We start from the raw sequence: 461,373 nt of genomic DNA on the forward strand, positions 1-461,373 counted from the left end.
ATTCCCATATTTAAAGCAATTTCATAATATTTAGGACCTAATGCCTCTAAAGCTATTCCCATACCGCCAGAAGCTGAACCGGTAGCACCGGCTAACATATTTACAGCTACTGCTTCAGATATTAAAGGATTCCCAGGAATACCTAGTAACATATTCGTTAACTTATCAAATCCAGGAACTGCTTGGACGACGGTACCAAACCCAACTGCAGCACTTGTATTAATAATTGCAGTTACTGAACTTACGGCTCCTTCATTAATCGATTTAGAAAATCCTTTAAATTTATGGATATTCAATAATAGAATAAGTAGATTTCCAGCAAGTAAAGAGATAACTATATCCCATTTTAATAAATTTAGTGTGGCGATTACGGTAATTAATGGCAATAAAGATAACCAAATAATTGGCATATCACCATCAACTTCAAATACAGTCTTATCCTTTGGTTCAACAAAAACTTCTCCCCTGGCAGTTAATTGTTTTTGTCTCCAAATAAGATAATAGTACCCTCCTCCTGCCATAACAATTGCAGCAGCAATTCCCATGATTGGGGCGGCCATTGCATCTGTCTCAAAATAAGGTATAGGAATTAAGTTTTGTATCTGTGGTGTTCCTGGTAGGGCTGTCATAGTAAAAGTGAATGCGCCTAATGCAATCGTAGCTGGTAATAGTTTTCTGCTTATATTCGCTTCTCTAAACAAGGAAATTGCTAAAGGATAGATTGCAAAAACTACTACAAATAAACTAATGCCTCCATACGTTAAAACAGCTGCTGCTAATAAAACTCCTAATATTGCTCGTTTTGTACCAATTAAATTTGCTAATTTAATTGCAATCGACTTCGCCATCCCTGTATCTGCCATTAATTTACCAAATATTGCACTTAGCATGAACACAGGAAACCACTGTTTAGCAAACCCTACAAAACCGCTCATGTACGTGTCTGTATACGCTTCCAATAAATCCAATCCACCCGTTAGCGCAACGATACCTGCAGCAATTGGAGCTACCCAGATAATGGACCACCCCATAAAAGCTAATACCATTAAAACAATTAAACCCAATATAATTCCAAGCAATTCCTTTTCCCCCTTGTAATGAGCCTAATCACAAACCGTTTTATGTGATTAGGCTTTCTTAATTTTACTGAACTGTATATCCGCCATCTAAAGCCAATGCCTGTCCTGTAATTCCTTTAGCCTTATCACTTGCTAAATATAAAGCATAGTCAGCAATTTCTTTTACGTCTAATAATCTTTTTTGTGGTACTAATGGGAACAGTACTTCTTCTTTCACACGTTCAACCGGAACGTTACGAGTTTTTGCTAAATCTTCGAATTGACCACGAACTAATGGTGTATCTACATATCCAGGACAAATTGCATTCACAGTTATTCCAGTATCAGCCACTTCTAAAGCAGCCACTTTTGTTAATCCAATTAGTCCGTGCTTGGCTGAATTATACGCTGCCTTACCAGCAAAACCTACAAGACCATTAATAGAAGCCATATTCAGTATTCGACCATGCCCTTGCTCTTTCATTATGGGTAGTACATGTTTTATCGCTACGAATGGTGCTGTTAACATAATTTTAATCATAAACTCATACTTTTCAGTTGGAAAATCTTCGATAGGTGAAACATGCTGTAATCCAGCATTATTAATAAGTACATCGAGTGAACCATATATACGAACTGTTTGTTGTATCGATTGTTTTAATTCCTCTTCATTCGTCACATCAACCTTTAATCCAGTACATTCATACCCAAGATCAGAAAGATCTTTTGTAATCTCATTTAATTTCTGTTCATTTATGTCAGTAAATACAACTTTTGCACCTTGTTTTAAGAATTCCACGCCCATTTGGTAACCAATGCCACTTGCCGCACCAGTTATATAAACAACTCTATCTTTTACCATTATGATTCCTCCGTTAATTTAAAAATTTATAAACTACTTTTCCAATTCTACGATACTAGCAGCGCCCATTCCACCACCAATACAAAGCGTTGCTAAACCAAATTGTGTGCTCTGCATTTTCATCGCATGTAGCAACGTAACAAGAATACGTGCTCCACTTGCACCAATTGGATGACCTAGAGAAATTGCTCCACCATGAATATTTAAAATGTCAGGATTAATATTCAGTTCTTTTTGAACAGCTAATGCTTGCGATGCAAATGCTTCATTAGCTTCGATTAATCCAATTTCTTGAATAGAAATATTCGCTTTTTTCAATGCTTTATTAGTTGCTGGAACTGGACCAATTCCCATGAAATTAGAATCTACTCCCGCAGTAGCATTTCCGCGTAATGTAGCCATTGGTTTAATATTTAACGCATTCGCCTTTTCCTTACTCATTAATACGAGTGCAGCTGCACCATCATTTATTCCAGATGAATTCCCAGCCGTTACTGTTCCATCCTTTTTAAAAGCAGGGCGTAAATTAGCTAGTTTTTCTACTGTTACCCCACTCCTAGGAAATTCATCTTTATTAAAGATGAATTCTTCACTTTTTGATTTTCGAATTTTAACAGGTACAATTTCATCAGAAAAAGCTCCTTGCTCGATAGCTTTTTCTGTTTTTTGTTGGCTCCATGCTGCAAATTTATCCTGTTCTTTTCGACTTATTTGATATTTATCAGCTATATTTTCTGCAGTGATTCCCATATGAACATCATTAATTGCACACCAAAGACCATCTTTTATCATACTATCTACTACTTTTCCATCACCCATGCGAAAGCCTTGTCTCCCTTTCTCTAAAAGATAAGGAGCTTGGCTCATATTCTCCATTCCACCTGCTAAAACGATGTCGGCGTCTCCAGTTTGTATAGCTTGTGCAGCGAGATGAACACTTTTTAACCCTGACCCACATAATTTATTAATCGTAGTAGCAGGAACATATTCAGGAATACCTGCTTGTATTGCTGCTTGTCTAGCTGTCCCTTGACCAAGCCCAGCTTGTAATACATTACCAAAGATCACATCTTCTACTTCTTCTGGTTTAACATTTGCACGGTGAAGTGCTTCTTTCATTACAATACTACCAAGTTTTGTCGCAGGTATATCACTTAAAAGCCCCATAAAACTTCCTGTAGCAGTCCGGACAGCACTAACAATCACTACTTCTTTCATCATCCAACTCTCCTATCTAATTTATCTTTGTTTTAATATCCTCGTGAATATTAAAATCAGCTTCTGTTTTATCACGTACTTCATCTACACCAACACCTGGCATCAGTTCTATTAATGTTAATTCCTTATTTTCAATTTTGAATACCGCCAATTCAGTAACAATCATATCTACCACATTACTACCTGTTAGAGGTAACTTGCATTTCTTTACTATTTTTGGTTCTTCTTTTTTAGATAAATGTTCCATTGCTATAATTACTTTTTTTGCTCCTGTTACTAAATCCATAGCACCACCCATTCCCGGAACTAACTTACCAGGAATAATCCAATTGGCTAAATTACCTTCTTGATCTACTTCTAGACCTCCAAGTACAGTTACATCTACATGTCCACCACGTATAAGTTCGAAGGAGAATGCACTATCAAAAAACGCTCCACCTTGTTTAATACCTGCAGGTTGACCACCAGCATTAACTAAATCTGGACTAACATTATCTTCTACACTTGATAACCCTATGAATCCATTCTCTGATTGAAAGGTTACTTGGATATTATTAGAAATATAACTAGGAATTAAAGTCGGAAGCCCGATTCCTAAATTAACTAAATCTCCGTTTTGTAATTCTTGTGCCACTCGTTGTGCAATTCGTTCCTTGGCACTTATCAATGTTTTATTCATTATTTTTTCATCCTCTTTTTATATTAGAATTTTATCAACTAATACATTTGGTGTTACGATACACTCTGGATCAAGTTCCCCTATCTCTACTATATGTTCAGCTTGAACAATCACTAGCTTAGCAGCTAGAGCAATTAATGGATTAAAATTCCTAGCAGATTGTCGATATACAAGATTACCGCTTTTGTCAGCTTTATAAGCTTTTATAATGGCTATATCAGCTTTTAAAGGTGTTTCTAGAATGTATTTTTTCCCCTCTATTTGCATTACTTGTTTATCTTTTTCCACGACAGTTCCAACTCCAGTAGGTGTCAAGAAACCACCTAGTCCCGCTCCACCAGCACGAATTCTCTCAGCTAACGTACCTTGAGGAACCAGCTCAACTTCGAGTTCCTTAGATATCATTTTTCTTCCAGTAGCACGATTCGTGCCAATATGTGATGTTACTACTTTTGCAATACGGTTATTAGCAATCAATGGTCCAACACCATTATTTTCAAATGAGGTATCGTTTGTAATTAACGTTAACTCATTTGCTTCAGACTCTAAAATAGCTTCTACTATTTTTTCTGGAGTCCCTACTCCCATAAATCCACCCGACATAATTGTCATTTTATCTTGAAATAAACTCTTACTTTCATTAAATGTAATTAGCTTATTTACCATCAAAGCCACCCCCTATGTTATTTTTCTTTGCTGCTGTCAATTCTATATAGCAAAAATCATGCCAACTATCTAAATTTTAATATTATGTAGTGTGGAACCTTCGCTTTAATGGAATCGCTTACAATTAAATGAAATTCTTTTACTCAAACCATTTCCGTTTAACCGGAATAATTCCGATATCGCGGAACTATTCTCTGTGTTTTTTCCGCATAAACGGAATCAAAACACAGAACAAAAGCGCAAGCGCCCGTTTATCACCGTATGTCCTGGACGGGACCGTATGAGATAAAGGAAACACGATTAGCGGATGCGAATCGATGTTGACTTATCGTAAGGAGGTCTCCGGAAGGACAATAGGTGATGGGCACTGGAGCTGGACGTGGCTAGTTAACTTAGTTGTTTATCGACAGCTCCAAAATTTTATAATTCCTACACCATTAAAAAGACATGACTTTATTAACAACTTAGTCATGTCCTCTCCATTCACTCTTTTGGTAACGTTAAAGCAATTTATTACCTGCAGTTTGCCATAATTTATACCACTCTTGTCTCGTTAATTCAACATTTGAAGCTTCTACTATATTTGTAAGGCGGCTCGGTGTCATCGTACCAATAATTGTTTGTATCTTTGCAGGATGACGTAAAATCCATGCTACTGCAATTGCCGATTTATTTACATTATATTTATCTGCCAACTGTTGTAGTTCTGTATTTAAAGCTGGATAGTCTTCATTATCAACAAATAGACCTTCAAAGAAACCATGACGAAACGGTGACCACGCCTGTATGGTTATATCGTTCAACCGACTATAGTCTAAAATACTACCGTCTCGATCTGATGCTTGTTCATATAGCGTATTTACATAAAGGCCTTGATTCATCATACCTGAATCAGTAACACTCAATTGAAGTTGATTGGTCACAATGTCTTGTTTCATGTATTTTTGTAGTAATTCAATTTGCATGGAGTTATGGTTGCTTACTCCAAAATGACGCACTTTTCCACTTTTATGTAACTCCGAAAATGCCTCTGCTACTTCTTCCGGCTCCATTAACGCATCCGGTCGGTGTAATAAAAACACATCTAAATAATCTGTTTTCAAACGCCGTAAGCTATCCTCTGCAGATGTAATGATGTGCTCTTTTGAGAAGTCATAATATCCATCACGAATTCCTGTCTTCGATTGAATGATGATATCTTCACGTCGTACTTCACTGGGAAAAGCATGAGCGAAGATTTCTTCAGATACACCTTTTCCATAAATATCTGCATGATCAAAGAAATTCACACCATTTTCAATTGCATTTGAAATAACTTTTTCAGCTTCAGCTTTTGTTCGTTTGTTCATACTCATACAACCTAAAGCAATAGCAGGTACTTCTAATCCGCTTTTACCTAATTCGATTTTTTTCATATGATCACCTCTAAAACCACTATACCATTTAATAATTAATGGAGCAGTCTAGATGATATAAAATAATTATGCATCGGGATTCGATTCTCATGATGTACTTCATTTATTTACTATTTTTTAATGGAATTCTACAGCATTATGCTAGAAAAGGACTGCGCTATATAGCACAGTCCTTTCAGATCATTGATGCTCTGGTATTTCAGATTAATGATCTAGTGATGGTCATCGTTACGATTAGCCATGCTATCTTCAGCAATACTTATCATTCTTTTAACCATCTCTCCACCCACCGAACCGTTTTCTCGTGCTGTGGTATCAGCACCTAATTGAACGTGCATTTCACTCGCAATTTCTTCTTTCATTTGGTTTAATGCGCGATCTGCTTGCGGTACTAACAACTTATTTCTACGTCTGCCAGCCACATGATCACTCCTCGGTGTAATTGAACAGCAGTTTTATATCCACTGTTCATTCATCATTTTTTGTTAATTTATTTAATTTTATGCTCGGAAAACACTTCCACTTAATTACTATTTCATTAAAAAATATCGTTCTAATCTCATAACTCCTTTCATACATTACCCATGTGCGATTTTTTAGTATCGGGAGGAAATAGAGAATGGTAAAGTGTCATCATGAAGTTAAGTTAAACACTAAAAGTATACGGGTTTGGGAATTTATTGAGGATTGGTCAAATTGGGTTGAAATCGTGCCGGGTTATCAAGAACATCAAATCGTATCTAATGAAGAATCGATTTGGAAAATACATGGTGAAGTCGGCACATTTAAAAAAGACACACATATTCATGTGCGCATCTTAGAAATAAAAGCTCCTTCATCCATTCTTTTTACAGTTGATGCTTTAAATGAGCAATGTTTAGGTAAAGGCAGTCTTCATGTAAAATCATTTAATCAGAATGACACAATAATGTCTGGAAATATGGAATTAACAATTAAAGGCTGGAAAGGTACAATGGTTTATCCCATCGTAAAGCAATTACTCCCAAAAATATTGGAAGATTTCATGGAAAAGATTTCGACAAAAATAGAAAAACCAAGTAAACTGCAACGTTCCATGCGAGTAAATATCCCAATTTAATCAACACAGTATTTACTCCTTTCCCCTCCAATGATAAAGTATAAGAGGCATGTTTGAGGGAAAGGATACAGTTTACATGGATAAAATAAAACAGAACAAAGCTATAAGAGAATATTTGTATATTATTGTCGGAGCAACACTTGTAGGACTTTCTTACAATATCTTCTTTTTACCAGCAAGGCTAGCCGCAGGTGGAATTTCGGGAATTAGCACCATTTTCTTTGAATTATATCAAATAAGCCCTGCATTATTACAATTCGTCATCAATATTCCTATTTTTATTATTGGTTGGATTGCATTGGGGAAAGATTTTAGCTTCAAAACATTACTTGGAACATTTTGGGTACCATTTATTATCTTAATAAGTGCTGAGACCCCTGTGACAGTATCTAACCCACTGTTAGGTGCTTTATACGGTGGTTTATTGCTTGGTATAGGGTTAGGTATTGTTTATAAAGGAAATGGATCTACTGGCGGAACAGCAGCAATTGCCCAGATAGTTAAAAAATTCACTGGGATATCCAGCGGATACTCACAGTTTATTGTTGATGGCCTTGTAGTAATAGGTTCCATTATTGTATTTAGTGTCGAACTCACCTTATTTGCATTAATGGCTATCTATATATCAGGGAAAGCAATTGACTTCGTTCAATTACGTACTTCTTCTACTAAATTAATTATGATTATCACTGAAGATGAAGAAGCCATTCAAAATCTAATCCAAAAAGGAATCGATCGTGGACTTACTAAAATTCGTTCCGTGGGTGGATACACTAAGCTTGATAAAACCATGATCCTTTGTGTGGCAGAACAACCAGAAGCAGTCAAATTAAAAAAGCTCTTACAGACAGAGTCTCCAGATTCATTTGTCATATTTATAAATGCATCGGAGATCCTCGGAAAAGGATTTTCACTCGACCGTTATTCTGGACAAAAGTTATAGGAGCATAACATAGTAACAGAACTACAATCTACGTAAAAGATGTAGTTCTGTTTTTTATTATTTCATTCTTAGCGCTTTTGACTCTGACTTCTGCATTTCTAACTAATTTTGTATTACCTATCCTATAACAACTAGCCTCTACTTTTTTTAAGAGCTTGATGAATATCGTATTTTATATCCTCGACATCTTCTAATCCAACTGAAATTCGAATCTGATCCGGTGTTACACCTGTTCTTTTTTGTTCCTCTGGGCTTAACCTTGCATGTGTTGTACTTGCTGGATGAATGACAAGCGTCTTTGAATCGCCTATATTCGCAACATGTGATAAAAGCTTTAACGATTGAATAAACGATTTTGCCGCTTCATGTCCTCCTTCTATACCAAATGTTAAGATCGCTCCAGTTCCTTTAGGTAAATAGGTTTTTGCAAGTTCATACTGATGATTCTCTGATAATCCAGGGTAGTTCACCCATGTAACCTGTTCGTGTTCTGCTAAATACGCTGCAATTTGTTTTGTATTTAATACATGTTGCTTCATACGTAGTGGTAGTGATTCTAGTCCTTGAATGAATAGCCAACCATTAAATGGTGATAATGCTGTCCCAATATCATGTCCTAATTCAAATCGTGCTTTTGAAATAAAAGCATTGTCATTTTTTAGTTCGACATAAGATTGATTGTTTAAGGAACTTTTAGGTGTTGTAAATTCAGGGAAATTCCCATTATCCCAGTTAAATTTTCCAGAATCAACGATAATACCGCCAATGGATGTTCCATGCCCTCCAATAAACTTAGTGGTCGAATGAATCACAATATCGGCACCAAATGAAATTGGTTTCTGTAAGTATGGAGTTGTGAAGGTAGAATCAACGACTAAAGGAATTCCATGTTCATGTGCGATAGAACTTAATGCTTTAATATCAGCTATTTGTAACCCAGGATTTCCAATTGTTTCTGTAAAGACTGCCTTGGTATTCTCGTTAATGGAAGCGGATATTTCTGAGAAGTTTGTACCTTCAACAAATCGAACTGTTACACCAAAGCGTTTAAATGTCTCCGAAAATAGATTATAAGTACCACCATATAACTCATTTGTAGCCACAATTTCATCGCCTACTTTCGCAAGCGTTAATAAAGCAATTGTAATAGCGGATTGTCCAGAAGAAACTGCAAATGCATCAATACCACCCTCTAATTCAGCTATACGCTTTTCAAGAACACGGTTTGTTGGATTTGCATTACGTGAATAAATGTAGCCAGCTTCTTGCATTTGAAAAAGAGACGCAGCTTGTTCCGGACTTTCAAAACCATAGGATGTCGTTTGATAAATAGGTACTGCCCTAGCATTTGTTTCTCCATCAAACTCCTGTCCTCCATGTTGCGCAATCGTATTAAAATTTAATGTTCCGTCAAAATTATTCGTCAATCTTTTTTCTCCCCCTTCATTCTATGGGTTCTAAGTCAAATGTTGGGGTGAGCAATTAGCTCACTCCTATTTATATTAAACCACTTTCTTTTTATATTGATGATGTAATAGTATTCTTGCTCGAAAGCGATCGAATCGCCTAAATCCAAATGCATTTCGTTTTATAACCTTTGTTTGATTGTTGATTCCTTCGATATAACCATTATGTAAATCAAAGGCAAAACTATTCATAATTTCTTTTTGCCAATTATGAAAGGTTTCTTTTGCTTTTAGGAATTCCGGCAGCCCTGCATTTTGCACAAGTTCATAAAACTGATAGAGATACTTTTTAGTATTTTTTAAAGCATTAGGGCCGTTGGCCTTGGCTAGTTGAAACCAGACATTATACGCTTCTTTTAACTCATGGGCGCGTTTTAAATCTGGTGACATGTGTAAATAGCGATCTAAATACCATTGTTGCTTTTTCGTTAACTTCGATTGCTTTTTATAAAACACATGTCGCATACGTTTACACTTCTTCCGATCATAATCATGAAACTCTCTCTGTACACGAATTCTCACTCTTTCTAAAGCCCAATATATATATCGTGTAAAATGAAAACGATCGGCGATAACAATGGGGTGCCCTAATGCCTTATCAACAGCTGCTTTAAAGGATGGACTCATGTCCATGACTACAAATTCTACCTTCTCACCATGCATCCTTAGATAATCCACTAATGTATCTTTTTTACGATCTTTTAAAATCTCTAAAGGTTTTCTATTAATCGGATCTGCTATAACCGTTTGATACTTCTCGTTCCCTGCATCCCCTTTATACTCATCAATCGCTATCACTTTAGGCAATGCTTGTGTTTCCTTCATCTTCGATGCAGTAATCTCATCAAATCGACGCATAATGGTAGTTGGCGATGTATGAAAACGTGTCGCCACGTCTCGAAAGCTTTTTCCATGAACAAGCTCTAATGACAATACTTGATTAAACTCAATGGATTGTCTTTTATAACGTTTGACTAAAGGGTTTCTTTCAAAAAATCGCTTTCCGCAGAAAACGCATTTATATCTTCTCTTTCGGTAAAAAATAATCGTTTGCCTTCCGAATATGCTAGGATGACGGACTTTCTGCGTACGATAATCATGTACCTTGTTTGTCCACTCTCCACACTGTGGACAACGATGAGAGGTTCTCTCTAACTCCCACCTAATGTAATAAATACCTTCTCGTACTTCTGTATCTAATATATTTCCTTCTTCCAACCCAGGTAATGTTATGTTAGAATTCAATTGCACGCATCTCCTTTTTGTTTGGTTTAGTGGTTTAAACAATGATAACAAAAATAGGAGATTGCGTGTTTTTTATTTTTCTTTTACCCCAACAAATATTATAGAGCCATTCTATGTAACAAAAAACTCTATTCCGTAATAAGAATAGAGTTTTAAAGCTAATAAATTATTCTACTCTTATCTTTCAAGCAATTTGCTTGATGGAATTGGCACAGTATTCTAATAAGAACCTGTTGCCGAGGTTTCGTTGGGCCATTTCCCTCCGCCTCTCATGATAAGAAAAACGTATATAAAGTTGTTGGTAGAATAATAATTCAATATGTAAGAAATGTCAATAAATTTTCTTTGATTTCAGATAAATAAATTAAATCACTTCAAACTTAAATATCCTGCTGCTTACAAATTTTGATAAAAAAAAGAGAGAAAATATTTAATTAATAATTCCTCTCTTTTTTATTCTTTTATTTACGAGTGATCTTCACTATGTTCAACCTTTTCTAAAATTGTTTCTACTTTTGTATGTCCATGTATCTCACAATAGTAAACAATCGTTCGAATATGATGATAAATTTTACAAGGTCTTGTTTCTTTAATAAAATTTCGACGGTATTCAATATCATGTGTGTCTACATGAATCTTTTCCACATGATTTTCGATTTCTTTCCATTGATGTATCGTATTTTTAGGGGTATCCCCTTCTAACGGCTCAGCAAAAGTCTCTATATGGTTAAAACTAAATATTAATACAAGTGTTAAAATAAGCAACCGTATCATGTATAGCACCTGCCATTCTATTCTTATCTAATGGCTAGTATTGGAAAAAACATAATTTCTTATACATGAGGTAAATGATTCTTAAAGTTTTGATATATAAACCCTCTTACTAATTCTTCAGAATAATGCTTTTGTAATTCTTCTCGCAAGAATTCATACTTAGAAGCATCCTCGATTCCTTCAATGAAATAAGAAATACCATCAAAATCCGAACCAAATCCAATGTGTTTCTCTCCACCGAGTGCACATATATGATCGATATGATGGAAAAGATCAGATACTCTAGCGGACTCTGCATCTTTTACAAGAAATGGAGGATATAGTGCAAGCTGTATTTGTCCGTTGTGATTAATCAACGCCTCAATCTGATCATCATATAAATTTCTTGGATGATCGCAAATCGTGCGAACATTCGAATGGGAAGCAAAAGGATATTTTGCACTTTTCATTACATCCCAAAAACCTTCTACAGTTAAATGAGATACATCCGTAAAGACCATATGGTTATTATTCATTTCAACAACCGACTTACCTAATTTTGTTAATCCACCACCTCGTAGTTCCTCTGCCCCGTCGGCACATAGGTTAGCGTGATTCCACGTTAACCCAATAGAAAGAACACCTAGCCGATACAAATGTCTCAATTTCACCAAGTCATTACCTATTGCTTCTGCTCCCTCTAATGTAAGGACTGCACCAATTTGATTCTCTTCAAGATCATTTAATTCATCCCATTGTTTAATATGTTTTATTTGTGGGAATTTCCCGATAATCTCTGAGTAAAACAAATCTATTTGCTCTAAAGCATGCTGCCATTGCTCATTTGTTGGTACATCTGGATGTATGAAAATAGCAAAGAACTGTACTTGCACACCACCTTGCTGTAACCTTTCTAAGTTTGTATTTAACTCAAGATCATTTTCAAAATTCAACAGTTTTTTTGGTTGTTGAATGCCCCTTTTTGCCATCTGTAATTTAAGAAGTGCATCACAATGTGTGTCGATAAATCTCATTCTTTACACGCTCCTTTACATATACTATACATCATAATACACCTATATTAATGACATGATATTTTATAAATGTATTCAAGTAAAAAACCCGAATTTATTTTCATAAATTCAGGTGTGGTTTCAATGTATATTAACGTTTTATATCATCCATCACGTTTTGTTTTTCTTTCTGTCTTAATTCCACTCTTCGAATTTTACCTGAATTGGTTTTCGGTAATTCGGATACAAATTCTATTTTCCTCGGATATTTGTATGGAGCTACACTAAGTTTCACATGTTCTTGTAATTCTTTTACTACCGCGTCATTCCCGATGATATCATCCTGTAAAATAATAAATGCTTTTACAATATTTCCTCGTTCATCATCTGGACTTGCTACAACTGCACATTCTTTTACTAAGGAATGCTTAACTAAGGCATCTTCTACTTCAAAAGGACCAATTGTATACCCGGAACTAATGATGATATCGTCACTTCTACCTTCAAACCAGAAATATCCATCTTTATCAATTCGTGCTTGGTCGCCAGTGACATAATAATCTCCACGTCGTGATTTTAGTGTGCGTTCCTCATCTTTATAATATCCCATAAACAAAGCTGGTGTATCAAGAGGTATAGCTATATCTCCTACTACTCCATTATCGACCGGATTCCCCTCTTCATCAATAACTTGCACGTTATTACCTGGAGTTGGTTTCCCCATCGATCCTGGTCTCACTTCCATACCTTTTAAAAATCCAAGTAATAATGTATTTTCTGTTTGTCCATACCCATCCCGCACGGTTACATTAAAATACTTACGAAAACGTTCAATCACTTCACGATTCAATGGTTCTCCTGCTGATACTGCACTGTGTAGAGCGTCTAAATGATAATCAGACAGATTCTCCAATTTCGCCATTAAACGGTATTCTGTAGGTGTACAACAAAATACATTAACCTGATGTTTTTCAAGTATTTCAAGGTACCTGTTCGGATCGAATTTCCCTTGATAAACAAAAGCCGTACCACCTTTATATAATACAGATAGGAATGGACTCCACACCCATTTCTGCCATCCAGGAGCAGCTGTTGCCCATACAGTATCTCCTTCTTCTATACTAAGCCAATGTTCAGGAGCTGTTTGCATATGAGCATAGCCCCAGCCATGTGTATGCATGACTGCTTTAGGATTGCCCGTTGTTCCTGATGTATAAGGTAAAAAAGCAATATCGTCTTTTTTAGTATAGATCGTCTCTAATTTCGTAGAAGCTGTTTGTTTCAAGTGATCCAAAGATAACCACTCTGATTTTTCCTGCCCAACAGAAAACTTTATCAAATCGTTAAATTCTTCTACATCTTGGAATTCGCTGGTGTACGCAGAATAACTAACAACACCTTTTACTTCACCATGCGTAATTCGATATTGTAAATCTTTTGTGCGAAGCATCTCCGAACTAGGAATAATAATAACTCCTGTCTTTAGCGCAGCAAGATATATTTCATAGGTTTCCATCAACTTAGGAAGCATTACAAGAATCTTATCACCTTTTGATAACCCGTTTTCCAAAAAAAGATTTCCTATTTTATTAGCATTATCGAATAATTCTTTGTACGTTATTTGCATGTTTTCACCATGCTCATCTTCCCACTTCACTGCAACTCTCAAGTTATCTTCTGCATATTTCTCAAACTCATTTACAATATTATACTGTTCTGGTGCATGTAAATTAGATTGGTTCATCAATTATTTTCCCTCCTCAAATTAGGACCTACTATTATGTTCTGACTATTATATCAGAAACAATTGTTTATTCAAAACGATAATAATATTCTGATTATACATCTTACTTACTAGCTAGAATCGAATAACTGGTGTATGATTCGTTATATCAGGGAATAGTAGAACTAAGGGGCGTGAGATCGTGCAAGAATTTAATGAAAAAGATTTTGAGCAAGCTTATAATCAAGAAACTTCCAAAATAAATGATCAGTTAGATAAAGAGATACTATTTGCAATGATAGGTGATGTAAACACAGGGAAATCCTCTACCATAAACCAATTAATTGGGGATGAAGTAGCAAAGGTTGGAGCGCAACCAGGAGAAACGACTGGAATTGATAAATACATTTATCGAGATAAAATTATCTTTGCAGACACTCCTGGTTTAGATGATATTAATCATAAAAATTCGGATGAAACCATTTCTTTTTATCAACAAGCGGATGTTGTATTATTTTTCTTAAACGCGGCAGGAACTGTATTTTCTGATGGAGAACGAAAATCGGTCGAACTAATTGAAAAACACAACAAAAATATTGTATTTGTATTAAATAAAATTGATGCTGCAGACGATATTCCGGCTCTTGTTCAATATATTAAAAAGCATACGAAAAATCGTTATACTGTCGTACCGATATCATCACGAACAGGTGAGAATATTCATCAATTACGAGATGAAATTTTAAGTATTCTTAAAAAAAAACAAAAAGAAATTCAGTTCGCACGACTAATAAAAGAAAAATCTGCTACTGCAAATAAGTGGATTTTAGCCGCTTCCGGATCAGCAACTGCTGTAGGAGCTGTTCCATTACCAGGTTCTGATTTCGTTCCGCTCACCGGAATACAAGTTGGTCTCATTGTTCGATTAGCAGCTCTTTATGAAAAACCTCTATCCAAAAAGAAGGCTAGAGAACTTACCATTGCTACCATTACCGGGAATATTGGTAGAACAATCTTTCGACAGGTTACAAAATTTGTTCCAGGTGCAGGCTCTGTTATAGGCGGAAGTGTTGCTGGTGGAATGACTTTAGCCTTAGGTTATGCAGTGAAATATGCATATGAAAATAATATCGAACTAAATGCCGACACATTAAAATCTTTATATACGTACTTTCAAGAAAAAGACAAGAAAGCTTCTCGCCAATAGTGACGAGAAGCTTTTTGTTGCGTGCGTCAATTTCATAATAGCTTTTTGTTAGCGGTTTTGATTTTCATTTACAATCCAGCGTTTTCCGTTCATCACAAATATTCCGATTGTAGTATAGCATACATTTTTAAATCATCTTGTTTTCCTTTTCGGAACATTGATTTTCGCAGTGTTCCCTCATACGTCATTCCAACCGTTTCCATTAGACGATAAGAAGCAATATTTTCTGGTACACACCTAGCTTGAATGCGTTCTAATTCCATCTTATTGAAGCCAAAATCAATGATTTTCCTAATTGCTTCGGTACCTATACCTTGCCTCCAAAATTCTCGAGATATTGCATAGGCTAGTTCTGCACTATGATGTTTTTTATTCCAAATTAAATCAATTGTTCCAATCACCTGATTTGTTTCTTTCCATACAATTGCCCATGGACCAACACCATTTTCCTCATATTGCTTACATGCAAACTGAATAAAATTCTGAGTATCTTGTAACGTCTGATGAGCATCCCAAGTTACATGTGTTGTTAACAATGGATCTGATGCGTAAGCAAATATATCCTCTGTATCACTTTCCTCCACTTGCCTTAAGAATAATCGATTCGTGTCTAATCTTGGATATGGTAAAAACAAATCCGGTATCGGCAATTTCATCCCCTCCAATTAAATAAAAATTATAATTATTATAAGGGAATAAAATTATCATGTCATCAGGAGGAAAAATATTTCTTATTTCCCCACCTGTTATATTTTTCGTTTTAGCATTTCTTTTCCATCATAGGTATATAGCATTTCTTTTTCTTCCAGAACCGTCTCCAAATGAATGGTTCTTCCCCATAACTGATAAATATACGGCATTACATGTTCCAAATATTTAATATCTAATTCAATTCCCTCGTATCCATGTACAAGATACAGTTCTCCATTGCGAAGATAGTCTCCATCCTCTACCGTAATATAAGGAAATCCACCATTTACCCGCATTGAAATAAGTTGATCACGTATTTGCTGATGATCTTTTTCTGTAATTCGATAATCTCTTCCCTTTTTCTCAAAAAGATACATATCTTCTTGTGCAACAAGATCTTTTGTTAAGTAATTACGAATAAACGAAATATCTGATTCAATTTCTCTAACTTCAAAGATTTTTTCTCTTCCTCCATTTGGTTTATAACCGTTTTCTATCATTTCTTTTGTAGGGTGGTTATATCGTTCCTCGATGTCTTCAAATATTTTGATGCCTAAATAATATGGATTGATGGATGTTCGAGATGGCTGTACTACGCCAGCATTTAACTTAGAGTATTCAATGGTTTCATTCGTTGTTAAATCTAGTTCTCGCATAATACGTTGATGCCAATAAGATGCCCATCCTTCATTCATGATTTTTGTTTCTAATTGTGGCCAAAAATAAAGCATTTCTTCACGCATCATCGTTAAGATATCCCGTTGCCATCCTTCCAGTTCACGACTGTATTCTTCAATAAATAATAGAATATCCTTCTCTGGTTGTGGAGGAATTTTCTTCATTTTTTTTCTTTTCTTTGGTTCTTGTTTTAATCGATCTTCATCTAACTTCCATAAGTCATCATACTCTGATACTTTTGAAAGTGTCGTATCCTCTATATCTTCCTCCTCAGTTTGAGGTAATTTTGATCGAACGATAGACGGGTCAATATGCTCTTGAATTGATAATACAGCATCGAGAAAACTTTCCACTTCATCCTTTCCATACACCATTTCATAATGAGCAATTCTTTCTGCCGTAGCAGTCATACTCTCCACCATATCACGACGCGTATTTGAAAAACGAACATTATTTTTAAAGAAATCACAATGCGCGAGCACATGTGCAATAATTAATTTATTTTGCACCAAACTATTTGTATCCAATAAAAATGCATAGCATGGGTCTGAATTAATGACTAATTCATATATTTGGCTCAATCCTAAATCATACTGAAGTTTCATTTTATGGAATTGTTTTCCAAAACTCCAATGGGTAAACCTTGTAGGCATCCCATATGCACCGAATGTATAGATAATATCCGCTGGGCAAATCTCATATCGCATTGGATAAAAATCAAGTCCAAATCCCTTTGCCACTTCCGTAATTTCGTCAATTGCATATGATAATTCTTTAGTCTGATCCAACAAATACCCCTCCCTCAATCACTTATTAATAGTCTATGATACGGAGTTAAAAAATTTACGTAGATTTGTGAGAGTTTTAAAATTGATAACACTTTTAAAACAAATATTCTACTCTTACATTCCCATAAATAAAATACGAAAAAGGCTCAAAAGCATATGACACCTTACTTTTGAGCCTTTTTGCTACACTTTTTCCGGCTGCTTATGAAAGAAACTTTTCATTGCATGATATACATCTGCTTTTTCTTTCAAAATATAATGCTTAAATTTTGGGTCTTCTATATTCTTATAAGCATTCATTAACGTAGAATAACGATTGTACCCATTTACTTCGCCATACCCAAACATATTCGATTTTTCCATGATTTCATGAACTAAATCTATACAGGTAGCATTATCTGAACTAATATTCTCTCCATCTGAAAAATGGAATGGATAAATATTATAGCTTCTTGGATTAAACTTCTCATCAATAACTTCTAATGCTTTGTGATAAGCCGACGAACAAATAGTTCCCCCACTCTCTCCTTTCGAAAAGAAATCTTCCTCAGAAACAACTTTCGCTTCGGTATGATGAGCTATAAATTCAAATTCTACAGTATCGTACTTTGTACGCAAGAAACGATTCATCCAAAAGAAAAAGCTGCGTGCCATGTACTTCTCGAAGGTTCCCATGGATGCGCTAGTATCCATCATGGCTATAACAACCGCTTTAGAGTCACGTTTAATAATTTCATTCCATGTCTTAAAACGAAGATCATCATTATAAATCGGTGTAATTTGTGCTTTCCCTTCACGTGCATTACGTTTTAATGCAGTTAAAATAGTACGCTTCTTATCAACATTGCCCATAAGTCCTTTTTTACGAACATCATTAAATTCTATTTTTTCTGTAGTTATTTCCACTTCATCTTTTTGTTTTAGATTTGGTAGCTCTAACTCTTGAAATAAAGCTTCTTCGATTTCTGCAATGGATACCTCAGATTCATAAAAATCAGTTCCTGGCTGATCCCCTGCTTTCTTTCCATTACCCTGACCTTGTTGACCTTGTTGAGAAGCATTCGGATCACGAGCTACAACATCTCCAACTTCTGATTCTCCATCTCCCTGCCCGACGTGCTTTGATTTCTCATAATTATATCGAATTTTGTATTCATCTAGTGAGCGTATTGGTATCTTCACCACATCGCGACCATTGGACATAATAATATTCTCTTCACTAACCAGATCAGGCAAGTTGTTTTTAATGGCATCTTTCACTTTGTCACTATGTCGTTGCTGATCTTGGTAACCTTTTCGATGGAGAGACCAGTTTTCCTGGGAAACTACAAAATTATGCTCATGTTCTTCCGGCATGTTAACCCTCTCCTATTATTATAATTTTCAGTATTTTCAAGCTATAAAATACTTTCTTTATCCTATGCAATAGAATACAAGTTATTTCCTAATAATTGAAAATAGGGCTAACAAGTTTGTAGGCCTATTTTCAATTATTAACACACACTTTAAATAAAAATATAACACTTGTATCAATTCTAATTTATAACTTCATACTTAAAATAAGATATCTGTCCATATTTTAAGGGCAGTTACAGAAACCAATATTGCTAGAATCAACTGCAATATTTTTGTATTCATCTTTTGTCCAAGTTTAGCTCCTATTGGCGCTGCAAATAAACTTGCAATAATCATAATTGCAGCTGGCAATAGTGGGACTTGACCGGTAGATAATTTTCCAATCGTTGAACCGATGGATGAAATAAAGGTTATTGCTAATGATGAAGCAATGGTAACTCTAGTTGGAATTTTTAAGATGGTAAGCATAATTGGAACTAATAAGAATGCACCTGCAGCACCAACGATACCTGCTCCAATTCCAACGATAAGAGCAGATACACTTGCAACTATTCTATTAAACTTTATTTCATTTGAAGTCACATCGATTTCTTTTCTTGGAATAAACATCATCATAGCAGCTGTAATTGCTAAGATCCCATAAACCATATTAATAATCGACTCAGTAAATAAGCCGGATCCAAAACTCCCGATGATACTTCCAATTAATACACTGATCCCCATGTAGAAAATTAATGATCGATGTAAGTACCCTGTGTTTCTATATGCCCATACACCACCAATGGTTGCAAAAAGTACCTGGACTGCACTGATTCCAGATACCTCATGTGCAGTAAATGCAGTAAATCCTAAAAATGACGGAATATAAAGTAGCATTGGGTACTTGATGATTGAGCCCCCTATACCAACCATTCCAGAAATCATCGAACCAATGAATCCAATTAGAAACACCGTTAACATAAAAAATATATCCAATTCCATTCTTTATCCCCCATCACAATAATAGAAGGGACCAATGATGGCCCCTAATTATCTTGTTATCCTTTTTTGATCCAGAATTTGAATACACCATCTTCTTCACTTGACTCCAGTAGTTCATGACCTCCTGATTTAGCCCAGGCAGTCAAATCATTTTTTGCACCTGGGTCTGTTGCGAGGATTTCAATAATCTCACCTGAATTAATTTCTCCTATTGCTTTTTTTGTTCTTACGATTGGCATTGGGCATGCCAATCCTTTTGCGTCTAATACTTTTTTCACATTCATTTTTAATCCTCCTAATACGTTAAAGTTTGAATTAGCGAATAGCACATCGGTTTGGACCAATTTCCATTTCACGCTGTTGTTCTGCATCTGGGCTAATTTTACCCAAATTGGTTTCACGAATTTCTTGATAAGAATTTGGTTGTGGAGGAAGATTTGTGGTAACTGATTTTGTAAATGCTTCTTCGTCCATATTCAATCCGTGATTCTCTTCATATAACTTGGATAATTTTTTTGCTACAGTTCCGTCTTCATTCAATTCTTTCATAATCATAAAATGTGCAGGCAATACGATTAATTCTCCAGACAGATCTTTATATTTGTTATACAGGCTATCTCTTAAATCATCTCCCCAGCTTTTTGCTTTCCCGGCTAAGTCTGGTCGTCCGATGGAATCAATAAATAAAATATCTCCTGTTAATAGATACATACCATCAATAATCAAAGATGTTGAACCAATCGTATGTCCTGGTGTATGAATTGCTTTTATATCAATAGTTGAAGATCCAACTGTTAGTTGACTGCCATCTTGTAGTCTTTCATAGTGAAAGGTCACCTCTTCTGCATCCCGTGGCGGCAGCCAATAATACCCTCCTGTTTGTTCTGCCAGTTTGCGACCTCCAGAAATATGGTCTGCATGTAGATGCGTATCAATCGTGTGTATAATTTTCACTTCTTTCTCTTTTGCAAATGTTGTATATTTATCTATCATTCTTGTCGAATCAATAATTGCCGCTTCTCCATTTGAGAGAACCATATAAGATAGACATCCTTTTCCGATTCGCACAAATTGATATAGTTCACCCTTACCATTTAAATCACCTAATTTGATTGGCTCTACATGTTCACTCCATGCTTTCATTCCACCTTCAAGATAAAAAACATCTATACCCTTTTCAGAGAGCATTTCCGATATCATGACTGATGAACCTTCTTTTGCACAAACAACGAGAATATCTTTATCAGAAGGTAGTTCGCTTACTAAACCATCGACACCTTCTAATAATTCAAAATAAGGTATGTTCTTTTGCGTAAGTTTTTCACCTTCTACTTTCCATTCCTCAAAGTCTGATTGATTACGAACATCCAAAATAAATAATTCATCTTTCTGTAAAATGCGTCGTGTTAATTCATGCGCACTCATTTTTTTCATCATTTTCATACCCCCATACGTATTTAATATAATAAAAATAAAATGCCTTGTCGGCTTATAATTCGCTTCTTATATCCCCTTGCCATTGACTCATACCTGGTTTCACATTAATTACATGCTCATACCCGCTATCTATGAGCTTTTGTGCTGCCATCCCGCTGCGTGTACCAGTTCGGCAAATAACATAGATTGTCTTGTCTTTGTCTAATTGGTCCATTCGATTATCTATTTCTCCTAAAGGAATAGATACTGCCTGGGGAATATGGCCAAAAGCGTACTCTGCTTGCTCACGAACATCTACTAATATGGATTGATCCGTATGATAGTCTACTAACTTTTTCGTTAATTCATCGTTATCTATTGTTCTTGAAAATATCATTTCTTCTTTTTCCACCTCTGTAGTCTTTCGTAAATAATGCTTGAGTACATTATCTTCTTCGATTGTTCCAAGATATTGATGTCCAGCACTCTTTGCCCATGCCTGTATATCCGATTTCGAACCTTGATCAGTGGCGAGAATTTCAATTATTTCTCCTGCTTTCACATTGTTCATCGCTTTTTTTGTTTTTACAATTGGCATTGGACATGCTAATCCCTTAGCATCAACTTGATGATCTGTTTTCAAGTATTCCATCAAACATTCCTCCTTTAAATTATATAAATAAGTTAATTTGTCCCTCTTCAGCGTCACCAATATATGCAGCTACACCCGCATATTCGATGTCATCTAATAATTCTTCTTTTTGAAGGCCTAGTAAATCCATGGTCATCGTACATGCAATTAACTTTACATCTTGTTCTTGAGCTAGATTAATTAGATCTGGTAATGGCATTGCATTATGCTTGTTCATAACTTGCTTTATCATTTTGGGGCCCATTCCACCATAATTCATCTTAGATAGACCCATTTTATCTGCACCACGTGGCATCATTTTCTCAAACATTCTTTCCATAAAACCTTTTTTTACAGGCACTTGCTCTTCTTTTCGGAGTGCATTTAGCCCCCAAAATGTATGAAAAATAGTAACCTCATGATCATATGCTGCTGCACCATTTGCAATAATGTATGCTGCCATTGCTTTATCATAATCCCCACTAAACAGGACAATCGTTGTTTTCTTCTTTTCCATAATTTTCTTTCCCTCCTCGTCGTATACTTATACCCGCATAGGTATTTAATAATTGAAATAAAAAACGAGTAAATGAGGTAACATTTAATTTCCATTACCAATACCCGTACAGGTATATAATATAGGTAAAAAAAGGAGCTGTCAACCTTTTTTATTATCTACTTTTTACAAGCATGTTGACAGCTTCTTTTACTAGTTCATCACTATCCTCACCACGTTCTTCTGCGTTTCTAACACACTCTATCAAGTTCGTACTAACTAATACACCAATCGTACGGTCAATAGCAGTACGACTTGCCGACAACTGAGTAATAATATCTTTACATTCTTTTTCTTCTTCCATCATCTTCAATACTCCCCGAAGTTGTCCTTCAATTCGTTTTAATCTATTTTTAGTTTGAACATCGTAGTCCATAATCATTATCCCTCCTTCACTTCTATATTATGGTGACGTTAGCCTATATTTTATACCCCTATAGGTATAATGTCAAATGAATAATTTATACCTTGGGACTAGATCAATTTGCAAATAAAAAAGCCAAGAAGTTGATGATCACTAATCAAGCTTCTTGGCTTTTTCTATTTATCTATTCAATAAACTTCCAACATACCGCAGTAATTCATTTGCAGAAACTGAATTATAACCATGTTCATCAATTAGACGAGCAATAACTTCATTAATCTTCTTAAGTTGTGATTCATCTGGTGTTTTGGACGAGGTAGTGATTTTAACCACATCTTTTAAATCTGCAAACAGCTTTTTCTGAATTGCTTCCCTTAAGCGTTCATGCGAATTATAGTCAAAACGTTTGCCTTTTCTTGCATAAGCAGATAATCGAATTAAAATTTCTTCTCGGAATGCTTTTTTCGCATTTTCTGAAATACCTATTTGTTCTTCAATCGAGCGCATTAATTTTTCATCTGGATTCATTTCTTCTCCAGTCAATGGATCACGCAGCTTATTCTTATTGCAGTATGCCTCTACATTATCAAGATAATTATCCATTAATGTCTTTGCAGATTCCTCGTATGAATAAACAAAAGCTTTTTGTACTTCTTTCTTTGCAATTTCATCATATTCTTTTCGTGCAATCGAGATATAATTCAAATATGTTTCCAAATCATCTTTTGAAATAGATGGATGTTGATCCAAACCTTCTTTCAATGAACGAAGAACATCTAATGCATTAATTGATGGGATTTCTTTACGAATAATCGTAGAAGATATGCGATTAATGACATATCTTGGATCTATTCCATCCATGCCTTCATCTTGATATTCTTTCCGCAGCTCTTCAACATCTACTTGATTAAAACCTTCTACGCTTTCCCCATCATAGAGTCGCATTTTCTTAACAACATCTACGCCTTGTTTTTTGGATTCTTTTAATCTACTTAATATAGAAAAAATCGCTGCTGCTCGTAAAGCATGTGGTGCCACATGTACATGTGATATATCACTTTCTTTAATCATTTTTTGATATATACGCTCTTCTTCGCTTACTTTCAAGTTATAAGGTATTGGCATAACAATCATTCGTGAATGTAATGCTTCGTTTTTCTTATTTGATATAAATGATTTATACTCTGATTCGTTTGTATGCGCAATGATAAGTTCGTCTGCCGATATCAGAGCGAACCTTCCAGCTTTAAAATTCCCTTCCTGTGTTAAAGAAAGTAAATGCCATAAAAATTTCTCATCACTTTTTAAGATTTCCTGAAATTCCATCATTCCACGATTAGCTTTATTTAACTCGCCATCAAAGCGATAGGCACGCGGATCTGATTCGGAACCGAACTCTGCAATTGTAGAAAAATCGATACTTCCTGTTAAATCAGCAATATCTTGTGATTTTGGATCTGATGGACTAAATGTTCCAATCCCTATTCTTTTATCTTCAGAGAAAAAGATCCGTTCTACTTTTACGTCTTCAATTTTCCCACCATAATCTTTATCCAATCTCATTGTATTTAATGGCGATAAACTACCTTCAATACGAATACCATATTCTTGGAAAAAATCTTCTCTTAAGTGTTGTGGAATTAAATGTAGAGGATCTTCATGCATCGGACAACCTTTAATTGCATATACTGCACCTTCATCTGTACGAGAGTAATGTTCTAATCCTCTCTTCAACATGCTAACAATAGTTGATTTCCCTCCACTAACTGGCCCCATTAATAACAAAATACGTTTTCTAACATCGAGTCGTTTGGCAGCTGGATGAAAATACTCTTCTACTAATCGTTCGATTGCGGACTCTAAGCCAAAAATGGATGACCCAAAAAATTCATACATTCTACGACCATCTCGTTCCTCTACCCCTGCACTTTTAACCATATTATATACACGTGAATGTGCGGTTTGAGCAACTTCTGGACGATCCTTTATTATTTCTAAATAATCGGCGAATGTACCTTCCCATTCTAATCGTTTTTCTTCATCTCTCAAATTTCTCACTTTGTTTATTATATCCATCGATGACTCCCTCCATCTTGCAACGATTTCTATATCCTATGCATAGGCTGTTTAAATCATGCTTGTACGAATGATTTTGACGAATGGTCCTTATAAACTAACTTCTAATTCGACATATAAATTAAAGCGCAAGCGTCCGTTTATCACCATATGTCTAGCCAGAACTGTATGAGATCAAGGAAATCGATGTTGACTTTCACCGTAAGGGCATAAGTAATTTCATCGAACAGAAAAAAAGTCTGTAGATAGCAAAATTGCTCTACAGACTTTGATTACGATTAGTGATGATGATGGTGTCCTTTTGTTGGGTTTGTTATTACAAATCCCTCGTCTTCCACAAAAAAGTATTGAATCCAAATTCCATCTAAGAATTCCTCTCTACAATCTAATATAATATCTACATCTTTATCGGTTGGTACAACAATATCATGTTCACCTGGAGTATCTAAAGACATTCCATAATGAGCGTGATCACCATGCATATGAGAAATATATATACGAACTTTTTTATCCGAACCGTCCTCTAACAACATACGTTTTAACACCTTTGCAGCATTACGATTAATTTTTACCTTCATCTTGTCATCTCCATTTCTAACGTTTAGTTAATAATTTCTTCATTATATCTATCAAAACTCATTCGATCACTATTGACAAGAATATAGCTTGCTTCACCACGAATAATCGTCCAAACAACTACTTCTTGATCATTTGTTTGAGCTACTACAATATGCCAATCATCGTTCCCATACTGCTTCTCTACTTCTTCTATGTAAGAATCTTGTAATTCTCTATTTCGTAATTCTTTCAAGTTCATCATGTTTATACCATAGCGATTTCTAACATCTTCTGCCATTTCCTGTGTTAGTTCTTCAGCGGGATGTTGTAATAAATACTCCTCTGAAAAATATCTAGCGACTAATTCATCGTCTTCTACAATTGCAGCCTCATATGCATCTGATACTACTTTTACGGAAGTTGGACTAAGACAGCCTGCTAGTATAAATGGCATACATAGCACAACCAGCAATATTTTCTTCATTATTGTAACTCCTAACTGACAACATTCTAGTATGATTGTAAGCGATTTGTTGAATTTTGTGAAATTAAAAGTCAAAAAATAATAGAAATTAAGATCTAAATAGATGATACTGCCACTTCTAAAATTTTTAGGTTGTGTTATAATTAAATGTTATTTTCTGAAAATACATACATGGATAGGATGGTGCTGACTACATGAATTTATCTTCCCGTAGTAAGGTTGCATGGATTGCCATTATTACAGGCGTTACAGTTATGGGTGATGCTATGTTATTTATCGTGCTTCCGTTGTATTGGCAAGATTTTGGACTAACGGAAATATGGCAGATTGGAGTATTGCTATCGATTAACCGGTTTATTCGATTGCCATTAAATCCATTCGTAGGCTATTTTTATAAACATTTTCAACTGAGGACTGGTGTTTTTATTGCGCTCATTCTTGCCGTAATTACCACATTATCCTATGGTATCTTTGAAGGATTTTGGATGCTTGTTATTATGCGGGCCTTATGGGGAGTAGCTTGGTCGTTTATAAGATTAGGAGGATTTTTAACCGTTATAGATGTGACAACAGATAATAATCGTGGCTGGCACATGGGTATGTATAACGGATTATGGGGATTAGGTGGTCTTACCGGTATGTTGGCAGGAGGATTCCTAGTCGATCAAACTTCTATTCTATTTGTAACTGTGATATTCTCCTTCATTAGTTTACTAGCAATACCCGTAGCTTGGTTTGTTGTTCCTCCTAATAAAAGAGAGAAAAAAGATCTTTCAGTTCATAGTTCAGTACCAAAAACTAAGTGGATGACTCCTTTCACTGTACTCGTACTAGCTACAGGGATTACTCAAGGCTTTATTATTATGGGATTATTTAATTCCACTATCAGCCCTTTACTAGAAAATGTATATCAACGTCCAATACAGGTAGGAACTATTATTCTAGGGGTAGCTACGTTAGCTGGTACAATGCAAGCAATCCGATGGTCATGGGATCCATTTATTGCTCCAGCTATCGGTAAAATGATTGATCAGCGTACATTCATCTATCCAATTATACTTGTTCCGTTAATAGGTGGATCGATTCTCTTATCAGCGATGGCATATACCTCTTCCATTGTAATATTAATACTATTGATATTTTTATTTCAATTATTATCTACAATATTTACTACTACCACAGACACACTTGCAGCTCGTGCGGTCGTTCGCACGGATCGTGTTAAAATGATGACTGCCCATACGATCGTTGTAGATGTTGGTTCAGCATTAGGACCGATGGTTTCATTTATAATTTTAATGTATTTACCATTGTCTGCAGTGTATATATTTGCTAGTTTCCTAATGATAACTTTGGCCATATTTTGGATTGTATTTCGTAGGCTTGAATTAGAAACGATACATGCCCAAAGTAATATAAGTTGAATACGATGACTACTTTCTCCATAATAGAGTCGTATGACATCGTTAAAGAATAGAGGGATAGAGTGGTTAAAGAATCAAGCATTATATTTTTTGATATTGATGGGACACTTCTAACGGAAGACGATAAATTATTACCGTCATCAACAAAGGATGCAATAATTCAATTAAAAAACCTTGGGCATGAAGTAGCGATTGCTACTGGTCGAGCACCATTTATGTTTGAAGATATACGAAAAGAACTAGAGATTGAAACGTACGTCTGTTATAACGGTCAATATGTAGTGTATAAAGGAAATGTTGTCTATGCTAATCCACTAAAAGCAAGTTCCCTAGACGATCTTACTCAGTTCGCACTAGATCGTGATCATCCAATTGTATTTATGAATCATGAATTCATGAAAGCGAATGTACCAGAAGACCATGATTATATTAAAGAAAGTATTAACAGCTTAAAGTCAGTGCATTACCCTACTCATGATCCAGCTTTTTATAAAGGGAGAGAAATATATCAAGCACTTTTATTTAATACAGTTGGAGAAGAAAAACAATATGAAGATGCGTTCGAGGATTTCCAATTTATTCGTTGGCATGAGAAATCCGTCGACATTTTGCCGGCAAACGGTTCTAAAGCAAATGGAATTAATAAATTATTAGCTTATACGAACTATCCAAATGAAAGACAGTACGCATTTGGCGATGGACTTAATGATATTGAAATGCTCACAGAAATTACAAACAGTGTAGCGATGGGTAATGGGAAACCAGAGGCAAAAACAGCAGCAAGTTATATTACTAAAGACGTAGACAAAGATGGAATTTTACACGGATTAAAAATGGTTGGATTACTATAATTAAAAATTATTCCCCTGCAATTAGAATTTGAACTAGTTGCAAGGGGTTTTTTATTACAATAAAAGATTTTTCTTACTTAGAAGTCATCTCTTAACTCTGTTATGAATACACTCTTAATGATGTTTTGCATAATCTCTAAGCTTTATTAGGAGGGGTAATAAATATGTCAGATCAAGATAATCAACAAGAAAAACGAAAACAAGATGACAATAAGAAAATCGATCAATTAAAGAAATTCTATCGGGATAATACTGACAAGATAATGACTACAGATGAAGGGGTAAAGATATCCAATGATGAGAATACGTTAAGTGCAGGAGACAGAGGTCCTCAATTATTAGAAGATTTTATGTATCGTGAAAAACTGGCTCACTTCGATCGAGAACGTATCCCTGAACGAAACGTTCACGCACGGGGCTATGGTGCACATGGAGTATTTGAATGTTATGAATCTCAATCAGATTTAACGAAGGCACATTTCTTACAAAAAGCTGGGCAACAAACACCTGTATTTGTCCGATTCTCACAAGTAGCCGGTTCAAAAGGAGCCAATGAAACACTACGTGACGTTCGGGGTTTTGCTACAAAATTTTATACGAATGAGGGAAATTTTGATTTAGTTGGAAATAATATTCCTATATTTTTCATTCAAGATGGTATTAAGTTTCCAGACTTAATTCACGCACTGAAACCTGAACCGAACAATGAAATCCCTCAAGGACAAACAGCGCATGATACATTCTGGGATTTTATCGGTAGTAATGAAGAATCGGCAGCTATGATGATGTGGATTATGTCAGATCGGACCATCCCTAGAAGTTTCCGTACTATACAAGGATTCGGAGTACATACATTTCGGCTTGTTAATGCGGAAGGTAAATCCGTCTTTTGTAAATTTCATTGGCGGCCTGTTCTAGGGATACATTCATTAATTTGGAATGAAGCGCAAAAAATTGGCGGTGCTGATCCTGACTTTCACCGAAGAGACCTTTGGGAAAATATTGAACAAGGATTTTATCCAGAATATGAGCTAGGAGTTCAGGTCATCGAGGAAGGGCAAGAATTTGATTTTGATTTCGATATACTAGATGCAACAAAGCTCTGGCCAGAAGAAGAAGTACCATTACAAATGATTGGAAAAATGACTTTAAATAAAAACGTAGAGAATGTTTTTGCTGAGACTGAACAAGTCGCACTACACCCAGGCAACATTGTACCAGGTATTGATTTCACGAATGATCCTCTACTACAAGGAAGGCTATTCTCCTATACGGATACGCAAATTTATCGAGTTGGTACTAACTTCAAACAACTTCCTATTAATCGTCCCGTATGCCCTTTTCACAATAATCATCGCGATGGATCTCAACGTTATATTATTGATAAGGGCCAAGTAGCCTACCATCAGAATTATTTAGCTGGTAATACTCCATACACCGTACCTGGTTCTCAAGGTGGTTTTGTTACGTACCCATCTTTAGTAGAAGGATTAAAAGTACGAAAAACTGCGCCTAGTTTTCTCGATCACTTCTCACAAGCAAGACTATTTTGGAACAGTATGACAGATGTTGAACAAAGTCATATACTTCAAGCATTTAGTTTTGAATTAGGTAAAGTTAATGTTCCAGAGGTACGCCAACGTGTTGTAAATCTTATCGGTCATATAAGCCGACCGCTCGCTACTGCAGTAGCAGAACAAGTTGGTGTGGAACCACCAGATAAGAGCATAAAACAATCAGATGTCACTAAATCCTCCCCTACTTTAAGTTTAATGAATACAAAATTCCTTCCTAATACATTAAAAGTTGCTATTATTGTTGGTAATGGATATGGTGGCAACGCTTTAGAATCATTATTAGAATCTTTAAAGGAAGTCGAACTTAAACCATATATAATAAGCGAGCGCTTAGGAGAAATAACTGCAGATAATGGTGATACCTTAAATGTAGATGCTACCTTCTTAACAACTTCACCAGTTCTGTACGATGGGTTACTTGTTGTTGGTGGAGATCATATCAATGATCAGTTTGCTTATGAAGCTGGCAACTTTATTACTGAGCAATTTAACCATTATAAACCAATTGGAGGCATGGAAGAAGGTGCTACTTTAATTCAACAGTTAGGAATTGCTAATCGACCAGGAGTGTTCATAAGTCAATCAGGCAGCAGACAATTCACTAGACAATTTATAGACGGAATGGCAAAACAACGATTTTGGGATAGATAAATAAGATTAGAATGCTACCACAGTAATTCATGCTGTGGTTTTTTTGTGTTTAAGATGATCCAAAGCATGTAAAATGTCCGTTATCTATTTAAACATTTTATATACCTCCTTACTCTATGGTATCTTTAAATCAAACAACTAAAAGGAGAATCAGATGCGAATAGATGACACACAACTATTTCGGCGTATTCAGGAAAAAGATGAAGAAGCGTTAGAGCAATTATATGATCGCTATGAAAAACTACTCTTTTCATTTTCTCTTCGAATGACGAACAATGAAACAATCGCAGAAGAGGCTGTTCAAGATGTTTTTACAAAGTTATGGACAAAAAAACTTCCATATAAAAAGGAAAAAGGAAAGTTCTCTTCTTGGCTACTAACTATTACGAGGAACGCTTGTTTAGATTTAATTAGAAAAACAAAGACAGACAATGTTGAATTCCAAGAAAGAGATAGCTTAAAAGAAGACAATGAACCTACACCAGAAGAACATGTAGAATGGAATGAAAAAAGACAACAAATCAAATCTGCAATGCAGAGTTTAAATGATGAACAAAAAGAAATTATCGAATTATTTTATTTTAAAGGATTATCACAATCCAAAATATCTGAAGCATGCAATATACCTTTAGGAACAGTGAAAGGAAGAGTACGATTAGCGCTAAACCATCTAAACAAACAAATGGAAAATACGAATGAAAGGGGGATTCAATCATGACAAAGCTTACTTGCGATAATTTAATCGATTATATTAATCATCAATTAACCGAAGAAGAAAGAAAATCTTTTGAACAGCATCTTGAAGAATGCGAAGAATGCAAAAGTGAATTAGATGAGCTACAAGAACTAATGGATGATCTCCCTTATCATAGCAATCCAGAGCCAGTTCCTTCCGATATGAAGCAAAGAGTATTGGCAAATGTTCTAGATAGTGAAAGCTCTATCAATAATAGTAAAAATACTGAAGAGGAAGTAAAAAAAGACAAACTTGTGCAAGTGCCAAAAAAGAAGAATAATACCTGGCTTAAGCCTGTATTAGCTGCCGGTCTTACCCTATCACTGATTGGGAATGGTGCAGCACTCTATTATATTAATGCTGGATCTACAGAAGAATCTAACCCGCCAATAGATTCAGTAAACCAAATTGCCAATAAATATCAAATGCAAGCTTCTGAAAATGTGAATGCAAATGCTACAGCATTTTTACTTGACCAAAAAGAGACGCCGACATTGATGATCCAAGCTGATAACCTACCTGACCTAACAGGTGATGAAACGTATCAAGTTTGGGTGTTAGAAGGAGAAACACCACATCGAGCAGGAACTTTCACTGTTGATCAAGATGGTACAGGTGCTGTCACCCACTCCTTAGAAAATATAGAAGATTATAATTACGACACTATTGCCATCACAAAAGAACCAAATGCAAATAGTCAAACTCCACAAGGAGAAATTATTTTGCACAGTGCTTTTTAAAATAACATTTTAATAATATCGTTATTTCAAGGTTAGAGGTTGTTGGACAAAAGTATTTACTTAAAAGATATATTGAAATTGATAAATGGATAAAACTGATTCATCCATTTATCAATCATCTTTTGAGCAAATCTTATTATTACGTCCATCCCTCTAACCTTTTTGTTACTAAAGTCAAGTTATTTCATTAAACCAAGATGAATAATAGTTTTATATTACATTTTTAGTTTATAGAATCACTACCATTATTAATATATTTGGTACAATTCGAACATTAATGTTTATATTCTTAAGTCAATTTCATAATTAAGTATTTGGTTTAGAACCCGAATGCCGTGCTGTTTGATTTCCATTGCAGACGGCGCTTTCCACAGGCACGGCTTCAACTTACTTGAAAAAGAAGAATCCAATTTCTGCGTGGATCTTCAGCTCGTTGTTCTGACCAGGAGTCGCCGTCTTCCATTCCAATCAAAGCCAAGAATTTCCTGTAACCTAAGCATTAGTATTTGTTTTCTTTCTAATCATTCGTTTTTTAATGAGACTTGGCAATTATGAAATTAACATTGATTTTATATAGAAAATCGGCGACTTTTTTAGAAACAACAAAAGCTTCCCCCTATAACTCTAGCAAGGGATTTTCTTTTTCAAAAGAGGTTAAATGAAAGTCCTTTTTTAAATTTTTTTATAAAAAAGTGATCCAATCTATCTTTCCTTTCGTTAGCTTAGTAACTAAAGAAAAAGGAGAGGGATTTTCATGAATTGGAAAAAAACAATATCAATCGTACCATTAAGCGCAGCATTAGTTTTTTCAGGTACAGCTAATTTTGTTGGTGCACACGAAGGAGAACACAGTGAGGAGCCTACAGTTCAAACAGCAGCAGTAGACTTACGATCAGATTTAGGTCACTTATTGAGTGAACATGCCTATCTAGCTGTAGAGACCATGAGAAACGGAGCAAATCAATCTGAGGATTTCGAGGCTTCTGTTAATGCTTTAAGTGGAAACACAGAAGACTTATCCAATGCAATTGCTTCCGTATATGGTGATGAAGCAGGGGAAGCATTTAAAGAGATGTGGAGCGACCATATAGGATTTTTTGTTGACTATGTAAATGCAACAGCTGAAAATGATGAAGAAGCAAAACAAGCAGCGTTAGATGAACTCTCACAATATCGTGAAGACTTTTCTCAATTCTTAGAAGATGCAACTGGAGAACGTCTTGAAGCTGATTCACTAGCAGAAGGATTACAAATGCACGTAAATCAACTTATTGGAGCATTTGATAGTTATATAGAGGAAGATTATGCAACTGCCTACAAACATGAAAGAGAAGCAATTGGTCATATGCATATGGTAGCCAAAGGCCTATCCACAGCTATTTCCGACCAGTTCCCAGAGGATTTCGATAATACAAAAGCGGCTACGCCTGCTGGAGATTTGCGAGCTGACTTGGGACATCTACTTTCTGAACATGCTGGTCTAGCTGTAGTTGCTATGCAGAATGGATCAGATGGGGCACCTGATTTTGATGCTGCTGCCAATGCACTGACTTCAAATACAGAAGATTTATCCAAAGCGATTAGCTCTGTATATGGTGACGAAGCAGGGCAAGCTTTTGAAGAAATGTGGTCAGAACATATAGGATATTTCGTTGATTATGTAAATGCAACAGCTGAAGAAGATGAAGCTGCTAAGGAAGAAGCATTAAATAATCTAGAAAATTATAGAGATGAATTCTCTGGATTTATGGAAGAAGCAACTGAAGGGAATGTTCAAGCTGACGGTTTAGCGGAAGGATTACAGATGCATGTAGAACAATTAATTGGAGCATTTGATGCCTATGTAGCTGGGGATTATGAAGAAGCATACAGTCAAGCAAGGGAAGCATATGGGCACATGTATGGTGCAGCTGAATCCCTATCTTCAGGCATCGTAATGCAACATCCTGATATGTTTGCTGCGGATATGCCTTCTGAAATGCCAAACACTGGACTAGGAACACCTGAAACTCAATCTACTAATGCGCTAATGTGGACAATGGGAGCAATTATTTTAGCTGGAATTGTCGTATTTACAATTCGCCAAAAATATTCAAAACAATAATAGAAATTAAAAGGAGGAATTGGATGTTTCGTCTAATAATCAGTTTTATGTTACTTTTTTTAGTCGCATGTAGCCAAGATAATCAATCATCTTCATCTGACAGATCCAGTTCCTCTTCACAACAGGAAAATGATACGTATGTACCATTAGAATATAATACAGATATAAATGATGATGAGGATGATACTTCCTCCTCATCTATCATTAAAGATAAACAATACAATATAACTCCTAGTGAAATTAATATAGATTCAATCAATGTTTCTTCTTCTGTTGAAAGTGTTGGTTTATTAGAAAATGGAGAAATGGCTGTCCCAGAGGATTTCACAAAAACCGGTTGGTTTGACTTAGGAACAAACCCTGGAAACCGTGGCAGTGCAGTTATTGCTGGGCACGTCGATGATAAAACTGGACCAGGAGTCTTTTTTGACCTTGATAAACTTAAAAAAGATGATGAAATTGAGGTTATTGGAGAAGATGGGAAGAAATTAACGTTTAAAGTGGTTGACACAGAAGTCTTTCATAAAGATAATGCACCAATTGAAGATATATTTGGCTATACATCTAGAAGGATGTTAAATTTAATTACCTGTATTGGAACTTTCGATCATTCTATTGGTGGTAGAACAGAAAGATTAGTCGTGTATACTGAATTAGTTGAAGAAGATATAGAATAAAAACAAAGTAGGATGTTTTTCGATTCTATTCACCATTTTTACTGATTTCTAAAGCTGTTTTGGGTTTTAGAGCCGCTCTATTCACCATTTTTACAGATTTCCAAAGCTGTTTTGGGTTTTAGAGCTGCTCTATTCACCATTTTCACAGATTTCTAAGGCTGTTTTGGGTTTTAGAGCCGCTCTATTCACCATTTTTACAGATTTCCAAAGCTGTTTTGGGTTTTAGAGCTGCTCTATTCACCATTTTCACAGATTTCTAAAGCTGTTTTGGGTTTTAGATCAAGATCAGCTTCAATTAGTGATCGTACAAGATAATTAAAACCTATCAATCAAAACTATCTGGATTACTACCGGAACGATCATTTTGATTCATCGCATCTATCTGGTTCATTTCTTCTTCTGTTAAAGAAAAGTCAAAGATATCTGCATTGGCTATGATTCTTTCTTTTGTAATTGATTTAGGTATCGTGATTACTTCATGCTGAACATCCCAACGTAAAATCACCTGTGCTGCAGATTTACCATATTTTTTAGCTATCGTTTGAATAATATCCTCTTCTAGCAATTGTCCTCGCTTCAACGGAGACCAAGCCTCTAATTGAATATTATGTTGCCGACAAAATGCACGTAATCCTTCTTGTGTTAAATGCGGATGAAATTCCACTTGATTTACTGCCGGTATAACTTCAGCATTCACAAATAACTTTTCTAAATGTTGTACATGGAAATTACTTACACCGATAGCTTTTACTTTACCGTCACGATAAAGTTCTTCCATCGCCCTCCATGTTTCCACAAAAGTATCCTTCACCGGCCAATGGATTAAATATAAATCCAAATAATCCGTTCCTAATTTATCTAAACTTCGTTGAAACGCCTGCTTAGTCGAAGTATATCCTTGCTCATCATTCCATACCTTAGAAGTAAGAAAAATATCTTCACGAGGTACTCCAGAATTTTTGATACCCTCACCTACGCCTTTTTCATTATCATAGAATGAAGCAGTATCAATACTACGGTATCCGTTTTCTAAAGCTATTCTCACTGACTCTTCTGCAACCGATCCATCTTCAACTTTATAAACCCCTAAGCCGAATCCAGGCATCTCTACTCCATTATTTAACGTAAATGTATCTTGTAAACCTTTAATCATGTAGCGCACCTCCATCATTCATTGTTAGTACCATCATACATGAAATACCCTTTTCACTTAAATATATTGTCCCACGAAAACTTAGTTTGTTTTATATTGATATACCCCATTAGTTAACTCTTTACTGCATTCTCCTGCTATTCTTAAATATTCTAAGTGAGCAATGGTCTCACCAACTGCAAATCGAGAATCATGAACTGACATTTTCTTCGGGAACAGTTTTTCAGTTGCTTCATATACAGTAGTTTCTACTTTTATCTCTTCCAAGAGAAAAGATAGTCGATCCTCATGGTGTTTTTTTATCTCTTGTATTCGTTTATTGGCATCTAAAAACGGGTTACCGTGAGATGGGATTACCCATTCAACTTGTAACTTTTTAATTTTTTCTAGTGAAGCTAAATAATTTTTTAATGGATTTTCTTCACCATGAAACCAATAGGATATATTTGGGGTTATCTTTGGTAAAATATGATCTGTTGATAAAAGGACATTTTTCTCTGGATTATACAAAGTGACTAATCCATCTGAATGACCTGGCGTACAGATAATTTCATATTCATATGTACCAAACTGAATTTGTTCTCCTTCCCTTAAATAATCATGAACAATTGGATACGGAGTTACATAAGGGTAAAAGGATGATGTATTATCTGCTAATTCTGTTGCTATTTCTTTCGGAATACCAGCCAATTTATAATTATCTTTTAACTGTTGCAGAAATGGTTTTTCCCAAGAGGAAAATGCTGCACGCTCATCAGTCTCTGTCATCCATACATTTGCTCCGGTTAATTGTTGTAATCCCCCTGCATAGCCAAAATGATCTGGATGATAATGAGTAATGATAATATCAGAAACACGCTTCCCTTCTAGTTCTTCATTCCACCGTTGTACCGTTTGGTTACGATGTAGCCCTGTATCCATCACTTTCACACCATTATCTGTTTCACCAATAAAACAATTTACATGATTTAATCGAAACGGTAAATCTAAGGTGACTTTTTTAATTCCAAGCTGATCTAACAAACAAATCCCTTCTTTCACTAAACTCTTGGTTGTTGAATGAAGAAGAGGTTGGGATAAACAAAAAGCGGCATGTAGCTAGAATAAGCATAAGAAATGTACGTAGATTCCTGTAAGAGCAACACATAGGTGAGCCTACGATTCAGCAGGCTCACCATTTGCTTTAACATAACCGCAGTTTATTTCTGAAGCTTTTTTCAAAGCTAATTCATCTTTGGAATAAATACTCTCTCCCAACCTCTTTTAACAAAAATCTATAAACTCGAACTTCGTAACTCTTTTTCTAGTTATCAACTTTATAGTGTTACATTAATTTACTCTCTTTGCTCTTTCCCAGTACAACTCTCGCAAACGGAATTTTTGCAGTTTTCCTGTTGCTGTCTTTGGTAATTCTTCAACAAACTCAACTTTTTTAGGAGATTTAAAGTGAGCAAGATTTTCTCGGCAATAGGTTATGACTTCCTCTTCTGTCAGTGCTGAATGTGGTTGTGGCACAATGATTGCTAATGGTACTTCTCCCCACTTTTCATCAGGAATTGCAATTACGGCTACTTCTAATACATCTGGATGTTTATAAAGCACTCCCTCTACTTCTGTAGATGAAATATTCTCTCCACCGGAAATAATTAAATCCTTTGCTCGATCCCGAATTTCTATAAAACCATCTGAATGAATGACAGCTAAATCTCCAGTATGGAACCATCCGTCTTTCATGGCCGCATCGGTTTTTTCCACATCTTTATAATAACCTTGCATCACTACATTTCCACGAGTGACAATCTCTCCTAATTCCTCCCCATTCCAGAGAACTTCTTCTCCATCAGGACGAATGACGGTAGTTTCACCATTAAATGCAAGCTCAATTCCCTGTCTTGCTTTAATTGTTGCTTGTTCATCGGAGGATTTCTCATTAAAATCTTGTTTCCATTCACAATATAAGATAAAAGGTGACGTTTCTGTTAGTCCGTAAACATGCACCATTTCTAATCCTAAAATATCTTGTGCTTTTTGGATTAATGCCGCTGCAGGAGGAGATCCTGCGGTTGCCATCCTAAGCTTCGATTGTAAATTTAATTGTTTTGCTTTGGGCTCATTCACCAGCATATTAACCACTGTAGGTGCCCCGCAAAGCATGGTTATCTGTTGTTCTTCAAAAATATCTAATATTAATGGCGGATCCACTTTGCGCAAGCACACATGCGTACCACCTGCAGCAGTTATTGCCCACACTCCTCCCCATCCATTCGCATGAAACATTGGTAATGTATGCAAATAGCGATCATCATGAGAAACATTAATATGATAAAGGAAGTTGGCTGCGTTTATATAGTTACTACGATGGGTTAGCATAACCCCCTTTGGATTCGACGTAGTACCACTTGTATAATTAATCGTCATTAACTGATTTTCATCAATTTCTACTATTGGTAATTCGACCTTATCATTATCATGATGTATTAACGCTTCATAAAGAGTACCTTGTAAGGAAGTACTCTCTCCATCAACTTCTACGATAATCATCTCTTCCAAGGACAAACTATTCTGAATTTCTTCAATAGGCTCAGTGAATGCCTCATCAACAATTAATAACTTAGCATCACTATGATTAATAATATAGTTTAAATCTTTTGCTGATAGACGATAGTTTAATGGAACCATGACTGCTCCAATCTGACAGATTCCATAAAAGCACTCCAACATATAATGTGTATTTGGAAGCATTACAGCGACATGGTCACCTTCTTTAATACCTTTTTCGAGCAAACCTTTAGATAATTGATCAACTCGATGACCAAATTCTTTATACGTAAATGATTTATCTCCATCAACTATCGCTATTTTTTCCGGATAATACTTGATAGCTCTACGTTTCCAATCTAGTGGGGTTAGTGGTGCTAGCATTTGCAAACAACTCCCTTATAGTAAGATTTGTTTCATTCTTCTCACTTAAAAACAGTTACTTTGACAACAATTCTCTACTAATAATTAGCTTCATCACTTCCGATGTACCGCCATAAATCCGTTGAACTCGAGCATCCGCATAAGCTCGAGCTATAGGGTACTCTAGCATATAGCCATATCCTCCAAATAACTGCAGACACCGATCAATCACTTCACCTTGAACTTCAGTACAACTTAGTTTTGCCATACTAGCTGTAGCAGTGTCTAAATTCCCTTCTATACACCTTGTTGTACATTCATCGGCAAAAGACCGTTGGACACGTACTTTGGTTTGTAATTCAGCCAATGTAAATTGCGTATGCTGGAATTGATCAAGGGTTGTTCCGAATAACTCTCGCTCCTTCACATAGCTCACCGTGTCAGTAAGTACGCCTTCCATGGAGGCAACAGCACAATTGGCAACAATCAACCGTTCCCGAGGTAATTCGTTCATTAACACGGAAAAGCCTTGATTTACTCCTCCAAGAATATCAGACTCATCTAAAAGAATATCTTCAAAATATAATTCAGACGTATCACAAGCATGTAGTCCTATTTTTTCAAGATTTTTTCCTTTAGTAAAACCATTCTTCTTTGCGTCAACGATAAATAGCGATATACCTTTTGATGGTTTTACATCCACTTTCGTTTTCGCCACAACAATTGCAAAGTCACAATGCTGGCCGTTCGTAATAAATGTTTTTGAACCATTTAAAACATAGCCATTTAAGCCTTCATCAAAATTGGCTGTGGTTTTTATCCGTTGAAGGTCACTCCCCGCCCCCGGCTCAGTCATTGCAATTGCACCAACTAATTCACCTGAAATCATTCTCGGCAAGTAATATTTCTTTTGTTCTTCGGTTCCATATTGCAAGAAATAGTTTGCTAGTATCGTATCATGTACGGATAGATTTGCTGCGATCGAGCTATATCCCTGTCGACAAAACGACTCTATTATTGTTGTCGAATAAAGAAAGCTTGCACCAAGACCTCCATATTCTTCTGGTACTTCTGGAAGTAAAAATCCTTGTTCTCCAAGCTTATTCCAAAATTGTCTCGGAACCATTCCTTGTTCTTCCCAGTTCGTATAATATGGGGTGACCTCCTGTTTGCAAAAAGTCTCCACGCTACGTCTTAATAAATCTAGTTCTGCCTGTTCCGATGAAGAAATAGATAAATTCATTACGGACCTCTCCTTTTACTTCCCTTTAAAAGCAGGTTTTCTTTTTTCAAAGAAGGCTGCAATTCCCTCTTTATTATCTTCTGACTGTAAAAGTAAGGTTTGTACCGCTAATTCTTGTAGATCATTCGTATCCTGGTTGTATTCACTAGCATGATTCACCATGTGCTTAACAAATTGATTAGCTAATGGCGGACCTTGTACAATAAATTGTGCAAAATCCGTCGCTTCTTCTAATAGATCTCCTTCTACTACACGATTTACTATTCCTCGCTCATAAGCTTCTTGTGCAGTAATATGCCTTCCGGATGAAATCCACTCTTTTGCAACAGCTGTTGGTAGTTTATCAGCAAGACCTTTTAAAAGACCTAAATCCGGGATAATACCTACATTTGTAAAACTACAAGCAAAACTAGCATCTTTCTTTGCTACTATAAAATCGGCTGCAATTGCAATGCTAAATCCCGCTCCTGCTGCAAATCCATGCACAGCACTGATTACATATTTATCTAAGTCCCGCATCGTTTGAATAATTTGCAGTGCTTTCTTCATATAATTCATAATTTGAGCGGAATTATTTAATGAATGCAGTACTTGTAGATCCCCTCCAGCAGAGAAACCTTTTCCTTCACCGGTTAAAATTACTACCTTCACCTCTGAATCTTTCTCTGCCTGATGTAGTGCTGCTATTAATTCTTCTGCCATTTCTATCGATAATGCATTTCGTTTTTCTGGTCGATTCATTGCTATATAAGCTATTTGATTTTCCTTTTGATAACGAACCGCAGATGTCATTGTCACTTTTTCCACCCCTTACTTTTACTTAATAGCAATTTCGTTTTTGTTTTTGGCTTGCTCATATTGTTGCTGAAGTTCATTAACTACTTGTTGAATTGACTGTACTTTTGTTGTTCCTGCTACACCTTGACCAGCACCCCAAATATCTTTCCATGCTCTTATTGATGGGTCACCAAGCTCAGAAAAATCTATTTTCTCCTTCTTTGGTAGTTTATTAGGATCAAGTCCTGATTTTACTATACTTGGTATTAAGTAGTTTGCTGGTATCCCGCTAAATGCAGGCGTATAGAGTATATCTTGGCTGGTTGCCTCAATCGTTGATTGTCGGTATTCTTCATTCGCTCCGCTTTCTTCGGTTGCGATAAAATGAGTCCCAATATAAGCAAAATCAGCCCCTAATATTTGCGAAGCTAACACCTGATCACCTTGCGAAATAGCTCCTGCTAAAGCAATTGGACCATCAAAGAACGTCCGTACTTCTTGAATAAAAGCAAACGGATTTAATGTCCCACCATGACCACCTGCACCATTTGCAACAAGTATTAATCCATCGCTTCCCTTTTCTAAAGCTTTCTTGGCAAATTTAAGATCGATTACATCAGAAAACACCATTCCACCGTACGAATGAACAATGGAAACAACTGGAGACGGATCACCTAACGACGTAATGACGATTGGAGGTTGATGTTTTTCTATCAACTTTAAATCTTCATAAAACCGTTTATTTGATGAATGACTAATAAAATTAATTCCCCAAGGCGCAATTTTTTTATTGGGATCTTCAGCTCTTTTCTCCTCTAAAGTTGTATTAATCTCTGTCATCCACTCATCTAAGATATCCGTAGTACGAGCATTTAAAGCTGGAAAAGTACCAATAATTCCTGCTTCACAACCTCGAATAACCATATTCGGATTTGAAATTAAAAACATCGGCGCCATCATTACTGGTAAAGTCATTTGATTCTTTACATCTATTAATTGCATAATTAAAGTCTCCTTTTTATACATAGATCAATTTCATAATTGAAATGTTTTCTTTATAACAAATAATTTGTGAGAGTAATAGTTAAAATTTTTCGAATTAAAGCTAAACCTTGGCTTTGATTGTAATGGAAGACGGCGACTTCAGCAGGAATAGTACGAGCTGAAGATCCACTTGAAAAGTGTTCTTCTTTTCAAGTTAGCTGAAGCCGTACCTGCGGAAAGCGTCCGTCTGTAATGGAAATCAAATTTGCTACCATTCGGATTTCACATAAATATCATATTATAAAATTGACTCATTATTTTTTACTCATCTTTAATAGATAGTGTCTCTTTCACTTGGTCTCTCAATGCTTTTTTCAGGAATTTACCTACGGATGTTTTCGGAATTTCATTCATAAATATAACTTCATCCGGCAACCAGAATTTTGCAAATTGAGGTTGTAAAAATTGCAATACATCTTCTTTCGTCAGTTGTGCATTTTCTTTACATACTACACATGCAATCGGACGTTCTTGCCACTTAGGGTCTGGTATCGCTACTACAGCAGCTTCAAATATATCTTCATGTGCCATTAAAGCGTTTTCTAAGTCAACAGAGGAAATCCATTCTCCTCCGCTTTTAATAAGATCTTTTGTGCGATCGACAATTTTTATAGTCCCTTCTTCATCTATCGTGACAACATCTCCTGTATGCAACCAACCATCGTGAAATGTATCTGCACTACGATCATCTTTATAATATTGATCGGCAATCCATGGGCCTCTAATTATCAATTCCCCCATATCTTCCCCATCTCGGGTAACATCTCCATTTTCGTTAATCGCTCTAATTTCAATACCAGGAACGACCATACCTTGTTTGGAACGCAACTCTAGTCGTTCTTCCGAATCTATATTATGCTGATAACTTTTTAATCTGGAGACCGTAACTAAAGGCGATGTTTCTGTCATCCCATATGCATGTAAAAATGGTATATTATACTTTGTTTCGAATGCTTTTATCATACTCTTTGGAGCAGCAGATCCACCACAAAGTATGTTTCTTAAACTTTTCATCGAGTAATTGCCTGACTCTAATTCTTTTAACAGCCCTAGCCATATCGTTGGAACGCCAGCAGTGGTTGTCACTTTATATTCATCAATTAATTGAGCTAATACTTGAGGTGTTGGCATTGGACCTGGTAATACTTGTGTTGCTCCAAACCAAGTGGCAGCAAATGGCATACCCCAAGCATTCACATGAAACATTGGGACAACTGGCATTGTTGTATCCGTTTCTGATAATCCAACTGTATCTGTCATTCCTAAAGCCATACTGTGTAAATAAATTCCGCGATGAGTATACACCACTCCTTTAGGTCTACCTGTTGTTCCTGAGGTATAACAAATTCCAGCAGGATCTTCTTCGTTTAATTCAGTTGTAAATTCATATTCTGAATCCGCTCTTTCTAAGAGTGATTCATAGGAGTAGACAGAAGTCAAACTAGTTTCAGGTAGATTTTCTCGGTCTGTCATAACGATATAAGCTTCCACATGTGCTAATTGATCCGCAACTCTTTCAATCAATGGCAATAGATCTTCATCAACTAGAATCACTTTATCTTCAGCATGGTTGATAATATAAACTAAATCTTCCGGCGCTAATCTAATATTTATTGTGTGTAATATTGCTCCCATACTCGGAACAGCAAAATATGCTTCAAGATGGCGATGGTGATTCCACGCAAACGTACCTACTCGATCACCTTTTTTAATACCAAGAGACTCTAAAGCATGACCAAGGCGTTTCATACGTTGAACTGTCTCTTCATATGTAAACGTCTGTATACCGGCTAACGTTCTTGATATCACTTCTTTCTTTGGAAAATACTTTTCCGTGTGTTTAATCATCGATGCTAGAGTTAATTGCGTGTTCATCATAACAATCGGCCCCTTTACATTTTTTAATTTTTAGAACAACTCATCATCCAAACTTAATATATTTTTTTTGCTCGGTTTAATAGTTCTTCATTATGTTCACCAAGAGTTGGCGAAGTTCTCCGGATTTCTCCCGGGGTTTCAGACATCTTAATCGGTATTCCGATTTGTTTCATCCCCCCTTTATCAATAATCATTTCTCGGGAAGCAACATGTGGATCTACTACTAGCTCATCTAGGGTTTGTAATGCTGTAACACATGCATCTTCCCCATCAAATAAAATCATCCATTCATCTAATGTTTTTTTCTTGATGACATGTTGGATAGAGGTAATCATTTCTCGTTGAATCTCAAGTGAAGCATGTAATTGTGATACATACTCATATTTACCGATAACTCTACAAAACGTTGACCAAAATTTATCTTCTAATCCGCCCATGGACAAGTAGCGGCGATCTTTCGTCTCGTATATTTGATAACATGCGTACCCACCATAAAGCAGTGATTTCTCTCGGTTCATCGACTGGCCATGAAAGGTTGCAGGTAACAGCATATGGAGCCAGGAAACCGCCCCATCTAACATGGAGACATCAATATACTGGCCCACTCCAGTATTCTGACGATGAATATACGCCATTAAAATTCCGATTACTGCTGGATAAGCCCCCATTCCTATATCTGCCATTTGAACAGATGGTAATACGGGTTTTTTCTTATTATCACTCATCATTTGAAGGATACCTGCCGTACTTAAGTAATTAATATCATGTCCAGCTTTGTCTTTATATGGTCCTGTCTGGCCATAACCAGTTAAAGAACAATAAATTAAACTAGGTTGATATTCTTTTAGTGTGTCGTAGTCAAGACCAAGATTTTTCATTACTCCTGGACGAAAAGATTCTATTAATATATCAGCACTAGCTAGTAATTCTAGAAAGCTCTGTCTATCCTCGTCATCTTTCAAATCTAGACAAACACTCTTTTTATTTCTATTTATTGACTGGAAAAGAACACTATCTTCGTTTCCGTATTTAGGATCAAAATTACGTAGATAATCTCCACCATTCGGTTGTTCTATCTTGATTACCTCCGCTCCAAAATCTGCTAGCATCATCGAACAATAAGGACCGGGTAGTAGTCTTGTTAAATCTAAAACTCTTATATTGGAAAGCGGCATAATGCTCCTCCTCTTATACGATTAATCCAATCTTTCGATAATGGTGGCGTTTGCCATACCATGTCCTTCACACATCGTTTGAAGACCATATCTTCCACCTGTTCTTTCCAATGTGTGCAACATAGTAGTCATTAATCGGGCACCACTAGCACCGAGAGGATGCCCTAATGCAATCGCACCTCCATCTTGATTCATTTTCTTCGGATCCGCTCCCGTTTCTTTCAGCCACATTAAAGGCACAGAAGCAAACGCTTCATTCACTTCAAATACATCGATTTCTTCTAACTTTACATTTGCTTTTTCAAGCACCTTTTTTGTAGCAGAGACAGGACCAGTTAGCATTAATGTTGGATCTGATCCAATTACAGAACGAGCTATAATTCGAAAGCGTGGTTTTAACCCCAATTCTTGTGCCTTTTCTCGGGACATAATCAATAATGCAGCTGCACCATCACTAATTTGACTCGCATTCCCAGCAGTTACACTACCATTCTTTTCAAACGGCGATGATAATCCAGCTAATTTGTCCATTGAGGAATTTTCTCTTGGACCTTCATCAGAATCAATGCTCACTTTTGTTCCATCAGCTCTTGTGATCTCTACTGACATAAGTTGTTCTGTAAAATAACCATTGTTTCTGGCTTCAATTGCTTTTTGATGGCTTTCTAAAGCAAATACATCCATTTCTTCTCGGGAAATATTCCATTGCTTTGCAATTCTTTCTGCCGACAATCCTTGATTAATAATTTCATATTTCGTCGTCAATGATTTACTTAGCTTTACTCCTTGTTGATTTGACCCCATCGGAACACGAGACATACTTTCTATTCCAGCAGCAACAACTATATCCATGTCTCCGCTTAAAATTGCCTGAGCTGCAAAATGAATAGCTTGTTGACTCGAACCACATTGTCTATCTATTGTTGTGCCTGGAACTTCTATCGGATATCCAGCGATTAAAGCAGCTTGCCTGCCTATATCAAAGGCTTGTTCACCACTTTGGGTGACACAACCCATAATGACATCTTCAATTAATCCTGAATCCAATCCAGTACGAGTTACTAACTCTTTTAAAGGCATCGCTGCCAAATCCTCTGCTCTAATTTCACTAAGTGAACCGTTTCGCTTCCCGACTGGTGTACGCACCGCTTCTACTATTACTGCTTCACGCAAACGAACTCCTCCTTTAATGATCAGGTTAGTACCAAAATATTCATGTCTATCACTTGACTCTTAACTTGCAACCATTGTCAAATCACCCTCTGAAAAAAGGTGAATTTTAATGTTGATTTTCGGACGCTATCACTTTTCTTATTACTTTGGTTGCATTCGAATTGCTCCGTCCAATCGTATTACTTCTCCATTTAACATAGGGTTTTCAATAATACTTTGTGCGAGTTTTGCATATTCGATAGGCTTCCCTAATCTGGATGGAAAAGGTGTCATTTTTCCTAATTCTTCTTTTGCTTTATCTGGTAACTTTTCAAATAATGGAGTTAAAAATAATCCAGGAGCAATGGTCATAACTCGAATTCCAAGTGTAGATAAGTCTCTGGCAATCGGAAGGGTCATTCCCGCAACGCCTCCTTTTGAAGCACTGTATGCTGCCTGTCCAATTTGACCTTCAAACGCAGCTACAGAAGCAGTATTAATGATAACGCCGCGCTCTCCCTCATCGTTTGGACTATTTAATGCCATTTTTTCAGCAGCAAGTCGAATTACATTGAATGTACCGATGAGGTTGATTTCTATTACGTTTGAAAAATGTTGTAATGAATGGACGCCTTTTTTTCCAATCGTTTTTTCTGCGATTGCAATACCAGCACAATTAACAACTGCATGAATACCGTCACTTTGTTCCATGACATTATCCAATGCCTTTTGAACACTAGTTTCATCCGTTACATCAACTTGAAAATAATCGACATTATCGCCTAGCTCTGTCGCGAGACGTTCTCCATTCTCTTTATTCAAATCAAAAATAGCTACTTTACCACCTTGATTATGTAGTCTCCTCACAGTTGCTTCTCCTAAACCGGAAGCACCACCTGTAACGACTGCAGTCATTTGATTTATATTCACAAACATTCTCCTTTTCTGCCTTACTTTGCTAATATATTTAATAGGTATTCTGCCATTTGATCCAGTATTTCTTGCTTTTCTTTCTTACCCTTATTGTCATACCATTGTGTTAACCAATTCATTGCTCCTAAATAAATATTACGTGTGACTTTCGAATCTAATGCTTGAAATACACCATCTTCTATACCTATTACTATTAATTGATCCAATAATTCAGTATAGTCTCGATGGAGTTGTAAAATAATTTCTAATTGTTGATGTGAAAAGAATTGTTCTGGTTTATGCATGAGTTCAAATCCATATTGATCATCTAACAGATGGTCCATATGTGCGATCATTGCATTTTTTAATTTTTCTCTTGGATGTAATGGTTGCGTGTGGATATGTTTTAAGTTTTCGATGCTATTTTGAAGAAGTAATTGATGACTTTGGAATAATAGATCTTGCTTATCCTGAAAATAATAGTATACAGTGCCCTTAGTGATTAGTAGCTTAGAAGCAATATCATCTATAGTTGTACGATAGTAGCCTTTTTCAGCAATAATTTGCATTGCTGAGTGTATGATTTCTTTCTTTTTTTTCTCTGTTTTCTCTTCACGTAGAGACAAAAGATCCCTCCTTTTCTCTTCTACATTTTTGAAATCGCTTTCATAATTACATTCTAGTAAGTATAAAATTGAATGTCAAGTATAATTTCTGAAAATTTAGTCTTGTGTTGTTTCAATTGTGTGTTGTATATGAAAATGTTTTACGAAATATATCGATATAAATATCAGCAAAAAAGCAGATAACTAGTCGCCTATGTTTAAGAGGACGATGTTATCTGCTAATTTGTTATCTATATTAACTTGTCAGTACAACCATGATTTGAATATATGCCATAACAACAATATAAAATGCTAATGCAAACCACCCATTAAACCGCAGTCCGTTTTTAAAACCGCTAAGTCCATTCGATCCACTTAATATAATGATAGGCATAATCACTGGCGAAAGCATTATAGAAATCGAACTTCCTAAGGTTACTGCCAAAACAATTAATTCTGGCGGATACGGTAAATGAATCGACTGTAAAATACCTGCCACAAGTACCATCACTGTTAATGGACCAAGTCCAAAGAATCCTAATATGATTACCATAATAGGTAATAAATATAGGACATTAACAAATGGGAGTACATTTTGAATAGAATAAATGCCGTTAACTACATTTTCAGCAAACGAAGTATAGCTTAAAGAAGTAATCAACATCCCCGCACCTAGCATTACACATAGTTGATAAGACTTGCTTGCCATTTCTTCTTTAATATAGCTAGTTGCGATTTGGGTTAATTTATATACCCTCCGCTTCATAACGTAATAACATATAATCCAAACTATAATTGCTAAAGGAATCAAGACTAAGAGCTCGATTTCAACGAAAAAACTGAGTATAAAAATAGAACCAAATAATGTAATAAATAAAATAGCAAATTCACGAACTACTCGATTCATTTCTTTTTTATTTTTAGAATGATGCAGAACTTCATCGATTTCTTTTTGCAAACCTGCTGTAAAGTTTACTTGATAACGTTTCTGTTCTTTCGTAGTAAAAACAAGTGCTAACAGTGAGCCGAATATAGCTACGGCCATACCTTGTATAATAGCAGAACTCAACGAAGCACCCATAATCTCAACAACGTATGCAAACGAAGGAATACTCAATACCCACATGACCGAAAGAGCAAATCCGCGAAGTAATGCAGTTCCTTTAAAATACTCCCATGCTTCTCCTTTTTCATCCTTTAAAATCATACTAACAAATTGATACATCATAGGAATCGCACCAAATAATAAAAAGTAAGAAATGATTTGAGTGAATGAAACCATGCCAAGATAAAATTTTCTGCTTGAATTTAGCATGCGATGACCAAAGCTGATAATTGATTCTAAGAAAGCTTCCTCTCGTAATACCCAACTGACCATTGGAATTACTACCAGCAATCCAATCATATTACGCATTTGCTGCAGCCCTTCTCTAAGCCCATCGATAAGATTCGCATCCGTAAAAAGAAAAATGACTATCCCTGTTACAAATAATCCTAACGGCATTTTTAAATTTGAAGGTCCATAATAAAATGTAGCAAACAAAACAATCGCAAACCCACTAATCGCCATCAGCAGTATTAAGCTCTCTAACTCTTGAAAATACGTAAAGAAATGGAGGATAGTAAAACCTATAATTCCTGCTGTTAAACCTGTTGTTATAAATCGATTACGCATAAAAATTAACTCCTATACAATAACTCTCTATATTTAACTATACACCCTTTGTCAAACCAACTAACAAGAGGGACACTATTATTATATTGAAAATTTAAGCTCACCGGTCAAAGGGGATTTTTGTGATATGGTTATAAAGGGTTTTTATGGGGGTGTGGCGAGTCTGTCTATTAACCACTTTTCCCGGTTTCTCCTGTTTATTTGGGTTAGAGAGCACTTCTATTAACCACTTTTTTCGATCTATCCTGTTTATTTAGGTGAGAGAAGCCCTCTATTCACCATTTCCCAGGATTTCTTAAGCTTTGCTGGATTTTAAAAGCGCTCAAACTTTACCACAAACAAAAAGCTAATCATCATTATAGATGATTAGCTTTCATTCATTTATCCAATCTTTTTGCTCAGTCCCAAAGTAAAAAAGATTAAGAAATTGCTAAATGTCGTAAGAAGCTTTCTTGGTCTTTATAGAGTTGCTGCGCTTCTTCCAAAGAAATTAATTCAAATGTAAATGCAGTTCCACTCATTCGCTGAATTACCTGTGGTAAATCAACAGAGATGACCGTTGCCATACGAGCATATCCTCCAGATGTTTGCCGGTCAGCTAATAAGATGATTGGTTGCCCATTGGCTGGAATCTGGATGGTACCTGGTAATATGGCGTCTGAAATAATATCAGCACTATCTCCATCAATATGCGAAATAGGCTCACCTTCTAATCGATACCCCATTCGATCTGATTGGGGAGACATTTTATATGTAGAAGCAAAAAAACTATCGTAACTAGTTGATGAAAACAATTGCTGATCTGGTCCTTTGATAACTCGTATTGGACGGTTGTAATCGTAATCGGGAATATCTTTATTTTTTAGCTGTCTACCAGGACGAGCATTTATACCGTAGCTATCATTGCTACTAAGAATATCTCCTTTTTGCAAAAAGCGACCATGAAATCCTCCAAGTCTTGCCTTTACAAAAGTGGATTTACTTTTCATAACGGAAGGTACGTCAATTCCACCTGCTATTGCTAAATAAGCATAGCTCCCCTGTGCTGGTTGTCCAAAGGAGAGAATCTGTCCTTTACTAGCTCTATAAGATTTCCATGGTTGTATCAGTTGATTATCTAACTTCGCAGACAAGTCCGCCCCACCAATGGCAAAAATTATATCTTCTAAGATTTTCATTTTTGGTCCCATAATGACAATCTCTAAGCCGGCTTCTGTTCTTTCATTTCCAACTAATACATTTGCAACTTGAAGCGCAAAAGCATCCATCACCCCTGATACAACTACTCCGTATTGCTGATATCCAGTTCTTCCAAGGTCTTGTACTGAAGTAGCTAATCCAGGCTTCATCACTTCGAAACATTTAACCATGATGCATTTCTCTCTTTTGAATGGATATACCTTGGTTTTTTAGTTCATGTGATAAACGTCTTGAAAATTCTAACGATTTTGGTCCATCACCGTGTATACAAATTGTATCAGCAATAATACTTATATCTGTCCCGTCAACTGCTTCTATTTTATTTTCTTTAACCATTCGTATCACACGTTCTACCGCTTCGTCAGTATCATGAATCATAGCATTCGGTGACGTACGAGGGGTTAGACTTCCATCTGGTTGATACGTTCGATCAGCAAAAACTTCATTTGCAACATTAAGTCCTACTTCTTTGCCCATGCGAATTAATTCTGAATTAGCAAGTCCAAACAATATTAAGTTTGGATTGTAATCATAAACTGCTTGCGCAATCGCTTTAGCAATAGCTGTATCCTTTGCCGCCATATTATATAGAGCTCCATGAGGTTTAACATGGTAAAGATTATGCCCTTTCACCTGTGCAAAGGCTTGTACTGCTCCAATTTGATAGACCGTTAGTTGATAGACTTCTTCCGGTGAAATTTGCATTGGTCTTCTACCAAATCCGATCAAATCCTGCAATCCTGGGTGCGCACCAATCGCTACGTTATTTTTTATCGCCAAGTCAATTGTGCGGTGAATAATATTATGATCCCCAGCATGATACCCACATGCGATGTTAGCAGAAGTAATAAATTCCATTACCTCATCATCTTGACCAATCGTATAAGCACCATAACTTTCACCGATGTCACTATTTAAATCTACTTGATATTGCATTCGTCATATCCCCCTAAGATTTAAGTCTCTATCGTAGGGTGAAAACTTCCTGTCTCCACCTTTTTTGTAATATCGTCAAATTCTTGACGGTCAATTGGTATAAAACGAATATAATCTCCTGCTTTTAATAAAATAGGCTGTGCTTGTTGTGGATTATATAAAGGAATTGGAGTCTGACCAATAATTCTCCAACCACCTGGTGACTCCAATGGATAAATCCCTGTTTGTTCTCCTGCTATTCCAACACTACCTGCTGGAATACTCCTCCTTGGTTTATCTAACCTAGGAGTAGCAATTTGCTTTGAAAGTCCTCCAAGATACGGAAAACCAGGTATAAATCCCATCATATAGATAAGATAATCGGAATTAGCATGAAGTGACACTACTTCATCTGTAGTTATCCCATGATATTCTGCCACTTCATTTAAATCCGGACCTTTTTTGCCACCATAAAGTACAGGAATATGAATGATGCGAGCCGGAGAAATATCTTCACTATTCATTTTTTCTTGTACATTGAAAATTTTTTCCTTCAATGATTCATAAACAATTTCAAACGGATCATACAAAATCGTTACTGCTGTATATGTAGGAATCCATTCAAGAACGCCATTAATACGTGACTTTTCTAAAACAGAACAAAAATCTCGTATCTGCCTGTTGACATTCTTATCAATAGACTCCCCAAATTGAACTCTTACTCCTCTATCCCCATAGGGTTGAACCTCAAACATTTTGAACCAACCACTTTCTGTGAATTTTACATATTAAATAATTGCGGAATTTGAGTGATTAATGTTTGGATGCCTAAATACGTAGTCAGGATAACTACAATAGCTCCAAAGACGGTTAACCAAATTGGATGTTTATATGTTCCCACAATTGATTTTTTATGTGCTGCAAATAGGATAGAACCTAATGTTAATGGTAAAATCAAACCATTTACTGCACCTGCTAATACTAATAATAAAGCAGCGTCCCCAATTAGCACAAATACAACGGTTGAGAAAACAATAAATCCAATTATCCAATAACGGTAGTGTTCATCAATTTTTTTATGGAATGTACGCAAGAATGAAACAGACGTGTAAGCTGCTCCAATCACGGATGTAATACCTGCCACCCATAGCGCCAATCCAAATAATCGTAACCCTATTTCACCTGCTGCATGTTGGAACACAGATGCTGCCGGATTTACTGGATCAAGTCGTAACCCAGCAGAAACTACACCAAGAACTGCTAAAAACAACAGAATACGTATAACAGAAGCTACAAGGATTCCCATAACCGATGTTCGTGTCACTTCACGTATACTCTCTTTGCCTGATATTCCTGCATCAAGTAATCGATGTCCACCTGAGAATGTAATATACCCTCCGACAGTACCGCCAACAACCGTAATAATTGCATAAACATCTAATTCAAGCGGTATAAATGAACGATGAATTGCTTCTCCTACTGGTGGTTGACTCACAACCATAACATAAGCAATCAATAGTATTAATAATCCACCCAGCCATTTTACGATCTGGTCCATCGCTGCACCGGCTTCTCTAGATAAAAATACAAAAATTGCAATACCTGCTGTTATAATTGCTCCGAGTCTAGGATCAATTCCTAATAATGCATTGGTTCCTAAACCAGCTCCACCAATATTACCGATATTAAAAGCGAGTCCACCAATAACAACAAAAATGGCTACTACAAAACCTAAGCCTGGTAATACCTCATTAGCTATTTCTTGTCCTCGCTTTTTAGAGACTGCAATTATTCTCCATACGTTTAACTGTGCCCCTATATCTAAAATGATTGACGCTAAAATAACAAATCCGAAACTAGCTAAAAGTGTTTCCGTAAAAACAGCAGTTTGAGTCAGAAAACCTGGCCCAACAGCTGAAGTTGCCATTAAAAAGGCTGCGCCAATCAAGGAATTTCTTCTATTCTTTTTTTCTTCCTTTGACATCAATTGAGGATCTTTTTCCATGATGCCCACACTCCTTCCAATACGATTTATTTACAGCGATTAGTTTCTCCGATTTAAGATAATTTATTTGATAATTTCTAAGAATGGAAGGTGGCTGGAAAATTTCAACTCATTATATCACAGGTTTTTTTTTATGACACCCCGAAACTCAATTTTAAAATAGATTATTTTGCGAATAATTTCTGATGTCCCCCCCGTACTCAGAGCTATATACAAGTTAGCCTTGCGTCTTGGACAGGTAGTACTCTAGATATAAAATCGATTGAATGAGGCTGGAACAAAAGATAATTCCGAATGAATGATTTGCTTTGGAAAACCGATTCAGAAATATACTGCATTTATCCTAGCTATCATCCGCCTTATTTTATACCCCATTCTCATTCTACACGCTTCGATTCATTTTTTTATTTTCAGTACTTTCAAAAACATCTTTTTAATCTTATCCTCCCCCAATAAAAAAAGCATCGTTAGCAAATTGTCGCTAAACGATGCTTCATACAGTTATTCTTTAAACTCCAACATTTTTGTTTTTAGTTCTTCTTCCATTCCCATTAATTCTTTTTCCGCTTCTGTTCTTTTCTTGCGTCCTTCAGATTGAATTTGTAACGTTTCTTCAATCGTAGACATTAATTTTTCCTGTGTTTGTTTTAATGTTTCTAAGTCAATAATTCCTCGCTCGTTTTCTTTCGTAGTTTCTACTGCATTTTCATTTAATAACTCTGCATTTTTTAATAATAAATCATTGGTTGTCTTTGATACTTGCTTTTGCGCTTCCATCGCATGACGTTGACGTAATAACGTTAACGCAATGGCAACTTGATTTTTCCATAAAGGAATCGCCGTGAGTACTGATGATTGGATTTTTTCCACCAATGCTTGATTTGTATTTTGAATTAAACGTATCTGAGGTGCACTTTGCATGGTTATTTGTCTACTTAGTCGTAAATCATGCGTTCGCTTTTGAAGTCGGTCAGCAAATTGCCTTATATCATTTACTTCTTGTACATCCATTTGGCTTTGACTTTGATCCGCTTTGGTACGTAATGAAGGAAGAAGTTCTTGTTCGATTTCTTCCTGTTTTAATTCTCCGGCTGCAATATAAATATTCAGTGCATCATAATAGTCCCTATTTGTTTGAAATAGTTTATCCAGCATCTCATTATCAGATGTTAAGATATCTTTGTTACGCTCTAAACGTACACTGATACGATCAATCTGTGCACTTGTTTTTTGATATCGGGATATGACTTCATTCACTGACTTCGAAAATTTCCCTAAGACTTTCGCAATAATTCCTTTCTTTTCCTGCTGTAACTCACTTGGATCTACTTGCTCTAGTCTTTTCATTAAATTTTCTAATATGGAACCAACCTGACTTATATCTTTTTCTTGAACATGCTCTAACATTTGATGCGAAAACTGAATTAGCTTTGATTGAGCTTCGGTCCCAAATTGAACGAGTGCTTGTTGATTGTTTGTATCTATTTGAGCAGCTAAATGTTCTGCTTTTTTTCTGTTCTCTTCTGGCAACTGATCTACCAGTCTTTTGTTTTGATTTGGAGATTTATCTATTTCAATGTCGGATGCCTTTGAATCTCCAAATGGATTATTTAATAATTCATCCATCGCATCCTGTCTATTTGGTTGAGCTGTCATAAGTAAAACCTCCTAAACTATTTTTTCGATCTTTTTAAAGATTGCTTGGCAACATCTAATTCATAATCCAGTGTGTCCAGGTCTTCATTAAGCATTACATGTAAATCTTTTTGAATTGTCCCGCCTAATTCGGTTAACGTATGCCTCGTTTGTTTTAGAGACTGCTGCATTTCTACAGATTTTGAAGGCTGATTATATAGGTAAGCATATCTTTCAGCTAATTCTACAAGGGAGTCAAGATGATTGTAAAAGAATGACTCGGCTTGATAAAAACGCGCTGGCTCTTTTCTAGCATTACTATAGATTTTCTGTGCTGTTCGAGCAATGGATAAATTCTCACGTGCATGCTGAAAAGACCGAACTCGAAGTAGTGCTTTATGCATTCGAGAAATTTTCTGCTTTGCTTCTTTTAGATTTGTATCAATATATTTGTACTCTTTCTTCTTTAATCCATGTCGCTTTACAAAACGATAATCGAGTAATTGTTTTGAAGAAATATACATTACTACTCCACCAATCGCTGCGAATAAACTCGTTAATAAAACAGTTTGACTATATATAAAAAAGCTCACCAGCCAAATAGCTGTCATACTCGTAAAACCAATCATACTTTGTAAAATAAATTGGAATATTGCTCTCATCCCATCACTCCTAGATCATTTAGCCATCTAACATCATACTTTTATTATACTATTACGAATGAAAGCTTTAAAAGTTTCACCTTCTATTATTTCTATTATTTCCAGAAAACGGAGATAGAATTCAAAGTTTTCCGATTTCAATTCCTCCACTTACTTTGATTTATATATATTTCAATTGTTGCTCTATAGCGCTCTTCACTAGCCAAGAGCTGAATTCATATAACAGAAGCATTTATCACACGTCTTATTCTTCTCAAACTGTGGTTTGCAGAATTTATTAGGGAATTCCCCTAAACCGCAGTTTTACGGAAACTTCCACACCGTGGTAAACTATTAGCAATTACTTGAGTGAGATAGTGAGGAGGATGTAAATGAAACGAATAGGTATCGATGCTGGAGGTTCTCTAGTTAAAGTTGCTTACGAAGAACATGGAAAAATGCATTTGAAAACATACTCATCTCATAAAATGGAAGAAGTAATTCAGTGGTTAAAAACGCTTTCTCCATATGCTTCATTCCATATTACTGGGGGAAGATCGAGAGAATTAAACTTAGAAGGATATCGTGTCTATACCATTCCAGAATTTAAAGCAATTATGGAAGGAACATCCTATCTGCTGCATCAAGAACGTAAACTACCAAAAAGTGACTATTTACTGGTGAATATTGGAACAGGTACTTCAATTTTTTATAATGAAAATCGTATTGCTGGAACAGGAATTGGAGGTGGTTTATTAACCGGACTCGGGGAACTATTAACAAAAGAGTCTTCTTATACTCAACTTATCCAAATGGCAAAACAAGGTGACCGTACTAAAAGCGACTTAATGGTCAGAGATATTTATAAAGATTCTACCTCACCGATTGATGAAACACTCACCGCTGCTAATTTTGGAAAAGTTGGATTAGATCCTTCAAATTCCAAAGAAGATCAAATGGCTGCTTTAATACAATTAATTGGAGAAACAATACTTTTGATATCACATGGAGCTGCACAATCAGTAAAGACAAGCCAGATTGTTTTTATTGGCGGTACATTAACAAATAATCAACCTTTACAACGTGTATTCCTACATTTCCAAGAACAAATGAACTATACCGCTACTTTCCTAAATAATGGTGGTCATGCTGGTGCAATTGGCGCTATGCTATCCTCCTGATGGTAATTTTCATACCTTTGGTGGATAGTTTCCTCTTCCATATTTTGGTAACCTAATAGTCTAATCAGACAAGATGGGAGTTAACAAACATTGCTAAAAAAATTTATCTTCGTCCTATCTTTCATATTATTGCTGATCGGCTGTGGAGATACTCAGACATCTGAAGCTAATAATCTTTCAAATTCATCTACAGATGGCAACTTAAAAGTACACTTTATCGACGTTGGACAAGCAGATGCAACTTTATTTTCCTATAAAAATGGAGATGAAGCTTATTCTGTCCTGTTTGATACTGGGGATTGGCAAGGTGACGAAGTAGTTCCTTATCTACAAGAACAAAATATTGATCATCTTGATCTTGCCATCATTAGTCATCCTGATGCTGATCATATCGGACAATTATCAGATGTACTAGAAAATATTCAAGTTGATGAAGTATGGATGTCTGGAAATGAAAGTACTTCCCAAACTTATTTAGATGCAATGGAAGCTATTTTCGACCAAGATAGTACGTATCAAGAACCTCGTACTGGGGATGAGTACACAATAGGACCACTTGATATAGAGGTGCTATATCCAGAAACAATCTCAGGCAAATCAAATGAGGAATCCATATCTATACGATTGGGTTACAATGAAGTTTCCTTTGTACTTACGGGAGATGCCGGTAAACAAGAGGAGCTTGAAATGATAGAATCTACCGAGTCACTTGATAGTACAGTCTTACATCTTGGGCACCATGGATCTGATACTTCCTCTGACGCTGATTTTGTAAAGGAAGTCGATCCAGAGCTAGCAATTTATAGTGCTGGAGAGGATAATTCATATGAACATCCGAGTGAAGAAGTAATTCGACTATTAAATAATGAGGAAATTGATTGGTATGGCACCGATGTCAATGGTACGATTATTGTTGAGACAGACGGACAAGAATACGCTGTACACACGGAACATCCTCATGATGATTCTGAACAAACTGCGTGTGTAAATATTAATGAAAGTACAGAAGAACAACTTCAAGAGATAGTTCATATTGGTGCCTCTCGAGCAGAGCAAATAGTAGAAGAACGTCCCTTTGAATCACTTCAAGATCTTGATAGCATACAAGGCATAGGGATGAGTCGAATTACAGATATTGAAGAACAAGGAATTGTTTGTCGTTTAGATTAAGGAGGATATCATTTGAAAGGAATCATTGATCGTTTCGAAAAAGACTTTGCTGTTATTCTCGTTGAAGAACAGCAAAAAGAATATGTACTCCAAAAATCTAACCTTCCCACAGGCTGTACCATAAACTCAGTAGTACAAATAGATGAGAGAAATGGTCAACTACATGTAACCTTAGATTATCAACAGAAAAAACAATTGCAAGATAAGGCAACTGCACTTCGTAAAGCACTACTAAACAAGAAAAATCCGAGTAAATTAAAAAGAAAGAAATAAAACAAAGCACAAGTACCTGTTTCGAAATTTCACGAGGCATACCTTGTTCTTAAGCGCGAGTATATAAAACCATCTAGTTTCTAGACTTGGCTGGTTCAATTATTTTAAAAAGCTACAGCATCAATCATTTGCTATATAATTAAGCTAGAGGGCCAATCATTTATCGTCCCCCTAGCTTGATCACTTAAATCACTTATTGTTATTCTTCGCATCGGCAATCGTGTCTTGAGCTTCGCCCTTCGCTTTATCACGCTTTCCTTCTGCTTTTCGTTGAGGATCATCCGTTGCGCTACCCCATTGATCTTTTGCTTCACCTTTAATTTTTTTTCCAATTGCTTTCGCTTTATCTTTCATACCATCACTCATGATGAAAACCTCCTATCATGTTTGTTAGTATGTGTTTTCCCTTAATGATATTGACTAAACATGATTGAAGTTCTTGTTTGAAGAAATCATAGTTAAAAACATCTCCAAAAACCGATCATCATCCGTCAGTTCGGGATGAAATGCACAAACAAGAACGTTTTTTTGACGTGCAGCTACGATTTTATCATTATAGGAAGCTATTACTTCCACACCTTCTCCAACGGATTCGATATAAGGCGCACGGATAAATACAGCATGATAGCTATCATCCATATATTTAGCTTGAATAGTAGCTTCAAAACTATCCTTCTGTCTTCCAAATCCATTACGTTGAACGGTTATATCCATAAGTTTTAAGGTAGGAGTATAATCCCTTCCTATTGTTGTTTTACTTAATAGTACTAACCCTGCGCAAGTTCCAAAAATAGCTTTTCCTTCATTTGCAAAGTTCTGGATAGGTTCATATAATTTATTCTCTTCAATCAGTTTCCAAATAGCTGTACTCTCACCACCAGGAATAATTAAACCATCTAGTTGATGTAAATCCGTTGATTTTTTGACAACTACAGGTTGCTGTTCTAATTCCTTTAACCGGTTTACATGTTCACTTATGGCCCCTTGTAAGCCCAATACTCCTATACGAAAAGAATTGCACATGCTATTCACCACCCTTTACGTTATTACCAACCACGTTCTTGCATACGTTGATCAGCAGCTAGAGAATGCACATCTATCCCTGTCATCGCTTCCCCTAGATCTTTTGATACTTCTGCAATACGTTCATAATCGTCAAAATACGTAGTTGCTTGTACAATCGCACGGGCAAACTTCTCAGGATGATGAGATTTAAAGATACCAGATCCAACAAACACACCGTCTGCTCCTAATTCCATCATCAACGCAGCGTCTGCTGGTGTAGCTACTCCTCCTGCTGCAAAATTAACGACTGGTAATCTACCATTTTCTTTAATTTGCAAAAGTATCTCATACGGTGCTCCAAGATTTTTTGCTTCTGTCATTAATTCATCTTTGCTCATATGAACAACTTTGTTGACTTGCGCTTGAACCTCTCGTATATGACGAACCGCTTCCACAATATTCCCTGTACCCGGTTCTCCTTTCGTACGTAGCATTGCTGCTCCTTCTCCAATTCTCCTTGCTGCTTCACCTAAGTCTCTGCAACCACAAACAAACGGAACTGTATAATCAGACTTATTTAAATGAAATACTTCATCTGCTGGAGTTAACACTTCACTTTCATCGATATAATCAACTCCCAAAGATTCTAATACTCTTGCTTCTACAATATGACCTATACGTGCTTTCGCCATTACAGGAATCGATACGGATTGAATAATTTCTTCTACTAAGCTCGGATTTGCCATCCTTGCAACTCCACCAGCAGCACGAATATCAGATGGTACTCGTTCCAATGCCATAACAGCAACCGCGCCTGCTTGTTCAGCTATCTTAGCCTGTTCACTATTGACAACATCCATGATTACTCCGCCTTTTTGCATTTGAGCCATTCCTCTTTTAACTCGATCTGTACCAAGTTTTCTTTCCATAAATCCCACTCCTCCTAATAGATTTTCTGATGATTTTTTATTATTATAAAAATAGATTGATATGTTTAAAAGTGCCAATTTCTTATAATTTGATAAGGTCAGTTTAGTAGAGAGGAGTTATTCAGCATGGAAATGCTTAGTATACATTTGGATAGATCCATAGATACACCACTATATGAACAAATATATATGTATATAAAACAGGAAATCATCAATTCTCATCTTGCATATGGAGAAAAGTTACCCTCCAAACGTAAATTATCGGAATTTCTCGAAGTCAGTCAAAATACAATTGAAACTGCATTTGATCAGCTTGTAGCAGAAGGATATATTGAATCGAGACCGCGAAAAGGATATTTTGTATTGGCACAAGGCGATTTAGAATATATTTATCAAGCGAAAAACACTACATACGCAGAAAATACGTCTACAGATGAAATTAACTACGATTTTTATCCTAGTCGGATTGATACGGAAGCTTTTCCATTCGATCAATGGAAGAAGTATACAAAACAAATGATTGATAAACAGCATCATCAGCTACTACTACTAGGAAACGCACAAGGGGATGTTGAGTTAAGAGAAGAAATTGCAAACTATCTTTATCACGCAAGAGGAATACGTTGTGACCGTGATTCCATTATCGTTGGTGCCGGTGTTGAAATTTTGTTACAACAACTTATTTCTTTGTTCCCAAAAGAAACGTTATTTGGTATCGAAGACCCTGGTTACCAGCTGATTTTACATATTGTAAAACATTTTGGTCACCAAGCTTTCCCATTAGAAATGGATGATCAAGGGATTATTATGAAGAGATTAGAAGAAGCAGATCCAACATTAATTTATGTAACACCTTCTCATCATTTCCCATATGGATCTGTATTATCTATTAATAGAAGAAATCAATTACTTCAATGGGCAGAAGATGATCAGCAACGATATATTATTGAAGATGATTACGACAGTGAATTTCGATATACTGGAAAAACAATCCCGCCATTGAAAAGCATGGATGCGAACGATCGCGTCATATATTTGGGATCCTTTTCGAAATCCTTAATACCTTCACTTAGAATAAGCTATATGATTTTGCCAAAGCAGTTATTGAACCTTTTTAACCATAAGCTTTCATTCTATCATTCCACTGTCTCCAGAATTGACCAACAAGTACTTGCACAATTCATGAGAAATGGGGATTTTGAGAAACATCTTAATCGAATGCGAAAAATTTACCGAAGGAAGTTGGAATTGGTTCTGGAACTTATCAAACCATACCATCCGACTATTCGTTTCATTGGGGAACAATCTGGATTGCATATTGTTTGTGAAGTGAGAAATGGAAAAACGGAACAGGAGATCATAAATAATGCAAAAAAAGCAAAACTCAAAGTCTATCCGATTACTGCCTATACTGCTACCGATTGGTTAACAGAACACCCGCAATTTATTATTGGATTTGCTGGGATTCCATATAGACATTTACAAGATGCGGTGGAATCATTTTTAGACATCTGCCTGTAAACATAGAAATATGATATAATTAGCATTTGTATTTATTTTTAAAGGTGTGACAGGATGAATAAACAGGAAATTATACAACGTATACTCATTGTATTCACTACAACATTAGCAGTAGCGTGTATAGGTATTTATATGGGACAATATATACCAAAACAATGGATGCTACCATTAATGATTATTGAAATTATCATGTTAATAGCTGCTGCTCTTTTACGACGAAGGAGCCGAGTCGGGTATATATTCTTATTTTCATTTGTGGTAATTTCTGGAATAACCATGTTTCCAGCAATTTACTTTTATGTAAGTGAAATTGGTGCTGTTGTTGTTTTATTTGTATTTTTGTTAACTTTAATGATTTTCACCATTTTAGGAATGGTAGGATGGGTGCTACAAAAAGATCTTTCTTTTATGGGGTCTACATTGTTTATTATCTTGATTGTACTAATTGCTTTTAGTATCTTTACTTGGTTTATTCCACAATCTGATACAGTATTAGTAATCGTGGCTTGTGTCTCTGCCGGTCTATTTTCGGTATATATCGTTTATGACTTCAATCAAATCAAACATCGAGCATTAACCGCAAAGGATGTTCCAAGTGCAGTATTAAGTCTATACCTTGATGTTGTTAACCTATTCCTTCATTTATTACGAATCATATCTTATGTTTTCAAAAATAGAGGTTAACTACGCTTGTTATTATTTATAGAAAGGAAGATTAATGTTGGAAATCATTCAATCAATTATAGATCATGTAAATACCTTTTTATGGTCATATGTATTAATCATCGTATTAGTAGGTTTAGGATTATACTATACCGTTAAAACAAATTTTGTTCAGTTTCGTTTATTGCCGGAAATGTTTCGAGTTATTGGAGATAAACGTTCGTTTGATGCTTCAGGTAAAAAAGGAACGAGTTCCTTTCAAGCATTTGCCATAAGTGCAGCATCCCGTGTTGGAACAGGAAATATGGCTGGCGTTGCGTCGGCTGTTGCTTTAGGTGGTCCGGGTGCGCTATTTTGGATGTGGCTTATCGCCCTATTAGGAGCTGCTTCTGGTTTTGTGGAAAGTACACTAGCACAACTTTATAAAGAAAAGGACTCGAATCAATATCGAGGCGGCCCTGCCTATTATATCGAAAAAGGTATGAAAAAACGTTGGCTCGGAATTGTATTTGCCATTACGATAACATTTACATATGGGCTCGTATTCAATTCCGTACAATCCAATACAATCAGTCTAGCATTCGAAGGGCAATTTCAAATTGATCCTGTTTGGATCGCTATTGTATTAGCCACACTCGTTGCTGTGATTATATTTGGTGGACTAAAGAGTATAGCTAATGTATCACAAATTATTGTACCTTTTATGGCAATAATCTATATCGTACTTGCTTTAATCATTCTAATAATGAACATTCCTGCTATTCCAGATATGTTTGCACTAATTTTTGCAAATGCATTTGGAATAGAACAAGTAGCAGGTGGTGGATTTGGTGCAGCAATTATGATGGGAATTAAACGTGGACTATTCTCTAATGAAGCTGGTATGGGTGCTGCTCCTAATGCTGCTGCAACTGCTGAAGTCAGTCACCCAGTAAAACAAGGATTAGTTCAAGCACTAGGTGTATTTTTTGATACTATTCTAGTATGTACAGCAACTGGATTTGTTATCTTGACTGCAGGTGGTTTTGCAGGTAGTGAAGATGACGGTATACAAATAACACAATCTGCATTTACACAGTCCCTTGGCGATTGGGCAGGAATATTTATTGCAATAGCGATATTCTTATTTGCATTTAGTTCTATCCTTGGTAACTATTACTATGGGGAAAATAATATTGCATATATACGCGATACGAAGATCGGTTTATTTATTTATCGAATTGCAGTTCTAGCAATGGTTATTTTTGGAACGCTGGCTTCATTTGATATGGTATGGTCGTTAGCAGATGTAACGATGGCATTGCTTGCATTAATTAACTTGTATGCCATTACTATCCTATTTAATAAAGCAAATATACTTCTCAAAGACTATGTGAAACAGCGGAAACAAGGAAAAGATCCTGTATTTTATAAAGATACGTTAGATGATCAAACTGGTATTGAATGTTGGGATCGAGAATTCCACAAAAATCAATAATATGTAACGAAAAGCATCGCTTCATGCGATGCTTTTTTTGTTATCTAGGAAATTATAAAATTTTGGGGCTGTGGCTAAACAACTAAGTTATTTAGCCACGTCCAGCTCCAGCGCCCATCACCTATTGTCCTTCCGGAAACCTCCTTACGATAAAGAAGACTGCCGAATGTTCTTTATGAGGCATAGTCGCACTTATACCCGTGCGGTGAAAGTCAACATCGATTCGCATACGCTTATCGTGTTTCCTTTATCTCAAAGAAATAAAGAAGTTCGACCAGTCGAACCACCCCTTGAAAACCAGGGGCGCAGGACATACGGTGATAAACGGGCGCTTGCGCTTTTGTTCTAAACAATTATAGTACGTGTTCAAAAAGGAGGACAAAAGGACCAAGAAGTTCAAGGCGGCGTAGCTCGTAGCTTTGAGAACCGAACTTTTTGAACAATCTCTTATAGTTGAACATTTTTCTGTCACATTTATCTTTTACACACCTATATAGAATGCTACTTAGGTGACAATCCTTACATCGCTTCGATAGAATAGGTATGTCGAATATACTCGAAGATTAATAGGAGGTACATTCCTTTGACGATAGAAAAAGTTTCTCAAGAAGCGAAGTTGTTTTTAACACAATACTTTAATGAAACAGATAAACCATATGAGTACTTAACCCAACGAATTGCTCAAGTTAACTCTGAGATAGATCAAAAAGGATATTATACACAAACGTACGATGAGATAGTCTATGGCGCTAAGTTAGCATGGAGAAATTCCAACCGATGTATTGGTAGACTTTTTTGGGAACGGATAGAAGTCGCTGATGCCCGAAAAGCTGACACTTACGAGGAAGTTTTCGACTACCTTCTCAGCCATATACAATTATCGTTCAACCATGGTAGAATCAAGCCATATATTACTATCTTCCGTCCACAACAAGAAAAGAAAAACATCATAAAAATTTGGAATCATCAACTATTAAGGTATGCAGGTTATCAAACGGAGGAGGGTATCATCGGAGATTCAGATTCCATCCAATTCACAAAAATTTGTGAAGGTTTAGGTTGGAAAGGCGCACGCACAAATTTCGATATCTTACCACTCGTTGTACAAATTGGAGACAACCATCCTCAATGGATGGAAATCCCAGATGACATAATTCCAGAAATACCTATCGAGCATCCAGATTATCCAGAAATCGCTTCGTTAAATTTAAAATGGTATGCTATTCCAATCATATCTGATATGCGTTTAGAGATTGGTGGACTCGATTATATTGCAGCTCCATTCAATGGATGGTATATGGGAACAGAAATAGGTGCAAGGAATTTTGCCGATGAGTATCGATATAATATGTTACCAAAGGTCGCTGAAAAGATGAACATAAATACAAAACATGAAAGTAATCTTTGGAGAGATCGAGCATTAGTAGAATTAAATGCCGCAGTTCTATATTCATTTAAAAAGCAAGGTATTACAATTACAGACCATCACACTGCAGCAAAACAATTCGAAGTTTTCGAGAAGCATGAGGCGGCAAAAGGTCGGGATGTCACAGGTAAGTGGACTTGGCTTATACCACCTGTCTCTCCTGCAACAACACATATATGGCATAAACCTTATACTAATGATATTTTAACACCTAATTTTTTTTATCAAGATAAATCTTATCAACCATTATCTTGTCCTTTTCATTAATAATTTGTCCATGAGGGATAAATCTAAAGCTTTTGGAGGAATTTGTTAGAATGAACCTTTCATCAATTTTATTATGGGGAATGTTATCCATTTTACCAGGTATAAATAATGCCGATATTTGGGAGCACATAACGAAACCTTTCCAACTCATACATGAAATACAAGAAGAACAGCCCGTTCATGAGCAATCTATCGTTGTTGATAGTCATATTGATACAATGATGAATGTTCTTGACGAGAATACCTGGCTTCCAACTCTCGATATTGCAGAATCAACATCTCTTCATATCGATATGCAAAAATTAAAAGAAAGTGGTATAGATGTAGGCTATTTTGCTGCATTCACAACAGATTACGGCTATACAGAAAGAAACTTAAGTAGAACATTGGCTTTAATAAATGCTTTATACTGGACTGCAGAAAACAATCAAAAATCCATGACAATTTCAACTTCCTTAGATGAAATTAAAGATACACTTGCTAATGACAAAATTGCAATCGTACCTACTATAGAAGGCGGCTATTCTTTTTCACAAGAAAATAGTATAGAACTTGTGCAACAATATAAGGATCTTGGAATAAAAGCAATCGGTTTTAATTGGAACTACTCAAATATACTTGGTGAAGGGGCAGATGAAGTTTATTTAGATGGCAGGTCTTCTTCAGGAGGATTAACGACAACCGGTGAAGAACTCGTTCAAGAAATGAATCGATTAGGAATGATTGTAGATGTTTCTCATATGTCTAGAGATACATTTTGGGATGTCATCGAAACAACAGAAGCCCCCATTATGGCAACACACTCTGGTGTGGAAGAATTGAGAAGTCATCAAAGAAACCTTACTGATGAGCAGCTACAAGCAATCAAAGAAAATAATGGCGTGGTTGGTATTGTGTTTTATCCCGTATTCTTATCTGAAAATAATCAAGCTACAATCAATGATATTGTAGACCACATCGATTATGTCGTCGATTTAATTGGAATAGACCATGTTGCGATTGGATCTGACTTTGATGGAGCTGACCTTCCTTCCGATATGAAAGATAGTACGGACCTTCCACTTCTGACCAAAGAATTGGAAAATAGAGGATATTCAGATGAGGATATTCGAAAAATTCTTGGAGAAAATTCCTTAAGAGTAATGAAAGAAGCTGAAGAAATTTCAGAAGTTGAAAATGCTTCATCAAGCTCAACTGCTAAGATTGTTCCTGAATATCAAATGGGAGATCACATAAAATCTTCAACTCCTACTTTCAAAGCAACTATCGAGAAGGATGATTCAGCTCAAGTCGAAGATGTTACTATGATTATTGATGGACAGAAATATAACGCAGAGTATGACGAAAACTCTTTAGAGGTTTCTCATACAGTTAAGGAAAAATTGACGGAATATTACCATGTCGTCACCTTTGAAGTCTTATTAGATAATGGAGATACTATCCGAGATACTGCGATAGTATATTTAAATAATTAACTAATTGAGTCAATTTCATAATTGCTAAATCCAGTCTAAAAAGCGAACGTTCTAGATATTATTATATTTAATGTTCGGATTATAGCAACAACTTGGCTTTGATTGTAATGGGAGACTCCTGCAGGAACCACACGATCTAAAAACCGGTGCCTACGGAAAGCGCCGTCTGCAATGAAAATCAAACAACGCATACGGATTTTACATCAATTATATTAAGAACGAGCTCTGGATGAACATAAGATTCCATCCTAAAGCTCGTTCTTTTACTTTATTCAAAAATAATCGTCTTGTTTCCATGCACAAGAATACGATCTTCTAAATGCCATTTTACAGCTCGTGCAAGAACACGTCTCTCAATTGATTGCCCGATTTTCTTTAAATCTGCTGCATCTTGTTCATGATTGACACGATCAATATCTTGTTCAATAATCGGCCCTTCATCTAAATCATTTGTTACATAATGTGAAGTTGCACCAATCATTTTGACCCCTCGATCATATGCACGTTCATACGGTTTTGCTCCAATAAAAGCAGGTAAAAATGAATGATGAATATTTATAATTTTACTCTCATATTTTTCTACAAAATGAGGGCTCAATATTTGCATATATCTTGCTAATATAATCAGCTCGATATCATATTTTTTGAGGATTTGATTTTGTTTTTCCTCTGCTTCTTTTTTTTGTTCTTTCGTAACTGGAATATGATAAAAAGGAATTCCAACAGCTTCAACCATTTCCCTTGCAGTTTCATGATTACTAATTACTACTTTAATATTTGCTAATAAATCTCCACTTTGCCATTCCCATAACAATTCAAGTAAGCAATGAGGTTCTTTCGAAACAAAGATAGCTACATTTTTAAGCTCGCTCATCATAGCAATTCGCCATTCCATATCCATATGTTCAGCTACAATTTGAAACTTTTCCTTTAACTGCCCTACTTGTTCAGATAAACCTTTGATTTCAAATTCTAAGCGCATAAAAAATTGTCCACCCTCTGGATCAACAGTATATTGATTTGAAGCTACAATATTAGCTCCTTGTTCATGTAAAAATGTTGAAACTGCAGCGACAATTCCTTGTTTGTCTGGACATTTTATCAATAGTCGAGCTCTATCTTTATACCTTTCTTGAAATACATCTAATTTATTTTCTGAATATCGGTACATATAAATCACAACTTTCTCTCGTCTTTTATTTACCCGCATGTAACGAATATGAATATCACACTGAAATAGTTTTACTTTATAGTACTTTAAAGTACGAAAGAGCTCTCAGTCAAGTTATGACGTTATACCATATCTTTGTAAACCATAATAATACCATTACCTCTGATGAATTTACTATGTCTCTCCAACTTTCGCCCATCCTAAATGATTATGCTTTGCATAAAGTATAGATAGAACATCCAGAATAGGGGGTATTGAAATGACTTCAGACAATAATTCATCTGATCCGAACAAGAAAAAATTATTACCTGAGAACTGGGATATTGATTTTAAGCCACTTCATCAATTCATGGATCGTATGGACTCTTTATTCAATCATTCATTTAAGCAAATAAATGGTCATGTATTTCATCCCTTTTTTGTAGAGACCGTTGAAACTGATCAAGCTATGATTATTAAAGCGGAGTTACCAGGATATACAAGAGAGCAAATTGAATTAGAACTCATTGGCAATCGTATAAAAATAGTTGCCGAAAGCAGTATATCCGATGAGCTACAATCCGATTCATTCTCTAAAAAGGAATCATCCATTGAAAAAAAAGAAAGAATCATCACCATTCCTTTTAACATTCCTAAAAAGGAAACAACCGCAAATTTAGAAAATGGAATTTTAATTATTACGGTACCTAAATTGAATACGAACCGACATTATTTAGATATTGAATAAGACTCCCCGTTTAGTAACGTAGCGCATGCGTCTCGTTTTTTTAGGGTAGGGTAAAACAGTTAAACTCAATTATAACTCTCAGTAAAAAACAGAGGCTACGTCCATTTCAACGTAACCTCTGTCTCTTTATTAATTATTTTAATTTCTTCATTACACCACTTATTAATGGACTGACATTTTGGTATACATCCTGTAATTGACCAGCTGTCGTCATTAGCTTCCCGTAATCCCATTCACCTTTTTCATCTTGAAACATCGTTTTCACATGATTAGCAGTGCCTTGTATTTGACTATACTTATGGGATTGACCTGGTAAATACTTATTTTGTGGAGATAATCCCAAACCTCTCCTTCTTGTTACAGGCGGTTGAGGTCTACGTGGACGCGGTCTTGGTCCAGGCCCAAAAAATGGTCTTTCTGAACGTCGATCAAACATTATAGAGTTTACCCTCCTCCGATACTTTGCTATAACTTATGCATTTATCTTTTGATGGAAAGGGCAATCCGTCTATCTACACGTAAAAAATACCTCTTTATTATTCTCTTATTAAGCGAGTCCAATTTGTTTTCTTGCAGCTTCCATTACACTAGCTACATGAACGGAATGTTCTAATAACGCATCTCTTGTATGATAATCTTCGTTTTTAATGATCTCTTGAAAACGTCTAAATTCATACGTTAATCTAGGATCATCTTGTTGAATGGAAATAATAACTTCTTCTTCATCTTTTTTCTTCATCGTTACTTGTTGAACTCCATTGGTTCCTTGAGAAACATAGAGATATCCTTCTTCACCTTGAATCATGGCAAAATTAACACCAGTCGTATCCTTCGCCCCTACGCAACTAGCTTGAAATGTCGGATAGGATAACACAGCTACTCCAGATGTATCTATACCATTGCTATATAGATTCGCTGCATAGTTAACTTCCTCTGGTCTGCCGAATAAGTTGAGCACAAAATGAAGATTATAAATGTTGATATCTGCTAGCGCACCTCCAGCAAATTTAGGGTCAAATATATTCGTAACCTCCCCATTTTTTAGTTGATCATATCGACTAGAATACTGACTATAATTACATTGCACCAACTTAATTGGTCCGAGATGGTCCATATGTTCTTTAATTAGCTGGAAGTTTGGCAAATGTAATGTTGGAATAGCTTCAAAGAGAAATAATTCTTTCTCTTTTGCAAGATTGAATAATGCCTTAGCTTCATCTTGAGATGAAGTAAATGGTTTTTCACATATGACATTTTTTCCAAATTCCATTGCAAGACGAGCTTGTTCAGCATGTAAACTATTAGGTGAAGCAATATAAACAGTATCAACCTCATCGTCATTTAACATTTCCTCTAAATCGGTAAATGTCTTTGTAATATCATAACGATCTGCCAGGTGCTGTGCTTTTTCTCTAGTCCGTGAAAAAGCAGCAACACATTGCACATCTTGTAACGGTTCTATTGCTTGTAGCATTTCCTCTACAATTTTCCCAGATCCAATCGTTGCTATATTCATTTCAATCATCCCTTCTTCGTATGTTAATTCGGTATCACCTACATTGTAATCCAAATAACTACAAAGCTGTAGTCTTTTTACCTAAACATTCTTCTTCACCATACTTTTTACATTCTTTTCACTTACAGGACCTATGATTGATTAGCTACCTTGCATCATATTTTTGATTGTCTTAGCAACTAGTTCTGGGTTATCTTGTCCAGTAATTGCACTGCCGATAATAACAATATCTGGTTTGTGTTGTGTAATTTCTGGTAATGTTTTCAGATTAATTCCTCCGGCAACTGCTACCTTTACAGGAACTCCCTCGATCAACGAAAATAAATCAGTATGAAAAACCCCTTCTGTTTGTTTATCTTTTCCTACATGGAGACTCACTAATTCTACACCAATTAATGATAGCTCTCTTACTCGATCAGCAGATTGAATTTCTAACAAATCGACCATCATCTGTCCATCCATTTCTTTCGCAACTTGTAGCGTTTCTTTAATGATAGGATTAGCTGCGAACCCCATTAGAATCGTTTTATCAGGATATAAATCTCTTATTTCTTTTATAATAGAGACTCCATATTCTTTTATTACCCCAGTTCCAACTTCGATAATATCAACATATTGTTTCACACTTTCTAATATACGAATACTTTCTCCACGTGTTAGTCGATCCAATGCTAATTGTAATTTCATAAATTCTCACCTCAATTACCGCTCTATTCTCTCTATTTCTCCTAGTCGTTCTTGGACATCTTCATAATACGGTAGTCCTTCATTATCACCTGTAATACCAACGACCATCGATCCTATTGTATTTCCAAATGTAAGTGTCCGCTCTAAAGACCAGTCATGAAGATAGCCATAAAGAATTCCAGCATTAAATCCATCTCCTGCACCTACCGTATCCACGACTTTGCTAGCTTTAACTGGAGCTGCCTTCATCGTTTCACCTTGAGAATACCCTACTGAACCGTTTTCACCTTGCTTAATCGCTACATACGGGATTCCTAATTCTTTACACGTTTCGATAATGTCTACTGGATCCCGTTTTCCAATAATAATGTCCATTTCCTCATCACCAGCTAGTAGAATATCAACATCTGGCAGTATTTCTAACAATACCTTACGCGCTTGCTCCTTCGACCACATTTTTAAGCGAATATTTGGGTCAAAGGATATTTTAACTCCATGCTTCTTTGCTAAATGTATTGCCTGCTTCCATACTTTTAATGCTCCCTCTCCAATAGCAGGGAATATTCCAGTTAGGTGAAGAATTTTTGCATTTTTAAAGTACGATTCATTTAGAACATCCGGTGTCATGGATAACGTAGGCGATTTATCACGATAATAAAATGTTCTTACACTACCGTCTTCCATAATTTCTTTAAAATTAATTGATGTCGGATAATGATCAATAAAATCTATTTCTGATGCATCAATGCCTTCCCCTCTTACAAAATTACGAATAGATTTCCCAAATTCATCATTACCAAGCCTGGTTATATAACCAGTATCCAGGCCTAATCGAGCGCATCCGATCGCCAAGTTCAACTCTGCTCCACCAATTGTCTTATGAAATCCATTTACAAATTTCATCGGTCCAGTAGATGCTGGGTTAAATACTACCATTGCCTCTCCTAACGTTATAATATCTTTCATATAGACCCCTCCCAATTAACTTTTATTTTTCCAATATGGATAACTCACCGTTATCTGCAACAATTGCTTTATCTACCATATTTATAAAAATCCCAGTTTCGATTACACCTACAATTTGTTTTAATGATCGATGTAATGCTTCTGCATCATCGATTTCTTTAAAATCACAATCAATAATATAGTTCTGATTGTCCGAGACAAAAATGTCTTCTTCCACCATCCGCAAATTGGTCTGACATCCAAATTGTTGCAGCCTTTGTTCGGTAGCCTGCCATCCAAATGGTACTACTTCAACTGGTACTGGGAACGATCCTAGCTTCTTTATTTTCTTTTTACCACTAGCAATTACGATAAAGGTTTCAGCAACCAAATCGATCATTTTTTCTCTTACTAGTGAGCCGCCCCCACCTTTAACTAAATACAGCTGGTCATCGATCTCATCTGTTCCGTCAATTGCAATATCAACGTTTTGATAAGTAGCAAAAGTAGTTAAAGGGATTCCAAGCTCCGTTGCTAATCGCTCTGATTTTTTCGACGCAGGTATCCCTACTACTTGTAATCTCTCTTTTCTCATTCTAGCTGCTAAACAATAGAGAAATTCATTTACGGTTGATCCAGAACCAATTCCAATAACCATACCATCTTTGATATACCTTACCGCTTCTTGTGCTGCAATTTGTTTATCACTGTATTCCACTATAATCGTTCCTTTCTACTAATTAGAATAAGCTAGGATTAATAAGTTTCGGAATATAGAATGCGATATTCGGGAAAAACGCAATAAATAACAGGACTACTATAACGATCGCAATATAAGGCATGACTGCTATAAAAGAGCGTTCCGTCGACATATTCCCAATTTTCGCAGCCAACAATAAACATAATCCATATGGTGGTGTAATTAATCCAATTGCTAACGTAATGACGACAATTAATCCCAAGTGTACGGGATCCATTCCAAATTCCAATGCAGTAGGTAAAATAACAGGAACAAATAAAATCATTGCTGGTATTGCATCCATAAATGTCCCTACAAATAAGAAGAAAACGATAATAATTACTATAAATAACCACTCTGCCCCAATATTATTCGCAAAAAATTCTTGAGCCATTGTTCCTAATTGGTAATAGCTCATTAACTCACCTAATGCACTCGCAGCTGCTAAAGCAAATAAGGATAACGAGCTAAGTGCTAGTGTATCGAATAATATCTTTGGAAAATCTTTGAGTTTCAAAGTTTTATAGTAAAACATGCAAATAATAATCGTATAAAGTGATGCTACCGCAGCTGCTTCTGTTGCTGTAAAAAATCCGGTGATAATTCCACCAATAATGATTACCGGAGTAAGCAATGCTGGAATCGCTTCCAATAACAATTTTAAAAATACTTTAAATTCCACTTTTGCATCTTTCGGATAGTTTCTCTTCAATGCAATGATGTAAATAAGAACCATCATTCCAACACCAATTAGAATACCAGGGATAATTCCTCCTAAAAATAAAGCACCGATAGAAGCATTCGTAAGACCAGCAAAAATAATCATCGGAATACTTGGGGGAATAACAACGCCAACTGTCGAGGATGCTGCAGTAACCCCTACTGCCGTTTCTTTATCATAGCCCTTTCGTAACATACTCGGTATTAAAACTTTCCCTACACCAGCAGTATCCGCTTGTGCTGCTCCAGAAACACCAGCAAACATCATAGACACCAATACATTTGCATGAGCAAGCCCTCCACGTATTGGCCCAACAATAGCTAATGCTAACTCAATCAGCTTCTCTGAGATTTTACCTGAATTCATTAAGTTTGCTGCTAGAATGAATAAAGGAACAGCTAATAAGACAAAGGAATCAAGACCATTCACCATTTTCATTGCTACTGTAGCTTCTGGTGTATAAGGAATTCCACTGATCCCAAGTAAAGCAACTATTCCAATAACAAACGCAATTGGTACACCTATAACCATTAATACTAAGAAGATGGCTAATAATAGAAATCCCATTATTCAAATACCTCCTTAGCTTTAATTACACGAATGTGCTCTACAAAATGAGAGATAGTGTATATAAGCATGGTAGCAGCCATTACTGGAATTACTAACCAAACATAGCCCATTTTCATTTGTGGTATGGACGACCATGTATAATTCCAAAACTCGCTTACTACTTGAACTCCTAATAAGAAAATACATATATTAAATATGAAAAGGATTGCATCATTAAATATACTAAGATAAGCTCTTTTTTTGCCTTTCAGCTTTTGAACGAGAAAGTCAAAATTAAAATGCTCTCTACGATTTACCATAACTGCTGCTCCCATAAATACAGCCCAAATAAATGAATAATTAGCCGCCTCTTCTGTCCAAATCACTGAAATGCCTAGATGTCGAGTAACGATTTGTAATACAATAATTCCAAAAAACATACAGAGAAAAATAACACCAATGGTGATTTGTATTTTCTCGATAACATTTGTAATCTTCTTCATAATGCTCCCTCTCCTTTCGTTATTCTTCTAATTCTCGAATCTGTTGAAGCAGTCCTTCTACTTCAATTTCTTTAGCAAATTCATTTAAAATTGGTGTTGCTATATCAATGAAAGGCTGACGATCAATTTCATTCACTTCTGCACCATCTGCAATTGCTTTTTCCTTATATTCTTCATCTTGTTTCATTGTTGCCTCTCGTTCGGCTACTACAGATGCTTGTGCAGCTTGAGAGATAATTTCTTGTTGTTCCTTCGTATAATTATCGAACTTCTCGCCATTTGTTAATAAGAAACGAGTCGTGTAATCATGTGCTGTTTCTGTTATATACTTTCCATTACTTGTTGTGTGATGGGCTTGTTGAACGAAAAACGGATAAGCATTCTCTGAAGAATCTACGACATCCTGTTGTAGACCCTGATATAGCTCACCCCAAGCTATTCCAGATGGAATTGCGCCTGTAGCCTTCCAGAAATCAGAAATTACTCCTGAAGTTTGTGTACGCAAGGATACGCCTTCTAAGTCTTCTACTGATTCAATGGGTTTCTTTCCATAATAATGTCTTACACCTGCGGACCAATAGCCTAGTAGTTTAAATGAATTATCTGATTTTTCATTAATGATTTGTGCCATCTCTTGTCCAACTTCTCCATCAACTGCCGCTAACCAATGTTCGTAACTATTAAATAGATATGGCGCTGAGAATAAATCTACTTCCCGAATTCCTGTTTGTGTCATAAACCCAGGAGATGCTAATACGACATCCGCTGCTCCTAGCTGAAGCTTCTCTACTAATTCTGATTCTTCCGTTCCAATTGTACCTGCATGCACTTCTACTTCCATTTTTCCATCAGATTCTTCTTCCACTACTTCTTTAAACTTGAGTAGTCCCACTTGATATGGATTATCGGGTGAAGTCTGGTTATGAGCAGCAATAATTTTGATTTTACCGTCTTTTTCTGCATCAACTTCATCTGTATTGCAAGCAGAAAGTACAAAAGCTATTAAACTGATAACCAACATTATGAAAGCGATTTTATTTTTTCTCATAAAATGTTCCTCCCTCTTGGTGTTTTAGCAATTGTTTTTCTAAACTTCTTTTGCGCTTTGAATATATTGTTTCGCACGTTCTGTTAGTTCATCATAATCTTCTTTTGTTTGCAGTAACGGAGCATTTACTAAGCTACTTCCTGTTCCAACAGCAAAACTTCCTGCTTTCAAATAATCACCGATATTATCCAAGGTAATTCCACCAGTTACCATCGCTTTCACATGTGGTAATGGCCCACGAATATTTTTCACATAGTTTGGACCGACTGCATCGATAGGAAAAATTTTCACCATTCTCGCACCATGCTCATAGGCAGTTAATACTTCAGTCGGTGTAAATACACCAGGAATATGTTCTACACCATACCGTTGACACATTTCTACTGTTTTTATATTTAATGTTGGAGATACGATAAACGTTGCTCCAGCTAAAATTAATGTTCTCGCAGTCTCTGGATCTAGTACTGTACCAGCACCAACTTGAATTTTTTCATTTACGTTTTGAACTGCTGTTTTAATTACATTTTCTACATTTGGGGTTTCAGCTGTTATTTCAACATGATGAATCCCACCTTTTGCTAACGCTTCCAAAATAGGTACAATATTATCCGAATTTGCTTTTCGGATAACTGCTACTACTTTTTCTTCTTGAATACCTTCTATTACTGACATAAATAATCCCACCTTATTCTAAATTAGTATGTTTTTGGTTTAGACTTTCCACAGTACGGTTAGCTGGATACGTATCTAATAAATACACCACGATGGCATCTAATAATAGATGCGCCGATTGATCAAATTGACTACCCAGTGGTTGAATTGTCTCTGGTTCCTGCGGCAAACGCTTTTTAGTGGCAGCAGGGACACGTACGATATACGTACTTTGAGAGCCAATTGCCGATTCTTTGTTTGTGGTTACTAAAGCTACTTTCGCATCAATTTCCTTTGCTTTTTTTGCATAGTTTAATAATGAAGATGTTCCCCCTGATCCAGAAATTAATATCAGTAAATCATTTGATTCAAGACTAGGTGTATTTGTTTCTCCAACAATATAAATCTGATAGCCACTATGCATAAGGCGCATACCAAACATCTTTCCAACTAACCCAGAGCGTCCGGTACCCGCAATAAATACGCGGGATGCTTGTTGGATACCTTCCGCTAATTCAATTAGTTCAGCTTCATTAACTTGTCCAAGTACTTCCTGAATTTCTTTAGCGATAGTATTTACTTTTTGTTTCATCATCCTTATCTTTCCTTTCTGTTCAACACGATTTTCTCCGATTCACCATTGGTTCGAAACGGAAGGTTTCCATTGTACTTCTATCTTGTGGATTTTTGATTTGTGTAAATAATAGTTCAGCTGCTTTCTTTCCCATTTCAAAAGCTGGCTGTGAAATTGTTGTTAATGCTGGCTGATAAAATTCTGCAAACGAGACATCATCAACATTTACTAATGCTACATCTTCTGGAATTCGGATATGTTGATGATTCATAAATGTTAATACTTCGTGTAAAACTCGATCATTTATCGCAAAAATGGCATCAGGGGCTTTAGTTAACTGAAAAAGCTCCGTCAGCTTTTTTTGAATTTCACTAATTTCACCACAAGCAATATATTCATCAGGCAATGATACCCCATGTTTAGCTAGTTCATTTTTAAAACCAATTAATCTTTCCATTCTTGGTGTCAAATTTTCTTTTAAAGGTGGAGTTACGATGGCTGGTCGTTGATAATCTTTTAGTAAATCGACTGCTAGTGTTGCAGCTTTATCGTTATCGAGTAATACAGTAGGTATATCTAATCCATCTACCAATCTATCCATAAATACGAGTGGATATTGTTCCTCTAAAAGACCTTGATAAAGCGCAACATTGTCACCGGTTGGAAAAGCAATGATTCCGTCTACTTGTTTTGCCCGAAGCATATCAATATAGGTTTTCTCTTTATCAGGATTGTCGTCTGCATTACATACAATGACATGAAATCCTTTCTCATGGCAGAAATCTTCTATTGCTCGGATGACCTGTGTGGAAAATACATGAAGAATATTTGCCACAATAACCCCAATGGTAGTCGAGGATTTTTGTTTCAAACTTCTGGCCACCATGTTGGGACTATACTTTAACTCTTTGATTGCGGACTGAATTTTTTCTTTTGTTTTCTGTCCCATATAATCATAACGTCCGTTCAAATACTGTGATACTGTGCTTTTTGAAACGCCTGCATGTATCGCAACATCTGAGATTGTGATTCTTTTTGTCATAATATACCCCTTCTATCTCTATAACTAAAACGGTTTAGTAAATCGATTTAGTAACAGTATAAAATAAATGTAACCGTTTTACAATACTAATTTTTGGATGACAGTTTTGGATTATTCTTTTGAAATGAGATATTGCACTATCCCAAATACAAATATAAAAAGAGGCTGAGACAAAAGTATTTAATCAAAAGACAAATCCAAAATTATTGGACTATAAAAACCCGCTTCAGAAATATACAGCGCTTATCCTAAGGCGGCTGGCGAGCCTCGGATGCTTATGCATCGGGGTCTCCCCTAGGCCTTGCTTCCATAGGACAAGGAAGACTGCGACAGCATTACATCGCACGCAGAAAATCGTTTTTTTGATTTTCAAGGAGTCTCCGTATATTTCTTACGCTTATTCTAGCTTTCATTCGTCTTTTGACTAGCACTTTTTGTTATGTCCCAGCCAACTTTTATTAATTACCATCCGTATGGTGGATAGTATCCATACGGGGGATATGGGGGATATGGAGGGTAGTAATAAGGTGCTGATAATAATTCACCTGCTAATAAACCTCCTGCTAATCCCCCTATAAATGGCGCTCCGCCAAATCCAAAAAATGGCCCTCCAAATCCTCCGTGAAAACCATGTCCCCCATGAAAACCTGGTCCATGAAAGCCTCCACCATGAGGTCTTGACTCTATATACGTTTCATAAGGTTCCACATAATCGTTTTGATCAAATTGATAGTTATTCAATTTGTAATCCCTCTTTCCTCCAAAATATATATCTTTCTAATATATTCTATGCAAATGTCTATATTTTGGATGGGCGAATTTTGATTACAAATCCAATGTACCAACGAGCAAAGGTAATATTAAATATTTATTTAGGAATATGGGAATTGGCGTTTTGTATGTTGAATAGAAATCCATTTTGTTGTTGTAAATGCTTCTAAACTCCACTCTCCATTTAGACGACCTACGCCGGAATTTTTCACTCCTCCAAATGCTACATTTGGCTCGTCATTAATTGTTCCATCATTAATATGGATCATACCTGACTCTAATTGTTTTGCCACTTCTGCACCACGATTAACATCGCTTGTATGCACGGCACCACTAAGACCATATGAACTAGCATTTGCATAAGCAATGGCTTGCTCTTCTGATGATACTTTCATAATCGCGACAACTGGCGCAAAGAATTCTTCATTGGCAATTTGCATATCTGGAGTTACTTCTGTAAAGATGACAGGCTCTACTACATTACCATTTACCTGTCCTCTTACTAATGGATGTGCGCCTTCTTCCACCCCTTTTTCTATAAGGTTAACTGTATTTTGCACTTGACGCTCATTAATTAATGGACCGATGATCGTACTTGAATCTGCAGGGTCACCGCAAGTCAAAGTCTTAACTTTATCTGCATACTTCTGGACAAATTCATCATACACATCTTCATGAACAATAATTCGATTTGCTGACATACAAATTTGGCCTTGATGTGTAAATCTACTAAATACACCAGCACTTACTGCATAATCAACATCTGCATCTTCTAGTACGATTAATGCGCTGTTTCCACCTAGCTCTAGATGAACTTCTTTTAGATTACGAGAAGCAACTTCACCAATATGCTTCCCTACCTTTGTAGAACCGGTAAAGGAAATCGCAGCTGGAACGGGATGATCAACAAAACGATCACCAATTTCTGAAATCTCTGTTGTTACTACTTGAAGTACCCCTTTAGGAAGCCCAGCTTCTTCAAATATTTTTGCAATCATTGTCCCACCTGTAATTGCTGTATGTTCATGTGGTTTTAATACAACTGCATTACCAGTAGCTAAGGCAGGAGCAACAGATTTCATAGATAGGAAGAATGGGAAGTTAAATGGACTAATCACACCTACAACTCCAACTGGTACTCGATAAACACGATTTTCTTTCCCATCAATAGGTGAAGGTAAGATACTTCCGCTCATTCGCATTGGAAAAGAGGATGCTTCCTTAATCATATTTGTAACAAGTCCGATTTCAAATTCAGCCTTCAGACGGGTTCCGCCTATTTCTTGAATGATAATATCAACTATTTCTTCATGATTTTCTTCCATATAAGTAACAGCTTTGTCCATAATTCTTTGTACAGTAATCGGATTTTCCTTAGCCCAAGCTTTTTGTACTTCTTGTGCTGTTTCATACGCATCATCTAAATCTTGTAATGAAGCTGCACGGTAAGTAGCAATAACCTCTCCACTATATGGATTCGTATTTTGAATCGTAGCCTTTCCATTTCCATCTTTCCAAACACCATTGATATATTGGGAATCTAATTGACTATACATTGACATGATATTCGCTCCTCTAATTTCGTATTTCTGTATTTTCCTTAGCCATGGCAGCTAAGCTTTGAATATTGCTATTTACTTCTTGCATTGTTGCTGTAAGTTCTTCAATAGCAGCTGATTGAGAGTCTGATTCAAGATTAGCTTTTTGAATATCTTTATCAAGACCATCAATAACGGATTTAATTTTATTCGTAATCGTATAGATTTCATCTACTTGTGTTTTAGAATTAGCAGCCATTTTACGAACTTCACTGGCAACCACAGAAAAACCTCTACCATGTTCTCCTGCTCGAGCCGCTTCGATAGCAGCATTTAAACCGAGCAAGTTACTTTGATCGGCAATTCCTTTTACCGTTTGTGAAAATTCTTCAATTAACTGGACACTCTCTCCAACTTCAACTGACTTTTGTGATACAAAGTTCATATTCTCTGACAATTGAGAGATAGATTCTGCCATATCTGTAATCGTTTTAGTAATATCTTCAAAAACATCGGATAAATTCCCAGATACATCTGACAGTTGTTGTGCTTTATCCACGTTCATTCCTAAGCCAACACCGCCAACAATGTTGCCAAATTCATCTCTTATAGGAACTGCCTTTGAAATTAATTTCACACCGAGAACATGAGCAGGAACTACCATAGACTGGTTCTCCCCTTCTTGAATCGCTCTCGTTACGATATCTCCCTCTAATAACGGGTCTCCTGCTGAAACATCCAATGAAAATGTTTGACCCGGAAAATTCTTCAATAACTTCTCCGTGTCATATATTCCAATCGTTATGTCATCATTTACTAATTGCTGTATAAAAGGCCCAACCTGAATAAAAGCCTCCAATAACGGATGGGTTTTTACATTTACTACATCCATTTCTCCTTCCCCCCTAAAAAATTTCCTAGTCTCTAGATTTTATATCGGTATGAATAAAGGATTGTGAAGACAACTATCTATTTCCATAACTTTCTAAATTACTTCATTATATAATCAAAGGCTGATAGTGTAACCAACTAACCCAATTTTGTGATCGTTTATTACTTAAGTACGAGGGGAAAGACAAATTACCTTTATAATAATCGACAGCAATATACTTAAAACTCATGTTGAGAAGGCGCTCGATTTAGTTAATGAATAAAATATCAATGTAAAAAATCCCTATCTAGAATATATCTCTAAGATAGGGACAGCATAAATTTTCTATTTATATACATCTAATACTGCTTTTGTTAGAATTCCCACTCCATTTTCAAGTGCATGTTGATCAAATGTCATTGTCGGATGATGCAGACCAGGAGTTAGTGAACAGCCTAAACCAAGCATCGTGGCTTTCAGTTCTGGACGTTTAATAGTATAAAAATGGAAGTCATCCCCACCAGGTGTTATTAATGGTTCGAGCAATTTCTCCTCTCCTAGATGAGAAGTAATAGCACTTTGCATAATATCGATAGCTTCTTCATTAATTTCTGCTGCAGCAATCCCATGTACATCTGTTATTTCAATTTTAATATCATATAAATCTCGAACTGCATCAAAGATATTATGAACCTTTCTTTCCAAATTCTCCATTACCATATTTGATTGCGCTCGTAAATCAAGGCTAAATGCAGCATTTCCGGGAATAATATTAGCATTCTTTCCACCGGACTGAAATTTTGTCATTTTTACAGAATGAGGAATACGTGGATCTAAGTGAATTTGACGGATCATATTAACGATTTGGGCTCCGACTTCGATTGCATTATGATTTAGATGTGGTCTAGCTCCATGCGCATCGTCTCCTTGAATCTCACCATGAAACATTCTAGTGGCACCATGTACAATAACCGGAGTTGCTGTCCCCATCTTCGCTTCTTGGTCTGGACGAAGATGTACACCGAATAAATAGTCGACGTTGTCTACCACACCTTTTTCTACCATTTTAAGTGCACCGCTACCATTTTCTTCAGCTGGTTGAAAGATAAACTTAATCGCTATCTTGTCTTTCATATTTGGAATTTCTTGTAATGACCATAGTACACCAAGGACCATTGCCATATGTGCATCATGTCCACAAGAATGGTTCGCTTGAAAAATCCCATTCACTTCTTGCCATAGTGCATCCATATCTGCACGAATACCTACAACCGGAAGTCCCTTATTAAAATCTCCATATTCTCCAATTACCCCTGTACAATCCGTAAAGGTGGTCACATTACACCCTGCTTTTTCTAGTTGCTGCTTGATATACTTGGTAGTTTCCACCTCTTCCCAACTAATTTCAGGATGTTGGTGTAAATAATGAAACACATCTCTTACTCTTTGTTCAATACTCGTTGTCATTCATCTTCCCCGTCCTTTATATAATACTTAAATGTCGGTAATATTTTACCTCGATCTTGAACCTGATCGATCAATTTAGATAAGATTGAATTCATCAGAGACATGGTTATTGGTCCTTTTTGTAACAGAACATTCGAATTATCCGATGAGTAAATCGAAATAACAAAATCAGCATATTCGGCTGCAGGCGATGCCCATGAATCAGTAATTACGATTACAGGAACCCCTTTTTTCTTAGCTTCTTCCGCTAAACGAATCGTGTCTATTGCATAGCGGAAGAAAGAGAAAATAATGATACAAGATTTTTTAGGCATTAATTCGAGTATCCCTGCATCGCTTTCTGGTCGAAATAAAGAAGCATTCCCTACAATGTAATTCAAATTAAATGAAAACCAATGCGCAAAACTGAAAGAATGATAGTAGCCTGCAACTATAACTTTCTCACTATCTAGAATCCTCTCTATAACATCGTTTAATACATCTACATCTATTATATTCTTCATCTGCTTTAAATTCTTAACATCTTCTTCTATAAATTGTTCAAAATTAGATTCTTTCGTGGAAACATTCTTCTTATCGTTGCTATTTTCTAGACTTATTAAATGATGTCTCACTTCTTTTTGTAGATCTGCATATCCTCGATATCCTATAAAATGACAAAATCGTATCACCATTGTTTCACTTACGTCTATCATACTGCCTACTTTTTTAGCTGGGTGTATGGCAAATACGATCGGCTCGGCTAACAGATATCTCCCTACTTTTTTTAATCCTTTAGTCATTTCTGGGAGATTCGTTTTTGTTCTTTCTACATATTCTCGGTTCATAAACGTCACCTTTAAAGTTTTTCCAATATTTTGTATTGCTTTAAAGTATAAACTTTATTATAATTTATTTCAACTTAAAATATTTAGATTTTTTAAATAAAAAGGAGGTTAACGATGAACAATCAACAAAAGAAAAAAAGGAAGCTCAACCTACCAGATGCTTATGTGATATTATTCGCTATACTTCTTATCGCAGCCTTACTAACGTACATAATTCCAGCCGGTTCATTTGACCGGGAAACTTCTGAAAATGGTATTGATGTAATTGTTCCTGATAGTTATAGCCAAATAGAACAGCAACCCACTTCTGTAATTGATATCTTTCGTTCTATTCAAGACGGCCTTATTGGAGGAGCTGGTTTAATATTCCTCGTTTTAATTATAGGTGGTGCTTTTGCAGTTATTGAAAAGACAGGTGCTATCGACAATCTTATTATGAAAACAATTCGAGGAACTCAAAACAAAGAGTGGATGTTAATTATTATCGTGGCTAGTTTGTTTTCTACCTTCGGAGCACTCGGTATTATAGTAAATGCCGTCATTGCTTTTATCCCGATTGGTAAATTTTAGCCAGAGCAATGAAAATGGATGCAATTGTTGGAGTATCTATTATTTATCTAGGTGCCTATTCTGGTTTTGCTATCGGATTTCTCGACCCAATGACAACTGGATTTGGACAACAAATTGCACAGCTTCCTTTATTTTCAGGAATTGGTTTTCGGTTAATCATATATGTGACTGTTGTAAGTGCTACGATTTCTTACATTATCTGGTATGCAAATCGAGTTAAAAATGACCCGAATAAAAGTATTATTCGTGAAAATCGTTTTCCTAAATATGACGAAGGAAGTATCGATGAAGTAGATGGAACGTTAACCACTGTTCACAAAATTGTTTTGACGATACTTGTACTTGGAATCGGAACATACGTCTATGGCGTGTTTCAATTAGATTGGTCCATTAATGAAATGGCAGGAGTATTTATTGCTATCGCCATGTTAACTGCTATTGTCTCAAAAATGGGAGCAAATCACATGGTAGAGGAATTTATGCATGGTGCTAAAGGTGTTTTATATGGTGCACTAATCATTGGTATGGCTCGATCTATTGTCGTTGTATTAGAAAACGGCTATGTACTTGATACTATTGTCAATGGAATGGCAATTATAATGGAACCTTTTTCAAGTGTATTAGGAGCAATTGCTATGTTTATCGGTAATGGCCTGTTTAACCTTATTGTTTCTTCCGGCAGTGGGCAAGCAGCCATTGTGATGCCAATTATGACTCCTCTTGCAGACTTAATGGATGTACCAAGACAAGTAGCCGTACAAGCCTATTCAATGGGTGATGGATTCACAAATATAATTACCCCATTATCTGGGGTATTGATGGCTAATCTAGCAATCGCAGGCATCCCATGGACCAAATGGATTAAATTTGCTATTCCATTAGTTATTATTTGGTATATTATTGGCATTATTTTCTTAAGCATTGGTGTTATGATAAATTGGGGACCGATGTAGTGGTATTCAAATCAAGATTATTTTTCTAAAATGCGTTATTCTTATATAGACAAACATATCTTGGTGTGAACGTTTGCTATGCTTCCCTTCATCTTCTTTAGCTAGAAGTAGAAGGGATCCACCATACCGAATATGTAAATAAAGGAGTTAATAAAATGAAATTTCAAGAAATCACCATGCATAAAGTAAGCATGCGTATGAAAAACCCATTCACAACAAGTTTCGGTACCGAACAAGACCGCAGCTTTGTTGTTATCGAAGCAAAAGATGAACTCGGAAATACCGGCTGGGGAGAATGTGTCACATCAGATTCCCCATTGTATATCGAGGAATTCACGGATGGAAGCTGGGTAATGTTAGAACAGTTTCTCGTACCGCTTGCATTGCAACATGAGTGGGAACATCCAGATGAATTAGCAGAACTGTTCGCTCCTTTTAAACGAAATAACCTCGCAAAAGCTGTAATTGATGCAGCAGCCTGGGATATATATGCAAAGCGACAAGGAATCTCATTATCAGAAGCTATTGGTGGAACAAAAAAAGAAATTGAAGTTGGTGTCAGCCTAGGTATTGAAGATGACATGGAACAATTACTTACGAAAATTAAGGAAAAAGTGGACGAAGGATACAAACGAATTAAAGTTAAAATTAAACCCGGTAAGGATGTTGAAGTAGTAAAACAAATAAGAGAACATTACCCTGACATCCCTCTAATGGTTGATGCAAACTCCGCCTATACATTAGATGATATAGATTTATTAAAACAACTGGATCCATATAACTTGATGATGATCGAACAACCATTAACTGCTGGTGACCTTATTGACCACGCAGAATTACAAAAACACTTGGAAACCCCTATCTGTTTGGATGAGAGTATTCATTCTTATGATGATGCGAGAAAAGCTATACAACTTGGTAGTGGAAAAATCATAAATATGAAAGTTGGTCGTGTAGGCGGACTTTCTATCATGAAAAAAATCCATGATCTTTGTGAGGAAGCTGCTATTCCAATGTGGTGCGGTGGCATGCTTGAATCTGGAATTGGACGTGCCCATAATATTGCAGTAACTTCCTTAGCAAACTTTACATTACCAGGTGATACTGCAGCTTCTTCTCGCTATTGGCATGAAGACATTATCGAGCCTGAAGTTTTTGTTCATAACGGTATTCTACAGGTCCCAAGCGATCCTGGCATTGGATATAACGTAAGTCGAGAAAAACTAGAAAGATATACAGTGCAAAAGAAAACTTTCAAGCGTTAAAAAAGCTGAAAGCTGAACAATAGTCAGTAATGGAATTTTCATGACCGGCTATCGTTCAGCTTTTTTTCGTTTTATTTTTACGTGAATATAAGAAAGGAAATTAAATCCCGTCAGCCATGGAAATCTAATCCCGTAAGATTCGAATTTATGTTTCCATTTCACCTCTTTTACATACACTACATAAACACCCAAACATTTTTTCTTGATTAAGGCATAGAATCATTGTATAGTTTAATTCGTAGTAAATTAATTGGAATTATATGTTTTTCACAAGGAGGGTATTTGTTAATGGATAATTTGTTTATTTTAATCAACGTCGTAGTTTTACTGGCACTTATTGGACTACTAATTTATATGCAGAAAAAACATGTATCATTTGCCAAACGAGTATTTACTGGTATGGGTATAGGGATTGTCTTAGGAGCAATTCTGCAAGGGATATATGGTGAAGGGTCTTCGATTTTAAATGGGACACTCGATTGGTATAGCATTGTTGGTAGTGGATACGTAAGATTCCTTATGGTAATAGTCGTACCTCTAGTAATGATATCGATTATTCGTGCCATTATAAATCTAGATAAGTCCAAAGAACTTGGAAAAATGGCTGGTTGGATCATCGGAATACTTATCTCTACAACATTAATTGCCGCATTAGTGGGTATTGGATCAGCATTGGTATTTGATCTAAGTGCCGAACAAATAGAAGCTGGTCAAGCAGAAACAGATCGTGGGCTTTCAATCGAACAGAGCTTTTCTGAAATGGAAGGACAAACAACACCACAACGAATTCTAAACTTTATTCCGAGTAATATATTCTTGGATATGACTGGTGAACGTCCAACTTCTGTTATTGCTGTAGTAATCTTTTCTGTAATTATCGGTATTGCCACACTCGGTGTTCAACGAAAACAACCAGAGCATGCAGCAATATTTACGAAAGGAATTAACGCCATATTCAGTATCATCATGCGAATAGTAACTCTTGTTCTTCGTTTAACACCATTTGGCGTACTTGCTTTAATGACAAATATGGTTGCGAGTACGAATTATGAAGGAATCATCCAGCTAGGAAAGTTTGTTATCGCGTCCTACGCTGCATTATTAGTGATGTTCGTGATTCACTTAGTACTTGTTGGTGTATTCGGACTTAATCCGATGACCTATTTAAAAAAAGTTATTCCAGTCCTTGTTTTTGCATTCACATCACGTTCAAGTGCTGGAACAATTCCATTAAATATCTCAGCGCAAAAGAATGCACTTGGCGTAGATGATGGGGCAGCAAATATTTCTGCATCATTCGGAGCTACCATGGGGCAAAATGGTTGTGCGGGTATTTATCCGGCCATGTTAGCCGTGATGATTGCTCCGACAGTGGGAATCGATCCTTTATCTCTTGATTTCATTATTCAATTGGTGTTAATTACAGCTATCAGTTCATTTGGTGTAGCTGGTGTTGGTGGAGGAGCTACCTTTGCAGCAATTATTGTTTTATCCTCTATGGGATTACCAGTAGGTCTTGCAGGGTTATTGATCTCGATCGAAGCATTAATTGATATGGGTCGGACCGCTCTAAATGTTAATGGAAGCATGGTATCCGGAACATTAACTTCAAAAGTGATGCGAAACCTTAATCATGAGAAGTACCAAGATAAGAAATCCGTTGTCGAAAACGCAGGAATTTAATATTAAGAATAGAGTAGAAGGGGGCGACTAACCCCCGTCCTCTCACACCACCGTACGTACCGTTCGGTATACGGCGGTTCAATTAAGTATTACGAATAAATTCATACCTTTGATACAGACTTTTGAGCCCTAGTCTACTCCAATAGGAGTTGCCTAGGGTTCTGCTTAAGATTGGACTCTTGGAGATACGCCAATAATTCTTTCTGGTGTTTCCCCATTCGTATGCTTTGTGGTCAGGAACACCCAAGCTAATCAGCTTTCGGACTTTCGTCCGTGGAAGCTTCCATTGTTTCCACATACACATGCGCAATCTTCTTCTTATCCACTTATCGAACTCCTCAAACTTTGAAGGTGTCTCCGCTAAAGCGTAATACCCGCACCAACCCATCAGGTATTTGTTTAATTTCTCAATTCTTACTTCCATAGGAAATGGCTTGGAACGTGAAGTTATTTCCCTGATTTTCTGTTTTAGACGCATAATACTTTCTTTTGCGATTCTAATTTTTGGATTCTTTCCATTGGTGAAACTAAAACCAAGAAACTTACGTTTCCAAGGCCGGTCCACTGCTGATTTCTCTTTATTTACTTTCAAGCGAAGTTTCTCTTCGATAAATGTAGTAATGGAATTCATTACACGATTCCCAGCTTTCTTTGTTCTCACATAGATGTTGCAGTCATCCGCATAACGAACGAAACGTAGCCCACGCTCCTCCAGTTCCTTATCTAAATCATCTAATATAATGTTAGAAAGAAGAGGGCTCAACGGCCCGCCTTGCGGAGTGCCTTCTTCGGAGCTAACTACTATCCCATTTATCATGACGCCAGATTGTAGGTATTTCCGAATAAGCCGAAGCAGTTCCTTATCCTTGATGCGCTTCGCTAAAACACCCATGAGCTTATCATGGTTCACCTTATCAAAGAATTTCTCTAGGTCCATATCAATTACCCATCTGTATCCTTCTTTAATAAACCCCCTTGCCTTCCTCACAGCGTCATGTCCTCGACGGTTGGGCCTGAATCCATAGCTATGTTCTGAGAAGGAGGGGTCAAAAATTGTATGAAGTACTTGGGCAATAGCCTGTTGAATGAAACGATCCGTCACGGTTGGAATACCTAACATCCGAACTCCTCCGCTTGGTTTCGGGATTTCGACACGGCGGACAGGAGAAGGTGTATAGGTTCCTTTCCTCAAGTTCTCCCGAAGGGAATCCCAGTTATCATAGAGATGTCTTCGTAGGAATTTTACGGACATTTCATCTATGCCATGACTTCCTTTATTTCGTTCGACTCGCTTTAGTGCGAGAATGAGATTGTCCCGTGACAGAATTTGGTTCATCAACATACTTGGGTTTCCTTTCTTCGTGAATGTGACGTTCTATTTGTGCAAGTTCCACTCCACCCTTCCAAAGTCCCCTGTAGATTCACTACGTCCTCCTTTGGATAAGCCCTTCCGGGTTGTCTGTGTCTGCATGAAATCTTAACGCCTAGTGTCACATTTCTCCTTAATTGTTCCGTCCTTCCCCTTACATTCTCGAGTATGCAGGGTACTATGACTTCTGCTGACTTCTGACCGTTCAGCCATCCATTGCTGAATGGGTTACCAAGAGTGCTTGGCGTTTCGATCAGACCTCCCCGGGTAAGAATGCAGTCTTTCCCTTCATCAATCTGCTTCATTTACTCTGTACCAACTTTGGCAGAAAGGACTTTGTTTTGTTATGCAAACTCATCCATTGATACCTAGCCTCATATGAAGTTCGTGTTCCTCAGACCGAAGGTTTGCCGTCCGCTTCCTTCAGATTCCATGTCGCCACGGACACCCTTGCGTTAGACTAACTGTTACTTCTGCCTTCACAGTTCGGGATTCTCACCCTATAGACTGCACCCATGCCGGGCACACATAAAAACAGCAGTTTGACATAAACCAACACTGCTGTTTTTTTATTAATCAGCCTGCATTCCACCGTCCACATTGTAAAGCGATCCATTCACAAAGGATGCATCATCAGAGGCTAAAAACTTTACCACCTGAGCAACTTCTTCTGGAGCTCCAAATCTTCCTGCTGGAATTCCCTGTTTTAAAGCCTCTCCAGATTTTTCAGGTTCTCCAGGAGTAAGGTTATTCTGAATATCAGCAAGCATTTGGGTATCGATTGCAGCTGGAGCTACAGCATTTACCCGTATCCCGTCTGATGCTACCTCTAACGCAGCAGTTTTTGTAATACCAGCAACTGCATGCTTGGAAGCAATATAGCTAACCATACCTGCTGAACCAATATAAGCAGCATTGGAAGCTGTATTTACTATACTCCCGTAACCTTGCTTTTTCATTTGTTTCATTACATGCTTTAAACCTAAAAATACCCCGGTTACATTAATGGACATTATCTTTTCAAATGTAGCTTGATCCAATTCTGTTATCGGTGATACCGGTCCATTAACTCCTGCATTGTTAAAGAAAACATCAATCTTTCCAAAACGATCTACTGTTTGTTTCACATAATTTTCTACGTCTTCTTCCACTGTCACATTTCCCGTAATTGTAAAAACACGGTCATCTTCTACATGAAGTGATTCCTTTGCCTTTACTAATGAATCTTCATTAATATCTACTAAAGCTACCTTCGCCCCATAATCTAATAGTAGTTTAGCAGTTGCTTGTCCGATTCCTCCTGCGCCACCAGTAATAAGTACTACTTTTCCTTCCAATATTATCCACTCCCTTTTAATAATCTACTTCTTTTTAGTAACTTATCTGTCACTTTTATTTTATGAAAACGTTTACAAAATTACAAGTATTTTGATTTTAAAGTTTATAAAGCATATAACCAAACCAAGCGCTGCATATACTAATGATTACCGATACTACGACATACAATATTAATAGAACCCACTTTTTCTTTTCTATCAGTGACACAGCCTCTAATCCAAACGTAGAAAATGTAGTAAATCCACCACATACTCCCACCCCTAGAAATAGCCACCATCCTACAGTTATACTTTCAGATACATAATATTGCATAAAAACACCTAACATAAATGATCCGAATATATTAATGAGGCACGTTCCAAATGGAAACAGTAAAAATTGGTTTATCCACTGCCCTAAACATACCGGGCTGCTGCTCCAACGGAACCTCCTATTCCGATTAACAAAGTCATCATGCTATATCTTCCTCTTTTTTACAGTATAGTGCCAGTCTTACTCCAATATAAGCTAACCCAATTCCCAAAAATATACTCCCGAACACATATAAGCTTGCAACTATATATTTAGCTGACTCTATAAGTAGTAATGTTTCTACAGAAAAAGTAGAAAAAGTTGTAAATGAACCAATCAATCCTGTTCCCAACAGAAGCGACCACTCTTTACTCAAAAGTCTATTTTTCTCAGAATAAGTTAAAAGCCATCCAAGTAAAAAGCATCCTATTGCATTAATCACAAACGTACCGGTTGGAAATCCACTACTTGATGACATCCATTCTCCTAACCAGTAACGCAAATTTGCACCTATAAAACCACCGAGCATAACGATAAGAACATTCCTCATATTTTCACCTGTTTCTTGTAGATCTTCATTCTATGATAGCTTATACATTATCGAATTACTATCCTTTAAAATTGCCGCAATGATTATTCTCTTCCCAAAACTATGGAGCTAAACATCTTGGTAAGAATTGACCGTAAGTTTTACAAAGACAAAGATAATAGAAATGGATTCATCGCCCACATGAATCCATTTCTTTATATAATATTTATTTCATTTCAAAAAAACTTATTCTAAATAAGATAAGCTGGATTACATATTACATTCCTGCATATTTTAGAAGTAAAGCATGTTTATTAAGGTAATTAAAGAAATAACGATTATTGCCTAGTTTGAATACAATAAAATAAAAAGATTAAACGAGGAATGTTTATGCCGAACAATAAATTTAACTCTCCCAGTGCTACAGGAGAAGAAATTGAGATAACAAAAAGCTTAAAGTTAGGACTGATTGCTGGTCTACTTACAACCGTTGGTGATGCTATTGCCACGTACGCTGCAGGGGTTGCAATTGAAGAGTCTATTGAAGCCGGTTTGGAGCAAAACTTAAAATTGAAACAACAAGATGAACGCTTAAGCAGGATTGAAAAAAATATAGAATTAATTCAAAAACAATTGGTAGATGACAAAATGAACCAAAATAGTTATCTACTCAAACAGAAAGATAGCTTTTATTTAAGCTACGGCTTTCTTATTATCTAAACGAATAATAACACGAAAAACATCCCATTTAGCTAGTCTATCAAAACCTTCAAATAAAAGGATACTATATTCACCTCAAAACAGTTTCATGTGAGTCTTACTTTATACAGCTTACTACAGAATAATACTTGTCCTTGTAGAATAATATGGTATAGATAACGAGATGAATTTTATATTGTAGAAAGGATGGATAGATTGGCTTATATCGTGGATATTGTTCAGTCGCAAGTCATTGCCTCTGTGAAGAAGGAACAAGACCTTCAAAAAGCGGTTACCTCAAACGCAAACGTTATATTTTTATTAACTGGAGATTTACTCTCCACGAAGAAATATATTGATAGATTAAAAGAAGCAAATAAATCGACCTTTATTCACCTCGACTTTATCGATGGGTTAACCAATTCGAGAAATGCTATCCAATATATCGCTAGAGAATGGAAACCTCTTGGTATAGTCACAACAAAAAGTAATCTGATTAAATATGCGAAGGAAGAAAATCTAGCGACCATACAACGTATTTTTGTAATAGATAAAAATGCTTTAGCAAAAGGAGTAGAAATCGCAAATTCTGTTCGTCCTGATGCCATTGAAATACTACCAGGATTAATGCCGAAAATAATTGATCAAATTACAAAACAAACCCACCTGCCAGTAATTGCAGGTGGATTGATTAGTGATAAACAAGAAATCATGAATGGACTAAAAGCCGGGGCACTTGCTATTTCTTCCGGGGATCCTTCCCTTTGGAATTTAGATTTATAATTGTGTCTATTATATCTCGAACACTATCAACGACAAATTCAGGATGGTATTGTGATTGGTTTATCATTTTTTTCGTTGTGATGCCTGTAAGTACTAATACGGTATGCATCCCACTCTCAATGCCCATTTTTATATCGGTTTCTATGCGATCACCAACCATGTAGCATTGCTCAGGCGGAAGTTGCATCAATTCCTGTGTAATAAATTGTGCTGCTTGGACAGACGGTTTTCCTAGTATCAACTCAATTTTTTCCCCAGTTGCCCCTTCTAAAGCTCCAATCATCGCTCCACAATCTGGAATTTCGCCATTTTCCACTGGACATGTTCGGTCCGGATTCGTCGCGATGATTGTTGCTCCTTTTTTCCAAGCTTGAAACACAAGATTGAGCTTTTCATATGTGAACTCTCGATCCCAACCGATAATTACATAGGACGTTTCTAAAGGATCCCACGTACACTTAATACCTTTCTTTTCTATTTCTTCAATTAAAGGATTTTCACCTATGACCATCACCTTTGCTTGGAGTGAGATATTTTTTTCTAAATATCGAGCAACTAGATAATTAGAGTTCACGACTTGGTTATTTTTCACTTCGATACCTAAAGCCCTTAGTTTTTGTACATAAGTGGCAATACTTTCGATTGATTTATTTGTAAAGTAGATAACCTTATCTCCACGTTGAATGAGTTGTTGTACAGTTTCAAAAACTCCAGGAATTAATTGATTTTCAATATAGATCGTACCATCTAAATCAAATATGAATCCTCTCTGCAACGATCTTCCTCCCCTTGATGAAACTCTCTATTTACCTGAAGATGAAATTTTGTTGGCAATCATTTGCAGTGTAACAACCATTAATACTAAAATAATCGACATTGCTGCGGCAGAATAATATTCCGCCCGCAATACATTTTGAAAAATTGCCAAACTCATCGGTGCCCACTCCGCAGGCGCCATTAATATCGATATACTTGTTTCTTTAATAACCGTAACGAACACCAAGATTGAGCCAGCTGCAATCCCCGGCAACATTAATGGTCCAAGAATCGTTACAGCAGATGTAAATGTTGAAGCACCTAAATTCACTGCTGCTTCTTCAATGTCTTTTTTTATTGATTTCATCGTTCCGACTGTTGAACGCACCATATACGGCAGTCTTCGTATCGCATATGCAACAATGAGAATAAATGCTGTGCCCGTTAATTGTAATGGTGCAACATTAAAGGTTTGTATTAATGCAACGCCAAAGGCAATCCCTGGAACAATCAACGGTATCGTAGTCATAAAATCCAGTGAAGTTGATTTCTGCCTCACTACAAAATAGGATACAAATACTGCGATCAACACACTAATAAGTAGTGCACCAGTAGCGAGAATTAAACTATTTTGTATATTTCCCAATGATGAAGAAAAGATCGTCTTATAATGGTCGAGTGTATATCCAGTCGGTAAGGGATCCTTTCCCCACGTTGTGGCAATCGATTGTAAAAATACAGTTATCATCGCAAGTAAAGGAACAAAAACAACAAATCCAGAGAAAATAGATAGCGGAATTGTTACTCTTTTATTTTTATTTAACTTAATTTGTTTCGGTTTTCCTGATACCGTATCGTAATTCTTTCCTTTCAAGAAAAAGTTTTGAAGCCAATAAACCACAGCTGCCACTGCGATCATAATCACTGTTAAAATTGCAGCCCCACCCCAATTAAAGAACCCAGCAATTTCTCGATATGCATCGACAACAATTAAATTCAAATCCGTTGGCGCCAAAATGATTGGTGTTCCAAAATCGGAAAAACTGACTGCAAAAATAACCATTAACGTCGATAGCATTCCTGGAATCACTAACGGAAATGTCACTGTCTGAAAGGTCAACCATCCTTTTGCTCCCATATTTCGAGAAGCTTCTTCTAAGGAAGCATCACTGATTTTAAACGCAGCAACCATTGGCCAAAGTGCATATGGAAAGAAAAAAAAGATTTGCACAATAGCAATTCCCATCATTGAATATGGATTGATAAAGAGTCCCTCACCACCAAGCGCCTGATAAATATACGTGACCCAACCTGAACGTCCAAACATAATTATAAATGCGTATGCCGATATAAAGGTTGGGACAACGAGAGGTATCGTACATAATGCACTTATCGTTTTCTTCCATGGCATGTTTGTCCGTGCAATCCCATATGCTATCGGAACACAAAGTAAAATGACCGCAACTGAAACGATAAAGGACAAGATGATACTATTTTTTAAGCCTGCAAAATAATGTCCATTGGAAAAAATCGACTTAAAGTTTTCTAATGTTGCGTTTTGAAATTGCTCCAAGGATGTGCGCAATGTTTCTGTACTAATAAACGATCCAAATAAGTTGATTGGCTCATTAGTAAAACTAACTAAAAATACTGCAAGTAATGGTAGTATTAAGAACAAAAGAAAAAATGCGTAGATGAGCCATTTGATAGCTGTCATATTTGAGAATTTCCGGTGTTTTTTCATATTAATAACACCCTCTCAGGTAACACGCCAAGTTGGACTGCTGTACCGTTTTTCAAAATACTATCACCCGATTCATATGTGGTATCAATAATAAGTAACTGCCCTCCCACCTTGACTTCATAACGGACAATAGATCCTAAATAAGTCGCAATTTGGATGGTTCCTTTAAATTGATTATCATATGCATGCTGATCGGTATCTTTTATGATAATAAAATTTTCTGGTCGAATAATTACTTGTACTTCCTCTTTGTTCGTCTCTTGAGCTGATTGGATCGTCTGATCACCAATTTGAATCGTTGTCCTACCTGGTTCTGAAGAGATAACTTTCCCCATATTAATATTCGAAGTTCCTACAAAGTCAGCGATAAACGGTGTTTTCGGATGACTATATAAATCGGTTGGTGTTCCAACTTGTAAAATTTCTCCATCTTTCATCACCGCTATACGATCAGCCATACTCATCGCTTCCTCTTGATCATGGGTTACGAAGATTGTCGTAATCTTGAGATCTTGTTGGATACGTCGAATCGTATTTCGCATCGTATGCCGAAGTTTTAAGTCTAAGTTAGATAATGGTTCATCCATTAACAATACTTCTGGTTCCATGATTAACGCCCTTGCCAGGGCTACCCGCTGTTGTTGTCCACCAGATAATTCTCCGGTTAATTTATGGGCATGATCTAGCAACTCCACATATTCTAAGATCCCCATCACTTTTTCTTCAATTGTTTTTGTATACTTTACAATCCTGCTATTAAGCATGCGCGTATATACTGCTATTTTTTTAAACGGGTTTCCTTGCCGTAACTCTTTAATATTTAAACTATAGGCAACATTATCAAATACATTCATATGTGGAAATAATGCATAACTCTGGAATACCATGCCGCAATTTCGTTGATTTGGAGCAAAGCGATTTACTTCTTGATTGCCAATTTTAATTGATCCGCTTGTTGGATTTTCAAAACCAGCAATACAGCGCATTGTCGTCGTTTTTCCACAACCGGATGGACCTAAGAGAGCGAAAAACTCACCCTCTTTAATATCCAAATTTATATTTTTAAGTACCGTTACTTTACCAAAATCCTTTCGCACATTCTCTAGAAAAACTGCCCCCATGATTGATCATCCTTTACTTAATTTTGCTATTCCATTCATTTCGTATTCGATCATAATTTTCATTCACCCAGTCGATATCAAGTTCTACCGCATGATTACTAATATTATCAACGGACAAAGGTGTCTTCGATTCGATGTCTGGATTAATCGGAATATGATACCAGTCCGCAAGAATTTGCTGTGCATCCTCACTCAGCATAAACTCCATAAATTTCTGCCCGCCTTCAGGATTTGGTCCATCTTTTACTAGTGTCATTGGATTAGACAGTATTGGCGTTTTATCTGGAACAATAAAGTCAACAGTCTCTCCATTCGCTTGGTGTTCATATGCCATAAAATCAAACCCAACCGCAACATGCGCTTCTCCCATCGCTACAGCTTTTGTAGGCGCAGAACCAGAATCCGGAATTGAATTTGCTTGATCCTTTAGTTTTTGAAAATATTCCCATCCTTCTTCTTCACCATATTGCATCATATAACTAAGCACCATCAGTGTGGATGTACCAGATGCTGCTGGATTAGGAAATTGAATCTTTCCTTCCCATTTCGGATCCAACAAATCTTCCCAAGTCTTAGGAGCTTCTTCTTCGGAAACAAGGTCGGCATTATATGAAAATCCCAGTACGAATAATTCTACCCCTGTATAATACCCATCCTGATGCTTCATTTTGATACCGTTTTCAATAACTTCCCAGTCTTCAGCACTTTCCGGAATAAAAGAAGTAATAATTTCTTTATCTACTGCAGATTCGAATGGAAGGATCCCTCCACCTCCATACCAAACGTCCGCTTGCGGATTACCCTTCTCCGCCATCATTTGATTCACCAATACATTCGTTCCTGCATAATGCACATTCACCTTACCGCCATGAACTTCTTCATATTTTTGTGCAAGCTGCTTCGTCAAATCAGGTGTCTCCGGTGAATACAACGTGATACTATCGCCTCCACCATTATCACCATCGCCACTATCTCCCCCATCTGCACAAGCTATAAGCAGAAACAACGGTAAACCTAATACTAAAAAGAATAAAAAAAGCCTCTTCATATAAGACAACCCCCTCTTGCTATATTTATATCTCATAAAAAAAGAGAAAAGACCAAATAATCCCTAAAATATAAGGGGAAAATTTAATCTTCTCTCGTCATCTCTGAGATATATGAAGTTATACACATCATAGCAAGCGGCTATGTATTTGTGAATAGCGAAAGATAGGAAGTTTTGTAGAAAATTGAAGTGTTAATTTACTTTTCAAGAAAACAATACCCATATATCAAACATAGATCGTACTATTTGATTTCCATTGCAGACGGACACTTTCCACGGGCCCAGCATCAGTTAACTTAGAAAATAAGTACACTTTTCCAAGTGGATCTTCTGCTCGTGCTTTCCCGTTGGAGTCGCCGTCTTTCATTTCAATCAAAACCCTAGTATGCTCATCATATAATTTAGAATATGAACTTGATTCGATAAAAATATAAAAGCGCCAACGATTTCGAATAAAAATTCGCCGACGCTTTTTATGTTGTTTGCATGAAGTAAATTTTTATCCTTTTATATCTATAGATTGACCTAGGTTAGGATGCATCGGCTGATCGAGCATTTTTAATAAATCCGAACCTTGTTGCTCCGATTGATCCATTACCTTATTCATCAAGCCAAAGGATATTTGTTGCTTTACATTCGCCTGACTCATTGCAATGGATAATCCTGCTATGTCCATGTACGTCACCTCGTCTATTAAATATTCATACTTAAAAGAAAAGACTCTACTAAGAAAGTAGAGTCTTTATAATAAGGTTATATTATTGAAGTAATTGTAATACACCTTGTGGTTGTTGATTTGCTTGTGCAAGCATTGATTGAGCTGCTTGAGAAAGAATGTTATTCTTCGTGAATTCCATCATTTCTTTCGCCATATCAACGTCACGGATACGAGATTCTGCAGCAGTTAAGTTCTCAGCAGAAGTTCCTAAGTTGTTGATAGTGTGCTCTAAACGATTTTGTACTGCACCAAGGTTAGAACGTTGAGCGGATACAGTTTGGATAGCTGAATCAATTGTAGTAATTGCTGCATCTGCTTGATCACGATTTGAAATGTTAATTCCTACACTACCTGTAGTATCAGCAGCGAATGCTTCATCTGCTGCAACAACTAAGTTTCCAGCTCCATCATAGTACCCAGCTGCTTGTACATCATCTTCAGTAGCAGGAGTCCCGCTTAAATCATCACCGACATTAATAGCATCTTCAAAAGTTGCTGTTGATCCATCAGAGAACTCAATCTCTGTAGCACTTGTAGCAGTATACGTATCTCCAACTTTTAGTGCACCTGCAGACATTTCACCTACAGAAATACTAATATTTTGTCCGGAGTTAGCTCCAATTTGGAAAGTAGCTGAGAAATCACCATCTAATAGAGTTTGCGTATTAAATTCAGTATCAGATGAAATACGAGTAATTTCTTCTGCTAATTGATCTACTTCTTTTTGAAGTTCTGCACGGTCTGCTTCAGTGTTAGTATCACTTGAACTTTGTACAGCTAATTCACGCATACGTTGAAGGATAGAATGAGTTTCATTCAATGCTCCTTCAGCAGTTTGAATTAAAGAAATACCGTCTTGTGCGTTTTTAGTAGCCATTTCTAGACCATTAATTTGTCCACGCATTTTCTCAGAGATTGCTAGACCTGCAGCGTCATCTCCAGCTTTGTTGATTTGAAGTCCTGAAGAAAGCTTTTCTAAAGATCCTTGAACTCCGCCTTGATTTGCTCCTAATTGACGATGTGCATTAAGAGCTGAAATGTTGTGATTGATAATCATAATTTTCTACCTCCATGTAGTTGTTTTTTTCAGGTCACGTCCTTGTGTCCTGATCATCTATATTAACCATTTAGGTCAATATCAAAATAAACCGATTGTGACTTGCTTGAGCTTCCCCCTCAAACACTTGTCTTTCTTTAACGTTAAGGCCCTAACCAATCATCTCTTTAGATGATCTATTTACTATATCGGATCAACTAATAAAAGGTTTAATAGTTTTTTAAAAATATTTTTTCTAATGGAATTAAATTCTTTAACTGCATGTTGTCATTAAATAGTAAAACGATTTAGTACTTCATTCCCTTCACAACTGAACAGTTATTCATGTATAATTATTTAAATTCAAGATTCTTTTAAATGAACTTCTCCATCACATACATTTATTATTAACTAATTAATTGGTTAAACCGAAGATATAAATACATAACTAGTTGAAGTAAAGTCTATATTATTTATTTTTACAAATATTTACAAAAAATTCCCATAATATTATAATAGGTATTAAGAACTGTATGATATCTGATTTTGTCAGCAGTGTAAGTGTCATCTATTTATGAGGAAGATATCACATTATAGTTCTTGCCGTATCCAGCAGCAAGAAGTTGAATATTGGAGAGGGCGTGCAATGATGACCAAAGTAGATAAATTGAATCAACAAGTAGAAGCTACACGAAGAGAAATGTATGCAGCATATGAACAAAATCCCAATGACCCTTATGTGCTTCAACTATCACAGTCATTAGACCATCTATTAAATGAACTCACGCACGCTTTAAACGAACATCCCAGAAACAATATTAGCCGAAATTTATAAAACTTATCATGCAATCAAAAAGACAGGAGCTTTGCTTGGCTATACGAATAGTAGTAATCATCTATCCGTGCAGCCATCTTCATAAGCTCCTGTCTTTTTTTATGCTACATAGTTAATAATTATATTTTGCGATTTTTTCGGTTAACTCTTCTGCCATATCTGTTAAAGATTTGGCTGAAGCAGAGATTTCCTCCATGGATGCTAGTTGTTCTTCTGTTGAAGCTGCTACTTCTTCAGAGGATGCGGCATTACTTCTTGCAATGTTTGCTAAATCGATCGCTGTTGCAGTGACTTGTTGTACTGCTGCAGCCATTTCTTCAGAGATGGCAGTTACTTCTTCTACTTGTGGTCGGATTTTAATACTCGTCTGCATAATTTGACCAAATTTATCTATTGCATCATAGGACACTTCTACACCTGAAGTAACCTTATCTGTTACGGTTGACATTCCATCCACTGTTGTTTGGATATCATGTTGAATTCCTTCTAGAATAACGTTAATATCATTTGCCGAGTTCTGTGATTGCTCCGCTAGTTTACGGACTTCATCAGCAACAACTGCGAATCCCCTTCCATGTTCTCCAGCTCTCACTGCTTCAATTGCAGCATTTAACGCTAGTAGGTTAGTTTGTTCGGAGATATCCGTAATTGCGCTTAGTATTGTAGTTACTTCTTTCGAACGTTCTAATAAAGACCCAATCATTTGATTCGAGTTGGACACAGACTCCTGAATTGCATTCATCTGTTCTAAAGTATTGTGTACCGCTTGTCCACCAACCTCTGCTTGACTATTCATTTCTTCCACATAACCTGATACCGCTGTTGCACTATCAACAATTTTTTCGACTCCTGCTGATACTTCTTCTAAAGAATTAGCACTTTCTTCGGTACCATTCAGTTGACTTTCAGCACTAGAAGAAACTTCTTGAATTGCTGTTGACACTTGCTCCGTTGAGCTTGTCATTTGATCTGCATTGGCATTTAATTGTTCTGCAGAAGCGGCTACTTGTTGTGCATTAAATTCTACATCACGAATTAGTTCCTTTAGACCGTCTTGCATTTGATTAAAGGCCATTCCTAACTGACCAATTTCATCGTTTGTTCTCACATCAATAGTCTGAGTTAAATCACCAGTGCTAATGATAAGTGCTGTTTCTTTCAACGCATGAATCGGTTTCAATACAGATCGAATAATAAGGAGTATCATAATGCCTCCTAAAATGGTGGAACCTATGACGAGGCCTAATGTTGTCCAAAAAACAGGCAACATCATGTCTTTGATTTCTCCTCGATCCATCGTTCCGACAACCTTCCAACCTGTCAGCTCATTTGTATCAAAGTGTAAGAGCTTATCATCACTATGGTACGTATAGGTTAACTCACCATTTTTGTTCTCATATATTTTGCTATAAATTTCTTCTTCACCCTTCGTACCAGCTTCTTGCTCTGGATGATAAATAATATTTTGCGCTTGATCTAATAAAATAACATAGCCATCTTCACCAATATTTACTCCAGATGCGATTTCTTGAATATAGTCAATCGATAAATCTAATGCTACGACCCCTGATCCATCTTCCATTGCTTTAGATACTGTAACCACAAGTTCCCCAGTGCTTGCTGCATGATATGGATCAGAAATAATCACATTATCTTGGTTTTCCATCGAAGCCACGTACCATGGACGTTCTGTTGGATCATAGCTTGAGTCTTGAACCAAGGAAGGCTCTTGCAAGAAATCTCCTGTCTCTGTACCAATAAATACACTTAATACTTCTGGTCGTAATTCTATATACTGCATAAAACGTTGAAAGACTTGTTCGCCGTCATCTTCATACATGGATGCTTGTATTTGCTCTGCAAAAACCTCTAAATCAAATACTTTTGATTATAATGTATTATTTGTTGTCTGTTGAATGATTTCTATACTTTCATCAATAGAATCTTCCATTTGATTTTCAAAGATATTGGAAGAACTAAAATACGTTAACCAACCAATTAAAGATCCAGGAATAACTAACATTAAAACAAGTGATAAAATAAGCTTGAATCGAATCCCCTTTTTCATAAAAACCCTTTTCACCTGAGCATCTCCCTTTACATTATAATGAAACTTCTCTCACTCCTCTTTATATTTCGGTTCTTTGAAATGGAAAATAAATACATTCTAAAAAGATATATAATTCAGATAAATAGAAGTTTGATTTATCCTCTTTGATTAGACCATAAGCGTCCACCTATTTATTCATTTCACGCTTTTATAATGATACAATTAATTGCACTCTAGAAATATAAACAATAGAAAGGCAGGCATCATATATGAAGAATTATGCTTTCTTAATTTTAGGTACCTTCTTTTTTGCTGTGTCCGTAGCAATATTTGCAATGCCGAATTCATTAGCCGAAGGTGGAGTACCTGGTCTCTCACTGCTTATCTATCATAGTATGGGGATTTCTCCTGCGCTTACTACGCTCATCATAAATACACTCACCCTTTTAATTGGTTATCGTTACTTGCCACCAGATATGATTATCAAATCAATTGTCACCATCCCGTTATTCTCGTTTTTCATTTTTGTATTAGAAGGGCTAGATACTGGCATTCCTGATCCACTTTTAGCAGCATTATTCACCGGGGTATTTACTGGAATTGGTTTTGGATTTATCTTTCGTTCCGGTAGTACAACTGGTGGTACATCAACGATCGCAAGAATGTTAAATTATAAATTTGGTTGGGAATTAACTGGGACAAATTTCGTTTTAGATGCAGCGATTGTTCTTTCTGGGATATTTGTCATTGGTCCGCTTTACACGATGTATACTGTTTTCGCATTATTTGTGGGAAAAAGAGTGACAGATTATGTTCTGGAAGGGTTTGAATCTAAAAAAGTAGTTCATATATTCTCTGTTAAAACAGAAGAAGTTGAAAAAGCAATCCAAACAAATCTTGGTGCGCATACGACTGTCTTAAGAGCAAAAGAAAATGAAGATGGTATAGAGGAAAACCTTATTTATGTCGCTATTCCCAAACAGCGATTGTTCTATCTAAAGAAATTAATACAAAGTATTGATGATTCAGCATTCACGGTATTTCATACAGTGAAAGACGTTACCGGCGGAAGTTTTTCAGAAGCATATCATCCAGGTCAAAAAACGTTTCGAAATAAAAAGCAGGAACAGCGATATTATAAAGAACAAGCCATTGAAGAAAAAGAAAAAAACTAATTAAAGTAGCCTTTATTCCTGCATAGTTTTTAGGCATTAATTTCAAATCTATACACATACTATATACAGACAAGGCAAATTTTTAGGTTTATTTTATTTGTATTTTGGAAATATAACTTTAAGTAAACAACAAGAAAGGATTGATAAACATGTTAAGTTTTATTTGGAGTTTAATTATAGGTGGTATTCTTGGTTGGATTGCTAGCTTGATTGTCGGAAAAGATTTACCTGGCGGGATAATTGGAAATATATTAGCAGGTTTTGTTGGTGCATGGTTAGGGTCATTGATTTTAGGAAGTTGGGGACCTGAAATTGGTGGGTTCTTTATTGTTCCTGCATTAATCGGTGCAATTATTTTAATCTTTATTGTTAGTTTCATTATGCGCGCAATAAGAAGATAACGAACGTATACATCAAAATTAATTAATGACTAAAAAAGATTCCAGGTATCGTCATCAAGACGATACCTGGAATCTTTCACCTTAGGTTTTAATTTACTTCTGTGAAGACCATTATAAATCCAGCCCCTCTATCTCATCCATTTCTAAATTAGGCTTTTTAGAAGCATCTTCCTCAAAATATTGAATGGCCAAATCGGATAGTGTCCCATCATTGCGCATTTCTTCGAGAACTTGATTTATTTCGGTTGTTAGCTTCGTTTCACCATTGGGGATCACAATTGATTGCTCCGTAGTTCTAAATCGTAATTCCGGATGGAGATGGATATCAAATTCAGGAAATTCGGCAATCCCAAATTTCTGCAGATAATAATCATTGATTACTACGTCTGTTCTTCCATTATGTACATCACGTAAATATGCTTCATTGGGCGCATTTCCATAAGTAACCACTTCTGCTCCAAAATGCTCTGCAATCTGACTATAGACGGTTGTTGCTCCACCGCCAGCTTTTTTCCCCTCTAAATCTTCTAATGAATTGATTCCAGAATTATCGCCTTTACGCACTACCATCGTAGTATACGAATATTTATATGGTTCACTGAAATTAAATTCCTTCTGACGTTTCTCCGTTGGTTCGATTTGATTGGCTGCAACATCAATTCTTCCGCTTTGAATTGCTGACAGCATGCTATCGACGCCCATAGTTTCAAAGGTAACATCTAAATTCAATCTCTTGGCAACTTCTCGCATCACTTCAACATCGAATCCAGTTAGTTTATCCCCTTCATAATAAGATGCAGGAAATAACGTACCAGATGTACCAACTACAATTTCTCCACTTGTATTAATTTCTTCCCATCGCTCGTCGCTTGCATTTCCTTCCTCATTATTGGAACTGCCACATGCACTTAGTATTAAAATTAAAATTAAAGTAAGGATTGATTTTATTCCTTTCAAACATATACACCTACTTTCACTTTTTTTTATTACAACAAAACTCTACTTAAAATAATTAGTGTTGTCAAAATGTTTCATCACCGAATTTCTAAATGCTTATGAATATGCATAACCACATGTTATATAGTGATTATCAAGTTACATAGATTTCTCACATCCAATTTAACATTAGGCCACTGTACTGCATATGTTGTTATATAGGATTGTAGAAAAGAGGGATGCATATGAACAATGATTCTCATGAAGATCAAGTAGTGCACCAAGAACAGCAACTAGTTCCTTATCAAACGAATGCTTTTAATTGGCACGCGCCTTATGGATATTATCCAAATTTTCGTATAGAGAATGGTGTTCCTGTTGCGCAAGATGGTGAACGCTTCATCTGGCTAGCTCCTTTTGTTGGTGGATTAGCTGGAGGATTGTTAGGTAGTGCTCTATTTCCTGGACCTGGATATTATGGACCTCCAGGACCACCTGGGCCACCGGGACCTCCAGGGCCTCCAGGACCGCCATGGGGATATGGACCTTATCCACCAGGCTACGGACCAGGACCTTATTATTATGACGGACCGTATTACTAATCGTTTAAAGGTCTATACAACAATACAATGATCATAAGAGAATGAGACATAATGAAAATTTTTGGTCAAAAGACGAATGATCTAAAACATTCGGACTTTTCTTTTGATTAAATATGTTTGTCTCATTCTCTTTTTTGTTATTTTGATGAATTGTTTATAATCTATAAAATGTAAAGGCTATCAAGAATTGTTCTCGCGTACTTACTAGTTTTTTTAAAAAAAGTTTGGTATAGTGTTACTCGTATGAACAAATTAACTTGATAGGAAGACATAGAATGAGAAACATATGGAATATTTTTTCGACCGATGTTCGTAAAACAGGTACGAATTGGATTGCACTTATTATTCTAGGCGGTCTATTAATTTTACCGTCCTTATATGCATGGTTAAATATTAAAGCTGCCTGGGATCCTTATAGTCAGGTCGATGAAGTACCAGTTGGAATTGTAAATGAAGACATCGGTGCAGAAGTGCGTGGGGAAAAAATTCATATTGGAGACGAACTTATATCCACTTTAAAAGAGGATAACTCCATGAATTGGCAATTTGATGACAGAGAAGGCGCGATGAAACACATTGAAAATGGTGACTATTATGCAGTCATAATTATCCCAGAAGACTTCTCTAAAAAACTAGGAACCGTTACCACAGGAAACCCTGAGAAAGCAAATGTAGAATACTATGTGAATGAAAAGGTAAATGCAATTACTCCACAAATGACCAACCGTGGTGCAAGCACAATTGTTGAAAATGTGAGTAGTCAGTTTGTATCAACGGTAAATGGTGTTATTTTTGATTTATTTAATCAAATTGGTGTACAACTAGAAAATGATTTACCAGATATTGAACGATTTGAAGAATACTTATTTAATGTGGAAGCTAGTTTACCGGAAATAGAAGAACTGTTATCAAGTACCTTAGCCGATGCAGAGAATGCAGCTAATTTAATTAATGAAGCACAAGGGTTAATTCCTCGTGTAGAAGTTACAACGAATGATGGACTAACTACAATAGATGATACGATATCTTTCCTTCATGATGCAGAGGACCGTTTGAACGAAATGGCTCCACAAATTCAACAAGATTTAGAAACGATTCAGGAAGTGACACAGTCAACAAATGATTTCTTACAAGATGTTCAAGATTCTACTATCGACATTGGTAATGGTAATGACATAGCACAACAAGTTGATACACAAATAGAAGATGGATTAGAACGCCTTACAACAATAGAAGATGCACTAACTCAAGTACAAGAACAATTAGATCCTGAGCAGCCTGAATATGAACAAATTCAACATTCACTTGATCAGATAGTTTCTTTAAGAGAAACTTTAGAAACTGTCCAAGCAGATGCCAAAGAAATTAATACTGTTATGCAGAACGCACAAGACGAAGTATCCACTTTACTTGATGATTTAAAAGAACGTGCTCAAACCGTTAATGAACAAGTAGATGCGTTTGTTGTTGAATATAACGATACGATTGAACCAACGGTACGTCAAACAGTTGATGAAGCTCTTGGCACATTACAACAAGCAAGGGGAATACTCGTAGATATTCAAACAACTATCCCAGAAGTGGAATCGATTCTTGCTTCTACAGACGGGAATTTACAGGAAGGGACCGATACAATTAATACTGTACTCGGTGAATTCCCTTATGTGAGTACGAAAGTAAATGAATTAGCGGATCGCATTCGCGAAATACAAGATGAAGCCGATTTACAAGAAATCATTGAGTTACTTCAGAATGACCCTGAGGCAGAGCAAAGCTTTTTCCAAGAACCAGTAACCGTAGATGAGACTGAGATATTTCCGATTGCCAATTATGGAGCGGGAATGACACCTTTCTATACGGTTCTCGCAATCTGGGTTGGTGGACTATTATTAATTTCATTGTTGTCGACTGAAGTTCACCATGTATCAAACTTCACACTTCGCCAAGAATACTTCGGTAAGTTGATGACTTTCTTAGTAATCGGGATAATTCAAACCATCATTATTACATTCGGAGATATTTTTATTCTTGGAGTAGAGATGGCACATCCTTTATGGTTTATCGTGTTTGGGTTATTTATAAGTTTCATGTTCATTACGATTATTTACACGCTTGTCTCTGTATTTGGAGACGTTGGTAAAGCAATGGTTATCGTTTTTCTTGTATTACAAATTGCTGGTTCTGGGGGAACGTACCCAGCGATGTTATTACCAGAGTTCTTCCAAGCGATTAATCCATTCTTACCGTTCACGTATGCAATAGATTTATTACGTGAAGCAGTCGGCGGGATTATCTGGAGCAAAGCGATTAAAGATATGCTTGTGTTAGCATTATTTGGTTTTATATTCTTTGCTTTAGGAGCTTTCTTTAAGCAACCAATTAACAAACATACGAGAAAATTAGCGAAAAAATCACGCGAATCCGGATTATTCCATTAGTTAAAAGAGTGATAGTACAGATTCAGCCAATTTGAAAAAGAAATTTCTCTTTCAAATTGGCTGATATTATTACATAAAACCTAACTCATATTCTGTCTTTGGCATTATGCCTCGACAACTTGCGTATGCTGATACCTACACCCATTTGGTAGTAAGTACTTTTTTACGTGTATAAAATTGTAATCCATCTTTTCCGTTTGCATGTAAATCCCCATAGAATGAATCTTTCCAACCAGAGAATGGTAAGAATGCCATTGGTGCAGGAACACCAATATTTACACCAAGCATGCCAGCATCGATAGTCTCTCTAAATCTACGCACGCTTCCCCCATCTCTTGTAAAGATACATGCCCCATTTGCAAACCGAGATTCATTTGCTAAATCGACACCTTCCTCTAAATTATTCACACGGGCAATCGACAACACTGGTGCAAAAATTTCATCTTGCCAAATTTTCATCTCTGACGTTACATGATCAAAGATCGTTGGTCCGACAAAATAACCTTCTTGTTTGGCTGCTTCGTCTGTACGACCATCGCGAACAAGATTTGCACCTTCTTCTTCCCCTGATTCAATATACTGCAACGTCCGTTCCTTATGTTGGTCACGGATTACCGGTCCAAGGAATACCCCTTCATCTAACCCATTTCCAATTTTTATTTCATTCGCTTTCTGCGTTAATAAAGTAACAAATTCATCTGCAACATCTTCTTCAACTGCTACAACTGATGCAGCCATACATCTTTCGCCTGCAGAACCGAATGCAGCATTTAATATTTGAGTAGTGGCATTTTCAAGGTTGGCATCACTTAGTACGATCGAGTGATTTTTTGCTCCTGCAAGTGCCTGTACACGTTTCAAATTCTGTGTTCCTCGTTTATATACGTATTCAGCTACTGGCTGAGAACCAACAAAAGAAATAGCAGCAACTTTTTTATGATCAAGTAACCCATTTACGACATCATGAGCACCATGTACAATATTGAATACCCCGTTTGGAAGACCTGCTTCTTCTAATAGTTCTGCCAACCGATTTGCTAATAATGGTGTACGTTCAGAAGGTTTCATTACAAACGTATTTCCAGTAGCAATTGCCATCGGGAACATCCAGCACGGTACCATCATCGGAAAATTAAACGGTGTAATTCCACCAATCACTCCTATCGGATAACGATATACACCAGATTCTAATTCCGTTGCAATAGAAGCGAGCTGTTCTCCCATCATTAATGATGGTGCACCAGTCGCAAATTCTACATTCTCAATTCCACGTTGTACTTCTCCATAAGCTTCGGCGTAATTTTTTCCATTTTCCAATGTAATTAACTTCGCTAACTCTTCCCAATGTTCCACCAGTAATTGTTGATATTTAAACAAAATTCGCGCCCGTTTTGGAACAGGAACTTCCTTCCAAGTCTTAAATGCTTCATTTGCTACCTCTATCGCATGATGCACATCTTCAGTTGTTGAAATTGGTACTTGTGCAATTACTTCTCCTGTAGCTGGATTAAAGACATCCTCTGTTTTTTCCGTACGTGATTCAATCCATTCTCCACCGATATAGTTTTTTACATTTTTTACTGTAGTTTGTGTCATATAAAGTCCTCCTAAGTAGATTTAAAATATGGTGTACAAAATAACTGCTAACGCTAAAATAATCGTAGGTAAGACAACACTTACCATTAAAATTGGTTTATATGCTCTTCCATGTGATTCTCCACATATCGCACGAACAGTGGTTACAACATATCCGTTATGCGGTAGAGAATCTAATCCCCCTGAAGCCAGTGCCGATATACGGTGCATCGATCCTGGATCTAACCCTTGTGCTAAATATATTGGAGCTAGAATTGGCAGTGCGATTCCTAATCCTCCTGAAGCAGATCCTGTAATAGCACATATGACGGTCACACCAATGGCCAAACCAATCAATGGCGGTCCCGGCAAATTCACCAAACCAGTGATTATTGAATCAAATGCTGACACTTGAGCAGCAACACTTCCAAATCCTACTACGGCACATGTATTAGCTAAAGCAACTAATGCATTTTGTGCTCCTGTTGCCAGAGAATCCCAAAATTTAGTGAGAAATCGAAGCATCGTCAAACAAGCGACTACAATACCTATTAGTAGAGCAATTAACAATGCAATTGTAGGATTCATAAATTGTCCTAATACATTCAAAACCACAATAACTAATACAAGTGGAATAGAGGAAATAATAATATTCGGCAAGTCCTCTTTTTGAGGATCGGATTCCTGTTTTATAGCGTTAGCTTCCATACTTGCAGCTGCTTCTCCCTCTCCATTTGGTAGTGCAAAGGTTTCCCCGCTGGCAAATGCTTTTTTCACCATAGAACCTAGCCATAAACCACCTAAAGTCATTATTAACAAAGCACATACTACACCAATCCATCCACCAGCTGTTGGAGTCGTTCCAAAGAATTCTGTTGGTATGATATTTTGAATTTCTGGTGAACCAGGTGCCGTCATCGTAAAGGAAATAGATCCAAATACGAGTGCTGCAGGGATAAAACGGTGTGGTAAATTTGCTGATCGAAATAAAGAGACGGCAATAGGATATACTGCAAACCCAACTACAAATAAACTCACACCGCCGTAGGTCATAATTGCTGCTGCAGCTACAACAGCAAACACAGCCCGTTTCGGTCCTAATATCTTTTTAATCCAATGAGCAATACTATCCGCTGATTTCGTCTCTTGCATTATTTTACCAAATATTGCGCCTAATAAGAAAACAAAAAACCATGACGCAAAATAGCCCGTAAATCCTGTCATATAATTATCCATTAATGCCGTATCAAGTCTTAATCCCCCTGTTAAGGCTACGATCACCGAACTAATAATGGCTCCAATGATGATATTTACACCTTTCATGGTAAGATAAATTAAAACGACGAGTGATACCAATAATCCAATCATACCTAGAAATTCCATCATTTCTCCCCCTGTTCACGGTTTAATTACTTACCGACTTTTGTGATGAAAATTGATAGTTATAACAAGTTTGATAAAGTTTCTCTATTTCTTGTTTGGTTGGTACTCTCGGATTATTCCCTGGACTGCCACTGGCTATTGCATCTTCTGCCATTTTACTAATGGCTTGCTGAAACTCCGATTTTTTAATTCCCCATCCTTCTAAGTTTGGAATATTTAATTCCAGACACAACTGTTTTACCGACTCAACTGCAATATCTGCTGCCTCTCTATCAGATACAATCTGATTATCAGGTTGAAAAAATCTTCCTAAATCCGCAAGTCGTTCCACACAATGTTCTTTACTAAATTCCAGCACAGCGGGAAGTAACATCGCATTGGAAAAACCATGTGGAACATGGAACAAGGCTCCTATCGGCCTGGACATCCCATGGACGAGACAAACTGATGCGTTCGTAAAAGACATACCTGCTTGTAATGAACCTAGAGACATTTCTTCTCTTGCTAAAATATCCTCTCCATTCTCATATGCTCTCTTTAAGCTGTTTACAATTTTCTCCATTGAAGAAAGCGCTAACATTTCTGTCATCGGTTGAGATTTCTGAGAAATATATGCCTCAATTGCATGACTTAATGCATCAATTCCAGTCGCAGCCGTAACAGTTTTTGGAGAAGATATCGATAATATCGGATCCACAATAGCAACATTTGGCATAAATGCTGGTTGTTTAATCATCATCTTTACGTTATTACTTGTATTGGTAATAATCGTAGCATCAGTAGCTTCTGATCCAGTACCAGCTGTTGTCGGAATGGATATATGTGGTAAAGGTGGCAGTACTGCTAATTTCTTCATCCCCATATAATCTCCTATATAGCCACCATTCGTTGCAATCACTGCAATTGCTTTTGCTGTATCGATACAACTTCCTCCACCCAGGGAAATAACAACATCACATTGTTCAGACTTTAATAATTGCAATGCTTCCTCCACATATCGATCTGTTGGCTCGGATTCCACACCTAAATAGATAGCGCTTTCAATTCCTTCCTTGCGAAGTAGATCTCTACATTCACTTACATACCCCAGATTTTCCATTATTTTATCGCTAATAATAACCGCCTTATTACCACATGCTGCTGCTTCTATCCCTATTTTTTTAAATGAATTTCGCCCATAATTTATCGTTTCTGGTGTGCGAAAAACTGCGTACTCTTGCATTTTCTCTTCCCTCCCCTTTTTTCCGTTCACTCATTACTATGCAAAATTCATGCCAACTAATGATGACTCCTATGCCGATAATTAAAAACAAAGAGTGTAGGGAAAAAACTACACTATTGTAGCGTTGTGTAGGCATTTAACTACACTACATCTCCATATCAAACTTTTTTAATTTTTGATAAAGCGTGGTTCGGTGTATCCCTAATTTCTGAGCCGCTTTGGATTTGTTCCCACCAGTTTGTTCTAACGTAAGTCTTATTAACTCGCTTTCTCGAATATGTTCTTGTTGCTTGACTTGGTGTATGGGGGATAAACGATTATCTATCGTAAACTCTTCTCTTTTCATATAGTTTGGTAGATGGTGATAATCTATCATATCATTCTCCGTTAATATAACGAGCTTTTCTATTGTATTAATTAATTCTCGAATATTTCCATACCATTTATATTTCATTAGTACCGCCATCGCTTCTGGTGTTATCTCTTTTTTCTTCATGTTATACTTTTTACAAATTGTTAGTAGATAAGAAGATATAAGTAATGGAATATCTCTTTCTCTGTTTCGAAGCGGAGGAATATATAATTCGATTACATTAATACGATAATATAAGTCTTCTCTAAAAGTCCCCTCCTCTACCATAACTTTCAAATTTCGATTTGTAGCAGCAACAACTCTGGCTTTTAACGGCTGCTTTGTCAATCCACCTACTTTTTCATACTCTTTCTCTTGGATTACTCTAAGTAATTTCGTCTGCATGGCAAGAGGCATTTCTCCAATTTCATCAAGAAATAACGTTCCATTGTCGGCAAGTTTAAATTTACCTTTTTTTCCTCCTCGCTTTGCACCAGTAAATGACCCATCTTCATAACCAAATAACTCAGATTCAAACAATTGTTCAGGTATTGCCCCACAATTCACACAAACAAATGGACCAGATTTATAATCGCTCAATTGGTGAATACTTTTTGCAAATAATTCTTTACCTGTCCCACTGTCCCCAGTTATTAATACTGTTGCCTCTGTTTGGGCGACTTTTCTTGTCATTCGTTTTAATTTAGTTAACTCTTCGCTTTGCCCAATAATTTGTTCCAAATAATTGTCAGGCTGTCCGGGATTACTATCCTCTTTTCTTGAATGTTTTTCGGTTATCATTTTTTGTTTCTTCTCTTGATAACGATCATAGATCTGGTAGAGTTCCGTCACTCCTTCAAAAATGAGCATCCCAATCGCACCTACTAATTCTTCATTTCTCCATACAGGTATTCGATGTACGACCATTGGCTGTCCTTGTATATATTGAATAACCCCACGTTCAGCTATTCCTGTCTTCACAGTTTGATGAAGATTTGTATTTTCAATTATTTCTTGTACCGGATGCCCAATGGCTTCCTTTTTATCGACTCCAGTAAAACGACTATACGCATCATTAAATTCAACTATTATCCCATTTCTATCTACCATTGCAACACCTTCATAGGCACTTTCAAGAATTACCTCTACGATTTCTGCAGAATGAAATGATTGATCTAATTTATGTATATAGTGTACTAACCCGCGCTGAATCTCATGGTATGTTAGTAACCCTACAAATTTATGTTCATCGTTCACTACTAAACAATTGGTTGTCGGAAGTTTACATGCATCGATAATAGATTGGTCAAAATGAATAAGCTGAAAATCATTTCGAGAAATATATTCAGTTACTGGCCTAGTTTCTCCATGATCTAAAAGAGCTTGTACAATAGATTTTCCGGTAATGATTCCAATTGGCTTGCCTTGTTCGATTACAATAATTACGTCTTCATTTATTTCATTATATAGTTTGGCAACTTCTTTCATAGAATGCGTGGAAAGAACATGTACCGATTTCGTTATCATCCAATCCGAAACTGTTGACTCTTCTTCTGTGATATGGTGACTCTGTTTCATGCTAATACCCCTCTCATTTCAATTTTAAGTCTATTATACATTGAAATTACTATGAGTTTAAAAATTCAAAATAATTTACTGCATATAAAAAGTTGTCCAGTATTCTCAGATTACTGGACAACTTCTTACATCGTACTTATTCCTCTAAAAATGACGTTCTTAATTGTTCGATCTCACTTTCATTAAATCCAATTCTATGGAGAAATCCTTCCGTGCTTCCATAGTTTTCATATAAATAACGTAAAAATTGTTCCATATATTCTGGTTCACATAATAACATGTTGCGATATTGTTTCTTCGTCATAAGGGGAGGTGTACTTCGTAATGCTTCTTCTGTTACCGGTTTATACTTACTTGTAAGTGCATAATCCTTTATAATCAAATCATGGGATACACCTGCTAAATCAAGTAACATGGCAGCTAAGACACCTGTTCGGTCTTTCCCAACTCGACAATGGAATAAGACGGGGTTATCACCTGTATGGATAAAGTGTTGAAATACTTGTTTAAATTGCTTTTGACTCGAATCCAACAACATACAATACATATCGACTAACGACTTAGGTATCTTCGTTTTGAAAGTCGCTGGATCTAGTAATGGGATATTAATATATTCGTATGACAATTGGTCAATGTGTTTGTACTTTCCTTCAAAGGACAAACGAAGGTCAAGAATAGATTGTACACCTTTTTCTTTAGCTAAATATTTTTCACTTTCTAGCGGTAAAGCATGTAACGAATCTCCACGAAAATATTTACCCCACTTCGTCATGTAACCTTCTTTCGTTGGATATCCTCCCAGGTCCCGAATATTGGCAGCACCCTCGATATTAATGTGTCTTGCCGGATTTAATAGTAATGCATCACTCATACTAAGATTCCCCCTCAATCGCTTCTATTTATATCTTAGCCTTCTATGATTTTAACGTGCACGGTTCTGTTTCTCGGTCCGTCAAATTCACTAAAATAAACACTTTGCCATGTCCCTAGAATTAACTCTCCATCAGAGATAATTAACGTTTCATTTGCTCCAACAAGCGATGATTTCATATGGCCATCAGAATTCCCTTCAAAATGCACGTAGCCATCTTTATTTGGAAAAGTTTCATTTAAACCTAGAGAAAGATCCTTCTTCACATCTGGATCAGCATTTTCATTGATCGTTATTGCAGCCGTCGTATGAGGACAGAACACAACCATGATCCCGTTTTGGACATTACTTTGCTTCAAAATATCATTCAAGTAATTATCTAATCGGATAAATGTTTGTTTTTGATCCGTTTGTATTTGAAATGATTGTACATTGCTTGCCATTCCAATTCCTCCTCGTTATTTCTAATATGCATATCATAACGGATATTTGATTTAACAACAAATCATTGAGTATATTCGAAACTTTTTTGACGGTTCATTCGTATACATATTTATCCAATTACATAAAAGGAGGAATCTATGCGAACGCTTGTAGTTATCGTATTGTTTTTTATGTTAGTAGCCTGTTCTTCAGATAAAACGTTGGAAGAACAATCCGAAGAGCTTATCGACAACTTAATTGCAGGGAACTTTGAAGATGTAAGAGATAGCTATTTTAGTCCACAGCTACAAGAGACCTATACTAAAGAAGAACTTCAAGCATCTTGGAAAGAAATGACCGTTAATGAGGATGCAGAAGTCACATTGGAATCAAGCAAGCAACAATCATTTGATGTTATTGAAGCTATTGTCGAGCAAAAAGAATCTTCCATGAAGGTACGTATGACATGGGATGAACAATCAGAACTTGTTGGTTTTCATATGGAACCTATGCAAACAAAAAGGACGTTACCAAGAAATGTAGAAGAAGAAGTGATGAAAATAGGTGAAGGTACTGATTTTGAGTTAGAAGGAACATTAACATTGCCGAAAGATCTTGATGAATCGATACCCGGTGTAATTCTTGTCCATGGTTCTGGGCCTTCAGATCAGGATGAAGCAGTATATGAATATGCACCATTCCGAGATCTCGCCTATGGTCTAGCCGAACAAGGCATAGCCGTACTTCGTTATCCAAAACGCTCGTTTGTATATCCAGAAATGCAAGCCACATTTGGTAATGATTTGACTGTGAACGAAGAAACGATGGATGATGCGGTTCTAGCAGCACAACTATTAAAAGAAGATAATCGGATTCAAACAGACGAAGTCTTCGTGGTAGGACATAGTCTTGGCGGAATGCTGGCTCCAAGAATCGATCAACAAGCTGATACAGATGGAATGGTTATTTTAGCTGGATCACCAAGATCATTATGGGAAATTATATATGATCAGAATATATATTTCCTTCATAAGCTCGTGAATGATGAGGAAGAAAAGAATGAATCGATTCAAATGTTGGAAGAAGAAAAACGTGCAGGTGCAGCTTTGATCGATATGACGGATGAAGAAGCGAAAGAAACTGACGTATTTACAATCAATGGTTACTACTTAAAAGAAATGGATGAACATGATGTTGGAGAAATCGCTCTTCACTCGAATAAACCAATGTTACTTTTACAAGGGGAAGAAGATTTTCAAGTAACGATGGAACAAGATTTTACGATGTGGCAAGAATTACTAGAAGAAAAGGACAACACGACATTTAAAAGCTACCCTGAATTAAATCATTTTTTTATCACGTCACAAGGACCAAATAAAGGAACAGTAGAAGAATATTCGATTCCTGGTCATGTAGATGAACAAGTAATTGAAGATATTGGACAATGGATTCATAAACAAACCAATTAGAGAGGGGAAGTTATATGAAAAAATCACTACTTCTACTTATTGCAGTATTATCTATACTACTAGTCGCTTGCGGAGGTAATGAGGATACATCAAATAATGAACAAGAGGAAAACGAAACCGAACAAGAGGAAACTTCTAATGAGGAAGAGACTAATCAAGAAACAGACGATAATCAAAGTGAATCACCTGAGGTTGATGAAGAAAGAACAGCTATAGCAGAAGCATTTTTAGACAAAATTGTAAATGAACAATTTAATGAAGCTTATAATGATATGAATGAACAAATGAAGGCAGAAATTTCAGAAGCACAATTAACAGAAGGATGGAATACCGTTACAAGTGATATCGGTTCTTTTGTAAGTTATGAACTAGTGAGCACGGAAGAAGAACAAGGAGTCGATGTATTTATTTACGATGGTTTATTTGCCGGTGGGAATGCACAGTTTAATGTTGCTTTAGACAATGCAAATGAGATTGTTGGTTTTTATATTCTTCCAAAGTAACATTGCCCCTTGAGATTAACAAGATGACACATCTTACACTCAATAATATTGCCCCAACATAGAAAAGGAAATTCTGTTCTCCATTTCTATATTGGGGCTTTTTTATTCTTCCTCTAATTCCGTTTTATTATCTTTTCTAAGCAGATCCATTTGTTCTTTAGCTTGATTAATAATAACATCCAACTTGGTTTGTATTTCTTCGTTTGTGTTGTCTGGTGAAATTTCAATTTCTTGAATGATTTCATCCGCATATTGTTCTAACTCTAAGGATCGTTCCGTAATTTGTTGGTCAAGCAAAATTTGCAACTCTTGATCAACTGCATCCATCTGTGAACGAATTTCTGTTTGCAGCCGCTCAAGCTGTTGTTGTTTCACATGATTCAATTCTTCTTCCATCGTTTTTACCGATTCATTCGTCTTCGTATCGAACCAACTGCTGATGGTCGATTGCATATCAGAGTTTGCAAAAGTTACATGAATAGTACAGCCAATTAATAGAAAGAAAATAATCACTGTTTTTCTGGCTACTGACTTCCATTCCCGATTCGAATTATGTCTCTTTCTGTTCATTGCATTGGCCTCCTATTACATGTAAGAGTTTGCTTATTGGTTAATTCCATCTATAACTGCGTCTAAAGCAGCTTTTGCATCATCTTCAAGTTCTTGTGCCTTTGCTACAATAATTGCTTCTTGTTCAGCTACCAGATCATCAAGTAAAGTAGTTACTGATGCTCGTAAATCATCGATTGTCCAACCTAACCAATCAGAAATATTTTCAATTGTTGCTGCTTCATGACTACTCACTTCAGCAGCTAATTCTTCCTGCGCAGCTTGAATTGCATCTTCCAGTTCTTGCACCGCATTATCTTTAGCAGTCGTTAAATCCGAAGTTAATTGTGTTACTGCTTCTTCTCCAAGCTCAGATGTATAATTGGTTAAATCGTTTGTAGCGAATGCCTCGCCTTCATTAGCCAACCGTTCAATCTCCAAATAAGCATCTAAAAACACATTATAATATTCATAACCAATATCCTCTAAAATCGCCGCTTTCTCTGCATCTATTCCTTCAATATGATCTAATTTTGCAGAAATGATTTCATCAAGCGATTGACCTGTAGATAATTCTCGTGATAAATCAATATCTATTGCTGCATCAGACTTAATTTGTGCATATTCCGATTCCAATTCATTAAAACGTTCCGTTGTCATACTTTCTGCCTTGGATTCGATAGAAGCTACACTTTCATTAAATAATCCGTTATACCAATCACGTAATCCTTCACCAGCTGGTGTGCTTGCAAATACGACACTTGAACTAACTACCACGCTTGTTGCTAATACCCCCGCAACGACCTTTTTCTTTAATCCTTTTACTTTCATTTGTCTGACCCCTCTCTACTATCAATAAGATAACTAGGACATTAAATAAAGACTTAATATTCTGATAAAACCCCTTGTAAAAATTCATTCCAGTTAGCATCTATTTCTACTTTTAAATCCCGCTTTAAGTGACTCTCTATTTCCTTCCAATCTTTCTGTAGCAATACTTCTTTCTCTTGTTCCAACTGCTGTAAATAGATTTGTTGATAGCCATCTATTTGTTGCAAAGATCGTTGCTTTGTTTCCTGAAGATAGGTAGTTAAATACTCCTGATGTTCAGCTTTGTTTTCTTTGTTTACATCATGAAATAAGTCCTGAAACATCGTGCTATGATAGTCCCAAACTGCTAATTGATCCCCCTTCTCAGCAAATGTAGTAGAATAGGATAAGCCGATGAACAGCACAACCAAGATGATTAATCGTTTTATCATCAACACATCCCCTTTCTCTGTGAGATATATTGTGGATTTCTTTGTTGTCTATCTAACCTATTACCTATACTAGCAAATTACTTCATAACATAAATCCTAGAATGCTACTATTTTTAAAATAGTTAAATAGTTATGAATTATTCGATATTCATCTTTGGTTGCACTTCTTTTTACCTGACTTTTAGTATATTGTAAATTGTATAAAGGAATATCCTACCATTAATTAGGACTATTGACGCTATTGTAAATTACTGGAATTTATAAAATAAGACTAGGAACTTCGTTGTATATAATAAATGTAGGGTTTACATTTAGTGGATTTTGTCGAAATCAATATGACTTTTATCTTATAATTACTGATTTATTTATATCACATTGTCGAAACTGAAATATTAAAAGTAATAAAGTCCCGATCACTTCAGGCAAAAAGAATGACCGAATATGGATACGCAAATACTATATCAATTTTGGGTGATAACCTAAAAAATAGACGATTTCAGAGGGATAGTATTAGTCGAAGATGCCCAAGGGACAGCTTATTTTCCGGACTATAATGGAGTATCCTCTTCAATCGCCTATTAAAACAACAATCTATTTTATCAAGTGGTCCAGCGCATATGCTACACCATTCTCGTTGTAATTTTTAGTAGTTATGTCAGCCTTTTCTTTTACTTCTGATTCTGCATTTCCCATCGCAACACTTTCACCGGCTGCTTCAAACATTGGGATATCATTAAAATTATCACCGATAGCCACTGTATGTTCCATCGGGACTTGAAAATATCTTGCTAGACTTCGTAATGCATTCCCTTTACTCGCACTCTCATGTGCAATCTCTATTTTTTGGCGACCTGCACCAGTAATAGATACATCTCCCCTATTTCGTAACTCTTCATTTAATTTTGCTAATAACTCGAGGTTGAATGATAATATAAATACTTTGTATACATCCAATGACTCATAATTAATGGAATGGTAGTCTTCTACGGTCTTTAGCCCAAATTGATCTTTCTGTGTCGCAATCATGGTTCTCATTTTCTCGCGATCTTCTTCACTAATATTCGGATAATCATCGATTTCCTTTTCTAATATAGCAGTTATATCTCTTTCTAGATAGATTCCTTCGTTCGTATAAATTTCATAGTACAGTCCTTCTTTATCTGCTTTTTCCATTAGTTCCTTTACAAGGCGAGGTTGCATTGATAAATGTTCCATTACCTTATGGTCCGCATAAGTTACTGCTCCATTTCCAGTAATAAGGGGTAAGTCTAATCCTGCTCGCTTTGTTAATTCTTTTGTATCATGTAGTGATCTTCCCGAACAAATAGCGATGATATCCCCTGCTTCTTGTCTTTTTCGAATTGCTTCACTACTTACTTGATTTATGTTTCCTTCGTCTGACAATAATGTTCCATCTAAATCGATTGCAATTAACTTCATCATTTACCATCCTTTTTAATTTTCATTTAACCGAATTAATTTCATAATTAATATATGTAATGTAAAATCCATATTCATGCAGACGGCGCTTATCCGCAGGCATAGCTTTAACTAGCTAGGGAAAGAAAATTCATTCCAAGAACAAAAGCGCAAGCGCCCGTTTATCACCGTATGTCCTGCGCCCCTGTTTTTCAAGGGGTGGTTCGACTGGTCGAACTTCTTTATTTCTTTGAGATAAAGGAAACACGATAAGCGTATGCGAATCGATGTTGACTTTCACCGCAAGGGTATAAGTGCGACTATGCCTCACAAAGAACATTCGGCAGTCTTCTTTTCACCATTGGCATAAGTGCGACTATGCCTCATAAAGAACAATCGGCAGTCTTCTTTTCACCATGGCATAAGTGCGACTATGCCTCACAAAGAACATTCGGCAGTCTTCTTTATCGTAAGGAGGTTTCCGGAAGGACAATAGGTGATGGGCGCTGGAGCTGGACGTGGCTAAATAACTTAGTTGTTCATCCACAGCCCCAAAATTTTATAATTTCCTAGACAAAAATAAAGGAGTCTACTTCAGTAGCTGAAGAGGACTCCTGTATCTAATCCATTTACATTCCTAATAATGCTCCTACAATCCAACTCGAACCATAGAATACCATAAATTGCACACCGACACCTACTCCGAGGAATCGATTTAGTATACCACCAACCATCGCCATTGCAAATGTCACCGTAATTCCGACAATACCACCTTCATAAAAGGCTAGTAGTGCAACAATTCCAATGAACATACCGATAATTGCCTCTTGGTTAATATATTTTAATACGAGAACCGTTGCCTTTCGTGCAAAGTTCATAGAGAAAGGATAAGCAATAATAGCAGCAATAATAATTCCTATCAAACCGAATATTAGAAACTCAAATGGCTCCATCATTGTATGCAAATTATTGACTGGTTCTGTAGTAAAGACTGGCGGAGCATTGAATAATGCCTGTGCCGGACCGATTGCCACGGGACTTAATGGAATACCAAAAGCTACGAGCGGAATAATCGTTTCCGCAATATAAGTAGATTCGGTTACTCCGTTCATCGTAGAAAGGCTTGTTGTCGACTTCTTGTATTGACCTTTCACTCGTGATCCTACCAATTCCCCCATTAATGCGGTCATCCCTACTGGACTTAAAGCAAATGTCAACGATGATAAAAAGGAAGTTCCCGCCACAGCAGATGTTTGTTTCTTTGTTAATACTTTAAACGGATTTGGAAAATACCCACTCCATGATTTTTTCTCAGGAGCTAGTTTATATTCATTTTTTTCATGCCTCGTAATCATTGGACGGGCACTGCGAGACAATGCTAATAGTATATCCGTCAACATCGGTCCTATTGCAATACCAAGGAAGAAACTTATCGATAAGCTGGTTTCTAAAATCGTTGTGCTTATAAGGTTCAGTCCTTGGATAACAAGAGCCAGTGGTATGATTAAAATAATACTGGCCCATCGACCTTTAGAAAAATACCCTATCAATACAGCTGCTAATGTAAAAATAATCCCGGCATTTTCTTGGAAAAACTCGCCGAATTGACTTAAAAATACTGCAAATAAAAGCGCAACTGGCAAAGCGATAAATGCTCCGATAATCCCACCTGAAATCATTTTACGAAGTGCTATATGCGGGAGCCCAATCCGTCGCATAAAATCTGCGTGCTCCAGCATTGGTGTTGCGGTTGTATCACCAGGGACTCCCATTAATGCTGTTGGTATTGCATGGGTCAAATGCTTAGATAACACAGCCGCCATAAAAAATGCAAATACACCTTCGGGAGGAGCGCCCAATAAGACAACAATTAATGTTGCCGGAACGAGTACCGCTGTCTCATCTGATCCAGATATCAATCCAATTAAAGTAAAAATAATACTTCCTAGCAGCGCGAGGAGTATAGCTATCATTAATGTCTCCATTATTGATCATCCTCCTTTTTTCGCGAGGATGCCGTATCTTGAGTAACTTCCTTCTCACTTTCCATGAACATATCGTAAAATCCCTGTTCTTTCATTTCTTGTATAATAACAGGATCATTTTTAATCGCTTCTCTTTCTTCATGTATATCAAATTGCAATTTTTCATAAACCGAGGATAACTCATCACTTGTACTAGCAGTTTCATTCAACCTTCTTTTTGGTTTAAATAAAAATGTGTTGAGAATTAAACCAGCTACACTACCACCAATTCCTAATAGTAAGGAATAAGACTCTATCATTTCTTCAGCAGCAATATTTGCGAAGATCACTTCTCTTCCTAGAAAAAAACCGGCTAAACTCAAACAAACACTTATGATAATCGTCATCATCAAATGTTTTCCGCACACAGTATCTCCTATAACTTCTACATAGGATTCATCATGATTCGATGGTGATTGATTCACTTCTTCTACCTTCTTTCTATCTAACACTATGATAAGTTAGAATGTAATTCGTAAATAAGTAGATTATACTATACTGCGTGAAATTATTCTAGATACTAGTACCAGATGCTAATCTATAAATTTTAGATGGCTGCATAGAACGAGCTGGATGTAGGTTACCTGTTTTTAGATACCACTCTTCTCCGCACATAAGCTATCTCATTTCATTGCGCAGCAAAAAGCCGAAGCGACTTCACTTCGACTTGATTTTTTATGGACTAGGTAATTATAAAATTTTGAAACTGTGGATACGTTTACTATGTTATTTATGTGGCTTAGTCGCACTTAAACCAATGGGTGAAAGTCATCATCGGTTCGTTGCCTCACCGTGATTCCTTTATCTCAGAAGAAAAAAAGGAAGTTCGACCCTTGTCGAACCACCCCTGAAAGCAGGTCGCACTCGCTACGTGGGCCCGGAATCCGGGTCATATCGACGTTGGCACAGGACGAGGCGTTCTTAGTCGGCTTTCCTTAAAACGGGCGCTTGACTTTTGTTGTTATTCTCCAGTCTCTTCGTTCCTTATTTACCGGGATGAAAGATTACTTTTACCGCATCGGAGAGTTTATTGGTAATTTGATGGAAGATTTCTGGTCCAGCTTGCAGTCCGAGTCGATGAGAAATCATCGGTTTTATATTTAACTGGCCGGTGCTCATGTAATGTAAAGTTGCATTCCACTCTTTCCCTGGAAAAGGTGCCGACAACGCATTCCATGAACCAAGAATTCTTAGTTCATTCCGAACAATTTTTTCGAAATAATATCGTTTTAGTGTAATATCACCATAAGGAATGCCAAGAAAAACCACTTCTCCACCTTTTTTTGGTAAAGCAAGTACTTGCTCACTTGTGATAGGTGATCCGGCTGATTCCACAGCAAGGTCAACACCAAGCTCATCGGTATGTTGCTTTACAATTCCCTCAGCATTTTCTTTCATTGGATTTACCACAATATCCGCACCAAGTTCTTGAGCAATTTTTAATTTATGATCATCAATATCTATGGCAATCACTTTACTAGCGCCGAAGATTTTAGCCCATTGAACTGCTAACAATCCTATACTCCCGACACCCATGATCGCTACCGAACTACCTGGTGTAATTGATGCTCGGTAAAAACCATGCGCAACTACAGCGGAAGGCTCAACCAGAGCTGCTGTATCATCATCAATCGAATCTGGCAAAATCTTCACATGCCCTTCTGGTAGTTTCGTATACTCAGCATAAGCACCTGGATTTCTTGCTCCAATTACAGTTAGTTCCACACATCTAGTTGGGTGTCCTTCCCTACAGTAATGACAGTTCCCACATGAAAAAGTAGGGCAGGCCACAACTCGATCCCCTGATTTAAAATTTGTGACACTTTTTCCTACTTCTATTACCTCACCTGCAAACTCGTGACCGAATGTCATTCCTTCCACGTAAGGTCCTAGCTTTTTATATCGAGAAGTATCCGAGCCACAAATGCCTACCGATTTTACTTTAATAATGACATCATCATCTTTTTCAATCATAGGCTTTGGTGTATCTTCGTAACGCAAATCCTCTATACCATATAAATTCAAAGCTTCCAAGATAAAGCTCCTCTCTATATCTAGTTATTCGATTCTTTGGTTGAGTTCTTTTTATTTTTGATTAGAAAGTATGCTGCTATCCCAACAACGATTGAGTTGAAAAGCAGTTGATATTCAAAATAAAATTGGCTAATACCTCGCATTGGACCAAGCATAAAGTCTAGTAATGCATCAACCATGTAAATCCCTCATTTCAATAGTTTTGTTCAAGCAAGCTTTCTTTTCCAATCACATTAATAAGAGCTTGTTGATGTTTCACCTCGAATTATTTGTATAGCTCCGCTAGAACCAATTCGTGTTGCTCCTGCATCAATAATTGCTAAGGCATCTTCATATGTCTTTATCCCTCCGGCTGCCTTAACTTGTATTTTCCCTTTACCGATTTCATTTAATAATCGAACATCTTCTACCGTTGCTCCACCACCATTAAATCCAGTAGCTGTTTTTACAAAATCTGCTCCAGCACGGATAATACATTCCGTGACACTTATCTTCTCTTCTTGGTTCAATAGAGCTGTTTCAATAATTACTTTAGTATTTAAACCGTTTGCCGCCTCTACTACCTTTGCAATATCAGTTTCTACCATTTGATAATCCCCTGATTTTAAAGCTCCTAAATTAACAAGCATATCGATTTCTTTTGCCCCATTACGAATCGCTTCTTTAGTTTCTTCCACTTTCACATGCGTAGTTGCTCCACCTAAAGAAAATCCAACTGGAACACCAACATTCACATCATGATCAGCTAACCAGTTAACTGCAAATGGTACAAAGTATGGTTGAACAAAAATGGTTTTAAACCCATAATTGACTACTTCTTGCAAAAAGCTCTCTATGTCAGCTTTATTTGCTGTTGGATGTAATAACGTATAATCAATGATATTTACTAATTCTCTTTTTTCCATAATGGTAAGCCTCCTCATGAAGTTAATCTTGTAATGGTTTTAATAGTACTTTTATTGCCTCTCCGTCTTTTATCGCTTGGTATGCTTCATCCCACTGATCAATAGTGAATTCATGCGTTACTAAGGCTTTTGCATCTACTTTCTTTTCTTTCATTAACTGAAGTGATGGTTCCCAATCTGCTGATTTTTGACTTCTACTTCCTACAACATGTATTTCTTTTTGAATGACTTTTTCCATATCAAACTTCACATGTGAGTCTGGAAAAATTCCTACTTGTGCGTAGCTTCCTTTTTTCCGTAGTAAGTCGAGACCTTGATTAGCAGCATGAATCGAACCAGAACATTCTAATACTACATCCACTCCATAACCATCCGTTAAAGCTGCAATTTTTTCCTTTATATCTTCTTCTTGAATGTTGATAACGTAGTCAATGCCAACTTCTTTCGCTTTATCCAGACGAATTTTGTCATTATCGAGTCCGGACATCATGACGGTAGCTCCATAGCTTTTAGCAACCTGAGCTGCTAACAAACCAATTGGACCTGGTCCAAGCACAACGACTAAATCTCCTGGCTTAATATTTATTTTTTGAATAGCATGATACGTACATGCTAATGGTTCTGTCATGGATGCAGAACGATCATCCACTTCGTCGGGCAAATGGTGAAGACTTTCTTCTCTAGCAATCAAGTAATTCGTAAATCCACCATTTTGCTGCGTACCTAACCCTTTACGATGATTGCATAAATTATAATCACCAGTTTGACAATAGCGACATTCTCCACAAATAGAAAAAGTTGTTTCTGAAGTAACACGATCACCGACTTTAAAATCGGTAACTCCTTCACCAACCTCTACAATCCGACCGGAAAACTCATGTCCTAAAGTTACCGGAGCAGCTACTTTATAATGACCTTCGTACGTATGAATATCCGAACCGCAAATACCTGCATAAGCTACTTTTATTTTCACTTGATGACTAGATACGCTTGGTTCTTCAACATTTTGAATGTGTAGATTACCATGCCCTAGCTCTGTTTTCACTAATGCCTTCATGCCGATGTGCCTCCTACTGTAGTTATAACCCTAAAAGGATTGCCAATCCTATTCAATACAAGATGAATCAATTTCATAATTGCTAAGTTTCTTTTAAAAACGAATGATTAAATGCTAATGTTCGGATTAAAGGAAATTTTTGGGTTTGATTGCAATGGAAGACGGCGACTCCTGCAGGAATAGCACGAGGCGAAGATCCACTTGAAAAGCGGTTTTCTTTTCAAGTTAGCTGAGACCGTGCCTGCGGAAAGCGTCCGTCTGCAATGGAAATCAAACAGCGCAACATTCGGATTTTATATCACATATATTAATTATGAAATTGATTCAGATAAGTAATTAATTGAATAGATCAAAGAATCTCCAGATGACCCAGTTTACGATATTTCCACCTTGATCAATACTTGATACCATCGCAGATCCTTCAGGTAAATTGATTTCTGCATTTGTTGCCATATCTGTGAATAATGGAGCGATATCCGTCGCTACATATAAAGAAACAGCAATCATAATCGTACCGACGATGACAGAGTGAATAATATTCCCTCGTGCTGCACCGACCACAAATGCAATAACAAATGGTATTGTCGCTAGATCACCAAATGGCAATACTGCATTCCCCGGTAGGATAACTGCTAGTAACACAGTCACTGGTGTTAAAATTAAAGCTGTCGCAATTACAGATGGATGTCCTAACAAAACTGCAGCATCCAAACCAATATTGATTTCACGATCACCAAAGTGCTTATTTAACCATTCGCGTGCGGACTCGGATACTGGCATAAGACCTTCCATTAAGATTTTTACCATACGTGGCATTAATACCATTACCGCTGCCATGGAAATACCTATATTAATGATCTCACCTACACCATATCCAGCTAATGCCCCGATAGCTGCACCTAGTAGAAGCCCAATAACCATCGAATCTCCAAATACACCAAAGCGCTTTTGAATAGAATCTGGGTCTGCATTTAATTTGTTTAATCCAGGAATTTTCTGAAGTCCTTTTACAACAAAAATAAATGGGGCATACGAAATGGTGCTTCCAGTTGCTACAGATACACCTGGCATATCATAAAATTCTTCAACCATTGGTTGCGTCCAATCTGCAATTTTCAAACATACGATTTGGAAAATGGTCGCTGCAATTAACCCTTGGATGATACTATCGGACACAGCGTATACAACCGCACCCATAAATGTATAATGCCAGAAGTTCCAAATATCCACGTTCATCGTTTTCGTCGTTTTAGTAACAAGCATGACAACGTTTACAGCTAATCCCAAAGGAATAATAAATGCTGCAATTGCTGAAGCCCATGCAATAGATGAAGTTGCTGGCCATCCAATATCAATTACATTTAAGTTCACTCCTAAGCGATCGACCATCCCCTGAGCGGCTGGACCTAAGTTTAACGTCAATAAGTCTATTACTAGAAAAATACCTACAAATGCCACACCAATTGTTAAACCAGACCGGAATGCTTTTCCTGGTTTTTGACCGAACAATAGCCCTATTAAGAAAATTGCAACTGGCAAAATTACGGTTGCACCTAATCCTAAAAACGCTTGAATAAAATCAACAAAGCCTTGCACAGAAACTCCCCCTCCATGTTTAAGATGAAGCTCGACTCTGGTAAGTTAGAATCGAGCAATTTCACCTTATTTTTTAAGTTCTTCTAAAATTTGTTTCTTTGTATCTTCCACACCAATTCCTGTTAAGAAATTACGAGCATTAATAACTGGGAACGAATACTCTTTCTTCGTCATTGCAGTTGTTACTAATAAATCCGCTGTAGATTCATATGTGCCTACTTCAGCGATTTTAATTTGTTTTATATCAACTTTGATATTGTTTTCTTTCGCTAATTCTTCAATTGCATTGTTTACTACGGTAGAAGTTGCAATACCTGCGCCGCATGCTACTAGTACTTGCTTCATTACAATTCACCTCCTTTAAAGGAATACAAATTTAACTTATTTTCTATTAATTGCTTCACATTACGTCTATCCTTTTCTACAATTAACTGTTGCAAAAATGATTCGTCTTGAAATAACTTCATTAAATCTTGTAAAAGTGTTAATTGAGAATGGGCTTCATCCATTGCAAGCATAAAGACAATTTGTACTGGTGTCGTTTCGCTATCGTCTCCCATAATGACAAAGTCGACAGGAGAATTCAGGATACCAATACTAATCGTTTTCTTGTTCACGTGTATGGAATCGGTATGCGGGATAGCCACCGAAACACTCGTTGTCGGTAACCCTGTAGCAAACTCTTTTTCACGTTCTACAATTGCAGGTATAAAACTTTCCTTTACGTATCCTAGATCTACAAGATTTCGTCCCATTCTTTCTAGTACTTGTTCATTTTTTTCTACATCTAAATCTAGTAAAATAACATCTTCTTCAAAATGTAATTCACTCATTATGTCACACCCCTACCTTCACTTTCTTTTGCTGTAATTAGCTGCCCCTAACATAAGCTTCAATTAATTGATGAATATATTGCTTTGAATTAGCCTGAACGAGTTTAGGTAAAATTGTCTCAGATGAAGCAACTTTCATTAATTGCATTAAAGCATGTATATGTTGTTGTTTATCAACAGCTGCAATCATAATCATTAGTTTAATTTGATGACCCTCTTCTCCATATGTCACACCATTTTTGATCCGAAGTAAGCTCATTCCTACCTGTCGTACCCCATCTTCTGGGGCAGCATGAGGAATTGCTACGTGCGGTCCGATAGCAATATAGGAATCTTCTTGAGAATGTCTGATCGCAGCTTCTACGTAATGTTGCTCAATATGCCCTGATTTCAGTAGTGGTTCAGCACAAAGTCGAATTGCATCTTCAAAAGATGGAACTGACTCTCTGAGCGTAATATGTTTCGGGATTATAAATTCATGTAAATCTAACTCCATAGAAGTACTTAATTGTCTTGTTATTGTTGCGTTTTCATCTCGATGGATGTATGCATATAACTCTTTTCTTAATTGCTTTTCATCATTTACATCCGCATACTGTCCAACTGTTTTTAATATGTCATCCACATTAATTTCGTTTGGAATATAGTCATACACTTCTAGCATCACTTGCTTACGTAATCGTTGTTTATCTTCTGGACGTAGCATTGTTTTTGAAATAAACAGATTCTTCTCCGTCTCTAAAGCAATTGGTGAAAAAACAACATCGTACTCTAGCCCATACGTTAGAAATTCTCGGACTGATAATGAATCTAAGAATACAAACTCTGGGAAAAGTTCTTTTAACTGATGAAACATTAACCTCGATACAGAAACTCCTTGTGGGCATACAACAATTGCCTTTACCTTTTCTGTCATACTTTCCCCTTGCATATGCATCCAGCCACTGACAAGCATAACAATGTAGGTAATTTCATTTTCAGGAATCTTACTTTCCATTACTTCACTAATTGGCTCTAATGCCCGTTTAATCAAATGTCGAATTTGTTCAAATTCTTCATTATACGTGCTCTCAAATACTATTGCATCGGTTAATTTGTACTTAATTCGATAATAAGCTGGGGTAAGATGCTGTAATAGTTTATCGATTAGCTGCTCACGATCCTGAAAGATAATACAGGCATTCTTCTCAAATAACCGAACCATTTTATCAATTGCTGGTACTAGATCTGGAATAGAGTCTTCTATTAAAAGTTGGTTACGATGTACACTACCTGTTAATAAGTTTAAAGTAATAAATAATTTCTCTGGAACTGGAAGACTCTTATCATACAAAATCTCTTCTGTAGCTTGATATTCTTTTGTATTGGATAATTCATCATATCGAATGGATAATGGTTGAATCTGGAATCCTTTTCGAATCCGTCTCAATATCAAAGAAAAAATGGTTGGCATCGTCATCAATTTTTCATCTGTAAATTCGATATGGAGCTTATTTTCCACTCGTTCTAGACGACGGTGGAATTGTTCAAGTAAACTACCTTCAAGTTGCAATGCTTCATGTAACTTTTCCTTTTCATCGGAATGAAGAATAATGTCATTCGCTAACCAAATCATTACTTTTCTAGCCTGAAATTCATCGCCTTCAATTTGGTATCCATCTTTACGTGAATATTGAATCTCTAATTGATAAGCATTTAAATGATTCTGAGCTTGTTTCATATCATTTAGAACCGTATTTTTACTTATGGATAACTGCGATGTAAAATGTGCTAATGATAATGGTTCTTTACCACCAAGGATCATAATTAATAAGAATTTCACTCGGTCCACTTCGGATAAAATCACTTCACGGTTTGATATAGGTGAAACCTTTGATGTCACTGTTGCAGTAAGTATGGACTGATCAATAATAAATTGACCCTTACGTGTTCGCTCAATTTCTGGTAACTGACTTTCTGTTAACCAATTATTTATTTTTTGAAAGGTGTAGCCTAACTGCCGACGAGAAAGATCGTACTTATCTGCTAATTTCGAGCTTGTGATACTTGTATCTTTTATTAATTCGTTAAGAATCTGCTCTTCTCTTTCTCCCAACACGGTTGTTGACCTCCTTTGTTTTTTATCATAACAGTTGATTTTTCAATAATGTATACGTTTTCATCACAAATATAAGAATCATCATTGTACAATATTGTGATGATTAAAAATAGATTACAACATTATTGTTCTGAATAATACTAATAATGTCGGTTTTCATCGAATTTCATCGAATATCTTTTGATAATAAATGAAATGTTCTTGGAGTGTGCTGGGAAGTTTTGAAAAGTTACTGTTACAAGTACCTATCGAAACTAACTCACCTCATAACCTCATAAAAAAAGAACTGTCGCTATTTACGACAGTTCTTTCTGACTTCTATATACTCAATATTAATCTTGTAATGTTAGAGCGATGGCACCTTTCACTGCTTGATTATCCTTGAGTTCTGGTGCAACAATCAGCTGATTGACGTCCTCCACTTCGATATAATCATTTAATAGATTCATAAATTGCTTGCGAATCATCGGATACAATTTGTCTTGTTTCATTACACCACCGCCGATAATAATTTTTTCTGGTGAAAGAATGACAAAATAATTCATGATGGCTTGTGCGAGGTAATATGCTTCTAATTCCCAAACATTATTTTGGTCAGCTAATTCCATTCCTTTTTTTCCATAACGTGCCTCAATTGCTGGACCTGCAGCTAATCCTTCTAGGCAAATCCTATGACTAGGGCAAGCACCTTCAAAATCATCTTCAGGATGCTTTTGAATCAGAATATGCCCCATTTCTGAATGATCGTATCCTTGAAAAATGTTTCCGTTTTGCACAAAACCTGCTCCAATTCCTGTTCCAACAGTAATATAAAGACAACTCCCAGCATCTTTAGCTACTCCATAATTATACTCGCCTAATGAGGCAACATTCACATCCGTATCAATGAAAACAGGTATTTCTAGACGACTTCTTAAGTTTTGTAGTAACGGGAAATTCCGCCAGGCCATTTTGGGAGTATTACCGATTGTGCCATACTGTTCACTTACTGTGCGCAGATTTATGGGACCAAACGCTCCAACCCCAAGACGTTCTACTTGATGTTCACGAAAAAACGCTTCTACTTGATCTAACGTTTCATCTGGGGTAGTTGTAGGAAAGGAGGAACGTTCTAAAATCTCACCATTTCGACTACCTACCGCACAAACAAATTTTGTACCACCTGCTTCAATTGCTCCAATTCGCATGGCATTATCTCCTCCTCAACTAGTTAATCACTTGTAAAATCTGATTCTCACCAGCTGTAACTTCTGTTACTTTTATATTTTTAACTTCTCTTACATTATCAGTATTTGAAATGATTATAGGTGTAATACTACTCGTTGCCTTTTCTTCAATGGTTGCGATATCGAAGCTCATTAATTTGTCGCCGACCTTTACTATATCTCCATCCTTAACATGGGCAGTAAAACCTTCTCCTTCAAGATTTACAGTATCTAGTCCAATATGAATTAGAATTTCAGCATTGTTCTCTGCCTCAACAATTATTGCATGTTTCGTTTGAAAAACCAGTTTAACTTCTCCGTCAACTGGAGATATTACTTCTCCATTTGCAGGCTTCACTGCGACACCCTCACCCATCATCTTTTGTGCGAAAACTGGATCAGGAACCTCCTCTAATGGTATGATTTCCCCTGTGATCGGTGCAACTACTGTAATTTCTTTTGGCTCTCTCTCTTTGATTTTAAATAAGTTCTTAAACATCTCCCAAGTCCCCTTTTGCTTGTTAATATCGTAGTTGATTGTTTGCATTTGTATTTCCATTTAAAAATAAACATCCCATTGTAAGAAGGATAACTATATTATACTAGCATTGACTTTTTTCCAACAACTGTAGTTACCCTAAATCGGTGACGATAATAAATTTATTTATTATATCACACTAAAGAATAAAATCGTCCATCCTGATTGGCTCTGGTTTTCGCTTGTCAAAAGTATAAATAAAGGAAAATCCAGCTTCTTTTGCCATTTTCAGAGCTTCAATAAAATAATTACCTACTGTCTCCACTCGATGTGAATCGGAGCCAATCGTTAATATTTCCCCACCCATCTGTTTGTATAGCTTCAATAATTCAATCCGGGGGAAAGCTTCTCCTACCGACTGACTTGCAAACCCAGATGTATTTATCTCCAGTCCAATATCTCTTTTGATTGCTTGATGAAGTACGTGACGAATAATCTCTTCCATATCTTTCACGTTATAATTTCCGATTTTAGCCATCGCATAGCGTTTTAATAAATCAAAATGTGCCAAAACATCAATATCTGCATTTGTTACTAATTTTAATACTTCTTCAAAATACCCTAAATAAGCTGCATGATTTTCTTTATCAAATAAATATTTTCTCAATTTTTCTTCCTGGATATTATGTATAGATCCTAATATAAAATCAAATTCTATCCCATCTAACGCTTCCTTATATTTATCTTTCATTAAGTGTGGTTCACACAGTTCTATTCCCATCTTGATCTTGAGATTATCCTGCCATTTTGATTTTGCGTGTTGAATATCTGAAATATATTTTGAGAAATCCATATGTCCATAAGTTGGCGCTTTTGGATTCACCGAAAAATGCTCAGTAAAACAAATTTCATCGATTCCTTTCTCGACTGCCTTTGCACACACTTCATCCATAACTGCTTTAGAATCAAAAGAATTATTTGTGTGATGATGATAATCGGTCCAGTACATATAAATACCTCCTTCTTCTTTATAGACTACCTTATTTTTATAAAAAGTTACATGAATCATTTTTTATGAACTGTTACCTTGACGATTGATTATAGATAACTCATTATCTCTTCTAAGTGCAGTAAAAATAAAGGTTACAATCTTTTCCGTTACACAGCGGAAAAACAATCGATATATTTGTAACCGTTTTCTTATTACAATAGAACTATAGATAGACAAACACAAGGAGGAAATCAACGATGAAACATATTCTATTAGCCTGCTCTTCAGGCATGTCGACTAGTTTACTAGTATCAAAAATGGAGGAGGCAGCATCCAAACAAGGTCTGGAAGTAAAAATTTGGGCAGTTGCTCAAGACAAAGCTTTTTCTGAATTAGAAAACGCAGATGTTCTTTTAATTGGTCCACAAATGCGTTTTCTTAAAAAGAAATTCGAAAAAGCTGGCGCAGAGGCAAATGTCCCCATCGATGTTATTGATCCAGTAGCTTATGGCCGTGTAGATGGAGAAGCTGTTTTAAACAAAGCATTGTCATTAATGCCTTAACTTCATCGATGACTACTCCTCAGGAAGAAAAATGACAAAGGAGGAAAGAACATTGGAAAACAGTAAATTTATGCAAGTGTTGGAGAACTTTTTACTACCGATTGCAGATAAATTAAATAACAACCGTTATCTATCTGCATTACGTGACGGATTTATGGTCGCATTACCACTGATTATTTTTGGGTCTATATTTGTGGTAATCGCTAACTTCCCTTTTTTAGATAGGCTCTTAAGTGAAGACGCCTATGCTGCCTATCAGAATGCACTTGGACCTGCTTCAGCATCAACACTAAGTATTATGGGATTATTTGTTATTATAGGAATAGGATATAAATTAACCGAACATTACAAAGGTGAAGCAATTTACGGTGGTGTAGTAGCGATTGCCGCATTTATAATTCTTACACCTCAAGTGTTAGAAGGAGTTGCTGGTGTTATTCCTGCTTCCTCTCTAGGAGCAGAAGGAATGTTTTTAGGAATTTTCACCGCTTTTATATCCGCGGAATTATACAGATTTTTTGTACAGAAAGATTTAATGATAAAAATGCCCGCTGGTGTACCAGCTGCCGTTTCCAAATCATTTAGTGCTCTTATTCCAATTGCTTTAACACTATCTGTATTTTTATTCGTTCGCATAGTAATGAGTTTCACACCTTTTGATACAGTTCAAAATTTTATTTACACAATCATTCAAGAGCCATTAACGCAATTAGGTAGTGGACTGCCTGCAACGATCATAGCAGTATTATTAATCCAAATCTTTTGGTTCTTCGGTTTACACGGACAAATTATCGTGAATTCTGTATTTGATCCAATTTGGTACGCATTAAATGAACAAAATTTATCTGCTTTTCAAAACGGTACAGAATTGCCAAATATTATTACCAAACAATTTATCGATTCATTCTTAGTTGGTATGGGTGGATCTGGAATGACACTTGCAGTAGTAATCTTAATTATTCTAATTGGACGAAGTAGACAATTAAAAGAACTCGGGAAATTAGGTGGCCCACCAGGGGTATTTAATGTAAACGAACCAATCATCTTTGGTCTACCAATTATTATGAATCCATTAGTACTAATACCATGGCTAGTTGCACCTGTTGTTATAACAGTAATCACCTATATATCGATGTCAATAGGACTTGTTCCGAAACCAGCCGGTATTATCGTTCCATGGACAACACCACCGTTATTAAGTGGATTCTTAGCAACTGGAAACGCTTGGGCAAGGTGCCGTGTTACAAGCGGTAAACTTAGTAATAGTAATGGGAATATGGTGGCCATTCTTAAAGATTTTGGATAAGAATTACTACGAAAAAGAAAAAACTAGCGAAAATAATTCTGATGCAGTGAAAAAAACTTCATAAATCAGGATCCAAGCTAACACAGAGGTGATGAACATGAATCAGACACAATTAACAGAAACTGCATTTCAAATCATCCTTTTTGCAGGAAATGGCAAATCAAGTGCGATGGAAGCAATACATGCAGCAAAGGAAGGAAATTTTGCAGTGGCAGATGATCTAATTAAAACTGCGAGTGATGAATTAACAAATGCGCATAACTTTCAAACAAAACTTTTGCACGATGAAGCCAATGGAGATAAAAAGGACATCAATCTTATCCTTATTCATTCACAAGATCACTTAATGAATGCGATGACCATTAAAGACTTAGCAATCGAAATCATAGATATATACAGAAATAAGTAGTGGAGGTTTTACTATGACAGAACAAAACTATCAATTTCCTGCTGGATTCTGGTGGGGCAGTGCAACTTCTGCAACACAGATTGAAGGTGCAGCAAATCAATATGGAAAAGGACAAAATATATGGGATCACTGGTATAACATACAACCTGAACGATTTTATAATCAAGTTGGTCCAGAGCATACTTCTGACTTTTACCATCGCTATAAAGAAGACATTGCCTTAATGAAAGAATTCGGACATAATTCATTCCGTCTTTCTATATCTTGGTCGAGGCTAATTCCAGATGGAGTAGGTGAAGTAAATGAAGAGGCTGTATCGTTCTATCATAATGTTATTGATGAATTAATCGCCAATGATATCGAACCTTTTGTCAATCTGTTTCATTTTGATATGCCGCTCCCATTGCAAGAAATTGGTGGCTGGGAAAATCGTGAAGTTATAGAAATGTATCGTCAATATGCGAAAAAAGCATTCGAATTATTTGGAGATAAAGTAAAAAAATGGTTTACATTTAACGAACCAATCGTACCAGTTGAAGGTGGATACCTATATAACTTCCATTACCCAAATGTTGTAGATGCAAAAAGAGCAATACAAGTTGCTTACCATACCATTATAGCTCATGCAACTGCCGTTCAGACTTTTAAAGAATTGAATATTGAAAATGGAAAAATTGGTATTATCTTAAACTTAACACCATCTTATCCAAGAAGTGAAAACACAGCTGATCAAAAAGCTGCGCATATCGCTGATCTATTCTTTAATCGCAGTTTCTTAGATCCTGCTGTACTAGGAGAGTACCCAGAAGATTTAATTAACCTTTTAAAAGAACATAATCACCTTCCACAAACAGAGGATGGAGATGCAGGATTAATCAAGGAAAACACGATTGATATTTTAGGGGTGAATTACTATCAACCTAGAAGAGTAAAGGCAAAAGATAATTTGCCAAATCCGTACAGTCCTTTTATGCCTGACTGGTTCTTTGATTCATATGAAATGCCAGGAAGACGCATGAATGAATATCGAGGATGGGAAATCTATGAAAAAGGTGTCTATGATATTATGATTAATCTAAAAGAAAACTACCATAATATCGAATCATTTATTTCAGAAAATGGTATGGGTGTTCAAGGCGAAGAACATTTTATCGAGAATGGACAAATTCAAGATGATTACCGAATCACCTTTATCAAAGATCACTTGAAATGGCTACACCGAGCGATTGATGAGGGTTGTAATGCGAAAGGCTATCACCTTTGGACAACAATGGATAACTGGTCATGGTCAAACGCTTATAAAAATCGCTACGGATTCTTTTCTGTAAATATTGACACAATGGAACGAACTCCGAAGAAAAGTGCCTATTGGTTTAAACAAATAAGTGAACAAAATGGATTTCACGCATAGATATAGATAAAGAATAGATAGAAGGAGTTGTTTTTATGATAAAAAACAACTCCCTTCTCTACGTTAAGGAGGTGGATTAAAATGGACACTAGATTACGTGTAATGTTAAAGGAATTCATTCAGGCAAAAGCCCCACTAACAAGCACTTTTATTGCGAATATTAACCAAGTGACTTCACGAACAACGCGAGATGATATAAAAAAATTAAACCAACACATTCAATTACATGGAGCAGTGATTCAATCCATCAAAGGAAAAGGGTATCAATTATCTATTCAAAATGAAGATACATTTCATCGTTTTTTAACCATGGAATGGAATGAAGACATGGATTCCCGAAAAACCCCAAACACTCCAGAACAACGCGTCAAATATATCGTTAGACGTTTATTATTTACAATGGATTACATAAAACTAGAACAATTAGCAGACGAGATGTATATTAGTAAATCTACCATTCAAAATGATATGAAATTAGTACGGCAACAATTAAATCCTTTTGAGTTAGATATACATGTTAAACCTAGTCATGGGATTAAAATAATTGGAGAAGAAATAAAAATTCGATTTTGCATGGCAGAATTTTTTGTTGATCGAGAGAACCATTCACACGCAGATGTAAAAACACATTGTGAATTTGTTACACTACCAGACCAACAAATGAGTATGATTAAAAATATAATTATCCAACAACTGGACTCACATCAAATGACCTTATCAGATATTGCCATCCATAATCTGTTTATTCATATTGCTATTGCCGTCTTACGTATTAGAGACGGACACCCTATCGACTTTAATGCAGCACACAGAGAAGAAATGCAAGATATGAAGGACACAAAAGCATATTTTGTCGCAGAAAAGATCGTAGAAGATACAGAAAAACAATTACACTTATCTTTTCCTAAGACAGAAACAACTTATGTTGCTTTGCATCTTCTCGGTACAAAAATGGTTGGCTCCACCAATATAGATAGTACGGATATTGAATCTATATTAGATCCTTCTATTTATAAACTCATAATGCTCTCATTGGAAAAGATTGAGGAGGAAATGCATCTCGGTATAAGTCAAGATACAGAGTTAATGATTAGTCTTGGGATGCATTTAAAGCCTGCAATGAATCGATACAAGTATGGCATGAACATACGTAACCCTATGCTTACACATATTAAGAAGAACTACCCACTTGCTTTTCAAGCTGCTGTTTATGCAGGAGTTGTTATCGAAGAGAAAACCGATATAACAATTGATGAAAATGAAATTGGCTACCTCGCGCTACACATTGGTGCAGCAATGGAGAGAAACAAATTGAGAAAAGGACCAAAGCGTTGTCTCGTTGTGTGTGCATCTGGTATGGGTACTGCACAATTAATATACTATAAATTAAAGTCAAAATTTGAAGGACAAATGGAAGTAGTGGGAACTACGGAATATTATCGTCTACGTGATTATCCACTTGATGATATCGACCTGATTATTTCATCTATTCCCATCAAGGAAGACCTATGTATTCCTGTTATAGAAGTTAATGCAATTATCGAAGAAGAAGATTTACAACATATTCAATCATTTATTTCTGGTAAAAAAACAAATCTACTATCCCAATATTTGCATGAATCGAATATCTTTTTAAATCTTGAAGCTTCTTCTAAACAAGATGTACTGGAACATATGACAGCACATGTAATAGAGAACGAATTCGTAGACACGGATCTGTTAGATTCCATTTACGAACGAGAAAAGATTGCTCCGACCGCATTTGGAAATCTAGTGGCTATTCCACATCCACTAACACCAAAATCAGATCAAACGTTCATTTCTATTGCGACGTTACGCGAACCTATTATATGGTCTGATAAAACGGTACAATTCATTTGTCTATTAAGCGTAAAAAGAAACAGTCAGGAAGATTTACAATCCTTATATGAAACCCTCGGAAAAATAATCGACCGTCCATCGATTATTCAAAAGCTAGTAAAGGCAAAAGATAAGAATGCTTTCATCGAGATTATTGAGCAAGTTTAAAGCAGACCTAGAAAAAAAAGCGAGTCTCCGTCACTTGGAGACTCACTAATACTCAATTAAAGCGTTAATTTCCCTTTCGATATTAAGAAGGATGAGATACGATACACTCTGCATTTCCTTCCAGTTCATATGTTTTTATTCCTTGAGGCAATATAAAGTTTGATCCTTTCTCAATCGTAAACTTTTTATCACCTATCTTAACTGTACCTGTTCCTTCAATCACACTTATTTGTAAAAAGTCTTTATCGAGAATTTTAGTTACATTTCCTTGTATTTCCCAATGATAAACTGTAAAATATTCCGCTTCAATTAACTTTCGAATCGATAAGTCCTCTTGCACTTCTTCTATTGGTTTAATTTGAACGTCTTGGTGCGGAACCATCGTCACTTCTTTCGCTTTTTGTAAATGCAGTTCACGTTTATTCCCTTCTGAATCTTTACGATCATAATCATACACACGATATGTAACATCGGAACTTTGCTGTGTCTCGAGAATAACGATCCCTTTTCCGATTGCATGTATAGTACCGCTAGGCACATGAACGAAATCCCCCTTTGCAACGGGTACTCGTTTTAATAATTGATCCCACTCTCCTTGATCAATCATCTGATTTAATTCTTCTTTTGTCGCTGCATGGTGACCTAAAATAAGCTCCGCATCAGGCTCTGCATCTAGAACATACCAGCATTCTGTTTTCCCGTAAGATTCATTTTCTACTTCCCGTGCATATGTATCGTCAGGATGCACTTGAACAGATAAATCATCATTAGCATCTAATATTTTTATCAGTAATGGATAAGCATCATTCGAATCCTGTTGTTTATTAAACAGCTCCCCATGATTTTCCCACGCATCTACAAGTGTACTCCCTTGTAAAGGACCATTTATAATTTTATTCGGCCCATTTTTATGCGCAGATATCACCCATGCTTCTCCTGTTTGCTCATATGAGCTCTTATATCCAAATAATTGATTTAGTTTTTTACCTCCCCATATTCTTTCTTGCATGACTGGTTCTAAGAAAATTGGTTCTTGATACATGCTTTTTCATCCCCTCAAACGCTTTTGTATACTTATTATTATAACAAATCTGGATGTTTCCTTGTTTGATTTTCAGCACTGGAATTTGCAACTAATTTAATTGAAGAAGGAATAGCGCTTGGACTATTCCTCCTCCCAATCTTTAAAATTATCGTTATTTAAATTTCTCAATTTACCGTTATTTTCTATTACAGCTTCTACTTCTACATTCACATTAATGTTTGGATAAACTTCATTTACAAAGTTTTTTAGTTCTGCATTGGTGTATCTTGTACGCAGACGATTGCTTATTCCTAATATATCAACTTGTTGCTCTTGCAATTTTTGCACAAGCTGCAAGGTCTCACGTTCGATTTTTTCCTCAAACATTTGTTTAATATCTTTATCCGCTAAATCATCCTCTGCTTCAGCAACAATTAATACAAATTCTAATTTTATCGTTAAATCAATCTCTTCTCCACGCTTGTTATAATCGTAATTCACATCCCTGTCTACCAACTCGACATTCGTTGTATCATCTATAGTAACAAAGGTTTTTATTACTTCTTCATTATCCAGCAAATTCATAATCATAACTTCAACGGAACTTATTGTGTCAACAATTTTTCCATTTTTTAATACCGATGCACCTAGATAATCCATGGTTAAATCTTTATTAGATCCAATTAACGGGACTGCAATGTCGGTAGTGTATGAATTTATTCCCCGATACAGTTCCCATAAGCTTACTTCTGGATCATAAATATCCCACCCTACTTGCTTTTCAAGAAATCCAAAAATTGGCGTACCTACTTCTTCAAAATTACTAATCATCATCTCCATATATTTGTTCATATCCTCATCTATAAATGCAACAGCTGGTGAAGCTGGCATATCACGCATTCTAATAAACGTATTAATAATTTTCTCGATTCCTTCTTCACCTAATTTCTCATCTATTACGACAAAATCAATATGTTCCAAATCAATGGTCGTTTCGATTTTTTTCCGTATTTGTTCGGTAGCGTCTAATACCGTTGCTCCCTTACCATCCACCTTCGCCAAGTTTCTTTGTTCAGAAACGACGGATACAGGAATAATGAAATATACATGAAATAAATCTTCTTCCTTCGTCACTCCCATCATAATCGGCATAGAACGATAGTTAATATCACGGGAGTCCCAACACCCTGATAGTATTATTAACGTAAGCAATGTGCATAGAAGTTTCAACCAATACTTAGATTTCATGCTTTTGCCTTCTTCCTATCCAAAAGATGAAAACCAAAAGACTAATTATCGTATAAAATCGAAGCGGGGTAAGCCATAACACATGACTCTGTACTTGTTCCCAAGTCGAAATCATATTTGCAGTCATAGTAATGATGATGACAATTATAATTAAAGCAATTGATGCATGAATATTGCTTGTTCGAAACATCGTCTGATACAACAAACGTAAAATATGTAATAACATGCCTAAAAAGATCGTTGCATAAAGTAAGAGGCTTAAACCAAACAAACTCGTCAGTGTCTCAAAAATAGACCATTCTATATCTACTGTGGCCAACATTTCAATATAAGGGAATGTGAAATTCTTTGCTACCTCATATCCAAATACTAATATCGGAGAATAAGCAGAAACAAATATAATCGGAATTAAAATCATCGATGACCAGAATATCGTTTTAAAATTATAATCCCCACGACGCTTAGGTAAGAAGGCTAAAAATAAAAAGGTGGGAGTCAAAATAAGAAATCCCGTAATAAAAGGTGTTTGTATTAAAAAATCAAAGCTACTAACCTTTGCAGGGAAAAAGTAATACCATTCCGCATTGAAAAAAGATAAGAAGAATATAACTACAATAATTAGACTTGAAGTCGCTATAATCAAAAAAGAAGTACGAAAAATACTCCCTATCGATCCTAGACCAATATACGTAGCCGCAATGATAAACAAAAGCATTACAAATAAAAACGGTGTTTGATTAAGGAATAATACTGTTGTAAATTCTGCATACGTACGAATCGCTGTAATGACCGTTCCAATAATGAATAAACTGATGGGTACAAGAACTAATATGGATACAATCCACCGATTTTTAGGTACGTACTCTAAAATATTAGGTTGCTTTAACTTCGACATCCCATATAGAAATACTCCTAATAAAACCATATAAGAGAACCCATGTAAAAGAACAACCAGCCAATGACCGTTTTCAACCGTATCGAGGATGAGTGTTGGATATAGAAGAAACATTAATCCGATATTCACAATTAAGAAATAGGTTATAACCAAAAGATTATTGATTTTCACTTTGAATCCCTTCCTTTTTCCACCGGACATATGGTACTCCAAAATTTGTAATCCGAGCAATATAGGAACATAAAATCAACAGGCTTATCACATGACCTAAAATCCCAAACAAAGCCGAAAAAATTACTATGAAATACTTCATAAGACGTAAAGTGATACCATTCTCAAAATTCACTATAATTCCGTTTGCAATTGTTGTTGCTGCTATAACAATAATTAATACACCACTCACAAGACTTGCCTCTACTATTGCTTGCCCTAGAATAATACCACCAACAATTCCAATCGTATTCGATATCGAAAGAGGTAAACGAACTGCAGCCTCCGTAATTAATTCAATTAGTAATAGCATAAACATAATTTCTATAAATGCTGGATACGGAACAAATTGCCTGCTCTCTGTTATAGATAATGCTAATTGTATTTTTAGCATTTCAGGATTTATGGTAATTAATGCAACATATAGTCCTGGTAATAGAAGTGAGAGCATGATTCCAACAATACGAAGTGCATATAGTGCATATACAAACACACTTAAATAGTTACTATCACTAGGTTGTTTAAAAATATCAAATACCGTGTTAAATAAAACCAATCCGAACGGATAACCATCCATAAAGAAAACAACTTTTCCTTGCTCTATATACTCCATCGCATTTTCTGGCAATTCCGTCGATGATACACGAGTTACTAAATCAAATTTAGAAAAACCAAGAGCAACATGAACATCTTTTACTTGTTTGATTTCATTTGGGAATTCGTCAATTTTTTTCTTGATTTTTTGTACCATTTTTTCATTTGTTGTTCCCTTCAACACAATAAAAGAGAATTTACGATTTCTTTGTCCATGTGAAGTCGATAATACTTCCAACTCTTTGGATTTATACTTGCTACGTAGTAATCCAATATTTTGTTGAAGGCTTTCTGTAAATGCATCTCTTGCACCGTATATGATGGACTCGTTCACTGGTGCATCGATACTTCGATATAAGGGACGAGATACTGGATCTACAATCAGTGATACTTCCTTCGTAGGATTCCAAATAATTACCTTACCTTCATAAAGTGTCTTAAATTGCTCAGTGGAACGCATTTTTTTCCATGTAGACTGTTCCGCATGAACATTCGTTTCTTGTACAGGTATTTCTTCATTCTGTATTAAGGTTTCAATCATTTTCCAAGTAGCTGAAAAATCGACCAAACTTTCGAAACCAATGACACCATATGGGGTTCCATTCATATGGATAGAGCTCATTTTCAGATCTTTATTTTTTTTCTGCAAGTCTTTCACCTGATCAATAAATCCCATATTTCGCACCCCTTCGTTTCACCTATCTTTTATTTATGAACCAGGAAGCGATTTTTCATGCAAAATAATCCCATAATTAATCTCAAAATGATGTTATTCGGAAATAAACTACCGTATTATCACCGTAGAGACAGAACTTTTTATTTAAGTCAATGCAAAAAGAGCATTATCACAGACGTGACAATGCTCTATCATTCAAAAGAAATTTATAAATTAATTAAGAACTATACTCCGTTTTATTTTGAGTTTGTAACTTTTTCTTGGTAATCATTTTCCCATCCGTGCCAATTCTACGGATAAAGAGAGATAAGACTAAAGCAATTCCCATAATTAATAAGGAAATAAAGAATGAAAAGTTAATTCCTTGAAGCATAGCTTGATTCATTATTTCTGCTTCCATTGTCGCCATTGCTTGTTCAGATGGCATTTGACTTGGGTCTATACTATTCATTGCGGATTGTGCTAATTCTTCCGCTTTAGACTCTGTTCGATTATTCATAATGGTAATTAGCAGTGCTGAGCCAATTGCTCCCGATATTTGTTGCAAGGTATTATTCATTGCTGTACCATGTGGGTTTTCATGCATCGGCAACTGATTTAAACCATTTGTCATTACAGGCATCATAACCATCGACATACCGAAACTACGTATTGCAAATATAAGCATCATCTGTCCAAACGTTGTTTCCATATCTAATTGAGTGAAAAAGTAAGTGGTTGTCATCGTAATTAGCAAACCTAGGATCGCTAATGTGCGTGCACCAAACTTATCAAATAGTCTTCCGGTTATCGGAGACATGACTCCCATTACAAGTGCGCCAGGCAGCATCAGTAATCCAGCTTCAAATGGCGTAAATCCTCTAACTGTTTGCACATACAATGGAAGCAAAATCATTCCAGAGAATAATGCCATTGCTAATACAATCGAAATCGCAGATGATAATGCGAACATTGGATATCTAAAAATCCTGAACTGTAGCATAGGCTCTTCCATTTTTAATTGGCGCAATACTAATGCAATCACTGAAATGACACCAATTATAATTGTTCCGTATACATATGGACTGCTCCACCCCTGCTCTCCAGCAGAACTAAAACCATATAATAATCCACCAAAACCAAAGCTGGATAGAACAATGGAAAATACATCAAGTTTAATTTCACGTTGTGGAGTTACATTTTTCAGCTTAAATATCCCGATAATTAATGATAGTAATGCAATCGGAATAACAATATCAAATAAAGTTCTCCATTCATAATTCTCTACAATCCAACCTGATAATGTTGGTCCAAGAGCTGGTGCAACAACCATTACAAGACCGAATGTCCCCATCGCAGTTCCACGTTTTTCAATCGGAAATGCAGTTAGCATAACATTCATAAGTAATGGCATCATTACCGCAGAACCTGCTGCCTGAATTAATCTAGCGATAAGCAGTACAGCAAAGGTTGGAGATATACTTGCCAACACTGTCCCTATTGTAAATAACGACATTGCCGTTAAAAATAAACTTTTATTTGTAAAGCGTTGAATCAAAAATGCACTCGCAGGTATTAAAATACCATTAACCAGCATATAACCATTTGTTAACCACTGCACAGCGGTTGGGCTAACTTCAAACTCATTCATAATGGATGGCAATGCCACATTCAGCAAAGTCTCGTTTAAAATTGCAACGAATGCACCAATAAATAATATCGCAATCATACCGTAAGGCGGTTTTTTATGAAGTGATTCTACATCCGTCATCATCATACCTTCTTTCTTTTATCAAATCGAATTTATCGTTTGTTATATTATTCTATCAACAGAATAACTACTCATTCATCTAGACTACTAGTATAAATATATAAAATTAGCATCTGCCTACTAATTCTACCAATGGAGTATTCATCCGTTTTTAAGAAACTTTTATCATTTTATACCCATAGTCCAAAAAATACAATACTTATATTCATTAATTTTTATTAAAGTTGATACATCAAAGTTTTTTAGATAAAATTAAATTATACTATCGTTATAATATAGTCTTATAATCTTAAAATTTTCAGATAAGGATCGATTGGATGAATCATAAAAAAAAGCAAATTATTGAGGCTGCTCAATCACTATTCATAAAGAAAGGATTTACTTCTACTTCTATTCAAGATATTTTAGATGTCGCATCTATCTCAAAGGGCACATTTTATAACCATTTCACTTCTAAAAACGAATGCTTAATAGAGTTGTTACAGCTAATAAGAGAAGAAATAGTATATGAGCGTAAACTTCTTGCAACTTCAAAAGAAGCTAGTGACAAAACTGTTTTTATTAAACAAATTGCGGTTCGATTTCATATAGATAAAAAACATAATCTGCTTGCATTATTTTCATCCTTACCTACTCCGTCCACAGAGGATGATGAACTGCATATATATATCAATACACAATATTTGCAAGAGATCGTTTGGATTGCAGATCGGTTGACTTCTATCTACGGAGAGTTCATGAAGAAACACGCTTTTGATTATGCTGTTAGCTTCCTCGGGAATTTACATTTTACTTCTAAAGTTATGTACGATGTAAAACCTCGAGCCTTGAATGTAGAGACCATCATTAACTTCTCTATATCACAATTAGACAAAATTATTCACACGCATTCAGATGATAAACCTATCCTTTTCCAAACGGAATATTTCCATCCATATTTGGAAAAACCAGAGTGTTCTTTAAAAGAATTCAAACTAGAAATGAAACAAATATTAAAAAGCCTAGAACAACAAATTGATCATACAAATGAACCTAAAACAAAACATTTTATTGATTTTTTATATGAGGAATTAGAAACAGAAGAGTCCAGAATGTTTCTTTTAGAAAGTGTTATCCAATCTTTAATTCATGCAGTTGAAGGAACCGATAACGAGAGGAATGCACGGCATCTATTGACCTTGCTTAGCTATATGGAAATGGAAAAACAAACATAAATAAAAACGCTGTCCACCAAGTCATCATTTCACTTGGTGGGCAGCGTTAATTTTTCACTTCTATCCTTGTCTTTTCAACCGGTCTATAAACTCTTGATGAAACTCATAATGGAATAGCTGCTTTGCTTCATACGTCCCTACACTAATATCTCGATTGACTAGTAATCCATTTAATTCAGACATATATTTATTAACGTTTTTTATATCTCCATATTGGTTATCCAGGATATTAGATGCATTTTGATCAAAATCATACATCTTGTCTACTGTATCCAACACATGCTTTCTTGAACGTCTGATGTTTTCATGAAATTCTTGATCATCTAAATTAGGAATAGAGACAATATCTCTTATGGAAGAAAGACTGCGATTAACGGAGTCGGTAAGTGACATAGTCACGTTCCCTGCTTTCTTTAATGACTGCTCCATATCTCTGCGTAAAAATTCTTCATCGATCCAACCAGTATCACTAGGTTCAATCTGATATAAATTCATTCTTATCTTTCTTAAATTCAGATCATAATTATCAATCATATCCAGCACGTATTGTTGTAAAGGCAAGTGTGTCTCACGATAAAATGTACGTACCGATTCCGCTGCTTCACCTGTAAAGATATCTTCAGACTCCAGTAAATTTTCTACAGCTTTTTTCATTTCATCAAGATTCTGTCGTGATTGGTTTAGCATATACTGCGTTTGATCGATTTGTGTATGTAGTTGTTTAATATCCATGGTTTTCATATCTAACACACCACCTTTGAAGAACGCTCGAAATCAAACTGTTCCGATATTCATACAAATCATTCTACTACTATTATAATGAAAGTTACCCTAAAAGATAAGCGGATTTCTGATAATTAAATCAATTGAACTAAAATACATGTGTTTCTATTATCAAAATAGTTCTTTTCACATAGAGAAAACTTTGTCATCTAGTTCCGTTATCTGAGTTAATTTCATCCCACAATACATTATATGTAAATTCAAATATTGCATCGATATATTTTCAAAAAAGTTTCAATTTTATTGTTGCATTATTATCATGCAATTCTCCTCTATTATATCCTACCATAGGCATATACAACAATAATAGACACCTTTAGACCCATATAGTATACTTAGCTCGATGATGCTAAAAGGACGTGAAGTCATGAAAAGATTGGTGTTTCTTTTATTAATTTCAATTATTTTCTCCTTATCAGCTTGTTCAGAGAATAAGGAAGATATTGTTGAAAAAACACTAGAAACGAAAGAAACTATCGAGAGCTATACTACTGATTATGGAATTTCAATAGATGTAGAGACAGAATTCCGAAATGAATCTTCGTCCGTACAAGGAAATGCAACTATTGCGGAAAAGCCAGCAGCACTGCATCAAATTTTCACATCAACAACAACGAATGACGAATCAACTGTAGAAGGATATATGGTCGGAGAAGACAGTTATATTAAAGAGGGTGATTCTGATTGGATTCACCAAAAAATTGATCCGGAAGCTATACAATTTGAACCATCCTATAAAGATATACTAGATATCATCGAAAAAACACAAAAAAATACTGAGTTTAAAGAACAAGATGGTACATATCAACTTTCATTTGAAGGATATAATCAGGAAATTTATGATGCGTTAGCAAGTCCCTTTAGCGTAGAACTTACGGGATTCCAGGTGGATAAAGATATAGAACAAAAACTAATAATTTTAATTAACAAAGATGATTATACAGTACAAACATTACAATACGATATTGTAGCAGACAATGCAGATACAGGAAACATTACGATGGATATTCACATGGACTACAATAACTTTAATGAAGTGGAAGAAATCACAATACCCGAGGAAGCAAAAAATTCATCTTCCTAATGCAGATGAAGCACAAGCCGACTACCAACGATTGATAGTCGGCTTCATTTATGGAAGCACATCGTTGCAGGGAGTGTGTTACTTTCCTTCCAATTTTGCTTCACCATACTTATTTCATATATACGCACCTCGTGATAAAATTAACCCTGTTTTTTGGTCATATCAAATTCTTTACTTCATCTTTTTTAAATTTTCCCATCCTGCCGACCGAAGTTTCTTTCTAACCTCTCTTGCCCAGCCCTTTACCGCTACTATGGTCACCTGTTCCTGATCGGCTATTTCCTGTATTGACATTCCTTCAACAACATAGTATCGCACCCACTTCCATTCCTTCTCTGTAAGTAATTTGCGTATACCTTCCCATAATGCTCTATCTATGTCCATAGCATTTTCAACTTCCGTATCACGATCTATTAATATATGACTAACTCCTGTTGGATTTCGATAATTCCCAGTGGTGGTATCTACTTGATATTGTTTTTTATACTTTTCCAATGCTTCCTTCTCTTTCCCTCCTTTTCGAATTGTGTCGATGAGACGATTACGTATTGTATAATTCATATACGTTGAAAGGGGACCTTTATCTGGCTGATAATTTTCAAATGCCTTCCACATTGCAACCAGACCTTCTTGAAAGTATTCCTCATCTTTGTCGTCAATTTGCATTTGGTGTAATTGATAGTGAACCCTTCGTTTATTTTGATTTAAAAAATCCTCTAGATCCCAGTTTTGTTTCATCATATCTCCTCCTAATAATATAAATTACTATTATCATAGACAACTGCTATTCGAATTGCACTTTTGCTAAAAGAGATTTCCCTTGTAGAAAAACTAATTTTCCTATGGTAATTTTTAATTTTGTTTATTTCTATCAAGGTAAAATTAGATTTTGACGAAGGTTTTAGCAAGTTACTATGCAATTTCAGTTTCTAAGCATATTTTTATGAAGGAGTATTTTAGGACGCTTTATTTCTTTATAATTAAGGACCTATAAAACATAAAAATCCGAACGAAGCATATTGATAAACGCATTCGTTCGGATTTATATTTCTCATCTTAAAGTCTAGTTATAACCTTTTACCCTTGCTCTTATTATAATATTTCTTATCTTCTTCTCTAACATTTGTAATCCATGCTCGATCCTTATCCATCATTTTTTTAGCAGCGTAAATCGTCAAGAACTGAATAAAGATGATCGGTAGTCCCATTAATCCAGAAACAACCTCTAACGGTGCTAAACCACCAATTCGCATTAAGATAAGAGCTACAATTGTAATAATAGCTGCAATGATAATACGTAAATTCCTTGAAGGCTCAGCTTTACTCATATTTTCTGTTCCTGCATAAGATGCAATCGTGTACGTTGTTGAATCAAGTGTTGTCGTTAAGAAAATCATAGCGATTATGATAAATACAATCAATACTAAATTCCCTAATGGTAAGGAAGATAAAATTGCAGGTATCGCGGCCATCGGGTCTTGGTTAGATATAATATCCAATACCGCAACTTCACCATTTAAATATTTATATACACCTAGTCCGCCTAATACACCTGATGCAATCCAAGAAATCATCGTTGGTGCAAGAAGGTACGTCAATATCATTTCTTTGATTGTGCGTCCTCTAGAAATTTTTGCAGCAAATACACTGTGCAACATCGCCCACGTAGCATTATACGCAAACCAGAAGATCGTATTACTTTCAATATGTGTTGCCTCTCCGCTTCCCAAAGCATTTGTATGCAAAGAAATATCGGCATAATTTGAAATCAGAAATCCAACCGTATCCGTAAAGTAATTGAGAATAAATACTCCTGGACCGATAACCATAATAAATAATGCAAATGCTCCAGCCAAATACATATTTAATGTACTTAATCGCTTTATTCCTTTTTCTATACCGAGGTAGGCACTAATAGAGAATAGCAATACCCAAATAACGGTTACAATCAATGTTAAACCAAATGATAGCTCTATATTGAGTAATTCTGCTAAATTATAGGTAACGATTGGTGCCCCTAAACCTAATGTAACCGCAGCACCAGACAAGATACTAATTAAGAATAGAACATCTAGAACTATACCACCAATTCCATCAGTAAAACGGTCACCGAATAGAATTCGACATGCTTCAGATATACGCATCATTGGTCGCTTTTTCACATGTAGAATATAGCCCATCGCTGGCGCAGCCATAACAAATACTGCAAACACTTGGAAGCCCCAAAGAAACATACTATACGCGCTTCCCCATAAAATCGCAGCATCTGAACCAGCTTCTGCACCAAACGGAGGATTCACCGCCACATTGCCCCATTCTATCATTGCGGTACGCATAATCGTTGACCCTAAGCCCATCGCAACTAAAATAGAAGCATATTCAAATAATGTAAATCGCGGCTTTTCCATCGGATCTCCTAATACAACTTTTCCATATTTAGAAAATGAAAAATACAAACCAGCTACAAGTAATATGATTCCATACCATATGTAACCCCAACTAAATGAATCTACTACTCCATTAAATATAGAATTTAAAATTGCTAAAGATTCTTCTTCATATAATGAAAGCGGAATACTAATTCCTACTATAATAATCAAAGCTGGTAGAAAAATTTTATAATCAATAAGTCCTTTCTTTGAACTTTTATCTATACTCACAGTAGTACCTCCTACTAAATCGAATTCAACTGTGTTTACCACATAGATCAACCGAATAAACATAATCAATAGGCAATAAGCAGGAAGTATAGATTTGTTATTTATATGTAACTACGTATATTAAAAAGTGCAAGTACCTGATTAGAAACATAGTTAGTGTGCCAAAGTTTTTAGGAGAATCGGTAAAAGGCTTATTTACTAGTGTATTTGCGCTTCTATTGTATTTTGGTTTTTGAGGCGGGGGCTATTTACTATCCATCTTGGTTTTCAGCTGTTATTTGGGTTAGAGACGTGTTCTATTCACCAAAAATCTTAGGATTCGCTTGCTATTTGGGTTAGAGACACGTTCTATTCACCATATTTCTTGGGATTTGTTTCTAATTTAGGTTAGAGAGCCCCTCTATTCACCAAAAATCTTGGGATTTGCTTGCTATTTGGGGTTAGAGACATGCTCTATTCACTTTCTTGGTTTTCTCCTGTATTTTGGGTTAGAGACATGCTCTATTTACTAAAACTTTCGCGTTTTCTATAACCGATCATTAATACTTAAGTTTAACTACTGTTCGGTTATTAGATAAACTTGTCGATCAAAAAAGCCGAACCACCTCTATATCGGTAAGTTCGGCTAAGTAAAAAACTAATTATTAAAATGCTATTCTTCTTTTGTCACATCACGTAAATATGGGAAACTACTTGGAAACTGATAGAATCCCTTTACTTCATCACGCAATCCTGCAAGTAAGACCGAGTGATAAAGTGGAACAATTGGAGCTTCGTCAATAATGATTTGTTGTGCTTCTTGATATAATTCGAGTCTTCTCTCATTATTTCCTTCTTGTCTTGCTTCTTCTAATAATGCATCCACTTCCTCATTTGCATAAAAAGAGCGATTCCCTGGACTCCCTGCATTTTCAGAATGGAACATTGGGTATAATCCATAATCGGCATCTAGCGTTACAGTGCCCCAACTACCTACAAACATATCAGCTCCACCATTACCAGTAACCTCAAGATAATTACCTATTTCTGTCATTTGTATTTCAACATCGATGCCTATCTGTTGAAGGTTTGATTGGATTACAGTTGCTATATCACTAGTGGTCGTATCGTATGCCATTACGGTTGTTTCAAATCCGTCTTCATAACCAGCTTCTGCTAATAACTCTTTTGCTTGTTCAACATTTTGTTCAATTGGTTGTAATTCATCACTATGACCGAAAACAGTTGGAGCAAGTGGACCCTTTGCAGGTATAGGAATTCCATTCATTGCACCATTAACGATTTCATCTTTATTGATCGCCATTGCAATTGCCTGTCGAACTCTTTCATCAGTAAAGGGTTCTCTTTCTACATTAAATCCAACATAGGTCATACTCGCACTTTCTGACTGTTTTACATGAGTTCCTTCATTCGAGTCAATTTCATCTACATTATTTGCATTAACCGGATAGACGATATCAGAATTACCAGTTTGAATTTCTGCTACTCGTGTCTGATCTTCTGGTACAGATCGGAAAGTAACTGTTTCTACACCAGCTTCTTCTCCCCAATAATCATCATTTTTAGTCAAGGTAATCTCACCATCTATTGACCTATTGTCAAACTGAAAGTAACCAGTACCAACTGGCTGATCATTAATTGTTGTAAAAGGCTGCTCACCATTCTCAATTGCTTCATAATCTTCTTTAATGGATTCTAAGCTAATCATATGCCCGCCTGGATGTGCCAGATGAGAAGGCAATGCAGAAAAAGGATACTCCGTTTTTATATGTACGGTATATTCATCAATGATCTCTACTTCTTCTATCATATCGAATAAAAATGCTAACGGAGAACCAATCTTCGGATCCAGTACTCGATCTAAATTTGCTTTTACTACTTCCGCGTTAAAAGCACTTCCATCGTGAAATGTTACATCTTCGCGCAACTTCGCTTCCCATACAGTATCTTCAATCTGCTCCAAACTTTCTGCTAGTGCTGGTTGAATTTCTAAATCTGTATTCTGCTCCACTAACGTATCATACATTGCATTCATCACATATAACGAATTCCCGTCGTTTGCTGCATGTGGATCTAAGGATACCGGTTCAGCTGCCAGGCTCACATTTAATTGTTTATTTTCACCTTCGCTATTACTCGATTCTTCATTAGAACTACCATCATCAGAGCAAGCTGTTAATACGAATCCAATAAATAATAAAATACTAATCATTACACTTTTCTTCATTATTCCCACCCCATTTTTTAAAATAGATTTTTATTCCTATAAGAATACTAGGGTTTATTATAGCCGAAGACATACCCCTATAAAAGAGATATGCCTAATAAAGAAAAAATATAATGTTATTTTGTTTTAGCCCTTATCCTTCATACTAATTTCGAGATAGCCGAATTCCCCTCAAAAAATTAGTAAAATGCCATGATCAGCAAAAAAACAAATTATCTATTCATAACATTGTCCAAATATATCGCATGTTATAATTTTCTATTTCATATGCATGAACCGCTTTTGATAATTAGCATGGTTTTAGTTCTGTTTATTTAGTTTCCATTGAAAAATCCATTCCTACTGCTATAATAAGACTGAAAATAATAACAATACAACAATACTAAAAAATACCCTAACTAAATGAAAATGTAGTACAGCTAAAAAAGCGTAAATGAAATTGTTGGCAAATGGGGGCATCATGACAACTCATATTGGATAGATGAAAATTCAGAAGAAAGAGTGAATGAACCAAATAAAGAAGGGTTTGCAAGTTACTACGCTGTATACATGCTCGAAGACTCTGAATTCAAAGACCAGCAGTTAGATAGTGTTGGTGAATTCTTGCCAAACTCTAAAAAACATATGGATGAAATGCTTAATAACATGGAATAAAGGTGGGAGCACATGTCCAAATCTATCAAATACTTACTACTAATCTTAGCCTCCTTTTTTTTAATCAGTTGTCAGCAAACAGAAGGAACCAGTGGAAACGACACAACTGATTCCGATAATATAGAAGATAATGAAGACGATAAAGGCGAGGATGATAATATGAGTGAAATTGATATCTATAACTTTAAAAATATTGAAAAAGCACCAGTTGCTTCTGAAACACAACCTTTAGAAAAGGTAATCAAAATTTTCTTTGACGAAACAAGCATGGACGCTCCTTATCAAGCAATTGCTATTGATATAAAAAGTAATGAAATTTATAAGAATCCCATTATTAGTCGCAGAGGGTTACGTGCACAAGACGGTATAATCGAAGTAAATAGTACTGCTGAAGTTTACGACATATTAGAAAAACACGATGTACAAAACTGGGAAGAAGATTATACATTTGAAGATACTAGCACGTATGAAGATGGGTATAGTTGGAGACTCTGGCTTCAATACGAAGATGGAACAATAGAGAAACATGGTGGAAAAGGTACAGATGTAGATAAACTTACACCAGATAACTTCACAACATTTGTTGATGAACTTAGAGAATTTGAAATACAACAATTAGAAGAAAAATAAGCTACAAATAAATATCCAAACGATTCTCAGTATGTGAACTCGTTCGGATATTTATTTTACTTGATTATTTATAGTTTCCACTCTTCATGTCTAACTCTTCCATAAGTCCCGGTATTCAAAACCCCCGGTCTTCTCGATTCTTTCCATCCCTTTGAACACGCATTTACAATACTTGCTGTTGTTCAATTTGTTTAACTTTTCGATGACTAGTTACATGTTCTGCCCATAGACTACCAGCAATCATAACCCCATAGCCTAGCATGGAACTATATAGCAATGCTGTAAATACATGATCTTGAACCCCAAAACCAGTAAGAATCATAAAGCAAGCCGCTCCTACAATCACAGAAGCTATCGCACCTACACGATTTGCTTTTTTCCAAAAATAACTTAGTGTAAGCGGGGCTACTACTCCACTAATGATTGCCGATGTCCCAAACTGCAGCAGTAATGATAGTGATTCCGGACGGTTAAATGACATATATAACGAAATTAGTCCGATAATAAATAATGCAATTCGAGCTACTCGGACGGCTTTTCGATCTATTTGCTTTGCAGATACATTTTTATTCTTATACAGAAAAGGAGCGACTACTACTTTATAGATATCGTTTCCTATACTTGCTGTCATACCAAGATACAAGCTATCGGTTGTCGATAGTATTGCTGATACAATCCCCATCACAATTAGGACAATTAATACCGTTGGAAAATACTCCAATACATATGCTGGAACTGCACTATCAGACGAAGTTAATCCCGGTATCAGAACTCTTGCCGCTAACCCAGCAAACACAGAGAATGTAGATAAGAAAAACAGGGTTGCTCCAGCAGATAATGTAAATTTACGAAGATCCTCTTTCTTCCCTACTGATAATACTTTATTCATTAATTGGGGAAGAAGGACGAAACTAAGTAAGAACCATTGAATTGCCATAATGGCGAACCCGCTATAAAATGGACTACCTGCAGCTGTAGAAGCTGTTAAAGCAGGGTCTGCATTATGTAATTGTCCGGTTAAATTCCCTAGAGTTCCCCATCCTCCACCGATTGTCCAAAAAAGAGAGAGGAATAACAGAACTGAAATAACGGACATTACAATGCCTTGAATTCCATCTGTAATCAATTGTGCATATGCTCCGCCCATACTAATATATAAAATCGTTAATGTGACTCCAAAAAGAATCCCCCAATAATAAGGAATTCCTATAATTGTTTCAAACATGGTAGCTAAACCCACATTTTGAGCAACAATATAGTAGATATTAAATAGAATCAATAACGCTACGATGACTTGTAATGCTTTACTATTATAGCGATTACCTAGCCATTGCGGAAGCGTTAAACTACCTTCATTCTTTTGTCCGTGTTCCCAAAACTTTTTGGTAACAAGTAATAAGCCAACCCAGGTGATTCCAAAACATCCTAATGTATACCAAAGTACAGGTGTACCATACATGTATGCCCAACCAGGTACACCAATAAATAAATTAGCACTAGAATAGGTTGCTCCAAAGCTGATACCAATTAGCCAAGGACTCACCTTTCCTTTAGCAATGGAAAAGCCCTTCATCGAACGGCTATATTTTGCTCCCCGCTTCCCTAGCCAAACAATGAGCAAAAAGTAGACGAAGAGACACGCTCCGATGATCCACGCAAGCGTCGCTTGATTATCAGTCAACATTCGTATTCTCCTCCGTTCCTTTTGGGTATATTTTATTCCAGACAATCAAACCAATTATCCAGAAAACGACAACTCCAATAAAATAAAATGTGATCATCTGCTTTTCCACTCCTTTTTTCGAACAATTCTAGATGATAGGCTTCCGCGTCAACGGAAATCTATCATCTGTTTCCGTTCAAGGACATTCCTTAAAATATTACGTGTGAACAATTCCTAGTTGCTTCGCTATATGATTTTCTGCCAATCGTTTTTTCCCTTTACCGAATAAATTTTCACGTAACGTAGTTCCTTCATACTCCGTTCGATAGATTCCCCGTTCTTGTAATATAGGTACTACGTGATCAACAAAATCTCCGAAGGTATCAGGAGAAGTTGCTAATGCGACATTAAAACCGTCTATATCAGCTTCAACAGCCCACTTTTGTATTTGATCAGCAATCTGTTCTGGAGTACCGACAAACTTCGGGCAACCATTTCCAAGACCATGATTTTTTATTGCTTCACGTAACGTCCATTTTCGATGCGGGTCTTTCGTATATAAATCTAGATTTCCTTGCACTGCTTCTGTTTCAATATCTTCAATATATTGATCTGGATCATACTCTGAAAAATCAATTCCTGTATGTCCTGATAGTAAAGAAGCTGTGCCTTCATAACTGATATGATTCACGAAGTCTTCATACTTCGCAATCGCCTCTGCTTCTGTTGAGCCAACAATCGGTAACATCATCGGGAATATTTTGACGTCATCTGCATTTCTTCCATTTGCTTGAGCACGCTTTCGAATGTCGGCAGAATAATTCTTCAACGATTCAATTGATGTCTGCTTTGTGAAAACGGCCTCTGCATGTTTTGCCGCAAAATCTCTTCCCTTTGGAGATGCTCCAGCTTGGAATAATACTGGCGTTCGTTGTGGTGAAGGCTCAACTAAGTGTGGTCCAGGCAAATTAAAAAACTCACCGCTATGATTAATTAAATGAACTTTCTCTGGGTCAGCAAAAGAGTCATTGGAACGGTCATAGGTCACCGAATCCTCTTCCCAGCTGTGTTCCCAAAGCTTGTAGACCACATCCAAAAATTCATCTGCTCGATTATAACGTAATTCTTTCGGCAACCTTTCCGTTAAACCCATATTGACTGCTTCACTTTCCAAATAGGAAGTTACGACATTCCACCCAACTCTGCCTCCGGTTAAATGATCTAAAGTGGAGAGCTGACGTGACAATACATACGGTTGAGCATAAGTGGTAGATATGGTTGGTGCAAAACCGAGATGCTCGGTAACTGCAGCCATCGCTGTAATCGGAAGTAAAGGATCGTGTGCAGGTAGTTGTACGGCACCTCTTGTCGCTGCATCATGATTTTTCCCATATACACTGTACGTACCTAACACATCGGCAATAAATAACGCGTCAAATTTCCCGCGTTCAAGTATTTGTGCAATTTCCGTCCAGTAATTTAAACGATTATGATTTATTCCGCGATCTTTTTCATGTTTCCATAGTCCCGTTGAATGAGGGGATGGTGAATTTTGTACGAATCCATTAAAATGAATTTGCTTTGGCATACACTCAGCTCCTTGTATATGAATAAGATAATTACACTAAAATTGAGGTTAAGTCTACAAAACTATTCATCATCGTAAGCATTTAACGCATTGACACTATGTGCTAAAGCAGAACCTGCTTTAAGAGCAACTGCTACAAAAATTGCCTCGGATAGCTCATCTTTACTCGCACCAGCTTTTTTGGCATTTTTCGTATGCAAATCAATGCAATACGCACATCCTGTTGTATGTGCAGAGGCTACAGCTATCAGCTCTTTTTCTTTTACTGTAAGTTTACCTTCTTCCAAAGTTGCTCCATCAAATGTCAAGAAAGCTTTAAAAGCATCTTCGCTTGTTTCACTTAGTTCCTGTAGTCGTTTAAAGTAAGAAGCTTTATACAACTCATCATCACCATTTTCGTCATATGCATTTAATCCATTTACTCCATGCGCTAATGAGGAACCTGCTTTTAATGCAGTAGCAACAAATATCGCTTCAGTTACTTCCTCTTTATCCGCGCCTTGCTTTTTCACATTTCCAACATGGAGTTCAATACAATATGGACAACCTGTAATATGGGCAACCGCCACTGCAATTAATTCTTTTTGCTTCACCGAAAGCTTCCCTTCTTCAAGTGCTTTGTTATTAAAAGCAAAGAACGAATGAAATACTTCTGGTGCAAATTCCTTTAACTCTTGAATACGACTGAAATACGATTTTTTATAAAGACTCTCTGTTTTTATAGTTGGCATAATACACGCTCTCCTCTTCATTTTAGATTTTTATAAACTACGATCACTTGACAGTTTCGATCCCCCTACTTTAGTTACCTGATTGGTTTACTCATATTTGAAGTCAAACTGTTCCACTTATTTTTCCAAACCCTCACTGACAACAAAGAAAAAACTCTTCCGATGAGAAAGAGTTTTATTTAAAAGGTATAAACACTTTTCTCATCTATCAAGCCTACGCTTGCTGGAATGAGCACCATGTTACTTCATTGTAACTGGTTGCTGCGGGATCAATGGACCAGATTCCTCCCCCGACTCTTGATAAGGAAAAATAATATGAAGTTGTATAAGATTTGTATATTAGCATAACGAACCCTCAATTAACTGTCAATAGTTAATTTTTTAATAATTCAATGTAATGAAAAATTGAATCTATTGGACTATACATCCGAATTTTATGTTTATAAGGACTCACAATTTTAGTCATTAACAGTCGTAAAGGGTGAATTACATACTCCCTCAACCAGATGCACACGACGGTATTCATTAACATTACTTGGCTTGAATAGTCGTTTTCCCATTCTTAAAGTTATTATTTTTCTAAAATACAAACATTCGTTCTGAAAAATGGAGCGGAATGGTTTACATTATGGTAGATTTATGAGAACATATATTTGGCAAGAAAGGAAAGGTGAACCTATCTATGTAATAAAACTTGTTGGAGGAAATGTAGAATCCGTTATCTCCAAAAATGAGAGTACGTTACAATTCACATCCTACGAAGAAGCAGAAGCATACAAAGAGGAGTTATTGAAAGAAAATTTCCTTTCAAATAGATTCGATATAATTATAGATAAAGAGGACCTCACTTAAATGTGAGGTTTTTTGCTTTTTTCAAAGAAGGTTCATTTACATACACTTTTTGCTTAGTCCCCATGAAGATTTTTTCAAACCATAGAAAGCCTCCTGTCACTACCTGAATAGTTTCCTCACAAATTGTAGTTTAGATCCTATACTTTTCGGCTAAATAGAAGAACATACTAGAATCAGCAAGATGAAAAGGGTGAAGAAATGACAACATGTTCAACTAGTAGAAGTATTGGATTAATTTCAGCTCCTGGCTATCCAAACCATATTGCAGCAAAATTAAAAGAAGAACTCCCAAATCTACTAGAATTCTATGTAGACGATGATTGTGAATGGGAGGTTCAATATATAGAAGACCCACTTACAGGAACCGGTGAATCAAATGATATTCTAAATGCCACTAAGGCTACAAAGAACAATAATCATTGGGACTTTGGCGTTTGTCTTACGGATTTACCTTTATTCAAAGATAAGCGGCTAATTATTGCAGAAGCAAATCAAGAGGAAAATATAGCGTTGGTCAGTATGCCAAGTCTAGGTTCCACAATGATGATTAAAAGGTTGCGAGAATCTATATTACAATTAGTCAATGAAATGTATTATGGCAGCTCTGATGTGGACAGAGAAAAGGCCGAACTCCACCTTCAGTCTATGAATGAAGAGCATAAAGAATTGAAAAACAAGAGTTCCACACGTTTAATTGGAAAGCGTTTATTAGAACGAATTTCCCCTATTGAACGAGAAACACCTGATAAACATGAGAATCAAGGTGAATGCGATGTCGATGTTCGTTTTACTGTTCCTCGTAAATGGAGTATTGCTATACGAATCATTACTGGAATGGTTCGAGCAAATCGACCTTGGTCACTTTTCCCTACGTTTATGAAAGTAATTATGATTGCATTTACTACTGGTGCATATGCTCTTGTTTTTCCGACACTATGGCAGTTAAGTGATTTTTATTCATTGCCACGCATGCTTATATTAATGTTTATTGCTATCACTTCTATGGTAGGTTGGATTATATTAGCCCACAAACTATGGGAACGGCCTCAAGATGGTAAAGATGACTACGTACGAAAACTATATAATGCTACCACCGTCTTAACCTTGCTAGCAACTGTATGTCTTTATTATCTCATTTTATATATTCTATTTACTTTTGCTGTTAATATATTTATCCCAATAGAATTACTTGAAGCTCAAATAAATGAAGAAGTTAACTTTACTAGTTATCTATACATTGCTTGGTTAGCTACAAGTATAGCAACGATTATTGGTGCCCTTGGTTCTGCTTTGGAAGATGAAGATGTAGTTCTATCTTCAACGTATGGTTATCGCCAACGGCAGAGACATAAACAGGTTAAAGAACAACGAGAACAAGAAAAAGCAGAGGAAGACCAAAAAAATGTATCGAGTGACTGATAAATACAAAGAATGTACTACCTTTCGTTACTTCCAATGAAGGATTTTATACGTAAAGAAAATATACCGGATGCTTTTTCCTTTAGAGAAGCAACCGGTTTTTCATTTTAATCTATTTTTTTCGCTTCAGTATTACAGTTTTATTCAATCTGTTCGCTAAATCTCTAGATGCTTCCTGTATATAGCCATGGACAGTGTTAAATACATCATTAGAAACAACCGAAAGTCCTTCCGCCATATTAGTTATTAAATCTTCCTTATCTTCTTCTGACAATGATTCATAAAAAAGTCCGGGTTGTGTAAAATCATCTTGTTTTTCAATATCTGACCGCTGTAGCTCCCCTTCAACAAATCGACCATCACCGCTTGTCACTAAGTCACCTGGCCACCAATTAGATTGATTATTTACTGGAACATTACGAAAATCAGGACCAATACGATAACGCTGTGAATCAGAATATATATTAGCTCTTCCTTGCAGCATCTTATCATCCGAAAGCTCAACACCTTCTAATAAATTCGTAGGCGAAAATGCTGCTTTCTCTACCTGTTCCATATAATTGTCTGGATTTTTATTTAATTTCATAACTCCTACTGGTTTAAAAGGAAATTGTTGTTGATCCCATAACTTCGTATCATCTAATGGATCATAGGGTAAACTGGCAGCATCTTTTGGATCCATAATCTGTATATATAATCCATATTCGACTGGCTCCCCTCTTTCAATTGCATCATGTAAATCTTGCCCTGCAATATCTGGATTTTCACCAGCTAATTTAACCGCTTCTTCATTACGAATATATTCCTCTCCGGCTATCGGTGCCCACGTATATTTAATAAAATACCGTTTTCCTTCTGCATTTTTCCATACATAGGTATTTACACTATGCCCAGGCAAATGACGTAAACTTTTCACTGTGCCAAGATTAGAATAAACAAGTAGTGTAAAGAGAAGTGATTCAGGTGCGCGTGCTACAAAGTTCCAATAGCGTGTCGGATCGATTAAGTTATTTACTGGAGATGGTAAAAATGCTTTAATCGCTTCTGGAAAACGAATGGTGTCGCGAACAGAAAAAACAGGAATATGATTGCAGATCAAATCAAATATACCATCTTCACTGTAAAATTTAGTCGCAAATCCTCGTACATTTCTTGAAGTATCAGGCGTTCCCTTCGTACTGACTGCTAAGGAGAATCGCACAAATACTGGCACTTGTGTACCTGGTATCTGTAGAAAAGATAAAGTTGTATAGTCGCTCATAGAATACAATGTTTCAAAATAACCAAACGCCCCCCAACCTTTTACATGAACTGGTCTTTCGGTAATCTTTTCATGAATAAATGTCTGTAATGTTTCATGCTCGATATTGTCCTGTTTTAAAATTGGACCACGTTTTCCAACCGTCTGTGAATGAATTTCTGCTGGAAGATCAATATTCCAGTTAAAAGCAGCGGGATTCGCATGGGATTTATCGCTCGCATTCCCTGGATATCCATGTAGTCCTTGACTCCCAAACCCTTGTGAATAATTACGAGAATTATTCTGCTCATCGTTATTTCCTTTAGTCATGGTCAAACCTCCTATCACACCAAGATCAAAGCGCAAACGTCCGTTTACCACCGTATGTCCTGGACGTAACCGTATGAGATCAACTGCTGCAATATTTATAATTTCGTATACAATAAATAAACTCTTATCAATTTATGTCCTACAGATATGGCTTAGAACTTTAGGTATAAATTCCAAAGCCACATTTGTTTTAACCGATTTGATTAAGGGGATAGTGTAAAAAGGAGATTGATAACAATGCGCTTTGCACCATTTTTCATTCTAGCTGTCCTTGGATATTTCTTGATCAGCATTCCTCTCATTTATTTGATAGATTTCGTATTTTTAAAAGATGGAATTACATTTAACAGTCTAAGGAACAATGCGATTGGATTTTTGCTAGCTATAGTCTTTATTTACTTTGTATTGTACAGAAGAAAAAAGAAATGAAATTTAAAAAACCTATGCCCACATGTAGCGAACATAGGTTTTTAAAACAATTATTAACTTACAACAAAATTCATCATAACTATTACGTTCATTCTTTGGTTGAAGAAATACCTTTGACTATCTGCACTTTCTCAGCATCTAAACCTTTTGAAAAATCACCATCAATTTGGACACCTGATCCAAAATGATATTGGTCTGCATGAACAACATGGTGTATTTCATCGATATTATTCACATTTAAGCCACCGCCTGGTAATATGCTTGGTCCACCAGTGGACTTCGCTAATGAAACTAAGTTCTTTAATGAATGCTTTCCTTCTATACAATTCGGAGCACCACCAGACGTTAAAATACGCTGTACATTCCTACACTTAGCAATGGACAAAAAAGCTTCTTCCAAAGAAGGAACTTCATCAAATGCCCGATGTACCGTAATATCCAACTCATCAGAGATGCTTGCCACCGTTTCTAGCGCATTCATATTTATTGTATTATCCTGATGCAAAGCACCAAAAACAATTCCTTTTCCACCCAATTCTACGACATTTCGAATATCCTCATATATTGTATCTAATTCACACTTTGTATAAGCAAAATGATAGCTATGCGGACGAATCATTATTTGTACTGGTATATTTACATGTTCCAATACTTGTTTAATTGTTCCATAACTTGGAGTTAGTCCTCCTTCTTTCATTCCTGATACTAACTCTAATCGATCCACACCAAATTTTTCTGCTTGTATTGCTTCTTCCACTGTCTGCACAATTGCTTCGATATACAATATTGTCACTCCACTCTTTGATTTTACATTTTGATTGTAAATATTCCCTATTAAACTTACTGTAAATAATATATTTATTCTGTCAAGTGTCTATAGTAGATAGTATAATTCATAAAGAACTTTCTATCGCTAAGATATCCTATATACTATACATAGAAATACGTGGAGGTGATGACCATCTTAACAGAACAATTAGCAAGTCAAATCGTCCAACGCACTATGTCCATTATACATGCCAATATAAATATTATGGATCGAACAGGAACAATCATCGCTTCAGGTAACCCTTCTAGAATTGGTCAGTTACATGATGGCGCTGTTCAAGTAATTAAAGAAAAACGAACGATCGAAATTGACACATCAGGAGCGACTCATTGGCAAAGCTCTCAATCAGGGATTAACTTACCGATTACTTTTCAAAACAATATTATAGGTGTTATCGGGATAACAGGCCCCCCTGATAAAATCCGTGATTATTCTCAATTAATCCAAATGGGAGCTGAACTAACTTTAGAGCAAGCTTTTTTAACAAATGAAATCCAGCAAAACAAACAAATTCGCCAAAATCAAATTACGAATATTCTTTTGGGTACAGAACAAGATCAAACATATATTCAAGAAAGAGCTCACTATGCAAAACTAGATATCCAAACAACCTATGCTGTGATTATAATATTTACTCCCGTCTTAGATAAAAAACATACAGAAGAGGTAGAGAAACATATTCAATCTTGGCTAAATCATGAAGATGAACATATCCGATTATTTACAAATCAACATCTTATACTTAAAAAGGAAATTGGATATTCTAACCCTGCTCATATAAAGGATATATTAGTAGAAAAGCATAAGAATTCTTCCATCCCCAATATGACAATTGCAGTCGGGTCTTATTTAACGGGAGTAGACGGTTGGAGACAATCCTATCAACAAGCTCAAAAAATAATCGAAGTCACAAAAACGTTGTATCCCTCCGGTGGGGTTTGGAATTATGAAGACTTAAGTCTCGAAATCTTGGCTTATGATTTGCTCAAGAATAAACCGCAGTCAGCGAAAGAGCTGACTACGACATATCAACGCATTCTTACAGAGAGTGATGGAATACAACTGCATCAAACATTACAAACTTATATCGAAGAAAACGGAAAAGTGTCCATTACATCTGATAAGCTATTTATTCATCGAAATACATTGACCTATCGACTCGATAAAATACATCAAATCACTGGAAAAGATCCTAGAAATATCAATCATCTTCTAGAATTAAAAATGGCAAGCCTTTTGTATGATCTAGAATCAAACTAACACCTGATTCATGCAAACGCACAAAAACACCTAGTTGAAAACGTTACCTTTTTGTTCATGTGACTAATGATATCCACTGCTGATAACGCTTACAATAAAGATAGTCTTAAACAACATGTATTGAAGGTGAGCAGCTATGGAAATAGAAGTAAGTGCACTCGGTGCAATTATCGGTTTAATTATATCTATTGTAATGATATTAAAGAAAATTCCGCCAGTATATGGTCTAATGACTGGGGCATTAATTGGCGGTTTGATAGGCGGTACCAATATTGTTGATACCGTAAGCCTAATGGTTAGCGGTGCCCAAGGAATTATTCCATCCGTTTTAAGAATCTTGGCTGCAGGAGTACTTGCAGGTATCCTTATTGAATCAGGAGCAGCAGCTAAAATAGCACAATCTATCGTAGCAAAATTTGGTGAGAAACGTGCCCTATTAGCACTCGCATTAGCAACGATGTTCTTAACAGCAGTCGGCGTGTTTGTTGATGTAGCAGTAATTACCGTTGCCCCTATTGCTCTTGTGATCGCTTCGAATGCGGGAATATCTAGAATGGCGATTTTACTAGCAATGGTCGGTGGAGGAAAAGCAGGTAATGTGATGTCTCCTAACCCAAATACGATCGCAGTTTCTGATGCGTTCGATGTCCCGTTGATTTCTGTGATGGGAGCAGGCGTTGTTCCTGCTATATTTGGTATTATTACTACGTATATCATCGCGAAAAAAATCGCGTCACGTGGAACGATGATCGAAGAAAAAGAAATTGAACAATCCGAAGAGTACACTTTACCATCATTGTTTACATCCTTACTTGGTCCTATTGTTGCAATTATTCTACTTGCATTACGACCTCTTTTTGATATAAGTATTGACCCAATAATCGCACTTCCTGTCGGAGGATTAATTGGAATAATTGCCATGGGACAATGGCGTAAAACGAATGACTATATTAAAACTGGTCTAGAAAAAATGGCACCTGTAGCTATTCTGTTGATCGGTACAGGTACACTAGCCGGAATTATCCAAAATTCACGTATTGATACAGTGTTAATAAGTGCTTTAGAAGGACTCGGTTTACCAGCATTCTCACTTGCTCCAGTCTCTGGGATATTTATGTCAGGTGCAACCGCATCAACTACAGCAGGGGCTACAGTAGCAAGTAGTGTATTTGCTTCTACCTTACTCGAAATGGGAGTAGCAGCGCTAGGCGGTGCAGCAATGATCCATGCAGGTTCAACGGTAATTGACCATATGCCCCACGGAAGTTTCTTCCATGCAACAGCAGGAAGTGTTGGAATGCAAGTAAAGGAACGATTAAAATTAATTCCTTACGAAACATTGGTAGGGTTAACAATCGCAATTGTATCTACGATAATATACGGAATTATACCGTTGTTCTTTTAAGTTAGGAGGGATTGGAATTGAAGAAAATCGTTATCGCACCGGATTCATTTAAGGAGAGTATGACAGCGAAACAAGCGGCAGTTGCAATTGCTAAAGGAATCAAAACTGTATTTCATCAACAGTTAGATCTCGAACTAATACCAATGGCAGACGGCGGTGAAGGAACAACTCAATCCCTTGCCGATGCACTTAGTGGAACCATACATTCAAAAATAGTTAACGGACCTTTAGGAGATCCGGTTACGGCTTCTTACGCAATTTCCGGTGACACAAAGACAGCAATTATTGAAATGGCAGAGGCGTCGGGACTTGCCCTTGTCCCTAATGAAAAACGAAATCCTTTAAAAACATCAACTTATGGTACAGGACAATTGATACAAGCCGCACTTGACCATAATGTAGAAAAAATCATTCTTGGCATTGGCGGAAGTGCTACCAATGATGGCGGCGCAGGTGTAGTGGAAGCATTAGGTGGCAGATTGTTAGACTCAGAAGGGAACTCTCTACCTTCAAACGGTGGAAGTCTAATCCACCTTAATGATATCGATGTAAGTAATTTAGATAAAAGATTACAAGGTGTAGAAATAATCGTTGCTTGTGATGTTGACAACCCATTATTAGGAGAGCATGGTGCAAGTGCAATTTATGGGCCGCAAAAAGGTGCAGATAAAAAAATGGTAGCTGACCTTGATTCAGCTCTGAGTAATTACCATGACGTAGTAGAACGAGTAACAAAGAAATCAGTGAAAGATATCCCGGGAGCTGGCGCAGCTGGAGGACTTGGCGCTGGATTACTAGCAGTACTTCAGGCAAAGCTCGAACCTGGTGTAGAAATCGTCTTGAAAGAAACCAATTTTCATGAACGAGTAGCTGATGCTGATCTTGTCATCACTGGTGAAGGAAAAATCGATGGGCAAACCATCTATGGGAAAACCCCTATTGGCGTTGCCAAGGCTGCGAAAAAGTTCGGTGTTCCAGTTATAGCTCTAAGTGGAACGTTAGGTGCGGATTATGAAATAGTCTATGACCACGGTATCGACGCTGCATTTAGTATTGTTCAAGGTCCTTGTGATTTAGAAGATGCCTTAGAGAATGGACCAGACTATTTGGAAAAATTGGCAGGTAGTGTTAGTCGAGTATTAAAAATATGAAATGATTAGAAAAGGAGGGAATGGGCAAATCAGCCGTTCCCTCCTTTTTTGATTTAAAATAGTTTCTTTCTATCTATTTTACTATCGCAGTAAAATTATAAATTAATTCCCTGCAAGATATAGGCCTAGAGTTGCGATTAATGCACTTCCAATGTAAGTTCCTGTAAATACAAACACCGCTACAATGGCTACTCTCCATGAAGTGTTTTTCAGATCGACTAATCTATTTGCTACTGATATACCAGCAAAAGTTAAAATAGGTGTTGTAATTGATAAGAAATCGACTGCTTGTATAGCTTGTATAAAAAAATCGGATAACAGACACATCAATAATGAAACAATAGAAACCCACCCCAAAACAGGGAATTCACGCAATATCGATATAGAAGTCTTATTTACTAAATCGGATATAAAAATCCCTATCATCGAAAATAACCACAAGACACCTAATCCTAGCACCGTCATCCCAGTTACTGGCATTGAATTCGGATCTTTTACATGTTTTATCTCCTGAGTGAACATAATCAAGCCTACACTTAATAATATTATAAGACCGTATTTAATATATTTATTAGATAATAGTCCAGTCATTACTTCTCACCTCGAACTAAAAGTTTATACATAAACTGTTGTAATGGAGCAGCTAAAAATACCATCGTAAATGTACCTAGAAAACTTGTTAACAACTGGCTTGCTGAAGCATACGCCAAAATAGTACTCTCCATTTCTGGCATTTGTGCTACTAGACTTGCCGAAGAAGCACTCATCATACTTCCAGAACCTACACCAGATGCCATTGCTAATGCTTCTACCCTTATCCCTAAACCTAAAAGGATTGGAGCTAGTATACTAAAGAAGATTGCTCCAAATAACGTACCAATAATGTATAAAGATAAAACTCCTCTTCCCTCTTTTGAATCTAGGGTATACTTTTCAGATATATAAGCAAGCTCACCTTCTCTTCCAATGCCTAGCGTCGCTCCTATTGCCTCTCTACGTAAACCAATCATTATTGCTATTGGAAGACCAAAGATAACCGTACCTAAATTACCGAATTCCTGAAAAATAAACACCCAACCAATTTGTAATATTTCTCTAATCTGCGGGGCCACATCCGCTCCATAACGAGCCATTAAAGGAAGCATAATAAACAGCAAATACTTTCCAGAAAACTCAATGTTTACTTTACTATAAATTTGCTTCCAAAAACCTTTTCGAAAGAACTGTAAGCCTAATATCATTGTTATGACAATAGCAAATACTAAAGGTAGTAAGCCAATAGAGATATCTCCCACAGATATACTTTGGAAGCCAATCATCTCAGAAATTGTTATAATAACTAACACAAATGCAATCAAATAAACCAAGTCTTTTATTTTCAACTGTATCGCCCCTATATTTGATCAGTATCCTTCACAATATTTTGAATAACTTCCATATAATCTTGATAAGTACGACGATACATTCTAGACATGTCGATATTTCCGTCTATTTTCTCGATAACCTGACTTAAAAATCTTGGGAAAATCTCATAAATAAATTCCGGATCAATATCTATGAAATCATCACCATGGATCGTACCTGTAAAACCACTATATCCAATTTGTATACATGGAATCATATAAGATAGATCCCCAATATCTCCTGCAGCACTAATAGCATTATTATTCCAAATCTGTTCTATTTCGTTATTGTCATGGAAAGCTTGCTGAACAAATTCTGAAAGATACCTATCTTGAATAAACGGCAGATATCCCATTTGGGTTTTGGTATCCACTTCACCATTTAGCGCAATGGCACTTCCTTTGGCAGCTACATCCAATTTGCTAGCTACCTCTTTCATATAATCAACGGACTTTGTGCGTAAATCGGTGCCAACAGTAATATGATTAGGTATGACATTGGTGGACATATCTGAGTCCATTACAATTGGATTGATTCTCACATTTTCTTCATCCCTTAATTGTTGTCTGCTTAACCCAACTGCTGTATTAAACAACGTAGATATATTATAGGCATTTATTGATGAAAACGGATCAAAACCTGCGTGTGTCGCTTTTCCTTTAAATCTATATTTTTTATATAAGAAACCAGCTAAATCACAATTTATCTCAATAGTTCTTTTTGAGAACTCTCCTCCAATAGCGTGGACACAAATTCCAATATCAATATCATCAAACACCCCGAGTTTCATTGCTTCTGGTTTCCCGCCATAATGACTTATTTTTTTCTGACTCATTAATTCTTCTCTAAATTCTAGATCTAAGTATTCTTCCGCAGGTACAAAGACAAACGTGAATTTGTAGGTTAAATCTTTATACGCTTTCGATTGATATAAATAATTGTATAGACTTAGTGCAATGGCAACTTGTGTATAATGTCCACAGTTATGCGCGGCCCCTGTATCTTCATCCGCATACATATGAGAAGGAGCATAAACTGCGTCTAATTCTGCAATAAATGCAATATTAACCTCCGCATTTTCATTACCTAACGTAGTACGGAAACCTGTCGTACTAAAGTGATTCATATTAATATCCGGATTAATGGCTGTTAAATAATCAACGATGGTTTGCTTTGTATTCTCTTCTTTATAGCCTAATTCAGGCTGATAATAGATCTTTTCTGCTATATTTTTAATGTCATCATAGTTATTCTTAAAGTACACCTTTTATCCTCTCCTTTAATAAAATCATTGTCTTTCCATTATTACAATCACCAAAAACCGAACATTAATTATATAAAAATAAATTTTGTTCGTATTTTAACAATAAATCTATCAGTACTTACCTCGATTGTCAATATAAAATTCGTAATATTATTACATAAATCGACAAAATACATTCTTTTTAATACAAAACAGACCATAAAATTAAGTTTCCATGAATATTATTTAATAGAATTGCACCTAATATTCTGGTTATGCTAAATAACAAACAATCAATAAATCAATCTACTAGACATAATTAATCTCATCTGTATACTAGGTTATGTATTTATACTCGTTATATTGGGAGGTAAAAATGAATCATAAGAAACAACCTAAATCGATACAAGCTTTAAATACCATAGAAAAGCTAGGGAATAAACTCCCCCATCCTGTAACAATATTTATTTTATTTACCTTTATTGTTATTGCTTTATCACATATTTTATATCTTATGGGAGTGTCAGTTTCATTCGAAGGTGTAAATAATGAAACAATGGAAAGAGAGACACTTACAGTAGAGGCAGTCAGCTTACTTACACCAGAAGGTATTGCACATATGTTTTCCAGTGTTGTCGGTAATTTCACTTCATTTGTAGCACTAGGACCAGTACTTGTCGCTATGCTCGGAGTTGGAGTTGCTGAAAAAAGTGGATATATTAGTGCTTTAATGACGAATACTGTTTCCAAAGCACCAAGACGTTTTGTTACACCGATAGTTGTATTAATGGGGGTACTATCCAATGTAGCAGCATCTGTAGGATATGTTGTACTTGTACCACTAGGAGCAATTATATTTTTAGGTTTTAACCGCCATCCACTAGCAGGACTTTCTGCAGCTTTTGCTGGTGTAGCAGGTGGGTACTCTGCAAATTTAGTAATCGGTACAAATGATCCTCTATTAGCTGGTATTTCTACAGAGGCAGCGAGAATTTTAGATGCAAGTTATGTTGTTAATCCAACAGATAATTGGTTTTTCATGTTGGCTTCTACTTTCATCATTGTAATTTTAGGTACTATTATTACAGATAAAATCGTTGAACCGAAATTAGGAAAATACACTTCCAATGAAGATTCTAACAGTAATAATACCACGGTAACTCAAGTAGAGAAAAAGGGGTTATTCTGGGCGAACATGTCAATATTAATAACCATTATCGGTATCGCATTATTAGTCATTCCAGAAAATGGACCTTTACGAGGAGAAAATGGAAGTATTATTACCTCTCCATTTATGAGTAGCATTATTTTTCTAATGATGTTAATCTTTTTAATTCCTGGTATTGTTTACGGAATTGTTACGAAGACGGTTCGAAATGACAAAGATATAGCGAGCTTAATGACTTCTTCATTAGAGACAATGGCCGGCTTTATCGTATTGATATTTTTTGCTGCACAGTTCGTTGCATTTTTCAATTATACGAACTTAGGCACTATTATTGCTGTAAACGGGGCAAACCTATTGGAAGCAATTCAATTAAATGGCGTATTCTTACTTCTTGCTTTAATTTTGATTACTGCCATCATTAATTTATTTATCGCAGCTGATTCGGCGAAATGGGCAATAATGGCACCAGTATTTATTCCAATGTTTATGCAGATGGGAATTTCACCAGAGGTAACCCAAGTTGCTTACCGAATTGGGGACTCTGCAACCAATATTATCGCTCCATTAATGCCATTCTTCCCTCTAGTTGTCGCATTTGCTCAGCGATATGGAAAGCAAAACGGAATAGGTACTGTTATTTCCTTAATGCTTCCTCACTCCATCGTATTTCTGATTACGTGGATAATATTCTTTGCAATATGGTACTTACTCGGCATACCAGTTGGACCAGGCACAAGCTTAAACTATTAAGAGAGGATGTTAAATATGAAAGTAACTACTAAATGGATTGGCGGTAGAGCATTTACTGCAACAGGTGATTCCGGTTATGAAGTAAATATGGATGCAACAGAAGCTTATGGTGGCTTAGGGAAAGGCGCTACTCCAACTGAAATGCTTTTAAGCTCCTTAGCAGGTTGTATCGGTATTGATGTGACAATGATATTGAGACCACATCTTGATAAAATAACGAAGATAGAAATTGAAACTGACGGTACAAGAAAAGAAGAAGCTCCAAAAGGATTTACCGATATTGTTGTCACTTTTATTATCGATGGTGATATTGATAGTAAAAAAGTATGGCGTGCAATCAATCTAGGAGAAGAGAAATACTGCTCTGTATCTGATTCGTTAAAAGCAAATATCTCTTTTGAATTAATTTTAAATGGAGAGATTGAAAAAATGTAATCTAAAAAAAGCGCTTAGAGATTAAAGTCAATCTAAGCGCTTTTTTTCCTTTCCTAAATTATAATCCTATTCCACTGTTGCTCTAGTGAAAATGAAAATCTACAACGCCTTCACCATACCGCCATCCACTAATAACGATTGTCCCGTTATATACGTATTCGCACCCGAGCATAGGTATACTACCAAATTAGCGAATTCTTCAGTCTTACCATAACGCCCAATTGGAATGGATGATTCTGCTTTCGATTTTACATCTTCATAACGCATGTCTTGCTGCTTTGCTACAAATTCATCTAAATGTTTCACACGATCGGTTCCAATTCTCCCTGGTCCAATTGTATTAATTAAGATGTTATCTGGAGCTAATTCTTGTGATAAACTCTTCGCCAAACCAACTATACCCGCTCTGAATGTATTCGATAAAATTAAATTATCAATTGGTTGTTTAATAGACGATGAAGCAATATTTACAATGTGTCCACTTCCCTGGCGACGCATATAGGGCAATACCTCACGTATTAACCGTACAAAGCTAAGTAAGTTTAATTCAAATGCATTTGTCCATTCCTCATCACTTACGTCATCAAAGTTACCAGCAGGTGGACCTCCAGCATTGTTAACAAGAACATCTATTGTTTCATTTAATTCAATTGTCTTTACCACTAATTCTTTCACAGATGCTGGATTTGTAATATCACAAACAATATAGCTGACATTGTTATTACCTGTTTCTGAACGAATTTCTTCTTGCGCTTTCTCTAATTCTTCTTGACTGCGACTTGAAATAATCACCTTGGCCCCTTCTGCAGCGAACTGCTTTGCAGTCGCCTTTCCTAAACCTTTACTAGAAGCCGCTACAATTACTGATTTTCCATGTAAACCTAAATCCATAATGTTTTTCTCCTCCTTCTCTAAAGGGAAATTGCTTTTATATTATTGTACCAATAGTTCCATCCCCGTCAAAATATACTGAATTTTATTCCTGTTATTAATTTCTCAATTCCTGCAGCACGATCTCCGTCGCTTTTTCTATTAATTTATCATCATAATCTGCATCTTCTTCATCGCGACTAGACATGATCGCAATAACAATTGGCTCCTCGTCACCTTCTGGCCAAATGATACCAATGTCATTTCTCGTTCCATATCCTCCTGCTCCTGTCTTATCACCAACAGTCCAACCATCAGGTACACCGGCACGAATTAGCGCATCACCTGTCGTATTGTTAATAAGCATGTTTGTGAGAACTTCTCTTCTATCTGCATCTAGCACATCTTCTAATACATATTGTTGAAGCGTTGTTGCCATTGCTTTCGCCGTACTTGTATCACGAATATCACCTGGTTTTGCTTCATTTAGCTCTGTTTCATAACGATCCATTTCAATTGTTTCATCACCAATATCCCTTAAAATAGTCTCTAATTCATCTGGACCACCCATAGCTTCTAAAAGGAGGTTTCCAGCAGTATTATCGCTATATCGAATTGCAGCATCAGCAATTTCTACAAGGGTCATACCTTCATCCACATGTTGCTCGGTAATAGGTGAATACGTAACCAAATCTTCTTCGCTATATGTAATAGTTTCTTCTAATTCTTCATCAGACTTCGTTTGGAGGACGGCCCCAACAGCCAATGGTTTAAATGTAGAAGTGTAGGCAAACCGCTCATTTTCTCGATAGCTAATTTCCTTATCTGCTCCTGTATCTATGGCATACACACCTAGCCTCACATCAAATTCTTCTTCTAATTTTTTTAAATCCTCACTACCTTTATTTAATTCCCCATTGTTTTCTTCTGGAATCCCTTCTTTACTTTCAGCTTCGTTCGAACAAGCCATTAATACAATTCCAACTACCATAAATAGTAATATAAAGCTACTTCTTTTTAAAATACGTATCATCGAGTTTCCTCCTTCCAATCACTAGATTACAAAAAGCTGTGACCCTATTAGAATCTCAGCTTTTTGTAATTTCAAATCTATAGCTCCATTACATTTTCACTCTTACTATTTTCTTGCATATACGTTATTGTCGCTCTGCCTAACACTTTTGCTGCAATAAGTAATCCTCTTTCATCAATATCAAATTTAGGATGATGATGTGGATAGGACTCTTCCTTCCGTTAATCTCTGCTCCCGTAAAGAAAAACGTACCTTTCACCTGTTGAAGATAATATGAAAAATCTTCTCCCCCCATGACCTGAGGTGACTCTTGCACTACTTCTACACCAGGAATACCTTCTGCTAGATTTGCTACAAATAATGTTTCTTTTTCATGAGTAACAAGGGAAGGATAACCTCTACGATAATGCAGTACTCCTTTAGCATTAGCCAACTCACAGGTTGCAGAAACCACTCTTTCCATTTCTGCTTCGATCAAGTCTCGAACACCTTCATCAAACGTTCGTACGGTTCCTTTTAATTCTGCAGTATCTGCAATTACATTATTCGCATTGATTGCTTCAAAAGAACCCACCGATACAACAGCTGAATGTAACGGATCGACCTTTCGGCTAACAATTTGTTGAAGGTTATTTACTAGTTGGCTCCCAATAACAATACTATCCTTTGTTTGATGTGGATATGCGCCATGCCCACCTTTTCCTTGTATATCAATTTCAAAGAAATCCGCAGCAGCTTGCAATGGACCAACACGATAATTCACTTCGCCTAAAGGTGTCTGTGCTTGAATATGCGTACCAAAAATAACATCCACTCCATCCAAGCAACCATCTTCAATCATCAACTTTGCTCCACCAGGAATAACCTCTTCCGCATGCTGATGAATAAAAACAACTGTACCCTCTAATTCTTCTTTCATCCCATTCAATGCTTTTGCAAGACCTAAAAGGGTTGCCGTATGTGCATCATGTCCGCATGCATGCATTACTCCTTCGTTCTGAGATTGAAAAGGTAATCCAGTTTCTTCTTTAATTGGTAACGCATCAAAATCTGCCCGCATCGCAACTGTCGGGCCTGGCTTACCTCCTTGTAAATAAGCAACAACCCCATTTCCACCAACATTTGTACGAACGCGATGCCCTAACTTCTCATGATATTCTGCAATATACTTTGGCGTATGTACTTCTTGAAAAGAAAGCTCTGGATGTTGATGCAGATGTCGGCGTATTTGTACGATTTCTTCGTAAAGGGAATCAAGGGAATGATAAAGATTTTCCATATTTACTACCTCTCTCTAGTGTTTTATTAAAAAATCTGAAAATTAATATATATTATTTAAATATTAGAATTCTGAATCTGCTTTGTCAATGATTCCATATCATTATTTTATTAACACCGATACAGAGTTGCTTATTTCTCATAGAATAGCCTAAGAAGCTTGGATATGGATGCACGCTTAAAATGGTGCATAAATACTAACCTTTCTTTGAGCTCTTTCAATATATTATACTTGTTTTCAGCTACATTCACGCCCATACTAAAGCTACGTTCACACCTAATTAAATATCGATTATTTTACATAGTAGATTCATAAGACACCGTTTTACTATTTATTAAAGGAGGATAATAAAATATGTTAGATCAAATTAAAAATAGCTTGATTGTATCTTGTCAGGCATTACCTGATGAACCATTGCATAGTTCCTTTATTATGTCCAAAATGGCACTTGCAGCGAAACAAGGCGGTGCAAAAGGAATTAGAGCTAATACAAAAGAAGATATTATTCAAATAAAAGAAGAGGTTAATCTTCCTGTGGTAGGAATTGTGAAGAGAGATTATAAAGACAGTGAGGTTTTTATAACTGCTACTTATAAAGAAATTGATGAGCTATTAGAAAGTAATTGTGAAATGATTGCTATAGACGCGACTACAAGAAATCGCCCACAAGATATCAAGCTTCAAGATTTAGTGGATTATACAAAAAGATTAAATAGTGAGGTTGAGTTAATGGCAGATATCGCAACTTTAGAAGAGGCAAAAATTGCAGAAAAGCTAGGTTTTGACTGTATCTCTACCACTCTACATGGTTATACGAGTAATACTTCTAATCACAAAATCTATGATAATGATTTTAGCTTTCTTAAGAACTTACTATCCGAAGTGAAAATACCAATCATTGCGGAGGGAAATATACTAACCCCAGAAATGTTCAAACGATGTATTGAGCTTGGAGCTCATGCATGCGTGGTAGGTGGAGCTATCACCAGACCACAAGAAATAACGAAACGATTTATTGGATAATGACAAAAGGTGAGACAAGAGTAATTGTTCGATTCAAGCCATCCTTTATTTGAAGGTTTAGATCGAATACATGAAGAAGAAGATGAGACAAAAGTATGTAGGCGGCTGGGTGAGGTAACGACGTTTAAGCATCGTTAACTCACCAGCCTCTTTCTCTCATTATCTATCATTCATCTTCTGTTCAAAAATTATGTTGAATCCTCATCTATTATAAAATCTTCAACAGCATTTAAACTGTTTTCTTATGAAGCTGTTTACTTTCTCCTATTTTCTCAATTTCCTCAAGAGAACGACCACGCGTTTCAGGTACACATAATCGAACAAATAGTACACCTAGCAGACAAATCGCACCAAAAATTGCGAAAACTGCTTCTTGTGCCATCGAAGCAACCATAACTGGGAATAATAATCCAACTAAGAAAGATCCGATCCAATTAAACGATGACGCTAATCCCGAAGAACGTCCTCTAATGACTAGCGGGAAGATTTCTCCAACTATAACCCAAGTTAAAGGAGCCCATGTGAACGAATAAAAAGCAACGTAGATACTTAAGAATACAACGATCATCATTGGACTTGCATTCGGGATAACGATATTTAAAATCGCCGGTAATATAAACGATAATCCCATAACAGTTCCACCAAGTGTTAATAATGTACGTCGATTGAACTTGTCAGCAATTAGTAGGAATAGGAGCGAACCTAGTACTAATATTATCCCTTGAATTATCGGCCACATAAGAGCTGAACTTGCTGCATTCCCTGTCGCATTCTCTACAATTAACGGGATGTAATAAAAAATAGCATTTGCACCCTGGAATTGTTGGAAAGCAGCTACACCTAAACCAGCAATTACTAAATAACGATATTTACCGCTTAACAGTGTTCCCCAAGATGTTTTTTGGCTTGCTTTTTCTTCATATTTTGTTGATGCTTGAATTTGAGAGATTTCGCTTTCAATTTTTTCTTTTGGACGAATATAACTCAATACTTTACGAGCTTCGTTTATTTTATTATTTTTGATTAGAAAACGAGGTGATTCTGGTAATCTTAATACTCCGAAGAATAAAATTAACGCTGGTACCGCTGCCAAACTAAGCATTAAGCGCCAAGCCATTGTTTCCGGTAAATCTTTTAATACAAATGCAACGATATACGAGAGTAACATCCCTGAAACTATCATCGTTTGATTAATTCCTGATAAACGTCCACGTAAACGTGCAGGGGCCATTTCAGACATATATGCTGGTACTAGAGCTGAAGCTGCTCCTACAGCAAGTCCTAAAATAATGCGAGATACAATCATAAATAGAATGCCATTATGAGGAGAAATCCCAGCCATAATAGAACCTAGTGCAAAAATAATAGAAGCGATTAAAATCATCTTACGTCTTCCTATACGATCTGATAATTGACCTGATAGCGCCCCTCCAAAGATTGCACCTAGCATTAACGATGAAGTAATCCATCCTATTGCAGTAGGATCGTTTTGAAGATTCCAATCACTTTGCAGAAAAGGTAAAGCTCCTGTCATAACACCAATATCATAACCAAAGAGAATACCTCCAAAAGCTCCAAAAAAATAAATGAACTTACTTGATATTTTCTTATCTTGAATCATTATCATCCACTCCTATACTACTTTAACTAAGAACCGCCAAAATAAACCGCTACCAAAATTAAATATAGTCGATATAAAACGCTTTCATATTAACCATAATACATGGGTTTTTTCTACTATTTAAGTTACATTTATTTCCACTATCAAATTACTTAATTTCATCCAAGGAAGGAGTACTTCCTTGGATGTTTATCCTTACTTAATTACGATATAATCCAATCCTACAAGTTTGGCATACGATACCACTTGATCTGTCGTTAAATTCAAGGAAACAACTGTGTGGTGGCCTCCACCGTTTTCTATCCAAGCCTTCACACCATCTTGGAAATTAGGCTTCACTTCCCAAAGTACACGAGCTACTGGCAAGTTAGGTGCAGGAGTTGTTGGCTCAAATGCATTAACTTCATTTATAAGAAGTTTAAAATGCGTTCCAAAGTCTGCCATAGAGACAACGACACCATCTCCAGCTTTGCCATCGAATACTAGTCTGGCAGGATCTTCACGATCACCTATACCCAGAGGGAAAACAGTAATTTTCGGTTTAGTAGATGCTAAAGTCGGGTCTACCTCAAGCATATGGGATTGAAGAATAGCCTCTTTCCCCTCGGCTAATTCATATGTGTAATCTTCCATAAAGCCTGTGGATTGGTTATGACTCATCACTTTTAGTAAACGATCAAGGGCTGCCGTTTTCCAATCGCCTTCACCTGCAAATCCATAACCTTGTCCCATTAAACGTTGAACCGCTAAACCAGGAAGTTGTTTCATCCCATATAAATCTTCAAAGTTCGATGTGAAAGCATTGTAACCACCGTCATCAAGAAAGCGTTTAATCGCAATCTCATAACTTGCTTGAACTCTGACACTTGCTTCCCAATCGTCTTTACTGTAATCTCCATAATCAAAGTCATAGCTATCTTTGTACTCTGCAAATAAGACATCAATTTCTTCTTCTTTCACAGCATTGACATATTGAACTAAATCGCCAATTGCAAAGTAGTCGACTGTCCAACCAAATTGAATTTGCGCTTCAATTTTATCTCCATCGGTAACCGCAACATTACGCATATTATCACCGAATCGAGCAACTTTAACGTTAAAGCTTTCGTTATATGCTGCTGCTACATCCATCCATTCTGCAATTTGGCGTTGCACTTCAGATTTACCCCAATAACCGACTACAACTTTATTTTGTTTATTTAATCTCGCATTGATAAAACCGTACTCACGATCCCCATGAGCAGATTGGTTTAGATTCATGAAATCCATATCAATGGTATCCCAAGGAATACTTTCATTAAATTGCGTTGCTAAATGCAGTAATGGTTTTTGTAATAGTTTCGTTCCACGAATCCACATTTTTGCAGGTGAGAATGTGTGCATCCATGTAATAACACCTGCAACCTCATCTCGGTAGTTCACTTCTTTCATCACGTTTGTGATTTGGTCGGCATTAATTGCTAAATCTTTCAACACAATTGGATACGGTAGTGCACCACTTTCATTTAACGCATCTGTAACTGTTTGTGCCTGTGCTTTCACTTCTTGTAACGCTTCTTCTCCGTATAATTGTTGAGAACCGACAACAAACCAAAATTCTTTTTCTTTTAATGTAAGCATATTCATCCTCATTTCATAGTTTAATAGTTTCGCTGTATTATTTTTGTCCGTAATAAGCATCTCCACCATGCTTACGTAAATAATGTTTATCTAAGATCCGATCCGGTAATTCCGGTGCAAATCGGTTTAATTCTCGAGCAAATAAATTCATTTTTGCCACTTCTTCTAGTACCACGCTATTCACAACTGCTGATTGAACATCTTTTCCCCAAGTAAAAGGAGCGTGCCCGTGAAGCAAAACACCTGGGATTGCGAAAACATCTAAACCTCGTTCTTCAAACGTTTCTATAATTACACGCCCAGTTTCCGCCTCATATCCACGGTCGATCTCTTCCTGAGTCAAAAATCGGGTACAAGGTACCGCGCCATAAAACGTATCCGCGTGTGTAGTACCCATCACCGGTACATCGAGACCTGCTTGGGCCCAGACAGTTGCCCAAGTGGAGTGTGTGTGAACAATTCCGCCAAGTTCAGGGTAGCGCTTATAAAGTACTGCGTGAGTTGCTGTATCTGATGAAGGATTTAATTCCCCTTCGACAACATTTCCGTCTAAATCAACAACAACCATATCGCTAGCTTTCATTGTTTTGTAATCCACACCACTAGGTTTTATGACAAACAAACCACTTTCACGATCAAAGGCACTAGCATTCCCCCATGTATATTTAACAAGGCCTTGTTTCGGCAAATCTAAATTTGCTTCAAAAACCTCTTCTTTTAATTGTTCTAACATGTCTGATCCTCCTAATTTATCTGTTCAATAAAATGCTCTGCTGCAGCTCCCTCTATAGCTAAACCTTCTTTATAACGTTCCATAAACTTTTCAAAGCCTTCCACATCTAGTCCATCCGGATAAATTTCTTTCGCGGATGCACTTTCAAATACTTTTGTATCAAGAAAATCTTCTAAACTCTCATTTCGCTCTCTATTTCTCATATAAGAAGCTAGAATCGCAACTCCCCATGCACCACCATCTCCAGCAGTGTCCATAACAGAAACTGGAACATTCATAGCAGCAGATACAATCTTCTGTCCTGCTAATGGTGTTTTAAATAAACCACCATGTGCTAGGATGGAATCAATCGTAACTTTTTCTTCTTTCGTCAAAATATCCATTCCAATTTTCAATGCACCAAATGCTGTAAACAAGTGCGTTCGCATAAAGTTTGCTAGATTAAAATTGCTTTCGGGAGAGCGGACAAACAACGGGCGGCCTTTTTCTATACCAGTGATATTCTCTCCAGAAAGGTAACCGTAACTAAGTAAACCGCCACCATCCGGATCCGCTTTCATCGATTTCTTTAACATAACTTCAAAAATTTGATCTGTATCAACCGTCTGCCCCATCGCTTCATAAAACTCACGGAATAAACCAATCCACGCATTGAGATCACTTGAGCAATTATTCGCATGAACCATGGCAACTGGGCTACCACTTGGTGTCGTCACCATATCAATTTCTGGATAAACGTCGGTAAGCTCGTTATCCAATACGATCATGGCAAATACCGAAGTTCCTACGGAGACATTTCCTGTACGCTTTCTAATACTGTTAGTAGCGACCATCCCTGTACCCGCATCACCTTCAGGAGGACAGAATGGGATTCCTGGTTGAAGATTCTTTGACCTATCAATAATTTCCGCTCCAACTTGAGTTAGTCTACCTGCTTCTTCTCCACCAACAAGAATATTTGGAAGAATATCCTCCACTTCCCATGGATACTGTTTACTTTCAATGGTTTTATTAAATCGTTTTATCATGGACTGATTGTAATCTTTCGTTGATTTGTCTATTGGGAACACTCCAGAAGCATCACCAATACCAATCACTTTTTCACCCGTTAATAACCAATGAATAAAACCAGATAACGTCGTAATTACGTCAATACGAGGAAGATGTTTTTCCTCATTTAATATCGCTTGATAAAGATGCGCAATACTCCATCTTTCTGGGATGTTAAACTGGAATAAATCTGTTAATTCTTTTGCTGCAGTAGTTGTTGATGCATTACGCCATGTCCGAAATGGCACTAATAACTCACCAGTTTTATCAAAGGCCATGTATCCATGCATCATCGCAGATACTCCAACAGAACCAATCGTCCGAATAGTAATACCATATTCTCTCTCTACATTTTGCTTCATTTCACTATAAGCTGTCTGCAGTCCTGTAACAATATCAACTAAGTTGTACGTCCAAAAACCATTCTCTAACTCATTTTCCCATTCAAAACTACCAGAAGCTATAGTATGAAAACTATTATCTATTAAAATCGCTTTTATCCGAGTAGAACCAAATTCGATGCCAAGTGACGTTTCACCGTTGGCAATCCATTCTTTGATATGTGCTTGATTTTTCTCCAAGTAAATCCCCTTTCTGAAAACGCCTACATCATTTAATAAAAAAAAGGATACGCTTTCTTTTTTAATATTGGATCTTGTATAATTGTTAAATACAGTTTAATTATTGTACGTACATTTGTCAATTATAAATATATATATATACGTACAAATTAAATTAATAACGAAAGAATTTAATTCTTTAACCTTTTTATGCGACCAAGAGCAATCTATATTCTTTTCAATACCTCGAAACTATGTCAAAATATGTACATACAAGTATAGTGACAGGCTGTTAACACACGAACAATAAGGAAGTGATAATCATGAAACCTAAATATCAAGTCATCATAGATGATATGAAAAGTAAGATTCTCTCAGGAGAATACAGTGTGTTAGATAAAATCCCAACAGAATCCTCCTTGCAACAAAATTATAATGTTAGTCGTCACACAGTTCGTAAAGCTATCCTAGAATTATCTAATGAAGGTTTTTTGCGGAGTGAAAAAGGATCAGGCACTTATGTTAGTAACCTTTACAAAACAAAATATAGTGGTAATACGAACAACAAAAAAACAATTGGTGTAATTACTACCTACATCTCAGATTATATTTTTCCATCGATTATTCGGGGAATTGAACGCAGGTTGAATGAAGATAATTATTCTCTACTGTTGGCTAGCACAAATAATGACGTCGAACAAGAAAAAAAGGCGTTGGAAATGATGTTGTCCTATGGTATAGATGGTTTAATTGTTGAACCGACGAAAAGTAATTTATATAACCCAAATATAGCTTACTATTTACTATTTATGGAACAAGATATTCCATTCATTATGATCAATGCTTACTATGAAGAATTAGATGTACCATTTTTAAGTTTGGATGATGTACAATCCAGTTATCTTGCAACGAATGAATTGATTTTAAAAGGGCATAAGCAGATTGGTCTGATTTCAAAAGAAGATGATTTACAAGGAAAGTTCCGGATGAAAGGGTATATTAAAGCACTCGGAGAAGCAAAATTACGTTTTCAGCCTGAAAATGTGTTCTCTTACAATACCGAAACAAAGGAAAATTTATCGACTGACTTGAAGGATTTTATTAATGAAAATAGAGGTTTTCTCACTGCCATTGTATGTTATAACGATGAAGTTGGTTTAGTTGTAGCCAATTTATGTAAACAGCTCGGGGTATCCATTCCAGATGAATTATCGATTATTGGACAGGACAATTCTTACATTGCTCAAAATGCAAATATCAAACTTACAACCTTGACACATCCCCAAGAGCAAATGGGAAATGATGCCGCAGACTGGGTTATTAAGAAGTTACAGGGAAGCAAAGACGTATCAAACGAATATTACTATCAACCAAGGTTAATTAAAGGGGAAACGGTAAAAGAGCTAGAGAATTAAAGCTAAACTTCATTTAGTTTGGCTTTCTTCCTCCACTGCCTTAACCTCTACCCGATTTTACTCCAAAAAAAGAGTCACTCCTTCACGAAGCAACTCTTGTATTCTACTACATTTTAATAATAATTCTCGACGAATCCCCTTTTGCTAACTTATCAAACCCTTCGTTTATTTCATCTAGAGAAATAAAATCTGTCATCAATTTATCTACAGGTAGACGATCTTGTTTAAATAAATTCATGTATCTTGGAATATCACGGTCAGGTACGCAACTACCAACATACGAGCCTTTTAGTGTCTTCTCCTCAGCAGTTAATGTCACATATGGAAATGAAAATTGATGTTCTGGATGTGGTAAACCAGTGGTCACTGTAGTTCCGCCACGCTTTGTAATGCCATAAGCGACTTCCATTGCTGGGACAGCACCGGCTGTTTCAAATGCATAGTTTACACCGCCATCGGTTGCTTCTTTAATTTGTTGGATAACTGTTTCTTCTGTAGAATTAAAGACATCGGTAGCTCCTAGTTCTTTTGCTTGTTTAAGTTTGTTTTCATTGATATCTACCGCTATTATTCTGGAGGCACCTGCAGCTACTGCACCCAGTAAAGCACTGAGTCCGATTCCACCTAGCCCAACAATTGCAACTGTACTACCAAGCTTCACATTGGCTGTATTCACAACTGCTCCCACTCCGGTTATTACTGCACAACCAAATAATGCGAGTTTTTCAAATGGAATATCCTTTTTTACCTTTACTAAGGAATTTCTAGATACCACTGCAAATTCTGAAAACGCAGATACACCAAGATGATGATTAATCGCTTCACCATCAGCATGTAATCGGATGCCACCACTAATTAATGTTCCAGCAGTATTCGAGTCTGCACCTGGTTCGCATAATGCCGGACGACCTTCTTTACAAGGTACACAATGTCCACAACTTGGTACAAACACACATACAATATGATCTCCTGGCTCTAAATATGTAACCCCTTCTCCAACTTCAACAACCACACCGGATGCCTCATGCCCAAGAGCCATTGGAAGAGGTCTTGGTCGACTTCCATTAATAACGGATAAGTCTGAATGACAGAGACTTGCAGCTTTTATTTGAATTAATACTTCACCAAGCTGAGGAGCATCCAATTCTAACGTCTCTATTTTAATAGGTTTACTTTCCTTGTACGGTGAATCTGCTCCTTGAGTACGTAAAACAGCTGTTTTCACTTGCACATCAATCCACTCCTTGAGTCAGGATAGCTTTTTTAGTATTTTAATAAATTTTCATCTGAGTAAAACGTTGTATTCATCATGCCATTCACTGCATATTTAATTTTCTCTTTTCCAATGCCGCCAGTATTCACAACTATAATATTAACTACTAAGTTGATTGAAATAAGATTATTTAAATCTGAAAAATCAGTATATTATATACACAATTATAACGAAGCAACCACTTTATTGAAAGGTCTTTTATATAAGTTCTTATCGTAATTACATAAAATACGAATTTATCTTTCCCATTTAGGAAATCTGCTCAGTGAAATTATTAATTGAACCCTCAACCACTATCCATTAAAATACTCATATATAAAGGAAAGGAGATGGGGTAATCTTGATTTACGATATTGCAGTTATTGGAGCAGGATCGATGGGCTTATCAGCGGGATATTATCTTTCAAAAGCTGGAAAAACTGTAGCACTGATTGATTCTAATGATCCACCTCATTCAGAAGGTTCCCATCATGGGGAAACTCGAATTATTCGACATGCATATGGCGAAGGAGCAGCATACGTCCCATTGGCATTAAGATCGCAAGAATTGTGGAATGATCTCAATCAAACGTTTAATCAAGATATATTTCATCAGACTGGTGTATTAAATATCGGAGGGGATAATTCTGTATTTTTACAGAATGTGATTCAATCTGTTCGTCAATATAGATTACAAGCTGAGATTCTATCAGCAAAGCAAATCAATAGTAGATGGCATGGGTTTCGGTTACCTGATCATCTAATGGGGGTTTATGAAACGAATTCTGGCGTGTTAATGAGTGAAAAAGTTCTCCAGTCTTATCGAGACTTAGCTACAGCACTCGGCGCCTCCTTTTATACCAATGCATATATTCACCATTTGGATGTAACAAATCAACACATAACAATACAATTATCAAGTGATACGATAAAAGCTAAGCAACTTATCATCACTGCGGGAAAAGGAACAAATCAAATATTATCTTTACTTGGCTATGAGCTACCATTATTCCCAGTTCGAAAGACGTTCTCGTGGTTCAAGACAGATGAATCTATCTATCATTCTGATGCCTTTCCTGCCTGGTCTTTTGATAATGGAAACGAAAAATACTACGGCTTCCCTAGTATTGATAATGCTGGTATAAAAATTGGCAGACATGACGGTGGCCATCCTGTGAAGGCAGATGAAGCCTTGAAAACTTTTGGAACATACCGTGAAGATAAAGAAGATGTTAGTCAATTTGTTCATCGATACATGTCTCCTAATATACAGCACAGCCAAGGGAAGGTTTGCACCTATACAAATACTCCAGACGGTGACTTCATTATCGATCGACTGCCAAACTATCAACATGTACTTGTCGCTTGTGGTTTCTCTGGTCACGGTTTTAAATTTAGCAGTGCCGTTGGAGAATTATTAAGTCAATTGGCAATTCGAGGAGAAACTAGTTTAGATATATCCCCTTTTTCTTTAAATAGATTCGTATAAATGTAAAAAACAAGGAACGCTGGCAACAACGATCCTTGTTTTTTATTATGGGCTACACGCCCCGCTTGTTTCCCCACAAATAGGTGTGCAATTGTGGTAATACACGAACATCTTTTAGAACCTTATTTTCCATCACAAGGTCAATTAACTTTTCATATTTATCTAGCAGGTCCGATAGTAATCTATCATCCTCACTTGCTTCTATATTATCATTCCCTACTTGTAGAAATAATGTAACAAATGGATATCTTACATGTATTTGTTCTGCGTAGGTCAAATCCTCTTGATCAAAAATGACAACTTTCAAACTAAAATGTCCGTCTTGTTCTTTATCTAATCTCTCAATGATGTTATCGAGTGTAGTAAAATTAGTTTTCATTCCTGAGCTTGGAGGCTTGGGGGATAATGTTAAGTCATCCACTTTTGTAAACCAATCTTGCCATCTACTTCCCTGTGTTTCCAAAGCGACTTCTATTTGGTGTTGATGTAATAGATCGACTAATCCATCTATTTGCTTTAATAATGCAGGGTTTCCGCCTGAAATCGTTACATGACCAAATGTATTGCCACCTATATCTTTTAATGAATCAAAAACTTCCTCTGGTTCTAACAGTTGAATCGAGTCTTTTTCCGATCCATCCCATGTAAATTTAGAATCACACCAAGAACAAGAGTAATCACAACCTGCCGTACGCACAAACATCGTTTTTCTACCTATAACCATACCTTCACCTTGAATCGTAGGACCGAATATTTCCAAAACGGGAATCTTCATATTGATTTCCCTCCTTTTGGACGATAAATACAGTAACTGGTAGGAGTTTCACGTAAATAAACTTGGATACACTTCGGCTTATTTTGCAGACCATCTAAATACTCCTGAATGATTTCATATATTTTACGAGCAACAACCTCAGTGGTTGGAAAATCAACTGCTTGCTCATCTGAAAAAGCAGCATCATCATTGATTACTCCATGATCAAAGCGTTTATGAATTAAATTCTTAATCTGTTTGAAATTCACTAAAAATCCAGTTTCATCGAGTTCATCTCCAACAACTGTTATATTCGTAAAATATGTGTGACCATGCATTTGTTGACACTTACCTGCTTGATCATGCGGAATATAATGGGCTGCGGAGAATTGAAAGTCCTTGTTTAGTTCATAAGCATAAGAATGAGGTGTTACAGGATATATTTGCTGCATCATTTCCACATCCCCCTCATTCTTTGTTGAACAATAGATAGTTTCAACTTTTGAAACATATTATTTCTCCTCTCTTTTCCTCAAATATCAATATATCCAACTCATATAAAAAAAGAAGAAGGAAATAATGTTTACTGATGATGGATCGACTGTTTTTTCACAGTTCATCCAATCAAAAAAACAACACAAAGAAGCGTGTTGTTTATCTCCTTAGTTTTTTATAGAGGGATTTAAATCGCGAACCTCTCCTGCAGTAGTGCAGAATTCTATGTTATTCACTTACGTTAGATTAACATATTTTGGCATAAAAATATAGGTGGGCTAACCTGGTATTTGTTTTATGAACATTTAAATAATTTTTCTTATTTGATGCACACAAATATAAACGATATAATTTCTTACAATCATTCAGATAGCTATGGTTATGTTGAAAGGAGTTAAATCATGGGACATGTTTGCAATAGAGATTTTAACTGTGAAAAAGAATTAACACTAGCAGTAATTGGCGGTAAATGGAAAATGTTAATTCTTTGGTATTTAGGTAAAGAAGGAACAAAGCGATTTAACGAATTGAAATCACTCATGCCTAATATTACCCAACGCATGCTAGTAAATCAGCTTCGAGAATTAGAATCTGACTTTATTGTTCATCGTGAAGTGTATCCAGTCGTACCTCCGAAAGTAGAATATTCACTGACAGAACGCGGGAAGACTTTAATGCCTATATTAGAAGCAATGTATGATTGGGGCAAAGATTACAAAGATTTTTTAGAAGACCATCTAGATCGCTCAACACAAGAAAATTCAACAAATAACGCTTAAAAACCATGTACAATCGTATATGGTTTTTTATTTGCAAAAAATAATACTACCTTTTACAGTATACTTTTTGTCACTATATGTGTTGAAAGTGCGTACTTCCGTTCATGATAGTTAGAACTTATAATGGACATCATACTTTAAAAAAGAAAGGGAGAGTCAACATGAAATTACAACTAGCACTAGACCTTGTCAACATACCGGAAGCAATCGAATTAGTGAAGGAAGTTGAACCATATATTGATGTCGTAGAAATTGGTACACCCGTCGTTATTAATGAAGGACTTAAAGCAGTAAAAGAAATGAAAGCTGCTTTCCCAGACTTAACGGTATTAGCTGACCTTAAAATTATGGATGCAGCAGGATATGAAGTAAGTCAGGCTTCTCAAGCAGGAGCTGATATTATTACCATTCTTGGTACAGCCGAAGATCAATCAATCCAAGGAGCCGTCGAAGAAGCTAAAAAACATAACAAAAAGATTCTTGTCGATATGATTGCCGTAAAAGATATTGAGACACGCGCAAAAGAATTAGATGAACTAGGCGTAGATTATATTTGCGTACACACTGGCTATGATTTACAAGCGGTAGGGAAGAACTCTTTTGAAGATCTCGCAACTATTAAAAGTGTTGTTAAACAAGCCCAAACGGCTATCGCAGGTGGGATCAAACAAGAAACACTACCAGAAGTAATTAAGCACCAACCGGACCTTATCATTGTAGGTGGTGGAATCACAAGCAAAGAAGATAAACAAACTGTTGCTCGTGAAATGAAAGAATTAATCCAATTAGGATAGTGATACAGTGATGAAAACAACACAATATGCATTTGAAATCGTACAGGAATTAACTCAATCACTCCAATTAATTTCTGAAAATGAAGCAGAAAAATTAATGGAGAGTATTACAGAATCAAATAAAATTTTTGTTGCTGGTGCTGGAAGATCTGGGTTTATAGGAAAATCTTTTGTGATGAGAATGATGCATATGGGAATTGATGCTTATGCAGTAGGCGAAACAGTAACTGCTAATTTAAAAGAAGATGACCTATTAATCATCGGATCAGGGTCAGGAGAAACAAAAACCCTAGTTTCCATTGCAGAAAAAGCAAAAAAATTAAGAGGTACGGTCGCAGTAGTAACTACTGCACCAGAATCCACAATTGGAAAATTAGCAGACATTGTTGTTCAACTACCCGGAGCCACGAAAGATCGCACAGAGAGTAATTACAAAACGATCCAACCAATGGGCTCTCTTTTTGAGCAAACAATGATGTTATTTTACGATGCTCTAATCTTACAGTTTATGAACAAAAAAGGATTAGACTCTCAAACAATGTACGGCAAACACGCGAATCTCGAGTAAATACCACGCAAGAGAGCTATATCGCATAACACCGATTTGGGATGAATTACTTCAAGACTGTTGGTAACCTTGGATTGTTATTTAATGCAGCCGGGGTTACCAGCAACATACTCTAGCACTTCTATTGACTACTTTCTACGGTTTCTTCGCTTTATTTGGTTTAGAGAACACTTCTATTGACTACTTTCTACAGTTTCTCCGCTTTATTTGGTTTAGAGAACACTTCTATTGACTACTTTATTCGGTTTCTCCGCTTTATTTGGTTTAGAGAACACTTCTATTGACTACTTTATTCGATTTCCCCGCTTTATTTAGTTTAGAGAACACTTCTATTCACCACTTTTCCGGATTTCTCAACTCCCATTGGGTTAGAGAACACTTCTATTGACTACTTTATTCGATTTCCCCGTTTTATTTGGTTTAGAGAGCACTGCTATTCACCACTTTTCCGGATTTCTCAACTCCCATTGGGTTTTAGAAACAAATCCATACTGTCAATCTGCATACAATTTTAACCAAAACACTTATTTTTACTTATTTATAATTACAAATGCTTATTTTTGTTGTATAATTACTTAAAAGGAGGAGATATCTTTGTATCAAGAAGAAAGATTGATCTCTATACTGGACTATTTGAAAGAGAATAAGAGAATTTCCGTTGAACAAATTTGTACACTTTTCAATATATCTCGAGATACTGCGAGAAGAGATCTAGTAAAACTAGAAGAAGAAAGCAAAATAGTACGTACTCGCGGTGGGGCTCTCCTCCCTTCCATTCATACGGAAATTAAAAACTACTCGCATCGATTAAATATTGTTTCAGATGAAAAAAAGGTGATTGGTAAAAAAGCAGCATCTCTAATTTATCCAGGAGACAGGATTATTTTAGATGCTTCAACTACGGTACAATCCTGTGCCGAGCAAATTAACAATACTGAATGTACGATAATCACCAATTCTATCAACCAAGCAGATGTATTATCCTCTAATTCAAATATAAATATTCAGTTATTAGGTGGTATTTTGGAAAAAGAGCATCGATATGTGTATGGCTCTTCCGTTATAGATAAGCTCTCCGAATACAATGTGGATAAAGCTTTTATCGGAGTTGTAGGTATATCTGAAAGTGGTTTAACAATTGCCCATGAAGAAGATGGTGCAGTAAAAAGAAAAATGATACAGCAAGCTAAGCAAGTAATTGCATTAGCTGACAACACAAAATTAGGTAATACGGATTTTTTCCGATTTGCGAATTTGCAAGATATTGATTTATTAATAACTGATAAAACACCACCACAATCATTTAGAGAACTGTTAGATAAACATCATGTTGAACTTTTAACAGCAGAGAATGGTGACCAAGGAGATGATTAATATGGTGAAATTAATTGCCATAGATTTAGATGGTACATTACTTAATGAACGAAATGAAATTAGTAACACAAACCTAGAGTCGATTAAAGATGCACAGGCCAACGGAGTAGAAGTAGTAATTGCAACAGGGCGAGCACATTTTGACGTTCAATCTATTTTCCAAGCTACCGGAATAAGTACCTGGATTATTGGGGCGAACGGTGCAACGATACATCAACCAAACGGAGAATTATTTTACTCTACCCCCATTGATAAGGAAGATTCTAGTAAAATATTTAGCTGGCTAGAGCAAGAAAATTTTTATTACGAGATTCTCAGTAATCAATCCATATTTTCTCCCAAAAATGGCAGAGATCTTTTAGCTGTCGAAATAGATAGGATTATTAGTGCAAATAAGGAAGTTAGCACCGATGATTTACACGAAGCTGTGAATAAACAATTTAGTCAAACAGGTATCACATTTATGGATACTTACCATGATTTGACGGAACTCGATATTGATTTTTATAATGTTCTAGCTTTTTCATTTCATGAGGAGAAACTCGGCAAAGGTTGGGAACATTTTAAGCAATTTGAAGGATTATCAATTGTTAAATCAGCTCATCATAACTTCGAACTAGAGCATAGAAATGCTTCTAAAGGTAATGCACTAAAAATGCTAACAAATAAGCTAAATATTGACATATCTAATACAGCTGCTGTAGGTGATAATTATAATGATTTATCTATGTTACAACTAGCAGGAAAAAGTGCAGCAATGGGTAATGCACCTAGTGAAATAAAGGAATCCTGTAATGAAATTACCCTTTCAAATACTGAGGATGGGGTTGCACACTTCATCTATTCCTTCATTTAAATTGAATTTTTTTAACATGCAGCTATAGCTCTTATTGGCGTAACGGACTATCGGCGTGACGATAAGAGTTTAGCATATAAAGAGAGAGAACTATCATCATTATTAGAGTGTTCATATTTGAACACTCTCTTTTCTTCTATCTTTTAAGGGTGATTTTAATACGCTATTCATTAAGAAACTCTATCAAAGCTCTATCAATTTCCTCAAAGTACGTTCGTACAGAAATCGGTTGGAGAACAACTTCTTTTTTAATTTCCACGTTGTCATAATTCAAGTGCCAAATATAATTATTTGCCGGTAATAAGAATTGAACCTCATCAAACTCCGACTGGTCTTTCACATAATTAGATACCATAAAAGAAATATTATCGAATTCCTGTCCGTTCTTCAGAAGATCATTTGCCAATTCACGCAAAGGAATAGCTTGATTTTCATCATCTTTCATCGCATGTAAAATTTCAGGGTCTGTAGTATGCAATTCATCAAACATCTCATCCGTCAACTGTATTGGTTGCCAGCCCTCCACGTTGATTTCGGTATTAGCCATTCCATAGTGATTACGAAGAATATCATAATATCCCTCTCCACGATGATGGAATGAAAATGTATGCTCCCCCATCTGTATTCTTTGGACAAGTACATTACTGTTGTTCAACGAATGAATAAGCAAAACTTGTTTTTCTCGCATCTGAATGCAGCGAACTTTTTTCTTTGAATGAACAAGTAGATATAGTAAATCTTCTAATCCTTTTGCTAGATTAGATTCTCTATCATCATCCCAATAACCTTTCTGCTTTAGCCCCGTTTCCGCTTCGTCTATGAAACGAGTAAATTCAGTTTCATTTTTTATTAATTCCTGCTCATTAATCACTTGTCTCGCCATTGAATCATAACCACATAGTGCAAGAACAGCAACAAATTCATGAACGGAAAGCCTAATTTCCTCTGTTTTTTGCATCATTTTCCCTCCCATTAAAAGTTAGTGTTTAATCTTTTTTTACTGATCAAAAATATTAACAACAATAAACATTTGCCAGACTAAAAATAGTACAAAAATAATTGCAACTAGTTTATTAATTAAAAGCGGAAGTTTTTGAAGCTGTTTTTGTACAAAATAGTTAACACCCATTAAATATAATGATAAATATTTAAAAACATTATCAAGCAAAGATTTATTACCACGATAAAAATTCGCCTCATATATACGTATAGCGAAAGAGTGAAATATAATAGAATACAAAGCTACCATAAAATTCATTGATAACATTCCAAATATTAATGTACTAGGAAAAGGAATATTAACACCTAAAAAGATTAGTGAAAACAATGAAAGTAAGATTATCGCAATCAATAATGCAATCCACTCTTTTGGTTGTTCTTTTTCAAATTCTATTTTTTTAATCTTTTTATAAGGTTTAAAGCAAGCTATTATGGAAAGCAAAATAACAAAAGGCTGTGCGAATACTACAAACATCTTAACCGAAGTACTTCCATCAACTTGCCAACCGCTTTTATTAATAAAAAATATTGCAGTGAAGATAGCCAATAATATGTTTGTCATTAGGAAACATTTAAAGCCTGTTTTAATAGAGAAGTTTTTTTTGTTATCCAATCAGATTCCTCTCTTTCCAAACCCCATACTTAACCTTCTCAAAATTTTTGAAACAATCGATACTGTCTTCTAAAACGATAAACAAATTCAACTCAGTCAAATATTCCTAATATTAAAGATGCTTGCCATAATAATACTAGAACAAAGACAATGGCTATTAATTTATTTAAAATGAGCGGTAGTTTTAATAATATTTTCTGAACGTAATAATTAATTCCCGAGAAAAATATCGCTATATATTTAAAAATGTAATCCAATAAACTAGTCTTCTTGCCAAACACATTTGCTTCATAAATGGCAATTGCTACTGGATGAAAAACGATAGAGTATAATGCTACCATGAAGTTTGTAATTAATACCAACATCACAATAGTACTAGGATAAGGAATACTTAAACCTATAAAAATTAATGAGAATAATGATAAAATGATAAATGTGATCAATAATGCTATCCACTCTTTGGACTGGTCTTTATCAATAGTTGTTTTTTTCTTTCTTTAGGTTTTAAGCATGCTATCAAAAAAAGTAAAATCAAAAATACTTCTGCAGATACTAAAAACCCAATAATAGTAACGTTTGTACCGCTATTTATTAAAAAGATACCCATAAAGCTGAGTAATAAAATATTACTAATCACAAAAAAATTCAAGCCTTGTTTAAATGAAAATATATTATTCTTCTTGATGTCTTTGTTTTTCTTTATAAAAGTATTAACCAAAATATCTTCCTCCTCTCCTTAAATTATTAATTGAAAATACCTGATATAAAATTACTTACATTAGAGGTAACATTATCAATTCCATGAGTAATTTTATCTCCAGCCTCTTCAATGAATTTGTCAAAATCTTATCGTAGCATTAAGGTTTGAGATTTCAGTAGTTAACTGGCTAATTTGAAAAGAAGCATCCATAGCAATTCCCTCTTTTACTTTAATATAGTTATAATTTCTTAGATTTAAATTATTAAAATAAGTATAAACAATTAGCAAAGATGATTAAATTAATAGGATAAACTATCCAGTAAATTGAATCTTTATTCCTATATTTATTCCATTAATATGTATGCAGAATATTACGTTTTACTTATTTCACAACTTTGGATAAGTACAAATAAAATAGTCCACACCTATTCGTGTGAACTATTTATTCTCCCGATTATTATAGTTGATACCAACAACTATTCTTTTATCCAGAATAGTTACTTACTATTTTAGCTGGTTTTTAACCACATGATCCATATCATCAAATGTATAATTTTCACCAGCCATCGCCCAAATAAATGTATAATTTTTAGTACCTACACCTGAGTGAATAGACCATGGTGGTGAGAGTACCGCTTGTTCATTTGATACTACAATATTTCTTGTATCATTTGGTTGTCCCATAAAATGCATAATCTTTTCATCTTCGTCTATATCAAAATATAAATAAGCTTCCATTCTTCTGTCATGAATATGTGGTGGCATTGTATTCCACATATTATTTTCCGATAAGAAAGTCATTCCCATCATTAATTGGCAACTTTGGATTCCATCTGCATGTATATATTGATAAAGATCTCGTTTATTCGACTGAGAGTCATCTCCCAAATGTCTATGAGTTGCTTCTTGTAGTGATTTTTTTTGAGTAGGATAGTTCTTATGAGCTGTTGCAGAAACAATATAAAATCTTGCTGGGTTATCTGAATCTATACTTTCAATTAAAATGTTTTTATTTTCTTTTCCTACATATAAACAATCTCGATGATCTAATTCATATACTTCACCATCCACAGTGATTTTCCCTTTATTATTTGAAATATTAAAGAAGCCAACCTCTCTTCTCTCTAAAAAGTATTCTGTTTTCAATGTTTCTTTGTCTTCCAAATGTAAAGGTGAATTTGTAGGGACAGCACCTCCAACAATTAAACGGTCATAGTGAGAATAGACCATATTTATATTTCCTTTTTCAAAAAGATTGTTTATTAAGAAATCCTCTCTAACTCGCTCATTATCGTAATTTTTAAAATCTCTTGGATTTGTTGCATATCTTATTTCCATTTTACATTCCCCTTTCTACTATTTTTATCTTCCTAAATATCCGCCATCCACTGCTATAGTAAATCCATTCATATAATCAGATGCACTGGATGCTAAAAATATTGCTGCACCTTTTAAGTCTTCTGGTTTTCCCCATCTACCTGCCGGAATGCGTTCTAAAATACTATTGTAACGCTTCTCATCTTCAATAATTGCTGTATTCATTTCGGTTTCAAAATACCCTGGTGCGATACAGTTTACATTGATTCCAAATTTCGCCCATTCATTCGATAAAGATTGTGTAAATTGTTTAACAGCTCCCTTACTCGCAGCATAAGCCGGAACGAGATAACCCCCTTCAAATGAAAGCATTGATGCTAAATTAATAATTTTCCCACTTTTTTGCTCAAGCATATGTTTACCGAATGCTTGACAGAGAAAAAATACAGCATTTGTATTAATATCAATGACAGTATCCCAATCATTCTTGGGAAATTCAACAGATGGATGACGAATTTGGACACCAGCATTATTCACTAAAATATCAACTTTTCCAAATTCTGCTATCACTTTTTGAACTAATGACTCATACTCTTGAAAGTTCGATAAGTCGAAATTAATACCTATCACATCAACTCCTTCTTGTCTTATTTCCTCAAGTACATCTTCACCAACATTTCTAGCAATGACAACGATATTTGCCCCAGCACTAGCCAATCCAGTTGCAATACTTTTTCCAATGCCTCGATTTCCACCTGTTATGACAGCTACTTTTCCAGTCAAATTGAACAATTCATTCATTACAACTCCCCCCTATTGAATTCATACATTACTTTGACTGCATCTGTATGAGTAGTTAATAAATCGAAGCCTTTTTGTGCTTCTTCAGGTTGTAAGACATGCGTTATTATATCTTCATACTCCTTGTGATTGTCTACTAAGTCAATGGCTATTTGAAAATCTTTATCTGTATAAACACGTACAAATTGTATATTTAATTCTTTAAACATTCCTTGTCTCATATCAAGGGTTGGGGGCTGCTTATACATAGCTACAATAACTATATTTCCTCTTACTCTTACAACTTCGGTAATGGCTTCCACTACAGAAGGATGTCCCGCACAATCAAAGACGTAATCTGCACCAATATTATCGGTTCCTTCTACTATTTTCTCTGTTACATTCTCAGATAATGGATCCAACGTTTGAAAACCGAGTTGTTTCGCCTTCTCTAATCGTAATTTATTTGGTTCCACGATTATCAAATTCTTTGCTCCATAAGACCTTAAAGTTAAAGCTACACAAAGACCAATCGTTCCTGCACCGAAAATTACGACGCTATCTCCAGGCATGTAGTTACCTTGCCTTATCGCGTGTACAGCAACTGCAACTGGCTCAATTAGCGCACCTAATTTCATTGAAATATTATCTTTCAAAGGTACGATGCTATGTATGGGAACTTTCACATACTCTCCCATCCCACCATCACAATCTATACCCACTAATTTCAAGTTCTCACATACATGGCTATACCCATTTTGACAAGGATAGCATTCACCACAACGTAATAAAGGATTGACCGTTACCCTTGTTCCTTTCTTTAAAGTTGGGTGACCTTCTTCAATCGTTCCTGAGAACTCATGCCCCATGACTAAAGGGGCCTCTGCACGTGGATGCACACCAGCAAATATACTTAAATCACTCCCACAAATCCCAGCATATGACGTTTTTATAATTGCCCAACCTTTGGTTATCGTTGGTTTTCGATTATTCTGAAATAAAATGTTCTTTGGTCCAGCATAAGTTACTGTCTCCATAACACCTTTCCTTCCATCTTAGTATTACATTCTCTATGATTTAGATTCTATTCCATTACTCCAAATAATTTAGGAATGAACAGAGATATAGCTGGAACAAAAGTAACCAGTAATAATAACACAATCGTTACTAGAAAAAATGGAGCCAGTGGCTTAATCACATTTTCTATCGGTAACTTAGCAACTCTTGCTCCGACAAATAAAACCGGTCCTACAGGGGGAGTAATCGTTCCAATACTTAAATTCAATACCATCATAATCCCAAAATGAATTGGATCCATTCCTAGATCTAATGCAATAGGTAAAAAAATCGGTGTAAAAATAAGTACTGCCGGAGTCGGATCCATAAATGTACCAATAATAAGTAAAACGATATTCATGATTAATAAAATAATAATCATGTTATCCGAAATGGAAAGTAATAAATCAGCGATTAGTCCTGGAATGTTTGTGAAAGACATTACCCAAGACATAATGGTAGAAACACCTATTAAAAACACCACGATAGAAGTTGTTCTAGTAGCTTCTAATAAAATACTTGGTAAATCTCTTATCTTAATTGACCGGTAGACAAATGATAATAGCAAGGAATACACTACCGCTATGGCCGACCCTTCCGTAGCGGTGAATACTCCTCCTACTATACCGCCAATTACGATCACGATAAGCAGAAGACTTGGTATCGCATCCAGTATTACTAATAATTTTTGTTTCCAACTTATTTCTATTTGGCTTTTATAACCTCTCTTCTTCGCAATGATAAGGGCTACCAAAATACAAGCAAGGCCCCACAAAAGTCCAGGTACGTATCCAGCTAAAAATAAAGCTGCTATAGAAGTACCACCACTAACTAGTGAGAAGACAATCATAATATTACTAGGTGGAATGAGCATACCCGTTGGTGCGGAGCCTATATTTACAGCTGCACTAAACTCTCTTTTATAGCCTTCCTTTTCTTGTTGCTCTCCCATCGTGCTTCCGACTGCAGCTGCTGCAGCAACAGCCGATCCACTAATAGAACCGAATAGCATATTAGCTAAAATATTTGTATGCGCTAAGGATCCAGGCATTTTTCCACTTAAAATTTTTGCACAATTGATTAATTTCGACGCGATGCCTCCATTATTCATAATAACGCCTGCTAATACAAAGAATGGGATTGCTAGTAACGTAAATGAATTTATTCCTGTAAACATACGCTGTGCTGATGTGAGAAGACCATTATCAAACTCTAATATCGTAAACATAGCAAGAACAGAACTGACTCCTACACTAATTGCTATTGGTACCCCTATAATGAGTAAAAACACAATACCTACGAGAAGAATTAATCCTGCCTGAACAGCTATATCCATATAGTAATCTCCTTCCTATTAGAACTAAAGCTGTTCTATGGTTTTGTTGTTTTTAATAATACTAGTGATATTATAGATACAATAGAATACAATAAATAAACCACTAATCGGTATGCCTGCGTATAAATATCCTACCGGTATTTGTAATGAGGCAGAAAGCTGATTCCATGCTACATCTACAGCTAAATATCCCCCATACAAGAGTACAGTTAGTGCAAATAGGATTGTGATAACTTCTATTAATATCTCAACCATCATCTTAACCTTAGTAGGAAATTTATTCTTGATAAATTCAACTGCCATATGTCCTCTTTCACCGAAGACATACGCAGCGCCAAATAAAACTAACCATACAAAACAATACTTTGCTAATTCCTCTGAAAAAACACTAGGGTTATTCAAAACAAACCGAGTAAAAACTTGCCAAGTAACGAGTAATACTAAAAAACCGAATAATCCAATGCAAATTATTGCAAGCGTTTTATCTAGAGCTTTTTTTACTGCTTCCATATAAATCACTCCATCTATTCAGCTGCTGTTCTTACTTCATCATATAACTCTTTAGCAGTGTCACTAGTCAATTTTTCTTGGATTAGAGGTTCTACTTCTTTTTGGAAGATAGAGATATCAACATCATTAAATTCAGAACCTTGTTCCTCTGCTTCTTTTTTAGCAGCTTGTACATCCTCATCAAATTGGTCTACTTCCATATCGATTGCTTTTGATAATTCTTCTCTAAATATCTCCTTGTGTTCATCACTCATCCCATTAAATAAATCTGAGTTAATAATTAGATAATCTGGGACCATTAAATGTTGCGTATAGCTATAGTAAGATGCTACTTCCCCATGTTTCAGGTCATTATAAACTAGTTCGTTATTTTCACCGCCGTCTAGAACTCCTGATTGAATAGCTGTATACACTTCTCCTTGCCCCATTGGAGTACCTACTCCTCCCATTAACTCCATCATTTTAACGTTTGTATCACTTTCCATTACACGTATTTTTAATCCTTCCATATCTTCTGGTGTATGTATAGGCTGTTTATTGTTATAAACATTACGTACCCCTCCATGAAAAGCACCTAAAACTGTCATGCCATCTTCTTCGACTGATTTATATAAATCACCTACAATTTCCTGATTGTTAACAACAGACATTTGATGTTCTACAGAATCAAATACATATGGCAGATTAAATACTGCAAAATCCTCGTTAAAGTTTTCCATCAAACTCCCGCCTACGATAGACATATCTATGGTCCCGGATTGAACAAGTTCCATTGTCTCCCTTTGAGCACCTAATAGTTCATTCGGAGAAACCTCCACTTCGTATTGACCATCCGTTAATTCATTTAACTTCTCGCCAAAAGCTTCCATTGCTTTAAATTGCGGGTGGCTTTCAGGTTGATTAAATGCTACTTTTAGTACCTTCGGGTCTCCACTTTCTCCATCTGCTGTTGCACCATCACTTCCACAAGCAGCTAACACAAGGATAAAAACGAATAGAACTACCATTAAAAATGATTTTTTAAGGTCTCTCATTGAATACTCTCCTTTTCTTCTTTAAAATTAATTGGATAATGTACTTGATCCCCATTCAAATGTCGAATAGATTCCTCTGCAACTTTTCTTTTCAGCTCTAATGCAGCTTGCTCTGAATACCATCCCATATGCGGTGTACAGATAAAATTATCATGTTCTAGTAGTGCTGATTCAGGTTGTAATGGTTCGTTCTCTGCAACATCGACTGCTGCGCCAGCAATCCATTGATTAGTTAATGCCTTGTTTAAGGCTTGTTCATTAATAATTCCACCTCTAGAAACATTGATTAGATAAGCGGTTGGCTTCATTTTCTGTAATTCTTTTTCATCTATTAAATTACGTGCTTTATCTAATGGACAGTGAATAGAAACAACGTCGGCTTGCTCCAACAATTCATTTAAAGGTAAGAATTCATCGATAAAATCGGGTGATTTTTTCGCTTTTTCATCCAAATATTTCGGATCATAGGCCACCACACGACAACCTAAGGATTTTACTTTCTTTGCAAAAGAACTGCCGATTCTCCCAACTCCTATTACCCCTACTGTTTGCTCACTATGTCGGTATAGAGGCATGCTTTTTTGATAATCCCAAACCCCTTTACGAACAAAACTATTCATTCGAGATATACTTCTAGTAAAATTCAACATCATCGCTAATGCTTGATCAGCCACTTCATTCATTCCATAGTCCGGAACATTACACACCTGCACACCATGTTCAGTTGCTGCAGCTATATCAACGTTATCTACACCAACACCATATCGAACAACTAATTTTAGATCAGGTAAGTTCTCTATAACGCTTCTTGTAACTGGAGCATACTGATTAATAAATACTTCAAAACCTTTTCCCTTTGAAATTAGATCCTCTTCTGTCTTACATTGTTCCAAATCAAAACTGATTTCTGCTTTTTTGAATGTTTCGCTTTCAACATCTACATTTCCATGATCACAATCTGTTATTAAAACTTTCTTCTCTAACATAAAATTGCTCTCCTCCTTTTTATTGCTTATGCATAAGATTGACTCACTCTTCAAGTAACAGAGAGAGTAATTGTAAGCGATATCATTAAATAGTAGATAACTACAAAATGAACCCTCCCGTTCCGTTTTTTCGTTCCGTAATACGGAATCAAGTTCCACAAATAATTATAACAAGCGCTTACATTTTTAACAATACCTAATTTTAAAAATAGAGTGAATATTTAACTTACAAATAAAAACTCAATTTACAAAAGATAATTTATCCTCTACTATTAAATGGAAGCGATATCTTTAAGAAAAGGGTGAGAACAATATGTCAAACGTTCAATCTATTGAACGTGCTTTTACAATTTTAAAGGTACTTTCAAATAATCCCGATGGTTTGAGAATAACTGTTTTGGCTGAAAATTCTAGCTTAACCAAAAGTACAACGCATCGAATTACTTCAACACTCGTAAATTTAGGTTATGTCCAACAAGACCCTGAAACTGAAAAATATATGCTTGGGAATCAATTAATAAAATTAACAAGTGTAATGTTAAACAACATGGATGTAATTAAAGTTGCAGAACCCTACCTTGTTAATTTATCCAGAGATGTTAATGAAACAGTTCATTTATGTGTAGAAAGTAATGGAGAGGTACTTTATGTAGATAAAAAAGAAAAGAATCAAAACATCAGAATGTATTCTACAATCGGTAGTCGTGCCCCGCTCTATTGTACTGCTGTTGGTAAAGTTCTACTTTCCGGTATGAATCCAGTTTATTTTGAGGAAGTTATTAATAACATGACATTTGAATTAAGAACAGCGCTAACCATCACCTCACAAGTGAAGCTTAGAAAAGAAATAGAGAAGGTAAAATTACAAGGATATGCATTAGACAATGTGGAGAATGAAGAAGGAATTCGCTGCATCGCCTCCCCTATCTACGATTACAAGGGGAATATAATCGCAAGTTTTAGTATTTCGGGTCCAACTAATAGGGTATCTATTGATAGAGTTAATCTTGAATTAGTAGATAAAGTAAATATGACTTCCAAGTTAATTTCTGAGCAATTTGGATACATAAAAAAAGAAAGTATTTAATTTCATATTGAATTGCACTTTTTTCTTATGTCATGAAAACCAAAAAGGAAGCCTGCTACAGCTTCCTTTTTTATATTGGTCTAGGAAATTATAAAATTTTGGAGCTGTGGATAAACAACTAAGTTATTTAGCCACGTCCAGCTCCAGCGCCCATCACCTATTGTCCTTCCGGAGACCTCCTTACGATAAAGAAGACTGCCGAGTGTTCTTTGTGAGGCTAAGTCGCACTTATGCCAATGGTGAAAAGAAGACTGCCGAGTGTTCTTTGTGAGGCATAGTCGCACTTATACCCGTGCGGTGAAAGTCAACATCGATTCGCATACGCTTATCGTGTTTCCTTTATCTCAAAGAAATAAAGAAGTTCGACCAGTCGAACCACCCCTTGAAAACCAGGGGCGCAGGACATACGGTGATAAACGGGCGCTTGCGCTTTTTTCTTAAATATTCCTCAACCAAGATACGGAAATTTATTATCAGTTAACACAAATGAATAATCTTCCGATACAACCGATCCGACGATTTTGTCGCTATCATATAATTGAAGCATAAAATCAGCCATTTCATCACTTGTATGATATTTATCGAATGCCTGATCCATATCAAAATCTTTATCATTATTAGCGATTTTAGCAAATTCAGATTCTGTTGCGGCAGGAGCCAATACCTTAGCTTGCATTTTCGCGCCATTTTCTCTTAATTCAAGAGCAAGGTTTTCTGTAAAGGAACTCACGTAAAATTTCGTTGCACTATATATGACTGCGGTCGGAGCCATATTATAACCCGCCGCTGAGGAAATATTAATTAATTGTGTTCCTTCTACATTGGCATAATCCTGAACATAAAGCGTAGAAAGTATCGTTAATGCCTCGATATTCAAGTGAAGCATGTTTTGCGCTCGTTTGGTATCTTCATCTTTCATCATTGTATGAATACCAAATCCAGCATTATTTATCCACGTTTCGATATGATACTGCTTTAAAGTTTCATATAGCTGATATACTTCATTTGAGACGGATAAGTCAGCGACTTTAATTACTACATCAACTTCCGGATAGTTGTCCGCAATTTCATCCTTTAATTGATTCAATAACGTTTCACGTCTAGCTATAATGATTAAATTTTTTCCTCTAGCTGCAAATTTTTTTGCAGTTGCATAACCAATCCCCGAACTAGCTCCTGTAATGGCTGTATATTGTTTAATAGTAATTTCCTCCTTACATCTTGCTGTCCTTTTATTGTACCCGCGATGGATTTTTAGTAATCTTTTTCGGTACTAAAGAATGTAAAACTGAGAACAAAAATTGTTTTCATAGAATATAACTAGCATTTTTTTAGAGATACTAGAACTTATCCAAGGCAGGATTCTCCAATAGGTTGCATGCCAAATAGCTATTTTCCTTTTGCCCACTATTACAGATATGAAGTCAACTAATAAAAGTCTTCCCCAGAAAATAAGAAAGACCTTAAAATAAATATTCACAACTAACTTGATGATAAGGAATTACATTACTCCACCAACTTATTCTGAAATGCATAAATAACAGCCTGCGTACGATCATGCACCTCTAACTTCCCTAAGATATTGCTCACATGGACTTTTACGGTTTTTAAGGCAATAAACAATTCATTCGCAATTTCTTGATTCGACTTTCCTTTTGCCATTAATAATAATATTTCTTTTTCTCGTTCTGTTAATTGCTCGTGAAGTGCAGTATTCTGCCCAGTACGCATACGATTCATAATTTTCCCTGTCACTTCTGGTTCCAAGATGGACTGCCCTTCATACGTTGAACGAATCGCTTTGGCAATTTCACTTGCTTTCGATGTTTTCAGCATATAGCTTGTCGCTCCTGCTTCTAACGCAGGATATACTTTTTCATCATCTAAGAAACTCGTTACAATAATAATTTTTGCTGCTGGCCATGCCTCTATTATCTTCTTTGTTGCTTGAATTCCATCCATTTCCTTCATAACAAGATCCATTAGAATAATATCTGGGCGCAGATCTAATGCAAGTTCTACAGCCTGTGTACCATCATCTGCCTCTGCTATTACATCAATATCTGGTTGCGAAGAAAGATATGCAGATACGCCTATTCGTACCATTTCATGATCATCGACAAATAAAACTTTAATCATTGGATGTATCTTCCTTTCTTAAGATAGGGACTTTTACTTCAAGCCGTGTACCTTCATTTGGTACACTTATAACCTTCAATGTACCGCCAACTTCATACGCGCGTTCACGCATATTTTGCATCCCATAAGAACTTGTTTTAACATCTTCAGTTTGAAATCCAATACCATCATCCGACACACGCAAGATAATATTTTCATCTCGCTCAATTAGGAGAACTTGTAACGTAGTAGCTTTCGCATGGCGTAGTGTATTCGATATCGACTCTTGGAAAATACGAAATAGCTGATCTTCTACACCTTTATCTGTGTTGAAATCCTCTACTTTTGCATCAATTTCTAGAGGTACTTTTTGTGTTAATTCATGTAAGAGCTCCTCCACTCCCTCTTGCAATGACTTCCCTTTTAAAGCTACTGGGCGCAAATGGAGTAATAATGCACGCATTTCGAGTTGGGATTGGTGGATCATTTTTTCAACCATATTTAATTGCTTATTTAATGTTGGATCTTCAGCGGTCTCTGCTTCATTAATTGCTGACATCATCATCGACGCGGCAAAGAGCTGTTGACTCACAGAATCATGTAATTCTCTTGCAAGACGATTTCTTTCTTGAACTACTACTTCTTGTAAGCTTTGTTCACGTTCATTTGCACGTTCTGTCGCAATTCGCTGCGCATGTTCTGTTTGCGCCCTTAATTTCTCTTGAAGCTGATTCATGCGGTTCGAAATAGCATCCATTTCTTTTGGAATTTCTTCTTTTTCAGGATGTCTATCCCCCTGAATAATCCCGGTTAACATTTTTTCAATTTGTTTTAGGTTTTCTTTCCAATACCAGCCGATAATCGTACCAATGACTGTTCCGAAGATAATCGTCAAAGCGAATAACGTTAATAAGAAAGACACATCTCCAATTTTGACTTCCCATAATGCACTCCATCCGATCGAATCATTTAAAGAAAAGGTAAGAAAAGTCATGACGACAAATGTAATCCCTAAGACAAAACTACAGGTAATTGACAAGAGAACATATCGAATAATGGTATTCATACGCGTTTCACCTCAATGTCTCCAGAAAATATTGAGGTAATGATTTTCACTCTTGGATACGTTGTACTATAGGATTCGGTTTCATAATGAATCGATTTATTCATTAGTCGTTGATGATACTCCCCAAGTATTGTAGCCCTACCAAAAACAGAACTATGATGGATACTGACCTCAACTTCATAAGGAACATAAATTTCAATATTACCGATGAGGTGGCGGATAGAGATTACCGCTGTATCATTCGGTAGCACGGTATTACTTAAATCAATGATGCGATCACCGTATATACCATGCATGTTGACGTCTTTCCATTGATAAGCCGTTTCTTCTGTCCGGTAATCATCAAAAAAACGTTCGTCAAATAAAGGTTCTACATGGGTCATGGTTTCACACTCGTAGTCTTTTTCTGGAAATTCCGGTGTTTCCTGACTTGGTTCTTGAGTTGATTTAATATAGTTCAAAATGAAAAAGACAATCGCAGCGACAATGAAGAAACGTATTGCCAATAAGTTAAAAAATGAAAAGGTGAAACTAATTAAAGAAATCGCAAATACAATTTTCCACCATAAGCTGTGCAACCTTTTCCAACTAAAATACACAAAGAACCCAGCAATCAATGCGGAGAACAAAGATCCACCGTGGAAGAATATAATTTCAAAAACAAGAAGAATTGCCCCGATGATCAATATCCAGTTAAAATATTTCGTGCTGAGTTGTTTGAACATCTGCCATTCTCCTTTCTTTTGTTTCATTATGTATGTAACTAATACAGACGCAAAGATAATACGCCTGTATTAGTATACCATGAGAGTTGCTTATCTACCTACCGAGTTTATTAAGCTTCATTTTCTTTCTCTTCTAATTTCTTCTCAAGCGCTGCAATTTTGCTATCGAACGTACTCTGATAGTAGGAGCTATTTACTCTATACTCTAGATTTTCAATATATTGTTCCATTTCTTCAAATTTGGAGTAAGGCTTTTCAGCTGAATCGGTAACGACGCGGTTAATCTGATGATTCGCTTTTGCAATGTTCTCACGCCCCATTAGCTCCATTCTCCGAAGATGCATATCTTTTAAGCGATGCTTCATCTCTTCATATTTTTGCTCTAAATCTTCTAATTGTTTCATCGCTTCTTCTCTAGAAGCTTTCATGCGATCTGCACGAGATTGGTATTCTTCATATTCTTTTAAAGCAAATTCATGCATTTCTTCTTCCTGCGCACGGTCAGCAATTTTTGCCTGATTTAATCGTTTATCTGCAAGGTCTTGTGCTTTCATATATTCGCGTGTGAACTCTTCCTTTAACTTGTACTGACGGTCAATAAGCTTTCTTACTTTTTCCTTTTCCTGCTCGCTTTGACGTAAGTAATGGTTTAATGCCGCAATTGGATTCTTTTGTTCCTTTTTATCCATCATCGTGTGAAGATCCGCAGATACTGAGTCTTTAATTCGTGTGAAAATATTCGTTGCCATAAAAAATCTCTCCTTTTAGTATAATTTTTTTATTTATTTAATTCTGCCCACTGTCTTTCAAAGTTGGTAAAAGGATCATTGTCTTCTTTTACTTCATGGACAATATCACTATCTGGTGAATTCCAGTTTTTATAAATGAGGTAAAGTGCATAAGCTGCTGCAACTCCAATAACCGCATAAATGTTTGAGAAAGTGATGCTTAGAACAATTATTCCTAAAATCACCCAACCAACTTTTGCCGCTGTCGAATCCGTTTGGATGAATTTTTTAAAACATACATAAAGCAGCCCTACACTGATTGCTAGTAATACCATCGGACCGAGATTGACAAGCAAGATAAATAATGCAACCAGCCCACCAAGAAATAACATAAATTTTTTCATTCCGTTCTCCTCCTTTCGTTATCGTATCTTTATCTTATCGGTTATCGATCTTTCCAGTAATGAGCTTGAGAGATATCTTTAACTAAGACTTAAGGTGTATGTGGGGATAAAACCTTCAATGTTATATGCTATGATAGAGGAAATTCTTAAAAATGGGGCGTTACGTAATGATTGAAATGACTTCAACACCAAATTACGCAGGGATGACGATTACAGGAGATTTTTATGACTTTGATCAATTGTATGAAGCATTACATAGGATTGTCGGCGGTGAAGGGGAATACCCTGCTTATTCTAGTGCAAGACTACGTGTATTAGGACTTTGTTATGATATCCGTCACGCAAATATGGGACATAGAGAATTCATCTATAAAGATCATGGACTTTCCATAGAAACCATGCAGTGGTTGGGAACAGTTGGTCCAAGTAAAAATCTCTACTTATCCTTTAACACGTATTATCCAGAAATTTTATTTATTCTAATGGCGCTAAATGATTTCATTGACCTCTATCAACGAAAACCAGAAGTACATTCTAAATGGGATTTAACCGTTCTAACAGTTCGTAAGTTCCAAGCAACTATTAACCAGTGCTTAAGAGAAACAATTCCACCTCAGACATTTAAGTTAATGATGAAAAATATGAACAAGTACTCTGTTCATTTTCAATACTATTTTGATCAATATTTGGATCAACTTAATATTCGCTTTCTAGAATGGAATAAGGAAAAACGACTTAAGAATATATCCATCATGGCTAAACGGATCGCAGAACAAGGCAAAGAGTACCAACAATTAAAAGAAGAAATATCCGAGGCTGCTTTTAAATATAATTGCAATCCAACTGAATTGCGCTATAGCAAGGAATATCCAGAATATGAAGAAATAGACTGGTAATCTATCAGATATTATATTAGTGATTAGAATGGCTCTATTGTTCTGTTTAGATTTCTTATGTTGAATTTTGCGGGCCGGGGGAGCGGAGGGGCGGATCGGAGAGAAACATTTCTATTGACTACTTTTCCGGAATTTTCATGGTTTTTTGGGTAATAGAGCCTGTCTATTGACCACTTTTTCAGCTATCTCGCTTTTTTGGATTTTAGGAAGTGCCACATCATGTGATAGTCAAAAGAAGATTATACTGAAAATTGACAATTAATTTAACGAATATTAACATTTAAACTAACAATTTTCACTTTTGTATGGGAAAGGAGGATTTTAGTAAAAGTTAGCTATACCTTTAAATAGAATGAAGGAGGCATAGGAATCTTGGGATTAGAATACAATAATAGTTTTCTTTGGTTCGTAATAGGATATGGGTTAATCATCTTAATGATGGGTGCATTTTATTCAAAAAAAGTAACCTCAAGTGAGGATTTTATACTCGCTGGTAAATCTCTTGGACCAATTGTATTAATGGGAACATTGTTAGCAACATGGGTTGGCAGTGGAACTGTAACAGGCGGACCTAATTCTATCGCATATTCCAATGGTTTATGGCCAGCAATTGGTTATGTTATCCCCAGTTTAATTGGTATTACGATTCTGTTATTAATATCAGCTAAAATTCGAAACTATGGAAAATATACTGTGTCAGAAATACTCGAGATTAAATATGGTTCTTTTGCTAGAATCCTATCTTTAATTATCATTGTGCTTGCCTTTGTTGGTATAGTTTCTTATCAATATCAGGGACTTGGCTTTATACTACACGTGTCCACCGGTATCTCTGTTGAAACAGGCACTATTATAGGAGCAGTATTAATTATCTTCTTGGCAACAATAGGGGGATTAATGTCTGTCGCTCCAACTGATACGTTAAGTGCATTAATTATTTTTTTGGGCTTAATTATTGGAGTACCTGTTATTTTAGGGGATATTGGAGGGTTCGACCATCTAGTGAGTAGTGTCGAGACTGAAAGGTTAAATCTATTTGGAAATTTAAACTTACTACAAGTAATGGGTTTCTATATTCCTGTTTTATTCCTACTCTTAGGTGACCAAAATATGTATCAAAGAATTTCAGCATCCAGTAGTGATAAAACAACTAAACTAGGTATCTCTGGTTGGATTATAGGAATGTTAATCTCTACTCCTTTAGTTGCTGTATTAGCATTTTCTGCTAGGTACTACTTTCCTGATCTAGATCCTGGAATGGCATTGATATCAACTTCGTTGGTCTTACCAACTGCTATTGGTGGCTTACTAATTGCGGCAGTCACTTCTTTTATTGTCACTACAGGAAATTCTTATTTATTATCTTCAGCAACAAATATAACTTATGATATTTATGGTAAATACATTAATCCAAAAGCTACAGATAAGCAGAAATTAGTTTTTACTAGAGTATTGATCCCAGTGCTAGGATTAATTGCATATCTACTAACCACTTATTTTCCAACTGTCCTCACCGTTCAAATGTATGCTTATACAGTCTACGGTGCCGGGATTACACCTGCTTTACTAGGCGTATTCCTTTGGAAACGTGTAACAAAACAAGCAGGTATTTCTTCGATGTTAGCTGGTGTTGTGTCCACGTTAATTTGGGAGTTTTTCGATACACCATTTAATATCAATAGTTCCTTGATTTCTATTCCTATCGCGATATTAGTATTAGTTATTGTAACTTTACTTACTTCAAAAAAACAAGAATTATTCGACTATAGAAAGGATGATTTAATTGCAAACCAAAAATAGAGTTGATAACTTAAGAGCAATTATGGAGGAAAGTAATATTGATTTGTCCATCATTATGAACGTTGAAAATCAATATTATCTAAACGGTTTAAAGGCTATTACTTACTCACGTCCAATCGTCCTTGCGATTGATTCAAAAAATCTCAGTTTAATTATCCCTTCATTGGAAGAAAATCACGCAAAAGAAAAGACAGACGCAAATGAACTCTATATTTACCATGAAACAAACCTTTATGGAGGTGACAAAAAATCTTATTTGGATTACTTGGAAACGGTCATTTCTCAATATCCGAATGGAACGAGAGTCGGAGTGGAATTTTCATCCTTATCGTTGAAAATGGCAAATATACTAAAAGAAGCTGGTTTTGAACTGATTAATTTAGATCACAAAATAGCAGAGATGCGGTTTATTAAGAACGATGAAGAAATTGAAATGGTGCAGGAGGCAGGAAAATTAGTAAGTTTAGCCTTAAAAAAATCATTGGAAAATGCTCAACCAGGTATAACCGAGATGGAGCTGGATCGTCATGGCACACAACTGTTATTTGAAGAAATGGATAACTATCCAGATGCTACTCTTGATTATTTTGCCATGTCGCCCTCTGGTTTAGAGAGAAGCATTATGCCGCATGTTTTTTCTAATACTAGAAAACTATTAACTAATGACATTGTTGTTCATAGTAGACAAGTTGCCTTAAATGGTTATCGCGCGGAATGTGAAAGAACATTTTTTGTAGGAAAACCAACAGACAAACAATTAGATGCATTTAAAGCGGCATATGAAGCACAGTTAGTGGCAATGGAAAAAATAGCCGTTGGAGTTACCGCGAAAGAAGTAGATGAAGTGGCAAGGAATATCTTTCAACAATACAATTTAGAAAAATATTGTATTCATCGAACTGGTCATGGTATCGGTATTGGTCTCCATGAAGAACCTTCCCTTCGTTTTGATAATGATCTCGTCTTACAAGAAGGAATGATCTTTACTATTGAACCAGGAATATATATTCCTGGAGTTGGTGGATTCAGGCACTCCGATACGGTAGTCCTAACCAATGAGGGAACAAAACTAGTAACAGAATACCCGAGAGAAATTGAGCATTTAATATTTTAATAGATAGAGTGTAAAGCAACATGGAAAAGATGAAGAGGTTGAGACAAAAGTTATATTCAAATGATAGATTTTTAAATCTCCGCTTATCCACTAGCGGCTAATGGGCCTCCGATTGTTTATGCATCGGAGGCTTGCCTATGCCTTCCCCCACAAGACAAGGAAAACCTCGACAGTATTACAGCGCTCGCAGAACATCTATTTTTGATTTTGATGGAATTTGTGTATATTTATGCTTAATCTAGCTATCATCCGTCTTTATGCTCCAACCTCTTCGTCTATCTTTCTCGCTGCAAAATTACTTGATTTTTATAAATTTAAACTCTTAAATGCAATCATCTCCATCCACTGCAACCAACTTCCACTTATACCTGGAAAGTACGTTATAATAGCTGTAATTCATTCGTTGCCATCCAAGGTTGAAAAAGGAGACAAGCACTATGAACATCTACCATCTAGCAGACAAAATTATCAACGTAATCAAAGGATTGATAGATGAGCAAATCATCATATGTGATACAAATGGAATTATTATTGCGAGTACAAACCCAAATCGTATAGGTGATTATCATGAGGGATCTACAATTGTTATCAAAAATAAACAACAACTCATGATTACTGAATCTTTAACGATAGACTTGCAAGGAGTTAAAACGGGCATTAACCTCCCCCTCTTTTTTAATAAATCCGTCATTGGTGTTATTGGCATTACTGGAGAAATCGAAAAAGTAAAGCCGTTTGGGGAAATTGTTAGGAAGATGACCGAGCTGCTGATTCATGAAAATAATTATTATGAACAAATGGAGTTTGAGCATCGTGCTGTGGAGAATGTCATGTTTGATTTACTTCAAAGCAGAAAAATAACTCGTCCTTTATTGGATAGAGCAGAAACACTAGGTATGTCATTAGAGGGGTCCAAACAGGTAATTATTCTAGTAATAAACGAGATAGATTCGACCCTCCAAAAGCAAATTTGGCATTACTTAAAAGATCTTATTCCAGAAAAAGATATCCTAACTCGTTGGGGAAATAATCGTTTGTTTTGGATGCATACACTTTCATCAATAAAAGACCAAATAAAGCCTGACTTTTTAAATACATTGCAAAAAGCTTGTGAAAATCACTTTTCGATTGATTTGAATATAGGGGTAGGAGATACGGCATCCGCTAGTGACTTATATCGTTCCTATGAAGAAGCACTCATTGCAATTAATTATTTTCCTGATGATACTCGTATATCCTTTCATACAGATTTACAGTTGGAGCTCTGTCTGCAAGATATATCTGATGATACCAAAAAAGAATACATTCAGAGAACAATCGGTACGTTAATCGAACATAATCAATTATTACAAACCTTGCATGTATTTATAGAAAATGAATCGTCATTACAAAAAACAGCAGAAGCATTATTCATTCACATCAATACTCTGCATTATCGGTTGTCCAAAATTCATCAATTTACCGGACTCGATCCAAAACGGTTTAAAGATTTAACGAATCTATATTTAGCTATTACATTTTTAGATGAACATACAATTGATTTTAAAAATCCATCATCTTTTTCGTATAAAAACACATAGAATTTTCTATGTGTTTTTATTTATACTATATAAATTGTATAAATAATTAAAGCCCGCAGGAGGTTACTAATTATGTTAGATAAATCAATTATTGAGCGTTTTAAAAACATTGTCGGAGAAAAAAATGTAGAAACTTCTAGTATGTCTCTTCATTCTTATAGCTATGATGCTACTCCAGGATTTCGAAAAACACCAGATATCGTTATCGCACCTCATAACACAGAAGAAATTGCTGAAATCGTAAAAATTTGTAATGACCACAAGATTCCACTGACTCCTCGAGGTTCAGGTACGAATCTAAGTGCTGGAACCACGCCGCTCAAAGGTGGGGTTGTCTTACTTTTTAAACTTCTGAATAACATTCTAGAAATTGATGATCAAAACCTGACTGTTACTGTACAACCAGGGGTAGTTACGAAATCATTAATTGAAAAAGTAGAAGCAAAAGGCTTACTCTATCCACCTGACCCGAGTTCTATGAATATCTCTACGATCGGTGGAAATATTAATGAAAATTCTGGTGGGTTGCGTGGACTTAAATACGGTGTAACGAGAGATTACGTTCTTGGTTTAACGATTGTTTTGCCAAATGGCGACATTATTAAAACAGGCGGAAAGCTAGCCAAAGATGTAGCTGGATATGATTTAACTCGATTATTTGTCGGCTCAGAAGGTACGCTTGGAATTATTACCGAAGCTATTCTGAAATTAGTACCGATGCCAGAATATAAAAAAACAATGCTTGCTACCTATGAAGACATTGACGACGCAGCAAAAACGGTATCCGCAATCATCGAAAATCGAATCATCCCAGCAACCTTAGAATTTTTAGATCAACCGACCGTGGAAGTCGTGGAAGAATATAATCAAATTGGTTTACCAACAGATGCAAAAGCTATTTTATTAATCGAGCAAGATGGTCCAGAATCAGTCGTAAATAAAGATATAGATAAAATCGCAGAAATATGTAAGGAATTACATGCAGTAACTGTAAGTGTTGCTAAAAACGAACAGGAAGCAACAGCGCTCACGACTGCACGTAGGTCAGCACTGTCTACGATTGCTCGCTTGCGACCAACCACCTTTTTAGAAGATGCCACCGTACCAAGATCACAAGTTGCTCCAATGGTAAAAGAGATTAATAGAATCGCTGAAAAATATAATGTAAAAATATGTACATTTGGTCACGCCGGTGATGGGAATCTTCACCCTACCGTTCCAACTGATGTCCGAGATAAAGAAGAATATCATCGTGTTGAACAAGCTTTTGCTGAGATATTTGAAAAAGCAGTAGAACTCGGTGGAACAATAACTGGCGAACATGGTGTCGGTGCAATGAAAGCACCTTTTTTAAAACTTAAATTAGGAGAAGAAGGAGTTCGTGCTTTAAAGAACATCAAACAAAGCTTTGACCCTAACAATATTATGAACCCTGGAAAAATGTTTTTTGAAGACGATGAGAAAGGAGAGTAAAACGTGGATACTTTAGTAAAAGAAAGGATTCAAGAAGACTTTCAGAATCGGATGGACAGAGATGAATTGGAAAATTGTATGCGCTGTGGATTTTGTCTGCCTGTTTGTCCGACCTATATTCAATCAGGTTATGACGAAACGCAATCTCCCAGGGGACGGATTGCATTAATGAAAGGCATTGTTGATGGCGAAATCGAACCAGATGAAGATATTGAACAAACATTAAATGAATGCCTTGGATGTAGAGCCTGTGAACCTGCCTGTCCTGCTGGAGTGAACTATGGACAGCTGCTAGAGGAAGCAAGAGATATTTTCAATCAGAATAAGCAACATTCCCTTCCAGAAAGAGTGATTAGAAAGACTGTCTTTGAGGGATTATTTCCACATCCAAATAGAATGGAAAACATGACCTCTCTTCTCACCTTCTATCAGCGCTCTGGACTGCAAAAGGTTGCTAGAAATATTGGTTTCATGAAGCTATTTCCAGATACATTGGCGACTATGGAAAAAGTATTACCGACCACACCAACACGGAAAGAAATGCGTTCTCAATCTTCCTACTATGTACATAAAAGCCAACCAAAAGCGACCGTTGCATTTTTCAAAGGCTGTTTGATGGATACCATGTTTCGTGAAGTGAATAAAGCAACCATTGAACTCTTGCAAAAAGTCGGCTGTGACATCGCCGTCCCTGACACTCAAAATTGTTGCGGTGCCTTGCACGGTCACTCTGGAGAAAAAGAAAAAGCGAAAGAACTAGCCAAAAAAAACATTGCTGCCTTTGAACAAATCGGTGCAGATTATATCATTACAAACGCTGGTGGCTGTGGTGCATTTCTCCATGATTATGGTCATCTGCTGCACGATGATCCAGAGTGGTCAGAGAGAGCATCACACTTTTCCTCAAAAATTAAAGATATTACGGCAATTCTTATCGACCTAGATTTCCATATGATGCCACTACAAATGCCGGAACAGGTTGTTACTTACCAAGATTCGTGCCATTTACGTAATGTTCAAAAGACATTTGAAGAGCCTCGACTATTACTGGAGTCGATCGATGGCTTCCATTACGAAGAGATGAACGATGCAGCAAGATGTTGCGGCTCAGCGGGAATATATAACATCGTCCATTCCGAACTATCCATGAAACATTTGGATTACAAAATGAAGCAAGTGAAAGACACTGCTGCAACAACCATTGTAACCACCAACCCTGGTTGCCTCCTGCAAATGAAATTAGGCATCGAACGAGAAGGCTTGTCTAATAAAGTGCGTGCTGTACACATTGTGGAACTGTTAATCGAGGCCGTCGATCGTAGAACAAGTATGTAAATGACTATGTAGACTAAAACCCAAACTACTTGATTATATCTACCAGTTTGGGTTTTAGAGCCAGTCTATTGACCAATTTTCCGGATTTCTCTTGCTTTTTTGGGTTTTAGAACCGCTCTATTGACCAATTTTTCTGATTTCTCTTGTTTTTTTGGGTTTTAGAACCGCTCTATTGACTACTTTTTCTGGTTTCTCTTGCTCTTTTGGGTAATAGAACCGCTCTATTGACCAATTTTTCTGGTTTTTCTTGCTTTTTTGGGTAATAGAACCGCTCTATTACCCACTTTCTCCGGTTTCTCAAGCTTTTTTCGTCAATAGAACCGTTCTCTTCAGTCTATACTGATTATCCCCAAAATTTAAGAGGAACTAGCAACATGCTAGCTCCTCTTAAATGAATTATCCCTACTACTTTATTCTCTTAATTCTTCCCCGGGTGTCTATGTACATATTCAGGGAAATCTGTAATGATCCCATCTACTTTTAAGTCAAGTAAACGATCTGCCTGTTCTTGTGTTCTTACTGTATAAGGCCACATTTTCATATCTTTACCATGTACACGATCAATTAAATCTTCGTTGGCGATATTCATATTCGGGTTAAAGTAATCGGCATATGTTGCAAACTCCTCCAGTTCTTCACCCGTTACGTCTGCCCATGACATTCCTGCCAACACACCGTGTGGAATTCTAGGAAGGAGTTCTTTTGATAATTGTACGGATTCATGGTTGAACGACTGAACAATAATTTTTCCGTTTCTAGGTTTATCCATATTACGTTCTTTTAATGCTTCGGCAACTTTTTGCTCCATACCTGGATATAGTTCAGGGGACTTTAATTCTATTAAAATACCAATCTTTCCACGGTACTTATCAAGAATTTCTTCAAATGTAGGAATTTGCTCTCCTGCAAATTCTTCTCCAAACCAACTTCCAGCATCCAGTTGTTGGATCTCTTCTAATGTGTAATCACTAACACTTCCAGTACCATCTGTCGTTCTGTTTACTGTCGTATCATGGATAGCGATTAACTTACCATCAGCGGTCATTTGTACATCAATTTCAATAAAATCCGACTTCATTTGAAATGCTTTATCAAATGCTGCAATCGTATTTTCTGGAGCATGACCAGATGCGCCTCTGTGTGCAACATTTACCACTTTTTTATGATGTGGATTCCCTTTTGTTTCTGCATTAGATGCAAAAGCTGGTGAAGTAAACACCGACAAAAATATTAATGCTACTAATAATGTAAAAATAAGTTTACTAGACATTCAATCGCTCCCTTTTCCTTTATTTAATTTTCATTATATTGAATAACTATTAAGGGAACGTGAATTGCATGATAAATAATTGTAAGGATTTTCCATAATTAAGCGTAATGAACTAAACGATTTGACCTACATAAACAAATGAGATAAACGTAAAAAATATCAATAGTACTTCCAGCAATTGCAATTTAATGACAAAACACTTGATTAGATAGAACTTGAAAGCTAAACCTATATTAATGTAGAACTACAGCGCATAATCACTTTTTCAAAAAAACGGTCCAGGTTGAAGCATTCTCCTACCTGGACCGTTTTTCATATTATAGATCTCTATCTTCCGTAGCGTCAGGAAGTGTTTCCTTAAATCCTTCCCGCATCTTTTTGAGTTCTTTTTGTTGTTTTTCTCTAAACTGAGGATCATGTTGACGTTGTCTTTTCTCTATTGTTATTATGCCATGCTCACTTCTCAATGCCTTGATTAGTGAGACACACATGAGGACCATTAAGATTGCAAATGGGAATGCCGATATCAGCATCGCCATTTGGAGAGCTGTAAGCCCACCAGACCACAATAGAACAGCAGCAATAGAAGCAAGTATTATACCCCAAACAGCTTTGATTCCTATGCCTGGGTTTAATTTTCCTCCTGTTGTCAGCATACTTAATACGAATGTACCGGAATCCGCAGAAGTAATAAAGAACGAAGCAATTAAGAGTACTGCGACACCGATCACTACAGCTGCCATAGGCTGTGACTCAAGGAATGCAAATAATGCTACTTCATTTCCTAACTCATTCATTAATTGATGGATAATACCGCCTTGAGCTGCATCCATTTCTAACCCTGCAACTCCGAAAATCGAGAACCATAAGGCACTAAATACTACAGGAACAGCAGTTACCCCAATAACAAATTCACGAATGGTTCTTCCTCTAGAAACCCTCGCGATAAAGGTTCCTACAAATGGAGACCATCCAATCCACCATGCCCAGTAAAAGAGTGTCCATGCATTAAGAAACTCTCTTTCTCCGGTAAATGCATTCATGTTTAACGTCATTGATGGTAAATTTTGAATATAGTTACCAATAGTTGTTGTAAAGGACTCAATCATTTGTACTGAGGATCCTAAAACAAACACAAATAACATTAATGCGATAGCAAGAACAACATTTGCCCAGCTCAGATATCGTATACCTTTATTTATTCCAGTGGTAGCAGAAAGAATGAATAGTACAGTGACAATCAATATCACGATTAAATTGGTTGTCAACGTATTTTCGATTCCATCAAAGGTAAAGCTCAAACCAGCTGTAATTTGTGTTGCGCCAAGTCCGAGAGATGTTGCAATACCGAATACAGTAGCAAAAACAGCTAGTGTATCGATGGCAATTCCCAATGGACCTTTAACACGGTCGCCAAAAAGTGGTGCGAAAGTGGAACTAATCAAAGCAGGTGCGCGATGGCGGAATTTAAAGTAAGCTAATGCCAATGCCAGCACAGCGTATGTAGCCCATGGATGAAGTCCCCAATGGAATAAAGTGTACTGCATTGATTCTTCTGCAGCTGCAATTGTTTCAGGTTCCGCAGAAGGAGGTGAATAATAATGTGTTACTGGTTCCGTCACCCCGTAGAATACGAGTCCAACACCCATACCGGCAGTGAATAAAAACGCAAACCATGTAAAATAACTATAATCTGGTTTGTCGTCAGGCTTTCCTAGCTTGATTTTTCCATAAGGACCAAAAATCAAAAACAAGGCAACCAAAACAAATGCTGTAGTAACTAGCAAGTAAAACCAGCCAAATGTATTCGAAATATAGGTATCAACTATGCCTAAAACATGTTCAACATTTGCAGGGAAAAAAGCTCCCCATATAATAAATACCATTACTAATGCCATAGATAACCAAAAAACAGGTGTAATTGATTTGATAATATGACCTCCTTATCTTTCTTTGTCAAAACTCTTGTAGTATAACATAAACAGATAACATGTAAAATACTTGTGTTTAATAAACCACTCACTTAAATGTCTTCTGCAACTTTCTAAGAGCTTTATCTGAAAAAAAGTTGTTTGATAATGCCTCCTATCCCTATCTTTATTCTCACGATTTTGCTCAACACTACTTCCATTTCCCTATTTCCTTAACATTAAACATGTCAATATATGGCAAAATATAACTAATTTTGTCTATACAATCAAAGACATATGGTACGTTCAGTTTGTCCCAGTTGCGAAAATATAACCATTAATTTTTGTAAATGAACATACCTTAAATTGGAAAATCCAGAGTTAATTATAGGTACAATATCTAATAGAGATAAACGAAGGGATTAATCCATTATATTCACCCAATTTATCCATCGGTCATAAAGTATACAAACGGAGAATTACATCAATGAGGATTGCATAAAAACTTATAAGTTTAATTCAAAAAGGAGTGTCTCTTTGAAAAGCTATTACTATGTAACTGCTAATACAGCGAAAGGATTTCTAAACTTGTTACCTTCTAATATAGAACGCTTACAACAAGTCATTAGTCTAAAACATCCTTCCGAAAAGGTAAAAGCAGAAACCCTACAAAAATTAATCACTAAATTTGAAACGAATGATAAAGTAGAAGTGTTAAAAAGTGCCTTAGGAGAAGGTTACTTGGACGGTATTATTATTCGTAATACAGGGACCGCCATTTTAAATGAATCCATCATACCGGATAAATTGAACAACGTAGTACAACTTGATATAAGTCAATTCACAAAAAATAATCTGGAAAAATCGAAAGAGCAAACAGAAAAAATCAATCACCATAGAGAAAATGCATACCAATATTTAGAGACAGGTTTGCGTATACATGATGATCTAGAAGAAATCTATATTAACGAAATGAATTTTGAACGAGCGGATGAAATTACCGATTCATTTATTCACGAGATATTACAAGGACAACCAAAGAAAAATCGAGAAGGATATGCATTTCATCGTCTATTTGGTACCACGACCGTGGATGGACCAGTCAATGTAATCCCCCATATTACGGAAAATCTTTCTCGCGTTTTTTATGTAAAAGGGCGGGCTGGAACAGGAAAGTCTACATTTATGCAAAAAGTAGCAAATGCATGTATAGAATCTGGGTATGACACGGAAATTTACCATTGTAGTTTTGACCCCAACAGTCTTGATATGGTATTAGTTCCTGAATTAAAGTTTTGTCTATTCGACAGCACTGATCCCCATGAATTCTTCCCTGCCAGGGAAGGAGAAGACATCATTGATTTATATGAAGAAGCTGTCACTCCTGGAACAGATGAAAAATATGCTGATGAAATTAACAAAGTAAATGACCACTATAAATCCTATATGAAAAAAGGTGTCGTAGAGTTAAAAAAGGCCGGAGCATACTTGGAGGAATGGGAAGAGCAGTATTCATTAACGGAACAAGAACAAAATGAAATACTCCAATTCATTGAACAACAAATACAATAACAGCGCTATTTAACAAGCATCTTTCTCGATTTAAAAGTGTCACTAAACAAACGCTTATTGTTTTAGTGACACTTTTTATTTTTTAAATTTTGTTGGTAAACCCAGACTTCCTAAACCACAAAAAAAACGAAGAAGAATTCACTTCCTCGTTTTTATCGAACGAATGCTGGTTTTTTACTATCAAACTTCCATCCCTTAATTAAATATTGCATAGCTTTCGCATCATCTCTTACACCCAAATTATTATTAACATATAATTGGTGAGCTTTTTCTACCTTTTCCATATCAAGTTCTATTCCTAATCCTGGTGTTTTAGGTACTTTTACTTTGCCATCTTTAATTTGGAATGGATTTTTGGTTAGACCTTGGCCATCTTGCCATATCCAATGTGTATCAATTGCTGTGATATTACCGGGTGCTGCTGCAGCTACATGTGTAAACATGGCAAGTGAGATATCAAAATGATTATTGGAATGTGAACCCCAAGTTAAGCCCCACTCATGGCATAATTGTGCGACACGCACAGATCCTTGCATCGTCCAGAAATGTGGATCTGCTAAAGGAATATCTACGGCATTTAGTTGAATAGCATGCCCCATTTGTCGCCAATCGGTCGCAATCATATTGGTTGCAGTCGCCAGTCCAGTAGCTTTACGAAACTCTGCCATCACTTCCCGTGCAGAATAGCTTCCCTCTGAACCGCATGGGTCCTCAGCATATGCCAAAATATCGTGTTTATCTTTGCAGAGGCGAATGGCATCTTCAAGCAGCCAACCTCCGTTTGGATCAAGTGTGATTCTGGCGTTAGGAAACTTTTCTTTTAATGCAATAATAGCTTCCATTTCTTCTTCGCCTCGAAGCACACCTCCTTTAAGTTTAAAATCCTTAAAACCATATCTTTTATGTGCAGCTTCTGCTAATCGCACGATCGACTCCGGAGTTAATGCCTCTTCATGACGTAATCGGAACCATTCATCCTGGGCATTTTCATCACTTTCATAAGGTAAATCTGTTTGATTACGGTCACCGACATAGAATAGATAACCTAACATTTCTACTTCTTCGCGCTGTCTACCTTCCCCTAACAATGAAGCAACAGGAACCTCTAGGAACTTTCCAAGTAAATCAAGCAGGGAACTTTCCAGTGCAGTAACTGCATGAATAGTCGTTCGTAAATCAAATGTTTGATTACCTCTTCCACCTTGGTCGCGATTTCCGAACTTTATTCTTATTTCATTTAATATGTCTTTATATTCTCCTATTTTTCTTTGTAGAACTAGACTTTTCGTATCCTCTAAAGTTTGTCTTATCGGTTCTCCACCTGGCACCTCACCTACGCCAATATTTCCGGCACTATCTTTGAGAATTACAATATTTCTTGTAAAAAAAGCACTATGTGCACCGCTTAAATTAAGTAGCATGCTATCTTTTCCAGCTACAGGTATAACACGCATCTCTTGAATGATTGGAGTGTGTACTGTTATATTTTTGTTTTCATCAATCGTTTGCTGCCCCATACGCCTACCTCCTCCATTTATTTATCTATTTTATATATCCTTGTAAATACATCTCTCCGACTAAAAAACAAGAGGACCGTCTGCGAACATGACAGTCCCGCTAAATAATTAATTGTTACTATTTTCATGTAGAGCTTTATATTCTTCTGTCAATGATTCAAAATGCGCTTGTAAATCCTTTGGTGACATATAATCAGAATTTACAAGATGTGGATCTAGTTCAGCTTTAAAATCAGGATTATTCGATACATTTTCCAATGCACTTGAAAATTTTTCTACAACCTCTTCAGGTGTGTCTTTAGGGAATGCCCAGAAGAAGAATTTATCAAATGAAATATCAACGCCTTCTTCTTTAAATGTAGGAACATCTGGAGCACCTTCTAATCGCTCATCTGCCATAATACCTAATGCTTTAAAGTCCCCTGATTTAATGTATTCCTGTACTAATCCTAACTGTGTAGGAACTATATCAATTTGTTTCCCGAGCAACGCTTTTACCTTTTCCGCTGCTCCCCCAACATCTACAATATTAAACTGTGTACCAGTAGCCTCTTGGAAAGCAAGTAATTGCAGATGTGTAAAGGCACCTGTTTCTGTTGCGATGGAGATCTCACCAGGATTCTCCTTAGCTGCTTCGATAAGTGACTCTAAATCTGTGTATTCTGACTCAGCATGTACAATGAACGCATTACCTAAATCTTGAATAGAAGCACCCGCTAATTGATAATCCTCATAACTAAAATCAGCTAATTCTAACAAGCTATTAATTATCAAAGAGTTATGAAAAGCTAAAACCGTATATCCATCTGAATTTGCATCCAGCACTTGTTTTGTTCCTACCGTACCACCTGCCCCATTAACATTGGAGACAACCACGTCGGTTCCTAATTCTTCACTTAAATATTCAGCTGTAATGCGTGTGTTTCTATCTGTATCTCCACCTGCTCCGGCTGGCACTACCACCTGAATTGGCTTATTTGGGTAGTCTCCAGAACTACTGTCTGCTCCAGCTTCACCATTTTCATTATTGGAATTACAGGCCGCCATTACCAAAATAACAAGTAACAAAAATCCCATCATTATCAATTTTCTGATATTATTCTTCATAAAAAATTCTCCTCCTCATTCTTTTTACAATTTAACTCGCCAGACTGTTTGAATCTTCTTCCTCTTTTTTCGATTTGTACGTTTTGAAAGCACTAAAGACAACAGACAATACTGCAATAATTAGAAATGTTGCAGCTATCGGTGAAGTTAAGAATGGTATAAAGTCACCTCCGGTTAGTTGTAATCCCCTTCTAAGATTGACCTCCAAAATAGGTCCTAAAATAAAACCTAAGATAAGAGGAGTGAGTGGAAATTTTGCTTTTATCATGATGTAGCCAATAATTCCGAAGAATAAAAGCGCATAAGCATCAAATAGACGATTATTTACACCAAAAGCTCCTACTACACAAAGTGCAATGATAACAGGATACAGATAATGCCTTGGTATACTCAATAATCGAACAAACCCTCTCATACCTGCATATAAGAAAATCAACATAAAAATATTTGCTATAATTAATGCTGCAAAAATCCCATATACAATCGGGCCATTTTGTTCAAAAAGTAGTGGTCCTGGTTGCAATCCATGTATCACAAGTCCGCCAAGTAACATCGCAGTAACTGTATCGCCCGGGATTCCAAGTGAAATTAATGGAACAAGCGCACCACCAACCGCAGCATTATTTGCAGTTTCTGAAGCAACCACACCATCATCTATACCTTTCCCATATTCATCTGGGTTTTTAGATTGTCTTTTGGCGGTAACATAGGCGATGATATTTGCAGTTCCTCCACCGATGCCTGGTAAAATACCGATCCCTACACCAATAAATGCAGAACGTATGAAATTCCAGGCTTGTTTTATAAAGGTAATTGGAGAAAATCCTAACCCTTTAATCTTGTAATTTTGAATCTTATCTTGATTTATTTTATTTTTCTTTCGTTCCTCAATCACTTTAAGCATTTCTGAAATGGCAAAAAGTCCAATTAATACCGGAAGTAAATTAAATCCTGCATCCAGCGCGTCTAATCCGAAAGTATATCTCGGAAAAGAATCAATTGGTGCCGCTCCGACAAAAGCAAATGTAAGACCTAGTAAAGCACTAATTAGCCCTTTTACTAGGGATCCTTCTGACAAACTAGAAATTAGAGTTAAAGCAAAAATTGTTATCGCAAAGTATTCAAATGGCCCAAAGTTAAGTGCAAATTTTGCTAATGGCGGCGATACTAAAACTAGAATAATGATACTCAATAAACCACCAAGAAACGAAAACATGATAGAAAGCCCAAATGCTCTACCAGCTAACCCTTTTTGTGCCATCGGATAACCATCAAAAGTTGTGGATATAGAAGAAGGTGTTCCTGGAAGTTTCAACAAAATGGCAGGGATCATTCCCCCAGAAACCCCTCCTATGTATAACCCCATTAATAACGCCATGCCATTACTTGGTCCCATCCCAAATGAAATTGGTAAACAAATAGCAACTGCCATAGTTGCGGTTAATCCAGGAATAGAACCGAAGATAAGTCCTAAGATAACTCCAGCCATGATAATTACTATTGATTCAATCGAAAACATAAGTGAAAAGCCTTCTACGATTGTTTGAAACATACAAGCACCTCCTATCCCAAAATTCCTGCTGGCAGCATAAGAAAGAATACATTCTTAAATACCCAATAAACAGATACAGACACAACAATAGATACAATAGCAAACTTTATAGGACTTCTCTTTTCAGGAGTTGAGATTAAATAAATTTGAATAAATAGATACCCGGCAGTTGAAAGTAGAAATCCTAAAAACGGAATAAGGATCAGATAAACCGCTATTAATACTAGTGAGATAAGAACTAGTGTATAATCGAGTTTCTCCTTCACTTTCTTTTGTTCACCTGTCATTTCTTCTTTTAATTTCTTCTCTTTTCTCCATTTAGTTAAAGCGCTTACAAAGAAAATGCCACTAAGAATAAACAATGCTATAGCAACCACTTGAGGTAAAAAATCTGACCCAATCTTCGACGCAGATATTTGCTTAAATGACAATGTGGAAGTATATAATACGATGGATAGTACGATTAAGAATAAAGCAGAGTACAGGTCCACTAGCTTATTTTCATGCAATTGTATCTCATCCCTTCAATGATTCTTAAGATAACGGAGCTTAGATGTGCAATAGGTAATTCGAAGTGTGCTGAGAATAGTCGGTAAGCTTCCGGATCCACTCGCATCAGAAGCTCACCAAAACATCCTCCCACTGTACTTATATTACGTACACTTCACCCAATTATCAGTCAACTTTCGTCATCCTGAGTCAACCACTTTCTTACATCAGAGCTCCCTAATGACTACTTAATAAATACTGTCTTAATCGAAGTGAAAAATTCTATCGCTGCTTTACCTTGTTCTCTTGAGTGAGAACTAGAGCTTTTCATTCCGCCGAATGGTGCTTGTAATTCTACACCCGCTGTTTCTGCATTCACTCTGACTAAGCCTACCTCAATGTCATCGATAAATGTTAACATTTTTCTAATATTTTCCGTGAAAACAGCAGCACTTAAACCATATTCTGTATCATTAGCTAATTTCATCGCTTCTTCAAATGTTTCTACTTTAATGAGAGCAAGCACTGGGCCGAAGATTTCTTCTTGAGCTATTGTCATATCATTCGTAACATCTTCAAACACAGTTGGTTCAACAAAGTTACCATCCTTGTGCTCAGCATCTGTTAGACGATGCCCACCAGTTAATAAAGTAGCCCCTTCTTCTTTTCCTTTTTTAATATAGTGAAGTACTGTTTCCAGTTGTGATTCGCTTACACTTGGCCCCATCCAATTTCCATCTTCTAAACCATTACCAACCGTTAAAGCTTGTATTTGCGTTAGTAATTTTTCTTTAAAGGCATCATATACCGAACGTTGAACGATTACACGACTTGTTGCCGTACACTTTTGACCAGTGGAACTTAAACCACCACTGATAGTAGCCTTAACAGCTAAATCTAGATCGGCATCGTCTGCCACAATAACTGGGTTCTTTCCACCCATTTCAAGCTGATATTTTGCTCCTCTAGCTAAAGCAGTCTGTCCAATATGTTTTCCAGTTTGGTCTGAGCCAGTAAAGGTAACTCCGTTTACATCCGGATGCTCTGCAATTCTATTTCCAACAATCGATCCTGAACCAGTCACCATATTGACAACTCCATCAGGAAGCTCTGCATCAGCAAAACATTCCATGACTTTAGCTGCCGTAGCTGCTGCCTCTGTTGCTGGCTTGATTACCACTGTATTTCCATAAATGAGAGCAGGAGCCATTTTCCAAATTGGAATAGCAACTGGGAAATTCCATGGTGTAATTACTCCAACTACACCTAAAGGAGTTCGTGTCGTATACATAATCCCACTACTATCTGTAGAAGGAATGACATCCCCGACTTCTCTTAATCCTTCTCCTGCATAGTAACGAAGGATAGCTACGCCTCTAGCCGTTTCACCTTTAGCTTCCGGTAATGTTTTTCCCATTTCTCTGGTTAAGGTTTCTGCTACATCGTCCAGACGACTTTCTAAAATATTAGCAACCTTATAAAGATAGTTTCCTCTTTCATTTCCAGATAGTTTCCTCCAACTTTCTTTTGCTGACTTTGCAGATGCAATAGCCTCATTTACATCATCGATAGTCGACCGTTGAATAACTCCTACAACATCATTTTTATCTGCAGGATTTAGAACTTCCTTCGTTTCTCCACCTTCAGAAGACTTCCATCTCCCATTTATGAAATTCAAGTATGACTGTTTATCTGTTTTTAACATATCCATCTTCCTTTCTATATTGAATTTATTAAAGGCTTTTCGTTAGATTAGAAGGGTATTTAATTAATGCTTTCTTTAGGATTTCCTCCAGTTGTTCATAATGCTCTTTCTTTACAGGTGTTACAGGTGGACGCACATTATTACTGTTTATAGGTAAACCAACAATTTCCATGCCTGCCTTAATCAAAGAAATCGCATATCCTTTCCCTTGTCTGCGAATTCGGTTAATAGGGAGAATGACTTCTTGGTAAATTTCATTAACCGTTGTTTCATCCCCTTCCAGTAATGCATCGTAAAATTTTCTTGAAATATGAGGGATATAGTTGGAAATAGCGGATGAATAAGAATCAAATCCTAATGGAATATAAGCTGGCATTGTCACTTCCGCCATTGGCATTCCGTTTAACCAACCGATTTTGTTACCGATACTTTGTGTGAATTCAATAATATGTTCCATACTTCCATGTCCATCTTTAAAACCTACTATTTGTGGTATTTCTACTAATTTTTCTATAGTGTCTAGATTCATGACGACATTATCTCTTTGGTAGACAATAGCATTTAAATCCGTAGATGTAGCAATGGAATGTACATATTGATAAATACCTTCTTGCTCTCCATTAATAAGGTAAGCTGGCATAATTAAATATCCATCTACACCATGTTTTTCAGAGAGTTTAGCTTTGTGTACTGCATCACTGAGATTACCTCCGACACCAGTGTATACAGGCACCTGTCCTTTCACTGTCGATGTAGCAATTTCGATAATAGACTCATATTCCCCATTTTCCAGTGAATGGTATTCTCCAGCACCACATGCTACAAAAATTGCCTCTAATCCTGAGTCAAGTAAGTACTTGATATTCTGAGATAATGCTAATTCATCTATATTCCCTTGGTTATCAAACGGCGTCACAGGGAATCCTAGTATTCCAGTTGGCGCTTTTCTATTCATAAAAATCCTCCTCTAATTTTCTTCATTATTTGTTTTTCCTAATTTCACACGCTTTCGTACATGATCCAGATGGATATACATGGCACGATGCGCTTCGAATGGATCTCTATCTTTCAGTGCGTCAAAGATTGCTTGGTGCTGTTGAATCGTAATATCTATATTTCGATGTTCTTTGGAAATGGTGTAATACATTTTGTAGAAAAAATCCATTAATGGCTCAATAATTCCAGAAGTTACATTGTTCATTACAGAGGACGTAATGATAGTATGAAATTCTTTATCCATCTCATCATAATTGCCAATATTATTACTCATGTTATAGATGGTTGTCTCCAGTCGCTGTAACTCTTCCTCTGTTATTTTTTCCGCCGCGAGTGTTACAAATCCAAGTTCCTGCGTCATTCGCGTTTCGATAATCGTTTCTATATCATCGGATGATAACGCTAACATAAGACGGAATGGTCGTGTACCAATTTTATCTGAAATATATGTGCCTTCTCTCGATTTCCTTTTGAGTATTCCTAAGGTTTCCAGAGCACTTAACGCCTCTCTAAGAACTGCCCTACTCACATAAAGCATTTCCATCAATTCATATTCAGATGGTAACTTGTCACCTGGTTTAATTTTTCCATCAATCAAAAGTTTGATAATCTCATCCATCACCAAGCTTGAAAGCGTATTCTTTTTTATTGACTTTAATTTAATATCTCTACTCACTAACCTGTCTCCTATCCTAAATTCTTACGGATAGTATATAATATTGTTTATTTTCAGTCAAATATATTTTTTATTTGTCCGACAAATAAAAAATAAAATATCCCATGGAACAAACTGCTACTATTCTACGTAGCAATTATTCCATCGCTTGATTTCCTTCTCTATACAGTTTTAAGATTTTGTATCAGCTGTACGGTCTTGAAGTTGATGCACTGTCACATTATCCCAACTCAAATCAGGTACTTGATATTTTGCTAATAATGATTCATCAAGTTCAATACCAAGTCCCTTTACACTCCGGTCTGGAGCATACAGATACCCATCTTTATAGGTAACTCTATTTTTGACCACATCCCCCACATAAAGCTCTGGACCAGTAGGATCAGAAGTGTGGTTTATATTTGTTAAAGAGCATCCTAGATGAGCCATGGCTGCCGTCCCAACAGATAATTCTTGGGTCGTTCCCAGAACCACATCTTTACTTGCTACTTCCGCTGCATAGGCTGCTTTTTTAGCAGATGTGAGCCCGCCAATAAATACCGGGGAGATATTAAAGATGTCGATCGCATCTTTTTTTATCATTTCTTGTTGCTGTTTAAAACTCCACACATGTTCACTGATTGGATAGTCTGTCTTTAGTCTTAGTTGATACAAACCATCAAAGTCATTCCTCGGTGCTGGACTTTCTATCATTTCTAATCCCAAATCATATTTGGTTAGACGCTTGATTGCCCGGTGAGCATCTTTCCAGTTTAGTAGATGACTAAAATCATAGGATTTGATACGTACCCTAGAGCCAAATTCTTCTTTCACCCTAGATAAAAACTCCTCATCCGCATCAAGGTTTTTCCCTACGTATAATCGAAAAACATCAAAACCCTGTTCCAATTTTTGACGGACCACATCAAGATTGCTTTCTACTTCCTCCGAGAATCGATGTCTAAAAATCGGATAGCAGACTTTTATTTTTTCTTTGACTCTACCTCCTAGAAAATCCGATACAGAAATATCTAAATACTTTGCGCATAAATCATGTAATGCATTATCTATCCCGTTTCTTATAAAACTTCCTTTTTCATAATAGTACATCGTTTCTGGGAAATTATCGGTTAATTCCTTATTAATTTTCATCAAATCAAATGGATTCTGACCTAATAGAATGGACAAAAGTCCTTGTTTTAAATCATGAAGATCCACCGAATAAAGGGGTAAGTGGGAGAAATCAGACATTTCACCGATCCCTGTTAAACCTTCGTCAGTATGAATTTTAACAATAACATGTTTATTCACAAATCCTGTATGACGAGGAATACCGACTGCATGTAATTCCAAATCCGTAATTTTCATCATTTGTCACCTCTCCTATTAAAATTATGTTGTCACCGGATGAATTAAGTGTTCTGGAGCATTGCCATTTTTTACTGATATGATTTCATTTGCAGCATCTATTGCCATTTTTTTAAATGCTTCATACGTCTGCGCTCCTAAGTGCGGAGTAACAATCACATTCTCTAATTTAAATAAAGGATTCTCTTGCTTTGGCGGCTCCTCTTCAAAAACATCCACGCATGCTCCTCTGATTTCTCCGTTCATTAGTGCCTCCACCAGCGCTTTTTCATCTACGACACCACCACGAGCTGCATTAATTAATATCGCATCTTTTTTCATAATCTGGAATGAATCTTTATGGATAAGGTGATGCGTAGCGCGAACATATGGTACATGTAAAGTAACTACATCGGATATTCGCAATAAATCTTCCAATGATTCTGTTAATTCTACGTATGGCTCTACACTTTCCGCAGTCACATAAGGATCGAAGACTACGATATTCATTCCTAATCCTAACCTACATTTTTCCGCAATTAACCGGCCGATATTTCCGAAGCCAATAATCCCAACCGTTTTTCCATTTAACTCATATCCAAATAGCTGATTGCGGATATCAAAATTCCCAGCACGTACTGCCTCATCAATTGGCAATAAATGTCGCGTACTAGCTAGCATGAATGTTAACACAAGTTCTGCCACTGCATTTATATTTGCTGACGGTGTATTCGTAACTTTGATACCGTATTTTGTAGCAGCCTTTACATCAATATTATCCACACCAATCCCATGCCTTGCAATAATTTTTAAACGATTGGCATTTTCTAATACCTTTTCGGAATATATTTCCGTTCTAGCAATAATAGCATCAACATCGCTTACATACTCAACAAGTGTAGCTTCATCATGGCTAGGTGGAACAACAATACTAGCACCGTTTTCCTCTAGTAATCTAATTCCTTCTTGTGCAATCTTTTGCGGGACTAATACTCGAAATACCATTCGCTGTCACCTCACCTCTTGCGTATTCCAGCTTTTTAATAGCTCCTCTAACTCTAGTCTATCATTTGGTGATAAAGGATTTACCGGTTCCCTAGTAACTCCAGCTCTTAAACCTAATTGTTCCATGGCCTCTTTAATTATTACAACGTTATTGCCATTATTATGTTTGGCTCTTAGATCTTCAAATGGAACAACATCTTCCCAAACGTCCCATATCTTTTCTTGATTGCCTTCTTCTAATGCTTCCAGTAACGCAAAGGATTTCTGTGGAAAAACATTGACCAATCCTGAAGTAAAACCTACTGCCCCAGCATGATAGAAAAATGGTGCCCATTTCTCCGCTGTCCCACAAATAAATGCAACATTACTAGATTTCGGTACAGCACGAATTACTTGGGTTACACGTTGAATATCGTTAATTGCATATTTGATTCCAACCAATTTATCTAAAGGTGCTAATTCTTTAATCACATCATCACTCAAGTGAGCATCTTTAAAGTAAATGATCGATGGAGCATCTAATGCCTCAATAATATTTCTATAGTATTCTACCGCCCCAGCATCGGTAATATAGGGATGAACTGGTTGATGAATCATCACACAATCTGCTCCCGAATCGATTGCAGATTTCCCTAATTCTATAGCGGTATCTACAGAATAACCAATACCCGCCACAACCGTTGCTCGACCGTTTACTAATTCTGTTACTCTAGTTGCTACCTGCTTTGCCTCCTCTATGGTCAGTGCATAAAATTCACCAGTATTTCCATTTGGAACAATAACCTCTATTCCATTTTGGAGAAGGAACTCGACATTATCATCCAACCCTTTCCAGTCAATTTCTCTCGTACCTTCTAAAAAAGGAACAATATTAATCCCCGAAATCGTTGAAAATCGTTTACTAAATTCCCCGTAATCCATGTTCGCTTCTCTCCTTTATCTTTTAAATTATTTTGCCAGGAAACTATCTAATAAACGCTTTATCTAATTACGCTGCTTGTTTTGAGATAAATAGTGTTCTAGATCTACCCCATATTTTTCTCCCGTTTTTCTTAGTTCATTAATAATTTCTTGACTTAATGGAATACCATTTTCTTTATATTCTTTCTTACGCTGTGATTCCATATCCCCCGGCATATACACTTGATCAAAACCTTCACTTGGTTCACTTGAGATAGTCTCTTCAATTTTCTCTAGAACATTTTGATAAAAAAGCTCCGGCTCACCGAAGTTTTCAATGTTAATCGCACCGAATAAATGTCCTAATTGTTGCGGGTATGGATCATCATATTGTCTCGGGATTCGCTTCCCAAATAGTGAACCAGTTAGAACACCACTTAGAATGTCGATGATAATTGCTAAGCCAGATCCCTTAGGCCCCATTGGAAGTACAAATCCTTCCCATGCTTCATCCGCATCCGTTGTTTGTTTTCCATCCTTCGTGATCGCCCAACCTTCTGGGATGGATTCCTTATTCTTCTTGGCAACCATAATCTTCCCTCTGGCAACATTACTTGTTGACATATCCAAGATAATTGGTTTCTTCCCTTCACCAGCTGGAATCGAAATGGAAATAGGATTTGGACCTAATGAAGGTTCTTTAGCTCCAAAGGGCACCATAATCGGAGATGCATTTGTCATTGAAATTCCTATAAATCCTTTTTCTGCAGCCATCCTCGTATAAAAGGAAGCGGTTCCAAAATGATTCGAATTCGACACACCTACGAACGAAGTGCCATATTGTCCTGCCTTCTGAATCGCCATCTCCATGGCTTTCACCCCAGCAACCTGACCCCAACCGTTATTCGCATCAAGTAAAGCGGTTGCAAAAGAATCCTGAACTACACTAATATCAGTCTTCCTCTCGATAATTCCATCTTCCATTCTTTTTAAATATCCCGCTACACGCTGTACACCATGTGAAGTAACCCCACGCAAATCTGCATCGACCAATGTTTCTGCAATTACTTCCGCTTCCTCATCAGGCAAACTTTGTTTTAAAAGATCTCGACAAAACCGTTGTAAGTCCTTTTCCGATACGGCTATATTACTCATTTATTCCCTCCTAGCATTGAGTTGATATCTGATATATCAACTATAATTTAGTAAGAGGATCATTGTCAAGTTTATTCTGAATTTTTAATAAAACGTATTCAAGGTAAATTAATAAAGCGCCACTTTTGCTGAACGAATAATATGCTCTCGCATGACCTTTTCCGCCCCATCTGCATCTTGTTCAACAATCATTTTATAAATAAGGTAATGCTCCTTAAATGCTTTCTCATGCTCTTCAATATTCGATAATGCTTTCTTACGAATATATTGGTCATATGAATGAACAGACTCTACTTGTTTAAATATAAAACCATTTCTCGCACATTTACGAATAAATTGATGAAACTCACTATTAAATTCGTTTAATTTCTCCCGGTTATTCTCACTCGTGGAATTCTTCATCTGATTAATTATAGCTTCTAATTGCACCAAATCCTCATCTGTCCGCTTTATAGCAGCGAACCTTGCTGCGACACCTTCTAATGCAGCTCTTACACGGGCAATCTCTTCGACTGAACTCATGATATCATCCGAGACAAAAGTTCCTTTTCTTGATAGTGTACGAACTAATCCCTCATTACTAAGCAATCGAAATGCCTCTTTAATTGGTGTTGTGCTCACTTCAAAGGCTTTTGCCAACTCTCTTTCTCGCAAATGAAAACCAGGCTCATATTCCCCATTAATAATCGCTTCTTTTAAATAATCATAAATAAGATCACGCACAGAACGCGATTGCATACTGATTTTTTTTTGAATGTCTTTATCCATATTCATCTTTCTCCTTTTTCGATTATTAGTCTGTTAAAACGTCTGGATTGATCAGGCTTGGTGGCACTTCCCCCGTGAATCCTTTCATAAGATTATCTACAGCAAGTTTAGCCATCTTATACCTTGTTTCCCTCGTTGCAGAACCTATATGCGGTAACGTAACAACATTCTTCAATTGAAGGAGCAGGCTTTCCTTTGAAATCGGCTCTTGTTCATAGACATCTAAACCTGCTCCCCAAATTTTTTTCGATTGTAAAGCATGAATAAGTGCCAACTCATCGACAAGTTCTCCGCGAGATCCATTTAGAAATATGGCTGTTTCTTTCATCAAATCAAATTCCTTCTCCCCGATTAATTTTACTGTTTCAGGAACTAAAGGTGCCATAACGAGTACAAAATCGGAAACTGTTAAAAGTTCTTCTAAGGAAGCATAAGTAGCGTTGATATTTTTTTCTGCATATGAATGAGTGGAACGATTATGATAAACAATCTTCATCTTAAATCCGTAATGTGCCCTTTCTGCAACTGCTAAACCAATTCTCCCCATACCAATAATACCCAGTGTTTTATGATGAACATCAACTCCAAATAAATGCTCACCAATATTTTCATCCCATCTGCCTAACTTCACATATTGATCCAACTCACAAATCCTCCTAGATGTTGCTAACAACAACCCAAATACCGTATCAGCTACTGTATCTGTTAAAACATCTGGTGTATTCGTTGCCATAATACCCCTTTTTGTTAGCTCTTCTATCTCTAAATTATCATATCCAACCGATATATTGGTGACAATTTTTAGATGAGGTGCTTGATCCAAGAGATGCCCATCAACTCGTAACTTTGAACCAATAATCCCCTCTACCCGCTGTAAATCACTAAAGAAGGAATCATCCATTTCTGATTTTAGTTGATGCTGATGAACGATAAAGCGATTTTTCAATTGTTCTAGTAAATCTGTTGAGATAGATTTATATAAAATAATTTCTCGTTTCATAGCAAGTCCTCCTATAAAATCTTTCTTTTTGGTATATGATATATCAGATTTGGTGGAACTACAATATGAATATCCTAACCTTGTAATGGAGAACACAACGACTAAGGTTTACCATAAGTAACATAAAAAAAACCGAACTACATTCAAATACCTAATCTAGGATTCGAATTAGTTCGGATTGCTTGCATTTATATTTTCCTTCATCTGTACTTAGCATTTAGGTCGCATTTCCTTCTTTAACTTTCTTGTATTGCTTCAGCAGAACCTTGACGTGTATAATTCTTTGCCATATCTACGGCACTTTCTGCTTCAATATATCCCCATATATCATCAAGTGTTGGATGGGATGTCGCTTTTAAGATGCTCTTTATATCATTCGGACTGAGATTCGGATTAGCTTCCAGCATAAGGGCGATAATTCCTGCACAAATTGGTGTCGCCATTGATGTGCCCGACAATTGGATATAGTTTTCATCAATGATCATCTCCGGGATTTGGGATTCCAATGCTGATCCCGGGGCTGACAAGGAAATAATATTTGTACCTGGGGCATAAACATCCGGTTTTACCAGCGTATCAATCGTCGGTCCTCTACTAGAATACTCTGCTATTGCATCATCCGTACGCTCTAACGTATTTTGATCATTCGTCGATCCAACCGTAATAATAAATGGATCAATGGCTGGAGTACTGATCGTTGATGCGGCAGGCCCATCGTTTCCAGCTGCAGCACACACTACAATCCCTTGATGCCACGCAGATTGAGCAGCTAGTGATAATGGATCATCCCTAAAAGATTCATAGGCTGGCGCTCCAAGAGAAAGCGAAATAATCCGTATATTATGCTCCTCTTTATGATCGACACACCATTCTATACCTTCAATGATAGTGGATAGTCTCCCACTCCCTTGTTCATCCAAAACCTTTATTCCGATAATAGAGGCCTCTGGTGCCGGTCCAATATACTTCCCATTGGAGAGACTGCCATTTCCAGCCGCATCACCAGCACAATGTGTCCCATGTCCATTATCATCATAAGGCTCGCTTTCTCCGTTTATAAAATCTTGAAAAGCTACAATTCTATTTGTAGGATCCGTCAAATCAGCATGCGCATGGACTCCTGTATCGATTACGGCAATCGTAACGTCTTTTCCAGTTAATCCAAGCTGTTCCTGAACTTTGAAAGCTCCTGTTTGCTCGCTAGCAATATCTAAGAATGCAGTCACAATTCGATCGTAAAAAATCCGGTCAACTGCTTCATGGTCTTTAATCTGTTGTATTCTATCAGGTGTCAGATAACCTTTCATCGCATTTATACTGCGCAATTCTCTATGGAGTTTGTTATGAGAGTCAATATTACATGCCTTTAAGAGGTCGTCTTTTTTGCCTCGTTCACAGCCTTTTTTCATATAAACGATAAGAGGGATTTCATTGTTGATAGTTTCATTCTGGTCTACTTTTCGAGAATTCCGTAATTGTTCCACCAAGCCAGGGTCAAGTTTACGTTGTGCATCTTCAAACCATACTTTTTTCCTGTTGCTCATTTCTACTCCTCCTCGATTAGTTTTATTTTGTTCACTAATAGATTATCAAGGACAAGTAGTAGAAACAATCAGACAAGATGACTATTTTTTGAAAATTTAAATAAAAAATAGTTAGGATGAAACTATTTAAACCAACCCTTTTCTTTAATTCTCGAAATCGCCTCTATACGGTTGCTGACGTTCAATTTATCCATGATTGTGGATACATAATTACGAACCGTACCATTTGTTAAATAAAGTTGACCTGCAATCTCCTTCGTTGTCTTTCCGTCGGCAATGAGCTTGAGCACTTGTTCCTCACGGGTTGTCAGTGGATTGCCTTCCTCATAGGCCATATCAATTAATTCTGGTGCATACACCTTGCGACCAGCCATAATAGCGCGAATGGAATTGGCTAAATCTTCACTAGGACTGTCCTTTAATAAATATCCGTTGACATTCGCTTTACGTGCTCGTTCAAAATATCCCGTACGGGCGAAAGTAGTTAAGACAATTACCTTACAGTCATCGTCTCGTAATTCCTCGGCCGCATCTAACCCAGTCTTCACAGGCATCTCTATGTCCATGATACAGACATCCGGTTTCTTTTGTTCCACTAAATTCAATACCTCTTCCCCATTCTTCGCTTGCCCAACCACTTCCATGTCCTCTTCCATACTAAGAAGCGTGCCCAAAGCTCCAAGCAACAATTGTTGATCTTCAGCAATTACAATTCGAATCAATTCGACCCCTCCTGTTCCGTTTGTTGAATTACTCGTGGCACTTGGATGCTAAGTATGGTTTTGCTCTTATTCGTCTCATCAAACGATAGGTTTCCATTAACGAATCCCAATCGCTCCTTCATCCCAAGAATTCCATTTCCTTTAAATGTATGTACTTTATCTTGAATACCTATACCATTATCAATAATGCGAATCATCCATTTATCCGGTGTTTGCTTGACGACTATTTTACACTCTGTTGCCTCACTATGCTTCACTACATTGGTTACGGCTTCTTTTAGACACATACTTAATACATTTTCAATGAGTAACGGAACTTCTGAATGCTTAATATTATCTTCTATTTCACAGGTTATTTGTGCTACTTCTAGCAATTGGCGAACACGGATAAGTTCATCTTTCAATTTGGTGCCTTTCATCCCAGCAACGAGTTCACGAACCTCTTTCAATGCTGTCCTTGCAGTCTGATGAATATCTGCCAATTCTTTCTTCGCCGACTCCGGTTTTGCATCTACCAATTTCCCTGCAAGTTCACTTTTTAATCCCATTAGTGAAAGCTTTTGTCCCAAGGTATCATGTAAATCTCGAGCAATACGTTCGCGTTCCTCAAGTACAATTAATTGAGCGATTTTTTGATTCGCATCCTCTAGTTGATTTTCTAACTTCTCTCGCTTATTTCGATTATACATAGTAAATGGCAGTAATATAACACCAATAACACAAATCACAATAAACGGCCATTGATTATAAAACATCTCTTCTTGAATGAAAAAACCAAAGCTTACCGCTGTTAAGGTCGTAACAAGATGAATGATATATAGTGAAATAAAACCAGCCTTATTCTGGATGTTCCCGATAAAGAAAGCTAAAAATAATGCAAAATAGACATAGCCAAAATATAGAGTTACCCCCACACTGATGAAGATTTCAATGCCTACAGATACATAAACTGTCCAACCTTTTTTAATAAACGCCAATCGGTAAGTTGCAAAGAATATGACAATCATAATAACCCCTACCACAATATCGATCAGCGAAGAGGAGCGTAAGATAAAATAGAATGGAAGTAAACAAAATGCAATCCATGCAAACAGACTTAGACCTGTATTTTTCGGAAAAAGATGATACCAATGCTGCATTCCAATCTCTCCTCCATTCATTGCTTGTTTTGCTTAGTATAACAAAAACCCTTCATAAGTGTTTATAAAGGGTTTTGATTCTAACCTATTAAATTTTTAGGCATTATTAATCTGAATCAATTTCATGTAGGTATAAAATTCAAGTGTTGTGTTGTTTGATTTCCATTGCAGACGGACGCTTTCCGCAGGCACGGCCTCAGCTAACTTGAAAAGAAGAGCACTTTTCAAGTGGATCTTCAGCTCGTGCTTTCCTGCAGGAGTCGCCGTCTTCCATTACAATCAAAGCCAAGAATTTCTTGTAATCTGAACATTAATAACTACATTATTTTAAAAAATTGATTCATCTATAATAATGATTCTGCTATTTTTGCAAACTTGTTCTGCTTGGCTTTGATTGATGCATTAATTTTTTCTTATTCTCCATCTGCTTAAATTGCTTAAAAGAAACAAATGACTTGCTATTCTCATCATACAAACGAAAACGGAGTGATTGCAAGCTTGTTAATAACGTGATTGTTGTTGCTTTGTGCAATGGCGGTGTCGACTCATGCGCTTTCTCCAAGTGGTAGTTTGGCACCCTTGGACTTAGATGGTGCACATGATGATAACCAATACTCCCTGTTATCCACTCAATTGCCTTTGGTAGCTTATAATAGGAACTCCCATCAACCGCTGCTTTTACATAATCCCACTCATCTTCATTTTCAAAATAGGAATCTTCAAACTGATGCTGCACATAGAATAACCAGATTCCCGCTGCTCCTGCAATAAACAGAATCGGTAATTGTACGATCAAGAACGCCTGCCAGCCAATAGCCCAAATCAACAAACCATAAATAGCTACGATGGAGAAATTAATGAGATATGTATTCCAGCGCTCTTTACGTTTTGCACCTTTTCGATTAAATCGGTTGGAAATCAAGAATAAATAAGCCGGACCTAATCCAAACATAATAATTGGATTACGGTAAAGCCTGTAAGAAAGTCTCCCCCAAAAGGAAGCTTCTGTATACTCGTCCACTGTCATAACCCACACGTCACCAGTTCCACGTTTATCTAAATTACTACTTGTCGCATGGTGAATTGCATGATCCCGTTTCCATTTTTCAAAAGCAAAATGCGTGATAATCCCTGTTATCGTACCAACAATTCTGTTTGCTTTTGCATTTTTAAAGAATGACATATGTGTACAATCATGGAAAATGATAAAGATACGGACAACAAATCCCGCTGCAATAACTGATACGCCTAATGATAACCAAATGGATATAGAAAGACTCTGATATGCTAAAAACCATAATAGAAAGAACGGCAAAATAGAATTGATTAATTGAATGATGCTCGTCCGTTTATCTGACTTTGCAAAGGCGGAAACACTTTTTCTTAATTGCGCTTGTTTTTGTTTACTCATCCTTTTCCTCCCCTAACAAATTGTTATTATTGTTATTTTAGACTTCATTTAAACCTTTCATAAGTCATAAACGTCATAAAATGATATGACATTTGTCATATAGTCGTGTTTCTTTGATAGAAGCTTTGAAACTTCATTCTATGGAATACTATCTGATAATTTATAAAAAGTTTGATACAATAATTTTGAATAATAACAAACAGCTAGTATGTGATTGAACACACTGTATTTTTAAAATCAAATACTTGTTATGAAATAGAATGTTTTGTGAGGAGTCAGTAATGAAAATTTTAGTAACAGGTTTCACTGGAAAAGTTGGTCTACAAGTTGCTAACTATTTAAATGCTAAAGATATTCCGATAGTATGTGCGGTTCGGAATGTTGAAAAGGCCAAAGCCAAATTTGGTGATGAATATGAATACGTCAACTTGGATTTTTCAGATTCAAGCACGTTTGATAATGCGCTCGAAAATGTAGATCGTATTTTTTTAATGTACCCACCAGGTGAAAACCTCCTATTTGATACCTTTCTAGAAAAAGCCAAAGATAAAGGAATTAAACACATTACCTATTTATCGCTAAAAGACGTGCAATTCATGCCATTTATCCACCATTATAAAATGGAAAAGCTAATAAAAAGCAGCAAGATACCTTATACATTTGTTCGCGCTGGTTATTTCATGCAAAATTTAAATGACTTTCTTCGCAAGGAAATCCAAGAAAGACAGCGTATCTTTGTTCCAGCAGGCAAAGGAAAAACAAGCTTTGTTGACACAAGAGATCTTGCTGAAGTCTCTGCATTATCTTTGATTGATGAAGTGAAGCATAGAAACCAAATTTATGTCATCACAGGAAATAAAGCCCTTGATTTTTTTGAGGTTGCAAATATAATGACTGAAATTATTGGAGTGAAAATTGAATACACAAACCCTTCAGTTAAAGAGTTTAATAACTATATGAGTGAAATAGGCGTAGAAGAAGGATTTGTGAATGTTGTCGTTGGTGTCCATATGCCAACAAAACTTGGACTTGCAAAAGGAATCAAGCATGATTATGAGAAAGTAACAGGCAAAAAGCCTACAAATATTGGACAATACATTATGGATTTCAAAGAGAATTGGATTTAGGAAGGTTTACAGGAAATTCAATAATCGGGCGTCTTATATGGAAAAATCAAGGGTGCAACACTAGGTTGCACCTTGTTGCACCTATAACTATCTTTACTATTTCTCTTCAGCTCAGTAATAATGAAACAGGAAAGGCGATGAACAATATGTTTTTTGGTGAAAAATTAAAAAAAGAACGAGAAAAAAGGGGTTGGTCACAAGATTACCTCGCAGAAAAAGTATATGTTAGTCGTCAATCAGTTTCAAAATGGGAGACTGGTAAAAATTATCCTAGCATCGAAGTGATTATCAATTTAAGTGATTTATTTGATATCACGATAGATGAATTATTGAGGAGTGACGAGGAATTGAAAGAAAAAGTAATTCGAGATAGTAAACAACTGGCGTATCCGAAGTGGAAAACATTTTTTGATAGCATGTTTTTATTAGGCGCATTTTTATTGTTAGTAAAGCTGATAATTTTGGGTGTAAATTATTTTGCTGGTACAGAATTTTTGGTAACAGATGGGAAGCTACTAAAGATCATAGCCAACTTTTTACCATTAGCTTTAATGATAATAGGCGGAATTGGTTCAGATAGTTTAAAGAATAAATATATTAATTAACCAATTTGTACTGTTTTCAGGCGCACATCTAGAATAAAGTCATTCCTGAATCAGGCCAATCAATTGAAATTCACTTTAGAAATTAAAGGAGTGAAAAAAATGATTATTTTACTTGCATTGGTAGCCATAGTTTTGTTTTTTACTATTACTAAAACTCAACTTTTCAAAAAGAATAACTCAAATAACAAATTCATGACACAATTGGGAATGGCTATACTTGTGGGAATCTTAACGGTAACTACTCTAATAACCGATAATGGTGAATCAGCTTATAAATATACAGCTGTAGGAATAGGGATAATGTCATTTATTGCGATTCTAATTGAGATGGTGATTTCGAAAAAGAAACACACTATATAAACACTAATGGTGCAAGTGTTAATCATTATTATCATTCAAACGTGATATAATTTATTTAACAAAAGAGTGAATTTCATAATTGCCAAGTTTTATTAAAAAACCTATTTATTAATAAGAGTATAAACATTAATAACCGGATTGCAGAAAAAAATACTTGGCTTTGATTGTAATGGAAGACGGCGACTCCTGCAGGAAAGCACGAGCTGAAGATCCACTTGAAAAGTGTTCTTCTTTTCAAGTTAGCTGAGGCTGTGCCTGCGGAAAGCGTCCGTCTGAAATAAAAATCAAAAAATGCAACATTCGGATTTTATATCAAATATATTAATTATGAAATTTATTCAAAAAGCTGATTATCGGAGGCAAGTCATGGAAAATGAAAAATGTGACCTGATACACCAAAACGGTGTTAAGGAAAAGAATCAAGAAGTGATTGATGGTTTTACGATCAAGTACCACGCAAACGGAAAAACAATGTGGTCAAAAGGAAAAATAAGTGATGAACAGCCAGACGGTTATTGGGAATGGTATCGTACTGATGGCACCATAAAGCGTTCAGGATATTTTGACATGGGCGACCCTGTTGGTGAATGGATCACCTATGACAACAAAGGCAATAAATACAAAACCACCAATCGTGATAAAAAATAAAAAATGCCAGAGTAGACCCTATTGTTAACCCATCACCCCTGTTTCTTGAGGCTATTGTAGAAAATCCTAGCCAAATAATAATCAATTTTATCATGAAAATTGTATAGCGCTACACACGGAATTAACCCGTTTTGATTCATCTAGAATAAGGTCATTCCTGAATTAGGCCAATCATGAATCTCAACATACTCGTTAACATTCAATGAAGTTTATATCATGTAAAGTAATTAGATGGATATCCGAAAGAACCCGATGATAGCGAAAAATATAGGAATATATTTGTTTATCCGTTAATACAAAAAGAGGTTGTCCAGAAATATGTTGAAGTACAAATTTAGGAACAACATCTCTATTATTTTAATGTTCGGTTAATCAATCCAGCTTCATCCTGAAAAGGCGTTGGAGTAATGAACGACACCTTCCACATTTTCAAGAGCATCCTCCGTTAATTCTAGGGCCATAAATACTTCATCAGGTACATCAAATGGAGCTTGTATATTCCAGAAGCGTGCCTGTTTAAAACCAAACTTTGGATAATAGTCTTTATGACCTAATACAATAACTGAATGATAACCAATTTCTTTTGCTTTTTTTAATGCAGCATGAATTAATTGACTTCCAATTCCTTTTTTCTGATGCTCCGGTATAACAGATACCGGGGCAAGAGCTAAAGAATCAACAGTTTTATGATCATTTACGATTGTAATTTTTGATAATAGAATGTGACCAATAATTTCATTGGCTTGATCTATTGCGATCAATGAAAGTTCAGGAATAAACGCATCCGATTTTCTAATCCGATTAACAAGTAAATGCTCTTTCTTATCGCTAAATTCTTCCTTTAAAAATACCCTTTTAACAACCTTTTCCGTTGTGTTATATTCTTCAGTTCGTTCTTCTCTAATTAAGATATCCATTATAAGCTCCCTTTCTTTTAATTAATTAGACAAGGCTCCCTTTTATACTATAAATTAAGTAATTATTTTAAGGAGTTATGTAGCCCATGTCAACTGCCTATCTTCCATTATCGAGCACTTTAGTTTTATATTAATATCCCACACACATAACCGCATTGCGCCTTTCATCTCAGCATTTCAGCCTACGACCTATCTCATCCTTTTTGTTACAGCAACTTTATACTGCGGTAAAACTAACTTTATAACTATGATATATAATGTACGTAACCCAATACAAAGGAGGAGAATTAATTGCAAAATATCCAAAAAAGAACACTGGTAACAGCTACCTTATTGCTAGCATCTGTATTATTGTTTATCCAACCAGTAACAAATATTTTTGTAAATGCATCCTCAGGAGATGGTTCAAGTTCGTCTCCATATACCGTCACACAGGCTATTAATAATCAAGATAATTCTACTAAATCGGTGGAGGGATATATTGTTGGCCAGCCAATTTCCACCACTTCTGTTATCACAAGTAACTTTCCAAATAATTACGCTTTTGCCTTAGCTGACAGCCCTTCTGCAACAAACATAGAAGAAATGGTTTATGTTCAAATACCATCTTCATTTCGATCGTCATTTGGTTTACAATCTAATCCTTCCTTATTAGGAGAGAAAGTAAAAGTAACCGGTACACTTACAAACTACTTTGCACATGCTGGAGTAAAGAATGGAACGGCCTTTGAACTGCAAAACGACGACACACAACCACCAGATCCAGATCCTGAAACGCCAGAACTAGACGGCTATTATGATGATGCAGATGGTAAAACAGGAGAACAACTAAAATCTACTCTACACGACATCATTGATGATCATACGGAAATTTCCTATTCAAATGTGTGGGAAGCACTACGTGAAACAGACGAAGATCCAAGAAACTCCAATAATGTCCTTCTTCTTTATACAGGGCGTTCACAAGGGAAAAACGACAACGGTGGAAATGCCGATGACTGGAATCGGGAACATGTTTGGGCAAAATCTCACGGTGACTTCGGTACATCGATGGGACCTGGTACAGACATCCATCACCTAAGACCGACAGATGCTTCTGTTAATAGCTCCAGAAGTAACCTCGACTTTGATGATGGAGGCAGCGAGCATTCCGAGGCAGATGGTAACTACTATGACTCTGATTCTTGGGAACCTAGAGATAGTGTAAAAGGTGATGTCGCAAGAATGATCTTTTATATGGATGTACGTTATGAAGGAGATAGTGGTGAACTAGATTTGGAATTAAATGATCAGGTCAACAATGGGTCTGCGCCATATCATGGTAAGTTATCCGTATTGCTCGAGTGGCATGAAGAAGATCCGGTTGATGATTTTGAAAGAAGAAGAAATGATATCATATTTAACGATTACCAGCATAATCGAAACCCATTTATTGATCATCCAGAATGGGTGGGAGAGATTTGGGAGTAATGTAGTTGGAGTACCCTTTACTAGGTAAAGGGAAGATACCTCAAAAATTGAAATAAATCAATATCATAACTTAACTCACAAAATAAAAGCGTGGTATCTTCACTAAATATCAATGAATGATACCACGCTTACTACCATGAGTTATTCTGTCCTTTTGCCTGAGATTGTTAATCTTTCGGCACCGTATAAATTCCACACACTCTCTAGAAACTGCTCCAGTATAGCTAGGTGTGTTCTCAGACTTCTAACGTATTTAAGTAAAAACTACTTTTACTTCAAATACCGATACTTTAATAAACTATTCAACATATTAATATCCTCTATTAGTTTCTCCCCAATATTGGTTTCTGAAATCTTTTTTCTCTCTAACTCTTCATCAACTAATCGTTTTACGGATAGCACATCATTACCATTTTGCAAAACATCTTCCTTTGAATTAAAATGCTGGTGAGCAACCAATTGCATACCGAACGAATTATATAATAACGTATAGCCTGCAATGCCTGTTGTTGGCTGATAAGCCTTTGAAAAACCACCATCAATGACAATCATCTTGCCATTTGCTTTGATTGGGTTTTCTCCCTCAATCTCTTTGACTGGTGTATGACCATTGATAATATGGCCTTGATCTGGATCAAGATCAAATTCTTCTAAAATCATCCGGCAGATTCCCTCTTTTTCTCGCAAATAATAATATGGGTTCTTTCTCTCTTTGTGCAATGCCTTATCCTTAATAAAGTACCTTTCAAAGGTGGTCATTTCCCTTTTTCCAAAAAGAGAGGAATACTCCCCGGTCCATAAATACCAAACCATATCTGTTGCAAGGTCATCAGTTGCTTCACGGTTGGAAAAAGCGTGAAGCAAATAGTTTTCGAAAATATCGAGTAACTCCCGACCTGCATACGTTTTATTTTCAATAAACATCTTTTCCATATTTCCATTCTCATCTATTGGTATGCAGCCATGTATTAATAAATTTCCGTTGTATCTTAAATAAAGTGTGCCTTTTTTCATTAAAAATTCCATATGCCTTGCTAGTTTTTCTGAATGCTGGACAGAAAATAACAATTTGTCCATTACTTGTTTCTCTTCTTCCAGCAATTCATCAGGCTGGTCTGGATTAACAGTTGCAAAGCAGGTATTTTCCAATGGATATGTTTTTCCATCAATCGTAATTTTATTGTTTTCATAATCGACCTTTTCTAGTAAAAGCCTTTTCGACATATTAAAGTATGGACGTCGTTTTATGATTGGCATCTCAAGTTTAAACTGAATCATGGCAATTGCTTGATGTATCTTCGTAATTTGTGATTGTTCTTGATCTGATAGTTTTTTATTCGAGTGTCTTTTTGGTCTAAAAGCTGGGTTGTCCTTGTAATACTTCTCTGCAAGATTCAAAAGTGGTCTAAGATTGATGCCATATACATCTTCAATAATATCCAAATTATCATAACGTGCACAGATTCGGAGTATATTAGCTAGGCAAACCTTTGATCCTGAAAATGCACCAATCCAAAGCACATCATGATTTCCCCACTGAATATCCAAGGAATGATAATTGATGAGTGCTTCCATAATTTTATCTGGTTCCGGTCCCCGGTCATAAATATCCCCTACTACATGAAGGTGGTCAACAACTAATTGTTGAGTCGTATAGGCAAGACCTATAATAAGTTTATCCGCCTGACCAAGTGAAATTACTTTTTGGACAATCTTGGAATAGTAATGTTTTTTGTTTGTATATTCATCTGTTTTGTAAAGCAACTCTTCTATGATATATACAAATTGCTTCGGTAATGCTTTACGTAACTTAGTACGAGTGTACTTCGAAGATGCATAAGGGATAAGTCGAATCATTTGATCAATTGTTTTGGTATACCATGCATTTAACTCCTGTTTATTGTCGAATTGATTCCGAATTAATTGCAGTTTTTCTTCTGGATAATAGATTAATGTTGCGAATTCATTTATTTCCTTCTCCGATAGTTCATGCTTAAAAATATCTCTGATTTTTTCCTTTACTTTGCCAGAACCATTTCTTAGCACATGTTGAAATGCTTGGTATTCACCATGCAGATCACTTACAAAATGCTCCGTTCCTTTTGGTAAATCGAGGATGGCCTCCAGATTAATAATTTCCGTAACTACTTTTTCTTCACTATCATATTTCTGTGCCAATAAGTCTAAGAATTTCTCCTCCAACATGTCCATCCCCTTTTGACGATCATTTTATGTATAAAGTCCATTGCAACTACTATACCAAAAAGACTAGCAGAAATGAATTGCTAGTCTTTGAATTACCTGTTTTTATTGATTAATTGTAATGGATTCCATTTCCCATCCATGCTGTCGCACTTTCGAATCTCATCTCTATCCTTTTCAAAAAAATATAAAAACTATATTTAATTATGATGTTCTGTAAGACTTCATGTATTAGCAATACTCCAAACAACGGTTGATAAATCATTTCATTAAATCTGGCAATACAGTAACTATCTGCGGAAAAACAACTAGAATTGCCACACATACAATCATTGCGATAATCATTGGAACGACCCCTCTGAAGATTGACTGTATTGGAATATTTCTAGCTACTCCTTTAATAACGTAGACACTTATTCCTAACGGTGGTGTTAATGCACCGATATTAATAACCATAATCATAATTACTCCAAACCAAATACCGTTAAATCCTAATTCCGTAATAATTGGATACAGAATGGGCAATGTGATAACGATTAAAGCTAAACTTTCAATGAAACAACCAAGCACAAGTAACACAGCAAGAATACCGATAAGGATGATATATGCGTGCAAGTCAAGATTTCCGACATACGTCGTAAGCATGACAGGAATTCTGCTGATTGCCAAGAATTGTCCAAATAAATTGGCACCAATTAAAATAAAGAAAATAAACGCAGTCAAGCGAATAGATTCACTTAGTGAGTCTTTCAAAGTTTCCCACGTAAGTTTTCTGGAAATTAATGCAAACAATAGAGCACCAAACGCACCTACTCCAGCTGCTTCAGTCGGCGTGAAAATACCTAAATATATACCGCCAATACTTACTAAAAATAGCCCCATAAACGGCCAAATATTTTTAAGCGAATGTAACTTCTCAAGAATACTTGCTTTCTCTTCCCTTGGCGGTGCAATGGAAGGATCTTTACGAACAAGAATATAAATCGTAATGATAAATATAGTGATCTGCAAAACACCAGGAATAATGCCGGAAATTAATAACGCACCTATGGGTTCTCTTGTCAGAATTCCGTACAAAATTAAAATTACACTTGGAGGGATTAAAATCCCTAGTGTGCCTCCTGCTGCAACACTAGAAGTCGAAAGCCCTGGTTTATAATTATATTTGTCCATTTCTGGCAATGCGATTTTTGCTACTGTTGCAGTAGTAGCATTTAAAGAACCCGAAATGGATGAGAATATAGCTGCCGTGCCAATGGTAGCCATCGCAAGACCACCCCGTAAATGGCCAATCCAAGTGTCTACCAATCTATACAAATCTTTACCAATTCCTGTATAAGAAAGAATCATACCCATCAGAATAAATAACGGAATAACACTTAGTGAATAATTACTAGATGTATCAAAAGGGGTTCTCCCCAACTGTGCAAAGGCTACCTCCCACCCTCTAATGAAACTTGTTCCTAGTAAACTAACAAGAATAAGAGATACAGCAATTGGAATCTTCAGGAAAAACAGTATCAAAATAGCTATAATACCTAAAAATCCAATAAGTTCTGGGCTCATTTTTCACCCACCCTTGCAAAGTATTTGATGGCTAACATTAAGGCAGTTAAAGCAAATACAATTGCACCAATTCCTGACACTGCAGCGAATAAGTAAATTGGAAGGCCTAAATCCCCTGTCACTGTACCTGAAATAAGTAGTCGCTCTGAGTACCAGAACAGACTTAAAGCCATTAATACCATTACCACCATAATAATTATATTTATAAGTACATCTACAAGTCGTTGAGCTTTACTAGGTAGTCGTTCAATCAAAAAATCAATTGAAATATGTTCTTCTTTTAAATGAGTATATCCAATGCTTAAAAAGATGACCATTGAAAGTCCGAGTTCTGTAAGTTCTACAGCACCAGTAATTGGCTGTTTGAAAATCCAGCGACCTAATACATCTGCGGTGACTAAGAATACCATAATAATTAAAACAGCTTGGGCAATATAAAGTAACCCTACATTTAATTTTGATATAAACCTCTCCACCTTACTACTCCTCTCTATCACTGAGTTCCTCTTTCAATTCCATTGCCCTGTCATAGATTTCTTGTGCAGGGTAGCCTTCTGCTGTTCTTTCTTCAATCCACTCATTAACCACCGGTTCTAATGCTTTTTTCCATTGAATTAAAGCGTCTCCTTCTAATTCAATCACCTCTGCCCCGCTTTCAATTGCTGTTTCAAAGCCTTTTTTCCCGTCCACATCATAGATACTTCCAGCTTCTTTTGCCAGTTCTTTCCCTATTAGATTATCTAGTACGAATTGATCGTCGTCACTGAAATTTTCATAGGTTTTCTTGCTCATCACACTAAAAAATGGTGTAGCAGAGAAATCACCCATTGTAATATAATTTGTTACCTCATGGAAACTATAATTATAAAGGGATTCAAAAGGTACGACTGCAGCATCGATTACACCTCTTTCTAACGATTCATAAACATCTCCCATCGGCATAGAGACTGGTGTCGCTCCTAACGTCTCAATAATATTATTTGCCATTGGAGATGGGGATCGTACACGTAAACCTTTTATATCTTCAGGTGTTTCAATTCTAAAATCTTTACTTATAATCTGGGCAGGTTCAGCCGAGAACAAAAATAATGGATACGTATCTGCATGCTCCTCCTGCATTTCCGGAAACTCTTCATATAAGGTCATTAGAATTTCCGAAGCATGTTCCGCAGATTCCGCTAGAAATGGTAGTTCCATAATTGTCACAAGTGGGAATCTTCCAGGCGAGTAACCATGTACACTTAAAGCAATATCTGCTTCTCTTGTTACAGCCATATCATATTGTGATCCGGCATCACCGAGTGTATTGGATGGATAAAATTCCATTGTTATGCTTCCATCTGTTTGTTCATTCAAATCATCAGCAAGTCCATCAAGGATTTTGGTTTGAATTGGATGATTTCCAGGCTGAAAGTGAGAAACTATTAGGTTATGGTTTTCCTCGACTGAATCCCCTGGTTTGGATGATGGTTTATTGGCACAGGATGTTAAAACCAATATGATAAATAAAGACATGATTAAGAGAACACAATTTCTGATGTAACTGTTTTGCATAAGTTTTCTCCTTTCCTTCATCAATCACATCTCTCAATTTAATCGTTCACTCTTTTATCTAGTTAGCAAACACTTTATAGTAATCGCTTACAATTTAAAGGTATATAATACATCATCTAAGTAAATTCTTATCTTGTTTATCTGTGTAATCCGCTGATCTAAGTTCCTTTTCTCCCCCTATGTAATAAGCAACGATTGTTAATAAGTTTAGTATTAAAGAGAGCTTCATCAGCTCCCTTTATTAAAATGCAAGTGAAATATACTTAATTTCAAGGAATTCTTCGATACCGTAATAACCACCTTCACGACCAAGTCCGCTTTCTTTAAATCCGCCAAACGGAGCTTGTGGAGTCGATGGAGCTCCATCGTTCAATCCGACAATGCCATATTCGAGTGCTTCACTAATTCGAATAGCACGTCCAATATTTTCTGTAAAAACATACGCAGCTAGCCCATATGGAGAATTATTTGCTCGTGCAATTACTTCTTCTTCATCTCTAAATGTTGTAACGGGAACCAATGGACCGAATGTTTCTTCATACATACAAAGCATGTCGTCTGTTGCGTCCACAACAATAGTCGGTTCAACGTATAATCCTCTTAAACTTTTCCCTCCAAAGGTGACACGCCCACCTTTACTTATTGCATCTTTAACTTGTTCATCCACCTTATCTACTGCACTCTGGTCGATCAATGGACCTATATTTATCCCTTCTTCCAGTCCATTCCCAACTTTAAGTTTTGACACTGCCTCTGTCAGCTTATCTTGAAAAATATCTTTAATAGATTCATGCACGTATACCCGGTTCGTACATACACAAGTTTGGCCGGCATTACGAAATTTAGATGCGATTACTCCTGCTACTGCTTTGTCTAAATCAGCATCTTCCATTACGACAAATGGAGCATGTCCACCTAGTTCAAGTGAGATTTTTTTCATTGTATTTGCTGCATCTTTCATCAATATTTTTCCGACCTCTGTTGATCCAGTAAACGTTAATTTTCTAACTCGGCCGTCATCATTCCATACTTTCCCAATTTGGCTTGAGCTACCAGTGACAATATTAATAACACCTCTTGGAATACCCGCCTTTTCAGCTAATTCCACCAATTTAAACGCTGTTAAAGGTGTTTGCGTGGCTGGCTTAATAACTACCGTGCATCCGACTGCAAGTGCTGGTCCAACTTTACGTGTGATCATTGCGGCAGGAAAGTTCCATGGAGTAATTGCTGCGACAACGCCAACTGGTTTTTTCTGCACAAAAATACGTTTATTCGTATGAGATGCAGGAATAATATCACCATATATCCGTTTTCCTTCCTCCGCATACCATGATATAAAACCATTGGCATAGTCTACTTCACCAATTGCTTCTTTGAGTGGTTTTCCTTGTTCTTCCGTCATGATTTTGGCTATCGTTTCTCTTTCTTCTTTTATCAACTCGTGCCACTTCACAAGATAGTTGCTTCGATCTTCTGCAGTTCTTGCAGACCACTCTTTTAGCGCATTATGTGCAGCATCGACTGCCTGCTTAGCTTCTTCTTTTCCGCCGTTAGGAATCGTTCCAATTTGTTCGTTTGTAGCTGGATTGATTACATCAATCTGTTCTAAATTATTTCCAAACCATTTCCCACCAACAAACATTTTGTAAGATTGCATGATTTCATACCTCTTTCATTAGGATAGTTATTCCTTTTTATATCGTGCATGAATGTTATTCTGCTTATAAGTAGGATTCGTAAATTCATGTAGTTCCAGTGATAATGCTAAGTAACGTTTTTCATATAAATCGATAAAATGATCTTTAATTGTTGCAAATAAATCATTACAGAGTAACTTTTTTTCTTCTTCTGTCCGACCGCCACCAAGTTTTAGGGTGGCATGTACAAATGCATCGTCTTCTGTTCCATCCGCTATAAGATAATCTTTTATTTCAATTGCTCTTGTACGTAGCCCTCCGATTGGAATAATTGTAGAATGGGAGAGCAGGGAATCATTCACCTTCTTTAATAATTCCATCATATCGGTTTCTTCTTTTAGATTGGCTGTGTATTCGATTATCAGATGTGGCATCGTGAATCCCCCTTACTTTATTCATAAAGTTATCTTCACTTAAATTAGATAGATTGAAAGGTTTTCTCCCCAACGATTGTATTCACAAGTCTGCCTACACCTTCTACTTCTGTTATTACTTCATCGCCAACCTTTGTATCAACAGACCCTTTTGGTGTTCCAGTCAGAATAATATCTCCTGGATTTAATGTCATAAGTCCACTTAAATACTCAATAAGATGAGGTACAGAGAAGATCATGTCTGCAGTACTACCTTGCTGTGTGATTTCACCATTAACATAAGTAGTCAATTGTAAATTCATTGGATCTTCAATATCTTCTTTATCCACGACCCATGGACCAATTGGGGTACATGTATCCCGATTTTTCACACGAAGGTTTGGTCGATAGTAGTTTTCTAGATAATCACGAAGAGCGTAATCATTCGCCACCGTATAGCCACGAACATAATTATATGCTTCCTCTTTTTTAACGTTTTTCGCTGTTTTACCGATCACGACCGCTAGTTCACATTCATAGTGCATAAATGTTACATCGCTTGGACGATACGTTTCCCCAAGATGACCAATGAACGTATTTGGTCCTTTTAAAAATACCAATGGCTCTTTCGGTGCTTCTTTAAATGAAAGCTCTGCCGCATGATCCGCATAGTTTAGACCGAGTGTGAATACCGTTTTCGGTTCTACCGGTGGTAGCCATGTGACCTGTGACTCATTCACAATACGACCGTCTTCTAATTTAATTCCTTCGTTTGTTTCAACCGCATGTTGAATTAAACCATTATACGCTATTCGTGCGTGCCTCATACCATAACGCCTCCTACATCTACTTTCTCTTTTTCTACCTTATTTACTAAAGTTCCTATATTGTCGATCTCAATGATAACGCGATCATTTTCTTTTGCAATTGGAGCGTTTTCCGGAACACCAACCAATAATACATCACCTTCATAAAGCGTCATGAAATCTGTTACCTCTTCCATTAATTGTTCAACAGAACGGATTAAATTTGACGTTGTATTTTCCTGTTTTATTTCGCCATTGATGTAAACACGAATCCCAAGTTCATTTGGATTTTCTATAGCATCACGACGAAGAACCCATGGACCTATCGGGCAAAATCCATCCCTTGCTTTTTCTTTATATGCAGGACGATAATAACTCTCATTTGGTATACTTACATCATTTACGATCGTATAACCAGCCACATAATCTAGAGCGTTTTCTTTTCTGATGTTTTTAGCTGGTTTACCAATAACGACTCCCAAAGCAGCCCCAATAGATACCTTTTCTACTCCTTCTGGCAACGGAATTGTCATACCATATCCGATATGTGTATTAATCGGCTTTATGTATAAAATAGGAGCTTTTGGTGGAGTTTTATATGGATCCTCATTCATAGAAGACTCTAACTCGGCATATTCGCCTTTATAATTCAGTAATGTTCCATAAACTGTTCCATTTATAGGTACATCCAATGATAAATCATCCAAAGAACATTGCTTTCCATCGAATTTCAAAAGCTTTTGATCAGGTTGATAAATTCCTTCTTTTAATTGTTGAACTCCTTGGTGCTTAAATTTCACACTACTCATATAACCGCACTCCTTTAATGTTTTTAGAAAATGTACAGTCTAAATGAAGAAAAAGAGACCAGTAGCTTACTGGTCTTCATTCAATTTCCTCATATAAATCTATTAATCTAAACCGAAGCTATTTTTTCTATTTTTCCGTATTTCACAAGGGTGTCACGAATTTCTTCTTGCAATGCATCTGAAGGCAATCCCATTGGTCTACGTAATACGGGTTCAATCATGCCCATCATTCCGAGTGCAGCTTTCACTGGGGCAGGGTTTGTATCTTTAAACAGCACATCATTTAGGTTCATTAATTCAAAGTGAAGATCCTGCGCTCGTTTGATGTCCCCTTCTTCCCAAGCATTATGCATTTCTGCTACCTTCTTAGGCTCCACGTTAGCTGTTGCACTAATGGATCCAGCTCCTCCAATTGCTAGCATTGGGTAGCATAAAAGTTCAATTCCTGAAAACAATAAGAAGTCTCTGCCACAGTTAAGCAATACTCTATTAACATGTTCAAAGTCTTTATTTGATTCCTTCGCTCCAACAATATTAGGACAATCTTTTACTAGACGCGCCATCGTTTTCACTTCCATATTTTGCGCAGTCCGTCCTGGTATATTATAGATGATAATCGGAATATCTACGGAATCAGCTACTGTTTTGAAATGATCATACAATGCTTCCTGGTTTGGTTTATTATAATAAGGAACAATAACCATTGCGGCATCTGCGCCCATTTCTTCCGCTTTCTTTGTTACGTACATTGTTTCATCATGGTTAGTAGATCCAGTTCCCGGAGCGAACGGAATTCTACCATTAATAGTTTTGATTGCATTTTCCATTACTTGAACACGCTCTTCTGTAGTAAGCGAGCTTGGTTCTCCAGAAGTACCCGTTACAGAAATCGCATGTGTTCCATTTTCAATTTGAAACTCGATTAATTCAGACTGTTTTTTAAAATCAATATCTCCGTTCACTTTAAATGGTGTGATTACCGGTGCGATTGAACCTCTCAATCTTTTTTTTATAGCATCGTATTTCGTACTCATTTTATATATAACCTCCTGTTAGATTGCTAAATATATAGATTATTTATATTACGGTGCTTGGTTTTCTTTTTTCTAATGTTGGCTGTTTGGTGTCAATTTTTTCCCCTGTATAAACATTCAGGAATGTCGAAGCCTCGTCAAACCAACTATCTGGCGCTTCATGTCCCCAGAAAGTTTGACGTTGAGGATCATCTAAATCCCATTCAATTGGATCAAAATCAGAATCCCCAGTGTAATAATCGCCATTATACAATTCGATACGGTGTCCGTCTGGATCTCTTAAATATAAGAAGAATGCATTAGACAACCCATGGCGTCCTGGTCCTCGCTCAATTGTTTTAGATAATCCTTTTGCAGCTAGGTAGTCACATCCATCGATTAGGCTCATTGGGTCTTTTAACCAGAAACCAATATGGTGAAGTCGTGGTCCTACACTGTTCATGAAAGCTGTGTCATGCACGCCAGGTTTTCGGTGTAACCATGCTGCCCAAATATTATCTTCTCCTTTAGAAGTAGTGTACTCTGAGCAAGCAAAGCCAAGCTCTTTTATATAATAGTCATAAGCTTTTTGTACATCAGGTACTGCACAGTTGAAGTGATCGATACGCTGCACTTTTGCACCTACATGAATGTCAAAACGCTGCAGCATGCGCTCTACTTTATCCATTTCAAAATAGAATTCAACAGGCATTCCAGAAATATCTTGAATGCGAATGGTACGTCCAATTCCTTTTTGGGTACCTTTTTCCATCCACTTTACTTCTGTTCCTTGACTCTGAAAGAATGCTGCTAATTCCTCAAGGTCTTCGTCTGCATTGACTCGATAGCTAATTACTTCTACAGCTGCTTCTGGTTTCTTTTTTAACCAAAGGCAATGATGATTATGATCTTCAATTGCGCGATAGAAAATGTTCTCATCATCTGATTCCGTTTCGATTAAGCCAAGTGCATCATAAAACTCTCTTGATTTGTCTAAATCTGTAACATGAAGTACAGCACGTCCAGTACGTTTAATATCAAAGTTCATCTTGTTTCCCCTCTCCATTTTAGACATTACTTTCCAAACTGCGGTATATGATGATCACCAATGGCTACATGGATAATTTTTTGCTCGGTATAGAATTCAAATGCATAGTGTCCACCTTCACGTCCGATTCCACTATCTTTTGAACCACCGAATGGCGTTCTGAGGTCACGCACATTTTGCGAGTTCACCCATAACATACCTGAATCAATTGCATGTGCTACACGATGCCCACGTTTCATATCATTTGTCCATACATATCCAGCAAGTCCATATCTAACATCGTTTGCTTTTTCAATTACTTCTGTTTCGTCGTTAAATGTCATTACTGCAATGACAGGTCCAAAAATTTCTTCTTGCACAACACGCATTTCATTGGATGCATTTAGTAAAATAGTTGGAGCTACGTAATTGCCACGGTTTAATTCTTTAGGAATAACGCCGCTAATAATTTCACAGCCTTCTTCTTCAGCAATCTTGAGATACTTTTTTACATTGTTATAATGTTCCGTTTTTATAAGCGGTCCAATCTGTGTATTGTTTTCTAACGGATCACCAACTCGAATATTCCAAACCCGTTGTTTTAATTTTTCGATAAATTCATCTGCAATACTTTCATGTAGATACAATCTTGAGTTTGCTGTACAGCGCTCACCATTAAATGAGAATATTCCCCAAGTGGCTGCATCAAGGGCTCTTTCCAAGTCTGCATCTTCAAAAACGATAATAGGTGATTTACCGCCCAACTCCATGGAAAAACGTTTCAATGCATCTGCCCCATTTCTCATGATAGTAGATCCAGTAGTGGTTTCACCCGTGAAGGAAATAAGCTGAACATCAGGATGTTTAACTAATGCATCTCCTGCCGTTTCACCAAAACCGTGCACAATATTAAAAACACCATCAGGAAGACCAGCTTGATCGATAATTTCTGCCATCCGATTAGCAGTTAATGGTGACCATTCAGCAGGTTTTAAAATGACCGTGTTACCTGTTGCTAATGCTGGAGCAATTTTCCATGTTTCAAGCATAAATGGAGCATTCCAAGGAGTAATAAGTCCTGCGACACCAACTGCAGAACGTACCGTGTAATTAATGAATTCATCGTCTACTTGGTACACTTCTCCATACATTTGTGATTTCACGGTATCTGCGTAAAAGCGGAAGTTATTCGCAGAACGTGATACTTGTTTTCTCGTTTGGCTGATTGGAAGACCCGTGTCTAATGATTCTAATATTGCAATTTCATCCGTATGCTGTTCAATAAGGTCCCCGATTTTATAAACATATTCCAAGCGTTCCACTTGCTTTAAATTTCCCCACTCCCCTTTAAATGCTTTCTTTGCACTTTGGACAGCTTTGTCAATATCTGCTGCTTGACCTGAGGCTACACTATTAATCTTCTCATTGGAGAAAGGACTAATATTGTCAAAGGTCCCTCTATCTTCAGCATCCATAAATTCCCCGTTTATATATAGCTTAATATCATCTAGCTTGTTTGCTAATTCTTCATGTTTCCCAGATAAGACATCCACTTCTTGGTTTCCAGACATAATGTATCCACTCCTTTATTAAAATTTGCTATTTAAGTTATAATGGCTTCATTCAAGATACTTTTCTCAAACGCATTCTTTCTGTCTGTAATTTCCGTACTTGCCACAATAGAAAGTCAATGGATTGCCTTCCGTTAATTCCACATCTAGTACTCTACCGATAAACAAAGTATGGTCCCCAACTACAATCTCTTGATCCACATCACAGACAATGGAGGCTAACGAATCTTTAATAACCGGTATACCTTGAATAAAATCGAAATCAACACCGTCTTCTTTTTTCTTCTGACCAGCAAAATTCATAGAAATATCTTGCTGTTCATCTGAGAGGAAGTTTACTGCATATTGTCCGGCTGCTTTAATTTTATTTAGCATATTTGCCTTGTTATCAATAGAGATCGTTATCAGTTTTGGTTCCAGTGAAATTGACATAAATGCATTCGCTGTCATTCCATGTGCACCAGCACCATCATTTGTTGTGATAACCGTTACACCCGTTGCAAATCTTCCCATCGCATTACGAAACTCTCTGCTATCCATTTAAATTCCTCCTTTAATCTTTATACTGAAAGACTCTCTGTAAATTTGACCCTGCTGACAAATTCAATAGAACAATCATCACGGAACTCATGAACCGGTTCATTAAGTTCCAACGTATTGTCACCTCTCGAATTAGAAAACTGATGAAACTTTCCGTTCAAGGTTTTTGTGCCATGTTTCACCTTCACTAAATAAGATCCAGGACTCGGAAAAATGGATTTTTCGCTTGGATGAACTATTATATTTCCATTTATTTTATACTGGAGAACATGAACGCTTACCTCGTAATTTGATCCTAAATAATAAGGAACCAAATCCACATTCCCTTCCTGTATTAATCCCCTTACAAGGGTAGAACTTATCTTTTCTTGCAAGTAGGTTTTTTTCGGGATAACCGATAAACCAAACCCTAACTTTTCCGATTCTTTTTGGAGGTATGTGGTGTTCCCCTGTGCCTTAAAACCAAATGTGAAGTCAAAACCTACAACGACATGTTTTGTATTCGAATTAACGATATATTTTTGGATGAATTCAGCCGGAAGGAGTGAAGCGAAAGTGTAATCAAACTCCATGACAAATAACTTATCCACTCCTATAGATTCCATTTTTTTGATTTTTTGGGATAATGACATTAGGTACTTACGATTCTTATCACCTTTTAACACTTCATCCGGATGTGGACTAAATGTCATTGCTGTAAATAAGATATTTTGCTTTCTCGCAAGTTCCTTGGCATGCTTTAATAATTCTTGATGACCTAAGTGGACCCCATCAAAAAATCCAACTGCCATGATATGCGGTATTTGAGATAGTTGTTTATCCCTATGAGTTAGGTTTATCACTTCCATCACAGAATTCTCCTTCCTGCTAAACTTAAGTTGTAGTTTACATACGTTTATTAAATTTCTACTTTAAGACACTTCCTGTTGGAACGCTTAAAATTTTTGGCTTTTTAATATTTTGGCTTTCTAAAAACTCATCGACCATTGCTTTGTATGGCTCTTTATCATAATTGTCAAAGTAAGCCATACCCATTTTGACCGGATCGCCAAAGAAATAGTATTCATAATGCGTCTGACGGCTTCCAAATGAACTCATCGTCATATCCCACGCAAGACGGAATAATTGAACTCGTTCAAAGCCTTCCACATTCTTACCTTGCATAGCTCGATTTAAGATTGGTCCAAGTTCCTTATTAGCAAAGTCATCATAAGTTGGAATACCCATTAATCCCGATGCACCAAGAACTCTTAATATTTCTGCTAAACGCGGATATACTCGTGGAAACCAGTTTCTTGCTGCGTTCAATGCTTCAAAGTCTGGCGTCATCATTCCCCATCGGTCAATTTTTGCATTGTATTCTGCTTTGTACAGGTGCGATTTCATATTTTCTAATGCGAGCATTATTTCTGTACCTTTGTCTTTCACATGCTGAAATCCGTCAATACCGATTGAATCCATTAGCTTAAGTACAACACCAAGTAAAAATTCCACTTTTGCTATATCTTTGGCGATTACCTGATGGGACATGTGTACGACAGCATTTGTTTCAGCAAACGCACCATTACAAATCTCAGAATCCTCTAGAATGAAGATGCGATCCCAAGGAACAAGTACATTATCAAAGGCAACAATTGCATCTCCTTCTTCAAACTGAGAACCTACTGGATGATCGAAGTTATTCTTACCATAATCAAATGATTCACGACTTAGATATCTTAACCCTGGCGTATTATTTGCTATCGCAAAAGCAAGTGAATAAGGATCATCTTTTGCTCCTGATTTAACTACTGTTGACGGGAAAACAAAAATTTCATCTGTAATTCCTGCTTGGGTTGCAAGTAAGCGAATACCGTCCACGATAACTCCATCATCATTCTTCTCTACTACATGCAGAGCCACATTTGCATCTTTTTGTTCTGCTTGAATCTTTGCACGGTTTACTTGCGGATGAATTAATGTGTGTGTAAGGCTAATATCATTTTCTCTGGCATATTCAGCATATTTCTTTGCGTTTTCAGCAAATAATGAATTGCTTTTACCGTAGTAATCATAAGCTTTTTCCATTGTCATCACTTCTGAATTTAAATAGTCTGGAGAGCGTCCCATCAAACCTTTTGTAATTCCCTGCCACTCCATAATCGCTTCTCGACGTTCGATTAACTCTTCAATTGTTTCCGGTGCCATAAAAGTTTTACTCACTTTATCACCAGTTGTTGGAGATGTATAAAGCATTTTTTCCGGCTTTTCATATTGTAAATCATATAATTTTGCCATGGATTGGACGGCACCCTTAAATGCGGGATGCGTGGTAACATCTTCTACTCTCTCTCCATGGATATATACGTTGTTATTTGCCTTTTTTAATTTATCAATGTATTGCTGTCCTGTTTTAGCTGGCATAACTTTATCCTCCTTTAATTTTTATCCAATTTTTCTAGTATTTTGGTAGAGTGTTCACGAAATGTATTCGCTTTCATAAAGAACTAAAAAAATAAAGCATTAGCAAATCGGTCGGTCAATGAAAAACTGTGAATTAAATTTTAAAATATTTTAATAATTCAACCTTGTTTGTATCTTATCACGGCATAGTATATATGAAAAATATCTAAAAAATATGATTGTCATATATTTTAGATATACATTATATAAAATCCGTTTTACTCAAAGGCTAGTTAAATTTTTTGACTTTTTTGTTATTTGGTACTATTATTTATACATATTTGGATTATGTATTGCTTAGACAAGAGGTATCGGGGTGAAGAAAGATGGATATTAGACAACTGCGTTACTTTTATACGATTGCAACAGAAAAACAAATTACAAGAGCAGCAAAAAAACTTCATATGGCCCAGCCTCCATTAAGCCAAAGTTTAAAAGCATTAGAAGAAGAAATTGGTGTCCCGCTATTTGAAAGAAATGGCAAGAAAATGGAACTAACGGATGCAGGTGAAGTTTTATACAATAAAGCAGATTATTTTTTTAAGTTTTTTGATGAAGCGCTTACAGAAGTTAAAGAAACGGGTGAAGGGCTAAAAGGACAGTTGACCGTAGGCTGTGTAAAAACACTTTTTTCACACGTACCACAACATATTAAATCTTTTCGCGAGAAATATCCAAACGTTTCATTTGAATTAAGAGAAGGGGACTCTTACCTTCTTGCCGAGCAACTGAAAAATCGAAACATTGATTTGGCGATCGTTCGTCTTCCTCTAGATATGGAACCTTATTGTAGCCTCTTTCTACCTGATGAAAACTATGTGGCTATTATGCCAGAACAATGGGCAAATTCCTATGAAACTGACACCATTACGATGAACGAACTTGCCGATTTACCTTTAATATTATTAAGAAGAATTAGCGGCGTTGGTCAATACGAGTTGATTATGGACAGATTTGAAAAAAGAGGACTTACTCCCAATATCGTGACAGTTTGTCCGGATGTGGATATGATTCTTGAATTGGTTAATGTGGAAGTTGGAGCTTCCATTGTTCCAGCATCCACGCTTAAAAAACATTCTATTTCAGGTATAAAAAGTTTTGCTATTAAAGACGAAACGATTATTTCTAAGTCCGCGATTATTTGGCTAAAGGACCGTTATGTTTCCAAAAGCAAACAACGTTTTATCGATTTTTTTGAGGAGTCCATTGACAAATGAAAAACGGCTAATTCCTTCAAATTTAATGTAAAAAGAAGGAATTAGCCGTTTTTTAATATACTGTATAAACAACGAATCACACTAGCCAACTATGACCACACTACCAGTTACCTCATTCGTAAAACAATGGAAAACCTATCCCATCTTACTCTCTTCCCCCAATTCATCTGAAACAGAGTTTACTACTGCAGCTTCCGTATATGTCAGCGTCTTCCCAGTAATCCCAAAAAGAATCGTCAATATTGGGCATAACAAGCAAAAGAAAGCAAATGGCAAATACGCTAGAGTCGGTACACCTAAAACACTTGCAATGAAGACACCGCACACGCTCCATGGAACAAGCGGATTAACTACTGTACCTGCATCCTCTGCAACTCTTGATAGGTTTTTATTTGCTAAACCAAGCTTTTGATATTGCGGCTGGAACGTCTCTGTTGTTAAAAGAATAGAAAGATATTGTTCCCCTACCAACAAGTTAACTCCAATCGCATTTAGAGCCGAACTGATGATCACTGACTTTACAGAACGTAACATTCTTTCCACGGATTCAAATAGTCTTGGAACAATCCCTAACTTAAACAATAAGCCTCCCATTCCTAATGCAAGCAAAATGAGTGCAATGGTAAAAAACATACTCTCCATTCCGCCCCGTGTTAGCAAAGAATCGATTTGTTCAATACCTGTCTCTGAAACATAGCCTCCATATAGTATTCCGAGTAGTCCACCAACGGAAGGAATAGCTTGAAAAAACGAGACAAGGATAGCACTAATCGTACCAGCTGTGAGCGCCAATAATGCCGGAGCCTTGAAAATAGAGAAAATAACTAAGACAGCAAGTGGAATGACTGCATTATACCATTGAATCAGTCCTGTACTTAAAAGCCCTTGCTGATATAACTCCATTTCACTGAAATTAGCAGTTGAGATACTCGGTGATATTATTCCGAAAATCACCAGTCCAATCAGGAAGGCTGGTACTGTAGTCCACATCATATTTCGTATATGATCAAACAAATCGACCTTCATAATACTTGAGGCCATATTCGTTGTATCTGACATAGGTGACATTTTATCACCGAAGAAAGCACCGGATACAATTGCCCCTGCCGTGATAGCTACCGAAATATCGAGAGCCTGCGATATCCCGATAAAAGCCAATCCGACTGTAGCCACTGTTGTCAAAGAACTCCCTACACAAACACCAACCACAGAGGTTACGATTAAAACAATCGCATAATAAAAACGTGGGGTCACTAATTCAAAACCAGCATAGATCAAAGTTGGGATGGTTCCACTATAAATCCAGGCAGCTATCAAAATACCGATCATAAAAAAGAGGAAGACAGCACCCATTCCAGAAGTGGCTCCTTCAGAAAACCCTTCCTGTAACTTTTCATAAGGGACCTTTTTAATGATTCCATATACGATTAACAATAATAGTGAAATTGTTAAAGGGATATGAGGCGGAGCTTCATAATAGATAATACTGACACTCATAATAGCGATGATAGCTGTGATTACAAGGATAGCCTCTAGAAAAGACGGCATTTGTTCAGATTTAATTCGAAACATAATGCATCTCCTTCATTTTTTATTTGATAGATTAACGGAGTTCTATTAGTAGTAATCTTGGATTTTCGATTAATGCTTTGAACTTATTTGTAAAGGCTATTGCGTTTCCTCCATCGGTGACACGATGATCAAATGTTAGTGTCACATTCATCATCGATCGGATAACGATCTCGTCATTATCGTTTACCACGGGTGCTTTTTTCGTTTTGTGAAAAGCCATTAACGCGACTTCTGGATAATTGATAATTGGTGTTGCACCGATACTTCCCATTGGTCCAACATTGCTGATCGTAAAGGTGCTTCCCGTCATCTCTTTCAAAGATAGTGTATTTTCTTTTGCTTTTTTCATCAGTTCCTTCATTTCTCGGTGAATGGTGCGGATTGACTTTATATCAGCGCTCTGAATAACCGGAACAATTAACCCTTCTTCTGTATCCGTTGCAATTCCCATATGAATTCCTTTTTCCAATCTAATTTCCTCTTTTTCCTCATGAAGCTTAGCATTAAAGATTGGATATTCTTTCAACGCTATTGTTAGCGCTTTAATAAAAAACGCTGCAACAGATATATCCGCATCGGACTTAATTTCTTTTCGGAACTCCAGTAACTCAGTCATATCAACTTCTTCCATGTGATGAACATGTGGGATTGTATAAATAGATGTAGTCATTTTTTTGGCAATTTGTTTGCGCCGGCCTTTGAATGGAATAATCTCTGCTTCCTCTTCCTTAGCATCCACCTGTTCTTCTGTCTCTTGAAAGAATTGGTTTTGTAACTGTTCTACTTCTGGCTTAACCTTTGTCGCAGCGCTCTCTCTATTCTGAGAAAACTGCTGAACATCCTCAATCATAATGCGTCCATCTTTGCCAGTTCCTTCTACCAATTCAATATCTACATCAAGTTCTCTAGCAACCTTCCTAGTGTATGGTGATGCTTTTATTCGTTTAGGCCCGTTTTTCTGTTTCGTTTCTGTATGTTGGTTATCACTCGCGCTTAATTGTGTAGCTTGATTACCTTCTGCTCGTTGTATTTCTGAAGACTTCGTTTTCTCCATTGCATCCTCTGATTCAATCGTCATAATCGTTGTACCGACTGAAATCGTTGTTCCTTCAGCAATAAAAATTTCTTTTACTGTCCCTTTGGCTGGCGCTGTTATTTCAGCAACCATTTTTTCTGTCTGCATTTCTACAATGGGCTGATCTTCCTCAACCTGATCCCCTTCTTGAATAAAATAAGTCAGGATATCCCCCTCTGTCATCCCTTCTCCAATATCATGCAATTTAACTTCTACCATTCGTTCCACCTCCCTTAAAAATTAATCACTTGGTTAATCGCATCCATTACACGTGCTGGTGTTGGGATATTATGTTCTTCCAAAGCCCAAAATGGAACATGAACATCGGCACCAGTAACACGCTCAATCGGTGATTTCATATATAAGAATGAAGTATCATTAACAATCGAAATAATATCATTTCCCAGTCCTCCGGTAGCTGGTGCTTCATGAACAACTACACAGCGTCCGGTTTTCTGAACTGATTCGGCGATAATAGCTCTATCAATCGGATACAGGGTGCGTAAATCGATAACTTCACAGGTAATACCTTTTTCCGCTGCCTGTTCGGCTGCCTTCATCGCTACGGGTACCATTGCTCCCCAGGCAATCACCGTTACATCATCCCCCTCGCGCAAATACTTACCTTTTCCGATTTCAATTTCATATTTTTCTTCTGGTACTTCGCCTCTAACTGCACGATATAATTTTAATGGCTCAAGAAATAGTACCGGATCTGGATCCTCGATTGCAGAAATAAGAAGCCCTTTTGCATCGTAGGGACTAGATGGACAAACGACTTTTATCCCTGGCATATGGGTAAATAATGCTTCCATGCTATCCGAATGAATTTCCGGGGCACGTACTCCCGCTCCATATGGTGCACGAATTACAAGTGGTACAGTAAAAACACCTTTGGTACGGTAACGCATTCTTGTTGCATGCGTCATAATTTGTTCATATGCAGGATAAATAAAACCTGAAAACTGAATTTCTGCTACCGGAAGCAGTCCGTTGATTGCCATCCCAATAGAGGACCCGATGATTCCAGCTTCACTCAACGGTGTATCAAAAACCCTCTTCTCACCAAACTCCTCCTGCAATCCATCGGTTGCTCGAAAGACCCCACCATTTTTGCCGACATCTTCTCCTAATACAACGACTTCTTCTCTTTCGTGAAGCATTGTACGCATTCCGTCCGTGATTGCCTGAATAAGGGTCAATTGTTTCGTTTTCGTTATGGTTATCATCTATTTCACCCCTCGCAAATGTTTTATATATTCTTCTTTTTGCTGTTCAATCGTCCATGTCGGTTTTTCGAACATATAATCATAAATATCATTTACATCGGCAGGTGGCATAGTCTCTAAATCTTTTACCGCCCCATCGATTTCTTCTTTTACTTCCTCTTTTAGTTGTTCTACGACTGCTTCATCCCAGAAACCATAGGCTTTCATAAATAGTTCCAATCTGGTAATCGGATCATTCTGACGATGTTTTTCATTTTCTTCTTTTTGATTACGATACTTGGTAGGATCGTCTGCAGTTGTATGGGCACCATATCGCCATGTTACGGCTTCAATTAAGCTTGGTCCCTCGCCATTTCTCGCTCGTTCTAATGCCTTTTTTGTTTCAAAATATGCTGCAAAAATATCATTTCCGTCAATTCGAATACCGGGGATTTCATATGCAACTGACTTTTGTACAATTGTCTCCGAATTCATTTGTCTCGATATTGGGGTTGAAATCGCATATTGATTATTCTGATTGAAGAAGACAACCGGTGCTTGAAATACACTTGCAAAGTTTAACCCTTCATGAAAATCCCCTTCAGAGGTCGCCCCGTCTCCAAAATAAGCAATTACAGCTTGTGAAGAATTTTTATATTTATTGGCCATTGCTATACCAGCTGCAAGCGGAAGCTGTGTTGCAATTGGTACGGAAGGAGGCAAAATATTCTTTCCTTCAGGCGGGAGATTCCCTTCCACTCGCCCATTCCATGAGGATAGAATAGTATAAGACTTTCCAAATGTAATACTAGCAGCATGATCCCGATACGTTGGCAACATCCAATCATCTTCATCAAGTGCTAGAGCACTTCCTACCTGTGCTCCTTCCTGTCCTTCAAATCCTGGATACGTACCAATTCTTCCTTGGCGCTGCAAGTTGATTGCCTTTTGATCAAATGCCCGCATACAAATCAGTTGCCGATAAAATTGCTGCACTAATGCTTTATCAATTTGTTCTAAATATGACGTATCAGTAATTTTTCCATTTTGATCCATGATTCGTATCATTGGAAATTCTTCCTGCATATTTCGTTTCATGGTCAGCACCTCTTTAGCTCCAAATTTTTGTTCCCATAAGTAAAATCTTTCTTAAAGGAATTACTCTCTGATATTCCATTTCGGTCTTCGCTTGCGAGAATAAAAGTTATTTCGATTCCGCTGTTCTTCCAATACACTGCGTACTTTCCTATTTGCCGCTTCTACTGTTGTAATCGCATCCAATTCAGCTTGTACATAGATATCTAAAAGGGAACGGTATATCGCTTTTGTCTTTACAAGTACTCGTTTCGTATTCGGGCCATATAGTTCATCAGCAACTTGTATCAGTCCTCCGGCATTGACAATATAATCTGGTGCATATAAAATCCCTTTCTCTTGCAACATTTTCGCATGGGCCGGGCTTTGCAATTGATTGTTTGCCGAACCGACAATCGCTTTTACTTTCAACTGACCAATCGTCTGATCATTGATAATCGCCCCCATTGCACAAGGGATAAAAATATCTGCATCCGTACTGTAAATAGCTTCACTATCTACCTGTTCTACTTCACCATTTGTATCTTTCGCTTTTGTGTTAAGCTGTGTCATCACATCTTGATTAAGATCCGTAATATACAATTTTGCTCCAGCTTCCAATAGTTGTTCGGCAACCTTATAACCGACTTTTCCTAACCCTTGAATCGCATAAGTTCTGTTTCCTAAATCATTATTATTAAATAGGTATTCATTGGTTGCCTCTAAAGCATGGATTACTCCACAAGCGGTGGAGATGGAAGAGTCTCCACTACCTCCATATACTTCAGGAATTCCATTGATAAAATTCGTTTCTTTAAATGCCTCCACAAAGTCATCGGTTGTTGTTCCCATATCTGTACCTGTATAAAAACGTCCATTCAAAGAGTCAACAAATTGTCCAAATGACCGAAATAATGCAGGAGACTTGTCTTTTTCAGGATCGCCAATGATGACTGCTTTTCCTCCACCAAAATCAAGACCCGAAGCTGCACATTTATAGGTCATTCCTTCTGACAGTCGCAGGACATCTTCCAATGCATCATCCACACTTTTATATGGATACATCCTTGTTCCGCCCAATGCAGGACCAAGTGTAGTATCATGAATGGCAATAATTGCTTGAAGTCCCGTTGCCGGATCATTACAGAACACTACCTGTTCATGGTTAGCTATTTTTTCAAATGTATTTTTCTCCTTCGGTTTGACAAATTCAAGCTGTTTCAAAAAAACACCTCCATTTATTTAGCTGCAATTTGTATATCTAATTTGCTTTTCATCGTATTTTTGGGCAGAATTGACTGCTTCACTTCACCTTCTCCGATGATAACGCTTTCATTTCTAGCAATAACTTTTGTTACTACTTGTTTTTCCGTAATACTTGTTACAACAGCTTCCAATTTAACTTTCGTCCCTAATGCTGATGGGGCGATGTGTTTAAGTTTCACAGCAGCTCCAACGCTTTCCTCTTGTTCTTTCAGAAAAGGAAGTAACAAGTCCCTTGATACCCATTCCATGTGATAGACCATGGAAGCAGTGGAATAAGCTGGATGTACTACTTCGTCGCCAAATTGAGCAAACATATCTTCCGTCACTTCTATTTCAAGAGTGGACTGATACCCAACGTTCAATCCTTCCTTCATATTCTTTCACCCTTTCTCTGGATCGGAGCATATTTGGTTGAATGCATCCTTATGAAATTGAAAAGTAATAGTGAAATTTTACTATTTTTAATATTTTCAAAATATTACAACTCTGATTATATCTACCCGACAGTTAACTGTCAACCAAAAATCAAAACAAAATAAAAACCTTAATCCGGTTTAATTGGATTAAGATTTAATATGCATCAGTACACCTTCCAGCGCCTTTTTAATATGGACACTCATTAAATTACCTGCTTCTTCTTCATTCCCGCTTAGCATCAATTCAAAAATTTGTTCGTGGTCTTCAATAAAGGAAGGGTAAAACGATCCCCCGACCATACTTTTTCGCATATAATGCGTTTTAACTTTGATAACTTCCAGCAATTTAATCAGTTGTCCATTGTTAGAAGCTTCGGTAATAATTGTATGGAATTGCTGATCCAGCTGACCAAGCTCTGGAGAATCCGGTTTCACTTTTTTCGTTTCTTGTACATTATTAGCTAAGCTTTCCTTCACTTCTTCAGTCAGATTCTTAATTGCAAGGCGGACTGCTAACACTTCAAGACTTTCCCTGCACTCAAATATATCCACAACATCCTCTACTGTTGGCTCATACACCTTTACGAAACCGTCGTTATATATTAATAAGCCATCCTGCGTTAACATCCGAATCGCTTCTCTTACTGTTCCCCTGCTAGTGCCTAACTTACTTGCAATCTTCGCTTCTACGACACGTTCATCAGGCTTTAAATTACCTTCCATAATTGATTCTTTGATTAAATTATAGGCTTGTAAATGCAGGGATTCTGACTTAATAATCTTCCCCATAGTAACAGCTCCTTCTGCTAGACTTCACTGAATAGTTGTAATTCTTTCTGTTTACTAATATAGCATAAAAATATGCTAGGCGGATAGGCGTTGTTCCATAGGTTAATCGTTTGTGGTAAGCAAAAGCAGCCAAATATGATTGATAATAAATATACATAGAACTACAGAACTATTCCGATCAACATTGGAATTAGTAGGAAAGCTACTGAATTTACTTCATTAGATTCTAAAATCTCACAACACTGATACATGACTAGAATTTCGCTGTCCTTGTTGTAACCAAAAAATACTCGGAGAAAACCTTAATTTGAGAGAGTTAGTGGATATTTTATAGTAAACTAAACGTTCTATTCTCTTTTAATTTGGCAAACCTCTATTTTTAAAAAAATTATTCACAATTACTTCGGTTGAGCAGATCAATAACTATGGATGCCCTTTAAAGTAAATACGTAGTCGACAGGTTTTTGTTTTAATTATATACAAAACCCGTAGAATTTAATTCATCTCTACGGGTTTTAGTATATTTAAGATTCAGCTTTAAACCAATAAGATTTAGAGGTGAACTCACTAAAAAATATGTGCACCGACCAACGTGATAATCAATACTACAATACCAGCAATCGCCTCACTAGTAGTATACGTTTTCAGTCCGCCTTTCACTGTTAAACCGGCAATCTTGGTAGTGATCCAGAATCCACTGTCATTAACATGCCCAAGCATTAACTAGCTTAGTTATACTTTCTAAATGAAGATAGTGGACGAATGATCCTAATTACAAATACTACGAGAGACAATTAATCTCTCGTAGTATTACCTCTCTATGAATCTTGCTGATTAATCCGCCCAAAAATCCATCACTATAATTCTTCTAATAAATATTCTGTGTTGCGCATTAGAAAATCATATGCATAATCAGAAATAAGCTCTTCATCTCTCTGGTATTCCAAGAGATTTTGAAAACTATTTAAATGCTTTAACAGTTTTTCATTTTGTTCTGTTTCTTCAAAACGTTTCAATGCAGCAAGATGAACCTCCAGTGACCTTGCCACATGATCATCGAAAAATTCCCCATCATCGTGTAAGTTTTGCACTTGTAGTTGCAAATTATCCAGAGAAGGTGCTTCCACACTAACATTTATATGTTTATTTATTGTTTTCCCATTTTCTTCATAACGAATGTTAATTTCTTGATTTCCTATCACAGTAGGATCGAATCCAGTAACCTCTGAAAGCTCGGTAACATCACGTTGGTAACCATTATCATATTCCGCATACACATTTACATTTAATTTTTCATGTAAAATATATTCGTGGTCACCTTGAATATCCAATTGTTCTAGTTGGGAAATTGGCAAATCATTAGATTCCTCTACTCCCGCTATTTGATACATCCCTCTTACTTTTAGAGAAAATGGTTCTTCTGTTTTATCTTCTCGATACCAACCAGCATTACCTTTTCCTAAAAATTCAATGGAGGATTTTTCAAGTTCTTTCGCCTTTAATTGAGACATCGTGTAATAGAATATACTGCTCCTCTTCAAATGATATTGACTGGTTATCATGGAAAATGAATCTATATCTTCGTATTGATTGTACAAAATCTCAAAACTGTTCGAGGCGTTTTCAACCGTATTTGAGCTTTCATTCTCTACAATAATTCTGTCTTCTGAAAGGCCGTGATCCACTAACCAATCATGCATTCGATCGCCTTCTGTCCAACCATTCTTCTCTACTCCACCAGTTACTAAAACATAAGCGTTAGGATATTTCTCTGCACTATTTAGCGCAACTTCTAATCTACCAATTAATTCGTCTCTCATCTCCCCATTACTATCTAAAGCAAATCCTAAGACAACAAATACATGACTATCATCTTCTGGCAAACCATCAGGAGCTACATTTAAATTCTCTTCCATTTCATTCTCGATCCAGTCCCACTGATCAATGACTGAATTCCATATCCTATAATCTTCCGGGTATTCTTCATCTATCAAATCGAGCGTTCTAATAACGTCAGTACGTGCTTCTTCACCATAATAATATATTAATTCACTTATTCGTTCATCCAGACTCTCTTGCGTGTTATGACTTTCTGCTGATACAGTTGAAAAAGATAGAAAACCAATGATCAATAGTGTACTGATAAACATCATATGAATTTTTTTCATTTCCTACACCTCTCCTTGTTCTTATTGAATTATCTTCCCTCAACTTTTCACATATCTATCAACCTTTTAAAGAATTGATTAAAAACTAGCGCGTTCAACCACCTCCCTTGGGATTGTATGTTATTAGTTATGTGGAATATTCAAAAATATTTACGTCTTTTATGAAAGTTAAACTAGGTTATATATTCTCAATTTTTAAATGTTTTATAATCAACTATTATCTCATTGATAAAACTATGCATTGCAATAAAAGCTGCGATAAAAAACGCAATGAAAAATATTTCTAAATTTGTATCGTTACTAGGAATAGAACTATATTCAATAAAATATTGTCTAATAATAACTATTACTATCCCAAAATAAACAATTATTCTTCTAACTCTTTTTTCATTATCATTTTTTGTACCAATAAAAATATAAGTAACCGCAGATATTGGTAAGACGAGTAACAGGAAATACTGATGGCTCAAGTCAATATTAGGAAAAGATATAATACCTACTAACAATAAATAGATAACTATAAAGTGAACCATAATGCTAGGTATAGAATTAATAATTATATTTAATCTAGAAATAATATATTTATCTTTATTAAATTTCAATAGGGTTTTACGTATAAATGGTACATAATTATTATTTTTCAATTTTTTTATTTCAAAAAATACTCTTGTTAATGTTAAAAGTAAAACTACATAAACAATCAATAGAATGATAAAAATTATAGGTTTCTTATAGAAAGCTAAGCATAAAATCAATAGAGAAAAAATAATAAAAGTATTTATTATATCTAATACTATTAAAAATATAGACCAGCTTTTTATCTTTGATTTCAATAATTTTGTTACTATATAATCGCCTAATCGATCTACAAGTGGCACCAGAACTTTATAAACAATTAAAAAACCTAAAGAAATAAATATAATAAAAGTAATGAAATAGAGAATTAATCCCTTTGTATCATTCACAGTATACATCCTCTCTATAAAAAAGAGAGATGAAAAATCATTTCACCTCTCTAAAAAATATAGTTATAGTTATACTTCTACTTTAACTCCATAATACTCCACATACCAGTCTGTAAACTGCTGCAAGCCTTCTTCAATAGAAGTTTGCGGTCTAAACCCTACAGCATCATATAATTGTTTCGTAGATGCATACGTTGCGGGTACATCACCTGGTTTGATAGGTTCAAAATGCTTTTCAAATTCTACTTTTTCACCAAGAGAATTGCTTAAGCACTTCTCTAATGTCTCAATAAATACCATGAGTTTTTCTGGATTACTATTTCCAATATTGTATACCTTATGTTGTACTTCTCCTACTGGGCTATGAGGAATCAAACGCTCAATTCCCTCCACAATATCATCAATATATGTGAAGTCACGATACAAGTCATTTTCAAAATCTCCGTTGTTAAAGATTTGAATAGGTTCTCCATGGAATAACTTATTCGTAAAGCCAAAGTAAGCCATATCAGGTCTGCCCATTGGTCCATAGACCGTAAAGAAACGTAGTCCAGTCGCAGGAATACCATACAGGTGACTATATGTATGAGCCATTAATTCATTTGACTTTTTCGTAGATGCATATAGTGAGACCGGATTATCTACAAAGTCCGTCTCTTCAAACGGCACTTTTTTATTAGCACCATATACTGAACTTGATGATGCATAAATTAAGTGGTCTACAAGATGATGGCGACACGCCTCTAAGATATTATAAAAACCAATTACATTACTTTGCATATATACATCTGGGTTCTCTATAGAATAACGAACCCCAGCCTGTGCTGCTAAATTCACTACGATTGAAGGCTTGTACTCTTCAAATATACTAAGTACTAATTCCTTATCCGAAATATCACCTTTAATAAACGTAAAATTATTGTAGGGTTGTAATAATTTAAGCCTTGTTTCTTTAAGGTTCACATCATAATAATCATTTACATTATCTAATCCGATTACGTTAAACCCTTGATCTAATAGTCTTCGAGATAAGAAATGTCCGATAAATCCCGCTGCTCCGGTTATTAAGTAAACCTTGTTTTCTTTAGTCAACGATTTCCATCTCCTTTACTCGAGTATCAACAGTCGACGGTCTTCCCACTGAATAGTACTCAACACTAGCCTCTACCATTTCTTTGACTGGATGAATATTTCTGCCATCGTAAACAAGTGGAGTGCGCATTAAGTCTGCAAATTTTTGAGGAGATACTTCTTTTATCTCTCCCCATTCTGTAAAGATAAAGCACACATTAGCATCTTCTAGTGCATGTTCTGGATTAGAAACATACGTAATACTTCCATTTCCATGTTTCCCTTCTGGATGCACCTTAGCAAAGTTCTCTGCTCCAACTGGATCGTACGCATAAATATCCGCTCCTTCAGACAACAACATTGGAATATTCTCTAAGGAAGGTGCTTCGCGTAAATCATCGGTACCCGGTTTAAAAGTTAATCCTAGTACAGCGACTTTAAGTCCGCTAAATGTAATTAAACGTTTACTTGCTTTTTTATAAAGCATTGACTTCTGCTGGTTATTTACATCAATGGCTGCCTTCACTGTTTTTAGTTCATAGCCATTTTGACGAGCAATGTATTCAAGGGCTTTCGTATCTTTCGGGAAACAAGAACCACCATATCCAATCCCCGCATTTAAGAATTTACTCCCTATTCTGTCATCAAAACTCATTCCTCTAGCTACGTCCTGAACATCTGCCCCTACCAACTCACAAAGATTTGCAATATCATTCATATAAGAAATCTTTAATGCAAGAAAGTCATTGGATGCATATTTAATCATTTCTGCTGATTTTCTATTTACCGAAACAATTGGAAGACCGAATGGCTCGTAGATATCTGTTAGTATCTTCTCCGCCCATTCAGTTTCTGTTCCAATGACAATACGATCCGCCTCTAATGTATCTTTCACCGCAGAACCTTGTGCAAGAAACTCAGGGTTAGAAGCTATTTCAACTCGAACATCTTTTATAAGGAAATCTTTAATGAACTGTTCTACCTTATCATTCGTTCCTACAGGTACGGTAGATTTCACCACTACTAAACAATCATTCTTGATAGACTCTGCAACTTGTCTTGCAACAGTAGCTAAGTACGATAGATTCGCAGATCCATCTTCCCTTTCAGGAGTACCTACTCCTATAAATACTGCTTCCGCATCTTTATATGCAGATTGATAATCCGTAGTAAAATGTAAACGTCCAGCTTCTATGTTCTTTACCATTAACGCTTCTAAACCAGTTTCGTAGATAGGAGATCTCCCATCACGCATCATCTGAACCTTTTGTTCGTCTATATCTACGCAAGTGACATTATGCCCGTTCTCTGCCATACACACGCCGGTTACTAGTCCGACGTAGCCTGTTCCGGCTACTGAAATTTTTTTCATATCAATAATCTCCTCTAATGAAGCAGTTATATTTATTTACTTAGTTCAATCTCAAAATTAAAGGTATTAGTAAGCATATCTTATTTAAATTCCTAATAGACAACGCAATGCAAAATGATATAAAAGTACATATTATTAGATTTCAGAAATAAGTATTGATAACAAGATAGATAATTGGATAAATATTCATTTTTATCACAAATAGTTTCCATTGGATCGTTGTCGTCAAAAACAAAATCATATCCTTTTAAACATTATTCAGATGCGAGTGATTACAATCAATTCCTGTGTCAATGACACTTACTTATTTCCTTCACCATTCTATCTTTCTTCATGAAAGTAGTAATGCCTTTTCATTAACTTTTCCCATAAGCAAACTTCATTATGGAGAAAAAGTAAATTATATAAACTAACGAAAAAACTGTTGTTATTGATAACAAATACTGATTAATATTAAAATGCAAAAATTTTGAAAGAATAAAGCAACCGATTGAAGATATTATAAACAAAAGTTGAAGCATAAGTTCTAATTGTTGTTTTTTGACTACTTGTAAACCGTAAGCAACCGTATTTACTACAAATCTGATTCCAAACATAGGAGCCAAAATTTGAACATAGACTCCAGCTTCTTTCCAACCTTGACCAAAAGCAATTTCAAATGCCAGTGGTGAAAAGAAATACAATATTAAAACCATAGGAATAGAAATTAAAAATAATATAATACTCGTTCTTTTAAAGCTTTTTATAAACATACCAGTTTGGTCATACTCTCTTGAGGCTTCTTGAAAAAAAACCTTTGCAATATTATTACTCATTATTGTAAGAGGCAACCCCAAAAATTTATAAGATATAGAATAGAATCCTAGTACAGCTAATCCAAACAAAGATTCAATAAAAAGCGATATAGATGCATAAGAAAAACGATTAGCAAAAGTCGCTGGAGCTGAATAAATTGGTAAACGATAATGACTTTTCATAACATCAATCATTTCATACTTGTTAGACACAAAAATATCCTTCATTTTAGATCTCATAGTCATTGATTGCTTTTTAAGCCCTGCTAACATTCCAACTGTATGAGAGAATAATAATCCTAAAACACCAAGTTTTAAAATTCCTAAAACCACAGAACCAATATTTTGTGTTAATGATTTCATTACATAAACAGAAGTCATTACTTTATATTCTTTATAGCGATTATTATAAGATTCAAGTACTCTCATTAACCCATTAACTATTAACAAAACAAAGATAAAAATAATTGCATAAGAATAGTTTTGATATTCAGTTTTTATTATAAAGTAATAAGATCCGTAACCAATTGCAAATATTAAACTCAATACAATTGTAATAAGAAAAGATAATTTTATAAGTGGAAATAGCCTTTTTTTATTTGGCTCAGTAACAATTGCAATATCATATCTCGCGCATATGATACCTCCAAATATACCTTCAGCAGTTAATATTAATGCATATACTCCCAGCTCTTCTGGAGAATATATTCTTGTTAATAGTGGAGCTACTAATATAGTTAAAGCTTGTGCAAATATTGAACCCGTTATTAATGTTATAATTGACTTATAAAATCCTTCATTAAAAATCTTTTTAATTTTATTCATAATAGTACTTTTCTTCCTGTATTATTGAGCGAATATTCGAGTAATATTTTTTTGATAAAGAAATATCACTTAATTGACTAACCGTCTGTTTAGCGTTATGTTTAATTCTCATTTGTTCATTAGGACTCAAATTCATTACTTTGTAAATTGTCTGATAAATGGCATTTTCATTAGTAGACTCCGTCAAGAATCCATTCTCACCATCTAATATTATCCCATCAATACCTTGTCCCCTTGTAGCTATTACAATACAGCCTGCTGCCATAGCTTCTAAATACACAAGCCCTAATGTTTCTTTAATACTAACCATAATAAAAATATCTTGATCTTGCATTATTTTAAAAGTTTTATTTCTACTTACTCTACCTACAAATTTAATTCTTTCAGATATGCCTAAATCTAAAGATAAGTTTTTAATATTTTCCTTTTCTTCTCCCTCACCTACAATAGTGAAAGAATATGCTAAACTTTTATTAATTTCTTTTAAGGCCAAAACAGATTTAGCAACATTTTTATTACTATCTAACCTACCAGCGTACATCAGTTTAATATCTTCTTTTGTGTTATAAGTAGAATTAGATAATTTTACTTTTAAATATTCCTCTGGTATGCCTGATAAACACATAAATGACTTATTCTTAGTTCCTATTAGTTTTTCAAATTCCTTTTTAATAATATATGATCTAAAACCTATAGCATCATATTTTTCAAAGTATTCTTTCCAAAAAGGTAGAGAATATCTATTCTTAATATTCTTAATATCAAATGAATGAATTATAGCTATTTTCTTAGGAAGTATATCCATATTTATCATTAAATCCTTATAATAACTAGGAAAATGTACTACCCCTATTTCAGGACTAAATTGTTCATTTTCAAAATATTCAAATAAAATCTCGGCATATTTTTTATTAAAATACGATAGAGTTTTTATAGATTTAGGTAGCAGTAGCAGATACTCTAAAAAAAGAATATGGTTTCCGTAATCATCTTTGTATAGGTAGTTTTTATAGTTCGATTTTACTGGCAACACTTTTAGAATTTGTCTCCATGCATCTTTAAATCCATGCATAAATGAATGTACTATAAGAATATCATTAGAATTAGTAAACTCTTTCAATAAGTAATATACTGCCTTTGTATCCTCAAACAAGTCATCTCTATGTTTTATTGGATAAAATGGTGTAATTATAGTAATTCTATTCTTCTTATTTTTTTCCATTTAAATCTAACCTTCTTAAAATTTTTGCGGGGTTACCTGCAATTATACAGTGGCCATCTGGAAAACTCTTAGTGACTACTGATCCAGCTCCGACAATAGTTCCTTCTCCTAAATATGTCCCAGGTAGTATAGTAGAGTTCATACCTATCCAACATCCTTTTCCTATAGTAATTTCCTTTGCTTCCTCATGTTTTTCTAGGTCACCAATTTTATGATTTTGTGTAATTAATCCCACATTAGGAGCAATATATGTTCCTTCACCTATAATAATTTTCCCTTGAAAACTTTGGTAATAGCAACCAAAATTTTGAAAGTTATTCATGTCATTAGGGCTAAATATAATATTACGATGATCCCCCACATTATTTCTATGTGATACAGGAAAAGGAATTTTTCTATTATACCCAATTATTTTTTGCATAATAATACAACGCCAGCACCACCGCCAACCTTTTGAAGAATTATCAAACCAACGACCTTTTAAATATTTTTTATCATAAACGAATGACATAATTATTCTAGATATTACTATAAAAAGTTTGATGAGTATATTCTTCAATTATAATTTCTCCTTTCCATATTCCCAATAAATTTACTATTGTTTAATTCTTTTATTCTCAATCTTTTTTTTTCTAACATATAAATATAAATTATTATTACAAGTAATAGTACAACATCTAGTCTATTTCGCATTATCGCAGATAAATCAGAGTTGTTAAGTATACCTATCATTGAAAAAGAAATTCTATAAAGTAGAATAGTTATAGCGATATTACCTTTAAAAAAATAAAATACTTTATCTAACATACGAAGAAGTCGTCCTATCACAAAACACATTGGTAATAATGAAATATATCCGAATTGATAAAAATTGAAAGTCAAAAAATCAACTGGTATTCCTCCAGTAGTATTTACTCCTAAAAAAGCACCATAAGCCTCTGTATTAAAAGTAGATACTGAGGTAATTGCCTCTTTACTCAAGCCAAATAAACTTAATAGCGAACTTGGTATCATTGTAAATGGCCATATAACATAATCATACATATACCGAAATCCAGAGAAGTCTATTAACTCATATCTTAATGAAAAATTAGCAAATGGATAACTGAATTCTTTTAAAAACTGACTAATATAATTCTCACTTTGCTCTATTTCATAATACCCATAAGCTAAATATTGAAATATTGCATCTAAATAAGAAAGTAAAAATAAACCTAAGCCGAATAAAAGCACTAAACCAAACATTCCTCTTTTTTTAATTTTACCAATCACAAAAAAGAATGGTAAAAAGAAAATTATAAGGGGAGCTCTTCCTTGATTATATAATAGATATAAAACTGCAAAAAATAATGATATAAAAAACATGAATATCATTATTTTATCTTTTTTCATACGATATAAAAACAAATACAAATAAGGCGGAATTAAAATTACCACCGAGAGTGTAATTAGTTGTAAATAACTAGAGTTAATATATTCAGTAGGTGATTTATCTAAGCCTCTAGTCATAGAACCTAAAGCTAAATAGTTCTTCAAAGAACCAACTTCAATGATTAGCAATACTATACTAAGTATACCAACTAGAAATATAGTATTTGTAATTAGTTTAACTCTTTTATATAATAAATTGTTATCTATTAAACTTCTTTTATAGGCTTCCTTGAATTCAATGTTACCTGTAGACTTAAATCTTATATGATACGATGTAATAATTATAAGTAAACAAATAGAACTGATTAAGAAATTAAAGAAGATTTCACTATCACTCATCCTATTTAAAAGAATTGTAAACAGTGAAGTATTATCTCTATAAGATTTGAAGAATGTTTGAATAAACGGTACCAAAAAATAAAATATAGAGAATGTTAAAACAAAAATACTTAATCCATTAAAACCATATTTAGATATAATTTTTTTTACAAATAAGTATATAAGAACAAATATGCAAATATAAATTATAAAAGCCGAATAAGAAAATATACTTTCAATTACCATAATTAACTCCAATCAAAACATAAATATTAAAGATTAAATCCATAGCTCTTTTTAAACATTCGGCGATATCCTAAATGAGTGAAATACTTAAAGATATCAATCAAACTAACATCCTCGTTTTTAACCATGCTATATCCTGCTTTAAAATCTCTGATGGTTAATACTTTATAACGAAATAATTGAAGATTAATTATCTTATAAAATTTTACTTTCTCTACTTCTGATAGTTCATCTATTTGTAATTTAAATGTAGATAAATAATGATTTGTGATTTTATCCATATTAAAAAATCTTTTAGTAGAGTGCCTATGATAAATAAGTCCCATTTCATCAACATAAGCCAATTTATATTTTTTTAATAACCTCACAGTAAACTCAATATCTTGATTTCTTTGAAAGCTTTCATCAAACCCGCCTAACTCATTAAATACTTCTCTACGTAACATTAAGTTTGAACCAGCCTGAATAAACAAATTTCTACAAAGTTCATCAAAATATAAATTACCTTCCTTTTTTTCAGCACAAACTGTATCAATCTTCCCATTTTTTAATCTTTTATATTTTGTGTAGCAAGCACCCCAACTACTATCTAGTTTTTCTAACCTATTAACCTGCGCTTCTACTTTACTTGGTAAGAACTCATCATCATCATCCAACAACATAATATATTCTCCTTTGGAGTTTTGAAAAGCTGTATTTCTAGCTGCTGATCCATTCTTATTATACTCATGTTTAATATATTTCACTTTTGAATTTTTTTTATATCCTAGCATTACCCCCTCAGTTTCTAACCTTTCATCTGTATTAGGATTATTATCGTCTACAACTATGACTTCAATATTAGTATAAGTCTGATTTAATACAGAATCAATTGCCCTTGATAGTGTTAGAGGTCTTTGGTAAGTAGGAATTAAAATACTAACTAATTTAGTTTTCATCCTATATCACATCATTTCAAGTTATTATTTTATTTTTCCAATCATATTTAAATACATGTTAACAATTATTTTTCGATCAAATTCTTTTTCTGCTTTCCTTCTTCCTGAAACTCCCATCGATTTTTGAGCCTCAAAATCTAACTCTAAAAATTGTTCAACCTTAGCTATCAAGTCTTGACTATTTTCTTGTTCTACTATAAAACCATTAACTTTATCATCAACAATCTCACGGCAACCACTTCTATTAGTAGTTATAATTGGTCTTCCTGCTGCAGCACTTTCTAATAACACATTAGACATTCCTTCAGGATAATAACTTGGATGGATCGTACAATGTATATCTTTCAAAATTTCTCTAATATCTTCTATTATATTGTGATTTATTATAATTCCTTTTTTTTGATATTCGTCTAATTTATTCTTATAATTCTCTTCATTGAATCCACAAACATGAAATCTTGTTTGCGGGTATTTATCTCTTATAAACTTTGCTGTTTCTAAATATTCATCAATCCCTTTTTGTTTCATTATTCTTGATATAAAAACAAAGTCAACCGTCTTTTGAACAGGGTAATCTAATATTCTAAAATAATCTAGATTTACACCAGAACCTGGTAAGAGAATATGCTTATTAGTAGCAATTCTATTTCTCTTAAAGAAATTCATGTTTTCTTCATTTTGAAAGAATAATGTGTTCACTTTCTTTAAGGAAAATTTATATAACATAGTTGTAATCTTCTGCATCAGCCCACCATTTTCAACAGCTGTACCTAAACCAGTAATATTAGCAATATACGGGACGTCTAACAAGCTACATGCTATGCCCCCATAAACATTTGGTTTAATAGTGTAAGTTAAAACTACATTGGGATTAATTTCCCTAATTATTTTTTTATAATGTAAAATTAATCTAATATCAGTAACAGGATTTTTCCCCCTTCTACTTACAGACGTGTCAACAATCTTGCAACCCATACTTTCAAATTTTGTTATATATTTATCAACTGGAGAGGATATGTATACCTCATATTCTTCCTCTAATAATCTCTCAATTAACTCTCTCCTAAAATTGTATAAACCCATTCCGAAGTTAGCAAGAATCAATACTCTCATGTTGAAATTCTCCTTGTAGGTACACCTACATATGTACCGCTTTCTTTTATATTTTCTTTTACAAATGAATTGGCTCCGATAATACATTCTTTTGTAATGTCTACATTGTTATTAACAATAGATCCTATACCAAGCCAAGAACTTTTTCCAATTATTACAGTTCCTGCTAAATGTACTCCCGGAGAAATATGAACAAAGTCACCAATACAATTGTCGTGATCTATAGTTGCACCGGTATTGATAATGCATCCCTTACCAATCTTTGTACAACTATTAATTACTGTACCTGCCATCACTACTGATCCTTTTCCAATGTTTACATTGAAACCTATTACAGCATCAGGATGAATCAAGGTTGCTACTGTTGCGTCAAGAAACTCTAATTGATTATAAATATTCTCCCTAACATTATTATTACCTATCCCAACAACGATTTGATAATCATTAATATAATTTACAAAATCACTGGAAATTCCAATTACTTTTAGACCTATACAATTGTTAATTGATTGATTATCATCCAAAAATGCAATTTCATCCCATTGATTCATTTTTTTAGCGATATCCGCTATTACTTTACCATGACCACTAGCACCAATAATCAACAATTTTTTATTACTCATTATAAAACTTTTCCTTTTCATTCCCTTGAAATGGTTCAATCGTAGCAGTAGTTTCAGAATTTATACCTTCACGTATAAAGACCTTTTTAAAAGTTAAAAAAAATACCTTGCAATCTAATAAAAAGCTAATATTATCAACATATTGAACATCAAAATCAAACTTTTGTTTCCAAACTATTGCATTTCTACCATTTATTTGGGCTAAACCAGATAAGCCTGGCCTAACCTCATGTCTTCTCTTTTGTTGCTCATTATATAATGGGAGATATCGAATTAATAAAGGGCGTGGACCAATAATAGACATATCACCTTTTACAATATTAATCAATTCGGGTAATTCATCTAATGAAGTTGATCTTAAAAATTTACCAAATCTACATAACCTATCACTATCAGGAAGTAGTTCACCATGTTCATCTTTTGCATTTGTCATTGTCCGAAACTTATACATCGTAAATATTCTCTCGTCTAACCCAGGTCTCTCTTGTTTAAATAAAACAGGAGAACCTAACTTTAATCTAACCAGAATGGTAACTATTAGCAGTATTGGACTTAATATAACGATTGCAATAGACGATAGAATAAAGTCTAGAAGTCTCTTGACATACTTTTGGTATACACCTTTTGTATCTTGATTCATTATTTCCCCCACCCCCCTTTAATTATATCAACCACTTTACCTAGTTCTTCATCCGTCATCTTAGTATCGCTTGGCAAGCAAACACCATTCTCGAACAATTTCTCTGAGACCCCTTCTCCAATAAAATCATATTTTTCAAAGAATGGTTGCATATGCATGGGTTTCCAAACCGGTCTTGACTCAATATTTTCAAATTCCAATGCATTAAATATATCAATCGGTCTAACACTTCCAGTTAATTGTATAGAACTCAGCCAGTAATTTGGGTTATCCCACTCATTTTCTGGCATAAATTTAATACCTTCCAATTGTCCTAACTCACTTTTATAAAAATCATATATGTACTTTTTCTTTTCTACTCGTTTATCTAATACTTTGAGTTGTCCTCTTCCAATTCCTGCAGATATATTACTCATTCTATAATTATAACCTAACTCACTGTGCTGATAATGACGTGCTTGGTCTCGAGATTGTGTAGCCCAAAAACGCGTTTTCGCAATTTTTTCTCGATTGTTAGAAACAAGCATCCCACCACCAGAAGTGGTGATAATCTTATTTCCATTAAATGAGAAGATGCCGTAATCGCCAAAAGTCCCTGTATGCTTACCTTTATAGTAAGTACCTAAAGACTCTGCAGCATCTTCTATTACAGCTACATTATGCTTATTACAAACTTCCATAACTCTATCCATATCAGCAGATAAGCCATACAAATGAACAACAATAACTGCTTTAACTCCTGGATATTTTCTAAAAGCTTCTTCTAATGCTTCAGGGTCCATATTCCATGATTTTTCATCACTATCAATAAATACAGGTGTTGCGTTTTGATAAATAATTGGATTGGCACTTGCTGAAAAAGTAAGTGTAGTACAAAAAACAATATCTCCTTCACCCACCCCTGCAGCTTTCAAGGCCAAGTGAATTGCTGCAGTTCCAGAAGAAAGGGCTGCAGCAGATTTTATTCCTACTTTATTTGCAAGTTCTATTTCAAATTGATTAACGTTTTCTCCAAGTGGAGCAATCCAATTTGTATCAAAAGCTTCTTTCACATATTCTTGTTCATATCCTTCATCACTCATATGAGGTGATGATAAAAATATCCGCTCTCTCATGGTTGCATACACCCTTCTATCTAATAATTCGTTTTTATCGCTTTTTCTGTAACTTTCTCTTCCAAATAACTAAACAACTCATCTTTTATTTCGGCATTTTCCAATGCTAAATCAATAGTAGTTTTCACAAAACCTAATTTTTCTCCTACGTCATATCGTTTTCCCAGGAAATCATAGGCATATACTGGTTGAATCTCATTCAACATCTGAATCGCATCCGTTAGTTGGATCTCCCCACCAGCACCAATTTGTTGCTTGTCAAGGAATTGGAAAATCTCTGGATTAAATACGTATCTTCCCATAATTGCTAGATTTGAAGGTGCAGTTCCTTGGGCTGGTTTTTCTACAAAGTGATTAACCTTATAACGACGCCCTTCGATCATACTTGGATCTACAATTCCGTAACGATGCGTTTCCGTATCAGGTACCTGTTGGACACCAACAACCGAGCTTTGCGTTTCTTCATACTGCTCGATTAACTGTCGAAGTCCCGGTGTATCTGCACGGACTATGTCGTCCCCAAGCAAGACAGCAAAGGGTTCGTTTCCAATAAATTTACGCGCACACCATACAGCATGTCCTAAACCTTTTGGTTCTTTTTGCCTTATGTAGTGAAGGTCTACACTAGAAGCGTGATTAACCTTATCTAGTAAATCAAACTTCTCTTTCTTTACTAGATTATCTTCTAGTTCAAAATTATGATCGAAATGATCCTCGATTGCACGCTTTCCTTTACCTGTAACGATAATAATATCTTCAATACCAGATTCAATTGCTTCTTCAACAATGTATTGAATTGTTGGTTTATCAACAATTGGCAGCATTTCTTTTGGCATTGCTTTTGTTGCAGGTAAGAAACGCGTCCCTAGCCCCGCAGCGGGAATAATTGCTTTTTTTATAGTTCTCATTTTTATTGCCTCCAAAAATATATTCTTATAACTTATAATAGTTACTCTTTTCCACGAATTCCGACGGAATAGCATTGCGGGTATCAAAAATTAAATTAGTATTTTCGGCGATTGTCTTATAATCAAAACTGTTATGATCTGTTGTAATTAAAACTAAATCTGCTTCACTTAATATCTCATTCGTAATGTTAGCATTAGTTGAATATTCTTTTTCTAGTAAAGTAAACTTTTGAACATTTGGATCTATGACATTCCAATTTGCTTTTGCACGCTCTAATTGTTCCAGAATTGAAATAACAGGAGATTCACGAAAGTCATCAATATCTTTTTTGTATGCTACACCTAATACTAAGATATTAGATCCATTTAACGCTTTACCTTCTTTATTTAATAAATCCATACACCTATTAATGACATAATCAGGCATTAAATTATTTATTTCACCAGCAGTTTCAATTAATTTAGTATGGTAATTAAACTCTCTGGCTTTCCAGGTTAAATACCATGGATCAATAGGTATACAATGACCACCCAAACCTGGGCCTGGATAAAATGGCATGAACCCATATGGCTTAGTCGCAGCTGCATCTATAACTTCCCATACATCAATCCCCATTTTATTACATAATATCGCCATTTCATTTGCTAAACCTATATTTATATTTCTAAACGTATTCTCTAATATTTTTTCCATTTCAGCTACTGCAGGAGTTGATACTTCGTGTATATCTGCTTGTAAAACATTTCGATACATAGTTGCAGCTACCTTCGTACAACTCTTCGTTATACCTCCAACTACTTTCGGAGTATTAGCAGTGTTAAATTGTTTATTGCCAGGATCAACGCGTTCTGGAGAATATGCTAAGAAAAAATCTTCTCCACATTTCAAACCTGACTCTTCCAGTAAAGGTTTAAGTACTTCCTCCGTAGTACCTGGATATGTTGTACTCTCAAGCACCACCAACATTCCTTTATGTAGGTATTGTGAAATCTTAGCAGTTGCACTTTCAACATAGGAAATATCAGCTTGTTTGTGTATATCTAAAGGAGTTGGAACACATATAACTACGACATCAACATTATTTATTAAAGAATAATCATTAGTTGCATAAAATTTATCTTTATTAATTACTTGAATTAACTCTTCGTCATTAACATCACCTATATAATTTATACCCTGTGCCAGTTTTTCAATCTTTTCCAGTTGTACATCAAATCCAATAACTTTATAGCCAGCTTTCGCTTTTTCTACGGCTAAAGGGAGCCCTACGTATCCTAAACCAACAACACCAAGCGTTGCTGATTTATTATTAATTTTCTCAGTTAATCTGTCAGCTAATGAATTTTTAAATTCTACTGTGTTTATAGTCATTTCTTACCCCTCATCATATGAATCATAATTTATATGAACTGTTTAAAATTTAAGCCTTCATCGTCTCCAAAATTCGACGCTCTGCAAAGACAATATTCATCATTTCATCTTTTAAGGTTTGTGTATTGAACCCTTCAAAATGGATTAATAGGTTCGTAATCAATTGCTGGTCTACTTCTACCGTTTTTCCAATGTATATCTTTTCATACACCTGTTCAGGGAACACTTCATCCTCACCTAGTAATTCCTCGAACATTTTCTCTCCAGGTCGGATTCCTGTATATTTAATTTCAATTTCGTCTTCGTTATATCCAGATAAGCGAATCAAATTTCGAGCGAGGTCGGCAATTTTCACTGGATTTCCCATATCAAGCACAAAGATTTCTCCGCCTCTTGCCAAGGTCCCTGCTTGTACTACCAATCGAGATGCTTCTGGAATAGTCATAAAGTACCGAGTCATCTCTGGGTGAGTAACCGTAATAGGTCCCCCTTGTTCCATCTGCTTCTTAAAGAGCGGGATCACACTTCCTCGACTACCCAGTACATTTCCAAATCTCACTGCGACAAATTTCGTACTGCTCCGCGATGCTAAGTCTTGTACGACCATTTCTGCTATCCGTTTGCTTGCCCCCATTACATTGGTTGGGTTCACTGCTTTATCGGTAGATACCATGACGAATGTGCTGACGCCAAATGCATCGGCTGCTTCTGCGACATTTTTCGTACCGATAATGTTATTCTTAATCGCCTCATGCGGGTTATATTCCATCAGTGGAACATGTTTATGTGCAGCCGCATGATACACAACTGCTGGATGATGTTCTTGCATAATTTGATACATGCGATCTCGGTCTTGAACATCGCCAATAAGTGGGACAATTTCAATCTCAGAATCCTTATAGTTGGTTCTTAATTCCATATCAATGTTATAAATGCTAAATTCTCCATGCCCAACTAGTAAAATCTTCTGAGGTTTAAATCGCATCACTTGTCGACAAACTTCTGACCCAATCGAACCGCCAGCACCTGTTACCATAACCGTATTTTCTGTCACATATTCCGATATTGCTTGAATGTCTAGTTTCACAGGTTCTCTTCCTAAGAGATCCTCTACTTCTACATTCTTCAAATGACTGACCGATACTTTACCAGTCATTAAGTCTTCTATTTTCGGTATCATTTGAACCTTTGCTTCCGTCTCTCCACAAAGCTCAACAATTCTCTTAAGTTCACCGTTTCTTAATGATGGAATCGCAATTACAATATGTTCAATTTTGAAATCCTTTACTTTTTCGGGAATGTCACTTGCTCTGCCAACAACAGGAAGATTATATACTTCCATCTTCTGTTTCGCTATATCATCATCTATAAATGCAACTGGGTAGATTTCTGATTGATGTTCATTCTGAAGTTGCCTTGCAATCATTGCTCCTGCAGATCCTGCACCAATAATAAGCGTGCGTTTTTGATTTGCATTCTGCTTAATATAGCGATCTCGGACAACTCTCCACATAAATCGAGATCCACCGATTAATACAATATGTAATAACCATGTGATTACTAGTGCTCTCCGGTAAATCATTCCATTTGCGATTAATTGCACAACTGCAACTGATAAAACAGTTAGTGTCACTGCTTGTACAATCGCTAATAATTCTCTTACACTCGCATATGCCCATACTTTGTTATATAACTTATAAATAAATGCATAAATATGATGGAATACGAGCAACGCAAGTGCACTTAAGCCTAATTCTTCAAATAGTAATATCTCCGGATAGGATGGATAAACAACCCAAAACGAGATAAAAATTGCCGTGCTGACAATTGCCGAATCAAGAAGAATAAGCAATGCTAATCTTTGCTTATATGACATGTATGTACACTCCATTCTAAGAAACTATAAGATAACACTATATTCATTATTTTCCTTATCGATAAAAGAGTCAGAAATCAGATTATTTAAATATTCTACCATGTTTTTCCTGCCCTTTATATGCAACTTTCGATATAGATTACTTACGTGGATCTTCACAGTTCCTTCTGTAATGCCTAATTCAATCGCAATGTTAAGATTTCTTAATCCGTCTTTTACATGATAAGCGACATACGCTTCCCTGATACTAATGTCAATTCCATTCTCAGATAACCTTTGATAGAAAATGTCAAAATTTGTTTGTTTTAAATCCTTCACTCGTTCTAACAGTCCTTTATGAATAGAAATCGGTAAATAAAAATAATCTTTTTGTAAGTGGTCGATAGCTTGTTTCAATTCCTTTTTGTCAATCTGTGACTTCTCAAAGATACTATCTACCTGGCATTCAATCATGGCATACATTTCTGTTTGCTTGATGGTCGGAACAAAGAAAATAACCTTGAAATCAGGTCGTTCTTCTTTTAATTCGTTTACTTTCTTTAATACATCTTCCTTTGGAAGCGACTCCAAATCAAATATGAAAACATGCGGTCTGGAGTTTAGGTTCATAATCCCTATTTTCCTATCCCAAGACAAAAATTCTACTGCTTCACTATCCAATAGTTTATGTATATATTGCTCCTCTTCATTACCAATACTTACATACACAACCTTTAACATATTTATTCCGCCTCATCTCGTAATCATCTAATCAAAAGATGTATATATATCATACTATAGACCCAAAAATAAAATTAGTGACTTTTTGTCATAAAAAGTCACTTTTAGAAAAATATTCCTCTGATTGGAAAACCTTATTTAAATATTCAATTGTTTTCGAGCGATTATGGATATGAAGTTTATTATAGATTTCACTAATGTAATTTTTTACTGTTCCTTCACCAAGAAATAATTTTGAAGCTATTTGATGATTATTGTGGTTTGTCATTAACAGGAATGCAATGTCTACTTCCCGCTTGGTAAAGTGAATACCATGTTGTTTAATCTTTTCTTGAAATAGTTCCTTTTTATCAATGACAACTTCTTTTAATTGTTCAGAAACTACATTCTTTACTTCAAAAGGAAAGACAGTAGCTCCGGCTTTCACAATACGAAGTGTCTCTATACTTTGTTTGATAAATAAATCATAAGGGATGACTGCATCAAGTCCGATAAGCATCCCCTGTAGTAATTGGTCTTTATTTGGTGTGATGTAGATGAGGATTACCTTGCTATCAGGTAATAGTTGTTTCATATTTTTTGCTTTTTGAAGTGTATGTTTATCTATATATTCTTCATATAAGATAACAATATCAGGATTTGCTTGTTTGAATGATTCGTCAAACTCTATCAGTTTAAGAGATTCATCTTGATTTAAGTAATTTTTCAAGTTAACTTGATCGTTGGTCTTTTCCTCGGCTAATAATACTTTCATGCTAAATTACCCCTTTAATCCAGTATGCGCTTCCCCCCAGAATTGCATATGAATAAATCCTGATGTAAGTAAAACATTCCCTATAATTCTTTTTTCAGAGAGTTTTTGTGTCTATGGTGTTAAAAGAGCCCTAAAAATTTCTTTTTCTTTGGTTGCGTTGGTTCCATTCGGTTTACATTATGATTATCTACAAGTAACTGTGCATTTTCTTGGAGCATATATACATAATCATTTCCAAATTTACTATGCACATGATCAAATGCTTCAGCCATGACGAATTTACGAGATTTTATATTATGAGCATCCGATGCAATAAAATGTGTCTGATTACATTCGATGAGTTGATGAGCATATTTCTGCACATCTTTACCAAACTTCCCAATTAGGCTCGCTGCAGTAAGTTGCGTAAGTGCACCATTCTTCACAAAATTGTATAGCTTGTCTGGATGTTCTATCAGCTCTTGATTACGTTCTGGATGGACAATAACTGGCGTATACCCTTTCAATTGAATATCAAATAACATTTGTTTTGCATAACGTGGCACACTAGCTGACGGAAATTCGACAAATAGATACTTTGAATAATTAATTGGCAATAAATCATCTGAATCTATCTCCATCATCATATCGCCATTAATTCTCGTTTCTTGTCCTGGTAAAACCTCCACTGGAATTTGGTGATCAGAAATTAATTGATTTAATATATCCACATTGTGAATAATGGAAGATTTGTCATTAAAGTATGAACCATTTCGGTGATGTGGTGTCGCGACAATGGTAGAAATACCTTGCGAAGCCGCTTGTTTTGCCATGGCAATGCTATCTTCTTCCGTTTTTGCACCATCATCAATGCCAGGTAAAATATGTGTATGAATATCTATCACAGTTGAAAAACCTTCCTTTCTATATATTAATCTATCAAATATCAATTATTCGAATTATTTAACTATTCAAGCGTATTATACGTTAGTTTTCTGAGGAATACAATAAATAACCTAATATTTCGTATGTCTTTCGGTATAAAACACAATTAACAATAGGTAAAATTTACCACTGTTCTATACTAGCAAAATTACTCACAATTATCTACGTTTTTTCAGTAATAGAAAAGTCATAGATTTTATCTTCCAATCGCATGATTTTAGATAAATGACAAAGTTTATCATCATGTATAAATTAGTATTGTATCCAGACAACGAAAAGAAGAGCGCATCCTAACTTCGCTGCGCTCTTTTAGTTATTTAACTTCCATAGTAATAATAGTAATTTGCATCTTTCTTATCACGATCATTTAATACTGCACCGAGTACATTTGCGTTTACGGATTGTAGTGCTTCCATCGCTCGATTAGCTGCATCGTTTTCCGTTTGTTTACTTCTCACGACAAGAATCGTGCCGTCAACAAAGTTTGACATTACTTGTGCGTCTGTCACCGCAAGTACAGGTGGCATATCAAAAATGACAATATCATAGGATTGCTTCGCTTCTTCAATAAAAAATTGCATACGTTTTGAACCAAGTAATTCCGAAGGGTTAGGAGGGATTGGACCACAAGAAATTAAATCCAAATTCTCTACATCACTAGATTCTACGGCATCTCTTAACGAAGTCTCACCTACAAGAATATTGCTGAGTCCTCGAAGATTATCCAAGCGGAAAGTGTAATGTATGGTTGGTTTACGTAAATCAGCGTCTACTAATAACACACGTTTTCCTTGCTGAGCGTAAACAATCGCCAAATTCGCTGTCGTCATTGATTTCCCTTCGGAAGGGCCAGCAGAAGTAAGTAATATACTTCTTAAATCAGAGTCAACAGATGCAAACTGCAGGTTCGTACGGATAGTTCGGTATTGCTCTGAAATTGGCGATCGTGGATTAATCTTTGTAATTAAATGACGCATTTTATTATTGACATTAGACAGTTTTTTTCGCGCCATCAAAACCACTCCTTACTGATTTATTTACCGAGGATGCCCGACCAAATTGTTCATTACGGACATCTTTTTCATCCATATGTGAGATGACACCTAGTACTGGAATATTCAATTGTTTCTCGATATCCTGTTCTGTCTTAATGGTATTATCTAAGTACTCTAGTAAGAATGCGATACCTACTCCTACCATCGCACCCAATACCATCGCAATTGCGATATTTAGAATCGGGTTAGGAGCAACTGGTGACGGTTCTTCGGCAAGTTCTGCCTGAGAAAGAACGGAAACATTATCTACATTCATAATATCTGGAATTTCATCTTGGAATACTTGAACAGTGGTATTAGCTATATCTGTTGCTAATAGAGGATCCGGGTCCGTAGCCGTAACTGTCACTACTTGAGAATTTTCCTCACTAGCCACACTAATTTTCTCGGATAGTTGACTACTAGTTAAATCTAATTGTAATTCAGTCGCTACCGTATCAAGAATCGCTGGACTTTTAATAATAACGTTATATGTATTAATAATTTCAACATTGGTGCGAATATCTGTCTGCGTGAACTGGTTAGCCTGTTCTTGATTGCTCTGATTAACAATAAATTGCGAACTATTTTCATATTTTGGTGTCATGACAAAATAACTTATAATTGCTGCTGCAAGCGCCGCGACTAAAATAAACGTAAAAATTAATAAAAGGCGCTTCTTGATGACCTCAAAGATTTCCTTGAGGGAAATTGTCTCCTCCATTTCTGTACCTCCAATATATTGTGTCATCTTATGTTGATGACAGCATGAATAAAGTATTAAATGCCTCGAGAGTAAAAGATCAATATCTACTAAATCGATTGCTTAGATTATGCTAAACCATAGTGTACGTTGACTATTTCTACAAAACGATCCCAACAATCTTCCAAAATTATCCTTTATCAAACGACATTATAACCCGAATTATATCATAATACGATTTAAATTCTAGATTTATTTTATAAAGTTTAGAAAATAAGTTATATTTTTTAGGCTGAATTACCCACCTACAACAACATTGTTCATCTCTATATTACAAATAGATTACAAATACCCTAGTAATCTATAAAATTATGTCATAAAACGATATAATATGATTACATTATTGTTAATAATTGGATATGAATATAAAATCAACCAATCAAATTATAATTGAACCACGTCTTTAGACCTACTATTTTTCTTACATATCCTGACTACCTCAATTTACCTACCTACTAAATTCATGAGGAAGTCTACTAAAATTAAAATCCTAACATTATTAATCTCAACTGAGGGGGACTACAAATGGCAAATAAGAAAATCTTTTTTTCTGTGACAGCAAGTGCAGTAGTAGCATCAGCATTTTTTGCAGTAGATGAAGCAGAAGCAGCATCGCACAAAGTACAATCTGGAGACTCTTTATGGAAGATTGCACAGCAATATGGCACATCTGTTTCAACTTTAAAGTCTATTAATAATTTATCTACGGATGTTATTTATCCAAATCAAGTATTGAAAACAAGTAAGTCTAGTTCAGGGAATTCCAATAACTCAAACTCTGGTAATTCCGGTTCTAGCTCAAGTAATTCAAATAACTCCACCTACACGGTTAAACGTGGAGACACATTAAGCGGAATTGCTTCTAAGCACGGTATTTCATTATCTAATTTGATGAAGTGGAATAACCTATCAACTACATTAATTTATCCTGGTGATAAATTTGTCGTAAGTAAAAATGGTTCAAGTAATTCCGGATCAAATAACTCCGGTTCTAACTCAGGAAATTCAAATAGTGGCAATTCTAATTCTGGAAGCTCAAAAGTACATTCAGTTAAATCAGGTGATACATTATCCGCGCTTGCGTATAAGTACAATACAACTGTATCGAATTTGAAAAAATGGAATAACTTAAACTCCAGCCTTATCTATGTTGGACAGAAATTAAAGGTTTCTTCAAGTGGAAGCAGTGGCAATAATAATAGTAATAATGGCGGTAGTGATTCTTCTAATGTAGATGTTGATTACAATGTAGATAAATTAATTAGCACAGCAAAAAGCTTAAACGGAACTCCTTACGTATGGGGAGGATCTACACCAAGTGGATTTGACTGCAGTGGGTTCATCTATCACGTATATAATAAAGCAGGCAAAGACATTTCTCGTACTTCCAGCCAAGGATATTTCGATCGTTCCTACTATGTAAATTCACCACAAAAAGGTGATTTGGTATTCTTCAAGAATACGTATAAATCTGGTATTTCCCACTTAGGAATTTACATTGGCAATAATCAATTCATCCACGCAGGATCAAGCGGCGTACAAATTACTAGTCTAGATAATAGCTACTGGAGCAAGCACTTCGATAGCTTCAAACGTTTTTATTAATATGATATGAACTAAGTGTGGTTAGGACATAACAAAAAATATTAGTCAAAAGACGAATGAAAGCTAAAATAAGCGTAAGAAATATACGGAGACTCCTTGAAAATCAAAAATTGATTTTCTGCGTGCGATGCAATGCTGTCGCAGTCTTCCTTGTCCTATGGGAGCAAGGCCTAGGTGAGACCACGGAATGCGGAGCATCCGGAGGCTCACCAGCCGCCTTAGGATAAGCGCTGTATATTTCTGAAGCGGGTTTTTAATACCCATTCATTCGGATTTTTCTTTTGCGAAATACTTTTTGGCCAACCTCATTTAATTTAAGATAATTGTACCTCATATTAAAAAAAAGGGATTATCCCATGTATTATTTTACATGTGGATGATCCCTTTTTTACTTCAAGAACCATTTCTGCTGTTTCTTATTAAATACATAATTTGCATGTTTTAATAAATGTTTTACGATATGTCTTGATTTTACATGAAGCCATCTTGATGCTTCTCTGTTGGTTAACGAGCGCTGGAAGATGTAATAATAATCCATCAATGCTTGCCGATGTGCATGTTTCGAATTATGTTCACAAGACTGACATTGCCATTTTCCATTATGACGAATCATACCTAATTTCCCGCATTCCGGGCACCCAACTCCAGTTAAGACATCGCCTTCCTTTATACTATATTTCTTCATGATGTTGATTTTCTTTTTTTTACATACAGATTTCAAACGATCCCCCAGTTTCTGATGATCAATCTTTGGTGAATGAACCGATTTCTTCTCTTCCGTATCTGTTATGGTTTTATGGAGTTTATTAACCATTACCACGGAGTCATTCATCGGTACCGTATCTTGCATGATCTTCATCATTATTTTCGGATCACTAATGACGATAAAAGCCTCTATCGATAAATGATGTATATCTTGAGATTCCAACCATTTTTGTAATTGAATTTTTTTAAATTCTAATTGTTGGAATGGAAATAATTCCTCAATAATAAGTTTGGGTTTATATGGCACATTTTGAATTTGTTCGGAAGTAAATTCAAATGCCGGTTCAACAATGTCGTTATTTACATCAATAATATAGATGGTATATGGTGTAATAATCAAATTATCTACTTCTAGATATTGGTTTTCAACTTTAATATACACTTCATGCAATATCGTATAAGATGCGCCAATCGCTTTTAAAGAAAAATCAACGGAAGTCATACCAAGAAAATGTCGGTGACTTTTAGAGTAATGTTGTTCAATTATCTCTTTCTCTGTAAAGTCGGCTCTCAATCTGGCCAATATTGATTCATATGAATTCAATATAATTGGCTTCTTCCTTTTCTTGATAATCATTCAAAATCACATTCCTCTATCTATCTCTAAATCTCACAAATACTTGGGTTTATGAATAATCTTTTTAACTATAAATTTCACAGCAATTCTCTTATTCTACCATCAAATTGTCGTTCATTTATATATAAAGCATTGCCTAAAGTACCATATACAAATCTAGGTTATTGTCACAACCATTCCATTCTTCACATAGGCTACTATTGAAAATTTTACGAATGGAGTTGTAATTATGGCAGGATTATCACCTATGGAGTTTTATTCAAATCCAAATAGACAGTACTTTTTAGACGTAAATCAAGAGCGCCTATTCACCCGTAACGACGAAAATTACATTAATCGTCTAGGCAGAGATGTATTAGATACACTTGGAGATGTATCTTTATTAGATATATATTTAAGTACCGGTCGCGTAGTAGAACCGCATTATCATCCGAATGCGGCTGAGCTGGTCTATTGTATTTCCGGAAGTGCCGTTGTATCACTAATTAATCCATTCACAAATGAGAAAAAGAATTTTACAATTACTCCAGGAGAAGTCGCAAATATACCTAAAGGTTGGTGGCATTGGGAGGAAGCTTCCGAAGATCAAACTCATTTAATAGCTATATTTGATGCACCATATCCAGAGTATATTCTTGGTTCGGATATCCTAACAAAAACACCTGTGGAAGTGATGGCACATACGTATTGTCTTGATCCAGATACGTTTAGCGAAGCGATCGCACCAATTGGTAACCAATCCATTGTTATTGGACCAACAGACGCCTGTGTACAAAATCGCGAAGAGCGAAATTCAGGAACCACTGAACAAGAATCTATCGAGGAAACGAATCCAAGCAATCAAGACCAGATAGATCAACCTATATATCAACACACTTTACCACAGTTCACACCAGCAAATTTACAAGCACTTGCATACCATACACAACCAGCCAACTCATCTCCGAATCAATCGGATAATTGGGAAAATCAACAAATTCAAGGACAACCAGAAAATCAATCGAATTGGCATCCAGAACAGCAACCTTATCTATTATACCCACAAATGAATCAAGTAGGTACAAATTTAAACTATCCACTCCAACAGACAATGTATCCGAATCACGCAGCATCTCAACATCATCCTATTAATCATTACCCCCAACAACCTAGAAATTATGATCAACCAGTAAATAATTTTAATGGCGGACCAGTATATTACTACCCGAATCCAAATGGAAATAACGATTCTGTATAGGACTCAAGTCCGGTAATATTCGCAACTCCTTGTCCATACACTGTACAAATGGACTTTTTGAGGAGGGAATAACGAATGAAAACAGGCGACTATTCTGTTACAGAAGATATGCTATCACGATACTTTGAATTAAATAAGCTACGAAAAGAAATTGACTCCGAAATGAAAGAACTTAAAGAGGTATTTCATTCCTATATGGACCACCGAGTAGGAGAAAATAAAAAAGGGGAATATTCAGAGGGAAGTTATCAGTTAGTACGGCAAATTAGAAAAGCAGAAAAATACCGGGAAACGGAAACCGTAGAGAAATTAGAAGAAATGCAATTACATGATTTGATTCTGGTGCAAAAGAAACCAGATGTCACAAAGATTAATGCAGCCGCCGAATTAGGATTGCTCAGGACGGATGAACTTGAGGAATTAAAGACAACCAGCTATACACAGGCTATTGCAGTGAAGAAAGTGTAGGCTGCTTAGGACTGGAGAAACAACTAAATTATCACGCTAAACCGTAATGAAATGCGCCAGGTAATTGGTATCTAGGATTGTTAATGATTCGGAATAATCCTTTTCACCAATTTAACTAATGGTGCATTTTTTGTTTCGGGATTTATGTGGTTGGCTTGTGCTAATGTTATAAGTGTGGGTTCTTTTGCTATACGTTGCTCCTGTGTAGAGTAAGCTAAATTTACAGGATTACCTACACTCATTACCAATATTGATTTTGGAATATCATCTTTATGAGTTACCTTTTTTCTTTCTCTCTTGAATTATGGGCACTCATCTCTTCTATGAGTTACCTTTTTTCTCTTCTCACTTGAATTATGGGCACTCATCACTTCTATGAGTTACCTTTTTTCTCTTCTCAATTGAATTATGGGCACTCATCGCTGCTATGAGTTACTTTTTTTCCTTTCTCAATTGAATTATCGGCACTCATTGCCTCTATGAGTTACCTTTTTTCCTTTCTCACTTGAATTATGGGCACTCATTGCCTCTATGAGTTACCTTTTTTCCCTCCTCACTTGAATTATGGGCACTCATCGCCTCTATGAGTTACCTTTTTTCTCGATTCCTCGATTTCTGGGCACTCATCACCACATCGTCATTCATCACTTGACTTCCACTTGCAGTATAAATAATCCATCATATTATTTTATTTCATAATTTTTATTTATTTGTACATATTAAAGTTGAAATATATTATTGTGAGGTGATTATCGTGGGTAGGGATGAACATAAGAAGTCTAAGAATAATTTTCTTTCACAAACTCCTGAAAATCAAAAGTCAGATGGGCGTGATATTGAGTTCTCAGAGGAATTAGCAGATTATGATGACAAAGAGGCTCAAGCTAGAAGCAGTGCAGCTGATAAGCGTGCCAAAGGAAAGTAACTAATGCATAAAGAGGCGATTCTACTAAGAATCGCCTCTTTTGCTTCATCGTAAATTTAATAGGTGGTTAGTTCAGCAGTGAGCCTCTAATTAACTTCCCCCTATTTACAGCCTTAATCAAACGTTTGATCAAGACTCCTCTATTACTTACGGTAAGCCGTTTCTCCACGGCATATCGTATATTCAATGTCCATTTGATCATTCACAAGGAGAATATCTGCATCCTTTCCTACATCAATGCTTCCCTTCTGATCAAAAATGCCAACTTGCTTAGCCGGGTTTACAGAAGCCATTCGGACAATGTCTTCTATTTCTACGCCGTTTAAATCTAGCATATTCTTGACGCCATCGATCATTCGCAGCACACTTCCAGCTAGACTACCATTTTCAAGTGTTGCTCTTCCCTCTTTTACTGTTACAGGTTGACCGCCTAATTCATAATCTCCGTCTTCTAATCCTTTTGCGCGCATCGCATCTGTAATAATAATAATTCGTTCTGCTCCCATGGAATCGTAAATTAACTGCATCATCTCTGGTACCACATGCACTTCATCTGTGATTAATTCAGCACGTAGATCTTCTAATTGAAAAGCTGCTCCGACCGCGCCTATATCACGGTGGTGAATACCGTTCATCGCATTACATAAATGCGTTAATTGGCGAACTCCTTGATTTACAGCTGTTTTCATTTGAGCGAATGAAGCATCTGTATGGCCAGCTGAAACATTTACCCCTGAATGATACAAGCTTTCAATGAATTCCCCATCCACATCATGCTCTGGTGCCATTGTAATGGTGCGAATACTATTTCCAGATGCATGCTGCCAATGTCGAAATTGATCTAAATTCGGTTCTGCAATATACTCTTTCGGTTGTGCCCCGGCTTTCGACACTTCGACAAATGGTCCTTCCAGGTGAACACCTACCATTTCTGCTATACCAGGTTTATTGTCAAACGAATCTACATTCAAAAGAGCTTTTTCAATCTCTTCAGGTGATTGGGTAATTGTCGTAGCCAAAAAACTTGTCGTACCTTCACCAGGAAGATTCTCTGCTAATCGGAGTAATGTATCCTCCTTCGCATCCATCACGTCTACGCCATAACCGCCATGAATATGCCCATCAATAAACCCTGGGATTGCACTCCATTCGTATTTTGCATCAATTATTTCCGTATCTTCTGTTGGCTCAAAATGCTCTTCCGCAGAAATAAATCGATCAATTTTTCCGTTTTTTAATAATAATCCAGCGTTCATGACTTGTTTATCTTCCATATAGATTGTTTTTATTTTTTTAATCCAAACTGCATCATTCCCCATGACTCAATACACTCCCATTCATTACCTCACATTATGTATATCATTAACCACTATTATATACGTTAAGATGTAAACAAAAAAGATTTCTGTCTATATTTCCCGGGAAATGATAGATTATCAATTAAATTGTCAAATTTTTATCCAAAAACAAGAAATTTTTCTATAATTATATTGTAGGTTTAGTCCATATAGTTATATAATAAAGAAATAAGTGTTTTACTTGGAGGGGAAAAATATTACTACCGTCTTAACATATGGTACATTTGACATGTTACATATTGGACATATTAATATACTTAAACGAGCCAAAAGTTTAGGTGATTATTTAATAGTAGGAATTTCAACAGATGAATTCAATACATTGAAATCTAAAAAATCTTACTATTCATATCCAGATCGTAAACGAATTGTAGAAGCCATACGTTATGTGGATAAAGTGATTCCTGAATCCACTTGGGAACAAAAGTTAGAAGATATTAAGAAATATAATGTCGATTATTTTGTAATGGGAAGTGATTGGGAAGGTAAATTTGATTATTTGAATTCGTATTGTGAAGTAATATACTTATCGAGAACAGAAGGTATATCAACTTCCAAGATAAAAGATGACTTCTCTCAGTAAATTACCATATTAGCCAATTTCCGACAAATTACATTTGAAATGTAATTTTAAATTTACGTAAAGTTCCGTTCGTAGTACAATAAAATATGGTTGTCAAGAAATTCAACCTAATTCCTTTTGAAAAGGAGATTCAAATATGAAGAAGAATAAATCTGTACCAACACGTACAGTGATGAGAAAAAAGAAAAAACGTAAAATAAGAAAGCGTGTCTTATTTATTTTACTACCAATAGCTATAGTATTTTTTGGTGTGTTAGGCTACGGCGTTCATTTATATGTTCAAGCTCAAAATGCAGTCTCTAATTCCTATGAGGATGAAGGTAGAGAAAAGTCAGCACTTCGAGAAAATCAAGTAGATCCAAATATCGATAATGTTTCCATATTAATTATTGGTACCGATGCAAATGAACATCGTGATAATGCGGATAATGCAAGATCAGATGCGCTAATGCTAGCTACCTTCAATAAAAGTGAAGAAAGTGTCAATCTAGTTAGTATACCTCGTGATTCCTATGTGCATATACCCGAAGTGGGTCGTCAAGACAAAATCACCCATGCACATGCGTACGGTGGGCCAAAAGCGACGATTGAAACTGTAGAAAATCTGATGGATATACCAGTAGATTATTATGTTCGTGTAGATTTCCATGCGTTTGTAGATGTTGTGGACGCTATTGGCGGAATCAATGTCGATGTCCCTTATGAATTTAAAGAATCTAATTCTATGGACAAACGTGATGCTATTCACTTATTAGCTGGTGAGCAAACAGTAAATGGTGAAGAAGCCCTTGCCTTAGCTCGTACTAGAAAATTAGATAATGATATCGAACGTGGAAAACGACAAATGGAAATTCTTAATGCAGTAGCGAAAAAAGCTGCATCCGTCAATTCCGTCTTTAATTTCGACGATGTCATAAATGCTGTCGGTGACAACATGTCTACAAATATGAGCTTTAAAGAGATGCGAACTTTCGTAAGTTATGTAACAGGTGGATTAAAAATTAATAACTCAACCTTAGAAGGATCTGATTATCAGCCTGGTTCTACGTATTACTGGCAATTGGATGAAGTAGCACTTCAAGAAACAAAATCTATGCTGCAAGAGCACCTAGAGATATCGAATCCAACAGTGAATACTGATGCCGAATCATATAACGAGACAAACGAAACTCAAGAGTCACAAGACGCTCAAAATTATTAAAAAAACTACCAATCTACAATTTGTAGATTGGTAGTTTTTTTATCTATTAATTTTCACTTTATCTCCCAAAATCCGTAATTGTGAGAGTATCGGTTTTTTTCTGCCAGCGATGCCAACTATTTCGGAGAACAGCTGAATGGCAAATAATATTAAACATCCTATCATAAATGAAGTAATCATACGAGCACTATTAAAAATAACGGCCATTACTCCAAAATAAATACTAAATCCATATATAATCAAAACAGATTTCCTGTGTGAGTATCCCTTACTCATTAACAAGTAATGTATATGTTTATTGTCGGCGACTGCAATCCCCTTATGATTACTTAACCGTCTTAAGATGGCCAGTATGGTATCAAATATAGGTATTGCTAAAACAATTGCCGGAACAATAAAACTAAAGAACGCAATATTTTTAAACAGTCCTAGCATGGAAACAATAGCAATAGAATAGCCTAATAATAATGCACCTGTATCCCCCATAAAGATTTTAGAAGGATAGAAATTATAAGGTAAGAAACCTAACGTACTTCCAATCAGTATCACACATAATCCTATCACTAAAATACGATAGTCCATAATAGCCATCACAAGAATACTGGCTAAACCAATGATAGATATACCAGCAGCTAGTCCATCCAATCCGTCTATTAGATTAATTGCATTAGCAGCAGCTACAATCCATAGAATAGATAATGCGATGCCAATATAATCATCTAAAAAGACAGTACCAGCAAACGGAATCGTTAGTTTCTCAATTACGAGGCCTGAAGATGTAACAACAGAAGCCGCCATTAATTGACCAGCCAGCTTATAGCTTGGCCGCAAATTAAACATATCATCTAATAAACCCGTTAGTAGCATAATTACAGCACCAATAATTACTCCTGTCATCTCTGGAGAGTCAGGTGATAAATATATAAATCCTACAGCGATACCAATAAATATCGCTAAGCCCCCCATACTCGGCTTTGGCACTTTATGCATTTTTCTTACTTGATCTGGTCTATCTACAAAATTTAACATATGCAATATTTTTATCATCAACGGTGTAACAATAAGAACTGTTCCAATGGATAAAAGAAAGGCAATGAACAACTCTTCTATCGACCACATATTAATCCCTACTTTTCAAGGAGTTTTGTATATTCTTGTATATTCTATCATATTTTTATTATATTGGGTGTTTTAATGTAGAAATATAGAAAAAACCACTGACAATGGGCGTCAGTGGTGATTATATCATTATTAACGATATTGTGGTATATCAAATTTGTACATTGGATTATCCAATTGATCGTAAATACTCTGAATGTTATTTACTTGTTTTGTTGCCCAAGCAATATCTGTTGCATATTGATGAGTAGCAGGATTAGCAGGGTTCCAACGCATTTTGTATAGGGTATCTTGTCCAATATGGATATACCTTTCTCCTATAAATTTAGCGCCTCCTATAATTGCTTGTTCAGGAGAAAACCAGCCTTCATTATATGCGCGAATTGCGCCACCTTCTCTAGCATTACTATCAACTGCACCTATACCAAACATATTATAAGATGTTCTAATATTCGTAAGGCTAGATCTATTAGATGGAGTCACCAATACTGGATTTCCACTACTGTTTTTACCTACTTCAATTCCTGTAGCTAGATCCGAAGTTCCATGTCCTGTCTCTAATAAAGCATGGGATATTAAGTAAACTTCATTTACACCATGTTGATGACTAGCGCTGATAAAGGACTGTCCTTTACCGCTTAAAATGCCTTTTCCAGAAAGTACATTATTCAACGACGCTGCGCTAACACCCACACTTTCTGAAAGTACAAGATGTTGGAAAATATCATTGTTGTCTGGATCTAAGTACTGTAACACATCCTGTTCAGTTGCATTTCTCCATGTTTGATATGAAATTTCATGCCATGTGCTGCCTTCTTCAATTATGTTAACAGTAGTTCCTTTAGGAATTACACCATATTTATGGCTGCTGCTGCTCTTCGCAGAGCGTACATTTACGTTAGCTGTAGTTTTTCCAACAAGTGTATTTTTACTAGCTAATGAAGAATGTACGTATAGCACTTGTCCTCTATAACGAATTTTGTACCATTTCGTACTTCCACTATAAATAGCTCCTGTTACTTCTTCCATAAATTCAATTTCCGTCCCATTGCCAACATTAAATGCCACTTTACTGATCAGCTGCGGAGCGGTACGTAAATTTACACTAGTGCCAGTTATTGCCGCCGTCCTAGTTAAATCAATATAACTACTATGGACATAAGCTGGAAGATTACGGTAGGCATCCGTTTGTGGACTTACTGACATTTGTTTTGATAATGCTTGTGTTAATGTTGTTGGATAAGGTGTATATTCTATAATCCAGCGATTCTCAACAGCTTCTTCAATTGCAGCTAATGTAATCTCATCTGCAATACCACTAACTGGAAGACCATTATCTTCTTGGAATTGCTTTAATCTTGTTTCTGTCCAATTTCCGAAATAATCACTTATAGCGATACCATCATAGCCTAGGTGATTTAGGTTTTCTTTTAATGTAATAATATCTGGATGGCTATTGCCTAGCTGTAATGGATGATTAAAAATGTTATCAAGTTTAGCAATGGTTACTTCATCTGCTATTCCATTTTCTAATAATCCATAATGTGATTGAAACTTCCTTACTTGGGTTTCTGTAAAACTACCATATAGGGTAGAAACAGTTATATAACCAAAACCAATACGATTTAACTTCTCTTTTATTTCTACAGTTCCATCGTGACGTTTACCATTTTGGAACGGACTATTGTAAACACTTGAAATTTTTTCTTCCGTAGTATGATCGACTATTCCTGTTACAGTTAGATGATAATATTTTTGGAATTGTTTCACTCGTGTTTCTGTCCAACCTCCATAGTAATTCGTTTCAGATATACCACCAAATCCAATGGCATTAAGCTGTTTCTTAATCTCTATGATATCTTCATGACGGTCTCCCAGCTGGAAACTTGCATTATAATAAGCTTCATTCAATTTTATCCAGGTATTCTCATCTGCTATTCCATTTTCCACTAATCCGTATTCTCTTTGGAATCGTTTTACTTGTGATTTAGTAAAATTGCCATATAAAGTGGATACTGTAATATGACCATAGCCTAGACGGTTCAACTTTTCTTTTAGTTCTATCGTATCTTCGTGACGTTTCCCTGCTTGGAAAGGACTATTATAGACTTCATCCAGTTTATTTTGGGTAGCTTCATCTGCTTTACCAGTCACATTTAAGTTATAGTATTCCTGAAATTGTCGGACGCGAGTTTCTGTCCAGCCACCAAAGTAATCCGTCTCGGATATACGATCGAAACCAACCGCATTTAGCTTTTTCTTTAGCAATATAATTGCACTATGACGGTCTCCTAATTCAAATACATCGGTAGATGCCAATTCCTCCAGCTTCGCTAACGTTGGTCCATCCGCAATTCCATTCACACGCAATCCTTGATCACGCTGGAACTCTTTCACTTGGCTTTCCATGTAATCCCCAAATAACGTCGTTACCGTAATCGGTCCATATCCGATACTATTCAGCTTTTCTTTGATTGCTTTTGTATCTTCATGACGTTCGCCATTTTGGAACGGACTATTGTAGACGCTATCTAGTGTTTCTTGTGTTGCTGGACCTACTTTTCCATCCACACTCAATCCATAATATTGCTGGAATTGTTTGACACGGGTCTCTGTCCAACCTCCAAAGTAATTGGTTTCAGATATGCCACCAAAACCGATCGCATTTAGCTTTTCTTTGATAGTAATAATTGCATTATGACGGTCTCCTAATTCAAATACATCGGTAGATGCCAATTCCTCCAGCTTCGCTAGTGTACGCTCATCCGCAATTCCATTCACGCGCAATCCTTGATCACGCTGGAACTCTTTTACTTGGCTTTCCATGTAGTTGCCAAATAACGTCGTTACCGTAATCGGTCCATAACCGATACTATTCAGCTTTTCTTTGATTGCTTTTGTATCTTCATGACGTTTGCCATTTTGGAAAGGGCTATTGTAGACACTATCTAATTTATTGATGGTTTTTTGATCTACTTTCCCTGTTATGGATAATTGGTAATATGTTTGGAACTGGGTCACACGCGTTTCCGTCCAATTACCGAAGTAATCCGTTTCTGTGATACCATCAAAACCAATGTGATTCAATTTTTCTTTAATCTCTACAAGATCTTCATGGCGATCTCCTTTTTCATATGGAAGAGATGCTGCTGCAAAAGGTTTTATTCTTAATTCTTCTGCTTCCTCTTCAGACTGTTTTTGTTGATTGTCAGTTGATTCGACAGCTTCTGTAGTTGTATTTTCTTGAACATTCTCTACTTCCTCTAGGACTGATTCATTAGAAACTTCTTCATCTGATGTTTCCTGCTTTACATCATTGTTCTCAAGAATTTCACCTTGACCTTCTTCTACATTATCTTCCTTAGAAGTTACTTCCTGTGCCTTGTTTTCTATATCTGCCTCATTAGCATGAGTAATTGCTGGACTAAAGTGGAATAAGACAATAACACTAATCAAAAATATTTGAAAGTATTTCCTCACTTTAGTTTCACCTCCTTGATTTTATAAAATACTACTAATCTAATATCGGTTATTATTATTAAAATTGAATAGATTATTAAAAAAAGACTACCTTATTTGATAGTCTTTTTAATAGAATTATCTTCTTTTTAAATTATAAGAATTCGCTATTGCATCTGCGGTTATTTGAGCCAAATATGTACGATAACTTGGATCTTTTAAAAGCATATTTTCAACAAAATTATCGATAAACATATATTCTAATAGAATAGAAGACATATTTGTATTTCTTAATACATTAAAGTTTGCTGTCTTCTTACCTCGATCATTTACATTAATGTTATTAATTAAATAAGAATGAACATCAGATTGTCTTTGCTTTGTTTCATTTGAAACATTTCCATTATGGATATATGTTTCAAATCCATTTGCCGATCCATTAAAAGCGTTGGTATGGAAACTAACAAAATAATCTGCTCCCCAACGGTTTGCCATATTAGCTCTTTCCGTTAATTCTATAAAAGTATCATCTGTTCTTGACATATTTACAAGAACTCCCTTATATTTCGATGATAAGAATTGTTCCGTCTGAAGCGCTATATCTAACACGACATCTTTTTCGTTAATACCATAACCTTGCCCTCCAGGATCATTTCCTCCATGACCTGGGTCTAGAAATACTCTAATTACACTATCATCTAGTTTCTGAATCGTTTTTGTATCTGCTATACCACTAACCGGAAGATTATAATCTGATTGGAATTGCTTTAATCTTGTTTCTGTCCAATTTCCAAAATAATCGCTTATAGTGATACCATCATAACCTAGCGCATTAAGCATTTCTTTCATCTCAATTACGCGAGAATCTGATTTACCTTTTTGTAATGGACTATTATATATTTCATTAATCATATCCATAGTTACTTCATCAGCTATTCCATTGACCTTCAAGCCATAATACTCTTGAAACTTCTTCACTTGGGATTCTGTAAAACTACCATATAGGGTAGAAACAGTTATATAACCGAAACCAATACGATTGAGTTTCTCTTTTAATTCAATGGTTCCGTCATGACGTTTACCATTTTGGTATGGACTATTATACACGTCCGATAGCTTTTGCTGTGTTTGTTCGTCAGCGGTACCAGTAACCGAAAGACCATAATATCGTTGGAATTGTTCGACACGAGTTTCCGTCCATTTTCCAAAGTAGTTCGTTTCAGTTATACCACCAAATCCAATGGCATTAAGTTGCTTCTTAATCTCTATGATATCTTCATGACGGTCTCCCAGCTGGAAACCTGTTTTATAATAGACTTCATTCAATTTTATCCAGGTATTTTCATCTGCTATTCCATTTACGACTAATCCAAAATCACGTTGGAATTCTTTTACTTGTGATTTTGTATAGTTGCCATATAAAGTAGATACTGTAATATGACCATAGCCTAGACGATTCAACTTTTCTTTTAGTTCTATCGTATCTTCGTGACGTTTCCCTGCTTGGAAAGGACTATTATAGACTTCATCCAGTTTATTTTGAGTAGCTTCATCTGCTTTTCCAGTCACATTTAGGTTATAATATTCCTGAAATTGTCGGACGCGAGTCTCTGTCCAGCCACCAAAATAATCCGTCTCGGATATACGATCGAAGCCAATCGCATTTAGCTTTTGTTTGATAGTAATAATTGCACTATGACGGTCTCCTAATTCAAATACATCGGTAGATGCCAATTCCTCCAGCTTCGCTAACGTTGGTGCATCCGCAATTCCATTCTCGCGTAATCCTTGATCACGCTGGAACTCTTTCACTTGGCTTTCCATGTAGTTGCCAAATAACGTCGTTACCGTGATTGGCCCATATCCAATGCTATTTAGCTTTTCTTTGATTGCTTTTGTATCTTCATGACGTTTGCCATTCTGGAACGGACTATTGTAGACGCTATCTAGTGTTTCTTGTGTTGCTGGACCTACTTTTCCATCCACACTCAATCCATAATATTGCTGGAATTGTTTGACACGGGTCTCTGTCCAACCTCCAAAGTAATTGGTTTCAGATATACCACCAAAACCGATCGCATTTAGCTTTTCTTTGATAATAATAATTGCATTATGACGGTCTCCTAATTCAAATACATCGGTAGATGCCAATTCTTCCAGCTTCGCTAGCGTACGCTCATCCGCAATTCCATTCACGCGCAATCCTTGATCACGTTGGAACTCTTTCACTTGGCTTTCCATGTAATTGCCAAATAACGTTGTTACCGTAATCGGTCCATATCCGATACTATTCAGCTTTTCTTTAATCGCCTTTGTATCTTCATGGCGTTTGCCATTTTGGAAAGGGCTATTGTAAACACTATCTAATTTATTGATGGTTTTTTGATCTACTTTCCCTGTTACGGATAATTGGTAATATGTTTGGAACTGGGTCACACGCGTTTCCGTCCAATTACCGAAGTAATCCGTTTCTGTGATACCATCAAAACCAATATGATTTAATTTTTCTTTGATCTCTACAAGATCCTCATGGCGATCTCCTTTTTCATATGGAATTGAAGCATCCACTGCAAAAGGTTCCACCTGCTCAGAATCAGATTTTCCTTCTTCCTCTTCCTCTCGAGGAGTTGTTTCTTGTTCTTCCGAAGAATTTTCATTAGAAATATGTTCTTCTTCAGAATCTTCCTCCTCTTTGTTATCTACTTCTTTATCTTGGGATGAAGAGTTTTCATTTTCTTGAGAAGATTCGTTATTATCTTCTTCTACTTCCTCTTGAAAATCATCTTTTTGAGGAACATCACTATCTTTATTTACCTCTTCACTAGATTGATTTTCCTTTTGAGAAGTTTGCTCTTCTTCTCCATTACTCGCCGTATTGGCATGAGTAATTGCTGGACTAAAGTGAAACAAAACCATAATACTTATCAATAATATTACGAAATTCTTCCTTATCACTTTAGTTCTCACCTCCTTTATACTTATACTAACTTACTAATCTAGTATTGGTAAAGGTTTACAATAAATAAAATTACATCTTTGTATCTAATTTGTAATTAATATTTAAGATTATGTAATCACATTTTCGTGTATAGTACCGTATAAACCTTTATTTAATAAATGGAGTGAACATTATGTATTTATGCTATATGAGAAACTATAAAAAACCCTTTGAATTCGTACGATTGCTAGCAAAAGCCAGTAAATATTATGGAATTGATATAATATACTGCCATCCTTCGCAAGTAGATACAACAGAAGGAAAGATTAGTGGAAAGATACTATTAAATAATCGTTGGGAGTCTATTACTGTTCCTATTCCTGAATATATCGACTTAAATGCCTATTGTTATAAATATAAAGAAACGATCGATTACTTGAAAAAGAAAAGTACTCTATCATCACCAAGAAGATTTGGTTCTAAAGAAAGTGTATACAAAAAACTTATTGATGATGGACAATTTGCTAAAATCGTACCTCCTACACTATTAATTAATAGTGAAAATGATTTTCGCTTACTAATAGAAGATTATAACAAAGTAATTTTGAAGCCAAAGAAAGGGCATAAAGGGCAAGGAATTTATAAGATAAATATTGTTGAAGATAATTATCATGTAACACAAGATTGTGAGGAAAAAATATTTAATCAATCTGAAATGGAATCCTTTCTTCAAAAACAGATTATACCTAATAACTACCTCGGACAGAAATATGTAGAGTCAACAACGAGTAATGGTGATCCGTTTGATTGTCGAATTCGTCTTGAAAAAAATGGCGAAGGTAAGTGGGAAGTAGTTGTTTACTTGGTTCGTATAGGTTCAGGTAATAAAGTCGTTTCAAATGTTTCACAAGGAGGAAGTGTGAACAAGCTGCTACCATTTATAAAATATAATTATCCTGATAACTGGAATGAAATTAAAGAACAAATTGATTATATTGCAGAAAATTTACCTGAAAAAATCGAACAGCTATTTAATAAGAAAACCTCTTTTCTTGGGATTGACTTAGGAATTGATAAAGGAGGAAGTGTATACTTGTTTGAGGTGAATTCAGCGCCTGGTGTAGAATTCGGAGAGGGTGAACTAGCCAATATTAAATCCGATTATTATAACTATATATTAAAAAACAAAAAGCTTAGTAAGAATTAAACAAAAGCAGACTATCGAAAAATGTTCGACAGTCTGCTTTATTCATATGTGCTTTATGAATGGAAATTATTGAGTAGAGAGATCAAATAAATTACTTATTCTTAAGTAACTTACCAACTTTACGAATGAAACTCGTCATTTTCCATGACGTGCTTGACTTTATTTGATTTATTTCTTTATCTTTTTTCGCCTTTTCTAATCTCAATTGTTTTACTTCTTGTTGCAATTTATCAATTTGGCCACTGTTTTTGTTTTTGTTTTTGTTTCTGCCTTTGTCTGGAATATCCAGTAATTCTCTTATCGCATAGGAATAATAATTACTTCTGTGATAAGCTACTTCAGAAATTAAAGCAATTGTACTTGGACCATCATTCACTTCAAACAAGTATAATTTTCCGCTTCGATCAATTCCGATGTCCATTCCCATATACATAATATGTGTATTTCTCAATTCCTCCATCTTTTTAGGAATGGACTCTCCTACTTCTTTTAAGGAATCATAAATGTCAGACCAATTATCTTTAAAATTAGCTTTTAGAAAAGGTTTTGGATCACTTATCCCTCCTCCTTGGTTAACATTAGAAATAATGGATTGTCCAATTCCGATTCTTATATACATTTTTGCAACTGACCAATTCCCACTGCCATCTTTTTCGACATGAATTCTACAATCAAACGGATCTCCTTGAGTCGTCCTTGATGATACATATTTTTGGAGGATATATCCTTTTCGGTGAATAGTACGATAATAAAATTCTTCAAGCTCTTGTAAATTCAAGGTTTTCATTTCTGTCTCAAAACCTATACGAAAAGTATCTTCATTCTCCATTTCCAAGAAGTGTACACCTTTTCCTCGAAGTCCTCTAATAGGTTTCAATACTGTTTTTTTATAAACCTTTACATAGTTTAACAGTTCCTCAAATGACTTTATTTTTTGAGTTGGAATTACTAAATGAGAAAAATTACTATCTTCCTTTAATATGTCTTGTAATTTTTGTTTACTAAGAGTGTTCTCTCGATTATCTGAAAGAAATGTATTGGCTCTAAGATAATCCATAATCTCCTTATTTTTCTTTTTAAAGCAATATGGAGAAATATCAATAAATCTAGGTATCTTCGTTGATTTGGTTTTCCATTTACCATTATTCAATACCTTCCCGCGTACCGTACCAGAATCTATGTTTACATCTTTTGGTCTTAAGTATATTAAATCTATATCATAGGATTTGGCAATCAGTGCTGTGATAGTTGCTAATTCTGTCGGCTGATTAAAGTTTGTCATAAAACCAATTTCTTGCATGAATAAATCCCACTTTCCTATTCTTAGCTTATTATTCGGAAACCAACTTTTGTAGGTTTCCCAGAAAACTCTACTTCTTTATCTTCAATGTGTTTTACGATCGATTTTCTTGATCCTTTTTGAACAAATTTCTTAAAATCTTCAACTGATTTCTGGTTTTCACTAATAAGATAAATCTCTACTTCATTCTTCGTTATTTTCTTAGCATAACCATAAAGATTTCTTCTTAAAGCTTGTCTTCTAATATAAGTCATATACCCAACTTTGTTAAGTTGACCTGTTACTATATACTTCCTAGCATAAACGTCCTTTTTGGGTGTTTCTACAACCTTTAATTCTTCAACCGCCCAACTCTTTAAAGGTTCTAATAAGCTAAGATAATCAAAATAAAATGGTGATCTGTATTTCCCTTTTGTTTCCGGGAAATAATAATCAATTATTGCTGCTGGTACATCCTTTGATTCGCCAATTAAAGGAAATGGATGGAATCCAATTTCAGCAGTTGCGTTGATTTCAAGTACAACACCATTACTTGGATCGCTTGGATCTACAATTATATCAACACCACCATGAGGAATAGAAGGCAACGCCTTTAAAGCATCTACCGCTATTTGCCTAACAGATGGAGATAATTCATCAGTAGCTTCAATGGGATCACCACCAGAAGAAAGATTACTTTTCTCTCTTAAAATTACTTGTTCCCCTTTTTCAGGCACACTATTTAAATCATACCCGACTCTTTCAAGCATAAATGTTATCTCATAATCTGCCTCGATTGGTTTAGGAGATAAATACGGGTTCTTCTTTCTCTCTTCATTCTTTAGATCAATTAGTTTCTGCACGGTGTGCTTTCCATCTCCAATAATATTGGCCGGCTTTCTGTTCGTAGCACCAATCACTTGATCCCCGACTACATAAATACGGTACTCTTCACCTGGATAATGTTTTTCAACCAAATATTCCTTGTGGGAAAATTTAGACCTTAATTCTTTCAATATACCCTTTAATTCTTCTTCTGAATTAATATTTGTATAAACACCTTTACCCATACTTCCTTTGAGAGGTTTTATAATTACTGGATAATCTATTTCATTGGCATAGTTTATGATATCATTATCTTCCTCTAATACTTTTCCTAGGGGAATTGGTACATTGCTTTTCTGCAGATATGATTTCGTTTCTTCCTTATCCTGACAAATTCTAACTGCTTTATTAGTTACTTTATCGCCTCTAGAACGGAAAAAATAATGCGTTTTACTACCATCACTTAATGAATAAAACTTTCCATGTGTACTACTATTCAAGCGATCTAACTTACATTTACTTGTTTCATCATTATACCAAGTTAGGTTTAATCCTCTTCTCCAACCTTCTAATGCAACTAAATATGAACATAACTTAAATCCTGTTATATCTTTTACTACTCTTTTATTTAAGTGTGGAAGAAGTACCACTTCTTGAGATTTCATTATCATTCTCCTCAAATTCTTATAATTGAAACATTCTATACTATATATTATATTTAAATACATTATAAATAAAAAGCTATAACTACAAAATGGAATGAATAAGCAACTATGGTATAATATTATCGGGGAATAATACCTGTAAGTAAAGGGGAATAGATATGGTAGACAATCGCTTTTTAGAAAGTTTAACTCATGATATACCTGAAAAAGCAAATAATTATATGCTTAGCACATATAGTATAATTTTAGAAGCCTGGCGTAGAGGATTAGATATTAACATACGTATATTAAAAGAAAAATCTGGATCGATAGAACCTTACTACTCAATTAGTAATGGTGATAAAGTTCATCATTTTAGTGCTACAAGAGGTGATTTGGTTTCCAAGGAAGCTAAGGAGCTTACTAAAAATAAAGTAACGACCAAACAAATTCTAAATAAATATAAGGTTCCAACTCCTGAAGGCAAAGAATTTGAGGAAGAAGCTACTACAGAAGAAATTATTAGTTATGCTACAGCAATCGATTATCCTTTAGTAGTAAAGCCTGTATCTGGTACAGGTGGAAAAGGTGTTATTGCAGGAATTCAAAACGAAGAAGAGTTAGTAGAAGCGTTAGAATACGTGCGAGAAAAGTTAAATTCACCTAGAATTATTCTTGAAAAGTATTTTGAAGGTGAAGATTATCGGATTTATGTGATAGATGGACAAGTCATTGCAGCATTAAAGAGGATAAAAGCTAATATTATAGGAAACGGAAATGACACTATAAAGAACTTAATAGATAAAAAGAATAAGTATCGTTCTCAGCTCCCATCATTGACAAATCGGCCAATTAAAGTAGATGATGAAACAAAAACGCTTATCCGAAGAGCAGGATATACAATGGATTCTGTTTTACCTGATGGTGAATTACTGTATATTAAAACGAAGAATAATGTATCGGCCGGCGGGGACTCTATTGATATAACAGAACAACTATCTGAAAGTATTAAACAAATCGCAATTGATGCAACTAATTGTTTTGGATCACTTCCCCATTGTGGCTTAGATTTGATGGTTGATGAAGCTAATGACAAGGCAGTTATTATAGAAATCAATTCACGAGCCCATATTACACAGCATCTATTTCCAATGGAAGGCCAAGCTAGGGATATCCCTGGAAGTTTAATTGATTTTTACTTTCCTGAGACCAAAAATTATAATCGCTTAGATTCTTTTAAAATGTTTATTGATTTCGAATATATTTATGATTCCTGTATAAGTAGAGAAGCTGCTGAAATACGCATACCAAAGAAACCAGAAGGTCCAATCTTATTAACACGTTATTTAATAAACGGCGTAAAATTAACAGATAAATTTGCAGCTCGAGTTAAACGATTAGCTTATAATACTCAAGTTAGTGGTTATATAAAACCTTTAAATAATGGTGATATCTCTATTATCGTTGGAGGCAATGAAAATAAGATTGAACAATTTAAAAAGAGCTTAAATAAATATCTACCTAAATTCAGTAAAAAATATGAAATTACAGCTAAGAAACGTACTACCCCTATACCTCACGGATTTCATATACATGATAATAAAGCTCAGGATTCTAATAATGCAGTATCGGCTTCTACAAATGAATATATGAAGAAATATAGTAATCTTCAATCTGATTATCAACAACTTATAAGGAAAGTTGCTGAATATGAAAAAAGAGAGAGATTATTAGAAATAACTCAAAAACAAAATAAGCAATTGAAGAAAAGGCTTAAATTAATGGAAAATAGTACTTCTTGGAAAATCACTAAACCAATTAGGAAATTAACACGAAAAAAATAATTAGCCTCGCTTACCTAAAAAAGTCCGAACCTCCCACTTAGGGTGATTCAGGACTTTTTTAATTATCTTACTTCTAACTCTGGCATCCATTTTGTTAATCGATTATTCAATTCACTAAATACTTCTAAACTATCAAATGTATCGTGTATAGTTTTAATATAAGGATTTTTTTCAATATACTTATTGAAATGATGCATTTGATAATTTTCTTTTTTACTTGCTGCTACATATGTCAAATCGATTTTAGGGTTTGTAATAGTAATCTTGCTGTCCGAATTCTTTTCAATATCTATTGATAATGCTCCTCCAATTTGACGATAGAGGCCTTTTTGGCCAGAGTAAAAATTTCCTAAAGAATAAATAACAAAGGTTTTCTTTCCACGTGAATTAGTAATCCACTCAGCAGGTTGCAATACATGTGGATGATGCCCAAGAATAATATCCGCTCCAGCGTCAGACAATGAAGAAGCAATATCGACTTGTGCTGAACCCGGTATAAGTGCATACTCTCTTCCAAAGTGAGTAGCAACAACTACAACATCTGGATTCTCTTCTTTTTTTAAACGTTCTATCTCTCTTCTAATACCTGCTGTTGATCCGTTTACAATTCGATTCAATAAATACTCTTTCTTTTTTGGTGGATTCTTACCTAATGTTACAGCAGTGTACGATAGCACAGCAATTTTGATACCATTTTTTTCAACAATCCGGAATTTCTGCTGATCTTTTTTTGATTTATGTGATCCAACGTAATCTAATCCTATACTTTCTAAGTTACTAATTGATTTCAACACGCCTTCTTCGCCATAATCCAGACTGTGATTATTTGAATTAGTAACTATATTGGTACCAAATTCTTGGAGATTTTCAGCTAATTCTATCGGATTATTAAATTCTGGGAAAGAAGACAGACCAAGCTCTTCTCCCGCTACTATTGATTCTAGATTAACAATTGATACGTCGCCATTACCAATCAACTTTTGTGCAGGAGCCATCTTGTCTTTAAAATCATATTTACCGTTCTTTTTACTAATGTCGTATATTCTGGAATGTAATAATACATCACCAGTAGCTACAAGTTTAACCTTCGACATTGTAACACCTCCAAATCCCTTTATTTATTTTTTGTCTTTATTAGTCCTCCCAGCTTTCTTACAGGTTCCGTATACTTCCAAGAGCTACTTCTTAAAATATGTTTTAAGTCTTTATCAGCTCGGTTTTTTAACTTCCTCATACGTTGCAAATCTCTGTCCATCTTACGTAAAGCATGTTGTACAGATCGTACATTATTTGTATTATACTGTTCAGAAATTTCGAACCCAACTGTTATTGGATCTTCGTATACTTCCTCTTTGATTTTAGAAATACTTGATCCTTGTGGATACCCTTGTATGATATCTTTAAAACCTTCAACAGTTTTCTTATCGGTACTAGCGACAACTATTTCAATCTCATCGAATACAATACTTTTAACGTAACCATGTAAATTATGTTGTATGGCTTGTTGCTTCAGCCATTTATGGAAGTTATATCTTTGTACATTCCCTTTTACAATATATTGTTTCGCATACAGTTCTCCTATTGGTGCCGGAGCTACCTCCACTTCTAAAGCAGCTCTATTTTCAAGAGGTTCTAGCAAGGTAATTAAATCAAAATATACTTTTGATTTTCTCGTGTCTACTTGTCCTTTTGTTTCCGGGAAATAATAATCAACGATTGCTTTAGGAATATCTCTTGCTTTTCCTTCTATTGGATATAGAGCACCACCAATTTGTGCTGTAGGATTTAATTCTATAACCACAGCCGCACCTTTTAAATCTCCGCGATCATTTACAATAATGTCTACTCCCCCGTGTGGAAAGTCTGGGACAGCTTTCAAAGCATCAATTGCAATTTTTTTGTACTCTTCAGGAAGGCTGTCAGTTACATCTACTGGATCCCCACCAGAAGATACATTTGTCTTCTCACGTAGATAAATAACCTTTCCTTTATCCGGAACACTCTGTAGACTATATCCTGCCTCTTCAATAAATTCTAAGATTTCTACATCCATATGAATAAGACAGCTGTTGAGCCGAGCATTCTGTTTTCGTACATTATTCTTCATACTGATTAATTCTTCTATTGTATGTTCCCCATCCCCAATAATATTGGCGGGTACGCGATTATAAGCTGCAACTACTTCATCACCAACAACATATACACGATATTCCTTACCACTTACATATTGTTCTACAACGACTTCTTTATAATCTAACTCCGTTCTTACATAGTGTAATGCTTTTATTAATTGCTCTTCATTTTTTATATTTGTTACTACACCGTTCCCAAGACTGGCATTGGTTGGTTTAAGGACTAGAGGAAACCCTAGGGTCTTACTATATTCAATAATTTCTTCATTCGTACTTTCCGGCTCAAATCCTTTTCCTAATGGAATAGGTACACCAGCTTTTTCCATATAGATTTTCGTATCATCTTTCTCAGAACCTATATCAACAGCTTCATTAGAAACAAGGTCTCCACGTGTTCGAAAGAAGTAATGGGTTTGTTCTTCAGAGGAAAGTGAAAATAATCTTCCAGGTGGATTCACTCCGAATATAATCATATCTTGAAAATGCTCAGAGTCTTTTGTATACCACTTTAATTTTAGTCCTCTTCTCCAGCCTTCCAATGCTACTGCAAAAGCATCAAGTCTTGTTTTTCTTGCATTTCTTGTTATTTCATTTGTTAAATGAGGAAGACTAATTCCTAATGGTCTCTCTTTCATTCTTTATTCCTCCTATTTTTCCTTACTTCTTCAATTTCTTAAACATGGAGCCGACTGCTCGTACTGGCGTCGTTGCTTTCCAAGAGAAGCTTTCATAATACTTCCTACGCTCTACTTCTGCTTTCTTTAGTGCTCTTTCTGTTACTTCTAACTCTTGCTTATACATCTTTAATTCTTCCAGTTGTGTTTTTAAATCTGTCTTTATTTCAAATCCGACTTTTATAGGTTCATCGTAATTCTCTTCACTAACTTCCATTACTTGTGCTCTTTCTTCGTCTTCCCAGAAAGCATGTTTGAAGTCATCCACCATTTCGGGGTCTGCTCCTCCAACAACTACTTCTAAGTCTCCATTATCCATCTTCATAATATAACCGTGGAGAAAACGCTCAAACGCTTGTTTTCTCAAACCTCGGTGATAACCTAGCTCTTGTACATTCCCAGTAACAATATATTTTTTCATATAAATTTTCTCTTGCGGACAAGGAGTTACTGTTGTAACAACCGCATCTCTATTTTGAAGTGGATCAAGAACATCATGAAAATCAAAATAGGTATTTGTTTTCTTCTTGTCTGATATAGTTTCTGGAAAGTAATAATCGATTATCGCATTTGGAATATCGCGTGACTTTCCTTGAATAGGATAAAGCAATCCTCCTAATTGCGAGGTTGGATTTAGCTCAATAATGTATGACTCATTCGTATCAGGATCACAAATCATATCTACGGCACCATGAGCAAGTCCTGGTACAGCTTGAACCGCCTTTACAGCATAGTCTTTTACATGCTGAGGAAGTTCATCAAAGACATCAATCGGATCACCGCCTAAAGAAATATTACCTTTTGAATTTAGGTATACCTGTTCTCCATTTTCTGGTACTGACTCTAAGGTATACCCTTGTCTTCCAATATAATTAATACTTTCATCATCAGCCTTTATTAAACAACTAACCAATCTTGGATTCAGTTTACGTTCGTTGTTCTTAATATCGATTAATGCACGTACAGTATTTACGCCATCTCCAATAATATTTGGTGGCATACGGTGCATAGCAGCTACAGCTTTATCACCAACAACATACAGTCTGTAATCTTTCCCTGGAATAAATTGCTCTAAGATAATATCTTGATAACCTAATTCATTTCGTAAGTAGTCTAATGAATACTCTAGTTCACTAGAGCTTGTGATATTAGAAATTACCCCTCTTCCAAAGCTACCATCAGTTGGTTTGATTACAATTGGATAACCTACCTGTCCAGCATACTCAATAATCTCTTGATTCGTTATCTCTTTTTTAAATTGCTTTCCATCCGGAACACGTACCCCATTCTCAGATAGTATCTTTTTTGTTCTTTCTTTATCTTTACCAATATCTACTGCATCATTAGAAACTTTATCTCCTCGAGTACGGAAGAAGTAATGTGTGTTTTGCTTAGAACTTAATGAAAATAATTGTCCCGGTCTATCCACAAACCATGTCCTCATTTCACTAAATTTCTCCGAATCTTTAACATGCCATCTTAATTTAAGCCCTCTTCTCCAACCTTCAAGGGCTATTACATAAGAATCAAGTAAATTTCCGTGTGCATCTGCAACTATGTCTTCAGAAAGGTGTGATAGCCATTCTGCATTATTCTCATTCATTTGTTATCCTCCTAAAACCTATCCTACACTATCATTATTTGCTTCTTGTTTTATTTTTTTATATTCTTCAAATTGCTTTCCATTTATTAAATCATGTTCGAGCTTACCTTGTGCTTCTACAAAGTAATCCCCCAGCAATTCATCCGTTTCGTCATCAAACTCATCATAGTTCCCTGGTTTTGGTGTGAATTCTCCAAATACTAATCCATCCTCAGATTTGAGAAAATCAATACGAATAAAAGGAGAAGGGATACGCGAACTAATTGTTGCGGCTAATTCCATCTCATCATTCGTTACACCTAAACCTTCAAACAAACTATTATTATACTTTCCAGTAAACACTCTGTTCCCTTCAGCGTCCCACCAGCAATATTTCGATTCTGGTGTACGGATTATTTCAAGTACTAACCCTACTTGTCCATAAAAACAATAAAATTTTATATCTCTAGCCGGTGTCTTATCATTATTATCCTCTAATATTAATTCTTCTATTACCCATTGATCTTTTTCTACTCTCTTCTCTACTATGTCCTTTTCCATGCGGCTTAACAGTAAATCCCAATTGGATAGTATTTCTCCATTTTTCACGTTTATTATATCATTAATTTCATTAACAATATAAACACCTCTTCCACCTGCCCCATTTACTGGTTTAATTACGATATTGGCTTTTTGAGGAATTTGTTTATACGTGTAGGACTCTACACTTAACCAAGGTATTCGAACTTGTTGAGATTCCATAAAACGATAAGCTATTTTCTTGTCATCTAAGACCATTTCAGGAAGTTCACCAGTTATTTGATACTGCCTCATTCGATTCGTTAAACTTGCTCGATAGGATGCCACATGCTTCAATGAAAAATCATCATCTGAAAATGCTGATCGAATCATAAATTCAGGTGTTTTTTCTTTTAGAACTTTAAATAATTTTTGGTATATATGTTGCTTGTATTCTTGTGGTTCTGAACTAAATATCCTAGCAATCGATTGTAATAAAAAGTTAAAATTCGCCTCGGCTATTCTATGTTGGTCAATATATTGATTTATCAGCTCAATAATTTCACCATTATCTTTTTTGTTTTTTGCATATCTCCAAATACTTTCATAATCAAATTCCTGTACTTGCATACGAAGTCGATCTGTTTCTTCTTTTAATGTTGATAACTTAAGGTGGTATGTCATTATTTCTTCTTCTAAATGCTCGATATATACATCCTTTTCCTTGCTAGAAGAAGCTAACTTTCGCAGTCTTGCGGTTTTCTTCATTGTGTTACTTTCTATGATTTGTTGAATTAACTTTTCATGTTTTTTAATTTCTACTTTCGTCTTATCAATTTTAGCTTCTGTTTCTATAAGTTGATCTAATTTTTCGGAATAATCTCTTCCTGCAATATTACTTTCTTTATCTGCTTCATTTATTTGAGTCATACTGTACTGACCTCCCGTCCGATCGTAACACCCAATCACTTATATTAGGTGTATTACGATTATTCCCACACTCCCAATTCACATGTGATAGTTGAATATACCTCAATGCATTTGCTTGCTTTTCGCTTAATTGTTCGCGGATATGTTGATTTAACGGCATCCATTTTGTAGTACATTTTGTATATCTCTGAATACGTTGTGCACATTTTCTTAAATCATAGGTGGAATCTTTGCTATTAGGTACTTCATTGACAACAACTCTTGTTACTTTTGTACTTAATTCAGGAACGTAAGTTTGTCTTTCCTGGAATACTAACGGATTGTATACAACAGTTAGGTCACTATAAATTTTTTCTCCATAAACTAACATCGCTACATAATTACCATCTATCATTTTCCTATAATTAGTATGGATGTTCTTCTTTAAAATTAGGTTATACTTGCCCATTTGAATTAAGCCAACGGTCAATCCTTGTTCTTTAAATTGTTCCAACTGTTTGTAGATAAAATCATCTGAAATTCGAAAATCAGCTACAAGTACAATATCTACTATATGTTTAGCCTCTTTCAATCGATTTGGTCTCATTGGTCGCGGTACAGGAAAGAACCTTTCTTCTGCGTTATAAGGTAGATAATAATTACTCATCTTATCATGGGCATATTGATGGGCTTCTGCATATTCTTTACGGGCACCCTTCATAAACCCACTATATCCATATACCGAACCTCCTGTTAGAGAACCTTTTGATTGCAGTGATAATCCTAATGGTCCTGTCGGAAGATCTACTATTTTTTCCTGACCAAAAGCACGAATTAAACGTTTCTTATATTCGCTATCTCCTGCGAATCTAACTGGATCCCAATAACCAATCGTCTCTATAACCTTCGTCCGGCGAAACATAATTGATGACATATTAGAGAAGATATATTTTCCTTCTTGTCCTCTTCGGTGAACGAATAAATCGTCAGTAACTCTAATATGCCTCGAACTGTTCGCTACAACTGATTGATCACCTAGCAAATGTCTCACTTGTTTTTCAATTTTTTGAGGATGCGCCCAATCATCGGCATCATTAATCGTAACAAATTCCCCAGTAGCTTCTCGTAAAGCTAAGTTTCTTGCCACATACGGTCCTGAATTTACTGCTGTAGATAAGATAGAGATGCGCTTATCTACCTTCATCCATTTCCTAACCTCTTTTTCTGTATTATCACGACTACAGTCATTCACTACAATTATTTCAAGGTTTTCCCATGACTGATTTACTAAGGATTGTAACGTAATGTTAATTCCTATTTGAGAGTTATAAGCTGGAATGATAATGGTTACTTTAGGAAGTAATTCTTCTTCATCATTATGGGTATAATCACTATGTAAACGGTGATACAGCGATTTCGTTCCTATATCTTGAAAGGAAATTGGTTCTAGATTATACGCCTTCATTACTTCATTTATCCAAAATAAGCGATCATTCTCATTACTGCAGAGGTTTGCAATAGCCAACAATACATCGGAATGGATATGACTGGAGTTGATTACTACCTCTTTCAATAATCGTAGTCCTTTATCTTGATCACCTAACATTCGATGAGCTTCCGCTTTTTGTATAGCTATCTGTCGCAATAGGTCCTCATTCGTTTCATCCTGAGCTGCTACCTCTAAGTAAGATAACGCTTCCTTAGCTCCATCCACTGTCTGTTTATTGGAATACCACATAGCTAATTCCCAAGCAGCTGCCTTTTTTACATATACATTCTTGTCATTCATGTATAGCCAGTGAAGATCCCTTAACGCTCTCGATTCAAAGCCTAAATCATATAAATACTGTTTATATTTTTTTAATTGATTTCGAGCATCTTTTAATTTGTAGCTCTTGCTATATATTTTTTTGATATTTCTTCTACGTAATGCATAAGCAGGTATAGCCTTTGCAGCGGCTATACCTTCATTTTTCATATTTGATAATTGATCAATTATGTTTCTAGCTAGATAGAATTCTCTTCTGTAAGCAGCTAGCTGATCTTCTACTAATGAATTTTTGTTTTTAAGAACATGCAATTCCTGTTCCATTTGTTTTACACGTGAATGAAGAAGATCTTGATTATAATTATCCGTATCTTTAGTCATTACTGATACATCCTTTATCCCAAACTCCTCCATATGATTCGCTTGGTATCATCTTAAGAGACTGCTGCACTTCGTTGTTTATCGCATACCACACGACGCTTGCTTGAAAATAATCTGTTAAATGCGCTGTTAAATGAGTTACATCATCACTGGCTTCATCATCAACTATGTTTGTTATGATTGCATTTAAATGGTCTGTTGTTATCTCGGGAATATATTTTTGAGTAATCAAGAATGTAGCTGGGTCTATTAAAATTAAGGTTTTCGTGTGGATTTTTTCACCGTACACGATAAAATGAATATGATCTCCATCTACTTTGTTTCTCACTCGTTCCTCTATTTTTGCTCTTAAATTTAAGTCGTAATGGAAGACTTGGGCTAAACCAATCTTAGAATGAGAATTCTCATCTAGTAATTGATTAAAAATGGATATCTCCGAGTCATCTAACTGCCTGTAATCAGCTGCAATGACGATATCAAATGAGCGGACACCATTGGTTTTTTCTTCTCTTTTTGGCCACATTGGTTCCGGAACTGGGTAGGGACGGTTCACCATCGGATAAGGATAATACAAGTTTTCAGCATCTTGATGATAATACTCTAATGACTCTACATACTCTTTACGCACACCCATAAAAAATCCATTATAACCAAATGCAGAGCTACCTGTTAATGAAGTAACTGATTGTCTTGGCAATGATAATGGACCTGTATTTAAATCGACGTAAGCACCTGTTCCAAACTGTTTTAGCAACCTGCGCTTAAATTCTCCATCAGCAGCAAAGCGAACACTGTCCCAGTAACCAATCTTTTGTAATACAGGTTCCCTTCTAAACATAATCGATGACATGTTTGGAAAAATATATTTTCCTGGAGTTCCTCTTCTGTATAATTTCATATCTTCTGTTATTCGAGCATGTTCTGAAGTATTTGCGATGATCTGGTCATGCTCCACTAAATGTTGTGCTTGTAATTCAATTTTTGAAGCATGTGACCAATCATCTGAATCATTTATCGTAACAAAATCACCTTTTGCATGTTGTAAAGCGATATTTCTAGCGACATATGGACCGCTGTTACTTGGTGTTTGAAATACTTTTACTCTTGAGTCTTTTTGCTCGTATGCTTTAATTACATTAAATGTATCATCTGGACTACAGTCATCTACAATCAATAGTTCTAAGTTAGTCCAGCTTTGAGAAAGAATCGACTCTATCGCAACCTGTATACCATCTTCTGCATTGTATGCTGGAATGATTACAGATACTAACGGGCCGTTATCTTTTGACGATAACGTTCCTTTGGTTTGCAATGAATCATATATTTGTTCTGCATGAACATCAATTTCTATCTCATTCAAATCGTACATTGCAAAAGCGTGATTCACCCATTCAAATCGATCACGTAAATCTGATTTTAAATTTGCCATTGCTAAATAAAGGTCTGGGTGAGCACCATTTTCTAATGCTTTTTGTATAACCGTAATACCTTCTTCAGGTTGACCAATCATATCAAGGAGTTCAGCCTTTATAATAGCAATCCTTCTTAATTGATCTGCGTCTGATTCCCCATCCTCTACTGTTTTCATGTAATCAAGTGCTTTATTCGCATCTGTTTCACTATATTGATTCGCATGCCATAGCACTAGTTCCCATGCCGACATACGTTTAAAGTAAGGAGACTCTACATTTTGCATATAATTTTTTAATTCTTGAAGACCTTGATCTATAAATCCTAAATTATATAGATGGAACTTTATTTGTTTTAACTCTTGTCTCTGCCTATTCTTTTTTCCTAACAATAGTTGCTTTAATTTCTCTTTTTGCTTATCATTAATGGAATTTAATATAAACTTCCGTTGTTTCTCCCCCATTACAGTATATAAAAACCAATCAACAGGACCTTCTATTATTCTTTTTACTTTTGACAATGTAGCCACCACCATTTTGCATTGATTCATTGATACTGTAAGAGGTAATATTTTAATTATTCGTATTGGACCTTTTTACAGTCTTCTTAACTACCCTGTTTTTCTTTATTATACCTAATGATTCTCTATATTTTGCTACTGCCTCTTCCGCAGATCCATCAAAACGTACCTGGCCTTGTTCCATCCAAATACCTCTTGTACATATTTTTTCTACAAATCCCATGCTATGTGACACAATAATTACTGCCTTTGCATGTTCCATCATTTCTTGGATCCGTTCACTTGCTTTCTGCTGAAAAGCTAAGTCTCCAGTAGATAGCGCCTCATCAATAATAAAAATATCCGGCTTCAATATCGCTGCAATACTAAATCCTAGTCTGGATTTCATTCCCGCAGAGTATTGTTTAACTGGTTTATCAATTGCTTTCTTCAGCCCAGAAAACTCTACGATCTCATCATATTTATCATGAACGCGCTGTTTAGAAATCCCTAACAACATTGCATTCAAATAGATATTATCTGTTCCTGTTAGTTGAGCATTAAATCCTGTACCATATCCTAATAATGAAGAGGTTTTTCCAGTAACCTCAATGTTTCCTTCATCTGGTCGTAAAATGTTAGTTAATACTTTACATAATGTACTCTTTCCCGCTCCATTATGTCCGATAATGCCAACAACTTCACCTTCATTAATTTTAAAGTCCACATTTCTAAGTGCCCAGTAATCTTCTTTTTTATTGTTTAACTTAAAGGATACACCTACGTTTTCTGCTCTAACCACCTCTTTGTTCCCGATTGTGGTCTCCGTTTTTGAAAGTTGTAAGCTTCTTTTCCGTTTTGGAGGAGCAGGGACTGTTTTTTTATAGTTTTCTATAATTGTTTTTGGATCTCCACTTTCTCTTACTTCCCCATTATCTAACCACATTAATCGATCGCAATTCCTCTGTGCGTACCTTAAGCTGTGAGTTACGATAATGACCATTTTTGCATTAGATACTAACTCTTTAAGCTTTTCTGCAGCTTTCTTACCAAATTTCGCATCGCCAGTATTTAATGCCTCATCCAGGATAAGAATTTCTGGTTGTAAATGAGAAGCAACGCTAAAACCTAGTCTTGCTTTCATTCCGCTTGAATAATATTTCATCGGCTGTTCAAAGAACTGACCAATTTCTGAGAATTCATGTATCGCATCTATATATTTTGAAATCAGATCTTTGTTTATACCTAACATCATTCCATTTAAATAGACATTTTCTCTACCTGTCAGTTCTTTATTAAAGCCCATACCAAAGGAAAACAAGGCTGTAACATTTCCATCTACATCCATTGTTCCTTTGTCCTGCTGCAAAATTCCTGCAATAATTTTACTTAATGTTGTTTTACCTGCTCCATTCGAGCCAATAATCCCAAGAATTTCACCTTGGTGACCAGTAAAATTAATATCTTTTAATGGCCACACTTTCTCTTTTTTATTTTTTGCTTCTTTTTGTTTAAACATGTTAAAGACAAGGGATTTAATATCATCCTTATGATTATCATTATCAAATGAAACACCAATATTTTTAGAATTAATTACTGCATTTTGATGTTTAATTTGCTTGTCATTATGTTCTACCATAAAAAACCCTCTTTTTTATAAAGCCTTAATAATTTTATGTTCATTTTTACTATAGTGTCTAATCATTACAACTCCTAAAATCACACTAAGAGCAAATATAATTGCGAGTCCAATTAAATTTGGTACTTGATGGTCAATTAAAACATCTCGATAAGAAGTTACTAAAATTGCAATTGGATTATAATCTACAAAAAAGCTCCAGTCATCTGGCAGACGTCCTCCTACCCAAATAATTGGTGACGCATAGAAAAATACTCGAGTAACATAAGTAAGTACATTTTCTAAGTCTCTGACAAATATTGTGATATAACCTAAAATTAGACCCAACATTAATTGAAACACTAACTGAATAAATATAATCATTGGTAAGTACACAATATGCCAATCAGGCATAATTCCATAAACAGCTAAAAATATCGCAATTACAACAAGTCCAAATGCAAAATTAAATAATTGGGTTAGGGTAAACGATATTGGGAACAGGGCCTTCGGTAAGGATACCTGATTGATAATGGAACTATATCTTAAAATAGATTTAGAAGAAGAATTAATACTTGTAGATACCCAACGCCAAGCGACTAATCCAACAACAAGGAATAAAGGATAATTTGGATGATCGTCTCCTCTTCCTAATATAATAATTACTAAGAAGTAATACACCATTACGTTTAATAGTGGATCTAATAGCCACCAAAAATACCCTAAATAACTATTTCTGTGCTCAGCTTTTAATCCAGATTTTACTAAGTAGTACAATAAATCTTTTCTACGTAACATTTCATGAATATAACTTTTCATTTTAACAATGACACCGCCTACTAAACTTAAACAAAAATTTGTCATAAGCTGTTAATAACTTGTTAAGAAAAATAATTCCTAACCTTTATATTATAAAACTAAACTGTAAAAAGATAAAATATCTTTTACAACATCTTAACGCTTGGTTTTCCATTTCCACAAATCCATTAAGGAACGGATAACATAATGGGTAAAATAATACATACTTTTAATCAAACTTTGCTTCTCAATTTCACGGAAAACATACCAGTTTCTTTTCGCCGCTTTCCATTTATTACTTGAAATGGAATTATCAACTAAGCGATACTCCGAGAGTATCTCTGGTAACCCATATGCTAAATAACCTTTTTTTGTAATCTGCAACCAAAAAGCATAATCTTGCCTAGTACGTATATTTACCATACGCATCTCGCCTATTTTATCCCGGTCAAGCATTACAGTGAGGCAACCAATTACACACCTTTTCATTAGATCATCATAGTTTACAGATGCTGGAGTGGTACTAACTGCATTTGTTTTTGTACCATCTTCAAGAATACGAATATACTTTGTAAATGAAAAAGCGATATCTTTTTCTTTCATAAAGGATAGTTGTTTATCCAATTTTTCTGGAAGCCATAAATCATCACTGTCTAAAAACGCTATATATCTGCCTTTCGCATAGTCCATAGCGGTATTTCTAGCAATTGCTGAACCACTATTTTGTTCTAATTCATATAAATGAATACGGTCGTCTTTGTCTTGGTATTCTTTTACTATTTCAACTGTATTATCCGTAGAACAGTCATCGACAATGATCATTTCCCAGTTCGTATATGTTTGAGCTACTACGGATTGAATTGTCTCTGCAATAAATCCACTCGAATTAAATGTTGGTGTGATTACAGAAACCAATGGTGTATTAGATACCATTGCTATCACCATCTCTTTCACCTTGGTTGGACCGTAGTAAATCCGCATACCATGTTTTCAATTTATTTTCTTCTACTTCCCAGTTCAACTCATTCTGAACTGCTTTCTTACCATTTGCACCCATTTCTTCAGCTTTATCAGGATTCTCGACTAAATAAGAAATGGCATCTTTAATTTCCTGATCATTATATGGGTCCACTGTGATTCCACATTGGTGTTTATTTATGAAATTTTCCCATACTGGAAAGTTCGAACATATTACTGGTATACCAGCATTCATATATTCAAAGAACTTGGTCAATTCTTTTTTCATGTAGTGCTCAGTAGGTGGAAAAAGAGCGATCCCAGCTAACCAATTATGTTGTAAATATCTTTCTTCGATATCTTCTTTTTCTACAAACTGATCGATGCCTTCAATTTGAATATTGTCTTTTCTGGTAGCTGCTTTGTTATAGATTTGTTCAGCTAATTGATTTGGACATTTTCCTACATAATAAACTTCCATCCGCTCATCAATAACTGGAATTCTAGCGTGTATTAAAGCACCTCTATCTAAGGTTACATTTCCAGTATAAAGTAATTTATATTCTGGTGTACCAGTTCGGTGATGCTCGCTAATCTTCTGATTTATTGTTGGATAGTTTAAGATACATTTCCCTGTCGGATAAATATCTTGGTAATATTTTTCAGCCAGACAAAGCTCCATATTTTTCGAAAAGAATCTTTCCATTGTTTTATACGTAAAGGCGATTAATTTCCGAATTGGCCGAGACATATAATCTTTCTGCATAATACTTGTTATATAGTCTTCATGGATATCATATATCACATGATTGCTTTTGTTTTTTAATAGCCAACCAACTGGAAGCAATTCTGGGTCGTGAAAATGATAAACATCCGCATTTAATTTTTTGGCTTGCTTATATGCAGCTAACGCCCCGATCGTCATTCTTTTCAACCTGCTGGTATAGCTCTTCAGTTTTATATGCTTGATTGGTACTTCCTTACGTTCGCTATTTTTGTCTTCCTTTGCAAGTAAAAACACTTCAAAACCTGCTTTTTGCAAGGATTTACATTCTTTATGATAAATCCTCGGATCATAAGGATGATGTACGGTTGTTAGCTGAACGACACGATTTGAAGCAGTCATTACTTCTTTTCAACTCCTAATACTAATCATCTATAGTTTCATTAAACAATTGTTCATATTGCTTTACAATTTTACTAGCCTGAAATTCTTTTACTCTCATTAAACCTAATTCTGTAACTATTTTCTTCTGATGCTCGTCCCACTGAAGGACCTTCTCTAAATTAAACGTTAGCGCATCAATATCTCCTACATCGATTAGGAGTCCATATTTTCCGTTATCTAATACTTCTTCTGCACCTGGCTTCGCTCTCGTAGATACTACGGGAACTCCGGTAGCTAGTGCTTCCGTTAATACATGTCCAAAGCCTTCTCTCTTAGAAGTTAGTGCAAATACATCTGAATGATGGAAATAAACGTATGGGTTTTCTTGAAATCCGATGAAATATACTTTATCCTCTATTTTTAATTGCTTTACTAATGAAGTCAGCTTTTCTTCCAATTCGCCTTCACCAAGAATCACCAAGTTAGCTTTAACTTTTTCTTGGAGTTTTTGAAAAGCATTAATTAAAGTGATATGATCTTTATCATCTACAAACCGTCCAGCTGTAATAACAACTTTATTCTCCCCCAAAAAAATGCTTTGATGTTCTTTTGGCAGAAGATTAATGTGAGTCTGTTGCTCGATGCCTTTGATATCAACCGGGTTATAAATTACACATACTTTATTTGAACGTACCTTATATTGTTCAATAATGTTCTCCTTAACTCCATTCGATAGAGCAACTACTTTTTTGGCAAACAGATAAAACAATCCATATATTCTCAATTTAGCTTCCATTTTCTTACTTCCACCTAAAAATGCTGCTTCCCGGACAATATTCTTTGCTTTAGTGAAAGATAGCAGTCTTGCAAGAATAGCAACAATATTATAATTAGGGATTGTACTAAAGACGATATCTGCTTGTTCTTCTCTTATAATTTTTGATAAAGGTAAAATCGCCGATCTCAAACGTTTTGTTGATAGTTTGATAAACTTAATTTCTTCCTTCAAATACTTTTCATAATCACCATTGTAATTGCAAGTCACTAGAACCGGTTCGAACGCTTCTAAATCTATGTTATTTAATATATTAAGCATGGTTCTTGCAGCCCCGCCAGAGCCCATTTGATAAATAAAAAAAACAACTTTTTTTCTTTGCACCATACTTCATTCCTTTTAAAAAAATTGCGTTTACACTGAACGAATTATACCATAGGGGCTTTAATAAATAAATTGTCGATAACATTACAAATATGTCACACAAAAATGAAACCTCCTTGGGTAAAGAGGATCTCGCTTCTCTTTCACAGCATGCTAGTGCTGAAAGGGCTTGACCCAAAGGCTACTGTACAGAATCGGAAAGCTTCGGTCGGTTTACCCTTTTCACATTTATTCTCTTCAACTATATAGCCTTTACAAGAAGAAATTGCTGCCTTATAAATAAGTTAAAATAGTTATCCCAGATAAAGTGAATATAAATGGTAGAAATAGTTTTGGTGATTATTGAGAGGAGGGGATAGAGATTTATAGTGACTGAAAGAGGTTGTTAATTTACACACTAATATGCCTGCGAAAATAATGTGTTTTTGTTTCTGAGTCACAGACTGCTAGGGGCAGATTCTGTTATCTAAAGGTGCTATTGTATAAAAAGAAGTGATAACTATAATAAATTTCCCATAAAAAAAAAGAGAGGTTATCCTCTCTTTTTTATTACTCAATGCTTTCTAGTGCAGATTTATATTCATTATAAGTATCTTCCTCTAAATCTCCGTTAATCTGAACTAATACATTTTTATGTTTAATAGTCCATGAGAACAACATTGCACTTTCTTCACCCATTGAATCATAATGTTCCTTCATTTCATCTAAATCAGATTCATCACTATAAGTAAAAACTCTTCCACCAGAATCTTCGCCAAGTGCCGGAATTAAAAATCTAACTCCTTCATCAGCTTTCATTGGCGCAATTCCGTAATCCTCGTTTGTCATTTCGCTTGGACTTTCTGCTTCTAACCCTGCGTCATTGAATGCACTGATAACATCATCAGTAGTAATTTTATCCTCTCCACCAGCTTCTTCATTATTACAAGCAGCTAAAGTTAAAACAGACAAAATAATAGCAAAAAATAATACTTTTTTCATAATTTACCCCCTAAAACAATTTACCTATATATTACCATATATTCCATATTTTATGAATAATTTTTCGCAAATCAGCTAATTTTTCATTATTTTTAGAGATAAAGTTTACCTTATGAATGTTGATCTATAACTACATTCTGATAGAAGACATAGAAAGAGTTTTTGTATTATGTAGTAAGAGTATGTGCTATATACGAGAGGGCAATCACTGTAGAAGGCAGTGCTAAAACGAGCCTCCGTAATGCCTGTTGAACACACGGAGGCTCGATAGCCAACCAGTAAATAAAACAATTTTGTAGATTTTTATGATAAGTTATTAATTGTTTTTCTACCAATAGAATGATATTCAATTTTGTGTTTTTGAACTTCTTTCATATCAAAGCAGTTTCTTCCGTCCATAATAACAGGAGAAGTCATTAACTCAACATATTTATCAAGCGGGAAATCTTTGATTTGATCCCATTCCGTAACAATTAATGTTGCTTGTTTTCCTTTAATTGCTTCCTCTATACTATTAGTATAGTTCACCTGTTCAGGTAATATTTGCTTCGCTCGTTCCATAGCTACAGGGTCGTAAGCTGTCACTTTCACACCATCATCAACTAATTTACGGATTATAGAGATAGAAGCTGCTTCTCTCATGTCATCAGTATTTGGCTTAAACGACAATCCAAGTATTGCTACTTCTAATCCCTTTAAAGAGGTAAATCGACTTTTAACTTTATCAACAAGAATTTCTCGTTGCTTCTCGTTTACGCTAATTACCTTTTCAATAAGAGAAAGTGGCATGTTAACTGATTCAGCAATCTGAACCATTGCTTTTGTATCTTTCGGAAAGCAAGACCCACCAAATCCGATGCCCGCATTTAAAAATGAAGAGCCAATACGTTTATCCATACCAATTCCTTCAGTTACGGATTCTATATTCGCACCTAACTTTTCAGATAAGTTAGCTACTTCATTAATAAAACTGATTTTCATTGCTAAGAAGGAGTTAGCTGTATATTTAATCATTTCTGCACTTCGAATGTCAGTCACTACAATAGGAAGTTGAAAAGAATGATATAATTCTTCTAATTGTTTTTGGGCGTCTGGATGATTTGCTCCGACAACAATCCTATCTGCGTGAAATGTATCGTATACCGCCGTCCCCTGCCTTAAAAATTCTGGGTTGGAAGCCATTCTTATATTCACACCTGGGCTTACTAATGAATTTAATTTGTCACCAATTTGTTCACCAGTTCCTACAGGTACGGTACTTTTTATTACTACTGTAACATCACGATCTACATAAGAAGCCATGGTTTCACTTGCTTTGTATAAATAAGATAAATCCGCAGAACCGTCTTCTGATTCAGGGGTACCTACAGCAAGAAATACAATGTCTTTCTGATGTAGTCCTTCTTTATAGTCTGTTGTAAAAAACAGATTATCATTATTTATTCCATTTTTTAAGAGTTCCTCAATTCCTTCTTCGTATATGGGGCTTATTGCATTGTTAAGTTGCTGAACTCTTGATTCATCAATATCAATACAATGAACTCGGTGACCCTTTTCCGCTAAGCAGGCACCTGTAACTAACCCAACATAACCTGTACCAATTACTGCTACATCCATTTCAATCACTCCTAGTTCTACTCCATTGAATCTAATTTTTTCTTCAACAGATGCTTTACATCGTTATGCAAATCATTTCTATTCAAAGCAAAATCTATCGTCGCTTCTATAAAGCCTAACTTATTTCCAACATCATAACGCTTCCCTTGGAAGTTATATGCAATCATTTCCTCTACCTTTTTTAATTCAATTAGCGCATCCGTTAATTGAATTTCATTATCTTTACCTGGGGGAAGCTTTTCTAAGATCGGGAACACTTCAGGTGTTAAAACATACCTTCCCATAATAGCTAAATTAGATGGCGCTTTATCCCTATCTGGTTTTTCAATTAAATCTTCAATAAAATGGATTGATGAAGAATCATCCAAACCTTTACTCGGTTTTACAATTCCGTATTTTGACACATCTTCCCATGGAACATCATGTACTCCAATTACTGACTTTTGATGATTCTCTTCAAATACATTAATTAATTGTTTTAGGCATGGTTCATCTGAAACCACAATATCGTCACCTAATAAAACAGCAAAAGGTTCATTGCCAATGAATGTATGTGCACAATGAATTGCATGTCCCAATCCTTTGGGCTCTTTTTGTCGAATGTAATGAATGTTTGCCAATCCAGAAATCTGTTGAATTTCTTGCAACATATCGTAGTCTTCTTTTTCAGTTAGCTTTTCTTCTAATTCATAAGATTTATCAAAATGATCTTCTATCGCTCTTTTTCCTCTACCAGAAATAATTATTATATCTTCAATTCCTGAGTGAACGGCTTCTTCTACTATATATTGAATCGTTGGTTTATCTACTATCGGCAACATTTCCTTCGGTTGTGCTTTTGTAGCAGGTAAGAATCTAGTTCCTAATCCAGCTGCCGGTATTATAGCTTTTTTTACACTCATTTTCAGGCACTCCTCATTTGTTTACCATTTCGTAATTATAAACTTAATTGTTGAACTCATTCTTTATCGAGTTCATATATAACTATACAAGAATACTATATAATTGTATAATATTGAGCAAAGATATTTCACTTTAATCACTACAAAAAGGTAGGCATATGATAATGAGTTTATTCGAGAAAATTCAAAATAAAACAGAGAAAATTGCGGTAATTGGTTTAGGATATGTAGGGTTACCACTTGCTGTAGAACTCGCAAAAAAATACGATGTTATTGGTCTTGATTTAAACAAAGAAAAGCTAGCACAATATTCAAATGGTATTGACGTGACCGCTGAAGTGGGTAACGAGGCTTTGAAGCAAACGACACTAGAATTTACGAGTGACGAGACTCGATTAAAAGAATGTAAATTTCACATTGTAGCTGTACCTACACCTATAAATACAGACAAAACTCCAAATCTCAAGCCAGTGATTGGAGCTAGTGAATCGGTAGGCAGAAATATATCAAAAGGATCTATTGTTGTGTATGAATCAACTGTATATCCAGGTACAACGGAAGAAATATGTATTCCTATATTAGAAGAAAAATCCGGACTGAAATTTGGACAAGACTTTAAAGTAGGTTATTCACCTGAGAGAATCAATCCTGGTGACAAAGTAAATACATTAGTTAGTATAACTAAGGTTGTCTCTGGTTCTGACGAAGATGCACTGAAAGAGATATCTTCCTTATATGGATCGATCATTGAAGCCGGTGTGTTTGAAGCCGAATCAATTAAAGTAGCTGAAGCTGCAAAAGTAATAGAAAACTCTCAACGTGATATTAATATCGCCTTTATGAATGAATTATCCATGGTCTTTAATAAAATGGATATAGATACAAAGGCAGTATTAGAAGCAGCGGGTACGAAGTGGAATTTCCTGAATTTCACACCTGGATTAGTTGGTGGCCATTGTATAGGTGTCGATCCTTACTACTTCACATATAAAGCGGAACAATTAGGATATCATTCCCAAATCATTCTATCCGGCAGAAAAATTAATGATGATATGGGTAAATATATCGCAGGCAACATTATCAAAAAAATGATTAAATCTAAAATCGAAATTGATGGTGCAAGAGTAGCTATTTTAGGTCTAACATTTAAAGAAAATGTTGGAGATGTAAGAAATACGAAAGTGAATGACATTGTAACCGAATTAGAGGAATACGGTGTAAATGTCATTGTTCATGACCCAGTTGCAGAAGGTCAAGAAGTTAAAAAAGTGTTTGGAATAGAACTAGCTGAAGAAGATGATTTACAGGACCTTGATGCTGTTGTTTTAGCTGTACCGCATCAACACTATAAGGAATTAAATGTAAATAAAATCAATACGATGTATAGACAAGACAATAAAAAAGTATTTATTGATATTAAAGGGTCACTTGATAAGAATGATTTTTATCAAGCTGGCTATAGTTATTGGAGTCTGTAATAGTAAGCTCGTATAGAAACGTAGTAATCTTCGCCTATCTTTTTGAAGAAATTCGAGAATGGGCGGGCTTCATTATATAGTCCTCAATCAAACGTTTGATTGAGGACTTTTTTTCCTAACAAAAAAACAGGAGCACCCACGATAATCGTGAGGTGCTCCTGTTTTAGTTTACCTATCCGAATAAGCTCCAGATAATACTAATGATATTTTTAATACCACCAAATATTTTTTCTAACCAGCTATATTTATCTCCATGATCATCATCGTCATTATCGTCGCCACCATCGCCTTTTCCTGGTTTCTTCTCGATAACGATTTCTTCCACAGTTTCGTTTCCTGCAAGATCTACAACTTTGAATTCAAAAACATTTTCTCCTTCTTCTAAATCGAGATCCACTTCAATTTTTTCCTTAAATTTCTTTTTGCCGTATGGTTCAGAGAGTTCGTTCATATACACATGATTTCCGTTGACGAATAGATCGATTTGATCAAAGTTATCTTTCACATGTGCTTTAACTGTAACCGTATCTTTTTTCGTTTTTTCAGGAGCTTTGACGCTAATTGTTGCAGCTTCAGAATCTACGAAGTAACGGCGCGCAATTTCTGTGTCATTACCGGCATTATCAACTGCGGTAATTTTACTTGTAAAGTATCCATCTTTTGCTTTTGTAATTACTTTAGAGAAATAATAACGATCTTCTTCCTCGTTATACTCTAATTCAACTTCTTCACCGTCAATAGTTACTTGAGCAACACCAGATTCATCTGTTACGTAACCCGTGAATTCAACATCACGAGAACCTTCCACACCTAAAAATTCTGGTGTTTGAAGACGAAGGTCAGGCACCGTTGTATCTGGTACAATTTCCTCTGGCTCAACTTCTGCTGAATTACCAGCATAGTCAGTCGCAACAATTGTTACCGTTTGTTCTTCACCTAGCTCTTCACTTAGTGTATGCTCTGTCTCTCCATTTACATATGGAGCTTCTAATACGGACTCACCGTCTACTAGAACATCCCATGAAGCTACTCCGCTTAATTCATCCGTTACATCCACCGTAATAACATGATCTTCTGGGTGAATCGTAGCCGCTAATTCGGGCTCTGTTAAGTCTAGAATAACTGGTAAATCTAATGTCTGACGTTCTGCATCTTCGTAGTCAATTGCTGCATCAACAGATAGATAGTATTGTCCTTCTTCTGCTAATTTTCCATTTACTTTACCGTCCCATGCTCTTGCAGATGATAGAGAATAATACGGTGCTCTTCCACCATCGTAGTAATTTTTACGAAGTTCTCGCTCCATTCTAATAGTACGAACGACTTTTCCACCTTCATCACGTACTGTAAACTTGGCGTCTTTTGCATTTCTTAAGAATGATAGTACCATTAATGCATTGTCTTGCGTGCCATCACCATCTGGAGAAAAGGCAATTTTCTCTGGATCAATTTCTCCAGTTGCTAGGTCTTCACCGAGGAATCCATAACTTCCTCCACCAAGATCTGTTAAAACCCCGGTCATTTCATAGAAAGTATCATCTTCCCATAATGGCGAATCAAAGATTGGAGCTTGGTCCCATTCACCTTTAAATCCTACATATGGTACCGATAACTCTGGATTTGTATCCGTTGGGTCTGTCAATGTTACAAATCCTTCTAACCAATATCCATTTGTATAAATCTCATTTAAATCTGCATCCACGGAACTTAAGTCGATTGTTACTGTAAATGTTTCTTCTCCGTTCGCAGGAATTTCAATTGTATTCGTTGCTTCTCCATTAATGGTAGCCAGTTCCCCTAGATCTGTGGCAGGGAAAAGATTAGGTGCATTGACTAATACCCCTCCACCATCAGCTGGTGTATCCGTTTGAACATTTGCTTCTACGTCATAGCTCACTGCTGTGTCTGTAACGTTTTCTGCAGTTAATTCAAAACTGATTTCATTTTCGTTAATTTCTTTAAGTGCTACTTTTGCTTCATCTGTTTCTGATTCCGTTACAACTACTGGAGTAGAAAGTGCTGCGTGAAGCTGCATCATTCCAGCACCTTGACGGCGTGGAGATACATATTCTCCTTCAAATTCAACTTTTTCAGATGTGTTCATCATAAAGTTTTTCGCTAAGTGAACACGATTTGCATTTTCATAGCCAAACTCTTCGTCCACACGTTGTAATACTAATGCTCCCCCACCTGCAACATGAGGTGCAGCCATGGAAGTTCCACTCATTAATCCGTACTCATTATCATTTAATGTGGATAGAATTTGTCCACCTGGTGCCGTAATTTCTGGTTTGAAATCAAGGTTAGGTGTTAGTCCCCAAGACGTAAATGCACTCATTTGTCCTGCACTTGGATTTTCCATTTGTGTAGTTTCACCATTAAATGTAATCGATACTGCTTGTCCATCTTGTAACGCTTGTGCTAATTGATCTCCATTCGATTTCAACATGAATAGTTGAGGAATGGTGATTGCTGGATCTGTTGCCATATTTACAATTCCGTCAGTGTTATTGTAAATAATCGCACCTACTGCACCTGCTTGTTGGGCATTTAATGCTTTTTCAGTAAATGGATTTCCTCCACGCTGAATTAGCGCATATTTACCTTCTACATCAATACCTTCAAAGTCCTCTGGGAGACCAAGTCCGGCATCTACTAAGTCAAATGTCTTCTCATCCACATCATTTGGATGGACATTGCCGGCTGACAAGAAACCAGACATACCAGGTTCGCCATCAATCTCGTAATCTAATCCATCTACCTCCATATAGGTATTTTCAAAGGATGCTACTTGAAGAGATTCATAGGATACACCAGGCGATCCGGTAACTCCATAGTCTGGATTAGAGGTATACGGATGGAAATATCCATCTGCAAATAATGCAGAGTTCCCAGCAGAAATGGACATTAATATCCCATTATCCACAGCTCGTGCAACTGCAATTTGTTCTGGTGACTCTGCATTTACAAATCCTGCTGGTGATCCAAGACTCATATTTAATGCATCTGCACCTAATTTAATCGCATCATCAATCGCTTTAATGTAAATATCTCCATAAGTCGATTGCATTTCTGGATCGTTTCCAAATACTTTTAATGCAAGCAATTGCGCTTCTGGAGCAATCCCTTTAATTCCTCCATTTTCTTCATCACCATTTGCGCCAACAGTTCCAGCTACGTGCATTCCATGATAATTTGCACCTGCATGGATTTCACGTATTTCATCGTTTTCATCCATATAGTTATAACCGTAAGGAACTTTCTCCGAATAGAATTGCCCTGGTAAATCTTCTTCATTAATTTGTTGATTTACAAATTCTTCGGATAGCGCAGCTTCGTTACCTTCACTTAAAATCATATCTTGGTGAGTTGGGTCGATTCCTGTATCGATAACACCGACAACAAAACCTTCCCCTTTATAACCGTAATCGCGCCAAGCCTGCTGCGCTTCTACTAAGTCTTTACTATATTTCATATCTGGTTTTACTTCTGGACGTTCATACTCATTGACGATGTGTACTGTTTTTACACCTTTAAGTTGTTCAATTTCCTCAATGTCCTTTTGTTTTACTTCCACACTAAAGCCATTCACTACAGTTGTAAATTCTTGTAAAACTCTAGCATCTAGTTTTTTCGCTTTCATTTCTTTTTTAACTTCTTGTTGTTGTGCCTTCGCTTTCTTTTCTAGTTGCTGCTTCTCTGTTTCTTTGAGTGTCTTGTACGTTATTCCGCGTTTTGTCGCGATTTCGATAGGTGCTTCTTCCTCCATCTCCACAACCACTCGTACTTCTTGCTCTGGATCTTCCGTGCCTGTCAGTTCATCCGAAAGATTTCCTTTCGTTAAATTTTGTCCTGACAACGATTGTATTGCCGCTGCACTTGACAGAGCAAAATTGGAAAAAATAAGTAGAAATGCTAAAAATAATATTCCGACCTTTTTCCGCATACTTCTCCCCCTCTACCAAAATTGTAGTATACCTGATACATTCGTCTCTATTTTTAGAAATTTAAGAGACTTAATATTCAGATATATTAATCATATAGCAATTATTTCATAGGTAACAGGGGACAAAGTCATAGTTCTATTCTATCGGAAAATTCAGATGGAAGATTCGATTAAAGGTAAAAAAAGACTAGCTATTTATAACAATAGCTAGTCTACTTCTTCATTAATCCTTTTTCACTTTAATTTCTTTAGATCCTAAAATAAGATAGTTCATTTCTTCTTTGTCGAGATTTTTATAATCTTTATATTTCATGATGTAGAAAATGATTCCTAGTACAATCCATACAACTAATGCAATGCGTGATTCCAGGCCAAGAAATGCAGGTGACCCTGGAATGAGCAATAAACCGAGGAAGGAGATACTAGCAACCATTCCTAGTAAAGCAAATATCTTCTTGCCTGGGGCTACAACATGCTTATTCGTATTAAATCCATGGTTGTCATTCCATTTAAATAATGAAAAAGCTGTATAACAAGTGTAGAAATATGCGATTGTTACACCCACTGATGACATATCCACGACCCAAGTTAATGCTTGTCTCCCAAACCATGGAGCCACCATTGCGACAATAACTGTAAAGATAATGCTGATATATGGTGTTTCATTTTTACCAAGTTTTGAGAAAGATCTTGGGATGAATTTTGCACGAGACATTGCGAATAGTAAACGACTTGTAGAAATAATAAAACCATTCAGTCCTGTGAAAATCCCCATTAACAATGCTATAGCTAATATAGCTACTCCTACCGTGCCTAGTATGTCTTGTAATGCTTCAGCAGTTCCCCAGTTATGGCCAGCTGCAACTAATCCTTCCCAAGGTTGGGCCATTGCCGTTGCAAATATCATGAGGCAATAAAGTATGGTCGCAAACAAGATTGCTAAAATAATTAACCGGAATGCTTTTTTCGAGGAAAAATTAAATTCTTCAGCGGCTTGTGGAATATTGTCAAAACCAACAAAAGCCCACGGTGCAATTGCTACTATCGATAAAATTGCCGCTATAGCAGTTTTGTCTGATGGAAATAGTGGTGCTACATTACTAATATCAGCGGATGGATTGATTCCTACTAGTGTTGTTAGTAGTAATACTCCGCCAACCATAATAATACAAAAAATAAATTGCGCACTTCCTGTAAATCCTCCACCTCGTATATTTAAATATCCAAAAATGATAAGTGCGATCGATGCAATGATAATTTCCATACCATATACATCCCAATCAGCAATTTGGTACATATAGAAATTCTCTAATACAGATGGAAAGACGAATTTAAACATTAGTGCGAGAGCAGAAGCATTTAATGCAACAATACAAATGTAACCTAACGTAAGAAACCAACCGCTAATAAAGGCATGAGTCCTTCCTAAGCTAATAAATGCGTATGCAAATTCACCGCCTGATACCGGAAAGCTTTTAATAAGGAACCCGTAGCTAACTGCAATCAGCATCATTAGAAGTCCACCAATACCAAATCCAATCATTGCTCCCAAAGGTCCAGCTGTCCCCATCCATGCTGCAGGCTGTACAAAAGCCCCCCAACCAATCGAGGATCCTAACGCAATTGCCCAAACCCAATGTGGCTTTAGCGTCTTCTTTAAGGTGGTACGTTTTTCCATATAATGAATACTCCTTCTATTTTGTATTTGTAACTTAAGCTCTAATTAATTTTCCTACATATGAACAAAGTTACAAAAAAGTACAAAAAACACTCTACCATATACAAAGAAAGTTTACCATTATTTAAATTTTCCTACTAATAAAAAGAGTGTAGGAAAAGGCTACTTATACTAATTGAATGAGTGACCGAATTTCTATTCTACTATCTATTTTGGGCACTCATCCCTGTTATCAGTGACCGAATTCCCACCCTTCTCTTTATTTTCGGCACTCATCCAAAAGGATAAAGATCATTATTGTGAACGTCTTCTAAATAATCTCATCACTTTTTGCTTCAACTTCCTTAATGCTGTAACTACTGGACGTTTCCCTCCAAGCACTAAGCCAGCTAATTCGGCAAATATATGAAGTAAGCCTAGTAGTATGACTGTACAAACTAGTGACAAGATTTCACTTGCTTCTGAAAACAAAATGCCAATAAAGCCAAATAGTGTACTAAATATGTAGATAATAATAACCGTTTTTCGATGACTATATCCTGCATCAATTAATTGGTAATGAATATGCCTGCGGTCAGCAGCCATAATACTTTCTTTATTATATAACCTGCGAATAATCGCAACTACTGTATCAAAAATGGGGACTGCCAAAATAACAATTGGAATGATAAAACTAAAAAATGTAATATTTTTAAATAACCCTAATACGGATATCACAGCCATAATATACCCAAGTAAATTTGATCCTGTGTCCCCCATATATATTTTTGCTGGGTAAAAATTATGGTAGAGGAAGCCGATATTTGCTCCAATAAATGTCACACAGAGATAAGCAACCATCACTTGCATATCGACTAGCGCCATTGCGAATATACTAGTCATCGCGATCGTAGTGACGCCTGTGGCGAGTCCATCTAGACCATCAATAAGATTAATCGCATTTGTAATTCCTATAATCCAAAAGAATGTTAGAACTGGTCCTAAATATCCTAACTCAATCATACCAATAAATGGAATGGTTACTCGTTCAATAATTAATCCTGCATAAATGAGCAGACCTGCGGCAACAATTTGACCAGTTAATTTCATGTAAGGTTTTAGTGTGTACTTATCATCTAATGCCCCTGTTATTAGGATGATTAAGGAACCAATCAGGATTTCATCCATATAAATATGATACGGTTGGAGATAAATCATCCCTACAAAAGCACCAATAAATATAGCTAATCCTCCCAGACGCGGGGTTAATTCTTTATGTATCTTACGACTATTTGGCGCATCCATCACACCGATTTTAATCGCAAACCTACGAACAGGGTATGTGACGAGTAAGGTTGCTACCAATGAGATTGTAAAAGCAATAAATAAATCTACATAGTTAAACATAATATTCTCCTATTTAATCTTGATGTTAATTCTTAAGTTGAGTTTTTCTACATTTTTCCTATATTTTGTCTATAATTGTCTTAAATTATATCGAACATACAATAGGTTTAGCAAACTTTTCTCCTAGTAAATCATGCAACATTTGACGTAATATGCTAAGATTAAACGGAATTTTGAATTATTTGAATGGAAAGGAGGATTAACGATGATACCTTATTTATTTGTGGTAGCGGCTGCTATCGCTGCATTAGGAATTATCCGTGCATACAAAAAAGCCCATAATTCCATCTTAGAAGGCCGAGGTGATGCTGCAAAAATACAAAGCAAATTCTTTTTACATGTGGCAATTATCGAAGCTCTACCAATTATTCTTCTTGTTATTGGATTAGTGCTTGCAGAAGAACAGACTTTTTCCATGGAAGATATTTATATTCCGTTAGCAATCGTTATTGGTCTTTTTATTTTTAATGCTATTATTGTCTTTTCACAAATTTCTCAAGTGAAACATTTACGAAACTCCAAACAAATCGAGGAGCATACCTTACATGCAGCTAGAGGTATATCCTTCATTGCTATCGCTCTTTCCAATGCCGTTCCGATCATTAGCTTGGTATTTATGATCATGATTACTAGTTAAAGCATATAGAGGAGTACATATAAATTTCAGTGGGAGTGTCTAACACCCCGCTGGAATTCACTTCCTAGCATTCCTACCATCCCCCTCCTACATTCAAACAAATTCCACTTCATTCAGCATAACCGGTATTGCTTTTCATATAATCAAAGCTTGCATATAATAGATATGATTAGAGTGCTTTAGCAAATATCATATTTAATTTTTTGACATCGAAGTGAGTGATGATGAATGAAAGAGGAATTAATTACCGTAGAAAAAATATGCCTAATCGCTGGAAAAATAATGCTAATTAGTGGTGCTGAGACGCATCGTGTGGAAGATACGATGAATCGAATTGCTCGAGCATATGGTATTACCAATCCACAAAGTTATGCAACTCCAACAGGAATTAATTTTTCGATTGACTTAGCAACGACAACTAATTTTTTACGTATTACCAGTCGATCAACCGATCTACATAAAATTGCAGAAGTAAATCATGTTTCCAGACAAATTGTAGATGGAGCTATATCAAAACAACAGGCATACTATGAACTTCAACATATAGAGAAGAGTAAGTTAACGTTCTCTCCAACTGTTCAAATAATTGCTGCCATGCTTGTAAGCGGTGGTTTCACTATGATGTTCGGGGGATCCTGGCAGGATTTCATACCAGCACTTTTAGCTGGCGGAATAGGGTATGCAGGAATGTTAGCCTTCGGAAAACTCGTAGAAATTCGATTTCTTGCTGACTTTTTTGGTGGGTTCGTCATTGGCGTATCGTCTTTCTTGTTTTTATGGCTTGGGCTAGGTGAAACAATTGATAGTGTGATTATCGGTGCAGTTATGCCACTCGTTCCTGGCTTACATATCACAAATGCAATACGTGATTTAATGGCAGGACACCTCGTCTCCGGTATATCCAAGGGGATAGAAGCACTTTTAACATCATTCGCGATTGGTGCGGGTGTAGCTATCATGTATGCATTTTTCTAAAGGCACACCTAATTTATATCATTCATGAATAAAAGACGTAATTGGAAAGGAGAATAAAAGTTGATAACGCAAATCGTCATGAGTTTTATTGCAGCTGCAGGATTCGGAATTCTATTTAATGCTCCTCGCAACGCGTTGATCCAATGTGGAACAGTCGGGATGCTTGGTTGGATTCTATACTATTCCTTAGTTCAACAAGGAATGGATGTTGTTCCAGCAACAACATTCGCAGCAATGCTCGTTGCCATCTTAAGTCATTTATGCGCCCGCTTCTTTCAAAAACCAATTATCGTTTTTACCGTTTCTGGCATCATTCCACTTGTACCTGGAGGAATTGCTTATAACGCGATGCGTCATTTTGTAGAAAATGATTATAATACTGCCATACAATTATCTACGCAAGTCATGTTATTAGCCGGTGGAATTGCTATTGGATTAATGTTTTCTGAAGTGTTGAATCAAATCTTGAAAAAAATCGTAAAGCTTCAGCGCACTTAATTACGGTGAAAGAAGTTAATATATTATAGTTCATATGTTTGGTACGTGTTTATCTTTTGGATTATAATGTGAAATGTCTTACAATGAAATTATATTTTGAAAAAGAATTGAGGAAATTAACGATGGAACAAACTATACAGCCAAGAGCCGTTATTGTAATCTTCGGAGCAACTGGAGATTTAGCAAAGCGTAAATTATTCCCTTCCATTTATCGTTTGTACCGAAGCGGAAAATTAGATGAGCATTTTGCAGTAATTGGTTTAGCACGTCGTCCTTGGACAGATGAAGTACTTAGAGAAAATGTGGAAAATTCCATACAAGATGCTCTTTCTCCGGATGAGGATTTATCCGAATTTATTTCCCATTTCTATTATAAATCTTTTGATGTGACGGAAAAAGAATCGTATCAAGGACTTAATGAAATCATTCAAAACCTTGAAGGTCAATACCAAACAGAAGGAAATAGACTATTTTATCTGGCAATGGCTCCAGATTTCTTTGGTGCTATTGCAAATCAACTCAATGATTATGGATTAAAGAACACGAGTGGTTGGACTAGACTTGTGATCGAAAAACCATTTGGACATGATTTACCTTCTGCTAAAAAGTTAAACCATGAATTACAAGCCGCATTTCGTGAAGATCAAATTTATCGTATCGACCACTATCTAGGTAAAGAGATGGTGCAAAATATTGAAGTAATCCGTTTTGCCAACGGTATTTTTGAACATTTGTGGAATAATCGCTTTATCTCAAACATCCAAATTACGAGTAGCGAAACGCTTGGAGTAGAGGAACGAGCACGTTATTATGACACTTCTGGTGCTACGCGGGATATGGTTCAAAATCATATGTTACAAATGGTTGCTCTACTGGCGATGGAACCTCCGATTAGTTTAACAACAGAGGAAGTACGCTCTGAAAAAATTAAAGTATTGCGTGCCTTAAGAATGATGGAGACAAATGAAATAGATGATTATTTCATTCGCGGTCAATACGGTGCTGGTACAGTTAAAGGTAATTCTGTTATTGGTTATCAAGACGAAGATGAACAACTAGAAAATTCTCGTACTGAAACATTTGTAGCTGGAAAACTTCTCATTGACAATTACCGATGGGCAGGCGTTCCTTTCTATATTCGTACAGGAAAGCGCATGACAGAAAAATCCACAAAAATTGTAATTGAGTTCAAAGACATTCCAATGAATCTTTATTACCAAAAAGATGATCAAAGGAATCCAAATTTATTGGTTATTAATATTCAACCAAATGAAGGAATTACGCTTTGCTTGAATGCACGTAAATCAGGTGAAGGTGCACTAGCAGAGCCAATTCAATTAGCATACCACCAAAATGCTGTATCTGGAATCAATACACCAGAAGCATATGAAAAACTAATTTACGATAGTATGCTTGGTGATGCGACTAACTTTACCCATTGGGATGAAGTTGCTTTATCTTGGCAATTTGTCGATAAGATTTTGGAAAACTGGTCAGAAAATCAACCAGCATTCCCTAATTATCGTTCTGGATCGATGGGACCAGAAGCATCTGATGAACTGTTGAAAAAAGATGGTTTCCATTGGTGGCCAATCTAAACGTCCTATATGAAGTAAGATTCCTAAAATCGAACTGTTTTACGAACCATTTTAAAAAGGTATTGTTATTTATAGCATGTGAGGGTTCCCTACTGTCTATAAAAACAATACCTTTTTTATTATTGATATATTATGTTTTCATCATCTTTTTTATTGGATTGCATACCTGAGATGATCAACGCTAAAGCTGATATCCAGTGCATGATCATACCAACTATTGGTATCCAGGCAATAACACTCGTAATAATACCAATTACACTTCCTGCGATCCACCGTCCATCACGTTTGGCTAATATAAGCGTTAATATATGAAGTAACAGCATGACGAATAAAGGAGTGTACGCATTAGAAAAAATATAAATGCCACCTATAAAAGGAATACCTAATAAAGCTTCTGCTCCCCCTGTTACCCACTGCATAATTCTAGATAATGACATATCTGGTCCCCCCTTTTGCGTTATATTTTCTTTTAAATGTATCATACCCGGTTTATTTAAAAATCATGTCTAATCTTGGTGAATAATAATTTACCGTAAAGTCGTTATTAGTTAGTATGGGGTGCTCTCCCATGACCTTACATCTTTCCTCGGGTTTCAGTCATATCAGCCAACCAGCCACCAAAATAAAACCGCATGGTCAAGGTTCTATCGTAAGTTGAGTAAGATTAACCCTCCCTACTATACGAATCCTATCCCCATACGGTTTCAAATCATTTAATTATTTTTATGCTTCTTTCTTTTTCCTTCTAAATTTCGTTGTCATATTATCAAACATTAAGTAGATAACAGGAACAAATAATAAGGTAAAGAAGCTGGATACTGTAAGGCCAAATATAATGGTAACCGCGAGCGGTTGTTGTAATTCGGCTCCTTCTCCAATTCCTAATCCCAATGGTACCATCGCTAAAATAGTTGTTAAAGTCGTCATTAGAATTGGACGGAGTCGAGATTTACCTGCTTCAATTATTGATTCGATGCGATCTGTTCCTCGTCTTCGTAAAATATTTATATAGTCGACAAGTACAATCGAATTATTCACCACTATACCGGCTAGCATAATTACACCGATAAATGCTGGAATACTTAACGATAATCCTGTAATCCAAAGTCCACCGATAACTCCAATAACTGTTGTAGGTAAAGCAAACATGATAATAAATGGCTGCAATAGATTTTCAAATTGGATTGCCATCACTGCATATACGAGGAATATAGAGAATACTAATGCAATCGCTAATTCCGCAAATGCCTCTTCCATGTCTGCAGCTTGACCTCCAATTGAATAGCTATACCCTTCAGGAAAATGAATATTATCTAATGCTGATTCTACATCAGAAACGACACTTCCTAAATCTCGATCAACAACATCTGAAGTGATATTCATTTGTGGTTGTTGATTTTCTCTGAGTAATGATTCAGGTCCTTGCTCTTGTTCTAATTCCACTAATTCATCCAACGGCACTTTTGCACCTGATGGTGACTGAATAGACATATCTTGTAAATCATTAATGGTGTTTCGTTCTTCTTGAGGATATACAAGCGTTACATCCATTTCCTGTCCATCCTCACGGTATTGTGTCACCACTTGTCCGGAGAACTTCATTCGGATTTGACTACTCACTTGATCTGAAGTGAGCCCGTAACTTCTTGCAACGGCATCATCTACCGTAATCGTCATTTGTGGAATACCCTCTGAAGCAGCAGAAGATGCATTAAATACACCATCAACTTGATTTATTTCCTGTAGTACTTCTTCGGATAAATCACTTAACACTTCATGCTCTTGTCCATTTAATTGAATCGTAATGGGATCACCCATTTGCATTCCGCCGTCCATTGCACTGGCTACAATTTCAGCACCAGCAATATGCTGTAATTCATCATCAAGATTTTGGACGATTTGTGTCGTTGTCTGCTCACGTTCTGCTACTGGGGTCATCTGAATCGTATACGAAGCCTGATTCCCAGATTCAAAACCTGTTGCACCGACAGTAACATAGCTTGTTTCGATAACATCATCATACTGACTTAGGACTTCGTTTACTTGATCAGAGATGGTTTGGGTATAAGCTAGACTACTTCCTGGAGCAGTCTCAACCGTAATTTGTGCCTGACCTTGATCGGAAGACGGCATAAATTCTGCACCCATGCGCGGGATTAGAGCAAGACTTCCTGCTATTGCAAGAATGACTACGAGTACGGTCGTCTTTCTAAACTTCAGTACGCGACTTAAACCACCACTATAAAGTTCTCGTAACCAATCAAGAAAACGATCGAACCAATATCTTCTACCTTTGTCTTCCATTGCTTTCGATAACAATTTAGAGGATAACATCGGTACTAAGGTAATTGCTACAACAAGGGAAGCAATTAATGAGAATGACACTGCTAGTGCTAATGGAGCGAATAAATCCGCAGATAACCCTTCTACAAAAATAATTGGTAAAAATACAACTAACGTAGTCGTTGTAGAGGCGATAACTGCTGGTGCTAATTCAGATGCACCCTTTGTAGCAGAATCAAACAGATTATATCCTCTTCTTTTATACGAATATATATTTTCTAAGATAATGATTGAACTATCTACCATCATCCCAATTCCAAGTGCTAACCCACCTAATGTTAATACATTCAACGTTTGTCCTGTAAAATACATTAATGTGAATGTAGAAATTAGCGCAATTGGAATCGACAATCCGATAACGATTGTCGCTCGGAAACTTTTCAAGAATAATAATAGAATAAGAAAAGCAATTGCTCCACCGATTAAAATATTATTAATAACAGAGTCAATCGACATTTCAATAAAATCAGATGTATCAATTACTGTTTTTAAATTCGCTCCTTCTGGAAGATCTCCTTTCAAGTCTTCCATAGAAGATTCAATATTACTAGCTACTTCTACTGTATTGGCATCGGTTTGTTTCATTACCGATAATACAATAGCGGGTTCTCCATCCACTAATGTATCGGAGCTTCTATCTTTAAAATCATCATTTACTGTAGCTACATCCGATACTTGAATAACATCGCCAGCTTCCGTTTGAATTCTTGTTTCTTCTATATCATTTATAGATTCAAATTCTCCCGTTACACGTAATTGCAAGTCTTGATTCCCTTGCTCTACCGTTCCAACTGAAGAAGAGTTATTGGAATCTGAGATAGCTTGCATGACGGATTGAGAGGTGATTCCATATTGTGACATGCGCGCTTCATCCAGTTCAACCTGAATCTCTCGTTCTAGGCCACCTTCGACCGATACAGAAGCAACCCCTGCTTGTCTTTCAAAATAAGGAACAATTTGCTCATTAGCAATTTCGGTTAATTCAGCTGTATCTCCTCCAGTTAATCCTAAATAAACTACTGGCATAGCTTCTGGGCTAAAACGGAGTATATTAGGATCACCAGCCTGATCAGGCAACATACCTTTTACTTGATCAACTTGCTCCCGGACATCTAATAATGCCTGATCTAAGTCTGTCCCATTTTGAAACATCATCATTACCATTGATGAGCCTGATTGAGACTGAGACTGTACAGTGTCAATTCCCTCCACGGAACTTACAGATGATTCAATTGGTCTACTTATTAAATTTTCGACATCTTCAGGAGCAGCATCTTGATAACTTGTTGCTACAACAGCTACTGGTAAATCAATCTCAGGAAAAAGATCTACAGCTAAGTTTCTCAATGAGACGACGCCTAAAGCAATGATTGCTAAAACAACCATAATCACTCCGATTGGTCGTTTTACGGATGTATTTACTAGCTTCAAGATCTATTCTCCTTTCACAACTTCTACAGAATCTCCATCCTGTAAGGTTAATTGTCCAGATGTAACGATTTCATCTCCTGGCTCTAATTCACCTTCAACCGCTGTTTTTGCGGATTGCATTTCATTTACGGTTACTTTTTTTCTTTCTACTTGATTATCGTTTACTATATAGACATACGATTCATTATTTTCTTCTACTATTGAGGCTGTAGGAACAAGCAATGAATCAGAAACCACCGTCTCTGGAATGGCTAATGTCGCTACTGTTCCAGTAAGTATATCTTGATCTTGTTCATCATCTATCGTAGCTACAACTGGGTATAGGCCCGTATCATCTGGCATGGAATCAATTTGTGTGATTGTCGCTTCAAATTCATCTCCATTGATCGTAGCTGTAAAAGTATCATCTTTATTTATTAATTCTAAAATTCTTGCGGTTGCAGTAAACTGTAATTTCCAAGATGATGTATCTGCTATTATGGCAAACGGCTCTTCTGGATTTATCATTTCTCCTTCACCAGCTTGAAGTTGCATTAATTCCCCATCTGAAGGAGCATTAATCGTTTGTGTACCAGCTGGAGTTGAAATAGTTGCAATCTTATCATCTTCTTCTACACTAGCTCCACTTTCCACTTCTAGCGTTTCAATTTCTCCTGGTTGTTCAACTGTAATTGGCGTTGTCTTATTGGGTTCTACTCGTCCAGAAATGGTACGATCAATATCTAAATCCCCTTCTTCAATTTCGCCAGTTTCTACCGATACAATGCGATCCTCTTCTTCTTGGTTAGCACTCTCATCTTCTTCCGTACATGCAGCGAGTATAAAAACCAAAAAAATTATTCCTAAAAATAGTGTTGCTTTTCTCATGTTAATCTCCTTTCTAAACCATGTAATTTTATCTTAAAAATGATTCAATTCTCCCAAATCAATTCCTGATTTATTTTGATAGTTCGAATACTATTTTAGTATACCGACCCAGACTAGACCTCGCAAATTCAAAGGCTGGCTAATGACATTTAGTTATAAGTTTTATTTGGGACACAACTTCTGCAAGTTTTAAAAAACGCTGTATTTATTATTCGACTAAGATAAGAGAATCATGTCGAATAATTTCTGCAAATATTCGAATACAAGTGAAATTATCGACAATTTCTGAGTATTTCCGAGCATTCGCCTATAAATATATAGGAATTATAGTTCTTATTACTCTAGGTCGTAATAACTTATGTATTTCACGAGATATCGTATTTTAAGCCGTTTGAGACAACTATAACAATTCGGTACAATAAATGAATGTAAGCGCAACGAGTTATCTCGGTAAAAATCTCTCCAGATCAGATTTGATTATCTTCCTTATCGGATTCTTCATACTTACGTTGTATGTAACTCGAATACGTTCACGGTATATTATTTCACTATTGATAAATTTCATTTTTTTCAGTCGAAGAAAATAATGATTTACTTTTTCAACAAACATACGAACGGATGGATTGATTGGAAGACCATCAATTCCTCTTTACTGTGGAATCAAGTAGGAAAGTCACGTCCGATATTAGCATTCCGATCTAGAGATGGCTATTCATTCCGTTTAGCCAATTTTTATTCGGTTTACTTGAGTCAGTTTCATCTTTGTCTAGTTCTACGTAGTAAAAATGTTCGGAATTAAAGGAATTCCTTAGACTTGATTTAGATTGTAATGGAAGATGATAAATAGGGATCAAAATAACTAGAAAAAAGTGATTTTTATCGCTCGAATGCGTAGAATCGATGCCTGCTGAAAAGCAAATAAATCAATCTCGAAACATTCGAATTTCATGTAATAGTTCTTAATTATGAAATTGATTTTAAAAAAATATATTAAAAGGGGACATAGAAAATGAGAAAAACGCTTTTATTACTTATGACTGCTGTAGCATTAGTACTTGCTGCCTGTGGCGATGCTTCAAGCGATAGCGAAATCGATACTATCGTATTAGCAGATGCAGGTTGGGATAGTATTAAAGTGCATAACAGTATTGCACAACGAATTATCGAAGAAGGATATGATTACAATACCGATGTTACATCTGGTTCCACCGCTGCAACCGTACAAGGTTTACGTGAGGGAGATATCAATGTCTACACAGAAGTTTGGACAGATAACATTAAAGAATTATATGAAGAGTCTATTGAATCTGGCGATATCGAAAAGCTTTCCGTAAACTTTGATGATAATGTTCAAGGACTTTATGTACCGTCTTATGTTATCGAGGGTGATCCAGAAAGAGGAATTGAACCGCTTGCTCCCGACCTTGAAACAGTAGAAGATTTAAAAAATTATCCAGAAGTTTTTCAAGACCCGGAGGATCCTTCTAAAGGACGTCTAATAAATGCTCCGAGTGGTTGGGCTGTTGAACAATCAATTAATGAAAAATTCGAGACTTACGGTTTAGGAGAGACATTTAATAACTTTGGACCTGGTTCCGATGCTGCAATTGTAGCAGACTTAGCAAGTGCTTATGAAGCAGGAGAAGGTTGGGTTGGTTACTACTGGTCTCCAACGGCAATTACTGCAAAATATGACCTAACGTTATTAAAAGAAGATCCATATGAAGAAGATCAATGGAACGAAGACAAAAGTACAGAATTCCCTCCAAATGATGTAGTCGTAGCTGTTCATAAAGATTTTCCTGAACAAGCTCCCGAAGTAACGGAATTCTTGAAAAACTATGAGACAAGTAGTGCGCTAACAGAAGAAGCATTAAATTATATGGAAGAGAATGGTGCATCACCTGAGGAAGCAGCTGAATGGTGGATGAACGAACATGAAGATGTTTGGACGAGTTGGGTTCCTGAAGATGTAGCAACGGCAGTAAAAGAATCATTACAGTAATGAAATGGAGCAGCTTGCCACTTGGTTGGCTGTTCTTTCTATTTAAAATATCATTTATTAATGAAAGAGAGGTGTAGAACTGCTAGACGCAGTATCGACGCTTATGGGAATATTTCCAGATATAGAGTTTGAAGCTGGTAAGTATGTAGATCAAGCCGTTAGTTTTATTGATTCTACATTTGAAGCTTTTTTTGATTTTATTTTCTTTATTGCATCCCGTTCTATTAATCTAATTACAGATGCATTAATGTTTTTGCCTTGGTGGTTATTCATTATTATTATTATTGCATTAGGATGGTACTTTAAGTCGGCCTTTTCCGGTATTCTTTATGGTGCGTTTATCTTTATCATCGGAACATTTGGATTATGGGAAGATATGATGATTACCATCTCCATTATTCTCACAGCAGTAATTATATGTTTACTTATCGGCATTCCAATTGGTGTAGCAATGTCATTTAGTAAACTATTCTCGACTATTGCCCGCCCAGTACTTGATGCAATGCAGACAATGCCTAGTTTTGTCTACCTCATTCCAGCGATTTTCTTCTTTGGCTTAGGTAATGTTTCTGCTATTTTTGCAACGCTGATTTATGCTTTACCTCCTGTTATTCGTTTAACGGAGCTTGCTATTCGTGGAGTAGATAAGGAGATTATCGAATCTGCACATTCCTTTGGTTCATCAAAATGGCAAACATTAAAAAAAGTACAATTACCACAGGCAACACCTACAATTATGGCTGGTGTGAACCAAACAACTATGATGGCATTATCAATGGTCGTAATCGCTTCGATGGTTGGTGCATCTGGATTAGGTGAACAAGTACTTGTATCAATTAATCGCATAGATATCGCACTAGGATTCGAAGCTGGAATCAGTATCGTGTTCTTAGCGGTTATCATTGACCGTATTACTAACGGTGTTGCACAAAAATTCCAAAGACAGGGTGATAGAGCATGACAACCCATATTAAAGTAGAAAATGTATCGAAAATATTTGGTCCAAAACCTAAATCCGTGATTCCAATGGTGAAAGAAGGAATGTCAAAGGCAGACATACTTAAAAAAACCAATCATACGGTCGGTGTATATAATGCTTCTTTTGAAATTGAAAAAGGAGAAGTCTTTGTTATTATGGGCCTTTCTGGTAGTGGAAAGTCGACATTAATCCGTTGTTTTAACCTTCTAAATAAACCAACGGATGGCTCGATTTTCATTGATGGTGAGGACATCACCAAACATAACAAAGATCAATTAAAGAAAGTGCGCCAAGAAAAAGTAGCGATGGTATTTCAGCATTTTGGATTATTTAATCATCGTACCATTTTAGCTAATGTCGAATATGGATTGGAAATACGTAACTTCTCTAAAGAAGAGCGCAGAGAAATTGCACTAAAAAACATTGAAACTGTTGGATTAAAAGGATACGAAGACAAATACCCGGATGAACTATCTGGTGGGATGCAACAACGAGTCGGACTAGCTCGAGCATTAACCAATGATCCTGATATTCTACTCATGGACGAGCCTTTCAGTGCACTTGATCCACTTATTCGCCGTGAAATGCAATTAGAGCTTCTTGATATTCAAGAACGTTTGCAAAAAACAATTATTTTCATTACACATGATGTGAATGAGGCATTTAAAATTGGGGATCGCGTAGCTGTGATGAAAGACGGACACGTGGAGCAGGTCGGCACTCCGGAAGATATTATCGCTACTCCTGCAAATGAGTATATTTCTGAATTTATCAAGGATATTGATCGCTCCAAAGTATTCCAAGCTTCACATATCATGACGAAGCCAAATGCACTTGTTTCTATGAAGGATGGCCTCAATGTAGCTGTTCGTGAAATGAAAGAGAATGGAATCTCCAGTGTATTTGTTGTTGAACGAGGTAGACATATTAAAGGAATTGTTACCATCGATGATGCAATTAAAGGAATTAAGGAGCAACAATCATTAGAAGATATTATTCGTACAGATATTTCGATTGTTAAGGAAGATGAATATATTAATGATTTAATTCCTAAAGCATTGGAATCGATGTTCCCGTTAGCAGTCGTCAATGAAGAGAATAAATTAATTGGTTATATTCTACGTGTTCACGTACTTTCTGGATTAACTTCTGATGATGTGGACGAGAGCGATGAATATCACGGATAGCAAGTACAAAAGCGCAAGGGCATAAGTGCGACTATGCCTCACAAAGAACATTAGGCCCAATAGTTGACGGGCCGGGCGCTTGCGCTGGACGTCACTAAATAACTTCGTACGTTTATCCACAGCCCAAAGATTTTATAATTTCCTAGAAAACAATAAAAGAAGCTTGTAGAGTTCTAGTCAGTCTCTACAAGCTTCTCCTTTTTTATTGGTTATCTTGTTCGTCTTGCATTTCGCCATCTTCAGGTTGGTTACCTTCTAATCCACCATTTTGACCGTCTTGTTCATTTGGTTCATCCATACCTTCTTGATCAGATGGAACTTCTTCTTCAATTGGGTCTTGGTTATCCATTGGCTCTTCTTCATCTGTAGTTCCACAAGCAGTGATTAACGATAACGCTAACGCTGCTGTACCAAACTGCATAAGAAATTTCTTCATGTATTTTTCCTCCTTTGATAATCAACTTTCGTGATTAGATTAACCAAAGATAGAAAAAAAATACATTTTATAAAAAATCAAGATGTTATTTGGTTACACTTTCGACAAAGAATGATTATTTGATAGCAAAGGTAATTTCAGCCTCGCATGCTACTTCACCATCTACAGTCGCAATTCCTTTTCCTTTTCCGATTGGACCCTTCATTCTTATAATTTCTACTTGTAAATTTAATTGGTCTCCGGGTTTTACTTGACGTTTAAATCGGCATTTGTCAACACCTGCAAGAAAGCCAATTTTCCCTTTATTCTCCTCTATATTTAAAACAGCAATTGCTCCTGTTTGCGCAAGAGCTTCCAAAATTAGTACACCTGGCATCACAGGATACTCTGGAAAATGCCCCTGGAAAAATGGTTCATTTACCGATACATTTTTTAATGCAGTCACTTTTTCGCCTTCTTGTATTTCTACCACTTTATCCACTAATAAAAATGGATAACGGTGTGGAATGATTTCTTTAACTTGTTCCACGTCCATCATTGTATACAGCTCCTTCTATGTAGCATTTATCCCTATTATAGCGAATATAGATAGGGAAAGAAATACTTGTATATGTTTTGGAATAATGTAAAGATGGGTAAATACGTTATACAATCATTAAATTAGAAAGGTTGGATAGATCATGTCAGAACAAAATCAACAAATAAAATTAACTAAGCGTCCGGAAGGTACTCCTACAAATGAACATTTTGAAATTGTAGATATACCGATTAATAACCCAAATGATGGTGAAGTCCTTATAAAAACTATTTATCTTTCTGTTGACCCTTATATGCGAGGCCGAATGAGTGCTGGAAAATCATACGTGAAGCCATTTGAGGTTGATAAGCCAATGAATGGCACGATTGTTGGGGAAGTAGTAACTTCTGAATCAGAGTCATTTTCTAAAGGTGACCTCGTTCGCGGGATGTTACCATGGCAACGATATAATGTAGTTTCTGCATCATATGTTGAAAAAATCGATCCTTCAGTAGCACCATTAACAGCATATTTAAGTGTGCTAGGTCTAACCGGCCTCACTGCTTATTTTGGTTTGTTAGACATTGGTCAGCCTAAAGAGGGCGAGACGGTAGTAGTATCCGCAGCTGCTGGAGCAGTAGGTTCTTCAGTAGGACAAATCGCGAAAATTAAAGGTGCTCATGTAGTCGGAATTGCAGGTACAGATGAAAAAATAGATTATCTAGAAAATCAATTAGGATTCGATAAAGCAGTAAATTATAAAGATGCAGACTTTAAGCAACAACTAAAAGAAGCTTGTCCAAATGGCGTAGACGTCTATTTCGATAATGTAGGCGGAGAAGTAACAGACAATGTAATAAGCCTATTAAATGATTTTGCTCGTATACCATTATGTGGTGCGATATCCACGTACAACCTGAAACCAGGTGAGGATCATGGTCCAAGTATATTGCCAAAAATCCTTAAAACACGTACTACCATGAAAGGATTTATCGTAAGCGATTATCAAGAACAATTCCCAGAAGCAATCAAAGATCTAGCAAAATGGGTTGCTGAAGATAAATTATCATATGAAGTAACAACTGTTGATGGTTTTGAAAATACACCAACTGCATTTTTAGACTTATTCGAAGGAAAAAACAAAGGAAAACAGCTTGTAAAAGTAAGCGAAATTTCCTCTTAAGAACAAAAACGTAAGCGTTCGTTTAGCCTCATAAGGAACAGCTGCATCATTTTCTAGACCATAAAAAATGTCCGAGCTAACTGCTAGTTCGGACATTTTGCTTACATTAACTATTATTTTTAAATTGTAGCCTGCTTTAGACGTGCTAATGCACTTTCCACTAAAATTGTTACTCCTAATACGAGCGATGACTCATCAATATCAAAGACAGGCGTATGCAAATCACGGGAATAATCTTCCTCTAATGCACAGCCTAGAAAAAACATGGTAGCTGGCAATTTCTGTGACACATATCCAAAGTCTTCTCCGCCCATTCCAAAATTATCTTCAAATAAATCTATGTGTGTCTGTATTTTCCTCACTGAATGACGTACAATCTGATTCAAGTATGGGTCATTATATAAAGCTGGCTCTCCTCTTGAAACATTCAATCGATATTCTCCACCTAAAGAATGTACCATTTGAAACACTTGATGTAACTCTCTTTCTAGTTGATCTCGAATGGTTGGAGTATAACTTCGAATCGTCCCGCGAATACTTGCCTTGGCAGGTATAATATTGGTCGCATTTCCTGCTTGAATTTCTCCTACTGAAATAACACCCTTTTCTGCTGCAGCTATTCGACGAGAAATGATTCCATATAGACCTGGGAGTACAAGTGATAACATCCAGATGGGATCGGTAGATTTTTCAGGGTAACCACCGTGTCCGCCTGTCGCATAAATAGTTGCTTCAAATTCATCAACGCTCGCCATGCTAAATCCATCATTGATGAGAAGCTGACCTGTTTTTTTCCACGGACACATATGAAGTGCAAATGCTGCTTCGACTTGATCATATACGCCTGCTTGTAGTAGATATGGAGATCCTGATAAGCCATGCTCATCCTGTGCCTCTTCTGCAGGTTGAAAAATGAGTTTAATTGTACCCTCCCAGGCCTTTGATTGAGCGAGGACGGATATAACCTTTGCCGCTCCTAATAATATTGCTGTATGTGCATCATGCCCACACGCATGCATTACTCCCGGATTCTGCGATTCATAAGGAGTATGCGTTTGTTCTTGAATTGGCAAAGCATCCATATCTGCTCTTAATGCTACAACCGGCCCTTCTCCAGTTGTAATAGTTGCGATTACGCTCGTAGGTGTTCCCAACCCTTTTTCTATTTGTATATGATTCATCGTCTGTAAGATTTCTACTATTCGCTTAGAAGTATGAAATTCTTCAAAACTTAATTCTGGAAACCGATGAAACTCTCTCCTCCATTCGATCAATTGATCTTCATATTCAAGTACCTTTCGATATACACTCACATTCGCATCCCTTCCTTTTTATGTTCTGTTGATAAGGAAGATGTTGGGACAAAAAGTATTTACGCAATAGATAAATCTGAATGAATGGCCTTTAAAAAACCCGCTTCAGCAATATACTGCGCTTATCCAACGGCACCTTTAAGAGCATCTTATGCTTATCCTATCGATCACTCATCATTTGACTAAACCATTGGTGTTTTGCCCCAACCTCGTTCTGCTAAGAAATTTCTAAGCTATTTTCTATATGAGCAAATGCTTGAGCAAAGTCTTCCAATATATCATCAATATATTCAATACCACAGGACACGCGAATAAGCCCTTCTGGAATTCCCATTGCTGCCCGTTCCTCTGGTGTACATTCGACATGACTTGTTGTACGTGCAGGGCCGACTGTTGTTTCCACTGCACCTAGATTTGCTGCTCGATGTGCATACTGCAGCTTCGGTAACAATTCTCTTACCGTGTCCACGCCGCCTTTTACTGAAAAACTTAACATACCGCCAAAGTCTTTCATTTGTTCTTTTGCAATATCATGATTCGGATGTGTCGTTAATCCTGGGTAAAACACTTCTTCTACAATATCTTGCTGCTGTAGGAACTTTGCTAATTGCATTGCATTAAATGATTGTTCCCTTACCCGTAGATGCAATGTCTTCATGCCACGTAATGTTAAATAAGCAGCCATTGGATCCATTGTTGCTCCATTTATTTCACGAAAATGGTAAATTTGCTCTACATAATCTTCAGGGCCACAAACTACTCCTCCTAACGCATCTGCATGACCACCTAGAAATTTTGTAGCACTATGAATAACCAAATCGGCTCCAAGTGCTAATGGATTTTGATTTATTGGAGTACCGAACGTGTTATCGACGATCACAATGGCTCCTGCTCGTTTTCCTACTTCCGCCATTTTCTTCAGATCGGTAATTTTCACAGTAGGATTTGTTGGTGATTCTAAATATAGAATCTTACAGCCTTTATTCACTTCTTTTTCAATTTGTTCATGATCTCCAGTCTCACATAACGTTACTTCTACTTGCTGACGAGGAAGAAATTCAGTAAATATTTTATTCGTTCCACCATACGTGTCTTTAATCGAAACAATGCGATCTCCTGGTAATAAAAACGTAGAGAGTGTATTACTTATTGCTGCCATTCCTGTAGAAAAACTAGTAGCAGCCTCTGCTCCTTCTAACTGCTTCACTTTATCTTCAAAAGCTTGAACTGTTGGGTTTGTGTTTCGTCCATAAATATGCCCCTTCTTTTTTCCAATTGCTACATCATACCATTCATCCATATCGTCATAATTGTAGGCAACACTAAGGACAACAGGTACTTGCGTTGCTCCATGTACAAGATATTCCTTTTCTCCCGCCCAAACTGCTTCTGTACCTACGTTTACTTTCTTCTTATCTGTCATATAATCACTTCCTTTTTTAAATTGTTTGTTACGATACTTGCATCCACGCCACCATATACTTTTATTCCTAACCGACAAAATCTAGGTTAGCAAACCCATCTTTAATCATCAGTTCTCTAGGCAGATTTACAAAGGTCTCACAACCACTATCTGTTACACGGAATGATTCACTGATCTCAAAACTATCGCCTTCGGACCAGATCGCTGGTATTAAATGAAAAGTCATATTTGGTACAAGGATTGTTTTATCTCCGGTTCGGATACTTGCTGTATGCTCTCCCCAATCTGGCGGATAATTTAATCCCATCGAATATCCTAATCTCGACTCTTTCGTAACGCCGTGTTTCTCCACCGTTTTCCTCCAAACTGCTTCAATTTCTTCACAAGCTACTCCTGGCTGTATAAAGTCTAGACAAGCATTCAACCCTTCGATAACTACTTCGGATAAGTTCTTCATATTTGTCGACGGTTGACCAATTTGAACAGTTCGAGCTACTGGAGCATGATAGCGTTGATAACAACCTGCCAATTCTAAAATTACTGTTTCACCGTGCTGATATGGTTCATCTGTCCATGTAAGATGCGGGGTTGAAGTCCTCTCTCCTGCTGGTAGTAAAGGTACAATCGCTGGATAATCTCCCCCAAACTCAGGCGTACCACTTAATTGTGCATGGCTTATCTTAGCAGCAACATCACAACCTCTAACCCCTGCATTTACCATTTCGATTCCTTCACGCATAGCACGTTCTCCAATAACCCCAGCTTTTTGCATCTTCATTATTTCTGCAGGTGACTTAATGATACGTACCCAGTTTACGATCAGTGAACCATCCAAAAATGTTGCATTCGGCAGACCGTTATTCAATTGTTGAAAACATTTTGCTGAAAAATAATAACTATCCATCTCGACACCAATATGTCGTTTATCTTGACCAATCTGAGTTAAGATTTCTGCTACAAAGTCCATAGGGTGCCTCGTTTGAGAATGAACATAGGTATCTGGATAAGGAATAACATTTTCATGAAACAGCCATGTCGTTACCTTTGCCGCATTTGCATCTGCTGTTCTTCCTATCCAAATCGGTTGCTCCTCATCATCCATCAATACCAACATTTGATCGACATAGAATGACCAGCCATCGAATCCCGTTAAATAGTTCATATTTGCCGGGTCTGTAATTAGTAGTACTTCTATTCCTTTCTCAGCCATCTTTGCTTTCGTACGCTTCATCCTATCCATATACTCTGCAACTTCTACATTCACGTCAAACACCACCTTCTTATTTTTTTGATTGTTAATTCATTATATTTTCAAAATATTTAAAATGATATTCACCATTTTGTATGAAAGTTTTTAGAAGTTTGTAGTCAGTTTAAAAATAATACTGATTTGATGATAAGCGTTTTTATCGCAAAGGGTAATTTAACACATACGTATATCCAGTGGAATTTTCTTAACATAGAGGTTCTCGTTGTTCCTACCACTTATTTTTTGCTACCTTCATTGTCTTTAAGTGATGGTATTACCGCCGTTTTACAAGTAGATAAAAAAAGATTGAGACAAAATATTTTGTCCCAACCTCTTCATCTTTGTTTCATTAATTTATGTTTTGATTTAATATTTCTTGAATTGTTTCTTGCACAGTAGAACTATCTGAGCTTGTTACTGTAAATCTTACGTAAGATTCGTCCTGATCCATTGCTTCTTTGAATAAACCAGATAATCCTCTTGCTTTTCTATCAATCTGCATAAGAACCTCAACCTGATCTTCACTTGGTATGAAGATTAGTTCAATTTCATCTAATAATCCTTTATATTCTCCGCTTCTTGGTTTATATTCGAATTCTTGTACGAACGGAAGTTTTCCAAATGAACGATGGACTTCTTTCGATTCTACTTCAACTAACTTAAAGCCAAGTGAATCAACAGCTTCTAGTATCGCACCGACGATTAACGATGGATTCACTTGAATGTAATCAATATCACCCGGGTCAACTGCTTTTTTAATATCTAATCCTGTATCAATCCAAACATTTTTATCTCTTACTGTTAAAGGAGTTTGAGGTGACAAGTCAAAGTTAAATGGAATCTCCTTGGCTTCACCAGGTTGAATCGTAAATGATTCAGCTATTTTAAATTTATCGATGATAAGGTTAACGTGATACCTTTTATCATCATCACTTTCTTTTATATACTTTGTATTTACAGACAGATAGATTTGATCAATTTCTTGTTCGACCTTCCCTCCAGTAACCAATATCTTACCTGTTACTGTTTCACCTGCCATATAAATTTCCTTATCTAATTGAGTATCTAATTTTGTGCTTCCAATTCCTATACTTGATAACATTTTGTTAAACATATTCAAAATCCCCTCCCATTATATTTCGGTTCATTCAGATAATCTTTGAAACAATTTTTACAATGATATGTGAGATTAAAACAACTTTTATCTCACTCTATTGTTTCCTTAATCCACATATACGGAATCAACAATGGTTCTCGTAAATGTTTCTCCTGTTTTTGTTAAACCTTTTAGTTCAATTGTAATATTATATACGCTACTCTTCTTATCTACTGACAACTCCTTTGCTAAATTGAAATTTCCTTTCGTCCTATACGTTTTGGTATTGTCCGTGCCAGACTCCGTTATGTGATACGTTGCTTGTAAAGTTTTTTCCTGAACCGCTTCTGCATTCACTTGCAAATTATAACGAGGCTGTTGTTTTGCACTTAACTCTACATTATTATTAAGAATTAATTTTCCCTTTGTTTTATAATCAACTACCATTAAGAAGGCATCTTGTTGATCTGAAATAAGTTCTAGTTTCCAATTTCCGGCTTTGGGTTTATTAATAAAAATCATTTGGTTGAAGGAGCCTGCAAAAACTCCTTCTTCATTTTTTGTGGTTGTCACATCTGGCTTGATTTTCTTCCCGTTTGGATCTATGAGATTTATTTCTGCTAAATTACCCGTAGTCATTAAGTGCAGAGAAATTTCATTAACATCATTTTCAACTGCAACAGTTGTAGTAGCCTTCTTCTGACTCTCTAAAGGTCCTCCGGAGATCCATTGATTGTTGTTAGAGGAAGACAAATTCGCACTTTGAGTAGGTGTGATTAAACTATCTACTGTTTCATTACCCATTAGGTAATTTTCAAATGTGGAGAAACTTTCACCGGTTCTTATCGAAGTATGATTCCAATCTTCTACCGCCAGTTGCTGCCCGTCCGGTAGACTGCTACTTTCACTCGTTACTACACCATCATTGGACCCAAACTGGGATAAATACATGCCTCCAAACCATGTAGAGGAAAATACAGAACCCCAGCCCGTTCCACCTAATGTGTAATAATTATTGTGATATGCCAAGGGTTGATTATCCATTTCAGCGCGAAAATTTTCCATATATCCTAGTTGCATGGAATATGTTCCATCACCTTGAGCGCCAAGGAGGTCTGCTAACCACCCTGCAGAAGAACTGTACGCTAAATCGGCAAGTTGTGACCCATGATGAGGGCTAGATAATGTAATAACATTGTCTACATATTGCCATGCACCATAATACGCTAATGCCGTCTGCGTATCGACTCCACCTTTACTATAAGCAACTACTGTTACAGGTCGATCAAAATGTGTAGAAATTTCTCTTATTTTTTCTGCAAGTAATTCCCCATTATCCCACATTGTTGCAGAGGCTCCACCGGCATCATATAACTGTACAAAAGCAGTTTGATATCCGGCATCAAGCACTGTTTGGTACATATCATTCTCTTCCCAGAAAATCTGCGCCACATTGTTCAGTCCTGGTACAAATAAAATAACAGGCGCTTCTGAAATTGGATTTGATGGTGTTGAACCAGCGTACCATTCACCTGGAGTCTCTTCGTTCCCGTTACCTACTTTTCCAGATATGACATTTTCATTTGATTCGCCTTTTAATTTTTGGGGAGCGATTCCTGAAGCCGAAGCATTATAGACTGTAGCAAACGTGAATATGAAAAAGAAAACGATAAATACAACTTTCTTCATGTTGAGTTGCATGTTTTTCCTCCTCATTCGTTTTTTACTTCACAGAATATGTATGTCAAGATGTCTTGTCTGATGAGGGTATACATATATTCAGGTGCGGTTTTTACGTTTTACGCATAATCGATGTTTTGTAATGTTTGTTAGTATGGAGCATCCATGTCTTCATTTCCTATTTTCCATGTTTTCAAGCAAAGCTCTAATAGAAATAGATGATCAGAATTATTTAAAGAAAGCCCAGTTAAAGATTCAATTTTGCGTAAGCGATACAGAAGCGACTGTCGATGTAAATGTAATGATCTCGCTGTTTGACTAACATTTCCACGATATTGATGAAATGCTGTGAATGTTCCAATCAAATCCATTTGTCTCTCTGCTTCATACTTTATCAAAGGAGTTATCGTATTTTTCATCATTTCCTGCATATCGTCAAATTCATAAAGATTTAAAAGAATTCGATCGAGACCGGTTTGATCATACCAAGTACGTCGCTTTTCTTTTCGGTAGCCGATTTTTAGTGCAGTACGAGCCTGCTGATAACTGACGTGGTAATCGGAGAAGTGTTTGACTCGCTTGCCTAGTCCCCATATCATTTCAATATCTGGCAGAAGATGCTGCAAGCGACGGTCTATCATATCTAAAAAATCGGTCGCATACTCATGATCAGTTTGATGTTCCACTTGCAAGTAAATAAGAAATACTTCTTCATTTCGTGTTAATAACCATTGACGTTCCAGTGTTGTTGCCGCATAAATTATTTCTTCTTCTATATATCTGTGCATACTTTTCTTCCATGATTCAAACGTATGCCCCTCTTGAACTCTTCTCTCAAATATCCGCCCCATATTTTCCGCAAAACCAACAATACAAACATATTCGTTATGCAATTCATATCCAAGTAAGCCTGCACGTGATACAGCTTCTTCATATGATTGAAAGTAACCTTTCGCTAATTCATCGACAAAATCACTGCGGAGTCGAATTTTTGTTTCTTCTATAGCATTTCTTTTCGATAACCATAGAGCAATGGTTGTAGCTGCATGTTCAATAATATGAACTCGATTCGTCGTTAAAAAGGATTCCTTTTCTTCACCTTCTGGAAGTGAAACAAAAAGATAACCTTGTGGCTCCCCAGAAACTTGTAGAATTGGTATTTGTACGAGCGCATGTTCCGATTGCGTTTCTTCTATGAGGTCAAATTTTTGAATAAGGGGATCGTTATTGTTTTGAACAGTCTGTTGGCGTGGGACCTTACCATTTACTACATTCTGCTTCCACCGTTCTTGAACTTGTTCTGTATAAAGCTCCCTATCAAATAGGTTTCCATATCGATCGGATAAATAAATAGTTGCTTCCATCTCCTCTTGAATGAAGCTAAGAATATGATTTAAATCGTGTTCTGCTAAAATAAGATTTAACAACTTTTGTTGAACCCGTTCAGACCGTTTTCGTTCTTCGCTACCCGCATCAGTTAATTGCAGCATAACCGTTTCTACAATATTGGCAAACCGGATTTCCCAAGGCAAAACAATAATAACGAAGTCGTGTTGCTTCGCCATATCGATCACTTCTTTTGGTATATCATAGATAAATCGCCCAAGTGCAATCATAAGTGCAGCAGCTTTTGATTCAATCACATCTTTTACAAACTCAATAAACAGATCGGGATCATTTTTACAGCCAATTGCTGTCGTTAACACGATTTCATTTTTCCGAACAAAATTTTCTACAGGCAATTCAATTACAGATATCCATTGAACATCTTTCTTACTCGTTAGTAATTTACCAGTCACTACCTTAGCATCTATTAACAACTCTTCACGAAGAACTTCTTCCACGGTTAATCCCATTAACAACCTCTCCTCTCCACCCCAAATTGAAATAGAAAAGATTATATTTATCGAAATAGCGCTTTTTTCATATTTTAACAGATTGAATCAAGATTGAGGAGTTATTTTTGGATTAGTTTGACATTTTAAGACGCAGGTTGTTTACGATATCAAATTAAAACAGCAAATCCATAATCACTGCTGCTTCTTTATTGTAAATTTGATACATGAAAACCATTAATATAATTAATCCAAATAAGCGATGGTCTGGAGATATCTGTTCATCTATTTTAAATACCGATTTCCCGGAAAATTTTGCAGGACGGATTACTGCTACTTTTTGTTTATTCACTTTAACAATAATATCCTCTTTCCAGTTCTCTTCTATAAATATATCATCGTTTTCGATTACACCTGTCACACAAAAATAAAGGAGATTATCACCAAGTTTATCCTTTAATGTGTATGTATGCTCTGCATGAATGACGCCATACGAAGGTTGTATCACATTCTTCCAACTTCTTTTCTTTATTCCTACGATCGTAGAACTTCCTTCCACTGGTTTAAAATTAAATACATTTTTTCGCTCGTATCCTTCTTTTCGAATACCGGTAACCTCACCAATAATTTTTTCATTTTCGTCTACAAGGTGAATTCCCTTATTCGAGAAGAATTTCTCAGTTAATGTATATTGCTTCATAAATATATTTCCTTTCTAATGAATTATCGACCGGAATTTCTTGGTTCCTCCGATTATGGGCACTTATCTTTTTTATGAGTTACCTTTTTCTTGTTTCCTTTCTAATTATGGGCACTCATCTCCTCTATTATGTTACCGCTACCATTAAAAATCCTCCTCTCCACCACCGTATGTTGAAGTGTCGAGAGCTGGTGTTATTCCATTTAAAAAGCATGCATTTCAATTAAATTTTAGAATGCATGCTTACTGTTTATGATTTATTTTATTCGGATTTATAGACAATATCAATAATATGCTGCCATGTTTCCTTCTTTAGTACTTCAGTTGGTGGTCCATCTCCAATAACTCCATATCCCACCATGAGTCCAATCACGAGAGCGGAGACACAAAAAATAGAAATTACAATAATGCGCAGCCAGATAGGAAATACACGAATTCTGGGAAATTTTGCATCTCGTTTCTCTTTTTTTTGTAATTTCTTTTGCTTTTTACGGGTGTCCTGATTTTTCTCTTTATTCTGAGCCACTTGTGCCTCGCTGCTAGTTGCAGCTTTTTCATTTTTGGCACGGCGTTTTTGTTGTTTTTCAGTTTCATTAGTAGACATGATTGTTTCTCCTAACTCAAATACAAATCAACATATTGACCAAATTACGTTTCTTAGTTTACGCAGAATTAGAACGAACTGCAAGAGAGATGCGATTTGGAATTACGAGCGAATTTGATTGACTAGTCCCATCATTTGATCGCCCATTGTAATTGTACGTGAATTAAATTGATACAATCGTTGTGTCATTAATAAATCTGACATTTCTTTAGAAATATCTACATTTGATTGTTCCAATGCTTTAGATTGTAAAATCGCAGTTTGCGGATTCGTTTCTTGAATGATCTCTTCTGCATTAAATCCTAGTGCTTCTAAATTGGGTAGTTGAAATAAATTCTGACCGGTTGATTCTAATAAACGTGGGCGAATTGCTTCAACGACCGAAAGCTGATCTTCTATTGCTTGTTGTCCATTACGCTCAACTAGCAGTTGACCATATTCATTTATTTCAATGGAATCAAAACCATCTTGTATTAAAATCGGGCCGTTATTACCGATAACTGGATTACCATCCGATGTCGAGAGCATCATTTGACCATTCTCCATTGGACTGAGATAAAACGATCCATCACGAGTATAACGTGTTCCAACCTGTCCATTTTCGGTTACTTCAACTTGGAATAATAGGTTTTCACTTGTTAATGCTACATCAAGATCTCGATTTGTTTCTTGAATAGCTCCTTGATTCAGATTCATATTCGTAGAACCCAGTCTTGACCCTGAACCCACACGAATACCATCTGGAGTTAATCGACCTTGTGCATTAGCCGGATCCGTTAAATTATTCACCTGTTGTGTAAGTAAGGATGAAAATTCAGCTTGTCTACTTTTATAGCCAGTAGTTTGGCTATTTGCCATATTATTACCAATTAAATCAAGCTTATTTTGCAATTGATTCATTGTAACAGCAGCCTGTATCATCATTTGTGACATCGTTTATATCCCTCCAGAACCTTATCCAAGACGACCTATTTCATTTACTGTTTTTCCTAAACTTTCATCATATGCACGTAAAACACGTTGGTTTGTTTCAAATAATCGGTACGCATTCATCATGTCTGTCATTGTTTGCATGGTATTCACATTTGATTGTTCTAAAGCACCTTGTTGCAATGAAAATGTCGCAGCAGCTGGTACATCTATTGATTCTCCTGCAAATAAATCATTTCCTTCTTTTACAAGCTGATTCGAATCTTCCACATAGCGAATACCTAATGGGAACGTACCATCTGCTGTCTGAACAAAACCTTCTGGTGTTACAACATAATCTAAACCATTTGTCTGAATCGGGTTGCCTGCTTCATCAAGAACATAATTTCCTTGATTGGTTACAAGAAAGCCTTCTCCATCAACAGTAAAATTACCATTACGTGTGAGTCTTTCTTCGCCATTCTCGTTTTGAACAGAAAAGAATAGAAATCCATTTTCATCAGGAACTTGTCCTTGAATTATTGCTACGTCTGTAGATAATCCAGTCTCCTGAACATCACCTTGAGCAAAGTTAGGTACAGTTTCTTGAACATAGACCCCCGTATTGATCGGACCAATCGTCTGACTTATCGGGAAGTTCATTCCACCTTGTGATGTTGGAATTTGACTACTGGAACCTGTCTGTTGCAATAATAGTTCTGGAAATGCTCGGATAGTTGTTTGATCTGCTTTATATCCAGGAGTATTCGCATTTGCGATATTATTCGATAGTGATTCTTGCTGCCGTTGTTGTGTAATCATACCACTGGCAGCTGTATATAAACCTCTTAACATGGTATTCTCTCCCGTCAATTTAGAAAGTACATACTTATTTCTAATTTCGGTATGAACGGTCGAAACGTTTAGCTAATATTTCGTTTTTCTACTTTATCAATATTTTCTAGCATAATGCCTGTACCTTTGGCTACACAATCCATTGGATCTTCAGCGATGAACACAGGAACTTTTAATTCTTCTGCTAGTAATTGATCAATTCCATGAAGTAATGCTCCTCCACCAGTCAAGATTACCCCTCTGTCTATAATATCAGCAGACAACTCTGGTGGTGTGCGTTCTAATACTGATTTTGCAGCTTGGACAATTAAAGATACAGATTCGCCTAAAGCAGATTGTATTTCTTCAGACCCAATAGAGATAGTTCTTGGAAGACCTGATACCATATCTCTTCCTCGAATATCCATGGATTCGTTACGTGAATTTTTAAAAACGGTAGCAACATTTATTTTGATCTCTTCTGCTGTACGTTCTCCAATTAATAATTTGTATTTCTTCTTAATGTATTGCATAATTTCTATATCAAACTTGTCACCGGCCATTTTAATTGATTCAGAAGTAACGATGCCTCCCATAGAAAGTACGGCTACATCGGTCGTACCTCCACCAATATCCACTACCATGTTTCCGCTCGGTTGATAAATTTCCATTCCTGCACCAATGGCAGCTACTTTTGGTTCTTCTTCTAGATAAACTTTTTTACCGCCAGATTTTTCAGCTGCTTCCTTAATCGCTTTTTGCTCAACTTTTGTAATATTCGTCGGACAGCAAATAAGCATTCTAGGTTTAGATAGAACACCTTTGACATTAATCTTATTTATAAAATGCTTCAGCATAGCTTCTGTTACATCAAAGTCTGCGATTACACCGTCTTTCAAGGGGCGAAGCGCTTCGATATTTCCTGGTGTACGTCCAACCATTCTTCTCGCGTCTTCACCAACCTCAAGTACTTTACCAGTATTGCGGTCCATCGCTACGACAGATGGTTCATTAAGAACAATTCCCTTACCTTTTACATGAATCAATACATTGGCAGTACCAAGGTCGATTCCAATATCTCTGGAAAACATGAATCAAAATCCTCCTAGCGTTACAATCTTGCACCGTCCGAAGACATAATGCTACTATTATAATATTTTACCACAAAAATCCACAATTAACTGCATATTGATTAATATTTTGTCTAAAAAGTAGGAGAGATGGTGTATTGAGCAATAAAGAAAAACAGTAGGTTGACCTATATAACGTCATTTTACCTACTGTTTATAAATGAAATTGGATCTTATGGATTATTCTTTGTACACACTCCTTTCTTAAGTAAATACCTTATCCTGCTGGCTTCTTCTCTGTCTCTAACGGCTTACCATCAATTTTATATTTTTGTCTAGTGGCCTCACCCCCACGCAGGTGTCGAATTGCTTTATGATATTCAAGTATTTCTTTCACTTGAATCGCTAACTCAGGATTGATTTCTGGTAATCGTTCGGTAAGGTCTTTATGAACTGTACTTTTTGAAACACCGAACTCTTTTGCGATTGTTCGGACGGTTTTTCTTGTTTCTACGACATGTCTTCCTATCCTGATTGTTCTCTCTTTGATGTAATCATGCACACCGTTCGCCTCCCTAAGTTGTAATTCCGAGGTGTAATTTGAGACAGGGTGTTATACGTTGTTATGTTTGTCTAAATAGAAAAGTATGCTAAATAGATCGGATATGTAGCTGCTTGAAAAATATAAGTAGCCCAATGTTCCTTGTGGAGCAAGAAGTAGACAACGCAAGCTCTCACCTCAGAAAGTTCGATTGCATGGTTTGTAACATTTTATTACTTAAGGCTGGTATTTATGATTAATTTTGAACAATTCAGAATTTGGACAGGGTGTTTTTTTCCATATCATGGCTAATGACAAATTTCTATTACAAATACTGCTTATATTTATGCGAAAACTTAGACTCCGATGAATGAATTCTTTTTGGGTATAAATAACAAAAAACCAAACTATCATCGGCACAGACCAGATCATAATTTGGTTACTCTTCATTTTATAAATCGAGTGCCTCCAACGGCAATCGGCTATAGAAAAAATCATTATTATTTAAAATAAACTCATTATAAGATTGAATTAATATATCCTTATCTTGTTTCGCTAAACCAAGATAATATCGTTGAAGTGGTGTTTCGATACGGACGGTTTCTAAAAGATCCAATGCTTTATCATAGTCACCTCTTGCGACCTCAAGATGGGCTTGTTCTGCTTTATCCATAGATTGTACTTCATCTACTTTCTTAAACTTGCCTGAAAGTAACGGGATAAAATTATTCTCAACTCGATGCTTGTACAATCTAATGTTATGTTTTTGGGAAATTTGTTGCGCTTTTTTCAAATGATACATACCTTTTTCATAAGTATCGAAGGTATAGGATAACCCAAGGTGACTATGGATGGCAGCCTCAAGTAGGATACTTTCATTTATATTTAAAGCTTTATACGCATATTTTCTTGCAATAATCAATTCATTTCTTGCCATATGAAAAACAGTGTAAAATCGATAGATACGCACTTTAAAAAAGTTGACTAAAATGCGTTCTTTTACCTCGTCTAAGTGTGTTTCATATGTAGCGATAAGGTCTCCGAGTCTTCTATAATTTCTTTTATAATAGAAGCATGTTTCTCTTATTAACTTTATTAATAATGTAATTTCAGGTTCTTTTATCGTGTATCGAGTTTTGAAATAGTCTAAGTAGTGAAGCGTTTTATCAGGGGATGTGTGCTGATTAAATAAATCAATCATAAGCCTATATATATTACCCCAAAGCCTATTAGAAGGGTTAATTGATTCACGATTTTTTTCTATTAGCTGATCTAACTCACGAAAATATGCATTCATGTAGAGGTATTCCATTCCTGTCTTCTGAATTTCGCTAGACGGGCTATTTAAACAAATCGATTTCATTATATCCCTTGCAACAGTTAAATCATATTCATGGTAAACTCTTGAAGCAATATCGGTCAACGAGTCTTCTGTATGAGATTCCATCAAATTCGTGAGGATCACTTCGCTTCATCCTTTTCCTTTTTAGGGAAAATTCCCTCTATTTTTAAAACAATACTATCTTACCACAAATATTTATAAAAAAAATAATATATCGTTCGACAATTTATGCAGAATCATTGATACATAGGAACAAAGTCTGGGAGTTTTCGAATATATCCTCCATGAACTGGCAATAATACCCTCTTCAAAAGAAATAGCCTTAACGAGAGAGGTAAAGTGAGGATAAACTGCTGTACGTAACAATCAATAAACAAAAGCGCAAGCGTCCGCCTGCTATAGAAATCAAACCGCACGACAATCGGGATCATATACCAATGTGAATAATGAAATTGATTCACACATAAAAAAAAGAGCCTGATAGAAATCAGGCCCTCATCTATTATTCTTCAGTATTTTCTTCTGATTCTGGCTCTTCATCTGTATTTGATTCTGAATCAGAATCTTCTTCTACAGGTTGTTCCCCAGCATTATCTTCTTGTTCTACTTCATTAGAAGATTCTTCACTTGATTCATCTGTTTCGCCTTCTTCGGTTACTGCAGAGTCTTCTTCTACATTTGCAAGACTACTAACTGGTTGATTAAAGTAACTTTCTGGATTTAATTCCGCACCAGATTTACGGATTTCAAAATGGACATGTGTTCCATTATCTTTTCCAAAAATATTTTTACCAGCTGTACCTAGCTTGTCTCCTTGAGTAAGCTTGTCTCCTGCTGAAACGGAAACTTCTTCAAGACTAGCATAATACGTTTTGATGTCTTCATCATGGGCTAGTACAACAACATTACCTAACAATGGATCTTCTTTTACTTCTTCTACAGTACCACTGATCGCTGCAAGTACTTCAAATGTCTCTGCATTTGCTGCTGCAATATCTACACCAGTACTTTGATAGTATCGATTATTATATAGTACTAGTGCGTTTTGACGATCTTCTTGATCTGCGTCGTAGTCAAAAAATTTAGTTACGATTTCTGCTTCTTCTGCATTTGCTACTGGCATTGCGATTACTTCTTGTTGATCTAATACTGGTTCTGCATCTTCATCGTTCATTACTGGAGTGTAATGATCTTCTGCAGATCTTTCTTCCGCTGTATCAGAATCAATATTTTGATACCAGACTACGGCGGTTAATAAAACTGCTGCAATGGTTAAATACAGTGCTGGGAAAAACCACTTCTTACGGAAAATTTGGCGCCATTTATTTTTTGGCCCTTTGAATTCCTCATTCATTTTTCATCACCTCTGCAACCATTGTGAGCAGAAAAATCAAAATATATACATACAGAGGGAAAAAATTTAAAATTTTGTGGATGATTTAAATAATTTTGGGTAAAGTAAATGGTTACATCCCTGTTTATCCATACATTTCAAGAGTTTTATAGTTTTTATACAAAAAGGATAATTTCAAAGATAAAATTCGTACATGTTTTATAAGTATTGAACGATCGGACAAGAAAAAACCCCTCGTCTCACCTTGAAACGAGGGTTGGTGCTGTTTCATCTACAGAATTTATTTCAACATCCTTATAATAATAATGGATGATATCTTCATATGTTTTTCCTTCTTTTGCCATTCCATTGGCACCATATTGACTCATTCCAATACCGTGTCCAAACCCTTCTGTTGTAAATACTAAATGATTATTCTTTTGTTCTACCGTAAAATCGCTTGATAGAAGGTCTAGCTCTTCACGAACAATTCTTCCTGAGATTGTCTTTCCGGCTATAACTAAGTTTTTCACTCTGCCACTTTCTGTTCGTGTTATTTCCATTGGTACTGCTTGATCTTCAGCTAATTCCACATCTAATGCACTTGAAACTTCTTCAAGTGTAAACATAGATTGACTGGTGTATTTTGGAGATTCTTCTTTATCCCATGGACTTTCCACACTTCTTAAGTAGGATACTTCCGTTTCCCAATAATCTTCTGAGTTCTCCGTATATCCATTACTTGTTGAGAAAAAGGCGGCAGTAATTGGAGCATCATTATGCGTGATGATTTGTCCCTTTGTTTCTTTTACCGCACTATTTATTTTATTCATATTTTCTTCATACTTATCTTTCCATAATTCCTTTAATTCATTTGGGCTTTTATACACTTGATGGTTTACAGTGTCGGTTAGATCATACGGATTATTATCTTTCCCATGTAGTAATAGATTCACTGTAAATGTTCTGGCAGCTACTGCTTGAGCTTTTAAAGCCTCTAATTCAAATTCAGTGGGCATCTCGGATGCGACTACTCCGGCGACATATTCTTCTAAAGGTACATCCTCAACCGTCTCTTGTTTGTCTCGCATGACCGCCACTGAAAAAGGAGAACCACCTACCTCGACGACTTCTTGTTCTGTATCCTGAGCAGCTGCTTGATTTTCTTTAGCTTGTGAGTATGTTTCGCTATTATCTTTGGAGAGGTTGACGACAGTAGCAGGCACAACAAGGATAAATAAGATAAGGATACCAAAAAAACTGAGCATCGTTAATCTCCAAGGCACAGGTGATTTATTTTGGAAGTATCGTGATTTTCGATTACGGAAAGGCACAATTTTTTTCAGACCTGGTTCTTGATGGCTGGCATATGGTTGTTTTTTTTGTTTGAGCATCATAATTTTCTTTTGGATAGATGGTTTTCTTCTTTTTATATACTTTTTTTGCACAGCTTCCCTCCTTTGCCAATAAGGTCTGATGCTAATCTAGCATCCCTACTAATAAATCTATACAGTCACTCGAAAAAATAGACCTTAAATTTAGCTAAGAAGAAAAACTTCATTTTCCTGTAACATTTATATATAGAATATAGCAAAAATATAAATTATCCCCAGCACACAAATTTAATCATTATTAATGCAACAAAAAACTAGCCCCGTTCAGATCAAGAACAGAACTAGTATCATAGCGATTTAACGAATAGCCCCTTCTTTCAATTGTGGGCCTGTATGAGGACTATTCTCCTTTGACTTATCGTACAGATGACAGGCAACATAATGACCTTTTTCCACTTCTTGCCACACAGGACGATCGCTTGCACATACTTCCATCGCCATCGGGCATCGTGTTCGAAACACACAACCACTTGGAGGATGAATCGGACTTGGTAGCTCTCCTTCTAATATAATACGTTCCCGCTGATCCTCGATATCCGGATCGGGAATAGGTATCGCTGATAACAATGCCTTCGTATATGGATGTAAAGGATTATCATATAAATGTTCACTTTGAGTTTCTTCCACCATATTGCCCAAATACATAACCCCAATCCGATCTGAAAACTGTTTTACCATCGATAAATCATGGGCAATAAATAAAAACGTCAATCCTTTTTCTTGTTGCAACCGCTTCATAAGGTTAACTACCTGTGCTTGTACGGAAACATCGAGTGCTGAAATAGGCTCATCTGCAATTATAAACTCTGGATCTAACGCGAGGGCTCGAGCTATACCAATTCGTTGCCGCTGTCCACCACTAAATTCATGAGGATAACGATTGGCATGATCCCTGTTCAAGCCTACCTCTTCTAACAATTCATATACACGTTGTAATCTCTCTTTTTTAGTTGAATATAAGTTATGCACTTCCATCGGTTCAGATATTATCTCTTTAATCGTAGAACGAGGATTTAAGGATGCATATGGATCTTGAAAGATCATTTGCATTTTACGATAAAAAGAAAAACGTTCTTTTTCACTCAGTTCGTGTACATTTTCATGATCAAAAATAACTTCTCCATCTGTCTTATTATATAGACCAAGAATGGTTCTTCCAATCGTTGATTTACCACAGCCTGATTCCCCAACGAGCCCATAGGTTTCCCCTGGTTTTACATGAAAAGTGATATCATCAACTGCTTTTAATAAACTTCCCTTGCCAACTTGAAAATACTTTTTTAAGTTACGAACTTCTAGAATATGATCTTGCATTCTCAACCCTCCTATTTACCAATATCTTCGTGCTGCACATAATTCTTTTTCATATTTGGTTCCTTCTAATGGAGTGATTTCGATTCCTTTACCTGTTTGTGGTGAATGTAACATTTCACCATTTCCTTTATATATTCCTACATGATGAATATTTCCTTTTCCTTCTTCATAGGCAAAAAACAGTAAATCTCCAGCTTGTACCTCATCAAACGGTATTTCTTTTCCACCGACTGCTTGATCACCTGCATCTCTGGCGATCCAATATCCATTCGCCTTATGAGCCGCATAAGCCAGACCGGAACAATCGTAGCCAAAAGAGCTCATTCCTCCCCAGAAATAATCTAATTGTAAAAATAGCATTCCGGTTCGAACGATGTCCTCTCCAGTTCGAGTAGGTACTCCTTCCTTTGTAGGAAAAATAAGTACATCTTCTTTAGCTATATATTGTATACCATGTGGAGTTTGCACTTGTATCATCTCTTGTTCAGTTACTACAGGTAGAATGGTTGCAAAGCTAATTTCAAGTGTTTTTTCACCTTCTTGGGTTTCTAACCAACTCTTGTTTTTTATAACCATCGCCATAGAATCTCTTACCCAATGTGTTTTCGTTGTCATGGTTAATTGTTGCTTTGGCACCCAGCCAGGATATCCTCTTTTATCTTTCTTCGAAGCTTGAAATGGCAAGATAACTTCCGCCCAATCATCTAATTCATTAATTACTATAACTGGTTCGCCATATAATGCTTGTGTTTGTACTCTATTTTCATTACAAAGCGCTAATCGTTCATCATAGGAAAGTTGCTCATACCATTGATTTACATTTGTCGGATTCGTTCGCCCATCTTTATCTATATCCCTGGCCGACTGTGGATTCGTCCATACTGTTGCCACTTGTACATCGGTCACCCAAAAATCTTCGGATAATTGATCAAACGTTTGTTTCATATTTCAGCTCCCCCATTCTGAAATTATTTCATTGTGTTTTGTCTCAAAAACTCAGAGCGAATTCCGCAGATTCCTAATCCATAATCCTCACTAAAAGATAGATGACTTCCTTTATAAATTACTCCACCATGGACCAAATCTCCTGATAGCATTAGCGGGGCATCGAAATCAAACCTTGTGACAACTGGATGACTTGCAGCAAAATGAGCAGCCGCACTAATTCCTAGTTTCGTTTCTATCATGCTACCAACCATACATTCTATTCCATAGCTTTGCGCTAAAGTTGCTATTTTTCTAGCTTGATGGATTCCACCTGATTTCATTAATTTGATGTTAATTAGATCAGCTGCCTTATTTTCTAGAACTTGTCTTGCATCGTGGATAGAGAATACCGCTTCATCTGCCATGATTGGAGTTTCTGTTCGATCGGTTACAAACTTTAATCCTTCTAAATCTTTGGCTATAACTGGTTGTTCAACAAGCTCAATATTTAGTTGCAGATCTTCCATTTTCTGAATTACCTTAACAGCTTCTTTGGGGTTCCAACCCTGGTTCGCATCGAGTCGAATACGAACTTCATTTCCTACTGATTGACGAATCGCTTTGATTCGTTCCATATCTGTTTCAATTTGATCTTTGCCAACCTTTACCTTCAATATCGAGAATCCATTTAATTTATATTGGTTCGCATCTCTTACCATTTCTTCCACAGTATTTACACTGACGGTATAATCCGTTTCAATTTCCGAATGGTATCCTCCTAAATACTGATAAAGTGGTAGTTTTGCATATTGTGCTAATAAGTCATAAATCGCCATATCAACAGCTGCTTTGGCACTCGTATTACCAATCATACATGCTTGCAGTTGTTCAAAAATACGTTCATAAGTCGACAATGAATTTCCAATTAAAAATGGTTTGATCACATGATGAATAGCGTATTCAATACTTGCGAGACTCTCTCCTGTTATAACATGGGTAGGAGGAGCTTCTCCCCACCCTACATAACCATCTTCGCTTGTTATTTTGACGATAATGGATTCAGCTACTGTTACGGTACGTAATGCTGTTTTAAATGGAGTGTGTAATGGCACAGATCCTATAAAGGTTTCTACACTTGTTATCTTCATGTCCTCTCTCCCTTTATTTCACACCTGGATCAATTGTCAACGATTTGCTTTCTGAAGATAATTCCGCCACAACTCCTAATGGCATTGAAAAATGAGGAAAACAATGTCCAATTTTAAACCCTCCGATAACAGGTTTTCCGAGTGGTCGAAAATAATCATCAAACACATCTGTTAAAGAAAGACTTGGTTGGACAGTAGGTTCCGCTTCAGAAAAGTCTCCTACAATAATTCCAGCTGCATCTTCTAACTTACCGGCAAGTCGTAGTTGATTAAGCATACTATCTACACGATAAGGTTCTTCTCCTATATCTTCTATTAATAATAGTTTATTTTTTGTATCAATCTCATAAGATGTTCCCATGGAACTCACTAATAACGAGAGATTCCCCCCAACAACTTCTCCTTTTGCAATTCCCTTTGTATATACGTAAAGCGGAGAGACTTTTTCTGAGTAAATTAATTGAGTAGGTTTAAATAATTGTTTAAATAATTGACCTGAGAAACGATCAAAATCGGCTTTCACAATATCAGATGCGGCCATCGGGCCATGAAAGGAGACCAATCCAGTAGCTTGGCGTATAGCCGTATGTAAATACGTTATATCACTATAACCCCATATAATTTTGGGGTTATTTCCAATTAAATTCATATCTAATTGATCAACGATACGAGCGGTTCCATATCCACCTCTCGCGAAAAAAATAGCTTTAATACTACTATCTGCAATCATCTCATGAAAATCTTCCAATCGTTGTTCATCACCAGCCGACAAATAACCTCTTTCGTCATAAAGGTACTTACCAAACTGCACGGAAAGGCCTAACTGTTCAAAAAAGGTTACAGATTTATTTACCTTTTCTCGGTTAGGTGGTCCTGCTGGGGCAACTATCCCAACTTTATCCCCTTCTTTAAGACGTTTAGGAAGTATCATGAAAAACCCTCTTTCTTATGTATTCCATTTAATAAATGCACATGCGAATAATTTTTTTGAAAATCCTGCACATATATAGAAGTGGCTGGTGAGCCTCTGTTGCTCATGCCTCAGGACTCACCTATGCCTCACTTCCACAAGATTCTCTGTATATTTATTATTCTAGCTATCTTTCAACTTACGAAATAAAATATCTTTTGTTATGTTTTAGAAGTATGATTTACTCTGTTACGTCAGCATATTTCAGATCAAAATAACCAACTGGATGACGTAGAATTCCTTCCACATGATCCGCTTCTAGAACTACCGTATTATAGTAACGAATTGGCATTGCAACCATTTCTTCTGCAAGCAATCTTTCCGCTTCATATAGATATTCGTAGCGTTGTTCTTCATCTGTTTCTGTTTTTCCTTTTTCAATTAATGCATCGTATTCTTCATTCGACCAACCAGTACGGTTCATGTAAGAGTCCGTAATAAAGCTCTCTAAGAAGTTTACCGGATCACTGTAGTCATTAATAAATGAACTACGTGATAATTGCAATTCTAAGTTTTGCTGTGCTTCAGCAAATACATTCCATTCTTGGTTTTCTAATGTTACTTCCACACCAAGATTTTCATTCAACATATTTTGAATGGATTCCGCAACAGCTTTATTCGTGTCGCTTGTGTTATAAGATAAAACAATGCTTGGAAGTTCACTATAGCCTTCTTCTTCCATCCCTTGTTCTAATAGTTCTTTTGCAGTCTCTGGATCAAACTCTACTAAATTTCCATTTTCATCACGGAAATCCCCACCATCTGGCGTAGTAAATCCAGGCGATACAAATCCATATGCCGGCTCTACACCATTTTTCACGACATAGGTAGCAATATCATCACGATTAATGGCATAGGCAAATGCCTTACGAATATTTTTATTTTGGAATGGTTCTTCTGTCGTGTTAAAACGGAAGAATTCTAATCCACCATAATCGCCGATAAATACATTATCACCATCAATTAATTCATCTGACATTTCTGGAGGGATTGTTGCTGTATCGAGCTCTCCAGTTTCAAACATTTGGTATTGTGTATTCGTATCATTTACCATTGCAAAATGGATCTTATCTAAATTCACAGCATCAGCATCCCAATACTCTGGATTTTTGGCAAATACCATTTCACTATCATGCTCCCAAGATTCTAATTGAAATGGGCCGTTTGCTACGAATGAATCAGCTTCTGCATGCCAATCAGGATTTTCTTCTGCCACTTTATGATTTACTGGGAAGAATGCCGGATTGGTTAACACATCTAGGAAAAATCCAGTTGGTGCTTCCAATACTACTTCTAATGTCTTTTCATCTACAGCAGTAATATTGACATCATCTGCTGAACCTTCCCCAGTATTAAATGCTTCTGCACCTTCAATAAAATATGCTAAAAAGGCAGCTGATGAAGCATTCGCTGGATCCAACATATACTTCCATGCATATACAAAGTCTTCTGCAACTACCGGATCTCCATTCGACCAGTTTGCATCTTCACGTAAATGGAATGTGTACGTTAATCCGTCTTCTGATATGTCCCAACTCTCCGCCACACCCGGACCGGCAACATGTTCTTGATCTAATCTAGTCAGACCCTCCATTAAGTTGTTTAATGGATCCCAAGAAACCTGATCAAACCCTATCGATGGATCAAGGGATGTTGGTTCTACTCCATTATTTACACGAAGAACTTTTTCACCTGCAGCTTCTCCTTCTTGACCTTCCCCTTCTTCCGTTTCCCCTGCATCAGCATCATCTGGCTCTCCCGCATCTTCATTTGCAGTACAAGCTGCTAATACAAATGCAGTTAATAAAGCCAACAAAAACAACAGTAATTTCTTGTTCTTCATACCATTTTCCCCCTTTTTTAATATTGAAAAGAACTTTCAGCTAATAGCTGTTGTGCCCGTTCATCTTGAAGCCAACAATCCACATTATGTGATGATGTTAACTCAGTATGAACTGGATAAACTTTATCACACACCTCCATCGCAAACGGACACCTTGCTGCAAAAGGACATCCTTGTGGAGGTGAGAATAAATCAGGTGGAGTACCATCAATTGGCGTTAATTTATCTTCCTTTATATCCAGCCGAGGTACTGATTTTAACAATCCCTTTGTATATGGGTGCTGTGGTTGATAGAAAATTTCTCGTTTCGTTCCTGTCTCGATAATTTTCCCTGCATACATCACCGCAATCCGATCAGCAATTTTAGCAACTACACCTAAATCATGTGTAATTAAAATAATTGAAACACCCATCTTTTCTTGTATCTTTTCAAACAACTCCAGTATTTGTGCTTGAATCGTTACATCAAGAGCTGTCGTTGGTTCGTCAGCTATAAGCAGGTCTGGATCACAAATCAAGGCAATTGCAATAACGATTCGTTGTCTCATCCCTCCACTGAATTGATGTGGATACTGCTTCAAGCGTTCTTCTGGACTCGGTATTCCAACGAGTTCCATCATTTCAATTGCTTTTTCTTTCGCTTGCTTTCCAGAAATTCCTTTATGCTCTTTTAACCCTTCCATTAGTTGTGTACCGATAGTAAGAGTTGGATTTAAGGCTGTCATCGGATCTTGAAAAATCATCGAAATATCAACACCACGAATCGATCGCATCTTTTTCTCTCGAAATTGAATTAAGTCTTGCCCTTTAAAATAAATATTTCCTTTGGTGATTTCCCCTGGTGGGTTAGGAATCAATCGCATGATTGCGTTCGATGTAACACTTTTTCCACAACCAGATTCTCCTACAATCGCTAGAGTCTCGCCTTTATTTAAATGAAAATTTACTCCACGTACAGCCTGGACAGAACCACCATAGGTTGTAAACGTCACATGAAGATCTTTCACTTCGAGTATTTTGTCCAAATGGTTCACCTACTTCCTTAATTTCGGATCCAATGCATCCTGAAGTCCATCTCCAAGTACATTAAACGCAAACATCGTAAAAGATATAAAGAAGGCCGGGAAGAACAGCGTCCACCAGTTACCGGATAGAATCGCACCTAATGAATCGTTGGCCATCACACCCCAACTTGCAAAAGGAGCTTGGATTCCAAGTCCAATAAAACTCAGGAAAGCTTCGGCAAAAATGGCAGATGGAACGGTTAATGTCATTTGGACAATAATCGGTCCCATCGTGTTTGGCAATAAATTTCGCCGGATAATTCTCGATGACTTTGTACCAAATGCCCGTGAAGCGAGGACAAATTCATAATTTTTAATTTGTAAGACCTGTCCTCGCACAATTCGGGCCATCCCAACCCAGCCGGTAATCGTCAGAGCAAGTATTATCGTACCTAAGCTTGGTCCTAATACCACCAGAAGTAAAATAACAACTAATAAATACGGCAAACCGTATAATATCTCAATAATACGCATCATCACATTATCTGTGCGACCGTCTTTATATCCGGAGATACCACCCCAAATAATTCCTACCGTAACATCGATGAGTGCTGCCATTAATCCAACAAACAGAGAGATTCGAGCACCATACCATGTTCGTGTAAATACATCCCTACCAGCACTATCTGTACCAAACCAGTGCTCACTGGAAGGTGGCTGATACTGATTGGGCAAGTCTTGTTTATTAACTTCATATGGTGAAATCATTGGCCCAAATATTGCCATGACTGAAAGTAACACTAAGAATATCAAACCGAGCATTGCCATTTTATTTTTAACCAGCCTTTTCCAGGCATCTTGCCAATAGGAAAGAGAAGGTCTGGAAACAGACTCTGCTTCCAACGTATCTTTTCCTTTCCATGCAAACCATTCATCAGGAACTGCAGAAGGGGTTTTATGTGTATTGTTTTCATTTGAACTCATGACACTTCCCCTCCCTTACTATTCATTTTTATTCGAGGATCGAGGATTCCATATGCAATATCTACAAGAAAAAGCATAAAAATTAGAAAAGCACTATAGAATACCGTCGTTCCCATAATTACTGGATAATCACGTTGATTAATACTTTCCACAAAATATTTACCCATTCCCGGGATCGCAAATATCTGCTCAATGACAAATGTTCCCGTCAAAATACCCGCTAATAATGTTCCCATGATCGTAACGACAGGCATTAGCGCATTTCGAAGTGCATGCTTAAAAACGATTTTCCATGGGGATAACCCTTTTGCCTTGGCCATTTTTATGTAGTCCTGTGTAAGAACTTCCAACATGGTTGAGCGAGTAAGTCTCGCGATAATTGCCATCGGACCTGTTGCTAACGCTAATACAGGCAGAACCATATGTGCTGGACTTTTCCATGTCGCAGTCGGAAATATCTCCCAATTAACTGCAAGTTGCTGTATAAGTAATGTAGCTAAAATAAAGTTTGGAATAGAGATGCCTAATACCGCTATCCCCATCGTTAAATAATCTAATATTCCATTATGTCGTAACGCAGCGACAATACCTATTAAGATTCCTGAAATAACTGCGACAACGATGGTAACTATCCCTAGCTCAAAAGAAATCGGAAATCCTCTCGATAATAAATCGTTAACAGTTTGATTTGGTTGTTTAATGGACGGTCCAAATTCAAACGTAACAATCGATTTTAAATAGAGTAAATATTGTACATGTGGTGGCTTATCTAGATTATAATGTGCTTCTAGGTTTGCACGAATTGTTTCATTGGAAGACTGATCGCTGTTAAATGGTGAACCTGGTATACTTGTCATTAGTACAAAGGTAAGTGTAATAATAATCCAAAGCGTTACAGCCATAATGGCTAATCTTTTTAATATGTATTTCAGCAAACGAGGCACCCCCTAATTATTTTTCTGTTCTCTGTCTGTTTTGTTTAAGAGAATGTAGTATGCATTGCCAGTTCAGTCATAACTAACATGGCTTGATAAGCTTCTTTCATATTTTTTGCAGGAAAACTAACCTTTGTTGTTCCTTCTATCAACGCTGTTCCTGGCATAAGATTCGCCCATTCTGCCTGACCATAATTACAAAACTCTATGGTTAATGTAGGTTGTTCTGGAGGTGTTAAGGGCGCTACATTACCTGCACTTTTTAATGCTTGTTTTACTTTTTCCTCTAATAATACTCCTGCCTTCGATGGGGTAAGACTTTTCACTGAAGACCTTGAAATTGACTCTTTGACGATGGCAGTTGTAACCCCAGGAATCAATTCCTCTGCTTCCATCGCTGTGTAATCATCGCCAGTAACTAATAAAATAGGGACGTTATAATATCCTGCTAAGTAAGCGTTCATCCCCATTTCACCAATACAATGATCATTAATGAAGAAATTTCTCACTGCATGAATCATTGAATGAGACATAACTCCTGGTCTACCAGCCTGTGAATGGTAACCAACCAAAAAAGCCCCCGTCAATGATTGATCCAAACCTTGTACCATAGAAAAAGGCTTCACTTCTCCAGTAATTAAATGGCAATCTGGATGAATATCCTCAATCAAAAGATTGTTCATTTTCGAGTGACTGTCATTTACTAACACTTCTTTACAACCATTATCGAAAGCAGCTTGAATCACGTAATTTACTTCTTTTGTCATGATTTTCCTAGAACGTTCATAATTATGACTTTTTGCATCAACAAAGGTAAAGTCGGGTAGTCCAGTAATACCTTCCATGTCAACCGAAATGTATATTTTCATGTCGTCTCACCACCCAAACTTTTGTTAATTTTCTATTAATTTTATCATGTTTTTTAAATTATGAGAAGTTTTATATTTGTTATTAATCTGAATATTTTATATATAAATGGGCATGATAGAAGTCAGATGGTTATAAGGCCTGCTTTTCATAAGGAAAATTTTTCTTGAAACACGAAAAGGTAGATGCGTAATAACACATCTACCTTAGAAATAACTATTATAAAATTTTTATTAATCCGCTGCTATTTCATTTGATTCTTTTGCAGCAGTTACGTAGAGTGGTTGTACAACTACTCCGTTCTCATCCACTCTCTTGATATCTGCACCAAGTGCCGCTAACTTATCAACAATATCAACATAGCCACGGTCTAGATGCTTAAGCTCCGTCACACGTGTGTATCCATCGCTTACAAGACCTGCTAAAATAAGTGCCGCTGCCGCACGAAGATCTGTTGCTGCTACTTCAGCGCCTTGCAACTCTGAAATACCTTCAATAATCACACTGCGTCCTTCAATTTTGATATTCGCATTCATGCGTCGAAATTCTTCTACATGCATAAAACGATTTTCGAAAACAGTCTCCGTAATCACACCTGTGCCTTCTGCACGAAGCATTAATGACATCATTTGTGATTGCATATCTGTAGGAAAACCAGGATGCGGTAATGTTTTAATATCTGTTGATTTTAATTTCTCTGGCCCTATGATTCGTAGACCGCCATTCTCATCAATTACATCAACATTCATTTCTTCTAACTTTGAAATTACAGAGCGTAAATGTTCACGCATTGCATTCTCAATGAATACATTACCTCCAGTAATTGCAGAGGCAACCATAAAGGTACCAGCTTCAATACGATCAGGTATAATCATGTGCTCCGTACCGCGAAGTTTTTCTACACCAATAATACGGATTGTTTCCGTACCTGCTCCAACGATATTCGCACCCATCTTATTAAGATAATTTGCTAAATCAACTATTTCTGGTTCTTTTGCTGCATTTTCAATTACTGTCTTACCCTCTGCAAGTGCTGCAGCCATCATAATGTTTTCCGTCGCACCTACACTTGGCATATCAAGATAAATCTTCGCACCTTGTAATCTGCCATTCACATTTGCTTCCACATAGCCGTTACCTACATGGATTTCTGCTCCCATTGCTTCGAAACCTTTAAGGTGTAAATCAATTGGTCGAGAACCAATCGCACATCCTCCTGGCATAGCAACTTTCGCGTGTCCATAACGGGCCAAAAGTGGTCCCAAAACAAGTACAGATGCACGCATTTTTCTTACATATTCAAATGGGGCTTCTGTCTCTAATTGTTGTGATGCATTAATATTCACTGTCTTTGTTGTTGAATCAAATTCAACTTCTGCGTTTAGATTACGTAATACTTCATTAATTGTGTACACGTCTGCTAAAACTGGTACTTCTTTAATAACGCTTTCCCCTTCACTCGCAATTAAACTTGCAGCTAAAACAGGTAGTACAGCGTTTTTAGCACCTTCAAGCCGTACGGTGCCATTCAATTGGTGTCCGCCACTTACGATGATTTTTTCCATGTTATAAATCCCCTTCAGATCCAATTTCCCTATATTAATATTCATGTATTAGGATAGGTGTTCCTATCGTGTATTTCTCATTTCCTGCTTCGTCTTCTATAATAGCTATTTGTACATTTATCGGTTTATTGTCTACAGAATAAAAAGCATCCCATAAATCTGTATACCCATAAAATGACTTTTTAATCGTGGACTTTGCTATGTTGTCGTATTGTGTTGTTGTATGTCGCAAATTGAAATAATTTATTGCCTTTTCTATAAAAACATCACCATTTATTATATCATTATCTACTGAGGTCAGACAAGTATATGATTGAGCTAATTTTGTAAACAATTTATGAACTATTTCATTCTTAGTAATTAAATATGATTCCTTTACCTCTTCGCTCCAATCAGCTCCCTCAAAAAGAGCAATAACTTCTGCCTGAGATGATGATTCAGTTGGCAAAATTACCTTATACAGTACGTCCAACCCATTCGTTTTATGATCGTTTTTAAATAAATATATTATACTTTTTTCAGTCGATTTTTTCTCATAAGAATACTCATTTTTAAGTAGTTCAATTGACTTTTCTGCTTTAACTACAGATACAGATTCCTTTATCGTAACTTGCCAGTTTTCAATCTCTAATTGCTGCTCTGTTGCAAAATTACCAAGAGCTATCATTTCGTCTGTATTTAATTCAGATGCATGTGTAGTTGTTAAAAATAAAGAAATACATATAAAAAATAATATAAGTCTATAAAACATGAAAAATCCTCCTATCAAATCTATTAATCTTAGTTTTGACAGAAGGATAATTTTACATACGATACAAATTTCGACATTAATGAAAATGGAAACGCGAAATTCCACAAATCAAGCTGGACGTTTAGAAGAGATACGATAAGTCCCCGGACCACTGTAGTACTTCTAAAAAGAATCTACTTACTCCAGACCCGATAACAATAGTTAAAAACAATAGAAAGACTCTAGCTTCTCCAGATCTTCCTTTTTTAAAAATATAGTCAATGTTCAACGCCATTACAAGACGCCAAGTCATATATATAAAAAATAAATGAGAAAATATACTTATCAATGCCATTTGTCCAACGGAAAACATATGAACCACCTTTCTTTCTAATAATTACTTTGACAGGCAAGCTATAAAAAGTCAATTTATTAATACTATCAAGGCCATAGGCGAGTTTACATTTCCCGGGAAATATCGACAATTTATTGTTTATCATCTAGTTTTTAGTGATTACTGGGATTATTGATGTGGATAGGAGGAAGTTTCTACGGTTTGGGTAATCTACTCTATCACTTTTGGAGGATTCTGAAGCAAGGTTTTATAGAGATAGTATATTTACCACTTTTCTGTATTTCTCTTGCTTTTTTGGTTTAGAGAGCGCCTCTATTCACTACATTTTCCGATTTCTTATGCTTATTTGGTTTAGAGAGCAGCTCTATTCACTACTTTTTCCGATTTCTCTTGCTTTTTTGGGTTAGAGAAGCTGCCTATTCACCACTTTTTCCGATTTCTCTTGCATTTTTGGTTTAGAGAGCAGCTCTATTCACCACTTTTTCCGTTTTCTTATGCTTATTTGGTTTTGAGAGCAGCTCTATTCACTACTTTTTGCGGTTTCTCCTGCTTTTTTCGTTGATAGAAAATGGCTATTCACTGATCCCAGATCATTCGATGATTCTATGCTCCGCAATAGAAATAAGCTGCCTTATTAATTATTGTTATTATATCTGCATGTTACTAGGCAAGCTGGTCCAAGCCCATATAAAGTCTTTCTTAAAAGCAAAAAAACTCCCGCAATAATAATTGCAGGAGTTTTTTAGTATTACTTGCCTACGTCGAGGCGATTAATTGCTCTTTTGAGTGCTAATTCGGCCCGAGTTTTATCGATATTATCCTTTTTTGCCTGAAGACGTCTTTCCGCACGATCTTTTGCTTCTTTTGCACGTTGAACATTAATATCACTTGCAGTTTCAGCAGATTGTGCAAGAATGGTTACTTTCTCAGGCTGCACTTCCATAAATCCACCACTTATTGCTAAATATTTAGTATCATTTCCTTTTTTCAAACGAACTGCACTAATTTGTAGTGGAGAAACTAATGGAATGTGTCCAGGTAAAATACCGATTTCACCGGTTTCAGCTTTACAAACTACCATTTCAAAGCTTTCCTCTAAAACCGGGCCACCAGGAGTAACAACACTCACTTCTAGTGTTCTCAATGTAACCCCTCCTAAGAGACGGGATGGAAGTGCCCAAAAATTAATTCAGGCAATAAAAGATTTTCTTTCCAAAATCCCTACTTCCACGACCGAATATTATTCCATTCCTTTTGCTTTTTCTACTACTTCTTCAATACGTCCAACTAGACGGAAAGCATCCTCTGGAAGATCGTCATATTTACCTTCAAGAATCTCTTTAAATCCTTTTACAGTCTCTTGAACAGGAACATAAGATCCAGGTTGTCCAGTAAATTGCTCCGCTACGTGGAAGTTTTGTGATAGGAAGAACTGAATTCGACGCGCACGAGCAACGACTAATTTATCTTCATCACTTAACTCATCCATACCTAATATTGCGATAATATCTTGAAGTTCACGATATTTTTGTAGTGTTTGCTGTACCTCAGTTGCTACTTCATAGTGCTCTTTTCCAACTACTTCTGGATCGAGTGCACGTGAGGTAGACTCTAAAGGATCCACCGCAGGGTAGATACCTTGCTCAGATAATTTACGATCAAGGTTTGTTGTTGCATCTAAGTGAGCAAATGTTGTAGCAGGCGCCGGATCCGTATAGTCATCCGCTGGTACATAAATTGCTTGAATAGATGTTACAGAACCTTTGTCTGTAGATGTAATACGCTCTTGTAATTGTCCCATTTCTGTAGCTAGAGTAGGTTGATAACCTACCGCTGATGGCATACGACCAAGTAGTGCGGATACCTCAGAACCTGCTTGTGTGAAACGGAAGATATTATCAACGAACAATAATACATCCTGTCCTTGCTCATCACGGAAGTATTCTGCCATGGTTAAGCCAGTTAATGCTACACGCATACGTGCACCAGGTGGCTCGTTCATTTGTCCAAATACCATCGCTGTTTTAGCAATAACTCCAGAATCGCTCATTTCATAGTAAAGGTCATTCCCTTCACGAGTACGTTCACCAACACCCGCGAATACAGAAATACCACCATGTTCTTGTGCGATATTATTAATTAATTCCTGGATTAATACGGTTTTACCTACACCAGCTCCACCAAACAGTCCAATTTTACCACCTTTGATATATGGTGCTAACAGGTCAACTACTTTAATACCTGTCTCTAAAATTTCTGTTTCTGTAGATAAGTTTTCAAAGTCTGGTGCTTCACGGTGAATCGGATCGCGACGAACTCCCTCTTCTAAAGGTTCGTCTAAATCGATTTTTTCACCTAATACGTTAAATACACGGCCTAGTGTTACGTCACCAACTGGTACTGAGATTGGACGACCAAGGTTTTCCACCTCTGCACCACGTTTGAAACCATCTGTTGAAGACATAGCGATGGTACGTACACTATTGTCACCTAAATGAAGAGCTACTTCTAGTGTTAGTTCTTCACCACTGTCACTACGGACAACTAAAGCATTATTTACTGCTGGGAGTTCAGCGTCTTCAAAACGTACATCGACTACTGGTCCCATTAATTGTGTAACGCGTCCTTTGCTCATCTATTTCCCTCCTAACTTACTGTCCACACGGTGTTAAACCTATTCGAGTGCTGCTACGCCACCAACAATCTCTGTGATTTCTTGTGTAATTGCTGCTTGACGTGCACGGTTATATGATAGGGATAAATCATCAATTAGATCCGAAGCATTATCCGTTGCACTACGCATCGCAGTCATACTAGCCGCATGTTCACTTGCTTTCCCGTCAAGTAATGCACCAAAGATTAGACTTTCTGCATACTGAGGTAAAAGTACTTCCAAGATTTGCTCCTGGTTTGGATCAAACTCATAGTCAGATGTAGCTGCACCGCTCTCATCTAAATTATCAATAGGAAGTAATTGTTTATTTGTTACCACTTGCGAAATCGCACTAACATAGTGGTTGTATATAATATTTAACTCGTCAATATCTCCATCTGCATACATTTGAACAGTTTCAGACGCAAGCTCTTTTACATCTGCAAATGTTGGATGATCAGGTACACCTAGCACACTTTTGGATACCGGTAACCCACGTTTTCGACAATAATCATATCCTTTTCTCCCAAGTACGATGATCGTATATTCATCCTTACTTGTATGATTCTTTTCAATTGTATTGACTAGATTTTTTAGGATGTGACTATTATATGCCCCAACAAGACCGCGGTCTGAAGTTATAATTAAATAACCTGTCTTTTTCACTTCACGTTTCATTAACATTGGATGTTGTGCATCCGTATTCGCATTAGCAATACTGCTAACAACCTCTTGAAGTTTATCTGCATAAGGAACAAATCCTCGGGCATTTTGTTCCGCTTTTGACATTTTAGAAGCCGAAACAAGTTGCATTGCTCCCGTGATTTGTTTTGTTTTTTTCGTAGATTCAATTCTACCTTTTAATTCTCTTAGTGATGCCAAGCTCTTTCACCACACTTTCCTGTCAGGAGTGAGGGTCGAGAATAATTATTCGACCCATTATACTCTATACCGAACTTCATCATTTCACTTATTAGTTATTAGATGGTAGAAATGTTTTCTTGAATGAATCAATCGCATCATTAAACTCGCTCTCGTCTGGTAAATTACCAGTTTCACGAATAGAAGTAAGTAATTCATTACGATTGCTTTCTAACCAAATGTTCAATTCTTCTTCAAAACGTTGGATATCTTCTACAGGGATATCATCTAGGAAACCACGCGTTAATGAGTAGATAATAGCTACCTGTTTTTCAACTACCATCGGTTTATGAAGACCTTGCTTCAACACTTCAACTGTACGTTGACCGCGATTTAGTTTCGCTTGTGTAGATTTATCCAAGTCTGAACCAAATTGAGAGAATGCTTCTAATTCACGGAAAGATGCAAGATCAAGACGCAATGTCCCTGCTACTTTTTTCATTGCTTTGATTTGTGCAGATCCCCCTACACGTGATACAGATAAACCAGGGTTGATCGCTGGACGAACCCCAGAGAAAAATAGATCCGATTGTAAGAAAATCTGTCCATCAGTAATGGAAATTACGTTCGTTGGAATGTAAGCTGCAATATCACCAGCTTGTGTTTCAACAAATGGTAATGCAGTTAATGAACCGCCACCTTTTGCATCACTTAATTTAGCTGCACGCTCTAATAAACGAGAGTGTAGGTAGAATACATCCCCAGGGAATGCTTCACGGCCCGGTGGACGACGTAATAATAAGGAAAGTTCACGATATGCTACTGCTTGTTTAGATAAATCATCATATATAACTAAAACGTGTTTTCCGTTATACATGAACTCTTCACCCATTGCTACACCAGCATACGGAGATAAGTACAATAGTGGTGCAGGATCTGAAGCACCTGCAGTAACTACAATTGTGTTTTCAAGTGCACCGTGCTTACGGAAAGTTTCTACTGTATTACGCACAGTTGATTCTTTTTGTCCGATAGCTACATAAATACAAATCATATCTTGATCTTTTTGGTTCAAGATTGTATCTACTGCTACAGTAGTTTTCCCAGTTTGACGGTCTCCGATGATTAACTCACGTTGACCACGACCAATTGGAACTAATGCATCAATTGCTTTAATACCTGTTTGAAGTGGCTCATCAACGGATTTACGATCCATAACTCCTGGAGCAGCCGCTTCGATTGGACGAGTTTTAGATGTTTCAATTGGGCCTTTGCCATCAATTGGTTGACCTAGTGGGTTTACCACACGTCCTAACAATTCCTCTCCTACAGGTACTTGCATGATACGACCAGTACGACGAACTTCATCGCCTTCTTTAATTTCCGTATAAGGTCCAAGGATAACGATACCTACATTACTTTCTTCTAAGTTCTGTGCTAATCCCATAACACCATTTGAGAATTCAAGTAATTCTCCAGCCATAGCATTATCAAGACCATGAGCACGCGCGATACCGTCACCGACTTCAATAACTGTCCCAACATCACTTACTTCGATGTCAGAATCAAAGTTTTCAATTTGCTGTTTAATCAGTGTGCTAATTTCTTCAGCATTAATGCTCATACCATTTCACCCCTATCATCATTTGTTAGCAGACACGATACTACGTGAAATTCGGTTTAACTTATTACTTACCGTTCCATCGTATATCGTATTTCCGACTCTTATTTTCATACCGCCGAGAATCTTAGGATCCACAACATTCGTAATTTGAACACTTCTTTTCCCTAAACGTTTAGCAAAGGATGTTTGAAGTTGTTCCTTTTCATCGGTATTTAATTCTCGAATGGAATAGACGGTTGCGTCTGCAATTCCTTTTGTATCGTTTACCAAAGCGACTAGGTGATCAACAATAGATGGAATGGTTGATGTGCGATGACGATCTACAAGTAACTTCAGCGTATTTATTACAACTGGATCCGCACCTTTAAACACATCAGCTAAAAACTGTTTCTTTTTCTCATTGTCAATCTTTGGATGCTTCAGGAAAACATTTAATTTTTGATCATTTGTAAATATTTGTCGAACCTCAAGAAAATCTGCTACTAATTGGTCTAATGAATTCTTCTCTCTACCAAGCTGAAAAAGCGCATCTGCATAACGTTTTGCTACTACGGAGTTACTCATCGATCTTCCCCAACTTCTTGAATGTATTCATTAATTAGTTTTTCTTGATCTTGTTCGCTAAGTTCTTTTTCAATTACCTTACTTGCAATTAATACAGATAAGGATGCAACTTTATCTTGTAACGCTTGAATAGCTCGTTCTTTTTCATTTTGAATATCTGCTTGCGCTGCTTCTTTAATACGATCTGCTTCTTCCCTCGCTGAATCGATGATGGCTTGCTCTTGTTTTGCTCCTGCAGCCTTCGCATCTTCTATCATTTTTTGCGCTTCTGCTTTTACTTGATTTAATTGCTCAGCTGCATCTTTGGAAGCCTTTTCTGCTTCCGCACGACTTTGCTCAGCTGATTCAATTTCATTTGCTACGTAGTTCTCACGCTCTTCCATTTTGCTCATTAATGGTCCCCAAGCAAATTTCTTCAGTAATGCTAGAAGAATAAGGAAGAAGAATAATTGAACTAACATATCTGGCCAACGTAAACCACCGACACTAGCTCCAATGTTTAACAAGTCAATGTATGAATGCACCGATCCCACTCCTTTCGCTAATAAATCACATCTATGGTCTGATGTATAAAATTCTACATCGTTACTCTTGCATAAAGGAATGGCGAAGATTCTTTGTTACTGAACTTCGCCATTATAATTCTAGGAAAAATTGCGATTTACATTACCATAAACGCGATAACTGCTGCGATGATTGGAATCGCCTCTACAAGTGCTACCCCGATAAACATTGTACCTTGTAATGCACCACGTAATTCTGGTTGACGTGCAATACCTTCTACTGTTTTACTTACGATCATACCGTTACCAAGACCTGCTCCTAATGCTGCTAAACCGATTGCTATTGCTGCTGCTAAAGCTCCCATTGATAATTTCCTCCTTTTATAATAAACCTAATAAATTATTTTTTATTAATGGTCACTGCTCACTTTGTGAGACATATAAACCATTGTTAACATTACGAATACGTAGGACTGGATGGCTCCAATAAACACACTAAAAGTTTGCCATGCCAGCATCGGAAGTGCTGCTCCGAAGAATCCAAAAATACTTGTTGTTGCTAGTCCTACTAATAAACTTAATAAAATTTCACCTGCATAAATATTACCAAACAAACGAAGACCCAACGTTAATGTGTTGGTGAATTCCTCTACTATTTTAAACGGTAACATCAGTGGTACTGGGCTTACATATGTTTTTAAATAAGCTTTTGTACCTCTTAACTTAATACCATAATAGTGTGTTAATGCAATGATCATTGTTGATAGTGTTAATGTCATAACCGCATCTGCTGTAGGTGATTTCCACCATAAGTCATGTTCAACTACCCCAACCGTTGCAACACCTATTAAGTTACTAACTAAAATATAGAATATTAGAGTTAGTCCAAGCGGAAGAAATATTCTTCCTGTTTTCCAATCCATGTTGTCTTGGATGATACCCCTAACGAATTCTACAGCCCATTCCATGAAGTTCTGTATTCCCTTAGGTTTCATCTGTAACTTTCTGCTTCCCCACACACAGAAAACAAAGACAATAAGACACACGATAAATGTCATCATGAGGTTAGAAAGGTTAAGATTCGCACCCGGTATCCCAAAGATATCATGCACTATTGGATTTTCGTGATCCAAGATTATCACCCCTTTACTAAAACTATTTGTAAGTAAAAATGGAATACTGGAAAAGATTAGTCTTCTTCCTGCTTGCGTAAAGATAATTGATACACAATGATATCTAACGCGATAACAAAATAAGAAGAAAGAATCCCAATGATTACAGACATTACGTGGAAGTATTCTTCAAATCGCATCGCAATCAACACTCCCAACACTGCGGCGGCCATTCTTGTAAACGTACCTAATCCTCCTCTGGCCTTCCCACCTGCTGCAACTGTTTCCCCAAGTTTTGCTGTCTTGCTCTGTAGTAACCACAAGTTATAAAGACTAATGATACTACCTAGGATTAATCCGAAAAAAACACGGGGATATGGTAGAAACCCAGCGCAAAGCACTAATACTGCTAGTAAATAAAACATCCATTGACGCTGTCGGGTTATCATTTTATCATAATTAGACATTATATTTGCTACACTCCTAAACCCGGTACAATAGATACTAAACAGACTACCAACTCACATTTGCATCCGTTTTCAATCAAATCGGGGAAAATCTCTTGCTAGGTAATATTACTTGTAGTTTTAGATGCGGAGGTGTTACATTCATTGCATCTATGTAGTTGAAGTCAGAAGCAACCATTATCCGCTGTATCATAACAGGGGATTATTTCGCGAATAAAGGGCTAAAAAGCTATTTTCTCCTTACTCCACACTAAACAAGTTTACATTAGCCAAGCTGGGATTGTCAATTAGTAATAGGCATTAATCATATTAATTTTATTACATTTAAAAACATTGACATATTAGTGTTTCATACCTTGTTTTTCCTCATTGTGCACTGTATCACATATCAATTCCTTCATGTTATTTAACAACTTTCGTTTTATGACTTTTTTGTGAACAATAATAATTCTACTTGATGTAGACCATTGCTTCTGAACTTTCATACGTTCCATCATCTAAGTATACCGTCACAATAGCTAAATATAATCCTTCTTTTCCTGCTTCTTTCGCCGTCAGTTCACCATTGTGTAGACCTTGATCGATGTCTTTTTCTTCCAACAATCTTCGCTTATACACAAGGGTATCTGGATCATATAGATCAACTTCCAGCTTTCGAGCAGACTCTGTCATATATAGTTGATATTGATATAAATCGTCAGAGAGCGCTTTTAGCGAGAACTCAAATCCAGCTGTTTTTGGTTGGTCTGCTTCTTTGTTTACGATAATGTACGGTAGTTGATATGCTGCATCCCCTTCCTCTAAAGCAATCCAGCCTTGGTGAACCCCTTTTTCTAATTGCAGTCCCGTAACAGATGCTTCTATTGGAATTTCCTTCTTTTCAAAAGGTTCTAACTGAAAAGCCTTCGGTAACTTCCATGATATCCCTTTGTCTTTATATGGAATATCGAATCGATAAGACTGCGTTTCATCGGTCATATTCTCTATAATAAGCTGATGCTGAAACTCGTCACGGTAGTTGTCCACTTTACCAAACTGTAGCTGACCATTGTGAATTATCGTACTTGTATCAATAGCTTTGTTTACATCAATAACTCCCATGCCTTGTTCCGTTGAAGTTACTAGCTCCTCATCATTCATAAGTTGATCTGCAGATGTTTGGATCGCTCCAATAATTTGATCATTTGTCCAATTTGGTTTCGCTTCCTTGATAACTGCTGCTGCTCCTGCCACGTGAGGGGTAGCCATACTCGTCCCATTCATAGCTTGATATCCACCTGGAACGGTACTCCAAATGTCAGTACCTGGCGCAATAATATCTGGTTTTATCTGCCAGTTAATTGTCACTGGCCCCCTTGAACTAAATGGTGCTACTTGAATTGGTTGATCTACACGTGTTGCATCAATGAAATAATGATTATTTTCCTCCACTTGTTGCTTTAACCATTCCCCATCTTCTTTGGAAATTGCTGCTACAGGGATTTGGACAGGATCATCACGAAACTCTACAGATCCCTGGAAAGGACCAGCTTCATTATTATATATAAGAACTGCTTCTGCTCCTAATTCTTCCGCTTTCTTCGCTAATTGGTAAAAAGGTATCTTCCCTCGTTGTACAAGAGCTATTTTTCCAGAAAGAGAACCGATTGCTTCCTCATCTATTGAGGTAATATTATAATCTTTTTCCAAATCCCATTCCGGGGAACCAAGCATCTCTAACAACGGAATTGATTTACCTTCAAACGAATCATTTAATACCGGAACGGTTGAAGGAGTGGTTGAAGCACCCACAGAAAAGGCTTTGTTTGCTGTAGCAGGTGAACCTACAGTCCATGCATCAGGACCACTATTTCCATTCGCAATTACTACGAATATTCCTAATTCAGCAGCACGATTTACCGCTTGACTCGTTGGATAGTCTGGAACATTGACATTGTTACCTAATGAAAGATTAATAATATCTACTTCATCTTCAATCGCTTTTTCCATGGCAGCTAATACTTGCACGGAAGTCCCTGCCCCACCTGGGCCAAGAGCACGATATGCATATATTTCTGCATCAGGAGCCATGCCCTTTAAATCACCGTTTGCAGCGATTATACCTGCTACATGAGTTCCATGAGATGTAGGTACTCCTTGTTCAGGCTGTGTCTCCATAGGATCTTCATCAAGGTCTACTAAATCATATCCGTTCATATAATTCGCTTGTAAATCTGGATGATCATAATCAATTCCCGTGTCGATGACCCCTACTTTTACACCTTTGCCTGTGTAAGAAGTATGATTCCACGAATACGGTTCTAACTCTGTAATTGACGGTTGTAATTCCGATAATACTGAAGTTTTCGTAGTTGGTATAGCTTGATATTGTTGTACGGAATGGATACCTTTAATGAATTCTAAGGATTCCATTTTCTGAAGTTGTTCCGGGGAACCTCGCAGGGCAATTCCATTAAAAATCGTATCATACACTGAAATTACTTCAATAAAAGGATGGTAATCTTTAATATATTCAACTTGTTCATGTGGATCACCTTCCACTTCAATAATAATGGATTCCTTCTGATTATATTCTGCAAATGTTGTTAATTGTGGATAACTAAATATCAATAATAAAATTATATAAAGAAATATGGGGATAAGTTTTCCGATATGCATCCGAGCACCACCTTATTTCCATAGCTTTTGAAGTTTTTGCTGTATTTATACGGATGAACTTATCTAATTTATTTTCATTAATATTCATATTAATTTTCTTACATAAAAACGGTTAACTCCCTTGAGCAATCAATTACTTTTAGAGAAAAGATTCTCATGTAAATTGCTATACCAAAGGAATTAACCGTAATTTAAATGAAATTATCAATTTGTTTCTTTATTTTGTACCGAATAAGCGATCTCCGGCATCTCCAAGACCAGGAATAATGTAACCATGATCATCTAGACGTTCATCCATAGCCGCTAAATAAATATCCACATCTGGATGTGCTTCTTTCACTACTTCAACACCTTCTGGAGCAGCGATTAAACACATGAGACGAATATTTTTAGCACCTCGTTTTTTGATTGCTGCAATGGCATCATTTGCAGAACCACCTGTTGCTAACATTGGATCAATCACAATGATTTCACGTTCTTCAATATCGTTTGGAAGTTTGACATAATACTCCACAGGTTTGAATGTTTCTGGATCACGATATAGACCAACATGTCCAACTTTTGCAGCCGGGATTAACTTACGAACACCATCTACCATCCCAAGTCCCGCACGCAAAATAGGAACTAATCCTAACTTTTTCCCAGCAAGTACTTTTGAAGGCGCCGTAGTTACTGGAGTATCGACATTGACTTCTTTCACGGGAAGATCACGTGTAATTTCAAAAGCCATCAACATCGCAACTTCATCAACAAGTTCACGAAATTCTTTTGTTCCCGTGTTTTTGTCACGTATGTACGTTAATTTATGTTGAATTAACGGATGATCAAATACAAATACATTACCCATCTTAAGATCACTCCTTATATTAAAAGATATATCTTTAAAATTGTACTGAAAATCTCCTCTGCTTTCAAGTATTGTTATTAAGTTGGTAAGTCTTTACAAATTTTTGATTTTAATGACAATTATTCATTTCATCAAGGGCACGTTGTTTGATTTCCATTGCAGACAGACGCTTTTTAGCAGGCACGGCCTCAGCTAACTTGAAAAGAAGAGCACTTTTCAATCTTCTCATTAAGTAAAAAAACGAACAATAGTGGATAATGTAGTATCATCCAATTATTGTTCGTTTCTATTATTTAAGCATATAGCGTGAATTTTTCTGTAAGTGCTTGTACACGTTGTGCTGCTTCTTTTAACTTCGCTTCATCTTCATGGTGTTTTAACGTTAAAGAAATAATAGAAGCAATTTCTTTCATTTCTTCTTCACCAAATCCACGTGTAGTTACTGCAGCAGTACCAATACGGATACCACTTGTTACAAAAGGACTTTCTTGATCAAAAGGAATCGTGTTTTTATTCGTTGTAATACCGATATCATCTAGTGCTTTTTCAGCTACTTTTCCGGTTAATTGTAATGGAGTAACATCTAATAATAGTAGATGGTTATCTGTACCTCCAGATACAATACGAATTCCTTCTTTATTGAGAGCTTCCCCTAGTAATTTTGCATTTGCAACAATTTGCTTTGAATATGCTTTAAAGTCATCTGACAATGCTTCTTTAAAGGATACAGCTTTTGCAGCAATAACATGCATTAACGGTCCACCTTGGATTCCAGGGAAAATCGCTTTATCTACTTTTTTGGCAAATTCTTCTTTACAAAGAATCATACCACCACGAGGTCCGCGCAATGTTTTATGGGTTGTAGTAGTAACAAAATCTGCATGAGGAACTGGATTTTCATGTTCACCAGTAGCAACTAAACCAGCAATATGTGCCATATCTACCATTAGATATGCATCTACTGCATCAGCAATTTCACGGAATTTAGCAAAATTAATAGAACGGGAGTATGCACTTGCTCCAGCCACGATTAATTTAGGTTTTACTTCCTTTGCTTTTTCCAATACAGCATCATAATCAAGTTGTTCTGTCTCTTTGTCTACACCATAGTCAACAAAATTATACAATTGACCGCTAAAGTTCACTGGGCTACCATGAGTTAAATGTCCACCATGATTTAGATTCATACCTAGTACCGTATCACCAGGCTCAAGTACCGCAGAATAAACTGCCATATTTGCTTGTGCTCCTGAATGAGGTTGTACATTTGCGTGATCAGCACCAAATAATTCTTTCGCACGATCACGAGCAAGATTTTCCACTACATCAACATGCTCACAACCACCATAATAACGCTTGCCTGGATAACCTTCTGCATATTTATTGGTAAGAATAGATCCCATCGCATCCATTACTGCTTTTGTTACAAAATTTTCGGATGCAATTAACTCAATCTTATCTTGCTGGCGATTTTTTTCGGCTTGCATTGCTTCAAACACTTCGGTATCTGCTTGTTTCACAAATTCCATCATTGGTATAGCCCCCTATGTAATAAGATTTTAAATATTTACTGATGAAGATGGTAGTTATAATGACTACTTGCCATAGTAAGCTCTACTTCCCCCTACTAGCTTTGGACGCGTACGAGCAGCTCTTACACGAGCATAATTAATAAATCGTTGTTTGAATTTAAGTGGTACAGCTACATGTTTTAAATGCATACCAATCATCGTTTCTCCAATATCCATTCCTGCTTCGGCTGTGATTTTCTCTACAACAACAGGATCAATCATATGTTGATAAGCATAGGCAGCCATCGCTCCACCAGCTTCCCTGACAGGTATAGCAGTAACTTCTGGTAAGGAATAAGTTGTTGCTATTGTCCTCTCTACAACAATTGCACGGTTTAGGTGTTCACAACATTGAAATGCTAGATTTATGCCTGTAGCATTTTGTAAAGATTGAAGCTGTTGATAAATGGTAGAAGCAATTTCTTCACTTCCAGCTGTTCCAATGGGCTGACCAGCAACTTCACTCGTTGAACAGCCAACAACAAAAATATCATTTTCTCGTAGAATTCTAGCATCTGTCCATTCTTTGACAATACACTTTAAATCTTGTGCAAGTCTATCATTTGTCATTATTCTTTCACCTAGTTTCTTAAAAAGTAAAAAAACGTTTGACCCATCAGTAAAAATCAGTTTACATCTAACTAAAGCGCACAGCAATTTTTAAACTTCAGACTTCTTCTATGATAAAGTGAGACTTCATCGGATCCTTATTCCAATAAAAAACACTATTAAATAAAGTTTTTACATTGCTTCACTGACGTTTATACGTTGTAAAACGGGTGCTTGCGCCTTCATTATAAGCATACCATGATTTTTGTTAATTTACGAAACTTCTTTATTCCTATTTTTTTCAGAAGTAGATTCACTTTTTTCAAGAAAAGATTGTTCCTGCTCTGCCTTAAAAGGCTCAACATTGCTTTCTTCCTCTTGTTTTCTTACCTTAAATTGGTTAATTTGTGATTTTAAATTAGTTGCATGTTGTTCCATTTCATAAGCTAATTGATCGACTTGCTCCATTGTTATTACTTGTTCTTGAATAGCAGCGTTAACTTCCTCTGTTCCTGCTGATGTTTCTTCTGCAATAGCCGCAACTTCTTGTGATTGCTGTACAGTATCTTGAATAGAATGAAGTTGCTGATCTACTAACTGATGAATCGTTTCAATTTCATTCGCAACATCGGTGATGGAATCAGCCATCTCTTCAATTGTGCGGTTTGTTCCTTCTCCTTGTTTTGCTTCTTCCTTTGCATACTGCACATTTTCATTTATTTTTTCAACAACTTGAGTAACATCATGCTGTATCGCTCCAATTAATTCCGATATCTGCTGCACTGCTTGGGCACTTTGATCAGCAAGTTTACGAATTTCCTCAGCAACAACAGCAAAACCTTTTCCATGTTCACCAGCCCGTGCTGCTTCTATTGATGCATTTAAAGCTAGAAGATTCGTCTGTTCCGCAATTTCTCCGACTAACGTAATGATTGTTTCCACTTGTTTTGCATTCTGCTTTAAATGATTAACATCTTTAAGTGATAATTCTTGTTCATTTGTCAATTTTTGAATACCAGCTACTAACTGTCCAACAACGCGTTGGCCTTCCTGTAAGGTAACAAGCATTGATTTCGATTTATCTGTAGACTGTTCTGCTTTTCCTTGTACTTTTCGAGCTAAATCTGTAGCTAATTCAACCGAAGCAGCCGTTTGTTGGGTAGCTTCTGAAGAGCTCTCTGCACCATTTGAAATATCAACGATAGAGTGACCAATCGCTGTAGAATGTTGAGATGCTTTATGAGATGCATTCTTTAATTGAACTACCGTCTCATTCGTTTTTTCAAAATGTGTATCAATATTATGTACCATGCGGTTCAGATTTAGCAGCATACCATTGACTGCTAAAGAAAGAGAACGAATTTCATCGTCCGAGCGTGGTATATGCACGTGTTGATCCAAATTCCCTAGAGAAGCTTCCGTTGCAACTTTTTCTAGATTTTCCATTGGCTTCGTAATCCATTTAGCCGCAAAAAATGCGAGTAATCCTGACCAAAAGATTCCTAATAGTAATATGATTGTCAAGTACAACTCATCGGAAACACTCCAAAATTGCTGTACATAGTCATTTACAACATAAATAAATAGCGCGCTAAATCCATAAGTAATCATTGCTAATACAGTTATTAAAACAACAAGCTTCAAGCGTAGACTGAACCGATACTTTTTCTTCATAATTTCCTCCTGCATTACGTATGTTTTTGAACAAAAAGGTCTATGCAGTCTTCAATTTCTTTCATCGTATTACGATATTGATCTAATCCACCTCCAAATGGATCAGAAATATCATAATTGATTAGTTTGGATTCCAAACGCTGTATTTCATTAATTTCTGTCTGAAATTCCTTTGAAACTGATTGATGCAGCTGAAAGTTGTTCATCATATGTTGATGCTTCTGAATAAATAAAGCACGCTTTTCTTCTAAATCAGCATAGGCCTTTTGTATCTGTCCCCATATTTCTTTATCGGCTTCTGAAACATATTCTTTAAGGGTAAAATACTTGCTTTGTTGCTCTGGGAATTGAATAATTAACGATTGTTTATGTGAAGTAGTCATCGTAAGGACGATATCTGCCCACTCTAATAACTCTTCATTTACAGATTGAGAATAATGGTGCATGTCAATGCCTTTTTCAGATAATGCCTGCATGGTATGGTTTGACGCAGGGCTTCGATCCATTGCTGCCGTTCCTGCAGATTTCACATTGAAGGCTGGCATCTTACTTTTTAACAACCCCTCTGCCATTGGACTTCGGCAAGTATTTCCTGTGCATATAAATAAAACATTCATAATTAACCCTCCACTTATTTTTAAAACAATAATATATTATATGATGTATGTACACATTCACCTTAATTTTCTTATATAGCCATTATAACCTACCAAAAAAGAACTATAAATGAGTTAACATTTTTAATAACTCATTTATAGTTCTTCCTCCGTGCGATTATTCTATTTCGAATATGGTTTTCTACCTGTGTAGATTCATTATACAGTGTATTAATGTCGAGCTCATGACATTTTTACAGGTGTTTGTTTATCGATTATTTTATGGAACAAGTAGAAAAGCATTGAGACTGGTATCTATTTTTATCCTCATGTTAATTGTTAATACTCCATTTATTCCAGTCAAAACAATGTTAGATAAGGATCATATAACAAAATTCTTAATTGTAAACTAAAATTTTCGCACCTAGAAATTTAGGTGCAAGCCTGTAGTGATTAGCCATTGGTGTAATTTCCGATGTATTAGATGTTAAGTTGTAACAAAAATATTAATAATTTTTAATACAATTAAGCGGTTTTACTAAACAGGAAAATTTATTCATAATAAAAATAAGAACACGGATATTATTATCCATGTTCAAAATACTTTTGAATATTTATTTGGTAAATCTTTTTCTTCGTGAGATTCGCCAGGAGGAATCTCATCGTCTCCCGGGTCAATCTCGTCTTTTGGAATAGGATTCTTAGGCAATTCAGTTTCTCCTTCTGGTGGAGGATCTTCTTCACTTTCAGGTGAACTCTCATCTTCAGGGGAATTTTCTTTATTAGATGGATCATATTCTTCTGGAAGTTCCACATCACCATTGCCACATCCAATAACACCCACAAGAATAATAAAGCTAATTAAGACGAGATATAATCTTTTAAAGGATACTGACATTCATAAGCTCCTTCCTTTATTTTAATCTATCTATCTTCCATACCCTCAAACAAGTCACGATAATCTGAAGTAAATGGTCTAGCATATAGAGTACCTCGCGGGTCAGATCTCCTAGAAGTTACAGCAAATATCTGCCCTAAATTCTCACTAGACATAGTTCTAAACCATGCTCCACCACTCGCTCCACCAGTAAATCCACAAGAAATTTGTGCATCATTACTTAAGAATCTTTTAGAAGTATCTCCATAACAAGAATATGGGATATCTCCGGGGTAAGGATCTGCTGCTGGATAACCAGTAACACGCACGTCAGATTGATTCTGACTATAATTGAAACTTAACCCATTACCTCCGACGACATTAACGAGATTTCTTCCATCATTCTGAAATACTGTTAGAAATGCTTGATCATAGTCATAATTACCATTGTCCGTCCAGCCTCTAAAAGTAACTTTCCAATTTACATTCCATCTTCCGTATGGCGCGTTCCCTTCATAATATGCTGGTACAAATACGATATTCGTGTAAAAATCTCCACCGCTACCTTCATGCATACAGTGGCCAGCAGTAGATACTAGATTCTTATTTGGATTGTTGACTGCTGAAGCTGAACAAACATAATTATTTCCATCATTCGGATTGTAAAAGAATAGCTTTCCTGTAGTACTAGGAACAACTGCATTTGGGCTGAAGTCTAATGCATTATTATACTTGGGACTAGCAGGTTCTGTGTTGTAGGATTTTTCGCTTGTTTGGATCTTATTTGCTTCTTCTGAGTTTGTTAGGCTTTTTGACTCCGTAGCATCGAAATGCTTATCCATTGGAATTGCATTTTCCATTTTTTCTTTTGTCCAATATTCCTCTGAGTTATCAAACATTTGATACTTTGTATCTTCTTGTTCTGAAATAATCTCAGCTTCATTAGCCATAACAGAAGGTGTAATTATTAGAAACGTAATGAAGGCAATAAATACTGATAATAAATTCTTTCTACTCATACAATCAATCCTCTCTAGTTTTTTATTAAGTGATTCATGATGTAATTTCGATAAGAATATTCACCTCCTAATTTGTAATAAATACAACTCATTTGTAACATATTAGAAAGTGAATATCTATAATTTTGTAAATTTTCATCAAATTAGAAAAAATACTGTTTATTATATGTAAATATCAATACCATAGTAAGAATACAAAAATTATTGTTTGATTACAGGAAAGTCTTGGCTTTGATTGTAATGGAAGACGGCGACTCCAGCTCAGAATAACAGAGCTTGAAGATCCACTTGAAAAGCGGTCTTCTTTTCAAGTTAGCTGAGGCCGTGCCTGCTAAAAAGCGTCCGTCTGCAATGGAAATCAAACAGCGCAAAATTCGGATTTTATAATAAAATTGGAAATTGATTCTGCACTAACTAAATAAAATGAATATACCAAATCCACATAGTATACTTCCTCCAAGGAGTTCGCTATACACCCCTAAAAATCTATACACTTTTCTGCCGATCAGCATTCCTAACCATGTGAGAAAACAGCTAACAATACCAAATGCAAATAGTGTAACAAAAATTTGAACACCAGATATACCAAGTCCGAGTCCAACAGTAAAACTATCTAAACTAACGCTAAACGCTATTATCCAAAGTCCAACACCCACAGGTTGCCAACGAAATCCTTCCGTTAAACGAAATGCAGAAAAAAACATATGAGCACCAATTAAAAATAATAATACACCGCCAGCAAATGATGTCCATTGACCAATTTGCTCTGAAATAACTTGTCCAAGCAACATGCCAGCTAGAGGCATTAACATGTGTAAAAATCCAATCGTTAACCCAATGTAAGCGATCCGTTTTAACCTTAATTGTTGCATTCCCAGACCTAAACTAACTGAAAATCCATCCATGCTTAGGCCAATTGCTAATAAAATAATTGATATAATTTCCGATGTAAAAGGCATTCAACTTCCTCCTAGGACATGCTAATAAACTATATGCATGAATAAGAAGTCTTATGAATGCCTGTTGCTTACATTTTTAGATATTCTATTAACTTTACGTAATTGTTGAGTCAGAAGCTTTACGTAATCGATTCATAATTGCCTGTCCAATTCCACTCTCCGGGAAAGACTCACAAATAATAACATCTACTGCCTGTTGCTTAAAATAACGCAAGCCGTCGTAAAGACTTGATGCAATCTCTTCCATCGAGTCTCCTAACTGATAGATATTATCATGAGATAACTGAACCGCAAATTGATTGGAGCATAATACACCTACTCTATGATTGCTTTGTTGTTCTTTCTCGATCAACTCTTGGAATCCATTACTATCACCTTCGAAAATCCACAAGGGGACTTCAGGTGCATAGTGTTTATACTTCATTCCTGGGGATTTTGGTTTCCCTTCCCCATCAATAATCCCAGGGTCTACCAAAACATGCCCGATTACACTTTCTAAATTCTCTTTCGTAACTCCACCCGGACGAAGTATCACCGGAATCTCTTGTGTACAATCTATAACGGTGGATTCTAATCCAACCCCTGTTGGCCCACCATCTACAAGCCCTGCAATTCTACCTTCGAGATCGTTAAAGACATGATCAGCTGTTGTTGGGCTAGGTTTTCCAGAAATATTTGCACTTGGTGCTGCGATCGGGATATCTACTTCCTTTAATAATTGTAATGCTACAGGATGGTTCGGTATACGTACACCAATGGTATCAAGTCCTGCTGTTACATTTGAAGCACATATCCCGTTACTCGGTAAAATAAACGTCAGCGGTCCAGGAGAGAAAGCCGCAATTAATTTATCCACATAGCCAGGTATAGAAGTAACTAAGCGTTGTAGTTGTTCTTTTGTAGCCACATGAGCTATCAGTGGATTATCTTCCGGTCGGCCTTTTGCTTGAAAAATTTTAGAAACGGCTTGTGGATTTGTAGCATCGGCTCCTAATCCATAGACTGTTTCTGTTGGAAAAGCGACTGTTTGACCAGCTTGCAGAATACCTGCAGCTTCCTTTATATAACTTTGATTCTTGTCTATATCATTCATATTCCATCGTTTCGTAGTCATTCTGTAACCTCTTTTCTACGTTTCTATTTTAGTAGAAGCCGACTAGAAACGCAAAAAAGTGGATAATCCGTCATGATTATCCACTTTTCCACATATAATTATCCACAGTTGTATATTTGTTCACAGGTTATCCCTGGTTATACACAGCGTCCTGTGTATATTGTGTGTAACTCCAATTATGACACGTTATATGTCCACCAATTTCCTTTTTTATGCTGATCTATTTTTCTGACTTCAATCTGCTCTTCACGCTTAAACTGTAATGCTTCCAGAAGGATATCCACAACTGGCTGATGACTATGCACATATACACATCTAGCTTCAATTTTTCTGGCGATTACAAGAATTCCTTCTAATAAAACAGGAAGTTTTCTTGCTTCCGATTGAGTTATATACAATTGTTTTAACCAAAACGCATGGTTCTCCATCGGCTCTAGCACAAAACAACCATCAATTCTTCCATTCATTTCAACTACATACCCGTGTGACAAAAGACTAACCTTCGATACATTTTCATTTCTATCAAGAAAATCATTCACCGCCTGCTTATCCGCTTCTTCTACTTTTAAAATTTGCATGTGATCACCTCTATTAAAAGTTTAGTAGATAATCTTCTATCTAATTATTGTTATTCTATGCAACTAATAGAGAAACTATGACCATCCTAACCATTCAAATAAAAAGAATTTTACTTCGGTCTCTTCTTCTTCTACTTCATCTACTTCTTGCTCTTCACCTTCAGCTGCAACAGAGGTTCCGTTAAAGAAATCGAGAAAGCATAACGGCGGGAATAACACACACCACCAGTTTGAACCTGAACCTTCACCTAGTGTTACTAGAATTGCCTCATATTCTCCTGCTGGGTATAAATAATTCCCATATAATTTTGCTGGGAAGGATATATTGTCACCGTATTCTACAGCATACCCAACTTCTTCTCCTTCTTCGTTCAACACCTCATCAACCACTGTTTCTAATTCTGATATTCTCGATTGAATTAATTGTCTCGCTTCTTCAATATCATCAATATCTTGCACCCATTCTGTAACTACTTCATTAATTTCATCACGTACTTTGTGTTTTATTTCTTGATCTCTATCATTATCACTATTTGCTAAAATCCGAAGACGAATAGCTTCGTCAGGAATGACTTGAAATTCGTTATTTTCTTCCGAACTAGATGTAAAAGCAACTAACGGTATAAGAAAAAATAATCCTACTAATAATCCAAATAATAACCAAAGCTTTTTCATAAAAAAATCTCCCTTCCATCTGTTCATCAACAGTCTGGACAAGAAGATAATTATTTATACTATGAATCTATCAATTTTTTTTAACTAGTTTTTAGTCAATTTCATAATTAATCTATTTGGTATAAGATCCGAATGTTGTGCGTTTGATTTTCATTGCAGACGGACGCTTTTTAGCAGGAACGGCCTCAGCTAACTTGAAAAGAAGAGCACTTTTCAAGTGGATCTTCAGCCCATGCTATTCCTCCAAGAGTCGCCGTCTTCCATTACAATCAAAGCCAAGAATCCCTGTAGTCCATACATTGACCTTTATAATCTTACTAATCATTCGTTTTTAATTAGAACTTACATTATAAAATTAGCTCAGATCAAGAAAGTATTTACGCAAAGATAAATCTCAATAAATGATCTTTGAAAAGCCGCTTCAGAAATATACTCTACTTATCCAACTGGTGAGCATCCTTTTATTTCTTACGCTTATTCTAGTTATCATCCGACATTTTACCAAACTTTTGATTTCTCTTTTTGTAATTTTATTTTTAACCTCTTATAACATAAGCTAACAGAATTCGGTCTTTGTCATTTATATCTTTTACCGTAAATACTTCTCTTGAAGGTAGGTTCTGTCTAATCATATTGGTAATTGCTTCTGACTGATCAAATCCGATTTCAAAAGCTAAGATAGATTGATCAGATAATTTCATCGTCTTCATTTGTCTTAAAATAGCATGATAGGCTGCTAAGCCATTATTCTCTGCAAATAATGCTAATTCAGGGTCAAAATTTTTAACGGTATCTTGTAACTCTTCAGATTGTGACCAAGGTATATAGGGTGGATTGGAAACAATGATATCTGCTGTTTGATTTATATCTAAAAATGGCTCTAGAAAGTTCCCTTCCAGGAAAGTTACGTCCGCCTTCATCGCTTGAGCATTTCTTTTGGCAACAGCTAATGCTTTTTCTGAAATATCCGTCGCAAAAACGCGTGAGCCTGGAAGCTCAAGTGCTAATGTTATTGCAATAACTCCGCTACCCGTTCCAACATCAACAATGGTTATTGGTTGCTCCATTGTCTTGGCTTGTTGGATTACTTGTTGGACTAACTCTTCTGTTTCCGGACGAGGAATTAATACATGCTGATTAACCTCGAATACGCGACCATAAAAATGTTCTTCTTTGGTTAAATGTTGAACTGGAACACCAGTCTCTACATGGGTAAGAATATCTTTCTCAATTGCTTCAACGCTACTTTCTTGAATGGAATCTCTCCATTTCATTAACAATTGCTCTTTTGATATTTGTAAATGATGTAATAGGAGTATCTCTGCAACTTTTGGTTCGCGCCCAGCCTTTTCTAAAAAAAGAGAAGCCCGTTGAAGGACTTCAAAATATTTCTCGCTCATTTAATTACTCACCTATCTGCTCTAATTTATTCGTTTGTTCTTCCATTACTAAAGCATCAATAAATTCATCTAACTTCCCTTGCATAATTTGATCCAATTTTTGAATCGTTAAGCCAATTCGGTGATCCGTTACACGATTTTGCGGGAAATTATACGTACGAATTCGTTCAGAACGGTCGCCTGAACCAACCGCAGATTTACGATTTTCATCATACTCCGCTTGTGCTTCTTGTTGAAATTTATCATAGATACGTGCACGTAATACTTTCATTGCTTTTTCTTTATTTTTAATTTGGGATTTCTCATCTTGGATGGATACTACAATTCCAGTTGGAACATGCGTAAGTCTAACAGCAGACATCGTTGTATTTACACTTTGTCCTCCTGGACCACTGGATGCAAATGTATCTACACGGATATCCTTATCATGAACTTCTACTTCTACCTCTTCTGCTTCTGGAAGCACAGCTACAGTTGCTGTTGAAGTATGTATACGTCCTCCAGATTCTGTTTCTGGTACCCGTTGAACTCGATGAGCCCCATTTTCATATTTTAATTTCGAATAAACATCGGATCCATTAATCATAAAGATGACCTCTTTATAGCCGCCTACACCTGTGGAACTTGCTTCCATGACGTCAATTTTCCACCCCTGGTGTTCTGCATATCGAGAATACATGCGGTATAAATCACCCGCAAATAAAGCAGCTTCATCTCCTCCAGCTGCACCACGTATTTCCATAAATACGTTCTTATCATCATTAGGATCTTTAGGTAAAAGAAGAATCTTCATACTGGACTCTAGCTCTTCTTTTCGTCCATTTAGTTCAGCGATTTCTGCTTTCACCATTTCATACATTTCATCGTCTAATTTATCTTCCATCATTTCTTTTGCATCATTTAATTGTTCTGTTACTTCTTTATACTCACGATAAGCTTGAACGACATCTTCTAAGCCAGATTGTTCTTTCGAGTACTCACGAAGTTTTTTAGAATCGTTAATAACCTCTGGGTCACTAAGCATTTCATTTAATTTATTATATCTGTCCTCTAACGATTGCAAACGATCTAACATCGGACATACACCTCTTTCTGATTAACAGTATTATTATATTATATGGGAGTCCTTGGGTCAATTGACCACCTAGGATAAACCAGTATGTAAAAAGGATAGTATAAGTTTTCTCATTACTTAACTATCCATTCTTATTTTTTCTATTAACTTTTTAATGCATCCCAAGATTTCGTTGCAAAATTATTTTCTGGACGAAAAGGAACTTCATGATGATGTCTGCATCTTGGTTCATAGGATTCAGAAGCACCAACCAAAATGATAGGATCGTTATACGAAGCTGGCTTACCGTCAATAAGTCGTTGTGTGCGACTTGCAGGTGAACCACATATAGGACAAATTGCATTTAATTTTGTTACGGATTCTGCTAATGCCATAATCTTCGGCACAGGTTCAAAAGGTTCTCCACGAAAATCTAAATCAAGACCTGCTACAATTACGCGAATACCACGATCAGCAAGCTCCTCTATTACATCTACGACATTATTATCAAAAAATTGTACTTCATCAATACCAACAATTTCTACATTGTTATCCACATCTTCTAATATTTCTACAGCATCGTGAATTGGGCGTGCCATTGTGGAAGTCCCATCATGTGACACAATTGCTTTATCATCATAGCGGTCATCGATTGCTGGTTTATATACTCTTACGTTAATATGGGCATATGTCGCACGACGTACACGACGAATTAATTCTTCTGATTTCCCAGAAAACATACTTCCACAAATTAATTCTACCCAGCCATTTTGTTTCATTACATACATGTGAAGATCCCCTCTCAAGATATTCCTCCGCACCAGACTGTGCTCAAAAGTCGTTGAAATAATCACTTCGGAATAGAAAACCATCGAAGCCACCACATCCTGAGCAACGTTACGTTCCTTTTAGCTCGTACTCGCAAGTATATGTAGATGATATATATTTCATCACGACATCATATGTAGCTTATTTTAACAATAATGAAAGTAAAAAAACAGGCAAAATTAGACATTTTGCCTGCCTTTTTTAGGAAGCGTTCAACATAATCTTACGTTGAGCAACTTTCTTATTGAAGATTATATTTTTTCTTAAAGCGATCCACACGTCCGCCAACTTTGTCAGCTTTTTGCTTACCAGTGTAGAACGGGTGAGAATCAGAACTGATTTCCACTTTAATTAATGGGTATGTGTTTCCATCTTCCCACTCAATTGTTTCGTCAGATCCTTTAGTAGAACCACTTAAGAATTTGAAATTCGTACTAGTATCTAGAAATACTACTTTTTTGTACTCTGGATGGATATCCTTTTTCATTGTATTTCCGCTCCTTTTTGCCCTGAATCCCTTGGAAACAGAGTTATTGTAAGAGTCGTCATAGGCGGTTGGGTACACCTTTTCTAAACTCACATAGAAAGATTATAACAGTCTCCCGTACTAAATGCAACAGGAGGATATTACTCATCTGTATTAATAGAAATAAATTCATGGTTAGTTATTTGTTTGAAACCAGAAAGAAATTTAACTTCAGACTAAACTATCGAGAAATTCCTTTTCTTTTCATTTCTTCTTCCATTAATTGGAGGAATTCTTCATTACTTTTCGATTGTTTTAGTCGTTTTAAGAAACGATCTAAGAAATCATGGGAATCCTGCATTGTTTTACGAATAGCCCACATTTTATCGAGATGGCTTTTTCCAACTAACAACTCTTCTTTACGTGTACCCGAACGCATAATATCTATTGCTGGGAATATACGTCGATCGGCAAGATGACGATCAAGATGCAACTCCATATTCCCTGTACCTTTAAATTCTTCATAGATAACATCATCCATGCGAGATCCAGTATCAACGAGAGCAGTTGCCAGAATTGTAAAACTACCACCCTCTTCGATATTACGTGCAGCGCCAAAGAAACGTTTTGGACGATGAAATGCTGCTGGGTCAATACCGCCAGAAAGTGTTCGCCCACTTGGAGGAATCACTAGGTTATATGCTCTTGCTAGTCGAGTAATACTATCCATAAGTACAATAACATCACGTTTATGTTCAACTAAACGCATTGCACGTTCTAATACCAATTCCGAAACCTTTATGTGACTCTCCGGAACTTCATCAAATGTCGAGCTAACAACGTCAACATCCGCTGACACAGAGCGTTCAATATCTGTCACTTCTTCCGGTCGCTCATCTACTAATAAAATAATTAGTTTAGCGTGAGGATGATTTTTAGAGATGCTGTTCGCAATTTCTTTAATTAACATTGTCTTACCAGCTTTTGGTGGAGCAACAATTAATCCACGTTGTCCAAAACCAACTGGAGTCATCAAGTCCATAATTCGAGTAGATAATTGATGTGTTTTTGTCTCGAGTTGTATCGTACGATTTGGATATAAGGCTGTTAATGCAGGGAAATGAACTCGTTCTTTGGAAGAATCAGGATCTTCATCATTAACTGCATCGACATGAAGTAATCCATAGTATCTTTCATTTTCTTTAGGAGGACGTACCTTACCAGAAACTTTATCACCGTTTCTTAAATCAAATCGACGTATTTGGGAAGCTGAAATATAGATATCTTCTGCACTTGGAGAATAATTAATTGGACGTAGAAAACCAAAACCTTCCGAAGGTATAATTTCAAGGATACCATCCATAAATAGAAATCCATCTTTTTCCGCTTGGGCTTTTAAAATAGCAAAGATTAGTTCTTTTTTTGTCAGCTTAGCATAATAAGAAACTTTATATTCCTTCGCCAACGCATAAATTTCCTTTAATGTCATTGTCTCTAAATTAGAGATTGTTAATGTTTCCACTAAATCACCACGCCTGTCTAGATTCTTGTTTTATTACATTTTTTCTTTATTTTCTTTCACTAAAACGCATATACCTTATCGATTATCCATCTAAATTGGAAGGTTACTAGAAGATTATTTTGAGTTTAACAGAAGCGATTCGAAGTTGTTTTAAGAGGTTGTTCAAAAAGATCATCCCTTTTGAAAACACACTTTTATTCTTAGTTGTATTCAACCAGATTAACCTATTCTTGCCTATATTAAACATCTATTATCATACTCTTTTAGAAGTAAAGATTCAATAGACTTTTTTGTCAAATAGTAGAGGAAAATTTGGAAAGGAATAAAAATTGTAGAAGTTGTCCCCAAAAATATGTCGATTGAATTTTTTATAGACATTAAAAAATCTATCAAAACAAATTATTTTTGGGAAACATCTTCTTTATTTAAATTATGGCTTGATTACGAGATCCGGTTTTTTCTGCAAACTATGAGTTCCATCAATGAAACGAACAGTTCCACTTCTCGCACGCATTACTAACGTAGAAGTTGTTGCTTTCTTCCCTTTAAACTGAACTCCTTTTAATAACTCTCCATCTGTAACACCAGTGGCTGCAAAAATAGCATCGTCTCCGCTACAAAAGTCATTCATGTAAAATACTTTATTTAAATCAGTGATACCCATATCATGACATCGTTTAATTTCATCATCATTCGATGGTACTAACTTCCCTTGAAGTTCTCCACCTAAACATTTTAACGCTGCAGCTGCTAAAACACCCTCTGGTGCACCACCAGATCCTAATAGTATATCCACACCTGTATCATCAAAAGCAGTATTGATTGCTGCTGCTACATCTCCATTAGGAATCAATTTAATTCTTGCACCAGAAGCACGAATTTTATCTATAAGTTTTTGATGACGTGGGCGATCAAGAACTGTAGCTACTACATCTTCAATCGATTTATTTTTTGCCTTTGCTACTGCTTTAAGGTTATCAACTACTGGAGCATTTATATCAATTTTACCTATCGCATCGGGGCCTACTGCAATTTTTTCCATATACATATCTGGCGCATGCAGTAATGTCCCTCTATCTGCAATAGCAATAACAGCTAGGGCATTCCACGTTCCTTGAGCAACTATTTCAGTACCTTCTAATGGATCTACGGCAACATCTACTCCTGGACCGTCCCCAGTGCCTAACTTTTCTCCAATATAAAGCATTGGGGCTTCGTCCATTTCTCCTTCGCCAATTACTACGGTACCTTCCATTGGAATGGTATCAAACACCGTACGCATCGCAGTAGTTGCAGCGTCATCAGCTTCATCTTTTACTCCTCTACCCATCCAACGAGCAGATTGTAATGCTGCCGCCTCGGTTACACGTACTAGTTCCATTGATAAACTTCTTTCCATTTCAAACATCTCCCTTTCCTTTATTAGAGGATGGTCAAAAATTCTACCTTTTTGAACACATCTACCTATACTCATCCCATTAAGTAATAGTTAATGTGTGAAATGGATATTTACATATTTTGATCTTGCATTATTTCTATATCTGTCATTTCTTCACGCCAAATATTCGCGCCTAATGAAGATAATTTCTCTGTTAATCTTTCATATCCTCTATCTATATGATCCAGTCCAGTTATTTCAGTAATACCATCAGCTAACAGACCAGCAATAATCAGAGATGCTCCTGCACGAAGATCACTTGCTTTTACACGTGCACCTTCTAATTGAACAGGACCGGAAACGATCACCGACCCGCCTTCAACTTTAATTACGGCATTCATCCTACGTAATTCATCAATATGTTTTAGTCTAGCAGAATAAATTGTATCTGTAATTACACCAGAATGGGTCGCTTGTGTTAGTAAAGAAGTAAATGGTTGTTGTAAATCTGTTGGAAACCCAGGGTATACTAACGTTTTAATATCCACACTCTTTAGTGGTCGGTTTCGTGCAATATATAATTGTTCATCACTTTCTTCAATGGTTACATCCATTTCACGAAGTTTTGCAATTAGTGATTCTAAATGCTGTGGAATCACATTATCAATAATTACTTCCTTCCCTTTCGCTGCTGCAGCAATTGCATACGTACCAGCTTCTATTCGATCAGGAATAATCGTATGACGGCAACCATGTAAAGAAGGAACTCCATCAATACGTATCACGTCGGTACCTACACCTTTAATTTTTGCTCCCATATTCGTCAGTAGTGTTGCTACATCGATAATTTCTGGCTCTTTAGCAGCATTCTCAATGGTAGTTCTTCCCTTTGCTTTTACTGCTGCCAACATAATATTTATCGTTGCACCAACACTAACAACGTCAAGATAGATACGCGCTCCACGCAATTCGTTTGCTCGCAAGTAAATTGCACCTTGTTCATTAGTAACCTCTGCACCCAGCGCTTCAAAACCCTTGATATGTTGATCTATTGGGCGTGGTCCTAAAAAACATCCTCCAGGTAAACCAATTACTGCTTTGTTAAATTTACCAAGCATTGCCCCCATAAAATAATAGGATGCACGAAGTTTTTTAACCTTGCCGTTTGGTAAAGGCATTGCCATCATCTTCTCAGGATGAATAGTGATATCTTGTCCATCTCTAGATACACTACCTCCAATTTCTTCAAGCAAATCCCCTAATGTATCTACATCAGAAATTTCTGGTAATCCTTCAATCGTCACGGCTGAATCCGCCAATATTGCAGCAGGAAGTAAAGCAACCGCACTGTTCTTGGCTCCACTAATTCGAACTTGGCCAGTTAGATCATGACCACCTTCAATTAATAATTTTTGCATATGAAAACCTCATTCCTAAAGAGGTGTTCTTTGTTGAACACACTGTATGTTGTTAGTAGGCTTGTTTAACATCATTACATTTGTAGTGTTTCCTAATTTACCAAATTCATGTAATTATTTTTGGCTATTCCAATCATCTAGGAATTTTTGGATACCTTGATCTGTAAGTGGGTGCTTCACAAGTTGTTCCAATACTTTGTAAGGAATAGTCGCAATATGTGCACCATTAAGTGCAGCATCGGTTACATGAAGTGGATGGCGTATAGATGCTGCAATAATTTCTGTGGACACACTGTGTCTATCAAAAATTTCAGCAATGGCAGAAATTAGAGTCATGCCATCTTGTCCAATATCATCTAAACGGCCTAAAAACGGAGATACATATGTCGCACCAGCACGTGCTGCAAGTAGCGCTTGATTCGCATTAAAAATAAGTGTTACATTTGTTTTGATATTTAACTCACTAAAAACTTTAACGGCTTTTAAGCCTTCTAATGTCATTGGAACTTTTACTGTAATGTTAGGAGCAATAGCTGCTAACTCTTTTCCTTCTTCTATCATGCCTTCTGCATCTTCAGAAATAACTTCTGCACTCACAGAGCCAGATACTTCTTTTGTAATTTCACGTAAACGATCGTGGAAAGAAACTCCTTCTTTAGCCACTAAGCTCGGGTTTGTTGTTACACCTGCTAGTATACCTAATGAATTCGCAGCTCGAATATCATCAATATTAGCTGTATCAATAAAAAATTTCATTACAATTCCTCCTCGCTTTTTTGTGAAAACTGTTGGAAAAGCTGCACCATTGGTACAGCTCTTTGATTTCATTTATGTGATTATGCTTGGTTAGAAGAACCAAATTCACGCATTTTACCTTTTACGGTTTCTTTAATTGCTGCAGTTCCTGGCCCTAAGTACTTACGAGGGTCATAAAGATTTGGTTTTTCTTCTAATGTCTTTCTTACTGCTCTTGTTTGAGCTAATTGATTTTCAGTATTTACATTAATTTTAGCAGTTCCTAAAGAGATAGCTTTTTGAATATCCTTTGTTGGAATTCCTGTACCACCATGAAGTACTAAAGGTACATTAACTGCGTTTAAAATTTCTTCCATTTCTTTAAATCCTAGATTTGGTTCTCCTTGATATTCTCCATGAACGGAACCTAGTGCTGGAGCTAAGCAATCTATTTCAGCTTCTTTAACAAGACGTTGACACTCTTCTAAATCAGCATACATAATTCCGCCGATTACTCCATCTTCTTCCCCACCAACAGTTCCAACTTCTGCCTCAACAGATACACCGTGGATTTGCGCTAATTCAACAACTTTTCCTGTAACGGCGATATTTTCTTCGATTGGAGAATGAGATCCATCTATCATAACAGAAGTAAAACCAGCATGGATTGCTTCTGCACATTTTTGGAAGCTAGATCCATGATCTAAATGAATCGCAACCGGTACAGTTGTACCATAAGAATCCATTAATGATTTCACCATAGCAACGACTACGTTGAAACCACCCATATATTTTCCAGCTCCTTCAGAAACACCAAGAATAACTGGTGACTTCTCTTCTTCCGCAGCTTGAAGAATAGCTTGTACATACTCTAGATTGTTTATATTAAACTGACCTACCGCATAGCCATTCTCTTTACCTTTTTCGAGCATTTCCTTCATTGATACTAAAGGCATGAAAAGTTCCTCCTTATATTTACATAGCAATAAAAAACAATATCATTTTTATTACATTATTAAGAATACCAACTACCAGTCTCTGGTGCAACAAGTTAGATTCATTCTATCTGTATTAATCTTCTAATATACCTTCTACATCGGAGCACAAATCATTTAAATTAAACGGTTTTGATATCAATTTTTCAACTTTATATTCTGCTATTTCTTCTTGAATACTTTCGGCCATTCCACTCATAACAACAATCTTTGTATTGTATTTGGAAGAGTCCATTTGCTTAATTACCTCCTTACCATCCAACACAGGAAGCTTATAATCTAAAATCACTAAATCATATAATTTTTCACCTAGCTTATCGATTGCATCTTTTCCAGTTTCTGCAAGGGTTACTGTATACCCTTTATTTGATAGCACTTCACTTAATAACAATCTGATACCTGGTTGATCATCTACTACTAAAATTGAATTCCCCATAACTTTTCTCCCCCTGTGTTTTATTTCTTGTAGTAATAAAATTCGATGACTACAAAAAATAATCCTGCTAAATAAAAAAAGAGTTTTCTACAAACCCCTATTACTAAAAATGGTAATAACTTATTCTAATTTTACCAATTTAAAATGGAAAATAATAGTAACTGTTAGTAATCGTCTGCTTTAAAAACATCTAATATAGTGATACACTGCACATAAATTTGTTAATTCTCTATACAAAAAACTGCTCAAACAATAAAAATTTGAGCAGTTTTATGATAAAATTATTAACCTTTACGATAGTCGACGGAAGCGCCAATAAACCCTTTAAATAAGCTTTGTGCACGAGTTGGGCGTGAAGTAAATTCTGGATGGAATTGACAAGCTACAAACCACGGATGGTCTTTCACTTCAATTGTTTCCACTAAACGACCATCTGGGCTTGTACCAGAAAACACAAAACCTTTCTCCGCCATTTGATCTCTATATACATTATTAAATTCATAACGATGACGATGTCTTTCTTCAATAACATCTGCACCATCATATGCCTCTTTCGCTTTTGTACCATCAACAAGTTTACAAGGATATGCACCTAAACGAAGGGTACCACCTAAATCCTCGATATCCTTTTGTTCTGGTAGTAAATCAATGACTGGATGCGGTGTATGTGGATTGATTTCCGCTGAATGGGCTTGAGAAAGACCCACCACGTTACGAGCGAATTCTACAGAAGCTAATTGCATTCCTAAGCATATACCAAAGAACGGAATATTGTTCTCACGAGCATAACGAATCGCTTCAATTTTTCCATCAATACCTCGATCTCCGAATCCACCTGGAACTAATACACCGTCCACTTTGGATAGTTCCTCTTTAATTTGCTCTTCAGATAGTAATTCCGAGTTAATCCAATGTATCTTCACATCAGTATCATAATCATATCCTGCATGTTTTAAAGACTCTACAACAGATAAATAAGCATCTGGAAGTTCTACATACTTACCAACAAGTCCTATATGAGTTGTTTTACTTAAGTTACGGACCTTATTCACAAGACCTTTCCATTCTTCCATATCCGCTTCTGGACAATCAAGTCCAAAATGATTACAAGTAATTTGATCTAGCTTTTCTTCTTGTAGAGCGATTGGTACTTGGTAAAGTGTGTCCGCATCACGCATTTCAATAACTGATTTATCATCAATATCACAGAATAAAGCAATCTTTTCTTTCATATCTTTGCTTATCGCCATTTCTGTACGTAATACAATCGCATCTGGTTGAATTCCCAGTGAACGTAATTCTTTAACACTGTGTTGGGTTGGTTTAGTTTTCATTTCGCCAGCTGCTTTAATATAGGGAACTAATGTACAATGTACATACATAACACTGTCACGACCCACATCACTTTTTATTTGACGAATGGCTTCAAGGAATGGAAGAGATTCAATATCCCCAACTGTTCCACCAATTTCTGTAATTACTACATCTGCACCAGTTGCTTCACCTGCTCGAAACACTTGATCTTTTATCTCATTCGTTATATGAGGAATTACTTGAACAGTACCACCAAGATAATCTCCGCGACGTTCCTTACGAATAACGCTTGAATAAACTTTTCCTGTTGTAATGTTACTGTATTTGTTCAAGTTAATATCAATAAAGCGTTCATAATGACCTAAGTCTAAGTCCGTTTCCGCTCCATCTTGTGTTACAAATACTTCACCATGTTGATATGGACTCATTGTTCCAGGATCCACATTAATATATGGATCAAATTTTTGGATAGTCACACTTAATCCACGGTTTTTCAGTAAACGACCTAAAGATGCTGCTGTTATTCCTTTACCTAGAGAAGATACTACTCCTCCAGTAACGAAGATATACTTTGTCACGTTCTTCATCCTTCTTTCTATCTATGATATTTTATTATTCCTAGTATGGCTAAAGGGGAAAATAAAATAAGAAAAGCGTTCCCCCATTTAACTGGGAAAACGCTTTGTATTTCGATTCAAAGAGCCCAATAAAGATTGTACTCATTGTCTTGTAAAATGTCAAGACTTCTTAACGAGTATTGTCATCATCGTTTTCATCTTCTACATCTTCATCCGCTTCAAGCTCATCGACTTCATCTTCAAGATCCTCTAAATCTTCATCTAAATCATCTTCAAAATCGTCATCATCTAAATCATCACCTAGATCGCTAACAATATCATCGATTTCATCATCTGTTACATCCAGGTCATCATCCACGTCATCAATGACTTCTGCTTTCTTCTTTTTCTTCTTCGTTTTTTTCTTCGGTTCTTCCGTAATTTCTTCCTCTGCTTGTTCTACCGGATACCATCGTTTCAATCCCCACATACCAGAACCTAATGTAAGAAAACGACCATCCACATTCATATCCGTATAGAATTGTGCCATCATATTTTGTTTTTGCTCATCGGTAAAATCTTTCAACTCAGCAATCTTATTGAATATTACCTTATAATTCATTGCTTTGTTTTCTTCTTTAAGAATTTTTACTCCTAGCTCAATCATGGATAAATGGTCAATCTCATCATGGGTTAATTGTTGCAAACTCACGTTCATGCACTCCCTTAGCAAATATAATCAAGGCAAATCTTACTGCCTATGTACCTTTTGTATATCCAGTTCATAGTTGAACTATTACTACCTGAATCAATTCCATAATTACATTAATAACTATGTTTATGAAATTAACTCATCTACAATAACATAAAACTTTATTCTGCGGACATCTACCTTGCTCATAATTAATCATTAAATAAATGTCCGTTCACTCTTGTCTATTATGCAAGACAATTGCAGATGATTACAACTTGATAAACATATTTTACATTATAAACAAAGATAGATGCAATATTCCACATATAAGACATAAAAAGTTGAGAAATTTAATTCTCAACTTTTTACTTCCATAATCCACATATTTCGACCTTTCGTCAACATGCCATTTACCACATGGATAATTATCACGATTTTATTTAGTGAGTTGCTGTAAATGTTTCATTTGTAAATCAATGTATTCTTCAAGTGTAAATTCTTTTTGGATGATCCAACGCCGGAATCCCCACATATGACCTCCAACAACAATATTATTGGCAATAAGACATATTTCTTTATCTTGTTTATTTCTTTCTAGACAGGTTGATAATAATTTTATCATTATATCAACCACGGCTCTTTCTTGCTGCAAAACAAAGTCTCTTGTTTCCTTTTTAAGTGATTTAGTCTCCTGATACAACATTAATATTTCATCTTGCATATCATCCATAAGGTAGAAAAAAGATCGAACGGCCATACGCATACTTTCTATCGAAGGATTTTCTACTTCCATAGAATCTGCTATTCGATCTCTTACTTGATCATGAATCGACTCACATACTAAAAATAAAACATCTTCTTTTGTCCGTATATATTCATATAATGTACCGATACTAAAACCTGATTCCTTCGCTATTTCTCTAGTCGTTGTGCGATGGAAACCTTTTTCTTGGAACAAGCGCATGGCACCTTTAATTATTTGATTACGTCGCTTACTAACAAGTTGCTGATCCTTGACCGATGAAAGAATTCGATCTTCTGCCATTTTTATGAGGTCCTCCTTTCCTTACTTTAATTCTGTCATTATTTAGTTACCATTCTACCGATCACCAGCCGTTGTACCTCATTTGTTCCTTCATAAATTTGCGTGATTTTAGCATCGCGCATATATCTTTCTACTGGATAATCTTTGGTATATCCATAGCCACCAAATACTTGAACTGCTTCTACAGTACTTTTCATTGCCACATCTCCAGCAAATAACTTCGACATGGCAGAAGCTTTACCATACGGTAAACCAGCTGATTCCAGCCAAGCTGCTTGATAAGTTAATAGACGGGCTGCCTCTATCTCTGTTGCCATATCTGCTAGTTTAAAAGAGATTCCTTGATTTTCAGCAATCGGCTTACCAAATTGCTGGCGTTCTTTGGCATAATCCGAAGCAGCATCCAATGCGCCTTGCGCAATACCTACAGCTTGTGCAGCAATGCCATTTCTTCCTCCATCTAATGTAGTCATGGCAATTTTAAATCCTTCTCCTTCATTACCAAGTAAGTTCGATTTAGGAATTCGACAGTTTTCAAAAATTAATTCGGTGGTCGGTGATGAACGAATGCCGAGCTTTTTCTCCTTTTTCCCAAACCTGAATCCTTCTGTACCTTTTTCAATAATAAATGCACTAATTCCTTTATGATTTGCATCCGTGTCAGTTTTCGCAAATACAATATAAATATCAGCTACGCCACCATTGGTAATCCATACCTTATTCCCATTAATGACAAAATCTTCACCGTCTCTTCTTGCTGTGGTTTTCATGGATACAACGTCACTTCCAGCTCCTGGCTCAGATAAAGCATAGGCCCCTAATGCTTCACCTGTGGCTAATCGTTGCAAGAAATTTTTCTTTTGATCTTCTGTTCCATATTTAAATATCGGCCAGCTTGCTAAAGATAAATGAGCTGACAATGTTACTCCTGTAGATGCACATACACGAGAAAGTTCTTCTACCGCAATAACGTAGCTCAAATAATCCGAACCAATCCCACCATATTCTTCTGGCCACGGGATACCGGTTAAACCTAACTGTGCCATTTGATCAAAGATAGAACGGTCAAAGCGTTCTTCCTCATCACGCTCAGATGCTGTAGGTGCAACTTCTTTTTCCGCAAAATCGCGGACCATTTTACGCAGCATTTCTTGTTCTTCTGTTAATTGAAAATTCATTAACCATGCATCCCTTCATCATTTAGTAGATGTTTTGCAATTACAATATGCTGAATTTCATTGGTACCTTCGTATATTTCTGTAACTTTTGCATCCCGGAATAATCTTTCTACAGGATACTCCTTTGTATAACCGTATCCGCCAAATACTTGAACTGCTTCTATTGCATTATTCATTGCTGTTTTTGTTGCCATCATTTTTGCCATTGATGCTTCTTTACCACATTGCTTTCCCGCTTCAATCAATGCAGCAGCCTGATATGTTAATAGCTTCGCAGACTCTACATTCGTTGCCATCTCGGCCAATTTAAAAGATATCCCCTGGTTCGCTGCGATGGGCTTCCCAAACTGTTCTCTCTCTTTTGCATAAGTAACTGCATAATTTAATGCTGCTTCTGCTATTCCAAGTCCTTGAGCAGCAATACCAATACGACCTATATTGAGATTTGCCATTGCAATCTTAAATCCCTTGCCTCTTTCGCCTAGTAGGTTTTCTTTCGGAATTCGACAGTTTTCAAAGATAATTTCCACTGTATTCGATCCATGCAATCCCATTTTCTTTTCTTTTTTTCCAATAATAAAACCAGGAGCGTCTTTTTCGACGATAAATGCACTGATGTCTTTTGGCGAATCACCGGTTCGAGCAAATGTAATATACGTATCTGCTTCTCCTCCATTGGTAATAAAAACCTTTGATCCATTCAAAACATACATATCATCTATTAATTTAGCAGTGGTTTTCATACTACTTGCATCCGACCCTGATCCTGATTCAGTTAAAGCAAAAGCACCTAAATACTCTCCTTTTGCTAATTTAGGTATAAACCTTTGTTTTTGATCTTCTGTACCAAAATACAAAATCGGATTTGTTCCAACCGATGTATGTACCGATAGGATTACCCCTAAGGTAGCACTAAACTTAGATATTTCATGGATGACTTGAATATATGAGGTATAACTCATCCCACTCCCTCCATATGCCTCTGGAATAGGAATTCCCATTAATCCAAGCTCCCCCATTTTTTGGATTAATTCTTTCGGAAAACGATCTTCTGATTCCATTCGCTCTACTTCTGGAATCACTTCTTGTGTTGCAAAATCACGCACCATTTTTTGTAACATTTTTTGTTCATCAGATAGCATTAACATCGACATGACAGACACCTCTCTCTAGTGAGTATTAATCATATGTGTAAAAACCCCGACCTACTTTCTTACCTAGACGACCTGCTTTAACATACTGCCTTAATAATGGACACGGGCGGTATTTACTATCTCCAAATCCTTCATGTAATACCTCCATAATATATAGACATGTATCCAATCCAATAAAATCAGCAAGTTGTAAAGGTCCCATCGGGTGGTTCATGCCTAGCTTCATTACTTGATCTACATCTTGCGGAGAAGCCACACCTTCAAATACGGTGTAAACGGCTTCATTTATCATCGGCATCAAGACACGATTGGCTACAAATCCCGGAAAATCTCGTACCTCAACAGTTGATTTACCTAATGATTCTGACATTTCATGAACAAATTGATACGTTTCATCACTTGTTTCTAAGCCACGAATAATTTCCACTAGTTTCATGATCGGTACTGGGTTCATAAAGTGCATGCCGATAACTTGTTGTGGTCGATTTGTTACTGCTGCTACTTCTGTAATTGGTAATGATGATGTATTGGAGGCTAATATAGCATGACTAGGTGCATATTTATCTAACTCTTGGAAAACAGACATCTTCACGTTCATATTTTCGACTACAGCTTCTATCGCCATATCACAATTTCCTACTTCTTTGATTTCGTTAGCTAACGTAATCCGGTTTAATGCTTGGTTTTTTTCTGTTTCAGAGATCTTATCTTTGGTTACATCTTTTTCTAGTATTTTTTCAATTTGCGCATATCCTCGTTGCTGTGCTTCTTTACTTTCATCAAATAGGTAAACTTGGTAACCCGAACGAGCACAAACAAGCGCAATACCTGCGCCCATTTGTCCTGCTCCGACCACCATAACATTTTGGATATTCATAGTTATCCCTCCTCGTTAATTTTCAGCTGGTACTTCAATAAGAATGGCATCTCCTTGCCCACTTCCACTACAAATAGCAGCGATTCCCTTTCCGCCGCCACGACGTTTTAATTCATGGATAAGCGTAAGAATGATACGTGCTCCACTTGCCCCTATTGGATGACCAAGTGCAACGGCTCCACCATTTACATTTATTTTTTCTTCATCGATATCTGCAATCTGTCCACTCGCAAGCGCAACAACTGCAAATGCTTCATTGATTTCGTATAGGTCAATTTCTTCTTTAGAAGTGCCCGTTTTTTCTAACAATTTATTAATTACAATTCCGGGTGTTTGCGGGAAGTCCTTTGCTTCTACAGCAACTTCTGCATGACCGAGAATATAAGCAAGGGGTTCTTTATTTAATTCCGCAGCTTTTTCATCCGACATGACGACAAATGCTGCCGCTCCATCATTTACTCCAGGAGCATTCCCCGCAGTTATCGATCCCTCTTTATCAAATGCTGGACGTAAGGATGATAATTTATCTATCGTCGTATCTTTACGTGGTGCTTCATCTGTATCAACTATTATTGGATCGCCTTTTCGATTAGGAATTTCTACAGGTACAATCTCATCAGCAAACTTATTCGATTCGATGGCTTCAACCGATTTTTGATGACTGCGAAATGCCCAAGCATCTTGGCGCTTTCTAGAAATCTCTAAATCTTCTGCTGTAGAATTACCATAGTTCCCCATATGATTTCCTGTAAATGTACAAGTAAGACCATCATGAACCATCATATCTACAACCGATTTATCTCCCATTCGGTTTCCCCAACGTGCATCCGGTAAAAAGTACGGGGCATTACTCATGCTCTCCATTCCACCTGCTACAATGATCTCCTCTTCTCCTAGACGGATTAACTGATCTGCTAACGTAACACTTCGCATTCCAGATGCGCATACTTTATTAATTGTTTCCGATCGCGTCTCCCATGGAAGACCAGCAATTCTTGCCGCTTGACGTGATGGGATTTGTCCTTGACCGCCTTGTAATACGGTTCCCATGATTACCTCATCAACGACATCATTTGCAATATTTGCTCGTTCCATGGCTTCTTTAATTGCAATACCTCCAAGCTCTGTTGCTTTTAACGGCCTTAAAGCTCCACCAAATTTCCCAAAAGGTGTTCGCGCACCAGATACGATTACTGATTTTCTCATTTTCTTACCTCCTTATAATGATTGAACGCTCGTTCAATATTGACATGGGAAAATAGAGAGGATATACCTCCCTACTTCCATATTTATCAAAGACGAAAGGGGATCGGTCAAAACCAAAAGTTTTTGATAAAAACGGCTGATAGCTCATGGAAACAAGAAGATAAGATTGATAACCACTTCCCCCAAAGGACTACTATGTTCACCTAAGCCTCTGCTTCAATTTAAATTTAAAATTGTGGCCGTTGGAAGAAACACATTATGCTGTTTTTACCTCTTCTTTATCCAATACAGAGATTGCTAGTATTTCAGCTACATCCATTGTACCGATATCCTCTTCCACTTCTTTTGCTTTTGTTCCATCACTCAACATCGTGAGGCAGTATGGGCAAGCGCTAGATATCATAGTCGGTTCTACTTGCAATGCCTGTTCCGTACGAGCCACATTAATTCTTCCTCCCGTAGTCTCTTCCGTCCACATCAGGCCACCACCAGCACCACAGCACATACCGTTCTCACGACTACGATTCATTTCTACTAACTCTAGACCAGGAATGGATTTTAAAATTTCTCGTGGTGGATCATACACACCATTATACCTTCCTAGATAACAAGAGTCGTGATAGGTTAACCTTTCGTTTATTGCTCTTTCTGGTTTAAGTCTATCTGACATTACTAGATCATAAAGCATTTGTGTGTGATGATATACTTCTGCTTCAAATCCAAAGTCAGGATATTCATTCTTAAATATATTGTAAGCATGCGGATCAATCGTGACAATTTTCTTGACGTCATGTTTATTAAATTGCTTAATATTTTTCTCAGCAATTTCTTGGAATAAAAACTCATTACCAATACGACGAGCTGTATCTCCAGAGTTTGCTTCTGTATTCCCTAAGATAGCAAAGCTTACACCAGCTTGATTCATTAGCTTTGCAAAAGCAAGGGCAATTTTTTGGCTGCGGCTATCAAAGGCACCCATAGAACTTACCCAGAATAGATATTCAAACGACTTATCTTCTTTCTTCAATTCTTTTACCGTAGGAATATAAACAGATTCATCTTCATCGCGCCATTTTACGCGATCTTTTTTGGAAAGTCCCCAAGGGTTACCTTGTCTCTCGATATTCGTAACAGCACGTTGGATATCTGAATCCATTTTTCCTTCTGTCATAACTAAGTAACGACGCATATCAATAATCGTACCCACGTGTTCATTATTTACTGGGCAGGCATCCTCACAGTTACGACAAGTTGTACATCCAGCAAGTTCCTCTTCTGTGATTACATCACCAATCAAACTAGAGCTTTGAATAGTTGCAGCAACTTCTTTATCCGCTGAAGCTTGATTCCCAGCACTACCCGAAAATGCATAAGACGGCACCCAAGATGATTTACCGGTTATCGCAGCTCCTTTTTCTGTTAAATGATCACGAACTTTAATCATGATATCCATTGGAGATAACATTTTCCCTGTACCTGAGGCTGGGCAAACATCCGTACAACGTCCACATTCTACACACGCATAAAAATCAATCATTTGATGCTGTTCAAAATCTTCTACTTTCCCAACACCGAAAGCAATTTCCTCTTCACTTTCTTCATCTACATTTTCCATATCAAAATCTAATTTCTTCAATTTACCTGGAACTTTTTTACTCAAAAATACATTAATCGGCGCAGCGATTAAATGGGCGTGCTTTGATTGTGGAACATAAACTAAAAAGGTAAGGAGGGTAATTGTATGTACCCACCAAGCAATGTAAAACAATACGGTAGCTGTTTCTGCTGACGCCCAACTAAAAGCAAGAGCAAATACACTAGCAACAGGCTCGGCCCAGGTAATCTCATGCCCATGCCAAATCATTGCCATACCATTTCCAAATAGCACAGAGACCATTAATGTACCGATAAAAATTAACACTAATCCTGCTTTGAATCCCCTTTTAAGTCGCACTAGCTTTTCCATATATCGACGATAAAACGCCCAAATAACTGCAACTAAAATCATCAAGGTTACTAGTTCTTGAAAGAATACAAATCCAGGATAAAACATACCAAATGGCAGATGATTACCTGGAGATAAACCCTTTACAAACATATCAATTGCACCAAATTGAACTAAAATAAAACCATAGAACATCATAACGTGAATTGCTCCAGACTTCTTATCCTTCAGAAGTTTGGATTGACCAAATACAATTTTTCCAATTCGCTTCAAGCGCAATTTAAATTCACCATCAAACTCTGATTTCTTTCCTAGCCTAATATAAGCGATTCGGGTTGCAATTACTTTGGCAAATAAATAAAAAGCATAAATAGTAATAGCCAAAAATGCAATCCAATTGATAATTAGAAAAGTATCCACCGTCTGCTCCCCCTCTTTGTGTAGTATCCTTTTGATAACGATTACATTTTCTTGCGTGAAAGAAATCCTTATCTATTACTTTAAACATGAATGATCATTCAGTCAATATATTTTAGGTAAAATTTTAAAAATTCATTTTAGGGAGATTGTTCATGTAATTGTTGCTTCCGTTTAACGAAACGTAATAAGGCTTACCTATCATTTTTTCTGGACTCCCAAAAAAGCCTACCCCCTTTTGAAATCGAAAAGGGATAGGCTTTCTAAGATTATTTACATTTTCTCTGGTGCAGAGATTCCGATAATTGTCATAGCATTTGCGAGTGTTTGACGAACAGCTTTCATTAGAGCTATTCGTGCATGTGTTCTAGCTTCATTATCCGCATCTAATACTTTTTCAGCATTATAGAAGCTGTGTAATAATGTAGCAAGTTCAAAGATATATTGAGTCACTTTATGTGGTGTATGCTTATCAGCAGCATCAACTATCATTTGTGGAAGCTCACCAATTTTCTTCAATAGATCTAATTCTTTCTCAGCTGTTAATAAAGATGCATCAAATTCAGCTTCGGTATTGAATCCTTTACTTTTTGCCTGAGAAAGCATGGTGCAAATACGTGCATGTGCGTATTGTGCATAGTACACTGGGTTGTCGTTAGATTGCGACTTTGCTAAATCCATATCGAAATCTAATTGTGAATCGTTGGAACGTGCAACGAAATAATATCGAACTGCATCAATTCCTACCTCATCCATCAATTCTCGAAGTGAAACAGCCTTTCCTGTACGCTTACTCATCTTCACTTTTTCGCCTGCTTCAAATAGATTTACCATTTGAATAATTTTCACATCAAATTTTTCCACTGGATATCCCAATGCTTGAAGAGCAGCACGCATACGTGGAATATAGCCATGATGGTCTGATCCCCATACATTTATAATACGATCAAATCCGCGATCTAGCTTGTTTTTGTGGTATGCGATATCTGGGGTTAAATAAGTATAATTCCCATCACCTTTAATTAATACGCGGTCTTTATCATCACCGAATTCCGTCGTTTTAAACCAAAGTGCTCCGTCTTTTTCAAATGTATAGCCACCATCATCAAGCACGGCTAATGTGTCATCAATTTGTCCATCTTTAAATAGAGAACGCTCGGAGAACCAATGATCAAATTCTACACGAAAGTCTTTTAAATCCGATTCGATATTTCTTAATGATGCTTTTAAACCATACTCTTTAAAGAAATCTAAGCGTTCTTCATGATCTTTATCCGCCCATTTTTCTCCATCTTTCTTCACTAGCTCTTTAGCAATTTCGATAATGGCTTGACCTTGATAACCATCCTCTGGCATATCCACATCTTGACCAATTTCTTGCAAGTAACGTGCTTCTACAGATAATCCAAGATTGTTTATTTGGTTTCCTGCATCATTAATATAATATTCTCTCTCAACTTCATAACCAGCAGCTGCAAATACATTACAAAGCACATCCCCAAAAGCAGCATTTCGAGCATGCCCTAAATGCAAGTCCCCGGTTGGATTTACAGATACAAATTCTACTTGGACTTTTTCTCCATTTCCACCTGTTGATTTTCCGTAATTATCACCTGCAGATAATACGGTATCAATCACTTCACCTAAGAAGTCTTGCTTCATGAAAAAATTAATAAATCCAGGCCCTGCAATTTCAACTTTTTCAACAGACGCTTCTGATTTATTTAGCTTGCTGGCGATGTCGTCTGCAATTTGTCGAGGTGCTTTTTTGGCAACTCGTGCTAGTTGCATCGCGATATTAGTAGCGAAGTCTCCATGAGCTTTATCTTTCGGTTTTTCCAGAATGATATCAGGTACCTGATCCTCTGTTGCTAGTTCCGCGTGAATAACAGCATGATGAATTTGTTCTTTTAATTTTTGTTCCGTTTGTTCTAATACGTTCATGTCGATGTCCTCCTAAGAATATGTCAGTACCAATCTATGTTCTCTTTCTAATTGTCCATTGAGTTTCATTTTATAATCCATTTGTAGATTTCCTTTATCGTCATTTTCTTTTTCAAAAGAAATCCTGTTTGTAAAAGTTTCCATGCGCATGCTTCCGTGCATATGTTGGTAAATATTTTCCGTTCGGCTATTTTCTTGAAATTGTTGACTCATCTTAATTGCACCTGATCGTCGAATAGCCACTCTTTCTGGTTGGATCGTAATCATATTTTGAATTTTTTGTCCGTCCTCTAAAACCTCTGTATATCGTAAAACATCAAACTTTCCTTGAACCATTAATTCTCCTGAGAACGATTGTTTCTGTGTTTCTTTATCCCCAGTCTCTATGTCATGAATCATTGTCTTCAGTTCAATATTTACTTCTTTTCGTCCTTTTGTCATAGCATCGCCTCAGTTTCGTTATTACATCCTTACCATTTTTTAATTCCTGCGAAGGATTCGTATATAGCTCGTCAAGAACTCGACTATTCTTCTTTGTTAAATTACAGTTTATTTCGCACTATTTTATTAATGTACCTATTATAGCGATAAACGGTGGTGATAATCAATACTATTCGTTAGTGCAAGAATTTTCGAACAAACGTTTATATTCATGATTCCTTTCCAATAATGGTTATATAACGCTTGAAAAGTAATGGAGACGAATATGATGAAGCAATCGAAAATTTGGAAAAGAATAAGAACCATTATATGGGTAATCGTTGGTTTAGTTATAACGGCTATACTAGGTACATATATCATTTCTTATCTACTCGGACCACCAGAATTAGCTGGTAAACAACCAACAACCGTCTACGATCGATATGATGAAAAAATTGGAGAAGAACGCTTGTTAAACTCCATGGAATGGGTCCCGCTTGAAGATATGAACAAAAATATCATCCAAGCCACCTTACTTATCGAAGATCAGCAGTTTTTTGAACATAATGGATTTAATTATCAACGAATCGCAAAAGCGATTTGGACAAATATAACGCATGGTTCCTTAAAAGAAGGAGCTAGTACAATAACACAACAATATGCAAGGAATCTTTATCTCTCTCCTGAAAAAAAATGGTCTCGAAAAATACAGGAGGCTTTTTATGCTATACGTTTAGAAATGTTTTACTCAAAAGAAGAGATTTTAGAAGGATATCTAAATACCATCTATTACGGACATGGCGCTTATGGAATTGAAGCTGCTAGTCGTTATTTTTTTGATACGACAGCAACAGATTTATCATTAGCGCAAGCAGCAATGCTAGCAGGAATTCCTAAAGGACCCACCTATTATTCTCCATTAAATAATGAAAAATTGGCTAATGAACGTCAACAACTTATATTATCTGAAATGCTTCAACATGGTGTGATTACACAAGAGGGGTACAATCGTGCAACCCAAGAAAAATTAATCTATGCTGAAACTGCTGCAGAGGAAGAAGTTGCACCATACTTCTCCGATGAAGCGGTTTTAGAAGCTGCTGAACTATTAGACATTGCTACTGAAGAAATACAATCAGGTGGATATGAATTATATACTACATTAGATCTATCTCATCAATCAGAAATGGATGAGGCAGTATCCAAGAATATGAATGGTTCAGAGGATTTAGAAACAGCTGGGGTGTCTATTAACCCTAAAACTGGAGAAATTACTGCCATGACTGGCGGAAAAAATTACCTAACCAGTAGTTATAATCGATCTACCAAATCAAAAAGAATGGCAGGTTCTTCTTTCAAACCAATCCTTTATTATGAAGCTCTCGAGAATGGTTATACACCAAGTACTCGATTGGTGAGCGAGGCGACGACATTTACTTTAGAAGATGGGACAACCTATCAGCCTGGAAATTTTAACGGCTATTACGCGAATGGCCCAATTACTCTAGCACAAGCGATTGCACTTTCTGATAATATCTATGCAGTAAAGACTAATTTGTATCTTGGGCCGAAAAATCTAGTGGAAACAGCTAAAGATTTTGGTATTACAAGTGAACTTGATGCTGTACCTTCCTTAGCTTTAGGTACTTCATCTATTAGCGTCTTAGAATTAACGCAAGCTTATGGCAGGATAGCTAACGGTGGAAAAGAAATTGAACCCTATACCATACGAAAAATAATCGATAAAAAAGGAAATACAGTTTATGAGCATGATAATGATAAATTAGATCAAGTTTTAGACGAGAAAAATACGTTTATACTTACTCAATTATTGACCGGTATGTTTGATGAAGAATTAAATAATTATACAAGTGTTACTGGTTCGACGATTAATCATCAACTTTCCAACATTTATGCTGGTAAATCAGGTACGACAGATTACGATAGCTGGATGGTAGGTTATAGTCCGGAGGTTGTTACTGGTATATGGGTAGGTTATGATGATCACCGTAAAATAACGCAAGTTCAAGAAACTACTTTCTCTAAACAAATCTGGGCTAATTATATGGAAGCTATTCACGAACCATCAAGCAAACACACATTTGCGATGCCTTCTGGGGTAATCGGCTTACCAATTGATCCTGTGAGCGGAAAGAGAGCTACATCCTCCTGTGGCCAAAGTCGTATTATGTTTTTTGAGAAAGGTACAGAACCACTCGGCTACTGTACAGATAGAAATCATCCCGAAGATCTAGAGGAAGAAGAAAATGATCAGAAGGGCTTCATGAAAAAAATCTTTGATGAATTCTTCTAGGTTACATTAGAATTCACACAAAAAAACAGCCAGTATCGAGGGTATCGATAGCTGGCTGTTTTTTTGTCCTAGTAAACATGAGTGAGCCCATGTATTCAATAGTTTACAAATTTTTGACAAAAAGTACAAGATTTTCTTGTAAAGTTCTTCATTCATTCACAAAATCGTAACATTTGATCACTTAACTGGATCATTTTCATCAATTTAAGATATTTAATATAAAATCTGATTGTATTTGGTTTTTATTGCAGACGGACATTTTTTAACAGCAACAACTTCGACTAATGAAGAACCTTTATCCCCACGCTGTCCCTGCTAGAGCTATCGTCTTCTTTTACACTTAAAGTTAGCGCGCTTAACTTTTTCTATATTTCATGGTCGATCGGGCTGCTCTATTGACTAATTCTTCTTCATTTTTCCCTTATTTTGGTCAATAGAAGTGCTCTATTGACTAATTCTTCTTCGTTTTCCTTTATTTTTGGTCAATAGAAGTGCTCTATTGACTAATTCTTCTTCGTTTTTCCCTTTTTTTGGTCAATAGAAGTGCTCTATTGACTAATTCTTCTTTGTTTTTCCTTATTTTTGGTCAATAGAAGTGCTCTATTGACTAATTCTTCTTCGTTTTCCTTTATTTTTGGTCAATAGAAGTGCTCTATTGACTAATTCTTCTTCGTTTCTTCTTATTTTTGGTCAATAGAACCCATCTATTCACTATATTCCATATTGACTATGATAACTGTTGTTTTAATTCCTCTGTTGAATTTTCCCAGAAGTCTGGCTTATAGTCACGAAGGAAGTCTCCTAAAAGTTTCTTCGAATGATCATCCATATGTTCAACAATAATATGACCTTTTAGAGATTTTTCCATATGCTTTACATGCTGACCCATAGATTTATATGCTCGTTTGATCTCCCGATTCACTCGAATTTCACAACCTGTTACACCAGCATAATAAGGGCCATTTTCATTTTTTTCTACTGTGACCCATACGATCCAATATAATTTGCCACCCTGCACTTCTTCTCTATCATTAATCCACTTCACTCTACGCTCAACATCACTTCTAGCATGCATTGCAGCCATATCCACATATGCTTTATCTTCATTTGGATCTACTATGATAGATGACATATTCTCTAAACTAATCGTTCCAGCACCGTAGCCTCCATGCCCATCTGTAGAATCGTCTTTTATTATCGTAAAATTATTCTTCTTTTTGTTGGAAGATTGATCTGAACTCATGTGGTATAACCTCCTAATAAATTACTATTGATGCTATTGTAGCACGTTCGTCTGTACATTTTTAGTAACTCGATTTTTCGATAACTTTTCAATAAAGCGAAATGCTTCTGTTAACTCTTCATCTGTATACTTTTGCTTAGGCTTTACTGTATGTACTTTTTCAATTATTTCTTCTTTGGAAGATTGATAGAAGAAAAGCATAGTGGATACCAACTCAAGAAACCGCGAACTTCTTTCTTGTAATAACATAGTCATCTCTTTTATATCGGGCATATCCATTTGAAATTGCGTTAAAAAGGATTCCCCTTTATTAGTGATCGTATAATGATATTGATGATAACTACTTTTTTCTTCTTTTTGTTCTTCCACAAATCCTAAATTACAGAGTTCTTCTACACGTAGTGTCAGTTCTTCAGAATAAGGACCATAAAAGTGGAACTCATATTTTTCCTCAAAAGGAACTTCACATTGCTGCAATATATAAATTATTTTTTGTAATTTTTTTCGACCAGTAACTTTGTTAGCTACTGAAAAAAACTGTAGTAGTTTTGCGTGGTTATCTAACAAACCCATTCACTCCTTATCCGTACAGAATATCAATAATACGTTGTTTTAAAGTTTCATCTTCTATCTCCTGTATTCGATCCTTTGGAAAATATAACTTATGATCCGTTCGTTTCTTTCCAGAAATAGATTCTACAATATCGGAATGACGCGATAATTCTTTTAACCCGCCATCTGGCATCAATAAATGAATCGGTAATCGTTCTTCCTCTTCTCCAGGTCGATAAAAGTCATATGGTAAATCCGATGATGAATCAACGACAAGATAATAATCAGGGTTAATTCCAGCATCATTAAATAATTGATATAATTCCATGCCTGCATTTATCTGTGGATCTGGATTGTATTCCACATATTTAAATAGTCTACGATTTATAAATCTTTCACATAAATCTGCTAAAATTTCATCATTCTCTTCTTGCCATAGCTGAAAATAATAGTACACAATCATCTCGTCGATCTTCAAGTAATCTTGCAGATCCACTCCTCCGCTAAAAAATGAGATAAAGTGTGTTGGTTTTAATTTAAATGTATACGAATCATCTTCATACAAATACTTTGCACGTTGGAAAATTTTCGAGAGAATAACTTCTGCACTCCTAGTTACCGGATGAAAATATACCTGCCAGTACATCTGATACCGACTCATAATGTAATCTTCAACAGCATGCATTCCTGTCGATTTAATAACCACCTGATCATCCATCGGTCGCATTACTCTTAGAATTCTCTCCATGTCAAAATGGCCATAGCTGACCCCCGTAAAATATGCATCCCTTTGTAAATAATCCATTCTATCTGCATCAATTTGGCTGGAAATCAAGCTCACGACAAGCTTATCCGGGTAGGTTTTTGCTATTACATCTGCTACTTTTTGTGCAAAGTTTGGTGATACCTTATTTAAAATATCATTAACGGTCGTTTCTTCTAAAATAATTCGTTGTGTAAATTTCTCGTGATCAAGTTTGAATACTTTTTCAAAGGAATGAGAAAAAGGTCCATGCCCTAAATCATGCAATAAAGCTGCGCATAGACATAACAATCGATCTTCGTTATCCCAATTCACTCGATCCTGAAAGTTCATCATGATACGTCTGACGATTTCGTATACACCTAGTGAGTGGTTGAATCTACTATGTTCCGCCCCATGAAAAGTTAAATTGGTCGTCCCCAGTTGCTTTACCCTTCGAAGTCTTTGAAACTCAGGAGCAGCTATCAAATCCCAAATCACCCGATCTCGAACATGAATGTACCGGTGAACAGGGTCTTTAAATACTTTCTCTTCTGTTAGCTGTTGGTCTTTATATTCCATATTTATGTCTCCATCCGATCTTTTTCGACGATTTTAGTATATTATATTATAGTTAGACAGAGGATGAAAGCACAAGGAGGAAATTATGAAAAACTGGAAAGAAATTATTCATCATCAAACATTTCGATATATAGATCATTCAACTCAAACTGACATAGAAGGCAAACCTAATACAGCATTAACTTCTTTTGCTGTAGACGATACTTTAGCTATTTCTGTTAGTGAAGAAACCTCTCCTCCGGTGATCCGATTATGGGTACATTCAAAAACAATAGTACTTGGCATACCAGATTCACGGTTACCTTTTATTGATAGTGGCATGCAATTTATAGAACAGAATAATTATCAAGCTGTCGTTCGTAATTCGGGTGGTTTGGCAGTAGCTTTAGATGAAGGAGTATTAAATATTTCACTGATTATTCCTGGAGGAAAGAATTTATCTATCTATGACTGCTACGAAGCTATGGTGCGATTTATTCAAGCGATGTTTCATGATTTAACCAACGATATAAAAGCATATGAAATTGTAGGTTCTTACTGTCCGGGAGATTATGACCTTAGTATTGGAGGAAGAAAATTTGCTGGAATATCTCAACGCAGAGTTAAAAATGGTATTTCCGTTCAAATTTATTTAGATGTAGAAGGAAATAGTAACCAACGAGCAGAAGTTATTCGAGAATTTTATAATAAAGGAAAGAAAAATATGGAGACTTCGTTTACGTATCCTGATGTCGACCCAAAAGTTATGGGATCACTGTCTGAACTACTAGGAGTAGCTTTAACAGTGGATGATGTCCAAAAACGAGTTGTCCATACATTGGAAAAATTGTCTGATGAAATAGTAGAAATTCCTTTCCAAGAAGAGGAAATCGTCAATTTCAAAAAACGTTATAAACAAATGGTAAAACGGAATGAATCAAATTAAATTTGGGGCTGGAAATTAGAATGGATAAGTACTAAATAGCTGCTACAGAAATATAATCCCCTTCCGGTAGACAGTGAAATATAAAAACTGTTTACCGGAAGGGGAGTTTTTTAATTATTCTCCTACTGCTTGCGCGGCAGTTATTAATGCTAAATTATAGACATCTTCAGAACTACATCCACGGGAAAGATCGTTTACTGGACGATTCAATCCTTGAAGAATTGGACCTACTGCTTCAAATCCACCTAAACGTTGTGCAATCTTATATCCGATGTTCCCTGCTTCTAAACTTGGGAATACAAATACATTAGCATTGCCTTTTAGAACGGAATCAGGAGCTTTTTTCTCTGCTACACTTGGAACAAATGCAGCATCAAATTGGAATTCTCCATCTATTACTAGAGATGGATCCTTCTCTTTAGCAATTTCTAATGCCTCAGACACTTTTTCTGTTTCTGGTGATTTTGCAGAACCTTTTGTAGAGAAACTCAACATAGCAACTTTAGGATCTACATCAAATAGAGCCCCTGTTTTTGCACTCTCAACAGCAATTTCTGCTAGATCATTACTGTCAGGTGTAATGTTGATAGCACAATCAGCAAATACATACTTTTCCTCATCACGAACCATGATGAATACACCAGAAGTTTTCTTTACGCCTTCTTTTGTTTTAATGATTTGTAATGCGGGACGTACAGTATCTGCAGTGGAATGAGCCGCACCACTAACTAGTCCATCCGCTTTATTTAAATAAACAAGCATGGTTCCGAAATAATTTCCGTCAAGAAGAATTTTCTTTGCATCTTCTTCTGTTGCTTTTCCTTTTCTTCGTTCCACGAAAGCTGAAACCATGTCAGAAAACTCATCATAGTTAGCTGGATCGATAACCTCACAACCTTTTAATGATACATCAAGATCTTTTGCTTTTGCCTCCACATCTTGTGTACCGCCAATTAAAATTGGTGTCATGATCCCTTCTTCTGCTAAGCGACTTGCTGCAGTTAATATACGTTCATCTAATCCTTCTGGAAAGACAATTTTCTTATCAGCAGCCGTTACTTTTTCAGCTAATTGTTCGAATAATCCCATAATGTATGCCTCCTAGTAGCCTTTACAAACTTGTGAATACTTTCTCATGATAAACTATCACAGTAAACAAATAAAGTGAAGCGCATAGTATGAATTCATAATTTTTGACAAACAATTGACAATAGAAACTTTCAAGTCGATTTTTAAATTTGTTTCATATGATTAGAATACCCTACTTATGCTATAGTAAAAGCAGAACATGTATTTTTTCTATATAAGGAGTTGTTAAATATGGCAGAGGCAGTAGTTACGGTTGACGGTTGGTCAGCACTACATGATACACGTCAATTTGATTGGACATCTTGGAAATTAATTTCTAAGGAAGAAAGACAAGCAGCTATAGATGAATTCCAACAACTAATTTCTAAATGGGAAGCTGTAGAAGAAGAAAAACAAGGGAGCCATGGGATATATAAAGTAGTTGGTAACAAGGCAGACTTTATGTTTATTTTCTTACGTGAAAGCTTCCAAGAATTAGAGCAAATTAAAACTGAAATTAATAAGACAAAACTTGGCGACTTCTTAATCCCTGGGTATTCTTATGTTTCAATTATTGAAAAGACCATGCATGATCCAATGAAAGCTGGTGAGGATCGTGAACTTTCTGCATACGTTAAAGAAGCACTAAAACCTACCATGCCGAAATGGGAGCATGCTTGTTTCTATCCAATGGCTCGTCGTCGTGATCCAGGTGTAAACTGGTTTGAAATTGAAAAAGAAGAACGCACAAAACTTTTATATGAACATGGAATGACCGGTAGAAAATACGCCGGAAAAGTGAAAGAGATTATCACAGGTTCCATTGGTTTAGATGAATGGGAATGGGGAGTAACATTATTTGCCCATGATCCGCTTCAGTTCAAAAAAATTGTTTATGAAATGAGATTTGATGAGGTAACAACTAAATACGCTGAGTTTGGCGACTTTATTGTTGGAAACTTCTTAGAAAAAGAAGAACTTTCCAACCATTTATCTATATAAGCGTTCGCAAGAGACTTTCTATCTTTTTGATGGAAAGTCTTTTTTTATTGTCATTTTATTCGAAATACAGGCATAAAAATAAATATTGAGATCGACATTTTAGATGAGAAATATGGAAATGAGGTATCTCTATGGCCGTTGTGAAACATAACGAGGCAGAAGTAGAATTACTTGCCCGTCTCATGCGTGCTGAAGCTGAGGGTGATGGTGACTTAGGAATGTTGATGGTTGGAAACACCGGTATTAATAGGGTGATTGCAAGTTGTTTAGATTTCCCAAACATCCGCACTATAACCAATATGGTTTATCAAAGTCCCGGTGGATTTGAAGCAACACAGAAAGGCTATTTTTATCAAAGAGCACGTCAATCTGAAATACGTCTTGCTCGAAGGGTGATACAAGGAGAAAGGCAACATCCTGCCTCAAATTCGTTATGGTTTTTTATGCCTGAAGGCGCATGTCCGGAACAATGGTATGGTCAGTGGAATGTTGGTAGATATAAGGCTCATTGTTTTTATGCACCAACTGCTGCAGATTGTCCAGAAGTATTTCGTTAAGCGAGCTTATTTAGATTCGCTAAATCTATGAACAGATTAGGAGGGAACATCCATGAGTGAAAATGAAAACCAGTCCAACTATCAAAACTATCCTTATCAACAACCGCAATCTCAACAACCATACTACTATTATCCAAACACTTCACCTGCATTCTATCCAGTATACCCAACAAGGCAGTTCAATCAAGGTAATCAACAGGGGGGACAACAACAGCCACAGCAACAACCACCACAAACCGGTGGTATGGGAGGTCTACCAGTTCAACAATCGTTTATCGAAAATATTTTACGCATGAACAGAGGTGAGTTAGGCACTTTCTATATGACTTTTGAAAATAGCTCACAACAAACAGAGTTTCGTGGCTATATCGAAGAAGCAGGAAGAGATCATATTTTGATTCGAGAAGAAGGATCACAGCGCAGATTTTTATTATTAATGGTATATCTTGATTACGTTACATTCGATAACGAAATCAATTATTCATACCCATATGGTCAACAATTATCTACTTATTCTCCAAGATAGATAGGCGAAACCGTATAAAGAGGTTGGAACAAAAGTATTCATGCAAAAGAGAAATCCGATGAATGAATATACAGCACTTATCCTAAGGCGGCTGGGGAGCCTCCGGATGCTTATGCATCGGGAGGCTCAGCTAGGCCTTGCTCTCATAAGACACAAGGAAGACTGCGACAGCATTGCATCGCACGCAGAAAATTGATTTTTATTTTCAAGGAGTATCCGTATATTTCTTTCGCTTATTCTAGCTTTCATACGTCTTTTGATCAAAACTATTTGTTATATCCCAACCTCTTTATTCCATTTGTTAGCGAGGTGCACAATGAGACATCCTTATCAAAAATTTATTCAAATGGAAGTTATTGGTTTAGTGCTTTCTTTTCTTTGTGGTATCACAGCCTTAATTACAGGATGGATAATTCTTCTGTTTGTTGCTGTGTATTTGCTTGTAGTTAGCATTGTTTGTGATGCAATAATTTTAATGCAAACAAGACGTCAATCAGAAGCTATGAAACAGGCTATCCGAGCATTTGTTTTATTTTTATTAATTACATCTATGTTCTTTCAATTATAATAGTCTCATCGCTGCAACGCCTAGTAACACCCAACCAATAAGGAATGCAAGTCCACCAACAGGTGTAATCATTGCGAAGGTCGTTATACTTGTAAAAGAATAAACATATAAACTTCCTGAAAAAAGAATAATTCCCACAAGAAACATCCAGCCACTAGTTGTTAATAATCCACTTCCTTCAAATCTCGCCAATAAAAGGGCAACGGCGATTATTGCAATGGTGTGAAACATTTGATAGTCTACTGCTTTTCCCCAGTTATTCATTGCTTTTTCAGAGAGTCTTCCTTCTAACCCATGTGCACCAAATGCACCTAAAGCAACTGCTAAAAACCCTAGTATAGCTCCAATTATTAAAAATAACTTCATTTTAGTTTCCCTCCGATGTTAAAAATCAAATAATGAGTCTCCATTCGCTTCATCATCATCAGTAGATTTCTTCTTTTTTAATCCGCTTGATTTTGAAGTATTTCCAAGCATTGCCTTTATTTCAGCATCCGTAAATTGTGATTCAGAATCTGAATCTTGTATAATGTGTGGAGTTGTAATTGAGGAAACTGTTGATTCTTTATTTAAAGTGGGAGTTTCCTCATCAAATAACTCGCTTAACATACGGACATTTCCTATTCTTTTTTTTAATTGTGAGGAGTTGTTCGCCTCACGCTTGGCTGCTTCTAATTCTGCTATCATTTTATTAATGATGGTTTCATTGGAAACCGACATAACGCTCTCTCCTTCATTCATTCTTTCATGAAATTATAGCACGAAAGCTATTGATTTTATACAATTGTATATTGATGATTTTTACTATTAGCCCAAAATAAAAAAGGGTTTCGGAATGTCCGATGCCCCTCTATCACGAATTCATTGTATATAAATTTCCTTCTTTTGATTTCAGCTCTTCTTCTAATTGTTCCACCGTATAGCGTTCATACATCCATTGCAAAAATCTAATTTCTTCATCTTGCAATCTTCTCCCAAGCTTCTCCGTAGTATCATTACAAATTTGAAAAAAGCTTTGCATACCGGCAACTCCCCCTATACGTGCTACTAACTATAAACAATTATACTCGCTAAAACTATCGCAATCAATAGCAAATTGATAATTTACTGAATTTACAGTTTTCAGTTGGATAAGTGAATATTCATTCAGTAGGGGGTTTTTCTCCTTCATACCCTCTCAAAGCTTAGTTTCATCGCCTTGAATTATGCGTATTTATGCTCATTACCATACGAAATAAATACATATTTTTTTAAAAGAAGTTGGGACAAAAGTATAGATGCAAAAGATAAATCCGTGATTGGTTTTTACATACCCGCTATTAGAAATATACCCCACTTATTTAGCGGAGGCAAGTGCGCCTTCGTATATTTCTTACAGCTCATCCGTTATCTGACCAATACTTTTTTAGTTAGTCCCAACCTCTCTTAAAAGTGCTTATTGATCACTTAACTTGTCCTCTAGCTCTGTGAGTCTTGCACGAATTTCTTGAATGTCTTCTACGGTTGCAATTCCATAATCCTTGGCAAGCTGTTGAGTTTGTTGATGTTGTTTCGCATCCCACTCTTCTTTCTTCATACCGCCTTTTTCAATAAAGTTATCCATTACGGTTTTCGCTTGCTCTTGTGTTAATTCGTTTTTATCAACAAGTTCTTTCAGTTTCTTATCAAATTTCTCCTTGCCACTTACAGCAGCTCCTAAACCAAGTAAGAAACCTTTTCGTAAATAATCACTCATCTATTACACCCCCTTCAATGAAACATTCACTTTCAAAGATGCATCTGGAGAATAAAAATTCTCCGTATTACTTCTATTATAGTGAATGAACTACCATATCGTAAATTAATTTAACGAATCATTACTACATTATTTCCATAGTAGTTAGTATATTCCCGATTTGAATAGATTTAATCCATTTATTAAAATAGCTTCATTCACAATGTACTAGTGTTATCAACAAATGAATAATTAGTGATATTTAAATAATAATATTCATATTATAGGGACAAATTGATTTTGATTGAAATGGAAGTAGACAATAAAGAAATTGTGTTTTTAAGTTAGCTAAAAAGTGTCTGTGCAAATCGCACTCTGCAATGTAAATCAAACAAAGCAATGCTCGGATTTCTCATGTTTTCTTCATGAAGTAAAAAAATGATTGAATATACTTTCCTCATAATGTATAATTATGCAGTCGGTACAATCTACTATAAATACATTTAGATAAATATATATTTGGGGGTCAATATTTTGAAATCATATTCTTTTAGCGATCATTTGAAGTTCATTATACCTTCTTTAATTGGTATTTTCTTCTTTATGGTTCCTGTTACCGTTAATGGTGATATGACAATTCCAATTGCTTTATTGGCAAATTGGATACAAGATTTATTAGCAAATAGTCTGTCTGCAATAATGATGGTTATTATAATTATAACTGCTATTTCTACAGTTATTGCAAAATTTTTAGGTGAGGATGCTTTTAAGGAAAAGCCTTTCTTAAAGCAATTATTCTACACAAGCTCATTCTGGACGATTACTCGTGTAATTGCTGCAATTATTGCAGTCATGGTATTTTTCGAAATCGGACCAGAAGCAATCTATAATGAGAATACTGGTGGAATGTTATTACATTCCCTCTTACATGTTTTGTTTGCAGTGTTTTTATTCGCAGGATTGCTTTTACCATTGCTAACGAACTTTGGCTTACTTGAATTCTTTGGAACATTAATGACGAAGATTATGCGTCCTTTATTCCGTCTTCCTGGACGTTCTTCCATTGATGCACTTGCATCTTGGGTAGGTGATGGGACAATTGGAGTTCTATTAACTAGTAAGCAATATGAACAAGGTAATTATACCAAACGTGAAGCGGCAGTAATCGGTACAACATTCTCTGTAGTTTCTATTACATTTACACTAGTTGTGCTACAAGAGGTCGGTCTAGAGAGATTATTCCTGCCATTCTATTTAACAATTATTATTGCCGGGATTATAGCAGCACTTATTATGCCTCGAATCCCACCTCTATCTAGAAAAGCGAATACGTATGTTACGGATTCCAATAAAAAATTAGACGAATCCATCCCAGAAGGGGAATCTTTAATAAGTTATGGGTATAAGAATGCCATTGAAAGAGCGAGAAAAGAAAGCAGTGTTGCTAAGATATTAAAGGAAAGTGGTCAAAATATCCTTGATATGTGGATGGGTGTCGCACCTGTTGTTATGGCTATTGGTACGATTGCTGTTGTAATAGCAGAGTATACTCCATTCTTCCAATGGATTGGCACACCTTTCGTACCATTACTTGAACTTATGCAAATACCGTATGCACAAGAGGCTTCAGAAACATTATTGGTCGGTTTTGCTGATATGTTCCTTCCATCTATATTTATATCTAGTGTAGAAGCTGAAATAACTCGATTTATTATTGCAGCATTATCCGTAACACAATTGATATATTTATCAGAAGTTGGTGGCTTATTACTCGGATCAAAAGTTCCAGTATCTTTTAAAGACTTAGTGGTTATTTTCTTATTACGTACAATTATAACCCTACCAGTAATTACCTTAATCGCGCATATTATCTTTTAATAAAATGTTAAAATCCAAAAAGAACTCAGAGACTGTCTCTGAGTTCTTTTTTCATTACTATTAGTTTTTTATTTCCATATTACTAAGAATGTGTTCTAGTACGTTGATTGTTAATTATACTTCGAATGATAGACATCTTACCTTCAATTAACGGCTGTGACACTGTTAACACCGGTTTACTGGACAAGAGAATTACAATCATTGCCGATATACCAGCGACACCTATAAAATCTAACATGTTATTTACCGATAATATCTCATGTTGACGTAAAAACTGTACGATAAAACCGTGAAGTAAATATACATATAATGTTCTTGTACCTAGTTGTGTCAACCATCCAAAATTCCGCTTCGGTACCCAGGCTAACACACTAACAACCATCACTGCTGCTGTTGCATACACGAGCAATCTTGCAATACCACCATACTGTTCCATTCCCAAGTCACCATAAGATTTGGAAGCTAAAAGCCATCCAGAATTAAATTCTGGCATATAGTAAATAGCAATTGCAAGTACAGTCATTACCGCTAATGATACTACTTTTACAGCATTTCTTTTTACACTCATCATTTGTTTTTCAGTCACCCAATATCCGACTAAGAAGAATGGAAAGAATACAAATGTACGTGACAAACTAAATGTATGGCCTATTTCTCCAAAGTATCCTACTACCACACCAATTAGCACGGCTAATGATATACTGTAAAGTGGAGATATTTTCTTAAATACGATTAATAAAATATGCCAACTAAACAAACTAAATAGGAACCATAATGACCAGTGTGGGTGGAAAACACCTGTTTGCCAATCTGGTTTGCCAATATAGAAATAATAGATCGTATATAAAATTTGAAAAATCAAGTACGGTATAATTAATTTCTTTGCTAATTTCCATACATAACCTGCATTTCCTGAACCTTTAGCAAAGAAACCAGCTAATAGTATAAATGCTGGCATGTGAAACGTATAAATCCATAAATACAATGTGTTAATTCCCGCATATTCACTTGTAAATGGTTGAATCATATGACCAAAAACAACCAAGAAAATTAATAAAACTTTCGCATTATCAAAGAAAGCATTACGTTCCATATTCATCCCTCTTGTTGTATTCCAAAATTATTGTTGCATTATCCACTTTACCCGTTTTTCAAAAAAAAATCATATCAAAAGCCCATATTTCATCATTCTGTAATCAATTTGTAAGCCTTGAGCAAAAATGTAATAGAAATTCGGCAAAATTGCCATAAAGTAATACTTTATTAGGGAGGACCTTAACGCCTATTTAAAAGGTAGACGGATTTTCAATTTATGTAAAAAAGCCCCTAGAATGGTACTAGAGACTTTATGACGTTGCTTTTTTCTTCCTTGTAGCTGTTTTTTTCTTCGGTTGTTTTGGTTTTGGCTTGTCTTTCTTTGCTCGATCCAATGATTCCTGCAATGCATCCATCAGATTGGTTACATTATCTGGAGTTGATTTTGGTTCTCCACCAACTTCTATTTCTTCATTATTTTTCTTCGCTTCTATTAATTCTAATAGAGCTGTTCGATAATTATCTTGATATTTCTCAGGTTCAAACTCTGTTGTCAATTGATCAATTAATAATTTTGCTGTGTCCAGTTCTTTTTTTCCTACATCTGCTTGCTCAGGAACATTGGGCACATCTGACACAGCTCGAACTTCATCTGGATAATGAATGGTTTCTACAACTATTGCACTTTCATAAACACGAATGACAGCTAATTGTTCTTTAGAACGTATCATCATTTTCGCTATTCCAATCTTACCAGAATCTAATAAAGCTTCTCTCAATAAAGCATATGCCTTTGATCCCCCTTCGTTTGGAGACAAATAATAGCTTTTTTCAAAGTATATGGGATCAATATCCTTTAACTGAACGAAATCAATTATTTCTACTGCTTTATCCTCCTGTTCTTTCTTCAGTGCTTCTAATTCTTCATCGTCCAACACTACAAATTTATTTTTTGCATATTCATACGCTTTAACAATATCGTCATTCGATACATCCTCTTCACAGTTTGGACAAACCTTTTCATATTTAATTGGAGTTTTACACTTCTTGTGTAGTTGGCGAAGTCGTATATCTTTGTTTTCGGTTGCTGCATGCATTTTCACTGGTATGTTGACCAAACCAAAACTGATGGTTCCTTTCCACATTGTATGCATTCCGTTCCCTCCTTACAGTTATTTTGCAGTTCGCTTGGTTTTTTATACGAACGGAATAGTAAAAATAATAAAATCAGACAACCTATGATAGAGGTGGTTATATGGAATGGATGAAGCCGATAGCAAGTACAGAAATTCCTGTTGGTGATGAGTGGATATACGAGGTGAAGTATGATGGGTTTCGTTGCAAATTAATATGGTCTGTAGCAAATAAAATAACCTTGATCAGTAAAAATAAGCATAATATCACAAAGAAATTTCCGGAAATTATTCAGTGGTGTGAAAATAATTATGAATTCTTCAAAACTGCATTACCACTCGAGTTCGATGGGGAACTAGTAATATTAAATCACCGGTACCAGGCGAATTTTGCTCAAATACAAATCCGTGGAAGATTACAAAGTACAGACCGAATTGAAAAAAAAGCAAATCTTAGACCTGCAACATTGATGGTATTCGATTTAACCAAACTAAAAGGAAAAAAATTATATCAAAGCAATCTATCTTTACGGAAGAAATACCTTGATCAACTCATGCAAGATATACGGGGAGATGGAAGAATTAGATGTGTCGAATCATTCACTTCAGTCTCAAAAATTAATGAAATTGTATATGCAGCTAAATCTGAAGGTGTCGTAGCTAAAAGAAAAAAAAGCATATACCAAAAGGGAAAACAACATCAAAGTTGGTTTAAGATTAAAAACTGGCGATTAATACATGGAATTCTAACAGCATATAACCCAAGTAACGGCTATTTCACAGTTAGTGTACTGGAAAATAATCAGCCTGTTCATATTGGAAAGTGTAAACACGGACTAGAAAAAGATGCTTCTCAAACCGTACAAAAGCTTTTCCAAGAACAAGGCGAGTTCAAGGATGGTATTTACTATCTACCTCCAGCAATTACGAGTACAATCCACACATTAGATTTATATGATGAGGAGCTACGAGAACCTGAATTTAAGCATATTACATCATCAATAGCTTATTCAGAATGCACATTGGATAAATTACAATTAGATATGGCACAACTTCCCCATTCAATTGACATATCTAATACAGATAAATACCTTTGGCCAAATAATTATACTAAACAGGATTTATTAGTTTACATTCGTGAAATATCACCTTGGATGTTACCTTTTTTACGGCAAAAAGCATTGACTATTATTCGCTGTCCAGATGGAATTACGAAGGAATCCTTTTTTCAAAAAAACTTGCCAGACTATGCCCCAGACTTTTTATCATCCACTTCTGCTCAAGAGAACTATATTGTATGTAATCATCTGAGAAGTATCGTCTGGTTAGCAAATCATGGTTCGATTGAATACCATATTCCCTTTCAACGGATTGGCCATGTTACACCTTTAGAAATTGTATTTGATTTGGATCCGCCCGATCGCGAGCATTTTAAATTAGCTGTACATGCTGCAAATCTCCTAAAGCATATATTAGATGAATTAGAGCTTGTATCGTTTGTGAAAACATCAGGAAATAAAGGACTACAAGTATATATACCAATCCGAGAAGGAAGCATGACTTACGATGAGACATTCCTATTTACAGAAGCTATCGCAAAAACGCTCGAAAAATCATATCCAAACGATTTCACAACCGAACGAATGAAAAAGAATCGACATAATCGACTTTATATCGATTATGTTCAACACGGGAAAGATAAAACATTGATTGCACCATATTCACCAAGAATGACGAAAGAAGGTACTGTATCAACACCACTATATTGGAATGAAGTAAATAACGAGTTAGATCCTACTCATTTTACAATTGGTAATGTTATCAATCGGGTGCGTGAGATCGGCTGCCCTTTTGCAAACTATCATGATATGCATGAACAGCAACCTATGAAAAAGATGCTCCGCTTAGTCCGTGGATAACATGTATCCTTTTTAATTAAAAACCCGAACCATACTCTATTTTCCTGCTTAGAGCGGTTCGGGTCAGGGCTTAATATAGATTTTATTTACCGAAAGTTGGTTGCAATTCTATTTGTACATTACCTTGAATTGCTCTTGAAATCATACAGGAAGTTTCGGCTTTTTCTACAAGTTTTCTAACATGATTCCATTGTTTATCACTTGCCTCATTTTTTAAATCTACGAAAGGTTTATGAATGATTTTTTCGTATGTAAATACACCGTTGGTCACATCCACAATACCTTCTGATTCTAGAGACATTTTACTTAAAGGAAGTTCTGCACGTTCAATCATTGCAGCCAGTGTAATCACATAGCAAGTAGCAGCCGCCCCTAATAACATTTCATCTGGATTGCTACCAATTCCTGGTCCATCCATTTCTGTCGGAATTGAGATTTTTGTTTTTAAATTTCCTGCATCTATCGTTCCCTGGCTATTTCTTCCGCCAGGCCACTCTGCTTTTAAATAAAAATGATGCTGTGCCATCGTTATCCCCCTCTAGAATATTCAAACCTAATATAATCTTAATAATACACAACTAGCTAAGCTATGTACAAAAAATGCCAGCTGCTAATACTATTATTAAAATCCCCTAATAACATAAGTTATACAGGATGCATAAGCAACCGGAGGCTCATTAACCGCCTTAGAATTATTAGTGTAAATTTCTAAAAGCGAGATTCCATCTTTGATTAAGACAGTTCTTTTTCTTGGTTCTTCTTCGGACTGGAAGCAAACCAACCAACAACGGCAATTGCAACAAGTATAATATAGAAACTCACTTTCCAACCTGTTGAATGTGGGAAGTGTTCTGAAAGCCAGCCAATATCAGGGTTTGCCATTACAAGAACTGCTAGTTTCACCCCTACCCAGCCGACAATTAAAAATGCAGCTACTTCTAATGCCGGACGTTTATGAAGTACTTCCACAAAAATATTTGCAGCGAATCGCATGATGATTAATCCAATCATACCTCCTGCGAATACAACCATAAATTGTCCCGTATCTAAGCTGCCAATATTTCCTAAACCAGTAGCAGGTAATGCCACCGCTAGAGCTACTGCAGCTAAGATTGAATCCACTGCAAATGCTAAGTCCGCAAATTCCACTTTTACTACCGTTAGCCAAAATTCTTTTTTGGATGCCTGTTCAGGTTCTTTATTTGCTAATGCAGCTACAGACTCTTTTGCGTCTTCAGCTATTTCTAAATCCTCTTCTGGTTCTTTTTTCTTCTTAAATCGATCATATAAATTCTTTAACGAAATAAATAATAAATAGGCCGCGCCCAAAGCCTGCACTTGCCAAAAATCAACAAGGAATGATATTACAAATAATGAAGCGAACCTAAAAACAAACGCTCCTGCTAATCCATAAAATAATGCTCTTTTACGTTGTTTTTCAGGAAGATGTCGAACCATAATTGCTAATACTAAAGCATTATCAGCTGCTAATAAACCTTCTAAACCAATAAGTACCAGCAAGACCCATAAATATTCTAATAATAATTCTGAACCCATAATACATTAACTCCTCTTCTTTAGTGAGATTTCCATAAAGTGCGAGGGATTTCCGCGCTCCATGGTTTAACGAACCTTATCAAGGTGTTAGTGTCCATGCTCCTTTTCTTCTTCCCCAAAAAAATATGGACGTTTACTCACCGCAATCAACTCATTAGTAAAAAAGCACGTAAAAAAGCGAGACCTTTACCTACTAATGGTAGTGGTAAAGGTCTCGCTAACAACGGTCGTTGCCATATAAAGCCGGAGATTAAATCTCGTAATGACGACTTTAAATGTACAGCTACTCCCCTTTAATTTGCTATAAGTATATACCTATTAAATACTTTTTTTCTTCATCTGTCAATATAATTACGTAAACCAACTGTTAATCAATAATACGATTAACTCGCTGTTCTAACGATTCTTTAAGCCCAAGTAAACGCTGCTCACTATCTTCTGCGTTTGTTCCACGTACACCATAATAATATTTGATTTTCGGTTCTGTACCAGATGGTCGGAAACATACCCAACCGTCATCTTCTAACAAATACTTAATCATATTTTCCTTTGGCAGAATAATAGTTTCCTGCTTATCCTCTAATGTTAAAGTACGAACAGAAGAAGAATAGTCCTCGATAGCAATTACCTTCATTCCACCAATCTCAGCAAAAGGTTTCTCCCTAATAGAGGTTAAGATCTCCTCCATTTGTTGTGAACCTTCTTGCCCTTTCAAGGTTAAAGAAGTCATTCCTTCTAAATAATAGCCATATTTTTCATATAATACATCCAATGCATCAAATAATGTTTTTCCTTGCTGCTTCCAATAGTATGCCATTTCCGTGGCCATCATGGCCGCCTGAACAGCATCTTTATCACGTACAAAATCACTGATTAAATAACCGTAGCTTTCTTCAAATCCGAATAAGAAAGTTTCACCTGTCGTATCGTAATGATTTATTTTTTCTCCAATATATTTAAAGCCCGTTAACGTATCAATTGACTCTACTTGATTTGCTTCTGCAATCGCACGTCCTAACTCTGTCGTTACCACTGTTTTAATCATACGAGGTTTCACAGATTTAGACTTATCGATGTGTTTAACAATATAATCAAATAACAATACACCAAGTTGATTTCCAGATAGCACTTGATATTCACCTTCTGAATTTTTCACTGCTACACCTAATCGATCTGCATCTGGATCTGTACCTAATAAAATATCTGCATTTGTTTGCTTTCCTAAATTAATTGCTTTAGAAAATGCTTGATGTTCTTCTGGATTTGGGGATTCTACTGTTGAAAACTCAGGATCGGGTTGAGCTTGTTCTTCCACCACTGCAATCTTAGAGAATTGAAGTTGCTTAAGTCCTTTTGTTACTAAATCAAGAGCAGTACCGTGTAATGGTGTAAATACAATCTGTATATCCTTTTCACTTTGCTTATCTTCCAATGAAAGTTGAGTTATTTCGTATAATCTTTCTAAATAAGCTTGATCTACTTCATCATTTAACCAGGTTAACTTCTCTTGTTCTTCGACTTGCGATTGTTCTAATATCGGTACAGTTAGTTCGTCTTTTGTTTGCTGTATGGATTCCACAATTAACTTCGCTTCAGCTGGGACAATCTGAGCTCCATGTTCATTATAAACTTTAAATCCATTATATTCTGGCGGATTATGACTAGCGGTTATCATAATACCTGCTACAGTATTCAGATGTCGGACTGCAAATGATAGCAAAGGAGTCGGGCGCAATGATTCAAATACATATGTATGTATACCGTAGTATCCTAATACCTTCGCGGATTCAATTGCAAATTCTTTAGACATATACCGAGAATCATAGGCAATGACAATCCCTCTATTTTTTGCATCATTATAGTTCGTTAACAAATAATCAGCCAATCCATTAACTGCTTTTCTTATGGTATAAATGTTCATCCGATTTGTTCCTGCTCCAAGAATCCCTCGCATGCCTGCTGTACCAAAAGATAGTTCTTGATAAAAAGCATCTTCCAACGCACTTCTATCATTCTTTAGTTTATTTAAATTTATTTTCAGAGAATCATCTAACGCTGTAAACATATTCCACTTTTCAAACATTTTTTCCCAGTTTTGCACACACGTATCCTCCCAAATAACAATATGCCAAAATTTTAGCATACTTTTATCACTAATACTATAACTCTCGTTTAGCGATACTTAAAATAGGCAATTACTAGATAATAAGAGAATAATCTTTCTAATCCATGTAAAAAGATGTAAAATAATACTAATCATAGACGATAAAGAAAGTAGTGATGTTATGTCGCAAAAGCGATGGTTTCAAGTGTTAATGTTCTTTATACTCTTATTTCTGCTAATTCTTTTAATTTCACAAACAAGTTTTATTTTCACTCCTTTACTGCAATTAATTGGGGCAGTAGCACTTCCGATTATTGGTGCGGGGATTTTATATTACCTTACCAAACCTGTAATGAACTTTTTAGTGAAGCGAAAAGTACCTAAAATTCTATCCATTATTATCGTGTTTCTGTTAATTATTTCTGTGATCGCGTTGTTTGTTCTATTCATTTGGCCAATCGCTCGTGATCAAGCCAACCGATTAATCGAAAGCGTTCCAGGAATGATTAAAATGGTTGAAGATTTTATCTCCTATTGGCAACAAAATTACTCCAGTATTCCTGATCAAGTAATTTCTGCTATTAATGATTTTGCACAAGATATTCCTGCATATTTAGAAAATGCAACAAGTAATATATTTGGATTCTTGGGAGCATTTATCGGACAGCTTGTCAGCATTGTACTCGGTGTAATTCTTATTCCTTTTTTCTTATTCTTTATGTTAAAAGATGGGAATAAATTAGTTCCATTTATCACTCAATTATTTGATGAAAAGAAAGCGAAAAACCTTCAAAACTTACTTAGTAAAATAGATAAAGTGTTAACATCGTTTATTCAAGGACAATTACTGGTGAGTTTAGCTGTAGGTATCTTACTATTAATTGGTTATCTAATTATAGGATTGCAATATTCAGTTATCCTTGCATTATTTGGAATGTTGATGAATGTTATTCCATTTTTAGGACCATACATTGCTGTAATACCAGCTCTTCTCGTTGGGGCATTCCAAGACCCGATGAACATTTTCTGGGTAGCAATAATTATGTTGGTCGCTCAACAAATTGAAAGTACATTAATCTCTCCAAATGTGATGGGGCAAGTATTAAATTTACATCCACTTACTGTTATAACTGTTATATTAGCAGCTGGAAGTATTGCAGGCTTTATTGGTATACTGTTTGCTGTACCAATTTATGCGATAATTAGAACTATAGCTATTCACTTTTATCAAACTTATGTAAAATCCAAAAAAGATAAAGAAGATGCACTTATTTAGAAAGGAGATGTTCTTTTGAAAACTCGTCAAGAACTTGAGGCAAAGCTAGATGAATTAAAATCCGACTATGTACGCATTCAAAGTGATTTGGATAAGTTAGAGTATGTTAAAGGAAGAGTATCCTCAGCAGAAGGACAATTAATCCGTTTAGAAGGGGAAATTGCTGAGGTTAATCGTCAACTGGATGAACTTCCTACTAATTAATATGAATGGAGTTACGACTCAAATATAGAATAATGTAAAACTCCTTGGAATGACCAAATACTGGTTTTCCAAGGAGTTTTTAATTACTCATTATTCGGCTTTGTTAAGCTAACGATCACATCTCCTGACACTGGAATAGTACGCATTTCTTCAGAGAAGAATTTAAGCTGTCCAGAAGGCTTGATTAAAAATAAGAATACCGTTTCTGGATCTTTCTTTTCCTTATAATGATCAAACGTAAATTTTTCACTCAATGTCGTCTGTCTTATCGTAAATCCATCCTCTACTTTTTCGACGAGTTCTTCCAAGGAGAACTTTTTATCAAATAAAATACGTCCGCCTACTTTTGAAACTACTCCAGTAGAGTAACCATCTTCAAAGTTCGTATAAGGACTGACTTTAAATACATTTGTCCTTCCATACTCCGGCATAAACGTTGTACAGATAAGAGAATTATAGGCATGATCATGTGTTACGGTTAGTAAATACTCATAAGGTATCGTATCAAGATGTTGCTCTGTTTGTTCTGATAGCATACTACCGTGATAAACATGCAATCCGGCATTTCGAGCTAATGCTAGATCTTCCCATGAAGAACTTACAATGATTGCTGGGTATTTTGCTTCTCCTAGTGATTTGGCAAGTTCAATAGTAAATGGATTACTGCCAACTATTAATGCTCCTGGATTACCTTCGTTAGACAATCCCAATTTCTTTGATAACCAACCAATAGAAAATCCATGTGCCACTACGGTAAATATAACAAGCGCAAATGTAAGAGCTGTTAAAATAGAAGCATCCTCATATCCTGCGTCACTTAACACATTTGCGAAATAACCTGAAACCGTTAATGCAACAATTCCACGTGGTGCAATCCAACCAAGTAATGTCTTTTCATTTAAGCTTAGGCCAGTTCCAATTGTCGATAAGAATATAGACAATGGACGAACTGCAAACATCATAAGAAGCACATATAAAATAATATTTGGGCTAAATATTTGCATGATCGTTTCTCTATCTAAAGAAGCAGTTAACATTATAAATATTGTGGAAATAAGCAATACTGAAATATTCTCTTTAAAATGACGCATATCAGAAATAGAACTTATTCCCATATTAGCTAGGGTAATACCCATTGCTGTTACCGATAGTAGTCCTGTTTCATGCATTACTTCATCTGCAAGTGTAAAACATAATAGAACGACAACTACAATGGCTGGGGACTTTAAAAATTCAGGTATATGTCCCATTTCAAACATCCAACCAAGTCCTTTACCAAGAACATAGCCGATGAATACTGCAAACAACGAAGCTGCGAAAAATAGTATTAATTGCATTGCATCTGGATTTGATGCCGTTAAAAAGGTGATAATTTCAAATGCAAACACCGCTAGAAGTGCTCCAATCGGGTCTACAATAATCCCTTCCCATTTTAAAATTTTGGCAGGACGAGCCTTCAATTTGGCTTGACGAAGTAGTGGCATTATTACAGTTGGACCTGTAACAACAAATAAACCACCAATAACAAACGCTACTGCCCAAGATAGTCCAGCTATATAATGAGCCGTTAACGACCCTAATATCCATGCAATAAAGGCTCCAATCGTTGATATCCGAAATACAGGCCTTCCTATTCCACGTAACTCCTTAAAGCTTAAATTCAAACTACCTTCAAATAGTATAATTGCTACTGCCGCTGAGATAAATGGACTATAAAGTGCCCCGAAATCCTCTTCTGGATTAATAACTCCAAAGACAGGACCGATTGCTAACCCTGTAACCGACATTACGACGATGGCTGGTAATCGAAAGCGCCATGCAATCCATTGAGATGCCACTCCAAGCACTCCGATTAACATTATTTCAAATAATAGAGAAGGAACCATACATTACCCTCCTTTTTCTTTTTTTGATATAAAAACATTTTATATATGTCAGGGTGATATGTAAATAAATTTAGCGTGGGTGAATTATTTAGATACTGTAAATTGCGATTAAACAGCCTTATATATTGACATTCTTTCTAATTATAGAAACTTTACTTTCTTCCTTACAAGTTCTACGATAGGAAGATAGCTATACTTTTTAATAAAGGAGTCGGAACACATGCAAGAACAAGTGCAACTATTAGAAAAATATTTCGGCTATCAACAATTTCGCCCTGGTCAAGAAGCAGCAATTTCCTCCACGATAAAGCATCAAAACACTTTAGCAATCATGCCAACCGGTGGTGGGAAATCAATATGTTATCAAATACCAGGATTATCAATGAATGGTACTTCCATCATCATATCTCCACTTATCTCCCTAATGAAAGATCAAGTGGATGCTTTAGAAGCTCTAGGAATTTCTGCAACTTACATCAATAGTTCGATAACCACCCAAGAACAAAACAAACGCCTATACGGTATGCAGTCAGGCAAATATGATTTTGTTTATGTTGCTCCGGAAAGATTTGAATCTGACTTTTTTATACAAGCAATTAAACGAACGTATCTTTCATTAATTGCATTTGATGAAGCACATTGTATATCCCAATGGGGACATGATTTTAGACCTAGTTATCGTTCCATTATTCCAAATATCACACGTTTGCCACATATACCTGTGTTGATGGCATTAACTGCTACGGCAACAAAGGAAGTTATTCGTGATATCCAACAGCTTTTGCATATATCCGATGAACATACTGTACATACAGGATTCGAACGAAAAAATCTATCCTTCCATCTAATTAAAGGAAAAAATAAACAAGATTATATTCGTTCCTATTTGAAAGAACACCAGGATGAATCCGGAATTATATATGCGGCTACCCGCAAACAAGTAGATAGTATCTATGAATTATTACAAAAAGCAGGTTATAGTGTATCCAAGTACCATGCTGGATTATCCGAACAAGAACGACAAGAAGAACAGATGTCATTTATTCATGATAAGACTACGATAATGGTTGCGACAAATGCATTTGGTATGGGTATCGATAAATCTAATGTACGTTATGTCATCCACTACGCTATGCCAATGAACATAGAATCTTATTACCAAGAAGCTGGTAGGGCTGGTAGAGATGGAGAATCAAGTGATTGTATTTTGCTTTATTCTCCACAGGATGTACAATTACAAAAATTTTTAATAGAACAATCCGATATGGAAGAAGAAGCACAACAAAAGGAATATAAGAAGCTACAGTCCATGACGAATTATTGTCATACACATAGTTGCTTAAACCGGTATATTTTAGATTATTTCCAGTCTGAGCAAGATAATGCATCACATACTTGTGATCGTTGTAGTAATTGTACGGAGAGGAAAGAAAAACTCAATATAACAGAAGAAGCACAGATGATTCTTTCGTGTGTAAAACGGTTAGAAGAACGATTCGGAGTTAGTATCACTTCGAAAGTATTGAAAGGATCTAAAGACAAAAAAATCATGGGATTTCGGCTTCAAAAACTTAGTACTTATGGAATTATGGCTAAATATACAGAAAAACAAATAACGGAACAAATTCACTTTTTAATCGCGGAGAACCTTTTATCCATAGAGGAAGGGAAATTCCCTTTATTAAAACTAAACAAAAACTCTGTTGAGGTGCTGAAAGGAACACGTAAGGTTACCATGTTCTCCAGTCCCATCCCTACTAGTGAAACTGTCGATTATAACACATCATTATTTGAGCTATTACGTAGTAAACGGAAGGAACTTGCCCAAGAACTCGAACTACCACCATATGTATTATTCTCCGATACCTCTTTAAAAGATATGGCAAGATATTTTCCTGATACTAAAGAAGACATGTTAGCTATAAAAGGGGTTGGAGAGAAAAAGTGGGATCAATATGGTGAGGGTTTCTTAGAAATTATTACTGACTGGAAAGAAAAGAATCCTACTATAAAGCAACCAATTCCTATTAACCGTACGAAGAGAACTGAACAAATATCAAAAGATGATCGCCCATCTCATATTATCAGCCACCAATTATTTTACAGTGGTAAAACGATTCCTGAAATTGCATCTATTCGTGAACTATCAGAAATGACGGTAGAGACACATTTATTTAAAGCAGGTAAAGAAGGTCATCCCTTATCATGGAGTTTTTTCCTTTCTGATAAGGAAGAGCAACTCATACTTTCAACGTATGAGAAAATAGGAGAATCTAAGTTAAAACCTATTAGAGAGGCACTACCTGAAGAATTGAGTTATACGAAAATCAAAGCTGCACTCGTTAAAAATGACTTGTTTCAAGTGTGATTTCCCTTAAATTAATCTACATGAGGTAAATAGTTATCAGAATAAAAGATAGGCGACTTCTTCGGGTCATCACCCAAGGAAGCCGCCTATTTATTTTAACTTGCATCCATTACTGAATCTACAGCTGCTTGATTTGCATTGCAGACAGCGATTATTAGCTTCGTTATCCTTTAATATTAAGTGCCCATGTTCCATTTCTAAACACCGGCTCTGTTGTACCATCTGCTTTCACACCATCAATATCCATCTGCTCCGAACCTATCATAAAGTCTACATGGATAAGACTATCGTTTACACCATGTTTATCTAGTTCATCTAGATCCATTGCAGAACCGCCTTTTAGGTTCGTTGGATATGCTTTACCCAGTGCAATATGGCAAGACGCATTCTCATCAAATAAAGTATTATAGAAAATTAATCCTGACTGGGATACTGGAGACTCATGTGGCACTAACGCTATTTCTCCTAAACGAACTGCTCCTTCATCCGAGTCTAATAAATGTTTTAAGACAGCTTCTCCTTGCTCTGCTTTGTAATCAACAACTTTTCCATCTTTAAACGTCAATGTGAAATTATCGATTAAACTTCCACCATAATTTAATGGCTTCGTACTTGAGACAGTTCCATTTACACCATACTTATGCGGTAAAGAGAACACTTCTTCCGTAGGCATATTTGGATTAAAACTGATCCCTGATTCCGCTTCAGCAGATCCACCTTTCCATATATGACCATCCGGTAGCTCCATCTCTAGATCTGTGCCTGGAGCTTTAAAAATTAATTTTTTGTAGTCTTTATCATTTAAAACTTCTCGAGCTGTCTTTAATGTTTCATTATGTTGATCCCAAGCTGCAACAGGATCTTCTTGGTCTACTCGTACAATTTTTAAGATTGCCTCCCATAAACTTTCCACTGCTTCTGCTTCTGATTTGTTTGGGAAAATTTTCTTTGCCCATGCTTTCGATGGAATTGAAATAATCGTCCAAGGAATCTTATCATTCATCGTATACTTTCGAAAGTTTACCATTGCTTGCGCAGCAGCTTTATTTGCTTTAGCGACTTTAGATGGATCTATGTCTTTTAGTAAATCCGGGTCAGTAGCACGAATATTTACTACTGCAGCACCATCTTCTGCAAACGAATCATGTAATTTCACTTTCCAATCTGGATAGTGTTCGATGACTTCGTCCGGTGCGTATTGATACTTTAATAAAGTTAACTCATCATCCATCCAATTAATATGTACATCTTTAGCACCTAATTCGTATGCTTTACGAGCAACAATTCGAGTAAAATCAGCTCCTTCTATAGGAGCATTAATCATTACTGCTTGACCCTTTTGTAAATTAACTCCTTTTTTAAGTGTTAATTCCGCATATTTTTCCTGTGTATGTTTACTAGTCATTGTCTAACCTCCACAAAATGATCTATAATCTTTCATCCTTTCTATTATTTCATATTCAACGGAAAATTGCCAAAATTTATATTCCTATACGAGATAACGTCACATTTACTATCATAATTGATTATGTTATTCTTGATTCAATGATTACTTTTTGTAATTAATGTTTAGAACATACTTGAATTGAGGTGAACACGATGGATCAGCAGCTTTGTCCGCGTTTTGAAAAAGCAATGGGGTTATTAAGCACAAGGTGGGTTGGGTTAATCTTGTTCGAGTTATTAAAAGGTGCAAAGCGTTTTTCCGAAATGGAAGCCGATTTACCAATTAGTGGAAGACTACTTTCTGATCGTTTAAAACTACTTGAAAAACAAGGAATCGTTGAGCGTAATATTTATTCCGAATTTCCTGTTCGCATTGAATATTCACTATCTCCTAAAGGTAAAAGTTTAGAACCTGTCATTCAAGAAATCCAGAAATGGGCTGACGAGTATATCTCAGCTGAAGAGGTAGAACAACATTAAAACGGATGCAAGCTTCGATGAGAAGTCTGCATCCGTTTATTATTATCTACTATTTTATTTCTCTGTACGGTAGGTTGTCCCAAATGTTTCTGCAAGTTTTTTTGAATTAAGTCTTCTCTCTTCACGACGATTTGCTCGTAAAGGTGCACTTTCATGCAGCATCTTTTCATCTTCATTTTCTGGATATACAGGAGGAACCGAGATCGGTTTGCCATTTTCATCAATCGCGACAAATGTCATAAAAGCAGTCGTACAAGCTTTTCTATCTCCTGTTTTAATATCTTCTGTAATTGCACGAATAAATACTTCCATAGAAGTATTATGTGTCCATGTTACAAATGCTTCAATTGAAATATATTGTCCAACTCGTACCGGTGCTAAAAAGTCGACTGAATCTGTAGATGCAGTCACAACGGGGTTATTAGCATGCTTCACAGCGGCAATGCCTGCTATATCATCTAAATGTGCCATTAGTTTTCCACCAAATAATGTGTTATAAGGATTCGTATCCGGTGGAAGTACATGTGTCGTCTTTATTGCTAGTGATGCAGAACAAGGTTTTGCTTCCATTCAAATTCACTCCTATTATGCTTTTTCATTATGTTGTATACATGATTCTATTCTCTATAATTTATAAAACAGGTGAAATCAACCTGGATATAGATTCTTTAAAACGGATTCCTATCGATCTTTGATCATAAAGTTTCCTTGTCATTTGCGTAGATTTCTCCAAATCTGCGTCGAACTCATTTTGAAGCCGATTCACTACTTCAGAATCATACAAGAAGCCATTTACTTCGAAATTAAGTCGGAAACTACGTACATCAATATTAGCTGTTCCAACTGAAGCTATCCTACCATCCACAATGATTGTTTTAGCATGTAAAAATCCATTCTGATAAATAAATATTTCAGCACCAGCTTGAATTAAATCGCCACAATACGATAATGTTGCCCAATATACAAATGGATGATCAGGTTTGTTCGGTATCATAATTTTAACATGTACCCCAGATAATACTGCAATTTTTAATGCATCCCTTAAACTTTCATCCGGAATAAAATAAGGAGTTTGGATACAAATATAATCGTTTGCCTCCATGATCATCTTTATATAACCATTCTTGATTTGTTCATATTCTGAATCAGGACCACTAGTAACAATTTGCATACCGACATTTCCAGCAGATACTGTTTGATAATAATCTTCATTATATAAAATAGTATCCCTCGATGCTTGGTTCCAATCTAGGATAAAACGTGTTTGCATACTTTGTACCGCATCTCCAATCACACGAAGATGGGTGTCTCTCCAATATCCAAACTTTTTATTAATCCCTAAATATTCATCGCCTACATTAAAACCACCTAAATATCCAATATATCCATCAATAATCGCTAGCTTACGGTGATTTCGATAATTAATCTTGAAATTGACTATGAATCGAGATGGGAAGAATGCCTCGACCATCACTCCTGCTCTTTTTAAACGTTTTATATAACTGTTTTTTAACGATCTTGATCCCATATCATCATATAAAACTCTAACTTCTACACCTTCATTTACTTTTTTTATTAGCATGTCTGCAAGCCTATTTCCTAAGCCATCACTGCGCATAATATAGTACTGAATATGTATATGTTTTTTCGCTTTTTCTATATCTTCTAGCAAAGCATCAAATTTCGTTTGACCATCTGTAAAAATATCAACACCATTATTCTGTGTATAAATTGCTTCATCATTTTTCAAATGTAAATATACAAGATCCTTATGCTCGATAAGGTCTGGTTGATTAAATTCAAATTGATTTTCTTCTAAGAGTCTCAATTGAGATTGAACTGTTGTCTTTACTCCCAAACGGCTCTTCTTATCCCAAGAAAAAATCTTTCTATTACTGATTGGTTTGCCAAATATTAAATAAAGAAAGAATCCAAGTATGGGTATAAATAAAAGGACCATTACCCATGCCCAAGAGGACGTTGGATCT

The 461,373-nt window shown here is 36.1% G+C and carries 417 protein-coding genes, 3 pseudogenes and 3 riboswitches (2 of these 423 running past the window's edge); of the genes and pseudogenes, 99 read left to right on the forward strand and 321 right to left on the reverse strand.

The features are described 5' to 3' along the window. The 7 genes from OB_RS13465 to OB_RS13495 form a co-directional block, all read right to left on the reverse strand. On the reverse strand, positions 1-1,079 hold the 5' portion of the coding sequence (locus OB_RS13465) for a GntP family permease (RefSeq protein WP_011067023.1). The gene continues 205 nt to the left of window position 1, outside the view; only the first 1,079 of its 1,284 coding nucleotides appear in the window; it begins with the start codon at positions 1,077-1,079; its stop codon lies beyond the left edge, outside the window. Positions 1,080-1,143: 64 nt separating this feature from the next. Further along, positions 1,144-1,920 (reverse strand): 3-hydroxybutyrate dehydrogenase, encoded by a 777-nt coding sequence (locus tag OB_RS13470; protein WP_011067024.1) that lies wholly within the window; start codon positions 1,918-1,920, stop codon positions 1,144-1,146. Positions 1,921-1,953: 33 nt separating this feature from the next. Then, positions 1,954-3,141, reverse strand: coding sequence for an acetyl-CoA C-acetyltransferase (locus OB_RS13475; RefSeq protein ID WP_041544296.1), 1,188 nt, complete (start codon positions 3,139-3,141; stop codon positions 1,954-1,956). 13 nt (positions 3,142-3,154) lie between these two features. Then, on the reverse strand, positions 3,155-3,817 hold the full coding sequence (locus tag OB_RS13480; RefSeq protein WP_011067026.1) for a 3-oxoacid CoA-transferase subunit B: 663 nt from the start codon (positions 3,815-3,817) through the stop codon (positions 3,155-3,157). A gap of 18 nt (positions 3,818-3,835) precedes the next feature. Next, positions 3,836-4,483 (reverse strand): acetate CoA-transferase subunit alpha, encoded by a 648-nt coding sequence (atoD, locus tag OB_RS13485; RefSeq protein ID WP_011067027.1) that lies wholly within the window; start codon positions 4,481-4,483, stop codon positions 3,836-3,838. 500 nt (positions 4,484-4,983) lie between these two features. Next, complete coding sequence (locus tag OB_RS13490; RefSeq protein WP_011067029.1) at positions 4,984-5,898, reverse strand: aldo/keto reductase; 915 nt, start codon at positions 5,896-5,898, stop codon at positions 4,984-4,986. A gap of 212 nt (positions 5,899-6,110) precedes the next feature. Further along, the gene (locus OB_RS13495) at positions 6,111-6,320 is read right to left on the reverse strand and encodes an alpha/beta-type small acid-soluble spore protein (RefSeq protein WP_011067030.1); all 210 of its coding nucleotides are present in this window, start codon (positions 6,318-6,320) and stop codon (positions 6,111-6,113) included. 197 nt (positions 6,321-6,517) lie between these two features. Here OB_RS13495 and OB_RS13500 point away from each other — a divergent pair, with 197 nt between their 5' ends. Together OB_RS13500 and OB_RS13505 are read left to right on the forward strand one after the other, a co-directional pair. After that, on the forward strand, positions 6,518-6,997 hold the full coding sequence (locus OB_RS13500; protein WP_011067031.1) for a CoxG family protein: 480 nt from the start codon (positions 6,518-6,520) through the stop codon (positions 6,995-6,997). A 76-nt stretch (positions 6,998-7,073) separates the two neighbouring features. After that, positions 7,074-7,940, forward strand: coding sequence for a YitT family protein (locus OB_RS13505; RefSeq protein WP_041544297.1), 867 nt, complete (start codon positions 7,074-7,076; stop codon positions 7,938-7,940). 131 nt (positions 7,941-8,071) lie between these two features. On the opposite strand, the gene OB_RS13510 is transcribed toward OB_RS13505, so the two are convergent. The 5 genes from OB_RS13510 to mbcS form a co-directional block, all read right to left on the reverse strand. Continuing rightward, on the reverse strand, positions 8,072-9,367 hold the full coding sequence (locus OB_RS13510) for an O-acetylhomoserine aminocarboxypropyltransferase/cysteine synthase family protein (RefSeq protein ID WP_011067033.1): 1,296 nt from the start codon (positions 9,365-9,367) through the stop codon (positions 8,072-8,074). A 75-nt stretch (positions 9,368-9,442) separates the two neighbouring features. Further along, on the reverse strand, positions 9,443-10,657 hold the full coding sequence (locus tag OB_RS13515; RefSeq protein ID WP_081427521.1) for an ISL3 family transposase: 1,215 nt from the start codon (positions 10,655-10,657) through the stop codon (positions 9,443-9,445). 168 nt (positions 10,658-10,825) lie between these two features. Next, a riboswitch (SAM riboswitch) is annotated at positions 10,826-10,932 on the reverse strand. Positions 10,933-11,116: 184 nt separating this feature from the next. Beyond that, complete coding sequence (locus tag OB_RS13520; protein WP_011067035.1) at positions 11,117-11,425, reverse strand: hypothetical protein; 309 nt, start codon at positions 11,423-11,425, stop codon at positions 11,117-11,119. 59 nt (positions 11,426-11,484) lie between these two features. Beyond that, positions 11,485-12,438, reverse strand: a complete 954-nt coding sequence (locus OB_RS13525) for a dipeptidase (protein WP_011067036.1) — start codon at positions 12,436-12,438, stop codon at positions 11,485-11,487. 130 nt (positions 12,439-12,568) lie between these two features. After that, positions 12,569-14,161, reverse strand: a complete 1,593-nt coding sequence (gene mbcS, locus OB_RS13530; protein WP_041544570.1) for an acyl-CoA synthetase MbcS — start codon at positions 14,159-14,161, stop codon at positions 12,569-12,571. Between the two features lie 181 nt (positions 14,162-14,342). Here mbcS and OB_RS13535 point away from each other — a divergent pair, with 181 nt between their 5' ends. Beyond that, a complete protein-coding gene (locus OB_RS13535; protein ID WP_011067038.1) occupies positions 14,343-15,347 on the forward strand; it encodes a YcjF family protein in 1,005 nt (334 codons plus the stop codon). A 92-nt stretch (positions 15,348-15,439) separates the two neighbouring features. Here the strand turns inward: OB_RS13535 and OB_RS13540 are convergent, their stop codons facing one another. The 12 genes from OB_RS13540 to OB_RS13595 all read right to left on the reverse strand — a co-directional run bounded on the left by OB_RS13540 (position 15,440) and on the right by OB_RS13595 (position 25,925). Continuing rightward, positions 15,440-16,003: a GNAT family N-acetyltransferase gene (locus OB_RS13540; RefSeq protein WP_041544298.1), complete on the reverse strand. Its 564-nt coding sequence runs from the start codon at positions 16,001-16,003 to the stop codon at positions 15,440-15,442. A gap of 90 nt (positions 16,004-16,093) precedes the next feature. After that, the gene (locus OB_RS13545) at positions 16,094-17,506 is read right to left on the reverse strand and encodes a SpoVR family protein (RefSeq protein ID WP_011067040.1); all 1,413 of its coding nucleotides are present in this window, start codon (positions 17,504-17,506) and stop codon (positions 16,094-16,096) included. 180 nt (positions 17,507-17,686) lie between these two features. Continuing rightward, the gene (gene yhbH, locus OB_RS13550; protein ID WP_011067041.1) at positions 17,687-18,859 is read right to left on the reverse strand and encodes a sporulation protein YhbH; all 1,173 of its coding nucleotides are present in this window, start codon (positions 18,857-18,859) and stop codon (positions 17,687-17,689) included. 198 nt (positions 18,860-19,057) lie between these two features. Continuing rightward, positions 19,058-19,840, reverse strand: a complete 783-nt coding sequence (locus tag OB_RS13555; RefSeq protein WP_011067042.1) for a sulfite exporter TauE/SafE family protein — start codon at positions 19,838-19,840, stop codon at positions 19,058-19,060. Between the two features lie 56 nt (positions 19,841-19,896). Beyond that, positions 19,897-20,124 (reverse strand): sulfurtransferase TusA family protein, encoded by a 228-nt coding sequence (locus OB_RS13560; RefSeq protein ID WP_011067043.1) that lies wholly within the window; start codon positions 20,122-20,124, stop codon positions 19,897-19,899. A gap of 31 nt (positions 20,125-20,155) precedes the next feature. Further along, complete coding sequence (locus OB_RS13565; protein WP_173338119.1) at positions 20,156-21,277, reverse strand: MBL fold metallo-hydrolase; 1,122 nt, start codon at positions 21,275-21,277, stop codon at positions 20,156-20,158. 52 nt (positions 21,278-21,329) lie between these two features. After that, positions 21,330-21,908, reverse strand: coding sequence for a sulfurtransferase TusA family protein (locus OB_RS13570; RefSeq protein ID WP_011067045.1), 579 nt, complete (start codon positions 21,906-21,908; stop codon positions 21,330-21,332). 19 nt (positions 21,909-21,927) lie between these two features. Then, positions 21,928-22,404, reverse strand: coding sequence for a DsrE/DsrF/DrsH-like family protein (locus OB_RS13575; RefSeq protein ID WP_011067046.1), 477 nt, complete (start codon positions 22,402-22,404; stop codon positions 21,928-21,930). A 154-nt stretch (positions 22,405-22,558) separates the two neighbouring features. Further along, complete coding sequence (locus OB_RS13580) at positions 22,559-22,819, reverse strand: metal-sensitive transcriptional regulator (RefSeq protein ID WP_041544300.1); 261 nt, start codon at positions 22,817-22,819, stop codon at positions 22,559-22,561. Positions 22,820-22,987: 168 nt separating this feature from the next. Beyond that, on the reverse strand, positions 22,988-24,883 hold the full coding sequence (locus tag OB_RS13585) for a PrkA family serine protein kinase (protein ID WP_011067048.1): 1,896 nt from the start codon (positions 24,881-24,883) through the stop codon (positions 22,988-22,990). 278 nt (positions 24,884-25,161) lie between these two features. Beyond that, on the reverse strand, positions 25,162-25,461 hold the full coding sequence (locus OB_RS13590; protein WP_011067049.1) for a heme biosynthesis protein HemY: 300 nt from the start codon (positions 25,459-25,461) through the stop codon (positions 25,162-25,164). Positions 25,462-25,484: 23 nt separating this feature from the next. Then, positions 25,485-25,925, reverse strand: coding sequence for a hypothetical protein (locus tag OB_RS13595; RefSeq protein WP_011067050.1), 441 nt, complete (start codon positions 25,923-25,925; stop codon positions 25,485-25,487). 194 nt (positions 25,926-26,119) lie between these two features. Here OB_RS13595 and OB_RS13600 point away from each other — a divergent pair, with 194 nt between their 5' ends. The 7 genes from OB_RS13600 (at position 26,120) to OB_RS13630 (ending at position 34,685) form a co-directional block, all read left to right on the forward strand. Next, positions 26,120-27,349, forward strand: a complete 1,230-nt coding sequence (locus OB_RS13600) for an MFS transporter (RefSeq protein ID WP_011067051.1) — start codon at positions 26,120-26,122, stop codon at positions 27,347-27,349. Between the two features lie 62 nt (positions 27,350-27,411). Next, entirely contained in the window at positions 27,412-28,200 is a 789-nt protein-coding gene (locus tag OB_RS13605) for a Cof-type HAD-IIB family hydrolase (protein WP_011067052.1), read from the forward strand. A gap of 164 nt (positions 28,201-28,364) precedes the next feature. Further along, positions 28,365-30,428 (forward strand): catalase, encoded by a 2,064-nt coding sequence (locus OB_RS13610; RefSeq protein ID WP_011067053.1) that lies wholly within the window; start codon positions 28,365-28,367, stop codon positions 30,426-30,428. A gap of 154 nt (positions 30,429-30,582) precedes the next feature. Continuing rightward, complete coding sequence (locus OB_RS13615; RefSeq protein ID WP_011067054.1) at positions 30,583-31,146, forward strand: RNA polymerase sigma factor; 564 nt, start codon at positions 30,583-30,585, stop codon at positions 31,144-31,146. After that, positions 31,143-31,904 (forward strand): anti-sigma factor, encoded by a 762-nt coding sequence (locus OB_RS13620; protein ID WP_011067055.1) that lies wholly within the window; start codon positions 31,143-31,145, stop codon positions 31,902-31,904. The genes OB_RS13615 and OB_RS13620 overlap by 4 nt, the downstream gene beginning before the upstream one ends. Before the next feature lie 754 nt (positions 31,905-32,658). Next, positions 32,659-34,008, forward strand: a complete 1,350-nt coding sequence (locus OB_RS13625) for a hypothetical protein (protein ID WP_011067056.1) — start codon at positions 32,659-32,661, stop codon at positions 34,006-34,008. Positions 34,009-34,031: 23 nt separating this feature from the next. After that, a complete protein-coding gene (locus OB_RS13630) occupies positions 34,032-34,685 on the forward strand; it encodes a class F sortase (protein ID WP_011067057.1) in 654 nt (217 codons plus the stop codon). A 325-nt stretch (positions 34,686-35,010) separates the two neighbouring features. Here OB_RS13630 and OB_RS13635 read toward each other — a convergent pair whose 3' ends face one another. From OB_RS13635 to OB_RS13720, 18 genes are all read right to left on the reverse strand, one after another. Then, positions 35,011-35,838, reverse strand: coding sequence for an aldo/keto reductase (locus OB_RS13635; protein WP_011067058.1), 828 nt, complete (start codon positions 35,836-35,838; stop codon positions 35,011-35,013). An 81-nt stretch (positions 35,839-35,919) separates the two neighbouring features. Further along, positions 35,920-36,861: an MBL fold metallo-hydrolase gene (locus tag OB_RS13640; RefSeq protein WP_011067059.1), complete on the reverse strand. Its 942-nt coding sequence runs from the start codon at positions 36,859-36,861 to the stop codon at positions 35,920-35,922. A gap of 306 nt (positions 36,862-37,167) precedes the next feature. Beyond that, a complete protein-coding gene (locus tag OB_RS13645; RefSeq protein WP_011067060.1) occupies positions 37,168-38,760 on the reverse strand; it encodes a long-chain-fatty-acid--CoA ligase in 1,593 nt (530 codons plus the stop codon). A gap of 55 nt (positions 38,761-38,815) precedes the next feature. Next, positions 38,816-39,982, reverse strand: a complete 1,167-nt coding sequence (locus tag OB_RS13650) for an acyl-CoA dehydrogenase family protein (protein ID WP_011067061.1) — start codon at positions 39,980-39,982, stop codon at positions 38,816-38,818. A 15-nt stretch (positions 39,983-39,997) separates the two neighbouring features. Beyond that, positions 39,998-40,774, reverse strand: coding sequence for an enoyl-CoA hydratase/isomerase family protein (locus OB_RS13655; protein ID WP_041544574.1), 777 nt, complete (start codon positions 40,772-40,774; stop codon positions 39,998-40,000). A 24-nt stretch (positions 40,775-40,798) separates the two neighbouring features. Next, complete coding sequence (locus OB_RS13660; protein ID WP_011067063.1) at positions 40,799-41,761, reverse strand: NAD(P)H-dependent flavin oxidoreductase; 963 nt, start codon at positions 41,759-41,761, stop codon at positions 40,799-40,801. Positions 41,762-42,064: 303 nt separating this feature from the next. Next, positions 42,065-43,681: a long-chain fatty acid--CoA ligase gene (locus OB_RS13665; RefSeq protein WP_041544301.1), complete on the reverse strand. Its 1,617-nt coding sequence runs from the start codon at positions 43,679-43,681 to the stop codon at positions 42,065-42,067. Between the two features lie 53 nt (positions 43,682-43,734). Continuing rightward, positions 43,735-44,856, reverse strand: a complete 1,122-nt coding sequence (locus OB_RS13670; protein ID WP_011067065.1) for a CaiB/BaiF CoA transferase family protein — start codon at positions 44,854-44,856, stop codon at positions 43,735-43,737. A gap of 21 nt (positions 44,857-44,877) precedes the next feature. Beyond that, entirely contained in the window at positions 44,878-46,029 is a 1,152-nt protein-coding gene (locus OB_RS13675; protein ID WP_011067066.1) for a thiolase family protein, read from the reverse strand. A gap of 141 nt (positions 46,030-46,170) precedes the next feature. Beyond that, a complete protein-coding gene (locus OB_RS13680; RefSeq protein WP_011067067.1) occupies positions 46,171-46,938 on the reverse strand; it encodes a 3-hydroxyacyl-CoA dehydrogenase in 768 nt (255 codons plus the stop codon). A gap of 20 nt (positions 46,939-46,958) precedes the next feature. Then, a complete protein-coding gene (locus OB_RS13685) occupies positions 46,959-47,546 on the reverse strand; it encodes a TetR/AcrR family transcriptional regulator (RefSeq protein WP_011067068.1) in 588 nt (195 codons plus the stop codon). A gap of 235 nt (positions 47,547-47,781) precedes the next feature. Further along, complete coding sequence (locus OB_RS13690) at positions 47,782-49,200, reverse strand: hypothetical protein (RefSeq protein WP_011067069.1); 1,419 nt, start codon at positions 49,198-49,200, stop codon at positions 47,782-47,784. A 419-nt stretch (positions 49,201-49,619) separates the two neighbouring features. Continuing rightward, positions 49,620-50,570 carry a biotin-dependent carboxyltransferase family protein gene (locus OB_RS13695; protein ID WP_011067070.1) on the reverse strand — a complete coding sequence of 317 codons (951 nt, stop codon included), beginning with the start codon at positions 50,568-50,570 and terminating at the stop codon, positions 49,620-49,622. After that, positions 50,563-51,336 (reverse strand): LamB/YcsF family protein, encoded by a 774-nt coding sequence (locus OB_RS13700; protein ID WP_011067071.1) that lies wholly within the window; start codon positions 51,334-51,336, stop codon positions 50,563-50,565. The genes OB_RS13695 and OB_RS13700 overlap by 8 nt, the downstream gene beginning before the upstream one ends. A gap of 20 nt (positions 51,337-51,356) precedes the next feature. Further along, entirely contained in the window at positions 51,357-52,070 is a 714-nt protein-coding gene (gene pxpB / locus OB_RS13705) for a 5-oxoprolinase subunit PxpB (RefSeq protein WP_011067072.1), read from the reverse strand. 26 nt (positions 52,071-52,096) lie between these two features. Next, entirely contained in the window at positions 52,097-53,320 is a 1,224-nt protein-coding gene (locus OB_RS13710) for an NRAMP family divalent metal transporter (RefSeq protein WP_011067073.1), read from the reverse strand. A gap of 501 nt (positions 53,321-53,821) precedes the next feature. Next, on the reverse strand, positions 53,822-54,976 hold the full coding sequence (locus OB_RS13715) for a toxic anion resistance protein (protein WP_011067074.1): 1,155 nt from the start codon (positions 54,974-54,976) through the stop codon (positions 53,822-53,824). 17 nt (positions 54,977-54,993) lie between these two features. Continuing rightward, positions 54,994-55,617, reverse strand: coding sequence for a 5-bromo-4-chloroindolyl phosphate hydrolysis family protein (locus tag OB_RS13720; RefSeq protein WP_011067075.1), 624 nt, complete (start codon positions 55,615-55,617; stop codon positions 54,994-54,996). 371 nt (positions 55,618-55,988) lie between these two features. Between OB_RS13720 and coaW the strand changes: the two genes are divergently transcribed. The 3 genes from coaW (at position 55,989) to OB_RS13735 (ending at position 58,220) form a co-directional block, all read left to right on the forward strand. After that, a complete protein-coding gene (gene coaW / locus OB_RS13725; RefSeq protein ID WP_011067076.1) occupies positions 55,989-56,777 on the forward strand; it encodes a type II pantothenate kinase in 789 nt (262 codons plus the stop codon). A gap of 90 nt (positions 56,778-56,867) precedes the next feature. Next, complete coding sequence (locus OB_RS13730) at positions 56,868-57,947, forward strand: MBL fold metallo-hydrolase (protein ID WP_011067077.1); 1,080 nt, start codon at positions 56,868-56,870, stop codon at positions 57,945-57,947. A gap of 12 nt (positions 57,948-57,959) precedes the next feature. Further along, positions 57,960-58,220, forward strand: coding sequence for a DUF3006 domain-containing protein (locus OB_RS13735; protein ID WP_011067078.1), 261 nt, complete (start codon positions 57,960-57,962; stop codon positions 58,218-58,220). Between the two features lie 189 nt (positions 58,221-58,409). On the opposite strand, the gene OB_RS17970 is transcribed toward OB_RS13735, so the two are convergent. From OB_RS17970 to pdxS, 3 genes are read right to left on the reverse strand one after another with little or no spacing between them, the layout of a single operon-like run. Then, the gene (locus tag OB_RS17970) at positions 58,410-58,586 is read right to left on the reverse strand and encodes a CsbD family protein (protein ID WP_011067079.1); all 177 of its coding nucleotides are present in this window, start codon (positions 58,584-58,586) and stop codon (positions 58,410-58,412) included. Positions 58,587-58,640: 54 nt separating this feature from the next. Then, complete coding sequence (gene pdxT, locus OB_RS13740) at positions 58,641-59,243, reverse strand: pyridoxal 5'-phosphate synthase glutaminase subunit PdxT (protein WP_041544302.1); 603 nt, start codon at positions 59,241-59,243, stop codon at positions 58,641-58,643. Between the two features lie 23 nt (positions 59,244-59,266). Continuing rightward, a complete protein-coding gene (gene pdxS / locus OB_RS13745; RefSeq protein WP_011067081.1) occupies positions 59,267-60,154 on the reverse strand; it encodes a pyridoxal 5'-phosphate synthase lyase subunit PdxS in 888 nt (295 codons plus the stop codon). A 126-nt stretch (positions 60,155-60,280) separates the two neighbouring features. Between pdxS and OB_RS13750 the strand changes: the two genes are divergently transcribed. The 5 genes from OB_RS13750 (at position 60,281) to OB_RS13770 (ending at position 66,983) form a co-directional block, all read left to right on the forward strand. Then, positions 60,281-61,675, forward strand: a complete 1,395-nt coding sequence (locus OB_RS13750; protein WP_011067082.1) for a PLP-dependent aminotransferase family protein — start codon at positions 60,281-60,283, stop codon at positions 61,673-61,675. Between the two features lie 54 nt (positions 61,676-61,729). Next, positions 61,730-62,359 (forward strand): Bax inhibitor-1/YccA family protein, encoded by a 630-nt coding sequence (locus tag OB_RS13755; RefSeq protein WP_011067083.1) that lies wholly within the window; start codon positions 61,730-61,732, stop codon positions 62,357-62,359. 34 nt (positions 62,360-62,393) lie between these two features. Then, a complete protein-coding gene (locus tag OB_RS13760) occupies positions 62,394-63,815 on the forward strand; it encodes an alanine/glycine:cation symporter family protein (protein ID WP_011067084.1) in 1,422 nt (473 codons plus the stop codon). Positions 63,816-64,398: 583 nt separating this feature from the next. Beyond that, a complete protein-coding gene (locus OB_RS13765) occupies positions 64,399-65,508 on the forward strand; it encodes a nitric oxide synthase oxygenase (protein WP_011067085.1) in 1,110 nt (369 codons plus the stop codon). A 50-nt stretch (positions 65,509-65,558) separates the two neighbouring features. Continuing rightward, positions 65,559-66,983 carry a dipeptidase gene (locus tag OB_RS13770; RefSeq protein WP_011067086.1) on the forward strand — a complete coding sequence of 475 codons (1,425 nt, stop codon included), beginning with the start codon at positions 65,559-65,561 and terminating at the stop codon, positions 66,981-66,983. A gap of 268 nt (positions 66,984-67,251) precedes the next feature. On the opposite strand, the gene purU is transcribed toward OB_RS13770, so the two are convergent. Next, entirely contained in the window at positions 67,252-68,154 is a 903-nt protein-coding gene (gene purU / locus OB_RS13775; RefSeq protein ID WP_011067087.1) for a formyltetrahydrofolate deformylase, read from the reverse strand. 259 nt (positions 68,155-68,413) lie between these two features. Between purU and OB_RS13780 the strand changes: the two genes are divergently transcribed. Beyond that, positions 68,414-68,881 (forward strand): Hsp20/alpha crystallin family protein, encoded by a 468-nt coding sequence (locus OB_RS13780; protein ID WP_011067088.1) that lies wholly within the window; start codon positions 68,414-68,416, stop codon positions 68,879-68,881. Between the two features lie 133 nt (positions 68,882-69,014). Here the strand turns inward: OB_RS13780 and OB_RS13785 are convergent, their stop codons facing one another. The 16 genes from OB_RS13785 to OB_RS13860 form a co-directional block, all read right to left on the reverse strand. Further along, the gene (locus OB_RS13785) at positions 69,015-69,317 is read right to left on the reverse strand and encodes a YppG family protein (protein WP_011067089.1); all 303 of its coding nucleotides are present in this window, start codon (positions 69,315-69,317) and stop codon (positions 69,015-69,017) included. Between the two features lie 111 nt (positions 69,318-69,428). Further along, the gene (locus tag OB_RS13790) at positions 69,429-70,397 is read right to left on the reverse strand and encodes a Gfo/Idh/MocA family protein (protein WP_011067090.1); all 969 of its coding nucleotides are present in this window, start codon (positions 70,395-70,397) and stop codon (positions 69,429-69,431) included. A 141-nt stretch (positions 70,398-70,538) separates the two neighbouring features. Continuing rightward, positions 70,539-71,084, reverse strand: coding sequence for an orotidine 5'-phosphate decarboxylase / HUMPS family protein (locus OB_RS13795; RefSeq protein ID WP_011067091.1), 546 nt, complete (start codon positions 71,082-71,084; stop codon positions 70,539-70,541). A 15-nt stretch (positions 71,085-71,099) separates the two neighbouring features. Beyond that, entirely contained in the window at positions 71,100-72,050 is a 951-nt protein-coding gene (locus OB_RS13800; protein WP_011067092.1) for a sugar kinase, read from the reverse strand. A 22-nt stretch (positions 72,051-72,072) separates the two neighbouring features. Next, positions 72,073-72,747, reverse strand: coding sequence for a ribose-5-phosphate isomerase RpiA (gene rpiA, locus OB_RS13805; RefSeq protein ID WP_011067093.1), 675 nt, complete (start codon positions 72,745-72,747; stop codon positions 72,073-72,075). 22 nt (positions 72,748-72,769) lie between these two features. Beyond that, positions 72,770-74,056 carry a TRAP transporter large permease gene (locus tag OB_RS13810; protein WP_011067094.1) on the reverse strand — a complete coding sequence of 429 codons (1,287 nt, stop codon included), beginning with the start codon at positions 74,054-74,056 and terminating at the stop codon, positions 72,770-72,772. Further along, positions 74,056-74,541, reverse strand: a complete 486-nt coding sequence (locus OB_RS13815; protein WP_011067095.1) for a TRAP transporter small permease — start codon at positions 74,539-74,541, stop codon at positions 74,056-74,058. The genes OB_RS13810 and OB_RS13815 overlap by 1 nt, the downstream gene beginning before the upstream one ends. Before the next feature lie 19 nt (positions 74,542-74,560). After that, positions 74,561-75,589 (reverse strand): TRAP transporter substrate-binding protein, encoded by a 1,029-nt coding sequence (locus OB_RS13820; protein WP_011067096.1) that lies wholly within the window; start codon positions 75,587-75,589, stop codon positions 74,561-74,563. A 39-nt stretch (positions 75,590-75,628) separates the two neighbouring features. Continuing rightward, positions 75,629-76,261 (reverse strand): bifunctional 4-hydroxy-2-oxoglutarate aldolase/2-dehydro-3-deoxy-phosphogluconate aldolase, encoded by a 633-nt coding sequence (locus OB_RS13825; RefSeq protein WP_011067097.1) that lies wholly within the window; start codon positions 76,259-76,261, stop codon positions 75,629-75,631. Positions 76,262-76,274: 13 nt separating this feature from the next. Beyond that, positions 76,275-76,835, reverse strand: coding sequence for a 6-phospho-3-hexuloisomerase (gene hxlB, locus OB_RS13830; protein WP_231846953.1), 561 nt, complete (start codon positions 76,833-76,835; stop codon positions 76,275-76,277). A gap of 19 nt (positions 76,836-76,854) precedes the next feature. Then, positions 76,855-77,856 (reverse strand): LacI family DNA-binding transcriptional regulator, encoded by a 1,002-nt coding sequence (locus OB_RS13835; protein ID WP_011067099.1) that lies wholly within the window; start codon positions 77,854-77,856, stop codon positions 76,855-76,857. A 462-nt stretch (positions 77,857-78,318) separates the two neighbouring features. Continuing rightward, complete coding sequence (locus OB_RS13840; protein WP_011067100.1) at positions 78,319-78,597, reverse strand: hypothetical protein; 279 nt, start codon at positions 78,595-78,597, stop codon at positions 78,319-78,321. A gap of 131 nt (positions 78,598-78,728) precedes the next feature. Next, the gene (locus tag OB_RS13845) at positions 78,729-80,189 is read right to left on the reverse strand and encodes an aldehyde dehydrogenase family protein (protein WP_011067101.1); all 1,461 of its coding nucleotides are present in this window, start codon (positions 80,187-80,189) and stop codon (positions 78,729-78,731) included. A 13-nt stretch (positions 80,190-80,202) separates the two neighbouring features. Next, positions 80,203-81,057 (reverse strand): methyl-accepting chemotaxis protein, encoded by an 855-nt coding sequence (locus tag OB_RS13850; RefSeq protein ID WP_011067102.1) that lies wholly within the window; start codon positions 81,055-81,057, stop codon positions 80,203-80,205. 324 nt (positions 81,058-81,381) lie between these two features. Beyond that, a complete protein-coding gene (locus OB_RS13855) occupies positions 81,382-82,503 on the reverse strand; it encodes a M20 peptidase aminoacylase family protein (RefSeq protein WP_011067103.1) in 1,122 nt (373 codons plus the stop codon). Further along, positions 82,500-83,330: a MurR/RpiR family transcriptional regulator gene (locus OB_RS13860; protein WP_011067104.1), complete on the reverse strand. Its 831-nt coding sequence runs from the start codon at positions 83,328-83,330 to the stop codon at positions 82,500-82,502. Before OB_RS13860 ends, OB_RS13855 begins: the two co-directional genes overlap by 4 nt. Positions 83,331-83,444: 114 nt before the next feature. Here OB_RS13860 and OB_RS18800 point away from each other — a divergent pair, with 114 nt between their 5' ends. The 4 genes from OB_RS18800 (at position 83,445) to OB_RS13875 (ending at position 87,801) form a co-directional block, all read left to right on the forward strand. Beyond that, positions 83,445-83,900 carry a hypothetical protein gene (locus OB_RS18800; RefSeq protein ID WP_011067105.1) on the forward strand — a complete coding sequence of 152 codons (456 nt, stop codon included), beginning with the start codon at positions 83,445-83,447 and terminating at the stop codon, positions 83,898-83,900. 8 nt (positions 83,901-83,908) lie between these two features. Continuing rightward, positions 83,909-84,853: a YfcC family protein gene (locus OB_RS13865; RefSeq protein ID WP_269445892.1), complete on the forward strand. Its 945-nt coding sequence runs from the start codon at positions 83,909-83,911 to the stop codon at positions 84,851-84,853. Positions 84,854-85,008: 155 nt separating this feature from the next. After that, entirely contained in the window at positions 85,009-86,118 is a 1,110-nt protein-coding gene (gene menC / locus OB_RS13870) for an o-succinylbenzoate synthase (protein WP_011067107.1), read from the forward strand. Positions 86,119-86,406: 288 nt separating this feature from the next. Next, the gene (locus tag OB_RS13875) at positions 86,407-87,801 is read left to right on the forward strand and encodes an L-cystine transporter (RefSeq protein WP_011067108.1); all 1,395 of its coding nucleotides are present in this window, start codon (positions 86,407-86,409) and stop codon (positions 87,799-87,801) included. Positions 87,802-87,883: 82 nt separating this feature from the next. On the opposite strand, the gene ltrA is transcribed toward OB_RS13875, so the two are convergent. From ltrA to crcB, 4 genes are all read right to left on the reverse strand, one after another. Further along, complete coding sequence (gene ltrA / locus OB_RS13880; RefSeq protein ID WP_011067109.1) at positions 87,884-89,143, reverse strand: group II intron reverse transcriptase/maturase; 1,260 nt, start codon at positions 89,141-89,143, stop codon at positions 87,884-87,886. Between the two features lie 599 nt (positions 89,144-89,742). Further along, a complete protein-coding gene (locus OB_RS13890; protein WP_011067110.1) occupies positions 89,743-90,507 on the reverse strand; it encodes an SDR family NAD(P)-dependent oxidoreductase in 765 nt (254 codons plus the stop codon). Positions 90,508-90,604: 97 nt separating this feature from the next. Then, the gene (locus OB_RS17975; RefSeq protein WP_081427522.1) at positions 90,605-90,895 is read right to left on the reverse strand and encodes a fluoride efflux transporter FluC; all 291 of its coding nucleotides are present in this window, start codon (positions 90,893-90,895) and stop codon (positions 90,605-90,607) included. A gap of 64 nt (positions 90,896-90,959) precedes the next feature. After that, the gene (crcB, locus tag OB_RS13900) at positions 90,960-91,349 is read right to left on the reverse strand and encodes a fluoride efflux transporter CrcB (protein ID WP_011067112.1); all 390 of its coding nucleotides are present in this window, start codon (positions 91,347-91,349) and stop codon (positions 90,960-90,962) included. Between the two features lie 369 nt (positions 91,350-91,718). On the opposite strand from crcB, the gene OB_RS13905 reads away from it, so the two are divergent. Together OB_RS13905 and OB_RS13910 are read left to right on the forward strand one after the other, a co-directional pair. Then, positions 91,719-92,048 (forward strand): hypothetical protein, encoded by a 330-nt coding sequence (locus OB_RS13905; protein WP_011067113.1) that lies wholly within the window; start codon positions 91,719-91,721, stop codon positions 92,046-92,048. Between the two features lie 186 nt (positions 92,049-92,234). Continuing rightward, positions 92,235-92,810, forward strand: coding sequence for a glycerol-3-phosphate responsive antiterminator (locus OB_RS13910; protein ID WP_041544303.1), 576 nt, complete (start codon positions 92,235-92,237; stop codon positions 92,808-92,810). Here OB_RS13910 and OB_RS13915 read toward each other — a convergent pair. The 7 genes from OB_RS13915 to OB_RS13935 form a co-directional block, all read right to left on the reverse strand. Further along, positions 92,767-93,585: an HAD-IIA family hydrolase gene (locus OB_RS13915; protein WP_011067115.1), complete on the reverse strand. Its 819-nt coding sequence runs from the start codon at positions 93,583-93,585 to the stop codon at positions 92,767-92,769. The two genes, OB_RS13910 and OB_RS13915, sit on opposite strands and share 44 nt — an antisense overlap. Before the next feature lie 27 nt (positions 93,586-93,612). Beyond that, on the reverse strand, positions 93,613-95,310 hold the full coding sequence (locus OB_RS13920) for an ABC transporter permease (protein ID WP_011067116.1): 1,698 nt from the start codon (positions 95,308-95,310) through the stop codon (positions 93,613-93,615). After that, positions 95,307-96,431 (reverse strand): ABC transporter ATP-binding protein, encoded by a 1,125-nt coding sequence (locus OB_RS13925; RefSeq protein ID WP_011067117.1) that lies wholly within the window; start codon positions 96,429-96,431, stop codon positions 95,307-95,309. Before OB_RS13925 ends, OB_RS13920 begins: the two co-directional genes overlap by 4 nt. A 13-nt stretch (positions 96,432-96,444) precedes the next feature. Further along, complete coding sequence (locus OB_RS13930; protein ID WP_011067118.1) at positions 96,445-97,479, reverse strand: ABC transporter substrate-binding protein; 1,035 nt, start codon at positions 97,477-97,479, stop codon at positions 96,445-96,447. Positions 97,480-97,705: 226 nt separating this feature from the next. Continuing rightward, entirely contained in the window at positions 97,706-97,855 is a 150-nt protein-coding gene (locus OB_RS18420) for a hypothetical protein (protein ID WP_011067119.1), read from the reverse strand. A gap of 123 nt (positions 97,856-97,978) precedes the next feature. Beyond that, entirely contained in the window at positions 97,979-98,155 is a 177-nt protein-coding gene (locus tag OB_RS17980) for a YjfB family protein (protein ID WP_011067120.1), read from the reverse strand. A gap of 82 nt (positions 98,156-98,237) precedes the next feature. After that, on the reverse strand, positions 98,238-99,254 hold the full coding sequence (locus tag OB_RS13935) for a flagellin (RefSeq protein ID WP_011067121.1): 1,017 nt from the start codon (positions 99,252-99,254) through the stop codon (positions 98,238-98,240). Between the two features lie 625 nt (positions 99,255-99,879). Between OB_RS13935 and OB_RS13940 the strand changes: the two genes are divergently transcribed. Next, the gene (locus OB_RS13940) at positions 99,880-100,068 is read left to right on the forward strand and encodes an aspartyl-phosphate phosphatase Spo0E family protein (RefSeq protein WP_152023717.1); all 189 of its coding nucleotides are present in this window, start codon (positions 99,880-99,882) and stop codon (positions 100,066-100,068) included. A 112-nt stretch (positions 100,069-100,180) separates the two neighbouring features. Here the strand turns inward: OB_RS13940 and OB_RS13945 are convergent, their stop codons facing one another. Further along, complete coding sequence (locus tag OB_RS13945) at positions 100,181-101,920, reverse strand: methyl-accepting chemotaxis protein (protein WP_407938096.1); 1,740 nt, start codon at positions 101,918-101,920, stop codon at positions 100,181-100,183. A 36-nt stretch (positions 101,921-101,956) separates the two neighbouring features. Then, a complete protein-coding gene (locus OB_RS18230; RefSeq protein ID WP_011067124.1) occupies positions 101,957-102,151 on the reverse strand; it encodes a hypothetical protein in 195 nt (64 codons plus the stop codon). Positions 102,152-102,387: 236 nt separating this feature from the next. On the opposite strand from OB_RS18230, the gene OB_RS13950 reads away from it, so the two are divergent. Both OB_RS13950 and OB_RS13955 read left to right on the forward strand, forming a co-directional pair. Next, positions 102,388-103,293: a YitT family protein gene (locus OB_RS13950; protein ID WP_011067125.1), complete on the forward strand. Its 906-nt coding sequence runs from the start codon at positions 102,388-102,390 to the stop codon at positions 103,291-103,293. Between the two features lie 149 nt (positions 103,294-103,442). Then, entirely contained in the window at positions 103,443-103,694 is a 252-nt protein-coding gene (locus OB_RS13955) for a GlsB/YeaQ/YmgE family stress response membrane protein (protein ID WP_011067126.1), read from the forward strand. A 111-nt stretch (positions 103,695-103,805) separates the two neighbouring features. Here the strand turns inward: OB_RS13955 and OB_RS13960 are convergent, their stop codons facing one another. Beyond that, on the reverse strand, positions 103,806-104,651 hold the full coding sequence (locus tag OB_RS13960; RefSeq protein ID WP_011067127.1) for a transporter substrate-binding domain-containing protein: 846 nt from the start codon (positions 104,649-104,651) through the stop codon (positions 103,806-103,808). A 224-nt stretch (positions 104,652-104,875) separates the two neighbouring features. Here OB_RS13960 and OB_RS18450 point away from each other — a divergent pair, with 224 nt between their 5' ends. Then, positions 104,876-105,232 (forward strand): hypothetical protein, encoded by a 357-nt coding sequence (locus OB_RS18450; protein ID WP_011067128.1) that lies wholly within the window; start codon positions 104,876-104,878, stop codon positions 105,230-105,232. A gap of 275 nt (positions 105,233-105,507) precedes the next feature. Further along, entirely contained in the window at positions 105,508-107,670 is a 2,163-nt protein-coding gene (locus OB_RS13970; RefSeq protein ID WP_011067129.1) for a YhgE/Pip domain-containing protein, read from the forward strand. A gap of 135 nt (positions 107,671-107,805) precedes the next feature. On the opposite strand, the gene OB_RS13975 is transcribed toward OB_RS13970, so the two are convergent. From OB_RS13975 to OB_RS14000, 6 genes are all read right to left on the reverse strand, one after another. Further along, positions 107,806-109,266: a CoA-acylating methylmalonate-semialdehyde dehydrogenase gene (locus OB_RS13975; protein ID WP_011067130.1), complete on the reverse strand. Its 1,461-nt coding sequence runs from the start codon at positions 109,264-109,266 to the stop codon at positions 107,806-107,808. Positions 109,267-109,287: 21 nt separating this feature from the next. Further along, positions 109,288-110,628: a GntP family permease gene (locus tag OB_RS13980; RefSeq protein ID WP_011067131.1), complete on the reverse strand. Its 1,341-nt coding sequence runs from the start codon at positions 110,626-110,628 to the stop codon at positions 109,288-109,290. Between the two features lie 22 nt (positions 110,629-110,650). Next, positions 110,651-111,850: an iron-containing alcohol dehydrogenase gene (locus OB_RS13985; RefSeq protein ID WP_011067132.1), complete on the reverse strand. Its 1,200-nt coding sequence runs from the start codon at positions 111,848-111,850 to the stop codon at positions 110,651-110,653. Positions 111,851-111,995: 145 nt separating this feature from the next. Then, the gene (locus OB_RS13990) at positions 111,996-113,780 is read right to left on the reverse strand and encodes a sigma-54-dependent Fis family transcriptional regulator (protein WP_011067133.1); all 1,785 of its coding nucleotides are present in this window, start codon (positions 113,778-113,780) and stop codon (positions 111,996-111,998) included. A 136-nt stretch (positions 113,781-113,916) separates the two neighbouring features. After that, positions 113,917-114,651: a tyrosine-protein phosphatase gene (locus tag OB_RS13995; protein ID WP_011067134.1), complete on the reverse strand. Its 735-nt coding sequence runs from the start codon at positions 114,649-114,651 to the stop codon at positions 113,917-113,919. Between the two features lie 35 nt (positions 114,652-114,686). After that, a complete protein-coding gene (locus OB_RS14000; protein WP_011067135.1) occupies positions 114,687-115,094 on the reverse strand; it encodes a secondary thiamine-phosphate synthase enzyme YjbQ in 408 nt (135 codons plus the stop codon). Between the two features lie 138 nt (positions 115,095-115,232). Between OB_RS14000 and OB_RS14005 the strand changes: the two genes are divergently transcribed. Both OB_RS14005 and OB_RS14010 read left to right on the forward strand, forming a co-directional pair. Further along, entirely contained in the window at positions 115,233-116,543 is a 1,311-nt protein-coding gene (locus tag OB_RS14005; protein ID WP_011067136.1) for an alpha/beta hydrolase, read from the forward strand. 14 nt (positions 116,544-116,557) lie between these two features. Further along, positions 116,558-117,046, forward strand: coding sequence for a DUF3887 domain-containing protein (locus OB_RS14010; RefSeq protein WP_011067137.1), 489 nt, complete (start codon positions 116,558-116,560; stop codon positions 117,044-117,046). 102 nt (positions 117,047-117,148) lie between these two features. On the opposite strand, the gene OB_RS14015 is transcribed toward OB_RS14010, so the two are convergent. The 17 genes from OB_RS14015 to OB_RS14095 form a co-directional block, all read right to left on the reverse strand. Continuing rightward, complete coding sequence (locus OB_RS14015; protein WP_011067138.1) at positions 117,149-117,616, reverse strand: hypothetical protein; 468 nt, start codon at positions 117,614-117,616, stop codon at positions 117,149-117,151. Between the two features lie 33 nt (positions 117,617-117,649). Beyond that, a complete protein-coding gene (locus OB_RS14020) occupies positions 117,650-118,426 on the reverse strand; it encodes a hypothetical protein (RefSeq protein ID WP_011067139.1) in 777 nt (258 codons plus the stop codon). Positions 118,427-118,479: 53 nt separating this feature from the next. Beyond that, complete coding sequence (locus tag OB_RS14025) at positions 118,480-118,857, reverse strand: hypothetical protein (protein WP_011067140.1); 378 nt, start codon at positions 118,855-118,857, stop codon at positions 118,480-118,482. Between the two features lie 591 nt (positions 118,858-119,448). Next, a complete protein-coding gene (locus OB_RS14030; RefSeq protein ID WP_011067141.1) occupies positions 119,449-120,297 on the reverse strand; it encodes a Cof-type HAD-IIB family hydrolase in 849 nt (282 codons plus the stop codon). A 608-nt stretch (positions 120,298-120,905) separates the two neighbouring features. Then, entirely contained in the window at positions 120,906-122,261 is a 1,356-nt protein-coding gene (locus OB_RS14040; protein ID WP_011067142.1) for a tripartite tricarboxylate transporter permease, read from the reverse strand. After that, positions 122,261-122,725: a hypothetical protein gene (locus tag OB_RS14045; protein WP_011067143.1), complete on the reverse strand. Its 465-nt coding sequence runs from the start codon at positions 122,723-122,725 to the stop codon at positions 122,261-122,263. Before OB_RS14045 ends, OB_RS14040 begins: the two co-directional genes overlap by 1 nt. 559 nt (positions 122,726-123,284) lie before the next feature. Further along, positions 123,285-124,334 carry a galactitol-1-phosphate 5-dehydrogenase gene (locus OB_RS14050; RefSeq protein WP_011067144.1) on the reverse strand — a complete coding sequence of 350 codons (1,050 nt, stop codon included), beginning with the start codon at positions 124,332-124,334 and terminating at the stop codon, positions 123,285-123,287. 20 nt (positions 124,335-124,354) lie between these two features. After that, positions 124,355-124,513, reverse strand: a complete 159-nt coding sequence (locus OB_RS18515) for a hypothetical protein (RefSeq protein WP_173338120.1) — start codon at positions 124,511-124,513, stop codon at positions 124,355-124,357. 54 nt (positions 124,514-124,567) lie between these two features. Further along, positions 124,568-125,239, reverse strand: a complete 672-nt coding sequence (gene deoC / locus OB_RS14055) for a deoxyribose-phosphate aldolase (RefSeq protein ID WP_011067145.1) — start codon at positions 125,237-125,239, stop codon at positions 124,568-124,570. 22 nt (positions 125,240-125,261) lie between these two features. After that, entirely contained in the window at positions 125,262-126,296 is a 1,035-nt protein-coding gene (locus OB_RS14060) for a zinc-binding dehydrogenase (protein WP_011067146.1), read from the reverse strand. Between the two features lie 336 nt (positions 126,297-126,632). Next, a complete protein-coding gene (locus OB_RS14065) occupies positions 126,633-127,892 on the reverse strand; it encodes a galactitol-specific PTS transporter subunit IIC (protein ID WP_011067147.1) in 1,260 nt (419 codons plus the stop codon). Between the two features lie 66 nt (positions 127,893-127,958). Next, the gene (locus tag OB_RS14070) at positions 127,959-128,237 is read right to left on the reverse strand and encodes a PTS sugar transporter subunit IIB (protein WP_011067148.1); all 279 of its coding nucleotides are present in this window, start codon (positions 128,235-128,237) and stop codon (positions 127,959-127,961) included. Further along, a complete protein-coding gene (locus tag OB_RS14075; RefSeq protein WP_011067149.1) occupies positions 128,237-128,725 on the reverse strand; it encodes a PTS sugar transporter subunit IIA in 489 nt (162 codons plus the stop codon). Before OB_RS14075 ends, OB_RS14070 begins: the two co-directional genes overlap by 1 nt. Positions 128,726-128,762: 37 nt before the next feature. Further along, positions 128,763-130,823 (reverse strand): BglG family transcription antiterminator, encoded by a 2,061-nt coding sequence (locus OB_RS14080; RefSeq protein WP_041544305.1) that lies wholly within the window; start codon positions 130,821-130,823, stop codon positions 128,763-128,765. Positions 130,824-131,155: 332 nt separating this feature from the next. After that, positions 131,156-132,010 (reverse strand): ROK family protein, encoded by an 855-nt coding sequence (locus OB_RS14085; protein WP_011067151.1) that lies wholly within the window; start codon positions 132,008-132,010, stop codon positions 131,156-131,158. Between the two features lie 19 nt (positions 132,011-132,029). Then, a complete protein-coding gene (locus tag OB_RS14090) occupies positions 132,030-132,527 on the reverse strand; it encodes a PTS sugar transporter subunit IIA (RefSeq protein WP_011067152.1) in 498 nt (165 codons plus the stop codon). A 178-nt stretch (positions 132,528-132,705) separates the two neighbouring features. Continuing rightward, positions 132,706-133,515, reverse strand: coding sequence for a histidinol-phosphatase HisJ family protein (locus tag OB_RS14095; RefSeq protein WP_011067153.1), 810 nt, complete (start codon positions 133,513-133,515; stop codon positions 132,706-132,708). Positions 133,516-133,754: 239 nt separating this feature from the next. On the opposite strand from OB_RS14095, the gene OB_RS14100 reads away from it, so the two are divergent. From OB_RS14100 to OB_RS14120, 5 genes and pseudogenes are all read left to right on the forward strand, one after another. Beyond that, positions 133,755-134,060: a PTS sugar transporter subunit IIB gene (locus tag OB_RS14100; protein ID WP_011067154.1), complete on the forward strand. Its 306-nt coding sequence runs from the start codon at positions 133,755-133,757 to the stop codon at positions 134,058-134,060. 31 nt (positions 134,061-134,091) lie between these two features. After that, a pseudogene (gene celB / locus OB_RS14105) lies at positions 134,092-135,430 on the forward strand (PTS cellobiose transporter subunit IIC). A gap of 33 nt (positions 135,431-135,463) precedes the next feature. Then, positions 135,464-135,775, forward strand: coding sequence for a PTS lactose/cellobiose transporter subunit IIA (locus tag OB_RS14110; RefSeq protein ID WP_011067156.1), 312 nt, complete (start codon positions 135,464-135,466; stop codon positions 135,773-135,775). A 13-nt stretch (positions 135,776-135,788) separates the two neighbouring features. Next, positions 135,789-137,186, forward strand: a complete 1,398-nt coding sequence (locus OB_RS14115; RefSeq protein ID WP_011067157.1) for a glycoside hydrolase family 1 protein — start codon at positions 135,789-135,791, stop codon at positions 137,184-137,186. Between the two features lie 81 nt (positions 137,187-137,267). Further along, the gene (locus OB_RS14120) at positions 137,268-139,214 is read left to right on the forward strand and encodes a BglG family transcription antiterminator (RefSeq protein ID WP_011067158.1); all 1,947 of its coding nucleotides are present in this window, start codon (positions 137,268-137,270) and stop codon (positions 139,212-139,214) included. An 82-nt stretch (positions 139,215-139,296) separates the two neighbouring features. Here the strand turns inward: OB_RS14120 and manA are convergent, their stop codons facing one another. The 5 genes from manA to OB_RS14145 form a co-directional block, all read right to left on the reverse strand. Beyond that, entirely contained in the window at positions 139,297-140,256 is a 960-nt protein-coding gene (manA, locus tag OB_RS14125; RefSeq protein ID WP_011067159.1) for a mannose-6-phosphate isomerase, class I, read from the reverse strand. 123 nt (positions 140,257-140,379) lie between these two features. Beyond that, the gene (locus OB_RS14130) at positions 140,380-141,486 is read right to left on the reverse strand and encodes a Ger(x)C family spore germination protein (protein WP_011067160.1); all 1,107 of its coding nucleotides are present in this window, start codon (positions 141,484-141,486) and stop codon (positions 140,380-140,382) included. Next, positions 141,476-142,552, reverse strand: a complete 1,077-nt coding sequence (locus OB_RS14135; protein WP_011067161.1) for a GerAB/ArcD/ProY family transporter — start codon at positions 142,550-142,552, stop codon at positions 141,476-141,478. Before OB_RS14135 ends, OB_RS14130 begins: the two co-directional genes overlap by 11 nt. Next, positions 142,539-143,861 (reverse strand): spore germination protein, encoded by a 1,323-nt coding sequence (locus OB_RS14140; RefSeq protein WP_231846954.1) that lies wholly within the window; start codon positions 143,859-143,861, stop codon positions 142,539-142,541. Before OB_RS14140 ends, OB_RS14135 begins: the two co-directional genes overlap by 14 nt. 217 nt (positions 143,862-144,078) lie before the next feature. Next, the gene (locus OB_RS14145) at positions 144,079-145,611 is read right to left on the reverse strand and encodes a DHA2 family efflux MFS transporter permease subunit (RefSeq protein WP_011067163.1); all 1,533 of its coding nucleotides are present in this window, start codon (positions 145,609-145,611) and stop codon (positions 144,079-144,081) included. Between the two features lie 317 nt (positions 145,612-145,928). Here OB_RS14145 and OB_RS14150 point away from each other — a divergent pair, with 317 nt between their 5' ends. Further along, positions 145,929-146,825 (forward strand): TetR/AcrR family transcriptional regulator, encoded by an 897-nt coding sequence (locus tag OB_RS14150; protein WP_011067164.1) that lies wholly within the window; start codon positions 145,929-145,931, stop codon positions 146,823-146,825. 60 nt (positions 146,826-146,885) lie between these two features. On the opposite strand, the gene OB_RS14155 is transcribed toward OB_RS14150, so the two are convergent. Continuing rightward, complete coding sequence (locus OB_RS14155) at positions 146,886-147,566, reverse strand: ribonuclease YeeF family protein (protein WP_011067165.1); 681 nt, start codon at positions 147,564-147,566, stop codon at positions 146,886-146,888. Between the two features lie 409 nt (positions 147,567-147,975). On the opposite strand from OB_RS14155, the gene OB_RS14160 reads away from it, so the two are divergent. After that, complete coding sequence (locus OB_RS14160) at positions 147,976-148,692, forward strand: DUF6612 family protein (protein WP_011067166.1); 717 nt, start codon at positions 147,976-147,978, stop codon at positions 148,690-148,692. Positions 148,693-148,863: 171 nt separating this feature from the next. On the opposite strand, the gene OB_RS14165 is transcribed toward OB_RS14160, so the two are convergent. The 3 genes from OB_RS14165 to OB_RS14175 form a co-directional block, all read right to left on the reverse strand. Then, positions 148,864-149,430 (reverse strand): sigma-70 family RNA polymerase sigma factor, encoded by a 567-nt coding sequence (locus OB_RS14165; protein WP_011067167.1) that lies wholly within the window; start codon positions 149,428-149,430, stop codon positions 148,864-148,866. A gap of 329 nt (positions 149,431-149,759) precedes the next feature. Continuing rightward, positions 149,760-151,352 (reverse strand): BCCT family transporter, encoded by a 1,593-nt coding sequence (locus tag OB_RS14170; protein WP_011067168.1) that lies wholly within the window; start codon positions 151,350-151,352, stop codon positions 149,760-149,762. Between the two features lie 652 nt (positions 151,353-152,004). Continuing rightward, positions 152,005-153,579: a glutathione ABC transporter substrate-binding protein gene (locus tag OB_RS14175; protein WP_011067169.1), complete on the reverse strand. Its 1,575-nt coding sequence runs from the start codon at positions 153,577-153,579 to the stop codon at positions 152,005-152,007. Between the two features lie 501 nt (positions 153,580-154,080). Between OB_RS14175 and OB_RS18425 the strand changes: the two genes are divergently transcribed. Beyond that, positions 154,081-154,233 (forward strand): hypothetical protein, encoded by a 153-nt coding sequence (locus OB_RS18425; RefSeq protein ID WP_160162356.1) that lies wholly within the window; start codon positions 154,081-154,083, stop codon positions 154,231-154,233. Positions 154,234-154,245: 12 nt separating this feature from the next. Beyond that, entirely contained in the window at positions 154,246-154,863 is a 618-nt protein-coding gene (locus tag OB_RS14180; RefSeq protein ID WP_011067170.1) for a hypothetical protein, read from the forward strand. Between the two features lie 163 nt (positions 154,864-155,026). Here the strand turns inward: OB_RS14180 and OB_RS14185 are convergent, their stop codons facing one another. The 3 genes from OB_RS14185 to OB_RS14195 form a co-directional block, all read right to left on the reverse strand. Further along, positions 155,027-156,547 (reverse strand): sodium:solute symporter family protein, encoded by a 1,521-nt coding sequence (locus OB_RS14185; protein WP_011067171.1) that lies wholly within the window; start codon positions 156,545-156,547, stop codon positions 155,027-155,029. 196 nt (positions 156,548-156,743) lie between these two features. Next, positions 156,744-158,114 (reverse strand): LLM class flavin-dependent oxidoreductase, encoded by a 1,371-nt coding sequence (locus OB_RS14190; RefSeq protein WP_011067172.1) that lies wholly within the window; start codon positions 158,112-158,114, stop codon positions 156,744-156,746. A 62-nt stretch (positions 158,115-158,176) separates the two neighbouring features. Beyond that, a complete protein-coding gene (locus OB_RS14195) occupies positions 158,177-158,845 on the reverse strand; it encodes a carboxymuconolactone decarboxylase family protein (RefSeq protein WP_011067173.1) in 669 nt (222 codons plus the stop codon). 198 nt (positions 158,846-159,043) lie between these two features. Beyond that, positions 159,044-159,152: riboswitch (SAM riboswitch) on the reverse strand. A gap of 332 nt (positions 159,153-159,484) precedes the next feature. On the opposite strand from OB_RS14195, the gene OB_RS14200 reads away from it, so the two are divergent. Then, complete coding sequence (locus OB_RS14200) at positions 159,485-159,697, forward strand: hypothetical protein (protein WP_041544307.1); 213 nt, start codon at positions 159,485-159,487, stop codon at positions 159,695-159,697. A gap of 198 nt (positions 159,698-159,895) precedes the next feature. Beyond that, a complete protein-coding gene (locus OB_RS14205) occupies positions 159,896-161,116 on the forward strand; it encodes a hypothetical protein (RefSeq protein ID WP_011067175.1) in 1,221 nt (406 codons plus the stop codon). Between the two features lie 112 nt (positions 161,117-161,228). Here the strand turns inward: OB_RS14205 and OB_RS14210 are convergent, their stop codons facing one another. Both OB_RS14210 and OB_RS14220 read right to left on the reverse strand, forming a co-directional pair. After that, positions 161,229-162,686, reverse strand: coding sequence for a catalase (locus tag OB_RS14210; protein ID WP_011067177.1), 1,458 nt, complete (start codon positions 162,684-162,686; stop codon positions 161,229-161,231). 517 nt (positions 162,687-163,203) lie between these two features. Next, positions 163,204-163,908 (reverse strand): copper homeostasis protein CutC, encoded by a 705-nt coding sequence (locus OB_RS14220; RefSeq protein ID WP_231846955.1) that lies wholly within the window; start codon positions 163,906-163,908, stop codon positions 163,204-163,206. Positions 163,909-164,070: 162 nt separating this feature from the next. Between OB_RS14220 and OB_RS14225 the strand changes: the two genes are divergently transcribed. From OB_RS14225 to OB_RS14235, 3 genes are all read left to right on the forward strand, one after another. Continuing rightward, positions 164,071-165,204 (forward strand): CdaR family transcriptional regulator, encoded by a 1,134-nt coding sequence (locus tag OB_RS14225; RefSeq protein ID WP_011067180.1) that lies wholly within the window; start codon positions 164,071-164,073, stop codon positions 165,202-165,204. Between the two features lie 136 nt (positions 165,205-165,340). Further along, positions 165,341-166,609 (forward strand): GntP family permease, encoded by a 1,269-nt coding sequence (locus tag OB_RS14230; RefSeq protein WP_011067181.1) that lies wholly within the window; start codon positions 165,341-165,343, stop codon positions 166,607-166,609. Positions 166,610-166,620: 11 nt separating this feature from the next. Beyond that, on the forward strand, positions 166,621-167,760 hold the full coding sequence (locus OB_RS14235; protein WP_041544308.1) for a glycerate kinase: 1,140 nt from the start codon (positions 166,621-166,623) through the stop codon (positions 167,758-167,760). Positions 167,761-167,862: 102 nt separating this feature from the next. On the opposite strand, the gene OB_RS14240 is transcribed toward OB_RS14235, so the two are convergent. From OB_RS14240 to OB_RS14250, 3 genes are read right to left on the reverse strand one after another with little or no spacing between them, the layout of a single operon-like run. Next, positions 167,863-168,351 carry a hypothetical protein gene (locus OB_RS14240; protein ID WP_011067183.1) on the reverse strand — a complete coding sequence of 163 codons (489 nt, stop codon included), beginning with the start codon at positions 168,349-168,351 and terminating at the stop codon, positions 167,863-167,865. Further along, positions 168,351-169,142: a DUF3100 domain-containing protein gene (locus OB_RS14245; RefSeq protein ID WP_011067184.1), complete on the reverse strand. Its 792-nt coding sequence runs from the start codon at positions 169,140-169,142 to the stop codon at positions 168,351-168,353. Before OB_RS14245 ends, OB_RS14240 begins: the two co-directional genes overlap by 1 nt. An 11-nt stretch (positions 169,143-169,153) precedes the next feature. Next, the gene (locus OB_RS14250) at positions 169,154-170,428 is read right to left on the reverse strand and encodes a M20/M25/M40 family metallo-hydrolase (protein ID WP_011067185.1); all 1,275 of its coding nucleotides are present in this window, start codon (positions 170,426-170,428) and stop codon (positions 169,154-169,156) included. Between the two features lie 355 nt (positions 170,429-170,783). On the opposite strand from OB_RS14250, the gene OB_RS14255 reads away from it, so the two are divergent. Further along, positions 170,784-172,325, forward strand: a complete 1,542-nt coding sequence (locus OB_RS14255) for an AbgT family transporter (protein ID WP_011067186.1) — start codon at positions 170,784-170,786, stop codon at positions 172,323-172,325. A 15-nt stretch (positions 172,326-172,340) separates the two neighbouring features. Further along, positions 172,341-172,760: an OsmC family protein gene (locus OB_RS14260; RefSeq protein WP_011067187.1), complete on the forward strand. Its 420-nt coding sequence runs from the start codon at positions 172,341-172,343 to the stop codon at positions 172,758-172,760. Positions 172,761-172,859: 99 nt separating this feature from the next. On the opposite strand, the gene OB_RS14265 is transcribed toward OB_RS14260, so the two are convergent. The 3 genes and pseudogenes from OB_RS14265 to OB_RS14275 all read right to left on the reverse strand — a co-directional run bounded on the left by OB_RS14265 (position 172,860) and on the right by OB_RS14275 (position 175,942). Further along, entirely contained in the window at positions 172,860-173,651 is a 792-nt protein-coding gene (locus tag OB_RS14265) for an SDR family oxidoreductase (RefSeq protein WP_011067188.1), read from the reverse strand. 97 nt (positions 173,652-173,748) lie between these two features. Next, positions 173,749-174,663, reverse strand: coding sequence for a class A beta-lactamase (bla, locus tag OB_RS14270; RefSeq protein WP_011067189.1), 915 nt, complete (start codon positions 174,661-174,663; stop codon positions 173,749-173,751). A gap of 77 nt (positions 174,664-174,740) precedes the next feature. Further along, positions 174,741-175,942, reverse strand: a pseudogene (locus OB_RS14275) (M20 family metallopeptidase). A 354-nt stretch (positions 175,943-176,296) separates the two neighbouring features. On the opposite strand from OB_RS14275, the gene OB_RS14280 reads away from it, so the two are divergent. Continuing rightward, positions 176,297-176,965 (forward strand): N-acetylmannosamine-6-phosphate 2-epimerase, encoded by a 669-nt coding sequence (locus tag OB_RS14280; RefSeq protein ID WP_011067191.1) that lies wholly within the window; start codon positions 176,297-176,299, stop codon positions 176,963-176,965. A 229-nt stretch (positions 176,966-177,194) separates the two neighbouring features. On the opposite strand, the gene OB_RS14285 is transcribed toward OB_RS14280, so the two are convergent. From OB_RS14285 to OB_RS14300, 4 genes are all read right to left on the reverse strand, one after another. Beyond that, positions 177,195-178,586, reverse strand: a complete 1,392-nt coding sequence (locus OB_RS14285) for a sugar porter family MFS transporter (protein ID WP_011067192.1) — start codon at positions 178,584-178,586, stop codon at positions 177,195-177,197. Between the two features lie 195 nt (positions 178,587-178,781). After that, positions 178,782-180,206: an L-arabinose isomerase gene (araA, locus tag OB_RS14290; protein ID WP_041544585.1), complete on the reverse strand. Its 1,425-nt coding sequence runs from the start codon at positions 180,204-180,206 to the stop codon at positions 178,782-178,784. 37 nt (positions 180,207-180,243) lie between these two features. Further along, positions 180,244-180,939, reverse strand: a complete 696-nt coding sequence (locus OB_RS14295) for an L-ribulose-5-phosphate 4-epimerase (RefSeq protein WP_011067194.1) — start codon at positions 180,937-180,939, stop codon at positions 180,244-180,246. An 11-nt stretch (positions 180,940-180,950) separates the two neighbouring features. Continuing rightward, the gene (locus OB_RS14300; RefSeq protein WP_011067195.1) at positions 180,951-182,570 is read right to left on the reverse strand and encodes a xylulokinase; all 1,620 of its coding nucleotides are present in this window, start codon (positions 182,568-182,570) and stop codon (positions 180,951-180,953) included. A 302-nt stretch (positions 182,571-182,872) separates the two neighbouring features. Here OB_RS14300 and OB_RS14305 point away from each other — a divergent pair, with 302 nt between their 5' ends. Then, a complete protein-coding gene (locus OB_RS14305; RefSeq protein WP_011067196.1) occupies positions 182,873-183,964 on the forward strand; it encodes a GntR family transcriptional regulator in 1,092 nt (363 codons plus the stop codon). Positions 183,965-184,070: 106 nt separating this feature from the next. Here the strand turns inward: OB_RS14305 and OB_RS14310 are convergent, their stop codons facing one another. After that, positions 184,071-185,195: a zinc-dependent alcohol dehydrogenase family protein gene (locus tag OB_RS14310; protein ID WP_011067197.1), complete on the reverse strand. Its 1,125-nt coding sequence runs from the start codon at positions 185,193-185,195 to the stop codon at positions 184,071-184,073. 382 nt (positions 185,196-185,577) lie between these two features. Between OB_RS14310 and solA the strand changes: the two genes are divergently transcribed. Further along, positions 185,578-186,705, forward strand: coding sequence for an N-methyl-L-tryptophan oxidase (solA, locus tag OB_RS14315; RefSeq protein ID WP_011067198.1), 1,128 nt, complete (start codon positions 185,578-185,580; stop codon positions 186,703-186,705). A gap of 52 nt (positions 186,706-186,757) precedes the next feature. Here the strand turns inward: solA and queE are convergent, their stop codons facing one another. Both queE and queD read right to left on the reverse strand, forming a co-directional pair. Next, positions 186,758-187,480 (reverse strand): 7-carboxy-7-deazaguanine synthase QueE, encoded by a 723-nt coding sequence (gene queE / locus OB_RS14320; protein ID WP_011067199.1) that lies wholly within the window; start codon positions 187,478-187,480, stop codon positions 186,758-186,760. Then, entirely contained in the window at positions 187,477-187,914 is a 438-nt protein-coding gene (gene queD, locus OB_RS14325; protein ID WP_041544311.1) for a 6-carboxytetrahydropterin synthase QueD, read from the reverse strand. Before queD ends, queE begins: the two co-directional genes overlap by 4 nt. A 201-nt stretch (positions 187,915-188,115) precedes the next feature. Further along, positions 188,116-188,163: riboswitch (PreQ1 riboswitch) on the reverse strand. Positions 188,164-188,355: 192 nt separating this feature from the next. Between queD and OB_RS14330 the strand changes: the two genes are divergently transcribed. The 5 genes from OB_RS14330 (at position 188,356) to OB_RS14350 (ending at position 192,325) form a co-directional block, all read left to right on the forward strand. Further along, entirely contained in the window at positions 188,356-188,733 is a 378-nt protein-coding gene (locus OB_RS14330; RefSeq protein WP_011067201.1) for a winged helix-turn-helix transcriptional regulator, read from the forward strand. A gap of 161 nt (positions 188,734-188,894) precedes the next feature. After that, positions 188,895-189,527, forward strand: a complete 633-nt coding sequence (gene hxlA / locus OB_RS14335) for a 3-hexulose-6-phosphate synthase (protein ID WP_011067202.1) — start codon at positions 188,895-188,897, stop codon at positions 189,525-189,527. Positions 189,528-189,537: 10 nt separating this feature from the next. Continuing rightward, the gene (gene hxlB / locus OB_RS14340) at positions 189,538-190,095 is read left to right on the forward strand and encodes a 6-phospho-3-hexuloisomerase (RefSeq protein ID WP_011067203.1); all 558 of its coding nucleotides are present in this window, start codon (positions 189,538-189,540) and stop codon (positions 190,093-190,095) included. A gap of 594 nt (positions 190,096-190,689) precedes the next feature. After that, a complete protein-coding gene (locus OB_RS14345; RefSeq protein WP_011067204.1) occupies positions 190,690-191,469 on the forward strand; it encodes a DeoR/GlpR family DNA-binding transcription regulator in 780 nt (259 codons plus the stop codon). Between the two features lies 1 nt (position 191,470). Continuing rightward, the gene (locus tag OB_RS14350) at positions 191,471-192,325 is read left to right on the forward strand and encodes a Cof-type HAD-IIB family hydrolase (protein WP_011067205.1); all 855 of its coding nucleotides are present in this window, start codon (positions 191,471-191,473) and stop codon (positions 192,323-192,325) included. Positions 192,326-192,488: 163 nt separating this feature from the next. On the opposite strand, the gene OB_RS14355 is transcribed toward OB_RS14350, so the two are convergent. From OB_RS14355 to OB_RS14405, 11 genes are all read right to left on the reverse strand, one after another. Next, a complete protein-coding gene (locus tag OB_RS14355) occupies positions 192,489-193,283 on the reverse strand; it encodes a hypothetical protein (protein WP_011067206.1) in 795 nt (264 codons plus the stop codon). 39 nt (positions 193,284-193,322) lie between these two features. Beyond that, positions 193,323-193,937 carry a hypothetical protein gene (locus OB_RS14360; protein WP_011067207.1) on the reverse strand — a complete coding sequence of 205 codons (615 nt, stop codon included), beginning with the start codon at positions 193,935-193,937 and terminating at the stop codon, positions 193,323-193,325. Positions 193,938-194,029: 92 nt separating this feature from the next. Beyond that, positions 194,030-194,380 carry a hypothetical protein gene (locus tag OB_RS18670; protein WP_011067208.1) on the reverse strand — a complete coding sequence of 117 codons (351 nt, stop codon included), beginning with the start codon at positions 194,378-194,380 and terminating at the stop codon, positions 194,030-194,032. 5 nt (positions 194,381-194,385) lie between these two features. Next, positions 194,386-194,655, reverse strand: coding sequence for a hypothetical protein (locus OB_RS18675; protein WP_041544312.1), 270 nt, complete (start codon positions 194,653-194,655; stop codon positions 194,386-194,388). Between the two features lie 486 nt (positions 194,656-195,141). Beyond that, complete coding sequence (gene kduI / locus OB_RS14375; protein ID WP_011067209.1) at positions 195,142-195,975, reverse strand: 5-dehydro-4-deoxy-D-glucuronate isomerase; 834 nt, start codon at positions 195,973-195,975, stop codon at positions 195,142-195,144. Between the two features lie 24 nt (positions 195,976-195,999). Next, positions 196,000-196,755 (reverse strand): SDR family oxidoreductase, encoded by a 756-nt coding sequence (locus OB_RS14380; protein ID WP_011067210.1) that lies wholly within the window; start codon positions 196,753-196,755, stop codon positions 196,000-196,002. Continuing rightward, on the reverse strand, positions 196,755-197,771 hold the full coding sequence (locus tag OB_RS14385) for a zinc-dependent alcohol dehydrogenase (RefSeq protein WP_011067211.1): 1,017 nt from the start codon (positions 197,769-197,771) through the stop codon (positions 196,755-196,757). The genes OB_RS14380 and OB_RS14385 overlap by 1 nt, the downstream gene beginning before the upstream one ends. A gap of 47 nt (positions 197,772-197,818) precedes the next feature. Then, on the reverse strand, positions 197,819-199,120 hold the full coding sequence (locus OB_RS14390; RefSeq protein WP_197530220.1) for a TRAP transporter large permease: 1,302 nt from the start codon (positions 199,118-199,120) through the stop codon (positions 197,819-197,821). Between the two features lie 30 nt (positions 199,121-199,150). Beyond that, positions 199,151-199,636, reverse strand: a complete 486-nt coding sequence (locus OB_RS14395; RefSeq protein WP_011067213.1) for a TRAP transporter small permease — start codon at positions 199,634-199,636, stop codon at positions 199,151-199,153. A 14-nt stretch (positions 199,637-199,650) separates the two neighbouring features. Continuing rightward, positions 199,651-200,670 (reverse strand): TRAP transporter substrate-binding protein, encoded by a 1,020-nt coding sequence (locus tag OB_RS14400; RefSeq protein WP_011067214.1) that lies wholly within the window; start codon positions 200,668-200,670, stop codon positions 199,651-199,653. After that, positions 200,667-201,656, reverse strand: coding sequence for a C-terminal binding protein (locus OB_RS14405; protein ID WP_011067215.1), 990 nt, complete (start codon positions 201,654-201,656; stop codon positions 200,667-200,669). The genes OB_RS14400 and OB_RS14405 overlap by 4 nt, the downstream gene beginning before the upstream one ends. Positions 201,657-201,969: 313 nt before the next feature. Between OB_RS14405 and OB_RS14410 the strand changes: the two genes are divergently transcribed. Beyond that, complete coding sequence (locus OB_RS14410; RefSeq protein ID WP_011067216.1) at positions 201,970-202,743, forward strand: IclR family transcriptional regulator; 774 nt, start codon at positions 201,970-201,972, stop codon at positions 202,741-202,743. A gap of 448 nt (positions 202,744-203,191) precedes the next feature. Here the strand turns inward: OB_RS14410 and OB_RS14415 are convergent, their stop codons facing one another. From OB_RS14415 to OB_RS14440, 6 genes are all read right to left on the reverse strand, one after another. Next, complete coding sequence (locus OB_RS14415; protein ID WP_197530221.1) at positions 203,192-203,944, reverse strand: SDR family NAD(P)-dependent oxidoreductase; 753 nt, start codon at positions 203,942-203,944, stop codon at positions 203,192-203,194. Positions 203,945-204,249: 305 nt separating this feature from the next. Then, the gene (locus OB_RS14420; protein WP_011067219.1) at positions 204,250-204,882 is read right to left on the reverse strand and encodes a response regulator; all 633 of its coding nucleotides are present in this window, start codon (positions 204,880-204,882) and stop codon (positions 204,250-204,252) included. After that, complete coding sequence (locus OB_RS14425) at positions 204,875-205,927, reverse strand: sensor histidine kinase (protein ID WP_011067220.1); 1,053 nt, start codon at positions 205,925-205,927, stop codon at positions 204,875-204,877. The genes OB_RS14420 and OB_RS14425 overlap by 8 nt, the downstream gene beginning before the upstream one ends. Beyond that, a complete protein-coding gene (liaF, locus tag OB_RS14430) occupies positions 205,924-206,652 on the reverse strand; it encodes a cell wall-active antibiotics response protein LiaF (RefSeq protein ID WP_011067221.1) in 729 nt (242 codons plus the stop codon). The genes OB_RS14425 and liaF overlap by 4 nt, the downstream gene beginning before the upstream one ends. 110 nt (positions 206,653-206,762) lie before the next feature. After that, entirely contained in the window at positions 206,763-207,401 is a 639-nt protein-coding gene (locus OB_RS14435; protein WP_011067222.1) for a PspA/IM30 family protein, read from the reverse strand. Between the two features lie 29 nt (positions 207,402-207,430). Next, the gene (locus tag OB_RS14440) at positions 207,431-207,784 is read right to left on the reverse strand and encodes a hypothetical protein (RefSeq protein WP_011067223.1); all 354 of its coding nucleotides are present in this window, start codon (positions 207,782-207,784) and stop codon (positions 207,431-207,433) included. Between the two features lie 167 nt (positions 207,785-207,951). Between OB_RS14440 and OB_RS14445 the strand changes: the two genes are divergently transcribed. The 6 genes from OB_RS14445 (at position 207,952) to OB_RS14470 (ending at position 215,982) form a co-directional block, all read left to right on the forward strand. Continuing rightward, positions 207,952-208,680, forward strand: coding sequence for a DUF6904 family protein (locus OB_RS14445; RefSeq protein WP_041544588.1), 729 nt, complete (start codon positions 207,952-207,954; stop codon positions 208,678-208,680). A 372-nt stretch (positions 208,681-209,052) separates the two neighbouring features. Next, positions 209,053-210,480: a sodium:solute symporter family protein gene (locus OB_RS14450; RefSeq protein ID WP_011067225.1), complete on the forward strand. Its 1,428-nt coding sequence runs from the start codon at positions 209,053-209,055 to the stop codon at positions 210,478-210,480. Then, positions 210,464-211,594: a M24 family metallopeptidase gene (locus OB_RS14455; RefSeq protein ID WP_011067226.1), complete on the forward strand. Its 1,131-nt coding sequence runs from the start codon at positions 210,464-210,466 to the stop codon at positions 211,592-211,594. Before OB_RS14450 ends, OB_RS14455 begins: the two co-directional genes overlap by 17 nt. A gap of 437 nt (positions 211,595-212,031) precedes the next feature. Further along, positions 212,032-213,174: a CdaR family transcriptional regulator gene (locus tag OB_RS14460; RefSeq protein ID WP_011067227.1), complete on the forward strand. Its 1,143-nt coding sequence runs from the start codon at positions 212,032-212,034 to the stop codon at positions 213,172-213,174. Positions 213,175-213,246: 72 nt separating this feature from the next. Then, positions 213,247-214,647, forward strand: a complete 1,401-nt coding sequence (glcD, locus tag OB_RS14465) for a glycolate oxidase subunit GlcD (protein ID WP_011067228.1) — start codon at positions 213,247-213,249, stop codon at positions 214,645-214,647. 3 nt (positions 214,648-214,650) lie between these two features. Further along, the gene (locus tag OB_RS14470) at positions 214,651-215,982 is read left to right on the forward strand and encodes a (Fe-S)-binding protein (protein ID WP_011067229.1); all 1,332 of its coding nucleotides are present in this window, start codon (positions 214,651-214,653) and stop codon (positions 215,980-215,982) included. Positions 215,983-216,400: 418 nt separating this feature from the next. On the opposite strand, the gene OB_RS14475 is transcribed toward OB_RS14470, so the two are convergent. Together OB_RS14475 and OB_RS14480 are read right to left on the reverse strand one after the other, a co-directional pair. After that, positions 216,401-217,252 (reverse strand): glycerophosphodiester phosphodiesterase, encoded by an 852-nt coding sequence (locus OB_RS14475; RefSeq protein WP_011067230.1) that lies wholly within the window; start codon positions 217,250-217,252, stop codon positions 216,401-216,403. A gap of 317 nt (positions 217,253-217,569) precedes the next feature. Then, positions 217,570-219,183: a BCCT family transporter gene (locus OB_RS14480; RefSeq protein WP_173338141.1), complete on the reverse strand. Its 1,614-nt coding sequence runs from the start codon at positions 219,181-219,183 to the stop codon at positions 217,570-217,572. A 516-nt stretch (positions 219,184-219,699) separates the two neighbouring features. On the opposite strand from OB_RS14480, the gene OB_RS14485 reads away from it, so the two are divergent. Next, a complete protein-coding gene (locus tag OB_RS14485; RefSeq protein ID WP_011067232.1) occupies positions 219,700-220,734 on the forward strand; it encodes a PRK06851 family protein in 1,035 nt (344 codons plus the stop codon). Between the two features lie 152 nt (positions 220,735-220,886). Here the strand turns inward: OB_RS14485 and gudD are convergent, their stop codons facing one another. From gudD to OB_RS14570, 17 genes are all read right to left on the reverse strand, one after another. Further along, a complete protein-coding gene (gene gudD / locus OB_RS14490; protein ID WP_011067233.1) occupies positions 220,887-222,251 on the reverse strand; it encodes a glucarate dehydratase in 1,365 nt (454 codons plus the stop codon). A gap of 108 nt (positions 222,252-222,359) precedes the next feature. Then, on the reverse strand, positions 222,360-223,358 hold the full coding sequence (locus tag OB_RS14495) for a tripartite tricarboxylate transporter substrate binding protein (RefSeq protein ID WP_011067234.1): 999 nt from the start codon (positions 223,356-223,358) through the stop codon (positions 222,360-222,362). 31 nt (positions 223,359-223,389) lie between these two features. Further along, positions 223,390-224,910 carry a tripartite tricarboxylate transporter permease gene (locus OB_RS14500; protein WP_011067235.1) on the reverse strand — a complete coding sequence of 507 codons (1,521 nt, stop codon included), beginning with the start codon at positions 224,908-224,910 and terminating at the stop codon, positions 223,390-223,392. Between the two features lie 11 nt (positions 224,911-224,921). Then, positions 224,922-225,419 (reverse strand): tripartite tricarboxylate transporter TctB family protein, encoded by a 498-nt coding sequence (locus OB_RS14505; RefSeq protein ID WP_011067236.1) that lies wholly within the window; start codon positions 225,417-225,419, stop codon positions 224,922-224,924. Positions 225,420-225,643: 224 nt separating this feature from the next. Beyond that, on the reverse strand, positions 225,644-227,104 hold the full coding sequence (gucD, locus tag OB_RS14510; protein WP_011067237.1) for an alpha-ketoglutaric semialdehyde dehydrogenase GucD: 1,461 nt from the start codon (positions 227,102-227,104) through the stop codon (positions 225,644-225,646). Between the two features lie 28 nt (positions 227,105-227,132). After that, on the reverse strand, positions 227,133-228,059 hold the full coding sequence (gene kdgD / locus OB_RS14515) for a 5-dehydro-4-deoxyglucarate dehydratase (RefSeq protein WP_011067238.1): 927 nt from the start codon (positions 228,057-228,059) through the stop codon (positions 227,133-227,135). A gap of 12 nt (positions 228,060-228,071) precedes the next feature. Beyond that, the gene (locus tag OB_RS14520) at positions 228,072-228,776 is read right to left on the reverse strand and encodes a FadR/GntR family transcriptional regulator (RefSeq protein WP_011067239.1); all 705 of its coding nucleotides are present in this window, start codon (positions 228,774-228,776) and stop codon (positions 228,072-228,074) included. 171 nt (positions 228,777-228,947) lie between these two features. Beyond that, positions 228,948-230,123, reverse strand: a complete 1,176-nt coding sequence (locus OB_RS14525; protein WP_011067240.1) for a galactarate dehydratase — start codon at positions 230,121-230,123, stop codon at positions 228,948-228,950. Between the two features lie 24 nt (positions 230,124-230,147). Next, complete coding sequence (locus OB_RS14530; protein WP_011067241.1) at positions 230,148-231,107, reverse strand: hydroxyacid dehydrogenase; 960 nt, start codon at positions 231,105-231,107, stop codon at positions 230,148-230,150. A gap of 6 nt (positions 231,108-231,113) precedes the next feature. Then, the gene (locus tag OB_RS14535) at positions 231,114-232,028 is read right to left on the reverse strand and encodes a dihydrodipicolinate synthase family protein (protein WP_011067242.1); all 915 of its coding nucleotides are present in this window, start codon (positions 232,026-232,028) and stop codon (positions 231,114-231,116) included. A gap of 63 nt (positions 232,029-232,091) precedes the next feature. Next, the gene (locus OB_RS14540; RefSeq protein ID WP_011067243.1) at positions 232,092-233,162 is read right to left on the reverse strand and encodes an Ldh family oxidoreductase; all 1,071 of its coding nucleotides are present in this window, start codon (positions 233,160-233,162) and stop codon (positions 232,092-232,094) included. Positions 233,163-233,270: 108 nt separating this feature from the next. Beyond that, positions 233,271-233,930: a GntR family transcriptional regulator gene (locus OB_RS14545; protein ID WP_011067244.1), complete on the reverse strand. Its 660-nt coding sequence runs from the start codon at positions 233,928-233,930 to the stop codon at positions 233,271-233,273. A 25-nt stretch (positions 233,931-233,955) separates the two neighbouring features. Next, positions 233,956-234,930, reverse strand: coding sequence for a 2-hydroxyacid dehydrogenase (locus OB_RS14550; protein ID WP_011067245.1), 975 nt, complete (start codon positions 234,928-234,930; stop codon positions 233,956-233,958). A 236-nt stretch (positions 234,931-235,166) separates the two neighbouring features. Continuing rightward, positions 235,167-236,474 (reverse strand): S8 family peptidase, encoded by a 1,308-nt coding sequence (locus OB_RS14555; protein ID WP_011067246.1) that lies wholly within the window; start codon positions 236,472-236,474, stop codon positions 235,167-235,169. Between the two features lie 122 nt (positions 236,475-236,596). Next, on the reverse strand, positions 236,597-237,196 hold the full coding sequence (locus tag OB_RS14560) for a response regulator transcription factor (protein WP_011067247.1): 600 nt from the start codon (positions 237,194-237,196) through the stop codon (positions 236,597-236,599). Beyond that, positions 237,193-238,335, reverse strand: coding sequence for a sensor histidine kinase (locus tag OB_RS14565; protein ID WP_011067248.1), 1,143 nt, complete (start codon positions 238,333-238,335; stop codon positions 237,193-237,195). The genes OB_RS14560 and OB_RS14565 overlap by 4 nt, the downstream gene beginning before the upstream one ends. Positions 238,336-238,696: 361 nt before the next feature. Then, entirely contained in the window at positions 238,697-239,746 is a 1,050-nt protein-coding gene (locus tag OB_RS14570; RefSeq protein ID WP_011067249.1) for a fatty acid desaturase, read from the reverse strand. A gap of 281 nt (positions 239,747-240,027) precedes the next feature. On the opposite strand from OB_RS14570, the gene OB_RS14575 reads away from it, so the two are divergent. From OB_RS14575 to OB_RS14590, 4 genes are all read left to right on the forward strand, one after another. Further along, a complete protein-coding gene (locus OB_RS14575; RefSeq protein WP_011067250.1) occupies positions 240,028-240,873 on the forward strand; it encodes an SDR family oxidoreductase in 846 nt (281 codons plus the stop codon). Between the two features lie 146 nt (positions 240,874-241,019). Beyond that, entirely contained in the window at positions 241,020-241,478 is a 459-nt protein-coding gene (locus tag OB_RS14580) for a helix-turn-helix domain-containing protein (RefSeq protein ID WP_041544590.1), read from the forward strand. Positions 241,479-241,577: 99 nt separating this feature from the next. Beyond that, entirely contained in the window at positions 241,578-241,838 is a 261-nt protein-coding gene (locus OB_RS14585) for a hypothetical protein (RefSeq protein ID WP_041544317.1), read from the forward strand. A 366-nt stretch (positions 241,839-242,204) separates the two neighbouring features. Continuing rightward, positions 242,205-242,486: a hypothetical protein gene (locus OB_RS14590; RefSeq protein ID WP_041544319.1), complete on the forward strand. Its 282-nt coding sequence runs from the start codon at positions 242,205-242,207 to the stop codon at positions 242,484-242,486. A 383-nt stretch (positions 242,487-242,869) separates the two neighbouring features. Here OB_RS14590 and OB_RS14595 read toward each other — a convergent pair whose 3' ends face one another. Next, a complete protein-coding gene (locus tag OB_RS14595) occupies positions 242,870-243,403 on the reverse strand; it encodes a GNAT family N-acetyltransferase (RefSeq protein ID WP_011067254.1) in 534 nt (177 codons plus the stop codon). A 291-nt stretch (positions 243,404-243,694) separates the two neighbouring features. On the opposite strand from OB_RS14595, the gene OB_RS18680 reads away from it, so the two are divergent. Further along, positions 243,695-244,873, forward strand: coding sequence for an endonuclease (locus OB_RS18680; RefSeq protein ID WP_011067255.1), 1,179 nt, complete (start codon positions 243,695-243,697; stop codon positions 244,871-244,873). Positions 244,874-245,143: 270 nt separating this feature from the next. On the opposite strand, the gene OB_RS14605 is transcribed toward OB_RS18680, so the two are convergent. The 14 genes from OB_RS14605 to hpaB form a co-directional block, all read right to left on the reverse strand. Continuing rightward, positions 245,144-247,075 (reverse strand): fructose-1,6-bisphosphatase, encoded by a 1,932-nt coding sequence (locus OB_RS14605; RefSeq protein WP_152023719.1) that lies wholly within the window; start codon positions 247,073-247,075, stop codon positions 245,144-245,146. A 261-nt stretch (positions 247,076-247,336) separates the two neighbouring features. After that, positions 247,337-248,641 carry a TRAP transporter large permease gene (locus tag OB_RS14610; protein ID WP_011067257.1) on the reverse strand — a complete coding sequence of 435 codons (1,305 nt, stop codon included), beginning with the start codon at positions 248,639-248,641 and terminating at the stop codon, positions 247,337-247,339. Then, positions 248,638-249,117 carry a TRAP transporter small permease gene (locus tag OB_RS14615; RefSeq protein ID WP_011067258.1) on the reverse strand — a complete coding sequence of 160 codons (480 nt, stop codon included), beginning with the start codon at positions 249,115-249,117 and terminating at the stop codon, positions 248,638-248,640. The genes OB_RS14610 and OB_RS14615 overlap by 4 nt, the downstream gene beginning before the upstream one ends. A 4-nt stretch (positions 249,118-249,121) precedes the next feature. After that, positions 249,122-250,195, reverse strand: a complete 1,074-nt coding sequence (locus OB_RS14620) for a TRAP transporter substrate-binding protein (protein ID WP_011067259.1) — start codon at positions 250,193-250,195, stop codon at positions 249,122-249,124. A 241-nt stretch (positions 250,196-250,436) separates the two neighbouring features. After that, positions 250,437-251,855, reverse strand: a complete 1,419-nt coding sequence (locus tag OB_RS14625; RefSeq protein ID WP_011067260.1) for an NAD-dependent succinate-semialdehyde dehydrogenase — start codon at positions 251,853-251,855, stop codon at positions 250,437-250,439. 27 nt (positions 251,856-251,882) lie between these two features. After that, positions 251,883-252,269 carry a 5-carboxymethyl-2-hydroxymuconate Delta-isomerase gene (locus tag OB_RS14630; protein ID WP_011067261.1) on the reverse strand — a complete coding sequence of 129 codons (387 nt, stop codon included), beginning with the start codon at positions 252,267-252,269 and terminating at the stop codon, positions 251,883-251,885. 44 nt (positions 252,270-252,313) lie between these two features. Then, positions 252,314-253,075 (reverse strand): fumarylacetoacetate hydrolase family protein, encoded by a 762-nt coding sequence (locus tag OB_RS14635; protein WP_011067262.1) that lies wholly within the window; start codon positions 253,073-253,075, stop codon positions 252,314-252,316. After that, complete coding sequence (locus OB_RS14640; protein ID WP_011067263.1) at positions 253,072-253,863, reverse strand: fumarylacetoacetate hydrolase family protein; 792 nt, start codon at positions 253,861-253,863, stop codon at positions 253,072-253,074. The genes OB_RS14635 and OB_RS14640 overlap by 4 nt, the downstream gene beginning before the upstream one ends. 107 nt (positions 253,864-253,970) lie before the next feature. After that, positions 253,971-254,897, reverse strand: coding sequence for a 2,4-dihydroxyhept-2-ene-1,7-dioic acid aldolase (gene hpaI, locus OB_RS14645; RefSeq protein WP_011067264.1), 927 nt, complete (start codon positions 254,895-254,897; stop codon positions 253,971-253,973). A 43-nt stretch (positions 254,898-254,940) separates the two neighbouring features. Then, positions 254,941-255,924 (reverse strand): 3,4-dihydroxyphenylacetate 2,3-dioxygenase, encoded by a 984-nt coding sequence (hpaD, locus tag OB_RS14650; protein WP_011067265.1) that lies wholly within the window; start codon positions 255,922-255,924, stop codon positions 254,941-254,943. 26 nt (positions 255,925-255,950) lie between these two features. Then, positions 255,951-257,474, reverse strand: coding sequence for a 5-carboxymethyl-2-hydroxymuconate semialdehyde dehydrogenase (hpaE, locus tag OB_RS14655; protein WP_011067266.1), 1,524 nt, complete (start codon positions 257,472-257,474; stop codon positions 255,951-255,953). A 66-nt stretch (positions 257,475-257,540) separates the two neighbouring features. After that, positions 257,541-258,014, reverse strand: coding sequence for a flavin reductase family protein (locus OB_RS14660; RefSeq protein ID WP_011067267.1), 474 nt, complete (start codon positions 258,012-258,014; stop codon positions 257,541-257,543). Between the two features lie 20 nt (positions 258,015-258,034). Further along, positions 258,035-258,862 (reverse strand): FAD synthetase family protein, encoded by an 828-nt coding sequence (locus tag OB_RS14665; protein WP_011067268.1) that lies wholly within the window; start codon positions 258,860-258,862, stop codon positions 258,035-258,037. Between the two features lie 58 nt (positions 258,863-258,920). Then, positions 258,921-260,417: a 4-hydroxyphenylacetate 3-monooxygenase, oxygenase component gene (gene hpaB, locus OB_RS14670; RefSeq protein WP_011067269.1), complete on the reverse strand. Its 1,497-nt coding sequence runs from the start codon at positions 260,415-260,417 to the stop codon at positions 258,921-258,923. 365 nt (positions 260,418-260,782) lie between these two features. Here hpaB and OB_RS14675 point away from each other — a divergent pair, with 365 nt between their 5' ends. Beyond that, positions 260,783-261,673, forward strand: a complete 891-nt coding sequence (locus tag OB_RS14675; RefSeq protein WP_011067270.1) for a LysR family transcriptional regulator — start codon at positions 260,783-260,785, stop codon at positions 261,671-261,673. A gap of 135 nt (positions 261,674-261,808) precedes the next feature. Here the strand turns inward: OB_RS14675 and nhaC are convergent, their stop codons facing one another. The 29 genes from nhaC to OB_RS14815 all read right to left on the reverse strand — a co-directional run bounded on the left by nhaC (position 261,809) and on the right by OB_RS14815 (position 292,226). After that, positions 261,809-263,245, reverse strand: a complete 1,437-nt coding sequence (nhaC, locus tag OB_RS14680) for a Na+/H+ antiporter NhaC (RefSeq protein ID WP_011067271.1) — start codon at positions 263,243-263,245, stop codon at positions 261,809-261,811. A 31-nt stretch (positions 263,246-263,276) separates the two neighbouring features. Next, positions 263,277-264,539, reverse strand: a complete 1,263-nt coding sequence (locus tag OB_RS14685) for a dihydrolipoamide acetyltransferase family protein (RefSeq protein ID WP_011067272.1) — start codon at positions 264,537-264,539, stop codon at positions 263,277-263,279. A 14-nt stretch (positions 264,540-264,553) separates the two neighbouring features. Then, positions 264,554-265,549, reverse strand: a complete 996-nt coding sequence (locus OB_RS14690) for an alpha-ketoacid dehydrogenase subunit beta (protein WP_011067273.1) — start codon at positions 265,547-265,549, stop codon at positions 264,554-264,556. Then, complete coding sequence (gene pdhA, locus OB_RS14695; RefSeq protein WP_041544602.1) at positions 265,550-266,614, reverse strand: pyruvate dehydrogenase (acetyl-transferring) E1 component subunit alpha; 1,065 nt, start codon at positions 266,612-266,614, stop codon at positions 265,550-265,552. It abuts the gene before it with no gap. Between the two features lie 72 nt (positions 266,615-266,686). Continuing rightward, positions 266,687-267,826 carry a Leu/Phe/Val dehydrogenase gene (locus OB_RS14700; protein WP_011067275.1) on the reverse strand — a complete coding sequence of 380 codons (1,140 nt, stop codon included), beginning with the start codon at positions 267,824-267,826 and terminating at the stop codon, positions 266,687-266,689. Between the two features lie 14 nt (positions 267,827-267,840). Next, complete coding sequence (locus OB_RS14705; protein ID WP_011067276.1) at positions 267,841-268,242, reverse strand: thioesterase family protein; 402 nt, start codon at positions 268,240-268,242, stop codon at positions 267,841-267,843. Positions 268,243-268,431: 189 nt separating this feature from the next. Next, positions 268,432-269,073 carry a GntR family transcriptional regulator gene (locus OB_RS14710; RefSeq protein WP_011067277.1) on the reverse strand — a complete coding sequence of 214 codons (642 nt, stop codon included), beginning with the start codon at positions 269,071-269,073 and terminating at the stop codon, positions 268,432-268,434. A 567-nt stretch (positions 269,074-269,640) separates the two neighbouring features. Then, positions 269,641-269,793, reverse strand: coding sequence for a GntP family permease (locus OB_RS18240; protein ID WP_231846956.1), 153 nt, complete (start codon positions 269,791-269,793; stop codon positions 269,641-269,643). Between the two features lie 137 nt (positions 269,794-269,930). Continuing rightward, positions 269,931-271,241, reverse strand: coding sequence for a YdcF family protein (locus OB_RS14715; RefSeq protein ID WP_011067278.1), 1,311 nt, complete (start codon positions 271,239-271,241; stop codon positions 269,931-269,933). Positions 271,242-271,429: 188 nt separating this feature from the next. After that, positions 271,430-272,206, reverse strand: coding sequence for a hypothetical protein (locus OB_RS14720; protein ID WP_011067279.1), 777 nt, complete (start codon positions 272,204-272,206; stop codon positions 271,430-271,432). Positions 272,207-272,275: 69 nt separating this feature from the next. After that, on the reverse strand, positions 272,276-273,298 hold the full coding sequence (locus OB_RS14725) for a GDP-mannose 4,6-dehydratase (protein WP_011067280.1): 1,023 nt from the start codon (positions 273,296-273,298) through the stop codon (positions 272,276-272,278). Next, complete coding sequence (locus OB_RS14730; protein ID WP_011067281.1) at positions 273,291-274,649, reverse strand: UDP-glucose dehydrogenase family protein; 1,359 nt, start codon at positions 274,647-274,649, stop codon at positions 273,291-273,293. The genes OB_RS14725 and OB_RS14730 overlap by 8 nt, the downstream gene beginning before the upstream one ends. Positions 274,650-275,005: 356 nt before the next feature. After that, positions 275,006-276,268: a lipopolysaccharide biosynthesis protein gene (locus OB_RS14735; protein WP_011067282.1), complete on the reverse strand. Its 1,263-nt coding sequence runs from the start codon at positions 276,266-276,268 to the stop codon at positions 275,006-275,008. After that, the gene (locus OB_RS14740; RefSeq protein ID WP_011067283.1) at positions 276,261-277,490 is read right to left on the reverse strand and encodes a glycosyltransferase; all 1,230 of its coding nucleotides are present in this window, start codon (positions 277,488-277,490) and stop codon (positions 276,261-276,263) included. The genes OB_RS14735 and OB_RS14740 overlap by 8 nt, the downstream gene beginning before the upstream one ends. Further along, complete coding sequence (locus OB_RS14745; protein ID WP_011067284.1) at positions 277,477-278,049, reverse strand: acyltransferase; 573 nt, start codon at positions 278,047-278,049, stop codon at positions 277,477-277,479. The genes OB_RS14740 and OB_RS14745 overlap by 14 nt, the downstream gene beginning before the upstream one ends. Then, positions 278,046-279,260 (reverse strand): hypothetical protein, encoded by a 1,215-nt coding sequence (locus OB_RS14750; RefSeq protein WP_160162357.1) that lies wholly within the window; start codon positions 279,258-279,260, stop codon positions 278,046-278,048. Before OB_RS14750 ends, OB_RS14745 begins: the two co-directional genes overlap by 4 nt. 251 nt (positions 279,261-279,511) lie before the next feature. Further along, positions 279,512-280,423, reverse strand: a complete 912-nt coding sequence (locus OB_RS14755) for a glycosyltransferase family 2 protein (protein ID WP_011067286.1) — start codon at positions 280,421-280,423, stop codon at positions 279,512-279,514. A gap of 24 nt (positions 280,424-280,447) precedes the next feature. Beyond that, the gene (locus tag OB_RS14760) at positions 280,448-281,536 is read right to left on the reverse strand and encodes a glycosyltransferase family 4 protein (protein WP_011067287.1); all 1,089 of its coding nucleotides are present in this window, start codon (positions 281,534-281,536) and stop codon (positions 280,448-280,450) included. After that, positions 281,533-282,159 carry an acetyltransferase gene (locus tag OB_RS14765; RefSeq protein WP_011067288.1) on the reverse strand — a complete coding sequence of 209 codons (627 nt, stop codon included), beginning with the start codon at positions 282,157-282,159 and terminating at the stop codon, positions 281,533-281,535. The genes OB_RS14760 and OB_RS14765 overlap by 4 nt, the downstream gene beginning before the upstream one ends. After that, positions 282,152-282,799: a sugar transferase gene (locus OB_RS14770; RefSeq protein WP_011067289.1), complete on the reverse strand. Its 648-nt coding sequence runs from the start codon at positions 282,797-282,799 to the stop codon at positions 282,152-282,154. The genes OB_RS14765 and OB_RS14770 overlap by 8 nt, the downstream gene beginning before the upstream one ends. Next, the gene (locus OB_RS14775) at positions 282,799-283,914 is read right to left on the reverse strand and encodes a DegT/DnrJ/EryC1/StrS family aminotransferase (protein ID WP_011067290.1); all 1,116 of its coding nucleotides are present in this window, start codon (positions 283,912-283,914) and stop codon (positions 282,799-282,801) included. Before OB_RS14775 ends, OB_RS14770 begins: the two co-directional genes overlap by 1 nt. Positions 283,915-283,934: 20 nt before the next feature. After that, complete coding sequence (galU, locus tag OB_RS14780) at positions 283,935-284,822, reverse strand: UTP--glucose-1-phosphate uridylyltransferase GalU (RefSeq protein WP_011067291.1); 888 nt, start codon at positions 284,820-284,822, stop codon at positions 283,935-283,937. A gap of 25 nt (positions 284,823-284,847) precedes the next feature. After that, a complete protein-coding gene (locus tag OB_RS14785; protein WP_011067292.1) occupies positions 284,848-286,194 on the reverse strand; it encodes a nucleotide sugar dehydrogenase in 1,347 nt (448 codons plus the stop codon). Positions 286,195-286,243: 49 nt separating this feature from the next. Continuing rightward, positions 286,244-288,070 carry a polysaccharide biosynthesis protein gene (locus OB_RS14790; protein WP_011067293.1) on the reverse strand — a complete coding sequence of 609 codons (1,827 nt, stop codon included), beginning with the start codon at positions 288,068-288,070 and terminating at the stop codon, positions 286,244-286,246. Between the two features lie 24 nt (positions 288,071-288,094). Beyond that, positions 288,095-288,790 (reverse strand): LuxR C-terminal-related transcriptional regulator, encoded by a 696-nt coding sequence (locus OB_RS14795; protein WP_011067294.1) that lies wholly within the window; start codon positions 288,788-288,790, stop codon positions 288,095-288,097. Between the two features lie 88 nt (positions 288,791-288,878). Beyond that, a complete protein-coding gene (locus OB_RS14800) occupies positions 288,879-289,544 on the reverse strand; it encodes a response regulator transcription factor (RefSeq protein WP_011067295.1) in 666 nt (221 codons plus the stop codon). A 119-nt stretch (positions 289,545-289,663) separates the two neighbouring features. After that, the gene (locus tag OB_RS14805; RefSeq protein ID WP_011067296.1) at positions 289,664-290,428 is read right to left on the reverse strand and encodes a tyrosine-protein phosphatase; all 765 of its coding nucleotides are present in this window, start codon (positions 290,426-290,428) and stop codon (positions 289,664-289,666) included. A gap of 357 nt (positions 290,429-290,785) precedes the next feature. Further along, a complete protein-coding gene (locus OB_RS14810) occupies positions 290,786-291,481 on the reverse strand; it encodes a CpsD/CapB family tyrosine-protein kinase (protein WP_011067297.1) in 696 nt (231 codons plus the stop codon). Beyond that, entirely contained in the window at positions 291,459-292,226 is a 768-nt protein-coding gene (locus OB_RS14815; RefSeq protein ID WP_011067298.1) for a YveK family protein, read from the reverse strand. The genes OB_RS14810 and OB_RS14815 overlap by 23 nt, the downstream gene beginning before the upstream one ends. A gap of 564 nt (positions 292,227-292,790) precedes the next feature. Here OB_RS14815 and OB_RS14820 point away from each other — a divergent pair. Then, positions 292,791-293,870 carry a LysM peptidoglycan-binding domain-containing protein gene (locus OB_RS14820; protein ID WP_011067299.1) on the forward strand — a complete coding sequence of 360 codons (1,080 nt, stop codon included), beginning with the start codon at positions 292,791-292,793 and terminating at the stop codon, positions 293,868-293,870. A gap of 388 nt (positions 293,871-294,258) precedes the next feature. On the opposite strand, the gene OB_RS14825 is transcribed toward OB_RS14820, so the two are convergent. Next, positions 294,259-295,158 (reverse strand): NERD domain-containing protein, encoded by a 900-nt coding sequence (locus tag OB_RS14825; protein WP_231846957.1) that lies wholly within the window; start codon positions 295,156-295,158, stop codon positions 294,259-294,261. A 301-nt stretch (positions 295,159-295,459) separates the two neighbouring features. On the opposite strand from OB_RS14825, the pseudogene OB_RS18840 reads away from it, so the two are divergent. Next, positions 295,460-295,982, forward strand: a pseudogene (locus OB_RS18840) (cupin domain-containing protein); the annotation flags it as partial. Between the two features lie 542 nt (positions 295,983-296,524). After that, entirely contained in the window at positions 296,525-296,917 is a 393-nt protein-coding gene (locus OB_RS14835; protein ID WP_011067302.1) for a hypothetical protein, read from the forward strand. Between the two features lie 80 nt (positions 296,918-296,997). Here the strand turns inward: OB_RS14835 and OB_RS18430 are convergent, their stop codons facing one another. Then, positions 296,998-297,159: a hypothetical protein gene (locus tag OB_RS18430; protein ID WP_160162358.1), complete on the reverse strand. Its 162-nt coding sequence runs from the start codon at positions 297,157-297,159 to the stop codon at positions 296,998-297,000. 512 nt (positions 297,160-297,671) lie between these two features. Between OB_RS18430 and OB_RS17985 the strand changes: the two genes are divergently transcribed. Beyond that, complete coding sequence (locus OB_RS17985) at positions 297,672-297,842, forward strand: YfhD family protein (RefSeq protein ID WP_011067303.1); 171 nt, start codon at positions 297,672-297,674, stop codon at positions 297,840-297,842. A 143-nt stretch (positions 297,843-297,985) separates the two neighbouring features. Here the strand turns inward: OB_RS17985 and nagA are convergent, their stop codons facing one another. Continuing rightward, entirely contained in the window at positions 297,986-299,161 is a 1,176-nt protein-coding gene (gene nagA, locus OB_RS14840; protein WP_011067304.1) for an N-acetylglucosamine-6-phosphate deacetylase, read from the reverse strand. A gap of 235 nt (positions 299,162-299,396) precedes the next feature. Between nagA and tagD the strand changes: the two genes are divergently transcribed. Together tagD and OB_RS14850 are read left to right on the forward strand one after the other, a co-directional pair. Next, positions 299,397-299,783 (forward strand): glycerol-3-phosphate cytidylyltransferase, encoded by a 387-nt coding sequence (gene tagD, locus OB_RS14845; protein WP_173338142.1) that lies wholly within the window; start codon positions 299,397-299,399, stop codon positions 299,781-299,783. 136 nt (positions 299,784-299,919) lie between these two features. Next, positions 299,920-300,984 carry an LCP family protein gene (locus OB_RS14850; protein WP_011067306.1) on the forward strand — a complete coding sequence of 355 codons (1,065 nt, stop codon included), beginning with the start codon at positions 299,920-299,922 and terminating at the stop codon, positions 300,982-300,984. A 39-nt stretch (positions 300,985-301,023) separates the two neighbouring features. On the opposite strand, the gene OB_RS14855 is transcribed toward OB_RS14850, so the two are convergent. The 3 genes from OB_RS14855 to OB_RS14870 all read right to left on the reverse strand — a co-directional run bounded on the left by OB_RS14855 (position 301,024) and on the right by OB_RS14870 (position 308,517). Continuing rightward, a complete protein-coding gene (locus OB_RS14855) occupies positions 301,024-302,103 on the reverse strand; it encodes an MraY family glycosyltransferase (RefSeq protein WP_011067307.1) in 1,080 nt (359 codons plus the stop codon). Positions 302,104-302,235: 132 nt separating this feature from the next. After that, entirely contained in the window at positions 302,236-305,583 is a 3,348-nt protein-coding gene (locus tag OB_RS14860) for a peptidoglycan-binding protein (RefSeq protein ID WP_011067308.1), read from the reverse strand. Between the two features lie 117 nt (positions 305,584-305,700). Continuing rightward, complete coding sequence (locus OB_RS14870) at positions 305,701-308,517, reverse strand: peptidoglycan-binding protein (protein WP_011067309.1); 2,817 nt, start codon at positions 308,515-308,517, stop codon at positions 305,701-305,703. Between the two features lie 191 nt (positions 308,518-308,708). Here OB_RS14870 and OB_RS14875 point away from each other — a divergent pair, with 191 nt between their 5' ends. After that, entirely contained in the window at positions 308,709-309,707 is a 999-nt protein-coding gene (locus tag OB_RS14875; RefSeq protein WP_231846958.1) for a YheC/YheD family protein, read from the forward strand. 91 nt (positions 309,708-309,798) lie between these two features. Here OB_RS14875 and OB_RS14880 read toward each other — a convergent pair whose 3' ends face one another. Both OB_RS14880 and OB_RS14885 read right to left on the reverse strand, forming a co-directional pair. Next, entirely contained in the window at positions 309,799-311,007 is a 1,209-nt protein-coding gene (locus OB_RS14880) for a YheC/YheD family protein (RefSeq protein ID WP_011067311.1), read from the reverse strand. A 23-nt stretch (positions 311,008-311,030) separates the two neighbouring features. Beyond that, positions 311,031-312,476, reverse strand: coding sequence for an acylphosphatase (locus OB_RS14885; RefSeq protein ID WP_011067312.1), 1,446 nt, complete (start codon positions 312,474-312,476; stop codon positions 311,031-311,033). A gap of 158 nt (positions 312,477-312,634) precedes the next feature. Here OB_RS14885 and OB_RS14890 point away from each other — a divergent pair, with 158 nt between their 5' ends. Beyond that, complete coding sequence (locus OB_RS14890) at positions 312,635-314,299, forward strand: ATP-grasp domain-containing protein (RefSeq protein ID WP_011067313.1); 1,665 nt, start codon at positions 312,635-312,637, stop codon at positions 314,297-314,299. Between the two features lie 62 nt (positions 314,300-314,361). Here OB_RS14890 and OB_RS14895 read toward each other — a convergent pair whose 3' ends face one another. From OB_RS14895 to galU (OB_RS14960), 14 genes are all read right to left on the reverse strand, one after another. Next, the gene (locus OB_RS14895; RefSeq protein WP_011067314.1) at positions 314,362-315,393 is read right to left on the reverse strand and encodes a CapA family protein; all 1,032 of its coding nucleotides are present in this window, start codon (positions 315,391-315,393) and stop codon (positions 314,362-314,364) included. 20 nt (positions 315,394-315,413) lie between these two features. Beyond that, complete coding sequence (locus tag OB_RS14900) at positions 315,414-317,066, reverse strand: acylphosphatase (RefSeq protein ID WP_011067315.1); 1,653 nt, start codon at positions 317,064-317,066, stop codon at positions 315,414-315,416. 22 nt (positions 317,067-317,088) lie between these two features. Further along, the gene (locus OB_RS14905) at positions 317,089-318,708 is read right to left on the reverse strand and encodes an acylphosphatase (RefSeq protein WP_011067316.1); all 1,620 of its coding nucleotides are present in this window, start codon (positions 318,706-318,708) and stop codon (positions 317,089-317,091) included. Between the two features lie 18 nt (positions 318,709-318,726). Next, positions 318,727-320,136 carry an ATP-grasp fold amidoligase family protein gene (locus OB_RS14910; protein ID WP_011067317.1) on the reverse strand — a complete coding sequence of 470 codons (1,410 nt, stop codon included), beginning with the start codon at positions 320,134-320,136 and terminating at the stop codon, positions 318,727-318,729. Then, positions 320,120-322,264: a glycosyltransferase family 2 protein gene (locus tag OB_RS14915; RefSeq protein ID WP_011067318.1), complete on the reverse strand. Its 2,145-nt coding sequence runs from the start codon at positions 322,262-322,264 to the stop codon at positions 320,120-320,122. The genes OB_RS14910 and OB_RS14915 overlap by 17 nt, the downstream gene beginning before the upstream one ends. Continuing rightward, positions 322,257-324,194 carry a glycosyltransferase family A protein gene (locus tag OB_RS14920; protein ID WP_011067319.1) on the reverse strand — a complete coding sequence of 646 codons (1,938 nt, stop codon included), beginning with the start codon at positions 324,192-324,194 and terminating at the stop codon, positions 322,257-322,259. Before OB_RS14920 ends, OB_RS14915 begins: the two co-directional genes overlap by 8 nt. 52 nt (positions 324,195-324,246) lie before the next feature. Next, on the reverse strand, positions 324,247-325,812 hold the full coding sequence (locus OB_RS14925; RefSeq protein ID WP_011067320.1) for an ABC transporter ATP-binding protein: 1,566 nt from the start codon (positions 325,810-325,812) through the stop codon (positions 324,247-324,249). 15 nt (positions 325,813-325,827) lie between these two features. Beyond that, on the reverse strand, positions 325,828-326,610 hold the full coding sequence (locus OB_RS14930) for an ABC transporter permease (RefSeq protein ID WP_011067321.1): 783 nt from the start codon (positions 326,608-326,610) through the stop codon (positions 325,828-325,830). A gap of 135 nt (positions 326,611-326,745) precedes the next feature. After that, on the reverse strand, positions 326,746-327,522 hold the full coding sequence (locus OB_RS14935) for a glycosyltransferase family 2 protein (RefSeq protein ID WP_011067322.1): 777 nt from the start codon (positions 327,520-327,522) through the stop codon (positions 326,746-326,748). Next, a complete protein-coding gene (locus OB_RS14940; RefSeq protein ID WP_011067323.1) occupies positions 327,512-328,672 on the reverse strand; it encodes a glycosyltransferase in 1,161 nt (386 codons plus the stop codon). The genes OB_RS14935 and OB_RS14940 overlap by 11 nt, the downstream gene beginning before the upstream one ends. Positions 328,673-328,694: 22 nt before the next feature. Then, on the reverse strand, positions 328,695-329,816 hold the full coding sequence (locus OB_RS14945) for a glycosyltransferase (RefSeq protein WP_081427524.1): 1,122 nt from the start codon (positions 329,814-329,816) through the stop codon (positions 328,695-328,697). A 546-nt stretch (positions 329,817-330,362) separates the two neighbouring features. After that, the gene (locus tag OB_RS14950) at positions 330,363-330,794 is read right to left on the reverse strand and encodes a hypothetical protein (RefSeq protein WP_011067325.1); all 432 of its coding nucleotides are present in this window, start codon (positions 330,792-330,794) and stop codon (positions 330,363-330,365) included. 303 nt (positions 330,795-331,097) lie between these two features. Continuing rightward, positions 331,098-332,411, reverse strand: a complete 1,314-nt coding sequence (locus OB_RS14955) for a UDP-glucose dehydrogenase family protein (RefSeq protein WP_041544327.1) — start codon at positions 332,409-332,411, stop codon at positions 331,098-331,100. A gap of 17 nt (positions 332,412-332,428) precedes the next feature. Beyond that, the gene (gene galU / locus OB_RS14960; RefSeq protein ID WP_011067327.1) at positions 332,429-333,313 is read right to left on the reverse strand and encodes a UTP--glucose-1-phosphate uridylyltransferase GalU; all 885 of its coding nucleotides are present in this window, start codon (positions 333,311-333,313) and stop codon (positions 332,429-332,431) included. A gap of 164 nt (positions 333,314-333,477) precedes the next feature. Between galU (OB_RS14960) and OB_RS14965 the strand changes: the two genes are divergently transcribed. Next, positions 333,478-334,791: a nucleotide sugar dehydrogenase gene (locus tag OB_RS14965; protein ID WP_011067328.1), complete on the forward strand. Its 1,314-nt coding sequence runs from the start codon at positions 333,478-333,480 to the stop codon at positions 334,789-334,791. A gap of 172 nt (positions 334,792-334,963) precedes the next feature. Here OB_RS14965 and OB_RS14970 read toward each other — a convergent pair whose 3' ends face one another. The 3 genes from OB_RS14970 to OB_RS14980 form a co-directional block, all read right to left on the reverse strand. Continuing rightward, complete coding sequence (locus OB_RS14970) at positions 334,964-338,737, reverse strand: S8 family serine peptidase (protein ID WP_011067329.1); 3,774 nt, start codon at positions 338,735-338,737, stop codon at positions 334,964-334,966. Positions 338,738-338,960: 223 nt separating this feature from the next. Continuing rightward, positions 338,961-340,415 carry an APC family permease gene (locus OB_RS14975; protein WP_011067330.1) on the reverse strand — a complete coding sequence of 485 codons (1,455 nt, stop codon included), beginning with the start codon at positions 340,413-340,415 and terminating at the stop codon, positions 338,961-338,963. Positions 340,416-340,709: 294 nt separating this feature from the next. Beyond that, positions 340,710-341,801, reverse strand: coding sequence for a glycosyltransferase family 4 protein (locus tag OB_RS14980; protein ID WP_011067331.1), 1,092 nt, complete (start codon positions 341,799-341,801; stop codon positions 340,710-340,712). Positions 341,802-342,006: 205 nt separating this feature from the next. On the opposite strand from OB_RS14980, the gene OB_RS14985 reads away from it, so the two are divergent. The 4 genes from OB_RS14985 to zwf all read left to right on the forward strand — a co-directional run bounded on the left by OB_RS14985 (position 342,007) and on the right by zwf (position 345,509). Next, a complete protein-coding gene (locus OB_RS14985) occupies positions 342,007-342,438 on the forward strand; it encodes a hypothetical protein (RefSeq protein WP_011067332.1) in 432 nt (143 codons plus the stop codon). 228 nt (positions 342,439-342,666) lie between these two features. Beyond that, positions 342,667-343,413 (forward strand): threonine/serine exporter family protein, encoded by a 747-nt coding sequence (locus OB_RS14990; protein ID WP_011067333.1) that lies wholly within the window; start codon positions 342,667-342,669, stop codon positions 343,411-343,413. A gap of 60 nt (positions 343,414-343,473) precedes the next feature. After that, positions 343,474-343,911: a threonine/serine exporter family protein gene (locus tag OB_RS14995; RefSeq protein WP_011067334.1), complete on the forward strand. Its 438-nt coding sequence runs from the start codon at positions 343,474-343,476 to the stop codon at positions 343,909-343,911. 122 nt (positions 343,912-344,033) lie between these two features. Further along, the gene (zwf, locus tag OB_RS15000) at positions 344,034-345,509 is read left to right on the forward strand and encodes a glucose-6-phosphate dehydrogenase (protein ID WP_011067335.1); all 1,476 of its coding nucleotides are present in this window, start codon (positions 344,034-344,036) and stop codon (positions 345,507-345,509) included. Between the two features lie 119 nt (positions 345,510-345,628). Here zwf and OB_RS15005 read toward each other — a convergent pair whose 3' ends face one another. The 3 genes from OB_RS15005 to OB_RS15015 form a co-directional block, all read right to left on the reverse strand. Continuing rightward, complete coding sequence (locus tag OB_RS15005) at positions 345,629-345,946, reverse strand: hypothetical protein (RefSeq protein ID WP_011067336.1); 318 nt, start codon at positions 345,944-345,946, stop codon at positions 345,629-345,631. Between the two features lie 286 nt (positions 345,947-346,232). Beyond that, on the reverse strand, positions 346,233-349,283 hold the full coding sequence (locus OB_RS15010; RefSeq protein ID WP_011067337.1) for an efflux RND transporter permease subunit: 3,051 nt from the start codon (positions 349,281-349,283) through the stop codon (positions 346,233-346,235). Between the two features lie 3 nt (positions 349,284-349,286). Then, entirely contained in the window at positions 349,287-350,150 is an 864-nt protein-coding gene (locus OB_RS15015; protein ID WP_011067338.1) for an efflux RND transporter periplasmic adaptor subunit, read from the reverse strand. A 1,009-nt stretch (positions 350,151-351,159) separates the two neighbouring features. Between OB_RS15015 and OB_RS15020 the strand changes: the two genes are divergently transcribed. The 3 genes from OB_RS15020 to OB_RS15030 all read left to right on the forward strand — a co-directional run bounded on the left by OB_RS15020 (position 351,160) and on the right by OB_RS15030 (position 354,321). Further along, positions 351,160-352,155: an ABC transporter substrate-binding protein gene (locus OB_RS15020; protein ID WP_011067339.1), complete on the forward strand. Its 996-nt coding sequence runs from the start codon at positions 351,160-351,162 to the stop codon at positions 352,153-352,155. A gap of 103 nt (positions 352,156-352,258) precedes the next feature. Continuing rightward, entirely contained in the window at positions 352,259-353,116 is an 858-nt protein-coding gene (locus OB_RS15025; RefSeq protein WP_011067340.1) for an ABC transporter permease, read from the forward strand. After that, positions 353,113-354,321: a quaternary amine ABC transporter ATP-binding protein gene (locus OB_RS15030; protein ID WP_011067341.1), complete on the forward strand. Its 1,209-nt coding sequence runs from the start codon at positions 353,113-353,115 to the stop codon at positions 354,319-354,321. Before OB_RS15025 ends, OB_RS15030 begins: the two co-directional genes overlap by 4 nt. Before the next feature lie 202 nt (positions 354,322-354,523). Here OB_RS15030 and OB_RS15035 read toward each other — a convergent pair whose 3' ends face one another. Beyond that, positions 354,524-354,757: a hypothetical protein gene (locus OB_RS15035; protein WP_011067342.1), complete on the reverse strand. Its 234-nt coding sequence runs from the start codon at positions 354,755-354,757 to the stop codon at positions 354,524-354,526. Positions 354,758-354,872: 115 nt separating this feature from the next. Next, positions 354,873-355,295, reverse strand: a complete 423-nt coding sequence (gene fabZ / locus OB_RS15040) for a 3-hydroxyacyl-ACP dehydratase FabZ (protein ID WP_011067343.1) — start codon at positions 355,293-355,295, stop codon at positions 354,873-354,875. A 142-nt stretch (positions 355,296-355,437) separates the two neighbouring features. On the opposite strand from fabZ, the gene OB_RS15045 reads away from it, so the two are divergent. Further along, on the forward strand, positions 355,438-356,457 hold the full coding sequence (locus OB_RS15045) for an NADP-dependent oxidoreductase (protein WP_011067344.1): 1,020 nt from the start codon (positions 355,438-355,440) through the stop codon (positions 356,455-356,457). Between the two features lie 119 nt (positions 356,458-356,576). On the opposite strand, the gene OB_RS15050 is transcribed toward OB_RS15045, so the two are convergent. The 68 genes from OB_RS15050 to OB_RS15385 all read right to left on the reverse strand — a co-directional run bounded on the left by OB_RS15050 (position 356,577) and on the right by OB_RS15385 (position 430,327). Beyond that, complete coding sequence (locus tag OB_RS15050) at positions 356,577-357,770, reverse strand: amidohydrolase (protein WP_011067345.1); 1,194 nt, start codon at positions 357,768-357,770, stop codon at positions 356,577-356,579. A gap of 217 nt (positions 357,771-357,987) precedes the next feature. Next, the gene (locus OB_RS15055) at positions 357,988-359,193 is read right to left on the reverse strand and encodes a cystathionine gamma-synthase family protein (protein WP_011067346.1); all 1,206 of its coding nucleotides are present in this window, start codon (positions 359,191-359,193) and stop codon (positions 357,988-357,990) included. A 67-nt stretch (positions 359,194-359,260) separates the two neighbouring features. Next, positions 359,261-360,457, reverse strand: coding sequence for a M24 family metallopeptidase (locus OB_RS15060; protein ID WP_011067347.1), 1,197 nt, complete (start codon positions 360,455-360,457; stop codon positions 359,261-359,263). 334 nt (positions 360,458-360,791) lie between these two features. Beyond that, positions 360,792-361,556, reverse strand: a complete 765-nt coding sequence (locus OB_RS15065; protein ID WP_011067348.1) for a sporulation protein — start codon at positions 361,554-361,556, stop codon at positions 360,792-360,794. A gap of 108 nt (positions 361,557-361,664) precedes the next feature. Beyond that, on the reverse strand, positions 361,665-363,239 hold the full coding sequence (locus tag OB_RS15070) for an esterase/lipase family protein (RefSeq protein WP_011067349.1): 1,575 nt from the start codon (positions 363,237-363,239) through the stop codon (positions 361,665-361,667). A gap of 128 nt (positions 363,240-363,367) precedes the next feature. After that, positions 363,368-365,074, reverse strand: coding sequence for a PucR family transcriptional regulator (locus OB_RS15075; protein ID WP_041544330.1), 1,707 nt, complete (start codon positions 365,072-365,074; stop codon positions 363,368-363,370). 154 nt (positions 365,075-365,228) lie between these two features. Then, positions 365,229-365,753 carry a hypothetical protein gene (locus tag OB_RS15080; protein WP_011067351.1) on the reverse strand — a complete coding sequence of 175 codons (525 nt, stop codon included), beginning with the start codon at positions 365,751-365,753 and terminating at the stop codon, positions 365,229-365,231. Between the two features lie 262 nt (positions 365,754-366,015). Continuing rightward, complete coding sequence (locus tag OB_RS15085) at positions 366,016-366,357, reverse strand: DNA-directed RNA polymerase subunit beta (protein WP_011067352.1); 342 nt, start codon at positions 366,355-366,357, stop codon at positions 366,016-366,018. Between the two features lie 102 nt (positions 366,358-366,459). Beyond that, a complete protein-coding gene (locus OB_RS15090; protein ID WP_011067353.1) occupies positions 366,460-367,290 on the reverse strand; it encodes a flagellar hook-basal body protein in 831 nt (276 codons plus the stop codon). A 21-nt stretch (positions 367,291-367,311) separates the two neighbouring features. Further along, positions 367,312-368,121 carry a flagellar hook-basal body protein gene (locus OB_RS15095; protein WP_011067354.1) on the reverse strand — a complete coding sequence of 270 codons (810 nt, stop codon included), beginning with the start codon at positions 368,119-368,121 and terminating at the stop codon, positions 367,312-367,314. Positions 368,122-368,189: 68 nt separating this feature from the next. Then, the gene (locus OB_RS15100) at positions 368,190-369,191 is read right to left on the reverse strand and encodes a rod shape-determining protein (protein WP_011067355.1); all 1,002 of its coding nucleotides are present in this window, start codon (positions 369,189-369,191) and stop codon (positions 368,190-368,192) included. Between the two features lie 256 nt (positions 369,192-369,447). Continuing rightward, complete coding sequence (gene spoIIID / locus OB_RS15105; protein ID WP_011067356.1) at positions 369,448-369,732, reverse strand: sporulation transcriptional regulator SpoIIID; 285 nt, start codon at positions 369,730-369,732, stop codon at positions 369,448-369,450. 430 nt (positions 369,733-370,162) lie between these two features. Then, the gene (locus OB_RS15110) at positions 370,163-371,158 is read right to left on the reverse strand and encodes an AimR family lysis-lysogeny pheromone receptor (protein WP_231846959.1); all 996 of its coding nucleotides are present in this window, start codon (positions 371,156-371,158) and stop codon (positions 370,163-370,165) included. Between the two features lie 397 nt (positions 371,159-371,555). Further along, entirely contained in the window at positions 371,556-372,407 is an 852-nt protein-coding gene (locus tag OB_RS15115) for a M23 family metallopeptidase (protein WP_011067358.1), read from the reverse strand. Positions 372,408-372,646: 239 nt separating this feature from the next. Further along, positions 372,647-373,834 carry a stage II sporulation protein D gene (spoIID, locus tag OB_RS15120; RefSeq protein WP_011067359.1) on the reverse strand — a complete coding sequence of 396 codons (1,188 nt, stop codon included), beginning with the start codon at positions 373,832-373,834 and terminating at the stop codon, positions 372,647-372,649. 243 nt (positions 373,835-374,077) lie between these two features. Continuing rightward, complete coding sequence (locus tag OB_RS15125) at positions 374,078-375,094, reverse strand: ABC transporter ATP-binding protein (RefSeq protein WP_011067360.1); 1,017 nt, start codon at positions 375,092-375,094, stop codon at positions 374,078-374,080. Between the two features lie 15 nt (positions 375,095-375,109). Next, positions 375,110-376,039 carry a C40 family peptidase gene (locus tag OB_RS15130; protein WP_011067361.1) on the reverse strand — a complete coding sequence of 310 codons (930 nt, stop codon included), beginning with the start codon at positions 376,037-376,039 and terminating at the stop codon, positions 375,110-375,112. 23 nt (positions 376,040-376,062) lie between these two features. Then, positions 376,063-377,169 carry a dipeptide epimerase gene (locus OB_RS15135; RefSeq protein ID WP_011067362.1) on the reverse strand — a complete coding sequence of 369 codons (1,107 nt, stop codon included), beginning with the start codon at positions 377,167-377,169 and terminating at the stop codon, positions 376,063-376,065. Positions 377,170-377,182: 13 nt separating this feature from the next. Next, positions 377,183-378,100, reverse strand: coding sequence for a S66 peptidase family protein (locus OB_RS15140; protein WP_011067363.1), 918 nt, complete (start codon positions 378,098-378,100; stop codon positions 377,183-377,185). A 220-nt stretch (positions 378,101-378,320) separates the two neighbouring features. Beyond that, a complete protein-coding gene (locus OB_RS15145; protein WP_011067364.1) occupies positions 378,321-379,982 on the reverse strand; it encodes a peptide ABC transporter substrate-binding protein in 1,662 nt (553 codons plus the stop codon). Positions 379,983-379,999: 17 nt separating this feature from the next. After that, entirely contained in the window at positions 380,000-381,007 is a 1,008-nt protein-coding gene (locus OB_RS15150) for an ABC transporter ATP-binding protein (protein WP_011067365.1), read from the reverse strand. A gap of 9 nt (positions 381,008-381,016) precedes the next feature. Next, the gene (locus tag OB_RS15155) at positions 381,017-381,970 is read right to left on the reverse strand and encodes an ABC transporter permease (protein WP_011067366.1); all 954 of its coding nucleotides are present in this window, start codon (positions 381,968-381,970) and stop codon (positions 381,017-381,019) included. After that, complete coding sequence (locus OB_RS15160; RefSeq protein WP_011067367.1) at positions 381,967-382,905, reverse strand: ABC transporter permease; 939 nt, start codon at positions 382,903-382,905, stop codon at positions 381,967-381,969. The genes OB_RS15155 and OB_RS15160 overlap by 4 nt, the downstream gene beginning before the upstream one ends. A gap of 44 nt (positions 382,906-382,949) precedes the next feature. Beyond that, positions 382,950-383,774 (reverse strand): M55 family metallopeptidase, encoded by an 825-nt coding sequence (locus tag OB_RS15165; RefSeq protein WP_011067368.1) that lies wholly within the window; start codon positions 383,772-383,774, stop codon positions 382,950-382,952. 231 nt (positions 383,775-384,005) lie between these two features. Continuing rightward, entirely contained in the window at positions 384,006-385,337 is a 1,332-nt protein-coding gene (gene murA / locus OB_RS15170) for a UDP-N-acetylglucosamine 1-carboxyvinyltransferase (protein ID WP_011067369.1), read from the reverse strand. A gap of 34 nt (positions 385,338-385,371) precedes the next feature. Beyond that, entirely contained in the window at positions 385,372-386,088 is a 717-nt protein-coding gene (locus OB_RS15175; RefSeq protein WP_011067370.1) for a YwmB family TATA-box binding protein, read from the reverse strand. Between the two features lie 121 nt (positions 386,089-386,209). Then, entirely contained in the window at positions 386,210-386,440 is a 231-nt protein-coding gene (locus tag OB_RS15180; RefSeq protein ID WP_041544331.1) for a DUF1146 family protein, read from the reverse strand. A gap of 730 nt (positions 386,441-387,170) precedes the next feature. Further along, positions 387,171-387,566 (reverse strand): F0F1 ATP synthase subunit epsilon, encoded by a 396-nt coding sequence (locus tag OB_RS15185; protein ID WP_011067371.1) that lies wholly within the window; start codon positions 387,564-387,566, stop codon positions 387,171-387,173. Positions 387,567-387,662: 96 nt separating this feature from the next. Next, positions 387,663-389,057 (reverse strand): F0F1 ATP synthase subunit beta, encoded by a 1,395-nt coding sequence (gene atpD, locus OB_RS15190; RefSeq protein ID WP_011067372.1) that lies wholly within the window; start codon positions 389,055-389,057, stop codon positions 387,663-387,665. 39 nt (positions 389,058-389,096) lie between these two features. After that, positions 389,097-389,957: an ATP synthase F1 subunit gamma gene (gene atpG, locus OB_RS15195; protein WP_011067373.1), complete on the reverse strand. Its 861-nt coding sequence runs from the start codon at positions 389,955-389,957 to the stop codon at positions 389,097-389,099. A 91-nt stretch (positions 389,958-390,048) separates the two neighbouring features. Further along, a complete protein-coding gene (gene atpA, locus OB_RS15200) occupies positions 390,049-391,560 on the reverse strand; it encodes a F0F1 ATP synthase subunit alpha (protein ID WP_011067374.1) in 1,512 nt (503 codons plus the stop codon). An 18-nt stretch (positions 391,561-391,578) separates the two neighbouring features. Continuing rightward, positions 391,579-392,124 (reverse strand): F0F1 ATP synthase subunit delta, encoded by a 546-nt coding sequence (locus tag OB_RS15205; protein ID WP_011067375.1) that lies wholly within the window; start codon positions 392,122-392,124, stop codon positions 391,579-391,581. Beyond that, entirely contained in the window at positions 392,121-392,648 is a 528-nt protein-coding gene (gene atpF / locus OB_RS15210) for a F0F1 ATP synthase subunit B (RefSeq protein ID WP_011067376.1), read from the reverse strand. The genes OB_RS15205 and atpF overlap by 4 nt, the downstream gene beginning before the upstream one ends. A 137-nt stretch (positions 392,649-392,785) precedes the next feature. Then, entirely contained in the window at positions 392,786-392,992 is a 207-nt protein-coding gene (atpE, locus tag OB_RS15215) for a F0F1 ATP synthase subunit C (RefSeq protein ID WP_011067377.1), read from the reverse strand. 45 nt (positions 392,993-393,037) lie between these two features. Further along, on the reverse strand, positions 393,038-393,760 hold the full coding sequence (gene atpB, locus OB_RS15220; protein WP_011067378.1) for a F0F1 ATP synthase subunit A: 723 nt from the start codon (positions 393,758-393,760) through the stop codon (positions 393,038-393,040). A gap of 56 nt (positions 393,761-393,816) precedes the next feature. Further along, positions 393,817-394,206 (reverse strand): ATP synthase subunit I, encoded by a 390-nt coding sequence (locus OB_RS15225; protein ID WP_011067379.1) that lies wholly within the window; start codon positions 394,204-394,206, stop codon positions 393,817-393,819. A gap of 450 nt (positions 394,207-394,656) precedes the next feature. After that, positions 394,657-396,864, reverse strand: a complete 2,208-nt coding sequence (locus OB_RS15230) for a S8 family serine peptidase (protein WP_011067380.1) — start codon at positions 396,862-396,864, stop codon at positions 394,657-394,659. A gap of 217 nt (positions 396,865-397,081) precedes the next feature. Next, positions 397,082-397,711: a uracil phosphoribosyltransferase gene (gene upp, locus OB_RS15235; protein WP_011067381.1), complete on the reverse strand. Its 630-nt coding sequence runs from the start codon at positions 397,709-397,711 to the stop codon at positions 397,082-397,084. 293 nt (positions 397,712-398,004) lie between these two features. Beyond that, on the reverse strand, positions 398,005-399,240 hold the full coding sequence (glyA, locus tag OB_RS15240; protein WP_011067382.1) for a serine hydroxymethyltransferase: 1,236 nt from the start codon (positions 399,238-399,240) through the stop codon (positions 398,005-398,007). 66 nt (positions 399,241-399,306) lie between these two features. Next, positions 399,307-399,852 (reverse strand): TIGR01440 family protein, encoded by a 546-nt coding sequence (locus tag OB_RS15245; protein WP_011067383.1) that lies wholly within the window; start codon positions 399,850-399,852, stop codon positions 399,307-399,309. A 252-nt stretch (positions 399,853-400,104) separates the two neighbouring features. Beyond that, positions 400,105-401,505, reverse strand: a complete 1,401-nt coding sequence (locus OB_RS15250; protein ID WP_011067384.1) for a methyl-accepting chemotaxis protein — start codon at positions 401,503-401,505, stop codon at positions 400,105-400,107. A gap of 14 nt (positions 401,506-401,519) precedes the next feature. Further along, positions 401,520-402,122, reverse strand: a complete 603-nt coding sequence (locus OB_RS15255) for a low molecular weight protein arginine phosphatase (RefSeq protein ID WP_011067385.1) — start codon at positions 402,120-402,122, stop codon at positions 401,520-401,522. Between the two features lie 574 nt (positions 402,123-402,696). Beyond that, on the reverse strand, positions 402,697-402,999 hold the full coding sequence (locus OB_RS15260; RefSeq protein ID WP_011067387.1) for a hypothetical protein: 303 nt from the start codon (positions 402,997-402,999) through the stop codon (positions 402,697-402,699). 26 nt (positions 403,000-403,025) lie between these two features. After that, positions 403,026-403,997: a trypsin-like serine peptidase gene (locus tag OB_RS15265; RefSeq protein ID WP_011067388.1), complete on the reverse strand. Its 972-nt coding sequence runs from the start codon at positions 403,995-403,997 to the stop codon at positions 403,026-403,028. A gap of 410 nt (positions 403,998-404,407) precedes the next feature. Next, the gene (locus tag OB_RS15270; protein WP_011067389.1) at positions 404,408-404,956 is read right to left on the reverse strand and encodes a manganese efflux pump MntP; all 549 of its coding nucleotides are present in this window, start codon (positions 404,954-404,956) and stop codon (positions 404,408-404,410) included. 94 nt (positions 404,957-405,050) lie between these two features. After that, positions 405,051-406,070 carry an L-threonylcarbamoyladenylate synthase gene (locus tag OB_RS15275; protein WP_011067390.1) on the reverse strand — a complete coding sequence of 340 codons (1,020 nt, stop codon included), beginning with the start codon at positions 406,068-406,070 and terminating at the stop codon, positions 405,051-405,053. Positions 406,071-406,246: 176 nt separating this feature from the next. Beyond that, complete coding sequence (locus OB_RS15280) at positions 406,247-406,648, reverse strand: hypothetical protein (protein WP_011067391.1); 402 nt, start codon at positions 406,646-406,648, stop codon at positions 406,247-406,249. 75 nt (positions 406,649-406,723) lie between these two features. Beyond that, the gene (gene spoIIR / locus OB_RS15285) at positions 406,724-407,323 is read right to left on the reverse strand and encodes a stage II sporulation protein R (RefSeq protein WP_011067392.1); all 600 of its coding nucleotides are present in this window, start codon (positions 407,321-407,323) and stop codon (positions 406,724-406,726) included. A gap of 536 nt (positions 407,324-407,859) precedes the next feature. Next, a complete protein-coding gene (prmC, locus tag OB_RS15290; RefSeq protein ID WP_011067393.1) occupies positions 407,860-408,723 on the reverse strand; it encodes a peptide chain release factor N(5)-glutamine methyltransferase in 864 nt (287 codons plus the stop codon). 4 nt (positions 408,724-408,727) lie between these two features. Continuing rightward, a complete protein-coding gene (gene prfA, locus OB_RS15295) occupies positions 408,728-409,798 on the reverse strand; it encodes a peptide chain release factor 1 (RefSeq protein WP_011067394.1) in 1,071 nt (356 codons plus the stop codon). 143 nt (positions 409,799-409,941) lie between these two features. Next, on the reverse strand, positions 409,942-410,565 hold the full coding sequence (locus tag OB_RS15300) for a thymidine kinase (protein WP_011067395.1): 624 nt from the start codon (positions 410,563-410,565) through the stop codon (positions 409,942-409,944). Between the two features lie 281 nt (positions 410,566-410,846). Beyond that, on the reverse strand, positions 410,847-411,092 hold the full coding sequence (locus OB_RS15305) for a type B 50S ribosomal protein L31 (protein WP_011067396.1): 246 nt from the start codon (positions 411,090-411,092) through the stop codon (positions 410,847-410,849). Between the two features lie 220 nt (positions 411,093-411,312). Next, positions 411,313-412,593, reverse strand: coding sequence for a transcription termination factor Rho (gene rho / locus OB_RS15310; protein ID WP_011067397.1), 1,281 nt, complete (start codon positions 412,591-412,593; stop codon positions 411,313-411,315). Between the two features lie 430 nt (positions 412,594-413,023). Further along, positions 413,024-413,992, reverse strand: coding sequence for a class II fructose-bisphosphatase (gene glpX, locus OB_RS15315; protein ID WP_041544332.1), 969 nt, complete (start codon positions 413,990-413,992; stop codon positions 413,024-413,026). Between the two features lie 110 nt (positions 413,993-414,102). Then, positions 414,103-415,389, reverse strand: a complete 1,287-nt coding sequence (locus tag OB_RS15320; RefSeq protein WP_011067399.1) for a UDP-N-acetylglucosamine 1-carboxyvinyltransferase — start codon at positions 415,387-415,389, stop codon at positions 414,103-414,105. Positions 415,390-415,503: 114 nt separating this feature from the next. Beyond that, on the reverse strand, positions 415,504-416,145 hold the full coding sequence (fsa, locus tag OB_RS15325) for a fructose-6-phosphate aldolase (RefSeq protein ID WP_011067400.1): 642 nt from the start codon (positions 416,143-416,145) through the stop codon (positions 415,504-415,506). An 80-nt stretch (positions 416,146-416,225) separates the two neighbouring features. Further along, complete coding sequence (gene fba, locus OB_RS15330) at positions 416,226-417,080, reverse strand: class II fructose-1,6-bisphosphate aldolase (protein WP_011067401.1); 855 nt, start codon at positions 417,078-417,080, stop codon at positions 416,226-416,228. A 115-nt stretch (positions 417,081-417,195) separates the two neighbouring features. Further along, positions 417,196-417,555, reverse strand: coding sequence for a response regulator (locus OB_RS15335; protein ID WP_011067402.1), 360 nt, complete (start codon positions 417,553-417,555; stop codon positions 417,196-417,198). 284 nt (positions 417,556-417,839) lie between these two features. After that, positions 417,840-419,447 carry a CTP synthase gene (locus OB_RS15340; protein WP_011067403.1) on the reverse strand — a complete coding sequence of 536 codons (1,608 nt, stop codon included), beginning with the start codon at positions 419,445-419,447 and terminating at the stop codon, positions 417,840-417,842. A gap of 169 nt (positions 419,448-419,616) precedes the next feature. After that, a complete protein-coding gene (gene rpoE, locus OB_RS15345; RefSeq protein WP_011067404.1) occupies positions 419,617-420,138 on the reverse strand; it encodes a DNA-directed RNA polymerase subunit delta in 522 nt (173 codons plus the stop codon). 418 nt (positions 420,139-420,556) lie between these two features. Next, positions 420,557-421,165, reverse strand: a complete 609-nt coding sequence (locus OB_RS15350; RefSeq protein ID WP_011067405.1) for a TetR/AcrR family transcriptional regulator — start codon at positions 421,163-421,165, stop codon at positions 420,557-420,559. 38 nt (positions 421,166-421,203) lie between these two features. Then, positions 421,204-422,343, reverse strand: a complete 1,140-nt coding sequence (locus OB_RS15355) for an acyl-CoA dehydrogenase (RefSeq protein ID WP_011067406.1) — start codon at positions 422,341-422,343, stop codon at positions 421,204-421,206. After that, positions 422,343-423,497, reverse strand: coding sequence for an acyl-CoA dehydrogenase (locus tag OB_RS15360; protein ID WP_041544333.1), 1,155 nt, complete (start codon positions 423,495-423,497; stop codon positions 422,343-422,345). Before OB_RS15360 ends, OB_RS15355 begins: the two co-directional genes overlap by 1 nt. A 25-nt stretch (positions 423,498-423,522) precedes the next feature. Beyond that, positions 423,523-424,374 (reverse strand): 3-hydroxybutyryl-CoA dehydrogenase, encoded by an 852-nt coding sequence (locus tag OB_RS15365; RefSeq protein WP_011067408.1) that lies wholly within the window; start codon positions 424,372-424,374, stop codon positions 423,523-423,525. Positions 424,375-424,389: 15 nt separating this feature from the next. Beyond that, entirely contained in the window at positions 424,390-425,580 is a 1,191-nt protein-coding gene (locus OB_RS15370; protein ID WP_011067409.1) for an acetyl-CoA C-acetyltransferase, read from the reverse strand. Between the two features lie 256 nt (positions 425,581-425,836). Then, positions 425,837-427,945 (reverse strand): (Fe-S)-binding protein, encoded by a 2,109-nt coding sequence (locus tag OB_RS15375; protein WP_011067410.1) that lies wholly within the window; start codon positions 427,943-427,945, stop codon positions 425,837-425,839. A 270-nt stretch (positions 427,946-428,215) separates the two neighbouring features. Continuing rightward, on the reverse strand, positions 428,216-429,886 hold the full coding sequence (gene argS, locus OB_RS15380; RefSeq protein ID WP_011067411.1) for an arginine--tRNA ligase: 1,671 nt from the start codon (positions 429,884-429,886) through the stop codon (positions 428,216-428,218). Positions 429,887-429,898: 12 nt separating this feature from the next. Next, positions 429,899-430,327: a DUF1934 domain-containing protein gene (locus OB_RS15385; protein WP_011067412.1), complete on the reverse strand. Its 429-nt coding sequence runs from the start codon at positions 430,325-430,327 to the stop codon at positions 429,899-429,901. A 268-nt stretch (positions 430,328-430,595) separates the two neighbouring features. Here OB_RS15385 and OB_RS15390 point away from each other — a divergent pair, with 268 nt between their 5' ends. Beyond that, entirely contained in the window at positions 430,596-432,620 is a 2,025-nt protein-coding gene (locus OB_RS15390) for a transglycosylase domain-containing protein (protein WP_152023720.1), read from the forward strand. A gap of 727 nt (positions 432,621-433,347) precedes the next feature. On the opposite strand, the gene OB_RS15395 is transcribed toward OB_RS15390, so the two are convergent. Genes OB_RS15395 through OB_RS15405 form a run of 3 tightly spaced genes read right to left on the reverse strand, consistent with a single transcriptional unit; the run spans position 433,348 to position 435,739 of the window. Further along, entirely contained in the window at positions 433,348-433,863 is a 516-nt protein-coding gene (locus tag OB_RS15395) for a YwhD family protein (protein ID WP_011067414.1), read from the reverse strand. Between the two features lie 33 nt (positions 433,864-433,896). Beyond that, positions 433,897-434,430, reverse strand: a complete 534-nt coding sequence (locus OB_RS15400; protein ID WP_011067415.1) for a YwgA family protein — start codon at positions 434,428-434,430, stop codon at positions 433,897-433,899. 13 nt (positions 434,431-434,443) lie between these two features. After that, positions 434,444-435,739, reverse strand: coding sequence for an HD domain-containing protein (locus OB_RS15405; protein ID WP_011067416.1), 1,296 nt, complete (start codon positions 435,737-435,739; stop codon positions 434,444-434,446). An 85-nt stretch (positions 435,740-435,824) separates the two neighbouring features. Between OB_RS15405 and OB_RS15410 the strand changes: the two genes are divergently transcribed. Then, positions 435,825-436,664 (forward strand): lipoate--protein ligase family protein, encoded by an 840-nt coding sequence (locus OB_RS15410; RefSeq protein WP_011067417.1) that lies wholly within the window; start codon positions 435,825-435,827, stop codon positions 436,662-436,664. A gap of 114 nt (positions 436,665-436,778) precedes the next feature. Here OB_RS15410 and pta read toward each other — a convergent pair whose 3' ends face one another. After that, positions 436,779-437,753 carry a phosphate acetyltransferase gene (gene pta / locus OB_RS15415; RefSeq protein ID WP_011067418.1) on the reverse strand — a complete coding sequence of 325 codons (975 nt, stop codon included), beginning with the start codon at positions 437,751-437,753 and terminating at the stop codon, positions 436,779-436,781. 231 nt (positions 437,754-437,984) lie between these two features. Between pta and hemQ the strand changes: the two genes are divergently transcribed. The 4 genes from hemQ (at position 437,985) to OB_RS15435 (ending at position 440,385) form a co-directional block, all read left to right on the forward strand. Next, positions 437,985-438,734: a hydrogen peroxide-dependent heme synthase gene (hemQ, locus tag OB_RS15420; RefSeq protein ID WP_011067419.1), complete on the forward strand. Its 750-nt coding sequence runs from the start codon at positions 437,985-437,987 to the stop codon at positions 438,732-438,734. A gap of 131 nt (positions 438,735-438,865) precedes the next feature. Continuing rightward, positions 438,866-439,291 (forward strand): cell wall hydrolase, encoded by a 426-nt coding sequence (locus OB_RS15425; RefSeq protein ID WP_011067420.1) that lies wholly within the window; start codon positions 438,866-438,868, stop codon positions 439,289-439,291. A gap of 52 nt (positions 439,292-439,343) precedes the next feature. Continuing rightward, on the forward strand, positions 439,344-439,817 hold the full coding sequence (gerQ, locus tag OB_RS15430; RefSeq protein WP_011067421.1) for a spore coat protein GerQ: 474 nt from the start codon (positions 439,344-439,346) through the stop codon (positions 439,815-439,817). A 316-nt stretch (positions 439,818-440,133) separates the two neighbouring features. Continuing rightward, on the forward strand, positions 440,134-440,385 hold the full coding sequence (locus tag OB_RS15435) for a hypothetical protein (protein WP_011067422.1): 252 nt from the start codon (positions 440,134-440,136) through the stop codon (positions 440,383-440,385). On the opposite strand, the gene OB_RS15440 is transcribed toward OB_RS15435, so the two are convergent. From OB_RS15440 to OB_RS15450, 4 genes are all read right to left on the reverse strand, one after another. Next, entirely contained in the window at positions 440,380-440,751 is a 372-nt protein-coding gene (locus OB_RS15440) for a DUF423 domain-containing protein (protein WP_011067423.1), read from the reverse strand. The two genes, OB_RS15435 and OB_RS15440, sit on opposite strands and share 6 nt — an antisense overlap. 18 nt (positions 440,752-440,769) lie before the next feature. Then, positions 440,770-441,105: a YwdI family protein gene (locus OB_RS15445; protein WP_011067424.1), complete on the reverse strand. Its 336-nt coding sequence runs from the start codon at positions 441,103-441,105 to the stop codon at positions 440,770-440,772. Between the two features lie 133 nt (positions 441,106-441,238). Further along, positions 441,239-441,406, reverse strand: a complete 168-nt coding sequence (locus OB_RS18520) for a hypothetical protein (RefSeq protein ID WP_011067425.1) — start codon at positions 441,404-441,406, stop codon at positions 441,239-441,241. A 414-nt stretch (positions 441,407-441,820) separates the two neighbouring features. After that, complete coding sequence (locus OB_RS15450) at positions 441,821-442,120, reverse strand: phasin family protein (RefSeq protein ID WP_011067426.1); 300 nt, start codon at positions 442,118-442,120, stop codon at positions 441,821-441,823. Positions 442,121-442,633: 513 nt separating this feature from the next. Between OB_RS15450 and OB_RS15455 the strand changes: the two genes are divergently transcribed. Continuing rightward, positions 442,634-443,977 carry a YjiH family protein gene (locus OB_RS15455; protein WP_011067427.1) on the forward strand — a complete coding sequence of 448 codons (1,344 nt, stop codon included), beginning with the start codon at positions 442,634-442,636 and terminating at the stop codon, positions 443,975-443,977. Between the two features lie 82 nt (positions 443,978-444,059). Here OB_RS15455 and OB_RS15460 read toward each other — a convergent pair whose 3' ends face one another. Beyond that, on the reverse strand, positions 444,060-445,070 hold the full coding sequence (locus OB_RS15460) for an acyltransferase family protein (RefSeq protein WP_011067428.1): 1,011 nt from the start codon (positions 445,068-445,070) through the stop codon (positions 444,060-444,062). A gap of 253 nt (positions 445,071-445,323) precedes the next feature. Beyond that, positions 445,324-446,166 (reverse strand): Ku protein, encoded by an 843-nt coding sequence (locus OB_RS15465; protein ID WP_011067429.1) that lies wholly within the window; start codon positions 446,164-446,166, stop codon positions 445,324-445,326. A gap of 101 nt (positions 446,167-446,267) precedes the next feature. Between OB_RS15465 and OB_RS15470 the strand changes: the two genes are divergently transcribed. Next, positions 446,268-448,064 (forward strand): DNA ligase D, encoded by a 1,797-nt coding sequence (locus tag OB_RS15470; RefSeq protein WP_041544334.1) that lies wholly within the window; start codon positions 446,268-446,270, stop codon positions 448,062-448,064. A gap of 82 nt (positions 448,065-448,146) precedes the next feature. On the opposite strand, the gene OB_RS15475 is transcribed toward OB_RS15470, so the two are convergent. The 3 genes from OB_RS15475 to OB_RS15490 all read right to left on the reverse strand — a co-directional run bounded on the left by OB_RS15475 (position 448,147) and on the right by OB_RS15490 (position 451,722). Further along, entirely contained in the window at positions 448,147-448,590 is a 444-nt protein-coding gene (locus OB_RS15475; RefSeq protein ID WP_011067431.1) for an OsmC family protein, read from the reverse strand. A 206-nt stretch (positions 448,591-448,796) separates the two neighbouring features. Next, positions 448,797-449,621: a TerC family protein gene (locus OB_RS15480; protein ID WP_011067432.1), complete on the reverse strand. Its 825-nt coding sequence runs from the start codon at positions 449,619-449,621 to the stop codon at positions 448,797-448,799. Between the two features lie 367 nt (positions 449,622-449,988). Beyond that, positions 449,989-451,722 (reverse strand): phospho-sugar mutase, encoded by a 1,734-nt coding sequence (locus tag OB_RS15490; RefSeq protein WP_011067433.1) that lies wholly within the window; start codon positions 451,720-451,722, stop codon positions 449,989-449,991. 184 nt (positions 451,723-451,906) lie between these two features. On the opposite strand from OB_RS15490, the gene OB_RS15495 reads away from it, so the two are divergent. Together OB_RS15495 and OB_RS15500 are read left to right on the forward strand one after the other, a co-directional pair. After that, complete coding sequence (locus OB_RS15495) at positions 451,907-453,001, forward strand: AI-2E family transporter (RefSeq protein WP_011067434.1); 1,095 nt, start codon at positions 451,907-451,909, stop codon at positions 452,999-453,001. Positions 453,002-453,016: 15 nt separating this feature from the next. Continuing rightward, positions 453,017-453,205 (forward strand): SE1832 family protein, encoded by a 189-nt coding sequence (locus tag OB_RS15500; RefSeq protein WP_011067435.1) that lies wholly within the window; start codon positions 453,017-453,019, stop codon positions 453,203-453,205. Positions 453,206-453,288: 83 nt separating this feature from the next. Here OB_RS15500 and OB_RS15505 read toward each other — a convergent pair whose 3' ends face one another. Continuing rightward, positions 453,289-455,091 carry a cation:proton antiporter gene (locus tag OB_RS15505; protein WP_011067436.1) on the reverse strand — a complete coding sequence of 601 codons (1,803 nt, stop codon included), beginning with the start codon at positions 455,089-455,091 and terminating at the stop codon, positions 453,289-453,291. Between the two features lie 220 nt (positions 455,092-455,311). Here OB_RS15505 and recQ point away from each other — a divergent pair, with 220 nt between their 5' ends. Next, positions 455,312-457,459 carry a DNA helicase RecQ gene (gene recQ / locus OB_RS15510; protein ID WP_011067437.1) on the forward strand — a complete coding sequence of 716 codons (2,148 nt, stop codon included), beginning with the start codon at positions 455,312-455,314 and terminating at the stop codon, positions 457,457-457,459. Positions 457,460-457,622: 163 nt separating this feature from the next. Here the strand turns inward: recQ and OB_RS15515 are convergent, their stop codons facing one another. Continuing rightward, positions 457,623-458,864, reverse strand: coding sequence for an aminopeptidase (locus OB_RS15515; protein ID WP_011067438.1), 1,242 nt, complete (start codon positions 458,862-458,864; stop codon positions 457,623-457,625). Between the two features lie 194 nt (positions 458,865-459,058). Here OB_RS15515 and OB_RS15520 point away from each other — a divergent pair, with 194 nt between their 5' ends. Continuing rightward, positions 459,059-459,385, forward strand: coding sequence for a winged helix-turn-helix transcriptional regulator (locus OB_RS15520; protein ID WP_011067439.1), 327 nt, complete (start codon positions 459,059-459,061; stop codon positions 459,383-459,385). Positions 459,386-459,439: 54 nt separating this feature from the next. Here OB_RS15520 and OB_RS15525 read toward each other — a convergent pair whose 3' ends face one another. Both OB_RS15525 and cls read right to left on the reverse strand, forming a co-directional pair. Continuing rightward, positions 459,440-459,955: an acyl-CoA thioesterase gene (locus OB_RS15525; RefSeq protein WP_011067440.1), complete on the reverse strand. Its 516-nt coding sequence runs from the start codon at positions 459,953-459,955 to the stop codon at positions 459,440-459,442. A gap of 61 nt (positions 459,956-460,016) precedes the next feature. Next, positions 460,017-461,373, reverse strand: the 3' portion of a protein-coding gene (gene cls, locus OB_RS15530) for a cardiolipin synthase (protein WP_011067441.1). Its footprint extends 83 nt past the window's final position; the window shows 1,357 of its 1,440 coding nt (coding positions 84-1,440); its start codon lies off the right edge, out of view; it ends in the stop codon at positions 460,017-460,019.

Source organism: Oceanobacillus iheyensis HTE831, assembly GCF_000011245.1.
Classification (GTDB): domain Bacteria; phylum Bacillota; class Bacilli; order Bacillales; family Amphibacillaceae; genus Oceanobacillus; species Oceanobacillus iheyensis.

Coding starts and splice junctions, on each gene's coding strand:
- OB_RS13470 (WP_011067024.1), bottom strand. CDS start 1,920: ATGGTAAAAGATAGAGTTGTTTATATAACTGGTGCGGCAAGTGGCATT.
- OB_RS13475 (WP_041544296.1), bottom strand. CDS start 3,141: ATGATGAAAGAAGTAGTGATTGTTAGTGCTGTCCGGACTGCTACAGGA.
- OB_RS13480 (WP_011067026.1), bottom strand. CDS start 3,817: ATGAATAAAACATTGATAAGTGCCAAGGAACGAATTGCACAACGAGTG.
- atoD (WP_011067027.1), bottom strand. CDS start 4,483: ATGGTAAATAAGCTAATTACATTTAATGAAAGTAAGAGTTTATTTCAA.
- OB_RS13490 (WP_011067029.1), bottom strand. CDS start 5,898: ATGAAAAAAATCGAATTAGGTAAAAGCGGATTAGAAGTACCTGCTATT.
- OB_RS13500 (WP_011067031.1), top strand. CDS start 6,518: ATGGTAAAGTGTCATCATGAAGTTAAGTTAAACACTAAAAGTATACGG.
- OB_RS13505 (WP_041544297.1), top strand. CDS start 7,074: ATGGATAAAATAAAACAGAACAAAGCTATAAGAGAATATTTGTATATT.
- OB_RS13520 (WP_011067035.1), bottom strand. CDS start 11,425: ATGATACGGTTGCTTATTTTAACACTTGTATTAATATTTAGTTTTAAC.
- OB_RS13525 (WP_011067036.1), bottom strand. CDS start 12,438: ATGAGATTTATCGACACACATTGTGATGCACTTCTTAAATTACAGATG.
- mbcS (WP_041544570.1), bottom strand. CDS start 14,161: ATGAACCAATCTAATTTACATGCACCAGAACAGTATAATATTGTAAAT.
- OB_RS13540 (WP_041544298.1), bottom strand. CDS start 16,003: ATGAAATTGCCGATACCGGATTTGTTTTTACCATATCCAAGATTAGAC.
- yhbH (WP_011067041.1), bottom strand. CDS start 18,859: ATGCCGGAAGAACATGAGCATAATTTTGTAGTTTCCCAGGAAAACTGG.
- OB_RS13555 (WP_011067042.1), bottom strand. CDS start 19,840: ATGGAATTGGATATATTTTTTATGTTAACGGTGTTTCTAATTGGATTC.
- OB_RS13560 (WP_011067043.1), bottom strand. CDS start 20,124: ATGAATGTGAAAAAAGTATTAGACGCAAAAGGATTGGCATGCCCAATG.
- OB_RS13565 (WP_173338119.1), bottom strand. CDS start 21,277: ATGATGAAAAAAATGAGTGCGCATGAATTAACACGACGCATTTTACAG.
- OB_RS13570 (WP_011067045.1), bottom strand. CDS start 21,908: ATGGAATACTTGAAAACAGATCATCAAGTTGATGCTAAGGGATTAGCA.
- OB_RS13575 (WP_011067046.1), bottom strand. CDS start 22,404: ATGGAAAAGAAGAAAACAACGATTGTCCTGTTTAGTGGGGATTATGAT.
- OB_RS13580 (WP_041544300.1), bottom strand. CDS start 22,819: ATGGACTACGATGTTCAAACTAAAAATAGATTAAAACGAATTGAAGGA.
- OB_RS13585 (WP_011067048.1), bottom strand. CDS start 24,883: ATGGATATAATAAACAAAGTGAGAAATTTGAGAGATGAAGAAAAACGA.
- OB_RS13590 (WP_011067049.1), bottom strand. CDS start 25,461: ATGAAGGTAAAAATTAATCGTAATGCTGCAAAGGTGTTAAAACGTATG.
- OB_RS13595 (WP_011067050.1), bottom strand. CDS start 25,925: ATGAAGAAAATATTGCTGGTTGTGCTATGTATGCCATTTATACTAGCA.
- OB_RS13600 (WP_011067051.1), top strand. CDS start 26,120: ATGAATTTATCTTCCCGTAGTAAGGTTGCATGGATTGCCATTATTACA.
- OB_RS13610 (WP_011067053.1), top strand. CDS start 28,365: ATGTCAGATCAAGATAATCAACAAGAAAAACGAAAACAAGATGACAAT.
- OB_RS13615 (WP_011067054.1), top strand. CDS start 30,583: ATGCGAATAGATGACACACAACTATTTCGGCGTATTCAGGAAAAAGAT.
- OB_RS13620 (WP_011067055.1), top strand. CDS start 31,143: ATGACAAAGCTTACTTGCGATAATTTAATCGATTATATTAATCATCAA.
- OB_RS13625 (WP_011067056.1), top strand. CDS start 32,659: ATGAATTGGAAAAAAACAATATCAATCGTACCATTAAGCGCAGCATTA.
- OB_RS13630 (WP_011067057.1), top strand. CDS start 34,032: ATGTTTCGTCTAATAATCAGTTTTATGTTACTTTTTTTAGTCGCATGT.
- OB_RS13635 (WP_011067058.1), bottom strand. CDS start 35,838: ATGATTAAAGGTTTACAAGATACATTTACGTTAAATAATGGAGTAGAG.
- OB_RS13645 (WP_011067060.1), bottom strand. CDS start 38,760: ATGCTAGCACCACTAACCCCACTAGATTGGAAACGTAGAGCTATCAAG.
- OB_RS13650 (WP_011067061.1), bottom strand. CDS start 39,982: ATGAATTTATCTATTTCTTCATCGGAACAGGCAGAACTAGATTTATTA.
- OB_RS13655 (WP_041544574.1), bottom strand. CDS start 40,774: ATGACATCTGCGGTTCGTTATCAAAAGGAAAATCAAATAGCTTATATA.
- OB_RS13660 (WP_011067063.1), bottom strand. CDS start 41,761: ATGCAATTAATAGATGTAAAGAATCAAATGACTTTACCAGTAATGATG.
- OB_RS13665 (WP_041544301.1), bottom strand. CDS start 43,681: ATGATGAACACGCAATTAACTCTAGCATCGATGATTAAACACACGGAA.
- OB_RS13670 (WP_011067065.1), bottom strand. CDS start 44,856: ATGCCGCTTTCCAATATAAGAGTTTTAGATTTAACAAGACTACTACCC.
- OB_RS13690 (WP_011067069.1), bottom strand. CDS start 49,200: ATGCGTAATCGATTTATAACAACAGGTTTAACAGCAGGAATTATAGGT.
- OB_RS13695 (WP_011067070.1), bottom strand. CDS start 50,570: ATGGTTAAATGTTTCGAAGTGATGAAGCCTGGATTAGCTACTTCAGTA.
- OB_RS13700 (WP_011067071.1), bottom strand. CDS start 51,336: ATGCAATATCAAGTAGATTTAAATAGTGACATCGGTGAAAGTTATGGT.
- pxpB (WP_011067072.1), bottom strand. CDS start 52,070: ATGTTTGAGGTTCAACCCTATGGGGATAGAGGAGTAAGAGTTCAATTT.
- OB_RS13710 (WP_011067073.1), bottom strand. CDS start 53,320: ATGGAAAAAGATCCTCAATTGATGTCAAAGGAAGAAAAAAAGAATAGA.
- OB_RS13715 (WP_011067074.1), bottom strand. CDS start 54,976: ATGACAGCTCAACCAAATAGACAGGATGCGATGGATGAATTATTAAAT.
- OB_RS13720 (WP_011067075.1), bottom strand. CDS start 55,617: ATGAGAGCAATATTCCAATTTATTTTACAAAGTATGATTGGTTTTACG.
- coaW (WP_011067076.1), top strand. CDS start 55,989: ATGAAACGAATAGGTATCGATGCTGGAGGTTCTCTAGTTAAAGTTGCT.
- OB_RS17970 (WP_011067079.1), bottom strand. CDS start 58,586: ATGAGTGATGGTATGAAAGATAAAGCGAAAGCAATTGGAAAAAAAATT.
- pdxT (WP_041544302.1), bottom strand. CDS start 59,243: ATGTGCAATTCTTTTCGTATAGGAGTATTGGGCTTACAAGGGGCCATA.
- pdxS (WP_011067081.1), bottom strand. CDS start 60,154: ATGGAAAGAAAACTTGGTACAGATCGAGTTAAAAGAGGAATGGCTCAA.
- OB_RS13750 (WP_011067082.1), top strand. CDS start 60,281: ATGGAAATGCTTAGTATACATTTGGATAGATCCATAGATACACCACTA.
- OB_RS13755 (WP_011067083.1), top strand. CDS start 61,730: ATGAATAAACAGGAAATTATACAACGTATACTCATTGTATTCACTACA.
- OB_RS13760 (WP_011067084.1), top strand. CDS start 62,394: ATGTTGGAAATCATTCAATCAATTATAGATCATGTAAATACCTTTTTA.
- OB_RS13770 (WP_011067086.1), top strand. CDS start 65,559: ATGAACCTTTCATCAATTTTATTATGGGGAATGTTATCCATTTTACCA.
- purU (WP_011067087.1), bottom strand. CDS start 68,154: ATGTACCGATATTCAGAAAATAAATTAGATGTATTTCAAGAAAGGTAT.
- OB_RS13780 (WP_011067088.1), top strand. CDS start 68,414: ATGACTTCAGACAATAATTCATCTGATCCGAACAAGAAAAAATTATTA.
- OB_RS13785 (WP_011067089.1), bottom strand. CDS start 69,317: ATGTTTGATCGACGTTCAGAAAGACCATTTTTTGGGCCTGGACCAAGA.
- OB_RS13790 (WP_011067090.1), bottom strand. CDS start 70,397: ATGAATATAGCAACGATTGGATCTGGGAAAATTGTAGAGGAAATGCTA.
- OB_RS13795 (WP_011067091.1), bottom strand. CDS start 71,084: ATGAAATTACAATTAGCATTGGATCGACTAACACGTGGAGAAAGTATT.
- OB_RS13800 (WP_011067092.1), bottom strand. CDS start 72,050: ATGAAAGATATTATAACGTTAGGAGAGGCAATGGTAGTATTTAACCCA.
- OB_RS13810 (WP_011067094.1), bottom strand. CDS start 74,056: ATGGGATTTCTATTATTAGCCATCTTCTTAGTATTAATGGTTATAGGT.
- OB_RS13815 (WP_011067095.1), bottom strand. CDS start 74,541: ATGAAGAAGATTACAAATGTTATCGAGAAAATACAAATCACCATTGGT.
- OB_RS13820 (WP_011067096.1), bottom strand. CDS start 75,589: ATGAGAAAAAATAAAATCGCTTTCATAATGTTGGTTATCAGTTTAATA.
- OB_RS13825 (WP_011067097.1), bottom strand. CDS start 76,261: ATGTCAGTAATAGAAGGTATTCAAGAAGAAAAAGTAGTAGCAGTTATC.
- hxlB (WP_231846953.1), bottom strand. CDS start 76,835: ATGATGAAACAAAAAGTAAATACTATCGCTAAAGAAATTCAGGAAGTA.
- OB_RS13835 (WP_011067099.1), bottom strand. CDS start 77,856: ATGACAAAAAGAATCACAATCTCAGATGTTGCGATACATGCAGGCGTT.
- OB_RS13845 (WP_011067101.1), bottom strand. CDS start 80,189: ATGTCAATGTATAGTCAATTAGATTCCCAATATATCAATGGTGTTTGG.
- OB_RS13850 (WP_011067102.1), bottom strand. CDS start 81,057: ATGGATGTAGTAAATGTAAAAACCCATCCGTTATTGGAGGCTTTTATT.
- OB_RS13855 (WP_011067103.1), bottom strand. CDS start 82,503: ATGACAACGAGTATTGAACAAAGAGTAAGAGATGTGTTTCATTATTTA.
- OB_RS13860 (WP_011067104.1), bottom strand. CDS start 83,330: ATGAACCGAGAATATGTAGAAAGAACAAAAACGAATCTCCCAGAAATG.
- OB_RS18800 (WP_011067105.1), top strand. CDS start 83,445: ATGAACAATCAACAAAAGAAAAAAAGGAAGCTCAACCTACCAGATGCT.
- OB_RS13865 (WP_269445892.1), top strand. CDS start 83,909: ATGAAAATGGATGCAATTGTTGGAGTATCTATTATTTATCTAGGTGCC.
- menC (WP_011067107.1), top strand. CDS start 85,009: ATGAAATTTCAAGAAATCACCATGCATAAAGTAAGCATGCGTATGAAA.
- OB_RS13875 (WP_011067108.1), top strand. CDS start 86,407: ATGGATAATTTGTTTATTTTAATCAACGTCGTAGTTTTACTGGCACTT.
- ltrA (WP_011067109.1), bottom strand. CDS start 89,143: ATGTTGATGAACCAAATTCTGTCACGGGACAATCTCATTCTCGCACTA.
- crcB (WP_011067112.1), bottom strand. CDS start 91,349: ATGAGGAATGTTCTTATCGTTATGCTCGGTGGTTTTATAGGTGCAAAT.
- OB_RS13905 (WP_011067113.1), top strand. CDS start 91,719: ATGCCGAACAATAAATTTAACTCTCCCAGTGCTACAGGAGAAGAAATT.
- OB_RS13910 (WP_041544303.1), top strand. CDS start 92,235: ATGGATAGATTGGCTTATATCGTGGATATTGTTCAGTCGCAAGTCATT.
- OB_RS13920 (WP_011067116.1), bottom strand. CDS start 95,310: ATGAAAAAACACCGGAAATTCTCAAATATGACAGCTATCAAATGGCTC.
- OB_RS13925 (WP_011067117.1), bottom strand. CDS start 96,431: ATGGGGGCAGTTTTTCTAGAGAATGTGCGAAAGGATTTTGGTAAAGTA.
- OB_RS13930 (WP_011067118.1), bottom strand. CDS start 97,479: ATGAAGAGGCTTTTTTTATTCTTTTTAGTATTAGGTTTACCGTTGTTT.
- OB_RS17980 (WP_011067120.1), bottom strand. CDS start 98,155: ATGGACATAGCAGGATTATCCATTGCAATGAGTCAGGCGAATGTAAAG.
- OB_RS13935 (WP_011067121.1), bottom strand. CDS start 99,254: ATGATTATCAATCACAACATTTCAGCTCTTAATGCACATCGTCAATTA.
- OB_RS13940 (WP_152023717.1), top strand. CDS start 99,880: ATGATGACCAAAGTAGATAAATTGAATCAACAAGTAGAAGCTACACGA.
- OB_RS13950 (WP_011067125.1), top strand. CDS start 102,388: ATGAAGAATTATGCTTTCTTAATTTTAGGTACCTTCTTTTTTGCTGTG.
- OB_RS13955 (WP_011067126.1), top strand. CDS start 103,443: ATGTTAAGTTTTATTTGGAGTTTAATTATAGGTGGTATTCTTGGTTGG.
- OB_RS18450 (WP_011067128.1), top strand. CDS start 104,876: ATGAACAATGATTCTCATGAAGATCAAGTAGTGCACCAAGAACAGCAA.
- OB_RS13970 (WP_011067129.1), top strand. CDS start 105,508: ATGAGAAACATATGGAATATTTTTTCGACCGATGTTCGTAAAACAGGT.
- OB_RS13975 (WP_011067130.1), bottom strand. CDS start 109,266: ATGACACAAACTACAGTAAAAAATGTAAAAAACTATATCGGTGGAGAA.
- OB_RS13980 (WP_011067131.1), bottom strand. CDS start 110,628: ATGGAATTTCTAGGTATGATTGGATTATTGGTATCACTCGTCGTTTTA.
- OB_RS13985 (WP_011067132.1), bottom strand. CDS start 111,850: ATGCAAGAGTACGCAGTTTTTCGCACACCAGAAACGATAAATTATGGG.
- OB_RS13990 (WP_011067133.1), bottom strand. CDS start 113,780: ATGAAACAGAGTCACCATATCACAGAAGAAGAGTCAACAGTTTCGGAT.
- OB_RS13995 (WP_011067134.1), bottom strand. CDS start 114,651: ATGAGTGATGCATTACTATTAAATCCGGCAAGACACATTAATATCGAG.
- OB_RS14000 (WP_011067135.1), bottom strand. CDS start 115,094: ATGGCAAGCAATGTACAATCATTTCAAATACAAACGGATCAAAAACAA.
- OB_RS14005 (WP_011067136.1), top strand. CDS start 115,233: ATGCGAACGCTTGTAGTTATCGTATTGTTTTTTATGTTAGTAGCCTGT.
- OB_RS14010 (WP_011067137.1), top strand. CDS start 116,558: ATGAAAAAATCACTACTTCTACTTATTGCAGTATTATCTATACTACTA.
- OB_RS14015 (WP_011067138.1), bottom strand. CDS start 117,616: ATGAACAGAAAGAGACATAATTCGAATCGGGAATGGAAGTCAGTAGCC.
- OB_RS14020 (WP_011067139.1), bottom strand. CDS start 118,426: ATGAAAGTAAAAGGATTAAAGAAAAAGGTCGTTGCGGGGGTATTAGCA.
- OB_RS14025 (WP_011067140.1), bottom strand. CDS start 118,857: ATGATAAAACGATTAATCATCTTGGTTGTGCTGTTCATCGGCTTATCC.
- OB_RS14030 (WP_011067141.1), bottom strand. CDS start 120,297: ATGAAGTTAATTGCAATCGATTTAGATGGAACATTATTGTCAGACGAA.
- OB_RS14040 (WP_011067142.1), bottom strand. CDS start 122,261: ATGGAGACATTAATGATAGCTATACTCCTCGCGCTGCTAGGAAGTATT.
- OB_RS18515 (WP_173338120.1), bottom strand. CDS start 124,513: ATGGTTGATGCATTACTAGACTTTATGCTTGGTCCAATGCGAGGTATT.
- deoC (WP_011067145.1), bottom strand. CDS start 125,239: ATGGAAAAAAGAGAATTAGTAAATATCATTGATTATACGTTATTACAT.
- OB_RS14060 (WP_011067146.1), bottom strand. CDS start 126,296: ATGAAGGCATTAGTGAAAACAGAGCTAGGGCATGGTAATCTACACATT.
- OB_RS14070 (WP_011067148.1), bottom strand. CDS start 128,237: ATGAAGCAAGTACTAGTAGCATGCGGCGCAGGTATTGCAACTTCTACC.
- OB_RS14075 (WP_011067149.1), bottom strand. CDS start 128,725: ATGAGTGAATTACATTTTGAAGAAGATGTTATTTTACTAGATTTAGAT.
- OB_RS14085 (WP_011067151.1), bottom strand. CDS start 132,010: ATGCGAATTGGAGCAATTGAAGCAGGTGGTACAAAATTTGTTTGTGCG.
- OB_RS14090 (WP_011067152.1), bottom strand. CDS start 132,527: ATGTTTAAGAACTTATTTAAAATCAAAGAGAGAGAGCCAAAAGAAATT.
- OB_RS14095 (WP_011067153.1), bottom strand. CDS start 133,515: ATGTACTGGACCGATTATCATCATCACACAAATAATTCTTTTGATTCT.
- OB_RS14100 (WP_011067154.1), top strand. CDS start 133,755: ATGAAACATATTCTATTAGCCTGCTCTTCAGGCATGTCGACTAGTTTA.
- OB_RS14110 (WP_011067156.1), top strand. CDS start 135,464: ATGAATCAGACACAATTAACAGAAACTGCATTTCAAATCATCCTTTTT.
- OB_RS14115 (WP_011067157.1), top strand. CDS start 135,789: ATGACAGAACAAAACTATCAATTTCCTGCTGGATTCTGGTGGGGCAGT.
- OB_RS14120 (WP_011067158.1), top strand. CDS start 137,268: ATGGACACTAGATTACGTGTAATGTTAAAGGAATTCATTCAGGCAAAA.
- manA (WP_011067159.1), bottom strand. CDS start 140,256: ATGTATCAAGAACCAATTTTCTTAGAACCAGTCATGCAAGAAAGAATA.
- OB_RS14130 (WP_011067160.1), bottom strand. CDS start 141,486: ATGAAATCTAAGTATTGGTTGAAACTTCTATGCACATTGCTTACGTTA.
- OB_RS14140 (WP_231846954.1), bottom strand. CDS start 143,861: ATGGGATTTATTGATCAGGTGAAAGACTTGCAGAAAAAAAATAAAGAT.
- OB_RS14145 (WP_011067163.1), bottom strand. CDS start 145,611: ATGACGGATGTAGAATCACTTCATAAAAAACCGCCTTACGGTATGATT.
- OB_RS14150 (WP_011067164.1), top strand. CDS start 145,929: ATGAATCATAAAAAAAAGCAAATTATTGAGGCTGCTCAATCACTATTC.
- OB_RS14155 (WP_011067165.1), bottom strand. CDS start 147,566: ATGAAAACCATGGATATTAAACAACTACATACACAAATCGATCAAACG.
- OB_RS14160 (WP_011067166.1), top strand. CDS start 147,976: ATGAAAAGATTGGTGTTTCTTTTATTAATTTCAATTATTTTCTCCTTA.
- OB_RS14165 (WP_011067167.1), bottom strand. CDS start 149,430: ATGAAACAAAACTGGGATCTAGAGGATTTTTTAAATCAAAATAAACGA.
- OB_RS14175 (WP_011067169.1), bottom strand. CDS start 153,579: ATGAAGAAAAGTGTAATGATTAGTATTTTATTATTTATTGGATTCGTA.
- OB_RS14180 (WP_011067170.1), top strand. CDS start 154,246: ATGTCCAAATCTATCAAATACTTACTACTAATCTTAGCCTCCTTTTTT.
- OB_RS14185 (WP_011067171.1), bottom strand. CDS start 156,547: ATGTTGACTGATAATCAAGCGACGCTTGCGTGGATCATCGGAGCGTGT.
- OB_RS14190 (WP_011067172.1), bottom strand. CDS start 158,114: ATGCCAAAGCAAATTCATTTTAATGGATTCGTACAAAATTCACCATCC.
- OB_RS14195 (WP_011067173.1), bottom strand. CDS start 158,845: ATGCCAACTATAAAAACAGAGAGTCTTTATAAAAAATCGTATTTCAGT.
- OB_RS14200 (WP_041544307.1), top strand. CDS start 159,485: ATGAGAACATATATTTGGCAAGAAAGGAAAGGTGAACCTATCTATGTA.
- OB_RS14205 (WP_011067175.1), top strand. CDS start 159,896: ATGACAACATGTTCAACTAGTAGAAGTATTGGATTAATTTCAGCTCCT.
- OB_RS14210 (WP_011067177.1), bottom strand. CDS start 162,686: ATGACTAAAGGAAATAACGATGAGCAGAATAATTCTCGTAATTATTCA.
- OB_RS14225 (WP_011067180.1), top strand. CDS start 164,071: ATGACCATCTTAACAGAACAATTAGCAAGTCAAATCGTCCAACGCACT.
- OB_RS14230 (WP_011067181.1), top strand. CDS start 165,341: ATGGAAATAGAAGTAAGTGCACTCGGTGCAATTATCGGTTTAATTATA.
- OB_RS14240 (WP_011067183.1), bottom strand. CDS start 168,351: ATGACTGGACTATTATCTAATAAATATATTAAATACGGTCTTATAATA.
- OB_RS14255 (WP_011067186.1), top strand. CDS start 170,784: ATGAATCATAAGAAACAACCTAAATCGATACAAGCTTTAAATACCATA.
- OB_RS14260 (WP_011067187.1), top strand. CDS start 172,341: ATGAAAGTAACTACTAAATGGATTGGCGGTAGAGCATTTACTGCAACA.
- OB_RS14265 (WP_011067188.1), bottom strand. CDS start 173,651: ATGGATTTAGGTTTACATGGAAAATCAGTAATTGTAGCGGCTTCTAGT.
- bla (WP_011067189.1), bottom strand. CDS start 174,663: ATGATACGTATTTTAAAAAGAAGTAGCTTTATATTACTATTTATGGTA.
- OB_RS14280 (WP_011067191.1), top strand. CDS start 176,297: ATGTTAGATCAAATTAAAAATAGCTTGATTGTATCTTGTCAGGCATTA.
- OB_RS14285 (WP_011067192.1), bottom strand. CDS start 178,586: ATGATTCAAGATAAGAAAATATCAAGTAAGTTCATTTATTTTTTTGGA.
- araA (WP_041544585.1), bottom strand. CDS start 180,206: ATGCTTACATTAAAAGAAAAAGAATTTTGGTTTGTTGTCGGTTCTCAA.
- OB_RS14295 (WP_011067194.1), bottom strand. CDS start 180,939: ATGTTAGAACAATTAAAAGAAGAGGTTTTTGAAGCAAATTTAGATTTG.
- OB_RS14305 (WP_011067196.1), top strand. CDS start 182,873: ATGAAACCTAAATATCAAGTCATCATAGATGATATGAAAAGTAAGATT.
- queE (WP_011067199.1), bottom strand. CDS start 187,480: ATGAAGATTCCCGTTTTGGAAATATTCGGTCCTACGATTCAAGGTGAA.
- queD (WP_041544311.1), bottom strand. CDS start 187,914: ATGATGCAGCAAATATATCCTGTAACACCTCATTCTTATGCTTATGAA.
- OB_RS14330 (WP_011067201.1), top strand. CDS start 188,356: ATGGGACATGTTTGCAATAGAGATTTTAACTGTGAAAAAGAATTAACA.
- hxlA (WP_011067202.1), top strand. CDS start 188,895: ATGAAATTACAACTAGCACTAGACCTTGTCAACATACCGGAAGCAATC.
- hxlB (WP_011067203.1), top strand. CDS start 189,538: ATGAAAACAACACAATATGCATTTGAAATCGTACAGGAATTAACTCAA.
- OB_RS14350 (WP_011067205.1), top strand. CDS start 191,471: ATGGTGAAATTAATTGCCATAGATTTAGATGGTACATTACTTAATGAA.
- OB_RS14355 (WP_011067206.1), bottom strand. CDS start 193,283: ATGCAAAAAACAGAGGAAATTAGGCTTTCCGTTCATGAATTTGTTGCT.
- kduI (WP_011067209.1), bottom strand. CDS start 195,975: ATGGAAATAAGATATGCAACAAATCCAAGAGATTTTAAAAATTACGAT.
- OB_RS14380 (WP_011067210.1), bottom strand. CDS start 196,755: ATGAATGAATTGTTCAATTTGACTGGAAAAGTAGCTGTCATAACAGGT.
- OB_RS14385 (WP_011067211.1), bottom strand. CDS start 197,771: ATGGAGACAGTAACTTATGCTGGACCAAAGAACATTTTATTTCAGAAT.
- OB_RS14395 (WP_011067213.1), bottom strand. CDS start 199,636: ATGGAAGCAGTAAAAAAAGCTCTAGATAAAACGCTTGCAATAATTTGC.
- OB_RS14400 (WP_011067214.1), bottom strand. CDS start 200,670: ATGAGAGACCTTAAAAAATCATTTTTAATGGTAGTTCTATTCGTTTTT.
- OB_RS14405 (WP_011067215.1), bottom strand. CDS start 201,656: ATGTTAGAGAAGAAAGTTTTAATAACAGATTGTGATCATGGAAATGTA.
- OB_RS14410 (WP_011067216.1), top strand. CDS start 201,970: ATGTCAAACGTTCAATCTATTGAACGTGCTTTTACAATTTTAAAGGTA.
- OB_RS14420 (WP_011067219.1), bottom strand. CDS start 204,882: ATGATTAAAGTTTTATTTGTCGATGATCATGAAATGGTACGAATAGGC.
- OB_RS14425 (WP_011067220.1), bottom strand. CDS start 205,927: ATGAATACCATTATTCGATATGTTCTCTTGTCAATTACCTGTAGTTTT.
- liaF (WP_011067221.1), bottom strand. CDS start 206,652: ATGTTCAAACAACTCAGCACGAAATATTTTAACTGGATATTGATCATC.
- OB_RS14435 (WP_011067222.1), bottom strand. CDS start 207,401: ATGGCAACGAATATTTTCACACGAATTAAAGACTCAGTATCTGCGGAT.
- OB_RS14440 (WP_011067223.1), bottom strand. CDS start 207,784: ATGAAAAAATTTATGTTATTTCTTGGTGGGCTGGTTGCATTATTTATC.
- OB_RS14445 (WP_041544588.1), top strand. CDS start 207,952: ATGATTGAAATGACTTCAACACCAAATTACGCAGGGATGACGATTACA.
- OB_RS14460 (WP_011067227.1), top strand. CDS start 212,032: ATGAACATCTACCATCTAGCAGACAAAATTATCAACGTAATCAAAGGA.
- glcD (WP_011067228.1), top strand. CDS start 213,247: ATGTTAGATAAATCAATTATTGAGCGTTTTAAAAACATTGTCGGAGAA.
- OB_RS14475 (WP_011067230.1), bottom strand. CDS start 217,252: ATGTCTAGTAAACTTATTTTTACATTATTAGTAGCATTAATATTTTTG.
- gudD (WP_011067233.1), bottom strand. CDS start 222,251: ATGGGGCAGCAAACGATTGATGAAAACAAAAATATAACAGTACACACT.
- OB_RS14495 (WP_011067234.1), bottom strand. CDS start 223,358: ATGAAGAATAATATCAGAAAATTGATAATGATGGGATTTTTGTTACTT.
- OB_RS14500 (WP_011067235.1), bottom strand. CDS start 224,910: ATGTTTCAAACAATCGTAGAAGGCTTTTCACTTATGTTTTCGATTGAA.
- gucD (WP_011067237.1), bottom strand. CDS start 227,104: ATGTTAAAAACAGATAAACAGTCATACTTGAATTTCATAAATGGGAGA.
- kdgD (WP_011067238.1), bottom strand. CDS start 228,059: ATGAATAGAAAAGCGCCAACTGGAATACTAGGATTCCCTGTGACGCCG.
- OB_RS14525 (WP_011067240.1), bottom strand. CDS start 230,123: ATGAAAATTACGGATTTGGAATTACATGCAGTCGGTATTCCTCGTCAT.
- OB_RS14530 (WP_011067241.1), bottom strand. CDS start 231,107: ATGGTATTTCGAGTATTAGTCCCGCAAAAGATTGCACAAGAAGGAATT.
- OB_RS14535 (WP_011067242.1), bottom strand. CDS start 232,028: ATGGATTACGGGGAATTTAGTAAACGATTTTCAACGATTTCGGGGATT.
- OB_RS14540 (WP_011067243.1), bottom strand. CDS start 233,162: ATGAGTAATATAGCCGTATCGGAAAAGGACTTACAACGGTTTTGTCGA.
- OB_RS14545 (WP_011067244.1), bottom strand. CDS start 233,930: ATGGATAAAGACATTCAAAAAAAAATCAGTATGCAATCGCGTTCTGTG.
- OB_RS14550 (WP_011067245.1), bottom strand. CDS start 234,930: ATGAAACGAGAAATTATTTTATATAAATCTATCTCAACAGATTTACTA.
- OB_RS14555 (WP_011067246.1), bottom strand. CDS start 236,474: ATGAGCAACAGGAAAAAAGTATGGTTTGAAGATGCACAACGTAAACTT.
- OB_RS14565 (WP_011067248.1), bottom strand. CDS start 238,335: ATGCAGCATTGGTATCATCTTTTTCCGAAAAATACAGGTCTAAGTCTG.
- OB_RS14570 (WP_011067249.1), bottom strand. CDS start 239,746: ATGAGTAAACAAAAACAAGCGCAATTAAGAAAAAGTGTTTCCGCCTTT.
- OB_RS14575 (WP_011067250.1), top strand. CDS start 240,028: ATGAAAATTTTAGTAACAGGTTTCACTGGAAAAGTTGGTCTACAAGTT.
- OB_RS14580 (WP_041544590.1), top strand. CDS start 241,020: ATGTTTTTTGGTGAAAAATTAAAAAAAGAACGAGAAAAAAGGGGTTGG.
- OB_RS14585 (WP_041544317.1), top strand. CDS start 241,578: ATGATTATTTTACTTGCATTGGTAGCCATAGTTTTGTTTTTTACTATT.
- OB_RS14590 (WP_041544319.1), top strand. CDS start 242,205: ATGGAAAATGAAAAATGTGACCTGATACACCAAAACGGTGTTAAGGAA.
- OB_RS14595 (WP_011067254.1), bottom strand. CDS start 243,403: ATGGATATCTTAATTAGAGAAGAACGAACTGAAGAATATAACACAACG.
- OB_RS14610 (WP_011067257.1), bottom strand. CDS start 248,641: ATGAGCCCAGAACTTATTGGATTTTTAGGTATTATAGCTATTTTGATA.
- OB_RS14620 (WP_011067259.1), bottom strand. CDS start 250,195: ATGCAAAACAGTTACATCAGAAATTGTGTTCTCTTAATCATGTCTTTA.
- OB_RS14625 (WP_011067260.1), bottom strand. CDS start 251,855: ATGCAATCTTACAAAATGTTTGTTGGTGGGAAATGGTTTGGAAATAAT.
- OB_RS14630 (WP_011067261.1), bottom strand. CDS start 252,269: ATGCCACATCTGATAATCGAATACACAGCCAATCTAAAAGAAGAAACC.
- OB_RS14635 (WP_011067262.1), bottom strand. CDS start 253,075: ATGAGGCACGCACGAATAGCGTATAATGGTTTAATTCAACATGCGGTT.
- OB_RS14640 (WP_011067263.1), bottom strand. CDS start 253,863: ATGAGTAGTGTGAAATTTAAGCACCAAGGAGTTCAACAATTAAAAGAA.
- hpaI (WP_011067264.1), bottom strand. CDS start 254,897: ATGAGTACGAAATACGATGCTATAAAAAAAAGATTGAGAGGTTCAATC.
- hpaD (WP_011067265.1), bottom strand. CDS start 255,924: ATGAACTTTGATATTAAACGTACTGGACGTGCTGTACTTCATGTTACA.
- hpaE (WP_011067266.1), bottom strand. CDS start 257,474: ATGTCTGGAAACCAAGAAGTGGATGTCTTATCTGGGAAACATGAAGAA.
- OB_RS14660 (WP_011067267.1), bottom strand. CDS start 258,014: ATGGATAGCAGAGAGTTTCGTAATGCGATGGGAAGATTTGCAACGGGT.
- OB_RS14665 (WP_011067268.1), bottom strand. CDS start 258,862: ATGGAAGTGATAAACCTAACTCATAGGGATAAACAACTATCTCAAATA.
- hpaB (WP_011067269.1), bottom strand. CDS start 260,417: ATGCCAGCTAAAACAGGACAGCAATACATTGATAAATTAAAAAAGGCA.
- OB_RS14675 (WP_011067270.1), top strand. CDS start 260,783: ATGGATATTAGACAACTGCGTTACTTTTATACGATTGCAACAGAAAAA.
- nhaC (WP_011067271.1), bottom strand. CDS start 263,245: ATGTTTCGAATTAAATCTGAACAAATGCCGTCTTTTCTAGAGGCTATC.
- OB_RS14685 (WP_011067272.1), bottom strand. CDS start 264,539: ATGGTAGAAGTTAAATTGCATGATATTGGAGAAGGGATGACAGAGGGG.
- OB_RS14690 (WP_011067273.1), bottom strand. CDS start 265,549: ATGATAACCATAACGAAAACGAAACAATTGACCCTTATTCAGGCAATC.
- pdhA (WP_041544602.1), bottom strand. CDS start 266,614: ATGCAGGAAGAATTTCCAATGATACGAATCATGGATCAAAATGGAAAA.
- OB_RS14705 (WP_011067276.1), bottom strand. CDS start 268,242: ATGAAGGAAGGATTGAACGTTGGGTATCAGTCCACTCTTGAAATAGAA.
- OB_RS14710 (WP_011067277.1), bottom strand. CDS start 269,073: ATGGGGAAGATTATTAAGTCAGAATCCCTGCATTTACAAGCCTATAAT.
- OB_RS18240 (WP_231846956.1), bottom strand. CDS start 269,793: ATGCTTGGGCATGTTAATGACAGTGGATTCTGGATCACTACCAAGATT.
- OB_RS14715 (WP_011067278.1), bottom strand. CDS start 271,241: ATGAAAAAAATTCATATGATGTTTATCAGTACACTATTGATCATTGGT.
- OB_RS14730 (WP_011067281.1), bottom strand. CDS start 274,649: ATGAAAAAAATTTCAGTAGCCGGAACAGGCTACGTCGGACTAGTAACC.
- OB_RS14735 (WP_011067282.1), bottom strand. CDS start 276,268: ATGAATAAAATTAAAAAGATTTTTAATGAAGGATTTTATAAGTCAATT.
- OB_RS14740 (WP_011067283.1), bottom strand. CDS start 277,490: ATGGAAAAAAATAAGAAGAATAGAATTACTATAATTACACCATTTTAT.
- OB_RS14750 (WP_160162357.1), bottom strand. CDS start 279,260: ATGAGTGATAGTGAAATCTTCTTTAATTTCTTAATCAGTTCTATTTGT.
- OB_RS14755 (WP_011067286.1), bottom strand. CDS start 280,423: ATGAAAACTAAATTAGTTAGTATTTTAATTCCTACTTACCAAAGACCT.
- OB_RS14760 (WP_011067287.1), bottom strand. CDS start 281,536: ATGAGAGTATTGATTCTTGCTAACTTCGGAATGGGTTTATACAATTTT.
- OB_RS14765 (WP_011067288.1), bottom strand. CDS start 282,159: ATGAGTAATAAAAAATTGTTGATTATTGGTGCTAGTGGTCATGGTAAA.
- OB_RS14770 (WP_011067289.1), bottom strand. CDS start 282,799: ATGAATCAAGATACAAAAGGTGTATACCAAAAGTATGTCAAGAGACTT.
- OB_RS14775 (WP_011067290.1), bottom strand. CDS start 283,914: ATGAGAGAGCGGATATTTTTATCATCACCTCATATGAGTGATGAAGGA.
- galU (WP_011067291.1), bottom strand. CDS start 284,822: ATGAGAACTATAAAAAAAGCAATTATTCCCGCTGCGGGGCTAGGGACG.
- OB_RS14785 (WP_011067292.1), bottom strand. CDS start 286,194: ATGACTATAAACACAGTAGAATTTAAAAATTCATTAGCTGACAGATTA.
- OB_RS14790 (WP_011067293.1), bottom strand. CDS start 288,070: ATGTCATATAAGCAAAGATTAGCATTGCTTATTCTTCTTGATTCGGCA.
- OB_RS14795 (WP_011067294.1), bottom strand. CDS start 288,790: ATGTTAAAGGTTGTGTATGTAAGTATTGGTAATGAAGAGGAGCAATAT.
- OB_RS14800 (WP_011067295.1), bottom strand. CDS start 289,544: ATGAAAGTATTATTAGCCGAGGAAAAGACCAACGATCAAGTTAACTTG.
- OB_RS14810 (WP_011067297.1), bottom strand. CDS start 291,481: ATGGCGCGAAAAAAACTGTCTAATGTCAATAATAAAATGCGTCATTTA.
- OB_RS14815 (WP_011067298.1), bottom strand. CDS start 292,226: ATGGAGGAGACAATTTCCCTCAAGGAAATCTTTGAGGTCATCAAGAAG.
- OB_RS14820 (WP_011067299.1), top strand. CDS start 292,791: ATGGCAAATAAGAAAATCTTTTTTTCTGTGACAGCAAGTGCAGTAGTA.
- OB_RS14835 (WP_011067302.1), top strand. CDS start 296,525: ATGAAAACAGGCGACTATTCTGTTACAGAAGATATGCTATCACGATAC.
- OB_RS18430 (WP_160162358.1), bottom strand. CDS start 297,159: ATGAGTGTAGGTAATCCTGTAAATTTAGCTTACTCTACACAGGAGCAA.
- nagA (WP_011067304.1), bottom strand. CDS start 299,161: ATGGGGAATGATGCAGTTTGGATTAAAAAAATAAAAACAATCTATATG.
- OB_RS14850 (WP_011067306.1), top strand. CDS start 299,920: ATGAAGAAGAATAAATCTGTACCAACACGTACAGTGATGAGAAAAAAG.
- OB_RS14855 (WP_011067307.1), bottom strand. CDS start 302,103: ATGTGGTCGATAGAAGAGTTGTTCATTGCCTTTCTTTTATCCATTGGA.
- OB_RS14875 (WP_231846958.1), top strand. CDS start 308,709: ATGAGAAACTATAAAAAACCCTTTGAATTCGTACGATTGCTAGCAAAA.
- OB_RS14880 (WP_011067311.1), bottom strand. CDS start 311,007: ATGCAAGAAATTGGTTTTATGACAAACTTTAATCAGCCGACAGAATTA.
- OB_RS14885 (WP_011067312.1), bottom strand. CDS start 312,476: ATGAAATCTCAAGAAGTGGTACTTCTTCCACACTTAAATAAAAGAGTA.
- OB_RS14890 (WP_011067313.1), top strand. CDS start 312,635: ATGGTAGACAATCGCTTTTTAGAAAGTTTAACTCATGATATACCTGAA.
- OB_RS14895 (WP_011067314.1), bottom strand. CDS start 315,393: ATGTCGAAGGTTAAACTTGTAGCTACTGGTGATGTATTATTACATTCC.
- OB_RS14900 (WP_011067315.1), bottom strand. CDS start 317,066: ATGAAAGAGAGACCATTAGGAATTAGTCTTCCTCATTTAACAAATGAA.
- OB_RS14905 (WP_011067316.1), bottom strand. CDS start 318,708: ATGAATGAGAATAATGCAGAATGGCTATCACACCTTTCTGAAGACATA.
- OB_RS14910 (WP_011067317.1), bottom strand. CDS start 320,136: ATGACTCAAATAAATGAAGCAGATAAAGAAAGTAATATTGCAGGAAGA.
- OB_RS14915 (WP_011067318.1), bottom strand. CDS start 322,264: ATGACTAAAGATACGGATAATTATAATCAAGATCTTCTTCATTCACGT.
- OB_RS14925 (WP_011067320.1), bottom strand. CDS start 325,812: ATGGTAGAACATAATGACAAGCAAATTAAACATCAAAATGCAGTAATT.
- OB_RS14930 (WP_011067321.1), bottom strand. CDS start 326,610: ATGAAAAGTTATATTCATGAAATGTTACGTAGAAAAGATTTATTGTAC.
- OB_RS14935 (WP_011067322.1), bottom strand. CDS start 327,522: ATGGTATCTAATACACCATTGGTTTCTGTAATCACACCAACATTTAAT.
- OB_RS14940 (WP_011067323.1), bottom strand. CDS start 328,672: ATGACTGCTTCAAATCGTGTCGTTCAGCTAACAACCGTACATCATCCT.
- OB_RS14945 (WP_081427524.1), bottom strand. CDS start 329,816: ATGGTGCAAAGAAAAAAAGTTGTTTTTTTTATTTATCAAATGGGCTCT.
- OB_RS14950 (WP_011067325.1), bottom strand. CDS start 330,794: ATGAAAAAAGTATTATTTTTTGCTATTATTTTGTCTGTTTTAACTTTA.
- OB_RS14955 (WP_041544327.1), bottom strand. CDS start 332,411: ATGGATGTAGCAGTAATTGGTACAGGTTATGTTGGGTTAGTTACAGGT.
- galU (WP_011067327.1), bottom strand. CDS start 333,313: ATGAGTGTAAAAAAAGCTATAATACCGGCAGCTGGATTAGGAACTAGA.
- OB_RS14965 (WP_011067328.1), top strand. CDS start 333,478: ATGAGTTTATTCGAGAAAATTCAAAATAAAACAGAGAAAATTGCGGTA.
- OB_RS14970 (WP_011067329.1), bottom strand. CDS start 338,737: ATGCGGAAAAAGGTCGGAATATTATTTTTAGCATTTCTACTTATTTTT.
- OB_RS14975 (WP_011067330.1), bottom strand. CDS start 340,415: ATGGAAAAACGTACCACCTTAAAGAAGACGCTAAAGCCACATTGGGTT.
- OB_RS14980 (WP_011067331.1), bottom strand. CDS start 341,801: ATGTTTAACTATGTAGATTTATTTATTGCTTTTACAATCTCATTGGTA.
- OB_RS14985 (WP_011067332.1), top strand. CDS start 342,007: ATGATACCTTATTTATTTGTGGTAGCGGCTGCTATCGCTGCATTAGGA.
- OB_RS14990 (WP_011067333.1), top strand. CDS start 342,667: ATGAAAGAGGAATTAATTACCGTAGAAAAAATATGCCTAATCGCTGGA.
- zwf (WP_011067335.1), top strand. CDS start 344,034: ATGGAACAAACTATACAGCCAAGAGCCGTTATTGTAATCTTCGGAGCA.
- OB_RS15005 (WP_011067336.1), bottom strand. CDS start 345,946: ATGTCATTATCTAGAATTATGCAGTGGGTAACAGGGGGAGCAGAAGCT.
- OB_RS15015 (WP_011067338.1), bottom strand. CDS start 350,150: ATGAGAAAAGCAACACTATTTTTAGGAATAATTTTTTTGGTTTTTATA.
- OB_RS15020 (WP_011067339.1), top strand. CDS start 351,160: ATGAGAAAAACGCTTTTATTACTTATGACTGCTGTAGCATTAGTACTT.
- OB_RS15025 (WP_011067340.1), top strand. CDS start 352,259: ATGGGAATATTTCCAGATATAGAGTTTGAAGCTGGTAAGTATGTAGAT.
- OB_RS15030 (WP_011067341.1), top strand. CDS start 353,113: ATGACAACCCATATTAAAGTAGAAAATGTATCGAAAATATTTGGTCCA.
- OB_RS15035 (WP_011067342.1), bottom strand. CDS start 354,757: ATGAAGAAATTTCTTATGCAGTTTGGTACAGCAGCGTTAGCGTTATCG.
- fabZ (WP_011067343.1), bottom strand. CDS start 355,295: ATGATGGACGTGGAACAAGTTAAAGAAATCATTCCACACCGTTATCCA.
- OB_RS15045 (WP_011067344.1), top strand. CDS start 355,438: ATGTCAGAACAAAATCAACAAATAAAATTAACTAAGCGTCCGGAAGGT.
- OB_RS15055 (WP_011067346.1), bottom strand. CDS start 359,193: ATGACAGATAAGAAGAAAGTAAACGTAGGTACAGAAGCAGTTTGGGCG.
- OB_RS15065 (WP_011067348.1), bottom strand. CDS start 361,556: ATGTTTAACAAAATGTTATCAAGTATAGGAATTGGAAGCACAAAATTA.
- OB_RS15070 (WP_011067349.1), bottom strand. CDS start 363,239: ATGCAACTCAACATGAAGAAAGTTGTATTTATCGTTTTCTTTTTCATA.
- OB_RS15075 (WP_041544330.1), bottom strand. CDS start 365,074: ATGGGATTAACCGTGGAAGAAGTTCTTCGTGAAGAGTTGTTAATAGAT.
- OB_RS15080 (WP_011067351.1), bottom strand. CDS start 365,753: ATGAAGCAATATACATTAACTGAGAAATTCTTCTCGAATAAGGGAATT.
- OB_RS15085 (WP_011067352.1), bottom strand. CDS start 366,357: ATGTCTACTAATGAAACTGAAAAACAACAAAAACGCCGTGCCAAAAAT.
- OB_RS15090 (WP_011067353.1), bottom strand. CDS start 367,290: ATGTCACAAATGATGATACAGGCTGCTGTTACAATGAATCAATTGCAA.
- OB_RS15095 (WP_011067354.1), bottom strand. CDS start 368,121: ATGTTAAGAGGTTTATATACAGCTGCCAGTGGTATGATTACACAACAA.
- OB_RS15100 (WP_011067355.1), bottom strand. CDS start 369,191: ATGTTTTCCAGAGATATTGGAATCGACCTTGGTACTGCCAATGTATTG.
- OB_RS15110 (WP_231846959.1), bottom strand. CDS start 371,158: ATGGAATCTCATACAGAAGACTCGTTGACCGATATTGCTTCAAGAGTT.
- OB_RS15115 (WP_011067358.1), bottom strand. CDS start 372,407: ATGAATGAGGAATTCAAAGGGCCAAAAAATAAATGGCGCCAAATTTTC.
- OB_RS15125 (WP_011067360.1), bottom strand. CDS start 375,094: ATGCAAGATCATATTCTAGAAGTTCGTAACTTAAAAAAGTATTTTCAA.
- OB_RS15130 (WP_011067361.1), bottom strand. CDS start 376,039: ATGAAACAAACGTTTGATCAATTATCCGAAGATTTTTGGGTGACCGAT.
- OB_RS15135 (WP_011067362.1), bottom strand. CDS start 377,169: ATGAAGATAACAAGTGTAGAAACCTTTATAGGATCTGTGCCATTACAC.
- OB_RS15140 (WP_011067363.1), bottom strand. CDS start 378,100: ATGATACTTCCTAAACGTCTTAAAGAAGGGGATAAAGTTGGGATAGTT.
- OB_RS15145 (WP_011067364.1), bottom strand. CDS start 379,982: ATGAAGAACAAGAAATTACTGTTGTTTTTGTTGGCTTTATTAACTGCA.
- OB_RS15155 (WP_011067366.1), bottom strand. CDS start 381,970: ATGAGTTCAAATGAAAACAATACACATAAAACCCCTTCTGCAGTTCCT.
- OB_RS15165 (WP_011067368.1), bottom strand. CDS start 383,774: ATGAAAATATACATTTCGGTTGACATGGAAGGTATTACTGGACTACCC.
- murA (WP_011067369.1), bottom strand. CDS start 385,337: ATGGAAAAAATCATCGTAAGTGGCGGACACCAATTGAATGGCACCGTA.
- OB_RS15175 (WP_011067370.1), bottom strand. CDS start 386,088: ATGTTTTATAGACTTATATTATTTTTTATATGTATTTCTTTATTTTTA.
- OB_RS15180 (WP_041544331.1), bottom strand. CDS start 386,440: ATGTTTTCCGTTGGACAAATGGCATTGATAAGTATATTTTCTCATTTA.
- atpD (WP_011067372.1), bottom strand. CDS start 389,057: ATGAGCAAAGGACGCGTTACACAATTAATGGGACCAGTAGTCGATGTA.
- atpA (WP_011067374.1), bottom strand. CDS start 391,560: ATGAGCATTAATGCTGAAGAAATTAGCACACTGATTAAACAGCAAATT.
- OB_RS15205 (WP_011067375.1), bottom strand. CDS start 392,124: ATGAGTAACTCCGTAGTAGCAAAACGTTATGCAGATGCGCTTTTTCAG.
- atpE (WP_011067377.1), bottom strand. CDS start 392,992: ATGGGAGCTTTAGCAGCAGCAATAGCAATCGGTTTAGCAGCATTAGGA.
- OB_RS15225 (WP_011067379.1), bottom strand. CDS start 394,206: ATGTCTAATTATGATAAAATGATAACCCGACAGCGTCAATGGATGTTT.
- OB_RS15230 (WP_011067380.1), bottom strand. CDS start 396,864: ATGCATATCGGAAAACTTATCCCCATATTTCTTTATATAATTTTATTA.
- upp (WP_011067381.1), bottom strand. CDS start 397,711: ATGGGTAATGTATTTGTATTTGATCATCCGTTAATTCAACATAAATTA.
- glyA (WP_011067382.1), bottom strand. CDS start 399,240: ATGGAATTTGTGAAACAAGCAGATACCGAAGTGTTTGAAGCAATGCAA.
- OB_RS15245 (WP_011067383.1), bottom strand. CDS start 399,852: ATGACAAATGATAGACTTGCACAAGATTTAAAGTGTATTGTCAAAGAA.
- OB_RS15250 (WP_011067384.1), bottom strand. CDS start 401,505: ATGAAGAAAAAGTATCGGTTCAGTCTACGCTTGAAGCTTGTTGTTTTA.
- OB_RS15255 (WP_011067385.1), bottom strand. CDS start 402,122: ATGAATGTTTTATTTATATGCACAGGAAATACTTGCCGAAGTCCAATG.
- OB_RS15260 (WP_011067387.1), bottom strand. CDS start 402,999: ATGTCAGTATCCTTTAAAAGATTATATCTCGTCTTAATTAGCTTTATT.
- OB_RS15265 (WP_011067388.1), bottom strand. CDS start 403,997: ATGAGTAGAAAGAATTTATTATCAGTATTTATTGCCTTCATTACGTTT.
- OB_RS15270 (WP_011067389.1), bottom strand. CDS start 404,956: ATGCCTTTTACATCGGAAATTATATCAATTATTTTATTAGCAATTGGC.
- OB_RS15275 (WP_011067390.1), bottom strand. CDS start 406,070: ATGACTACGAAACGATGGAATATGAATGATATAGACAAGAATCAAAGT.
- OB_RS15280 (WP_011067391.1), bottom strand. CDS start 406,648: ATGCAAATTTTAAAAGTAGAAGAAGCGGATAAGCAGGCGGTGAATGAT.
- spoIIR (WP_011067392.1), bottom strand. CDS start 407,323: ATGAAAAAGCTTTGGTTATTATTTGGATTATTAGTAGGATTATTTTTT.
- prmC (WP_011067393.1), bottom strand. CDS start 408,723: ATGAGCGAGAAATATTTTGAAGTCCTTCAACGGGCTTCTCTTTTTTTA.
- prfA (WP_011067394.1), bottom strand. CDS start 409,798: ATGTTAGATCGTTTGCAATCGTTAGAGGACAGATATAATAAATTAAAT.
- OB_RS15300 (WP_011067395.1), bottom strand. CDS start 410,565: ATGTATGTAATGAAACAAAATGGCTGGGTAGAATTAATTTGTGGAAGT.
- OB_RS15305 (WP_011067396.1), bottom strand. CDS start 411,092: ATGAAAAAGGATATCCATCCAGAGTACAAAAAAGTAGTATTTCTAGAT.
- glpX (WP_041544332.1), bottom strand. CDS start 413,992: ATGGAAAGAAGTTTATCAATGGAACTAGTACGTGTAACCGAGGCGGCA.
- OB_RS15320 (WP_011067399.1), bottom strand. CDS start 415,389: ATGCAAAAATTATTAATTGAAGGTGGTCATGATCTAACTGGCCAAGTT.
- fsa (WP_011067400.1), bottom strand. CDS start 416,145: ATGAAATTTTTTATTGATACAGCTAATATTGATGATATTCGAGCTGCG.
- fba (WP_011067401.1), bottom strand. CDS start 417,080: ATGCCTTTAGTATCAATGAAGGAAATGCTCGAAAAAGGTAAAGAGAAT.
- OB_RS15335 (WP_011067402.1), bottom strand. CDS start 417,555: ATGGGGAATTCAATTTTAGTAGTAGATGATCAACCAGGTATCAGATTG.
- OB_RS15350 (WP_011067405.1), bottom strand. CDS start 421,165: ATGGCAGAAGATCGAATTCTTTCATCGGTCAAGGATCAGCAACTTGTT.
- OB_RS15355 (WP_011067406.1), bottom strand. CDS start 422,343: ATGAATTTTCAATTAACAGAAGAACAAGAAATGCTGCGTAAAATGGTC.
- OB_RS15360 (WP_041544333.1), bottom strand. CDS start 423,497: ATGTCGATGTTAATGCTATCTGATGAACAAAAAATGTTACAAAAAATG.
- OB_RS15365 (WP_011067408.1), bottom strand. CDS start 424,374: ATGAATATCCAAAATGTTATGGTGGTCGGAGCAGGACAAATGGGCGCA.
- OB_RS15370 (WP_011067409.1), bottom strand. CDS start 425,580: ATGAGAAAATCAGTAATCGTATCTGGTGCGCGAACACCTTTTGGGAAA.
- argS (WP_011067411.1), bottom strand. CDS start 429,886: ATGAACGTATTAGAACAAACGGAACAAAAATTAAAAGAACAAATTCAT.
- OB_RS15385 (WP_011067412.1), bottom strand. CDS start 430,327: ATGACAAAAGGACGAAAAGAAGTAAATATTGAACTGAAGACAATGATT.
- OB_RS15390 (WP_152023720.1), top strand. CDS start 430,596: ATGAAGCAATCGAAAATTTGGAAAAGAATAAGAACCATTATATGGGTA.
- OB_RS15395 (WP_011067414.1), bottom strand. CDS start 433,863: ATGAGTTCAGATCAATCTTCCAACAAAAAGAAGAATAATTTTACGATA.
- OB_RS15405 (WP_011067416.1), bottom strand. CDS start 435,739: ATGGAATATAAAGACCAACAGCTAACAGAAGAGAAAGTATTTAAAGAC.
- OB_RS15410 (WP_011067417.1), top strand. CDS start 435,825: ATGAAAAACTGGAAAGAAATTATTCATCATCAAACATTTCGATATATA.
- pta (WP_011067418.1), bottom strand. CDS start 437,753: ATGGGATTATTCGAACAATTAGCTGAAAAAGTAACGGCTGCTGATAAG.
- hemQ (WP_011067419.1), top strand. CDS start 437,985: ATGGCAGAGGCAGTAGTTACGGTTGACGGTTGGTCAGCACTACATGAT.
- OB_RS15425 (WP_011067420.1), top strand. CDS start 438,866: ATGGCCGTTGTGAAACATAACGAGGCAGAAGTAGAATTACTTGCCCGT.
- gerQ (WP_011067421.1), top strand. CDS start 439,344: ATGAGTGAAAATGAAAACCAGTCCAACTATCAAAACTATCCTTATCAA.
- OB_RS15435 (WP_011067422.1), top strand. CDS start 440,134: ATGAGACATCCTTATCAAAAATTTATTCAAATGGAAGTTATTGGTTTA.
- OB_RS15440 (WP_011067423.1), bottom strand. CDS start 440,751: ATGAAGTTATTTTTAATAATTGGAGCTATACTAGGGTTTTTAGCAGTT.
- OB_RS15445 (WP_011067424.1), bottom strand. CDS start 441,105: ATGTCGGTTTCCAATGAAACCATCATTAATAAAATGATAGCAGAATTA.
- OB_RS18520 (WP_011067425.1), bottom strand. CDS start 441,406: ATGCAAAGCTTTTTTCAAATTTGTAATGATACTACGGAGAAGCTTGGG.
- OB_RS15450 (WP_011067426.1), bottom strand. CDS start 442,120: ATGAGTGATTATTTACGAAAAGGTTTCTTACTTGGTTTAGGAGCTGCT.
- OB_RS15460 (WP_011067428.1), bottom strand. CDS start 445,070: ATGGAACGTAATGCTTTCTTTGATAATGCGAAAGTTTTATTAATTTTC.
- OB_RS15465 (WP_011067429.1), bottom strand. CDS start 446,166: ATGCATACAATGTGGAAAGGAACCATCAGTTTTGGTTTGGTCAACATA.
- OB_RS15470 (WP_041544334.1), top strand. CDS start 446,268: ATGGAATGGATGAAGCCGATAGCAAGTACAGAAATTCCTGTTGGTGAT.
- OB_RS15475 (WP_011067431.1), bottom strand. CDS start 448,590: ATGGCACAGCATCATTTTTATTTAAAAGCAGAGTGGCCTGGCGGAAGA.
- OB_RS15480 (WP_011067432.1), bottom strand. CDS start 449,621: ATGGGTTCAGAATTATTATTAGAATATTTATGGGTCTTGCTGGTACTT.
- OB_RS15495 (WP_011067434.1), top strand. CDS start 451,907: ATGTCGCAAAAGCGATGGTTTCAAGTGTTAATGTTCTTTATACTCTTA.
- OB_RS15505 (WP_011067436.1), bottom strand. CDS start 455,091: ATGGTTCCTTCTCTATTATTTGAAATAATGTTAATCGGAGTGCTTGGA.
- recQ (WP_011067437.1), top strand. CDS start 455,312: ATGCAAGAACAAGTGCAACTATTAGAAAAATATTTCGGCTATCAACAA.
- OB_RS15515 (WP_011067438.1), bottom strand. CDS start 458,864: ATGACTAGTAAACATACACAGGAAAAATATGCGGAATTAACACTTAAA.
- OB_RS15520 (WP_011067439.1), top strand. CDS start 459,059: ATGGATCAGCAGCTTTGTCCGCGTTTTGAAAAAGCAATGGGGTTATTA.
- OB_RS15525 (WP_011067440.1), bottom strand. CDS start 459,955: ATGGAAGCAAAACCTTGTTCTGCATCACTAGCAATAAAGACGACACAT.